This window comes from Pedococcus aerophilus, from assembly GCF_039532215.1.
Taxonomy (GTDB): domain Bacteria; phylum Actinomycetota; class Actinomycetes; order Actinomycetales; family Dermatophilaceae; genus Pedococcus; species Pedococcus aerophilus.
In genome coordinates this window covers 1,634,825-2,090,964 of the sequence record NZ_BAAARN010000001.1, presented here as the reverse complement: position 1 = coordinate 2,090,964, position 456,140 = coordinate 1,634,825, and the positions used below count along the sequence as shown (strand labels likewise).

432 protein-coding genes, 8 tRNA genes, 1 other RNA gene and 3 pseudogenes (1 of these 444 cut by a window edge) are annotated in these 456,140 nt (G+C 71.1%); 294 read left to right on the top strand and 150 right to left on the bottom strand.

What is annotated here, in order from left to right; all coding sequences use genetic code 11:
• Positions 1–132 precede the first annotated feature (132 nt).
• Together ABD286_RS09955 and ABD286_RS09950 are read left to right on the top strand one after the other, a co-directional pair.
• A complete protein-coding gene (locus ABD286_RS09955) occupies positions 133–660 on the top strand; it encodes a DUF6584 family protein (RefSeq protein WP_344192706.1) in 528 nt (175 codons plus the stop codon).
• Positions 657–1,364, top strand: coding sequence for a nucleoside/nucleotide kinase family protein (locus ABD286_RS09950; protein WP_344192704.1), 708 nt, complete (start codon positions 657–659; stop codon positions 1,362–1,364). Before ABD286_RS09955 ends, ABD286_RS09950 begins: the two co-directional genes overlap by 4 nt.
• Here the strand turns inward: ABD286_RS09950 and ABD286_RS09945 are convergent.
• Positions 1,350–2,210, bottom strand: a complete 861-nt coding sequence (locus ABD286_RS09945) for a DUF3626 domain-containing protein (RefSeq protein WP_344192702.1) — start codon at positions 2,208–2,210, stop codon at positions 1,350–1,352. The genes ABD286_RS09950 and ABD286_RS09945 overlap by 15 nt on opposite strands.
• Before the next feature lie 425 nt (positions 2,211–2,635).
• Here ABD286_RS09945 and ABD286_RS09940 point away from each other — a divergent pair, with 425 nt between their 5' ends.
• The 4 genes and pseudogenes from ABD286_RS09940 to ABD286_RS09925 all read left to right on the top strand — a co-directional run bounded on the left by ABD286_RS09940 (position 2,636) and on the right by ABD286_RS09925 (position 5,795).
• Positions 2,636–3,160, top strand: coding sequence for a hypothetical protein (locus ABD286_RS09940; RefSeq protein ID WP_344192700.1), 525 nt, complete (start codon positions 2,636–2,638; stop codon positions 3,158–3,160).
• Positions 3,161–3,239: 79 nt separating this feature from the next.
• The gene (locus tag ABD286_RS09935; RefSeq protein WP_344192698.1) at positions 3,240–4,634 is read left to right on the top strand and encodes an NAD-dependent succinate-semialdehyde dehydrogenase; all 1,395 of its coding nucleotides are present in this window, start codon (positions 3,240–3,242) and stop codon (positions 4,632–4,634) included.
• Positions 4,635–4,738: 104 nt separating this feature from the next.
• Positions 4,739–4,882, top strand: a pseudogene (locus ABD286_RS09930) (putative immunity protein); the annotation flags it as partial.
• 154 nt (positions 4,883–5,036) lie between these two features.
• Positions 5,037–5,795 (top strand): MOSC domain-containing protein, encoded by a 759-nt coding sequence (locus ABD286_RS09925; RefSeq protein ID WP_344192695.1) that lies wholly within the window; start codon positions 5,037–5,039, stop codon positions 5,793–5,795.
• A 31-nt stretch (positions 5,796–5,826) separates the two neighbouring features.
• Here the strand turns inward: ABD286_RS09925 and ABD286_RS09920 are convergent, their stop codons facing one another.
• The 4 genes from ABD286_RS09920 to ABD286_RS09905 form a co-directional block, all read right to left on the bottom strand.
• The gene (locus tag ABD286_RS09920; protein WP_344192693.1) at positions 5,827–5,949 is read right to left on the bottom strand and encodes a hypothetical protein; all 123 of its coding nucleotides are present in this window, start codon (positions 5,947–5,949) and stop codon (positions 5,827–5,829) included.
• A gap of 166 nt (positions 5,950–6,115) precedes the next feature.
• A complete protein-coding gene (locus ABD286_RS09915) occupies positions 6,116–7,807 on the bottom strand; it encodes a protein kinase domain-containing protein (RefSeq protein ID WP_344192691.1) in 1,692 nt (563 codons plus the stop codon).
• Positions 7,808–8,016: 209 nt separating this feature from the next.
• On the bottom strand, positions 8,017–9,003 hold the full coding sequence (locus ABD286_RS09910; RefSeq protein WP_344192689.1) for a hypothetical protein: 987 nt from the start codon (positions 9,001–9,003) through the stop codon (positions 8,017–8,019).
• A 32-nt stretch (positions 9,004–9,035) separates the two neighbouring features.
• Positions 9,036–10,643 (bottom strand): DUF6119 family protein, encoded by a 1,608-nt coding sequence (locus ABD286_RS09905; RefSeq protein ID WP_344192687.1) that lies wholly within the window; start codon positions 10,641–10,643, stop codon positions 9,036–9,038.
• Between the two features lie 200 nt (positions 10,644–10,843).
• On the opposite strand from ABD286_RS09905, the gene ABD286_RS09900 reads away from it, so the two are divergent.
• From ABD286_RS09900 to ABD286_RS09875, 6 genes are all read left to right on the top strand, one after another.
• Positions 10,844–15,673 (top strand): DEAD/DEAH box helicase, encoded by a 4,830-nt coding sequence (locus ABD286_RS09900; protein ID WP_344192685.1) that lies wholly within the window; start codon positions 10,844–10,846, stop codon positions 15,671–15,673.
• Between the two features lie 50 nt (positions 15,674–15,723).
• Positions 15,724–16,428 (top strand): HNH endonuclease, encoded by a 705-nt coding sequence (locus tag ABD286_RS09895; RefSeq protein ID WP_344192683.1) that lies wholly within the window; start codon positions 15,724–15,726, stop codon positions 16,426–16,428.
• Positions 16,429–16,949: 521 nt separating this feature from the next.
• A complete protein-coding gene (locus tag ABD286_RS09890) occupies positions 16,950–17,315 on the top strand; it encodes a hypothetical protein (RefSeq protein ID WP_344192681.1) in 366 nt (121 codons plus the stop codon).
• Between the two features lie 431 nt (positions 17,316–17,746).
• A complete protein-coding gene (locus tag ABD286_RS09885; RefSeq protein ID WP_344192679.1) occupies positions 17,747–18,574 on the top strand; it encodes a hypothetical protein in 828 nt (275 codons plus the stop codon).
• 96 nt (positions 18,575–18,670) lie between these two features.
• Entirely contained in the window at positions 18,671–19,663 is a 993-nt protein-coding gene (locus ABD286_RS09880) for a hypothetical protein (protein ID WP_344192677.1), read from the top strand.
• The gene (locus tag ABD286_RS09875; RefSeq protein WP_344192674.1) at positions 19,660–21,432 is read left to right on the top strand and encodes a hypothetical protein; all 1,773 of its coding nucleotides are present in this window, start codon (positions 19,660–19,662) and stop codon (positions 21,430–21,432) included. Before ABD286_RS09880 ends, ABD286_RS09875 begins: the two co-directional genes overlap by 4 nt.
• A 109-nt stretch (positions 21,433–21,541) precedes the next feature.
• On the opposite strand, the gene ABD286_RS09870 is transcribed toward ABD286_RS09875, so the two are convergent.
• Positions 21,542–21,612: transfer RNA gene (locus tag ABD286_RS09870), tRNA-Gly, on the bottom strand.
• Between the two features lie 94 nt (positions 21,613–21,706).
• Between ABD286_RS09870 and ABD286_RS09865 the strand changes: the two genes are divergently transcribed.
• The 3 genes from ABD286_RS09865 (at position 21,707) to ABD286_RS09855 (ending at position 24,443) form a co-directional block, all read left to right on the top strand.
• Positions 21,707–22,960 carry a low temperature requirement protein A gene (locus ABD286_RS09865; RefSeq protein ID WP_344192672.1) on the top strand — a complete coding sequence of 418 codons (1,254 nt, stop codon included), beginning with the start codon at positions 21,707–21,709 and terminating at the stop codon, positions 22,958–22,960.
• A gap of 74 nt (positions 22,961–23,034) precedes the next feature.
• Positions 23,035–23,610: a dCTP deaminase gene (gene dcd, locus ABD286_RS09860; RefSeq protein ID WP_344192670.1), complete on the top strand. Its 576-nt coding sequence runs from the start codon at positions 23,035–23,037 to the stop codon at positions 23,608–23,610.
• 152 nt (positions 23,611–23,762) lie between these two features.
• Positions 23,763–24,443 carry an alpha/beta hydrolase gene (locus ABD286_RS09855; RefSeq protein WP_344192669.1) on the top strand — a complete coding sequence of 227 codons (681 nt, stop codon included), beginning with the start codon at positions 23,763–23,765 and terminating at the stop codon, positions 24,441–24,443.
• Here the strand turns inward: ABD286_RS09855 and ABD286_RS09850 are convergent.
• Positions 24,440–25,897, bottom strand: coding sequence for an aromatic amino acid ammonia-lyase (locus tag ABD286_RS09850; RefSeq protein WP_344192667.1), 1,458 nt, complete (start codon positions 25,895–25,897; stop codon positions 24,440–24,442). The two genes, ABD286_RS09855 and ABD286_RS09850, sit on opposite strands and share 4 nt — an antisense overlap.
• An 88-nt stretch (positions 25,898–25,985) precedes the next feature.
• Between ABD286_RS09850 and ABD286_RS09845 the strand changes: the two genes are divergently transcribed.
• From ABD286_RS09845 to ABD286_RS09820, 6 genes are all read left to right on the top strand, one after another.
• Positions 25,986–27,125 carry an ABC transporter ATP-binding protein gene (locus ABD286_RS09845; protein ID WP_344192665.1) on the top strand — a complete coding sequence of 380 codons (1,140 nt, stop codon included), beginning with the start codon at positions 25,986–25,988 and terminating at the stop codon, positions 27,123–27,125.
• Between the two features lie 9 nt (positions 27,126–27,134).
• Positions 27,135–27,782 carry an ABC transporter permease gene (locus tag ABD286_RS09840; protein ID WP_344192663.1) on the top strand — a complete coding sequence of 216 codons (648 nt, stop codon included), beginning with the start codon at positions 27,135–27,137 and terminating at the stop codon, positions 27,780–27,782.
• On the top strand, positions 27,779–28,594 hold the full coding sequence (locus ABD286_RS09835) for an ABC transporter permease (RefSeq protein ID WP_344192660.1): 816 nt from the start codon (positions 27,779–27,781) through the stop codon (positions 28,592–28,594). The genes ABD286_RS09840 and ABD286_RS09835 overlap by 4 nt, the downstream gene beginning before the upstream one ends.
• A 49-nt stretch (positions 28,595–28,643) precedes the next feature.
• Positions 28,644–29,573, top strand: coding sequence for an ABC transporter substrate-binding protein (locus ABD286_RS09830; protein ID WP_344192658.1), 930 nt, complete (start codon positions 28,644–28,646; stop codon positions 29,571–29,573).
• Positions 29,574–29,875: 302 nt separating this feature from the next.
• Entirely contained in the window at positions 29,876–32,302 is a 2,427-nt protein-coding gene (locus ABD286_RS09825; RefSeq protein WP_344192656.1) for a LuxR C-terminal-related transcriptional regulator, read from the top strand.
• 40 nt (positions 32,303–32,342) lie between these two features.
• Positions 32,343–33,113, top strand: coding sequence for a lysophospholipid acyltransferase family protein (locus tag ABD286_RS09820; protein ID WP_344192654.1), 771 nt, complete (start codon positions 32,343–32,345; stop codon positions 33,111–33,113).
• Positions 33,114–33,122: 9 nt separating this feature from the next.
• Here the strand turns inward: ABD286_RS09820 and ABD286_RS09815 are convergent, their stop codons facing one another.
• Positions 33,123–35,450, bottom strand: a complete 2,328-nt coding sequence (locus ABD286_RS09815; RefSeq protein ID WP_344192652.1) for a (Fe-S)-binding protein — start codon at positions 35,448–35,450, stop codon at positions 33,123–33,125.
• 228 nt (positions 35,451–35,678) lie between these two features.
• Between ABD286_RS09815 and cysK the strand changes: the two genes are divergently transcribed.
• Positions 35,679–36,605 carry a cysteine synthase A gene (gene cysK, locus ABD286_RS09810; RefSeq protein WP_344192650.1) on the top strand — a complete coding sequence of 309 codons (927 nt, stop codon included), beginning with the start codon at positions 35,679–35,681 and terminating at the stop codon, positions 36,603–36,605.
• A gap of 17 nt (positions 36,606–36,622) precedes the next feature.
• Positions 36,623–37,222 carry a serine O-acetyltransferase EpsC gene (gene epsC / locus ABD286_RS09805; RefSeq protein WP_344192648.1) on the top strand — a complete coding sequence of 200 codons (600 nt, stop codon included), beginning with the start codon at positions 36,623–36,625 and terminating at the stop codon, positions 37,220–37,222.
• 31 nt (positions 37,223–37,253) lie between these two features.
• Here epsC and ABD286_RS09800 read toward each other — a convergent pair whose 3' ends face one another.
• Positions 37,254–39,533, bottom strand: coding sequence for a CHAT domain-containing protein (locus ABD286_RS09800; RefSeq protein ID WP_344192646.1), 2,280 nt, complete (start codon positions 39,531–39,533; stop codon positions 37,254–37,256).
• 12 nt (positions 39,534–39,545) lie between these two features.
• On the opposite strand from ABD286_RS09800, the gene ABD286_RS09795 reads away from it, so the two are divergent.
• Positions 39,546–39,824: a hypothetical protein gene (locus ABD286_RS09795; protein WP_344192644.1), complete on the top strand. Its 279-nt coding sequence runs from the start codon at positions 39,546–39,548 to the stop codon at positions 39,822–39,824.
• On the opposite strand, the gene ABD286_RS09790 is transcribed toward ABD286_RS09795, so the two are convergent.
• The 5 genes from ABD286_RS09790 to ABD286_RS09770 all read right to left on the bottom strand — a co-directional run bounded on the left by ABD286_RS09790 (position 39,821) and on the right by ABD286_RS09770 (position 44,082).
• Positions 39,821–40,339 carry a carboxypeptidase regulatory-like domain-containing protein gene (locus tag ABD286_RS09790; RefSeq protein ID WP_344192642.1) on the bottom strand — a complete coding sequence of 173 codons (519 nt, stop codon included), beginning with the start codon at positions 40,337–40,339 and terminating at the stop codon, positions 39,821–39,823. The two genes, ABD286_RS09795 and ABD286_RS09790, sit on opposite strands and share 4 nt — an antisense overlap.
• A complete protein-coding gene (locus ABD286_RS09785) occupies positions 40,336–40,932 on the bottom strand; it encodes an RNA polymerase sigma factor (protein WP_344192640.1) in 597 nt (198 codons plus the stop codon). The genes ABD286_RS09790 and ABD286_RS09785 overlap by 4 nt, the downstream gene beginning before the upstream one ends.
• Entirely contained in the window at positions 40,932–42,539 is a 1,608-nt protein-coding gene (locus tag ABD286_RS09780) for a S8/S53 family peptidase (RefSeq protein ID WP_344192638.1), read from the bottom strand. Before ABD286_RS09780 ends, ABD286_RS09785 begins: the two co-directional genes overlap by 1 nt.
• 657 nt (positions 42,540–43,196) lie before the next feature.
• Positions 43,197–43,550: a YtxH domain-containing protein gene (locus tag ABD286_RS09775; RefSeq protein ID WP_344192636.1), complete on the bottom strand. Its 354-nt coding sequence runs from the start codon at positions 43,548–43,550 to the stop codon at positions 43,197–43,199.
• Positions 43,551–43,596: 46 nt separating this feature from the next.
• On the bottom strand, positions 43,597–44,082 hold the full coding sequence (locus ABD286_RS09770) for a DUF6328 family protein (RefSeq protein WP_344192634.1): 486 nt from the start codon (positions 44,080–44,082) through the stop codon (positions 43,597–43,599).
• Positions 44,083–44,133: 51 nt separating this feature from the next.
• Here ABD286_RS09770 and ABD286_RS09765 point away from each other — a divergent pair.
• Positions 44,134–44,220: transfer RNA gene (locus ABD286_RS09765), tRNA-Ser, on the top strand.
• Positions 44,221–44,681: 461 nt separating this feature from the next.
• Here the strand turns inward: ABD286_RS09765 and ABD286_RS09760 are convergent.
• Positions 44,682–46,046, bottom strand: a complete 1,365-nt coding sequence (locus tag ABD286_RS09760) for an aminotransferase-like domain-containing protein (RefSeq protein WP_344192632.1) — start codon at positions 46,044–46,046, stop codon at positions 44,682–44,684.
• 60 nt (positions 46,047–46,106) lie between these two features.
• Here ABD286_RS09760 and ABD286_RS09755 point away from each other — a divergent pair, with 60 nt between their 5' ends.
• The 4 genes from ABD286_RS09755 (at position 46,107) to map (ending at position 51,330) form a co-directional block, all read left to right on the top strand.
• Positions 46,107–47,597 carry a CoA-acylating methylmalonate-semialdehyde dehydrogenase gene (locus tag ABD286_RS09755; RefSeq protein WP_344192630.1) on the top strand — a complete coding sequence of 497 codons (1,491 nt, stop codon included), beginning with the start codon at positions 46,107–46,109 and terminating at the stop codon, positions 47,595–47,597.
• Between the two features lie 53 nt (positions 47,598–47,650).
• Positions 47,651–49,039 (top strand): aspartate aminotransferase family protein, encoded by a 1,389-nt coding sequence (locus tag ABD286_RS09750; protein WP_344192628.1) that lies wholly within the window; start codon positions 47,651–47,653, stop codon positions 49,037–49,039.
• A gap of 4 nt (positions 49,040–49,043) precedes the next feature.
• Entirely contained in the window at positions 49,044–50,465 is a 1,422-nt protein-coding gene (locus ABD286_RS09745; protein WP_344192626.1) for an NAD(P)/FAD-dependent oxidoreductase, read from the top strand.
• A gap of 91 nt (positions 50,466–50,556) precedes the next feature.
• Positions 50,557–51,330 (top strand): type I methionyl aminopeptidase, encoded by a 774-nt coding sequence (gene map, locus ABD286_RS09740; RefSeq protein ID WP_344192624.1) that lies wholly within the window; start codon positions 50,557–50,559, stop codon positions 51,328–51,330.
• 43 nt (positions 51,331–51,373) lie between these two features.
• Here the strand turns inward: map and ABD286_RS09735 are convergent, their stop codons facing one another.
• From ABD286_RS09735 to ABD286_RS09725, 3 genes are read right to left on the bottom strand one after another with little or no spacing between them, the layout of a single operon-like run.
• The gene (locus ABD286_RS09735; protein ID WP_344192622.1) at positions 51,374–52,447 is read right to left on the bottom strand and encodes a phosphotransferase family protein; all 1,074 of its coding nucleotides are present in this window, start codon (positions 52,445–52,447) and stop codon (positions 51,374–51,376) included.
• Positions 52,444–53,631 (bottom strand): acyl-CoA dehydrogenase family protein, encoded by a 1,188-nt coding sequence (locus ABD286_RS09730; protein ID WP_344192620.1) that lies wholly within the window; start codon positions 53,629–53,631, stop codon positions 52,444–52,446. Before ABD286_RS09730 ends, ABD286_RS09735 begins: the two co-directional genes overlap by 4 nt.
• A 27-nt stretch (positions 53,632–53,658) precedes the next feature.
• Positions 53,659–54,465: a hypothetical protein gene (locus tag ABD286_RS09725; protein ID WP_344192618.1), complete on the bottom strand. Its 807-nt coding sequence runs from the start codon at positions 54,463–54,465 to the stop codon at positions 53,659–53,661.
• Positions 54,466–54,586: 121 nt separating this feature from the next.
• On the opposite strand from ABD286_RS09725, the gene folP (ABD286_RS09720) reads away from it, so the two are divergent.
• Together folP (ABD286_RS09720) and ABD286_RS09715 are read left to right on the top strand one after the other, a co-directional pair.
• Complete coding sequence (folP, locus tag ABD286_RS09720) at positions 54,587–55,504, top strand: dihydropteroate synthase (protein ID WP_344192616.1); 918 nt, start codon at positions 54,587–54,589, stop codon at positions 55,502–55,504.
• Positions 55,505–55,779: 275 nt separating this feature from the next.
• Positions 55,780–55,983 carry a cold-shock protein gene (locus tag ABD286_RS09715; protein ID WP_056915917.1) on the top strand — a complete coding sequence of 68 codons (204 nt, stop codon included), beginning with the start codon at positions 55,780–55,782 and terminating at the stop codon, positions 55,981–55,983.
• Between the two features lie 81 nt (positions 55,984–56,064).
• On the opposite strand, the gene ABD286_RS09710 is transcribed toward ABD286_RS09715, so the two are convergent.
• A complete protein-coding gene (locus tag ABD286_RS09710) occupies positions 56,065–57,978 on the bottom strand; it encodes a penicillin-binding transpeptidase domain-containing protein (RefSeq protein ID WP_344192614.1) in 1,914 nt (637 codons plus the stop codon).
• Positions 57,979–58,225: 247 nt separating this feature from the next.
• Between ABD286_RS09710 and ABD286_RS09705 the strand changes: the two genes are divergently transcribed.
• Together ABD286_RS09705 and ABD286_RS09700 are read left to right on the top strand one after the other, a co-directional pair.
• Positions 58,226–59,815, top strand: coding sequence for an LCP family protein (locus tag ABD286_RS09705; RefSeq protein WP_344192612.1), 1,590 nt, complete (start codon positions 58,226–58,228; stop codon positions 59,813–59,815).
• A gap of 113 nt (positions 59,816–59,928) precedes the next feature.
• A tRNA-Ser gene (locus ABD286_RS09700) sits at positions 59,929–60,021 on the top strand.
• Positions 60,022–60,145: 124 nt separating this feature from the next.
• On the opposite strand, the gene ABD286_RS09695 is transcribed toward ABD286_RS09700, so the two are convergent.
• From ABD286_RS09695 to ABD286_RS09680, 4 genes are all read right to left on the bottom strand, one after another.
• Positions 60,146–61,414, bottom strand: a complete 1,269-nt coding sequence (locus ABD286_RS09695) for a bifunctional glycosyltransferase family 2/GtrA family protein (protein WP_344192610.1) — start codon at positions 61,412–61,414, stop codon at positions 60,146–60,148.
• A 10-nt stretch (positions 61,415–61,424) separates the two neighbouring features.
• Positions 61,425–63,506 (bottom strand): ArnT family glycosyltransferase, encoded by a 2,082-nt coding sequence (locus ABD286_RS09690; RefSeq protein ID WP_344192608.1) that lies wholly within the window; start codon positions 63,504–63,506, stop codon positions 61,425–61,427.
• A 77-nt stretch (positions 63,507–63,583) separates the two neighbouring features.
• Positions 63,584–65,047: a sensor histidine kinase gene (locus ABD286_RS09685; RefSeq protein ID WP_344192606.1), complete on the bottom strand. Its 1,464-nt coding sequence runs from the start codon at positions 65,045–65,047 to the stop codon at positions 63,584–63,586.
• Positions 65,044–65,778 carry a response regulator transcription factor gene (locus ABD286_RS09680; RefSeq protein ID WP_344192604.1) on the bottom strand — a complete coding sequence of 245 codons (735 nt, stop codon included), beginning with the start codon at positions 65,776–65,778 and terminating at the stop codon, positions 65,044–65,046. The genes ABD286_RS09685 and ABD286_RS09680 overlap by 4 nt, the downstream gene beginning before the upstream one ends.
• Positions 65,779–65,846: 68 nt before the next feature.
• On the opposite strand from ABD286_RS09680, the gene ABD286_RS09675 reads away from it, so the two are divergent.
• The 3 genes from ABD286_RS09675 to ABD286_RS09665 all read left to right on the top strand — a co-directional run bounded on the left by ABD286_RS09675 (position 65,847) and on the right by ABD286_RS09665 (position 67,256).
• Positions 65,847–66,365, top strand: a complete 519-nt coding sequence (locus ABD286_RS09675; protein ID WP_344192602.1) for a DUF4385 domain-containing protein — start codon at positions 65,847–65,849, stop codon at positions 66,363–66,365.
• A gap of 109 nt (positions 66,366–66,474) precedes the next feature.
• Entirely contained in the window at positions 66,475–67,056 is a 582-nt protein-coding gene (locus tag ABD286_RS09670) for a hypothetical protein (RefSeq protein ID WP_344192600.1), read from the top strand.
• Positions 67,053–67,256, top strand: coding sequence for a hypothetical protein (locus ABD286_RS09665; RefSeq protein WP_344192597.1), 204 nt, complete (start codon positions 67,053–67,055; stop codon positions 67,254–67,256). The genes ABD286_RS09670 and ABD286_RS09665 overlap by 4 nt, the downstream gene beginning before the upstream one ends.
• Here the strand turns inward: ABD286_RS09665 and ABD286_RS09660 are convergent.
• A complete protein-coding gene (locus ABD286_RS09660) occupies positions 67,253–68,296 on the bottom strand; it encodes a LacI family DNA-binding transcriptional regulator (protein ID WP_344192595.1) in 1,044 nt (347 codons plus the stop codon). The two genes, ABD286_RS09665 and ABD286_RS09660, sit on opposite strands and share 4 nt — an antisense overlap.
• Before the next feature lie 123 nt (positions 68,297–68,419).
• Here ABD286_RS09660 and ABD286_RS09655 point away from each other — a divergent pair, with 123 nt between their 5' ends.
• The 4 genes from ABD286_RS09655 to ABD286_RS09640 are packed head-to-tail and all read left to right on the top strand — an operon-like array spanning position 68,420 to position 71,782.
• Complete coding sequence (locus ABD286_RS09655) at positions 68,420–69,523, top strand: substrate-binding domain-containing protein (protein ID WP_344193341.1); 1,104 nt, start codon at positions 68,420–68,422, stop codon at positions 69,521–69,523.
• 2 nt (positions 69,524–69,525) lie between these two features.
• Positions 69,526–70,548 (top strand): ABC transporter permease, encoded by a 1,023-nt coding sequence (locus tag ABD286_RS09650; protein WP_344192593.1) that lies wholly within the window; start codon positions 69,526–69,528, stop codon positions 70,546–70,548.
• A complete protein-coding gene (locus tag ABD286_RS09645) occupies positions 70,545–71,378 on the top strand; it encodes an ATP-binding cassette domain-containing protein (RefSeq protein ID WP_344192591.1) in 834 nt (277 codons plus the stop codon). The genes ABD286_RS09650 and ABD286_RS09645 overlap by 4 nt, the downstream gene beginning before the upstream one ends.
• Positions 71,375–71,782 (top strand): universal stress protein, encoded by a 408-nt coding sequence (locus ABD286_RS09640; RefSeq protein ID WP_344192589.1) that lies wholly within the window; start codon positions 71,375–71,377, stop codon positions 71,780–71,782. Before ABD286_RS09645 ends, ABD286_RS09640 begins: the two co-directional genes overlap by 4 nt.
• A 110-nt stretch (positions 71,783–71,892) precedes the next feature.
• Here ABD286_RS09640 and ABD286_RS09635 read toward each other — a convergent pair whose 3' ends face one another.
• The 3 genes from ABD286_RS09635 to ABD286_RS09625 all read right to left on the bottom strand — a co-directional run bounded on the left by ABD286_RS09635 (position 71,893) and on the right by ABD286_RS09625 (position 78,534).
• On the bottom strand, positions 71,893–74,856 hold the full coding sequence (locus ABD286_RS09635; RefSeq protein WP_344192587.1) for a M36 family metallopeptidase: 2,964 nt from the start codon (positions 74,854–74,856) through the stop codon (positions 71,893–71,895).
• Between the two features lie 197 nt (positions 74,857–75,053).
• Positions 75,054–76,559 carry a hypothetical protein gene (locus tag ABD286_RS09630; RefSeq protein WP_344192585.1) on the bottom strand — a complete coding sequence of 502 codons (1,506 nt, stop codon included), beginning with the start codon at positions 76,557–76,559 and terminating at the stop codon, positions 75,054–75,056.
• Positions 76,560–76,695: 136 nt separating this feature from the next.
• Positions 76,696–78,534 carry a phosphoenolpyruvate carboxykinase (GTP) gene (locus ABD286_RS09625; RefSeq protein WP_344192583.1) on the bottom strand — a complete coding sequence of 613 codons (1,839 nt, stop codon included), beginning with the start codon at positions 78,532–78,534 and terminating at the stop codon, positions 76,696–76,698.
• Positions 78,535–78,882: 348 nt separating this feature from the next.
• Between ABD286_RS09625 and ABD286_RS09620 the strand changes: the two genes are divergently transcribed.
• From ABD286_RS09620 to ABD286_RS09595, 6 genes are all read left to right on the top strand, one after another.
• Positions 78,883–78,955, top strand: a tRNA-Arg gene (locus ABD286_RS09620).
• Positions 78,956–79,072: 117 nt separating this feature from the next.
• A complete protein-coding gene (locus ABD286_RS09615) occupies positions 79,073–79,498 on the top strand; it encodes a GNAT family N-acetyltransferase (protein ID WP_344192581.1) in 426 nt (141 codons plus the stop codon).
• A 79-nt stretch (positions 79,499–79,577) separates the two neighbouring features.
• Entirely contained in the window at positions 79,578–81,122 is a 1,545-nt protein-coding gene (locus ABD286_RS09610) for an ABC transporter substrate-binding protein (RefSeq protein ID WP_344192579.1), read from the top strand.
• Positions 81,119–82,147: an ABC transporter permease gene (locus ABD286_RS09605; RefSeq protein WP_344192577.1), complete on the top strand. Its 1,029-nt coding sequence runs from the start codon at positions 81,119–81,121 to the stop codon at positions 82,145–82,147. The genes ABD286_RS09610 and ABD286_RS09605 overlap by 4 nt, the downstream gene beginning before the upstream one ends.
• Positions 82,144–83,025: an ABC transporter permease gene (locus ABD286_RS09600; protein ID WP_344192575.1), complete on the top strand. Its 882-nt coding sequence runs from the start codon at positions 82,144–82,146 to the stop codon at positions 83,023–83,025. Before ABD286_RS09605 ends, ABD286_RS09600 begins: the two co-directional genes overlap by 4 nt.
• The gene (locus ABD286_RS09595; protein ID WP_344192572.1) at positions 83,022–84,458 is read left to right on the top strand and encodes an ABC transporter ATP-binding protein; all 1,437 of its coding nucleotides are present in this window, start codon (positions 83,022–83,024) and stop codon (positions 84,456–84,458) included. The genes ABD286_RS09600 and ABD286_RS09595 overlap by 4 nt, the downstream gene beginning before the upstream one ends.
• A gap of 7 nt (positions 84,459–84,465) precedes the next feature.
• Here ABD286_RS09595 and ABD286_RS09590 read toward each other — a convergent pair whose 3' ends face one another.
• The 5 genes from ABD286_RS09590 to ABD286_RS09570 are packed head-to-tail and all read right to left on the bottom strand — an operon-like array spanning position 84,466 to position 88,300.
• Positions 84,466–85,383, bottom strand: a complete 918-nt coding sequence (locus tag ABD286_RS09590) for an NAD(P)-dependent oxidoreductase (protein ID WP_344192570.1) — start codon at positions 85,381–85,383, stop codon at positions 84,466–84,468.
• A 30-nt stretch (positions 85,384–85,413) separates the two neighbouring features.
• On the bottom strand, positions 85,414–86,181 hold the full coding sequence (locus ABD286_RS09585; RefSeq protein WP_344192568.1) for a class I SAM-dependent methyltransferase: 768 nt from the start codon (positions 86,179–86,181) through the stop codon (positions 85,414–85,416).
• Complete coding sequence (locus ABD286_RS09580) at positions 86,178–87,209, bottom strand: hypothetical protein (RefSeq protein ID WP_344192566.1); 1,032 nt, start codon at positions 87,207–87,209, stop codon at positions 86,178–86,180. Before ABD286_RS09580 ends, ABD286_RS09585 begins: the two co-directional genes overlap by 4 nt.
• A 36-nt stretch (positions 87,210–87,245) precedes the next feature.
• Entirely contained in the window at positions 87,246–87,734 is a 489-nt protein-coding gene (locus tag ABD286_RS09575) for a hypothetical protein (RefSeq protein ID WP_344192563.1), read from the bottom strand.
• Positions 87,722–88,300 (bottom strand): RNA polymerase sigma factor, encoded by a 579-nt coding sequence (locus ABD286_RS09570; RefSeq protein ID WP_344192561.1) that lies wholly within the window; start codon positions 88,298–88,300, stop codon positions 87,722–87,724. Before ABD286_RS09570 ends, ABD286_RS09575 begins: the two co-directional genes overlap by 13 nt.
• Positions 88,301–88,486: 186 nt before the next feature.
• On the opposite strand from ABD286_RS09570, the gene ABD286_RS09565 reads away from it, so the two are divergent.
• The 9 genes from ABD286_RS09565 (at position 88,487) to ABD286_RS09525 (ending at position 91,879) form a co-directional block, all read left to right on the top strand.
• On the top strand, positions 88,487–88,948 hold the full coding sequence (locus tag ABD286_RS09565) for an Asp23/Gls24 family envelope stress response protein (RefSeq protein ID WP_344192559.1): 462 nt from the start codon (positions 88,487–88,489) through the stop codon (positions 88,946–88,948).
• On the top strand, positions 88,945–89,241 hold the full coding sequence (locus ABD286_RS09560; RefSeq protein ID WP_344192557.1) for a hypothetical protein: 297 nt from the start codon (positions 88,945–88,947) through the stop codon (positions 89,239–89,241). The genes ABD286_RS09565 and ABD286_RS09560 overlap by 4 nt, the downstream gene beginning before the upstream one ends.
• The gene (locus ABD286_RS09555) at positions 89,241–89,534 is read left to right on the top strand and encodes a hypothetical protein (RefSeq protein WP_344192555.1); all 294 of its coding nucleotides are present in this window, start codon (positions 89,241–89,243) and stop codon (positions 89,532–89,534) included. The genes ABD286_RS09560 and ABD286_RS09555 overlap by 1 nt, the downstream gene beginning before the upstream one ends.
• A gap of 94 nt (positions 89,535–89,628) precedes the next feature.
• Entirely contained in the window at positions 89,629–89,808 is a 180-nt protein-coding gene (locus ABD286_RS09550) for a DUF2273 domain-containing protein (protein WP_344192552.1), read from the top strand.
• A complete protein-coding gene (locus ABD286_RS09545) occupies positions 89,801–90,223 on the top strand; it encodes an Asp23/Gls24 family envelope stress response protein (protein WP_344192550.1) in 423 nt (140 codons plus the stop codon). Before ABD286_RS09550 ends, ABD286_RS09545 begins: the two co-directional genes overlap by 8 nt.
• Positions 90,220–90,816 carry a DUF6286 domain-containing protein gene (locus tag ABD286_RS09540; RefSeq protein WP_344192548.1) on the top strand — a complete coding sequence of 199 codons (597 nt, stop codon included), beginning with the start codon at positions 90,220–90,222 and terminating at the stop codon, positions 90,814–90,816. Before ABD286_RS09545 ends, ABD286_RS09540 begins: the two co-directional genes overlap by 4 nt.
• Positions 90,813–91,379: a hypothetical protein gene (locus ABD286_RS09535; RefSeq protein WP_344192546.1), complete on the top strand. Its 567-nt coding sequence runs from the start codon at positions 90,813–90,815 to the stop codon at positions 91,377–91,379. Before ABD286_RS09540 ends, ABD286_RS09535 begins: the two co-directional genes overlap by 4 nt.
• Positions 91,380–91,504: 125 nt before the next feature.
• Complete coding sequence (locus ABD286_RS09530) at positions 91,505–91,678, top strand: CsbD family protein (RefSeq protein ID WP_344192544.1); 174 nt, start codon at positions 91,505–91,507, stop codon at positions 91,676–91,678.
• Between the two features lie 75 nt (positions 91,679–91,753).
• Entirely contained in the window at positions 91,754–91,879 is a 126-nt protein-coding gene (locus tag ABD286_RS09525; protein WP_344192542.1) for a hypothetical protein, read from the top strand.
• A gap of 56 nt (positions 91,880–91,935) precedes the next feature.
• On the opposite strand, the gene ABD286_RS09520 is transcribed toward ABD286_RS09525, so the two are convergent.
• Together ABD286_RS09520 and ABD286_RS09515 are read right to left on the bottom strand one after the other, a co-directional pair.
• Positions 91,936–92,391, bottom strand: coding sequence for a VOC family protein (locus ABD286_RS09520; RefSeq protein ID WP_344192540.1), 456 nt, complete (start codon positions 92,389–92,391; stop codon positions 91,936–91,938).
• A 25-nt stretch (positions 92,392–92,416) separates the two neighbouring features.
• A complete protein-coding gene (locus tag ABD286_RS09515) occupies positions 92,417–93,391 on the bottom strand; it encodes a helix-turn-helix transcriptional regulator (RefSeq protein WP_344192538.1) in 975 nt (324 codons plus the stop codon).
• A gap of 117 nt (positions 93,392–93,508) precedes the next feature.
• Here ABD286_RS09515 and ABD286_RS09510 point away from each other — a divergent pair, with 117 nt between their 5' ends.
• The gene (locus tag ABD286_RS09510; protein WP_344192536.1) at positions 93,509–95,050 is read left to right on the top strand and encodes an MFS transporter; all 1,542 of its coding nucleotides are present in this window, start codon (positions 93,509–93,511) and stop codon (positions 95,048–95,050) included.
• A 79-nt stretch (positions 95,051–95,129) separates the two neighbouring features.
• Here the strand turns inward: ABD286_RS09510 and ABD286_RS09505 are convergent, their stop codons facing one another.
• The 4 genes from ABD286_RS09505 to ABD286_RS09490 are packed head-to-tail and all read right to left on the bottom strand — an operon-like array spanning position 95,130 to position 97,814.
• Positions 95,130–95,474: a fluoride efflux transporter FluC gene (locus ABD286_RS09505; RefSeq protein ID WP_344192534.1), complete on the bottom strand. Its 345-nt coding sequence runs from the start codon at positions 95,472–95,474 to the stop codon at positions 95,130–95,132.
• Positions 95,475–95,497: 23 nt separating this feature from the next.
• Positions 95,498–95,902 (bottom strand): fluoride efflux transporter FluC, encoded by a 405-nt coding sequence (locus ABD286_RS09500; RefSeq protein WP_344192532.1) that lies wholly within the window; start codon positions 95,900–95,902, stop codon positions 95,498–95,500.
• Positions 95,899–97,128, bottom strand: coding sequence for a pyridoxal phosphate-dependent aminotransferase (locus ABD286_RS09495; RefSeq protein ID WP_344192530.1), 1,230 nt, complete (start codon positions 97,126–97,128; stop codon positions 95,899–95,901). Before ABD286_RS09495 ends, ABD286_RS09500 begins: the two co-directional genes overlap by 4 nt.
• A gap of 53 nt (positions 97,129–97,181) precedes the next feature.
• On the bottom strand, positions 97,182–97,814 hold the full coding sequence (locus ABD286_RS09490; protein WP_344192528.1) for a hypothetical protein: 633 nt from the start codon (positions 97,812–97,814) through the stop codon (positions 97,182–97,184).
• 170 nt (positions 97,815–97,984) lie between these two features.
• Between ABD286_RS09490 and ABD286_RS09485 the strand changes: the two genes are divergently transcribed.
• From ABD286_RS09485 to ABD286_RS09465, 5 genes are all read left to right on the top strand, one after another.
• Entirely contained in the window at positions 97,985–98,431 is a 447-nt protein-coding gene (locus ABD286_RS09485) for a MarR family winged helix-turn-helix transcriptional regulator (RefSeq protein ID WP_344192524.1), read from the top strand.
• Positions 98,432–98,569: 138 nt separating this feature from the next.
• Positions 98,570–99,166 (top strand): MarR family winged helix-turn-helix transcriptional regulator, encoded by a 597-nt coding sequence (locus tag ABD286_RS09480; protein WP_344192522.1) that lies wholly within the window; start codon positions 98,570–98,572, stop codon positions 99,164–99,166.
• A complete protein-coding gene (locus tag ABD286_RS09475; RefSeq protein ID WP_344192518.1) occupies positions 99,166–101,319 on the top strand; it encodes an MDR family MFS transporter in 2,154 nt (717 codons plus the stop codon). Before ABD286_RS09480 ends, ABD286_RS09475 begins: the two co-directional genes overlap by 1 nt.
• 167 nt (positions 101,320–101,486) lie before the next feature.
• The gene (locus ABD286_RS09470) at positions 101,487–102,317 is read left to right on the top strand and encodes an SDR family oxidoreductase (protein WP_344192516.1); all 831 of its coding nucleotides are present in this window, start codon (positions 101,487–101,489) and stop codon (positions 102,315–102,317) included.
• A gap of 167 nt (positions 102,318–102,484) precedes the next feature.
• Positions 102,485–102,832 carry a hypothetical protein gene (locus ABD286_RS09465; RefSeq protein WP_344192514.1) on the top strand — a complete coding sequence of 116 codons (348 nt, stop codon included), beginning with the start codon at positions 102,485–102,487 and terminating at the stop codon, positions 102,830–102,832.
• On the opposite strand, the gene ABD286_RS09460 is transcribed toward ABD286_RS09465, so the two are convergent.
• Positions 102,819–104,456, bottom strand: coding sequence for an ABC-F family ATP-binding cassette domain-containing protein (locus ABD286_RS09460; RefSeq protein WP_344192512.1), 1,638 nt, complete (start codon positions 104,454–104,456; stop codon positions 102,819–102,821). The genes ABD286_RS09465 and ABD286_RS09460 overlap by 14 nt on opposite strands.
• Positions 104,457–104,568: 112 nt before the next feature.
• On the opposite strand from ABD286_RS09460, the gene ABD286_RS09455 reads away from it, so the two are divergent.
• Positions 104,569–106,188 (top strand): AMP-binding protein, encoded by a 1,620-nt coding sequence (locus tag ABD286_RS09455; RefSeq protein WP_344192510.1) that lies wholly within the window; start codon positions 104,569–104,571, stop codon positions 106,186–106,188.
• A 79-nt stretch (positions 106,189–106,267) separates the two neighbouring features.
• Here the strand turns inward: ABD286_RS09455 and ABD286_RS09450 are convergent, their stop codons facing one another.
• The gene (locus ABD286_RS09450; RefSeq protein ID WP_344192508.1) at positions 106,268–108,349 is read right to left on the bottom strand and encodes an MMPL family transporter; all 2,082 of its coding nucleotides are present in this window, start codon (positions 108,347–108,349) and stop codon (positions 106,268–106,270) included.
• A 150-nt stretch (positions 108,350–108,499) separates the two neighbouring features.
• On the opposite strand from ABD286_RS09450, the gene ABD286_RS09445 reads away from it, so the two are divergent.
• Positions 108,500–109,033 carry a MarR family winged helix-turn-helix transcriptional regulator gene (locus ABD286_RS09445; protein ID WP_344192506.1) on the top strand — a complete coding sequence of 178 codons (534 nt, stop codon included), beginning with the start codon at positions 108,500–108,502 and terminating at the stop codon, positions 109,031–109,033.
• A 56-nt stretch (positions 109,034–109,089) separates the two neighbouring features.
• Complete coding sequence (locus ABD286_RS09440; protein WP_344192504.1) at positions 109,090–110,064, top strand: pirin family protein; 975 nt, start codon at positions 109,090–109,092, stop codon at positions 110,062–110,064.
• Positions 110,065–110,148: 84 nt separating this feature from the next.
• Here the strand turns inward: ABD286_RS09440 and ABD286_RS09435 are convergent, their stop codons facing one another.
• Complete coding sequence (locus ABD286_RS09435; RefSeq protein WP_344192502.1) at positions 110,149–111,507, bottom strand: MFS transporter; 1,359 nt, start codon at positions 111,505–111,507, stop codon at positions 110,149–110,151.
• 130 nt (positions 111,508–111,637) lie between these two features.
• On the opposite strand from ABD286_RS09435, the gene ABD286_RS09430 reads away from it, so the two are divergent.
• The 3 genes from ABD286_RS09430 to pntB all read left to right on the top strand — a co-directional run bounded on the left by ABD286_RS09430 (position 111,638) and on the right by pntB (position 114,829).
• Positions 111,638–111,820, top strand: coding sequence for a hypothetical protein (locus tag ABD286_RS09430; RefSeq protein ID WP_344192500.1), 183 nt, complete (start codon positions 111,638–111,640; stop codon positions 111,818–111,820).
• A gap of 84 nt (positions 111,821–111,904) precedes the next feature.
• Positions 111,905–113,443 (top strand): Re/Si-specific NAD(P)(+) transhydrogenase subunit alpha, encoded by a 1,539-nt coding sequence (locus tag ABD286_RS09425; RefSeq protein WP_344192498.1) that lies wholly within the window; start codon positions 111,905–111,907, stop codon positions 113,441–113,443.
• Positions 113,444–113,449: 6 nt separating this feature from the next.
• Positions 113,450–114,829, top strand: coding sequence for a Re/Si-specific NAD(P)(+) transhydrogenase subunit beta (pntB, locus tag ABD286_RS09420; RefSeq protein ID WP_344192496.1), 1,380 nt, complete (start codon positions 113,450–113,452; stop codon positions 114,827–114,829).
• Positions 114,830–114,926: 97 nt separating this feature from the next.
• Here the strand turns inward: pntB and ABD286_RS09415 are convergent, their stop codons facing one another.
• Positions 114,927–115,331, bottom strand: a complete 405-nt coding sequence (locus tag ABD286_RS09415; RefSeq protein WP_344192494.1) for a VOC family protein — start codon at positions 115,329–115,331, stop codon at positions 114,927–114,929.
• Between the two features lie 84 nt (positions 115,332–115,415).
• Between ABD286_RS09415 and ABD286_RS09410 the strand changes: the two genes are divergently transcribed.
• The gene (locus ABD286_RS09410; protein ID WP_344192492.1) at positions 115,416–115,796 is read left to right on the top strand and encodes a VOC family protein; all 381 of its coding nucleotides are present in this window, start codon (positions 115,416–115,418) and stop codon (positions 115,794–115,796) included.
• 64 nt (positions 115,797–115,860) lie between these two features.
• Here the strand turns inward: ABD286_RS09410 and ABD286_RS09405 are convergent, their stop codons facing one another.
• The 4 genes from ABD286_RS09405 to upp all read right to left on the bottom strand — a co-directional run bounded on the left by ABD286_RS09405 (position 115,861) and on the right by upp (position 119,198).
• On the bottom strand, positions 115,861–117,348 hold the full coding sequence (locus ABD286_RS09405; protein WP_344192490.1) for an amino acid permease: 1,488 nt from the start codon (positions 117,346–117,348) through the stop codon (positions 115,861–115,863).
• Between the two features lie 116 nt (positions 117,349–117,464).
• The gene (locus tag ABD286_RS09400) at positions 117,465–118,217 is read right to left on the bottom strand and encodes a PH domain-containing protein (RefSeq protein WP_344192488.1); all 753 of its coding nucleotides are present in this window, start codon (positions 118,215–118,217) and stop codon (positions 117,465–117,467) included.
• A 7-nt stretch (positions 118,218–118,224) separates the two neighbouring features.
• The gene (locus ABD286_RS09395; protein WP_344192486.1) at positions 118,225–118,440 is read right to left on the bottom strand and encodes a hypothetical protein; all 216 of its coding nucleotides are present in this window, start codon (positions 118,438–118,440) and stop codon (positions 118,225–118,227) included.
• Between the two features lie 119 nt (positions 118,441–118,559).
• A complete protein-coding gene (upp, locus tag ABD286_RS09390; RefSeq protein WP_344192484.1) occupies positions 118,560–119,198 on the bottom strand; it encodes a uracil phosphoribosyltransferase in 639 nt (212 codons plus the stop codon).
• A gap of 64 nt (positions 119,199–119,262) precedes the next feature.
• On the opposite strand from upp, the gene tadA reads away from it, so the two are divergent.
• From tadA to ABD286_RS09370, 4 genes are all read left to right on the top strand, one after another.
• Positions 119,263–119,739: a tRNA adenosine(34) deaminase TadA gene (gene tadA / locus ABD286_RS09385; protein WP_344193339.1), complete on the top strand. Its 477-nt coding sequence runs from the start codon at positions 119,263–119,265 to the stop codon at positions 119,737–119,739.
• Positions 119,736–120,368, top strand: a complete 633-nt coding sequence (locus tag ABD286_RS09380) for a DedA family protein (protein WP_344192482.1) — start codon at positions 119,736–119,738, stop codon at positions 120,366–120,368. The genes tadA and ABD286_RS09380 overlap by 4 nt, the downstream gene beginning before the upstream one ends.
• A gap of 111 nt (positions 120,369–120,479) precedes the next feature.
• Complete coding sequence (locus tag ABD286_RS09375; RefSeq protein WP_344192480.1) at positions 120,480–121,520, top strand: metallophosphoesterase; 1,041 nt, start codon at positions 120,480–120,482, stop codon at positions 121,518–121,520.
• Positions 121,521–121,563: 43 nt separating this feature from the next.
• Positions 121,564–121,653: transfer RNA gene (locus tag ABD286_RS09370), tRNA-Ser, on the top strand.
• A 330-nt stretch (positions 121,654–121,983) separates the two neighbouring features.
• Here ABD286_RS09370 and ABD286_RS09365 read toward each other — a convergent pair.
• The 3 genes from ABD286_RS09365 to ABD286_RS09355 all read right to left on the bottom strand — a co-directional run bounded on the left by ABD286_RS09365 (position 121,984) and on the right by ABD286_RS09355 (position 125,368).
• Complete coding sequence (locus tag ABD286_RS09365) at positions 121,984–123,204, bottom strand: MFS transporter (protein WP_344192478.1); 1,221 nt, start codon at positions 123,202–123,204, stop codon at positions 121,984–121,986.
• 48 nt (positions 123,205–123,252) lie between these two features.
• Positions 123,253–124,122: an SDR family oxidoreductase gene (locus ABD286_RS09360; protein ID WP_344192476.1), complete on the bottom strand. Its 870-nt coding sequence runs from the start codon at positions 124,120–124,122 to the stop codon at positions 123,253–123,255.
• A gap of 112 nt (positions 124,123–124,234) precedes the next feature.
• Positions 124,235–125,368 carry an ROK family protein gene (locus ABD286_RS09355; RefSeq protein ID WP_344193337.1) on the bottom strand — a complete coding sequence of 378 codons (1,134 nt, stop codon included), beginning with the start codon at positions 125,366–125,368 and terminating at the stop codon, positions 124,235–124,237.
• 175 nt (positions 125,369–125,543) lie between these two features.
• Between ABD286_RS09355 and ABD286_RS09350 the strand changes: the two genes are divergently transcribed.
• The 7 genes from ABD286_RS09350 (at position 125,544) to xylA (ending at position 134,246) form a co-directional block, all read left to right on the top strand.
• Positions 125,544–127,061, top strand: coding sequence for a sugar ABC transporter ATP-binding protein (locus ABD286_RS09350; RefSeq protein ID WP_344192474.1), 1,518 nt, complete (start codon positions 125,544–125,546; stop codon positions 127,059–127,061).
• Complete coding sequence (locus ABD286_RS09345; RefSeq protein ID WP_425565329.1) at positions 127,058–128,134, top strand: ABC transporter permease; 1,077 nt, start codon at positions 127,058–127,060, stop codon at positions 128,132–128,134. Before ABD286_RS09350 ends, ABD286_RS09345 begins: the two co-directional genes overlap by 4 nt.
• Before the next feature lie 140 nt (positions 128,135–128,274).
• A complete protein-coding gene (locus tag ABD286_RS09340; RefSeq protein WP_344192472.1) occupies positions 128,275–129,333 on the top strand; it encodes a substrate-binding domain-containing protein in 1,059 nt (352 codons plus the stop codon).
• A 102-nt stretch (positions 129,334–129,435) separates the two neighbouring features.
• Positions 129,436–130,656, top strand: a complete 1,221-nt coding sequence (locus ABD286_RS09335; protein WP_344192470.1) for a Gfo/Idh/MocA family protein — start codon at positions 129,436–129,438, stop codon at positions 130,654–130,656.
• Positions 130,657–130,727: 71 nt separating this feature from the next.
• Positions 130,728–131,852 (top strand): sugar phosphate isomerase/epimerase family protein, encoded by a 1,125-nt coding sequence (locus tag ABD286_RS09330; protein WP_344192468.1) that lies wholly within the window; start codon positions 130,728–130,730, stop codon positions 131,850–131,852.
• A gap of 163 nt (positions 131,853–132,015) precedes the next feature.
• On the top strand, positions 132,016–133,083 hold the full coding sequence (locus ABD286_RS09325; RefSeq protein ID WP_344192466.1) for a sugar phosphate isomerase/epimerase family protein: 1,068 nt from the start codon (positions 132,016–132,018) through the stop codon (positions 133,081–133,083).
• Positions 133,080–134,246: a xylose isomerase gene (xylA, locus tag ABD286_RS09320; RefSeq protein ID WP_344192463.1), complete on the top strand. Its 1,167-nt coding sequence runs from the start codon at positions 133,080–133,082 to the stop codon at positions 134,244–134,246. Before ABD286_RS09325 ends, xylA begins: the two co-directional genes overlap by 4 nt.
• A gap of 761 nt (positions 134,247–135,007) precedes the next feature.
• On the opposite strand, the gene csrA is transcribed toward xylA, so the two are convergent.
• From csrA to flgN, 3 genes are read right to left on the bottom strand one after another with little or no spacing between them, the layout of a single operon-like run.
• On the bottom strand, positions 135,008–135,346 hold the full coding sequence (gene csrA, locus ABD286_RS09315; protein ID WP_344192461.1) for a carbon storage regulator CsrA: 339 nt from the start codon (positions 135,344–135,346) through the stop codon (positions 135,008–135,010).
• Positions 135,347–135,403: 57 nt separating this feature from the next.
• Positions 135,404–135,823, bottom strand: a complete 420-nt coding sequence (fliW, locus tag ABD286_RS09310) for a flagellar assembly protein FliW (RefSeq protein WP_344192459.1) — start codon at positions 135,821–135,823, stop codon at positions 135,404–135,406.
• Positions 135,824–135,839: 16 nt separating this feature from the next.
• Positions 135,840–136,352: a flagellar export chaperone FlgN gene (flgN, locus tag ABD286_RS09305; RefSeq protein WP_344192456.1), complete on the bottom strand. Its 513-nt coding sequence runs from the start codon at positions 136,350–136,352 to the stop codon at positions 135,840–135,842.
• Positions 136,353–136,653: 301 nt separating this feature from the next.
• On the opposite strand from flgN, the gene ABD286_RS09300 reads away from it, so the two are divergent.
• The 32 genes from ABD286_RS09300 (at position 136,654) to ABD286_RS09145 (ending at position 165,232) form a co-directional block, all read left to right on the top strand.
• Complete coding sequence (locus ABD286_RS09300; protein ID WP_344192454.1) at positions 136,654–137,541, top strand: sigma-70 family RNA polymerase sigma factor; 888 nt, start codon at positions 136,654–136,656, stop codon at positions 137,539–137,541.
• A 163-nt stretch (positions 137,542–137,704) separates the two neighbouring features.
• Positions 137,705–138,763: a flagellin N-terminal helical domain-containing protein gene (locus ABD286_RS09295; RefSeq protein ID WP_344192451.1), complete on the top strand. Its 1,059-nt coding sequence runs from the start codon at positions 137,705–137,707 to the stop codon at positions 138,761–138,763.
• 85 nt (positions 138,764–138,848) lie between these two features.
• Positions 138,849–140,726 carry a flagellar filament capping protein FliD gene (gene fliD / locus ABD286_RS09290; protein WP_344192449.1) on the top strand — a complete coding sequence of 626 codons (1,878 nt, stop codon included), beginning with the start codon at positions 138,849–138,851 and terminating at the stop codon, positions 140,724–140,726.
• Between the two features lie 12 nt (positions 140,727–140,738).
• Positions 140,739–141,122: a flagellar export chaperone FliS gene (gene fliS, locus ABD286_RS09285; RefSeq protein ID WP_344192447.1), complete on the top strand. Its 384-nt coding sequence runs from the start codon at positions 140,739–140,741 to the stop codon at positions 141,120–141,122.
• On the top strand, positions 141,119–141,466 hold the full coding sequence (locus ABD286_RS09280) for a hypothetical protein (RefSeq protein WP_344192445.1): 348 nt from the start codon (positions 141,119–141,121) through the stop codon (positions 141,464–141,466). Before fliS ends, ABD286_RS09280 begins: the two co-directional genes overlap by 4 nt.
• Positions 141,466–142,833 (top strand): flagellar hook-associated protein FlgK, encoded by a 1,368-nt coding sequence (gene flgK / locus ABD286_RS09275; protein ID WP_344192443.1) that lies wholly within the window; start codon positions 141,466–141,468, stop codon positions 142,831–142,833. Before ABD286_RS09280 ends, flgK begins: the two co-directional genes overlap by 1 nt.
• Before the next feature lie 112 nt (positions 142,834–142,945).
• Positions 142,946–143,854, top strand: a complete 909-nt coding sequence (gene flgL / locus ABD286_RS09270; protein WP_344192442.1) for a flagellar hook-associated protein FlgL — start codon at positions 142,946–142,948, stop codon at positions 143,852–143,854.
• 351 nt (positions 143,855–144,205) lie between these two features.
• Positions 144,206–144,562, top strand: coding sequence for a flagellar basal body rod protein FlgB (locus ABD286_RS09265; RefSeq protein WP_344192441.1), 357 nt, complete (start codon positions 144,206–144,208; stop codon positions 144,560–144,562).
• Positions 144,562–144,960: a flagellar basal body rod protein FlgC gene (gene flgC / locus ABD286_RS09260; RefSeq protein WP_344192439.1), complete on the top strand. Its 399-nt coding sequence runs from the start codon at positions 144,562–144,564 to the stop codon at positions 144,958–144,960. The genes ABD286_RS09265 and flgC overlap by 1 nt, the downstream gene beginning before the upstream one ends.
• The gene (gene fliE / locus ABD286_RS09255) at positions 144,957–145,259 is read left to right on the top strand and encodes a flagellar hook-basal body complex protein FliE (protein ID WP_486352067.1); all 303 of its coding nucleotides are present in this window, start codon (positions 144,957–144,959) and stop codon (positions 145,257–145,259) included. Before flgC ends, fliE begins: the two co-directional genes overlap by 4 nt.
• A complete protein-coding gene (gene fliF, locus ABD286_RS09250) occupies positions 145,256–146,845 on the top strand; it encodes a flagellar basal-body MS-ring/collar protein FliF (RefSeq protein WP_344192433.1) in 1,590 nt (529 codons plus the stop codon). Before fliE ends, fliF begins: the two co-directional genes overlap by 4 nt.
• On the top strand, positions 146,845–147,864 hold the full coding sequence (gene fliG, locus ABD286_RS09245; protein WP_344192431.1) for a flagellar motor switch protein FliG: 1,020 nt from the start codon (positions 146,845–146,847) through the stop codon (positions 147,862–147,864). Before fliF ends, fliG begins: the two co-directional genes overlap by 1 nt.
• Positions 147,848–148,519: a FliH/SctL family protein gene (locus ABD286_RS09240; protein WP_344192429.1), complete on the top strand. Its 672-nt coding sequence runs from the start codon at positions 147,848–147,850 to the stop codon at positions 148,517–148,519. The genes fliG and ABD286_RS09240 overlap by 17 nt, the downstream gene beginning before the upstream one ends.
• A complete protein-coding gene (locus tag ABD286_RS09235) occupies positions 148,516–149,814 on the top strand; it encodes a FliI/YscN family ATPase (RefSeq protein ID WP_344192427.1) in 1,299 nt (432 codons plus the stop codon). Before ABD286_RS09240 ends, ABD286_RS09235 begins: the two co-directional genes overlap by 4 nt.
• 26 nt (positions 149,815–149,840) lie before the next feature.
• A complete protein-coding gene (locus ABD286_RS09230) occupies positions 149,841–150,239 on the top strand; it encodes a hypothetical protein (protein WP_344192425.1) in 399 nt (132 codons plus the stop codon).
• Positions 150,236–151,309, top strand: coding sequence for a transglycosylase SLT domain-containing protein (locus ABD286_RS09225; RefSeq protein ID WP_344192423.1), 1,074 nt, complete (start codon positions 150,236–150,238; stop codon positions 151,307–151,309). The genes ABD286_RS09230 and ABD286_RS09225 overlap by 4 nt, the downstream gene beginning before the upstream one ends.
• Positions 151,306–152,964 (top strand): flagellar hook-length control protein FliK, encoded by a 1,659-nt coding sequence (locus tag ABD286_RS09220; RefSeq protein ID WP_344192421.1) that lies wholly within the window; start codon positions 151,306–151,308, stop codon positions 152,962–152,964. The genes ABD286_RS09225 and ABD286_RS09220 overlap by 4 nt, the downstream gene beginning before the upstream one ends.
• A gap of 8 nt (positions 152,965–152,972) precedes the next feature.
• On the top strand, positions 152,973–153,443 hold the full coding sequence (locus ABD286_RS09215; protein WP_344192419.1) for a flagellar hook assembly protein FlgD: 471 nt from the start codon (positions 152,973–152,975) through the stop codon (positions 153,441–153,443).
• Positions 153,444–153,470: 27 nt separating this feature from the next.
• On the top strand, positions 153,471–154,715 hold the full coding sequence (locus ABD286_RS09210) for a flagellar hook protein FlgE (RefSeq protein ID WP_344192417.1): 1,245 nt from the start codon (positions 153,471–153,473) through the stop codon (positions 154,713–154,715).
• 216 nt (positions 154,716–154,931) lie between these two features.
• A complete protein-coding gene (locus tag ABD286_RS09205) occupies positions 154,932–155,183 on the top strand; it encodes a flagellar FlbD family protein (protein ID WP_344192414.1) in 252 nt (83 codons plus the stop codon).
• Position 155,184: 1 nt separating this feature from the next.
• Positions 155,185–155,958, top strand: a complete 774-nt coding sequence (locus ABD286_RS09200) for a motility protein A (protein ID WP_344192412.1) — start codon at positions 155,185–155,187, stop codon at positions 155,956–155,958.
• Positions 155,955–156,866: an OmpA family protein gene (locus ABD286_RS09195; protein WP_344192410.1), complete on the top strand. Its 912-nt coding sequence runs from the start codon at positions 155,955–155,957 to the stop codon at positions 156,864–156,866. The genes ABD286_RS09200 and ABD286_RS09195 overlap by 4 nt, the downstream gene beginning before the upstream one ends.
• A gap of 1 nt (position 156,867) precedes the next feature.
• Positions 156,868–157,335: a flagellar basal body-associated FliL family protein gene (locus ABD286_RS09190; protein ID WP_344192408.1), complete on the top strand. Its 468-nt coding sequence runs from the start codon at positions 156,868–156,870 to the stop codon at positions 157,333–157,335.
• Positions 157,336–157,580: 245 nt separating this feature from the next.
• On the top strand, positions 157,581–158,453 hold the full coding sequence (locus tag ABD286_RS09185) for a flagellar motor switch protein FliM (RefSeq protein WP_344192405.1): 873 nt from the start codon (positions 157,581–157,583) through the stop codon (positions 158,451–158,453).
• 29 nt (positions 158,454–158,482) lie between these two features.
• Positions 158,483–158,878 carry a flagellar motor switch protein FliN gene (gene fliN / locus ABD286_RS09180; protein ID WP_344192402.1) on the top strand — a complete coding sequence of 132 codons (396 nt, stop codon included), beginning with the start codon at positions 158,483–158,485 and terminating at the stop codon, positions 158,876–158,878.
• Positions 158,875–159,696, top strand: a complete 822-nt coding sequence (locus tag ABD286_RS09175; protein ID WP_344192400.1) for a flagellar biosynthetic protein FliO — start codon at positions 158,875–158,877, stop codon at positions 159,694–159,696. Before fliN ends, ABD286_RS09175 begins: the two co-directional genes overlap by 4 nt.
• Positions 159,689–160,612 (top strand): flagellar type III secretion system pore protein FliP, encoded by a 924-nt coding sequence (gene fliP, locus ABD286_RS09170; protein ID WP_344192398.1) that lies wholly within the window; start codon positions 159,689–159,691, stop codon positions 160,610–160,612. Before ABD286_RS09175 ends, fliP begins: the two co-directional genes overlap by 8 nt.
• Before the next feature lie 11 nt (positions 160,613–160,623).
• Positions 160,624–160,893 carry a flagellar biosynthetic protein FliQ gene (locus tag ABD286_RS09165; protein WP_344192396.1) on the top strand — a complete coding sequence of 90 codons (270 nt, stop codon included), beginning with the start codon at positions 160,624–160,626 and terminating at the stop codon, positions 160,891–160,893.
• Positions 160,893–161,666, top strand: coding sequence for a flagellar biosynthetic protein FliR (locus ABD286_RS09160; RefSeq protein WP_344192394.1), 774 nt, complete (start codon positions 160,893–160,895; stop codon positions 161,664–161,666). Before ABD286_RS09165 ends, ABD286_RS09160 begins: the two co-directional genes overlap by 1 nt.
• Positions 161,663–162,805, top strand: a complete 1,143-nt coding sequence (locus ABD286_RS09155; RefSeq protein ID WP_344192392.1) for an EscU/YscU/HrcU family type III secretion system export apparatus switch protein — start codon at positions 161,663–161,665, stop codon at positions 162,803–162,805. Before ABD286_RS09160 ends, ABD286_RS09155 begins: the two co-directional genes overlap by 4 nt.
• A gap of 53 nt (positions 162,806–162,858) precedes the next feature.
• Entirely contained in the window at positions 162,859–164,913 is a 2,055-nt protein-coding gene (gene flhA, locus ABD286_RS09150) for a flagellar biosynthesis protein FlhA (protein ID WP_344192390.1), read from the top strand.
• Between the two features lies 1 nt (position 164,914).
• Positions 164,915–165,232 carry a hypothetical protein gene (locus ABD286_RS09145; RefSeq protein WP_344192388.1) on the top strand — a complete coding sequence of 106 codons (318 nt, stop codon included), beginning with the start codon at positions 164,915–164,917 and terminating at the stop codon, positions 165,230–165,232.
• Positions 165,233–165,275: 43 nt separating this feature from the next.
• Here the strand turns inward: ABD286_RS09145 and ABD286_RS09140 are convergent, their stop codons facing one another.
• Positions 165,276–165,668 carry a hypothetical protein gene (locus tag ABD286_RS09140; RefSeq protein ID WP_344192386.1) on the bottom strand — a complete coding sequence of 131 codons (393 nt, stop codon included), beginning with the start codon at positions 165,666–165,668 and terminating at the stop codon, positions 165,276–165,278.
• Between the two features lie 85 nt (positions 165,669–165,753).
• Between ABD286_RS09140 and ABD286_RS09135 the strand changes: the two genes are divergently transcribed.
• Entirely contained in the window at positions 165,754–166,335 is a 582-nt protein-coding gene (locus ABD286_RS09135; RefSeq protein ID WP_344192384.1) for a GNAT family N-acetyltransferase, read from the top strand.
• Positions 166,336–166,423: 88 nt separating this feature from the next.
• Here ABD286_RS09135 and ABD286_RS09130 read toward each other — a convergent pair whose 3' ends face one another.
• Positions 166,424–166,951, bottom strand: a complete 528-nt coding sequence (locus tag ABD286_RS09130) for a LytR C-terminal domain-containing protein (protein ID WP_344192382.1) — start codon at positions 166,949–166,951, stop codon at positions 166,424–166,426.
• Positions 166,952–167,041: 90 nt separating this feature from the next.
• Positions 167,042–167,338, bottom strand: a complete 297-nt coding sequence (locus tag ABD286_RS09125; protein ID WP_344192380.1) for a type II toxin-antitoxin system VapB family antitoxin — start codon at positions 167,336–167,338, stop codon at positions 167,042–167,044.
• Between the two features lie 97 nt (positions 167,339–167,435).
• On the opposite strand from ABD286_RS09125, the gene ABD286_RS09120 reads away from it, so the two are divergent.
• The gene (locus tag ABD286_RS09120) at positions 167,436–169,058 is read left to right on the top strand and encodes a helicase HerA-like domain-containing protein (protein ID WP_344192378.1); all 1,623 of its coding nucleotides are present in this window, start codon (positions 167,436–167,438) and stop codon (positions 169,056–169,058) included.
• Between the two features lie 136 nt (positions 169,059–169,194).
• Here the strand turns inward: ABD286_RS09120 and ABD286_RS09115 are convergent, their stop codons facing one another.
• From ABD286_RS09115 to ABD286_RS09100, 4 genes are all read right to left on the bottom strand, one after another.
• Entirely contained in the window at positions 169,195–170,073 is an 879-nt protein-coding gene (locus ABD286_RS09115) for a DUF559 domain-containing protein (protein ID WP_344192376.1), read from the bottom strand.
• 180 nt (positions 170,074–170,253) lie between these two features.
• Positions 170,254–171,177 carry an AEC family transporter gene (locus ABD286_RS09110; RefSeq protein WP_344192373.1) on the bottom strand — a complete coding sequence of 308 codons (924 nt, stop codon included), beginning with the start codon at positions 171,175–171,177 and terminating at the stop codon, positions 170,254–170,256.
• Positions 171,178–171,187: 10 nt separating this feature from the next.
• Entirely contained in the window at positions 171,188–173,107 is a 1,920-nt protein-coding gene (locus ABD286_RS09105) for a propionyl-CoA synthetase (protein ID WP_344192372.1), read from the bottom strand.
• 95 nt (positions 173,108–173,202) lie between these two features.
• Positions 173,203–174,135, bottom strand: coding sequence for a hypothetical protein (locus tag ABD286_RS09100; RefSeq protein WP_344192371.1), 933 nt, complete (start codon positions 174,133–174,135; stop codon positions 173,203–173,205).
• Positions 174,136–174,438: 303 nt separating this feature from the next.
• Here ABD286_RS09100 and ABD286_RS09095 point away from each other — a divergent pair, with 303 nt between their 5' ends.
• The 3 genes from ABD286_RS09095 to ABD286_RS09085 all read left to right on the top strand — a co-directional run bounded on the left by ABD286_RS09095 (position 174,439) and on the right by ABD286_RS09085 (position 176,758).
• A complete protein-coding gene (locus ABD286_RS09095; protein ID WP_344192369.1) occupies positions 174,439–175,464 on the top strand; it encodes a DUF4397 domain-containing protein in 1,026 nt (341 codons plus the stop codon).
• Positions 175,465–175,511: 47 nt separating this feature from the next.
• Entirely contained in the window at positions 175,512–176,159 is a 648-nt protein-coding gene (locus tag ABD286_RS09090; protein WP_344192367.1) for a class F sortase, read from the top strand.
• 140 nt (positions 176,160–176,299) lie between these two features.
• Positions 176,300–176,758, top strand: a complete 459-nt coding sequence (locus ABD286_RS09085) for a hypothetical protein (protein ID WP_344192365.1) — start codon at positions 176,300–176,302, stop codon at positions 176,756–176,758.
• Between the two features lie 3 nt (positions 176,759–176,761).
• Here ABD286_RS09085 and ABD286_RS09080 read toward each other — a convergent pair whose 3' ends face one another.
• A complete protein-coding gene (locus tag ABD286_RS09080) occupies positions 176,762–177,319 on the bottom strand; it encodes a hypothetical protein (protein WP_344192363.1) in 558 nt (185 codons plus the stop codon).
• Positions 177,320–177,445: 126 nt separating this feature from the next.
• Between ABD286_RS09080 and ABD286_RS09075 the strand changes: the two genes are divergently transcribed.
• From ABD286_RS09075 to ABD286_RS09035, 9 genes are all read left to right on the top strand, one after another.
• Positions 177,446–179,284: a glycoside hydrolase family 3 protein gene (locus ABD286_RS09075; protein ID WP_344192361.1), complete on the top strand. Its 1,839-nt coding sequence runs from the start codon at positions 177,446–177,448 to the stop codon at positions 179,282–179,284.
• An 11-nt stretch (positions 179,285–179,295) separates the two neighbouring features.
• The gene (locus tag ABD286_RS09070; protein ID WP_344192359.1) at positions 179,296–180,636 is read left to right on the top strand and encodes an exo-beta-N-acetylmuramidase NamZ family protein; all 1,341 of its coding nucleotides are present in this window, start codon (positions 179,296–179,298) and stop codon (positions 180,634–180,636) included.
• 18 nt (positions 180,637–180,654) lie between these two features.
• Positions 180,655–182,379, top strand: a complete 1,725-nt coding sequence (locus ABD286_RS09065) for a serine hydrolase domain-containing protein (RefSeq protein ID WP_344192357.1) — start codon at positions 180,655–180,657, stop codon at positions 182,377–182,379.
• Positions 182,380–182,408: 29 nt separating this feature from the next.
• Positions 182,409–183,305 carry a MurR/RpiR family transcriptional regulator gene (locus ABD286_RS09060; protein ID WP_344192355.1) on the top strand — a complete coding sequence of 299 codons (897 nt, stop codon included), beginning with the start codon at positions 182,409–182,411 and terminating at the stop codon, positions 183,303–183,305.
• A gap of 69 nt (positions 183,306–183,374) precedes the next feature.
• Positions 183,375–184,364 carry an N-acetylmuramic acid 6-phosphate etherase gene (locus ABD286_RS09055; RefSeq protein ID WP_344192353.1) on the top strand — a complete coding sequence of 330 codons (990 nt, stop codon included), beginning with the start codon at positions 183,375–183,377 and terminating at the stop codon, positions 184,362–184,364.
• Positions 184,361–185,653 carry an extracellular solute-binding protein gene (locus ABD286_RS09050; protein WP_344192351.1) on the top strand — a complete coding sequence of 431 codons (1,293 nt, stop codon included), beginning with the start codon at positions 184,361–184,363 and terminating at the stop codon, positions 185,651–185,653. The genes ABD286_RS09055 and ABD286_RS09050 overlap by 4 nt, the downstream gene beginning before the upstream one ends.
• A 61-nt stretch (positions 185,654–185,714) precedes the next feature.
• Positions 185,715–186,614, top strand: coding sequence for a carbohydrate ABC transporter permease (locus ABD286_RS09045; protein WP_344192349.1), 900 nt, complete (start codon positions 185,715–185,717; stop codon positions 186,612–186,614).
• On the top strand, positions 186,611–187,528 hold the full coding sequence (locus ABD286_RS09040; RefSeq protein WP_344192347.1) for a carbohydrate ABC transporter permease: 918 nt from the start codon (positions 186,611–186,613) through the stop codon (positions 187,526–187,528). The genes ABD286_RS09045 and ABD286_RS09040 overlap by 4 nt, the downstream gene beginning before the upstream one ends.
• Positions 187,529–187,541: 13 nt before the next feature.
• Complete coding sequence (locus tag ABD286_RS09035; protein ID WP_344192345.1) at positions 187,542–188,480, top strand: BadF/BadG/BcrA/BcrD ATPase family protein; 939 nt, start codon at positions 187,542–187,544, stop codon at positions 188,478–188,480.
• 267 nt (positions 188,481–188,747) lie between these two features.
• Here the strand turns inward: ABD286_RS09035 and ABD286_RS09030 are convergent.
• Both ABD286_RS09030 and ABD286_RS09025 read right to left on the bottom strand, forming a co-directional pair.
• Positions 188,748–188,835 (bottom strand) — tRNA-Ser (locus ABD286_RS09030).
• Between the two features lie 41 nt (positions 188,836–188,876).
• Positions 188,877–189,338, bottom strand: a complete 462-nt coding sequence (locus ABD286_RS09025) for a DUF3817 domain-containing protein (RefSeq protein WP_344192343.1) — start codon at positions 189,336–189,338, stop codon at positions 188,877–188,879.
• 58 nt (positions 189,339–189,396) lie between these two features.
• Here ABD286_RS09025 and ffs point away from each other — a divergent pair.
• An RNA gene (gene ffs / locus ABD286_RS09020) (signal recognition particle sRNA small type) lies at positions 189,397–189,495 on the top strand.
• 54 nt (positions 189,496–189,549) lie between these two features.
• Positions 189,550–190,413 (top strand): hypothetical protein, encoded by an 864-nt coding sequence (locus tag ABD286_RS09015; RefSeq protein ID WP_344192341.1) that lies wholly within the window; start codon positions 189,550–189,552, stop codon positions 190,411–190,413.
• A gap of 32 nt (positions 190,414–190,445) precedes the next feature.
• On the opposite strand, the gene ABD286_RS09010 is transcribed toward ABD286_RS09015, so the two are convergent.
• Entirely contained in the window at positions 190,446–191,906 is a 1,461-nt protein-coding gene (locus tag ABD286_RS09010; protein ID WP_344192339.1) for a hypothetical protein, read from the bottom strand.
• A complete protein-coding gene (locus ABD286_RS09005; RefSeq protein WP_344192337.1) occupies positions 191,903–192,586 on the bottom strand; it encodes an ABC transporter ATP-binding protein in 684 nt (227 codons plus the stop codon). The genes ABD286_RS09010 and ABD286_RS09005 overlap by 4 nt, the downstream gene beginning before the upstream one ends.
• 103 nt (positions 192,587–192,689) lie before the next feature.
• Between ABD286_RS09005 and ABD286_RS09000 the strand changes: the two genes are divergently transcribed.
• From ABD286_RS09000 to ABD286_RS08985, 4 genes are read left to right on the top strand one after another with little or no spacing between them, the layout of a single operon-like run.
• Positions 192,690–195,098: a DNA polymerase III subunit gamma and tau gene (locus ABD286_RS09000; RefSeq protein ID WP_344192335.1), complete on the top strand. Its 2,409-nt coding sequence runs from the start codon at positions 192,690–192,692 to the stop codon at positions 195,096–195,098.
• Between the two features lie 9 nt (positions 195,099–195,107).
• Positions 195,108–195,638, top strand: a complete 531-nt coding sequence (locus ABD286_RS08995) for an SRPBCC family protein (RefSeq protein ID WP_344192332.1) — start codon at positions 195,108–195,110, stop codon at positions 195,636–195,638.
• 26 nt (positions 195,639–195,664) lie between these two features.
• Positions 195,665–196,264 (top strand): recombination mediator RecR, encoded by a 600-nt coding sequence (recR, locus tag ABD286_RS08990; protein ID WP_344192328.1) that lies wholly within the window; start codon positions 195,665–195,667, stop codon positions 196,262–196,264.
• On the top strand, positions 196,257–196,808 hold the full coding sequence (locus tag ABD286_RS08985) for a DUF5063 domain-containing protein (RefSeq protein WP_344192326.1): 552 nt from the start codon (positions 196,257–196,259) through the stop codon (positions 196,806–196,808). Before recR ends, ABD286_RS08985 begins: the two co-directional genes overlap by 8 nt.
• Positions 196,809–196,871: 63 nt before the next feature.
• Here the strand turns inward: ABD286_RS08985 and ABD286_RS08980 are convergent, their stop codons facing one another.
• Both ABD286_RS08980 and ABD286_RS08975 read right to left on the bottom strand, forming a co-directional pair.
• Positions 196,872–198,005, bottom strand: coding sequence for an ABC transporter permease (locus ABD286_RS08980; protein ID WP_344192324.1), 1,134 nt, complete (start codon positions 198,003–198,005; stop codon positions 196,872–196,874).
• Positions 198,002–198,916 (bottom strand): ABC transporter ATP-binding protein, encoded by a 915-nt coding sequence (locus tag ABD286_RS08975; RefSeq protein WP_344192322.1) that lies wholly within the window; start codon positions 198,914–198,916, stop codon positions 198,002–198,004. Before ABD286_RS08975 ends, ABD286_RS08980 begins: the two co-directional genes overlap by 4 nt.
• A gap of 184 nt (positions 198,917–199,100) precedes the next feature.
• Here ABD286_RS08975 and ABD286_RS08970 point away from each other — a divergent pair, with 184 nt between their 5' ends.
• Complete coding sequence (locus ABD286_RS08970; RefSeq protein WP_344192320.1) at positions 199,101–200,384, top strand: aspartate kinase; 1,284 nt, start codon at positions 199,101–199,103, stop codon at positions 200,382–200,384.
• Positions 200,381–201,475: an aspartate-semialdehyde dehydrogenase gene (locus tag ABD286_RS08965; RefSeq protein ID WP_344192318.1), complete on the top strand. Its 1,095-nt coding sequence runs from the start codon at positions 200,381–200,383 to the stop codon at positions 201,473–201,475. The genes ABD286_RS08970 and ABD286_RS08965 overlap by 4 nt, the downstream gene beginning before the upstream one ends.
• A 60-nt stretch (positions 201,476–201,535) precedes the next feature.
• Here ABD286_RS08965 and ABD286_RS08960 read toward each other — a convergent pair whose 3' ends face one another.
• On the bottom strand, positions 201,536–202,030 hold the full coding sequence (locus tag ABD286_RS08960) for a hypothetical protein (protein WP_344192316.1): 495 nt from the start codon (positions 202,028–202,030) through the stop codon (positions 201,536–201,538).
• A 136-nt stretch (positions 202,031–202,166) separates the two neighbouring features.
• Between ABD286_RS08960 and ABD286_RS08955 the strand changes: the two genes are divergently transcribed.
• Both ABD286_RS08955 and ABD286_RS08950 read left to right on the top strand, forming a co-directional pair.
• Complete coding sequence (locus ABD286_RS08955; RefSeq protein WP_344192314.1) at positions 202,167–203,027, top strand: LytR C-terminal domain-containing protein; 861 nt, start codon at positions 202,167–202,169, stop codon at positions 203,025–203,027.
• Between the two features lie 435 nt (positions 203,028–203,462).
• Positions 203,463–204,092 (top strand): M15 family metallopeptidase, encoded by a 630-nt coding sequence (locus tag ABD286_RS08950; protein ID WP_344192312.1) that lies wholly within the window; start codon positions 203,463–203,465, stop codon positions 204,090–204,092.
• Here ABD286_RS08950 and ABD286_RS08945 read toward each other — a convergent pair.
• Entirely contained in the window at positions 204,025–204,525 is a 501-nt protein-coding gene (locus ABD286_RS08945) for a hypothetical protein (RefSeq protein WP_344192310.1), read from the bottom strand. The two genes, ABD286_RS08950 and ABD286_RS08945, sit on opposite strands and share 68 nt — an antisense overlap.
• On the opposite strand from ABD286_RS08945, the gene ABD286_RS08940 reads away from it, so the two are divergent.
• From ABD286_RS08940 to ABD286_RS08915, 6 genes are all read left to right on the top strand, one after another.
• Positions 204,476–205,009 carry a L,D-transpeptidase family protein gene (locus tag ABD286_RS08940; protein ID WP_344192308.1) on the top strand — a complete coding sequence of 178 codons (534 nt, stop codon included), beginning with the start codon at positions 204,476–204,478 and terminating at the stop codon, positions 205,007–205,009. The genes ABD286_RS08945 and ABD286_RS08940 overlap by 50 nt on opposite strands.
• 43 nt (positions 205,010–205,052) lie before the next feature.
• Positions 205,053–206,252, top strand: a complete 1,200-nt coding sequence (locus ABD286_RS08935) for a pyrophosphate--fructose-6-phosphate 1-phosphotransferase (RefSeq protein ID WP_344192306.1) — start codon at positions 205,053–205,055, stop codon at positions 206,250–206,252.
• 210 nt (positions 206,253–206,462) lie between these two features.
• Positions 206,463–207,818, top strand: coding sequence for an HNH endonuclease signature motif containing protein (locus ABD286_RS08930; RefSeq protein ID WP_344192304.1), 1,356 nt, complete (start codon positions 206,463–206,465; stop codon positions 207,816–207,818).
• A gap of 80 nt (positions 207,819–207,898) precedes the next feature.
• Positions 207,899–209,626: an AMP-binding protein gene (locus ABD286_RS08925; RefSeq protein ID WP_344192302.1), complete on the top strand. Its 1,728-nt coding sequence runs from the start codon at positions 207,899–207,901 to the stop codon at positions 209,624–209,626.
• The gene (locus ABD286_RS08920; protein ID WP_344192300.1) at positions 209,623–209,871 is read left to right on the top strand and encodes a DUF2630 family protein; all 249 of its coding nucleotides are present in this window, start codon (positions 209,623–209,625) and stop codon (positions 209,869–209,871) included. The genes ABD286_RS08925 and ABD286_RS08920 overlap by 4 nt, the downstream gene beginning before the upstream one ends.
• A gap of 151 nt (positions 209,872–210,022) precedes the next feature.
• A complete protein-coding gene (locus tag ABD286_RS08915; protein WP_344192298.1) occupies positions 210,023–210,169 on the top strand; it encodes a hypothetical protein in 147 nt (48 codons plus the stop codon).
• A gap of 63 nt (positions 210,170–210,232) precedes the next feature.
• Here the strand turns inward: ABD286_RS08915 and ABD286_RS08910 are convergent, their stop codons facing one another.
• Together ABD286_RS08910 and ABD286_RS08905 are read right to left on the bottom strand one after the other, a co-directional pair.
• On the bottom strand, positions 210,233–210,886 hold the full coding sequence (locus ABD286_RS08910) for an MBL fold metallo-hydrolase (protein ID WP_344193333.1): 654 nt from the start codon (positions 210,884–210,886) through the stop codon (positions 210,233–210,235).
• 20 nt (positions 210,887–210,906) lie between these two features.
• Positions 210,907–211,992: an S-(hydroxymethyl)mycothiol dehydrogenase gene (locus tag ABD286_RS08905; RefSeq protein ID WP_344192296.1), complete on the bottom strand. Its 1,086-nt coding sequence runs from the start codon at positions 211,990–211,992 to the stop codon at positions 210,907–210,909.
• A gap of 192 nt (positions 211,993–212,184) precedes the next feature.
• On the opposite strand from ABD286_RS08905, the gene ABD286_RS08900 reads away from it, so the two are divergent.
• Both ABD286_RS08900 and ABD286_RS08895 read left to right on the top strand, forming a co-directional pair.
• On the top strand, positions 212,185–212,766 hold the full coding sequence (locus tag ABD286_RS08900) for a 2'-5' RNA ligase family protein (protein WP_344192294.1): 582 nt from the start codon (positions 212,185–212,187) through the stop codon (positions 212,764–212,766).
• Positions 212,763–215,807 (top strand): sensor domain-containing protein, encoded by a 3,045-nt coding sequence (locus ABD286_RS08895; protein ID WP_344192292.1) that lies wholly within the window; start codon positions 212,763–212,765, stop codon positions 215,805–215,807. The genes ABD286_RS08900 and ABD286_RS08895 overlap by 4 nt, the downstream gene beginning before the upstream one ends.
• Positions 215,808–215,815: 8 nt before the next feature.
• On the opposite strand, the gene ABD286_RS08890 is transcribed toward ABD286_RS08895, so the two are convergent.
• Positions 215,816–216,394 (bottom strand): TMEM165/GDT1 family protein, encoded by a 579-nt coding sequence (locus ABD286_RS08890; RefSeq protein WP_344192290.1) that lies wholly within the window; start codon positions 216,392–216,394, stop codon positions 215,816–215,818.
• Between the two features lie 485 nt (positions 216,395–216,879).
• Entirely contained in the window at positions 216,880–217,542 is a 663-nt protein-coding gene (locus ABD286_RS08885) for a class I SAM-dependent DNA methyltransferase (protein WP_344192288.1), read from the bottom strand.
• A gap of 93 nt (positions 217,543–217,635) precedes the next feature.
• On the opposite strand from ABD286_RS08885, the gene ABD286_RS08880 reads away from it, so the two are divergent.
• The 3 genes from ABD286_RS08880 (at position 217,636) to ABD286_RS08870 (ending at position 219,514) form a co-directional block, all read left to right on the top strand.
• Positions 217,636–218,367, top strand: coding sequence for a dihydrofolate reductase family protein (locus tag ABD286_RS08880; protein ID WP_344192286.1), 732 nt, complete (start codon positions 217,636–217,638; stop codon positions 218,365–218,367).
• A gap of 59 nt (positions 218,368–218,426) precedes the next feature.
• Complete coding sequence (locus ABD286_RS08875) at positions 218,427–218,807, top strand: hypothetical protein (protein WP_344192284.1); 381 nt, start codon at positions 218,427–218,429, stop codon at positions 218,805–218,807.
• Between the two features lie 128 nt (positions 218,808–218,935).
• Positions 218,936–219,514: a hypothetical protein gene (locus tag ABD286_RS08870; RefSeq protein ID WP_344192282.1), complete on the top strand. Its 579-nt coding sequence runs from the start codon at positions 218,936–218,938 to the stop codon at positions 219,512–219,514.
• Between the two features lie 71 nt (positions 219,515–219,585).
• Here the strand turns inward: ABD286_RS08870 and ABD286_RS08865 are convergent.
• Both ABD286_RS08865 and ABD286_RS08860 read right to left on the bottom strand, forming a co-directional pair.
• A tRNA-Pro gene (locus tag ABD286_RS08865) sits at positions 219,586–219,662 on the bottom strand.
• 104 nt (positions 219,663–219,766) lie between these two features.
• Entirely contained in the window at positions 219,767–220,696 is a 930-nt protein-coding gene (locus ABD286_RS08860) for a metallophosphoesterase (RefSeq protein WP_344192280.1), read from the bottom strand.
• Positions 220,697–220,758: 62 nt separating this feature from the next.
• Here ABD286_RS08860 and ABD286_RS08855 point away from each other — a divergent pair, with 62 nt between their 5' ends.
• Positions 220,759–221,223, top strand: a complete 465-nt coding sequence (locus tag ABD286_RS08855; protein ID WP_344192278.1) for a GatB/YqeY domain-containing protein — start codon at positions 220,759–220,761, stop codon at positions 221,221–221,223.
• Positions 221,224–221,325: 102 nt separating this feature from the next.
• Here the strand turns inward: ABD286_RS08855 and ABD286_RS08850 are convergent, their stop codons facing one another.
• Positions 221,326–223,743, bottom strand: a complete 2,418-nt coding sequence (locus ABD286_RS08850) for a transglycosylase domain-containing protein (RefSeq protein ID WP_344192276.1) — start codon at positions 223,741–223,743, stop codon at positions 221,326–221,328.
• Between the two features lie 298 nt (positions 223,744–224,041).
• Here ABD286_RS08850 and ABD286_RS08845 point away from each other — a divergent pair, with 298 nt between their 5' ends.
• Complete coding sequence (locus ABD286_RS08845) at positions 224,042–224,377, top strand: WhiB family transcriptional regulator (protein ID WP_344192274.1); 336 nt, start codon at positions 224,042–224,044, stop codon at positions 224,375–224,377.
• Positions 224,378–224,466: 89 nt separating this feature from the next.
• Here ABD286_RS08845 and bagB read toward each other — a convergent pair whose 3' ends face one another.
• Genes bagB through ABD286_RS08830 form a run of 3 tightly spaced genes read right to left on the bottom strand, consistent with a single transcriptional unit; the run spans position 224,467 to position 227,480 of the window.
• Positions 224,467–225,684, bottom strand: coding sequence for an ArsA family ATPase (bagB, locus tag ABD286_RS08840; RefSeq protein WP_344192272.1), 1,218 nt, complete (start codon positions 225,682–225,684; stop codon positions 224,467–224,469).
• Entirely contained in the window at positions 225,684–226,697 is a 1,014-nt protein-coding gene (gene bagA, locus ABD286_RS08835; RefSeq protein WP_344192270.1) for an ATPase BagA, read from the bottom strand. Before bagA ends, bagB begins: the two co-directional genes overlap by 1 nt.
• A gap of 9 nt (positions 226,698–226,706) precedes the next feature.
• On the bottom strand, positions 226,707–227,480 hold the full coding sequence (locus tag ABD286_RS08830; RefSeq protein WP_344192268.1) for an alpha/beta hydrolase family protein: 774 nt from the start codon (positions 227,478–227,480) through the stop codon (positions 226,707–226,709).
• Positions 227,481–227,516: 36 nt separating this feature from the next.
• On the opposite strand from ABD286_RS08830, the gene sp36 reads away from it, so the two are divergent.
• The 4 genes from sp36 to ABD286_RS08810 all read left to right on the top strand — a co-directional run bounded on the left by sp36 (position 227,517) and on the right by ABD286_RS08810 (position 229,964).
• Entirely contained in the window at positions 227,517–227,672 is a 156-nt protein-coding gene (sp36, locus tag ABD286_RS08825; protein ID WP_140742397.1) for a Sp36 family protein, read from the top strand.
• A 1-nt stretch (position 227,673) separates the two neighbouring features.
• Positions 227,674–228,150, top strand: coding sequence for a RidA family protein (locus tag ABD286_RS08820; protein ID WP_344192265.1), 477 nt, complete (start codon positions 227,674–227,676; stop codon positions 228,148–228,150).
• Positions 228,151–228,225: 75 nt separating this feature from the next.
• Positions 228,226–229,083 carry an NUDIX hydrolase gene (locus ABD286_RS08815; RefSeq protein WP_344192263.1) on the top strand — a complete coding sequence of 286 codons (858 nt, stop codon included), beginning with the start codon at positions 228,226–228,228 and terminating at the stop codon, positions 229,081–229,083.
• 155 nt (positions 229,084–229,238) lie between these two features.
• Positions 229,239–229,964: an MBL fold metallo-hydrolase gene (locus ABD286_RS08810; protein ID WP_425565361.1), complete on the top strand. Its 726-nt coding sequence runs from the start codon at positions 229,239–229,241 to the stop codon at positions 229,962–229,964.
• Here ABD286_RS08810 and ABD286_RS08805 read toward each other — a convergent pair.
• On the bottom strand, positions 229,961–230,638 hold the full coding sequence (locus ABD286_RS08805) for a Crp/Fnr family transcriptional regulator (RefSeq protein WP_344192259.1): 678 nt from the start codon (positions 230,636–230,638) through the stop codon (positions 229,961–229,963). The two genes, ABD286_RS08810 and ABD286_RS08805, sit on opposite strands and share 4 nt — an antisense overlap.
• 119 nt (positions 230,639–230,757) lie before the next feature.
• On the opposite strand from ABD286_RS08805, the gene nth reads away from it, so the two are divergent.
• From nth to ABD286_RS08790, 3 genes are read left to right on the top strand one after another with little or no spacing between them, the layout of a single operon-like run.
• A complete protein-coding gene (gene nth / locus ABD286_RS08800) occupies positions 230,758–231,471 on the top strand; it encodes an endonuclease III (RefSeq protein ID WP_344193331.1) in 714 nt (237 codons plus the stop codon).
• Entirely contained in the window at positions 231,468–232,196 is a 729-nt protein-coding gene (locus ABD286_RS08795) for an NUDIX hydrolase (RefSeq protein WP_344192257.1), read from the top strand. Before nth ends, ABD286_RS08795 begins: the two co-directional genes overlap by 4 nt.
• Complete coding sequence (locus ABD286_RS08790) at positions 232,196–233,407, top strand: MarP family serine protease (RefSeq protein ID WP_344192255.1); 1,212 nt, start codon at positions 232,196–232,198, stop codon at positions 233,405–233,407. The genes ABD286_RS08795 and ABD286_RS08790 overlap by 1 nt, the downstream gene beginning before the upstream one ends.
• Before the next feature lie 65 nt (positions 233,408–233,472).
• Here the strand turns inward: ABD286_RS08790 and ABD286_RS08785 are convergent, their stop codons facing one another.
• From ABD286_RS08785 to ABD286_RS08740, 10 genes are all read right to left on the bottom strand, one after another.
• A complete protein-coding gene (locus ABD286_RS08785) occupies positions 233,473–234,387 on the bottom strand; it encodes an alpha/beta fold hydrolase (protein ID WP_344192253.1) in 915 nt (304 codons plus the stop codon).
• Positions 234,388–234,461: 74 nt separating this feature from the next.
• Positions 234,462–234,860, bottom strand: a complete 399-nt coding sequence (locus ABD286_RS08780; protein ID WP_344192251.1) for a phage holin family protein — start codon at positions 234,858–234,860, stop codon at positions 234,462–234,464.
• Between the two features lie 52 nt (positions 234,861–234,912).
• The gene (gene nhaA / locus ABD286_RS08775) at positions 234,913–236,325 is read right to left on the bottom strand and encodes a Na+/H+ antiporter NhaA (RefSeq protein WP_425565328.1); all 1,413 of its coding nucleotides are present in this window, start codon (positions 236,323–236,325) and stop codon (positions 234,913–234,915) included.
• 168 nt (positions 236,326–236,493) lie between these two features.
• Positions 236,494–237,057 (bottom strand): NADPH-dependent FMN reductase, encoded by a 564-nt coding sequence (locus ABD286_RS08770; RefSeq protein WP_344192249.1) that lies wholly within the window; start codon positions 237,055–237,057, stop codon positions 236,494–236,496.
• 29 nt (positions 237,058–237,086) lie between these two features.
• Positions 237,087–237,506, bottom strand: coding sequence for an acyl-CoA thioesterase (locus tag ABD286_RS08765; protein ID WP_344192246.1), 420 nt, complete (start codon positions 237,504–237,506; stop codon positions 237,087–237,089).
• Positions 237,503–239,953 carry a bifunctional salicylyl-CoA 5-hydroxylase/oxidoreductase gene (locus ABD286_RS08760; protein ID WP_344192244.1) on the bottom strand — a complete coding sequence of 817 codons (2,451 nt, stop codon included), beginning with the start codon at positions 239,951–239,953 and terminating at the stop codon, positions 237,503–237,505. Before ABD286_RS08760 ends, ABD286_RS08765 begins: the two co-directional genes overlap by 4 nt.
• Entirely contained in the window at positions 239,950–241,629 is a 1,680-nt protein-coding gene (locus ABD286_RS08755; protein ID WP_344192242.1) for an AMP-binding protein, read from the bottom strand. Before ABD286_RS08755 ends, ABD286_RS08760 begins: the two co-directional genes overlap by 4 nt.
• Entirely contained in the window at positions 241,629–242,576 is a 948-nt protein-coding gene (locus tag ABD286_RS08750) for an acyl-CoA thioesterase (RefSeq protein WP_344192240.1), read from the bottom strand. Before ABD286_RS08750 ends, ABD286_RS08755 begins: the two co-directional genes overlap by 1 nt.
• Complete coding sequence (locus ABD286_RS08745) at positions 242,573–243,028, bottom strand: cupin domain-containing protein (RefSeq protein ID WP_344193327.1); 456 nt, start codon at positions 243,026–243,028, stop codon at positions 242,573–242,575. The genes ABD286_RS08750 and ABD286_RS08745 overlap by 4 nt, the downstream gene beginning before the upstream one ends.
• A gap of 67 nt (positions 243,029–243,095) precedes the next feature.
• Positions 243,096–243,971 (bottom strand): fumarylacetoacetate hydrolase family protein, encoded by an 876-nt coding sequence (locus tag ABD286_RS08740; protein WP_344192238.1) that lies wholly within the window; start codon positions 243,969–243,971, stop codon positions 243,096–243,098.
• A 100-nt stretch (positions 243,972–244,071) separates the two neighbouring features.
• Between ABD286_RS08740 and ABD286_RS08735 the strand changes: the two genes are divergently transcribed.
• On the top strand, positions 244,072–244,503 hold the full coding sequence (locus tag ABD286_RS08735; protein WP_344192236.1) for a RidA family protein: 432 nt from the start codon (positions 244,072–244,074) through the stop codon (positions 244,501–244,503).
• Here the strand turns inward: ABD286_RS08735 and ABD286_RS08730 are convergent.
• Complete coding sequence (locus ABD286_RS08730; protein WP_344192234.1) at positions 244,469–245,326, bottom strand: PaaX family transcriptional regulator; 858 nt, start codon at positions 245,324–245,326, stop codon at positions 244,469–244,471. The two genes, ABD286_RS08735 and ABD286_RS08730, sit on opposite strands and share 35 nt — an antisense overlap.
• 121 nt (positions 245,327–245,447) lie before the next feature.
• Between ABD286_RS08730 and ABD286_RS08725 the strand changes: the two genes are divergently transcribed.
• From ABD286_RS08725 to ABD286_RS08615, 23 genes are all read left to right on the top strand, one after another.
• Positions 245,448–246,932: an NAD-dependent malic enzyme gene (locus ABD286_RS08725; protein WP_344192232.1), complete on the top strand. Its 1,485-nt coding sequence runs from the start codon at positions 245,448–245,450 to the stop codon at positions 246,930–246,932.
• The gene (locus ABD286_RS08720; protein ID WP_344192230.1) at positions 246,929–248,185 is read left to right on the top strand and encodes a DUF6986 family protein; all 1,257 of its coding nucleotides are present in this window, start codon (positions 246,929–246,931) and stop codon (positions 248,183–248,185) included. Before ABD286_RS08725 ends, ABD286_RS08720 begins: the two co-directional genes overlap by 4 nt.
• A 770-nt stretch (positions 248,186–248,955) precedes the next feature.
• Positions 248,956–249,879 carry an HNH endonuclease signature motif containing protein gene (locus ABD286_RS08715; protein WP_344192228.1) on the top strand — a complete coding sequence of 308 codons (924 nt, stop codon included), beginning with the start codon at positions 248,956–248,958 and terminating at the stop codon, positions 249,877–249,879.
• Positions 249,880–249,942: 63 nt separating this feature from the next.
• A complete protein-coding gene (locus tag ABD286_RS08710) occupies positions 249,943–250,467 on the top strand; it encodes a helix-turn-helix domain-containing protein (RefSeq protein WP_344192226.1) in 525 nt (174 codons plus the stop codon).
• Positions 250,468–250,861: 394 nt separating this feature from the next.
• Complete coding sequence (gene pucL / locus ABD286_RS08705; RefSeq protein WP_344192224.1) at positions 250,862–251,800, top strand: factor-independent urate hydroxylase; 939 nt, start codon at positions 250,862–250,864, stop codon at positions 251,798–251,800.
• Between the two features lie 23 nt (positions 251,801–251,823).
• The gene (locus tag ABD286_RS08700) at positions 251,824–253,206 is read left to right on the top strand and encodes a nucleobase:cation symporter-2 family protein (protein ID WP_344192222.1); all 1,383 of its coding nucleotides are present in this window, start codon (positions 251,824–251,826) and stop codon (positions 253,204–253,206) included.
• Positions 253,207–253,330: 124 nt separating this feature from the next.
• A complete protein-coding gene (gene uraD / locus ABD286_RS08695; RefSeq protein WP_344192220.1) occupies positions 253,331–255,265 on the top strand; it encodes a 2-oxo-4-hydroxy-4-carboxy-5-ureidoimidazoline decarboxylase in 1,935 nt (644 codons plus the stop codon).
• Positions 255,266–255,273: 8 nt separating this feature from the next.
• A complete protein-coding gene (gene uraD, locus ABD286_RS08690) occupies positions 255,274–255,780 on the top strand; it encodes a 2-oxo-4-hydroxy-4-carboxy-5-ureidoimidazoline decarboxylase (protein WP_344192218.1) in 507 nt (168 codons plus the stop codon).
• Positions 255,780–256,106, top strand: a complete 327-nt coding sequence (gene uraH / locus ABD286_RS08685) for a hydroxyisourate hydrolase (protein WP_344192216.1) — start codon at positions 255,780–255,782, stop codon at positions 256,104–256,106. The genes uraD (ABD286_RS08690) and uraH overlap by 1 nt, the downstream gene beginning before the upstream one ends.
• Positions 256,107–256,281: 175 nt before the next feature.
• Positions 256,282–257,097: a hydroxypyruvate isomerase family protein gene (locus ABD286_RS08680; protein ID WP_344193325.1), complete on the top strand. Its 816-nt coding sequence runs from the start codon at positions 256,282–256,284 to the stop codon at positions 257,095–257,097.
• Between the two features lie 27 nt (positions 257,098–257,124).
• Positions 257,125–258,009, top strand: a complete 885-nt coding sequence (locus ABD286_RS08675) for a 2-hydroxy-3-oxopropionate reductase (protein WP_344192214.1) — start codon at positions 257,125–257,127, stop codon at positions 258,007–258,009.
• Between the two features lie 32 nt (positions 258,010–258,041).
• Complete coding sequence (gene gcl / locus ABD286_RS08670) at positions 258,042–259,820, top strand: glyoxylate carboligase (protein ID WP_344192212.1); 1,779 nt, start codon at positions 258,042–258,044, stop codon at positions 259,818–259,820.
• Positions 259,821–259,829: 9 nt separating this feature from the next.
• Positions 259,830–260,978, top strand: a complete 1,149-nt coding sequence (locus ABD286_RS08665) for a glycerate kinase (protein WP_344192210.1) — start codon at positions 259,830–259,832, stop codon at positions 260,976–260,978.
• Positions 260,975–261,859, top strand: a complete 885-nt coding sequence (locus ABD286_RS08660; RefSeq protein ID WP_344192208.1) for a fumarylacetoacetate hydrolase family protein — start codon at positions 260,975–260,977, stop codon at positions 261,857–261,859. Before ABD286_RS08665 ends, ABD286_RS08660 begins: the two co-directional genes overlap by 4 nt.
• Positions 261,856–263,235, top strand: a complete 1,380-nt coding sequence (allB, locus tag ABD286_RS08655; protein WP_425565327.1) for an allantoinase AllB — start codon at positions 261,856–261,858, stop codon at positions 263,233–263,235. The genes ABD286_RS08660 and allB overlap by 4 nt, the downstream gene beginning before the upstream one ends.
• The gene (locus ABD286_RS08650; RefSeq protein WP_344192206.1) at positions 263,232–264,068 is read left to right on the top strand and encodes a bifunctional allantoicase/(S)-ureidoglycine aminohydrolase; all 837 of its coding nucleotides are present in this window, start codon (positions 263,232–263,234) and stop codon (positions 264,066–264,068) included. The genes allB and ABD286_RS08650 overlap by 4 nt, the downstream gene beginning before the upstream one ends.
• 91 nt (positions 264,069–264,159) lie before the next feature.
• A complete protein-coding gene (locus ABD286_RS08645) occupies positions 264,160–264,852 on the top strand; it encodes a GntR family transcriptional regulator (protein WP_344192204.1) in 693 nt (230 codons plus the stop codon).
• A gap of 165 nt (positions 264,853–265,017) precedes the next feature.
• On the top strand, positions 265,018–266,580 hold the full coding sequence (locus ABD286_RS08640) for an NCS1 family nucleobase:cation symporter-1 (RefSeq protein ID WP_344192202.1): 1,563 nt from the start codon (positions 265,018–265,020) through the stop codon (positions 266,578–266,580).
• The gene (locus ABD286_RS08635) at positions 266,577–267,335 is read left to right on the top strand and encodes an aspartate/glutamate racemase family protein (RefSeq protein WP_344192200.1); all 759 of its coding nucleotides are present in this window, start codon (positions 266,577–266,579) and stop codon (positions 267,333–267,335) included. The genes ABD286_RS08640 and ABD286_RS08635 overlap by 4 nt, the downstream gene beginning before the upstream one ends.
• 211 nt (positions 267,336–267,546) lie before the next feature.
• The gene (locus ABD286_RS08630) at positions 267,547–269,028 is read left to right on the top strand and encodes a xanthine dehydrogenase small subunit (protein WP_344192198.1); all 1,482 of its coding nucleotides are present in this window, start codon (positions 267,547–267,549) and stop codon (positions 269,026–269,028) included.
• Positions 269,025–271,484 carry a xanthine dehydrogenase molybdopterin binding subunit gene (xdhB, locus tag ABD286_RS08625; RefSeq protein WP_344192196.1) on the top strand — a complete coding sequence of 820 codons (2,460 nt, stop codon included), beginning with the start codon at positions 269,025–269,027 and terminating at the stop codon, positions 271,482–271,484. Before ABD286_RS08630 ends, xdhB begins: the two co-directional genes overlap by 4 nt.
• 1 nt (position 271,485) lies before the next feature.
• Complete coding sequence (xdhC, locus tag ABD286_RS08620) at positions 271,486–272,364, top strand: xanthine dehydrogenase accessory protein XdhC (protein ID WP_344192194.1); 879 nt, start codon at positions 271,486–271,488, stop codon at positions 272,362–272,364.
• A complete protein-coding gene (locus ABD286_RS08615) occupies positions 272,361–273,674 on the top strand; it encodes a guanine deaminase (protein WP_344192192.1) in 1,314 nt (437 codons plus the stop codon). Before xdhC ends, ABD286_RS08615 begins: the two co-directional genes overlap by 4 nt.
• A 101-nt stretch (positions 273,675–273,775) precedes the next feature.
• Here ABD286_RS08615 and aceB read toward each other — a convergent pair whose 3' ends face one another.
• Entirely contained in the window at positions 273,776–275,383 is a 1,608-nt protein-coding gene (gene aceB, locus ABD286_RS08610; protein WP_344192190.1) for a malate synthase A, read from the bottom strand.
• 135 nt (positions 275,384–275,518) lie between these two features.
• Here aceB and ABD286_RS08605 point away from each other — a divergent pair, with 135 nt between their 5' ends.
• Together ABD286_RS08605 and ABD286_RS08600 are read left to right on the top strand one after the other, a co-directional pair.
• Complete coding sequence (locus ABD286_RS08605; RefSeq protein ID WP_344192188.1) at positions 275,519–276,316, top strand: IclR family transcriptional regulator; 798 nt, start codon at positions 275,519–275,521, stop codon at positions 276,314–276,316.
• 116 nt (positions 276,317–276,432) lie between these two features.
• Entirely contained in the window at positions 276,433–277,227 is a 795-nt protein-coding gene (locus ABD286_RS08600) for a glycerophosphodiester phosphodiesterase family protein (protein WP_344192186.1), read from the top strand.
• Positions 277,228–277,284: 57 nt separating this feature from the next.
• Here the strand turns inward: ABD286_RS08600 and ABD286_RS08595 are convergent, their stop codons facing one another.
• The gene (locus ABD286_RS08595; protein WP_344192184.1) at positions 277,285–277,731 is read right to left on the bottom strand and encodes a ferritin-like domain-containing protein; all 447 of its coding nucleotides are present in this window, start codon (positions 277,729–277,731) and stop codon (positions 277,285–277,287) included.
• Positions 277,732–277,993: 262 nt separating this feature from the next.
• Positions 277,994–279,913: an acetate--CoA ligase gene (acs, locus tag ABD286_RS08590; protein WP_344193321.1), complete on the bottom strand. Its 1,920-nt coding sequence runs from the start codon at positions 279,911–279,913 to the stop codon at positions 277,994–277,996.
• A 205-nt stretch (positions 279,914–280,118) separates the two neighbouring features.
• On the opposite strand from acs, the gene ABD286_RS08585 reads away from it, so the two are divergent.
• Complete coding sequence (locus ABD286_RS08585) at positions 280,119–280,976, top strand: hypothetical protein (protein ID WP_344192182.1); 858 nt, start codon at positions 280,119–280,121, stop codon at positions 280,974–280,976.
• 104 nt (positions 280,977–281,080) lie between these two features.
• Here the strand turns inward: ABD286_RS08585 and ABD286_RS08580 are convergent, their stop codons facing one another.
• The 7 genes from ABD286_RS08580 to ABD286_RS08550 all read right to left on the bottom strand — a co-directional run bounded on the left by ABD286_RS08580 (position 281,081) and on the right by ABD286_RS08550 (position 288,114).
• Positions 281,081–281,680, bottom strand: a complete 600-nt coding sequence (locus tag ABD286_RS08580) for an AMIN-like domain-containing (lipo)protein (protein ID WP_344192180.1) — start codon at positions 281,678–281,680, stop codon at positions 281,081–281,083.
• A gap of 261 nt (positions 281,681–281,941) precedes the next feature.
• Entirely contained in the window at positions 281,942–283,552 is a 1,611-nt protein-coding gene (locus ABD286_RS08575; protein WP_344192178.1) for a solute symporter family protein, read from the bottom strand.
• Positions 283,553–283,569: 17 nt separating this feature from the next.
• Complete coding sequence (locus ABD286_RS08570; RefSeq protein ID WP_344192176.1) at positions 283,570–283,902, bottom strand: DUF485 domain-containing protein; 333 nt, start codon at positions 283,900–283,902, stop codon at positions 283,570–283,572.
• Between the two features lie 225 nt (positions 283,903–284,127).
• A complete protein-coding gene (locus ABD286_RS08565) occupies positions 284,128–285,657 on the bottom strand; it encodes a sodium/solute symporter (protein ID WP_344192174.1) in 1,530 nt (509 codons plus the stop codon).
• Positions 285,654–286,049, bottom strand: coding sequence for a hypothetical protein (locus ABD286_RS08560; protein WP_344192172.1), 396 nt, complete (start codon positions 286,047–286,049; stop codon positions 285,654–285,656). The genes ABD286_RS08565 and ABD286_RS08560 overlap by 4 nt, the downstream gene beginning before the upstream one ends.
• Before the next feature lie 12 nt (positions 286,050–286,061).
• Positions 286,062–286,901, bottom strand: coding sequence for a LytR/AlgR family response regulator transcription factor (locus ABD286_RS08555; RefSeq protein ID WP_344192169.1), 840 nt, complete (start codon positions 286,899–286,901; stop codon positions 286,062–286,064).
• A gap of 10 nt (positions 286,902–286,911) precedes the next feature.
• Positions 286,912–288,114 (bottom strand): sensor histidine kinase, encoded by a 1,203-nt coding sequence (locus tag ABD286_RS08550; RefSeq protein ID WP_344192167.1) that lies wholly within the window; start codon positions 288,112–288,114, stop codon positions 286,912–286,914.
• Between the two features lie 55 nt (positions 288,115–288,169).
• Here ABD286_RS08550 and ABD286_RS08545 point away from each other — a divergent pair, with 55 nt between their 5' ends.
• From ABD286_RS08545 to ABD286_RS08525, 5 genes are all read left to right on the top strand, one after another.
• Positions 288,170–289,021, top strand: coding sequence for a Fic family protein (locus tag ABD286_RS08545; RefSeq protein ID WP_344192165.1), 852 nt, complete (start codon positions 288,170–288,172; stop codon positions 289,019–289,021).
• Between the two features lie 768 nt (positions 289,022–289,789).
• The gene (locus ABD286_RS08540) at positions 289,790–290,599 is read left to right on the top strand and encodes a CpaE-like family protein (protein ID WP_344192163.1); all 810 of its coding nucleotides are present in this window, start codon (positions 289,790–289,792) and stop codon (positions 290,597–290,599) included.
• Positions 290,596–291,510 (top strand): ATPase, T2SS/T4P/T4SS family, encoded by a 915-nt coding sequence (locus ABD286_RS08535; protein ID WP_344192161.1) that lies wholly within the window; start codon positions 290,596–290,598, stop codon positions 291,508–291,510. Before ABD286_RS08540 ends, ABD286_RS08535 begins: the two co-directional genes overlap by 4 nt.
• A gap of 73 nt (positions 291,511–291,583) precedes the next feature.
• Positions 291,584–292,081: a hypothetical protein gene (locus ABD286_RS08530; RefSeq protein WP_344192160.1), complete on the top strand. Its 498-nt coding sequence runs from the start codon at positions 291,584–291,586 to the stop codon at positions 292,079–292,081.
• A gap of 149 nt (positions 292,082–292,230) precedes the next feature.
• The gene (locus ABD286_RS08525; protein WP_344193319.1) at positions 292,231–293,712 is read left to right on the top strand and encodes a pPIWI-associating nuclease domain-containing protein; all 1,482 of its coding nucleotides are present in this window, start codon (positions 292,231–292,233) and stop codon (positions 293,710–293,712) included.
• Between the two features lie 51 nt (positions 293,713–293,763).
• Here ABD286_RS08525 and ABD286_RS08520 read toward each other — a convergent pair whose 3' ends face one another.
• The 4 genes from ABD286_RS08520 to ABD286_RS08505 form a co-directional block, all read right to left on the bottom strand.
• The gene (locus tag ABD286_RS08520) at positions 293,764–294,420 is read right to left on the bottom strand and encodes a hypothetical protein (RefSeq protein WP_344192159.1); all 657 of its coding nucleotides are present in this window, start codon (positions 294,418–294,420) and stop codon (positions 293,764–293,766) included.
• 64 nt (positions 294,421–294,484) lie between these two features.
• Positions 294,485–294,796, bottom strand: coding sequence for a hypothetical protein (locus ABD286_RS08515; RefSeq protein ID WP_344192157.1), 312 nt, complete (start codon positions 294,794–294,796; stop codon positions 294,485–294,487).
• Positions 294,797–294,800: 4 nt separating this feature from the next.
• Positions 294,801–295,223: a hypothetical protein gene (locus tag ABD286_RS08510; RefSeq protein ID WP_344192155.1), complete on the bottom strand. Its 423-nt coding sequence runs from the start codon at positions 295,221–295,223 to the stop codon at positions 294,801–294,803.
• 142 nt (positions 295,224–295,365) lie between these two features.
• On the bottom strand, positions 295,366–296,472 hold the full coding sequence (locus ABD286_RS08505) for a hypothetical protein (RefSeq protein WP_344192153.1): 1,107 nt from the start codon (positions 296,470–296,472) through the stop codon (positions 295,366–295,368).
• A gap of 149 nt (positions 296,473–296,621) precedes the next feature.
• Here ABD286_RS08505 and ABD286_RS08500 point away from each other — a divergent pair, with 149 nt between their 5' ends.
• Complete coding sequence (locus tag ABD286_RS08500) at positions 296,622–296,882, top strand: hypothetical protein (RefSeq protein ID WP_344192151.1); 261 nt, start codon at positions 296,622–296,624, stop codon at positions 296,880–296,882.
• A 51-nt stretch (positions 296,883–296,933) separates the two neighbouring features.
• Here the strand turns inward: ABD286_RS08500 and ABD286_RS08495 are convergent, their stop codons facing one another.
• Complete coding sequence (locus tag ABD286_RS08495) at positions 296,934–297,107, bottom strand: hypothetical protein (RefSeq protein ID WP_344192149.1); 174 nt, start codon at positions 297,105–297,107, stop codon at positions 296,934–296,936.
• 198 nt (positions 297,108–297,305) lie between these two features.
• On the opposite strand from ABD286_RS08495, the gene ABD286_RS08490 reads away from it, so the two are divergent.
• The 3 genes from ABD286_RS08490 (at position 297,306) to ABD286_RS08480 (ending at position 299,834) form a co-directional block, all read left to right on the top strand.
• A complete protein-coding gene (locus ABD286_RS08490; protein ID WP_344192147.1) occupies positions 297,306–298,271 on the top strand; it encodes a hypothetical protein in 966 nt (321 codons plus the stop codon).
• Between the two features lie 55 nt (positions 298,272–298,326).
• Complete coding sequence (locus ABD286_RS08485) at positions 298,327–298,647, top strand: hypothetical protein (protein ID WP_344192145.1); 321 nt, start codon at positions 298,327–298,329, stop codon at positions 298,645–298,647.
• Between the two features lie 146 nt (positions 298,648–298,793).
• Positions 298,794–299,834, top strand: a complete 1,041-nt coding sequence (locus ABD286_RS08480) for a hypothetical protein (RefSeq protein WP_344192143.1) — start codon at positions 298,794–298,796, stop codon at positions 299,832–299,834.
• Between the two features lie 6 nt (positions 299,835–299,840).
• Here ABD286_RS08480 and ABD286_RS08475 read toward each other — a convergent pair whose 3' ends face one another.
• Positions 299,841–300,539: a hypothetical protein gene (locus ABD286_RS08475; RefSeq protein WP_344192141.1), complete on the bottom strand. Its 699-nt coding sequence runs from the start codon at positions 300,537–300,539 to the stop codon at positions 299,841–299,843.
• A 337-nt stretch (positions 300,540–300,876) separates the two neighbouring features.
• On the opposite strand from ABD286_RS08475, the gene ABD286_RS08470 reads away from it, so the two are divergent.
• A complete protein-coding gene (locus ABD286_RS08470; RefSeq protein WP_344192138.1) occupies positions 300,877–302,022 on the top strand; it encodes a serine/threonine-protein kinase in 1,146 nt (381 codons plus the stop codon).
• 83 nt (positions 302,023–302,105) lie between these two features.
• Positions 302,106–303,518, top strand: a complete 1,413-nt coding sequence (locus tag ABD286_RS08465; protein ID WP_344192136.1) for a hypothetical protein — start codon at positions 302,106–302,108, stop codon at positions 303,516–303,518.
• Between the two features lie 70 nt (positions 303,519–303,588).
• On the opposite strand, the gene ABD286_RS08460 is transcribed toward ABD286_RS08465, so the two are convergent.
• From ABD286_RS08460 to ABD286_RS08455, 3 genes are all read right to left on the bottom strand, one after another.
• Complete coding sequence (locus ABD286_RS08460; protein WP_344192134.1) at positions 303,589–304,437, bottom strand: hypothetical protein; 849 nt, start codon at positions 304,435–304,437, stop codon at positions 303,589–303,591.
• Positions 304,438–304,549: 112 nt separating this feature from the next.
• Positions 304,550–305,095, bottom strand: coding sequence for a MucR family transcriptional regulator (locus ABD286_RS18900; RefSeq protein WP_425565360.1), 546 nt, complete (start codon positions 305,093–305,095; stop codon positions 304,550–304,552).
• Positions 305,096–305,354: 259 nt separating this feature from the next.
• On the bottom strand, positions 305,355–305,798 hold the full coding sequence (locus ABD286_RS08455) for a hypothetical protein (RefSeq protein WP_344192132.1): 444 nt from the start codon (positions 305,796–305,798) through the stop codon (positions 305,355–305,357).
• A gap of 254 nt (positions 305,799–306,052) precedes the next feature.
• On the opposite strand from ABD286_RS08455, the gene ABD286_RS08450 reads away from it, so the two are divergent.
• The 6 genes from ABD286_RS08450 to ABD286_RS08425 all read left to right on the top strand — a co-directional run bounded on the left by ABD286_RS08450 (position 306,053) and on the right by ABD286_RS08425 (position 312,814).
• Positions 306,053–307,309, top strand: coding sequence for a hypothetical protein (locus ABD286_RS08450; protein WP_344192130.1), 1,257 nt, complete (start codon positions 306,053–306,055; stop codon positions 307,307–307,309).
• The gene (locus ABD286_RS08445) at positions 307,306–309,087 is read left to right on the top strand and encodes a hypothetical protein (RefSeq protein WP_344192127.1); all 1,782 of its coding nucleotides are present in this window, start codon (positions 307,306–307,308) and stop codon (positions 309,085–309,087) included. The genes ABD286_RS08450 and ABD286_RS08445 overlap by 4 nt, the downstream gene beginning before the upstream one ends.
• Positions 309,077–309,919 (top strand): AAA family ATPase, encoded by an 843-nt coding sequence (locus ABD286_RS08440; RefSeq protein ID WP_344193317.1) that lies wholly within the window; start codon positions 309,077–309,079, stop codon positions 309,917–309,919. The genes ABD286_RS08445 and ABD286_RS08440 overlap by 11 nt, the downstream gene beginning before the upstream one ends.
• A 74-nt stretch (positions 309,920–309,993) precedes the next feature.
• Entirely contained in the window at positions 309,994–311,007 is a 1,014-nt protein-coding gene (locus ABD286_RS08435) for a hypothetical protein (protein WP_344192125.1), read from the top strand.
• Positions 311,008–311,090: 83 nt separating this feature from the next.
• Complete coding sequence (locus ABD286_RS08430; RefSeq protein ID WP_344192123.1) at positions 311,091–311,732, top strand: DUF6088 family protein; 642 nt, start codon at positions 311,091–311,093, stop codon at positions 311,730–311,732.
• Positions 311,732–312,814, top strand: a complete 1,083-nt coding sequence (locus ABD286_RS08425; RefSeq protein ID WP_344192121.1) for a nucleotidyl transferase AbiEii/AbiGii toxin family protein — start codon at positions 311,732–311,734, stop codon at positions 312,812–312,814. The genes ABD286_RS08430 and ABD286_RS08425 overlap by 1 nt, the downstream gene beginning before the upstream one ends.
• A 121-nt stretch (positions 312,815–312,935) precedes the next feature.
• On the opposite strand, the gene ABD286_RS08420 is transcribed toward ABD286_RS08425, so the two are convergent.
• Positions 312,936–313,781: a DUF2268 domain-containing putative Zn-dependent protease gene (locus ABD286_RS08420; protein ID WP_344192119.1), complete on the bottom strand. Its 846-nt coding sequence runs from the start codon at positions 313,779–313,781 to the stop codon at positions 312,936–312,938.
• A 131-nt stretch (positions 313,782–313,912) separates the two neighbouring features.
• Here ABD286_RS08420 and ABD286_RS08415 point away from each other — a divergent pair, with 131 nt between their 5' ends.
• The 10 genes from ABD286_RS08415 to ABD286_RS08370 all read left to right on the top strand — a co-directional run bounded on the left by ABD286_RS08415 (position 313,913) and on the right by ABD286_RS08370 (position 319,915).
• Positions 313,913–314,518, top strand: a complete 606-nt coding sequence (locus tag ABD286_RS08415; RefSeq protein WP_344192117.1) for a helix-turn-helix domain-containing protein — start codon at positions 313,913–313,915, stop codon at positions 314,516–314,518.
• Positions 314,511–315,263 (top strand): B3/B4 domain-containing protein, encoded by a 753-nt coding sequence (locus ABD286_RS08410; protein ID WP_344192115.1) that lies wholly within the window; start codon positions 314,511–314,513, stop codon positions 315,261–315,263. The genes ABD286_RS08415 and ABD286_RS08410 overlap by 8 nt, the downstream gene beginning before the upstream one ends.
• Positions 315,260–315,565: a hypothetical protein gene (locus ABD286_RS08405; protein WP_344192113.1), complete on the top strand. Its 306-nt coding sequence runs from the start codon at positions 315,260–315,262 to the stop codon at positions 315,563–315,565. The genes ABD286_RS08410 and ABD286_RS08405 overlap by 4 nt, the downstream gene beginning before the upstream one ends.
• A 44-nt stretch (positions 315,566–315,609) precedes the next feature.
• On the top strand, positions 315,610–316,470 hold the full coding sequence (locus ABD286_RS08400) for an EamA family transporter (protein ID WP_344193315.1): 861 nt from the start codon (positions 315,610–315,612) through the stop codon (positions 316,468–316,470).
• Positions 316,471–316,782: 312 nt separating this feature from the next.
• Positions 316,783–317,103, top strand: coding sequence for an ATPase, T2SS/T4P/T4SS family (locus ABD286_RS08395; protein WP_425565326.1), 321 nt, complete (start codon positions 316,783–316,785; stop codon positions 317,101–317,103).
• Positions 317,100–317,870, top strand: a complete 771-nt coding sequence (locus ABD286_RS08390; RefSeq protein WP_344192109.1) for a type II secretion system F family protein — start codon at positions 317,100–317,102, stop codon at positions 317,868–317,870. The genes ABD286_RS08395 and ABD286_RS08390 overlap by 4 nt, the downstream gene beginning before the upstream one ends.
• 281 nt (positions 317,871–318,151) lie before the next feature.
• The gene (locus tag ABD286_RS08385; RefSeq protein WP_344192107.1) at positions 318,152–318,586 is read left to right on the top strand and encodes a type II secretion system F family protein; all 435 of its coding nucleotides are present in this window, start codon (positions 318,152–318,154) and stop codon (positions 318,584–318,586) included.
• 134 nt (positions 318,587–318,720) lie between these two features.
• Positions 318,721–318,918, top strand: a complete 198-nt coding sequence (locus ABD286_RS08380) for a DUF4244 domain-containing protein (RefSeq protein WP_344192105.1) — start codon at positions 318,721–318,723, stop codon at positions 318,916–318,918.
• Between the two features lie 116 nt (positions 318,919–319,034).
• A complete protein-coding gene (locus ABD286_RS08375) occupies positions 319,035–319,424 on the top strand; it encodes a TadE family type IV pilus minor pilin (protein ID WP_344192103.1) in 390 nt (129 codons plus the stop codon).
• 104 nt (positions 319,425–319,528) lie between these two features.
• Positions 319,529–319,915 (top strand): Rv3654c family TadE-like protein, encoded by a 387-nt coding sequence (locus tag ABD286_RS08370; RefSeq protein WP_344192101.1) that lies wholly within the window; start codon positions 319,529–319,531, stop codon positions 319,913–319,915.
• A gap of 43 nt (positions 319,916–319,958) precedes the next feature.
• Here the strand turns inward: ABD286_RS08370 and ABD286_RS08365 are convergent, their stop codons facing one another.
• Both ABD286_RS08365 and ABD286_RS08360 read right to left on the bottom strand, forming a co-directional pair.
• The gene (locus ABD286_RS08365) at positions 319,959–320,783 is read right to left on the bottom strand and encodes a hypothetical protein (RefSeq protein WP_344192099.1); all 825 of its coding nucleotides are present in this window, start codon (positions 320,781–320,783) and stop codon (positions 319,959–319,961) included.
• Positions 320,784–320,910: 127 nt separating this feature from the next.
• Positions 320,911–323,364, bottom strand: a complete 2,454-nt coding sequence (locus ABD286_RS08360) for a DEAD/DEAH box helicase (protein WP_344192097.1) — start codon at positions 323,362–323,364, stop codon at positions 320,911–320,913.
• Positions 323,365–323,442: 78 nt separating this feature from the next.
• On the opposite strand from ABD286_RS08360, the gene ABD286_RS08355 reads away from it, so the two are divergent.
• Both ABD286_RS08355 and ABD286_RS08350 read left to right on the top strand, forming a co-directional pair.
• Positions 323,443–323,793 (top strand): anti-sigma factor antagonist, encoded by a 351-nt coding sequence (locus tag ABD286_RS08355; protein ID WP_425565325.1) that lies wholly within the window; start codon positions 323,443–323,445, stop codon positions 323,791–323,793.
• 176 nt (positions 323,794–323,969) lie between these two features.
• Entirely contained in the window at positions 323,970–326,465 is a 2,496-nt protein-coding gene (locus tag ABD286_RS08350; RefSeq protein ID WP_344192095.1) for a sodium-translocating pyrophosphatase, read from the top strand.
• 70 nt (positions 326,466–326,535) lie between these two features.
• On the opposite strand, the gene ABD286_RS08345 is transcribed toward ABD286_RS08350, so the two are convergent.
• Positions 326,536–326,775, bottom strand: coding sequence for a hypothetical protein (locus tag ABD286_RS08345; RefSeq protein WP_344192093.1), 240 nt, complete (start codon positions 326,773–326,775; stop codon positions 326,536–326,538).
• Between the two features lie 191 nt (positions 326,776–326,966).
• Between ABD286_RS08345 and ABD286_RS08340 the strand changes: the two genes are divergently transcribed.
• The 8 genes from ABD286_RS08340 to ABD286_RS08305 all read left to right on the top strand — a co-directional run bounded on the left by ABD286_RS08340 (position 326,967) and on the right by ABD286_RS08305 (position 334,858).
• A complete protein-coding gene (locus tag ABD286_RS08340) occupies positions 326,967–327,110 on the top strand; it encodes a hypothetical protein (RefSeq protein ID WP_344192091.1) in 144 nt (47 codons plus the stop codon).
• A 24-nt stretch (positions 327,111–327,134) separates the two neighbouring features.
• Positions 327,135–327,608, top strand: a complete 474-nt coding sequence (locus tag ABD286_RS08335; protein WP_344192089.1) for a GNAT family N-acetyltransferase — start codon at positions 327,135–327,137, stop codon at positions 327,606–327,608.
• Positions 327,609–327,617: 9 nt separating this feature from the next.
• Entirely contained in the window at positions 327,618–328,325 is a 708-nt protein-coding gene (locus tag ABD286_RS08330; RefSeq protein WP_344192087.1) for an AIM24 family protein, read from the top strand.
• A 1-nt stretch (position 328,326) separates the two neighbouring features.
• A complete protein-coding gene (locus ABD286_RS08325) occupies positions 328,327–329,832 on the top strand; it encodes a PqqD family peptide modification chaperone (RefSeq protein WP_344192085.1) in 1,506 nt (501 codons plus the stop codon).
• Positions 329,829–330,434, top strand: coding sequence for a chloramphenicol phosphotransferase CPT family protein (locus ABD286_RS08320; RefSeq protein ID WP_344192083.1), 606 nt, complete (start codon positions 329,829–329,831; stop codon positions 330,432–330,434). The genes ABD286_RS08325 and ABD286_RS08320 overlap by 4 nt, the downstream gene beginning before the upstream one ends.
• A 91-nt stretch (positions 330,435–330,525) precedes the next feature.
• Positions 330,526–331,131: a TetR/AcrR family transcriptional regulator gene (locus tag ABD286_RS08315; RefSeq protein WP_344192081.1), complete on the top strand. Its 606-nt coding sequence runs from the start codon at positions 330,526–330,528 to the stop codon at positions 331,129–331,131.
• A complete protein-coding gene (locus ABD286_RS08310; RefSeq protein ID WP_344192079.1) occupies positions 331,131–332,864 on the top strand; it encodes an ABC transporter ATP-binding protein in 1,734 nt (577 codons plus the stop codon). Before ABD286_RS08315 ends, ABD286_RS08310 begins: the two co-directional genes overlap by 1 nt.
• Positions 332,861–334,858 carry an ABC transporter ATP-binding protein gene (locus ABD286_RS08305; protein WP_344192077.1) on the top strand — a complete coding sequence of 666 codons (1,998 nt, stop codon included), beginning with the start codon at positions 332,861–332,863 and terminating at the stop codon, positions 334,856–334,858. The genes ABD286_RS08310 and ABD286_RS08305 overlap by 4 nt, the downstream gene beginning before the upstream one ends.
• 112 nt (positions 334,859–334,970) lie before the next feature.
• On the opposite strand, the gene ABD286_RS08300 is transcribed toward ABD286_RS08305, so the two are convergent.
• Together ABD286_RS08300 and ABD286_RS08295 are read right to left on the bottom strand one after the other, a co-directional pair.
• Entirely contained in the window at positions 334,971–336,380 is a 1,410-nt protein-coding gene (locus ABD286_RS08300; RefSeq protein ID WP_344192073.1) for a M14 family zinc carboxypeptidase, read from the bottom strand.
• A gap of 124 nt (positions 336,381–336,504) precedes the next feature.
• Complete coding sequence (locus ABD286_RS08295; protein WP_344192071.1) at positions 336,505–337,482, bottom strand: NHL repeat-containing protein; 978 nt, start codon at positions 337,480–337,482, stop codon at positions 336,505–336,507.
• Between the two features lie 226 nt (positions 337,483–337,708).
• On the opposite strand from ABD286_RS08295, the gene ABD286_RS08290 reads away from it, so the two are divergent.
• Together ABD286_RS08290 and ABD286_RS08285 are read left to right on the top strand one after the other, a co-directional pair.
• On the top strand, positions 337,709–339,469 hold the full coding sequence (locus ABD286_RS08290) for a sodium:solute symporter family protein (protein ID WP_344192069.1): 1,761 nt from the start codon (positions 337,709–337,711) through the stop codon (positions 339,467–339,469).
• A 10-nt stretch (positions 339,470–339,479) separates the two neighbouring features.
• Positions 339,480–339,791, top strand: coding sequence for a hypothetical protein (locus ABD286_RS08285; RefSeq protein ID WP_344192067.1), 312 nt, complete (start codon positions 339,480–339,482; stop codon positions 339,789–339,791).
• A 13-nt stretch (positions 339,792–339,804) separates the two neighbouring features.
• Here ABD286_RS08285 and ABD286_RS08280 read toward each other — a convergent pair whose 3' ends face one another.
• Both ABD286_RS08280 and ABD286_RS08275 read right to left on the bottom strand, forming a co-directional pair.
• Entirely contained in the window at positions 339,805–340,992 is a 1,188-nt protein-coding gene (locus ABD286_RS08280) for an MFS transporter (protein ID WP_344192065.1), read from the bottom strand.
• 83 nt (positions 340,993–341,075) lie between these two features.
• Positions 341,076–341,879, bottom strand: a complete 804-nt coding sequence (locus ABD286_RS08275) for a dioxygenase family protein (RefSeq protein ID WP_344192062.1) — start codon at positions 341,877–341,879, stop codon at positions 341,076–341,078.
• Between the two features lie 148 nt (positions 341,880–342,027).
• On the opposite strand from ABD286_RS08275, the gene topA reads away from it, so the two are divergent.
• The 18 genes from topA to ABD286_RS08185 all read left to right on the top strand — a co-directional run bounded on the left by topA (position 342,028) and on the right by ABD286_RS08185 (position 363,213).
• The gene (gene topA, locus ABD286_RS08270; protein ID WP_344192059.1) at positions 342,028–344,862 is read left to right on the top strand and encodes a type I DNA topoisomerase; all 2,835 of its coding nucleotides are present in this window, start codon (positions 342,028–342,030) and stop codon (positions 344,860–344,862) included.
• A 28-nt stretch (positions 344,863–344,890) separates the two neighbouring features.
• Entirely contained in the window at positions 344,891–346,252 is a 1,362-nt protein-coding gene (locus ABD286_RS08265) for a serine hydrolase domain-containing protein (protein ID WP_344192055.1), read from the top strand.
• A gap of 154 nt (positions 346,253–346,406) precedes the next feature.
• Positions 346,407–347,210: an ABC transporter ATP-binding protein gene (locus tag ABD286_RS08260; protein ID WP_344192053.1), complete on the top strand. Its 804-nt coding sequence runs from the start codon at positions 346,407–346,409 to the stop codon at positions 347,208–347,210.
• Entirely contained in the window at positions 347,203–347,910 is a 708-nt protein-coding gene (locus ABD286_RS08255; RefSeq protein ID WP_344192051.1) for an ABC transporter ATP-binding protein, read from the top strand. The genes ABD286_RS08260 and ABD286_RS08255 overlap by 8 nt, the downstream gene beginning before the upstream one ends.
• 80 nt (positions 347,911–347,990) lie before the next feature.
• Positions 347,991–349,235: an ABC transporter substrate-binding protein gene (locus ABD286_RS08250; protein ID WP_344192049.1), complete on the top strand. Its 1,245-nt coding sequence runs from the start codon at positions 347,991–347,993 to the stop codon at positions 349,233–349,235.
• 119 nt (positions 349,236–349,354) lie between these two features.
• Complete coding sequence (locus tag ABD286_RS08245; RefSeq protein ID WP_344192047.1) at positions 349,355–350,227, top strand: branched-chain amino acid ABC transporter permease; 873 nt, start codon at positions 349,355–349,357, stop codon at positions 350,225–350,227.
• Positions 350,224–351,249 carry a branched-chain amino acid ABC transporter permease gene (locus ABD286_RS08240; protein WP_344192045.1) on the top strand — a complete coding sequence of 342 codons (1,026 nt, stop codon included), beginning with the start codon at positions 350,224–350,226 and terminating at the stop codon, positions 351,247–351,249. The genes ABD286_RS08245 and ABD286_RS08240 overlap by 4 nt, the downstream gene beginning before the upstream one ends.
• A gap of 56 nt (positions 351,250–351,305) precedes the next feature.
• On the top strand, positions 351,306–352,082 hold the full coding sequence (locus ABD286_RS08235) for a MerR family transcriptional regulator (RefSeq protein WP_344192043.1): 777 nt from the start codon (positions 351,306–351,308) through the stop codon (positions 352,080–352,082).
• Between the two features lie 203 nt (positions 352,083–352,285).
• Complete coding sequence (locus tag ABD286_RS08230) at positions 352,286–352,681, top strand: hypothetical protein (RefSeq protein WP_344192041.1); 396 nt, start codon at positions 352,286–352,288, stop codon at positions 352,679–352,681.
• A 62-nt stretch (positions 352,682–352,743) separates the two neighbouring features.
• Positions 352,744–353,328 carry a hypothetical protein gene (locus ABD286_RS08225; protein ID WP_344192039.1) on the top strand — a complete coding sequence of 195 codons (585 nt, stop codon included), beginning with the start codon at positions 352,744–352,746 and terminating at the stop codon, positions 353,326–353,328.
• Positions 353,329–354,834, top strand: a complete 1,506-nt coding sequence (locus tag ABD286_RS08220; protein WP_344192037.1) for a sensor histidine kinase — start codon at positions 353,329–353,331, stop codon at positions 354,832–354,834.
• Entirely contained in the window at positions 354,831–355,457 is a 627-nt protein-coding gene (locus tag ABD286_RS08215) for a response regulator (RefSeq protein WP_344192035.1), read from the top strand. Before ABD286_RS08220 ends, ABD286_RS08215 begins: the two co-directional genes overlap by 4 nt.
• Positions 355,458–355,664: 207 nt before the next feature.
• Positions 355,665–357,353: an ABC transporter substrate-binding protein gene (locus tag ABD286_RS08210; RefSeq protein ID WP_344192033.1), complete on the top strand. Its 1,689-nt coding sequence runs from the start codon at positions 355,665–355,667 to the stop codon at positions 357,351–357,353.
• A gap of 5 nt (positions 357,354–357,358) precedes the next feature.
• A complete protein-coding gene (locus ABD286_RS08205) occupies positions 357,359–358,315 on the top strand; it encodes an ABC transporter permease (protein ID WP_344192031.1) in 957 nt (318 codons plus the stop codon).
• Complete coding sequence (locus ABD286_RS08200) at positions 358,312–359,229, top strand: ABC transporter permease (protein WP_344192029.1); 918 nt, start codon at positions 358,312–358,314, stop codon at positions 359,227–359,229. The genes ABD286_RS08205 and ABD286_RS08200 overlap by 4 nt, the downstream gene beginning before the upstream one ends.
• Positions 359,226–360,317 (top strand): ABC transporter ATP-binding protein, encoded by a 1,092-nt coding sequence (locus ABD286_RS08195; protein ID WP_344192027.1) that lies wholly within the window; start codon positions 359,226–359,228, stop codon positions 360,315–360,317. Before ABD286_RS08200 ends, ABD286_RS08195 begins: the two co-directional genes overlap by 4 nt.
• Positions 360,314–361,432 (top strand): ABC transporter ATP-binding protein, encoded by a 1,119-nt coding sequence (locus ABD286_RS08190; RefSeq protein ID WP_344192025.1) that lies wholly within the window; start codon positions 360,314–360,316, stop codon positions 361,430–361,432. Before ABD286_RS08195 ends, ABD286_RS08190 begins: the two co-directional genes overlap by 4 nt.
• Positions 361,429–363,213, top strand: a complete 1,785-nt coding sequence (locus tag ABD286_RS08185; protein ID WP_344192023.1) for a gamma-glutamyltransferase family protein — start codon at positions 361,429–361,431, stop codon at positions 363,211–363,213. Before ABD286_RS08190 ends, ABD286_RS08185 begins: the two co-directional genes overlap by 4 nt.
• A gap of 30 nt (positions 363,214–363,243) precedes the next feature.
• Here ABD286_RS08185 and ABD286_RS08180 read toward each other — a convergent pair whose 3' ends face one another.
• Positions 363,244–363,954: a GntR family transcriptional regulator gene (locus ABD286_RS08180; protein WP_344192021.1), complete on the bottom strand. Its 711-nt coding sequence runs from the start codon at positions 363,952–363,954 to the stop codon at positions 363,244–363,246.
• A gap of 25 nt (positions 363,955–363,979) precedes the next feature.
• On the opposite strand from ABD286_RS08180, the gene ABD286_RS08175 reads away from it, so the two are divergent.
• The 9 genes from ABD286_RS08175 (at position 363,980) to ABD286_RS08135 (ending at position 373,592) form a co-directional block, all read left to right on the top strand.
• The gene (locus tag ABD286_RS08175; RefSeq protein ID WP_344192019.1) at positions 363,980–365,677 is read left to right on the top strand and encodes an L-lactate permease; all 1,698 of its coding nucleotides are present in this window, start codon (positions 363,980–363,982) and stop codon (positions 365,675–365,677) included.
• 297 nt (positions 365,678–365,974) lie between these two features.
• Positions 365,975–366,451, top strand: coding sequence for a hypothetical protein (locus ABD286_RS08170; protein ID WP_344192017.1), 477 nt, complete (start codon positions 365,975–365,977; stop codon positions 366,449–366,451).
• A gap of 80 nt (positions 366,452–366,531) precedes the next feature.
• Positions 366,532–367,701 (top strand): COG1470 family protein, encoded by a 1,170-nt coding sequence (locus ABD286_RS08165; protein ID WP_344192016.1) that lies wholly within the window; start codon positions 366,532–366,534, stop codon positions 367,699–367,701.
• A 77-nt stretch (positions 367,702–367,778) separates the two neighbouring features.
• Positions 367,779–368,237 carry a hypothetical protein gene (locus ABD286_RS08160; RefSeq protein WP_344192014.1) on the top strand — a complete coding sequence of 153 codons (459 nt, stop codon included), beginning with the start codon at positions 367,779–367,781 and terminating at the stop codon, positions 368,235–368,237.
• An 11-nt stretch (positions 368,238–368,248) separates the two neighbouring features.
• Positions 368,249–369,886, top strand: a complete 1,638-nt coding sequence (locus tag ABD286_RS08155) for an OmpL47-type beta-barrel domain-containing protein (RefSeq protein ID WP_344192012.1) — start codon at positions 368,249–368,251, stop codon at positions 369,884–369,886.
• Between the two features lie 84 nt (positions 369,887–369,970).
• Positions 369,971–370,588 carry a dTMP kinase gene (gene tmk, locus ABD286_RS08150; RefSeq protein WP_344192010.1) on the top strand — a complete coding sequence of 206 codons (618 nt, stop codon included), beginning with the start codon at positions 369,971–369,973 and terminating at the stop codon, positions 370,586–370,588.
• Positions 370,585–371,733 (top strand): DNA polymerase III subunit delta', encoded by a 1,149-nt coding sequence (locus tag ABD286_RS08145; protein WP_344192008.1) that lies wholly within the window; start codon positions 370,585–370,587, stop codon positions 371,731–371,733. The genes tmk and ABD286_RS08145 overlap by 4 nt, the downstream gene beginning before the upstream one ends.
• 101 nt (positions 371,734–371,834) lie before the next feature.
• Positions 371,835–373,382, top strand: coding sequence for an alpha/beta hydrolase (locus ABD286_RS08140; RefSeq protein WP_344192006.1), 1,548 nt, complete (start codon positions 371,835–371,837; stop codon positions 373,380–373,382).
• 133 nt (positions 373,383–373,515) lie between these two features.
• Positions 373,516–373,592, top strand: a tRNA-Thr gene (locus tag ABD286_RS08135).
• 15 nt (positions 373,593–373,607) lie between these two features.
• Here the strand turns inward: ABD286_RS08135 and ABD286_RS18895 are convergent.
• The 5 genes and pseudogenes from ABD286_RS18895 to ABD286_RS08120 all read right to left on the bottom strand — a co-directional run.
• The gene (locus ABD286_RS18895; protein ID WP_425565359.1) at positions 373,608–374,243 is read right to left on the bottom strand and encodes a tyrosine-type recombinase/integrase; all 636 of its coding nucleotides are present in this window, start codon (positions 374,241–374,243) and stop codon (positions 373,608–373,610) included.
• Between the two features lie 73 nt (positions 374,244–374,316).
• Positions 374,317–374,697, bottom strand: a pseudogene (locus ABD286_RS18890) (tyrosine-type recombinase/integrase); the annotation flags it as partial.
• Positions 374,698–374,744: 47 nt separating this feature from the next.
• On the bottom strand, positions 374,745–374,942 hold the full coding sequence (locus ABD286_RS08130; protein ID WP_344192004.1) for a helix-turn-helix transcriptional regulator: 198 nt from the start codon (positions 374,940–374,942) through the stop codon (positions 374,745–374,747).
• 10 nt (positions 374,943–374,952) lie between these two features.
• Positions 374,953–375,819: a replication initiator gene (locus ABD286_RS08125; RefSeq protein ID WP_344193311.1), complete on the bottom strand. Its 867-nt coding sequence runs from the start codon at positions 375,817–375,819 to the stop codon at positions 374,953–374,955.
• Positions 375,820–375,910: 91 nt separating this feature from the next.
• Positions 375,911–376,525 (bottom strand): annotated as a pseudogene (locus ABD286_RS08120) (replication initiator); the annotation flags it as partial.
• A 1,155-nt stretch (positions 376,526–377,680) separates the two neighbouring features.
• Between ABD286_RS08120 and ABD286_RS08115 the strand changes: the two are divergent.
• The 3 genes from ABD286_RS08115 to ABD286_RS08105 all read left to right on the top strand — a co-directional run bounded on the left by ABD286_RS08115 (position 377,681) and on the right by ABD286_RS08105 (position 380,551).
• Positions 377,681–377,947, top strand: coding sequence for a hypothetical protein (locus ABD286_RS08115; protein WP_344192002.1), 267 nt, complete (start codon positions 377,681–377,683; stop codon positions 377,945–377,947).
• Positions 377,948–379,082: 1,135 nt separating this feature from the next.
• Positions 379,083–379,628, top strand: coding sequence for a heme NO-binding domain-containing protein (locus tag ABD286_RS08110; protein ID WP_344191999.1), 546 nt, complete (start codon positions 379,083–379,085; stop codon positions 379,626–379,628).
• A 2-nt stretch (positions 379,629–379,630) separates the two neighbouring features.
• Positions 379,631–380,551, top strand: coding sequence for a sensor histidine kinase (locus ABD286_RS08105; protein ID WP_344191997.1), 921 nt, complete (start codon positions 379,631–379,633; stop codon positions 380,549–380,551).
• Between the two features lie 189 nt (positions 380,552–380,740).
• Here ABD286_RS08105 and ABD286_RS08100 read toward each other — a convergent pair whose 3' ends face one another.
• The 3 genes from ABD286_RS08100 to ABD286_RS08090 all read right to left on the bottom strand — a co-directional run bounded on the left by ABD286_RS08100 (position 380,741) and on the right by ABD286_RS08090 (position 384,274).
• A complete protein-coding gene (locus tag ABD286_RS08100; protein ID WP_344191995.1) occupies positions 380,741–382,954 on the bottom strand; it encodes a hybrid sensor histidine kinase/response regulator in 2,214 nt (737 codons plus the stop codon).
• Entirely contained in the window at positions 382,951–383,319 is a 369-nt protein-coding gene (locus tag ABD286_RS08095) for a SpoIIAA family protein (RefSeq protein WP_344191993.1), read from the bottom strand. Before ABD286_RS08095 ends, ABD286_RS08100 begins: the two co-directional genes overlap by 4 nt.
• A 184-nt stretch (positions 383,320–383,503) precedes the next feature.
• Positions 383,504–384,274 carry a DinB family protein gene (locus ABD286_RS08090; RefSeq protein ID WP_344191991.1) on the bottom strand — a complete coding sequence of 257 codons (771 nt, stop codon included), beginning with the start codon at positions 384,272–384,274 and terminating at the stop codon, positions 383,504–383,506.
• Positions 384,275–384,475: 201 nt separating this feature from the next.
• Here ABD286_RS08090 and ABD286_RS08085 point away from each other — a divergent pair, with 201 nt between their 5' ends.
• The 3 genes from ABD286_RS08085 (at position 384,476) to ABD286_RS08075 (ending at position 387,123) form a co-directional block, all read left to right on the top strand.
• Positions 384,476–385,036, top strand: a complete 561-nt coding sequence (locus ABD286_RS08085; RefSeq protein WP_344191989.1) for a SigE family RNA polymerase sigma factor — start codon at positions 384,476–384,478, stop codon at positions 385,034–385,036.
• Entirely contained in the window at positions 385,033–386,412 is a 1,380-nt protein-coding gene (locus ABD286_RS08080) for a hypothetical protein (RefSeq protein WP_344191987.1), read from the top strand. The genes ABD286_RS08085 and ABD286_RS08080 overlap by 4 nt, the downstream gene beginning before the upstream one ends.
• 90 nt (positions 386,413–386,502) lie before the next feature.
• On the top strand, positions 386,503–387,123 hold the full coding sequence (locus ABD286_RS08075) for a LysE family transporter (protein WP_344191984.1): 621 nt from the start codon (positions 386,503–386,505) through the stop codon (positions 387,121–387,123).
• A gap of 85 nt (positions 387,124–387,208) precedes the next feature.
• Here ABD286_RS08075 and ABD286_RS08070 read toward each other — a convergent pair whose 3' ends face one another.
• Positions 387,209–387,778 carry a hypothetical protein gene (locus ABD286_RS08070; protein WP_344191982.1) on the bottom strand — a complete coding sequence of 190 codons (570 nt, stop codon included), beginning with the start codon at positions 387,776–387,778 and terminating at the stop codon, positions 387,209–387,211.
• A gap of 170 nt (positions 387,779–387,948) precedes the next feature.
• Positions 387,949–389,754 carry an ATP-binding protein gene (locus ABD286_RS08065; RefSeq protein ID WP_344191980.1) on the bottom strand — a complete coding sequence of 602 codons (1,806 nt, stop codon included), beginning with the start codon at positions 389,752–389,754 and terminating at the stop codon, positions 387,949–387,951.
• A 425-nt stretch (positions 389,755–390,179) separates the two neighbouring features.
• Between ABD286_RS08065 and ABD286_RS08060 the strand changes: the two genes are divergently transcribed.
• From ABD286_RS08060 to ABD286_RS08035, 6 genes are all read left to right on the top strand, one after another.
• Positions 390,180–393,866, top strand: a complete 3,687-nt coding sequence (locus ABD286_RS08060; RefSeq protein ID WP_344191978.1) for a sensor histidine kinase — start codon at positions 390,180–390,182, stop codon at positions 393,864–393,866.
• A complete protein-coding gene (locus ABD286_RS08055; RefSeq protein WP_425565324.1) occupies positions 393,853–394,272 on the top strand; it encodes a roadblock/LC7 domain-containing protein in 420 nt (139 codons plus the stop codon). Before ABD286_RS08060 ends, ABD286_RS08055 begins: the two co-directional genes overlap by 14 nt.
• A gap of 4 nt (positions 394,273–394,276) precedes the next feature.
• Complete coding sequence (locus ABD286_RS08050; protein ID WP_344191976.1) at positions 394,277–394,648, top strand: DUF742 domain-containing protein; 372 nt, start codon at positions 394,277–394,279, stop codon at positions 394,646–394,648.
• The gene (locus ABD286_RS08045) at positions 394,629–395,213 is read left to right on the top strand and encodes a GTP-binding protein (RefSeq protein ID WP_344191974.1); all 585 of its coding nucleotides are present in this window, start codon (positions 394,629–394,631) and stop codon (positions 395,211–395,213) included. Before ABD286_RS08050 ends, ABD286_RS08045 begins: the two co-directional genes overlap by 20 nt.
• 104 nt (positions 395,214–395,317) lie before the next feature.
• Positions 395,318–397,288 (top strand): S9 family peptidase, encoded by a 1,971-nt coding sequence (locus ABD286_RS08040; protein WP_344191973.1) that lies wholly within the window; start codon positions 395,318–395,320, stop codon positions 397,286–397,288.
• 60 nt (positions 397,289–397,348) lie between these two features.
• The gene (locus ABD286_RS08035) at positions 397,349–398,875 is read left to right on the top strand and encodes a glycoside hydrolase family 32 protein (RefSeq protein ID WP_344191971.1); all 1,527 of its coding nucleotides are present in this window, start codon (positions 397,349–397,351) and stop codon (positions 398,873–398,875) included.
• Here ABD286_RS08035 and ABD286_RS08030 read toward each other — a convergent pair.
• Both ABD286_RS08030 and ABD286_RS08025 read right to left on the bottom strand, forming a co-directional pair.
• Entirely contained in the window at positions 398,866–399,723 is an 858-nt protein-coding gene (locus tag ABD286_RS08030; protein WP_344191969.1) for an alpha/beta fold hydrolase, read from the bottom strand. The genes ABD286_RS08035 and ABD286_RS08030 overlap by 10 nt on opposite strands.
• Before the next feature lie 96 nt (positions 399,724–399,819).
• A complete protein-coding gene (locus ABD286_RS08025; protein WP_344191967.1) occupies positions 399,820–400,656 on the bottom strand; it encodes a peptidoglycan-binding protein in 837 nt (278 codons plus the stop codon).
• Between the two features lie 192 nt (positions 400,657–400,848).
• Between ABD286_RS08025 and ABD286_RS08020 the strand changes: the two genes are divergently transcribed.
• Together ABD286_RS08020 and ABD286_RS08015 are read left to right on the top strand one after the other, a co-directional pair.
• Positions 400,849–402,177, top strand: coding sequence for an MFS transporter (locus ABD286_RS08020; RefSeq protein ID WP_425565323.1), 1,329 nt, complete (start codon positions 400,849–400,851; stop codon positions 402,175–402,177).
• A gap of 271 nt (positions 402,178–402,448) precedes the next feature.
• Positions 402,449–403,879: a C40 family peptidase gene (locus ABD286_RS08015; RefSeq protein ID WP_344191962.1), complete on the top strand. Its 1,431-nt coding sequence runs from the start codon at positions 402,449–402,451 to the stop codon at positions 403,877–403,879.
• Between the two features lie 183 nt (positions 403,880–404,062).
• On the opposite strand, the gene ABD286_RS08010 is transcribed toward ABD286_RS08015, so the two are convergent.
• Positions 404,063–404,638: an inorganic diphosphatase gene (locus ABD286_RS08010; protein WP_344191959.1), complete on the bottom strand. Its 576-nt coding sequence runs from the start codon at positions 404,636–404,638 to the stop codon at positions 404,063–404,065.
• 92 nt (positions 404,639–404,730) lie between these two features.
• Here ABD286_RS08010 and dacB point away from each other — a divergent pair, with 92 nt between their 5' ends.
• The 10 genes from dacB (at position 404,731) to ABD286_RS07960 (ending at position 415,842) form a co-directional block, all read left to right on the top strand.
• Positions 404,731–406,233, top strand: coding sequence for a D-alanyl-D-alanine carboxypeptidase/D-alanyl-D-alanine endopeptidase (gene dacB / locus ABD286_RS08005; RefSeq protein ID WP_344191957.1), 1,503 nt, complete (start codon positions 404,731–404,733; stop codon positions 406,231–406,233).
• A 14-nt stretch (positions 406,234–406,247) separates the two neighbouring features.
• On the top strand, positions 406,248–407,312 hold the full coding sequence (locus ABD286_RS08000) for a zinc-dependent metalloprotease (RefSeq protein ID WP_344191955.1): 1,065 nt from the start codon (positions 406,248–406,250) through the stop codon (positions 407,310–407,312).
• Between the two features lie 40 nt (positions 407,313–407,352).
• Complete coding sequence (tilS, locus tag ABD286_RS07995) at positions 407,353–408,333, top strand: tRNA lysidine(34) synthetase TilS (protein WP_344191953.1); 981 nt, start codon at positions 407,353–407,355, stop codon at positions 408,331–408,333.
• A gap of 80 nt (positions 408,334–408,413) precedes the next feature.
• On the top strand, positions 408,414–408,965 hold the full coding sequence (hpt, locus tag ABD286_RS07990; RefSeq protein WP_344191951.1) for a hypoxanthine phosphoribosyltransferase: 552 nt from the start codon (positions 408,414–408,416) through the stop codon (positions 408,963–408,965).
• Between the two features lie 203 nt (positions 408,966–409,168).
• Positions 409,169–411,265 (top strand): ATP-dependent zinc metalloprotease FtsH, encoded by a 2,097-nt coding sequence (gene ftsH, locus ABD286_RS07985; protein WP_344191948.1) that lies wholly within the window; start codon positions 409,169–409,171, stop codon positions 411,263–411,265.
• The gene (gene folE, locus ABD286_RS07980) at positions 411,255–411,848 is read left to right on the top strand and encodes a GTP cyclohydrolase I FolE (protein ID WP_344191945.1); all 594 of its coding nucleotides are present in this window, start codon (positions 411,255–411,257) and stop codon (positions 411,846–411,848) included. The genes ftsH and folE overlap by 11 nt, the downstream gene beginning before the upstream one ends.
• Positions 411,845–413,590, top strand: coding sequence for a phosphatidylglycerol lysyltransferase domain-containing protein (locus ABD286_RS07975; protein WP_344191943.1), 1,746 nt, complete (start codon positions 411,845–411,847; stop codon positions 413,588–413,590). The genes folE and ABD286_RS07975 overlap by 4 nt, the downstream gene beginning before the upstream one ends.
• Before the next feature lie 80 nt (positions 413,591–413,670).
• The gene (gene folP / locus ABD286_RS07970) at positions 413,671–414,489 is read left to right on the top strand and encodes a dihydropteroate synthase (RefSeq protein ID WP_344193308.1); all 819 of its coding nucleotides are present in this window, start codon (positions 413,671–413,673) and stop codon (positions 414,487–414,489) included.
• A 4-nt stretch (positions 414,490–414,493) separates the two neighbouring features.
• Positions 414,494–415,378 (top strand): 2-amino-4-hydroxy-6-hydroxymethyldihydropteridine diphosphokinase, encoded by an 885-nt coding sequence (folK, locus tag ABD286_RS07965; RefSeq protein WP_344191941.1) that lies wholly within the window; start codon positions 414,494–414,496, stop codon positions 415,376–415,378.
• Complete coding sequence (locus tag ABD286_RS07960; protein ID WP_344191939.1) at positions 415,375–415,842, top strand: DUF3180 domain-containing protein; 468 nt, start codon at positions 415,375–415,377, stop codon at positions 415,840–415,842. The genes folK and ABD286_RS07960 overlap by 4 nt, the downstream gene beginning before the upstream one ends.
• An 18-nt stretch (positions 415,843–415,860) precedes the next feature.
• On the opposite strand, the gene ABD286_RS07955 is transcribed toward ABD286_RS07960, so the two are convergent.
• Both ABD286_RS07955 and ABD286_RS07950 read right to left on the bottom strand, forming a co-directional pair.
• On the bottom strand, positions 415,861–417,030 hold the full coding sequence (locus ABD286_RS07955; protein ID WP_344191937.1) for an NADH-quinone oxidoreductase subunit D: 1,170 nt from the start codon (positions 417,028–417,030) through the stop codon (positions 415,861–415,863).
• Between the two features lie 77 nt (positions 417,031–417,107).
• Complete coding sequence (locus tag ABD286_RS07950) at positions 417,108–417,686, bottom strand: hypothetical protein (RefSeq protein ID WP_344191935.1); 579 nt, start codon at positions 417,684–417,686, stop codon at positions 417,108–417,110.
• Between the two features lie 95 nt (positions 417,687–417,781).
• Between ABD286_RS07950 and ABD286_RS07945 the strand changes: the two genes are divergently transcribed.
• Positions 417,782–418,984, top strand: a complete 1,203-nt coding sequence (locus tag ABD286_RS07945) for a cytochrome P450 (RefSeq protein WP_344191933.1) — start codon at positions 417,782–417,784, stop codon at positions 418,982–418,984.
• On the opposite strand, the gene ABD286_RS07940 is transcribed toward ABD286_RS07945, so the two are convergent.
• Positions 418,968–419,912, bottom strand: coding sequence for an SAM-dependent methyltransferase (locus ABD286_RS07940; RefSeq protein ID WP_344191931.1), 945 nt, complete (start codon positions 419,910–419,912; stop codon positions 418,968–418,970). The two genes, ABD286_RS07945 and ABD286_RS07940, sit on opposite strands and share 17 nt — an antisense overlap.
• Positions 419,913–420,048: 136 nt before the next feature.
• Here ABD286_RS07940 and ABD286_RS07935 point away from each other — a divergent pair, with 136 nt between their 5' ends.
• The 4 genes from ABD286_RS07935 to nadC are packed head-to-tail and all read left to right on the top strand — an operon-like array spanning position 420,049 to position 424,464.
• Positions 420,049–420,945, top strand: coding sequence for a Rossmann-like and DUF2520 domain-containing protein (locus tag ABD286_RS07935; RefSeq protein WP_344191928.1), 897 nt, complete (start codon positions 420,049–420,051; stop codon positions 420,943–420,945).
• The gene (gene panC, locus ABD286_RS07930) at positions 420,946–421,923 is read left to right on the top strand and encodes a pantoate--beta-alanine ligase (protein WP_344191926.1); all 978 of its coding nucleotides are present in this window, start codon (positions 420,946–420,948) and stop codon (positions 421,921–421,923) included.
• On the top strand, positions 421,913–423,592 hold the full coding sequence (locus tag ABD286_RS07925; protein ID WP_344191924.1) for an L-aspartate oxidase: 1,680 nt from the start codon (positions 421,913–421,915) through the stop codon (positions 423,590–423,592). Before panC ends, ABD286_RS07925 begins: the two co-directional genes overlap by 11 nt.
• Positions 423,589–424,464: a carboxylating nicotinate-nucleotide diphosphorylase gene (gene nadC / locus ABD286_RS07920; RefSeq protein ID WP_344191922.1), complete on the top strand. Its 876-nt coding sequence runs from the start codon at positions 423,589–423,591 to the stop codon at positions 424,462–424,464. Before ABD286_RS07925 ends, nadC begins: the two co-directional genes overlap by 4 nt.
• 117 nt (positions 424,465–424,581) lie before the next feature.
• On the opposite strand, the gene ABD286_RS07915 is transcribed toward nadC, so the two are convergent.
• Entirely contained in the window at positions 424,582–425,358 is a 777-nt protein-coding gene (locus tag ABD286_RS07915) for an AAA family ATPase (protein WP_344191919.1), read from the bottom strand.
• A 110-nt stretch (positions 425,359–425,468) separates the two neighbouring features.
• Between ABD286_RS07915 and lysS the strand changes: the two genes are divergently transcribed.
• From lysS to ABD286_RS07895, 4 genes are all read left to right on the top strand, one after another.
• Entirely contained in the window at positions 425,469–426,926 is a 1,458-nt protein-coding gene (lysS, locus tag ABD286_RS07910; protein WP_344193306.1) for a lysine--tRNA ligase, read from the top strand.
• Positions 426,923–427,111 carry a lysyl-tRNA synthetase gene (locus ABD286_RS07905; RefSeq protein WP_344191917.1) on the top strand — a complete coding sequence of 63 codons (189 nt, stop codon included), beginning with the start codon at positions 426,923–426,925 and terminating at the stop codon, positions 427,109–427,111. Before lysS ends, ABD286_RS07905 begins: the two co-directional genes overlap by 4 nt.
• An 80-nt stretch (positions 427,112–427,191) precedes the next feature.
• On the top strand, positions 427,192–427,524 hold the full coding sequence (locus tag ABD286_RS07900; protein WP_344191914.1) for a histone-like nucleoid-structuring protein Lsr2: 333 nt from the start codon (positions 427,192–427,194) through the stop codon (positions 427,522–427,524).
• Positions 427,525–427,644: 120 nt separating this feature from the next.
• Positions 427,645–428,280, top strand: coding sequence for a (2Fe-2S)-binding protein (locus tag ABD286_RS07895; protein WP_344191912.1), 636 nt, complete (start codon positions 427,645–427,647; stop codon positions 428,278–428,280).
• Positions 428,281–428,304: 24 nt separating this feature from the next.
• Here the strand turns inward: ABD286_RS07895 and ligD (ABD286_RS07890) are convergent, their stop codons facing one another.
• Together ligD (ABD286_RS07890) and ligD (ABD286_RS07885) are read right to left on the bottom strand one after the other, a co-directional pair.
• The gene (ligD, locus tag ABD286_RS07890; protein WP_344191909.1) at positions 428,305–429,171 is read right to left on the bottom strand and encodes a non-homologous end-joining DNA ligase; all 867 of its coding nucleotides are present in this window, start codon (positions 429,169–429,171) and stop codon (positions 428,305–428,307) included.
• The gene (gene ligD / locus ABD286_RS07885; RefSeq protein WP_344191907.1) at positions 429,164–430,126 is read right to left on the bottom strand and encodes a non-homologous end-joining DNA ligase; all 963 of its coding nucleotides are present in this window, start codon (positions 430,124–430,126) and stop codon (positions 429,164–429,166) included. The genes ligD (ABD286_RS07890) and ligD (ABD286_RS07885) overlap by 8 nt, the downstream gene beginning before the upstream one ends.
• 75 nt (positions 430,127–430,201) lie before the next feature.
• Here ligD (ABD286_RS07885) and ku point away from each other — a divergent pair, with 75 nt between their 5' ends.
• Both ku and ABD286_RS07875 read left to right on the top strand, forming a co-directional pair.
• Positions 430,202–431,083: a non-homologous end joining protein Ku gene (gene ku / locus ABD286_RS07880; protein WP_344191904.1), complete on the top strand. Its 882-nt coding sequence runs from the start codon at positions 430,202–430,204 to the stop codon at positions 431,081–431,083.
• Between the two features lies 1 nt (position 431,084).
• Positions 431,085–431,471: a nuclear transport factor 2 family protein gene (locus ABD286_RS07875; protein ID WP_344191902.1), complete on the top strand. Its 387-nt coding sequence runs from the start codon at positions 431,085–431,087 to the stop codon at positions 431,469–431,471.
• A gap of 83 nt (positions 431,472–431,554) precedes the next feature.
• Here the strand turns inward: ABD286_RS07875 and ABD286_RS07870 are convergent, their stop codons facing one another.
• Complete coding sequence (locus tag ABD286_RS07870; RefSeq protein WP_344191900.1) at positions 431,555–432,310, bottom strand: ABC transporter permease; 756 nt, start codon at positions 432,308–432,310, stop codon at positions 431,555–431,557.
• Between the two features lies 1 nt (position 432,311).
• On the bottom strand, positions 432,312–433,337 hold the full coding sequence (locus ABD286_RS07865) for an ATP-binding cassette domain-containing protein (RefSeq protein ID WP_344191898.1): 1,026 nt from the start codon (positions 433,335–433,337) through the stop codon (positions 432,312–432,314).
• A gap of 158 nt (positions 433,338–433,495) precedes the next feature.
• Here ABD286_RS07865 and ABD286_RS07860 point away from each other — a divergent pair, with 158 nt between their 5' ends.
• Positions 433,496–434,323: an Fpg/Nei family DNA glycosylase gene (locus ABD286_RS07860; RefSeq protein WP_344191896.1), complete on the top strand. Its 828-nt coding sequence runs from the start codon at positions 433,496–433,498 to the stop codon at positions 434,321–434,323.
• A gap of 35 nt (positions 434,324–434,358) precedes the next feature.
• On the opposite strand, the gene ABD286_RS07855 is transcribed toward ABD286_RS07860, so the two are convergent.
• On the bottom strand, positions 434,359–434,895 hold the full coding sequence (locus tag ABD286_RS07855; RefSeq protein WP_344191894.1) for a hypothetical protein: 537 nt from the start codon (positions 434,893–434,895) through the stop codon (positions 434,359–434,361).
• 31 nt (positions 434,896–434,926) lie between these two features.
• Between ABD286_RS07855 and ABD286_RS07850 the strand changes: the two genes are divergently transcribed.
• A complete protein-coding gene (locus tag ABD286_RS07850; RefSeq protein ID WP_344191892.1) occupies positions 434,927–435,598 on the top strand; it encodes a CGNR zinc finger domain-containing protein in 672 nt (223 codons plus the stop codon).
• Positions 435,599–435,689: 91 nt separating this feature from the next.
• Here ABD286_RS07850 and ABD286_RS07845 read toward each other — a convergent pair whose 3' ends face one another.
• The 5 genes from ABD286_RS07845 to ABD286_RS07825 are packed head-to-tail and all read right to left on the bottom strand — an operon-like array spanning position 435,690 to position 440,753.
• Entirely contained in the window at positions 435,690–436,805 is a 1,116-nt protein-coding gene (locus tag ABD286_RS07845) for a VWA domain-containing protein (protein ID WP_344191890.1), read from the bottom strand.
• On the bottom strand, positions 436,806–437,849 hold the full coding sequence (locus ABD286_RS07840) for a VWA domain-containing protein (RefSeq protein ID WP_344191888.1): 1,044 nt from the start codon (positions 437,847–437,849) through the stop codon (positions 436,806–436,808). It lies immediately after the preceding gene.
• Positions 437,846–438,835: a DUF58 domain-containing protein gene (locus ABD286_RS07835; protein WP_344191886.1), complete on the bottom strand. Its 990-nt coding sequence runs from the start codon at positions 438,833–438,835 to the stop codon at positions 437,846–437,848. Before ABD286_RS07835 ends, ABD286_RS07840 begins: the two co-directional genes overlap by 4 nt.
• Positions 438,814–439,851 carry an AAA family ATPase gene (locus ABD286_RS07830; protein WP_344191884.1) on the bottom strand — a complete coding sequence of 346 codons (1,038 nt, stop codon included), beginning with the start codon at positions 439,849–439,851 and terminating at the stop codon, positions 438,814–438,816. Before ABD286_RS07830 ends, ABD286_RS07835 begins: the two co-directional genes overlap by 22 nt.
• A 47-nt stretch (positions 439,852–439,898) precedes the next feature.
• On the bottom strand, positions 439,899–440,753 hold the full coding sequence (locus tag ABD286_RS07825) for a S1C family serine protease (RefSeq protein WP_344191882.1): 855 nt from the start codon (positions 440,751–440,753) through the stop codon (positions 439,899–439,901).
• Between the two features lie 215 nt (positions 440,754–440,968).
• Here ABD286_RS07825 and paaK point away from each other — a divergent pair, with 215 nt between their 5' ends.
• The 6 genes from paaK to ABD286_RS07795 all read left to right on the top strand — a co-directional run bounded on the left by paaK (position 440,969) and on the right by ABD286_RS07795 (position 448,101).
• Positions 440,969–442,246, top strand: coding sequence for a phenylacetate--CoA ligase PaaK (paaK, locus tag ABD286_RS07820; RefSeq protein WP_344191879.1), 1,278 nt, complete (start codon positions 440,969–440,971; stop codon positions 442,244–442,246).
• A 66-nt stretch (positions 442,247–442,312) separates the two neighbouring features.
• Entirely contained in the window at positions 442,313–442,828 is a 516-nt protein-coding gene (locus ABD286_RS07815) for a hypothetical protein (RefSeq protein WP_344191877.1), read from the top strand.
• Positions 442,829–443,103: 275 nt separating this feature from the next.
• Positions 443,104–445,617, top strand: coding sequence for an ATP-dependent Clp protease ATP-binding subunit (locus tag ABD286_RS07810; protein WP_344191875.1), 2,514 nt, complete (start codon positions 443,104–443,106; stop codon positions 445,615–445,617).
• A gap of 192 nt (positions 445,618–445,809) precedes the next feature.
• Positions 445,810–446,739: a DUF4394 domain-containing protein gene (locus ABD286_RS07805; protein WP_344191873.1), complete on the top strand. Its 930-nt coding sequence runs from the start codon at positions 445,810–445,812 to the stop codon at positions 446,737–446,739.
• A 49-nt stretch (positions 446,740–446,788) separates the two neighbouring features.
• Complete coding sequence (locus ABD286_RS07800; protein ID WP_344191871.1) at positions 446,789–447,385, top strand: RNA polymerase sigma factor; 597 nt, start codon at positions 446,789–446,791, stop codon at positions 447,383–447,385.
• Positions 447,382–448,101 (top strand): anti-sigma factor, encoded by a 720-nt coding sequence (locus ABD286_RS07795; protein WP_344191869.1) that lies wholly within the window; start codon positions 447,382–447,384, stop codon positions 448,099–448,101. Before ABD286_RS07800 ends, ABD286_RS07795 begins: the two co-directional genes overlap by 4 nt.
• 37 nt (positions 448,102–448,138) lie before the next feature.
• On the opposite strand, the gene ABD286_RS07790 is transcribed toward ABD286_RS07795, so the two are convergent.
• Positions 448,139–448,870 (bottom strand): DUF305 domain-containing protein, encoded by a 732-nt coding sequence (locus ABD286_RS07790; RefSeq protein WP_344191867.1) that lies wholly within the window; start codon positions 448,868–448,870, stop codon positions 448,139–448,141.
• A 163-nt stretch (positions 448,871–449,033) separates the two neighbouring features.
• On the opposite strand from ABD286_RS07790, the gene ABD286_RS07785 reads away from it, so the two are divergent.
• The 3 genes from ABD286_RS07785 (at position 449,034) to ABD286_RS07775 (ending at position 452,324) form a co-directional block, all read left to right on the top strand.
• Complete coding sequence (locus ABD286_RS07785) at positions 449,034–450,383, top strand: LVIVD repeat-containing protein (protein WP_344191865.1); 1,350 nt, start codon at positions 449,034–449,036, stop codon at positions 450,381–450,383.
• Between the two features lie 207 nt (positions 450,384–450,590).
• Entirely contained in the window at positions 450,591–451,796 is a 1,206-nt protein-coding gene (locus ABD286_RS07780; protein WP_344191863.1) for an LCP family protein, read from the top strand.
• Positions 451,797–451,823: 27 nt separating this feature from the next.
• On the top strand, positions 451,824–452,324 hold the full coding sequence (locus ABD286_RS07775) for an amino-acid N-acetyltransferase (protein ID WP_344191861.1): 501 nt from the start codon (positions 451,824–451,826) through the stop codon (positions 452,322–452,324).
• A 16-nt stretch (positions 452,325–452,340) separates the two neighbouring features.
• Here ABD286_RS07775 and ABD286_RS07770 read toward each other — a convergent pair whose 3' ends face one another.
• The 4 genes in view from ABD286_RS07770 to radA are tightly spaced (at most 43 nt apart) and all read right to left on the bottom strand, a layout consistent with a single transcriptional unit that may run on beyond the window.
• The gene (locus ABD286_RS07770; protein ID WP_344191859.1) at positions 452,341–453,768 is read right to left on the bottom strand and encodes an MFS transporter; all 1,428 of its coding nucleotides are present in this window, start codon (positions 453,766–453,768) and stop codon (positions 452,341–452,343) included.
• A 1-nt stretch (position 453,769) separates the two neighbouring features.
• Positions 453,770–454,696, bottom strand: a complete 927-nt coding sequence (locus ABD286_RS07765) for an HhH-GPD family protein (RefSeq protein ID WP_344191857.1) — start codon at positions 454,694–454,696, stop codon at positions 453,770–453,772.
• The gene (gene disA, locus ABD286_RS07760) at positions 454,693–455,769 is read right to left on the bottom strand and encodes a DNA integrity scanning diadenylate cyclase DisA (RefSeq protein WP_344191855.1); all 1,077 of its coding nucleotides are present in this window, start codon (positions 455,767–455,769) and stop codon (positions 454,693–454,695) included. The genes ABD286_RS07765 and disA overlap by 4 nt, the downstream gene beginning before the upstream one ends.
• A 43-nt stretch (positions 455,770–455,812) precedes the next feature.
• Positions 455,813–456,140 carry the 3' portion of a DNA repair protein RadA gene (gene radA / locus ABD286_RS07755; protein WP_344191853.1) on the bottom strand. It continues 1,058 nt past the right edge of the window, so the window shows 328 of its 1,386 coding nt (coding positions 1,059–1,386); its start codon lies off the right edge, out of view; it ends in the stop codon at positions 455,813–455,815.

The following is a 456,140-nucleotide window of genomic DNA, read 5'->3' as shown; positions in this document are numbered from 1 at the left end:
TGTTCAGACATCGTTGGCACCGATCCGTACTGGCCGGTAACTTCAATGGTGCTACTGGCGGGTAATGAATGCAAGCCCCCGTGGCCAACCCCACCAGAACGGACGATCCGCCGGACGCGGCATACTCGCGGTGTGACCGAGAAGACGCCGACCGACAGCCGCACCAGCGCCCTCGACGGTGTCGTGACCCAGGCCCGCGCCGACCTCGCCGCAGGACGCGAGTGGAAGGCGCGGGACCGGCTCGTGGCCCACGTCGCCTCGACCTACGACCAGGAGGCTCTCGGACTGCTCGGCGAGGTGCACGCGACCATGCGCGACCTGCCTTCCGCGGGTGCGGCGTGGTTCGGCACGAACCGTCGCGGCTCCGACGTCGACGACGCCGTGGACGCCTGGCGCGACCGGCACGCCGACAACTTCGTCCAGATGTGGCACAGCCTGCCGCGCTCCGTGCGCGAGCACGAGGGCAACAAGCGCGTGGACGCCCTGCGCCGCCGGGTCGAGAAGGACCAGCCGGCGGTGGGCATCGACGCCGCCGAGGGTGACGGCGAGGGTGGTGTCGACGCCGCGGTGATCATCGCGGTCGCGGTCGGGATCCTGCTCCTCGCCTGCGCGGTGATCGGGTTCGTCACGCTGCTCGGCTGGCTCATCCCCGGCCTGTGACCGAGGCCCGCGACATCGACCGGACCGGTCCCGAGGACTCGTATGGTGCCCGGGCGGCCTTGGTTGCGAAGGTCGCCTCCCTCGTGCCGGCACCGGTGGGGGAGGACTGCGTCCGTGTGGGGGTGGACGGGGTCGACGGTGCGGGGAAGACGGTGTTCGCCGCCGAGCTGGCCGCGGCCCTGCGTGAGATCGGTCGACCGGTCGTGGAGCTGTCCGTGGACGGCTGGCACCGGGTGCGGGCCGAGCGCTACGCCCGCGGAGCACGGTCTCCCGAGGGCTTCTGGCTCGACTCATTCGACTACGACCGGCTCCTCGACGAGGTGCTGGAGCCGTTGGGACCGAACGGATCTCGTCGCTACCGGGTGGCGGGCCACGACGTCGTGACCGACGAGGTGCTCCACGAGCCGCTCGAGACGGCCCCGGCCGGAGCAGTGGTCGTGATCGACGGGTTGTTCCTGCACCGCGCGGAGCTCGAGGGTGCGTTCGACTTCACGATCTTCGTGGAGGTGCCGTTCGAGGTGTCGGCCGCGCGGATGGCCGTGCGCGACGGCTCGCCCCCCGATCCCACCCACCCGGATCTCCGCCGGTACGTCGAGGCGCAGAAGCGGTACTTCGCCGAACGCTCACCGTGGGAACGCGCCGACCTCGTGATCGACAACAGCGACCTCGAACGCCCCCTGCTCGTCGAGTCAGCGCTCGACTGACGAGTCGGGTGCGCCGAACCTCGCCAGGTGGTGCCACACCTGCTTGAGCGTCTGGCGTTCGTGGTCCCTGGTGGCCGCAGCGTGACCGATGACGTCCGGGGTGAGCCACCCGTCGACGGCCACCAGCTCTGCCAGCTCGACCACGTGTTCACCGCGGTAGTCGGGGTGGGCGCGAACCGTGTCGAGGTGGAGCCGGAACCCGTCGTGCCACTCGACCGCGCACGGCAGGTCGTGGGCGGCGGCCTCGACATCGGTGCCGCGGAAGCACGGATCGAGCACGATCGCCTCGACGTCCCGCGCCAGGTCGACGACCCCGTGGACGTGCGCCTCGACGTAGCTGTCCAGGTCGTCGACGGCGCCGCTGTGGAGTTCACGATCTGCCATCGTCGTCAGGTCGAAGTGGTGCGCCGTCGCGAAGTGGTCCGGCTCGAGGAACGAGTCCGGGTAGCAGAAGGTGCTGCGCTGCAACGCTTCCCGCGCCAGGCGGATGTGCGCCGAGCCGAATCGGGGCGCGGCACCCACCTGTCGCCCGCGGTGGTTCAGCGCCCCGTACTTGGGTCGCTCGCGATCTGGTGCCTCGTCATACGCCCCACCGAAGATGCGTTGCTCCCACAGCCAGCGGGCGCCACCGGGGTGGGCGGTGAGCCCACCGTTGCCGGTACCCGTCTCGAACTGGGAGCGATAGGTGCGGGCGGCCGCCATCGCTCGCAGGATGGGTGTGCCGCGGAAGTCGCGGTCCGGGTGGAAGTTGAGGGTGACCCGGAGGTCGTCGGCGAGCGGCCCGCCCGTGGCCGAGCGCTCGACATGGGCGACGGCGGCCGCGGCCCAGGTCGACAGTTCGGTCACGGCAGGGAGCCTGCCACGCGGCCGGTCCCGCGCGCGAGGATGCGGCGAACCGGACGGGCGTGATCGTGCGGTTCGCCACGAGATGTAGTCAGCATGGGCTATCGACCCTGAATGTCCGTGCGGCCACCATGGGCTGAACGCGTCCGTCATCGCCGCCACCCAACACCGGTGGCTGCGGCAGGTGGAGAGGGGCAGAGATGGCCGGAATGCGTGTCGTCCGACGAGAGTCGAGCGGGGTCGGCTGGTCTGTCGCCGAGAGCGACACGGGACCCTCGAGCCATACGGCTCAGACCAAGGCGCTGGCGGTCGAACGCGCCAGGGCAGACCTGCGAGGCCTCCCGGGTGGTGGGCGGCTACGGGTTCACCTGGCGAACGGCGACCTCGAGTACGAGCGGTTCGTCGAGGGTGTCAGGAGTGCAATCCCGGTGATCGCCGCGCAGGTCGATCGGCCGCCGACGTTGGGGGAGGTCCATCAGCAGATCAAGCAGGACGGCACGAAGATGGACAAGGGCCTCGACGGGGTCGACACCATCCTGCTCGTGCTGGGCTACCTGGGGGTGCCCGTGACCAGTGCAGCCATCAGCCCCGAGGTCCGCGACGCCCTGGACGGCGGATGGCTGGCGGTCTTCTTTGCCACACTCACGTGGACCCTCGGCTGCATGGGCGCGGTGATCGTGTCAGAGCGATCCGGCCTTCTCGGTTACCCGATGGTCTTCGCCGTGACGCTCTGCTTCGTCGCGGCCCTGGCCGTGGCGACACTTCTGGGCAAAGGGGTGCTCGAGCTCGACCTCGCGGCCTCCACGCTGCCGGGGCCGTTCAAGCTGGTCGGTTCCTTCATCGAAGCGGCTCTGCGGACCTACGGTTGGTTCGGCTCACTGATCGGTGCCGGCGTGGGTGCCCTGCTGGGTCACCGGCTCGCGCGACTGGCACCCGAGCGGTTTGCCGTGTGAGGGCATCTCCCGGTCTCGCCGCTCGAACGCCGACGGGATAGTTTCGGGAGGAGAAGTCCCGAGCCACAGGAGATGTGCGATGAGCGAGACCAAGACCTCCCCCACCTACGCGATCACCAACCCCGCGACGGGTGAGGTGGAGAAGACGTTCGACCCCGCCACCGACGAGCAGGTGGAGGCCGCCCTCGCCGGCGCGCACGCGGCATACACGTCGTGGAAGGACGTGCCGATCGAGGAGCGGGCCAAGGTCGTCCACCGCATCGCGGAGCTGTTCGTCGAGCGCAAGGACGAGCTGGGCGCGATCGCGACCCGCGAGATGGGCAAGCCGCTGAGCGAGGCCGTCGGCGAGGCGGAGTTCTGCGGCGAGATCTTCGACTACTTCGCGAACGAGGGCCCGACGCTGGCCGCGGACCAGCCGATCAAGACCTTCTCCGGCGGCAAGGCCATGGTGCAGAAGCTGCCCATCGGTGCGCTGCTCGGGATCATGCCGTGGAACTACCCCTTCTACCAGATCGCCCGTTTCGCGGCCCCGAACCTCATGCTGGGCAACACGATCGTCCTCAAGCACGCCGAGTCGGTGCCCGGCTCAGCGCTCGCGGTCGAGCAGATCATGAAGGACGCGGGAGTGCCGGAGGGCGCGTACGTCAACGTGTTCGCGACGCACGACCAGATCGAGACGATCATCGCCGACCCGCGCATCGCCGGTGTCTCCCTGACCGGGTCGGAGCGCGCGGGTGCGGTCGTCGCGGCGCTCGCCGGCAAGAACCTCAAGAAGTGCGTGCTCGAGCTCGGCGGCTCCGACCCGTACGTCATCCTCGACACCGATGACGCCAAGGCGGCGGCCGACACCGCGTGGGAGACCCGCATCTCCAACACGGGCCAGGCCTGCAACTCCAACAAGCGGATGATCGTCATGGACGACGTGTTCGACGACTTCGTGGCGCGCCTGGTCGAGCAGGCCAAGGACCTGCGCCCCGGTGACCCGGCCGCCGAGGAGGAGGGCACCTTCGCCCCGCTCTCGTCGCGCAAGGCCGCCGAGACCCTGGCCGAGCAGGTCAAGGACGCCGTCGACAAGGGCGCGACCCTGCATGCCGGTGGTGTCCTGGGTGACGGACCCGCGGCGTACTACTCGCCGGCCGTCCTCACCGGCATCACCAAGGAGATGCGCGCCTACCGCGAAGAGCTGTTCGGACCTGTCGCCGTCGTCTACAAGGTCACCAACGACGACGAGGCGCTCGAGCTGGCCAACGACACGCAGTACGGCCTCGGTGGAGCGGTGTTCAGCACCGACACCGAGCGCGCGACCAAGATCGCCCAGCGCCTCGAGGTCGGCATGTCCAACGTCAACACCCCCGCCGGTGAGGGCGCCGAGGTGCCTTTCGGTGGCGTGAAGCGCAGCGGCTTCGGCCGCGAGCTCGGCCCACTCGGCATGGACGAGTTCGTCAACAAGCGGATGTTCTACGTCGCCGACTGACGTGATCCTCCCGTCGGTCAGGGACCCCCGCCTCGTCACCATCCGGCGAGGCGGGACCCTGACCGACGAGCACCACGAGCTCTCGCGCGGCCGACGGCCACGCGATGGGGGCCGAGAGAGACCTGCTCGGTGCACCGAGGTTCGCCGCGTATGCAGCGGGGCAGGCGGGCGTCGTCGCCCACGTCGCCGAGCACGGCCTGGGTGCAGCGGCCTACGCCATCAAAGCCGTTCGGGCCTCCGTGCCGTCCGCCGAGGCCGAGCGGGCGGGGCGCCGCGAGTGCGCGTGGCAGCGCCAACAGCTGCCACCGGAGGTCCGGGAGCTGGGTCGAGGACCAGGACCGCCGCAGCGACATCTGCTGGAACGTGTTCGTCACCTGATCGAGGGCGTGCGAGCATCGTCGGATGCGGGTCGCACGAGTGGGTTTCGCCGCCGTCAAGGGGACCCGTCACCTGACCCGTGGCTCGATCCGTGTCACCACTGGGGGAGTGGAGGGCGACCGGGCGTACGCCGTGGCCGACCCGTCGACGGGCCAGGTGCTGCGGACCGTCCAGCATCCCGCGCTGGGTCGCGTCGAGGCGGAGGTCGCCGGTGACCGGCTCTGCCTGCGGATGCCTGACGGGACCGAGGTCAGGGGGTCGACGGAGCGCACCGGCCCCCCGGTGACCGGCGACTACTGGGGGCGCGAGGCGGCTCTGCACCCGCTCGACGGGACGCTCGACGGCGCGGTGTCCGCCTTCCTGGGGCGACCTGCTGTCGTCGTCGCTGTCGACCCTGGTGTGGCGGTGTGGGGTGCGTCCGTCTCGATGCTGACGACAGGGACACTCGCCCGGCTCGAGGCGGGGCTGCGGTTGGAGGGGATCGACGTGCCGCGTGACCTGGCCGAGCGGTTCAGGGCCTCTGTGGTGCTGGAGGCCGAGTCCGACCCGTCTTCCGGTCAGCGCCTGCGCGTGGGGTCAGCGGTGGTCGAGGTGGTCGGTCCGATCGACCGCTGCGCCGTGATCGACGCCGACCCGGTCGGAGGCAACCGCCGCCCAGGGATCCTCACCGCGCTCGGACCACTCGGCTTCGTCGACGCTGCCGGCTCGCCGGTGTTCGGTGTCGATGCTCGCGTCCGGGAAGCCGGGTCCGTCGCCCCCGGCGACCTCGTCATCCACGGCTGAGGTCGAAGCCCCGGGGCCTTCTCGACTCCCGTCAGCGCAGGACGAGGTTGAGCAGGACGGTGAGCGCGACCGACAGCACCGCCGAGACCAGGATCATCGTCAGACATCCCGGGGCGCCGCCGAGCGGGCGGACCTGCGTGTTCCCGATCCTCATGAGGTCATGGCTACCAGATCTCGCGGTGGGAGGGGTGTTCACCGAAATGCAAACGCGCTGGTCAGGAGGTAGTCGGCATCTCGGCTCGAGACGTCTCCACACCAGATTCCCGGAGTGTGCACACGGCCTGTGAGTGCTGGCCTCGTGCTCGCGCCTCGCCGCGCTGCTAGTGATCAGGCGTGGACGGTCGTCGTGCACGTACCGGAGTCGGCTCGTAGCGGGACTCAATGCGAACGCCCGCTGAAAGCCAGACGTCAAGGACTCTGCACCGCCAGAGGTCGTCTGCGTGTGGCTCCATGACAAGGTCAGGGAGATGGAGGTTGGAGGCGACGCGCGCAAGTTCTTGTGGATCCTCGCGCATGGCCTGGAGGAACTCGTCGATCGTGAAGTAGACGTGCGTTAGGAAGTTCGGTGCGAATCCAACGGCACTCAACGCGACCTCCATGGACATGTTCATGTTGGCCTCGATGGCTGCCAGCAGTCGCTCGCCATTCGGGGTCAACGAGGTTCGGCCGTCCGCGGTGGAGGCGCTGAACCGTGCTATGGATCCCAACGTTGTTCTGGTCAGTGAGAAGAGCTCGCTTTCGTCGTGAACGAGGCCACTGGTCAGGAGCGTTTCGATGTCTTCATCCTCGAGGGGCAGACTCAGTCGACGCGCGACCCAGCGCATCCTGGCTCGGAGTGGACTAGGACACCAGCGGGGCCGTGGGCACCTCGGCACCACGCCTCCGTCGTCGGACTTAGGCAGTGGTGTGCCGCACGACGGGCAAGTCGTCGGAAGCTTGATCGGCCGTTCGCGACCGCTCCGTTCAGCGGCGTTGGCCATCTGCAAGATCGAACGCCTAGGTGCTCCGGGCAAGTCCTCTGCGATGGAGACCTCGTCGCCGAGCATCAATGCCCCGTCACGCAGGTCGCGCTCATACAGGTTGATGGTGCGCTTTGCCCCGTCACGGGGAACCTTGACGACGCCGTAGAGTCGGATCTCGCCGTTGTGAGCTAGCTGCGTCTCAAGGCGTTCAAGGCGGCCTTGTACCAGCGGCGTCACCTGCTGCTTGATGAGTTCCAGGCTCTGGATGAGCTGCGTGGCTGTCGGGCGGTCCTTGGGGGACAGGGAGAGGCTCTGCCTGACAAGGGGGATGAAGGGCTCCGGGAGGCCGCGAAGGTCCGGGCCGCCCTCGATGGCTTCTCGCATCCGCCAACCCAGGTCCTTCCCGGCGAAGGGCAGGTGCCCGGTGAGCGACTTCACGAGAACTACTGCGAACTGCCAAACATCCACCGCAGGGCCGAGGGTCACGCCCTGAAGTTGCTCCGGTGCCTGGAACTCCATCCTGCCGACGGCATCCCTTGTGTAATGAGTGCCCTCGCCCAGGCTGGCGATGCCACAGTCGATGATCACCCCATCCAGTCCTCTCGCTGGATCGGAGCGGACCATGATGTTGTCCAAGCTCAAGTCCCGATGCACGATGTCGCGGTAGGCCAGTGCCTTCAGTCCGTTGGCTACTCCGAGGAAGATGGTGGCTGCATCGAACGGTGTGAGCGGTCCGTCCGCGAGCTGTTCGCGAAGGGTGCGACCGTCGATGTACTCGTACGCGATCCATGGGGGTCGCGCATCAAGGTCGCAGTGCTGGGGGCGTGCGATGTTCCGGCTTCGCACCTTGGAACTCGCAGTCCACTCCCGGCCAAAGCGCGCCACCGCATCGTGGTGGTCCCACGAGATCGGGGTGAGGATCTTGACGGCGGCTTGGTGGGCAGGCGACCTCTCGCTCTGAGCCAGCCAGACCGTACCGAATCCACCGTGACCTAGCTCCCGGATCAGCCGGTAGGGCCCGATCTCCATTTCTGGCTGCGCACCCATCATGGCTCTAGCCTCGCGGCTTGCGTGAGTCCTGGATCCGCTGTCATGGTGATTCGCCGCGTCGGCGCTCAAGAACTGTCGCACCGTGATGCGTCAACGCGAGGCGTTGGCTCCAGGCGTTCATTCCAGAAATCCTCGTCTCGTCATGAGCGGACTTTGTGCCGCTCGTGGCGCCGCGCCGTGCGTGAGCATGTGCAGTCGAAGAGTACGACCTAGCCACCATGCTCAAGGTGCATGTCGAGCACGCTCAGCCCGGAGGTGCCGTCCTCGGTGCGAGTGAGGTCCCCCACGACTCGCACGGCTGGGGAACCCAACAATGCTGCGTAGCGGTCCCATGCCATCGGGAAGAGGATGAGCTTGATGGGGCGCTCGTTCCAACTGGCCGCGATGATCCCCCAGGGGTATCCAGCTCGTGTCTGCCGTCGGTCGATCTCTCCGAGGCTCACGATTCCATGGACGCGCTGACCCTCGTGCGGCGTGTGAAGGTGGGTCCCCGCGAGTTCGGCCCCCGGCGAGGGTGGGGTGATCGGGCGGGGACCTCGTCCAGACGCTGTCCTCCAGATGAGGTGGTCGGTGAGGGTGGGGCTCACGCCGAGGTGCTGGGAGGCCAGTGTCACGAGTCGTACGAGTTCGTTTGTAGTGAAGGAGGTCTCGGGCCGGCCGACGGACCGGGAGACGAAGCGTCGCACCATGCGGTCGGGTTTGACGCTAGGGACGTTCGCCAGCATCAGCAGGTACCGCCACGTGATTCCGGAGCGCTGGCCGGGAAGGTCTCTCCATCGGGCTTCGAGGTCGAGATCTGTGGCACGTCCTCGCAGGTCGCCAGCTGTAGGCGCGTCGAGTGACAGGAGGGCGGCAGCCTTCTGGATCACCTCTGCCTTGAGCGCGGCTCCGGGTTGGGTCGAGGTCCTGTTCCGGTTCCCGACGGTTGCGATGAATCCGTCGACGCCGATGTCGTCGAAGACCGCCGCCAGTTCGGGTGCGCCGTCCGTATTTGCGACCTCGGTCCCTCGCAGGTTGCGGTAGCGGTCGACGACATTCTCGACTGTCTTGTACCGGACGCCGACGGACTGGATCGAGTCGATGATGCACAAGGCCAAGGAGGTCGGGTAGCCCGCGGGCTGGGCCCACTGACCGATGGGTCCGCTAGCGCGAATCACCGCATCTGCGATTGCCTTCGCATCCTGGTCCCCGGGCATATCGCGTCCCATCTGATCGTCAGCCGCGGAGCTCACTTTGCCTCCAGAGGGACCCAGTGGACGGTGAGGGGCACGCCAAGTCGATCGGCCTCGTCTGCGAGTCGAGCGAGTCTGACGCGGCTGAACGAGAAGAAGTCCTCCGGTGTGATCTTTCGTGGCCTGGCCATCACCAGTGCGACTTCGGTCGGTCGCTCCCGTACCCATGAAGGGTCTCCGCCGTTGGCTGTCACCAGCTCTCGAAGCCGACCGCGCGCCTGGTGGTCCGTGAGCAGCGCCTCTGTCGAGACGGCTGCCTGCGCGAACAGGTGGCTAGCGGGTGTGGAGCGGTCGACCTTCTTGACGTGGAGCAGCACTCCTTCGCGCGTCAGCACGTCGCAGGCTTCGAACCCCCTGCTGTGCTGGTCAGTTCGCACCAGTTGCCGGTCGAGGCAGACGCCCCCGAGAGTCTCGGCAAGCGCTTGGTTGTACTCCGCTTCGTCCCCGGTCGACCATGCCGGTAGGGCGTCAAGCTGACTCTGTACGTCGAACAGGCGCGTGAGTCGGGCACTGATGCGGTCAGTGAGTCGCTGATCGACCTCGAACCACCGGCCATCGTGCAGGCAGTAGCGGTGTCCCTCGTGCTCGAACTCGGCGACGATCCAGCGCCGGGCTGGCACGAGGCTGCTCGCAGCATCGTCGATGTCGGTGAATGCCATGACGCGCATCGAGCGGAGTCGCCGAACTCGGTGGCCGGAGGGCAGGTCGCGCACGGGGCCGATGATGGTTTCGAGTATGGCTGGGCGCTCACGGTCCCCGGTATGTCCGCGCGGCGCCCCTTCCACGATGAGGTGGTGGATGGGAACGGCGATGTCCGCTGCCTCCGTTGGCCAAGCGAGTCCAACGCGGTCGTCCGAAGCATCTCCGAGGGCCCCATCGAGAAGCTCCTCGAGCTGGGACAGTCGAGGGTCCTTGGGCTTGAGCTCCGAGAGCTGTTCGATCTCGGCCAACTCGCTTACTGGGTCAAGCGCGAGAAGGTCCTCGACGACGTCCAAGTCCCTGATGAGGGCCGACTGCGTGTTCGCAAGAGGCAGCTTCACGGAGTCCGCTCCCCGCACCTCGTGAGTGCGGCTGGTGTCCTCGGCCGAAGTGGTGCCGGGGAGGCGGGCGGGTGCAACCATCCGTGTCACGAGGTCGGCCACGCCGCCAATCCCGAAGGCGTCCAGGTCGTCCCCTCCTGGCATGGACGTGCGGGCGACGTAGGCGCGGGAGTCCAATCGTGAGTGAGTCAGAGACTTCAGGTGAATAGGGTCGGCCGTTCGGATCGCCAGGCTGCGGCCCATGCCGGGGACGATGCGTGCGGCCTCCAGAAGGTGGAACCCAAGACCGAAGCAGATCGCCCAGGTGTCGGTGCCGTCGCGGCGGGGCAGGAGAAGGCATGCGGCGGCGTTCTGGTTCGTTAGCTCCGGAAGGTCGTCTGTAGGAAGCCAACCGTTGAGGGTCGAGACCCAGGCCGGTGTCTTCGCTGGCGTCGCCCCGAGCAAAAGGATCCCCCGGCGACCGCCGACCACCACCTCTCGCGTCTCGAAGTCGTCGGACTCGCGGTAGCGCTCTCGAATGTGCCGACCCAGTGACGGCGGGCCATGCAACTGGTACAGGGTCACGGCAGTGACCGGACTTGGCTTGCGTGCCATGAGATCCCCCTCGCTTTGCGGCTGAACCATACGGGACATGACCGACATCCCGGCCGGACCACACGCAGGGGGCTGAGGCTCGCGCACCCGGCCAGACGGCATGGCCGCTCATCGGCGCGAGTTGGCGGGCCATGCCTCACGTCGAGCCGTGGGTGAGGCAGGATGCGGGCATGTCAACGTCGATCTACGAGGTCCTGGACGAACTACGGGGGCAGTCCACGTCGGAGGCCGACAAGGGCAGCAAGCTCGAGGAGTTGATGGCTCAGTTCCTGCGAACTGACCCGGTGTACGCCGAGCAGTTCAGCGAGGTCTACCTCTGGCAGGAATGGCCCGGCCGCGACGGGAAGCACGACACCGGCATCGACCTCGTCGCCGTCGACCGCCTGACCGGTGCAAACGTCGCCATCCAGTGCAAGTTCTACGCACCCGGGTCAACAATCGGCAAGAACGACATCGACTCGTTCTTGTCCGCGTCGGGCAAGGAGGGCTTTGCACAGCGGATCATCGTCTCGACCACGGACAGGTGGAACGGCCACGCTGAGGACGCCATCCAGGCGCAGCAGATCCCGGTCCGCCGGATCGGCATGGCCGACCTGGAAGCTTCCGTCGTCGACTGGGATGCCTTCGACTGGGCCAGGCCGCAGGTGCTCCCGGTCAGTGACAAGAAGAAGCTCCGCGCACACCAACTGGAGGCCGTGGAGGCGGTCACGGCGGGTTTTGCCACACATGACCGCGGCAAGTTGATCATGGCCTGCGGTACCGGCAAGACCTTCACCAGCCTGCGACTAGCCGAGCAGCTCGTGGGTGCCGGCGGCAGTGTCCTCTTCCTCATGCCGTCCATCAGCCTCCTGTCCCAGACGTTGCGTGAGTGGGCCACCGAGGCTGAGGTGCCTCTCGCCCCACTGGCCGTCTGCTCCGACCGCAAGGCCACCGCACGGTCCAAGGCAGTCAACGAGGACATCTCCGCGGTGGATCTCGCCCTGCCGTCCACGACGAACGTCGCCGTCCTTGAGTCCCGCCTGACCCAAGCTCTTGGCGAGTCCGACTCCATGACGGTCGTCTTCTCCACCTACCAGTCCATTGACGTCGTCGCGCAGGCGCAGAAGCAGGGCGATCTCCCGGCATTCGACCTCATCATCTGCGACGAGGCGCACCGCACCACCGGCACCACCCTGGCCGGGGAGGACGAATCCGCCTTCGTCCGGGTGCACAACAACGACCACATCCGCGGGGCCAAGCGGCTCTACATGACCGCCACACCGCGCATCTACGACGACTCCTCCAAGGCCAAGGCCGGCGACGCCGACGCGATCCTCGCGTCCATGGACAACGAGGACCTGTTCGGACCCGAGCTTCACAGGCTCGGCTTTGGCGAAGCCGTCACCCGCCGTTTACTCGTCGACTACAAGGTGCTTGTCCTCGCGGTCGACGAGACCAGCGTCTCCCGCACGTTCCAGCTCCAGCTCGCTGACGAAGGCAACGAACTACGGCTGGATGACGCCGCCAAGATCGTGGGCTGCTGGAACGGACTGGCGAAGCGCGGCGACGCCGAGCACTCCTTCGCGGCAGATCCCGCGCCGATGCGTCGTGCAGTCGCCTTCGCCGGCACCATCAAGGACTCCAAGCAGATCGAGTCCCTGTTCGGGCAGACCGTGGCCCAGTACGCCGCCGCCCACGACCTCGAGGACGAGGCGGGCGACCCGGTCCTGACCTGCGAGATCCAGCACGTCGACGGCACCTTCAACGCGCTGGAGCGCAACACCCGCCTCGACTGGCTGCGCGCAGACATTCCGGACGGCACCTGCCGCATCCTCACCAACTCCCGCTGCCTCTCCGAGGGAGTGGACGTCCCCAACCTCGATGCGGTGATGTTCCTGTCGCCGCGCAAGTCAGTGGTCGACATCGTCCAGTCGGTCGGGCGCGTCATGCGCACGGATCCGAAGGGGCGCAAGGAGTACGGCTACATCATCCTGCCCATCGGCATCCCGGCCGGCATGACGCCCGAGCAGGCGCTAAAGGACAACAAGCGGTATGCCGCGGTCTGGGAAGTGCTCCAAGCCCTTCGTGCTCACGACGAGCGGTTCAACGCGATGGTTAACCGCATCGAGCTGGTCAAGAAGCGCGACGACAAGGTCAATGTCATCGGTGTCCCGCGCCCCGGCGACGGCGACCGGTCGGGTGACGGCACCGGGACTCAAGGCGCCCTCGCCCTGACGTGGCTGGACGAGTGGCGCGAGGCCATCTACGCCAAGGTCGTGGCCAAGGTGGGTTCCCGGACCTACTGGGAAGACTGGGCCAAAGACATCGCTGACATCGCCCAGCGTCACATCACCAGGATCACTTCACTACTCGACGGTGGCGACCCGGTCGTCACGGAGGAGTTCGACAAGTTTCTTGAAGGGCTCCGCGGCAACCTCAACGACGGCATCACCCGCGCCGATGCCGTCGAGATGCTCGCCCAGCACCTCATCACCCGGCCGGTGTTCGACGCCCTGTTCGGCGGCTACGACTTCGCCGCCCATAACCCAGTCGCCCAAACCATGGAGCGCATGCTCGGAGCCCTTGACGAGCACCGCCTAGACGACGAGAACCACTCGTTGGAGAAGTTTTACGACTCGGTCCGCATGCGAGTGACGGGAGTCGACACCGCCGACGGGCGACAGAAGCTCATCGTCAAGCTCTACGACACCTTCTTCGCCACCGCGTTCAAGAAGACCGTCGACAAGCTCGGCATCGTCTACACCCCCGTTGAGATCGTCGACTTCATCCTCCGATCCGCCGACGACGTCCTACGGCGCCACTTCGGCCAGGGCCTCACTGACGAGGGCGTACACGTCCTCGACGGCTTCACCGGCACCGGCACGTTCATCACTCGGCTGCTGCAGATCGGACTCATCGAACCGCAGGACCTCCGCCGCAAGTACGCCCGCGAGTTGCACGCCAACGAGATCCTGCTGCTCGCGTACTACATCGCCGCCGTCAACATCGAGACGACCTACCAGGACCTACGCGGTCACCTCGGGGAGACCGCTGCCTACGAACCGTTCCCCGGACTCGTCCTGACCGACACGTTGCAGTCCTGGGAGAACGACGACCGGCTGGACACCACGGTTTTCGTCCAGAACAACGAACGGCTCGAAAAGCTCAAGGCCCTCGACATCCAAGTCATCATCGGCAACCCTCCGTACTCCTCCGGTCAGGACTCTGCCAACGACAACAACGCCAACGAGAAGTACCCCGACCTTGATAGCGCTATTCGCGACACCTACGCCGCACGGTCTACCGCCACGAACAAGAACTCGCTCTACGACTCCTACATCCGCGCGATCAAGTGGGCCACGCTCCGGATCACCGATCGGGGCGTTATCGCCTTTGTCACCAATGGCGGTTGGCTGGACTCCACGACGGCAGATGGCATGCGCCTCACGCTCGCCGAGGAGTTCAGCGACATTCACATCCTGAACCTGCGCGGGAACCAGCGCACCGCAGGTGACCAAGCACTCAGGGAAGGCGGCAAGGTCTTCGGCGGCGGATCTCGAGCAACTGTCGCCATCACGATCCTCGTGAAGGACCCTGCGCATGAGGGTCCTGCGCGTGTCCACTACACCGACATCGGCGACTACCTCACGCGCGAGGCAAAGCTCGCGAAGGTTAAGGATGTTGAGGGGGTGACGAGGCTTGAGCCTGTCACTCACCTGACCCCCAACGCCTACGGCGACTGGCTCCACCAACGGCGCGACGATTTCAGCGCCTACCTCGCCATCGGAGACAAGGAGCAGGGCCACGCAGCGTTCGATTTGTTCTCGCGGGGGCTTGCAACTGCGCGCGACGCTTGGTGCTACAACTTCTCGGCGGCTGCCGTCGCAGCAAACATGGATCGACTAGTTGCCACGTACGAGAGTGAGCGGGCGGCCGGGCGAACCAGTAAGAGCGTGAACAGCGATCCAGCACTTATCAGCTGGAGCCGAGGTCTGTTGGGAGACCTCGATCGAGGCCGCCGACGAGTCTTCGACGCAGCTGCTGTGCGGCCCGCGGGATATCGGCCTTTCACGCGAGAGCATGTCTGCTTCGACCGTGCACTCAACGACATGGTCTACCGGCTGAACGACCTCTTCCCCACCCCCGACCATCCCAACTACGGCTTCTACCAAGTTGCTGTCGGCGCTCTCAAGCCGTTCGCGGCCTTGATGGTCGCGCATCTCCCGGATCTCAACTTCTACGGCTCAGAAGGTGGCCAGTTCTTCGCGCGGTGGAGGTACGAACAGGTCAACTCGGACGACGGGATGATGACCTTCGACGCGTCAGTGGACGGCGACGTTGTGAATGGATACCGGCGGATCGACAACATTGCGGACGAAGCGCTCGAGCGTTTCCACGCAGCGTACGGTCCCGCTGTCACCAAGGACGACGTCTTCTTCTACGTCTACGGTCTGCTGCACTCTTCCGAGTTCCGCGAGACCTACGCGGCAGACCTGAAGAAGATGCTGCCGCGCATCCCGCTGGTGCAGGATGCGCAGCCGTTCATCGACGCCGGGCGCCTGCTCTCGGAACTGCACCTGGGCTACGAGACTGTGACTCCGTACCCACTCGACGGGCTCGGCACGAACGCGCCGATGGAGCGTGATCCATACGAGTTCTACGCCGTAGGCGACAAGAAGATGGCCTTTGGCAAACCGACCGCCGAGCAGAAGGCAGCCGGCGAGAAGCGGGACCGCACCACAATCGTCTACAACAGCAACATCAGCCTGCGGGCCATCCCGGACGAGGCGTACCGCTACATGCTCGGTTCCCGCTCTGCCATCGAGTGGATCATCGACCGCTACTACATCAAGATCGACAAGGCGTCGGGAATCGTCAACAACCCCAACGACTGGTCGCGAGAGGTGGGGGATCCGCGCTACATCCTCGATCTCCTCGCTCGCATCGTCACCGTCAGTGTCGAGACCATGAAGATCGTGGACGCACTCCCAGCCCTGGACATCCGGCCGGACCAGGGATGACGGGGACCAACCTTCGCCGCTCTCTCAGCCCTGCGGACCAAGCGGCCGAGGTGCGCCGCATCGCAGCGCTGTCCGGCTCCCGCGTGGTGCGGTGCGACGGCAACCTTGACGAGCTCGAGCAGTACTGGCGAGGGGGTGACCAGCCTGGTTGGCACCTGGCCCACACGGTGCGCCAGAAGGACCTCCTGCTCAGCACCGTCGGTCGGGGTCGTGCCCGGATGGTCGTCAGCCTGTGCAGGGTCGAGCAAGTCAAGAGCGGTGACGCCGTCTGGTCGGCCAAAACCGATGTGATGATCAAGCCGCGAGTGTCGTGGCAAGCGCTGTTGAGCGAAGCGGGCCTCGATGCCACGGGCCGAGGGCAGTTCGCAGGTGATGATGGCGACGCTCTAGTCGAAGCGCTGGCAAGGCTCATCGAGGGAGTCCGTGACACCTCAGAGACCGAGGGCGAGCGTCAGATGAAGAGCTGTCGTGCGCGGTCAACAACGAATCGGGGCGCGGCCATCGACAAAGTAGATGGCGAATGCCAAGGATGTCGACGAAACCTTCGGGACTTGTTCGGTCTCCGCGGCGACCGAGGGCTGGACGCCCATCACATAGTCCCCTTGAGCGAGCGCGGCACCGGCATGGTTGAGACCAATGTTGATGACCTGCTCGTCCTGTGTGCTACTTGCCATCGACTGCTGCACGCCACCCTGAGCCCCTATCCCGACGACTTGGTTGATCTGCAAAGGCAGTGGGCGCTCGCGGCGCTCTGACCGAGCGCAGAAACTTACGTCTTGGCGAAGACAGGTTGTCCCTGCGCCGCGACCCCGCTGGGTGGTCGTCGCAGGAACGGGACTACCGCACCGTTGCCACTGCGGTGGAGTTGTGTCACACCTCCTCTGGGACTCCTCCGCCCGGCAACGATGAACGACAGGCCGCCGGAGAACGCAGCCGGCCAGCGGGGGCGTAGATCACCTCCTTTCTGCCCGCTCCCGGCCGCTGTGGCCCCGTGCGTCGTCATTCCTCTGTGGACTTGTCAACGTTCGTGTCCGCCCGGGCCGTGCGAGAGGTCTCGCTCGCTCGGGGACTTGTGATCGTTCGGTCCGACGGGCACTGCGCAATGAGGTGCTGAGACAACGCTCGCGGGGTGTCTCGGGGAAGTTGGTGGGATGGCCCCCTTGTGGGCTACTCCGACGCGCCGACGGGTGTCCTCGAACGCAACCGAGAGGACGCGTTCCGTGTCACGTTCCCGGCACCGGGCCGGCACGGACACCAAGGCCAAAGGCCACCAACCGTGACTACAACTCACACCCCTCAGCAGCCCCCCACCACCAACAGCACTACCGGGCTGCTCGATGAGCGTCGCCGGCGTCGCCGACTTGAGCACCTGCTCGATCTGCGATGGCGGCTCGCCACCTTGGCTGTGGAGCGCCGATCGCACGGCCTCGACGATGCCAACGACACCTTCGGGCAGCAGCTCGCAGTCGAGATCGCACTCAGCGAGGAGTTCCCGGACATCTACGTCGAGCGGCTCGGAGACTGGGCTCGACAAGAAGCCGAGCTGGAGCACCAACCGCCGCAGATGTCAGCCGAGTGCGGCATCTGCCAGGCAATCGCGTCCCGAAGCGGAGTCAATCTCACCCCACCCGAGGCTGCGTAACAGCCTCGAGCTGGACCACGGGCCGAGCGCCCATACATACCGGAGGCGGGACCACAGCGGTCCCGCCTCCGCGGTGTCTTAAGCGTCAGCCTGCGCGGGGATGGGAGAAGGCCGGCGCTGGTCGGACTCGATGATCCGCTTCCTAGAGGCAAGGGCGCCGTCCGGAGGCCCGGCCAAAGAGCGGGATTGCCGACTCCTCGGGACGCCGGACCTGTGAGGGAACGCGCTCGCGGACCACGTGAGAGCCCGACTCAGGAGAAGGACATGACCCACGAGCGGCCGCACGGCACCCACCACTCGCACAGCCAGCCCCGACGGGGCAACGGCATGTTCATCAGCTACGACACGGCCGGGCGAAGCCTTGGTCGGCTCGCAACGTCCCACGGCCGGCGGGTCGTCGTCGCGGGCGCGTCTGTCCGCCTCACGACGGCATGAGCGACCAGCACGAAGGGGATCACCTGTATGGCAAGGCGCGGAGTCCGCTCACCCGCATCGCCGACCAGCCTCGACCCTGGACTGTGAGCCCCATGAACACCGATACGCAGTCGCCGTCCGCTCAGGTCAGCGAACAGGTAGCCCGGTACATCGCCAACTACACGCCCACCCTCCCGGCTCAGCAGTGGACGGTGATCGGGGCAACGGCCCGCGACCTCGTCATCGCCACCGCGCCGCCCAGCCGCAACGACGCGAGGGTCTGTCTGAGCCACACGTCCAGGTTCCTGGTGTGGGTGCTCCAGCGCGCAGGCACTCTCGACATCGTCACGGTCATAACCACCGAATGGATCGAGCGGTACTGCCGAACCAACCCGCACCAGTTGGGGGCGGGGACGCTCGCCAAGCAGCGCGAGATCCTGCGCCGGCTCTTGCGAGCGATCGAGGGGCACTCGTCGTGCACTCGGCGGCAACCACGAGGTGAGGGTCCGGCGCCGTACGCCGCATCTGAACTGGCCTCGCTGCAGGCTGCCGCTGCACCCGAGGGCCCCTTGGCGTCGATCCTCGAGACCGTGAGCGGCCGCGGCGCGCTCAAGGCGGCACCTATCGGGAACCTCGACGCTGCGCGTCGCGAGGCCGCACCAACGGACGTCCAAGTTCGCTTCGATCGTCTTCGCGCCACCAGCATCGTCAACACGCTTGAGCGTTGGGGCACCACGCACGCGGCGATCGCCTCCGGCGGGCTGACGCAGACCGCGCTCGACCGCATCCTTCCGCATCTCCCACGACCCTCCGAGAGCGACGTCCAGGCCCTCCTTCGCGGCTGACCAAAGAAGCGAAGCGGGCCATTGCGCAAGCAGACCTGCCCGGCACCGTCCCTGACACCGCCCGAACTGGGCGGCCCCTCACCAACGGAGGCAGCAATGAATCGAACAGGCAAGGTCAGTGCCGCCCAGGCCAAGCGGCGTCGTCAAGAGCTCTTGGAGCAGAAGGCCGGGGCGCCCACGCCGCTCCCGGCGGACTTCGTGCACTACGTCGAGAACGTTTACAAGCCGCGAGGCCCAGTGGTCCCCCGCTGGGAGCAGGTGCGGCCCCTCGTCCTACTCAGCCTGCTGGGATCCAACGTCACCGGGACCAAGAGCCTCAAGCAGCACGTCACCCATGTCGGCCACTTCTGGGTCTGGGCGCTCAAGCACGGGCACCCCGCCGACTGCCGCACGACCCTGACGCGGTCCAACGTCGACGAGTACACCCGGGTCGGCATGCCCAACTGCAAGGAGAAGTCCCGCTCTGACCGGCGCTCCCGCCTCCGCGGCCTGGCGGACCACCACAACCCCGCGGATGTCCCCTTCAAGGGCGTGAGCATCAGTCGAGCCGGGATCCGACCGCCCTACACCCAAGACGAGATCGACAAGATCTGCAGGGTCGCCAAAGTGCAGCCGACCGCCGAGATGCGTCGGAAGATGTGCCTCTGCGTCGCCATGGGGGCCGGGGCCGGCATCGACTCACCCGAGCTGAAACTCCTCCAACGAGACCACGTGCTTGACGAGGGAGAGTGTGGGATCGCCCTCTGCGTGCCCGGCCCGCGTGCGCGCAAGGTGACTGTTCTCCGCGAGTACGAGGACCTGCTGCGTGAAGGACTCAAGGGACTGACCGGCAGCGCCCTACTTCTGGGCCGACTGTCGAACCGTCACAACGTGGCCTCCGATGTCTTCGCGCGGGCCACGCTCTTGGGGAGCGTCCCCCACCTCGAACAGAGCCGTCTGCGCTCAACCTGGATGGCTACCTTGATGACGCGGCCCGTCCCCCTTGCGGTCCTCATGGACGCCGCAGGGGTGCGCACCGCCGGCACCCTCGTTGAGCTGGTGCCCTACCTCGATGCCGCTCAGAACCTCGTCGACGGGAGCACCCGATGAAGACGGTCGAGCAGACAATCACCGATGTCGAGCACGCGCGATGGGTGGTCGACAAGGCTGGGATCGGTGCCCTTCTCGATGCCAACAGTCGACGAAGCAACCGTGGCCGAAAGCGCGAAGGGTTGGACGGACGCCTCTTCATGATCCTGCTCATCGCCGCTGCGATGCAGGGACGCGCCACCATCCAGCGCATGTGGGAGATCGCCACCGGTCAGCTCCCGCGGGGTCTCCAGTGGGAACTGGGCGTGCTTCGCAAGGACGGGAACACCGTCGCCCAGCTGACCCCCAAGCAGCTGTACGACATGGGCAGTGCGCTGAACAAGCACCTTGCGTGGACTGGCCCCCTCGCATCCTCCCTCTCCGAGGAGGAGTGCCTGCGGCGGGAACGGGTGGTGGCGGCGATCGCGGATGCCCTCACGGTCACGACTCACGTCGTGGCCAGATCGGGGTCGGCCCTTGCCGTTGACGAGTCGGGGGTGTGGGCGTGGACACGCGGACGACGGAAGCCCGTCGACGCGCCTCCCGTCCATCCGTCTGACGAGGACGAGCAGAGGTCAGGCCGACCCTTGGCCGCCTCTGCCGTCGAGGGTTCTGTGCCCGTCGAGGCGCTTGACCACGAGCCCGTGGACGAGGACTACGTCAAGGAAGTGCCCACGGTCGCTTCGGACTCACGTGGGCCATCCGAAGCCCGGGTCGAGGCGCCTGCGTCGAAGGCGCGGCGGTTCGACCCCGACGCCAAGTGGGGTGTCAAGACGCACAAGGACGGTGGACGGACCAGCTACTTCGGATACGCCCTGCACACGCTCGTCCGCATCCCCGATGTCGGTCAGACCAAGGACGCCAGTGCCGAGCCGCTCTTTGTGGAACGGTTTCGCCTGACGCCAGCGAGCACCGACATCGTGGATGTCACCGTGGGCATGATCGACGACGTCCTCGCGGCCGGCGTGGAGGTTGGCGACCTCATCGGGGACCGCCACTACTCGTACAAGAAGGCCGAACGCTGGGCCCTGCCGCTTTGGAAACGGGGTGTGCGGCTGGTCCACGATCTTCGCAAGGACGACCACGGAGCAGTCGACTACGAGGGCAGCAAGATCATCGCAGGTTGGCCACACTGCCCCGGCACGCCGAGCCACCTCGAGGTTTTGCTGCGGCCTGGGTCAACCGGTACGAAAGCAGAGATCGACACCTTCCGCAGCCAGATCGACGAGCGCTTCAAGTTCGCGATGCGCCGTCACAAGACGGTCCTGGGAGACGGGAAGAGCCGATGGGGCTGTCCCGCGCTCAACGGCAAGGTGGGCTGCCCCTTCATCGATGGAACCGTGGAGGTCGCCCGGGAGACCGGACAGCCGATCGTGGTGCCACCCGCGGCCAAGACTCCCTTCTGCAAGCAGACCACCGTGCAGATTCCACCGGGGCGACACATGAAGTACGCCCAAGAGGAGTACTGGGGAGATGGACGCTGGGAACCCTCGTGGGATAGGCGCACCTACGTCGAGGGCGTCTACGGCAACCTCAAGAATCCGAACACCGAGAACATCCACCGCGGCTTCTTCCAGTTCACCGGTCTGCCGATGGTCACGCTCGCGATGGCCGCGGCGGTCGCCTCCTACAACATTCGAGAGCTCAACAACTGGCATGAGCGGACCGGACTCGGCGACGCCGAACACCCGCTGCTGGCCAGCACACAGTGGGTGGATGGGTTGACGATGCTGACTCGCCAGCAAGCAGATGACGTGGATGCAGCCTACGGAGAGCAGCGCGCGGCATGAGCATGACGAAGGGGCCCGACCTGTTGGTCGGGCCCCTTCGTCATGTCCACCGTAGGTCCGGCCCCATTTCGGGGGACTGTTTCGGCCATTTCGGTGAATCCCTCGTGGGAGCCGGTGACGAGAATCGAACTCGCGTGTCCAGCTTGGGAAGCTGGCGCTCTACCATTGAGCTACACCGGCGCACGCCGCCCCGAAAGGGCGACGCGGCAGGCAGTCTAACCGACGCCACGCGGCATACCGGACACCCCGTCGCCGGGGGTCGTACGCTCCACTCGTGAGCGCCCTCAACCTCATCCCGCTCGTCCGGCGCATGGGCCCGCGCGACCCGCACGAGGCGCACCGCGTCGCCTCGCCCCTCGAGCTGTTCTTCGACCTCGTCTTCGTCGTCGCCATCGCGAGTGCAGCCGCCGAGCTGCACCACGGCCTGTCGGCGGCGCACTACGAGGCGATCCTCGGCTTCTCGTTGGTCTTCTTCGCCATCTGGTGGGCGTGGATGAACTACGCGTGGTTCGCGTCCGCCTACGACTGCGACGACGTCGTCTACCGCCTGCTGACCTTCGCGATCATGGCCGGTTCGCTCCTGCTCGCGGCCGGGGTGCCGGACCTGTTCGACGACGGCCAGTCCATCGCCGTCGTGACCGGGTATGCCGTGATGCGCCTCGCGATGGTCGCCCTCTGGCTCCGTGTGGCCCGGGGAGACACCCCCCACCGCACGACCGCGATGACCTATGCCGTCGGCATCACCGTGGTGCAGGTCCTCTGGATCGCGCGGCTGGCCCTGCACGGCGACGGCGTGCTGTACGCGACGTTCGGGCTGCTCGTCCTCGCCGAGGTCGCCGTCCCCGTGGTCGCGGAGCAGCGCGGCGGAGCGACGCCGTTCCACCCCCACCACATCGCCGAGCGCTACGGCCTGTTCACGATCATCGTCCTCGGTGAGGTCATCCTCGCCAGCGTCCAGGCCATCCAGGGCGTCCTGGCCGAGCCGGCCGCCGCGGGCAGCAACGCAGGGCACGGAGTGCTCCCGGCGGCCGAGGGCGGCGGTGGGTCGGGACTCACCCCCGGCCTGGTCCTGCTGGCAGTCGGCGGCCTGCTCATCGTGTTCTCGCTGTGGTGGCTGTACTTCAAGCGGGACCACGTCGACCTCATCGGCCAGGGGCGGACGATGACCTGGGTCTACTCGTACGCGCACGTGCTCGTCTTCGCCGCAGTGGCAGCCGTCGGGGCGGGGCTGGCCGCTGCCGTCGACGTGGTGCAGCACGACGCCGTGGCGTCGTCGCGAGCCATCGCCTTCGCGCTCGCGGTGCCCGTCGCGGTCTACGCCCTGGTGCTCGCAGCCCTGCACGCCGCTGCTGACCGCGACCCCAGGACGGCGGTCCCCGCCGTGGCCCTCTCGGTCGCCGTGCTCCTCGTCGCTGCCCTCGGTCTCGACATGCCGCTGGCCGTGCTGCTCATCGGCCTCGCCATGGCCGGCGCAGTCGCCCAGCACGTCGTGGTCGCCCAACGGCGACTCGCCGGAGCCGCGACCTGACCCACCTGACCGGTCAGCGGCCACGGGGCGGCGAAGCCGGTCACGCGGCACACCTCGGGCGTTAGTCTCTCCCCGTGCTGCTCAGCGACCGTGACATCAAGGCCGAGATCGACGCCGGACGGGTCGTCCTCGACCCGTGGGACCCCGAGATGGTCCAGCCGTCGAGCGTGGACGTGCGACTCGACCGGTTCTTCCGGCTGTTCGACAACCACAAGTACCCCTACATCGACCCCGCCGAGGACCAGCCCGACCTGACCCGCCTCGTCGAGGTGGAGAGGGGCGAACCGTTCGTGCTGCACCCGGGGGAGTTCGTCCTCGGGTCGATCTACGAGGCCGTCACCCTCCCCGACGACGTCGCGGCTCGCGTCGAGGGCAAGTCCAGCCTCGGTCGCCTCGGCCTGTTGACCCACGCGACCGCCGGCTTCGTCGACCCCGGGTTCACCGGCCACGTCACCCTCGAGCTGAGCAACGTCGCCACCCTCCCGATCAAGCTGTGGCCGGGCATGAAGGTCGGCCAGCTCTGCTTCTTCCGCCTCTCCTCCCCGGTCGAGAACCCCTACGGCAGCGCCAAGTACGGCTCGCACTACCAGGGCCAGCGTGGCCCGACGGCGAGCCGCTCGTTCCAGAGCTTCCGCGCCACCGACGTCTGACCCCACCCGCTCCGAGGGCGGAGGTGTGCTGAGGCGCACCTCACGGCATAGCTGCGCAGGCCCGGGCGTTGGACCGGGTGACGCGCCGAGCCATCCGGGTGCGCCCCCGGCGTCGAACACCAGACGTCGCCCCTGCACGAGGAGAACCCCGCATGCCCGCCGCCCGCCTGCTCTGGCCCACCGAGGTCGAGAACCCCCGCGCGATCGTCCTCGTCCTGCACGGTGGTCGGTCCAAGGGTCGTGGTCCGGTGCGTCCGTGGCAGGGAGCGGTGCTGCGTATGGCGCCCTTCGCCAAGGCCGTGGGTCGCGCCGGTGAAGGGGAGGTGGCCGTCGCCGAGCTCCGCTACGCCGTGCGCGGATGGAACGGTGCCGAGGCCAGCCCGCTCGCCGACACGCGCCTTGCGCTGGAGCAGATCGCGGCGAAGTACCCAGGCGTCCCGATCGGCCTGCTCGGCCACTCGATGGGTGGCCGCGTCGCCCTGCACCTCGCCGACGACGAGCGGATCCACGCCATCGTCGCGCTGGCCCCGTGGGTCGAGGGCCCGGATCAGCCGCGCTGGCACCCCGACCTGCACCTGCTCGTCCTGCACGGTTCGCTGGACCGGATGACGTCGGCCAAGGCGTCCCGGGCGATGGCCACCGCCATGGAGCGACTGGGCGCGGACGTCACCTACGAGCGCGTGGAGAACGACACCCACGCCATGCTGCGCCGGGCCGGCTACTGGCACGAGCGCTCCGCCGACTACCTCGTCCAGCACCTGCTGGTCGAGCCCTATGACGCCGGCCACCAGGCCGACGTGCGCGTCTCTCGGGATGAGCGCCGGTCCCGCTAGCGCTCCTGAGGGGTGCTCACGGCATACCCCTCGACGATGCGCTCGGCGATGACGAGCTCGGGGGACAGGTCGCGGTCCTCGAAGCCGGACGGCAGGCCCTCGCACCGCGCCAGCGCCACGGCGAGCTCACCCACCGGGGCGACCCCGCGCATGCGCAGGGCCCGCACGGCGCACACGAGCTCGACCGCGAGCATCCGGCGGTAGGCCGCCGTGGCCTCGCCGAGCCGTACCGCCGCCATCCCGGCGAACGACGCGTCGTCCTCGATGCCCGCCGACACCCCCGCGGTCTGGACGCTCGACGGGGTCGACGCGTGACCGCGGATCGTCGAGAGCGCCGACGCCGCAACGTATTCGGCGATGAGCACCCCCGACGAGCCCGCCGTCGCGTCCGAGAGGAACAGCGGCAACCCGCTCGCCGAGTCGGTGAGCACGTGGCTCACCCGTGACTGCACCGCCTGCGCCGAGCGCGTGAGGGCCAGGAGCGTCGAGTCCACCGCCAGGACGAGGTATGCAGCGTGGAAACCGCCGTGGTGGGTGACCCGCCCGCCGTCCTCGCTGACGGTGAAGAGCGGGTTCTCCGAGGCGGTGTTGGCGGCGGTCTCGACGACGGCCTTGAGGTCGGTGACCGTGTCGAGGACCGGACCGTGGACCTGAGGCCAGGTGCGCAGGCCGAAGAAGTCCTGGAGGTGCGCCGGCTCGCCGGGTTGGCCGTCGAGCAGCTCGCGCAGCACGCGGGCGACCTCGCGGGCACCGTGGAAGGGCGTGGCGTCGGCGGCCGTCGTGCTGACCGCCTCGGCATTGCCGCGCAGGGCGACGAAGCTCAGCGCGCAGACCGTGTCGGCCGCGCGGGCGAGGGCGTGCAGGGAGGCTGCGTGCAGCCCGGTCTCGGCGATGGCGAACGCATTCGACGACATGAGGGGGAGCGCGTCGGCCGAGCTGAGGGCGAGGTCGGCGCTGCGGTGGCCGCCGACCCGGTCGCGCTCGCCGATGAGGGCGAGGCCGACCTCGGCCAGGGAGGTCAGGTCGCCGGTGCCGAGGGACCCGTACCGGTGGACGACCGGGAGGTCGGCGGACGGCGCACCGACGAGTGCGGCCAGGGCGCTCGCCAGCTCGGGACTGGCGCCGCTGCCACCGGCGAGGAGTTGGTTCGCCCGGACGGCCAGGGCCGCCCGCACGACGTGGTCGGGGACCACGGCACCCCAGCCGGCGGCGTGCGACCGCAGCAGCCGCAGGCCGTGGTCGACGGTCGAGTCGGTGCTCTCCTCGCGCGCCGCACCGACACCGGTGGTGCGCCCGTAGACAGGGCGCTCGGCGCTGATCGTGGCGGCGAGCCGGTGCGAGGCCTCAGCCCTGGCAAGGGCCTCGGGGTCGGTGGAGGTGGGGGCACCCGCTGCTGCCAGGAGGAGTCCGTCGAGGTCGAGGCTGCTGCCGTCCAGCCGCAGGGAGTGGTCCACGGCGCCAGTATCGCGCTCCCGACCGGGAGGTCTCGGTCCGGTCTCAGCGGGACTGCGCTGGTCAGTGCGCTGCATTAGGTTGATGCGCATGATCGTCTTCGACGGTGTGACCAAGCAGTACCCGGATGGCACCGTGGCCGTCGACGAGCTGAGCCTCGAGGCGCCCACCGGGCAGATCACGGTCCTCGTCGGCCCCTCGGGCTGTGGCAAGACGACCTCGCTGCGCATGATCAACCGGATGATCACCCCCACCTCCGGCACGATCACGCTGGACGGCAAGGACACCAAGCGGATGAAGGAGGCCGAGCTGCGCCGCGGCATCGGCTACGTCATCCAGCACGCCGGGCTGTTCCCGCACCGCACCGTCCTCGACAACGTCGGCACGGTGCCCCGACTGCTCGGCATGGACCGCCGCGAGACCGAGAAGCGCTCGATGGAGCTGCTCGAGCGCGTCGGCCTCGACCCGGCCTTCGCCAAGCGCTACCCCGCCCAGCTCTCCGGCGGCCAGCAGCAGCGCGTCGGTGTCGCCCGTGCCCTCGCCGCGGACCCGCCCGTGATGCTCATGGACGAGCCGTTCAGTGCCGTCGACCCCGTGGTCCGCGAGCAGCTCCAGGACGAGTTCCTGCGCCTGCAGAGCGAGCTCGGCAAGACGATCGTCTTCGTCACCCACGACATCGACGAGGCCATCAAGCTCGGCGACCAGGTGGCCGTGCTGCGGGTCGGCGGCAAGCTGGCCCAGATCGCCGAGCCCGCCTACCTGCTCTCGCACCCCGTCGACGACTTCATCGCCGACTTCGTCGGTCGTGATCGTGGGTACCGTGCCCTGTCCTTCCAGAAGACCCCGCGCCTGCCCCTCGCGTCGGAGCGCACCGTCGCCATGGGGGAGACCGTCAGCGGCGTCGACTCCGACTGGGTCCTCGTCGTGGACGAGGGCAACCGTCCGCTCGGCTGGGTCGAGCCCCGCCGCATCAGTGGCGAGGTGACCAGCGAGGTGCTGCACCGCGGCGGCACCGTCGCCCGTGCCAGCGGGCCGCTGCGCGCTGCCCTCGACGCAGCGCTGTCGAGCCCCAGCCGACGCGGCGTCATCGTCGACGACGCCGGCGCCCTGGTCGGCACGGTGCGCGCCCACGAGGTGCTCACCGCCATCGAGGAGACCGATCGCCCCGAGCTCGAGGACCCCCAGCGTCCCGGGGCCGCCCGGGCCAGCCACGAGTCGTCAGGTGCCTGAGGAGTCGTCATGACCTGGTTCCTCGACCACCTGGACGACGTGCAGGCCCGGACACTGCAGCACATCTACCTCGCGGGCCTGCCCCTGCTCATCGGCCTGCTGCTGGCCCTGCCCCTGGGCTGGCTGGCGCGGCGCTTCCCGCGGCTCTACGTCCCCTTTACCGCCGGTTTCGGCCTGCTCTACACGATCCCCAGCCTCGCGCTGTTCGTCCTGCTCCCGCCCATCATCGGGACCAAGATCCTCGACCGGGAGAACGTCGTCGTCGGCCTGACGCTCTACACCGTCGCGCTGCTGGTCCGCACCGTGGCCGACGGCCTCGGCTCGGTCCCGGACGACGTGCAGCAGGCCGCCACGGCCATGGGCTACACGAGGGTCAAGCGGTTCTTCGCCATCGAGCTCCCGTTGGCGGTGCCGGTGATCTCGGCCGGACTGCGGGTCGCTGCGGTCAGCAACGTCAGCATCGTCAGCGTGGCCAGCGTGCTCGGGATCCCCCAGCTCGGGCTCTTCTTCACCGATGGCTTCAACCGCCAGTTCTACGACCCCCTCGTGGTCGGCATCGTGGCCTGCGTCGTCCTCGCCCTCCTCTTCGACGGGGTCATCGTGGCGGCGACCCGCGCGTTCACACCCTGGCTCCGGGCGACGGGAGCGCGCGCATGATCAACGACATCCTCAGCTGGTTCGCCGACCCGGCCAACTGGTCCGGTGAGAGCGGCGTCCCCCACCGACTCCTCCAGCACCTCGGCTACACCGCCGTCTCACTCCTCGTGGCCGCCCTCATCGCCATCCCCGTCGGGCTCGCCATCGGTCACACCGGCCGAGGGCGGTTCCTGGCCATCAACATCGCCGGAGCGGCCAGAGCCATCCCCAGCCTGGGCCTGCTCTACCTCATGGTGCTGTGGCTCTTCCCCAAGCTGGCCGGCGACTCCGCCCTCGTCGTGCCGTCGATCATCGTGCTCATCGTCCTGGCGATCCCGCCGATCATGGCCGGTGCCTACGCCGGTGTGGAAGGCGTCGAGCCTGCCGCGCGCGACGCCGCCAAGGGTATGGGCATGACCGGCATGCAGGTGCTGCGCCAGGTCGAGGTGCCGTGCGCCGCGCCGCTGATCTTCTCCGGCCTGCGCTCGGCCACCCTCCAGGTGGTCTCGACGGCCACGATCGCCGCCGTCGCCGGCACCGGCGGTCTGGGCCGCTACCTCATCGACGGCCAGAAGCTCTCGGACTACGAGCAGATGGCGGCCGGCGCGCTGCTCGTGGGTGGTCTGGCCCTGCTGCTCGACCTCATCCTGTCCATCGTCCAGCGCACGGTCGTCTCGCCCGGGCTCGGCGGCGGACGGGGCAGCGGACGCCGCGGTTCGTCCCGCGGCCGCGCAGGGGCCGGAGCCGCAGCACGGACGGGCACTTCCGGGAATACCCCTGTCGATGTAGAGATTGACTCCAGCGGGCGTACCGTTGACGCCCCGGCCCGTTGACACCCAGTCATCCATGAACGTCATCGTCACCACACTGAGGAGCAGGACCGTGAAGCTGAGTCGCATCACCCTGACCATCGCCACCGCTGCGGCCCTGCTGGCCACCGCGGCGTGCGGCAACTCCGGGGGCGACCCGCTCGCCCCCAGCAGCACTTCCGGTTCGGGCAGCGCTGCCGCCGGCGGCATCATCGTCGGCTCGGCCGACTTCCCCGAGAGCGCCCTGCTCGCCGAGATCTACGCCGGTGCCCTCGAGGCCAAGGGCGTCAAGGTCACCAAGAAGCTCAACATCGGTGCCCGCGAGGCCTACATCCCGGCCCTCCAGGACGGCTCGATCGACCTGATCCCCGAGTACACCGGTGTGCTGACGCAGTACTTCAACAAGGACGCCAAGGCGACCGACTCCGAGGGCGTCTACACCGAGCTCAAGGCAGCCGTCCCCGACACCCTCGCCGTGCTCGACAAGTCCGCGGCCGAGGACAAGGACGCGCTCGTCATGAAGAAGTCCCGCGCCGACGAGCTCGGCGTGAAGTCGATCGCCGACCTCAAGGGCAAGAGCCAGGACCTCGTCATCGGCGGCCCGCCGGAGTGGAAGACCCGCCTCACCGGCATCCCCGGCTTCAAGAAGTTCTACGGGCTGGAGTTCAAGCAGTTCCGTCCGCTCGACGCCGGTGGCCCGCTCACCCTGCAGGCGCTGAAGAACGGCCAGATCGACGCCGGTGACCTGTTCACCACCGACCCGAGCATCGCGGAGAACGACCTCATCGCGCTCGAGGACCCGGAGAACATGTACGCGGCGCAGAACGTCGTCCCGCTGATCACCAAGAGCAAGAGCAACCCGACCATCGAGGGTGCACTCAACGCGGTGTCGGCCAAGCTCGACACCGCCACGCTGTCCGCGCTGCTCAAGGAGGTCGTCTCCGACAAGAAGGACGCCGACACCGTCGCCAAGGACTTCCTGTCCAAGAACGGCCTCGGCTGACCGTCGAAGACCTCGCACCACGACAGCGGCACCCCGGCTCGAGCCGGGGTGCCGCTGTCGTTGATCGGGCCACCGGGCGCTGCGCGCAACGGAGGCCGGGTGCGTCCCCCTGGATCTGCACCCGGCCTCGGTCGTGGCCCCCCGGCCGACAAGCGCGGGATCCGTGGCTGCGGGACACGCCCCTCCACGTCTCCCGCGGCCACAGGTCCTGCTCGTGTCGGAACTCAGACTGTCGGGGCGCCGCGGACAGGGCATCGGTGAAACCACCGATATTGACCTGAGTGTCTGGGTAGCCTGATTCGGTGCTGACACCGTGTGTGGGGCGCGACGACGTTCTCGAACGCCTCCGGCTGCTCCTCGGGAGCCACCGGTGGGTGACGCTGACCGGCGCCCCCGGCTGCGGGAAGACGCTCGTCGCCCGGCACGTGGCGGCGGCCTCGACCACGGTCTGGGTCACCGGTCACGCACACCCCACCGCCGCGATCCTCGTCACCGCCTGCCTCGACGCCCTCGGCGCCGAGGTCGCCCCGGGCGACTCGACGACCTCGGCGCTCAAGCGGGCCCTCGACGGCCGCGACCTGCTCCTCGTCCTCGACGGCGTCGACTCGATCGACGGCCTCGGGGAGATCCTCGACGAGGTGGTCGAGGACGCGGAGACCTTCCGGTTGCTGTGCACGGCCACGACCGTCGCCGGCCGATCCCACGAGAACGTCCTGCGGCTGCACCCCTTGCCGGTCCCGACCGCAGCGATGCCGCTCGAGGGGCCCGCGGTCGAGCTGCTCCTCGCCCGGGTGGCCGCCGCCGGTGGCCACACCGTCGACATCGCCCAGCACGACCACACCCTGCGCCGCCTCCTGCGGGCCAGCGGCGGGCTGCCGTCCCTCATCGAGCAGCTCGCGGTCCAGATCGCCCTCATCGGGGTGAGCGACGTGGCACCGGTCGGCACGATGGCGCAGGCGGTGCGCGGCTCCTACGACCTGCTCGACGAGGACCAGCGCCGGTGCTTCCGCCGGTTGGCCGTGGTCGGTCGTCCCGTCGGCCTCGACGCCCTCGCCGACATCTGCGAGGTGTCGCGGCCCGCCGCGGTGCAGCTCGCCTCGGCCCTCGCGCGCCGCAGCCTCGTCGAGGTGCAGTCCGACGGTCGGTTCGACATGCTCCCGCCGCTGCGCGAGGTCGGCCGCGAGCTCGCCAGAGGCACGGTCGACGAGACCGGCGCGATGGAGGGGCTGCTGCGCTGGGTGGACCGCACCATCCCTGCCGGCTACTTCACCGGGGCCGGCGACGCCGCCTGGCTGGCAGAGGTGCAGCTCGTCGCCGCAGCGGTCCGCCACGCTGCCGCTCACGACGAGCGACGCCCCGAGGCGTACGACCTGGCCAACCGCGCCTTCTCAGCGCTCTACACCGCCATGCGGGCCAGGGACGCGGTGGACCTGCTCGAGGCGGTGCTCGACAGCGGCGACGGACCCGCGGGCATCGGCTCCCAGCTGGCCCGCCGAGCGGGGATTTGCGCCTCCGAGGTCCGCGGCACCTACGAGGGTCTGCGCCTCCTGGACCGCGCCGAGCAGCACGCGTCGGGTCTGGACGACGGCGCCCGCAGCCTCGAGTTCGCCCGCAATGCGGCCATCCGCGCGGAGATGCACCTCGACGCCGGCAACCTCGCACAGGCGAGGTCCGACGCCGAGCGCACCCTGCTGCTCGGCCAGCGCGACCCGTACGTCGTGCGCCAGGTGCGGCGCACCCTCATGGACGTGTGCGTCTCCAGCGGTGACCTCGCCGAGGCAGAGCGGCTCGGCGCCCTCATCGTCGACGCCCCTCCGGCCGACGAGCTGTGGATCGCCTTGTCGGCGCGCACCCTCCAGGCCAAGGCGGCGTGGGAGCAGGGCCGGCTCGTGGAGGCGGAATCCCTTGCCCTGTATGCCCTGGCGAAGGCCAAGGAGCTGCGCGAGGACCGCATCGCGTTGCTCGCCGACGTCGTGGTCCGGCTGGTCACCCGGCGTCCCGGCGAGCCCCTCGACGTGGACATCGAGAGCCTGCCCTGGGCGGTCCGCGTCTGCGTCCAGCTGCAGGACGCGCGCGACCTGCTGGCTGCGGGCGAGCTCACCCGGGCCGCCGGCCGGGCTGCCGACACGGTGGTGCTCGCCGACAGCGCCAAGCTCGGTCGCGACGGCGTCGAAGGGCGGCTGCTCGTGGCCGACTCACTGATGGCCATGGGTGACCCGACGCAGGCCCGGCCGTCCTACCTGTCCGCGCTGCGTCGTGCCGGTGAGGTCCCGATGCCGCTGCGGGCCGCCGACGCGCTCGACGGCCTGGCCGCGTCCGCGGAGCCGGGCACGGCGGCATACCGGCAGCTCACGGGGGCAGCGGCAGCGCTGCGGGTGCCCCGCGCCGCCGTGGGCCGGTCCCGCCCGGGGGTCCCGTATGCCGCGGGCTCGCCTCGCGACTGCCCGCCCACCTGGGTCGCCTCCGGACACCTCACCCGCGAAGGGCTTGCGGCGGTGACCGCCCTCGCCCCCGGCGAGGAGCCCGAGGTCACCTCGCCGCTGGGCGTGCTGACCAAGGCGGAGCGCGCGGTCGCCGAGCTGGTGGCCGAGGGCCTCACGAGCCGACAGATCGCCGAGCAGCTGTTCGTCTCGCCGCGGACGGTGGACGCGCACCTCTCGCACATCTTCCGCAAGCTCGAGATCAGCACCCGCGCCAAGCTCGCGGCCCTGATGGCCGAGGTGGCGTGAGGCCTCCAACCGCGACCGGGCGCCGCTCCGAATGACTGCCGTGCACGACCTCACGTACCGCCTCGTCATCCGCGCCTGCCACGTCCTGTTCCGGGCGCTGGGGCTGCGGATCTCCATCGTCGGCGCCGACCGGCTGCCGTCGACCGGGCCGGTGGTGGTGGCGGCCAACCACAGCAGCTTCATCGACTTCATGTTCGTGGGGGAGGCAGCGCGCTCGCAGGGGCGGCTGGTGCGGTTCATGGCCAAGCAGTCGGTGTTCGACGCGCCCGTGTCCGGGCCGCTGCTGCGCGGCATGCACCACATCCCCGTCGACCGCGCGCACGGGGAGACTGCCGCGCGTTCTGCGTACCGCGCACTGCGGGCCGGTGAGGTGGTGGGCGTCTACCCGGAGGCCACCATCGGTCGTGCGTTCGTCGTCAAGGACCGGGCCGACGTCAAGCGCGGAGCCGCCTACCTGGCCCTGCGGACGGGTGCGCCCATCGTCCCGGTCGCCCACTGGGGGGTTCACCGCATCTTCACCGTCGACGGCCGCTACAGCCTCCGGCGTGGCACCGCGGTCCAGGTGCTCGTCGGCGAACCCATCCACCCGTTGCCGGGGGAGGACGCCGACGCCCTGACGACGCGGGTGCACACGGTGCTCGTGTCGATGGTCGACGAGCTCATCGACACGTACCCGCAGAAGCCGGCCGAGCCGCATACCGCCTGGTGGTGGCCGGCCTCGCGCGGAGGCGGCGCCCCCGCAATGCACGAGGCGCGCCTCCTCGACGAGGAAGCGCGCCTCAAGGCCGACGCCGGCCGACGCCGCGGCTGAGCGCAGGGGTCAGGCCACCGGGGCGGGCTCGGGGTCGGGGGTGGGCTCGCTGGCCTCCGCCTCGGCGGGAGCCTCGGGGCCGGGGCGCTTCACCGCGGCGAGCAGCATCTGCGCGACGTCGACGACCTCGACCTCTTCGGCCTTGCCCTCGGACTGCGCAGCGGTGAGGCCGTCCGACAGCATCACCCGGCAGAACGGGCAGCCGATGGCGATCCGCTCGGCGCCGGTGGCGATGGCCTCCTCGGTGCGGTTGGTGTTGATCCGCGTGCCGAGCTTCTCCTCCATCCACATGCGCGCGCCACCGGCGCCGCAGCAGAACGACTTCTCCTTGGTGCGCTCCATCTCCTTGAGCTCGACACCCGGCAGGGCGCCGATGAGCTCGCGCGGCGGGGCGTAGACGCCGTTGTGCCGACCCAGGTAGCAGGGGTCGTGGTAGGTCACGGTCTCCGCGGTCGACGCGACGTTCTTCAGCGAGGACTTCGGCGACGCACCCGGCCCTCCAGCGGGGCGGGCCACCGGGACGAGCTTCTTCTCGCGGACGAGGCGGTTGAGCAGCTGCGTGTGGTGGACGACCTCGTACTTTCCGCCGAGCTGCGGGTACTCGTTCTTGATGGTGTTGAAGCAGTGCGCGCAGGTGACGACGATCTTGGTCGCACCGACCTCGTTGAGCGTCTCGACGTTCTGCTGCGCGAGCATCTGGAAGAGGAACTCGTTGCCGGCGCGGCGGGCGGAGTCACCCGTGCACGACTCGCCGTCACCGAGGATCGCGAACGAGACCCCCGCCTGGTCGAGCAGCTCGGCCACCGCGCGGGTGGTCTTCTTGGCGCGGTCCTCGTAGGCGCCGGCGCAGCCGACCCAGAACAGGTAGTCCACGTCGTCGGCCGAGTCGACGTCCTGACCGAGGATCTTCACCGGGAACGGCAGGTCCTTGGCCCAGTCGAGGCGGGCGCGGGCGGCCATGCCCCACGGGTTGCCCTTGTTCTCGAGGTTCTTGAACAGGCCACCGAGCTCGTTGGGGAACGCCGACTCGATGAGGTTCTGGTACCGGCGCATGTCCACGATCGCGTCGACGTGCTCGATGTCCACCGGGCACTGCTCGACGCAGGCGCCGCAGGTGGTGCAGGACCACAGGACGTCCTGGTCGATGACCGCGTCGGGGCCGTGCGGGTTGTAGGCCGCGAGCGGGTCGGTGATCGAGTAGCCGGTGTCGCCGATGAGCGGGACCTCGGACAGCGCCTTGGCCTCGTCGCCGAGTCCCTCACGCTCGGACTCGGACGCGAGCAGCCACGGCGACTTCGCCTGCGCGTGGTCGCGCAGCGTCATGATGAGCATCTTCGGGGAGAGCGGCTTCTCGGTGTTCCAGGCCGGGCACTGGCTCTGGCAGCGACCGCACTCGGTGCAGGTGGAGAAGTCGAGCAGGCCCTTCCAGGTGAAGTCCTCGACCTTGCCGACGCCGAGCGCCGCGTCCTCGTCGAGCTCCTCGATGTTCTCGAAGTCCACCGGAGCGCCGCCGACCATGAGCGGCTGGAGCTCGCCGAGGGAGGTGCGCCCGTCGGCGTGGCGCTTGAAGAAGATGTTGAAGAAGGCGAGGAACCGGTGCCACGCGACACCCATGGTCGGGGTGAGCGAGATGGTGATCATCCACGCGAAGGAGATGAGGATCTTCACCGCCGCGACGACGACGATGACCGTCTCGAGCGTCGACACCGACCCACCGAACCCGGCGCCGAGCCAGGCCGTCAGCGGGTAGTGCAGCGCGGTCGCGTGCTCGTCACCGGTCGCCTGCCCGAGGGCGTACTCCAGCGCGCGCAGGCTGATGATGCAGATCGTGACGCCGAGGATGGTCGCCTCGACGTAGTAGGCCTGCCAGAAGTTCGAGCCGAAGAAGCGCGAGCGCCGCCCGCCCTCACCCGCGGCGCTCCGGGGGTGGTTCTTCTGCCGGATCGCGATCAGGGCGACGATGCCGACCAGCCCGGTCCACGCGAAGAACTCGGTGATCCACTCGTAGGGGAAGAAGTGCCCGATGAGCGGGAGCGCGAAGTCGGGCTCGACGAGCTGCCCGAAGGCGTTGACGAGCGTCAGGAACAGCACGCCGAAGCTGATCATCGTGAACCAGTGCGCGACCGCGACGACGGGCAGCCGCGACATGCGGGTGTGTCCGAGGAACTCGCGCAGCAGCGTCATCGTGCGGGTGCCCTTGTCGCCGGTGCGCGTCGCGTCCGGCTGGCCCAGGCGGAACACGGACAGGAAGTGGCGGATCACCCGGGCGAACAGGGCGATGGCCACGAGGGTGACCGCGCCGCAGACGACGAGCGCGATGATCTGGAGGGCAGACATGGCGGTCATGCTACCCGCGGGTAAGCGTCCGCTTACCGGTTTGTGACCCTGCTCAACCGCGTGGCGTCGTACCGACCCACGGGTCGCGTCGCGGACCTCCGTTGCACCCGACATAACGATCTGTTGGAATATCCATAACGCGTTCTTCGCTTGCTTGGGTGAAGACACGACTGCCTGCCCAACGTCCGCGCTCGAGGTGAGCCCGCGGCATACCGAAAGTAGAGGCGCATGCCGATCCACGACGACGTGACCCAGCTCATCGGCAACACCCCGCTGGTCCGCATCAACCGCCTCATCGAGAGCGACGCGACCGTCGTCGCGAAGCTGGAGTTCTACAACCCGGCCTCGTCGGTCAAGGACCGCATCGGCGTCTCGATCATCAACGCCGCCGAGGCGTCCGGCCAGCTGAAGCCCGGCGGCACCATCGTCGAGGCGACGTCCGGCAACACCGGCATCGCGCTCGCCATGGTCGGCGCTGCCCGCGGCTACAACGTTGTGCTGACCATGCCGGAGACGATGTCGAAGGAGCGCCGCGCGCTGCTGCGTGCCTACGGCGCCGAGCTCGTCCTCACCGAGGGGGCCCTCGGCATGAAGGGTGCGGTCACCAAGTCCGAGGAGATCGCGGCCGAGCGCGGCGGCGTCCTGGCGCGCCAGTTCGCGAACGAGGCCAACCCGGAGATCCACCGCAAGACCACGGCCGAGGAGATCTGGAAGGACACCGACGGCGAGGTCGACATCGTCATCGCCGGCATCGGCACCGGTGGCACGATCACCGGCATCGGCCAGGTCCTCAAGCCCCGCAAGCCCGGGCTGCAGATGATCGCCGTGGAGCCCGAGGAGTCGCCCATCCTCAACGGCGGCCAGCCCGGCCCGCACAAGATCCAGGGCATCGGCGCGAACTTCGTGCCCGACATCCTCGACCGCGAGATCTACGACGAGGTCATCGACGTCAACGCCGAGACCTCGGTCGAGTGGGCCCGCCGGGCCGCCCGCGAGGAGGGCCTGCTCGTCGGCCTCTCCTCAGGTGCGGCACTCGCCGCCGCCGACCAGGTGGCCCGTCGCCCCGAGAACGCCGGCAAGACGATCGTCGTGATCATCCCGTCGTTCGGTGAGCGCTACCTGTCGACCATCCTCTTCTCCGACCTCCTCGACTGACCGGCGGCGCACCCCTCGTGACCCTTGCCCTGTATGCGCGTCGCGCGCGGAGCCGCATCGTCGACGACCTCGACGCGGCCATCGCGCGCGACCCCGCAGCCGCATCCCGGCTCGACCTGGCGCTCAACTCGCCCGGTCTGCACGCCATCTGGGTGTACCGCGCGGCGCACCGGCTCTGGGCGCGAGGGGGTGCGGCCAAGCCGGTCGCCCGCCTGCTGTCGACGGTCGCCCGGTCGCTGACCGGGGTGGAGATCCACCCCGGCGCGACGATCGGCCGCCGGTTCTTCATCGACCACGGCATGGGCGTCGTCATCGGCGAGACCGCCGAGGTCGGTGACGACGTGATGCTCTACCACGGGGTCACCCTGGGCGGTCGTTCGCTGCAGAAGGTCAAGCGGCACCCGACCGTCGGCAACCGCGTCACCATCGGTGCCGGGGCGCGGGTCCTCGGGCCCGTCGACATCGGCAACGACGTCCAGATCGGCGCCAACTCGGTCGTCGTCAAGGACGTCCCCGCCGGTGCCATCGCGACGGGCATCCCCGCCGTCATCCGGTTCCCCGAGGGCCGCGAGGACCCCTACGAGGCGATGTTCAAGGATCCCGCGATCTGGATCTGAGCGTCCGTGGCCTGTTGCGTGGCAACGCCCTTCAGGCGTGGGTGTGCGGCGTGGCCCAGTCCGCGCCATACAGGCAGAAGGCGCGTGCCCCGGGGTGACCGGCGACGGTGTCCGCGAGGGCTCGGGCTGCCGGCACCCCGGTGCTGAGCTGCCGGTGGTAGTCGACCATCGCGAGCGCAGCGACCTCGTCGGGCACCGGCGCCACCGCGGCCACGACAGAGCGTGCGCCGAGCGAGAGCAGGGCCGCCGTGAGGCCGAAGGGCTCGTCGCCGGGACGCAGGTCGGACTGGCCGAGGTCGCAGGCCGACAGCACCACGTGGCGTGACCGCAGCGGCCTCGGCAGCTCGTGGGCGAACACCGGACCGTCCGCCAGGTGCAGCGACGAGAAGAAGGGGTTCTGCCGTTCGTGCGTCCCGTGCGCGGCCACGTGCACCACGGTGTCACAGGCGAGAGCCGCGACGAGCAGCGCGCTGTCGTCGGTGCCGTCGGGGGTCGAGGTGCTGCGCGCACCCCACATGGCGGCCACGGCCTGGGCCTCGGACACCGCGCGACGCAGGCTGGGTCCTGCGAGGGACGCGACGGTGGTGGGCCCGTCCGCGGGGGGCTCGGCGGTGGCCCACCGGGTCAAGGAGACGGCGACGGTGACGGCACGACCGGTGGCGCTCGGCATTGCGGTCCACGGGACGCTGGCCAGCGCCCTGCTCGGTGCCACGACCAGCCCGAAGCCGTCGGGGATCGTCAGGTCGCCGAAGACGACCCGGTCCAGCTCTGTCAACGACACGTCGACGGCCCGGCCGATCGCGGTGGACAGCGCAGGGTTGAGGGCGGCGAACGCGTGCGCCCGCAGGTCGCGCACGAGTCGGTCGGCGAGCGCTGTCACCTCGGCGACGGTGCCGAGGTGACGCAGCCGGCTGCGTCGGTGGCCGCCGACCTCCAGCGAGTACTGCTGGCCCGCGTGCGCGAAGAGCACCAGGGCGACCTCCTGACGCTGGCCGAGAGCGGTTCGCGTGTGGGAGAAGCCGGCAGCCGACCCGACCTGCGCCGCAGCGCCGGGAGTTGAGCGCGCGGGCTGGGTGCGGCCCGTGGCCGACCAGTCGCGGGCGGCGATCCGCCCCTCGAGCGAGGCGATCTGCGACCGCACCGCCGACTCACCCTCCCCGGGAGCGGTGCTGCCGAGGCGTAGCCGTGCCTGGCGCAGGTGCGCCATCAGCTCGGCGGTCTCGGGGTCCGCGGGAGCGGAGACCGGCGGGAGGCGGTGCGACACGGCCCGCCACCGCTCGATGCTGTCGAAGACCCGTCGGGCGGACCCGCTGGCCAGGGCGTCACCGAGGTCGAACTCGCTGAGCCGACGGCCGTGCAGCGCCAGGGCGGCCCGCACCTCGAGGCTCTGCGTCGGAGCCTGCGCGCGACCCAGCCGGCGGGCGGAGGCGCGCACCTCACGTCTCGCGGTACGCGAGTCGCCTTGCGCCGCAGCCACCTTCGCGAACAGCAGCCGGTCGTGCAGGTCCCCGGCGAGGCTCTGGCGGGCCGCGCCGCGCAGGCGCTGCGCGGCATACGTGGCAGCGCCGACGTCGCCGCGCAGGAGGTGGGTCTCGACGCGGACCCGGGCCGCGAGCCGCTCCTCTCCGGTGACGGGCCGCTCGGTGTCCAGCCACGGGACGAGCAGGTCGTCCACTCCTCGCGGCACCCGGCCGTTGCCGAGGTCGACGGCGGCGCGCAGCAACGACGTGCTGCGCTGGCGGCCCTCTGCGCCCCTGGCGCGGTAGACCCGGATGGCCGTGCCGAGCTCGCTCCTGGCCGTGGCCGCGTCGTCCTCGACGATGGCGCAGGCGGCGAGGTCGAGCCGGATGTCGGCCTCCTCCAGGGCGAGCCGTTGCGACCGCGCCTCGTCGAGCGCCTCGTGCAGCGTCTGCCTGGCCTGGCTGAGCAGTCCGGACTCCAGCAGCACCTGGGCGAGGTCCTGCCGGGCGCGGGCGCGAGCCACCCGGGCGTCCACCTCGTCGGCCGCCCGCATCAGGGAGATCGCCTCGGGGAGGTTGCCGGCGTAGAACTCCAGGCACCCCAGGTTGTGCCGCGCCTTGAACTCCTGCTCGGGCACGTTCTCGGCGACGGCGATGTCCAGGGCGTCGTGCAGCTGGGCGCGGGCCTCGTCGAGCTCGAGGAGCGAGAGGTGCGACAGGCCCCCGTTGAGCAGGGCCGACGTGCGCTCGCGCGAGGTGAGCAGGTCCATCGACGCGTCGTCGACGTGGGCGAGGGCGGCCAGCGCCGCCCGCCAGTCGGACAGCGACACGTGGACGACGGCCTCCTGCACCCTGCTCAGGGCGTGCAGCCGGGGGGAGTCGGTGAGGGTGCGGACCTCCTCGAGCAGGGCCAGTGCCTCGTCCCTGCCGTGCAGCGCGACCGTCGTCCAGGCGAGGGTGATGAGGATGCGCGAACGAGTCGCTGCAGCCGTCGCGGGGTCGGCGCCACCCGCCGTCGCGAGGGCATCCGCACGACGCAGCGCGGACTCGGCGTCACGGAAGCGGCCGATCCCGTTGAGGTGGCGGGCGTGCAGGACCAGCTCCTCGACCGCCGGGTCGACGACCTCGATGGTGCCCCCTAGATCTCGATGGCAGGGGTGATGACGGGGCGGCTGTCGGGCTGGTCGATTCGGCGGAACAGCAGGTGGACCAGGCCGCGTTCGACCTCCGCGAAGCTGAACCGTCCCTCGGCGTCGGTCTCGGTGGTCTGCGTCCGCGAACGTTCGCGCAGCTCGACGGCCGTGGGCCTGTCGCTGACCCAGCCGCTGAGCTTCGCCCGGGCACCGTCGATCGACTCGATGGTGATCATGGCGCTGAGCGCGTCGGTGGAGAACGTCACCGTCCCGGCGCGGTCGTAGACCTTGGCCCGCACCCCGACGGCCTCGGCGCTGGTCTGCATGATCTCGGCGACCTCGGCCTCGAGGGCTGCGACGGTCATCGCGAACTTGGCGCGATCGGCGAGGCCGGGTGGCACCGGGTCGCTGGCCGCGAAGATGCTCCGCACCGTGGCGAGGGCCCGCAGGTCCTGGTCGTCGAGGGGCTCGGCCGCGAGGCGGTCGATCTCGGGGTCGGACTCGCGTTCGGCGGAACCGCTCATGACGCCACCTCCCAGGCCGGGTCGTGGGTGAGCGCGGCGCGGAGCTTGGCGAGACACCGACCGCGGGTCGGGCCGATGCTGCCGACCGGCATGCCGAGCGCCTCGGCGACGTGGTGGTAGTCGGGACGCTCGGCGAGCGCCACGACCCGCAGCAGCTGCTGGCAGCGTTCGGACAGGGCGGCGAAGTGTCGCCAGAGCACGACCTGCTCCTGGCCGCGGACGAGGACCTGCTCGGGGCCGTCCACCTCGGTCGGGGCGCCCTCCAGCAGCTCACCGACCTCATCGCGGGCGTCCTCCCGGCGGGCGCGCCGTGAGACGGTCCACGCCTCCCGTCGGGCCGTCGTCGTGAGCCACTTGAGGACCGCGAGCGGGTCCTGGATCGAGTCCTGGTGCCGGACCAGCGACAACCACGTCGACTGCACGACGTCCTCAGCCGCGGCGCTGCCCAGCCCCTGGGCGCGGGCGGTGTGCCAGAGCAGGGGCGTGGTCGCGTCCACGAGGTCGGACATCGCCTCGGGGTCACCGCTGCGGTATGCCGCGAAGGCGAGGGCCGCGCGCTCGGCCAGTCCGCCGGTGGTGCCGTCGGTGTGCATCACGAGCCACCTTCCAGGGTCGCGGTCACCGCAGCTGCGGCAGCCTTGGTCCGAGCGGCGGGGTCGGTCGCCAGTCCCTGCTCGCGGGTGTCGAGCAGCCGGGCCGCGACATCGCCCGCGAGGGCTGGTGCGGCGAACGAGGTCCCGCTCCACTGCCCGAACCCGCCCGAGTAGTCGTCGAGGTCGATCGAGCCACGTGTCGGGTTGGTCGAACCGGGCAGGTTGAGCACGCTGCGGATGCTGCCGTCGAACGTCGTCGGCATCGTGCTGACGACGGCGGTGCCGCAGCGGTAGGCGGTGACCCAGGACCCGGTGTTGGAGTAGACCGAGACGGTCGGCCCACTGGGGTTGAGCCCGCCGGGGTTGTGGGCGCCGACGCTGACCAGGGGCACGTCGAACCCGGCTCCCGCGGCGAAGGCCGCCGGGAAGAACTCGACGTCGCTGGACCCGTTGCCGGCTGCTGCGACGACGGCCACCCCGGTCGAGCTGAGGGCGCGCAGCGCCGTGACCAGGGCGCCCTCGTCCTCGAAGGTCCCCGGCGTCTCGTGGTAGTAGCCGAGCGACAGCGACAGCACGTCGATCGCCGGGCCGTGGGTATCGGGATCGCGCAGGGCCAGCAGCTGGCGCGCGTAGAGGAGCTGGAGGGCGTCGATGACGTCGGCCTCGTCGGCGACGCCGTCGCCGTACATCACCGGGATCGCCATGATCGTGGCCTCGGGGCAGTGCTGTCGGACGACCCCGGCGACGAACGTGCCGTGCCCGGCGAGCCGGTCGAGGACGCCGTTGACCCGGTCGATGGTGACGCCGCTGCCCTCGGGGTCGTCGTCGGCGGTGAAGACCAGGCCGACCGGGACACCCCCGACCTCGACGTCCTTGATCACCCCGCGCTCGAACCACGGGTGTGTGCCGATGCCGGTGTCGAGCAGCGCCACGACCGGGCCGTCCGGGAGCTCTGGGGGGCACGGGTCAGGGGCAGCCCAGGTGACGGGCGAACGTCCGGAGGGGCCACCGCCCGGCAGGCCCGCGAGGCCGACGCCGTCGCCGTAACCCACGCCGTCGCCGTACCCGACGCCGTCCCCGTAACCGACCCCGTCGCCATACCCGACGCCGTCGCCGTAGCCCACACCGTCGCCGTAGCCGCTGCCCACCATGACGTGGCACAGCTCGACCGCGGAGGCGAGCTTCGGGTGGGCGCTGCGGAAGTCCTGCAGGATCGCCCACGCGTCGGGCGGCGGGACGGACTCGCCGCGCAGCGGGGAGATGAGCACACTGGTCGTGCCTGCCCGGTCCAGCTCGTCGCCGAGCTCGAGGCGGCGGAACACGTCGCCGAGCCCTGTCTCGCGGCGCTCCTGCACCGAGTAGCGTCCCTTGAGCTGCTCGCGCAGCGCGGCGATCGGCCCTTCCGCGCGGCCCTCCAGCAGGCCTCGGACGAGGAGGGTGTCGCCGACGTAGATGGTCGGGCTGGGCGCGGGCTGCTCGCCGAGGCGGGTGCAGGTCGCCGGATCCAGGGCCCGGGCTCCGAGGCGGCGGACCGCGCTGCCGGGCACCGCGAGACGCGGGATGCGGCGGCCGGGTCCCCTGCTGGGCGTGGGGGTCGCGTGTGCCATGGGCTCTCCTGAGGGCGGGGCCGACCCGGTGCGTGTGGGTGCGTCCGGGGTCAGCGTAGTGAGGCAGGTCCGTCACACACAGGAGTTCGCAGCGTTCTTCCTGATACGTCCGGGCCCGCAGGAAGCCGTAGCCGACGTCCCGCGGGCACCCGTGGCGCCCGGGGTCGGCCAGGAGCTGGTCAAGGGCAGCCCAAGAAACTTTCACGAACGGTGTATCAGCAGCGACGCCCGCCGCTCTTCTCCGGTGTCAGGCCCGATCGGGGGAACGGGCCCGATGCAAGGAAAGGAGACCTCATGCCCTGCCGGAAAGACGCTCGCCGACGGCGCCGTTCCGGTGTGGCTGGGGCGCTGGCTCGGGGGTGCCAGCGTGGAGGTCGGGGGCGCGGGGGATTGCGTCGCTGGTCTGCCCTTCGGGGCACGTCACCGGGTCGGCCCGGTCTGAGCAGGTGCTGGTCAGGGGTTTCCGGCACACGTTCGACCAGGGCCACCCGGGGGCGTCCGTGAACGGCAGTGGCTGAGCCGCAGGGGGTGCACGAGAGCCCCCGACACGCAAACGGATGAGGTATGCCGCGTCGCGGGCTCTCGTCGTCACCCGCCGGGGTTGGGGGGCTCGTCCGCGTGGGGAGCACCCGGGTCCGGTGGGCCCGGGGTGGTCGGTCAGGGCAGCTTGTCGCCACCGGGGCCGAAGCCCGAGGTGTCGGCGTGCAGCTTGCCGTCGGAACCGCGGTGGATGGTCTCCGGGAGGTCCTCGCCCGTGAAGCGGTCCTTGGAGTGGGCGCCCGCGCTCAGCGCGCTGGATCCAGCCGTCTTGGCCGCGTCGCCGAGCTTGGCGCCGAGGACGGGGGCCTGCTCCTTGACGGCTTCCTTGACGGTGTCGACCCGGGTCTGGACGGGGTCGCTCGACCAGACCTGGCTCGCGCGCTCACGGATCTGCTCGTAGCGCTTCTGCCCTGCCTTGGCGCCGAGGACGTAACCGGCGGCGACGCCGGCGATGAAGGACAGCTTGCCCATGGTGAATCCTTTGTTCGATGTCCGTCGACACTAACAAAAGCCCTGCTCAGGGGCCTTCCGGGCGAGTCAGGCGATGGCGCAGGCGCAGCGGGAGCAGCACCCAGGCGGCGACGAACAGGACCACCCCGAGGCACGCGGCGACGACGCCGGCCGTCTGGTCGAGGACGAGGGAGAAGGTCAGGGCCATCACGCTCACCACCGCAGCGGCGAGGATGAACAGGCCGGAGATGGCGACCCGGTGGGCGACGTGGACCAAGGTCGCCTTGCGCTGCTGCCGGAACAACCAGCGGTGCATCGCGACCGGGGTGATGAGCAGGCAGGTGGCGAGGATGCTCGTGCTGATCGCGGCGATGTAGGCGCTGCGCTCGAAGTCGCTGATGTCCTGGAACGCCGGTTGGATCGGCAGGGTCAGCAGGAACCCGGTGAGGATCTGGACACCGGTCTGGGTGACCCGCAGCTCCTGGAGCAGCTCGTCCCAGTTGCGGTCGAGGCGCTCGGCCTCGGTTTCGCCGTCGCGTTGGTAGCCGTCCACGGCGTGACGATACCGTTGGGCCCGGTCCGGCGATGGTGCGTCGCCAGGCCTGGAGGGCTCGCATAGTGGCCTAGTGCGGCGGTCTTGAAAACCGCTATGGCGGCAACGTCATCGTGGGTTCGAATCCCACGCCCTCCGCCGACGCTCCTTGGGCGCGGAGCGCCCTCGGAGCTTCGGCGCGGGGCGGGGGATGAAGGGGAGCGAACTCGCGAGGGACGAGCGGGTCCGCGGAGTCCCACGCCCTCCGCCGACGCTGCTTCAGCTCCAAGCGCCCTCGGAGCCCCGGGTGTCGGGGATGGGCGGTTTGCCCACGCGAACGCGGGAAAGCGGTCTTTGCAGTACGCGAATTGCACGATCCTGTCGACGCGGGGCCGCGCCTAGCGTGGGAGCCGACCCCGTGAGGGGAAGAGCGTTCGCCTTCGGGCGGCGGGCCGGAGGCCGGGCAACCCTGCAGCCCGGCCTTCGTGCCGCCCGGGCCCGGGCCGCTGTCAGGGTCAGGGCGGGCGCAGGCGGGGTGTCTGCAGAGTCTTTGAGGGATCGGACGGGTCGGGACCCTGCAGATCACTCAAAGACCGGGGAGTTGGGGAGTGGCGGCGGGATCAGCGGGCGCGACCGCTCCAGCCAGCGGTCTGTGCGGCGTCGGCGAGCGCGTCGGCCAGTCCGTCGAGGGCCCTGTCACCGTCCGCGGCGAGTCCGACGGTGACCCGGATGTGCCCGCCCTCGCCACCGGGACCGATCCGGAACGGTGTCCCGGGTGCGACGCCGATGCCCTGGCTGGCCAGGCGGACCACCGCGGCGGTCTCGTCCTGCACCGGCACCCAGATGTTGATCCCCTCGGTTCCACCGACCTCGACCCCGCGCTCGCGGAGGCGGTCGACGACGCGGGCCCGCCGCGCGGCATACGTCCGGGCAGCGGTCTGGACCTGTGCGGTGGCGACGTCGTCGGTGAGCAGTCCGAGGAGAACCTGCTGGAGCAGTCGGCTCGACCAGCCCTGGCCGAGCTGCCGACGACCGTTGACCGCACCCCGGACCGCGGTGGGGGCGCTCACCGCGGCGAGGCGCAGGTCGGGTCCGTGGGACTTCGAGAACGACCGGATGTGGACGGTCTGCTCGGGTCGCCACTGCCCCAGGCTGACCAGTGGCGAGGGGGACAGCCCGGCGGCGGAGTCGTCCTCGACGACGATCGTGGCCGAGTCGGCGAGCAGGCGGGCGATCGCACCGGCCCGCCGTGAGGTCATGGTGACGCCGGTGGGGTTCTGGGCGCGGGGCTGGACGAAGATCGCGGCGACGGGTTCGCGCAGCGCGGCCCCCAGCGCGGTGAGGTCGAGGCCCTCCTCGTCGACGGCGACGCCGACGAGCTGGACACCGACCGACTCGAGCAGGTCGACCAGCGGCGGGAACCCGGGGTCCTCCACCACGACCCGGTCGCCGAACCGCAGCTGGGTCCGCACGAAAAGGTCCATCGCGTCCATCGCCCCGTCGACGACCGCGACCTCCTCCACGGCGAACGGCCAGTCCGCGACGAGGGCCTCGGCGAGCGCCGGCAGCACGGGGTCGTCGAGGTAGCTGCCCGTGGTGGGCGCGGTGCGCAGCCCGGCCAGCGCGCGGCCGAGGTCGGGGAGCAGGGCCGGGTCGGGGACCCCGGTCGACAGGTCGTGGTCGAACGTCGAGGGCCGGTCGAGGGCAGCGCGGTAGCGCACGGTGCCGCCGGCGCGGTGGTCCAGGACCGTGGTGCCGCGCCGGCCGTCGGTCGCGACCGTGCCCGAGCGGGCCAGGAGGGCCCAGGCCGCGCTGACCGTGGTGGGCGACAGGGCGAGCTCGGCCGCGACGGTGCGGATCGGGGGCAGCCGGTCGCCGGCGACGAGCAGCCCGTCGCGGATCGTCGCGGAGACCGCGTGGGCCAGACCCTTGGCCGAGGGCGAGTCCAGGCGTGCCTCGAGGGCCGTGAGGGTGGCGTGCGGCATCTTTGCACCATAGCAATACTTCTATTGTGTTACCAGTGAGTGGATCGTATGGTGTGACGCATGACGACGCGCATCTCCCACTGGATCGACGGCCGCCTCACCGAGGGCACCTCCGGACGCACCTCCCCGGTCTACAACCCGGCGACCGGTGCGGTCACCGGCGAGGTCGACCTGGCCTCCCTCGAGGAGCTCGACACCGCGGTGGCGAGTGCGTCGGCCGCCGCGAAGGAGTGGCGCAGCGCCTCCCTGTCGCACCGCAGCGCCGTCCTGTTCGCGTTCCGCGAGCTGCTGCACCAGCGCACGCCCGAGCTCGCGGCGATCATCACGTCCGAGCACGGCAAGGTGCTCTCCGACGCCGCGGGTGAGATCGCCCGCGGCCTCGAGAACGTCGAGTTCGCCACCGGCGTCCCCAACCTGCTCAAGGGTGGCTTCACCGAGCAGGCCGCCACCGGCGTCGACGTCTACAACATCCGCCAGCCGCTCGGCGTCGTCGCCGGCGTGACGCCGTTCAACTTCCCCGCGATGGTGCCCCTGTGGATGTGCGCGAACGCCATCGCCTGCGGGAACGCGTTCATCCTCAAGCCGTCCGAGAAGGACCCGTCCGCGGCGCTGTTCCTCGCCCAGCTGTGGAAGGAGGCCGGTCTGCCCGACGGCCTCTTCACCGTCCTGCACGGTGACAAGGTCGCCGTCGACGGCCTGCTCGACCACCTCGGGATCGCCGCGGTGAGCTTCGTCGGCTCCACCCCGATCGCCAAGTACATCTACGAGCGCGGCACCGCCAACGGCAAGCGCGTCCAGGCCCTCGGCGGCGCCAAGAACCACGCCCTCGTCCTGCCCGACGCCGATGTCGACATGGCCGCCGACTCGGTCGTCTCCGCGGCCTACGGCTCCGCCGGTGAGCGCTGCATGGCCCTGTCCGTCGCCGTGGCCGTCGGCGACGTCGCCCAGCCGCTCGTCGACGCCATCGCGGCCCGCCTGCCCAAGCTCACCGTCGGCGACGGCACCGACGCCGACACCGACATGGGCCCGCTCATCACCGCCGAGCACCGTGACAAGGTCGCCGGTTACGTCGGCGCCGGCCAGGAGGCCGGAGCGACGGTGGTCGTCGACGGCCGCGAGGGCGACCTGCCGACCGACGGGTTCTTCCTCGGCACCACGCTGCTCGACCACGTCACCCCGGAGATGACCGTCTACACCGACGAGATCTTCGGCCCGGTGCTCTCCGTCGTCCGCGTGGACACCTACGAGGAGGGCCTGGAGCTCATCAACTCCAACCAGTACGCCAACGGCACCGCGATCTTCACCCGCGACGGTGGCGCGGCCCGCCGGTTCCAGTTCGACGTCGAGGTCGGCATGGTCGGCATCAACGTCCCGATCCCGGTCCCGGTCGCCTACTACTCCTTCGGCGGCTGGAAGGACTCGCTCTTCGGTGACACCCACATGTACGGGCCCGAGGGCATCAACTTCTACACCCGCGGCAAGGTCGTCACGCAGCGCTGGCCCGACCCGGCCACGTCGAGCGTCGACCTCGGCTTCCCCCGCACCCGCTGACCACCCGCCCACCGGTCCGCACCCGCTCAACCCCCAGCCTCCGAGAGAGAGCCATGACCGACATCTCCGTCCAGCAGGGCGTGCTCGACGCCGTCACCGGTGCCACCGAGGAGCAGGTGCGCCGTGACGACCGTGGCCACGTGTTCCACTCGTGGTCGGCGCAGGGGCTGATCGACCCGTTGCCGATCGCCTCGGCCCTCGGTTCGTACTTCACCGACTACAGCGGCAAGCGCTACCTCGACTTCTCGAGCCAGCTCGTCAACGTCAACATCGGCTACCAGCACCCCAAGCTCGTCGCCGCGATCCAGGAGCAGGCCGGTCGCCTGACGACGATCAGCCCGGCCTTCGCCAACGACGCCCGGTCCGAGGCCGCCCGCCTCATCACCGAGCTCGCCCCCGGCGACCTCAACCGCGTGTTCTTCACCAACGGCGGGGCCGAGGCCAACGAGAACGCCCTCCGTATGGCGCGCCTGCACACCGGCCGCCACAAGGTGCTCGCCGCCTACCGCAGCTACCACGGGGCGACCGCGGGATCCATCGCCCTGACCGGTGATCCGCGCCGGTGGGCGTCCGAGCCGGGTATGCCGGGCGTGGTCCGGTACTGGGGGCCGTACCTCTACCGCTCGGCGTTCCACGCGACGACGGAGGAGGAGGAGACGCAGCGTGCGCTGCAGCACCTGCGCGACATCCTCATGGTCGAGGGCGCGCACACCGTCGCCGCGATCATCCTCGAGTCCGTCGTCGGCACCAACGGCATCCTCGTCCCGCCGCCGGGGTACCTCCAGGGTGTCCGCGACCTGTGCGACGAGTTCGGGATCGTCATGATCGCGGACGAGGTGATGTCCGGGTTCGCCCGCTGCGGCGAGTGGTTCGCCGTCGACCACTGGGGCGTCGCCCCCGACCTCATCACCTTCGCCAAGGGCGTCAACAGCGGCTACGTCCCGCTCGGCGGCGTCATCATCTCCGAGCGCATCGCGCAGTCCTTCGACACCAAGCCCTTCCCCGGTGGCCTCACCTACTCCGGGCACCCGCTGGCCTGCGCCTCGGCTGTCGCCTCCATCAACATCTTCAAGGAGGAGGGGATCGTCGAGCACGCCCGAGCCCTGGGCGAGGACGTCATCGGGCCCGGCCTGCACGAGCTCGCCGAGCGGCACCCGAGCATCGGCGAGGTCCGCGGCCTCGGCACGTTCTGGGCCCTGGAGCTCGTCCGCGACCGCGACACCCGGGAGCCGCTCGTGCCGTTCAACGCCGGTGGCGCCGACGCCAAGGCGATGAACGACTTCGCCGGAGCCTGCAAGGAGCGCGGCCTCTGGCCGTTCACCCACTTCAACCGGACCCACGTCGTGCCGCCCTGCACGACCACGGCCGACGAGGTGCGTGAGGGGCTGGCGATCCTCGACGAGGCCCTCGACGTCGCCGACCGCTACACGACCGGCGCCTGACCCGATGCCCGTGTCCCCGCTGACGGGTGGGTCGGCGGGGACGCTCAGCGCTCCCGTGGCCCACGCACTGGCCGACGCAGCGCCCTCGGTGTTCTGGCTGGACCGCCCGGACCGCCCGGCGCCGCGTCCGGCGATCGGCGCCGCCGAGTCCGCCGACCTCGTCGTCGTGGGTGGTGGCTACACCGGCCTGTGGACCGCGCTGCTCGCCAAGGAGGCGAACCCCCGCCGGGACGTGGTCGTCGTCGAGGCGGGCCGCATCGGGTGGGCGGCCTCGGGACGCAACGGTGGGTTCTGCTCGGCGAGCCTCACCCACGGTGAGGCCAACGGTCGCGAACGCTGGCCGGCAGAATACGAGCAGCTGCACCGGCTGGGCCTCGCGAACCTCGACGCCATCGCGGACACCGTGCAGCGCCACGGGATCGACTGCGACTTCCAGCGCACCGGCGAGCTCACCGTGGCCACCGCGCCACACCAGGTCGAGTGGCTGCGCGAGGACCTCGGCGCCGGCACGTTCCTCGACCGCGACGCCGTGCGCGCCGAGCTCGACTCGCCCACCTACCTCGCCGGGGTGCACACGCCCGACGAGACAGCCATGGTCGACCCCGCCCGTCTGGCGTGGGGGCTCGCCGCGGCGGCGGAGTCACTGGGTGTCCGGATCGTCGAACGCACCAAGGTCACCGGTCTGGAGCGCGACGGAGCCGGTATGCGGCTCAGCACCGATCGTGGGCACGACCTGCGCGCCGCACGGGTGGCCCTGGGCACCAACGCTTTTCCCTCCCTCTTGCGGCGCACCCGCCTGCACACGGTGCCGGTCTACGACTACGTCCTGATGACCGAGCCGCTCTCGGAGCAGCAGCTGGCGTCGATCGGCTGGAGGAGTCGGGCGGGGGTCGGCGACATGGCCAACCAGTTCCACTACTACCGGATCACCGAGGACAACCGGATCCTCTGGGGCGGCTACGACGCGATCTACCACCTCGGCCGCCGGGTCCGCCCGACCAAGGACCAGCGGCCCCAGACCTTCGAGCGGCTCGCCGCGCACTTCTTCGAGACGTTCCCCCAGCTCGAGGGCCTGCGGTTCAGCCACCGCTGGGGCGGAGCCATCGACACGTGCACCCGCTTCTGCGCGTTCTACGGGTCGGCCCACGACGGGCGGGTGGCCTACGCGCTGGGCTACACGGGTCTCGGCGTCGGGGCGTCGCGGTTCGGGGCGGCGGTCACCCTCGACCTGCTCGATGGCGTCGACACCGAGCGCACCCGCCTGCAGATGGTGCGCGAGAAGCCGCTGCCGTTCCCGCCGGAGCCGTTCGCCTACGCGGGCATCCAGCTCACCCGGTGGGCACTGGCCCGCGCCGACGAGAACGACGGCAAGCGCAACGCCTGGCTGCGCACCCTCGACCGGCTCGGCCTGGGCTTCGACTCCTAGGGAGGCGGGCACCGGGCACGGATGCTCCGGAGGTAGTTTGGTCGCCTGCCCGTGACCACACCGGGCCGGCACACCGACGAAGGGCACGACCGTGATCGAGATCCTGAGCCCCACCGAGGTCGCGCGGGGCAAGGAGACCGGCGCCCTCGTCGCCGACATCCTCCAGTCGCTCCGGCAGCGCAGTGCGGTGGGCACGAACCTGCTCGACATCGACGGCTGGGCCAAGGCCATGATCCTCGAGGCCGGGGCGCAGTCCTGCTACGTCGACTACGCCCCCTCCTTCGGGCGCGGACCGTTCGGCCACTACATCTGCACATCGGTCAACGACGCCGTCCTGCACGGTCTCCCGCACGACCGCACGCTTGCCGACGGCGACCTCGTGTCCCTCGACCTCGCGATCTCCCTCGGTGGTGTCGTCGCCGACTCGGCGATCAGCTTCGTCGTCGGGCATTCGCAGCCCGCCGAGAGCCTCGCGCTCATCGAAGCCACCGAGCAGGCCCTGGCCGCCGGGATCACTGCCGCCGTGCCCGGCGCCCGCATCGGTGACCTCTCCCACGCGATCGGCACCACGCTCCAGGCGGCCGGGTACACGGTCAACACCCAGTTCGGCGGCCACGGCGTCGGGTCGACGATGCACCAGGACCCCCACGTGGCGAACAGCGGTCGTCCCGGCCGCGGGTTCCCGCTGCGACCGGGGTTGCTGCTGGCCCTCGAGCCCTGGGTGATGGCCGACACCGACCGGCTCGTCACCGACGACGACGGCTGGACCCTGCGCAGCGCCACCGGCTGCCTGACCGCCCACAGCGAGCACACCATCGCCATCACCGAGGACGGCGCCGAGATCCTCACCCTGCCGAGCAGCTAGTCACGTCTGCCCGGCCCGTGGTCCCGCCCGCGCCCGGGCGCTGTCAGAGCCGGGACAGTGCGCGCTCGACGAGCAGCGGCACGGAGTCGCCCACCCGGTCGTACCCCTCGCCCAAGGACTTCCCGGCGAGGAAGCGCGCGTGAACTCCTTCGAGGATGACCGCGAGGCGGAAGTCGGTGAAGGCCCGGTAGTAGTCGAGTCCGGACACGTCGCGACCGGTCGCGGCGGCATACCGCGCGGCGATCTCGTCCGTCGTCGGGAAGCCCTCGTGCGCGGTCAGCCCGGCAGCGACGGGCACGGCACTGCCGTCCTCACCGGGGCCGGAGTAGTAGGTCAGCCACGTCGCGAGGTCGGCGAGCGGGTCGCCGAGGGTGCTGAGCTCCCAGTCGACGACGGCTGCGACCTCGAGCCGGCCCCCGACGTCGGTGACCAGGGTGTTGTCGAGCCGGTAGTCGCCGTGCACGAGCGTCACCTCGCCGCCGTCGGGGCGCTGGGAGTCGAGCGCCCGGACCAGGTCGTCCATCGCCGGCAGGTCGCGGGTGCGGCTAGCGTCCCACTGCCCGCCCCAGCGGCGCACCTGCCGCTCGAGGTACCCGTCGGGCTTGCCGAAGTCGCGCAGCCCGGTCGCGTCGAGGTCGACGGCGTGGACGGCGGCCAGCACCTCGACGAGGGAGTCGGAGAGCTGATCCCGCTGCGCCACAGCAAGTTCAGCCGTCTGGGCGGGCTCGCGGTAGACCGTGCCGTCGACGAGGGCCATGACGTAGAACGGTGCCCCGACGACGTCACGGTCGGTCGTGGTCGCGAGGACCTCGGGGACCGGCACGGCGGTCGGCCACAGCGCGGAGAGCACCCGTGACTCGCGAGCCATGTCATGGGCGCTCGGCAGCAGCGTGCCCATCGGGGGTCGGCGGACGATGACCGTCGCGGTCGGCCCGGCCACCCGGTACGTGATGTTGGACAGCCCGCCGGAGATCACCTCCGCGGTCCAGTCGGGGCCCAGCTCGGGCACGGCCTCCGCCGCCCATGCCGTGAACGACTCACGGGGCAGGCCGGGGACCTCCTCGCGTCCTGCGCCGCTCGCCTCCGCGGCCTGCGGTATGCCGCTCGCGGCACTCATGCTCGCGCCTCACGGTCGGCGGTGCGCTCCGCGGCCCTGCGGGCCGCGCGCTTGGCGATCGACATCTTGTGCACCTCGGTGGCACCGTCGTAGATGCGGAAGGACCTGATGTCACGGTAGATCCGGCCGAGCACGAGCTCCTCGGACGTGCCCATGCCACCGGCCAGCTGGACCGAGCGGTCGACGACGCGGCAGGCGGCCTCGCTCGCGAAGACCTTGGTGCGCGAGGACTGCTCGCTGCTGCGCTGCCCCTCGGCGATGGCCCAGGAGGCGTGCCAGATCATCGAGCGTGCGGCATCGAGGTCGATCTCGTTCTCGGCGATCAGGGCCTGGGCCATGCCGAGGTCCGACAGGGTGCTGCCGAACAGCTCGCGGCCGACGGCCCGCTCGACGGCGATGTCGTGGGCGCGCCGAGCCGCGCCGAGCCAGCGCATGCAGTGCGTCAGCCGCGCCGGCGCCAGCCGCACCTGCGCGCTCTGGAACCCCTTGCCCACCTCGCCGAGCACGTGGTCGTCGGGGACGAAGCAGTCGCGCAGCGAGACGCGGCAGTGGCCGCCGACCCCGGTGGCGTCGATGGTGTTGAGGTGCTCGCCCACGACGAACCCGGGGTTGTCCGCATCGACGAGGAACATCGTCGCGCCCTGCGGGACGTCGTCACCCTCGTTGAGCGCCATGACGATCGAGAAGGCCGCACCGTCGGCACCGGTGATGAGCCACTTGTCGCCGTTGATCAGCCAACCGCCGTCGGTCCGGCGGGCGCGCGTCCGCAGGGCGGACGGGTCGGAGCCGGCGCCGGGGGGCGGCTCGGTCATGGAGAAGCAGGACCGCACCTCGCCGGCGACCAGCGGCTCGAGGTACTTCTCCTTCTGCATCGCCGACCCGGTGACGTGCAGGAGGTGGATGTTGCCCTCGTCGGGGGCGGCGCAGTTGAGGGCGAGCGGCCCGAGCAGCGAGTAGCCAGCCTCTTCGAGTAGCACCGCCGACTCGTCGAACCGGAAGCCGCCACCGCCGAACTCCTTCGGCGCCTGGGGCGCGAAGACCCCGGCAGCCTTGGCCTTCGCCTGGAGCTCGACGCGCAGGGCGTCGGTCATCCCCTCGGTGAACACTTTCTGCTCGAGCGGCACCACCTCGGCCGCGACGAACTCCTCGACCCGACGGCGTTGCTGCTCGACGGCTGGGCTCATGCTGAAGTCAAAGGCCACTCCCCGACACTACCGAGCGGGCTCCTCCTCGGCTCGGGGACGCGGAGTGTCGGAGCCCGACTCGTGGGTCAGGAACTCCCGCACGGCACGGACCACGACCTGCTCGGAGGTGATCTGGTGCGCCGCTGCATACGCGGCCGTGTCGGCGGCGAGGTCTGCGGGGAGGAGCGAGGTGCCGGGAGCGCCACCGTCCTCGGCCCCGTCGAGACGTCGCCGCTGGGTGTTGCTCGCCGAGGGGCCGAACTTCACCAGTGCCGCGACGACGACCGTGCCGAGGACGTCGAGGATCGCGACGACCCCGAGCACCCGGAAGTAGGTGTCCTCGTCGGGCTCGTAGCCGAGGACGAGCAGGCACGTGAGCAGGGCGAGCAGACCGGCGAGCGCGAGGGTGGCGGTGAGCAGCCGTCGCACCACCGCGCGGGCGCCGTCGCAGAGTGCGAGGAGCAGGCTGGCCTGGGCGAGGGTGGCGGCGAAGATCGACCCGACGCCGAAGGTGCGGGCCAGACCCTCGCCGGGACCGCGGTCCCAGTCGGCGCCCCAGATCATGAGCAGGGCGCAGACCAACGGCACGAGGACGACGACGCCACCGGCCACCCCGACGGGCTGGGAGCGGCGGCCGGCGGTGGCGAGGTAGCAGAGGACGGCGATGCTCACGACGCCGACGAGGAGTGTGGTGAGCAGGATGCGGCCCTCGAACTCACCGAAGTCGCCACTGCCGAGGAGGGCGATGATGCCCATGAGTGCTGCGAGCGAGAACGAGCCGATGGTGGTGCGGACGATCCACCGGCGGATCGGTGCGGTGGTAGGGGTTGCCATGGCTGATCGTCCCACCGGGGTGGGCGCGCGCACACGGGTATGCAGCCCCTTGCCGAGGGCCGGCGGAGGCGAGTACAAGGGGAGCCGTCGGCGCCGGGCACCGCGGTGCGAGGATGACGCGGTGACCAGTTCGGATCCGCAGCCGTTCGACCTCCCGCGCACGCCGCCGCTGGTGCTGCGCGGCCGGACGTTCGACGCGTCGACCCCGGCGGTGATGGGCATCATCAACCGCACGCACGACTCGTTCTTCGCAGGCAACCGGCACGCCGACCTCGATTCGGCCAAGCGTGCCCTCGACGACGCGGTCGACGCAGGTGCCGACATCGTCGACGTCGGTGGGGTGCGGGCGGGTCAGGACGGCGAGGTGGTCTCCGCCGAGCAGGAGCTGGACCGCGTCCTGCCGTTCCTCGCGCACGCCCGCACCACTTACCCCGAGCTCGTCCTCAGCCTCGACACCTGGCGCAGCGAGGTCGCGCGCGAAGCCGGCCGCATCGGCCTCGACCTCGTCAACGACACGTGGTCCGGCCACGACCCCCAGCTGGTGCACGTGGCTGCCGAGATCGGTGCAGGAGTGGTCTGCTCGCACACGGGGGGCCTGCCGCCGCGGACCGACCCGGTGAACGTGACCTACGGCCCCGACCCGCTGGACGTGGTCCGCGACGTCCTCCGGACGCTGGCCGACGGCGCCCGGACCGCGGTCGACGCCGGCATCCCGGCCGAGCGCGTCCTCGTCGACCCGACCCTGGACTTCGGCAAGACCACGGCTCACTCGCTGGTCGTGCTGCGGCACACCGCCGACCTCGCCGGACTGGGCTTCCCCATCCTGCAGGCGTTGTCCCGCAAGGACTTCGTGGGCGAGTCGCTCGGCCTGGAGGCGAACGACCGGCTCGAGGGGACCCTCGCCGCGACGGCGGTCGCTGCCTGGCTGGGGGCGACCGTGTTCCGTGCCCACGACGTGCGGGCCACGCGTCGCGTCGTGGACATGGTGGCGACGATCCGCGGGGACCGCCCGCCGGTCCGCGCCATCCGTGGGGTGTGACCTCGACCGAGCCCCTGAGGGACCCACGAGACCGCGCCCCGCATGGTGAGAAATTGACTCTGGTTGGTCTCCACGATCAGCAATCTGCGTGCTAGCGTCTGTCGCGGTTGCATCAAGCAGTTCCTCGCAAAGGTCGACGAAGTGCCCGCCCTAGCACCATCAGAGCGGGCTTTTCTCATCTGAGGCGGGCATGTCTCGTCGGTGGGGTTGTGTACGGCAGCCTGGTGTTTCGCAAAGTGCGTGGCACCAATGGCTACGAAGGAAAGAGTTACCCCATGGCACAGGGAACCGTTAAGTGGTTCAACGCTGAGAAGGGCTTCGGCTTCATCGCCCAGGACGGCGGCGGCCCGGACGTGTTCGTCCACTACTCGGCGATCGACTCCTCGGGCTACCGCTCGCTGGACGAGGCGCAGCGCGTGGAGTTCGAGGTCACCCAGGGACCCAAGGGTCCCCAGGCTGACGCCGTTCGCCCGATCTGACGAGGACTGCTCAACCACAGTCTTCAGCGAGGCCCCCACCGGATCCCGGTGGGGGCCTCGTTCTGCACCAACGGTGCCCGGCTACCTCGCCAGCGCCGTGAGGAAGTCCTTGGCCACCGGTGCAGCTACGGTGCCGCCGCTCTTGCCCTTCTCGACGAGCGCCGCGAACGCCACACCGTCCTGGTACCCGACGAACCACGCATGCGTCTCCGGCGGGTTCTTCGAGCCGAACTCCGCGGTGCCCGACTTGCCGCGCACCGCGCCACCGGGGGCGTCGCGGAGGACCGTGCCGGTGCCGTCGGTGACGACCTGCCGCATGAGCTCGCGCAGCTGCCCGACGGCGTCGGCGTCGAGCGCCTTGGGCGCGCGGTCCGCACCTGTCGGCGCGGGTTCGGTCACGAGCGCCGGCGGTATGGCGCTGCCCCGTGCCACCGACGCGACCATCGTCGCGAGGGCGAGCGGGGAGGTGAGGTTGCGACCCTGCCCGATCGACGCCGAGGCCTTGTCGGTCTTGCCGTTGTTGGTGGGGATGCTCGCGTCGAACGCGTTGCCGACGCCGAGGGTCCTGGCCCAGCCAGTGAGGCCGAGGGCGTCGGCCGCCTTGGACAGGTCGCCGTCGCCGAGGTCGGTGGAGAGCTTCACGAACGCGGTGTTGCAGGAGTGCGCGAAGTCGGTGGCGAAGTCCGGGTTGCCGAGCGACTCACCCTCGTAGTTCTTGTAGGAGCGACCGTCGACCGCGAACGTCTTGGGGCAGTCGACCGAGGTGCTCGGCGTGACCTTGCCGCCCGTGAGCAGGGCGTAGGTGCTGGCGATCTTGAAGGCCGACCCGGGCGGGTACTGACCCGTGAGCGCCCGGTCGAAGCCGAGCGCCGGGGAGTTCGCCGAGGCCAGCACGTCGCCGGTCTCCACGTCGACGGCGACGAGGGCCGAGGGCACCTCGCCGGTGCCTGCCACGGCGGACTCCGCCGCGGTCTGCACGTCCGGCGACAACGTCGTCTTCACGTCCGTGCCGTCCACGGCGTCCTTGCTGAACAGGGGCGTGTCAGGGTTCGCGCTGGAGGTGACCGCGATGCCGGGGGTTCCGCCGAGCTGGACGTCGTAGCGCCCTTGGAGGCCACTCACGCCGGCGTAGTCGCCTGCGACGTAACGCCCCTCGCTCTTGGCGACGCCCTCGGCGCTCACGGCACCATACGTGCCGAGCAGGGGCTGGCCGAACGTGCGGGTGCGGGCGAGCGGCTGCTCGCGGGCCGGGTAGATGACGCCCTTGAGGTCGTCGAGGGCGGCCCGTCGCTCCTGGAAGTCGGCCTCGCGGTAGGTGATCACGGCGATCGGGGCCTTGCTCCCGGCCTTGGTGGCGGCCTCGAGCTTGGCCACGAGCGAGCCGGCGGGCTCGTCGACGATCTTCTCCAGCGCCGTGACGGTCGCCGTGGTGGCGCGGCCCGGGTCGATCTGGACGGGGTAGACCTTCCCGATCGGCATGAGGGGCTCGCCGTCGCGGTCGAGGAGATCGCCGCGCTGGCCCCACGTGCGGGTGGCGGTGAGGGTGTCGGCGGCCTGGAGCTCCGGGTGCCACAGCGAACCGGATGCAGGTGGCGCGACGGCCCACTGATCACCGGTGCGCTGCACGGTGACCGGCACGTCGTACGCCCACGGCACGTCGCCGCCGAGGGTCCAGGTGGTCCGCAGGGTCGAGGTGGCGCGGTCCCCGTCGCGGGCGACGTCACCGGCGCTGACGGTGACCGGACCCGAGCCCAGACCGTTGGTGGCCTTGGTGAAGCCGTCCTGGACGGACTGGGCGGTCGTGCCCACGAAGGCCGCCCCCGCCTTCGGGAAGGACCGCTGGGACCAGCCCTTCGCGAAGGCTGCCACAGCCGCCGCGGACTGCTCGTCGGCGTCGCGCTCGGCCTTCGTGTGGCGCCACCACAGCCCGCCTCCCACGAGAGCTGCCACCACGGCCGCTGCAGTCAGGGCCCCCACCAGTGCTCGCTTGCTCATGGCCCCATCAAACCCCACCGGGCTGGGAGTCCTTGTCCCATTTGTCCGCGGGTCCGCCCGACCGTGCGCGGCGGCGAGTGACCTCGCGGCGACGAGTTCCCCGCCGGGGACAACCGATCGGCCATGTGGGGCGTCAGGGAAGTAGGCGCATTGTCATCAGCACGCTCAGGTTTCGCCTTTACACTCGCCGAGACGATGCGTCGCCCCGCCCACCCGCTGGCGGTGCAGTCGAGCCAGAGAGGTCCACGTGAGCGAGCCCACCAACGGCTCTGCGCAGGGCAGCACGCCCGGCCAGGACGCCAGTGCCCCGGGGGGCGGCACGCCACAGGACGACGCCGGTGTCGGGCGCAGGTCGCAGCGCCACCAAGGGAGCTCGCACCGTCACCCGTGGCTGCGCCGCTCGTTGTTCGGCGTCGCTGCCCTGCTCGTGGTGGCCCTCGTCCTCGGGATCGCGGCCTACGTGAAGCTCAACGGCAACATCAGCCGACTCGACATCAGCAGCGCGCTCGGTGACCGCCCCGAGCCGGCTGCGACGACCGATGCCGTGACCAACCTCGCGCCGGTGAACATCATGGTGATGGGTTCGGACAGCCGCGAGGGGACCAACCTCGGCAAGGGGCAGACGGAGTACGGACTCGAGGGTGCCCGCTCCGACACCAACCTCGTCGTCCACCTGTCGGCCGACCGCAAGTCCGCCATCGTCGTGTCGATCCCGCGCGACTCCATGACCATGGCCCCGCGTGACTGCAAGAACCCCAAGGACAACGTCGAGAACGGCGTCATGCGTCAGTGGAACCAGAACTTCACCCTGGGTGGCCCGGCCTGCACGATCCGGACCTTCGAGGGCCTGACGGGCATCTTCGTCGACCACTTCGTCGTCATCGACTTCCGCGGCTTCCAGAAGATGGTCGACGCCCTCGGTGGCGTGACCGTCTGCACGCCCGACCCCATCAACGACGAGGACAGCCACCTCGTGCTGCCCGCCGGCAAGAGCAAGGTCAACGGCAAGCAGGCGCTGGGTTACGTCCGGGTCCGCAAGACCGTCGGCGACGGGTCGGACCTCGGCCGCATCGACCGCCAGCAGGCCTTCCTCTCCTCGGTCATCCAGGAGGTCACGAAGTCCTCCCTGCTGCTGCGTCCCGACAAGCTGTTCCGCTTCCTCGACGCCGCCACGGGCTCGATGACGACGGACAAGGGCCTGGACATCGGCGAGATGAAGGACATCGCGCAGAGCGTCCAGGCGATCGGCACCGACCAGATCCGGTTCGTGAAGCTGCCGACCACCGTCTACGAGCCCGACCCCAACCGCGTGCAGTGGCTGCCGTCCGCCGAGTCGATCTGGAAGGCGATCCGCGAGGACGACGCACTGCCGGGCACCAAGAAGCCGTCGACCACGACGACGGCGTCGCCCACGACGACCGCCCCCGCCCTCACCGTCGCGCCCAGCGAGATCTCGGTGCGCGTGACGAACGACTCGGGCATCGCGGGCCTGGCCAAGCAGGCCGCAGGTGACCTGGGCATCCAGGGCTTCAAGGTCGAGACCTACCTGACCGGCACCGGTGAGAAGACGACCGGGGTGCTCGTGCGGTACGGCGCCGGCCAGAAGGAGGCGGCGCGGACCGTCGCCGCCGTCTTCCCGGGTGCCAAGATCAAGTCGGACTCCACGCTCGGGTCGACGATCGAGGTCAGCATGGGGCTGGACTCGCCGGACGCCGTGGAGATCCCGAACCGTGAAGGCACCGAGCCGCTGCCCAAGCCGTCCGTGACGGCGACGAGCAACCCGACCGACACCGCCACGATCGCGGCCCGCACCGCCGACCAGGACATCTGCAGCTGATCCGGGGGCGGGCCTCCCGACGGGTTCGCGTCCCGTCGTCGGGGGGTCGCTTTGCTCCGGTGCGCGGCGTCCGGATACCCTGTGCGGGCTCGGTCGACCTGTCGTCCGGGCGTGGAGACGTCGCCTAGTCCGGTCTATGGCGCCGCACTGCTAATGCGGTTTGGGTTTATCGCCCATCGAGGGTTCAAATCCCTCCGTCTCCGCCAACAGGTGAGGCCCGATCACGCTCAGCGTGGTCGGGCCTCACCTGTTGGCGGAGACCCCCGGATTCGGGAGGAGCGAGGAACGAGCGACGGCGTCCCTCCGTCTCCGCGTGGTGGGCCGAACCGCTCAGGCAACGCGGCTCGTCACCTCGGGTGAGACGTGGGAGGGGGCCGCTTCGGTATGCGGCGTGGTGGCATCGCGCAGACCTCCACCGCGCGCCGTGGGTGGGCGGAACATCCAGGACCGCATCGCGACGAACCGCACCGCCGTCGAGGCGGCGGTGGCCACGGCCACGACCCCGGTCTGCGCCGCGGTCGGCGGCGCCGCGGCGACGAGGTGGAGCAGCCCCAGCGCACCGGCCGTCATCAGCCAGGTGATGCCGAAGACGGCCAGCCCCTGCGCCTGGTGTCGCGCTGCGCCCCGGCCACCCTGGATGCCGAACGTCCAGCGCCGGTTCAGCGCCGTGTTCGCGACGGTGGCCACCAGCAGGGCGAGGAGGTTGGCGACCTGGGCGGACGCCATACCGGCGCTCAGTGCGGCGAACAGGCCGAGGTGGACCACCGTGCTGGCGACTCCCACCGCGGCGAACCTTTGCAGCTGCTGCCACGTGCTCCCACCCGGCGTACCCCGGCCCAGGCGGGCCGTGATGTCGGTCAGCGGCAGCGCGCCCGAGGCCAGGGAACGCCGCACCCGCCGGACGCCACGCAGGTCGTCCAGGGCGGTGCCCACGACGTCGACGCGCGAGTCCGGGTCGTCGAACCAGTCGACGGGCACCTCGTGGATCCGCAGGCCGCAGCGCTGGGCCAGGACGAGCAGCTCGGTGTCGAAGAACCACGTGGTGTCCTCGACGAGGGGCAGCAGCTCGGCTGCGACATCGGCCCGGATCGCCTTGAACCCGCACTGGGCGTCCGTGAACCTCGCCCCCAGGGCTCCCCGCAGGATCAGGTTGTAGCCCCGAGAGACCACCTCGCGCCTGGCACCCCGCACGACACGCGATCCGCGAGCCAGTCGCGACCCGATCGCGAGGTCCGAGTGCCCGGACATCAGGGGTGCGACGAGCGGCCAGAGGGCGTCGAGGTCCGTGGACAGGTCGACGTCCATGTAGGCGAGGATCGGTGCGTCGGAGGCGAGCCAGACCGCTTTGAGCGCCCGCCCCCGTCCCTTCTCCGCGAGGCGGACGAGGGTGACCCCGGGCAGCTCGGCCACCAGCCCCGACGCGACGGCGGCCGTCGCGTCGGTGCTGGCGTTGTCGGCCACGGTGATCCGGAACGGGTACGGGAACGTCTGCACGAGGTGCTGGTGCAGCCGCCGCACGCACGCGGCCACGGTGTGCTGCTCGTTGAACACCGGGATGACGACGTCGAGCACGGGGACTGGGGCGGTCAGGTCGCTCATCTCGGTCCCCTCAGGTGGTCTGGGTGGTGGTGCCGGTCGACGCCGCGGCCGACAGTGGTTGGGTGAGGTCGTAGAACGTCGAGCCGCCGATGGTCACGGAGGTGAAGTTCGCCGCGACCCAGGTGGAGATCTCCGAGCCGGTGCCGGAGCCGCCCAGGCCGCCCATCCCGCCGCGGCCGCCGCCCTGGCCACCGCTGGCCGCGAAGTAGTGGATGTCACCGTTCGCGACGTACGCCTGGAACTGCGCCAGCGTCGGCGACGGGTCGCTGCCGTTGAAGCCACCGATCGCCATGACCGGCAGGCCGGTGCCGAGCTGGAGGCCTGCGGCGTTCTGCGAGCCGACCGCCGCGGCGACCCACCGGTAGGAGCCGGCGTCGGCGGACAGGGCCGAGACGACCTCCGTGGTGGGGGTGCTCGCGTCGAGCAGGCCGCCCATTCCGCCGCCACCCTGGGGTGCGCCGGTGGTGCCGCCCTGCGCGGTGCCTCCCGGCGCCGTACCCGTCCCGCCCTGGGTCGTGCCGGGAGGCATGCCGCCGGGGCCACCGCCCGGCATGCCCCCACCGAACCCTCCGCGACCCGTGGACGGGCCCGCGGTGACGATGGAGCCGGTGTGGGCGGTGCCCACCGTCTGGATGCTGTAGGCCGCGGGGCCGGCGAGGACTGCCACGAGCGCGCTGGCGACGACCACGGGCACGAACCGCCGGTGCAGCTGGGTGATGACCAGCAGGAGCAGCGCGCTGGCCATGCCGACGACGAGGACGCCGATGCGCAGCCAGTTCTGCCAGTCGGTGCGAGACAGGAGGATGAACGACCAGGTCGCGGCAGCAGCGGTCGCGGCCGCCAGGGTGATCGAGCCGATCGAGCGGGTCCGGTGCTCCCACGCCTCACCGGTACCCATGCCGACGACGGCGGCGACGGCCGGGGCGAGGGCGACGGTGTAGTACTCGTGGAAGATGCCGGCCATGAGCGAGAAGGTCAGCATCGTGACCAGGAGCCAGCCGCCCCAGACGACGTAGGCGGCGCGACGACCGTCGGTGCGCGGCGCCCGTCCCCGAAGGAACAGGCCGACCGCGAGCAGGATGAGCGCCGAGGGGATGAGCCAGGAGATCTGGCCTCCGATGCTCGAGCTGAACATGCGGCCCAGTCCGGTCGTGCCCCAGCCGTTGCCGCCGCCGACCGACCCGGTCTCGTTGCCGCTGATGCGGCCGAGGCCGTTGTAGCCGAAGGTGACCGAGAGGAACGAGTTGTCCTGGCTGCCACCGATGTAGGGGCGCATGCTCGCCGGGACGAGCTCGACGACCGCGACCCACCAGCCGGCCGACAGGACCATCGCGGCGACACCGATGAGGGCGCCGGTGATCCGGCGTCGCAGCGTCGTGTTCGCGAACAGCAGGTACGCGAGCCCGAACGCCGGCACGACGAGCAGCACCTGCAGCGCCTTGGTGAGGAAGCCGAGCCCGATGAGGACGCCGACGATCGCGAACCACTTGTGCGACCCCTCGTCGATCGACTTCAGCGTCGCCCAGGCCCCGAGGGCCATGAGCAGCACGAGCAGCGCGTCGGGGTTGTTGAACCTGAACATCAGGACGGCCACCGGGGTGAGCGCCATGACGAGGCCGCCGACGAGACCGGCTGCCGCACCGAAGTGGCGGCGCACCGTGGCGTGGACGACAGCGACGGTCGCGACCCCCATGAGGACCTCGGGCAGCAGGATCGCGAACGAGCTCAGCCCGAGGACCCGCACCGACAGCGCCATGATCCACAGCGAGGCCGGGGGCTTGTCGACGGTGATGGAGTTGCCGGCGTCGGAGGACCCGTAGAAGAAGGCTTCCCAGCTCTGGCTGCCGGCCTGGACCGCGGCGGAGTAGAACGAGTTCGCGTAGCCGCTCGAGGTCAGGTTGTAGAGGTAGAAGAGGGCGGTCGCGAACAGCAGACCCAGCAGCGCCGGACGGGCCCAGGACGGGTCCTCCTCGTTCCCGCGCCAGAGGCGCTGGAGTCGGCTGGGTGCGGTCGGGCCCGCCTGCACGGTGGTGGCGCGGGGGAGGGCCGGGGGGCTGTCGGCCGCGCTGCGGTGGAGGGTCATGGTGTCCATGGCTCCAACGGTCGGGCCGCTCGCTGTGCGCCTCCTGTGCCACCCCTGAGCCTGGGTGATGAGCTGGGGCGCGTGCCTCAGTGGGCGGGGAGCAGGACCGTGAAGGTCGTGTCGCCGGGGTGGCTGTCGAGCTCGACGCGTCCGCCATGGGACTTGGCCACGGCGTCGACGATGGACAGGCCGAGGCCCGTCGACCCGGCCGCGCGGTTGCGGGAGTCGTCGCCGCGGGTGAATCGCTGGAACACGTTGCGCTGCAACGGTTCCGGCACGCCAGGGCCGTCGTCGGCCACGCTGACCCGGACCCAGTCGCCATCGGGGCGCACCGAGGTGACGACCTTGGTGCCCTCGGGGGTGTGGGTGCGGGCATTCGCGAGGAGGTTGGCGACGACCTGGTGGAGGCGGGCCTGGTCGCCGGCGACCTCGATGGGCTCGTCGGGCAGGTCGAGCTCCCAGCGGTGGCCGGGCGCGGCGGCGTGGGCGTCGCTCACGGCGTCCATCGCGAGCAGCGACAGGTCGACCGGCTCACGCTCGAGCGGTCGACCCGCGTCGAGGCGGGCCAGCAGGAGCAGGTCCTCGACGAGGCCCTGCATCCGCAGCGCCTCGGACTCGACGCGGGACAGCGCGTGGGTGACCGTCGCAGGAACGGGCTCGTGCTCGCGACGGGACAGCTCGGCATACCCCCGGATGGAGGCGAGCGGGGTCCGCAGCTCGTGCGAGGCGTCGGCGACGAACTGGCGCACACGCTGCTCGCTCTCGTGCCGGGACTGCAGGGCCCCCTCGACGTTGTCGAGCATGTTGTTGAGGGCGAGGCCGACCTGGCCGACCTCGGTACGCGGGTCGGTGTCGTCGGCGGGGACGCGTTCGGCGAGGGCGACGTCGCCGGAGTCGAGCTTGAGCCGCGACACCTGGGTCGCGGTGTGCGCGACGCGTTGCAGCGGTGCGAGGTTGCGGCGCACGAGCCACAGGCCGCCGGCCCCGACGACGATGAACCCGATCACCGTCCCGCCGACGATGAGCGTGACGACGGTGTTGATGGTCTCGGTGACGCCGGCCATGGGCAGCCCGCTGATGACGGTGCTGCCGTTCGCGGTGAAGACCGAGACCACGCGGTAGGCGCCGAGGTCGTCGATCTCGACCGTCTGGGGGGTCTGTCCGATGCCCGCGGTCTGGAGCTGGGAGATCTGCTCGGCGGTGAGCTGGCCGTAGGTGCTGCCGTCGGCGACGCGGTTGGTGACGGCCACGCCATCACGCAGCGTGAGGTTGAGGAAGGCGCCCCCGCCGCCGGGTGGACCGCCGCCCCCGGGCCCCCGGCCGTCGCCGTCGAGGTCGGGGCGGCCGCCCTCACGGGCGACGCTGGCGGTCACGTCGCTGTCGAGCTGGTCCTGGAGGTAGTTGTGCAGCAGGAGGACGGTGAGGGAGGACGTCGCGAGGGTGACGGCGAGGAACAGCCCGACGACGGTGGCGACGAGCTTGGTGCTGAGCGACCACACGGCCGGTCGGAACCGGGTGCGGGCTGCTCCGGCGGCTGCGGCGGGACTCATGACGCGGGCTTGAGGACGTACCCGACGCCGCGCATCGTGTGGATCATCGGCTCGCGGCCGGCGTCGATCTTCTTGCGCAGGTAGGAGATGTAGAGCTCGACGACGTTGGCCTGGCCCCCGAAGTCGTAGTTCCAGACGCGGTCGAGGATCTGCGCCTTGGACAGCACCCGCTTTGGGTTGCGCATGAGGTAGCGCAGCAGCTCGAACTCAGTTGGGGTCAGGGCGATCTGGACGCCGTCGCGGGTCACCTCGTGGCTGTCCTCGTCCATGGTGAGGTCGCCCACGACGATCACGGACGAGGACTCGTCGGTCACTACGGCGGTGCGCCGCATGAGGGCACGGAGCCGGGCGACGACCTCCTCGAGGCTGAACGGCTTGGTGACGTAGTCGTCGCCACCCGCGGTGAGGCCGGCGACCCTGTCCTCGACCGCGTCCTTGGCCGTGAGGAACAGCACCGGCACGTTGGGGGAGTCGGCGCGCATCCGCCGCAGCACCTCCAGGCCGTCGAAGTCCGGCAGCATCATGTCGAGGGCCACCGCATCCGGCTGGAACTCGCGAGCCGCCCGCACCGCGTTGGCGCCGTTGGACGCCGTGCGCACCTCCCAACCCTCGTAGCGCAGGGCCATCGAGAGGAGCTCGGTCAGGTTGCTCTCGTCGTCGACGACGAGGACCCGCACCGGGGAGCCGTCGATGCGCTGGAGCTTGGCGGAAGCGGACTGCTGCGTGTTCATGGACCTAGACAACACCCGGTGGCTGGGCAAAGGCCACGCACAGACTGTGCGAATCCTGTGAAGCCACTGTGCCGGTCGCCGAGCGCGCGATCCGCTTCGCCGGGATACTTCTGCAGGTGGCGGGCAGCGGCGACGACGTGAGGGCGCACCCCGAGCTCTACCGCGTGGGGCGCGGCGAGCAGGGTGTCCTGACCGTCCAGCCCTACAAGGGTGAGCTGCTGCCGCTGTGGCGCTTCAAGACCCCCGATGTCGCACAGGAGAGTGCGACCGCGATCCGGGCGGCGTTCGACGACTACCTCGCCGCAGGTGACCTGGTCGGCGCGGACATGGCGCGCAAGTTCCTCCAGATGGGTTTCACCCGGGCCCGGCGCTACGCCAACCACCCGGGCGGGAAGAAGTACGACGGCCCGGTCCCGGTCGACAAGCGCGGGGAGAGTGGCGCCCACGGTCGGGCAGAGCTGCCCCGCGGCCCCGAGGACCCGGTCAAGGCGGAGTCGGCGCGGATCTTCAAGGCTGCGTGGGACGAGGTCGAGCAGGTCGAGGAGTACACGTCCTGGCGGGCCGCCCACAAGGAGGAGCACGGCTAGCCGTGCTGACCGCGGATGCTCAGTCGTCCGACACCCCGGCCACAGGCTGCGCACAGCCCCCGCCCCGACGCTCGAGGGACCAAGCACCCCATCTCGCCGGAGGCGTCCGATGACGAACCCCACCACCCGCAACGACCGCGACCCCAGCGGCGACACCGCACCGATCGCGTGGGCCACCACCCAGACCATGCCGTATGCCGCGTCGCCGGCTCCCGAGGCGCCGGCGGCGGCCGCGCCCGCCCAGCCCTTGCCGCCCACGGTCGCCGCCCCCAGCCCGGGTCAGACCATCGCCCCCAGCCCGGCTCCGACCACCGCTCCCGCCCTCAATCCTCCGGTGTGGTCCGGTCGCAAGACCGCCATCGCCGCAGCCCTGGCGATCGGCATCTCGGCGATGGGTGCGGTCGGTGCAGCGGCAGCCCTCCCGGCCGGCTCGACCCAGGGTGGCACCGGGCAGTTCCAGCCCGGCGGCTTCGGTGGTCGCGGCCAGGGTGGCTTCGGTCAGCAAGGGACGCAGCAGGGGACCCAGGTCCCGGGCGGCACCCAGCAGCAGCTTCCCGGCCAGCAGGGTGCCCAGCCCCAGGCTCCGGGAGGCATGCAGCAGCTCCCGGGTGACGGCCAGCAGCTCCCCGGACAGCCGGCCCTTCCCGGCCAGGGCTTCGCGCCGGCCGACCCGAACGCGAGCACGACGTGAGCCCGCTGGCGGCGACGCGCTCGGTCCTGGGGTCGCTCGCGGCGCACGCGCACGCGCCATACCCGCATCCTCGGATCGGACGCCGAGCACCGTTGACGGGTTCGCAGGACCCGGTGCAGCGCAAGGACTTCGGCGCTGTGCCGGTCTGCGGCTCGGTGAGGCCGCTGGCGTCGCAGCGGGAGCTGCGCGACCGCGGCTAGACGCCGGGGCGGATCTCCCCGGAGCCGCGGACGACGAGCTCCGGGGCGAGCACGACGTGCTGGGGGGCGGAGGTGTCGCCGTCGATGCGGCCGAAGAGCCGCTTCGCGACCTCGAAGCCGATCATCGCGACATTCTGCTTCACCACGGTGAGCGGCGGATCGACGATGTCGGCGAGGGGGAAGTCGTCGAACCCGACGAGGGCCACCTGTCCTGCAACTCCGCGCTGGTGCAGGGCGCGAATCGCCCCGATGGCCAACGAGTTCCGCGCTGCGAAGACCGCCGTCGGCGGGTTGGGGCCGTCGAGCAGCCGGACGAGCCCGGCGACCGCGTCGTCGGGGGAGCGCAGCGACAGCGCCTCGAGGCTCGGGTCGCGGGGGAGGCCGGCGTCGCGCATCGTGGCGAGGTAGCCGTCGTGCCGCGTCTGCGCCGTCTGGATGGTGGGCAGGTCGCCGAGGATGGCGATGCGCCGGTGGCCGTGGGCGAGCAGGTGCTCCACCGCCATCCGCGCCCCGAGGGCGTTGTCGACGGTGACCGAGTCGGTGTCCACACCGTTCGGCCGCCGGTCGACGAAGACGATCGGCAGGCCGCTGCGGAGGTCCTCGGCGAGGTAGTCGTGGCGCTGGGTGGCCGGCATGAGCAGCAGGCCGTCGACACGTCGACGGACCAGGCCCTCGACCAGGGCGCGCTCGCGCTCGGGCTCCTCGTCGAGGCTTGACGCCACGATGGCGACGTCGCGGTCCCGCGCGGCGTCCTCGAGGCTGCGCAGCAGGCTGGAGGAGAACGAGTTGCTGACGTCCTGGAGCAGGGCGCCGACCATGGCGCTCTTGCCGTGACCGCGGCGCAGGTTGCTGGCGGCGAGGTTGTGCCGGTAGCCGAGCTGGGAGACCGCACGCTCGACGCGGGCGACGACGTCCGGGGACACCCCCGGCTCGCGGTTGACGACCCTGGAGACCGTCTTGAGGCTGACGCCGGCGAGCGCCGCCACCTCACGCATGGTGGCGCGCGGCGGCCGACGGCCCTCCTCTGACAACGATGTCACGATCACGTGGCTAGTTGTACATTACCCGTTGACAAATGCACAACCGCGGGCTAGAAACATCCCTGACAACGTTGTCACGCGGCGATGGAGCCGCCTGAGAAGGGGAGCACCCACATGCCTCGTATGACCCTGCAGAACCCGTCCGTGCGCCGCAGCCTCGCCGTGACGGTCGCCGTCTCCGCCGCCTTCGGCCTCAGCGCCTGCAACCGCGCCAGCACCACCGACACCGGCAGCAGCGGCGGCGGAGGTGAGGCCACCGTGGGAGTCACGCTCATCACGAAGGACTCGACCAACCCGTTCTTCGTCGCCATGCAGAAGGGCGCCAAGGCGGACGCCGCCAAGAACAACGTGAAGCTCACCGTCGCCTCCGGCAAGCAGGAGGGTGACGACCAGGGCCAGATCACCGCCATCGAGGACGCGATCGCCCGCGGCGACAAGGGCATCCTCATCACGCCGATGAGCGACGGCGTCAACGCCGCGATCAAGAAGGCCCGCGACGCCAAGCTGTTCGTCATCGCCCTCGACACCCCGCCCGACCCGGCCGACACCGTCGACATCACCTTCGCGACGGACAACCGCAGCGCCGGCAAGCTCGACGGTGAGTGGGCCGCAGCCCAGCTCGACGGCAAGCCCGCCGTGATCGCGTTGCTCGACCTGTTCAGCGACAAGATCGTCTCGGTCGACTACAACCGTGACCAGGGCTTCCTCGAGGGCATGGGCATCGATGTCGCCGACGGCAAGAAGAACGGCGACGAGGCCAAGACCGGCAAGTACACCGGTGGCAAGGGCGGCGACTACACGATCGTCTGCAACGAGGCCAGCAACGGCGCTGAGGACGGCGGCCGCACCGCGATGGAGAAGTGCCTCGCGAAGAACCCGAACATCAACCTCGTCTACACGATCAACGAGCCCGCCGCGGTCGGCGCCAACGCCGCCCTCAAGGCCGCCAACAAGACGGCCCTCATCGTCTCGGTCGACGGTGGCTGCGCTGGCGTCGACAGCGTGAAGAGCGGCGTCATCGGTGCGACGGCCCAGCAGTACCCGCTGAAGATGGCCACGCTCGGCATGGAGGCCATCGCCAAGATCGCCCGTGGCGGCGAGGCGCCCAAGGTCACCGAGGGCCTCGACTTCTTCGACACCGGTGTGGCCCTGGTCACCGACAAGAAGGCTGACGGCGTCGACAGCATCTCGTCCGAAGAGGGCGCGAAGATCTGCTGGGGCAACTGACCATGACCACCGAGGTGACCTCTGCTGCCGCCGAGTTCGCTCGGCGGCAGCAGTCCCCACTCCAGCGGGTGCAGCACCAGCTGCACGGCCGGCCCTGGCTGAGTCCGCTGTTCCTGCTCTTCGTGGCGTTCGTGTCCTTCTTCATCGCGACGCCCACGTTCCTCACCCCGAGCTCGATGGGCATCCTGCTCCAGCAGACCGCGGTCGTGGCCGCTTTGGCCGTCGGACAGACGCTCGTCATCCTCACCGCGGGGATCGACCTGTCGGTCGGTGCCGTCATGGTGCTGTCGATGATGGTCATGGCCACGCTGTCCAGGGATGACGGGATGCCCGGCATCCTCGGCCTGGCGATCGGCCTGCTCCTGGCCACCGGTGCGGGTGCCCTCAACGGCCTGCTCGTGACCCGGATCAACCTGCCTCCGTTCATCGTCACCCTCGGCACGCTGAGCATCTTCACCGCCATCGCGCTGCTCTACTCCGGTGGCGAGAGCATCCAGGCCAACCACCTGCCCGACCTGCTCAACTTCCTCGGGCAAGGGTTCGGCATCGGGTCGTTCAGGCTCACCTGGGGAATCGTCCTGGTGATCCTGATCTACGCGGTGATCGGGTTCGTGCTCTCCCAGACCGCGTGGGGGCGCTACGTGTATGCCGTCGGCGACGACCCCGAGTCGGCCCGCCTCTCGGGTGTCCCCAGCAAGCGGATCCTCCTGGCCGTCTACACCGTGGCCGGCCTGATCTACGGTCTCGCGGCGTGGATCCTCATCGGACGTGCCGGCGCGGCGACCCCCAACGCGTTCCCGGACGCCAACCTGGCCAGCATCACCGCCGTGGTCATCGGTGGCACCAGCCTCTTCGGTGGCCGCGGTCGCCTCGTCGGGACCCTCATCGGTGCCCTCATCGTTCAGACGTTGCAGTTCGGCCTCTCCCAGATGGGCGTCGACCAGCAGTGGCGCGTCCTCGCGACCGGCATCCTCGTCATCATCGCCGTCGCCGTCGACCAGTGGATCAGGAAGGTGAAGGCATGAGCACCCCGACGCTCGAGGTCGCCCACGGTGGCATCCCCGCCGGCAAGGAGGAGATCTACTCCAAGGAGCCCGTCCTCTCGGCCCGCAAGCTCGTCATCACCTTCGGTCGCGTCGTCGGCCTCGACGGGGTCGACCTCGACCTCTACCCCGGCGAGGTGCTCGCGGTCATCGGCGACAACGGTGCCGGCAAGTCCACCCTCATCAAGTGCCTCACCGGGGCGTACGTCCCCGACTCCGGTGAGATCACGATGAACGGCAAGCCGGTCTCGTTCCGCAAGCCGCAGGACGCCCGCGAGGCCGGCATCGAGACGGTCTACCAGCAGCTGGCCGTCATCCCCGCGCTCGACATCGCGAGCAACCTCTACCTCGCCCGCGAGGAGCGTCGCAAGGGCCCGCTCGGCTCGGTGCTGCGCATGCTCGACAAGAAGGGCATGGAGAAGCGCGCCGGACAGTCGGTGCAGGACCTCGGGATCCAGACGATCCAGAACATGAGTCAGGCCGTCGAGACGCTGTCCGGTGGACAGCGCCAGGCGGTGGCCGTCGCCCGTGCCGCGGCGTTCGGGAGCAAGGTCGTCGTCCTCGACGAGCCGACCGCCGCCCTCGGCGTCAAGGAGTCGGGCATGGTCCTCGACATGGTCAAGCAGCTGCGCGACCGCGGCCTGTCGGTCATCCTCATCAGCCACAACATGCCGCACGTGTGGGAGGTCGCCGACCGCATCCACATCCAGCGGCTGGGTGGGCGGGCCGGGGTCATCACGCCGCAGACCCACGACATGGGTGAGGGTGTCGCGATCATGACCGGGGCCAAGCGGCTCGAGGGTTCCTCATGACCGGCACCGTGGTCGTCGGCTACATCCCGAGCCCCGAGGGGATCGCGGCCTTCGAGCGCGCCAAGGACGAAGCCGTCCTGCACGGCTCACGGCTGGTCGTGGTGAACACCGGGCAGAACGGCGACTTCGCCACGCCGAGCTTCGCCACCCCCCAGGACATCGACGCCATCCGGTCCGAGCTGGAGCAGACCGGCCTGGACCACGACGTGGTGCAGGCCACTGGTGGCCTCGCCGCCGCCGAGGAGATCCTGCGCGTGGCCGACGTCGAGAACGCGACGCTCATCGTCATCGGCATGCGGCAGCGTTCGCCCGTGGGAAAGCTCTTCCTCGGCAGCACGTCCCAGCAGGTCCTCCTCGACGCCCAGTGCGCCGTGCTAGCGGTGAAGGCCCCCCGGGCCCGCTGACCGCAGGAGGGCCGACACCACGACTGCCCGGCGCCGACCCTCCATCCCCCAGCAGAAGTGCCGCGCAGCCCAAGGGGCCGCGCGGCACTTCTGTCGTTCTCCTCCTGAGGTCAGCGGCGCAGGACCTGCACCTCGCTGACCGCGACCTTCTGAGCCCCCGCGTACGCGGTCGTGCAGTCGGTGGCGTTCGCCGGGTCGGCGTCCTGCTCGCCCTGGAACGCCGGTCCGCCCTGGCACTGGTTGGTGACCAGCTCGAAGCGCAGGTGCGTCGCCGCGGTCTGCGGGATCTCGAACGAGCGCATCTTGAGCTCCGGGGCGACCGGCCGCGGCGCCGTACCGGGGAACGCATCCGGTGCCGAGGTGAAGACCGCGCGGTAGTCGGCGTCCTGGTCGCAGAGCACGCGGCCCTTGGCGTCGCAGGCCCAGACCTTGAACTGGCGCAGGTTCTGGAAGCGTCCTGCCGAGCCGGGCTCGGGCAGGGCGCTGAGCTGGACCTTGCGCACGACCTGGCGGCCACCGACGAGGTCGACGGTGAACACCTTCTGGGCCGCGGTGGGCGCATCGGTCGTGGTGGCCGTCGTGCCCTCGTCGCCGTCGACCATGGCCGGGACCTTGGTGCCGACACCGGTCACCGTGGCGCCCGCCTGCGTGCTGGCGAGGTTCGTGGTGAGGGGGGCCGGCATGTTGCGGGTCTGTCCCGGCTTGGACGTGAACGTCAGCTGCTTCTGGGCGTGGCCCGGAGCCGTCACCGTGTACGTCGTCGTGCCCGGCACCGTCGTGAACGTCTCGTCCAGGCTCGTCGCCGGGTCGGTGTCGGCGACCGGGCGCGAACGCGCGGTGTACTCGCCGACGAACACCTTGGCGCCGGCCACCGGTCGGCCGTCCTCACCTGTGGGCACGAACGTGAGGTTCGCGTTGCGGCTGTAGGGCGACTCGAACGACGGGATCGGCGCAGAGTCCGCGCTGCTCGTAGAGGAGGCCCCACGCCCCATACCCCTGGCGGCGAAGGCGTCCCAGAGGAGGTCCTGGTTGGCGCCACCGAAGCGGAGCAGGTCGGCGGCCAACATGGCGTCACGGGCGTCGAGCATGCTCACGGCACCTGACGGCATGAGCAGCCAGGCGTCGAAGACCAGCTGGATCCAGCGCCGGTTGCCCGGGCAGGACTCGACGTCGGTCGCACCGGTCGCGCAGCTCTTCTGCAGGGCCGCGTCACCGCCGCCGTAGCGCGTGATGAACGCGCTGCGGACGTCACTCTGCGTCGCCGACCAGATCTCACCGTCGGCGTGGACCTGCGGGCCGGTCTGGTCGTAGCCCACGTTGGAGTAGTTCAGCGGGCTCTTGCTGAAGTTGTAGTTGCGGATGCCGTGCTCGGCGTTGCCGGTGACGTACGCGCCCATCGGCGTCGCCGTCGAGCTGAACGGCACGTAGCCCTGCTCCTGCAGGTACTCCGTCGCCATCAGGTCCGACCAGCTCTCGCCCATGGCGCCGGCCTGGAGGCCGGACAGGCCGCGGTCGGGACCGCCGGCCATGCGGTTGCTGATGCCGTGGCCGTACTCGTGGCCGATGACCGACATGTCGTAGTCGCCGTCGACGCACGGTGCGTAGAAGGAGCCCGCCAGCGGCTGCCAGAGGTACATGTTGCTGTAGCCGCTGATGCCGTCGGGCGGGGTGCCCTGGTTGGCGTTGTTGCGCGAGCCGGACTTGGCGCCGGACTGGCTGTAGCCGAGCTCGGGGTCGGCGCCCAGGCCGCCCTTGCCGAAGTTGTCGCGCTGCATGTTCCAGGCCGACTCGGTGTAGCCGAGCTGGTAGGACCAGTCGTGCATGCGGTTGTGCATCGCGAACAGGTTGGCCGTCGCGGCGTCGATGTCGTTGCGCTCCGGGCTGGAGTAGTTCGCCGGGTTGCAGCGCTCCTTGGTCCACTGACCGGTGAACGGGTAGGTGTAGTTCCGGTCGCTGCGCAGCGTGGCCGGGGTGACGACCCCGCCGGCGACCCAGCGCTCGCCACTCGTGGCGTTGTTGCCGCTCGTGGTCGTCGTGGTCGCCTTCGTGACCGGGTCGACGTCCCAGGCCAGCGGTGACGCCGGGTTCTGGACCGCCTCCGCGCAGCCGGTGGTCGTCGTCCAGCACCACTGCACGCGGGTGTCGGCCGGGGTCGGGGAGACCTCGGGGACGGAGGTGAAGACCGACCAGCGCGGGTTGTCGCTGTCGTGGTCGACGAGGCCGTCGCGGGCGAGGACCTCGCCGGTCGCGGCGTCGACGTAGACCGAGTAGCCCTCGTCCTGGGCTGCGCGGGTCACCACGTGGTACGCCGTGCGCGTGGCGCCTCCGGGCACAGGGACGGCGACCTGCTTGACCTGCTGCTCACCCACGAGACCCTTGGCCTGCAACGAGGTCCACCCCGTCGCGGCGGTGCGGGCGTTCGCTGCCCCGGCCCTCTTGACCTCGGAGATCTCGTGACCGATGTTGTCGGCCGCACGCCCGAGGGCCTGCTCCGGCGTGAGCTTCGGCGCGGCCAGTCGCGCCGTCGCGGCACCACGGGTCGGCGAGAGCGAGGACGTGAGGTAGCGGGCCGAACCGTCCTGCACCGCCACGACGACGAGGCCGTCGAGTCCGGCGGGGACACCGCCGACGGTCTGGCGCAACATGACGACGCTGCTGTCGCCGATGCGGTTGGTCGTCACGTGCTCCATCGCGGCGACGTCGTCGGCGGTCACGCCGAGCACGCTCGCCTGGCGCACGAGATAGGCGCGGGCCGCGGCGACGGCGTCCTTGCCGAGGCCGGTGGCGAGCGCGGCCTTGCCGGTCGGCGTGATCGTGGCCGCGGAGCCGAACCGGTTCCAGGTCACGGTGGCCGGTGCTGCGCCGCGCTGGCTCCCTGAGCGGGTCTGCTCGGCAGCTGCCTTCTGCGCCGCCGACGGCTGGGCCTTGTCCTTGCGGGTGTCGAGGTCGTCGAGGTGGTGGCTGTCCTCGCCGAGGAAGGCCGAACCCCCGGCCTTCGGTGCGGATTCGGCGGCTGCTGCGCCCGGCATGGCGGAGGTGACCGCCACTGCCAGTGCCGCGGTGGCCGACACCACGGCTAGTTGTGTGCGCCTACGGGTCATCGTCGGGCTCCCTTCGGTCACGGGCTCCCGCGGCGCTGCGGATTCGCCGTCACGGGGGAGGCCGTTCCCCCACCCAACGTGACGACCCACGAGTAGGGGTCAGGCGCGGGTCTGGGTTGGTTCAGGAAACGACAAATCACCCCGAATCGGCCTCGGGACCAGCGAGGACGTCAGCCGCGCGCGGAGCCGAGCCCCAGGACGACAGCCAGTCCCAGCGCGCTGCGCGGGTCGTATGCCGTCCGCCAGAGACCGCCGTGAACGGCACCGTCAGCCTCGTCCTGCCACGGCGAGCGTCCCTCCGTGTTGCCGCTGCGCAGGTCGTGGACGAGCAGGGCGGCCATCAGGGTGTTGCTCGTGGCCGGCTCGAAGACCTCGATCCCGAACCGGTGGGCACCGGCGTAGGCCGAGGCGAGCGCACGGTTCTTGACCACCGAACGGGTGCGGGTCGGGGGTGCGACGTTGAGAGAGACGCTCACGCCCTCACGAGCGGCGACGGTGGCCCGCCAGCGCTGGAGCCGCTTCGCGAGGGCGTAGTTGGGCCCTTGCTGCGGGACGAGGCTGTCGTTCAGGCCGGGGTCGGAGCCCGGGGCGTAGTTGCGCTGGAGCAGACGCCCACCGCTGACCCCGCGCAGCGCCGGGCGCAGGACCCGGGTCACCGCCGAGGGTGACCGGTAGGCCCGGGTCGAGAACTCCACCGCCTCGCGAGGCACCGCGAAGACATCGGTGGGCGTGGCGAGGAACGCCAGGGCGACGTCGTCACGGCGACGCAGCAGCTCACAGCTGAGGGCGTCGACGGCCATGGCGACGCGGACGTTGGTGGCCCCGTCGGCATACACGTAGTTGCCCACCACGAGCGGGCCGTCGAGCTCGCTGAGCCAGTCCGCGACGGAGGGGAGGCCGTGGACGAGGTCCGCGCCGGCGCTCGACGCGAGGGCGGTCGATGCTGTGGGCGAGGAGGGGCGGGTGGTGGAGCCCGCAGCCACGGGCAGGTGCAGGGTGCCCGCGGAGCCGGCGGCGACGTCGAGGACGCGCTTCCAGATCTCCGGCCGGGGAAGGTCGACACCGACCACCTCGGCGCCCCACGACAGCAGGGCGCGCAGGGGGCCCATCTCGGCGCCGGCGCCGAGGACGACGACCTTCTGGCCCGACAGGTCGAGCCACTCGGGGTGGTCCATGACCTCGCGGACCTTGTCGGCAGCCGAGGGCTCCATCGAGCCGGCTGCGACCCAGCGGTCGAGCTGTCGGCTCAGGGCCGCACCGGTGAGGCGCTCGCCGTGCAGGGGCAGGCTCAGCGTGGCGGTGCGCTCGCCGGTGCCTCGCACCGTCGCCGTCTCCAGCGGCGCCCCGGACTCGGGCGTGGCGGCGAAGGCCTCGCCCAACGGCACCTCGCCGCGGGCCGTGGCGCAGCGCATCCGCCGGTGCAGGGAGTCCAGGCCGGCGCGGGCGATGTCCACGGCCGCCTCGCCCTCGCGCAGCAGCCCGGCCTCGACGGTGCGCCGGAAGTGCCCGAGGTAGCCCTGGCGCCAGCTGGTCTCGCGCTCGGCGGCCTGCGCGCCCACCGGGTCGACCTGCCGCAGCGCGTCGGCGACCACGGCGCGTCCCACGGCGGACGTGGACCGCTTGCCGTCGACCTCGGGAAAGACCACTCCGCTCGGCGAGGAGCCACTGTGCGCCATGCGGTGAGTATGCCGTGTGCGCGAGGAGGGAGTGCCCACCAGGGGACCGTGTCTGGGCGGGCACGCGAAAGGCCCGGAACCACAACGGTTCCGGGCCCTCCACGATGACCACGCGGCATACGCGGTCCTCGTCAGGTCACTCCACGCCGAGGCGGGCCTTGAGGCCGTCCAGCTCCACCTGGAGCTGGGTCGGGAGGTTCTCGCCGAACTTGGCGAACCACTCCTCGATCTGCGGGATCTCGGCCTTCCACTCCTCGGCGTCGACCGCCAGCGCCTGCTCGAGCTCGGCGTCGCTCATGTCCAGGCCGGTGGTGTCGAGCGACTCCGGCGTCGGCACGTGGCCGATGGGGGTCTCGACGGCGGCGGCCTTGCCCTCGATGCGCTCGATGGCCCACTTGAGGACGCGGCTGTTCTCGCCGAACCCGGGCCACAGGAAGTCGCCGTCGTCACCGCGACGGAACCAGTTGACGTAGAAGATCTTCGGCAGCTTCGCGGCGTCGGCGTCCTTGCCGAGGTTGACCCAGTGCTGGAAGTAGTCACCGGCGTTGTAGCCGATGAAGGGCAGCATGGCCATGGGGTCGCGGCGGACGACGCCCACGGCACCGGTCGCAGCAGCGGTGGTCTCCGAGGAGAGCGTCGCGCCCATGAACGTGCCGTGGATCCAGTCGCGGGCCTCGGTGACGAGCGGGACGGTCGTCTTGCGGCGGCCACCGAAGAAGATCGCCGAGATCGGCACACCCTTGGGGTCGTAGTACTCCTTGGCGAGGATGTCGCACTGCTCGATCGGGGTGCAGTAGCGGCTGTTCGCGTGGCTCGAGAGCTCTTCGGAGTCCGGCGTCCAGTCCTCGCCCTTCCAGCTGGTGGCGTGGTCCGGCGTGTTCTCCAGGCCCTCCCACCAGATGTCGCCGTCGTCCTTGAGGGCGACGTTCGTGAAGACCGAGTTGCCCTTGTTGATCGTCTTCATCGCGTTGGGGTTGGTGTGCTCGTTGGTGCCGGGGGCGACGCCGAAGAACCCGAACTCCGGGTTCACGGCATACAACCGGCCGTCCTCACCGAAGCGCATCCAGGCGATGTCGTCGCCCAGGGTCTCGACCTTCCAGCCGGGGATGGTCGGGGCGAGCATCGCGAGGTTGGTCTTGCCGCAGGCGCTGGGGAACGCAGCAGCGATGTAGTAGACCTGCTGCTCGGGCGAGATGAGCTTGAGGATGAGCATGTGCTCGGCGAGCCAGCCCTCGTCGCGGGCCATGACGCTGGCGATGCGCAGGGAGTAGCACTTCTTGCCCAGCAGGGCGTTGCCGCCGTAGCCGGAGCCGTAGCTCCAGATCATCCGCTCCTCGGGGAACTGGACGATGTACTTCTCGGGGTTGCAGGGCCACTTGACGTCCTGCTGGCCGGGCTCGAGCGGGGCGCCGACCGAGTGGAGCGCGGGGACGTACTTCGCCTTGTCACCGAGCTCCTCGATGCGACGGAGCACGTTGACGCCGCAGCGGGCCATGACGCGCATCGACGCCACGACGTACTCGGAGTCGGTGAGCTCGACGCCGAACATGGGGTTCTCGGAGTTGAGGTGGCCCATGACGAACGGGATGACGTACATGGTGCGGCCCTTCATGCAGCCGGCGTACAGCCCGCGCATGAGGTCCTTCATCTCGTTCGGGTCCATCCAGTTGTTGGTGGGCCCGGCGTCCTTCTCGTCGACGGAGCAGATGTAGGTGCGGTCCTCGACCCGGGCGACGTCGGTCGGGTCGGAGGCAGCGTAGAAGCTGTTGGGCTTGAGCTCGTCGTTGAGCCGCACGAAGGTGCCGGCGGCCACGAGCTTGTCGGTGAGCCGGGTCCACTCGGCGTCGGAGCCGGTGACCCACTCGATGTGGTCAGGGGTGGTCAGTGCGGCCACCTCGTCGACCCAGGCCTGGAGGCCTGCGTGCGTGGTGCCCCCCGCCCGCTGGTCGGTGTGCTGCGTCGCCTCGGTCGTCATGTTGATCGGCCGTCCCTTTCGCCCGGGCGCGTGGCCCCCGGGATCACCGCGGTTGACTGCGTCTCCGTGGACCAGAGTCCACATGGTGAACGCCTCTGATCTGGCCAAGGTAGACCCGCCGTGATCGTGGTCGGTACCACTGCCGCCGTAGATCGCTCGTGAAAAGCCTCACAACCGGGGAGTAGCCCTGACCTGCATGTTTGCTTCTTGCAAGGCTTGCAAGAACCTGCTGGATCGGTGGTCTTTTCTTGCTCACCGGCGCCGCGGCGCCGGACCGATTTCGTCTGCGCAGGGGTGAGCCGGTAGTCTTTCCCACCGTTGCCTCGGGCGATCCCTGAGGCGACATTCGCGCCCGTAGCTCAACGGATAGAGCATCTGACTACGGATCAGAAGGTTAGGGGTTCGAATCCCTTCGGGCGCACTCTGTGTTGAGACAGAACGACGAAACCCCGGTCCCTCGGACCGGGGTTTCGTCGTGTCCGGACCGGCCGTGTCCGAGGTGGGCCTGGGGTGGGGGCCGTCTGGAAGGCTGCCGGGCATGGACGGATGGACGACGACGACCGGTGAGGCGGACGCCGCCCTCGACCAGCGCCTCAGCGACGAGCTGGACGGGGTGAATGCCTCTGCGACCGCCGCGGTGCCGGCGGCGCGGGAGCTCACGGTGAAGGTGCTCGACGACGGGGGTGACCTCGTCGCAGGGGTCTCGGGCTGGACCTGGGGTGAAGCTGCCGGCATCGCGATGACGTGGGTGCACGCGAAGGTCCGCGGTAGTGGGGTCGGGGCCGGGCTGCTGCGCGCGTTCGAGGAGGAGGCGCGCGCCAGGGGGTGCGCCCGGGTGTTCGTCACCTCCTTCACCTTCCAGGCGCCGGGCTTCTACGAGCGGGCGGGGTATCGCGAGATCTTCCGCTGGCAGGGGGTGCCCGTCGACGGATCCGACGACGTCCACTTCCGCAAGGACCTGTGACCGCCGGACCGCTGTTGAGAATGAGAATAATTATCGTTAGTGTCGCTCCCTCCACCACACCTGAGGGAGCCCCTGACCCATGCACCGCCGAACTGCCGTCGCGGCCCTCGCCGCGAGCCTGGCGCTGACGACCGGCGCCTGCGCTGCCACCGACCAGCGCACCGCCGCCCCCACCACCCTGCGCGTCGCCGGGCCGTTCGAGGTCCACAGCCTCGAACCCGCCGCGGACGGTGAGCTCTTCACCCGTCTGGAGGTGACCGAGACGCTGGTGACCAGCGACGTCCGGGGCCAGCTCTCCCCGGGCCTGGCCAGGGACTGGCGGCCCTCGTCCGACCGCACGCAGTGGACCTTCGACCTCGTGGAGGGTGCCACCTTCCACGACGGGACCCCGGTCACGGGTGAGGTCGTGGCCGTGTCCCTGGAGCGGGCCGCGCAGGAGCCGGCGAGCCCGCTGGCCGACCTCGACGTCGAGGGGGTCGACTCCGCCGGGCAGGCCGTGACCGTGCGGCTGGCGGCCCCGGCCCTGACGCTGCCCGCCGTCCTCACCCACTACAGCACGGCGGTCCTGGCCCCCGGCAGCTACGGCACGGACGGCCGCGTGCGGTCCGTCATCGGCACGGGCCCCTACGCGATCGACGAGATCGCGCTGCCCTCGCGCGTGAGCACCACCCGCGCGAAGCAGTGGCGGGGCAAGGCGCCCGCCGTGGAGTCGGTGCAGTTCCAGGCGGTCGGTCGCGCCGAGACCCGCGCCCTGATGGCCGTCTCGGGTCAGGCGGACGTCGTCTTCGGGCTGGAGCCGGCGGGCCGCTCGCGCGTGGACGCCGCCGACTCCGTGCGGATGGAGTCCAGCCTCCAGCCGCGCACGCTCATGCTCAAGCTCAATGCCGACCACCCCGCCCTGGCCGACGTGCGGGTCCGTCGCGCCCTCAGCCTGGCCCTCGACCGCCCCGCCATGGCGCAGGCCGTGCTCCGGGAGCAGGACCTCGCGGCCACCCAGCTGCTGCCCCCGTCCCTCGAGGCGTGGCACTCCACCGAGGTCGCGCCCCTGCGCCACGACGTGCAGGAGGCGCGGGCCCAGCTCGCCGCCGCAGGGTGGGCGCCGGGCGCCGATGGGGTGGTCCGCAAGGACGGCACGAAGTTGGAGCTGACCCTCCTCACCTACCCCGACCGACCCGAGCTCCCGGCGCTCGCCACCGCCATCCAGGCGGAGCTGGCCAAAGTCGGAGTGGCCGTCCGCGTCGACGTGACGAACTCCAGCGAGATCCCTGCCGGGCAGAAGGACGGCAGCCTCGAGATGGCCCTCGTCGCCAAGCACTTCGCCCTGGTCTCGGACCCGCTCGTCGACATCGCGGCCGTGTTCGCCCCCGGCGGCTCCGACTGGGGGGTCATGAACTGGCAGGACGACGACATGGACCAGGCCGTGAAGGCGCTGCTGACCGGTACGTCGGAGCAGCGCGGTGCGCAGGCGCGCGAGACGATCGTGGAGACGGCCCAGGCGGAGCTGCCCCTCGTCCCGGTCGCCTGGTACCGCATGAACGCCGCCGTCTCGGACCGGGTCGACGGCTTCGTCATGGACCCGCTCGAGACGACCTGGCGCATCTCGGGGACCTCGTGGGCACGGTGACCGGAAAGCTGACCCACGCCGAGCCGGGCACCGCCTCGCCGCCTGCGCGGCCACGTACCGGGGTTCCCGTCAGGATGCTCGCCGGGGTGCTGGCGCGGCGCGGGGTGCAGGCGGTCTCCGTCGCCCTCCTCGTGTCGGTGCTCTGCTTCGTCATCACCCTGCGACTACCCGGCGACGCCGCCTACCGGATCGCCGCGGGGCGTTACGGGTCCGACCTCGTCGACTCGGAGTCGGCTGCGGCCGTCCGGACCGAGCTCGGCCTCGACCGCCCCGCCTGGGTGCAGCTCGGGGACTGGCTCGGCTCACTGGTCCAGCTCGACCTCGGGCGTTCACTGGTCACCTCGCGCCCGGTGGCGCAGGAGGTCGCGTTCTACCTCGTGGGCACCCTTCAGCTCGCGACCGCCGCCCTGGTGGTGGCCGTCGTCCTGGGAACCGGGCTCGGCGTCGCGGCGGCCCGTCGCCCCGGCGGGCTCGTGGACCGGCTCGTCGCCGTCTGGGTCGCCTCGGTGCGCGCCGTGCCGCCGTTCCTCCTCGGGCTGCTGCTCGTCGTGGTGGTCTCGGCACAGCTCGGGCTGCTGCCTGCCGTCGGCCACGGCACCGCGGCCAGCCTGGTCCTGCCGGTCACCACACTCGGGGCGGGTCTGTCCGGTCTGGTCGCCGGAGTCACCCGCGACACCGTCGTGGAGGTGCACCGGTCGGAGTGGGTGCGCTTCGCGCGGACCAAGGGACTGTCCGAGCGCTGGGTCGTTCTTCGCCACGTGGTGCGCAACGCAGCGGTCGTGCTCGTGCCCTACCTCGGGGTGCAGGCCGTGGTGCTCGTCGAGGGGGTCGTCGTCGTCGAGAGCCTGTTCTCCTGGCAGGGACTCGGTCACGCACTGGTCCACGCGACCTTCTGGCGCGACGTCCCCGTCCTGCAGGCGACCGCCCTCGTGCTGGCGCTGCTCGTCGTCACGGTGAACACCGTGGTCGACCTGGCCGGGGTGTGGCTCGATCCGCGCCCGCGGGGTGCGGGGGTGGCGTCATGACGGCCACCTCGACCACCGCGGTCTCCACGACCCCGACGCCCACCCTCGTCACCGGGCCCGATCGCGGCGACGGGCGCGCGGGTCGCGCGAGGCGGCACCGCACCGCACGACTGGCGTCGTGGGGCGGACTCGGACTGGTCGCCCTCCTCGCGCTCGCGGGTCCGGCACTGCTGCCGGACCCGGCCGCGCAGGACCTCGGCCGGTACCTCGAGCCTCCGAGCGTCGCGGAGCCGCTCGGTCGCGACGAGTACGGACGCAGCGTCCTCGCGCGCCTCGCCCACGCGACCCGGCTATCGCTGGTGCTCGCGCTCGGGTGCGTGGCGACGGCCGTGGTGCTCGGGACGGTGACAGGTGTCCTGGCCGCCCGCCTGGGTGGCTGGGTGGATGCGGGGTTGCGCGCGGTGTCCGAGGCCTTCGTGGCGGTGCCGGCGCTGCTCGTGGTGCTGCTCGTCGCGGCGATGGCACCGGCCGGCAGCCTGGTGGCGCTCTACGTCGGGATCGCGCTGGCCCAGTGGGTCGAGTACTTCCGGGTGGTACGCGCCCGCAGCTCGCGCGTGCTCGGGTCGACCGCCGTCCAGGCAGCCGGGCTGCTCGACCTCGGGACGGTGCACGTCCTGCGGCGGCACCTGCTGCCCGAGCTGCGGCCGCTCGTGGCGACGCTCGCGCCGCTCGGCCTGGTCACGTCCGTCCTGGCGATGTCGACGCTGGGCTTCGTCAAGGTCGGGCTCCAGCCGCCACGCGCGGAGCTGGGGTTGATGGTGACCGAGTCCTTCCCGTTCTACGACGTCGCACCCTGGCTGTGCCTCGCCCCGGTCGCCGTCCTGTTCGTCATCACCGTGAGCCTGCTGGGGCTGCGGGAAACCGAGGAGATCCGATGAGCACCACCCCCGTGGTCCACGTGCACCACGCCGTGGTCCGGCACGGCACGAGCGTCCTCGTCGACGTCGAGGACCTGCGCCTGGCTCCCGGGCGGGCGTTGACCATCGTCGGCGAGAGCGGCTCGGGCAAATCCGTGCTCGCCCACGCCGTCATGGGCACGCTGCCTCGCGAGCTGGCGCCCTCCGGACGCGTCGACATCGACGGATGCCCCCACGACCTCGCCGACCGGGGCGGCCGCCGCGCCCTGTGGGGGAGGCGGCTGGCGCTGCTCCCGCAGGAACCGGTCTTGGCGCTCGACCCGACGATGCGGGTCCGCGGGCAGGTCGCCGAGGGCGCCCGCGGCTGGCGACCCCGCAGTCGCGAGGCCCTGCTCGAGGCGGACCGGCGCCTCCGTGGGGTGGGGCTGGGTGGTGCCACGGCGGCATACCCGCACATGCTCTCGGGGGGCATGGCCCAGCGGGCCGCGTATGCCGCCGCGACCATCGGCGGCGCGGAGGTCCTCATCGTCGACGAGCCCTCGAAGGGGCTGGACCCGGCGGCGCTGGACGCCCTCGCCACCCTCCTCCAGGAGCACCTCGAACGCGGTGGCGCCCTGCTCACCATCACCCACGACATCGGGCTGGCGCGCCGGCTGGGCGGGGAGGTGTGGGTGATGCGGGAGTCCGCAGTCGTCGAGCGTGGCCCGAGTGGGCGCGTGCTCAGCGAACCCGAGCACCCCTACTCACGGGAGCTGCTCGCCGCCGAGCCCTCGCGCTGGGACCGGCCGTGGATGCGCGCCACCGAGCCGTCGAGGGACGGGGAGCCGCTCGTTCAGGCGCAGGGGGTCACGGTGGAGTACGGCGGGCGGCCGGTGCTGCGCGACCTCGACCTGGCCGTGCACCCCGAGGACCGGCTCGCCGTGTCCGGACCCAGCGGTGCGGGCAAGTCCACGGCGGCCGACGTCCTGCTCGGGCTCGTGCCGCCGACCCGTGGGCGGGTGCGACGCGGCCCTGCGGTCCGGGACGGCGGGTTCCAGAAGCTCTACCAGGAGCCGACCCCGTCGTTCCCTGCCCGCGTGCCGCTGGGGGTGGGGCTGGCCGACGTGGCCCGCCGGTACGGCGCCGCGCCGGGTCGCGTGGCCGAGCTCCTGGAGGGGGTCGCGGTCAGGTCCGACCTGCTCGCTCGACGTCCCGGCCAGGTGAGCGGCGGTGAGCTGCAACGGATCGCGCTCGTCCGGGCCCTGCTGGCGCGGCCCGTCCTGCTCGTCGCCGACGAGGCCACGTCGCGACTGGACCTGGCCAGCCAGGCCTGGACCGTGGACTGCCTCATGACCGAGGTGGAGGAGCACGGCTGCGCCTTGGTCGCCGTCACGCACGACTCCGACCTCGCCGCCGCAGTGGGCTCCCGAAGGCTGGAGCTCACGGCGCCGCCGACCGGGTCGACGCGGGACTGACGGGTCCTCAACCGCGCCGGTTGGCCTCGGGCGGACGTGGACGCGGCGACGACAGCAGCCTGGTCAGCTCGACGACGCCGCTGTGGTCGTCGTCCCCGCGTCCGGTGGCGACCATCGCGCCGTACAGCTGGTCGACCAGGGCGGTCACGGGAAGCGTCGTCCCGGTGGCACGCGCGGCGGCGAGGGCGAAGCCGAGGTCCTTGTGCTGATAGGCGGCCCTGCCACCCGGGGTGAAGTCCCCGCTCTCGAGCAGGCCACGTTTCACGTCGAGGGCGCGACTCCCGGCGAGCCCGCCGGCGAGGACGTCGAGCAGGGCGCCGACGTCCAGCCCGCCGGCCTCCCCGAGGGCGACTGCCTCGGCGAGGGCGGTGAGGGTCACGCCGACGACGACCTGGTTGCAGGCCTTGGCCAGCTGGCCGCTGCCCAGTTGCCCGAGGTGCCGGGCCGTCCCCATCGTGGCCAGGACGGGCAGCACCCGTCCGACCGGACCTTCCTCCCCGCCGACCATGATCGACAGGGAGCCCTCGTCGGCACCGACCGTCCCCCCGCTGACCGGTGCGTCGACGAGGTCGACCCCGCGCGCGGCGAGCTCGGCGCCCCACCCGGTGACGGCGGTCGGCGAGACCGTGCCCATCACGATGACGATCTGACCCTCCACGAGCAGGGAGTCGAGGCACGCCACGACATCGCCGAGGTCCGGCAGCATCGTGACGACCACACGGGCACCGCCGACCGCCTCGGCGATGGACGGGGCAAGGGTCCAACCGGCTGGCGCGTCGTCAACCGTGCGCGGGCTGCGGTTCCACGCGCGAACCTCCGCCCCGGCGCGGGCCAGGTTGAGCGACATGGGCAGGCCCATCCGGCCCAGGCCGACGAAGGCCACCGCCTCGGGGCTCGGGATCTCGTCCTCGGAAAGGTCCGGCATGGCGCGATTCTAGGGACGTGCCGGTCCCCCTCAGGGGCGGCAGAAGAGAGCGGCGTGCAGGAAGTCCTGGGTGAACACGGGCTCGCCCACCTCGTCCGCTGCCGGCAGCCGCCCTGCCGCGACGAGCTCGAGGTCGGCGAAGACGTGCTCCAGCTCCACGAGGGAGTAGCCCACCCCTCCGTCGAGGGCGCCCTGGCGCAGCAGCTGGGCGTCGTCAGCAGTGGAGCCCATCCGTCCTGCGGCGAAGGTGCAGATCCCGAACCAGCCGCCCGGGGCCAAGGCCACGTCGAGGGCGGCGCGGTAGGAGATCCGTCGGTGCGGGGCCAGGTGGTGGAAGCACCCGGAGTCGTACACCAGGTCGAAGGGAGCGCCGGGCACCTCGTCGCGGAGGAAGTCGCGGGAGAGGTATCGAGCCCGCTCACCGTCCGCGCGGGCCCCGCCCCGCCGGATCGCCTCGGCCAGCGCCGGCTCGGCGATGTCGATCCCAGTGACCGAGAAATCCTGCGATGCAAGCCAGTTCGCATTGCGACCGAGGCCGCAGCCGACATCGAGGGCGGTGGGGCGGCGGCCAAGGTCCCCGACCGACGGCAGGTGACCGGCCGAGCGCCAGGCGACGAGGTTCGCGTCGGGAAGGTCGGTGTTGAGCACGTGGTCGGATTGCTGGAGGAGGCGCCCCCAGAAGTCGGAGGCGCCCACGCTGGTGCGGTCGGCGTCGGCGCCATACAGGGAGTCGAGGAGCTCCATGAGCTCCTCGATGGTGCTCACGCGGGGGTGGCCGCCAAGGGGTGGTGCGGTCATGCCGTGCCCTCGTGGTCGACAGGACGTCCGGCAGGGTGGTCGGCGAGGTGGGCGCGCAGCGCCACGTAGACCTTGCGGACCCCGATGGCGCGCTGCAGGTCGTCCTGGATGCGGGAGAAGAACTCGCGGCGGTAGTTCTGGTCGATGACCGCCTGCACGGTGAAGTAGAGGCCGGCGAACCCGGAGAGGAACACGGCCACCGAGAACAGCTCGTCGCTGATGAGGCGCAGCGGACCGGTGAAGTGCGGAGGCGCGCCGACCCAGGACTCGACGACGCTGGGGCTGATGGCGACCGAGCCGAACACCACGAAGAACGCGAAAACGATGAGCACCAGCGACAGCATCTGGATCGCCTGGGCGACGAAGAGCATGAGCATGAGGTTGCGGCGCTGGAGCGGCGGCAGCCGGATGCCCGCGACCTCGTTCGCGAGCTGGGGCTCGGCGAGGATCTCGCGTGCGGCCGAGGCGACGGGGGTGCCCTGGCAGGTGTCGGCGAGGCGCTCGCCGTCGACCTCGACGCCGACGCGCTCGATCTCGCTGGCGAACGACGGCGCGAGGAAGGCGACCGCGAGCAGGGCAAAGATCCCGACGCTGGCCCACAGGCGGGGTCGCGACAGCGCCGAGGACACCTGCCAGACCTCGGTGTTGATGAACAAGAACGTGATGAACAGCAGCAGGAACGGCAGCGCCCGGGTGGCCAGTGGTCCGATGAGGGACTTGTTCTCCCAGGCGTGGGCGAGGGCCCACCGCCCGATCCGCCCGACCCGGAACACGCGAATCCCGCGGGCGAGGGCGCCGAGTGCGAGAACGGTCAGCGTCAGCGCTGCGATGTCACCCGGCGACCAGTCCAGTACGGTCGCGACGGCTGCGGCGACGCACGCCGGGATCGCCACGACCAGGGCCCAGAACGCCACTGCCCGAGGGCGGAGCGCCCGCTGGATGGCCTCGTGGCCGGACTCGACGAAGTAGGGCAGGCCGTTGTCGTCGAACCAACGTTCGCACTTGGCGACATCGTTCGTGGTGAGCACGACCCAACCCTGTCAGGTCAGGGGCCGCAGACGGTGTCAGAGGCGGGGGTCGCCGGGAGTGACGTCGTCGACGCTGATGTCGACGATGGCCGTGCGCTGGGTGAACGAGGGGGGGCCAAGGACGTCCTCCAGGGTGTCGAGAACGACGTCACGCACCTCGGCTGCGGCCGCCCTCAGGTCGGTGCCGTAGGCCGCGACGACCGAGACCGTGGCGCCGGTGCACTCGTGCTCCTCGAGCTGGAGGGTGATGCGGCTGGGGGCGCACGAGGCGACCGCCTCCAGCGCGCGGCGCAGCAGGGAGATGACCACCTGGTCGCTGATGGACAGGCGGTCGTCGCCGTCGGGGGACGGGAACGTGGCGTCGACGGGCCAGGAGCGACGCGTGGCCGAGCGCACGGCGGCCAGGACCCGCTGGCTGGCCTGGTCCCACCCGGGGTCGGTGGACTCGCGCAGCGCGCGGGCAGAGCGGCTGAGCATCTCGGAACCTGCTGAGAGGTCGTCGGGCTCGGGTGTCACCTCTTCCACCTTGCCATCCTCTCGCTCAGGTTGCGACGGGCCCGGAACAGGTGGCCGCGCACCGCGTCCGGGGTCATGCCCTGCGCCTCGGCCACCTCGGCCTGGCTCATCCCCTCGATCTCGACGAGGATCCAGCAGGCGCGCTGACGATAGGGCAATTCGCGCAGTGCGTGGTCCAGGGCGTCGACGAGCTCCTGGTGGGTGGCCTCGGCGAAGGGGTCGCCACCGCCGGTGGGGATGGCCTCCATGAGCGCGTCGTCGATGGGCAGCGCGCGCGACCGCCGGTTCCGGTCGGCGACCTTGTGGGACACGATCGAGAAGAGCCAGGTCTTGAGCGAGGACCGGGCATCGAAGCGGTCCAGGGCCTTCCACGCTGCGACGAAGGCTTCCTGCACGACGTCCTGCGCGTCGCCTGCGTCGCCCGTCGTGCGCGCTGCATACCGGTAGAGCGCGGGGCCGTAGCGATGGACGATGACCTCGAAGGCCTCGCGGTCGCCGAGGGCGGCAGCCCGGGCCAGCGCTGCGTCGCCGGTGCGGTCGCTCGGCGCAACCGTCGCCCGCCCCCCGTCGCTCACGTCCCGATCCTCACACGCGCCCCGGGGATCGGCATCGTGGAGAACCGGGCGTGGAACGGCCTTGACGTGCGGGCGCAAGGGGATCAGCGCAAGTGTGATGCGGGTCACAGGACCGTAGGCGTGCGGTTTCGGCCGGTCGCCACGACTACATCTCTGACAGACACGAACGACCGAAAGGAAAGCCTCATGGCTGACAGCCAGACCACCCAGACCTCCTCCGCGGTGTCGAAGCCCGCCGAGTCCGCCCTCACCACCTCGCAGGGCAAGACGGTCATCGCCGACGTCGTCGTCTCCAAGATCGCCGGCATCGCCACCCGCGAGGTCGCGGGGGTCCACGACCTGGGCGGCGGCACCGCCCGCGCCGTCGGGGCGCTGCGCGAGCGCATCCCCGGCAGCCGCACCAACCAGTCGCAGGGTGTCGGAGTCGAGGTGGGCGAGAAGCAGGCCGCCATCGACATCGACCTCGTCGCGCAGTACGGCGTCGGCATCGCCGACCTGGCCGGAGCCATCCGCCGCAACGTCATCGCCGCCGTCGAGCGGATGACCGGGCTCGAGGTGACCGAGGTCAACATCACCGTCCACGACGTGCACCTCGAGGACGACGAGACGTCCGCGGACGAGACCGACTCCTCGCCGCGCGTGCAGTGACCACCCACGAGGACGGCCAGGACGACGACCGCGACCCGGTCGACGCCATCGCTGCTGCGGTGCTCGCCGTCCCCGGGGTGGCGGACCTGCACGCAGGGATGTTCGGGGAGGCGGCGACCTACCTTCCGGGTCGCCGCGTCGCCGGCATCCGCGTCCAGCCCGACATCACCGAGGTGCACCTGACCATCGCCTTCGGCTCGCCCGTGCGCGAGACCGCGGACGAGGTCCGCACCGCGGTGGCCGCACTGGTCACCACGCCGGTGCACGTCACGGTCGAGGACGTCGTCCCCTGATGACTCCCGACCGCACCAGGACCGGGGACCGCGAGCAGTGGCGGGCCGCACGCAGGCGTGCTGCCCGACTGCACCACCCGGACCTGGGCGGCAGCACCGAGGCGTTCCTGAACGCCCTCAGTGCCGTCGACGAGGAGTTTGGTCTGCTGCAGGGGGAGACCGAGCGACTCGGTGCCCCGGCGGGGACGGTGCAGGTGCGCCGGACCCGTCGGGGACGCCTCGCGGGGTGGCGCCGACGCGGTCACCGCTACCTCGCCGGTCGCCGACGGCGCCGCTCCACCCGCGTGCACTGACGCTCCTGCGCTCGTGCAGCACCCCGTGAACACCTCCACACACCACGTATGCCGCGTCGGCACCGCCGACCGCACCACCACCTAGGAGAGCACCATGACCACCTCCACCATCGGCCTTCTCGCCGGCCTGCTGCTCGGCGTCGCTGCCGCAGCCGGCGGCTTCACCGGCTTCCTCGTCGCCCTCGTGCTGGGCATCGTCGGCTTCCTCCTCGGTGGACAGCGCGACGGCGAGCTCGACCTGAGCGGCCTCTTCCGCGGTCGCGGCCGTGGCTGACCCGACCACGACGGCAGCAGCGACCTCCACCGCGGGTGCCGTTGCCGCTGACGGCGCACAGCGTGCCCCCGAGGAGCGGGGCACCCTGGAGCTCAAGGACGCTGTCGTCGTGCACGTCGCCGAGCAGGCGGCCCTGTCGGTCGACGGGGTCGTGCGCCACTCCAGCGGCCTGGACGTCGTGACCCACCGGGACCTGCCCCGCGTCGACGCCGACCGGGCGGGCGACAGGGTGCGGGCCGCCGTCGAGCTGGCCGTGGTCTGGCCGACGCCGCTGGCCCCTGCCGCGCAGGCGGTCCGCGAGTCGGTGCGGTCCGCCCTCGCCAACCTGCTGGGCCTGACCGTCGATGCCGTCGACGTGACCATCAACCAGATCCTCCCCGCCAGTGCGGGGACCCCCTCGAGGAGGGTCGTATGAGCCAGGAATGGCAGGGTGCCGCGTCGTCGGCGCCCGGAGACCCGCAGCACGTGGCACCCCGTGTCCCGTTGCGTCCCACGGGTGCCCCACCCGCAGCACGGGTCGCGATCCTCTTGGCGCTCCTGCTGCTCGTGCTCGCTGCGGTGCTGGTGCGCGACGTGCTCGTGATCACCGGAGCCGTCAGTGGAGACCCGTGGACGTCCTCGGCTCTGCGTTCCGTGGACGGACTGCAGCCGCAGTCGTGGATGGTGCCGGCCGGCGTGGTCGTCACCCTCGTGGGGCTCTGGGTCGTCCTGACCGCCCTGCGACCGCGGCCCCGTCCCGACATCGAGCTCGGCACCAGCGGTGCCATCTGGGTCGACCGGTCCGACACGGCGCGACTCGCGCAGACGGCCGCCACCACGGCCGACGGCGTCCTGGACGCCCGCGCCACCGCGACCCGTCGCGGGGTCCGCGTCACGGTCACCACGACCGCCGAGGACGTCAAGCCCGTTGCCGCCGACGTCCGCTCCCAGGTGGAGCGCGCGCTCGCCGAGCTGTCGCCCACCCCGTCCGTGTCCGTCAAGGCCTCGACCACCGGAGGTGTCTCATGACCCGCCTCGCCGTCACCGTCGACCGTCTGGTCGCCCTCCTCGTCGGACTCGTCCTCGTCGTCCTCGGAGTCTGCGCCGTGGTGTGGCAGCTCGACCTCGTGGCCCAGTTCCCGTCGACGGTCGACGCGCCGTGGGCGCAGGACCTGCCCGACCAGGCCTGGTGGCCGTGGGCGCTCGGGGCAGCCGCGATCCTGCTCGTGCTGGTGGCCCTGCGCTGGTTCGGTGCGCACGCACCGTCCCGCAAGTTCGCCACCCACCCCCTGCCCGGCTCCGGCCCCGAGGGCCGTCTGCGCATCGACCTCGACGCCCTCGCGTCAGCCGCCGCGGACCAGCTGGCCGAGGCGCCGTCCGTCCGCTCGGCCAAGGGATCTGCCCTCGGGGGCAAGGGCTCGGGGGCCCTCGAGGTCACGGCGACGGTCGACTCGCGGGCCGACCTCGGTCACGTGCGCTCGGCGATCGCAGACGTCGGGCAGCAGCTCGACCGCGCCACCGGCGGGGCGGTCCCCGCTCGGTACCGCGTGAAGGTCGCCCGACCGGAACGCGCTGCGCGCCGCCTCCGTTGAGCTGGGCAAGGCCCTGGCCAGCACGGCCGGACCACCCAGCACAGCCGTTCCACCCATCAGAGCCTCCTGGCCCGTTCCCGGGGCAGGACGATCGAAGCACCACCGTCGAAGAGAGAGGGACCCTCATGGGAATCGCAGATAAGGCCAAGAACGCCGCCCAGGACCTCACCGGCAAGGCCAAGGAGGCCATCGGTGACGCCACCAACAACGAGCGCCTCGAGTCCGAGGGTCGCGCCGACCAGGCCGAGGCCAAGGTCAAGAAGACCGGCGAGGACGTGAAGGACACGTTCAAGGGCTGACCTCCCTGCGGCCTGCCGACGTCACGGACGTGGGCAGGCCGTCGTCATGCCACCCCCACTCGAGAGGACACCGCCATGAGCCGCCCCAAGCGCAACCTGTTCACCATCCTCGGATGGTTCGTCTGGAAGCTGCTGGCCGTCGTCGGCCTGCCGCTGGCCAAGAAGAAGATCCGCGAGCGCCGCTCTGCGCCGCGGCGCTGACGTGGCGCCGGCTGCTTCGCCGTGCGTGCGCTGAGTGCTGTCGGCCGGGTCGGCCCTCAGACGATGCAGAACTCGTTGCCCTCGGGGTCGCGCAACGTCACGGCGAAGTAGTCGGCGCCCACCGGCGCATTGACGTGGGCGACCGCCGCCCCGAGGGCGACCAGCCGCTCGACCTCCGCCTCGAGGCTCGCGCGCCGCGCTGCATACGGCATCTGGTCACGACCGGGCGTGTGGCGCAGGTCGAGGTGCAGGCGGTTCTTCACCGTCTTGCCCTCGGGCACCTCCTGGAACCAGATCCGGGGGAGGACCCCCTCGGGGTCGACGATCGCGCCGCTGCCGTGCTCCGCGCCCACGAGGTCCTCGTCGGGGATGCCTGCAGAGCGCCAGTACTCCAGCCAGCTCGACCACCCGTCCGGGGCCGGCTCCGGGACGTAGCCCACTGCCTCGCACCAGAACTCCACGAGTCGCTCCGGACTCGCACAGTCCACCGTCAGCTGCCACGTCGTCGTCATGCCCCGAGTGTGGCACCGGCCGGTGTCAGCGGCCGGCTGCGGCGGCGCTGAACCGTTCGCCCCACCGTCCGAGCAGCTCGATGACCTCGGCCGGAGCCTCCTCGACGGTGAACGGGGCCTCCAGCACCCCGAGCCCGAACGCCGCCCAGCGGGCCTGCCGGCCGTCCATCTCGACCCGGCAGGTGCGGGTGTCGACCGCGGTGACGGTCGCCCAGCGCGAGATCTGCTCCTCGACCTCGTCCTTGGGCGCGTGGACCAGGACGCGCAGCGAGGTGCCGATCTCAGTGCGGGACAGGCCCTTTCGGACGTATGCCGCGGCGTCGCCACCGGGGACCTCGCGCGGTCGGAACCTGCTGCGCGTGCCCATCGGCTCGCTCAGGCGGTCGAGCCGGAACGAGCGCCAGTCCTGCCTGTCGAGGTCGTAGGCCAGCAGGTACCACCGGCGGCCGACGGTCACGAGGCGGTGCGGCTCGACGTGGCGCCGGACCTGCTCCCCGGCGCTGGCACCGCCCCGCGCGAGGTAGCTGAACCGGACGCGCTCGGCGTCGCGCGTGGCCTGGCCCATCGTCGCCAGGACGTCCGCGTGGACGGTCGGCGCCTCGGCGAACGGGGAGTCGTCGGTGACCGCCCGCAGAGCCTCCGCCCGGCGGCGCAGCTTCGGTGGCAGCACCTGGACGACCTTCGACAGGGCGCTGACCGAGGCCTCGGCCAGCGGTCCGGCCGTGAGCTGGGCGGCGCCGTTGAGGGCGACGACCATGGCGATGGCCTCGTCCTCCTCGACGGTGAGCGGCGGCATCGTCGCGCCGGCACCGAGCTGGTAGCCGCCCTCGGTCCCCCGCGAGGAGTCCACGGGGTACCCGAGCTCGCGCAGGCGCTCGACGTCGCGGCGCAGCGTGCGCTCGGAGACCTCGAGTCGGTTCGCGAGCTCGGGGCCCGACCAGAAGCGGTGCGTCTGGAGCAGCGAGAGCAGGCGCAGGGTGCGGGAGCTGGTGTTGGCCATGGATCCAGCATGCCCGACCAAGCGGACAGGAAGTGGCCGGAAGTCTCCCTAACGTGGTTTTCGAAGCACCGATCGTCACGGCGCCCATCGTCACCCGAACCCTTGAGGAGAGAACCCATGACCGCCACAGCCGCCGCTCCGCTGGAGAGCACGCTGGACGCCCCACCCGCCACCACCGGCGTACCCGCTGCACCCGTCGCCGAGGAGGCCGTCGCCCGCGGGCCGCTGCCCGTGGGCAGGGCCCGCACCATCGCGCTGCTCAGCCTGTTCCTCGCCTCGACGATGGAGCTGCTCGACACGACGATCGTCAACGTCGCGCTCCCGACGATCGAGAGCGGACTCTCAGCGAGTGCCGCCCAGCTGCAGTGGATGGTCGCGGCCTACCCCCTCGCCTTCGCGGTCGGGCTCATCACCGGGTCGCGCCTCGGGGACCTGTGGGGGCGCAAGCGCGTCTTCGTCGCCGGGCTCGTGGGGTTCACGCTGATGTCGGCGGCGTGCGGCTTCGCCCCGAACGCCGAGGCGCTCGTCGGGTTCCGTGCCCTGCAGGGACTCACCGCGGCAGCGATGATCCCGCAGGTGCTGTCCAGCCTGCAGGTGATGTACGCGCCGCACGAACGGGCGAAGGCGATGGGCATGTTCACCGGTCTCGCGGGTCTGTCCGCGGTGCTCGGACCGGTCATCGGTGCCGTGCTGACCGAGGCCGACCTCGGTGGTCTGGGATGGCGCTCCATCTTCCTCGTCAACGTCCCCTTCGGCGTGCTCGCCATCGTTGCCGCCCTTCGCTGGGTGCCGGAATCTGTTGCAGCGCAACGCCCGCGCATCGACGCCCGCGGTGTGACGGTGCTCGCGGTCGGCCTGCTCGCCGTCCTCTACCCGCTCACCATGGGACGCGAGCTGGGTTGGCCCGCCTGGGTGTATGCCGCCATGGCCGTCGGTGTGGTGGTGCTCGCGCTGTTCGCCCGCTCACAGGTGCGCGCCGAGCGCACGGGTCGTGAGCCGCTGGTCGCCCTCAGCCTCTACCGCGGTCGCGGGTTCGGTGCCGGGTCGGCGATGAACTCGTTGCTGTTCATGGCGATGAGCTCGTACTTCCTGTGCCAGACGATCTACCTGCAGGCAGGTCTCGGCTGGTCGGTGCTCCACGCCGGGCTGGCCGGTGTGCCGTTCGCGCTGACGACGACGGTGTTCGCCGGCGTCGGGGTCGCCGTGCTCGCTCCGCGGATCGGCCGACGGGTGCTGCAGATCGGTGCGCTCACGTGGGCCGTGGGTGCGGTGTTCATCGCCGCTGCCGTGCACGGCGCAGACGCCTCGACGTCGGTCTGGGCGTTCGTCCCCGGGTTCATCGTGTCGGGGGCCGGGTTCGGGCTGATGGTCTCCCCGATCGGGGTGTTCACCCTGGCCGAGGTGCCGGTGGCCAAGGCGGGTTCGGCGTCCGGACTGTTCAGCACGACAGGTCAGCTGTCGGGTGCCATCGGGGTCGCGGTGCTGGGCTCGGTGTTCTTCTCGGTCGTCGACGCCCACGCGTCGTCGGTCCCGGTCGAGATGTTCCGTCCCGCGATGGAGGTGGCGCTCGGGGCGCTGGTCGTGCTGATGCTCGTGGCGGCGGTGGTCGCCCGCCAGCTCCCGTCCCACCCGGTGGCGACGGGCCCCGCACTCCACTGAGCGCCATACCCGCCCCGCTCGGTTCGGGGGCCACGCGGTGAGCGTTGGATCACCGCGTGGCCCCCAACCCGTGGTGTCGTCAGAGTGCGGTGCCGAGGGCCCAGCCGAGCCAGACGGCGGGCAGGCCCAGGCCGAGGGACAGGGCGAGGTTGGCCGCGAACGGCCTCCACTCGCGTCGCTCGAGGAACACCCAGGTCTCGAACGCCAGCGTCGAGAACGTCGTCAGCGCACCGCAGAACCCGATGCCCGCGAGCGGCAGGACCCACGACGGGGCGCTCGACCAGCCGGCGGCGATCCCCAGGACGAACGAGCCGACGACGTTGACGACGAGCGTCCCGATGATGCTGCCGGCGTCGTAGCGGGCCCGGGCCCACCGGTCGACGAGGAAGCGCAGCGGCGCCCCGACGGCGGCGCCGGCAGCCACGAGCAGTGCTCCTCCGAGGCCGGTCACAGGGCAGGCCGAGGTCGGTCGCCGAACGCCCGCTGACCCAGCGCCAGCCCGATCGCGACGGCGACGAGACCGACCACGAACGACGCCAGCATGTAGCCGAGGGCCAGCCCGCTCCGGCCGGACCCGCTCAGCGCGTGGACGTCGAGGGCGAACGACGAGAAAGTCGTCCAGCCACCCAGCACGCCGACCCCGAGGAACGGCCTCAACCACGGGTGCGGATCGATCCGGGTCAGGACCCAGGCCATCAGCAGCCCCATGGCAAGGGACCCGGTCACGTTGACCAGGAACGTCCCCCACGGCCACTGACCCGAGGCGTGGGGGAGGGCCAGGCCGACGGCATACCGGCCGAGCGAACCCAGCACACCGCCGGCGGCGACGACACCGACGAGGCCCCGCGTCATGCCCTGCGCGTCTCCAGGAACTCGGCGATGCGGCCGATCGCCTCGGTGAGCACCTCGATGTCGGGCAGCGTCACGAGGCGGAAGTGGTCGGGCTCGAACCAGTTGAAGCCGGTGCCGTGGGTGACGAGGATCTTCTTCTCCCGCAACAGCTCGATGACGAACTGCTGGTCGTCCTCGATGGCGTAGACCTCGGGGTCGAGGCGCGGGAAGCAGTAGAGGGCCCCGTGCGGCTCGACGCAGGAGACGCCGGGGATCTCGTTGAGGAGCCGCCAGGCCAGCTTGCTCTGCTCGTAGAACCGGCCGCCGGGGTGTATGTACTCCTCGATCGACTGGTACCCGCCGAGCGCGGTCTGGATGGCGTGCTGGCCGGGGACGTTGGCGCACATGCGCATGTTGGCCAGCAGGGTCAGTCCCTCGAGGAAGTCCGTGGCCATCGACTTCGGCCCGGACACCATGACCCAACCGGCGCGGAACCCGCACACGCGGTAGGCCTTGGACAACCCGCTGAACGTCAGGCAGAGCACGTCGTCGCCGGCGAAGGTCGCCGTGTGGTGGTGCACCGGCTGGTGGTGCTCGTCGGCGAAGAGGATCTTCTCGTAGATCTCGTCGGACAGCAGGACGAGGTCGTGGCGGCGGGCGATGTCCACCAGGCCCTTGACGACGTCCTCGCTGTAGACGGCGCCGGTCGGGTTGTTGGGGTTGATGACGACCAGGGCGTGGGTGTTCGGCGTGATCTTCGACTCGATGTCCTCGAGGTCGGGGTTCCAGCCGTTCGACTCGTCGCAGCGGTAGTGCACGGGGGTGCCGCCGGCCAGGGTCACCGCGCCGGTCCAGAGCGGGTAGTCCGGCGCGGGGACGAGGACCTCGTTGCCCTCGTCGACGAACGCCGTCAGCACCATCGAGATGAGCTCGGAGACGCCGTTGCCGATGAAGACGTCGTCGACGTGCGTGTCGGTCAGCCCGCGCGACTGGTAGTAGTGCGCGACGGCCGTGCGTGCCGAGTAGATGCCGCGGGAGTCGCTGTACCCCTGGGCGTTCGGCAGGTGGTGGACCATGTCCTGCAGCACGGCCTCGGGCGCCTCGAAGCCGAACGGAGCCGGGTTGCCGATGTTGAGCTTGAGGATCTTGTGCCCCTCGGCCTCCAGGCGCTGGGCCTCGACGAGGATCGGACCGCGCACGTCGTAGCGGACCTGGTGCAGCTTGCGGGACTGGGTGATGCGGCGCACGCGAGCAGTGTGTCAAAGGTCGAGGGTGGCGGGGGGCGTCGCCACACCGCGGACTAGCCGGTGGTCTCCACGGTGGTGACCACCCTCGTGACCCCCGGCGCTCGCGGGGTCGAGGAGAAGCCGAACCGGCACGGCGGGTCCACGTCGGCCAGCGCGCCGAGCGGCCTCCCCTGCCAGGACCCGGTCAGGGATGTGACGTGGTGCAGGTCCAGGGCGCCGTACCACTCCCGTCGTCCCGACCGGGCCTGTCCGCGAGTGCTCACCCCGCGCAGGACCGTACGGGCCACCGGGTCGACGGCGGCGGCGAAGAGGGGGCTGGCCGCGAGCGGCGTGGGTATGGCGCGAAGCAGGTGTCCGAGAGCAGCGCGCCGACCCACGACGAACGCCAGCTCCAGCTCGCCGGCAGCGACCGACCAGTGCACCGTCCCGGAGGCTGCTCCGCGCGGCGTCGACACCTCGGCGGCGACCTCCGTGACGATGACCCCGTCGAACACGTAGGTGTCGGCGACGAACTCCGCCACCGTGGTGCTCGGCGCGAGCAGGACCCGGTGTCCGTCCGGCTGTTCGAGCATCACGTCGGCGAACGGTCCCCACGGGGAGGCGTCCCAGAGCCCCACGACGACGCGCACCCCGGAGGTGCTGCCCACCCCGGCGATCTGACCGGTGAACCGCTGTCGCCCCGGCACGCGTTCACCCTGCGTCCCGCCCCCTCGCACCCGCTCGCGTCGCACCCGGCCACCCTGACACGTCCCCCGGCCGACGGCGCGGTGACGGCTCCGGGCCCCGCAGGTCGGGACAGAGTTCGCAAAGGGTCAAGACGACTGCGTGGTCCCACCCGCGCCCCTAGGCTTCCGGCATGTCTCCCCGAACCCCCCTCGGTGAGCTGGAGGTCGAGCTCTCCCGGCTGCTGCGCCGGGCGCGCAGCTCCCAGCACCGCACCGCCTCCGAGGTGCACCCCGACCTCGACGCCTCCGGGTATGCCGTGCTCGTCACCGTGCGTGACCTGGCGGCCGCGGGTGGGGGCGCGCGGGGCGGCGACATCTCCGAGGTCCTCGGCCTGCACAAGTCGACGATGAGCCGCAACCTCGCGGTGCTCGAGGAGCTCGGTCTCATCGAGCGCATCCCGGACCCGCTGGACGCCCGGGCCCGCCAGGTGCGCCTGACGGCCGACGGCTCGGCGGCGTTGGAGCAGTCCTTCGAGGGGCGGCGCGAACGGCTGCGCCAGCAGCTCACGACGTGGGACCGCGCGGACATCGCCGAGCTGGCCCGCTTGCTGCGGCTGCTCAACGACACCGCCATCTGACCCGGTCCGTCACGGGGCCTGAGGACAGGGACGCGACCCGAGGACAGGGGCGGGGCCCGGCTCGAGCACGTCTCGAATGAAGTTGCATAGCGCAACCAACTAGGTTTACAGTTGTGTTCTGCAACCAAAGGAGTCGTCGTGGTCACCACCTTCGCGACCAAGCCGGCCGGGACACCAGCCTCCGACCACCCCCTCGAGGTCATCGCCGCCCTCTCCAGCCTGATCCGCGCCAGCCGCGCGGTCGCCCGCCAGCGGCACGACCAGCTCGGCGCCTCGGGCACGCCGCTCGCGGTGCTCAAGGCGCTGTCCCGGTCCGACGGTGGCCAGTCTCGCCCGGGGGACCTCGCGGTCGCCGCCGGCGTCGCCCCGTCCGTCGTCAGCCGGGTGCTGCCGCGCCTGGAGGAGGACGGTCTCGTCACGCGCCGCCGGGACGAGGTCGACGCACGGTCGTGCCACATCATCCTCACCCCGGAAGGCCGCGAGCAGCTCGCGGCCATCCAGCGGGAGTACGCCGAGCTGCTCGGCGGCGCCCTCGCCGACGTGCCGGCCGAGGAGGTCAGCCGGATGCCCGGGACCCTCGCCCTCCTCGAGCAGGCCTTGCTGAAGGCCGCCGACCAGGCGACCCCGCGTCATACCGGGCTCGCCCCGAGCCTGCGGCCCCCGCAGACGACGACCGGCGCAGAGCCCACCCACCGTCCCGAACCCGCCCCAGCGAACAGCCAGGAAAGCCACTGATGTCAGCCACCACAGTCTCGGCACCGCCCGAACCGACGACCGCCCACCCCGCCGCCGACGAGATGAGCCACAAGCAGATCCTCGAGGCCATGACCGGTCTGCTCGCCGGTCTGTTCACGGCGCTGCTCAGCAGCACCATCGTCTCGACGGCTCTCCCGACGATCATCGGTGACCTCAACGGCACCCAGCACCAGTACACCTGGGTGATCACCGCGTCGCTGCTCGCGACGACGGTCAGCACCCCGATCTGGGGCAAGTTCTCCGACCTGTTCAGCAAGAAGCTGCTCGTGCAGCTCTCGCTGGTGATCTTCGTGATCGGCTCGATCGGCGCCGGGCTGTCGCAGAGCGTCGGCTTCCTCATCGCCTGCCGCGTCGTCCAGGGCCTCGGCATGGGAGGGCTCACCGCCCTGACCCAGTCGATCATGGGCGCGATCATCGCCCCGAGGCAGCGCGGCCGGTACTCCGGCTACATGGGCGCCGTCATGGCCGTCTCCACCGTGAGCGGCCCGCTCCTCGGTGGCGTCATCGTCGACAGCTCGCTGGGCTGGCGCTGGACGTTCTTCGTCTGCATCCCGCTCGCCATCATCGCCCTGTTCATCCTCCAGGCGACCCTGCACGTGCCGACGATCAAGCGCAGCCCGAAGATCGACTACCTCGGTGCCGTCCTCATCTCCATCACCGCGTCGCTGCCGCTGCTCTGGATCACCTTCGCGGGCAACGACTTCCCGTGGTGGTCGCTCGAGACCGCCTACTTCCTCGGCGGCACCGCGATCGCCCTCGTGCTCACCCTCGTGGTCGAGAGCCGCGCCAAGGAGCCGATGGTCCCCCTCAAGGTCCTCAAGAACCGCACCGCCGGGCTCGTCGTCCTCGCCAGCGCCGCCGTCGGCATCGCGATGTTCGGTGGCACGACCTTCCTCACGCAGTACTTCCAGATCTCGCGCGGCTACAGCCCGACCAAGGCCGGCCTGCTCACCATCCCGCTGATGGCGGCGCTGCTCGTGTCCTCGACGGGCGCCGGCCAGATCATCAGCCGGACCGGTCGCTGGAAGAAGTTCATCGTCGGCGGCTCGTTCTTCCTCGTGGCCGGCCTCGCGTGGCTCGGGACGATCGACCACCTCACCCCGATGTGGCACATCGGCCTGGCCATGGCGCTCATGGGCTTCGGCCTCGGCGCGATGATGCAGAACCTCGTCCTCGCCGTCCAGAACACCGTCGACGTCCGCGATGTCGGCGCCGCCTCAGCCACGATCGCCTTCTTCCGCACCCTCGGTGGCGCGGTCGGCGTCTCGGCGCTCGGTGCGGTGCTGGCCACCCAGGTGACCGGCGACATCCGCGACGGACTCGCCAAGCTCGGCCCGCAGGCCGCCGCGGCCGGTGGCTCCAGCAGTGGCACGCTCAACATCAAGGACATGCCTGAGCCCGTGGCCCAGATCGTGCGGGCCGCGTATGGCGACGCGACCGGTCACATCTTCCTGATCGCCGCCATCGTGTCGGTCGTGGCGCTGCTCGCCGTCCTGTTCATCAAGGAGGTGCCGCTGCGCACCACCGTCTCCATGGGTGACGAGGCCGCGACGGCTGCCACCACCGGCACGGGTGCCCCGGCTCCGGTCGAGTCCACGCCGGGGTCGTCGGCTCCGGTCGAGCCGACCGCGCCGCGGCCCGGGACGACGCTGGTCGACCGCAACGGCGACGCCGTCCCGGTCGGGGCCGGCACCGAGGTCCGGGCGGAGCGGGCGCGCGCCAGCCAGTCGACGTCCGACTCGCACGAGCTGGGTGCCCTGGCCGCCCTCGACGTGCTGACCAGCGCCCAGGACGAGGTCCGGGGTCGGGTCGACGCCGGTGACGAGGCCATCGTGGCCGCGAAGGAGCTCCTGCAGGGGCTCGGCCGCGACGTCGACGCTGCGCTGGGCCAGTTCCACTCCGGGCTCGGGGCCGTCATCGAGTCCCTCGAGCACCCGGCCGCCGGACGCCACTCCCAGCAGCGCGCCGCCGACGTGCTGCACGACCTGGAGTTCACCCTCCTGCGCAGCACCCAGGCCACGGCCGACCGCGTCGTCGCCGCCGCGCACGCCGAGGCCGAGGCGATCATCGCCCGGGCCCGGCTGGAGGCCGAGCGGATGAGCGAGCTCACGGAGCGCAGCCAGCGCCCCTGAGGCCGGCACGGCGCGCCCCATACCCAGCCCTCAGTGAGCGCGAAGTGTCGGAACCCCGCCGGGGTTCCCCCCCTTCGCCCTCACTCAGGTCACCGGTATGGCGCGTGACGAGACCCACTCGCCGCGCGGGTTCCGTCGCTACCGGCGGGTAACTAGGGTCGTCTCCCATGACGAAGGCGTTGAGTGGGACCACGATCATCATGTCCGGCGGGAGCCGGGGCATCGGCCTCGCGATCGCGGTCCGCGCCGCCCGGGAGGGCGCCAACATCGCTCTCATCGCCAAGACCGACCAGCCCGACCCGCGTCTCGCCGGCACGATCCACACCGCCGCGGCCGCCATCGAGGACGCCGGGGGTCAGGCGCTGCCGATCGTCGGCGACATCCGTGACGACGAGACGATCGCGTCCGCCGTGGAGAAGACGGTGGCGCAGTTCGGCGGGATCGACGTCGTCGTCAACAACGCCAGCGTCCTCAACCTGAGCCCGTCCGCGGACCTCGACCCCAAGCGCTACGACCTCATGCAGGACGTCAACGTGCGCGGGACGTTCATGCTGACCAGGGCCGCGATCCCGCACCTGCTCGCCTCGCCGGACCCCAAGGTGCTGACCCTCAGCCCGCCGATCAACCTCGACCCGCGCTGGCTCGCCGGGCACCCGGCCTACACGATGGCGAAGTACGGGATGACCCTGGCCGCACTCGGTTTCGCGCACGAGCTCGGTCGCAAGGGCGTCTCCTCCACCTGCCTGTGGCCGGCGACCCTCGTCGCCACCGATGCGATCGGCAACCTGCCGGGCGGCGACCAGATGGTCAAGGTGTCGAGACGTCCCGAGATCGTGGCCGACGCGGCGTTCGAGGTCCTCACCACGGCCGGCCAGTCCCTCAATGGGCAGACCGTCATCGACGAGGACCTGCTGCGCTCGCGTGGTGTCACCGACTTCGCGCCGTACTCCATGACCGGCAAGGACGAGGGACTCGCCCCCGACCTCTTCATCGGCTGACCGGTCCCCTTCTGGCTCGTCCGGCCCACGGGAGTGCCGTCGGTCCGGTCCAATGGGGCCCATGACCGCGCCCAGCGCCGACGCCCGACCAGGCCCGAGTGACGTGGTGGGCTACGAACGCGCGTTCCCGGGGGTCGCTCCCGAAGGTGCCGGCCACACCGCCGCCGGTGTCCGTGCGCCCGACCGCCCAATCCGCGCTCAGGGCCACGGCCCTCGTCTCGGCTGGAGCGGTCGTGGCCGTGGTCACCGCGCTGCTCGGCTCCGCCCGGGACGGACGCCTCCCGTGGGGCGGCGTCGCGCTCGTCCTCGTGGTGGCTGCGGTCGGCGCAGCCACGGTCTCGGTCTGCGTGCGGCGCTGGGGTCGGGCGCAGGTGGCAGAGCTCCAGGCGGGCTACACGACGGCGACCCGCCGGGCCTGTACCCCTCGCCCGGTGGCCACGACCGGTTCGAGCTGTGGACGGGCTGCCAGTGGTCGGGCTGGGCACCCGGCCCCGACCACCGCTAGAGCTCGGTGACCCTTCCGGCCTCGACGTGCCAGCGCCGGGTCGCGTTGACGTCGGCCAGCATCCGCCGGTCGTGCGTCACGAGCAGCACGGTGCCGCCGAACGAGTCGAGCGCCTGCTCCAGCTGCTCGATGGCAGGCAGGTCCAGGTGGTTGGTGGGTTCGTCGAGGACGAGGAGGTTGACCTCGCGAGCCTGCAGGAGAGCGAGGGCGGCCCGGGTGCGTTCGCCGGGGGACAGCGACTCGGCCGGCCGGTGGACGTGCTCCGCGCCGAGGCCGAACTTCGCGAGCAGTGTCCGCACGTCGGCATCCGGCCACTCCGGCAGCGCCTCGCCGAACGCCCGCGCCAACGTCTGCGGCCCGAGGAACAGTCCGCGCGCCTGGTCGACCTCGCCGAGCCGGACCGACGAGCCGAGCCCGGCCGACCCCTCGTCGACGGGAATCGTCCCGAGGAGGACCCCGAGCAGGGTGGTCTTGCCCGAGCCGTTGGCGCCGGTGATGACGACGCGGTCGGCCCAGTCGACCTGGGCGTCGACGGGCCCGAGCGTGAAGTCGCCGCGACGCACGACCGCACCGGAGGCGCTGGCCACCACCGACCCCGAGCGCGGCGCCGCCGCGATGGTCATGCGCAGCTCCCACTCCTTGCGGGGCTCCTCGACGACCTCGAGCCGTTCAATCATCCGCTCGGTCTGACGCGCCTTGGCTGCCTGCTTCTCGGCGGAGTCCTGGCGGAACGCGGCACCGATCTTGTCGTTGTCGGGCTTCTTGCGCCGGGCGTTGCGGACACCGACGGTCATCCAGTTCCGCTGCATCCGCGCTCGGTCCTCGAGCCCGCTCACGGTCCCGGCGTACTCGTCGTAGGCCTCACGGGCGTGCCGACGGGCCACCTCGCGCTCGGCCAGGTAGCTGTCGTACCCGCCCTCGTAGACGGCGACCTGCTGCTGGGCGAGGTCCAGCTCGACGACCCGGGTCACGGTGCGCGCGAGGAACTCCCGGTCGTGGCTGATGATGACCGCCGGGCTGCGCAGGCCGCTGACGAACTGCTCCAGCCGCTCCAGCCCGTCGAGGTCGAGGTCGTTCGTGGGCTCGTCGAGCAGCAGCACGTCGTAGCGCGACAGCAGCAGCGCTGCGAGGCCCGCCCGGGCTGCCTGCCCACCCGAGAGCGCGGTCATCGGGGTGCTGAGGTCGACGCCGAGCCCCAGCGAGGCCGCTGTCGCAGCGGACCGTTCGTCGAGGTCCGCACCGCCGAGCGCGAGCCACGTCTCCAGCGCCGCGGCATACCGGTCGTCGGCGCCGGGCGCAGGGTCGGCGAGGGCCTCGGCGGCGGTGTTCATCGCGGTCTCGGCAGCGGTGACGCCGGTCCGCCGACCGATGAAGGCGGCGATGGTCTCGCCCTCGCGCCGCTCGGGTTCCTGCGGCAGGTGCCCGACGGTCGCGCTCGCCGGGGTGAGCGCGACGCTGCCGTCCTCGGGCTCGTCCTCCCCGGCGAGGAGCCGCAGCAGCGTGGACTTGCCTGCGCCGTTGGCACCGACGAGACCCACGACGTCACCCGGCGCGACGATGAGGTCGAGGTCCGAGAACAGGGCGCGGGCGCCGTGGCCGGCGGCGAGGCCAGAAGCCTTGAGAGTGGTGCTCATGTCGCCGGTGACGCTACCTGCTCACGACCGTTCGTCGACACCCGGTTTGCGTCGGACGATCGCTTGCGGCACGGGGTTGTGCGCCGGACGTCGAGAGGATGGGATGGCACCCATGACAACGCTGTCGCACGCCGTCGGCGAGACCGACGTCCCGCTGCTCGAGCAGACCATCCCCGACAACCTGGACGCGACGGTCGCGCGCTTCGGGGAGCGCGACGCCCTCGTCGACGTGGCGCAGGGGATCCGTTGGACGTATGCGGAGTTCGGCGCCGAGGTCGAGCGCCTCGCCCGGGCGCTGCTCGCCGCCGGGGTGGCCAAGGGCGACCGGGTCGGGATCTGGGCGCCGAACTGCGCGCAGTGGACGGTGGTGCAGTACGCCACGGCGAAGATCGGCTCGATCCTGGTCAACATCAACCCGAGCTACCGGACCCACGAGCTCGAGTTCGTCCTCAAGCAGGCTGGGATCTCCCACCTGTTCCTCGCCGAGTCGTTCAAGTCGAGCGACTACGTGGCGATGTTCGACGAGGTGCGCGCCAGCTGCCCCGACGTCGTGGGCGCCTACGTCCTGGGCAGGGAGAGCTGGGACGCCCTGCTGGCTCGTGCCGACGAGGTGACGCCGGAGCAGGTCGCCGAGGTCCAGGCCGGGCTCGACCGCAACGACCCCATCAACATCCAGTACACGTCGGGCACGACCGGCTTCCCCAAGGGCGCGACCCTGTCCCACCGCAACATCCTCAACAACGGCTTCTTCGTCGGCGAGCTCTGCCGCTACACCGAGGCCGACCGGGTCTGCATCCCGGTGCCGTTCTACCACTGCTTCGGCATGGTCATGGGCAACCTCGCGTGCACCACCCACGGCGCGGCCATGGTCATCCCCGCACCGGGGTTCGACCCCGCCGCGACGTTGCGGGCGACGGCTGACGAGAAGTGCACGTCGCTGTACGGCGTGCCCACGATGTTCATCGCGGAGTGGGCGCTCCCTGACTTCGCGTCATACGACCTCTCCTCGGTGAGGACCGGCATCATGGCCGGATCCCCTTGTCCTGCAACGATGATGACCAAGCTCATCGAGGCGGGGATCACCGAGGTGACCATCGCCTACGGCATGACCGAGACCTCGCCGGTCTCGACCCAGAACCGCACCGACGACACCTTCGAGCAGAAGGTCGGGACGGTCGGCCGGGTCGGTCCGCACCTGGAGATCAAGGTCGTCGACCCGGTCTCGGGAGAGACGCTGCCGCGAGGCGAGGCGGGGGAGTTCTGCACCAAGGGGTACTCGGTGATGCTCGGGTACTGGGAGCAGCAGGACAAGACCGACGAGGTGCTGGTCGACGGGTGGATGCACACCGGCGACGTCGCGGTGATGGACGAGTCGGGGTACGTGCAGATCACCGGTCGCATCAAGGACATGGTGATCCGCGGTGGGGAGAACATCTACCCGCGCGAGATCGAGGAGTTCCTCTACACGCACCCCGACATCCTCGACGCCCAGGTCATCGGGGTGCCGGACGAGAAGTACGGCGAGGAGCTCTGCGCCTGGATCCGGATGCGCGAGGGGGCCGAGCCGCTGGATGCCGAGGCCGTCCGCGCGTTCTCGACCGGCAAGCTCGCGCACTACAAGATCCCGCGCTACGTCACGGTCGTCGACGAGTTCCCGATGACCGTGACGGGCAAGGTGCGCAAGGTCGAGATGCGCGAGAAGTCAGTCGCGGACCTGGGCCTCAGCAGCTGAACCCACCGCCCCCTCCCCCCGGTCGAGTTCAACGCGCCGGCAGATCGCGGCGCGTTGACCTCGAATCGGTGAAGGGATCTCAGCGGTCGGCGGGGTGGCTGGGCCACCAGAACTTCTCGCCGAGCAGGCTGACCACGGCCGGCACGAGGACCGAGCGGACCAGCAGCGTGTCGAGCAGCACGCCGAACCCGACGATGACGCCGATCTGGGCCAGCTGCACCAGCGGCAGCACGCCGAGGACGGCGAACACCGCAGCCAGCAGGATGCCGGCGCTGGTGATGACGCCACCGGTGACGGCCAGGGCGGTGACGATGGACTCGCGGGCGTGCGAGCCACCGGCGGCCTCCTCGCGGGCCCGGGTCGTGAGGAAGATGTTGTAGTCGACGCCGAGGGCCACGAGGAACAAGAACGCCAGCAGGGGCGTGGTGACGGCCAGCGGGGGGTAGTCGAGCAGGTTCTGGAACGCGAACCAGCTCGCGCCCATGCTCGCGACGTAGGTCGCGACCACGGTGGCCACGAGGACCAGAGCCGCCACGACCGAGCGGAGCAGGAGCAGCAGCACCACGACGACGATCCCGAGGATGAGCGGGAACAGCAGCAGCCGGTCGCGGTCGGCCGTGGTGCGCGAGTCCAGGGCCTCGGCGTCGGGACCGCCGACGAGGGCCTGCGCGTCCGGCACGTCGTGGACGGCCGTCCGGAGGGCGCGGACCTGGTCGAAGGCCTGGGTCGTCCCCGGGGAGGCGTCGAGGACCACGCTCAGCTCGACGAGGTCGTCGTCACCCCCGGACGCCCGAACCTGCTGCACACCCTCGACACCCTTGGCGGCGGTGGTGACGGCGTCGGTGGCCGAGGCCTTGGCGATGACGATGGTGGGCTGGCTCGTGCCGGCTGGGAAGGCCGAGGCGAGCTGCTCCTGGCCGACGACGGCCTCGGGCTTGTCGAGGAACTGCTCGTTCGGCGACTGCCCGACCGACAGGTTCAGGCCGCCGAGGGCGAGGATCGCCAGGGTGACGACCGAGGCGAGGCCGACCACGACGGGACGGCGGGTGACCGCGTCGCCCAGGCGGCGCCATACGCCGGCGTGGCTAGGGTCGTCGGTCCCCACGCGGGGGACGAACGGCCAGAACAGCCGCCGGCCGAAGAGCACCATCGCGGCGGGCAGGACGAGCAGGGCGTAGGCGAGGGCGATCGCGATGCCCATGGCGCCGGCGTATCCCAGGGACTGGGCGAACGGGTCCTTGGCGAACCCGAGGCTGAGCAGCGCGAGGATCACGGTGCCGCCACTGGCGAGGACGGCCGGCGCTGCCGAACCAAGGGCGGCACGCATCGCCTCGTGGCGGTCCTCGGTGCGGCGCAGCTCCTCGCGGTAGCGGGCGATGATGAGCAGCGCGTAGTTGGTGCCGGCACCGAAGACGAGCACCGAGGTGATCCCGGTGACGGCGCCGTCGGCGCGGACCTCGCTGACCCGCGAGAGGGCGGACAGGGCCTTGCTCGCGACCTGGTCGCCGGTGCCGACGACGGTGAGGGGGACGAGCCACAGCCACGGGCTGCGGTAGGTGATGAGCAGCAGGATCGCGACGACGCCCGCGGTGGCGCCGAGGAGCTTGATGTCGGCGCCGTCGAAGACCGCACCGATGTCGGCGCCGAAGGCCGGCCCGCCGGTGACCGTGGCGGTCAGGCCCTCGGGCAGGCCCTCGCGGACAGCGGTGCGGAGCGCATCGACCGCCTCCGAGTTGGCCTCGTCGGGAAGGTCCGCCTCGAGCGGGATGATGACCAGTGCGGTGGTCTTGTCCTGGGACACCTGCGGCGGGATGGCCGAGGCGCCGGCGGCCGAGTCGCCGCCCGCACCGGTCGGTGCACCGCTCGCGGTGGCACTCGCCGTGGGCGCCCACTCCTTGACCGCGGCGATGCCGCGGTCGCGGGAGGCCTCCACCGCGGAGGTGTCGACGGTGCCCGAGGCCGACTTGTAGACGACGATCGCCGGGGTCACCCCGCTCGACGGCAGCTGGGCGCGCAGGGCGCTGACCTGCGCCGCCTCTGCGCTGTCGGGGAGCGAGGCGGCGGTGGTGGAGACCGCCTTGGGCTCCCCGGCGAACGCGAAAGCCGCCGCCGAGACGAGCACTGCCACCACGACGACGAGCCACTTGACCCGAGGCCCCACCAAAGCACCGAGGGCTCGACCCGCCCCCGAGAAGCCATGTCCGCCAGCCACGTCATTCCTCCATCGCGTCTGTTGCACTTCTACCAACAAATAGTTCTACGATGGAAACAGTACCGTGCGGCACAATGTCCCGCGAACCGAGGAGGTCCGATGTCGACGTCGCAGCCCCAGCGCCCCCGGGGCGCCGAGGGCCCCGCACAGGGCCCCACGAAAGGCCCCGCCCTGGCGCTGGAGATCATCGACGCCCTGCGCGCCTTCACCACCGAGATGGACCGCTACATCGACACCCGGGGCGGCGCCGTCGGGCTGCACCGCACCGACCTCAACGCCCTCGCCCACGTCCTCGACGCGCGCCGCTCGGGCGGCGAGATGTCGCCGGGGGAGCTGGCGCACGCCCTGGGCCTGAGCCCACCGGCCACCTCGGCGATGCTGCGCCGCCTCGAGTCGGTCGGTCACGTCCGTCGCACCCACAGCGAGGTCGACCGTCGCCGCGTCTCGGTCGAGATGACCGATGACGCGATGGGGGTGGCGCTGGAGATCTTCGGGCCGATCGCCACCACGATGCGCGAGACCATCGGGTCGTACTCGATGGCCGAGCGTGAGACCGTCCTGCGGTTCCTCACCGATGCCACGGACGCCGCCTCGAGGGCTCGCAGCGACGACGCCGGTCCGGGAACACCTTGACGTCCTCGGTGGTTGAGGTGGATAGTTGAATATTGAACGATCTTGAGGAGAGTCCGATGCCTGCTGTCACCGTCGCCGACCTGACCGTCCTGCCGCGCGTCCCCGCGCCCGCTCCGACGGCCGTCCAGCGCCCGGTCCGTGCCGTGTCCACCGCCCCGTCCGGTATGGAGGGTGAGGGCTTCCCGGTCAAGCGCGCCTTCGCGGGCGTCGACCTGCGCGACCTCGACCCGTTCATCCACATGGACGAGATGGGGGCCGTCGAGTACGCGCCCGGTGAGCCCAAGGGCACGCCGTGGCACCCGCACCGCGGCTTCGAGACCGTCACCTACATCATCGACGGCATCTTCGACCACCAGGACTCCTTCGGCGGCGGCGGCACCATCACCAACGGCGACACCCAGTGGATGACCGCCGGCTCGGGCATCCTGCACATCGAGGCACCGCCGGAGCAGCTCGTCGTCAGCGGGGGCCTCTTCCACGGCTTCCAGCTCTGGGTCAACCTGCCCAAGGTCGACAAGCTCAAGGCCCCGCACTACCAGGACCTGCGTTCCTCCGAGGTCGGCCTGTTGACCTCCAGCGACGGCGGCTCGCTCGTGCGTGTCATCGCCGGCGAGGTCGGTGGCGTGACCGGCCCCGGCTCGACCCACACCCCGATGGCGATGGTCCACGCGACCGTGGCGCCCGGCGGCGAGCTGGTCCTTCCCTGGCGCAAGGACTTCAACGCGCTCGTCTACGTCATGAGCGGTGACGGGTTCGTCGGTCCCGACCAGACGCCCATCGGCCCCGGCCAGCTCGCGGTGCTCGGCAAGGGCGACGCGCTGCGCGTGTCCTCGGCCCGCACCCAGCAGGAGCGGTATGCCGCAGGCCTCGACCTGCTCGTCCTCGGTGGCCAGCCGATCCGCGAGCCCGTCGCGTGGGCTGGTCCGTTCGTCATGAACAACCGCGCCGAGCTCGTGCAGGCGTTCGAGGACTACCAAGCCGGGCGCCTCGGCCAGCCCGTCCCGCACGGTGACGTCTCCGGCACCGCCTGACCCACGCGCCATACCCCCTCTGCTCTGGCGGTCTTCGAGCGATCCGGCGCGTCATGACGCGTCGGATCGCTCAAAGACTCTCGATCAGGGGGCTGCGGCGACGTCCCTGGGCTCTGGCGCGGTGGCATACCTCGTGCTGAGCTCCCGGTAGTAGCGGCTGCCCAGCGCGGCCACGGTCAGCACCAGGCCGAGCACCGCGCTGAGGACGAACACCAGCGCGATCCCCCGCGAGGGGCCGGTGCCGAACCAGCCGCCGATCCAGTCCGCCCCGCGCCCATCGGTCATGAACGGGATGAACGCGAACTGCGCCAACGGGCTGATGAGGAACGCCGTCAGGGGCGAGGCGGCCTGCTCCACGCTCTGGGCGAACCCGAACACTCGCCCCTGCCGCTCGTACGGGACGACCTTCTGCAGGACCGTCTGCTCGGCGGCCTCGACGTAGGGCATCAGCGCCATGTAGACGACCATTCCCGCGGTCAGCCAGATGATCGAGTCGCGCAGCGGGAAGACGACCGTGGTGGTCCACAGCGCCAGGTTGATGAGCAGGATCAGGCGGACCGGGTTGGACGAGAGCCCGGTTCGGGTGATGAGCAGGCCGCCGAGGATCATCACGCTGCTGAGTGCTCCCCAGATCAGGCCCCACGCCTGCACCGAGACCATCGACAGGCCGTAGGCGTCCATGAGGGCGATGAAGACGCCGCCGAGGAAGTTGTTGATGGCCGAGAAGACGATCAGGGCGAACATCCCGGGGATGCCGCGGACGACGGCGACCGTGCCGCGCAGGTCGACCTTGTGGTCGGAGGTGTCGGCGGCGCGCTCGACCGCCTCGGGGACGCGGACGAACGGCAGGTGGACCACGGCCGCGCCGAGCACGACGAGAGCCAGCACGAGCACGCCGAACATGCCGTTGGCGCCGACGAGCAGGCCGCTGATGACCGAGGTGACCAGGAAGGCGATGCCGGAGGTCGTCCCGACGAGCCCGTTGGCGCGGTCGCGCTTGGCCTCGGGCACCAGGGCGGTGACGACGGTCGGCAGGGCGATGGTCCGCAGGTTTCCCGCGATGACGCCCGCCATGAGCAGCACGACGAACACCCACAGCCGCCCGCTCGTCGGGTCGGTGAACTCCTCCCGCGGCGTCACCTGGTAGATCGCGAAGCACAGGGCGTAGAAGCCGAGCGAGACGAAGGCCGACGCCTGCATCACCAGCTTCTTCGGGTGGTGGTCGACGAGGCTGCCGAACCAGATCCCGGTCGCCACGATCGACACGAGGAAGATGCCGGCGATCATGCCGGTCGCGAACACCGACTTCGTCTCGAGGTAGACGAAGAACGTGATGGCGAACCACACCGTGAAGTTGATGACCGACACGAGCAGGACGTTGACGAGCAGCTGGAGGAAGGTCGGCAGGAACGGGTCGCTCCAGCGCAGCCGGTCGGTGGCCATGGGGTCATCCTCGTCGTCACGGGTCGTGCGGTCAGTGGTGCAGACCGGACGGCAGAGGATTTCTCATCGGGGTGGCCGGACACTGAAAGATACGATACGGTGCGTATCGTAACGAAAGGAGAGGAGTGGCATGACCACCAACACCACCCGCACTCGCGCCCGTCGCGGCCACCCCGACACCTACCCCCACGACTACCTGCACAGCGACCGCCCCTACGAGGAGTCGCAGCGCGACATCGGGGGGAGCCTGTTCCTCGGCGCCATCACCCTCATCGCCCTGATGACCCTCATCGTCACCGGTCTGCTCTTCTGAGCCTGACGCCTCACAGCTTCACCCAATCGGCCCGGCTTTGCCCCTAGGTTGGCGTCCACGCGGACCCCAACGACGGGAGCAGCAGTGCTGATCGGTGTGCCAGCAGAGTCCAAGCCGGGGGAGACCCGGGTCGCCGCGACGCCCAGGACCGTGGGGCAGCTGATCGGCCTCGGGTACGACGTCGTGATCGAACGCGGCGCCGGTGGAAGGGCCTCCTTCTCCGACGAGGCGTATGCCGCCGCGGGCGCCACCGTCGTGGACGGCGCCGACGCGTGGGCGGGCGACCTCGTCCTCAAGGTGAACGCCCCCGACGACGCCGAGATCGGACTGCTGCGCCCCGGCTCCCTGCTCGCCTCCCTGGTCTCCCCGGCCCTCAACCCCGCCCTCGTCGAGAAGCTCACCGCCGCCGGGGTCACCGCGCTGGCGATGGACGCGGTGCCGCGCATCTCGCGCGCCCAGTCCCTGGACGTCCTCTCGTCGATGGCCAACATCGGCGGCTACCGAGCCGTCATCGAGGCCGCCCACGAGTTCGGCAGCCTGTTCACCGGCCAGGTCACCGCCGCCGGAAAGGTCCCCCCGGCCAAGGTCCTCGTGGTCGGTGCCGGGGTCGCCGGGCTGGCTGCCATCGGCACCGCGAGCAGCCTCGGCGCCATCGTGCGAGCCTTCGACGCCCGCTCCGAGGTGGGTGAGCAGGTCGAGTCGATGGGCGCGGAGTTCCTGCGCATCGACGTCGAGGACGAGGGGCCGTCCGCCTCCGGCTACGCCAAGGAGATGGGCGAGGACTTCAACGCCAAGGCCGCAGCGCTCTACGCCGAGCAGGCCAAGGACGTCGACATCGTCATCACCACCGCGCTCATCCCCGGACGTCCGGCGCCGCGGCTGCTCACCGAGGAGATGGTCGCCACGATGAAGCCGGGCTCGGTGGTCGTCGACATGGCGGCGGCCAATGGCGGCAACGTCGCCGGCTCTGTCGCCGACCAGCTCGTCACCACGGCCAACGGCGTCCGCATCATCGGCTACACCGACCTGCCCGGTCGGCTGCCCACCCAGGCCAGCCAGCTGTTCGGCACCAACCTCGTCAACCTCCTCAAGCTGCTCACCCCCGGCAAGGACGGCCGCGTGGTCCTCGACCTCGACGACGTGGTCCAGCGGGGGATGACGGTCTGCCGCGACGGCGAGACCCTGTGGCCCCCGCCGCCGGTGCAGGTGAGTGCGGCGCCCACTTCGACCACCCCCGCGGGGCCGCGACCCGAGCCCGCGGCCCCGAAACCGCCACCGGACCCGAGGCGCCGTTACGTCGGGATGGCCCTGGCCGCAGTGCTTTTCGGCCTCGTCGCAGCGAACTCGCCCGCCGACTTCCTCGGCCACTTCACCGTCTTCGCGCTCGCGGTCATCGTCGGCTTCTACGTCATCTCCAACGTCGCCCACGCCCTGCACACGCCACTCATGGCCGAGACCAACGCGATCAGCGGCATCATCCTCGTCGGCGGCCTCCTGCAGGTGGACAGCGACGACTACGTCGTCAAGGTGCTTGCCCTGCTGGCCATCACCGTCGCCAGCATCAACATCTTCGGCGGGTTCGCCGTCACCGGTCGCATGCTCCAGATGTTCCGGAAGGACTGAGCCGCGATGACCCAGAACCTCGTCCAGGCGGCATACATCGTCGCGGCAGTCTTGTTCGTCCTCTCCCTCGCCGGGCTCTCGAAGCACGAGTCCGCCAAGCAGGGCAACGCCTTCGGAGTCACCGGTATGGCGCTCGCGCTCGCCGCGACCGTGTGGGGCGTCCTCGACCGGTCGGCGCACCCGCTCACCACGTTCCTGCTGATCGCCGTCGCCATGGCGGTCGGTGGGGCCATCGGCCTGTGGCGGGCCCGTGTCGTCGAGATGACGCAGATGCCCGAGCTCGTGGCGATGCTGCACTCGTTCGTCGGCCTGGCGGCGGTGCTCGTCGGCATCAACTCGTTCCTCACCGAGGGCGACAGCGCCGACACCGTGCACGGCGTCGAGGTGTTCCTCGGGGTCTTCATCGGTGCGGTGACGTTCACCGGCTCGATCGTGGCGTTCCTCAAGCTGTCGGCCCGGATCAAGTCCTCGCCGCTGATGCTGCCCGCCCGGCACTGGCTCAACCTCGCCGCGCTGGTCGTGTCAGCGCTGCTGCTCGTGTGGTTCGTGCAGTCGCACTCGATCATCCCGCTGCTGCTCATGACCGTCATCGCGCTCGCGTTCGGCTGGCACCTCGTCGCCTCCATCGGCGGCGGCGACATGCCGGTCGTCGTCTCGATGCTGAACAGCTACTCCGGCTGGGCCGCCGCGGCCGCCGGCTTCATGCTCGGCAACGACCTGCTCATCGTCACCGGCGCCCTCGTCGGGTCCTCCGGCGCGATCCTGTCCTACATCATGTGCAAGGCCATGAACCGGTCGTTCGTCTCGGTGATCGCCGGTGGCTTCGGCCAGGAGGTGTCTCTCGGGGAGGACAAGGACTACGGCGAGCACCGCGAGACCATCGCGGCCGACGTCGCCGAGCTGCTGCGCGACGCGTCGAGCGTCGTCATCACGCCCGGCTACGGCATGGCGGTCGCCCAGGCGCAGTACCCCGTCGCCGAGCTGACGTCACAGCTGCGCAAGAAGGGTGTGAACGTCCGCTTCGGCATCCACCCCGTGGCCGGCCGCCTGCCCGGCCACATGAACGTGCTGCTCGCCGAGGCCAAGGTGCCCTACGACATCGTCCTCGAGATGGACGAGATCAACGGCGACCTCTCCGACACCGATGTCGTCCTCGTCATCGGGGCCAACGACACCGTCAACCCGTCCGCCGCCGAGGACCCCGGCAGCCCGATCGCCGGCATGCCCGTGCTCGAGGTCTGGAAGGCGCGCAACGTCGTCGTGTTCAAGCGCTCGATGGCCACGGGCTATGCCGGGGTGCAGAACCCGTTGTTCTTCAAGGAGAACAGCCAGATGCTCTTCGGCGACGCGAAGGAACGCGTCGAGGACATCATCAAGGCGCTCTAGCCAAGGTGTTCGGCGCCGCTACGTTACTGAACGCGGAGTGCGTTCAGTAACGTAGTGGTGCAGCACCCCTCGTTCGCCCCCTCGGTCGGGGCATCGGTCAACCCGTCGGCCCCGGCGTCACGGGGAGCGGGTGGCCGGCATCGGCGACGACGTCGAGCTCGTTGCCCTCCGGGTCGGCCATCGTCTGCCACCAGATACCCAGCACGTCGAGGAGCTCGGTGACGGGCGGGCCGAGGCGTCGTCCGCCCAGTGACTCGAGCGTGGCGACGAGCGCAGGCACCCCGAGGTCGAGCGGCGGGTGGACGTCGAGGTGCATGCGGTTCTTGCCCACCTTGGGCTCGCTGACCTGTTGGAGCAGGAACATCGGGTCCTGGGGCTCCGTGCCGGCAGCCAGCACTTCGAACCCAGGAACGGAGGCGACGTGCTCGTAGCCGAGCGCGGCGACCCAGAACGGCACGAGAGCAGGGGCATCGGTGCAGTCGAGGACGACGGCGAGCTTCATGGAAGGAGTGTGCCAGCCGTAGCCAGCACCTCCCCGGGTCCGCGAAGGTGGGGGGTGCCACCGACGACCGTCCGAGGAGGACCCATGCCCACCAGCACCGCTCCGGCCACCCTGGCCATGACGACCATCGACTGCACCGACCCGGCTGCGGAGGCGAGGTTCTGGGCCGCGGCCCTGGGTGGCGAGGTCGCCCACGCCCAGGACGAGTACGCCATGGTCACGTTGGGGGAGCAGCGGATCGGCTTCGGCAAGGTCGAGGGCTGGACCCCTCCGCCCTGGCCGAACGAGTCGGGGACCAAGCAGTTCCACTTCGACCTGGCCGTCGAGGACCTGTCCCGGGCCGAGGCAGACCTCACCGAGCTGGGGGCCACCAAACCAGCGGACCAGCCGTCGACCGACTGGATCGTGCTCCTCGACCCGGCCGGCCACCCGTTCTGCCTCACCCTCGCGGCGAACTGGGGCTGACACGCAGGAGGGGTATGCCGCGTGGTGACCACGCGGCATACCCCTCGTCCGAGGCGGTGGGGCCTCAGGTGCGGGACGACTCCTGTGCCGGCTCCTGGCTGCCGCGACGGGCCAGGCGGCTGTTGCGGATGCCGTAGGTGAAGTAGATGACGAAGCCGAGCGCCATCCAGATGAGGAAGCGCAGCCAGGTCTCCACCGACAGGTTGAGCATGAGGTAGACGCTGATCAGCGCGGCGAGGACTGGGAGCACCGGCGAGAACGGCACGGTGAACGCGCGCTTCAGGTCGGGGCGACGCTTGCGCAGCACCGGGACCGCCAGCGACACGAGCGCGAACGCCGACAGGGTGCCGATGTTGACCATCTCCTCGAGCTTGCCGATCGGGGTGAGCGACGCGATGAGCGCGACCAGGGTGCCGATGATGAGCGTCAGGCGCACGGGGGTGCCGGTCTTCGGGTTGACCCTGCCCAGCTGGCGCGGGAGCAGCCAGTCGCGCGACATGGCGAACGTGACGCGGGTGGCGCCGATGATCAGGGTCATCACGACCGTCATCAGGCCGGCCACGGCACCGGCCGCGATCAGGGTGGCGTAGCCGGGCTTGCCGACCGACTCGAAGGCCGACGCCAGCGCCGCCTCGGGGTCGATCTTGTCGTACTTGACCATGCCGGTGATGACGAGCGTGGTGGCGACGTACAGCACCGTGCAGATGATGAGCGATGCGATGATGCCGATCGGGAGGTCGCGCTGGGGGTTCCTGGCCTCCTCCGCGGTCGTGGCCACGACGTCGAAGCCGATGTAGGCGAAGAAGACGATCGAGGCACCCGAGACGATGCCGAGGATGCCGAACGTCGTCGGCTCAAGCCCGAACAGCACCTGGATGAGCGGCGCGGCCAGGCCCTCGGTGGCCTCGCCTGCTGCTGCCGGCGGGATGAACGGGCGGTAGTTGTCGGTGTTGATGAACGACAGGCCCGCGATGATGACGAACAGCACGATGAACAGCTTCACGCCGACGAGCACGAGGTTGACGCGCAGCGACTCCTTGATGCCGATGGCGATCAGGGCGGTGAGGGCGGCGACGAGGACGAACGCCGGGAGGTCGAAGGCCGACCCGGGCGCCACGGACTCGGGGATCGTGAAGCCGATCTTCTCGAGGAAGAGCGTCGCGTACTGCGACCAGCCCTGGGCCACCACGCTGGCGCCGAGCATCAGCTCCAGCAGCAGGTCCCAGCCGATGATCCAGGCGACGAGCTCACCGAGCGAGGCGTAGGAGAACGTGTACGCGGACCCGGACACCGGCACGGTGGACGCGAACTCGGCGTAGCAGAGCGCTGCCAGGCCGCAGCAGATCGCGGCGAGCACGAAGGACAGGGCGATCGACGGTCCGGCGTACTGCGCCGCGGCGCGGCCGGTGAGCGTGAAGATGCCCGCACCGATGATGACGCCGATGCCGAAGACGGTCAGGTCGAGGGCGGACAGCTTCTTCTTGAGCTGGAACTCCGGGTCGTCTGTCTCTTTGATCGATTGCTCGATCGACTTGGTCCTCATCACGGACATGTGGATCACCTTCCGGCCGACTGCGCGGCCGCCTGGGCGGCCCGGACGACAGATCACGCTAGCGGTGACGGCAGGATGACGCCCACCCGTGCAGAGCCGGGTCCTGCTGGTGCGACTCAGTCGTCGTCGTGGCGCGGGTCGGGCCGGGGCGCCGGTCGGGGTTGCCGACGGGGCTGGATCGGGATGGGACCCGTGTCGGCGCTGCGGTCACGGGCTCGCAGGTCGGGGCTGCGGTAGAGCGAGTTGGGGTCGGTGGTGCCGTGACGCGGATCGTCCCACCCCGTATAGGGATCCGGCAGCGGGCGAGATGGTGGGACGCCGCCGTCCCAGCGTTCGTCGATGACCTCGCTGTCGTGGTCGGTGACCCCGAAGATCTCCGCGCAGATGGCGCGGTAGTGGTGGTCGGGCTGGGGCACCCAGTTGACCTCGCGCAGGGCCTGGTCCTGCCCGGCGGACTCCATGACGAACCGCCCGTAGCCGAGGAGCCGTCCCGGGATCGAGCGCTCGTACGACATGTCGGTGACCTTGGCGAGCGGCATCATCGAGACCTTGCGGGTGATGAACCCGTAGAACAGCAGGAGCCTCTTGTCGGTGGCGACGAACCAGTCGTGGCGCCACTCCGCGACGAGGTAGGCCATCCGCAGCACGAGCGCGAACCACGCCCACCACACGACGGTGCTGACGACGCCGAGCGAGGGCGTGATCTTGATGTCGACCCACAGGGCCACTGCCAGGCCGGCGATCGCGCTGCCCACGGGCTCTGCGACCTTGCCCCAGTGCTGGTGGACCGCAGTGACGAGCCGCTCGCCGTCCAGCAGGTAGCGGTCGAGCTCGGCGTGGCGGCGCTCGCTGGCGGCCCGGGCGGCCATCAGCGGGTTACTCGCGACCGAGCAGGGCGTCGAAGAAGTTGCCGATGTTGCGGACACCGTCGACGAGGATCGACCACGAGGTCTTGACGATCTCGGCGGCCTGGTCGGGCGAGGTGATGATCGCGTAGATGGCAAACGCGACGAGGACCCACAGGAGGATCTTCTTCACGCGGTTCATCGTCGTCTCCTTGGTGTGGCGGGCGAGGACACGCCGGACGGGCACACCTCAGCGACCATCGTGTCCGATGAGCCTGCCGGAGCCGGACAGGCGCGCCGAGGACCGTCCGCCGACTACGGGGCGGTGGACTGGAGTGGTGGCTCGGGGCGGGGTGGGTCGGTGAGTCAGACCACGCCGTAGAGGCGGTCGCCCGCGTCGCCGAGGCCGGGCACGATGTAGCCCTTCTCGTTGAGGCGCTCGTCGAGGGCGCCGGTGACGAGGTTGATCGGGATGTCGAGGTCGGCGAGCGCCTCCTCGACGGCCTTGATGCCCTCGGGGGCGGCCAGCAGGGTGACGGCGGTGATGTCGTCCGCGCCGCGGTCGGCGAGGTAGCGGATGGCGTCGGCCAGCGTGCCGCCCGTTGCGAGCATCGGGTCGACGACGTAGCACTGGCGGCCGCTGAGATCGTCGGGCAGGCGGTTCGCGTAGGTGATCGCCTCGAGCGTCTCCTCGTTGCGCTGCATACCGAGGAACCCCACCTCCGCGCTGGGGAGGAGGCGGACCATGCCCTCGAGCATGCCCAGGCCGGCGCGCAGGATCGGCACGATCAGCGGCTTGGGGTTGGACAGCTTGATGCCCGTGGTCGGCGCGACCGGCGTCTCGATGTCGAAGGGTTCCACGCGCACGTCGCGGGTCGCCTCGTACGCCAGCAGCGTCACCAGCTCCTCGGTCAGCCGCCGGAAGGTGGGGCTGTCCGTGCGCTTGTCGCGCAGGTAGGTCAGCTTGTGGGTGATGAGCGGGTGGTCGGCAACGTGGACGCGCATAGGCGAAACTTAGCGCGTGACCCCCACCCGCGGACCAGCCGCTGACGAGCGGTACGCCGCGTGGATGGGTCAGGCGCTCGCGCTGGCGGTCGGGGCCGGCGAGGACGGGGACGTCCCGGTCGGCGCGGTGGTCGTGTCGGCGGGCGGCGAGGTCGTCGGGGTCGGCCGCAACCTGCGCGAGGTGGAGCACGATCCCACCGCCCACGCCGAGGTCGTCGCCCTGCGGGACGCCGCTCGCCGTCTCGGGTCCTGGCGTCTGGATGGCTGCACCCTGGTCGTGACGCTGGAGCCGTGCCCGATGTGTGCAGGCGCCCTCATGCTGGCCCGGGTCTCGCGGCTGGTGCTCGGCGCGTGGGACCCCAAGCTCGGGGCGACCGGCTCGGTCTGGGACATCGTCCGCGACCGACGGGCAACGCACCGGGTCGAGGTGGTCGGCGGCATCCGGGAATCAGAGTGCTCACAGGTCCTGTTGTCATTCTTCGAGGGACGACGGGGGCAGCAGGCCCCCCTTGGACGGACGCAGCAGGGAGCAGGACCATGAGCGGTCTGGTCAACAGCCTGGTGAACACGGTGCTCGGCGCACCCCCGTGGCTGGTCTACCTCCTCGTCGCGGTGGTGGTGTTCGCCGAGGACGCGTTGTTCGTGGGGTTCGTGCTGCCGGGCGAGACCCTGGCCATCATCGGCGGCGTCACCGCCAGCCTCGGCCACACCTCGCTGTGGGTGGTGCTCGCCATCGTCGTGGTCGCCGCGATCGTCGGCGACTCCGTGGGCTACGAGATCGGCAAGCTGTTCGGGCCGCGGGTGATGGGGTCGAAGATCTTCGACCGGCGCCGAGCGAAGCTCGAGAAGGCGCAGGAGTTCCTCCAGCGTCGGGGTGGCTCGGCCGTCTTCCTCGGCCGGTGGACCGCGTTCTTCCGGGCCGTGATGCCGGCGCTGGCCGGGCTCAGCGGGATGAAGTACCGCGTGTTCCTGCCGTGGAACGCCGTCGGCGGGATCGCGTGGGGCGCGACCGCAGTGACGGCGGGCTACCTCGCCGGCGAGTCGTACCACCAGGTCGAGGCGTGGCTCGGCAAGGGCGCCGCGATCATCGTCGGCGTCATCGTGCTGGTCGCCGTGGTCGTCTGGGCGGTCCGCCGCCACCGCTCCGAGGGCCGTCCCGAGACCGCCTGACCTTTCCCCGGCCGGCAGCGGGATCGTTCACTCGCCGGCCACCCTGCCGGGGGTCCGGTGTTCACCGGCATCGGCAAGAACTCTCCTGTCCCCTCTGACAGGAGCTCCCCAGTGCCATCCACCTCTCGCCGACCGCTCGTCTTTGCCGCCTGCCTAGCCCTGCTGGCCGGCAGCCTCGTCGCCGCTTCTCCCGCGACCGCCCGGGCCGAGGCGCCCGGTCAGGCCAAGCCCGGCCACGAGACCTTCGCCGTGATCGGCGACGTCCCCTACGGCGCCGACCAGGTCGCGAGGTTCCCCGGCTGGATCGACCAGATCAACGCCGACCCGCAGGTCGGTTTCGTCTTCCACGTAGGCGACATCAAGAACGGCTCCACCCGCTGCGACGACGCCTACTACCGGATGATTCGCACGCAGTTCGAACGGTTCGCCGACCCCCTGGTCTACACGCCCGGTGACAACGAGTGGACCGACTGCCACCGGGCGAACAACGGTGGCTACGACCCGCTCGAGCGCCTCGCCTTCGACCGGTCGGTGTTCTTCGACCGCCCCGGGACCACGCTGGGAGCCCCCGCGCGGGTCTCCGTCCCGGATGCGGCATACCCGGAGAACGTGCAGCTGCGACGCGCGGGGGTCTCTTTCGCGACGCTGCACGTCGTGGGCAGCAACAACGACCTCGCGCCGTGGACCGGTCTCGGGCAGACGGCTGCCACTCCGGCGCAGGTGGCCGAGGAGCGGGGGCGGATGGCGGCCTCGATCGCGCTGCTGCGCCAGACGTTCGCGCAGGCCACGCAGCGCCACGACCGGGCGGTGGTCGTGCTGCAGCAGGCCGACATGTTCGACCCGACCTACACGCCGGCGCCGACCGACATATCGGCCTTCCGTCCGCTCGTGCAGGCGCTCGCCGAGGAGACCAACCGGTTCCGTGGCGACGTCTACCTCGTCAACGGCGACTCGCACATCTACAACTCCGACCGTCCGCTCGCACCGGGCTCGGTCTGGTTGGAGCGGTACGGGGTCACGTCGCCGGCCCCTGCCCTGGAGCGGATCACGGTCGACGGGTCGGACAACAACAAGGACTGGCTGAAGGTCACGGTGAACCGTCCCGGTGCCGCGTCGACGCTCGGCTGGACTCGCGTGCCGTACTCCGGCTGAGGCGATTTCGCCGGTCGCCATCTGCTCTAGTAACGTGCTCCGCGGTGGCGTGTCCGAGCGGCCTAAGGAGCACGCCTCGAAAGCGTGTGTGGGTGAAAGCCCACCGTGGGTTCAAATCCCACCGCCACCGCCAACAGGGACCCCCGGGAGCATGCGACCGGGGGTCTTCCTGTCGGCGGGTGGCGAGGGGATGCAGGGCGCCGGAGCGCACGGACGACGAAGGAGCCGGACACGAGGGCGGTTCCCACCGTCACAACCCCCCCACGACCCGCCGCCCGTCCCCCACGATCGACCAGCGGACGACCAACCACCATGGCTCGGAGGTATGGCGCGTGCTCAGCAGCGGCGCGAGTGCGCCGAGGTGATCGTCGGCTGGTCGCCGACTGGCCGGGTGCAACCGCCAGACCGAGTCCTGCTGTGGGTGCAGGTCCAGATCGGCTGGGCCCTTCGTGCGCCGTAAGGCTCAGGCTGCGGGTGCGGGCCTGACGGCGGCGAGCGTGCGCCGGTTGAGGCACCAGACCACCAGCGCCAGCGCCAGGACGCCGCCGCCGCCGGCCATCACGGAGCGCCAGCCACCGTGGTGCCACAGCACCCCGGCCATGGCCGAGCCGATCGCGCCACCGATGAAGTTGGCGGTCACGAAGGCGGTGTTCATCCGGCTGCGTGCCTCGGGGTCGATGGACAGCAGTCGGGTCTGGTTGAGGATCATCGCGGCCTGCGTGGTCACGTCGAACAGCACGACGGCCACGAGGAGGACCACGATCGACTGCTGGCCGAGCGCCGCGAGGGCCAGCGAGGCGAGTGCGAGGGCGAGCGCGGCGCCGGTCACGGGGACGGACAGGCCCCGGTCGTGCAGCCGCCCCGCGCCCCGGGCCGCGAGGGCGCCGGCCAGACCCGCGAACCCGACCAGCCCGATCGTGGTCAGCGAGTAGGAGAACGGAGGCGCGGTGAGCAGGAAGGTCATCGCGGTCCACAGCAAGGTGAACACGGCGAAGCCGGACGAGCCCAGCACCAGGGTGACGGGGACGGCCCGGTCGGAACGGATGGCGGTGAAGACCGAGGCGAGCAGCCGACCGTACGGCAGGTGGTCGCGCGACGGCAGGGTCGGCAGCACCCGCAGGAGCACCGCGGCGAATGCCCAGGCCAGGACACCGGCGAGCACGTAGATGGCTCGCCAGCCGAACAGGTCCGCGACGACGCCACTGATCGTCCGGGAGAGCAGGATCCCGACCAGCACGCCGGACACGATCGTGCCGACGACCCGGCCACGTTCCTGCGGGTCGGCGAGATCCCCCGCCAGGGGGATGAGGAGCTGGGCACCCACGGAGGTGAGACCGACCGCGGTCAGCGCGAGAAGGGCCGTCGTCCAGGTCGGTGCCGCGGCTGCCGCGAACAGTGCGACACCGGAGGCGACGAGCACACCCGGGACCAGCCGGCGACGGTTGAGCACGTCGCCGAGAGGCACCACGAGGAAGATCCCGACGGCATACCCGATCTGCGTCACGGTGACGAGCAGGCCGGCCACCGCCTGCGAGACCCGCAGGGCCGCAGCCATCTCCTCGAGCAGGGGCTGGGCCCAGTAGAGGTTGCCCACGGCGGCACCGCCGGCGACGGCGAACAGCAGCGTCCGCGCCCGGCTCATCCCGGGAGCAGGGGCGGCGGGGACGTTGCTCTGTTCGGCCACCCGCCCACGCTACGGGTCGGGCAGCGCCGGCCGACCGTCGCCCTGGGGTCAGAAGACGGGCTTGCCGCCCGTGACGCCGAGGACGGTCCCGGACACGTAGCTCGCCTCGTCGGAGGCGAGGAAGACGTACGCGCTGGCGACCTCGACGGGGTGGCCCGCGCGGCCGAGCGGGGTGTCGGCGCCGAACCCCTCCACCTTGTCGGGGGACATCGTGGCCGGGATGAGCGGCGTCCAGATCGGGCCGGGAGCCACGGCGTTCACCCGGATCCCGCGCGGGCCGAGCTCCTGCGCGAGGTTGACGACCATGTTGGTCAGGGCCGCCTTGGTCGAGGCGTAGTCGAGGAGGTGCTCGCTGGGGGCGTAGGCCTGCACCGACGTGGTCATGATGATGCAGCCACCGTCGGACAGCTCCTCGGCCAGGGAGTGGGCCAGCCAGAAGGGCGAGAAGACGTTGGTCTCGAACGTCTGCTGCACCTGCTCGCGCGGGAACGCCTCGAGGTCGTCATGGGTCATCTGGAAGGCGGCGTTGCAGACGAGCACGTCGAGCCCGCCCAGCGCTCTGGTCGCCTCCCGAGCCAGCTCGGCGTTGGCGGCCTCGGTGCGCAGGTCCCTGGCGAACGCGAAGCCGCGTCGGCCGGCCGCCTCGACGAGCCGGATCGTCTCCTGTGCGTCACCCTCCTCCTGGGGCAGGTGTGCGATGGCGACGTCAGCACCCTCTTGGGCGCAGACCACGGCGACGGCGCGGCCGATCCCGGAGTCGCCGCCGGTGACCAGCACCCGCTTGCCCGTCAGCCGGCCCCGCGCGGTCCACGAGTGCTCGCCGTGGTCGGCCGGCGGGTCGAGGTCGCGAGTCGTGCCCGGCCATTCCTGGGACTGGGCGGGGATGGCGGACAGGTCTGCGCGGTCTGTGGTGGGCATGCAGTGGGGGTACCCGGCCGGGGCCCGTCCCAATCAGCCGGCACCTGTGCCCCCGGTCTGGCGACCGGAGCATCCCGGCAGCCGGAGTCCCGGGTGACGATCGTCGGTGGTGTCAGGAAGCGGTGTTCACGAGGTACTGCTCGACCTGGTCGGCCGACAGGACGTGCTGGATCACCATGGTGGCCGCGCCGATGACACCGGCGTGGTCGCCGGTGCGTGCCGCGACGATCTGGAGGTTCCCCGTCGCCAGGGGCAGGGACCGCCCGTAGACGATCTCCCGCACACCGGCGAGCAGGCTCTCGGCGGACTGCGCGAGGATCCCCCCGACGACGATGACCGACGGGTTGAGCATGCTCACGCAGGTCGCGAGGACCTCGCCGATCTCCCGTCCGGCCTGACGGATGGCCGACGAGGCAGCCATGTCGCCGGCCTTGGCCAAGGCGATGAGACCGCGGCTGTCGGTGGCCTCGATCCCTTGCGCGCGAAGGGCTTTCACGATCGCCGGGCCGCTGGCGACAGCCTCGAGGCAGCCGAGGTTGCCGCAGGTGCAGAGGACGTCGCCACCGTGCGGTGCTGCGACGTGGCCGAGGTCGCCGGCGGAGCCCTGGGCGCCGCGGTGCAGGCGTCCACCGCTGACGATGCCCGCGCCGATGCCGGTCGCCACCTTGACGAAGACGAGGTGCTCGACGTCGGGGTAGATCGAGGCGTGCTCGCCGAGGGCCATGATGTTGACGTCGTTGTCGACGAGCACCGGACCGCCGAGCCCGGCGGACACGTGGGCGGGGACGTCGTAGCCGTCCCAGCCCGGCATGATCGGCGGCGACGCGGGGCGGCCGGTCGAGTGCTCGACGGGTCCGGGCAGGCCGATGCCGACGCCCACGAGCTCGCTGCGCCGACGTCCCGCCGAGCGCATCAGGGCGCGGCCGGTGCGGACCAGCCAGTCCAGCACCACGACCGGTCCCTGGGTGATGTCGATGGCCTCGGCCTTCTCCGCGATGACCCGACCGCTGAGGTCGGTGAGGGCGACGAGGGCATGGGTGGCGCCGAGGTCCGCACCGATGACGACGCGGGCCTCGGGGTTGAACGCGAACCTGGCCGCCGGGCGGCCACCGGTGCTCGCAGCCTCGCCGGAGGGGGTCAGCAGGCCCACGCCCAGCAGGGCGTCGACACGGGCGCCCACCGTCGACCGGGCAAGCCCGGTGAGGGCGATGAGCTCGGCGCGGGTGCGCGGGGTGCCGTCGCGCATGAGCTGGAGGAGGTCGCCGGCGCCGGACGGCCCGGTCACCGTCACGAGGGGGCCTGCGCTGTTCACGGATGTAGTGAAGCACAGCGGACTTCCACAAGCACACCAACCAGAACTTCTACGATTGCCCCATACTTTTGCTTGACGCGCATGCAAAAGTGCGGTTAGCGTCCCGAACATGAACCGAGGCAACGGCGCCTCACCCCTGCTGGTGATGGCCGACATCGTGAAGCGTTTCCCGGGCGTGCTCGCCCTGGGCGGCGTCGACCTCGACGTGCGACCCGGTGAGGTGCATTGCCTCCTAGGGCAGAACGGCGCGGGCAAGTCGACCCTCATCAAGGTCCTGGCCGGGGTGCACCAGCCCGACGAGGGCACCATCACCTGGAACGGCGAGGAGATCCGGCTCGGCCACCCCCAGGCCGCCATGGACCTCGGTATCGCGACGATCTACCAGGAGCTCGACCTCGTCGAGGGGCTCACCGTCGCCGAGAACATCTTCCTCGGCCACGAGCGGACGCGGTTCGGTTTCTCCCAGCGCCGCCAGACCGCTCGCGAGGCCGCTGCCCTGCTGCGCCGGCTGGGCCACCCGGAGATCTCGCCGTCCACCGAGGTCGGGACCCTCTCGGCCGCCGGCCAGCAGATCGTCAGCATGGCCCGCGCGCTCTCCCACGAGGCCCGGCTCATCATCATGGACGAGCCGTCCGCGGTCCTGGACGGCGGCGAGGTGCAGCGGTTGTTCCACGTCATCCGCGACCTCACCGCCGAGGGTGTGGCCGTCGTCTACATCTCCCACCGGCTCGAGGAGATCCGCACCATCGGCGACCGCGTCACCGTCCTCAAGGACGGCCGCACCGTGGCCACCGGGCTGCCCGCCAAGGAGACGCCCACCTCCGAGGTCATCCGCCTGATGACCGGCCGCTCCATCGAGTACGTCTTCCCACCCCGTCCCGGGGTGCCGGACGCCGAGCCGCTCCTGCGGGTGCAGGGCCTGGGTCGCACCGGAGAGTTCGCCGACGTGAGCTTCGAGGTCAGCCCCGGCGAGGTGCTCGGGCTCGCCGGCCTCGTCGGCGCCGGCCGCTCCGAGATCATCGAGACCGTCTTCGGTGCCCGCAAGGCGCAGGCCGGGACGGTCGAGGTGGACGGGACGCGTCTGCGCAACGGCTCGGTCGGCGCAGCCGTGCAGGCCGGTATCGGGCTGTGCCCCGAGGAGCGCAAGAGCCAGGCACTCCTGCTCGGCGACAGCGTCGCGAGGAACATCAGCATGGCGAGCCTGTCGCGCTTCGCCCGGGGCGGCTTCCTCGACCACGACGCCGAGAACCGCGCCGCCGAGGAGCAGGTCCGCAGCCTCGACGTGCGTCCGGCCGGCATCCACCGCGAGATGCGCACGTTGTCCGGCGGCAACCAGCAGAAGATCGTGCTGGCGCGCTGGCTGCTCCGGGGATGCCGCGTGCTGCTGCTCGACGAACCCACGCGAGGCGTCGACGTCGGGGCCCGCTCCGAGATCTACGCCCTGGTCCGACGCCTGGCCGACTCGGGGGTGGCCGTCGTCGTGGTCTCCAGCGAGATCGAGGAGGTCCTCGGCCTCTCCGACCGCGTCCTGGTCATCGGCGAGGGCAGCGTCCTGCACGAGGGGCCGGCCGACGACATCGACGAACACGCAGTGCTCGACATCATCATGAGAGGAGACGCGGCGTGAGCCTCGACTCGACGACCACCACCCCCGACCCGGCCAGCCAGGGGGCAGCCCGTCAGGAGACTGCCGCCCCGGCGGCGGAGGTCGGGTCCACCGGCCGCCCCGGACCGCTGGGCACCGTGCTCGCCGGCGCTGCCGGCCGCAACCTCGGACTCGTCATCGCCCTGGTGCTCCTGTGCGTCGTCGGCGTCGCGACAGCCGGCGACCGCTTCGCCAGCATCGACAACGCGCTCACGATCCTGCGCCTCGCATCGGTCATCGGCGTGGTCAGCATCGGCATGACGTTCGTCATCAGCGGCGGCGGCATCGACCTGTCCGTGGGCGCCATCGCGGCGCTCGCCTCGGTCTGGGCGACCACGCTCGCCACCCAGTCCATGGCCGCGGACACCCACTGGATCGTCATGGTGTTCACCGCGATCGTCGTGGGCGCGGCCTGTGGACTGGTCAATGGGGCCCTCATCGCCTACGCCCGGATCGCACCGTTCATCGTCACCCTCGCCATGCTCGCCGCCGCGCGAGGTCTGGCCGAGATCATCGCCCAGCGACGAACCCAGATCGTCAGCGACCGCGGCTTCATCGACTTCTTCAACGCCCGCGTTCTCGGTCTCCCGGTCCTGGTGATCATCTTCGCCCTCGTCGCGGTGGCCGGGTGGCTGCTGCTGAACCGCACGACGTTCGGCCGTCGCACCCTGGCGGTCGGCGGCAACCCCGAGGCCGCTCGGCTCGCAGGCATCAAGGTGCAGCGCCAGACGATGTACCTCTACATCCTCCTCGGCGTCGCCTGCGGAATCGCCGCGGTGATGATCATGGCCCGGACGACCACTGGCACCTCGACGCACGGCTCGCTCTGGGAGCTCGATGCCATCGCCGCCGTCGTCATCGGCGGCACGCTCCTCAGCGGTGGGCGGGGCACCATCGTCGGCACCGTCTTCGGCGTCCTGATCTTCAACACGCTGACCAACGTCTTCACGCTCAACAACCTCGACACGTCGACCCAGAACGTGGCCAAGGGACTGATCATCGTCGCCGCGGTGCTGCTGCAGCAACGCGTCGCAGCCCGCCACCGAGCTCCCTGACCGCACCCACCGAGCTCCCTGACCGCGGACAGCGGACCCCCTCGGCACACCACCGGACCCACGCACGCGCCATACGCACCAACGCATCTCGAGCACCACGCCACCCGGCAGCACCACCTCGCCCTGCAAGGAGAACAACGATGTTCCGCACGCGCACCCGTACCGCCTCCCGTCCCCTGAAGACCGTCGCCGCACTCGGCATCGTCGGCCTGTTCGCCGTCGGCTGCACGAGCAACGAGCCCGACACCGAGAACGCCGCGGCCAGCGGACCCGCCAAGGCCGCCAGCGACAACGACGCCCCCGGCGACAAGGTGGTCATCGGGTTCTCCGGACCGGCCGCCGACCACGGCTGGCTCGGTGCCATCAACTCCGCGGCCCAGGCCGAGGCGAAGAAGTACAGCGACGTCGAGTTCAAGGTCGCCGAGGGCACCAACGACGCCAGCCTCCAGATCTCCCAGATCGAGACGTTCATCAACGACAAGGTCGACGCGATCGTCCTGCTGCCGACCGACGGCGCGGCGCTGACCGAGGTCGCCACCAAGGCGATGAACGCCGGCATCCAGGTCGTCAACGTCGACCGCGAGTTCTCCAGCCCGTTCGCCGCCCGCACCACGGTGCTCGGCGACAACTACGGCATGGGCGTCAGCGCCGGCACCTACGCCTGCAAGCTGGTCAAGGACAAGAGCCTGACCAACCCGGTCATCGCCGAGATCGCCGGCATCGACGCGCTGCCGCTCACGCAGGACCGCAGCAAGGGCTTCGCCGACGCGCTCAAGGCGTGCGGCCAGAACGTCGACAACCGCGTGTCCGCCCAGTTCACCCCCGAGTCCGGCGAGAAGGAGGCCTCCAACCTCCTGCAGGCAGCCAAGAAGATCGACATCATCTGGAACCACGACGACGACCAGGGCATCGGCGTCATGCAGGCCTTCGAGAACGCCAACCGCAACGAGTTCGCCTTCATCGGTGGAGCCGGTTCGTCCAACGCCATGCAGTGGATCAAGGAGGGGAAGATGGAGGCCACGGTCATCTACCCGCCGACCCAGGCCGCCGACGGCGTCCGCCTCGCCCGCCTGCTCGTGCAGCAGAAGGGCCTGTCCGACCTGGTCCAGGTCGAGGTCCCGCGCCGCATCGTCCTCAACGCCCCCGTCGTCAACAAGGACAACGTCGAGAAGTACCTGCCGCTGGGCTTCAAGTCCTGACCCAGCACGCACCAGGGACGTGGTGCCCGCCCCCTGCCCCACAGCCGGCGGGCACCACTCCCCACCTCCTCGACACGACCGCGACCCGGCGGAAGGTGCTCCATGTCCTCTGAACCCAGCACGACCGACCGCGCCCCCGAGCGGCGCAGCCTCGGCATCGGCCTGATCGGCTACTCCTTCATGGGCCAGGCCCACTCGCAGGGGTGGCGCAACGCCCGCAGCTTCTTCGACCCGCAGCTCACGCCTCGGCTCGTCGCCCTCGGCGGGCGTGACGCCGGTGCCGCGAATGACATGGCCCGGCGCTTCGACTGGGCCCACGTGGAGACCGACTGGCGTGCGCTCATCACCCGGGACGACGTCGACCTCGTCGACATCTGCACCCCCGGCGACACCCACGCGGAGATCGCCATCGCGGCCCTCGAGGCCGGCAAGCACGTGCTCTGCGAGAAGCCGCTGGCCAACTCCGTCGAGGAGGCCGTGGCCATGGCGCGAGCCGCGGAGTGCGCCCGGGCCAAGGGAGTCCGCTCCATGGTGGGCTTCACCTACCGCCGCGTCCCGGCTGTCGCGTACGCCCGGCAGCTCGTCGAGGAGGGCCTGGTCGGCGAGGTCCGCCACGTCCGGGCGCAGTACCTCCAGGACTGGCTCGTCGACCCCGAGTCGCCGCTTACGTGGCGGCTGCAGAAGGAGCGCGCCGGCTCCGGAGCGCTCGGGGACGTGGGTGCCCACGTCGTCGACCTGACGCAGTTCATCACCGGCGAGCGGCTCACCGGCGTGAGTGCGCTGACCGAGACCTTCGTCAAGGAGCGCCCGCTCCCCGGTGCGGTCCACGGGCTCTCGGCCGAGGTCGGGGAGGGCCGCGGCCAGGTCACCGTCGACGACGCCGCCATCTTCATCGGCCGGTTCAGCGGGGGAGCGCTCGCGACGTTCGAGGCGACCCGCTTCGCGACCGGTCGCAAGAACAGCATCCGCGTGGAGATCAACGGCTCCCACGGCAGCCTGAGCTTCGACTTCGAGGACATGAACGTCCTGCACGTCCACGACGCGACCGCCCCCGGCCCGCGGTCCGGCTTCACCCGCGTCCTGGTCACCGAGGAGACCCACCCGTATGTCGCGGCGTGGTGGCCGCCCGGACACGGACTCGGCTACGAGCACGGCTTCACCCACCAGGCGGCCGACCTGCTCGCCGCCATCGCCGAGGGACGTGACCCCTCACCGTCGTTCGCCGACGGCCTGGGCATCCAGCGGGTGCTCGCCGCCGTCGAGACCAGCGCGGCCAGTGGCGCCGCGTGGACCCCCATCGACCCACCCGAGATCAGCTACTGAGGAAGGAGCTCTCCCGCTCGGCCCGTTCCACCCCCGTGTATCCCCTGTCATTGCAGTGACGAAGGAGCAACATGAACACCGACAACGACGTCAACCCGATCGGCCTCATCAAGGGACTCGGCCTCAACCGCCGACAGTTCCTCGCCGCCACGACGGGCATGGCCGCCGCCGCGGCGACCGCCTCGACGGTCTCCCTCGCCGGCCCCGCCGGGGCAGCGGGCTCGCCCAACGGGCTGCTCATCCCGGCCCCGCGGCGAGGGATCATCCTCTACACGGTGCGCGACGCCATCTCGCGCGACCCGTCGACCTCGCCCTACGCGTCCGGCTTCAAGGCCGTGCTCGAGGAGCTGTCGCGGATCGGCTACCGGCAGATCGAGTTCGCGGGGTTCAACCAGAACGTCAACGCCCCCGGTGGCAACGTGAACTCGGTGGCGGGCGCGCAGCTCCTGCGGACCTGGCTGGACGACAACGGACTCGAGGCCGAGGGCAACCACGGCAGCGTCCCGTCGGTGGTCACGGACACCACGCTGGCTGCGTTCGACGCAGCCTGCGAGGTCGCGAACATCCTCGGCATGGGCCACATCGGCACCGGCAGCGACCCGACGAACAGTGCGTACGTCGCGGACTGGGCGGCCGCCGCGGAGCGCTGGGACCTCCTCGGGGCCCGGGCCGCCACGCACGGTCTGAAGCTCTATACCCACAACCACGACATCGCCTACAGCTTCCTGCTCGACAGCGGACCGCTCGATGCCCAGGGCCGTCCCACGCGGTCCTCCGGCATCCGTCGCCTCGAGTACTTCCTGGCCAACACCGACCCCAAGAACGTCTTCCTCGAGATGGACATCTACTGGGCGCACGTCGCGAAGTACAAGCACACGGCATACACGGCTGCGGACGGGTCGACGGTCACGTCGATCTTCGACCCAGCAGCGGTCGTCGCGGCACAGACCAAGCGCTTCCCGCTGTTCCACGCCAAGGACGGCAAGAGCAACCCGGGCACGGCGAACGGCTACGACATGGTGCCGTTCGGGACCGGCGACATCGACTACGCGACGTTCCTGCGTCGGGTCGGCTCGAAGGGCTCGCACAACCCGATGTGGGAGCAGGACACCGCTCCCGGCGGCACGGCCAACCCCGGTCAGTCGCTCGCGCTCGCGAAGATCAGCTACGACAACATGGCCGCCCTGCGCGGCTGACGACCGACCGGCTCCCGGCCGGGGTGGTGCCGTTGCAGCGGCGCCCCGGCCGGGAACCGGCTTCCGCCCAACTCTCTGCAAGAAGGACGTGGCACGGGATTCTACGGACGTGGACCCACGCCCGACACCGTTTCCACCACCGCTGCGCACCCTGGAGGACCGAATGGCACGACCGATCACCCTCTTCACCGGACAGTGGGCCGACCTGCCCTTCGAGGAGGTCTGCCGCCTCGCTGCGTCGTGGGGGTACGACGGGCTCGAGATCGCCTGCTGGGGTGACCACTTCGAGGTCGATAGGGCCCTGGCGGAGGACGACTACGTCGCTGGGCGCCGCGAGATCCTCGAGCGGCACGGGCTCGGCGTCTGGGCCATCTCCAACCACCTCGTCGGGCAGGCCGTCTGCGACGACCCGATCGACCAGCGGCACCACGACATCCTCCCGGCGTCGGTCTGGGGCGACGGCCACCCCGAGGGGGTCCGCCGGCGCGCAGCCACCCGGATGGCCGACACCGCCCGGGCCGCGGCGAAGCTCGGGGTCGACACCGTCATCGGGTTCACCGGGTCGGCGATCTGGAAGTACGTCGCGATGTTCCCGCCGGTGTCCGCCGAGACGATCGAGGCCGGCTACCAGGACTTCGCCGACCGCTGGAACCCGATCCTCGATGTGTACGACGAGGTCGGCGTGCGGTTCGCCCACGAGGTGCACCCGAGCGAGATCGCCTACGACCACTGGACGACCGTCCGCACCCTCGAGGCGATCGGACACCGTCCGGCGTTCGGGCTCAACTGGGACCCGTCGCACATGGTGTGGCAGGACCTCGACCCGGCCGCGTTCATCTGGGACTTCCAGGACCGGATCTACCACGTCGACTGCAAGGACGTCCGGAAGCGGGTCGGCAACGGCCGCAACGGAAGGTTGTCGTCGCACCTGCCGTGGAACGACCCACGTCGCGGCTGGGACTTCGTGTCCACCGGACACGGCGACGTGCCGTGGGAGGACTGCTTCCGCACGCTCGCGGCGATCGGCTACTCCGGCCCGATCTCGGTCGAGTGGGAGGACGCCGGGATGGACCGGCTCGTCGGGGCGGCCGAGGCGGTGGAGTTCGTGCGGCGGTACGCGTTCGAGCCGCCGGCAGCGGCGTTCGACGCAGCCTTCAGCTCCGGCAAGGAGACTGCCCCGGCCACCGACGGCGGTGCCGGGGACGACGCGACGAAGGGGAGTGACGCATGAGTGACCACGCGGCATACCAACCGGTCCGGGAGGACAAGTTCTCCTTCGGCCTCTGGACGGTCGGCTGGGAGGGTGTCGACGTCTTCGGCGGTGCGGTCCGCCCGCCGCTCGACCCGGCCGAGGCGGTGCACCGGCTGAGCGATCTCGGCGCGTACGGCATCACCTTCCACGACGACGACGTGGTCCCGTTCGGCAGCTCGGCGAGCGAACGGCTGGCCCGCCTCGAGCCGTTCCGCAAGGCGCTCGCCGACACCGGCCTGGCCGTGCCGATGGTGACCACCAACCTGTTCTCCCACCCCGTCTTCCGCGACGGCGGGTTCACCAACAACGACCGCGACGTGCGCCGGTTCGCGATCCGCAAGGTCGCCGACAACATCGACCTCGCCGTCGAGCTGGGCGCGGAGACCTTCGTCGCCTGGGGTGGGCGTGAGGGCGCGGAGTCCGGTGCGGCCAAGGACGTCCGGGCCGCGCTCGACCGCTACAAGGAGGCCTTCGACGTCCTCGGCGAGTACGTCGTGCGCCAGGGCTACGACCTGCGGTTCGCGTTGGAGCCCAAGCCGAACGAGCCGCGCGGCGACATCCTCCTGCCGACCATCGGGCACGCGCTGGCCTTCATCGAGGAGCTCGAGTACTCCGACCTCGTCGGCCTCAACCCCGAGGTCGGTCACGAGGAGATGGCCGGGCTCAACTACGCACACGGGATCGCCCAGGCGCTCTGGCACGGCAAGCTCTTCCACCTCGACCTCAACGGCCAGCACGGCCCGCGGTTCGACCAGGACCTGCGGTTCGGTGCCGGCAACGCCCGGGGTGCGTTCTGGACCGTCGACACGGTCGAGACCGGTGGCTACGACGGGCCGCGGCACTTCGACTTCAAGCCGCCGCGCACCGAGGACATGGACGGCGTGTGGGCCTCTGCGGCCGGCTGCATGCGCAACTACCTCATCCTGCGGGACAAGTCGCGGGCCTTCCGCGCGGACCCCGAGGTGCAGGCGGCGCTGCACGCGGCGCGCGTGGACGAGCTGTCCGTGGCGACCCTGGCCGCGGGGGAGCACGTGGAGTCCCTGCGCGACGACACCTTCGACCCCGAGGAGGCCGGGCGGCGCGGCATGGCGTTCGAGCACCTCGACCAGCTGGCCCTGGAGCACCTCTACGGCGTGCGCTAGGGCCGCACCCGCCTGCTCGCCCCTGCGCGCGGGGGTGAGCAGGCGGCGTACCCGCCCGGGTTGGTGGCCGGCCGCGACCAGTGGGCGACACACCGCGACCCTCCGCGGTACCTCGCGTGCTCGACGTCCGGAGACGCGGCGCCGGTGTGTCGCCGACTGGTCGGGCAAGCGGGGCAAGGAGGTATGGCGCGGGGTGAGCAGGCGGCATACCCGTGTCGCGACGGGGTCAGGAAGCGGGTCGGTCCTTGCCCTCAACGTCCTTGCCGTCGATGCCCGTGGCCTCCGGCCACGACCAGTGGGCGACACACCGTGGCCCTCCGCGGTACCTCGCGTGCTCGACGTCCGGAGACGCGGCGCCGGTGTGTCGCCAACTGGTCGGGCAAGCGGGGGCTGGGAGGTATGGCGCGAGGGTGAGCAGGCGGCCTGCCAGCCCGGGTTGGTGGCCGGCCGCGACCGGCGGACGATCAGCTCGCAGTCTGTGCGTCACGTGGCGTGCTCAGCCGGCGCCTTTGCACGCCGAACTGATCGTCGGCCGGTTGGGCAAGCGGGGGAGGGAGGTATGGCGCGGGGGTGAGCAGGCGGCGTACCTGCCCGGGTTGGTGGCCGGCCGCGACCAGTGGGCGACACACCGCGACCCTCCGCGGCGCCTCGCGTGCTCGACGTCCGGAGCCACTGCGCCGGTGGGTCGCCGACTGGTCGGGCAAGCGGGGCAGGGAGGTATGGCGCGGGGTGAGCAGGCGGCATACCCGTCTCGCGACGGGTCAGGAAGCGGGTCGGTCCTTGCCCTGAACGTCCTTGCCGTCGACGTCCGTGGCCTCCGGCTCGGGTGCGGCGGACTCGTCAGCGGGCTCGTCGGTAGCGGGCTTCGCAGAGGTGCCGCGGATCGCGGCAGCCAGGTCGGCGGCGGCCGACGGCGAGGCGGACGCGGCCTCGAGGTTGGCCTTCTGCACCTCGAGGTAGACCTCCTGCCGGTGCACCTTGACGTGGGAGGGGGCGTCGATGCCGATGCGGACCTTGTCGCCGCTGACCTCCAGCACCGTGATGACGATGTCGTGACCGATGCGGAAGCTCTCCTGCGGGCGGCGACTGAGCACGAGCACGTCCCGGCTCCTTCCCTGGCCCTTCCTGGGCCATGGTCGACGGCTGTGTGCGGCGGGTCAGCGACCCGCGGCGGCAGCCACGAGAGGAGCCCGCAGCGGGAAGTCCTGCCCGCTGAGGACGACCTGCTCGGCCGCGCCGGTACGTGTGTTCACCACGACCGGAGCGAAGAGGTTGCCGTACGCCGCACTGATGTCAGCCCCCACAGTAACGATGACCAGCACCAGGGCGTCATCTGGATCGCTGAGGTCCAACCGCTGGGCGGTCACGTCGTCGAGGACGGGGTGGTAGTCGGGGAAGAAGAAGCCGGCCACCGCGGTGACGAAGGTGGGCCCGTCGCCATCGAGGGGCGCGAGCTCGAAGACCCCGCCGTCGCCGCCGATCACGCTGTAGTGCTCGGTGCCGGGGAACCCGACCAGACCCTCGTCGAGCCGGATCGTGGCCAGCTCGGTCGCCTGGGGTCGGGGTGCGGTGGTCATCGTCGTCATCATGCCCTCAGGAGCTCTGGTCGAACAGGCGGCGGGTGGGGTCGTGCTCGGGGGTGCCCGACGCGCTGTACGTCGAGGAGGTGTGCGGTCCGGAGAACTGGGCGAGCACGTCCTCGACGGCGCGGGCGCCGCTCGCGAGGAGGTCGCGGTTGGCCAGCGCGGCCTGGGTCAGGTCGCTGGTGGCCTCGAGCAGGGCGTGGCGGTGCTCGCCGATGACGTGGTCCCAGGGCGCCGGAGCAGCGGCCGCGATCTCGCCGAGCGAGGCGTCGTCAGGAAGCATGAGGGCCTGGGCGGCCGGCGCGGTCTCGATGGCGCGCATCAGCTCGGCGGTGCGGATCTCCGCGAGGAGCTGGTCGACCTCACGGGTCGAGCGGGCGATCCAGGTGGCGCGACCGGTCTCGACGAGGGCACGCTGCACCTCGACGCGGTACGCAAGCAGCTCGAGGAGGTCCCGGACCCGCCACAGGGACTCCGAGAGCTCGGCGCAGGCCATCGCGGCCATGTCGTTGTCGACCTTCATCACGGCCCTCCCATCGACCGGCCCGCCGTGGATGTGAGCATTTCGGCGAACTTTCACCCGCGTCACACCTGCCGCCCCACCTGCCGCCCCACCTGCGGCCTGGCTGCGGCCTGGCTGCCGCCGCGCCTGCCGCCGCGGGTGTCGACGAGGCCCTCTGGGGCGTCGGAATTCCGTCACGTGGAACTTCTTGACCAACGCCTTACCTGACGTGTCATCCATTCGGATGAGTTCGGTCATCCGAAAAGTTGCGTAGGCCGCTCACGGCTAGAACCGCCCGTGTCGCACCAGCATTGTCTTCCCCGTGACTGTTACTGGATTGCGTCAGCCGAGCTCGCCGCAGGTGGATGCCGACAGCCTGTGCCGTGCGCACTTGGCCATCGTTCACTACGAGGTGCGTTCGTTGAGCGTGCGACTTCCCTCGCACGTCACCCTCGACGACCTGACCTCGGCCGGCATGGGCGCCCTGGCCGCCGCCGCGCAGTCCTTCGACCCCGAGCGCGGGGTCCCCTTCGGTCGCTACGCCGCCCGCCGCATCAAGGGCGCCCTCCTGGACGAGCTCCGTTCGCTCGACTGGGCCTCGCGCAGCCTGCGGGCCAAGGCCCGCGAGCGGGAGGCCGCCCGCGACGCGCTCACCACAGCCCTGCGCCGCGAGCCCGACGAGCGCGAGCTGGCCACCCACCTGGGCGTCAGCCTCGACGAGGTCCGTGAGGTGGGCCGCGACCTGCACCAGTCGGTCGTCCTTCGCCTCGACGCCCTCGTCGACGCCGGCGCCGACGCGATGCTCCCGCGCCACAGCCAGACCCCCGAGGCCGTCGTCGTCGAGCGGGAGCGCGAGAGCTACCTCGCGGCCGCCGTCGAGTCCCTGCCCGAGCGCCTGAAGGTCGTCATCCGCGCCACGTTCTTCGAGGACCGCCCGCTCAAGGAGGTCGCCGACGAGCTCGGTGTCACCGAGTCGCGCATCTCCCAGATCCGCACCGAGGCGCTCAAGATGCTCAAGGACGGCATGAACGCCAACCTCGACCCCGACCAGCTGCCCTCCATGGAGGACGGGCTCGTCGCCCGGCGCCGCGCGGCGTACTACGCCGAGATCGCCGGCCGCGCCAGCCACCGCCAGCGCCAGACCATGCAGGCCGCCCACCAGGGCGGGCGCATCGACGGCCGCATCGACCGGTTCGCCGCCGGTCACTAGCAGCACCCCGCACCACCCCAGAACCTGCCGGGAAAAATTCTCGGCAAAACCTCAGGGACACCAGCCACCAGCCGATGAGGCTGGTGTCGGTCCACTGAGGAGCGACAAACGGGCTCGTCACGGATGACGGCCCGCGACCCCATTCAAGGAAGAGGAAACCATCATGGGTCTTCAGATCAACACCAACGTTTCGGCCATGAACGCCTACCGGAACCTCAGCTCCACCCAGAACGCGATGTCCACCAGCCTCGAGCGCCTGTCCTCCGGCCTGCGCATCAACAAGGCTGCGGACGACGCCGCCGGCCTGGCGATCAGCGAGAAGCTGCGCGCCCAGTCCAACGGTCTCAACCAGGCTGTGTCCAACGCGCAGGACGGCATCAGCCTCATCCAGACCGCTGAAGGTGCCCTCAACGAGACGCACTCCATCCTGCAGCGCATGCGCACCCTCGCTGTCCAGTCCGCCAACGACACGAACAGCGTCTCGGACCGCGAGGCCATCCAGAAGGAGGTCACGCAGCTCAGCGCGGAGCTCAACAAGATCTCCGAGCGCACGCAGTTCAACGGCCAGAACCTGCTCGACGGATCGTTCACCGGCAAGAGCCTCCAGCTCGGAGCCAACTCCGGTCAGAACCTGTCAGTCACCATCTCCGGGACCAGCACGGCCTCGCTGAGCCTGTCCGGTGCTGACAAGGCGAGCTCGGTCACGGGCGCGGTGGGCACCATCTCCGGTGGCACCGCCGTCAAGGGTCAGTTCACCGTCGACAGCTCCAACAAGGTGCTGGACACCGCAGGCAACGCCGTCGGTGTGTACGACAACACCGCCAAGACCGCGACGTTCTCGGCTGCCAACGGCGGTGCGGTCGTCACGTTCGACAAGACGGTGCTCAGTGGAAGCACGGGATCGTTCTCCGTCACCTCCGCGATCGACGTCACGACCCAGTCTGGTGCGAACACGGCGCTGAGCACGATCGACGCCGCGATCACCACGGTCTCCGGCCAGCGCGCCGACCTCGGTGCGATCCAGAACCGTCTGCAGCACACGATCAACAGCCTCAGCGTCGCCGCTGAGAACGCTTCGGCTGCCGAGTCCCGCATCCGCGACACCGACATGGCCAAGGAGATGACGTCCTTCACCCGGTCGCAGATCCTGCAGCAGGCCGGCGTCTCGATGCTCGCCCAGGCGAACTCCGCTCCGCAGTCCGTCCTCAAGCTGCTCGGCTGAGTCCGTGACGTGGCCCGGAGCCGGGGGAGACCTCGGCTCCGGGCCCACGTACCAGCGCTACTGGCGATAGGAAGGAGGCGCAGCCGTGGCCTCGATCGACGGACTCGTCTCCGGACTGAACACGACCCAGATCATCACCCAGCTGATGGCGGTGGAGCGCCTCTCGGGCAACCCGCTGCTCAAGGGCAAGAGCGAGAGCCAGACCATGGCGGCCGTGCTCCAGGGACTGAATGCCACCCTGACCGGCCTCCAGGCCGCGGTAAAGGTGTTCATCCCCGACACCATCACCAAGGCGTCGGCGTGGACCTCGGCCACCGCGACCTCCTCGCTCCCGGGCCTGGCCACCACCTCGGTCGGCCCGAACGCGCTGCCCGGCACCGCCACCTTCACGGTGCGCAGCGTCGCCACCGCCGGCGCGTCCGTCACCAGCGGCTCGGTCGGTTCGCTGACCACCGCAGTGACCGACGGCCCCCTCCTGCTCGGCAAGGGCACCGCGGCCCTCGGTATGGCGTCGATCGCCTCCGGTCCCCAGCTCGCCAAGGGCGCGCACACCCTGGCGGTCACGCAGTCCTCGGCCGGTGCGTCCCTCACGGGGGCACCGCTCGGCAACAGCATCACGGTCGACGCCGGGTCGGCCACCCTCTCGGTCGAGGTGGACGGCACCCCCACGTCCATCACGCTGACACAGGGCACCTACACGCGTGACCAGCTCGCGGCCGAGGTCGGCCGCGCCTCGGGCGGGACCCTGACCGCCTCCGCCGGTCCCGACGGTGCCCTGCGCCTGGCGACGACCCGGGAGGGTTCGGCCGCCACCCTGCGCCTCACGGCGGCCAACACCGCGCTCGGTCTCTCCGACACCGGCACGACGGCCGCGGGCACCGACGCGGTCGTGAGCCTCGACGGGGTGGCCACCACGGTCGCGAGCCTGACGCGCGGCAACCAGGTCACCCTCCCCGGTGCGAACGGCGACAGCCTGGTCTTCACCCTCTCCGGCGGTCTGCGGGCGGGGGCGGCCACCGCCACCGTGGTGGAGGTGGGCGCCGGGTCGTCGCTGGCCCAGGTCGTCTCCTCGATCAACGGGGCGGGCGCGGGCGTGCGGGCGACAGCGGTGCAGGTCTCGGCCAACGCCTACCGCCTCCAGCTCACCTCCATGTCGACGGGGTCCAGCTCCGACGTGTCGCTCGGCCAGGGGGCCTTTCCCCCCGGACTCTCGGGCCTCGGCGGCACCGTCGAGCTCCAGGCCGGTGCCGACACGCTCCTGCGTGTCGGCACCGGACCTGGCGCCTTCGACGTCACGTCGTCCACGACCGCCGTCTCGGGGCTTCTCCCGGGAGTGACGATCACGGCGGCCAAGGCAGATCCGACCACACCGGTCACGGTGACCGTCACCTCGGATGCCGAGGGCATCGCCACCAAGATGGACGCCTTGGTGACCGCGGCGAACGCCGCGCTGGGTTACATCGCCGACAAGTCCGCCTACAACGCCGACACCAAGACTGCCGGAGTCCTCCTGGGGGACTCCATGCCGCGAGACCTCGTGCGGCGCCTCGCCGACTCCGTCATCGGCACGTCGACGGATCTGCCGGCGAAGGCCGGGGTCCAGGTCGGTCGTGACGGCAAGATCTCGTTCGACAAGGCCGTCTTCCTGGCGGCCTATATGAAGGACCCCGCAGCGGTGGAGAAGACCATGACCGGGATGGCCACTCGTCTGGGCGACACGGCCAAGGCGGCCGCCGACCCCACCGACGGCTACGTCACCGGCCAGATCAAGCTCGAGCAGGACAAGGTCAAGGACTACACCGACCGCATCGCCAGCTTCGAGAACCGCATGACCCTTCGGCAACAGACCCTGCAGCGCCAGTACTCCGCGCTCGAGACCATGCTCGGCAGCCTCAAGGCGCAGGGCGAGTGGCTCTCCGGCCAGCTGGCGGCGCTGCCGACCATCAACAGTGGAAAGAACTAGGAGATCCCTACCGTGACCACTTCCGCGATGCTGCGGCGGCGCTACAACGGCGACGCAGTCACCACCGCTTCCCCCAACCGGCTCGTCGTCATGCTCTACGACCGCCTGCTCAAGGACCTCAACACCGCGTTCGGTGCCGTGAGCCAGGGTGACGTCGAGGTGGCGCACCGCAACCTGCTGCACGCCCAGGACATCGTGACCGAGCTGTCCAGCTCGCTCGACCTGAGCATGTGGCCCGAGGGCGCCCAGCTCAAGGCCCTCTACGACTACCTCACCGAGCGCCTCGTGCAGGCCAACGTCAGCAAGGACGCGTCCCTGGTGGCCGAGGCCCTCGAGATCGTCGAGCCGCTGCGCGACGCGTTCGCCGAGGCAGCCCTGGCGCCGGACCTGTCATGAGTGCCGACTCCTGGGCCGTGCGGTGGGTGGTGGTCCTCGCCCAGCTCGAGACCGCCGTCACCGAGGGCGAGCGCCTCGTCGAGCAGGGTCGCGTCGAGGAGTTCCGGGCGATCCCGGTGCCCGTCGTCGGCGGTGCCCTGCCGCCCGAGCTCGCCGACCGGGCCAGGAACCTGCAGGACCGCATGGCGGCCCTGACCACCCGCGTCGTCGAGGCGCTGGCCACGACCCGCCGCGACCTCGAGCTCGCCGCCTCCGAGCTCGCCGAGCGAACCGACCGCCCCGAGCGTGCCGAGCGTCCTGTCCGACGCCAGTGGCAGCCGGCCTACGTGGATGCGAGGGCCTGATGTCCGGCTTCTCCAGTCTGGGCCTCGGAGCCCGTGCCCTCCAGGCCGCCCAGCGCGGTCTCGAGCTCTCCGGCCAGAACATCAGCAACATCAACACCCCCGGCTACTCCCGCCAGCGGCTCGACCAGGTCGCTGCGGGAGGTTCTGCCGTCCCCGCGATGTGGTCGCAGTCCCAGGCCTACGGCGACGGCGTGCTGGTGCGCGGCACCGAGCGCATCCGCGACGAGTTCCTCGAGGCTCGTGCGCAGCAGGTACGGGGCAGCGCCTCGACGCTGACCTCCGCCGCGGCGACCCTGCGCTCGGTCGAGGGCATCTTCGGCGAGCCCAGCGACACCGGCCTCCAGGCGCAGATGGCGTCGTTCTGGAGCTCGTGGTCCGACGTGGCGAACGACCCGACGAGCACCGCACCACGAACCCAGCTCCTCGAGGAGTCCGCCCAGCTCGCGGCCTCGTTCCAGCGCACCAGCCAGCAGCTCGGCCAGCAGTGGTCCGGCACGCGTGAGGCGCTCGTCGCCACCGTGTCCGAGGTGAACCGCACGGCGACCGACGTGGCCCGCCTCAACGACGCGATCCGCAGCGCCAAGGTCTCCGGTGCCTCCACCAGCGAGCTGTCCGACCAGCGCGACCAGCTCGTCCTGCAGCTCGGCGAGAGCGTCGGCGCCGTCGGTCGGTTGAACGACGACGGCACCGTGACGGTCACCGTGGGCGGCACCCAGCTCGTGAGCGGCTCGCGCACCAGCGAGCTGCGCGTCGGCGGCCCGACCGTCCCCGGGGGCAGCGCACCGGTCACCGTGACCTGGGCGAGCAGCGGCACGCCGGCCTCGGTCAGCGGTGGCGAGGTCCACGGCATGACCACGGCGCTCAACACGACGATCCCGGGCTACACGGCCTCGCTCGACGCGATCGCCGCCAAGCTCGCGAGCACGGTGAACGCCCAGCAGGCAGCGGGCTACGACCGCACCGGTGCTGCCGGGAAACCGTTCTTCAGCGGCACCACCGCTGCCACCCTCGCGGTCTCGCTCACGGGCACCAACGGCATCGCCGCCTCGAAGTCGCCGCCCCCGGCCTACGACGGTGACAACGCGTCCGCCATGGCGGCGCACCTCACCGACAAGGCAGGCCCGGACGCGAGCTACCGCAACCTCATCGTCGAGCTCGGCGTGCAGTCGCAGAGCGCGAGCCGCCAGGCCGACGTCCAAGGAGTCATGCTCCGCCAGGTCGACTCGGCCCGCCTCGGTGTCTCCAGCGTCAGCCTCGACGAGGAGATGACCAACCTCATGTCCTACCAGCACGCCTACGAGGCGGCCGCCCGCTTCGTCAGCGTCATCGACAGCACGATGGATTCCCTCATGAACATGGCCCGCTGACCGATAGGGCTATTGACAGCACCGCACCTTCGCCGCTCGCACCTCGCGACCGGCACCTGACCACCCGTCCGACCACGGCCGCCGCCGACGACCACGAGCACCGGAGCCCGAGATGACCCGCGTCACCCCCGCCACGTTGAACAGTGGTGTGATGGCCGGGCTGCAGAGCAGCCTGAGCCGGCTGCAGCAGACCCAGGAGCAGCTCTCCTCCGGTCGCCGCCTCAGCCGGCCCTCGGACTCGCCCGTGGACACCGTGGCCGCGATGCAGCTCCGCGCGGAGCGCAAGCAGGCCGACCAGCTCTCGCGGAACATCGACGACGGCATGGCCTGGCTCAACACCAGCGACCAGGCCCTGAGCCAGACGAGCACGGTCCTCAACCGGGTCCGCACCCTGGTGCTCGCCGGCGCCAACAGCACCAACGGACCAGAGGAGAGGCGCGCCATGGCCGCAGAGGTCGACCAGCTCCGCGAGGCCGTCCTCGGGATCGCGAACACGCAGTACCTCGGTCGCCCGGTCTTCGCCGGCACCCAGGACACCGCCGTGGCCTTCGACCCGACGACCGGCGCCTACGCGGGCAACACCCAGACGGTGAAGCGCACGGTCTCCCCGGACGCCGCCTCGGGCACGCTCGCCGTCAGCGTCACGGGCGACCAGGCCTTCACGACGCTCCTGGCCGACCCGGCCGCCCCCTCGGGCCAGGGACTGCTCGCCCGGATCAGCAGCGCCCTGCGCAGCGGTGACCTCAGCGCCCTCGGCACCTCGCTCACCCAGCTCGACCGCGCCTCCGAGGCCGTGCGCTCGACCCAGACGACGGTCGGTGCGCGGACCAACCGCCTCCTGGCCACGCAGGCCGGTGGCGAGGTGCGTGCCGACGCCGTCGCCGCCAAGCTCGCCTCCGTCGAGGGCATCGACCTCGCCAAGACGATCACCGACCTCACCCTCCAGCAGACCGCGTACCAGGCAGCGCTCGGTGCCGCGGCCAAGGTCGTGCAGCCGTCGCTGATGGACTTCCTGCGCTGACCGTATGGCGCGGGGCTGCTGCCCCGTCCACGGCACCCTTGGGCACCCGCACCTCGCGGCTCGCGGCTGCGCCGTGCGGTCCGGCGGTCGCGACTGGACGGTGCATGGCGCCATACCGTGCGGTGCCCTCCTGATGGCACCGTTTGCGCCGACTTCCCCCGGCTGGCTCGTCGGGGATGGCCCGAACGGTTGATCTTCGGCCCCCACGGCGTTTCGCGCTCAGGTCGGTGAGGGCGATGCCGATGTGGGGACTGGCCATGGATGGCCATCGCCGCCAAGGACGTGTGGCACCACCACGACGTGTCCTTGTCACGCGCCCCCACGCGCGCTGACCTGCCATCCAGGAGAGCCATGATCGACCCGATCGGCGACACCACGATGCGTGCCCTCGGGCAGGCGCTCAATGGTCTGTCCCTGCGGCAGCGCACCATCGCTGACAACATCGCCAACGTCGACACCCCCCGCTTCCTCGCCGGCAAGGTCGACTTCGAGAGCAGCCTCATCGCCGCCCTCGGCAACGGGCAGGACCCCTCGGTGGCCACCCCGACCGCGCAGCGCTCCCTCGAGCCCACCCGCGAGAACGGCAACAACGTCAACCTCGACGAGGAGACCCTCGCCGGCGCTGAGACCGGGCTGACCTACCAGCTCGGCGTCCAGGCCATGACCGACCACTTCCAGCGGATGCGCATCGCGCTCGGCAGCGCCTGATGGGCATCTTCGGGGCGATGAACATCGCCGGCTCGGGTCTGGTCCTGCACCGCAAGTGGATGGACGCCGTCTCCGACAACATCGCCAACATCAACACGGTCCGCCCGTCCAACGAGAACGCCTTCCAGGCGCGGTACGTCGTGGCGGAGGCCGGCGAGTACGGCAAGCCCGAGGGTGTCCGGGTCGCCGGCGTGCAGTTCGGTGACGCCGAGGGCCGCATGGTCTTCCAGCCCGACCACCCCCTGGCCGACGCCGAGGGCTACATCCGTCTCCCCGACATCGACATGGGCGACCAGATGACCCAGCTGATGATGGCCCAGCGCGGCTACCAGGCGAACCTCGCCGTGGTCGAGCGGGCGCAGGCGGCGTACCAGCAGGCCATCGGGCTGGGCCGCTGACCATGGTCATCCCTCCCATCTCCGCGATCGGCAGCCTGCCGCCGGTCACCGCGACCGCGCCGACGGCTGCCGCGAACCCCGCCGGGTTCAGCAACGCCCTCGAGCAGGGCATCGAGAAGCTCAACTCCCTGCACCAGACGAGCGACAAGATGGCCGTCCAGGCGGTCACCGGTCAGCTCCAGGACGTGCACCAGTACACGATCGCCGCGAATGAAGCGGCCGTCGCCACCCAGCTGACCGTCGCCGTGCGCAACAAGGCCGTCGAGGCGTTCACCGAGATCATGAGGATGCCGATGTGAACGGCTTCGACCCGAAGGCCCTCCTGGGCCGCTTCAGCAAGCTGTTCGGCGGCTTCACGCCGGGGCAGCGCGTCGTCACCGCGGTGGCCGCGCTGGCCGTCGTCGTCGGCGGCGTCATGTTCGTGTCCTGGGTGGGCAAGCCCAGCTACGCGCCCGTCTTCACCGGCCTCAGCTCCACCGACGCCGCGGCCATCACCGCCAAGCTCACCGAGTCCGGCGAGCCGTACGAGCTCGCCGACGGCGGCCAGACGGTCATGGTCCCGCAGGCCGACGTCTACCAGACCCGCATCACCCTCTCCGGCGAGGGACTGCCGGCCGGCGACTCGAACTCGCAGGGCTACTCGCTGCTCGACAAGCAGAGCATGACGAGCAGCGACTTCCAGCAGAAGGTCACCTACCAGCGGGCCCTCGAGGGCGAGCTGTCCAAGACCATCGAGTCGATCGAGGGCGTCCAGGCCGCGGTGGTCCACCTCGCCGTGCCCCAGGACGACGTGTTCACCACGGACGCGGCCAAGCCCACCGGCTCGGTCCTCGTCAAGACCTCGGCCGGCACGACGCTGTCCTCCACGCTGGTCGACTCGATCGTCCACCTCGTCGCCGGCTCCGTGCCGAAGCTCGACCCCGAGCAGGTCACCGTCGCCGACGCCAGCGGCAAGGTCCTCAACGCCGCCGGTGAGGGTGGTGGCGGCGCCGCCGGTGCCGACGCCCGCCAGTCCCAGAAGCTCGCCGTCGCCAACGCGACCGCCGCCGCCGTCCAGTCGATGCTCGACAAGGTCGTCGGTCCCGGCAAGGCCGTGGTCCGCGTCGACGCCGACCTCAACTTCGACGAGCAGACCATCGACCGCCAGGAGTACGTCCCCACCAAGCCGGGCACGACGCTGACGGAGACCAAGAGCAAGGAGAGCTACACCGGCGGGGGCACCCCGGTCGGTGGCGTCCTCGGCCCCGACAACGTCGGGACGACGACCAACGGCACCGGCAAGAACGACTACGTCAAAGAGGACAGCACCCGGACGAACGCGGTCGGCACCCTCAAGGAGAAGACCACGACGGCACCGGGCAAGGTCCAGCGGCTGTCGGTCGCCGTCCTGCTCGACGCCAAGTCGGCCGGCTCCGTCGACACCACGCAGCTCAGCTCGCTCGTCTCGGCCGCTGCCGGCCTGGACCCCAAGCGCGGTGACGTCGTCGAGGTCAGCCAGATGGCCTTCGACACCACCGCCGCGGCGTCGGCCCAGAAGGAGCTCGAGGCGGCAGCTGCCGACAAGAAGCGCGCCGACATGATCAGCCTCGGCAAGACCGTCGGCCTCGGCGTCCTCATCCTGCTGGCCCTGATCATCGGCCTGATCCGCTCGCGCCGCCGCTCCGGCCCTGCTGCCCCGCAGGAGATCGAGGTCTACCGCGTCCCCACCGGACCGGCGCCGGTCGACACCCTCCTCGAGCAGGCCGAGCAGCGCAACGTCCTGCCCCACCGCGAGACGGCGGGGGAGCAGCGGGCGCAGTCCCGTGAGGCCATCGGCACCCTGGCGCGCGAGCGTCCCGACGACGTGGCCCGCCTCCTGCGCGGCTGGATCGCGGAAGGCAGCTGATGACCGTGATGACCACGGAGCTCACCGGGCTCCGCAAGGCCGCCGTGCTGCTGGTCCAGCTCGGCAGCGAGGACTCCGCGCACGTGCTGCGGTCCCTGCGTCCCAGCGAGGTCGAGGCCCTCACGGCCGAGATCGCCCGCCTGGACGGTGCGGACCTGCACACCCAGGACCTCGTGCTCGGGGAGTTCTCCTCGATGGTCAACGCCCAGGAGTACTACGTCCAGGGCGGCCTCGAGCTCGCCGAGGAGATGCTCGTCAAGACGCTCGGCCCCGAGCGTGCCAAGGACGTGCTCTCGCGGCTGTCGACGTCCCTGTCCCAGACGCCGTTCTCGTTCCTGCGCCGCGTCGACGCGCGCCTGCTGCTCACCTACCTCCAGGACGAGCACCCGCAGACCATCTCCCTCGTGCTCGCGCACATGTCGGCGGACCAGGCGGCCATCGTCCTGTCCGGCCTGCCCGAGGACATGCAGGCCGACGTGGCCCACCGCCTCGCGGTGATGGACCGCACCTCGCCCGAGATCGTCCGCCAGGTCGAGGGCCACCTCGAGCGCCGGCTGGCCAACCTCGTCCAGAGCTCGGACTACTCCTCCGTCGGTGGGCTCGGCCCGCTCGTCGGCATCATCAACAGCTCGGAGCGCTCCACCGAGCGCCTCATCCTCGAGGGACTCGAGCAGCGTGACCCCGAGCTCGCTGAAGAGGTCCGCGCCCACATGTTCATGTTCGAGGACATCGTCAACCTCGACGACCGCGCCGTGCAGGCCATCCTGCGCCAGGCCGACACCAAGGCCCTCGCGCTCGCGCTCAAGGGGGTCTCGCCCGAGGTGCGCGACAAGATCACGCGCAACATGTCCGAGCGTGCCGGCGCCAGCCTCGTCGAGGAGATCGAGGTCATGGGCCCGGTCCGCCTCAAGCAGGTCGAGGAGGCCCAGGCGGCCATCATCCGCCTCATCCGCACGCTCGAGGAGTCCGGCGACATCATCGTCTCCCGGGGAGGTGGCGGCGATGACCTCGTCCTCTGACCTGCGCCCCTCGACCGTGCTGCTGCGCAGTGCCGCCACAACCGCTGTCCGGCCGGCCCTGTTCACCTCCCGTCAGTTCACCCGCTCCAGCGCCGTCCTCGGCTCCGGGGCCCTGTCCGAGACGGCCCGCCAGTTCGAGGAGGGCCGCGAGGCCGGCTACGAGGAGGGCGTGCGCCAGGCCGTCCGCGAGCAGGAGGCCTGGCTCCATGCGGCCCAGGAGCGCGAGGAGGCCGAGGCTGCCGAGCGCCGGCTGCAGTTCGCCGCGACCCTGGAGTCGCTGCGTGCCGCCGTCGCTGACGCCGCCGCGTCCGCGACGGTGCGCGACCTGTGTGCCGCCGCGGTGCCCATGGCCGTGGAGATCGCCGAGGCCCTCGTCGGCCACCACCTGCTCGTCGACGACTGCGCCGCCCGCGACGCGGTCGAGCGCGCACTCACCGACATCCCCCGCGGCTCGGACGTCACCGTCCACCTGAACCCGGGCGACACCCACCTCACCCCCGAGTCCATCGCCGACCTCGCCCCCGGCTGCGCCGTGCAGGTCGTCCCCGACCCCACCGTCGAGCGCGGCGGCTGCGTCGTCGACATCGGCGACCGCACGATCGACGCCCAGATCGGCGCCGCGCTCGTCCGCGTCCGCGAGGTGCTGTCGCGATGACCGCCGTGCTCCACGACATCCTGCGCGCGGCCCGCCCGCGCGTCACCGGCCGCGTCACCCGCGCCCTCGGTGTCGGCATCGAGGTCTCCGGCCTCGACGTCGCAGTCGGCGAGGCCGTCGAGGTCATGGGCGACCAGGGACCGATCCTCGCCGAGGTCGTCGCCCTCGACGGCGACGCCGCCCGCTGCCTGCCCGTCTCCGACCTGCGCGGTGTGCGCCGCGGTGCGGTCGTCGCCTCGACCGGTGGCCCCCTGCGGGTCCCTGTCGGCGCCGGGCTCATCGGTCGGGTCGTGGACGCGCTCGGTCGCCCGATCGACGGTGGCCCCGAGCTCACCGACGTGACGTGGGAGACCTCCGACGGCACGCCGCCGCCGGCGATGACCCGCGACCGGATCGACACCCAGCTCGGCCTCGGCATCCGCGCCATCGACACCCTCGTGCCCTGCGGGCGCGGGCAGCGCATGGGCATCTTCGCCGGCTCCGGCGTCGGCAAGTCGAGCCTGCTCTCGATGATGGTCCGCGGCACCGAGGCCCCGGTCTGCGTGCTGGCCCTGGTCGGCGAGCGGGGCCGTGAGGTCCGCGAGTTCGTCGAGCACGACCTCGGACCCGAGGGCCTGGCCCGCGCGGTCGTCGTCGTGGCGACCTCCGACGAGCCCGCGCTCGTGCGCCTCCACGCGGCCTTCACCGCCACCCGCATCGCCGAGTGGTTCCGCGACCAGGGCCAGGACGTCCTGCTCTGCATGGACAGCGTCACCCGTGTCGCCATGGCCCAGCGCGAGGTCGGCCTCGCGGCCGGCGAGCCGCCGGCCACCCGGGGCTACCCGCCGTCGGTGTTCGGGCTGCTGCCGCGCCTGCTCGAGCGTGCGGGCACCTCGCACACGGGCAGCATCACGGGCCTCTACACCGTCCTCGTCGAGGGCGACGACATGAACGACCCGGTCGCCGACTCGGTCCGCTCCATCCTCGACGGCCACATCGTCCTCGACCGCCGCCTCGCGACCTCGGGCCACTTCCCCTGCATCGACGTGCTCGAGTCCGTGTCGCGCACCACCCGCGCCCTCACCGACGGCCCGCAGCGCGCCGCGGTCTCCTCGCTGCGCCAGCTGCTCGCAGCCCGCCGCGACGCCAAGGACCTCGTCGAGATCGGTGCCTACGTCGCCGGGAGCAACCCGCTGGTCGACCGTGCCCTGCAGTTCTCGGCCCCGATCGACCTGTTCCTGCGCCAGGACCTCGACGACATCGCCGACCTCGGCCAGAGCTGGTCGGCCCTGCACCAGCTGGCAGGTGCGCTGTGAGTGCCCGCCGTGACCGCCTTGCCGTCGTGCTGAAGGTGCGAAAGATCCAGGAGGAGCGCCGTCAGGCGGACCTCGCCCGGGCGCTCGCCGACGCCGCCGTTGCCGAGGGCCACGCGGACGCCGCCCGCCAGCGGTACGCCGACGTCGACGCGTCCCCCCGGGTGGTCGGTGCAGCGGCGTTCGTCGCCGCCCGCGCCCTCGCCAGTGGTCGCGCCGAGCAGGTCGCCGTGACCAGCAGCCGACACGAGATGGCCGTGGGCGAGTCCGACCGTGCCCGTGCCCTGCTCACCGAGGCGATGACCCGCACGTCGGGCCTCGAGCGCCTCGTCGAGCGCGAGGACTTCATCGCCCTGCGCGAGCTGCTCGCCTCCGACCAGCGAGCTGCCGAGGAGAGCGCCGGCGCGCTGAAGCGGGTGCTGGCATGAGCATCGACACCGTCGGCCCCGCGGGCGCCCTCGCCCGCATCGCCGCCATCCAGAGCCGGTTCACCGTCGTGGCCCCCACCTCCACCTCGAGCGCGGCGAGCACCAGCGCCGCAGCCGGGACCAGCTCGGCGACCACCACGTCGGGCTCGGCCCCGGCGTCCTTCGACCAGGTGCTGGGCACCGTCCTGGACCAGGCGAAAGCCCTTCAGTCGCAGGGGGTCCAGAGCTTCCCGACCACGAGCACCAGCGGTGACGTCGGCGCGCGCGCCGTCGAGGCCGGCAAGAAGTACCTCGGCGTCCCCTACGTCTGGGGCGGCACCGACCCGGCCAAGGGCCTGGACTGCTCCGGCCTCGTGCAGCGGGCCTTCGCCGACGTGGGTGTGCGCCTGCCGCGGGTCGCCGCCGACCAGGCGCGGATGGGCACCGCGGTCCCCAGCCTCGACCAGGCCCAGCCGGGCGACCTCCTCGCCTTCGGCAGCCCGGTGGACCACATCGGCATCTACGTGGGCGACCACAAGATGCTCGTCGCCCCCCGGGCCGGCCAGGACGTCAAGATCCAGGACGTCTACAAGACCCCCACGGCCATCCGTCGCATCGCCGCCCCCGCCGAGCAGTCGTTCACGACCTCGGCGGCTGCCTCCGCCGCGTCTTCCGCGACCGGCGTCTCGACGCGTGGTGTGGCCTCCGACGTGCCCGCACAGTTCCGCAGCCTGTTCGCCAGTGCCGCGCAGCGGTATGACGTCCCGGTCGCCCTGCTCACCTCGGTCGCCAAGGCGGAGAGCGGCTTCAACCCCTCCGCGGTCAGCCACGCCGGGGCCATCGGGCTCATGCAGATCATGCCGGCCACCGCCCGCGGCCTCGGCGTGGACCCGCGCAACCCGGCGCAGGCGATCGACGGTGCGGCCCGCCTGCTCGCCAGCCACCTCGACAGGTTCGGTTCGACGTCCCTGGCGCTCGCCGCCTACAACGCCGGCCCGGGTGCGGTGCAGCGCTACGGCGGTGTCCCGCCCTACCGGGAGACCCAGCAGTACGTCCAGAAGGTCATCGGCTACATGGGAGGAGCGGCATGAGTCGCGTCGACGTGACCATCCCGGCACCTGCCGCGGTGGCCCCCGCGAAGCCCGGCGGGCGCAGTGCCGCCTCGGACGACGGGGCGAGCTTCGAGGTCGCCATCCGCTCCCAGCTCGACTCCGGCCGCCCGGGCCAGACCCGCTCGACGCACCCCCGCCCCGTGCACGAGCGCCCCGTGCACGAGCGCCCCGTGCACGAGCGCCAGGTGCACGAGCGCAGCGACCCCGCGGACCCCCGCGATCGCTCCGCGGTGAGCGAGCGGAGCCAACGCCCGGTCGTGGACACCGTGTTCGAGCGTCCCGACCGTCCGTCCGGGAAGGACTCGACCGAGGTCGCTCCCGCGTCGCAGCCGTCCTCGGGCAGCGAGCCCCAGCCGGTGCAGCAGCCCGCCGCCCAGGTCGCGTCCTCGGCCGCGTCGGCGGCCACCGTTCCGGCTGCGAGCGGCGCGGTGCCCGCCGGTCCCACGACCTCGCCCGCAGGTGGCTCCGGTGCCGCTGCCCCCGGTGTCGACGGCGTCTCGTCGAGCGCCGGCTCGGTCACCGCCGCGTCGGCGGCCCCCGCCACCGTGGTGGCGCCGGCCACCCAGGCCGAGGGCTCGGCAGCGACCGATGTCGGCCACGCGGCCGCTACGCCCACCGACTCCGTCGGCACTACCGCTGTGTCGACCCCTGCCGGCACGTCCGGCGCCCCCGGCTCGGCCGTCGGCACGCAGGCCGTCGGCCAGGCGGCCGGGCAGGCTGCCGCGAGCTCGACGTCCACCTCCCAGCCGACCACCGAGGGCACCACCACGGGCCCGTCCACCACCCCTACCGCCACGGCGGGCTCGGGACAGGCAGGCGCCGACGGGACCGGAGCCGGGCAGACGGGCAGCGGCCAGGGCGACGGTGCGCTCGTGCCCACGCTCGTCCATGGCCGTCCGCCCGCCCTCGGCGGCGCGGGAGCGCGGGCCGGACTCGGCACCGACGCCGCAGGCGCCACCGCCCCGGCCGGCACCGACGGCCTCACCGCGGTCACGACGTCCGTGGACGCGACCACCGTCGGCAGCATCCCTGTGACGGCGGTCGCGACGAGCCCCGTCCTCGCCCCGGCGAGCGCCGTGCCCACCGGTGTCGACCTCGCCGCTGCTGCCACGGTGCCGACAGCCCCCACCACGGGAACGGCGTCGGCGGTCCCCGTCACGACGGCCCCCCTCGCGAACCCCGTGGTGCCGCTGCCCCCGCAGACCCAGGTCCTCAACGCGATGTCCCCGATGTTCACCGCGCCCGACGGCACCCACCAGGTCACCGTGCACCTCGAGCCCGAGAACCTCGGCAAGGTCCGGGTCCAGCTCACCCTGAGCGGGGGAGAGGTCGCCCTTCACCTCGTCGCCGCGGACGCCGCCACCCGCGAGACCCTGCGCCAGGGCCTGCCCGAGCTCCGGGCCCAGCTGGAGCAGACCGGTCTGCGCACGGCGGGCATGGACGTCCAGTCCGGTTCGCCCGACCTGTTCGGCCAAGCAGGTGCCGGTTCCGGTACCGGCGCCGGGAGCGGAGCTGCACCGCGAGCCGGGCACGGCGCCATACCGGGGCACCGCGGTGCCGACACCGGTCCGGCCACCCCGAACCCCACCTCCCGATCCCTGCCCAGCGACGTCGCCCTCGACGTCAGAATGTGAGTCCGTCCATGACGATCCCGATCGGTTCGAACCCCGCGGCGACCGCCGCGGCGTTCAACGCCCAGGCGGCGGCCAACACGGCTGGTGCGACGCAGGGGACCTCCACGAGCTCGGCGAGCAACGAGATGACCGGGGACGCGTTCCTCAAGCTCCTCGTCGCGCAGCTGAAGTACCAGGACCCGAGCAAGCCGGTCGACAGCGCTGCCTTCATGGCGCAGACCGCGCAGATGCAGATGGTCGAGACCCTCCACGAGCTGGTGGAGCAGAACGCCGCGGTGATCGCGGGACAGAACAGCCTCAACGCCCTGACCCTCGTGGGCCAGCGCGTCACCTACTCCGTGGGCAGCTCCACCGCCAGCGGCACCGTCGACTCGGTCAAGCTCACCGCTGCCGGGCCGAAGCTCATCGTGAACGACACCGAGGTGCCGCTCAGCACCGTCTCCGAGGTCGGCACCGCCACCTCCCCCTCCGCGTCCTAACCCCTCACACCCCGCAAAGGACTGAACATGCTTCGCTCGCTCTTCTCCGCCGTCTCCGGTCTGCGCAGCCACCAGACGATGATGGACGTCATCGGCAACAACATCGCCAACGTCAACACCACGGGCTACAAGTCCAGCCAGACCGTCTTCGAGGACACCCTCAGCCAGGCCATCCGCAACTCCGGTGGCGCGGCCCAGGGCGGCGGTGGCACCAACGCCGCGCAGGTCGGCCTCGGCGTCAAGGTCGCCGGCATCACGACGAACTTCACCCAGGGCAGCACCCAGGTGACCGGCCGCCAGGGCGACATGGCCATCCAGGGTGACGGCTTCTTCGTGGTCCAGCGCGACGGCCAGACGATGTACACCCGCGCCGGCGCGTTCTCCTTCGACGCCCTCGGCAACCTGACCACGCCCGAGGGCGCGACCGTCCAGGGGTGGCCCGCCGCCAACGGCCGGATCGACACCAACACCTCCACGACGGGCCTGCGCCTGCCGTTCGGCCAGGTGCTCCCCCCGAAGGAGACCGCGAACATCGACCTCGGCGGCAACCTGCCGGCCGACGCCGCGGTCGGCGCCACCGTCACCCACGGCATCGACATCGTCGACGGCCAGGGTCGGACCGTCCCGGCCACGACCACCTACACCAAGACCGCCGCCAACGCCTGGACCGCGACGACCACCGTCCCCGGCAGCAACGGCTCGCCGGTGACCGTCGGCACGACCAACCTCACGTGGAACCCGGCGACGGAGAAGTTCAACACCGACACGATGACGCTGAGCAGCGCCGCGATGGGGACGGCCGGGTACTCCTTCGGCGCCAACGTCACCATGACCATCGGTGGCGACCAGACCCCGCTGACGCAGTACGCCGGCCAGAGCTCGGCCGCCGCCCGCACCCAGGACGGCACGACCATGGGGCAGCTGCAGAGCTTCACCATGGACACCAACGGCGTCCTCATCGGTGTCTTCTCCAACGGCCTGACGGAGAAGCTCGGCCAGGTGGCCGTCGCCAACTTCGCCAACCCCGGTGGCCTCGAGAAGGCCGGCGACTCGATGTACCGCAACAGCGCCAACTCCGGTCAGCCCCAGGTGGGCATCGCCGGCAGCGGCGGCCGCGGCCTGCTCAACAGCGGTGTCCTCGAGATGAGCAACGTCGACCTCGCGCAGGAGTTCACCAACCTCGTCGTCGCCCAGCGCGGCTTCCAGGCCAACTCCCGCGTGATCTCGGCCTCCGACGAGATCCTCCAGGACCTGGTCAACCTCAAGCGCTGAGCCGGTCGGCTCAGGAGGTCCCACGGGTGGTGGGGTGCGGGAGAGCCGCGCCCCACCACCCATCGCCGTGCCCATCGCCGTGCCCGGCGCCATACCCGCCGCGGAACTGGCACAAAGCGGGGAGGGAACAGACCTCAGGTATGCCGCGGGGTTGCCGATGAGAGAAGTGCGCACCACGGATGGTTGCGCGTGTTTGGACCCAAGGATGGACGCACCATGATCGCTGTCACGCGCCGTAACGGCACCTGTTTCGCACTCAACCCCGACCTCATCGAACGTGTCGAGGCCACGCCCGACACCGTCATCACCCTCGTGGGTGGGACGCGGTACGTGGTGACCGAGTCGGTCGAGCAGGTCGTGGCCGAGGTGCGCGACTTCCGCGCCGCGGTCATCTCTGCCGCCGACTTCGTCCAGCACTCGCCCTCTCAGCGGGCCACCCTCCACGCCGTCCCCGACTCGGACGTGTGACATGGAGATCGCAACCCTGCTCGGCATCGTCGTCATCTTCGTGGCGGTGGTCGCCTCCCTCATCATGGAGGGCGCCTCGCCCACGTCCATCCTGCTGCTGCCGCCGATCATCCTGGTCTTCGTCGGGAGCATCGGCGCCGCGATGGCCGGTGGCTTCATCACCGACATGGCCATCATCGGCAAGCAGCTCATGCGCGCGTTCACCGTCAAGGAGCCCAAGAGCGACGCCGTCGTCGAGGAGCTCGTGGCCATGGCCGACGTCGCCCGCCGCGAAGGCCTGCTGGCGCTGGAGGAGAAGGCCCGCAGCATCGAGGACCCGTTCCTGCGCGACGGCATCGAGATGACCGTCGACGGCACCGACGCCGACGAGATCTACGACGTCCTGCACACCCAGATCTCCACGCGTCGCAAGCGTGACAAGCTCGGCATCAAGTTCTTCGCCGACATGGGCGGCTACGCCCCGACGATCGGCATCATCGGCACCGTCATCGGCCTCATCCACGTCCTGGGCAACCTCGGCGCGCCGGAGAAGCTCGGTGAGCTGATCGCGAGCGCGTTCGTCGCGACCCTGTGGGGCGTCATGAGCGCCAACGCGATGTGGCTGCCGATCTCCAGCAAGCTCAAGCGCATCAGCGAGGCGGAGATCGCCCACATGGAGCTGCTGCTCGAGGGCGTCCTGGCGATCCAGTCCGGCACCAGCCCCCGGGTCGTCGAGAAGCGCCTGCGCGCCGCCCTCGCCAGCGACGGCGGGGACCTGGCCAAGGAAGCGGCGTGAGCTCGCGGCCCGGCGGCGGTGGCCGCCGGCGCGCCGAGGACCACGAGGAGGCCGAGCACGAGAACGCCGAACGCTGGCTGCTCAGCTACGCCGACATGATCACCCTGCTCATGGCGTTGTTCATCGTGCTCTTCGCGATCAGCCAGGTCGACCAGGCCAAGCTCATCGCCCTGTCCAACGGCCTCGAGCAGTACTTCGGTGAGCCCACGGCCGTGTCCTCCTCCACCGGCATCCTCAACGGCGGCGTCCAGGGCCAGCCCGACAGCAAGGCCATCGGTCCGGTCCCCCCGCAGAACATCGTCCCCGTCCTCGTCCCCAAGACCTCACCCAGTGCCGGCACGGATGCCGGGCTGGGCGCGGGCAAGGGTGCCGGGGCCGGCACGGGCAAGTCCCAGAAGGACGACCTCACGGCCATCCGCGACAAGATCGCCAAGTCGCTGGCGGCCAAGGGGCTCTCCGGGTCGGTGCAGTTCCAGGTCCGCGACCACGGCCTGGTCGTCAACGTCGTCACCGACCGCGTCCTCTTCGACGCCGGCGAGGCCACCCTGCGGCCCGAGGGGCGCAAGGTCCTCGACGCCGTCGCCCCGATCCTGAGGACCCTGCCCAACGAGCTCACCGTCGAGGGGCACACCGACAACGTCCCGATCTCGGGTCACTTCCCCTCCAACTGGGAGCTGTCGACCGAGCGCGCCACCACCGTGCTGCGCTACGTCCTCTCCCGCGGCGTGGCCGGGGCCCGGGTCTCGGCCGCCGGGTACGCCGACCAGCGCCCGTTGTCCTCCAACGCCACCACCGAGGGACGCGCTCGCAACCGCCGGGTCGCGATCGTCGTCCACGCCATCCCCGAGTCGTCGCAGCAGACGACGACCAAGTCCGCCTCGTCCATCCCCGCCCTGCCAGGAGACTGACATGTCCGCCACCGCCACCGCGCCGGCCCCCGTGGCCGCCGCCCCCGAGCCCAAGGGCAAGGGCAAGAAGCCCTTGATCATGATCGTCGTGGCCGTCCTCGTCGTGGCCGGCGCCGGCTGGTTCTTCTTCCTGAAGCCGTCGGGGGAGGCCGAGGCCCACGAGCCGGTGCCCGGGTCCGTCGTCGACCTCGAGCCGCTCACGCTGAACCTCTCCGACGGCCGCTTCCTCAAGGTCGGGCTGTCCCTGCAGCTCACCGAGGAGGCGAGCGCCGGGGGGCACGGCGGCGAGGAGTTCAACGGCGCCAAGGCCCGTGACGCCGCGATCGGCATCTTCGGCCAGCGCACCTACGCCCAGCTCCTGGCCCCCAAGGGCCGCGAAGCCGCCCGCAAGGCGCTCGACACCGAGGTCAAGCACCGCTACGAGGGCGAGGTCCTCAAGGTGTACCTCACCGAGTTCGTCATGCAGTGACCCGCTGACGCCGGTCACCCACCGACCCGGGTGGGGACGCGCGAGGTCCATCCCCCCGCTCGCGCGCCCCCACCCGTACAGCTCCACCCGCACCGCCGCACCCGACGGCGGTGGTCACCCGGCCCGACCGCGGTAGCGGTCCCCGGCCGGGGCGGGACGCTCCACCGCACCCGCGTGGGGTCGTCCGTTCGGCTGGTATCCGGACAAAGCCTCAGGTGGGGTCCCGGCATGCCGATCTGTGGCTCGTGAGTGCCGAGCCGTTGTCCTACGACTTCCGCAGTCCGGGCCGGCTCAGTCGTGAGCGGGTACGGGCCCTGCAGGTCGCGAACGAGACCTTCGCCCGTCAGCTGTCGACGGTGCTCTCGACGACCCTGCGGACCGTCGTCTTCGCCCGCGTCGTCTCCGTGCGCCAGGTGACGTACGACGAGTACATCCGCACCGTGCCCAACCCAAGCCTGCTGGCCGTGCTCACCTTCGAGAGCCAGCCCGGCTCCGCGCTCTTCCAGCTGCCCATGGGCGTGGTCATGAGCGTCATCGACCGCCTGCTCGGCGGCGCCGGTGGCCGGGTCCAGCCGATCCGTGCGCTCAGCGACATCGAGACGACGCTCGTGCGTGACCTCGTGCAGCGGGTGGCCGGTGAGCTGACGTATGCGTTCGAGACGCTCGCGTCGGTCCGTGCGGACCTCGACTCCCTCGAGTCCAACACCCAGTTCCTCCAGATCGCCGCGCCCGCCGACCCCGTGGTCGCCACCGAGGTCGAGGTCCGCATCGGCGACCAGGCCGCGACGGCCACCCTGTGCATGTCGCTGGCCACGCTGAAGCCGATCCTCGCCTCTGTCGACCAGGCCTCCGCCGAGGCGGCCGCCGACAGCCGGGTCGCCGCAGCCGCCCGCACCGTCGAGCAGCGCCTCCAGCAGGTCGAGATCGACGTGACCGTCTCCTTCCGCGAGGTCACGCTGACGTCGGCGGAGGTCTTCTCCCTCGCCGTGGGCGACGTGGTCCCGCTGCGCCACCCCGTCACCGAGCCCCTCCTCGTCGCCGCCGACGGCGTCACCGTCGCCTCGGCCACCCCCGGCAGCCACGGCAAGCGGCTCGCCGCCCAGATCGTCACCCCGTGAACCACCCCGCCCCCACCGAAGGACATCCCATGACGTCGTACCCCGAGACCCCCGTCGAGGACGCCTCCTACGCGGCGGTCGCCGACACCCCGGTCGACGACGCCACGGCTCCGGCGGCGGCGTTCCAGCCGCTCGTGGGCGGTTCGCCCTTCGCCGACGTGGACCCGCGCCGCCTGCACCTGCTGCGGGACGTCGAGATGGGGATCAGCGTCGAGCTCGGCCGCACCCGGATGAAGGTCCAGGAGGTCCTCTCCCTCGCCCCCGGTGTCGTCCTCGAGCTCGACCGCGCCGCCGGCGGCCCGGTCGACGTCCTCGTCAACGGCACGCTGATGGCGCGCGGTGAGGTCGTCGTCGTGGACGAGGAGTTCGCCGTGCGCATCACCGAGGTCGTCACCGCCGAGGCGGACGGCCGGGCGCGCGCATGACCGATGGGTCGGTCGTGCTGGCGGTCATCCGCCTGCTCGTCTCACTCGCCGTCGTCCTGGTGCTGCTCGTCGCCCTCGCCCGCTGGGCCTCCAAGCGCGGCATCGGCTCGGGCCGCCCGGGTCGCTCCGCCGTGGACGTCGAGGTGCTCACCCGGCGCTCCCTGGGCAAGAACTCCACCCTCCAGGTCGTCAAGGTCGGCTCGCAGGTGATGGTCCTCGGGGTCACCGAGCGCGGGGTCTCCGTCCTCGGTGAGCTCGGCGAGGAGGACCTCGTCCGCCCCTCGACCCCGCTGTCCGTCGTGCCCTCCATCGCTCCGCAGCCCGGGGCAGCGGTGCCCGCGGACGTGCCCACCGGCGTGCCCACCGCCGTGCCTGCCGCCGTGCCCACCGCTGGGGTGCCGGCCTCTGCTGCCTTCGCCCCGTCGGCCACCGAGGCCACCGGGGCCACGGTGGCGTCCCCGTCCCTCACCGCCCTGCCCGCGGCGGTCTCAGCGTCCGTCGCCCCGCCCGCGGTCCGGTCCACCACGTGGGCCGAGGCCGAGGGTCGCGCCCTCATCGAGGCCGGTATGGCGACGCGCAGCTCCGCGCGGGCCGCCCGTGCCGCTGCGGCCACCCGTCAGGCCCGCCAGGGTCGTCAGAGCCGCCAGGGTCTCCCTTCTCTCCCTGGCCTCCAGTCCCGCCAGCCGCGCCAGTCCCGCACGATCGTCCCCCCGACCGACTCCCGCTCCGCCCGTCGCGCGGCCGCCGCCCCCACCGGGTGGCCCTGGAACGCCGCTGCCGTGGTCCTGTCCGCGACCGGCCGAAGCCGCCGTGGCTGAGGCCCTCACGGCTCCCGCGCTCCTCCGGTGGACGCGGCGCGTCCTCGCCGTCGTCCTGCTGACGCTGGCCGCCGTCGCGCTCGCGGGCTCCGGTGCGCAGGCCGCCACCCCGGTGACGTCCTCGGTGACGTCATCGGTGACGTCCTCGGTGACGTCCTCGGTCGCCGTCACGGGGGTCACGTCGACCTCGTTCGCCGTCCCCGCCGTCGTCACCCCGCAGCCGACCCCCACCGCCACCCCGACCACCGGGGCCGGCGGCGTCTCCGTCGAGGTCGACCCGAGCCTGGGCAAGCCCAGCCAGACGATCAGCATCATCCTGTTGCTCACGGTGCTGTCGGTCGCCCCCGCGCTCCTCGTGCTCTGCACGTCCTTCACCAAGATCATCGTCGTGCTGTCGCTGACGCGGAACGCGTTGGGCACCACCACGATCCCGCCGAATCAGGTCCTCGCGGGGCTGGCGCTGTTCCTCAGCCTGTTCATCATGTCGCCGGTCCTGTCGCAGATGAACGACTCCGGCGTCCAGCCCTACCTCAAGGGCGAGATCACCCAGACCCAGGCCTTCGACGCCGGCGTGAAGCCGCTGCGCGAGTTCATGATGAAGCAGACCCGCCCGGCCGAGCTGGCGACGATGGTCAAGCTCAGCGACCAGGCGGCCCCGGCCACCCCGGACGACGTCGAGCTCACGACACTCATCCCGGCCTTCGTCCTGTCCGAGCTCAAGTCGGCCTTCATCATCGGGTTCGTCGTCTTCATCCCCTTCCTCGTCATCGACGTGGTCGTGAGCTCGGTGCTCATGTCGATGGGCATGATGATGCTGCCGCCTGCCCTCATCTCGTTGCCGTTCAAGCTGCTGCTCTTCGTCATGGTCGACGGCTGGAGCCTCATCGCGACCGCCCTCGTGCAGAGCTACCACTGAGGGGGACGACGATGACCGACTCCGACGTGGTGCACATCGGCCTCCAGGCCATGATCCTGGCGGCGAAGCTCTCCATGCCCGTGCTGCTGGTGGCGCTCGGCATCGGCTTCGCCATCTCGCTGCTCCAGGCCGTCACCCAGGTCCAGGAGGTCACCCTCAGCTTCGTCCCCAAGCTCCTCGGCGTCGCCGTGGTCCTGCTCGTCTCGGGTCACTGGATGCTCCAGGAGACGGTGGCGTTCACCAAGGCGATGTTCACGATGCTGCCGCAGCTGCTGAGCTGATGCGCGCCTCGCTGTCGGCGGACACCCTGGTGGTGCTGCTCCTCGCCACGGTCCGCATGTCGGCCTTCTTCGCCATCGCCCCGCCGTTCAGCAGCCGGTCCGTCCCGGCGCGCATCAAGGCCGCCCTCGCGTTCGCGCTCGCCCTCTGCATCCTGCCCAACCTCGGCAGCCCGCCGAAGCTCGACCTGCCCTCGCTCCTCGGGGCCACCCTGTGGCAGGTCGCCGTCGGCGCCACGATGGGGTTCGTCGTGCAGATCGCCGTCGCGGTCGTCCAGGCCGCCGGCGAGCTCCTCGACCTCGCGAGCGGCTTCACCCTCGCGAGCCTCTACGACCCGCTCTCCAACGTGTCGAGCAGCATGTTCGGACGCATCCAGCAGCTGCTTGCGATCACGCTGCTGTTCGCGGCCAACGGCCACCTGATCCTCGTGCGCGGCCTGATGATGACGTTCGAGACGGTCCCGCTGCGGCCCCTCGCCATCGGCGACCTGGCCCGTCTGGTGACCGACGACCTCGGCCGTTTCCTCGCCGGCGCGCTGCAGATCGCGGCGCCGGTGCTCGTCGTGCTCTTCCTGTCCGAGCTGGCCCTGGGCCTGATCAGCCGGGCCGTGCCGACGCTCAACATCTTCGCCATGAGCTTCCCCGTGAAGATCCTGCTCGCCATCTCGCTGGCCGGGGTGACGTTCTCGCTGCTCCCGGGTGCCGTGAGCCGCCTCCTCGACCAGGCGACCCGCGACATGGTGTCGGTGGCCCAGATGATGGGGACGCGCTCATGAGCGGTGACAAGGCGTCGAAGACCGAGAAGCCGACTCCGCAGAAGCAGCAGGAGGCCAAGAAGGACGGCCAGATCCCGCGCACCGCCGAGCTCAGCGCGTGGGTCGCCGTCCTCATCGCCTCGGTCCTCGTGCCGCCGCTGGTCCGTGGCCTGGCCGACCTCTTCCGCGACCTGCTCGGCGACCTCCAGCGGGTCATCGTCGAGCCCGACCCCGACATCGCCATGCAGGTCATGCGCTCCGCCGGGATCCACAGCCTGCTCCTGCTCGGTCCGCTCATGGGGGCGATGGTCGTCGCGGCCATCGTGAGCAACGCCGCCCAGGGCGGGCTGCGTGTCTACGCCAAGAAGTTCAAGCCGAAGTTCGAGACCCTCAACCCCGGCAAGGGCCTGAAGAACCTCGTGGGTGTCCACGCGGCCTGGCAGCTGGTCAAGACGCTGCTCAAGTTCGTGGTGTTCGGCTGGATCGGCTACCACGCGGTCAAGACCATCACCGAGCAGATCGCGACCAGCGGCCAGTGGTCCCTCGGCGCCTCGGTCGGGGCGGCGGCCGACGCGGCCATCAGCATCCTGCGGGTGATCGCCGCCGTCGGCCTGGTGCTCGCCGCGGCCGACTACGTCATGGAGCGCCGGCGCATCGGCAACTCCCTCAAGATGAGCCTCGAGGACATCAAGCGGGAGAACAAGTCCTCCGAGGGCGACCCCCTCCAGAAGGGCCTGATCCGCGGCAAGCAGCGCGAGATGAGCCGCAACCGCATGATGTCCGACCTGTCGTCGGCCGACCTGGTGCTGGTCAACCCGACCCACGTCGCCGTCGCCCTGGCCTACAAGCCCGGGCTGGGTGCGCCCCGCGTCGTCGCCAAGGGTGCCGGGCTCGCCGCGGCCAAGATCCGCGAGGAGGCCTCGGCCCTGCGGCTGCCCTTGGTGGAGGACGTGCCGCTCGCGCGGATGCTCTACCGCAGCTGCACCATCGGGCAGGAGATCCCCGCCGACCTGTATGACGCCGTGGCCGGGGTCTTCGTGTTCGTCATGGGCCTGCGCCAGCGGGGTGCGGCGAGCGGCTTCCACCGCAACCCCGGTGCCGCCCGCCCGGCCCCCACGCCTGTGGTCGAAACCTCAGGTGCCCGCGAGATCGGCCGATAGGAGCCTGCCATGACAGCAGCTGTCGTCCTTCCCCCCGCGCACGCCGAGGTCCGATGAAGAACAACCGGATCGGCAAGATCGGCATCCCCGCGGGCATCGTCGCCATCGTCGTGATGATGGTCATCCCGCTCCCGAGCGTCGTCCTCGACATGCTGCTCGCGATCAACCTGACGTTCTCGGTGCTCATCCTGCTCGTGGCCCTCAACGTCAAGCGACCGCTGGACTTCGCGGTCTTCCCGTCGCTGCTGCTGATCGGCACGTTGTTCCGGCTGGCCCTCAACGTCAGCGCCACCCGCCTGGTCCTGCTCGACGGGTTCGCCGGCAAGGTCATCGACGCCTTCGGCCACTTCGTCGTCGGCGGCTCGATCGTCGTCGGCCTCGTCATCTTCATCATCCTCGTGGTGATCCAGTTCGTCGTCATCACCAACGGCGCCGGGCGCGTGGCCGAGGTCGGAGCCCGCTTCACCCTCGACGCCATGCCCGGCAAGCAGATGGCCATCGACGCCGACCTCAACTCGGGACTCATCGACGAGGACGAGGCCCGTCGCCGCCGCGCGGACGTCTCCGCGGAGGCGGACTTCTACGGTGCGATGGACGGTGCCTCAAAGTTCGTCAAGGGCGACGCGATCGCCGCCATCGTCATCACCCTCGTGAACCTCATCGGCGGCCTCATCATCGGTGTCGTCCAGAAGGGCCAGGAGATCGGCGACGCCGTCGCCACCTACAGCCTCCTGTCCGTCGGTGACGGCCTGGTCTCGCAGATCCCCGCTCTGCTCATGTCGATGTCGACCGGCCTCATCGTCACCCGCGCGACGACCGCGCAGGACATGGGCAGCGACCTCGTCGCGCAGTTCGGCGCCCAGCGCCAGCCGATCCAGCTCGCGGGTGTGGCAGTCGGCGCCCTGGCCCTCATCCCCGGCCTGCCCAAGCTGCCCTTCCTCCTCGTCGGTGGTGCCGCCCTGCTCATCGCGCGGCAGCTGCCGAAGGCCGGGGAGAAGGAGGCCGCCGACGAACGCGCAGCGGCCGCCGCCCTGCCACCCGGGCCGTCCGCCGACAGCCCGGAGGTGCTCGCCCACGACATCCGCGTCGAGCCGCTCGAGCTCGAGCTGGCCTACGACCTCATCGGCCTCGTCGACGCGAGCGCCGGCGGCGACCTCCTCGACCGGGTCAAGGCGTTGCGCCGCAAGCTCGCCCACGAGCTCGGCATCGTCATCCCGCTGGTCCGCACCCGCGACAACATCGACCTGCCCCAGCACACCTACGCCATCCGCCTGCACGGCGTCGAGATCGCGCGCGGCCAGGCCCCGGCCGGCATGGTGCTCGCCATCGGCGACAACCTGGCGGCGCTCGAGGGCACCCCGACGCGCGAGCCGGTGTTCGGCCTCGAGGCGAAGTGGGTGCCGGTGCACCAGCGTGGCCGGGCCGAGGCCGTGGAGGCCACCGTCGTCGACCGCTCGTCGGTCGTGACGACGCACCTCGCGGAGATGGTGCGCCAGCACGCCCACGAGCTGCTCGGTCGCGAGGACGTCAAGCTCCTCGTCGACGCGGTCCGGTCCACGCACCCTGCCGTCGTCGAAGAGATGACGCCCACGCCGCTCACCCTCGGCGAGGTCCAGCGCGCGCTCCAGGGACTGCTCGCCGAGAGCGTCGGCATCCGTGACCTGGTCCGGATCTTCGAGGCGCTGTCCCTGCGGGCCCGGGTCAGCACCGACCCCGACGGACTCGTCGAGGCTGCCCGACTCGCGCTCGGCCCGGCCATCGCGTCGTCCCACGCCGTGGGCGGGGAGCTGCACGTCCTCACCTTCGAGCCCCGCCTCGAGCAGCGGCTGCTCGAGTCCCTGCGCGGCGGCGAGAACGGTGTCCAGCTCCTCGTCGACCCGTACTTCGCCGAGCGCCTGGCCACCGAGGCCGTGCGCGTCTCGCAGCAGGCGGAGCAGTCGGGTGTCCAGCCCGTCCTCGTCTGCGCCCAGCCGTTGCGACGAGCGGTCCGCCGCCTCGTCGAGCCCGGGGCACCGCAGCTCGCGGTGCTCGCCTACTCAGAGCTCGGCGGCCACCTGCGCCTGACCACGGCAGGGGTCGTCGACGTCGTGGAGAGCGTGGTGTCCTGACATGGCCAAGAAGTCCCGCCCCGCACCGGCCGCGTCGAACGGCTCCGGCCGGTTCAAGTCCAGCGTCCTGCTCGGCGCGATGCTGTTCGCCCCGGCGGCGTTCCTCGTGATGCGAGGCAACCTGTCCGTCAACGAGGCGCTCATCCGGTTCGGCTGCGCGCTGCTGTTCGCCATGGTCGGCACCGCTGTCGTGATCGGCACCATGCCTGCGGCCGGTGGCCCGAGCACCGGTGAGCCGGTGCACCGGTCTCCTGAGGAGCCCGAGGTCACCGAGACCACGACCTCCATCGGCACCCCGGCGGTCCAGCCCGCGGGCTGACCACGCGGCATACCCGGTCGCTGGGTGGCGGTCCTGACCTCGGTCAGACGATGCTGAGCAGCGCCTGCGCGTAGGCGCACTCGGGGTCGGCGTCGGTGAACGTCGCCGAACCGTCCGGCCCACCCACCTCGACCACCCACGTGTCGGAGTCGCGGCGCAGGCCGGCGAACCGGTCGCCGAGCAGCTCGCGCAGCTGGTCCTCGCGAGGCAGCCACAGGGCCGTGTCGAGGGTGACGGAGTCGAGCGCCCACTCGGTCGTGCCATTGAACCCGAGCAGTGGCTGGCCCTTGAAGGTGTGCACGTCGATCGTGAGGTGGCTGATCCAGAACACCTCGCCGACGACGTTCGGCTGGTCGATGGTGAACCGGTCGCCGGGCGAGGGCTCCCAGAGCACCCCACCCTCGCCGAGGCTGCGCGCCAGCTCCACCGTGATCATGCGTCGAGCCTACGACGCACCCGGGTACGGCGCCGGGTCGCGAAACGCGGTCGACCCGGGGCCCGTCGTGCGGCACGGTGGGGGGATGCCCCAACCTCTGCTGCGGACCGAGCGGCTGGACCTCGTCCCCCTCGCCGAGGAGCACCTCGAGCTGGAGGTGGAGCTCGACTCCGACGCCGAGGTGCTGCGCTACCTGTGGGCGCGCGCCAGGACGCGCGAGGAGGTCGAGCGCAACCACCACCAGCGGCTGCTGCGGGGCAGGGTCGTCGACGGGCTGGGCATGTGGGTCGGGTTCCTGCGCGGGGTCGAGGGCTCCGAGCGGGACCGGTTCGTGGGGCTCTGGATGCTCACGCCCCCGCACGGCCCGAGCCAGGAGCGGGTCCCCGGGGAGGCGGACCTGGGCTACCGGGTGATGCGTCGGCACTGGCGGCAGGGCTTCGCCAGCGAGGGGTCGCGCGAGCTGGTGCGCCACGGGTTCGAGGTGGTCGGGCTGAGCCGGGTCTTCGCGCAGACCATGGCGGTCAACGCCGGGTCGCGCGCCACGATGACGAGCATCGGCATGCAGTTCGCCCGGGCGTTCCACGAGCACCACGACGACCCGATCCCGGGGAGCGAGCAGGGCGAGGTCGAGTACGAGCTGCGCCGGGAGGACTGGGAGCTGCGCTGAGCTGGGCGACGCGGTGACACGCGGTGACACGGGGCGACGCGGGGTGACCCCGGGTGACCCCGGGTGACCCCGGGTGACTCGGTGCGGGTCAGCAGGTCCGGGAGGGTGTCGCCGTCGGCGTCGGGGTGGCCTTCGGGGCGGCGGCGAGCTTCGTGTACTTCTCACCCAGCACGAGGTCGACCGAGGAGTCGGTCCGGCTGTCCTTGACCGCCTTGGCTCCCTTGACCAGGCCGAGGACGAGCTTGCTCCCCGGCGCGCCACTGGGACCGAACCGCACCTCTGCCGCGGCAGCGACCTTGCGCTGCAACGGGTCATTGGCGACGGTCGACACCCGGAAACCGCGCTTGCGGACGTCGGTCGCGGTCTTGGCGGCGAGACCGGCGCGCTCGGTCGCGTTGTAGACGTTGACCGTGACGTCCTTGGGCACGAGCGGAGCAGCGGTCGCGGTGCACGTCGGGCGGGCAGCAGCGCGACGTTCGTCGGACGCCTGGTAGTACGAGTAGGCGTACCAGAACGCGAAGAAGAGCATGAGGGCCACGAGCCCCAAGGTGATGAGGGCACGGCGACGACGCGCGCGACGGGAGCTCGACGCCCCCGACTCCACGATGTAGCTCACACCCACCTCCGCCTGCCTCAGCGCCCCGTCGGGCAGCCAGCCGTCGCGGTCGCCCCGTCCTGGGACGGGGCGCGAGACCTGCTGCGAGGGCTAGTCAAGCACGAGGACGCGGGCGTGCAGGGTAGGTCGCTGCTGAAGTGCGGCACGCAGCGCCCGGTGCAACCCGTCCTCGAGGTAGAGGTTGCCCTCCCACTCGACGACGTGCGCGAACAGGTCGCCGTAGAACGTCGAGTCCTCGGCCAGCAGCTGACCGAGGTCGAGGGTGCGCTTGGTGGTGACGAGCTCCTCGAGGCGGACCATGCGCGGGGGCACCTCGGCCCAGTCCCGCGGCGAGTCCTTGCCGTGGTCCGGATACGGCTTTCCCTCGCCCACCTTCTTGAAGATCACCCAGCAACCATAGGGGTATGCCGCGCGCGGCCCCACCCGTGCGCGAGCGCCCTCGCGACCCTGCCCAGCGCGCGGACGCCGCACTAGAGTGCCGAAGGTGACCGAGAACGCGAGTGTCGACCCGTCCGCGCAGTCCACCCCCGAGTCGACCGAGCAGCTCGACGCGATCCGGGCGGGCTACTCGTTCGCCGGTGGGGCGCTGCTGTTCGGTGCCGCCGTCATCGACGGGCAGGCGCATCCCGACACCCCGGTGAAGGTGCCGCTCGCGACCCTGAACCGGCATGGTCTCGTCGCCGGCGCGACCGGCACCGGCAAGACGAAGACGTTGCAGCTCATGGCCGAACAGCTCTCGGGCCAAGGGGTGCCGGTCTTCCTGGCCGACATCAAGGGTGACCTCTCCGGGATGGCCACCGCGGGCGTCGCCAACGACCGGATCACCAGCCGCTCGACGGAGGTCGGGCAGCAGTGGGTCGGCACGGCATACCCGACCGAGTTCCTCTCCCTCGGCGGACTCGGCAAAGGCATCCCGATCCGGGCCACGATCACGTCGTTCGGCCCCACGCTGCTTGCGAAGGTGTTGGGGCTCAACGACACCCAGGAGTCCAGCCTCGGCCTGGTCTTCCACTACGCCGACAAGAACGGGCTCGCGCTGCTCGACATCAAGGACCTGCGCGAGGTCGTCTCGTACCTCACCTCCGACGAGGGCAAGGCCGATCTCAAGGGTCTTGGCGGACTGTCCTCGGCGACGGCCGGCGTCATCCTGCGCGAGCTGATCGCGTTCTCCGACCAGGGGGCCGACGCGTTCTTCGGCGAACCGGAGTTCGACACCGCCGACCTGCTGCGCACCGAAGCCGACGGCAAGGGCCTGGTCACCTGCCTCGAGCTCCCTGCGGTGCAGGATCGGCCGGCGCTGTTCTCGACGTTCTTGATGTGGCTGCTCGCCGACCTGTTCCACGACCTGCCCGAGATCGGGGACGCCGACAAGCCCAAGCTCGTCTTCTTCTTCGACGAGGCGCACCTGCTGTTCAAGGATGCGAGCAAGGCGTTCCTGTCGGCGATCGAGCAGACCGTGCGGCTCATCCGGTCCAAGGGGGTCGGCGTCTTCTTCGTCACCCAGAGCCCCAAGGACGTGCCGAGCGGCGTGCTCGCCCAGCTCGGCAACCGCGTCCAGCACGCCCTGCGCGCGTACACCCCCGAGGACGCCAAGGCGCTCAAGGCCGCGGTGTCGACGTACCCCCGCAGCGGCTACGACCTCGAGGAGCTGCTGACCTCCCTCGGCACCGGTGAGGCCGTCGTCACCGTGCTGTCGGAGAAGGGCGCCCCGACTCCCGTCGCGTGGACCCTGATGATCGCGCCGCAGTCGCTGATGGCACCGTCCGAGGCCAGTGTGGTGGACGGCCTGATCGCCGCGTCGCCGCTGTCGACCAAGTACGCCGCGGTCGTCGACCGGGAGTCGGCCTACGAGAAGCTGCAGGCCCGGCTGGAGAAGGCTCCGGCCGACCCCGCCCCCACGGTGCCTGCGCCGGGTGCGCCTGCACCGGCGCCCGCACCGGCCCCGGCCGCGCCCAAGCCCGCCCGGCCGGCGAAGGAGGAGCCGGGCCTGGTCGAGCAGGTCGTGAAGTCGAGCGCGTTCCGCTCCGCGCTGCGCTCGGCCGGCACCGTCCTCGGCCGCGAGATCACCCGCTCCATCTTCGGCACCGCCAAGCGCTCCCGCCGCTGACCCCTCGGCGCCGTCCAGTCGCCATACCGGTTGCGTATGGCGACCAGTCGGCGACACACCACCGCGTCCGTGGCAGTCGCCCACGCCTCACCCGCGTGCGCGCACCGTATGGCGTGTCGCCGACTGGTCGCCCGGCTCACCCCTGTCGTAGGGCCACGGCTCGGGCGACCACCGCCCGGACCCAGTCCGGGCGCGTCATCACCTGGGTCCAGCTGAACCGCAGGACCAGCCACCCGTCGGCGGCCAACCGGCTGTACCGCGCACAGTCGCGGTCGAACACCTCCCGCTCGGAGTGGAACTCGACGCTCTCTCCCTCCACGACGATGCGCAGCGCACGGTCGGCGAGGTCCACCCGACCCACCCAGCCGTCTGCGTCGTCGATGCGCACCTGGCACCGCACCTTGAGTCCCGGGACGTCGAGGCAGATCGCGCGCAGGGCCGACTCGAACGGGTTCGCCGCTGCGCCATCGGCGCACTCGAGGACCCGGCGGACCCGGGAGCGCAGCTGCCGGTCGAGGCCGTCCACCCGGTCGAGCAGGTCGCTGCGGTCGACTCCTGTCCGCAACGCAGAGTCGGCGATGGCCAGTGCCTCGGAGAAGGGGAGGAGGACCGCGCAGTCCAGCACCGTCCGTTCACGTCCCGTCACCCAGCCGTCACTGATGTCCTCGTTGGGGATCGCCCGCCAGCGCACGTCATACGGCTCACGCTGCTCGGCTGTCAGGCGGCGTCCTCGCCGAACAGCCACCTGGGCCTGACGCGGCTCCCACTGACGGGCCCACCCCCAGTGGGCGGCGGCACTCAGCAGGATCGCGACGCCACCCAGGGCCTGTGCCGCCCGCCGGGCCTCGATGTCGGTCGGTAGCGCGTACTGACCCCACGCGACCCGGTGCACCTGACCACTGCGAACCGCCCGGTCGAGTTCGTTCCTCGTCACGTGCCTGAGCAGCACGGAACGGGCCGCCACCCCGCCCACCCGGGCGAGCGCCGCAGCCGCGGTCGCGTCCCGGCCGGTCATGGCGTCGAGTGTGCCCGCGCACCGACGCACGACCCCGCGGTTGTCCCCAGGGCGTGCCAGTCGGCGACACACCTACCCGTGCCGAAGCCGGGCCGAGCACGACCTTGCGCGCTTGGGCACGAGGTGTGTCGCCGACTGGTTCCTCACACGGAGGCACGCCGGGGTGCTTGTGCGGCGAGGTCAGCCGAGGACGGCGGCGGCGAGGAGGATCACCGGCACGGCGCCGACCGTGGTGATGAGGATGGTGTCGCGCGCCAGGGTCGTGCCGCGGTCGTAGCGGGTGGCGTGGACGAAGATGTTCTGCGCCGTCGGCAGGGCCGAGGTGACGACGATCGCGAGCAGTGCCGCGCCGTCCACCCCGAGGACCACCGCACCGACGAACCACGCCACCGCCGGCTGCACGAGCAGCTTGATCGTCGAGGTCGTCGCGAGCTCGCCCACCGACCCGGCCCGCCCGAGCCCGGGACCCAAGCGCAGCGCGATGCCGTACGCGATGAGCATGCAGGGCACCGCCATGTTGCCGATCAGGGTCAGCGGGTCGCGGACGATCGGCGGCAGCGTCCACCCGGTCAGCGACAGCCCGAGACCGGCGAGCGACCCCAGCGTCAGCGGGTTCTTGAACGGCCGCCCGACGACCTGCCAGACCGATGTCGGCCGGCCGCGCGCGTCGGCGTCGAGGAACGCCAGCGCCAGCGGCTGGAGGACGAGCAGCTGCAGCAGCAGGGTGGGCGCGACGAGGGCCGCGTCGCCGAGCACATAGCTCGCCACCGGGATCCCGAGGTTCCCCGCATTGACGTATGACGCGCAGAGGGCGCCGATGGTCCCCTCGCCGAGGCCGCGGTGCCAGACCCAGCGGGCCAGGGCGGCATACAGGGCGACGCACACGACCACGGCGGCACCGGAGGCGACGAGGTTGGCCGACAGGACGTCGTGCACGTCGGCCCGACCGAGGGTGATGACCATGAGCGCCGGGCTCGCCACGAAGAAGGCGATGCGCGACAGCACCTGCTGGGCGCCGAGGTCGACGATGCGCAGGTGGGCGAGCAGCGCACCGACGCCGATGACGACGGCGATGGTGACGAACCCGGTGAAAACTCCCTGCACCCGCTGGAGGCTAGGTGGTCGGGCGCAGCACCGGTGTCAGCGTCTCAAGGACGGTCGCGTCCTCGATGGTCCCGGGCACGACCGGCGTGCGACCGTCGGCGATCTCGCGCATCGTCTTGCGCAGGATCTTGCCCGAGCGCGTCTTCGGCAGGGCACTGACGATGTCGACCTGGCGCAGCGAGGCCACCGCGCCGACCTCGTCTCGCACCCGCTGCACGAGCTCGGCCCGGATGCGCCCGCCGTCGACGGCGGCGTCCACACCCGACCGCAGGACGACCAGCCCTCGCGGCACCTGGCCCTTGAAGTCGTCGGCCACCCCGATCACGGCGCACTCGGCGACGGCGTCGTGCCCGGCGAGGGCCGCCTCGATCGAACCCGTGGAGAGCCGGTGGCCCGCGACGTTGAGGACGTCATCGGTGCGGCCCATGACGTAGAGGTAGCCGTCCTCGTCGACCAGTCCGCCGTCGCCGGTGAGGTAGTAGCCCTCGAAGGCCGACAGGTACCCCGCGACGTAGCGCTCGTCGTCACCCCAGAGGGTCGGCAGGGTGCCCGGCGGCATCGGCAGCTTGAGGCAGATCGCCCCCTCGGTGCCCGCGGGCACCCGGTGACCCTGCTCGTCGAGGACGTGCACGGCATACCCGGGGGCGGGCACGGTCGGCGAACCCGCCTTGATGGGCATGGGTTCCAGGCCGCGCAGGTTCGACGCGATGGGCCAGCCGGTCTCGGTCTGCCACCAGTTGTCGACGACCGGCACGCCGAGGTGCTCGGTCGCCCACTCCCAGGTGTCGGGGTCGAGCCGCTCGCCGGCGAGGAAGACCGTCTCCAACGACGAGAGGTCGTGCTCGGCGATGAGCCGGCCCTCGGGGTCCTCGCGACGGATCGCGCGGTAGGCGGTGGGGGCGGTGAACATCGCCTTCACGCCGTGGTCCTCGATGATCCGCCAGAAGGCGCTGGCGTCCGGCGTCCCGACCGGTTTCCCTTCGTACAGAACAGAGGTCGCGCCGGTGAGCAGGGGCGCGTAGACGATGTACGAGTGGCCGACGACCCAGCCGACGTCGCTGGCCGTGAACCACGTGTCGCCGGGACCGATGCCGTAGACGTTCTCCATCGACCAGCGCAGGGCGACCGCGTGGCCGCCGTTGTCGCGGACGATGCCCTTGGGGCGACCGGTGGTGCCCGACGTGTAGAGGACGTAGAGCGGGTCGGTCGCGGCGACCTCGACGCAGTCGGCCGGTACGGCGTCGGCGACGAGCTCGTCCCAGTCGAGCTCCTCCCAGTCGGTGTCGCGCTCTCCGACCGCGGCCCGGGCCTGCTCGCGCTGGAGCACGATGACCGACTCCGGCTTGTGGCTGCTGCGGTCCAGGGCCGCATCGAGCATCGGCTTGTACTCGACGACCCGGGTCGGCTCGATGCCACAGCTCGCCGAGACGATGACGGTGGGCTTGGCGTCCTCGATGCGCGCGGCGAGCTCGGCCGGGGCGAACCCGCCGAACACCACCGAGTGCACCGCCCCGAGGCGGGCGCAGGCGAGCATCGCGACGACCGCCTCCGGCACCATCGGCATGTAGACGATCACGCGGTCGCCCTTCTCCACGCCGAGCGAGGCCAGCGCACCGGCGAACGTCGCGACGCGGTCGAGCAGCGCGGCATACGTGTAGGTCTCGTGGGTGCCGGTCACCGGGCTGTCGTAGTGCAGCGCCGCCTGTTCCCCGCGGCCGGCGGCGACGTGGCGGTCGAGGGCGTTGAAGCAGGTGTTGAGGGTGCCGCCGGTGAACCAGCGGTAGAACGGCGGACGGTCGTCGTCGAGGACCCGCGGCGGCGGGGTGATCCAGTCGATCGCCTCCGCGGCGCGCCCCCAGAACGCGTCCGGGTCGGCCAGGCTCTCGTCGTATGCCGCGCGGTAGGCCCCGTTGCTCGTCCCGTCTGTCATGGCCCCATGGTGCTGGGCCGGGGGAGTTCGCGCCATGGGTGACGCAGGACGGTGCGGCGGAAGCGGACCTCCTCGCGACGAGCGGTCGGTGACCGTCAGGGGGTGGGCAGGTCCAGCTGGGCGAGGACCGCGGTCGACCCCGAGCCGAGCGGGACGGTCTTCCAGCGCTCGCCCTCCTGGCGTCCGCAGAGCTGATCGCCAGCGGCGAGACCGGGGCACACGAGGTTGCGGACGAGGGCCCCGCGCACCTCGACGACGACCGGCAGGCGGCGCAGGTCGTCACCCGTCGTGATCGGGGGGAGCAGCACGAGCGCCCGTCCCGGCGTCGACGGCCGACTGACCATGACGACACCGACCAGTCGGTACCGCAGCTCGACGGCCCGAGGGGCCTTGGGCAGGAGCAGTCGTCCTCCTCGGGCCAGCGAGGCAGAGCCGGTGTCGACGGCGACACCGTCACCGGTGACGCGCAGGTCGGTGATCCGGACCGCGTCCGGGCGGGCTGCCTCCGAGACCCCCGTGACGGCCGGCAGGGTCAGCTCGAGGGCAGTGGCACCGCCGGTGAACACGACGTTCTCCACGACGTCCACGTCGCCGCTCGCCGCCGGTGTGGCTTCCACGTGGATGCCCGGCGCCGTCAGGCCGGGCACCCCGGTGCCCGGTGGTCCGACGTCCGGTCCGCTGGTGGCAGCACCCGGGGAGGACGACGCCGTCGTCGGGCCGGCGTCACGACCCCCGGACGACCGGTCGCCGAGCAGCTGCGTGCCCACGACGCCGGCGCCGGCCAGGGCCACGAGCACGACCGTCACCAGTGCACCCCGCCGCACCCCTCGGCGTGCCTCCTGCCGTCGGTCCACCGGCTCTGCCGCAGGAGGGGAGTCGTCCCAGTGGCCGAAGAAGTCCTCGGTCTCGGTGCTGGGGGCGGCGAGGACGACGGTCCGGGTGCTGCTCCGCGGGTGCAGGTCCGCGGGCTCCGCCGCCGCCGTCGGCGCGGCGGCTGCTGCGGCTCGGGCGGCGGGCGGTCGAGCCACGTGCGGAGGTGCGGGTGGCGGAGCCGGAGGAGGTGCGACCGGCTCGGCCCGGCGCGGTGACGGTCGCCCGGCCCGAGGCGCGGGCCCTGGGCTGGGGACGGACGCCTTCTCCGCAGGAGGTGCGGGTCGTGGCGGCTGCTCTGCGCGGGGCGTGGACCCGGCGGCGGGCGCAGACCAGCCCGCGACCTTCTTCCGCTTCCCTCGCGCCCGCGCCATGTCTCCAGCCGCCCTCCTCGTCGGCTTTCGAGTATCTGTCGCTGGTTGCTCACCGAACACCCCAAGAGCCGGATTTACGCCAATTGAATGAGCAGCAGCGCCCTGACCAGCGGGATCATCGCCGGTCTGGGGTGGAGGTCCTGCGCCGTCGCCCCAGCAGCAATGAGCCTGGAGGCCATCATGCGCAGAGATCGACGCCCCTTTGCCCGCCTCGTCGTCGGTGTGCTGCTCGCGCTCGGCAGCGGCGCTGCCGCCTCAGCCGCGGTGGCTGCCCCCGCTGCCGACCCGCTGGCCGCACCGGCCGCCGCCGCCACGGCGGCGGTCTACCTGATCCAGGGCGTCGACGCGACGACCATGTCGCTGTCCGTCGACGGCAAGGCTGTCGGACCGGACGCGGCGGCAGCCAAGACCGTCGTCGGCCCGTTGCGCCTGACCCCCGGTCGGCACGTGGTGTCGGCCGTCCCGGACGCAGGCGGCGACACGGTGGAGGCGGCGATCGAGGTCGCCGCGGGATCGAGCACCGACCTGGTGCTGCACCGGCAGGCGGACGCGACGAAGCCGCCGGTGTTCACCACCTACCCGAACGACCTCAGCGCGGTCACCGCCGGCAGTGGTCGTCTGACGGTGGCCCACACCGCGGCTGTCGGCCCGGCCGACATCAGGGTCAAGGGCAAGGTCTTGTTCGCCAACGTCGCCAACGGTGAGGAGCTCACCCTCACCGTGCCGGCCGGCGCCTACCCCGTCGACATCGTCCCGGCTGCCGCGAACGGCCCGGTCGTCTTCGGCCCGGCGGACGTCCCGGTGGCGAAGGCCTCCCTCACGCGCGTCTTCGCGATCGGGGTCGCCGAGACCGACTCGATGGACGCCGTGGTCCAGGTCCTGCCCGTCGCCACCCGCGGTTCGGGCGCGGACCCCGACCGCGTCGACGCCGGCACGGGCGGCCAGGCCCAGTCGCTCATCGCCGCCAGCCGGGCGGGCGCCACGCCGGTCAACGCGCCGGGTATGGCGCCGGGTCCGGACCTCGCCGCCCTCGCCGGCGTGCTCGTCCTCGGTGCTGCCGCCGCCGGGGTCGGTGCGGCGCGACGGGGACGGACCCGCGCCGCGCCGCGGTGAGGCGTGCGCGGTGCCGGCCCGGCGCCGTACTCGCGCTCGCCCTGGCCATGACCGCCGGGTGCAGCGAGGCCGGGGGAGTCCGCGGGCCGGCGGCGGGTCCGGCCGCACCGGCGACCGCGACGTCCCCGGTGACGACCACGAGCACCCCCGCGACAGCGACGCCGACGACCGCCAACCATGACGCGGTCCCGGACGCCGGCCGGGGCACGGCCGCCGCGAGCCAGCGTCGGACCTTCGTGCCCACCCGCATCCGGCTGCTCTCGCAGGGTGGTGCGGCGGTGGTGCAGCAGGTCGACACCGGGGCCGATGGTGACCTCGAGCTGCCCGAGGACCCCGGGGTGACGGGGTGGTGGGTCAGCGGCGCGCTGCCGGGGGAGGTCTACGGCAGCGTGGTCCTCGCCGGCCACATCGACTCCCGCGACCGGGGCATCGGGTTCTTCGCCACGCTGCTCGACGCCGCGCCCGGCGACCGGGTCGAGCTGAGTGGTGGGGGGCTGCGGCAGGTGTACGTCGTGCGCTCCAACCGCGAGGTCGCCAAGGGGGCGCTCTCGACGGGCACGGACATCTTCGACCGGTCGGTGCCGGGTCGCCTGGTGCTCCTGACCTGCACCGGCACCTTCGATCCCGTCACCCGGCACTACGACCACAATCTCGTGGTCACCGCGGCACCCGTCGGCGCCCCCACCGCGGGCTGAGCCGCGTCTCCGCCTCTGGTGGGGGTGCGTCTGGACGTCTGGCGTACAGCGTCTGCAGGTGGAGTCAGCCGTTCGGTCGAGGCACGATCGTCGTTCGGGGGAGGCGCACGAGCCCCCACGGACCCGGAGCGGAGGCCAGCATGGACAGCACCCGACGTCCCCTCGCCGTCGTGGCGGCAGGGGTCACCCTGACCGTCGTGAGCGGCATGGCCACCCTGTCGGCCGGCCTCGACGCCTCCGCACGGGCAGGCTCCGGACCCTTCGCCGTCGCCGACCACGACGGTATGGCGCCCGGTGGAGTGCCGGCCCTCGTCCTTCTCCTGGGCCTGCTCCTCATCGGGGTCGGTGCCGCCATGCACGACGGCCGACGTCTCCGCACGGCGGAGCGCCCCACGGTGAGCACGGCCCGCGCACCGCACGGGTCATCGGCGCCTGTGCCTGCACCGGCGGCACCACAGGTCGTCCACGTCATCACATCGTTGCCGCCCCGTGCGGCAGCCCCGCGCGCCACAGCCCCGCCCGCGACGCATGCGCGCCGTACGAGCTCCGGCGCGCGGATCGAGCTGGTCGAGCTGGTCGGGACGTCCCGCCGGAGCTGACCCTCACTCCTCGGGGGCGGTGGTGAACCTGATCCAGGCGGAGGAGTCCTTCTGCCACAGCAGGACCAGGGCCCACACGCCGAGCAGGAGCAGCACCACGGGCACGACCCGGGAGAACAGCCCGGCGGTCGGCAGCAGGCCGCCGAAGAAGACGCCGAGCGCCACGGGCAGCAGGGCGCAGGCGACCCAGCGTCCCCACTTCGACCCCTGCCGGGTGGTCCGGGCCATGGTGAACCACGTCGCGGCGGAGATGATCGCGTAGACGACCGTGATGGTCAGGCTGAGCGTGACGATGCGGTCGAGGTCGGCCGCGCCCACCTCGGCCCCCTGGGCACGGGACTCACCGACGAACGCGGCGCGCAGGTCGCCCCTGGTGAGGAACGCCCGGACGATCTCCACGAGGCTGAGCGCACCGGCGAACTGCATGACCCGCACCGCCTCGATGATCGAGCGCGGCGGCTCGAGGGGGGTGCCCGGTCGCCAGACCACCTTCTCCGGCGCGCGGCCGTCGCCCGCGCCGTCCGGGCTGAGCACGCCTCGCCAGTTGATCTGTCTCGCCATGGCTGCATCATCCCCTGCGTGCCAAGACTCGGCAAAGAACCCTTGCCCGCTTCGTCCGGGCGTGGGTAAGTTGCAGAAAGCGATCTGATTGTGTGAATCGTTTACACCTTTGGCCTTGGAGGCACCATGCCCAGCTCCCCCCTCTCCCGTCGAGCCTTCGTGGCCGGCACCGCCTGCGCAGCCCTCCTCGGCTCCGTCGTCGGACCGGCTGTCGGCGGCGCGTCCGCGGCGACCCCGCTGGGTGCGCCCCAGGCGGTCCCGGCCGGTCCCCACGGCTGGGTGACCTCCACGCTCGCCCGGATGACGTTGGAGGAGAAGGTCGGCCAGCTCTTCATCCAGAACGTCTACGGCAAGGACGCGACGACGCCCGACGCCCGCAACATCCCCCTGTACGGCGTCGCCACCCCGGCGGAGGTCGTGCAGAAGTACCACCTCGGCGGTGTCATCTACTTCGCGTGGACCGACAGCGTCCAGAACCCGCCCCAGATCACGGCCCTGTCCAACGGCGTCCAGAAGGCGGCGCTCACCCAGCAGGGCTCCAAGGTCCGCATCCCCCTCCAGGTGGCGACCGACCAGGAGCAGGGGGTCGTCACCCGCGTCGGCCCGCCGGCGACGCAGTTCCCCGGGTCGATGGCCCTCGGCGCCAGCCGCAGCGCCGACGATGCCCGCACCGCCGCCCGCATCACGGGTGAGGAGCTCAAGGCGATGGGCATCAACACGAACTTCGCCCCCGACGCCGACGTCAACGTCAACCCGCTGAACCCCGTCATCGGCACCCGCTCGTTCTCGTCCGACCCGAAGCTCGCCGCCGACATGGTGGGTGCGCAGGTCCGCGGCTACCAGCAGGACGCGGGGGTCGCGGCCTCGGCCAAGCACTTCCCGGGGCACGGCGACACCGCCACCGACAGCCACGTCGCGTTCCCGATCATCACGCACACGCGCCAGCAGTGGGAGCAGCTCGACGCCCCGCCGTTCAAGCAGGCCATCGCCGACGGCATCGACATGATCATGACCGCGCACCTGAACTTCCCGGCCCTGGACGACTCGGGCGACCCGGCCACGCTGAGCAAGCCGATCATGACGGGCCTGCTGCGCGAGGAGCTCGGGTACAAGGGCGTCATCGTCACCGACTCGCTCGCCATGCAGGGCGTCCGGGACCTCTACGGCGACCCGGAGGTCGCCGTGCGTGCCCTGTCCGCGGGCGTCGACCAGCTCCTCATGACCCCGGCCATGGACGAGGCGTATGCCGCCGTCATCGGAGCCGTCAAGAGCGGCCGGATCAGCCGGGCCGACCTGGATGCCAAGGTGCGCCGTGTGCTCGAGCTCAAGGTCGAGCGCGGCATCGTCGCCCACCCGTACGCCGACGCCTCCGCCCTCGACGACGTCGTCGGGACGGCAGAGCACCTCGCCGCCGCCGACGCCATCACCGACCGCACGACGACCCTGGTGAAGAACGACGCGAAGACGCTCCCCCTCGCCACCGCGGGGAAGAAGGTCCTCGTGACGGGCTACGGCGTCACCACCACCAAGACCCTGGCCGCCGGACTCGCCGAGCACGGCGCCACGACCACGGCCAAGGACACCGGCACCTCGCCGACCGATGCGCAGATCGCCGACGCGGTCGCTGCCGCAGCCTCGCAGGACGCTGTCGTCGTCACCACGATGAAGGCCTGGGACAAGGCCGTGACCGACCCGAAGGGTGGCCAGCAGAAGCTCGTCAAGCAGCTGCTCGCCACCGGCAAGCCCGTCATCGTCGTCGCCACCCGCGACCCGTACGACATCGCGTACCTGACCGAGGCGCCCACCTACCTCGCGACCTACTCCTACAGCCCGGTCGCCATCGAGGCGGTGGCCCGGGTCATCGCCGGCGAGGTCGCCCCGACCGGCAAGCTCCCCGTCGACATCCCGGCGGCCGGAAGCCCCTCGACCGTCCTGTACCCCTTCGGCCACGGCCTGACCTACTGATCGGACGACCGATGACCCAGCAGAGCAACCTCAGCCGCCGTCAGCTCCTCACCGCCGCCGGTGCGGGCCTCATCATCGTGCCCGCCTCCGTCGCCGGGGCCTCCTCCGCGGGGGCGTCCACCCGCGCCGCGGCACCGGCCGCTGCGCCATACCCGAGCCGCACCGTCCTGACCGGGGCCCAGCGGGCCGCCGCGGACGGCTGGTCGGCGCTGGCCGGCCAGAAGGTCGGGATCATCACCAACCCCACCGGGATCCTCACCAACCTGCGCACCATCGTCGACGAGATGCACGAGGCCGGCACCGTCGACATCGTCGGGGTCTTCGGTCCCGAGCACGGCTTCAGAGGGACTGCACAGGCCGGCGACTCCGAGGGGACGCACACCGACCCGCGGACCGGCCTGACGGTCTACGACGCCTACGGCGCGGGCGCCGCGAAGATGGAGCAGCTGTTCCGGACCGCTGGCGTGGAGACGGTCGTCTTCGACATCCAGGACGCCGGTGCGCGTTTCTACACCTACATCTGGACGATGTACACGGCAATGCGTGCCGCGGCGGCGACCGGTGCGCGCTTCGTGGTGCTCGACCGGCCGAACCCGTTGGGCGGCAAGGCTTTCGGCCCGATGATGACGACGAAGTACACCTCCGGCGTGGGCGCCAAGGAGATCGTCCAGGCTCACGGCATGACGGTCGGTGAGCTGGCGCGCTTCTTCGACGGGGAGTTCCTCACCGCCGACGCCGGCCGCCGCCTCACCGAGCTGTCCGTCATCGAGGTCTCCGGCTGGCGACGCGACATGCCGTATGCCGCGACCGGGCTTCCGTGGGTCATGCCCAGTCCCAACATGCCCACTCCCGACACGGCGCTGGTCTACCCCGGCACCGGGATGTTCGAGGGGACGAACCTCTCGGAGGGGCGCGGGACCACGCGCCCGTTCGAGCTGATCGGCGCTCCGTACGTCGACTACCGGTGGGCCGAACGCCTTGCGGCGCTCGACCTTCCCGGCGTGGGATTCCGCGAGGCCTACTTCACGCCGACGTTCAACAAGCACCTCAACACCGTCTGCGGCGGGGTGCAGGTGCACATCACGGACACCAGGACGTTCGACGCGATCCGCGTCGGGGTCGAGATGCTTGTGGCGGCCAGGGCGCTCTACAAGGACTTCGTCTGGCGCTACGACAGCTACGACCCGGCGCGTCCCTACTGGATCGACAAGCTGACGGGTTCGACCCGCCTGCGTGACCAGATCACCGCCGGCGCCGGCGCCGACGAGGTCATCGGCGCGTGGCAGGCCGAGCTGCGGGAGTTCGACGCCCGACGCAAGCAGTACCTCATCTACCGCGGACCCGCGGCCTGAACCGGACGGTGGACCCCCATGCGCCTTCGCCCCGCCCTGTCCTCGACCGTCGCCGTGTGCGCCCTGGTGGTCGGTGGTGCGCTGGTCTCCTCGCCTGCCGAGGCCGAGGACTTCAGCAAGCCCTACCGGGGGTTCGCCCCGCCCAACACCGTGCTGGCTGACGCCACCCCGGCGTCGGTGGGGCTCGACCCGGCGCCGATCGCCACCGCGGTGTCGCAGATCCGCGGTCACGAGACCGCCCCCGAGGGTGGCAGACCCATGTACGCCGGGGCGGTCGCCCTGATGGGTCACGAGGGCAAGGTCGTCGAGCGCGACGCCAGCGGCTACGCCCTCAAGTACGCCGACGCCACGACCGAGCTGCCCCGGGACCAGTGGGTGCCGATGCGCGACGACACGGTGTTCGACCTGGCCTCGGTCTCCAAGCTGTTCACCTCGCTCGCCGTGGTGCAGCTCGTCGAGGAGGGAGCGGTCTCGCTCGAGGCCCCTGTCGCGACCTACCTCCCGGAGTTCGCCGCCGGCGGCAAGGAGGCGGTCACCATCCGCCAGCTGCTGACCCACACGTCGGGGTTCACGTCGTGGCTCCCGCTGTGGAGCAAGTACCCCGACAAGGCCTCGCGGATCAAGGCCGTCATGGACCAGCCGCCGACGAACCCGCCGGGCTCGACCTACCTCTACAGCGACCTCAACCTCATCACCCTCGGAGTCGTCGTCGAGAAGCTGCGGGGCAAGCCGCTCGACCAGGTCGTCGCGGAGCGCATCACCGGACCGCTCGGCATGGGCGACACCGGCTACAACCCGACCGACCGGACGCGCACCGCCGCCACGGAGTACCAGACGGCCCCGGCGCGCGGCATGGTCTGGGGCGAGGTCCACGACGAGAACGCCTGGTCCCTCGGAGGGGTCGCGGGACACGCCGGCGTGTTCTCGACCGCCGACGACCTCGCGGTGCTCAGCCAGGCGCTGCTCAACGGCGGCACCTACCGCGGTCACCGCATCCTGTCGAAGAAGAGCGTCACCTCCCTCATCACCAACTTCAACGACGACTTCCCCGGGGACGACCACGGCCTTGGTTTCGAGCTCAACCAGCGCTGGTACATGGATGCGTTGTCGGGTCCCCGAGCCGCGGGGCACACCGGCTACACGGGCACCTCGATCGTCATCGACTTCGCCTCGAGGTCGTTCGCGATCCTCCTGACGAACCGGGTGCACCCGTCGCGCAGCTGGGGCAGCATCAACCTGGCTCGCCGTGAGTGGGCCGGAGGCCTTGCGCAGGCCATGAAGGTGCGACCGAAGCACGGCGACACCGCGTGGTTCAGCGGCGCGAAGGACGCGACGACGACCACCCTCGCCACGCGGGAGCTCACCGTCCCCGACCGTGGCGCGAGGCTCGGGTTCGACCTGTTCCTCGACACCGAGGAGACCGACCTGCTCACGCTGGAGCGGTCCACCGACGCCGGGGCGTCGTGGACGAAGGTCCCCTTCACCGTGCGCGACCGGGGCGAGACCACCGCCGTCGACGGGGTCGTCTCGGGTGCCGGCGACCGCAGGTGGGTGCAGGCCCGCGCCGACCTGCCCGGCGGTGAGCAGGTCCTGCGATGGCGCTACACGACGGACGGGGCGTACCTCGGCCGCGGCGTCTACGTCGACGACGTCAGGGTCGCCACGGGTGGTCGGGTCCTGCTCGACGGGGAGAAGACCCCGGGGGACTTCGTCACGCAGGGCTGGACCCTGGCGTCACGGTGACGCAGGGGGCGAGGCCGTACGGTAAGGCCATGCCACCCCGCGTTGCCGACGCCTCCGTGCCGACCGTGCCGACAGTGCCGCTGCTCGTGCGGCTGCGCGGGATCCGCCCCTCGCTCTCGCCGGCCGAGGACCGGGTCGCCGAGCAGGTGCTCGCCGACCCCCGGGCCGCCGCGGCGCTGACCATCAGTGAGCTCGCGGTCGCGGCGACGACGTCGGAGACGACGGTCCTGCGGTTCTGCCGTCGGCTCGGTCTGCCCGGCTACCCGCAGCTGCGCCTCGGCCTCGCCGAGGAGAGCGCCCAGCCGCGCGCCGGTGGGGCGACCGACACCGACATCAGCGCCAAGGACACCATCGACGACATCATCGCCAAGGTGGCGTTCGTCGACGCGAGCGCCGTCGAGGAGACCGCCCAGCAGCTCGACCGCCCGAGCCTGGCCGCGGCCGCCGAGGCGGTCGCCGCAGCCAAGCGGGTCGACATCTACGGCATCGGTGCCAGTGCGATCGTCGGCACCGACCTCCAGCAGAAGCTGCACCGCATCGGCGTCGTCGCCTTCGCGTGGAACGACCCCCACATCGCCCTGACGAGCGCGACCCTGCTGGGCAAGGGCGACGTCGCCATCGGCATCTCGCACTCCGGCACGACGTCGGAGACGATCGAGGCGCTCGACGCGGCCCGCAGCCGTGGAGCGACGACGATGGCGATCACGAACTTCCCGGTGTCCCTGCTGGCGGCCCGGGCCGACCTCGTCCTCACGACGGCGGCTCGCGAGACCAGCCTGCGGTCCGGCGCGACGGCGAGCCGCATCGCCGCCCTGACCGTCGTCGACTGCCTCTACATCGCCGTCGCGCAGCGCAACCTGCCGCGGGCCCGCAAGGCGGTCAAGGAGACCCGGCAGGCCGTGGCCAGCCACCACCTGCCCCAGTGACGGCAGTGGCGGCGGCAGTTATTCATTTACATCGTTGACGCGCGGAGCGTAAGAAACTAACCTCACGGTGTGACCAGCGACGTGAGCGTGAGCGCGCCCACCGAGGAGCGCCACCCCGGCACCACCGGCATCGACACCCAGCCCACCCTCGAGATCCTGCGGCTGCTCAACGATGACGACGCCAAGGTGGCTCCTGCGGTGGCCGAGGTGCTGCCCGAGCTGGCCCTGCTGGTCGACCGTGCGGTCGCCTCGGTGCGGGCCGGTGGCACCGTCCACTACTTCGGTGCGGGCACCTCGGGACGGCTGGCCGTCCTCGACGCCGCCGAGCTCCTCCCGACCTTCAACGCCCCCGACGGCCTGTTCGTCGCCCACCACGCCGGTGGCCTCGGTGCGCTGCTGCGCGCGGTGGAGAACGTCGAGGACGACGAGGAGGCCGGCGAGGCCGAGGCCTCCGTGCTGCGCGAGGGGGACATCGCGATCGGCCTCACCGCCTCGGGCCGCACCCCGTTCGTCGGGGGCGCGCTGCGCCGCGCCCGCGAGCTCGGGGCCGTCACCGCCCTGGTGACGTCGAACCCGGACGCCGGCCTCGCGCCATACGCCGACCACCTCCTCGTGGCCCGCACGGGCCCGGAGGTGCTCACCGGCTCGACCCGGCTCAAGGCGGGGACGGCCCAGAAGCTCATCCTCAACTCGTTCTCGACCGCGGTGATGATCCGCCTCGGGCGCACCTGGTCCAACCTCATGGTCGACGTGGTCGCCACCAACGCCAAGCTCCGTGGCCGGGTCCTGCGCATCCTGCAGGAGGCCAGCGGCGCCGACGAGACCGACGCCCGCCTCGCCCTCGAGGCCGCGGACGGCGAGCTGAAGACCGCGCTGCTGTCGATGCTCGCCGGCACCGACGCCGCCACGGCGCGACTGGCCATCGCCGACCACCAGGGGTCGGTGGCCAAGGCCCTTGCCGACCTCGCCCCACCTGCTTCTGCCGAACCCACCCCTTCCCCGCGAGACGGTGCCGCCGCATCCCCGGCACCGCAGTCCCTGACAGGAGACCGTTCATGACACGCCGCACCCACAGGTCCATCGCCTCCGTGGTCGCCCTCGGCGCAGCCCTCGCCCTCACGGCGTGCGCGCCCTCCAGCGGTGGGGACGACTCCGCCGGCGGTGACGGCGACACCACGCTCACCGTGTGGTCGTGGCGCGTCGAGGACAAGGCCGCGTACGACAAGATCTTCGCCGCCTACGAGAAGGCGCACCCCGGGGTGAACGTCGACTTCAAGGCGTTCAAGGCCACCGAGTACAACAAGATCCTCGCGACCGGCCTCGCCGGGTCCGCCGGGCCGGACGTCCCGCAGGTCCGCTCCTACGGCCAGCTCCAGACCACCGTCGCCTCCGACTCGCTCGTGCCGCTCGACGGCAAGGTCGACCTCGCCGGCTGGGACGAGAACGTCGTCGCCAGCGCCAAGGGCAAGGAGGACGGCAAGATCTACTCGGTGCCCCTGGCCCGCCAGACGACCGTGATGTTCTACAACCAGGACGCGTTCGACAAGGCCGGGCTCAAGGCGCCGACCACGTGGGACGAGTTCATGGCTGCCAACGAGAAGTTCGCCGCGGACGGCATGACGCCGATCGCCGTGGGCGCCAAGGACGACTGGACCCTGCCGATCGTGCACGAGGTCCTCGCCGCGCCCCGCTTCGGGGGCAAGGCGTTCCAGGAGGCCGTGAACTCCGGCGACAAGGACTTCACCGACCCCGACTGGGTGGCCTCGGTGAAGGTCGTCAAGGACCTCGAGAAGTTCATGCCCAAGAACGTCACCGGTGTCGCGATCACCGACGCCCAGACGCTCTTCTCCGCGGGCAAGGCCGCGATGCTGCCGGGTGGCTCCTACGACCTCGCGGTGCTGCAGAAGGCCGCGCCCGACATGAAGATCGGCGTCTTCCAGGTGCCGCCGCCGCCCGGGTCGCCCAGTGGTTCCGCCGCGACGACGGCCGGCTGGGCCGACGGCAACTTCGCCGTCTCCAAGAAGTCGAAGAACCAGGAGGCCGCCACCGAGCTCGTCACCTGGATGTCGACCAAGGAGTTCGGCCAGATGGTCGCCGACGAGGTCAAGCAGATCTCTGCCGTCCCCGGTGTCGAGTACAAGGACCCGCTGCTCAAGCAGATGAGCGACAACTACGTGAACGCCGGCTCGCCGTACCTGCTCCTCACCGACTTCCGTTACGGCGCACCGTCCGGCACCGACCTGCTGGGCAAGGGCATCCAGCAGCTCCTGCTCGGTGGCAAGGACGCGACGGCGGTGAGCAAGGAGCTCGACACCGGCGTCAAGACCTGGTTCAAGCCGGCCGCGTGACGACGACCTCCACCTCGCGACCGGGGCCGTCCCCTGACGGGTCCTTGGAAAGGCCTCGGTCGTGAGGCGCCGCACCGGGCTGTTGTTCGTCCTCCCGGCCCTGCTGCTGTTCGGCGTGTTCGTGCTCTACCCGATGGGGACGGCGTTCTCCTACGCGTTCTTCGAGTGGCGTGGCACGAACCGTGGTGCGTTCGCGGGCCTGGAGAACTTCCGCACGCTCTTCACCCGCGCACCCTTCACGACGGACCTGCCCCGGGCGCTGCTGCACAACGTGCTGTTCTTCGCCGGGACGATGGTCTTCCAGAACACCATCGGCCTCGGCGTCGCGTTCCTGCTGCACCGCAGGGCGCGCACGCGCCGGCTGCTGCAGACCCTCTACGCCATGCCGTACCTCGTCAGCCCCATCGTCATCGGCTACCTGTGGACGCTGCTGCTCTCGCCGACGTTCGGCCCGGTCAACCAGCTGCTCACCAAGGTCGGCCTCGAGTCCTGGGCCCTGCCGTGGCTGGGTGACCCCAAGACCGCGTTGTGGGTCGTCGTGCTCGTGAGCGTGTGGCAGTGGATCGGTTTCCCCGTCCTCCTGTACGGCGCTGCGCTGGGCGGGGTGCCGGAGGAGCTGACCGAGGCTGCCCGCGTCGACGGTGCCAGCCACCGCCAGGCGTTCTTCAAGGTCACCCTGCCGTTGCTCGTCCCGGCCATCGGCACGGTGTCGGTGCTGACATTCATCTTCGCGATGGAGGCGTTCGCCCTGCCGTACGCGTTCGGTGGTTCCACCGGAAACCCTGCGGGGTCAACCGACTTCGTGTCGCTGCTGTTCTACCGCACGGCCTTCGACTCGGGCTCGATCGACGCGATCGGCAGCTCGTCGGCCCTGGCCACCCTGCTCTTCCTCGTCATCTTCGGCGGTGCGATCGGTGCCACCTCGGTGCTGCGTCGCCACGAGCGGAGGATCACCGCATGAGTGTCGTCGTCCCCCCAGCGACCTCCACCCGTTCCGAGGAGCCGGTGCTGGCCCAACCCCGCGGTCCCCGCCGCGGGTCGGGTGCCGGCTCCGGCACGAAGCCGGTCGGTGGCGCCGGTGCCAGCATCCTGCTGTGGCTGTATGCCGCCGTGGCGCTGGTCCCGTTGCTGCTCATGGTCCTCAGCTCGTTCCGCACCAACGCGGAGCTCATCAGCGACCCGCTCGGTGTGCCGTGGCCGCTGTCGACCACGAGCTACCAAGAGGCATGGACCACCGGGAACTTCGCCACCTACTTCGGCAACTCGCTGCTCGTCACCGTCGGTGCGGTGGTCCTGTCGACCACGGTCTCGACGATGGCGGCCTACGCCTTGGCCCGGGTCAGCTCGCGGGCGTTCCGGTGGCTGGAGTCGCTGTTCCTGTCCGGCCTGATGCTGCCGATCCACCTGGCGATCCTGCCGATCTTCTACCTGTTCGACGGCCTCGGCCTGATCGACTCGCGGCTGGGTCTGGCGCTGATGTACGGCGCCTCCGGCGTGCCGTTCTCGATCTTCGTCCTCACGACGTTCTTCAGGCAGCTGCCCGAGGAGCTCGAGGAGGCCGCAGCCCTGGACGGGGCGACGCCGTGGCAGACGTTCTGGCGCGTGATGGTGCCGCTGGTGCGCCCGGCCCTGGCCACGGTGGCGGTCTTCCGCTTCGTGCCGATCTGGAACGACTTCCTCTTTCCCTTGGTGCTGCTGCGCAACCAGGACAAGTACACGCTACCCGTCGGCCTGACGACGTTCTTCGGCGAGAACGCCACGAACTACTCGGCCGTGTTCGCCGGGCTCGTCATCACGACGATCCCGCTGATCGTGCTCTTCCTGCTGGCCACCAAGCAGATCGTCGCCGGATTGACCGCCGGCATGTCCAAGTGATCCCATCGCGTCCGTGAGCGCAGCGTCCCCTCCGGTCGTCGCGGCCGTGGACATCGGGGGTTCCGGCCTGCGCGTCCAGGTCACGTACGGCGCCCAGCCAGGGCCGGTTCGCACCGCACCCGGGGTGCGGATCCAGCCGGGCGGGATCGACGTCGAGGCGCTCGCGCGGGCAGCGCGGTCGTTGCTCGACGAGCTGGACTGCGCCGAACCCGAGGTCGTCGTCTGGTCGATGCGGGGACTGCTCTTCCTCGCCGACCGGGCCGAGGTGATGCGGATCGTCCGGACCTCGCTGGGGGCGCGGCGCACCGTCGTGGTCAGCGACGCGGTCGCGAACCTCGTCGGCGCGCTCGGTGGCCTGCGCCCCGGAGCCGTGGTGGCAGCCGGGACCGGGGCAGTCGCGTTCGGCACCGACTTCGTCGACACCTGGCGCCGGGTCGACGGCTGGGGGCACGTGCTCGGTGACGTGGGTTCGGGGGCGTGGCTCGGGCTCGAGGGGCTGCGAGCGGCCCTGCGGGCACACGACGGGCTGCCCCACGGCTCGAAGTCCCTGCTCGACGCTGGCCGCGCCGTGTTCGGAGAGCCGGCGACGTGGCCGCGCCAGGTGATGAACGCCCCCGACGCGCCTGAGCGCATCGCCGGCTTCGCCCCGGCTGTCACTGGCGCCGCTGCTCTCGACCCCCTGGCAGCCGCACTCTGCGCCGCCGCGGGGGAGGGGTTGGCCGAGGCGTTGCTCGCGGCTGCCGCAGGCCTGCCCGACCCGGTCCTTGCCGCCACCGGGGGAGTCCTCGGGGCGGCACCGGTGCGCACCGCGTTGGAGCAGCGGCTCGCCCGGGACGGGCACCGGCTCGCTGCGCCCGCGGGAGGCGCGCTCGACGGAGCCCGGCTCCTCGGCACGCACCTGCTGGAGACGGGCACCCTGCCCGCCCACGCGGCATACCTGCTCGTCGACTGACCGCACCCCCAGCGCGGACCCCGCAGCCGCACCCTCCCCGCGGTTCGATGTAAAAACGCCGGGACATCCCGGCGCGTCCACATCGAACCAAGGGACACGGGACATGAGAAAGGCCCCTGCGTCTGGACGCTGGGGCCATCTCTGTGGCGGAGGATAGGGGAGCCGCCTTGGCGGCCGGCTCGTTCCTCGCCGCCCGCTCAGGCTCCCGTCATCACCTACCCACCACCAAAGAGAAAGGCCCCCGCGCAAGCTTGGGGGCCATCTCTGTGGCGGAGGATAGGGGATTCGAACCCCTGAGAGCTTTCACTCAACACGCTTTCCAAGCGTGCGCACTAGGCCACTATGCGAATCCTCCGCGGGCGAGGCTACACGGGCAGGGGCCTTGTCCTGAAATCGTCAGGTGGAGGAGCTCGCAGGGGGCCCGACGAGCAGCGCCACGGTGGTCAGCGCAGCCACCGCGAGCAGCGCCACGGCCACCGCCGCGACCGGTCGCGCGAGCATCCAGGCCTGCACCTTCTCGGGCAGCGAACGCGGGGTCTCGCCACCAGAGGTGAGCCGCCAGCCACCGTCGAGGAGGCGGCGCTTCTCGGCCCAGCGGTCGAACCACACCGTCATGAACGGCGGGATCGCACTGACGAGGCCGAGCAGGGTGACTCCCGCGGACCAGCGCTGGTTGACCGCGACGAAGACGGTGGTGAGGCAGTAGGCGATGAAGACGACCCCGTGAACCATGCCGAAGACCTGGACGCCGAGCTCGGTGGTCTTCGTGACGTACTTGAGGACCATGCCGATCAGCAGCAGGGCCCAGGTGGTGGCCTCGGCGACGGCGAGACGGCGGAACAGTACGAGCGGAGTCATGCCCTCAGTGTCGCAAGAGGGGATTGGCTGCCACGGCACGGCCCCGTCTACACTTCTCGCAGGCACCCCGCGTGGTGGTACCTCTCCGAACTCCCCCAGGGCAGGAATGCAGCAAGGGTAGGAGAGCTCTTCCAGGTACGCGGGGTGTCCCTTTTCTGCCTGCACACGCAAGTGCCCGCCCGGCGGTGCGGCGGCCTGCCACCATGCAGGCATGACGGTGGTGGGGGTCGAGGACCGGACCGGGTGGGGACCGCGGATCCGGGTATGGGGCGTGGCTGCCCGACCGTTCGTCGGCGTGCTCGTCGTCCTGCTGTGGATCGTCTGGGGGGTCCTCGCTTGGGCGCTCGAGCCGCGTTCGGTCACCGCCGACCAGGTCCGAGCCGACATCGCCTCGGGTCAGATCCTGACGTACCGGGTCACTGGGTTGTCGCACCACGACGACGCCTGGCTCCCCTCGGCCGCCGGCGACGGCTGGGACACGCTCGGTCTCGACGAGACGACCGGTCTGCCCGACGAGCAGCGGTACCAGCAGCCGGCCACGGGGATCCTCTACTGGGTCGACGCCCCGTTCGCCCAGACCCGTCACTTCGACGCCAACGACCTCCAGAGCCCGGGTCTGCGCGCAGACCCCTCGGTGTCGTACCGGGGCCTCGTCCAGGAGATGCGCGCTGGTGGGGTCCCGCTGACCACTGTGGGGCCGGACCAGGTGCCCAACCTCGACCTGCCGTTCTGGCCGGGCTGGGCGGCCCTGCTGCTCGGGGTCGGCAGCATCCTGCTGGGCTACCGCCCCACCCGTGCGACCCGTTGGGGTTGGTTCTGGCTGGTCTATATGGTGCCCGCCGGCCTGGGGCTGGTGGCCCTCGCCGTGTCCGACCTCATCAGGCCCCGGTCTGCCCCGGTGACCGTCGGGCCCGCTGACGACAAGATGCTCGACGAGGGGATGCTCCAGGAGAAGCCTGTCGAGGACCGCCTGCGAGGAGGCCGGGCCTTCTTGCTGGGCGTGGTCCTGGCGCTGCTCATCGGCGTGACGGCAGGAGAGATCTCCCGCGGTACCAGCTCCCTCTGGATCCCCTGACGCACCGGTGCGGCACGCGGGGGCGGAAACGGTCAGGCGCGGTGGGCCTCGTCGAGGAGACGGACCCTGCGACGACCGAACATCACCGCGGCGTAGGACGCGAGCGCCAGCACCAGCAGGGCGTTGCTCGTGCTGGACCGCGTGAGCAGGGCGGTCGCGGCGACCCCGCCGATGAGGGCGAGCAGCAGCGGACGGGAGTACCAGAAGCCGACCGAGATGACGGCAGAGCCGGGGGAGAACAACGAGACGGGCGGCAGCCCGCGAAAGGCTGCCATCAGGTGCGTCCCGGCCACCAGGGCCGTCATCGCGACCGGCCAGAAGACCGCGGCCACCCCGGCGCCGGACGTCGTCGCCACGACCGCTCCGGAGACGACGGCGACGACGGCGAACAGCGCCGACGGCGCGATGAGGTGGGCCAGCGACTCCTCCGCGAACGGCAGCCCGATCAGCGCAGGCGTCCCGGCGTTGTCGCCCTGCAGGCGCAGGCCCTCGGACCACGCGCCATACCCGAGGTAGGCGGCGACCACGCCCACGAAGGCGACGATGTTGGGGACCCCGGGCGTCGTGGAGTGGGCCAGCGCCCAGCAGCCGGCGGCCGACAGGACCAGGCCCACGGCGAACGCGCCGGGCGTGCGGCGCAGGCCGAGCAGGTCGCGTTCGGCGACGACGGCGATCCGCCCGCGGGCGCGCAGCCGGGTGCGGCGCAGGCGGGTGCCGGGTGCGGCGACGTCGAGCCGAGCGGCACGCAGGTCGCCCGCGAGGACCGCACCGCCCATGGTCACGGCCCGGGCGGACTGGGTCCGCAGGCCCACGTGGTGCAGCGCTCGCAGCGAACGCCGTCCGCGCAGCACCGTGCCCGGACCACGGTCGCCGGTGGGCCACGAGCGGACCTGGCCCCACAACCACGCACCGCCCAGGGCCAACCCGACCAGGAGCCCACCGAGCGTCGTGGGGAGCAGGACGACCAGGGAGGCGACCCCGGCAGCGACCATGCCGGTGCCCACGACGGCGCCCGTCAGCAGGCCGGCGACGAGGCAGCCCACGAGGCTGATCCGCCACCACCGGCGCAGGACGACGGCCCGGTCGAGGGCGCTGGTCGCGACGTGGTCGAGGTAAGGGAGGTCGGGGACGACGGGCCCACGGACCGAGCCGAGCCGGAACCCCAGCAGCAGCACTCCCGCGACGGCCGCGCCGATGACGAGGACCCCCTGCAGCCCGGTGAGGTGCCGCGAGATCCACTCCGGGTCGACGAACGTGAAGAACGCCCGGGACGCGGGGACGCCGTAGACGAGCGAGGCGATGACGGCGACGTACGCGGCGTAGATGGCGTTGCCGTTGCCCTGCTCGGGCAGGCCGCCGCGGATGACCCTGCGCGCCTGCGCCAGGCGGTCGCGGTCGCGGGTCGGCCCGGTGGGGGTGTCCGTGGCCGGTCCGTCCGTTGCGCTTCCGTCCGTTGCGGGTTCGTGCGGGGCGGGTTCGTGCGGGGTGCTCATGCGCCCGCGACGTCGACGACGCGGTCGGCGATGGCCTCGGTCATGACGGGGTCGTGGCAGGCGATGACGAGGGTGCTGCCGGCCGCCTTGCGCTCGACGAGCAGGCGGGTGAGCAGCCCACGCTTGTGGGTGTCGAGCCGCTGCTCGGGCTCGTCGAGCAGCAGGACCGTCGACGGCCGGAACAGCACCATCGCCAGGTGGAACAGCTGCTGCTGCCCCGACGACAGCTCGTGCGGGAACCGCTCCGACAGGTGGTCGATCTCCAAGGTCACGAGCAGGTCGTCGGCCCGCTCGTCGGCGGTGGAGATGTCACCGCCCCACGTGGAGTCGATGAGGACGAGGTGGTCGATCACCGTGAGGTCCCGGTATGCCGTGGGAGCACCCACGAGGGACGCCACCCCGGCGCGGGTGGCCGGGTCGCGCTCGTCGAGGGGCGCGCCGTTGAAGGTCGCCGACCCGACCGAGGGCTCGAGGGCTCCGGCGAGGATGCGCAGGAGGGTGGTCTTGCCGCTGCCGTTCTCCCCTCGGAGCACGATGCACTGCCCGGCCTTGGCCTTGAGGTCGATCGGCGCCAGCAGCACCGAGCCCTCGATGTCCTTGCCGGCACCCTTGACCTCGAGCACGAGCTGGCTCGCCCTGGTCTTCTCCGTGGTGCTGCCCTGCTTGCGTCGCCCGGCCATGGATCTCCTGTCGTCGCCGACAGTCTGGCACCGCGATCTGGGGGCGCAGCACCGCCTCGGCAGTGGCTGTGCCGTGTCAGGTGGGCCGACTAGGGTTCCGATCGTGAGCACCGCCCTGTACCGCCGCTACCGGCCCGAGTCCTTCGCCGACGTCATCGGCCAGGAGCACGTCACCGAGCCGCTCATGCAGGCGCTGCGCACGGGGCGCGTCAACCACGCCTACCTCTTCTCCGGCCCGCGCGGCTGCGGCAAGACGACCAGTGCCCGCATCCTGGCCCGCTGCCTCAACTGCGAGCAGGGCCCGACACCCGACCCGTGCGGGGTGTGCGACTCCTGCGTGGCGCTCGCCCGCGGTGGCAGCGGCTCGGTCGACGTCATCGAGATCGACGCAGCCAGCCACGGTGGTGTCGACGACGCCCGTGACCTGCGCGAGCGCGCGTCCTACGGCCCCGCCCAGAGCCGCTACAAGATCTACATCATCGACGAGGCCCACATGGTCACGCCGCAGGGCTTCAATGCCCTGCTCAAGATCGTCGAGGAGCCGCCGGAGCACGTGAAGTTCGTCTTCGCGACGACCGAGCCCGAGAAGGTCATCGGCACGATCCGCAGCCGGACGCACCACTACCCCTTCCGCCTCGTGCCGCCGGGCCAGCTGTCCGACTACATGCAGAAGCTCTGCGCGCAGGAGGACGTCGCCGTCGCCCCGGGCGTCCTGTCCTTCGTGACGCGGGCCGGCGGCGGCTCGGTGCGTGACTCCCTCTCCGTGCTCGACCAGCTGATCGCGGGGTCCGGCGACGACGGGCTCACCTACGAGAGCGCCGCGGCGCTGCTCGGGTTCACCGACGGCGAGCTGCTCGACGCGACCATCGACGCCTTCGCCGTCGGCGACGCAGCCGGGGTGTTCCACCAGGTCGACCGGGTCATCGAGACCGGGCTCGACCCGCGCCGCTTCGTCGAGGACCTGCTCGAGCGGTTGCGTGACCTCATCGTCGTCGCCGCGATCCCCGACGGCGCCTCCTCGGTCCTGCGCGGACTCCCGGAGGACCAGCTCGAACGCATGCGTGAGCAGTCCGCCGCCTTCGGTGGTGGAGCCCTGTCCCGCGCGGCCGACATCGTCAACGCCGGCCTCACCGAGATGACCGGTGCCACCGCGCCGCGCCTGCAGCTCGAGCTCATCTGCGCGCGCGTCCTGCTCCCGGGTGCCTCCGGCGAGAGCGGGTATGCAGCGAGGCTGGACCGCCTCGAGCGTCGCCTCGACGTCGAGGGCGTTCCCTCGCAGGCTGCGCGGGCACAGGCCCCGGTCCAGCCGGTCGCCTCGGCAGCTCCTGTGGCACCGATGGCTCCGGCGGCAACCGCGGCCGCCGAACCCCGTGCCGCGACCGACGCTGCCAGTGCCGCCACCACCGGTACGTCCGACGCCCCGACCCAGCGCCCGGAGACCCCGCTCTACGCGCCGCCGACCGGAGCGACGCCGGTCGTCGAGCGCCCGGCGCCGTCTCCCGCCCCCTCGTCCTCTCCTGTTCCGGACGCCGGACCCGAGCCGACCTCTGCGGCTCGGCCCGAGCCGGCGGCGCCCGAGCCCGAGCAGCAGCACCAGGAGGAGGCTCAGCAGCACCAGCAGGAGTCCCGGCCCGAGTCCCAGTCGGTGGCCACTGAGCGGTCGACTCCCGGAGGCATGGACACGGCGGCGATCCGACGAGCCTGGCCGGACATCCTGGGCTGGATCTTCAAGCACAAGCGCACGACGTGGACGCTGCTGTCCGAGCACGCCACCGTGCACGAGTTCGACGGGCGCAAGGTCGTGCTCGGCATCTCGACGGTCGGTATCGCCAACACCTTCCGCCACGGACCGCACGCCGACCTCGTCCGCCAGGCCCTCATCGACGTCCTCGGCGTGGACGCGCGGGTCGAGGGCATCCCGGTGCCCGACGCGCGCCTGGCAGCGCCGAGCGGCGAGTCGCACCCCGTGGTCACGGCGGCAGAGACCTCGCGCGGGTTCCACGACCAGGGGTCGAACGATCCCTCGGGCGGTGGCGCTGGAGCCGGCGCTGCCGGCGGCTCGACCAGCCAGGGCCCGGGTCAGGGCTCGGGACAGGGCTCCGCGCCGGGCGCAGGCGCCGGAACGCGCTCGGGCGGCGCCGATGCTGCGGGACGGGCAGCCACCGCCTACGCCGCGAGCGGCGCCGTCGCACCCTCACCTGCTCCTGAGTCCGGCGACGGCGGGTGGGCCAGCGCACCGGCTGCCCCCGGCAGTGGTCCGAGCTGGGCGACGGAGCCGGCGGGGGGTGCTGCACCGATCGCCGTCGCTCCCGCAGCCCCACCCGCTCCGGGATCGCTGCTCGCCCGGGCCAAGGCCGAGGTGGCGGCAGAGGAGCCCGAGCGCACCCCCGACACCTACATCGCCGACGACAGCGCCGCGAGCGACGACGACGAGGACATCGAGGCCGTCGGCGACGTGGGTCGCCCCGTCATCGAGCGACTCCTCGGCGGCAAGGTCATCGACGAAGGCTGACGGCCAGCCGTGCTGACCCGACCGACCGCTGCCGAGCTCCGGGCGACCCTGCCCGGTGACGAGCTAGTCGCTCCGGCGGACGTCGTCATGGACCGCGCCTTCAGCCTCCCCGCCCCGCCCGAGCAGGTCTGGCCGTGGCTGGTGCAGCTGGGCAAGCGCCGTGCGGGCTGGTACTTCCCCCGGTGGGTGGAGCGGTTCGTCCCCGGGTCTCGGCGCGGGCTGCGCCGGCTCGACGCACGACACCTCGACCTGGCCGTGGGGGACGTGATCCCCGACTGGGGCGGGCGGGACGCGACCTTCACCGTCGCCGAGCTCGCGCCGGGCCAGCACCTCCTGCACACCTCCACACGGGGTCGCACCCACCTCACGTGGTGTCTGCAGCTGACGCCGCAGGGCAGTGGCAGCCGGCTGCACCTGCGGCTGCGGATGGCGCCGGTCAAGCACCGCCTGCTGGCTGAGCGGCTCGGCGGGCTGTTCGACCAGCTGACCGTGATGGGGCTCGCGGCCGGCCTGCGTGAGCGCGTCCGGTCGGGTGGCTGACACCGGCAGGGCATAGGCTCACCGGTGTGTACGAAGGCGTGGTCCAGGACCTGATCGACGAGCTCGGCCGGCTTCCCGGCGTGGGCCCCAAGAGTGCTCAGCGAATCGCCTTCCACCTGCTCCAGTCCGACGCCGTCGACGTGACGCGACTGGTCGACTCGATCACCGAGGTCAAGGCCCGCGTCCGCTTCTGCACCACCTGCGGCAACGTCGCAGAGGGCGAGCAGTGCCGGATCTGCGCCGACCCGCGCCGCGACGGCACCGCGATCTGCGTCGTCGAGGAGCCCAAGGACGTCGTCGCCGTCGAGCGCACCCGCGAGTTCCGTGGTCGCTACCACGTGCTCGGCGGGGCGATCAGCCCGATCGAGGGCGTGGGTCCTGACGACCTGCGGATCAAGGAGCTCATGACCCGCCTCGCGTCCGGCGAGGTCACCGAGGTCATCATCGCCACCGACCCCAACCTCGAGGGCGAGGCGACCGCGAGCTACCTCGCCCGCTTCCTGCGGCCGATGGGCCTGAAGGTCACCCGTCTCGCCTCGGGCCTGCCCGTCGGTGGCGACCTGGAGTATGCCGACGAGGTCACCCTCGGTCGGGCGTTCGAAGGAAGGCGGTTGCTCGATGTCTGACGACCTGCGGATGCTGGCCGACGAGTCGGCCAACGACGCGCGGCACTACCTCGCGACGGTCACCGAGGTCGCCTCGGGCTCGGCGCCCGACTCGGCCATCCCGATGACGCTGCTCGCGCTCTCGCAGGCGCTGGTCATGGGCACGAGGCTCGCCGCGATCCAGGACATCGTCCCCGCAGAGCGCTTCGAGGCCGACACGACCGACCCCGAGCTCGACCCGCTGCGCACCGGCTTCGCCAACCTCTTCGAGGGCCTGGACGAGTACGCCGACCTCGTCGACCCGGTCACCTCGGCCGAGCTGACCACCGGATCGCTGTCCAACGACATTGCGGTCGTGGCCGGCGCCCTGGCCCACGGCCTGCGCCACCACGACGAGGGCCGGTTGTCCGAGGCCCTGTGGTGGTGGCAGTTCAGCTACCTGTCCGACTGGGGCGAGCGGGCCGCCTCCGCCCTGCGGGTGCTCCAGTCCCTGCTCGGCCACATCCGGCTCGATGCCGACGAGGAGACCATCTCCGAAGCAGAGTTCGACGCGCTGCACCCCTGAGGCCCCCGGCTTCGGAGCTGGTCCCCGAAGCCGAGTTCGACGCGCTGCACCCCTGAGTGACACTCAGGCGATACGGGTGCCGTTCGGCAGGCGGCGGATCGGCGTCCGGAGCCGCTGTCCGGCGACGACCGCTGCACCCGTCCCGGCGAGCAGCAGGAACACCAGCCCGTACGGCCAGACCGGCGCCGTCTTCAGCGCGGACTCCATCGGGTCGACGTAGCCGCCTGAGTCCATCTGCGTCTGCATCGCGCACTCGTCCACCACGTCCTCGGGGCCGTTGCGCGCCATACGGGCTCCTCCGCTGATCCACCGCATCGGGGTGAACCCGGAGGAGTACTCGTTGCCGCGCTCCCGCGGCACCGAGGGAGCGGCGTCGGCGACCACGACGAACGGGTTGAGCGGGAGCATCCACCAGATCCGCTCCGTGTGGGCGACCTGCGTCTCGCGGGTGAACGTCGTGCAGTCCGCCCGGGTGGGCTGGCTCGACTTCATCAGCTCGTCGAGCTGGTCCTGCGTCATGGTGGGGTCGGCGGGGTCGATGGCCGGGGGCTGGTGCGTCTCCCACCAGTTGTCCGGGATGCCGAAGACCTTCTGCTGCTCGGTCTCGGTGACGAGGAAGGCGGACAGGGCGAAGCCGATCGTCGTCCCGAAGACCAGGGCGCCCAGGGCGAGGTAGGTGAGGACGGCGGAGGCGATCGGTCGGGCGGTGAGCGCCGAGAACATCAGTCCGAGCGTGCACACGACGGCGAGCACCAGCACGAGCACGAGCAGCGACAGCACGATCCGGCCGCCGGACACCCCACCCTCGAACCACGCCCACGCCATGAACGGCATCGCGCTGACGAGGAACGCCATGGAGATGAGCCAGGCCGCTGCGAGCTTGCCGAGGGCGATGTCCCAGTGCGAGAGCAGGGTCGTCTGGAGCGTGGCCAGCACCCCGTGCTCGCGGTCCCCGTTGACCGACGTCGCGGTGAGCGAGGGCACGATGAGCATGGCCAGGCCGAGGACGAAGAAGATGACGATGTCGTACATCGCCTCGCCGGCTCGCAGCTGCTCGTCGTTGGTGGCCCAGTAGGACAGGAACGCCACGAGGGCGATGAGGGCGACCCACACCCCGAGGACGATGGGCCACTTCGAGGTGCGAACCCGCTGCTGCAGCTCGAGGGTCGCGACCGTCCTGATCCCGTGCCAGCTCATCGCCGGTCCTCCGTCGCTGCGAGGTAGGCGGACTCGAGGGCGCCCTGGCTGGGGGCGTAGGCCGTGACCCGGATGCCGTCGCGGACGAGGTCGGCGAGCAGCCGCGCGGCGTTCTCCTCGCCGGACACCTCCACCTCGGTGAGGCCACCTCCGACCCGTCGTGCGGGGACGTGGTGCTCGGCGAGCCAGTCGGTGAGGCGGGTGAGGTCGAGGGAGTCGATCCGCCACGAGGCGGGGCCGGTCGAGACGAACTCGGCGTCGAGTCGCTGCGTCTCCAGGCTGCGGCCCCGGGCGATGATGACAGCCCGGTCGGCCACCTCTTGGAGCTCGGTGAGGATGTGGCTCGACACGACGACCGTCCTGCCCTGCGCGGCGAGCGACCTCAGGATGTCGCGCAGCTCGATGCGGCTGCGGGGGTCCAGGCCGGAGGCGGGTTCGTCGAGGAGCAGGACGCTCGGGTCGTTGATGAGGGCGCGAGCCAGGCCGAGGCGCTGCTTCTGCCCCCGCGACAGGACCCGGGCCCGCCGGTCACCGAGGTCCTCGAGGTGGACGGTGGCGAGGAGCTCGTCCGTGCGGGCGCGGGCCCGGTCCGGGGAGATCCGGTATGCCGCGGCGACGGTGTGCAGGACCTCCCTCACCGTGAGCGCGTCCCAGGTGCCGAACCCGTCGGGCATCCACCCGATCCGCGAGCGCACCTCGGTCGGCTGGGCGACCGGGTCGAGGCCGTCGATGCGGATCGCGCCCTGGTCGGGGACGAGCAGCGTCGCGAGCATGAGGAGCAGCGTGGTCTTGCCGGAGCCGTTGGGGCCGATCAGCGCGGTGACCTCACCCGGTGCAGCGGTGAGGCTGATGCTGTCGACCGCGAGGACGTCGCCGAACGCTCGGCGGACCCCCTGAACCTCGATGGTCATGGTTGACGGTATCCCTCCAGTGGAGCCGGTGACCGCGGTTTGACGGCGCCGCGCCCGCGCTCGTTCCCGTCCGCCATACGGTTGCCGCGTCCCACCATGAGGACCGTCGATAGACTGCACGCTACGCGCGCGTGGCCCCCACGCACGCGCCCTGCACCGTCGTCTGGTCCCCAGGAGTTCCACCGTGCCGATCGTCGTCCAGAAATACGGCGGCTCATCGCTGGCTGACGCCGCCAGCATCAAGCGGGTCGCCCGCCGGATCACCGAGGCCAAGAAGGCCGGCAACGACGTCTGTGTCGCGGTGTCGGCCATGGGTGACAGCACCGACGAGCTGCTCGACCTCGCCAACGAGGTCAGCCCGCAGCCGCCGCCGCGTGAGATGGACATGCTCCTCACCGCCGGTGAGCGCATCTCGATGTCGTTGGTGGCCATGGCGATCGCCGACCTCGGGTACACCGTGCGGTCCTTCACGGGCAGCCAGGCCGGCGTCATCACGGACTCGACGCACGGCAAGGCCCGCATCATCGACGTGACGCCGGGCCGGGTGACCGACGCCCTCGAGAAGGGCCACATCGTCATCGTCGCCGGGTTCCAGGGCGTCAGCCAGGACACCAAGGAGATCACCACACTCGGCCGGGGTGGCACGGACACCACCGCGGTCGCGCTCGCGGCGGCGCTGGGCGCCGACGTCTGCGAGATCTACACCGACGTCGACGGCGTCTTCACCGCCGACCCCCGCATCGTCCCTGCCGCCCGCAAGATCAACCGCATCTCCAACGAGGAGATGCTCGAGCTGGCCGCGTCCGGCTCCAAGGTCCTGCACCTGCGCAGCGTCGAGTACGCGCGCCGGTTCGCCATCCCGATCCACGTCCGCAGCTCCTTCTCAGCGAAGGAGGGCACCATCGTCACGGACGCCCCCGTCCCCACCACCACCGCAGGAGACACCGTGGAAGCCCCCATCATCGCCGGTGTCGCCCACGACCGGAGCGAAGCCAAGATCACCGTCGTCGGCGTCCCCGACCACCCCGGCAAGGCCGCCGAGATCTTCCAGACCTGTGCCGACGCCGAGATCAACATCGACATGATCGTCCAGAACGTGTCGGCCACCGACACGGGCCTGACCGACATCTCGTTCACCTGCCCCAAGACCGACGGTCAGACCGGGGTCCACGCGCTGAAGAAGGTCCAGGAGTCCGTGGGCTTCGGGTCGATCCAGTACGACGACCAGATCGGCAAGCTCTCCCTCGTCGGTGCCGGTATGCGTTCGCACCCCGGCGTCTCGGCGACGTTCTTCAAGGCGCTCGCCGACACCGGGGTGAACATCGAGATGATCTCCACCTCCGAGATCCGCATCTCCGTGGTGACCCGCGCCGACCTGCTCGACGACGCCGTCCGCGCCGTGCACACGGCCTTCGGACTGGACTCCGCCGACGGGGAAGCCGTCGTCTACGGAGGCTCCGGACGGTGACCTCCCTCGCCTCCCGCGCTCCTCGGCCGACCCTCGCCCTGGTCGGTGCCACGGGAGCCGTGGGGCGGGTCACGCAGCAGGTGCTCGCGATGCGGGCCGACATCTGGGGCGAGATCCGGGCTGCCGCAGCGTCCGAGGACGCCGGCACGGTGCTCACGGTGTGCGGTCGTGAGGTCGTCGTCCAGGAGCTCACCCCGGAGTTCTTCGACGGGGTCGACATCGCGCTGGTCGACCTCCCCTCTCCGGTCGCCGCCCACTGGGCCCCGATCGCGGCAGCACGCGGCACGGTCGTCATCGACAACAGCTCGGCACTGCGCGGCGACCCCGACATCCCGCTCGTCGTCCCCGAGGTCAACCCCCACCAGGTGCGCAACCGCCCCAAGGGGATCCTCGCCAACCCGGGCGCGACGACGCTGACGATCATCGATGCCCTCGGCGTGCTCCACGCCGGGTGGGAGCTCACCGAGCTCGTCGTCGCCACCTACCAGGCCGCCTCGGGTGCGGGACGAGCCGGTATGGCGCGCCTGCACGACGAGATCGAGGTGGTCGCCGGACACCGCGAGCTGGGTCACGCCCCCGGCGACGTGCGCCGGCTCATCGAGTTCGAGCTCGGCACCGACTCGCCGTTCCCGGCGCCGCTGGCCATGAACGTCCTCCCGTGGATCGGCACCGCGGCCGAGGACGGCTGGACGTCCGAGGAGCTCAAGATCCGCAACGAGACCCGCAAGGTGCTGGGACTGCCGGACCTGCGCGTCTCGGCGACCTGTGTACGGGTGCCGGTGATCTCGACCCACTCGGTGGCGGTGCACGCCACGTTCGCCCGGCCCATCGACGTCGACGAGGCGCGCCAGGCGCTCGTCGAGGCCCCGGCGGTGGTGGTCCTCGACGACCCCGAGACCTTCGAGTTCCCGACGCCCAACGACACGGTGGGGTCCGACCCGAGGTTCGCCGGGCGGCTGCGCCAGGCGCTGGACTTCCCCAACACCCTCGACTTCTTCATCTGCGGCGACAACCTGCGCAAGGGCGGGGCGCTCAACATGGTGCAGGTCGCCGAGCTGGTGGCCAAGGACCTGGCGGTCGCCGCCGTCTGAGGAGCCCCGGACGAGCGCGCGCACGAGCCCCCGGACGAGTGACCCGCACGAGCACCCGGGTCAGTCCTCGAGGGCGGCCTTCAGCTCGTCGCTGCTCATGGTCAGGGTCAGGGTGCCCGAGGCCGGAAGGTCGACGGCGACGCAGCCGCGGAGCACGTCGACCTGAGGGGTCTCGAGGAGCAGGCAGATGGTCCGGCGACCCGTCGTCGTCAGCGTAAACTTGCCCTCGTCGTCGATCGTCACCAGTGAGCCGCCGGCGCGCGCGACGTCGTCGCGCCGCACCCGGCCACCGAGGTAGGGAATCTCTGCCTCGGGGGGAGTGTCGATCCCTGCCGCGCCGAGGAAGTCGCGCAGGCCGTCGCCGTCGAGCACCGCCAGCCGACCCCCGCCCAGGGGTTGGTCGTCCTTGTCGTCGGTGCCCACGGTGACGACCGTTCCCTCGAGCTCGTCCGGCCCGCCGCACCCGGTGACGACGAGCAGCAGGACCGTACCGGCAGCGAGGCCGGCGCGGACCCGGCGGGCGGGGGCGCGGAGGAAGCGCGGCAAGGGGGTCATGGGCCGCCATCCTCGCACTGCCGCGGATCGTCACGTCTCGGTGACGAATGCCGTGGTGAGCGTGTCGCTTGACATGTGACTCGTGTGACTGATGTGACCATTGGGAAAGAGCCGGAGCAGGAGCCAGGGGGTAGTGATGAAGGACGAGGACCGCACGCCGACGCAGGTGTGGCGCACGCACCGCCTGCGCCAGATCATGCTGTTCGTGACCATCCCCGGGGTGCTCCTCGGCACGGCGAGCATGACCGCGGCCTACTCGAGCGGCTGGATGACCCCGGCCCCGCCCAAGGCGGCGTGCCAGCCCACCGTCGTCCCCGCCCCGGCCCGCGGTTCGTTCACCGTCAACGTCATGAACGCCACCGGCGTCGACGGCACGGCGGCCAAGGTGGCGACCGGTCTGGCCAAGCGCACGTTCAAGGTCGGCGGCATCAGCAACGCCCCCGAGTCCTGGTACGTCACGCAGTCCGCCGTGGTCCACCACGGTCCGGCCGGCCTGGACCAGGCGCTGCTCGTCGCCTCGCAGATCCCCGGCGCCAAGCTCTTCGCCGACGTCCGCAAGGGCACCTCGGTCGACGTCGTCGTCGGCATCGGCTACCAGGACCTGGTGGCGATGCCCGAGCGGCTCAAGCCGATCCCCTCCGAGGTCTCGGTCAACGTCTACAACACGACCTACAAGACCGGGCTCGCCAAGGTCGTCGCCGACGACGTCAAGGCCCGCGGCTTCAAGATCAAGGACGTGTCCAACGACCCGCTGCAGACCATGCAGCTCGGGACCGCGGTCATCCGGTACGGCGAGGACGGCGACCTCGCCGCGGCACTGCTCAAGCAGCACGTGCCCGGCGCCGAGCTGCTCAAGATCGACCGCAAGGGCACCCGCCTCGACCTCGTCATCGGCAACGCCTACACCGAGCTCGTGCCCGAGGCCGACGTCCCGCCGCTTCCCGAGCGACCCAAGGACGTCGTGCCCACCGTCTCGCGTCCCTGCAAGGACAGCTGACCCCACCACCGCGGACGCCTGGTTGTCCGGTTCGGACGAAACGGGCACAGTGGTGCCCCGATGAGCCCCCTCCACCGGTGTGCAGCCCCCGTCGTCGCGCTGACCGTGACCCTCGTCGCGGGGTGCGGGGGTGCTCCGGCGTCGTCCCCAGGTTCGCCTCCTGCGACCGGGGCGCCGGTGGCGACGACCCCGGGAAGCCCCTCGTCGACGACCCCGGGAAGCCCCTCGTCGACGACCACGTCGACATCGACGAGGACCACCGCTCGACCGTCGACGAGCGCGACCACGGTCACGGCAGGGCGCACGACGGCGACGACGGCGACGACGGCGAGGAAGCCGACCACGCGGCATACCCCGTCCTCGTCCTCGAGGGTGCCGGCGCCGAAGCCGGTGACGTCACTGTCGCCGGTGCCCCGCGCCGGCGCGGAGCCGACGGTGCGGTTCCCTCGCAACGAGGCTGCGGTCGGCACGGGGGCCAACGCGTCGGTCGGCGCGATCCCCGACTCGGCGTGGGCCTCGATGGTCGGCTACTCGTGGACGAAGGGGTGTCCGGTCGGGCGCTCGCAGCTGCGGTGGGTGCGCGTGAACTTCTGGGGTTTCGACGGGAAGCGATCGCGCGGATCGATCGTCGTCAACGCGTCGATCGCCGACGAGACGGCGGCAGCGTTCACGCGGCTCTACGAGCTCAAGTTCCGCATCCGGCAGATGAAGCCGATGGACTCGAGCTGGGGTCACAACCCCAAGGGGCCGGGGGCCGACGACTACGCCGCGATGGAGGCCGACAACACCTCGGCGTTCAACTGCCGGTACGTCGGCGGTGAGGAGGCGAGCAAGGTCTACAGCAAGCACGCCTACGGCACGGCGATCGACGTCAACGACTTCGAGAACCCGTACGTCGCCGACGACGGCAGGGTCTACCCGGACCGCTACTGGCTGAGCCGACGCGGTCCGGCGCCGGGAGTCTTCTCCTCCAGCGGGAGCGCGGCGGTGCGGGCGTTCACCAGCCAAGGCCTGCGCTGGGGCGGCCTGTGGAGCAACCCCGACTACCAGCACTTCGACCGATGAGCGCCACGCGGCGGACCCGGCGGGCGGCGCTCGCCTCGACCGCCGTGCTGGTCACCCTCGCCCTGGCGGCGTGCGGCGACGACGCGCAGCAGGCGGCGCCGCCGACGGTGAGCCCCTCGACCACTGCGCCGTCGTCCACGCGGGTGCCCGCGACGACGACCACCACGACCTCAACCGCGACGACCACCGCTTCGACCACTTCGGCCACGTCGACGAGGTCCCGGCCGGCCACGACGACGACCCGCAGGGCCACGCCCACCTCGGTCCGGCCGACCGCGCGACCGACCGCGCGACCTGCGCCGACGAAGACGCCGAAACCTCGGCGCACCCCCAGCTCGACCACCAGCAAGGCGCCTGCTGCGACGTGCAGGGTGCCGTCCGGCGTGACGGCGCCGCAGGTGGTGCTCGTCGACTCGTCGGGGTCGTCGGCCACCGTCCGCGCCTGTCGTCGTTCTGGTGGTCGCTACCTGCTCGACCTCGGTCCCTACTCCGGCCACGTCGGTCGCAACGGGGTGAGCTGGTCCAAGCGGGAGGGCGACCTGAGGACGCCCGCGGGGACGTACCCGTTGCGGGGTGGGTTCGGGGCGCGCGGCAACCCGGGCCTCGCGCAGGGGTGGTTCAGGGTCGACAGCAGCGACGTCTGGGTCGACGACAGCGGGTCGTCGCTCTACAACACCCACCAGCGCAAGCCTGTGAACGGCCGCTGGGACTCAGCAGAGGACCTGCTCAACACGCCTGCCTACACCTACGCCCAGGTGATCGGCTACAACGAGTCGCGCACGCCCGGCAAGGGTTCGGCGATCTTCTTCCACGTGGACACCGGTGGTGGCACGGCGGGCTGCGTCTCGCTGCCGACCTCGGCCCTGCTCGCCGTGCTGCGCTGGGAGCGGTCGGGCGCCGTGATGTCCATCCGCTGAGGCTGCTCTGGTCGCACCCGCGGCGACACGGCAGAGTGGGCGCATGCCTGTGAAGACCGTCGCCATGTTGACCGCCGGTGGCCTCGCGCCGTGCCTGTCCTCCGCCGTGGGCGGGTTGATCGAGCGGTACACCGAGGTGGCTCCCGACGTGCGGATCCTCGCGTACCGCAACGGGTATGCCGGTCTGCTCACGGGCGACTCGGTCGAGGTGACCGACGAGGTGCGGGCCAACGCCCACAAGCTGCACGCTTTTGGTGGCAGCCCCATCGGCAACAGCCGCGTCAAGCTCACCAACGTCGCGGACTGCGTCAAGCGCGGCCTGGTGCAGGAGGGTCAGGACCCGTTGCACGTTGCCGCCGAGCAGCTCAGCCGTGACGGTGTCGACGTCCTGCACACCATCGGTGGCGACGACACCAACGGCACCGCTGCTGACCTCGCCGCCTACCTGCACACCAACGACTACGAGCTCACCGTGGTCGGCCTCCCGAAGACGATCGACAACGACGTCGTCCCGATCCGTCAGTCCCTCGGCGCCTGGACCGCGGCGGAGCAGGGGGCGATCTACGCGCGCAACATCATCGCCGAGCACTCGTCCAACCCCCGCATGCTCGTCGTCCACGAGGTCATGGGGCGCAACTGTGGATGGCTCACGGCGGCAACAGCGCTCGAGCACCACCGTTGGGTGCAGGGTTCGTCGTTCGCCGGGTGGCTCGAGAACTCGCCCGAGCGCTGGGACGTGCACGCGGTGTTCGTGCCGGAGCGACCGTTCGACATCGCGGAGGAGGCCAAGCGGCTGCGTGCGGTGATGGACGAGTCCGACGGCGTGAACCTCTTCATCTCCGAGGGCGCCGGACTGGCCGAGATCGTGGCGTCGCTGGAGGAGTCCGGCGCCGAGGTGCCGCGAGACCCGTTCGGTCACGTGCAGATCGACAAGATCAACCCGGGCCAGTGGTTCGCGAAGCAGTTCGCCGAGCTGCTCGGTGCCGACAAGGTGCTGGTCCAGAAGAGCGGGTACTTCTCGCGCTCTGCGGCGGCGAACGATGCCGACCTCGCGCTGATCCGGCAGTGCACCGACTTCGCCGTAGACGCAGCCCTGCGCGGTGACTCCGGGGTCGTCGGCCAGGACGAGGAGCGTGGCGACGAGCTCCGGGCGATCGAGTTCGACCGCATCGCGGGGGGCAAGGCGTTCGACCCGTCGCAGCCCTGGTTCACCGAGCTGCTCGCGGACCTCGGCCAGGCGTAGATCCCTGCTGACCGCGGCTCCTCCCGGCGTTGTCCACAGGGGGATGCTGCGGCCTGACGTCGTCCACAGGTGGCCGGTCTGTGGTTGACATCTGCAGTCTTGGTATGGCGTGGGATGTGTTGCGGGGCAACGGGTTTCGTCGTGGTCCGGGTGGGGTGGGCTGTCGGTGGTCGCCGTTAGTGTCGGTGTATGGGTCAAGGTCAGACGTTGGTGCAGCGACGCGAGGCGATCGCGGCTGCCCGGGTGGCCCTGACCGGGATCGGTGACTGGTTGTGGCAGGCACCTGGCAACACCAGTGATGGCAGCTCCGCTGGTGGTGGCACTGCTGGTGGTGTGGGTGGGTTGGCGGAGCTGTTGGGTGAGGTCGATGCGTTGGGGTCGGTGTGTGACGCGGCCCGGGTCGCGGTGGTGGGTGAGGCCATCGACCGTGGTGAGCCCGGCTCGGGGGTGCGGGCGATGACTGCGGTGCAGTGGGTGCGGGAGCATGCGCCGTCGACGCGGGCGGGTGGGGCTCGGGCGGTGGTGGAGGTTGCGGCGGCGTTCGCGAAGCCGGTGAACGAGCCGGTGCGGGTGGCGGTGGAGTCGGGGCGGTTGCCGGTGCGGTCGGCGGCGGTGGTGGTGACGGAGGCGGACAGGTTGCGCCCGTTGCTGGCTGAGGGGGCGGAGCCGCACGTGCTGGCGGGTCTGGTCGACATGGCGGTCGAGCATGGTCCGCGGGGCTGTCGGATGGTTCGGCCGGCGTTGCTGGCCCGGTACGGCCGCGATGGGCAGCTGCAGGTCGAGCAGGACGTGGCACGCCGGTTCGTGGCCTTGTCCCAGCCGGCGGATGACGGGTCGGGCATCTCGGAGTACCGGCTGGTGCTGGATCCGGAGGGCAGGGCGGTGCTGGAGGCGGCGTTGGGTCCGTTGTCCGCGCCGCGCCCGGTGGAGGGGATGCGGGACCTGAGGTCGTGTGACCAGCGCCGCGGTGAAGCGTTGGTGGAGTTGGTGCGGCGGGCGGTGGTGTCGGGGCAGGGGGTGGGTCCGGTCGCGAAGACGCAGCTGGTGGTGTCGGTGGACTGGGCTGCTCTGGGCAGGGATGTCCGGGGCGTGGGTGGTCTGCGTGCCGGGAGCACTGTTGGTGGTGTTGACGCGGGGACCCTGCTCGCCCCTGAGACGGTGCGACGGTTGGCGTGTGACGCGTCGGTGCTGCCGGTGGTGCTGGGATCGGCAGGGGAGGTGCTGGACCAGGGGCGGGCGGTGCGGTTGTTCACGACGGCGCAGACGCGCAGGTTGTGGCTGCGGGACGGGGGTTGCACGTTCCCGGGGTGCTCGGTGCCGGCGCAGTGGGCTGACGCTCATCACCTGGTGCACTGGGCAGATTTCGGGGTCACGGATGTGGGCAACGCGGCGTTGTTGTGCGGGCGGCACCACACGGTCGTGCATTCCCGCCGCCTCGCCGGCCGGGTCGTGACCGACCCGGACCCCGGCACGGGGCAAGGCGGAGGTGAGCGGGTGCAGTGGGACCTCACCCTGGGCAGCTACGACCAGCTGCTCGCGCGGCGCGCTGCGCAGGAGCCCGCGTGACCCCGCCCCGCACCCCGCCACCCCGGCGGGGTCCCCCTCGTGCCCTTGCGATGTGTGCTCGTGCATAGCAGGGTCGAGGGATGACAACGACGTCGACCAACGCAGAGAACCCCGGCACCGCTGCCTACCGATCGGCACGTGACCAGCTCGTGGAGCTCTCCGGGCAGCACGACCGGGCCCTGGCGGAGTTCCGTTGGCCCGACGTGGGGGAGCGGTACAACTGGGCCACCGACTGGTTCGATGTCGTGGCTCGCGGGAACGACCAGCTGGCGCTCTGGGTCGTCGAGGAGGACGGATCCGAGCAGCGGATCACCTACGACGAGATGGCGACCCGTTCGGACCAGGTCGCCGTGTGGTTGTCCGGTCTCGGCGTCGGCAAGGGCGACCGGGTCCTGCTCATGCTGGGCAACCAGGTCGAGCTGTGGGAGACCATGCTCGCGATCGCCAAGCTCGGCGCCGTCATCATGCCCACCACGGCAGCGCTCGGGCCCGCGGACCTTCGCGACCGGGTCGACCGCGGTGGCGCCGGCGTCGTGGTGGCCAACCTCGCGGACACGGTCAAGTTCGAGGAGGTGCCGGGCGACTACCTGCGCATCGCCGTGGGTGGCGGAGACGGCTGGCACGACTACGCGGACTCGTATGCAGCGCAAGGACGCCCGTTCGAGGGCGTCACCGCCGCGACGGACCCGTTGCTCGTCTACTTCACGTCGGGGACGACCAGCAAGCCCAAGCTCGTCGAGCACACCCAGGTCTCCTATCCCGTGGGACACCTGTCGACCATGTACTGGATCGGGGGTCGACCGGGAGACGTGCACCTGGCGATCAGCTCGCCCGGCTGGGCCAAGCACGCCTGGTCCTGCTTCTTCGCGCCGTGGATCGCCGAGGCGACGATCTTCGTCTACAACTACGCGCGGTTCGATGCCGTCGCCCTGCTGGACCAGATCCGGCGGGCCGGGGTGACGACGTTCTGCGCGCCGCCGACGGTGTGGCGCATGCTGATCCAGGCCGACCTCACTGGCGGCAGCGGTGCGTTGCGTGAGCTGCTCGCGGCCGGTGAGCCGTTGAACCCCGAGGTCATCAGCCAGGTCGAGAAGGCCTGGGGCCTCACCATCCGTGACGGGTACGGGCAGACCGAGACCACCCTGCAGATCGGCAACATCGCCGGCGAACCGCTCAAGCCAGGCTCGATGGGGCGCCCGATGCCGGGGGTGCCCGTGGCGCTGGTCGACCCCCTGACCGGTGAGGTGGGGGAGGAGGGGGAGATCGTCCTCGACCTGTCGAAGCACCCCGTCAACCTCATGACCGGCTACCTCGGTGATGCCGAGCGGCAGGCCGAGGCGATGGCGGACGGGTGGTACCACACCGGCGACGTCGCCTCCCGCGATGCCGACGGCTACATCACCTACATCGGCCGGACCGACGACGTGTTCAAGGCCAGCGACTACAAGATCTCGCCGTTCGAGCTCGAGAGCGTCCTCATCGAGCACCCTGCGGTGGCCGAGGCAGCAGTCGTGCCCGCGCCGGACCCGACGCGGCTCGCCGTGCCGAAGGCGTATGTCGCCCTGGCAGCCGGGTGGGAGCCCGATGCTGAGACGGCCAAGGCGATCCTCGCCCATGCCCGTGAGCACCTCGCGCCGTACCTGCGGGTGCGGCGGGTGGAGTTCTTCGAGCTGCCCAAGACGATCTCGGGCAAGATCCGCCGGGTCGAGCTGCGCGACCGGGAGCAGCACGCCTTCGACGGTGGACAGTCCCTGTCCGAAGAGTTCCGCGACGACCAGTTCCCCGACCTGAAAGGTGGCACGTCATGACCGACGACATCGACATCCAGAAGCACATCAAGGGCCTCATCGATGAGGAACACGGACTCCGGGCGCGGCTCGGGACCGGCGAGATCAGCGTCGAGGACGAGAACCACCGCCTCAAGGCCATCGAGGTCGAGCTCGACCAGTGCTGGGACCTGTTGCGCCAGCGGCGGGCGAAGCGGGAGTTCGGCGAGGACCCCGCCGCTGCCGAGGTCCGCGACGCCAAGGTCGTGGAGGGCTACCGCGGCTGACGGCTGGTCGACACCGCTGGAGGACGCTGCACTCCCGCCCCGTCCGCCCCGTCCGCGCCGACCAGCGTGCGCGGCGTGGCGGTCGGAGGCCACGGCGGGACCGGGCGTAGCCTCGGAGAACAGGCACGAACCGAGCAGAGGGGGTGCGCCGATGCGCACGACACACCAGCAGCTCCACCTGCCCCACCACAACTCGCGGTGGTGGGTGACCCACACGGCCAGCGCCGTCGCCGCTGCCATGGTCGTCCTCTACGTCGCCGCAGTGCTGCTCGTCATGGCCGGGCTGTACGTCCTGTAGAACGACGATCCCGACGGGCCGCCGAAGCGACCCGCCGGGATCCGATGGCTCGGTTGACGCGGCTCAGTGGCCGCGGTCGACCCACTCCTGCAGGTGCGGCGCCTCGGCACCGATGACGGTCGAGTCACCGTGACCGGTGAGCACGACGGTCTCGTCGGGCAGCGTCAGGACCTTGTCGCGGATCGACTCGATGATCGTGCCGAAGTCGCTGTAGGAACGGCCGGTCGCGCCCGGTCCACCCTTGAACAACGTGTCGCCGGTGAAGAGGACGCCGAGGGCCGGGGCGTAGAGGCAGCACGAGCCCGGGGTGTGCCCGGGCGTGTGGATGACGTGGAGCTCGACGTCACCGACGGAGATGACCTGGCCGTCGGCCAGCTCATGGTCCGGGGTGACGGGGTAGAGCTCGTCCCAGAGCATCCGGTCCGCCGGGTGGAGGTATGCCGGCGCGCGCGTGCCGTCGCAGACCTCACCGACCGCGTTGATGTGGTCGTTGTGGGCGTGCGTGGAGATGACGCCGACGACCTTGCGCTCACGGTCGATCGACTTCACGATCGCGCGGCCGTCGTGGGCGGCGTCGATGACGACGCACTCCTTGTCGTCGCCGACGACCCAGACGTTGTTGTCGACGTCCCAGCTGCCGCCGTCGAGCTCGAACTGCCCCGACGTCACCAGCCGCTCGACCCGTACGCCCCCCGCAGACGGGGCGATCGACGGCATACCCGAGTCGCTCGACCCGCTCACAGGACCACGACCGAGCGGAGGACCTCGCCGCGCTCCATCTTGTGGAACGCTCCCTCGATGTCGCCCAGGCCGATGCGTTCGGACACGAAGGCGTCGAGGTCGAAGCGACCCTGGCGGTAGAGGTCGACGAGCATCGGGAAGTCGCGCGACGGGAGGCAGTCGCCGTACCAGCTCGACTTGAGGGCACCGCCGCGACCGAAGATCTCGATCATGGGCAGGGTGACCTGCTTGTCGGGGGTGGGCACCCCCACGAGGACGACGGTGCCGGCGAGGTCACGGGCGTAGAAGGCCTGCTCGTAGGTCTCGGGACGACCGACCGCCTCGACGACCACGTCGGCACCGAAGCCACCGGTGAGCTCGCGGATGCGCTGGACGACGTCCTCGTCCTTGCCGTTCACGGTGTGGGTGGCACCGAAGGCGCGAGCGCCCTCGAGCTTCCGGTCGTCGACGTCGACGGCGATGATCGTCGTCGCACCGGCCACCGCGGCGCCGGCGATGGCGGCGTTGCCGACCCCGCCGCAGCCGATGACGGCGATGGAGTCGCCCCGGCCCACGCCGCCGGTGTTGACGGCGGCACCGAAGCCGGCCATCACGCCGCAGCCCAGGAGGCCCACCGCGGCGGCGTCCGCCTCGGCGTCGACCTTGGTGCACTGGCCGGCGGCCACGAGGGTCTTCTCGATGAAGGCACCGATGCCGAGCGCCGGGGACAGCTCGGTGCCGTCCTCGAGCGTCATCTTCTGCTTCGCGTTGTGGGTGTTGAAGCAGTACCAGGGCTTGCCCTTGGCGCACGCGCGGCACTGGCCGCAGACGGCGCGCCAGTTGAGGATCACGAAGTCGCCGGGGGCGACGTCCGTGACGCCCTCGCCGACGGCCTCGACGACACCCGCGGCCTCGTGGCCGAGCAGGAACGGGAACTCGTCGTTGATCCCGCCCTCGCGGTAGTGCAGGTCGGTGTGGCACACCCCGCACGACTGAATCTGGACGACGGCCTCACCGGGGCCCGGGTCGGGCACGATGATGTCGACGAGCTCGACGTCGGCACCCTTGCTGCGGGCGATGACGCCCTTGACGGTCTGTGGCATGCACCGACCCTATGCGCGGTGACAGGCGGCTGCCACAGACGGGTCGGCACGGCAACCCGCGCTCCATACGCCTCATCCGATCGGCCGGGTCTGCGCCGCCGAGCAGCCAAACGGCCCTGGACCACCGCACCGCGTGCCTATCATCGGCAACCGAGTCCCCGGGTCCCGCAGAGATGGAAGGAGAGTGGTCCCGTGCTGCTGCACGCGGCGTTCTTCCCGCCTCGCGAGGCGGTCGAGGAGCTCGTCGACCTCGTCCGCTCCGTGCCGGGGCGGCCCGAGGAGTTCTCGCCGGTCTCCGTCGACGACATGCACGTGCACGTCACGAGCTTCGGCAACCTCGCCCGCGCCGACGCGGCGCGCCTCGTCGAGCACCTCAACGAGGCAGCGAAGGGATGGTCGCCCCCGCCGCGCCTGCAGATGGCCGGCTGCCTCGCGCTCGTCGCGCCCGGCGACCTGTCCGTCTCGACGCCGCTCGCCGGTGACGTGGACCGGCTCGTGTCCATCGCCCGGTCCATCCCGGAGATCGTCCAGGCCCTCGGTCTGCACGTCGACCGGCGACGGTTCAAGGCGCAGGTGCCCGTCGGCACGGTGACCCCGGAAACCTCGCTGCCGTACCTCGAACGCCTCGTCGCCGCCCTCGAGGGCTACACCGGACCGCGCTGGGTCATGCCCGACCTCGTCCTGCTGAAGCCGAGCTGGGCCCACTCGGGAGCCGACTCCGCCGCCGACATCCACGCCCTCATCCAGATCCCGGTGGGGACGCAGGCACCATGAGCGTGCTCGAGCTTCAGCAGAACGGGCGCCACCTGGCGAGGTCCGCCACCGGGGCCCGGCCGCGCAGGAACGAGGGGCTGGCCTTCGGCATCCTCGTGGTCGGCGCGTTGGCAGCCACGCTGCTGCCGTCCGCGCAGCTGAACACGGGGGCAATCTTCTCCCTGGCGCTGCTCGCGGGCGGGCTCGGCCTGGGCTGGCTGACCGTGCGGCGTCGCCGGCGGTCCTGGGTCGACCCCACCGCACCGCTGCTCGTCATGGTGTCCGTCATCTTCCTGCGCGACGCCCTCGGTGGGGCCATCTCCGGCGTCGGGCCGTTGATCGCCGTCCCGATCGTCTGGCTCGCGCTCTTCGGCACGCTCGGTGACCTCGCGATCGCCGCCGCGCTCTCCGTGCTCGCGTTCGTCGGACCGTCCCTGGCGACCAACCTCGTGGCCGGGCCCGGGCAGGACGTCCCCGTGGAGTGGCGCCCCGCTGTCCTCTGGGCCGCCGTGGCCCTGCTCGCCGCCCCCGTCATCCAGGGCGTGGTGCGCGGCCTCACGGCGCAGAACCGCGCCGAGCGCGAGGCCGCCGCCCAGCTGCGCGCCATCATGGGTGGCGCCAGCCTGACGAGCATCATCAGCACCGATGCCGACGGCGTCATCACCAACTTCAACGTCGGCGCCGAGGACATGCTCAAGTACGACGCTGCCGACGCCGTGGGCCGCAAGGCGCACGAGCTGATCCACGACGAGGGCGAGGTGGCGCTGGCCGCCTCCCAGCTCGGCGTCGAGCCCGGCATCGCCGTGTTCGCCACCCTCGCCGAGAACCACATGCCCAGCCGCGAGTGGACCTACGTCCGCAAGGACGGTCGGCGCATCACCGTCCGCCTGGCCGTGACCGAGCTGCGTTCGGAGGCCGGCGAGGTGACCGGGTACCTCGGGGTCGCCGTCGACACGACCGCCGCCGTCGAGATGCGCCGCGAGCTCAAGGAGGCGCAGGCCCTCTGGCGCCTGTCGATGGACCACCTCCCCGACACCGCTGTCCTCGTCCTCGACCGCACCCTCGAGGTGTCGCTTTCCACCGGCGGCGGTGCCCGTAGGCAGGGTCTGGCCACGGCAGCCGGCCGGGACGTCTCCGAGGCATTCACCCCGAGGAGCTTCGCCCTGCTCAAGCCGCTCATCGACGGTGCCCTCGAGGGCCGCGACGGCGTCGTCGAGCTGATCGCACCGCAGTCCGGGGCCGAGCACGAGGTCTGGGTCAGCCCCCTTCCGGGCACCACGACCACCTCGGGCGCCGCCCTGATCATGGCGCGCGACGTCAGCCGGGACCGCGAGCGCGAGCGCCTGCTCCGCGCCAGCCACGACCGCATCCAGCGGCTGTTCGTCGACGCACCGCACGGCATCGCCGTCCTCGGCCGCGACGGCATCGTCCGCCAGGTCAACCCCTCACTGTGCCTGCTCCTCGGTCGCACGGAGACCCAGCTCGTGGGGGCCCCGTTGGCGACCCTCGGCGCGGTCGACGACGACCGCATACCGACCCTGCTCGCGTGCACGACGCGCGAGGCGGGCGCTCGCACCGACTGGACCGTGACCACGCCGCTGGACGTCGAGGTCCACCTCAACCTCTCGAGCACGGTCCTCGCCGGTGGCGGCTCGCCCGAGGAGGACGAGCTCCTCGTCAACGTCGCCGACGTCTCGGAGCGGCACACCTACGAGCAGCAGCTCGCCCACCTCGCCGACCACGACCCGTTGACGGGGCTGGCCAACCGCCGCCGCTTCTCGGTCGAGCTCGACCGCCACCTCGACTTCTGCCGCCGGTATGGAGCCCGCGGGGCCCTGCTCCTCATCGACCTGGACCACTTCAAGGAGGTCAACGACACCCTCGGCCACGCCGCCGGTGACGTCCTCCTCGCGTCGTTGGCCGAGGTCCTGCGCCAGAGCGTGCGGAGCACCGACGTCGTGGCGCGACTGGGTGGCGACGAGTTCGCGGTCCTGCTGCTGGAGACCGACCGCGCCGGCACCGAGCTCGTCGCGGAGCACCTCGTCACCGCGGTCCGCGCGCACAGCACCGCCCTCGGGGCGGCAGCAGATGCCGTGACCGCGAGCGTGGGTGCCGTCGTCATCGGCGGGGAGGAAGCCGGGCTCGAGAGCGCCGAGGAGCTGCTCACCAGCGCCGACGCGCTGATGTACCAGGCGAAGCAGGGCGGCCGCGACGGCTGGGCCGTGCTGACGTCCGGCGAGTCCGCGGAAGCACCCACCTCCTCGACGCTGGGCTGGAGCCAGCGCATCGAGACCGCCATCGCCAACGACGAGTTCAGCCTGCACCTGCAGCCGATCTGGGACATCGCCCGCGGATGCGTCACCGGTGGTGAGGTGCTGCTGCGCCTCGGCCAGGGCCGGGACGCGCTGCCCCCGGGTGAGTACCTCCAGCAGGCCGAGAAGTCCGGCCTCGTGCTGGCCATCGACCGGTGGGTCCTCGAGCGGTCGATCCCGCTGCTCCAGCGGTTCCAGGCGGTGCACCCGGACTTCGAGCTCTCGGTGAACCTCTCCGGCCGGTCGGTCGGCGACCCCCAGATCGAGGAGGTCGTGCAGGCCGCCCTCCTGAGGTCCGGCGCCGACGGGCGCGGGCTGGTCCTGGAGATCACCGAGACGGCGATCGTGCCCGACCTCGTGGCTGCCCGCGTCTTCGCCGAGCGGCTCGCTGAGGAGGGATGCCGGTTCGCGCTGGACGACTTCGGCGCCGGGTTCGGCTCGTTCTCCTACCTCAAGCACCTGCCCTTCGACTACGTGAAGATCGACGGCGAGTTCGTCGCCCGGTGCGACGTCGACCCCACCGACCGCGCCATCGTGGCGTCCGTCGTCCGGGTCGCCCACGAGCTCGGCAAGCGGACCGTCGCGGAGTACGTGAGCAGCCCGGCCGTCCTCGATGTGCTGGCCCTCGAAGGCGTCGACCTGGCGCAGGGCCACCACCTCGGGCACCCGATCCCCGCGGAGGAGTTCCTGGAGCTCCTGGGGGCCGAAGGGTTCGTCGTGCCCGAGGGTGTCGAGGTCGCAGCCGCCTGACGGCGGGCTCAGAACCAGCCGAGGCCCTCGGCGATCAGGATCAGGCCGAACACGAGGAACGCCACCGCCGCGCCGATCTTGATGACGCGCTCGGGGAGCTTCTTGCCGAGGACCGCGCCGACACCGATCGCCAGGGCGTCGGCCGCGACCATGCCGACGGTGCTGCCGATCCAGGTGCCGAGCCAACCCTCCTGGGTGGCAAGGGTGATGGTGGCGAGCATGGTCTTGTCACCGAGCTCGGCGAGGAAGAAGGCGATGCCGACCGCGATGATCGCCTTGCCGGTGCTGCGTCGGGCCTTGTCGGCCTCGTCCTCGGTCAGCTCGTCGCCGCGCAGGGTCCAGGCCGCGAAGACGAGGAAGGCCACCCCCGCGACGATGGAGATGATCCACTGCTTGTCCGCGAACGAGTTGCCGACCCACGCCCCGATGCCCACCGAGGCGAGGTGGACGATCGCCGTGGCGATGGTGATGCCGATGAGGACCTGGCGCACGCGATAGCGCGTCGCGAAGGTCATGGCCATGAGCTGGCTCTTGTCGCCGAGCTCGGCCACGAAGATGACCGCAGTGCTCAAGAGGAAGGCGTCCATGGGTGATGCGTCTCCTAGCCGCCAGGCCGAGGAGAGCGTGTCTGGGACGTCCCTTCGACCAGGCACGTCCGAAAAATGGGTTCGTGTACTGGTCGAAAGTCTCGTCCGCCACCGATCAGATCTGGTGGCCCACCGCACCGGACCCGGGGGTCAGTGTGTCGACGCGGCGATTGGGGACTACTCCCTTTCGAGCCCTCACGGTACCCGGCCAGGGCGGCTCGGAGCGAATCCGTCCTAGGGTCGTCCCATGTCCCGGACCGCCGTCCAGCTCCCTTCCACCGCTCGCCTGCGGCGGCGCCCCCTTCTGGGGTCGTGGGGGCGCGACGGACGGCGTCTGCATGGCCATGGAGCTGGCGCCGCCTCTCTGAACAGCCCGCTCGACGTCTCGTGCAGCAACCCCTGCTAGCAGAAGGTGCTGCCGGAGGGGCAGGTTGCACCCTGTGGTCCGGGCAGCAACCTGTGCTGGGTCAGCCGGCTTGGTGGGGTCAGTCGACTCGGGCCAGGACCACTAACTGACCCTCGCGCTCGGGGCCCACGGCTGCGCGCTCCATACGCGCCACCTCGGTGAGCCCCGCGCTCGCGAGGTGGTTCGCGACCTCGTCGGCGGTGAAGAGGTGTCGGTGGAGGGTGACGTCGTGGCCGTGGCGCCGGTAGCCGACGACCTCGCGCACCCCCTCGCCACGCTGGAAGGCGACGAGCACGTGGCCGCCCGGCCGCAGGACGCGCGCGGCCTCGGCGAAGATCGTGGGCTGGCCGGCGGGAGGGATGTGAATCGTCGAGTACCACAGCAGCACCCCCGCGAACTCGGCGTCGGCGAACGGCAGGGCGTTCAGCGAGGCGACCGCGAACCCGAGGTCGGGCTGGGACCGTCGGGCCGCGGCGACCATGCCGGGAGACAGGTCGACGCCACGGACGGTGCAGCCCCGGTCGGCGAGGTAGCGGCTCATCCGGCCGGTGCCGCACCCCGCGTCGAGGACGCTCGCGTCGCCACCGTGGGTCACCGCGGCGACGAACGCATCGACCATGGCGAGGTCGAGCGGCGCCTCGGCCCGGGTGTCGGGGAGCATGGCGGCGTACGAGTCGGCGACCACGTCGTAGGCGGCCCGGATGCGCTCGGGTGCGAACAGGTCCGGGGTGGTCTCGGGCACGCCGCATGATGGCACGAGGGGCGCTGTCGGTGGGTGCTGACACCATGCCGACCCATGCCGGATGCCGATGCGACGCCAGCGGTTCGTCCGCGCGTGATCCTCACGACCACGGCCAGCGTGGACGGGCGGATCACGCTCTCGGCAGGCGAGCGCCTGCTGGAGCCCGACGTCGGCGCACGGTGGGGCGCAGCCTGGCCGGCGGACGTGCAGGATCTGGTCGACCAGCGGCGCACGTGGATCGAGGACCGCCACGCCCCGACTGTGGTCCTCGAGGGCAGTGGCACCTTCGTGGCCACAGAAGCGGAATCGCCATGGTCGCAAGACGATTCGGCACATGGTGGCTCGCTCCACCGCGACCACCTGCCGCGACGGGCGCCTCGCTGGTTCGTCGTCGTGGACGGGCGCGGAAGGGTCGACTGGACCTACACCGGCGACGACGAGACCGCCCTGCTCGTCCTGGTGTGCGAGGCCACCCCCGCGGGATACCTGCGCCGCCTGCGCGACCTCGGCGTCGGTCACCTCGTCGCGGGAGTCGAGCGGGTGGACCTCAGGCTCGCGCTGGAGCGCTTGTATGCCGTGCTCGGAGTTCGCGCGGTGGTTGCCGATGGCGGGGGTGGGGTCAACGGTGCGCTGATCGGGGACGGTCTGGTCGACGAGGTGCACGTCATCACGTTCCCCGTCCTCATCGGAGGACTGACGACGCCGACGTTCAACGACGGTGCGGGCCTCGACCCCGGCGGGTCGCCCGTGCGGCTGCTACCGCGAGGGTTGGTCCGGGGTGACCACGGCAGCACGTGGGCGAGGTACGACGTCGCGCGAGGGTAGGCCGCCCCGCACGCGACGGCCGTGGGGCGTCTGGTGGCGCGCGCCCGCGTGTGCGAACAATGGGCCTTGGGGAGCCGCGCAGCAATGACGGTGGCGAGCAGCGACCGGCGAAGAACCTGGTTGCGGCGCAGGGGGAGCTAGCCCGCGAGTCGTGGGAGTCGAGGTTCGCCGAGGCACCCGGGCCGGAGTCGCCGTTCCACACGCCGCCACCGCGGATCGGGACGCTGCGCTGGGCCGTGGTCATCCACGTCGTCGTGCTGCTCGTCGTCGCCGGCGCGCTGACTGCGGGGTTCGTGCAGAACAACGACGGTGTCCTGGCGCGGATCGGGCTGGCAGCTCTGGGTGCCGTCCTCGTCGCGTGGCGGCTGGTCCTGCTCCGGACAGCGGTGCTGGCGCTACGCCGTCGCAGTGGTCGCGCTGGGTCGAACAAGAGCGAGTAGGGGATTTCGGGGGCTCTGGGCCACGGGTGTCGGGCTCCAGCCCACCCCGACGGTTCGGCCCGTCTGCCGGCCACCCGATGCGTGTCGTTGTGCCTTCAGAGGCCCCGGTCGTCCGGCATCATCTGGCCATGGCGAGAATGAGGAAGTCGGGACCACCGGCCTGGTGGTTCCTTCTGGACCGCCAGGGGCCGTGGGCCAATGTCCGACCGCGCGTCTCGCGGCCATTGGCCGGTGCGCTCGTCGTCACCGGGGCGGGACTGCTGGCGGCCTGCGACGCGGACACCGGCCCACCGGATCGTCTCACGCCCGAGGCGTCGCGGTACGTGCTCGAGGCCGACTTCATCCCTGAAGGCGTGGAGCTCGTGGCGCACCGCTCCAGCGAGGGCCTGTGCCTCGAGGCCACCACAGCCCCCGAAGCCTCGGGGAGCGGCGCCTGCGGTTTCAGTGACCGTCCGTCCGGCGGCCGCTATGCCACGGGTGGGATGGACGACGGTTTCCTCTACGCCTACGGTCCGGTCCCCTTGAGCACGCGCACAGTCAGGATCACCCTCGACAACGGTGCGTCCATCGAGTCCGCCACCGGCGACCTGCCCGCCTCGGTCGCCCGGGGGCGCTTCTTCTACGCCGGCCTGGGCAAGGACGTCGTCATCGAGTCCGTGTCGCTGTTCGACGGCTCCGGAGCGCCGGTGCAGCCGCAGGACTTCTGACTGCCGGCGCAGCCGGAACAACGAAGAGGCCACCAACCGGGTGGTTGGTGGCCTCGACACTGCTGTCCTGCTGGTCGGGGTGACAGGATTTGAACCTGCGGCCTCTTCGTCCCGAACGAAGCGCGCTACCAAGCTGCGCCACACCCCGTGGCAGTCACTTCCGAGCAGATCTGACGTGGTCAGACACTGAATTCGGCAGCGACAAGGAAGGATAGCCCACGGCCTGCCGCGCCTCCCAATCGGGCCCGGCGCCTAGCGCGGGACGAGGGTCAGCAGGGTCGCCTCGGGGCGGCAGGCGAACCGCACCGGCGCGTAGGGCGACGTCCCCAGGCCGGCGGAGACGTGCAGCCAGGCGGCGTCGGCCGGTGCCAGGGACGAGGGTGCCGAGCCTGCGCCGGGCCACCACCGCGACAGCCCCTTGGCCCGGTCGGTCGGCAGGTCGCAGTTGGTGACGAGGGCGCCGTGGAACGGCACCGCGAGCTGCCCGCCGTGGGTGTGGCCCGCGAGGAGCAACCGCGCCCCGTCGTCGGTCATCGGGTCGAGGACCCGTTGGTACGGCGCGTGCGTGACTCCCACGGTCAGCGCAGCGGTGGGGGAAGCAGGGCCGGCGACGTCGGCATACCGGTCGTGGCGGATGTGGGCGTCGTCGGTGCCGACGAGCTCGATGGTCGAGCCTGCCACGGACAGGGATGTCCGGGCGTTGTCGAGGTCGGCCCACCCGCCGGCCTCCATCCCCGAACGCAGGTCCTCGACCGGCAGCAGGATGCGGCCGGGAGGCGCCTGCGCATGGCGCTTGGTGAGGTAGCGGGCGGGGTTCTTGGGAACCGGCGCGTAGTAGTCGTTCGACCCCAGCACGAACGCCCCGGGGAACGCGAACAACGGCTCCATCGCGCGCAGCGCCTCGGGAACGGCGTCGAGCGCCGCGAGGTTGTCGCCGGTGTTGACGACGAGGTCCGGCTCGAGGGCGGCGAGGCTGCGCACCCACTCGACCTTGTGCTGCTGGCGGGGCACGAGGTGCAGGTCAGAGATCTGCAGGACCCGCAGGGGCCGCGACCCGGGGGCGAGCACCGGCACGGTGAACCGCCGCAGGGCGAACCAGTTGCGTTCGACGAGGCTGGCCCAGCCGAGGCCGGCCACCCCGAGTGCCGCTGCGCCGCCGAGGGTCCGCACGAGAGTCTTCATCACGCCCATCCTCGCAAACAACACGGTTGGGGACCGCACCCGCCGCCTGCGACACTGGCCCCATGACCGTCTCGAGCCTCAAGGCCACCGTCCAGAGCGACCTCACCTCCGCCATGCGCGCGCGGGACCAGGTGCGCTCCGGCACGCTGCGCATGGCCCTCACCGCCATGACCAACGAGGAGGTCTCCGGCACCGAGGCCCGCGAGCTGTCCGACGACGAGGTGCTCAGGGTGCTGGCCAAGGAGGCCAAGAAGCGCAAGGAGGCCTCGGCCGCCTACACCGACGCCGGTCGGCCCGAGCTCGCCGCCAAGGAGGACGCCGAGCTCGCGATCCTCGAGGCCTACCTGCCCGCCCAGCTCTCCGACGACGAGCTCGCGACGATCGTCGCTGCCGCGATCGAGAGCACTGGTGCGACCGGTATGCAGCAGATGGGTCAGGTCATGAAGGCCGCCAACGGTGTGGTCGCTGGTCGTGCCGACGGCGGTCGCGTGGCCGCCGTGGTGAAGGCGTCCCTCGCCGCCCGCTGACCCGCGCATGCCCTGCGGTGGTGAGCAGTCGCCATACGGGGCAAGGCATCTGACGACGAAGGCCCCCCACCGTCCGGTGAGGGGCCTTCGTCATGACCGAGGTCAGCCGTTGGGCTTCGGCGGGTTCGTCTTCTTGGGCTTGGGCGTCGAGCTGGGCTTCGGCGCGGGCTTGCTCGACGAGCTCGAGCTCGGCTTCGGCGTGTTGTCCACCCGGGGGCGCGGTGCCTGCGGGACGTACCCGGTCGACAGGTAGAGGCCGATCGTGTCGCCGCGCAGCGCGGTGCCGTTGGGAGAGGTGTAGACCACCCGGCCGCGGCCGTAGCCGCTGTTGGCGTTGCCGGCGACCTGGACCTTGAAGCCTGCGTCCTTGAGGCGGGCCGTCGCCTCGTCGATGGTGAGCCCACCGACGAAGGGCACGGCGACCTTGTCACCGTTCTGGATCTTGTCGCTGGGCTCGTCGAAGTCACGGATGGGCATGCCCTTCGACGCGCCCTCCATGATCGCCTGCCACGTCGGCGCGGAGATGGTGCCGCCGAAGACCTCGCCGTAGTAGACGCCGGCCAGGCTGACGTTCTTCATGCGGAACTGCGTGTAGGGGGTGCCGACCCAGACGGCGGTCGACAGCTGCGGGGTGTAGCCGACGAACCACGACTGCTTGTGCTCGTCGGTGGTGCCGGTCTTGCCGGCCGCCGGACGGGAGCCGAGGCTGGCGCCGCGGCCCGTGCCGTTCTCGATGACGCCGGTGAGCAGCTCGGTGGTGCCCTTGGCGACGTCCGGGTCGATGACCTGCTTGCAGTCGCTGCCCTTGATCTTCAGGGCCTTCTTGTCGTTGGTCGTGATCGACAGGATCGGGTTGGGCTTGCAGTACTTGCCGTTGGCCGCGAGCGTCGCGTAGGACGAGGCGAGGGTGAGCGGCGTGGCCGTGCCGGCGCCCAGGGTGACTGCGGCCGGCGTGCACTCGACCGGGTCGCCGTAGCCGTTGTGCAGGCCCATCGTCGTCATCATGTTGCGGACGTTCTGGGTGCCGAGCTTGAGCACGAGGGACGCGAACGCGGTGTTGACCGACTTCGCGGTGGCGGTCTTCAGCGGGATCGGGCGACCACCGATGGTCTCGTCGTTCCGCACCGGCCACGCCTGCTGGGACCCGCAGCGACCCTGCTCCTGCGGCGAGTAGAGCGCCGGCTGCTTCGTCGTCGCGAACTTCGACGGGATGGTGCCGTTGACGGCCTGGCCGCGCTTGAGCGCCTCGACGATCGCGTACATCTTCGCGGTGGAGCCGAACTGGAAGCCGTTCTCCCCGCCGTACTCACGGTCGACGTTCCAGTTGAGGCCGGTCAGGCCCTTGGTCTGGCTGCCCTTGCCCGTCGTGTAGGTGGTGTTCTGGACCATCGCGACGACCTTGCCGGTGCCCGGCTGGACGATCGCGGCCGCAGCACCGATGCCCTCGTCGTTGCCGACGGGGACGCGCTTGGTGAGCTGCTTGCGGGCCATCTCCTGCGTCGTCGGGTTGAGCGTGGTCTGGATGGTCAGGCCGCCTTGGGTGATGTTCTTGATGCGCTCCGGGACGGTCTTGCCGAGCTCCGGCATGGTCTTGAGGTAGGCCATGACGTAGTTGCAGAAGTAGGGCTCACGCGAGGCGGCGCAGTTGCTCAGGGGGTTCTTCACCTTGAGCATCTTCTTGACCGGGATCGCCTTGGCGCTCTTCCAGTCCTTGTCGTTGATGATGCCCAGGTCGTGCATGCGGTCCAGCACGACGTCGCGCCGCGCCTGGGCGCGCTCGGGGTTGTTCACCGGGTCGGTGCGGCTGGGGTTCTGGACGAGCCCGGCCAGCAGTGCTGCCTGGGGCAGGTTGAGCTGCTTGGCGGAGATGCTGAAGTAGTGCTGCGACGCGGCCTCGACGCCGTAGGCCAGGTCGCCGTAGTAGGCGAGGTTCAGGTAGCCCTGGAGGATCTGGTCCTTGGTCATCTCCTTCTCGAGGGTGACCGCGTACTTGATCTCCTGGACCTTGCGGGCGGCGCTGACGCGGACGGCGGCCTTGGCGGCCTCCTCGTCGTTGTTGCGCAACGCGTTCTCCTGCAACGTCAGCTTGACGTACTGCTGCGTCAGCGTCGACGCGCCCTGGGTGTCGCCACCCTGCGCGTTGGAGACGGCCGCGCGGGCGATGCCGCGGGGGTCGACGCCACCGTGCTCGTAGAACCGGCTGTCCTCGATCGCGATCTGCGCCTTCTGCATGATCGGCGCGACGTTCTTGAGGTTGACGATGATGCGGTTCTCCTCCTGGGGGGTCGCGAGGACCTTGCCCTGGGAGTCGAGGATCTGCGACTGCTGCGACAGCGCCGAGGCGGTGAACTCGCCCGGCAGGTCGTCGAACGCCGTGACGCTGGCCGTCGCCGCACTGCCCGTGGCGCCCACTGCGGGGATCAGCAGACCCGCCGCCAGCAGTCCCATCACCATCGCCGTGGCGACGAAGGCTCCGAGCAAACTGACGACATTACCGAGGTTGGTGGCGCGACCATGCATGGCCACAGGGTAACTGCCTCGTCTGGATGGGCCCGTGTGGCGAGACGACGGACTTCGCAAACCTGCGTGAACACGCGATCCCAGGGCCTGTCGGTGACCCCCTCGAGCCCTCCAGAATGACCACCCCGTGACCACCGCTACGGGATGGTTCGGAATGACTAGTCCCTTTGGCCGTCAGAGAACTACACGAATGGGCCATGTCGTTGCAGTTCCCACCTACCTATCGTTTCTCAAACATTGGAACGCTCATATGGCGGCACCGCAGTCGCCGTGTACAGCACCATCTGGAGGCACTGAGATGACGATCGCACCAGCGCGACCCACCCGTTCGGGTGCGCCGGGTACTGGATGGGTCGAGGACTGGGCTCCCCTCGGATCCTGCTCCACCGCCGACCCCGACGCCCTCTTCGTCCAGGGTGCCGCCCAGCAGACCGCCAAGGTCGTCTGCCAGCGGTGCCCGGTCATCGCCGAGTGCCTCGCCGACGCCCTCGACAACCGCACCGAGTTCGGTGTCTGGGGTGGGATGACCGAGCGCGAGCGCCGGGCCCTGCTCAAGCGCCGCCCCAACATCACCTCCTGGGCCAACCTCTTCGCCGCCGCCCGCGGGCAGTCCCGCGACGAGGTCAGCGCCTGACCTCAGCGCCTCTGCAGCTGCACAGCACGAGCCAGACCGAGCCGGCACCTCATCACGAGGGCGCCGGCTCGTCGGTGTTTCGGGGCGGTTCAGGCGCCGGTGAGGGACGCCGCGACGGCCCGCAGCCCCGTGAGGTCGTGGATGTCCTGGGCCGCGGCCGGCACCTCCACGAGGGGTATGCCGGGGTGCCCGGCGGTGAACCGGCTCACCTGTCGCTCCTGCCGTTCGGCCGTCTCGGCCAGGGCGGCGTGCAGGCGCAGCAGCCCCTCGGTCTCGGCACTGGTCGGGCTCCGATCGACGCCGTCAGCGCCGTCAGCGCCGTCGGTGTCGGCGAGCTGGTCCGCGGCGGCCAGCGCCCGTGAGGCGCGCAGCGACGGGGCAGCCACCCGCTGGATGCGGTTGACGACGAGCCCGGCCAGCGGCATCTGCTCCTCGTCGAGCCGACCGGCGAAGTAGGACGCCTCCCGCAGCGCGTCCCGTTCGGGGGCCGCCACGACGACGAACGCCGTCTCGGGGTTCTTGAGCAGGGCGTACGTCTGGTCGGCGCGCTCGCGGAACCCGCCGAACATCGTGTCGAGCGCGGCGACGAACGTCTGCACGTCCTGCAGCAGCTGACCGCCGAGCAGCTTGGACATCGTGCTCGTCACCATCGTCACGCCGACGCTGAACACCTTGAACCCGGCCCGGCCGCCGGCCTTCGCGGGAGCGGTCATCAGGCGGATGAACCGGCCGTCGAGGAACGACCCGAGCCGCTTGGGAGCGTCGAGGAAGTCCAGCGCCGAGCGCGACGGCGGGGTGTCGACGACGACGAGGTCCCAGCGGCCGGTGCGGTCCGCCTCGGCGCGGAGCTGGCCGAGCTTCTCCATCGCCATGTACTCCTGCGTGCCCGCGAACGAGCTGGAGACGGCCTGGTAGAAGGGGTTGGCCAGGATCTGGGCGGCCTTCTCGGGGGTGGCGTGCTGCTCGACCACCTCGTCGAAGGTGCGCTTCATGTCGAGCATCATCGCGTCGAGCGACCCGCCGTCGGCCCCGGCACCCTCGACGGGGCGAGGGGTGTTGTCGAGCTCGGTGAGGCCGAGGGACTGGGCGAGGCGGCGGGCCGGGTCGATGGTGAGGACGACGACCTTGCGGCCGTGCTCGGCCGCCCACAGGCCCATGGCGGCGGCGGTGGTCGTCTTGCCGACCCCGCCGGCGCCGCAGCAGACCACGATGCGGGTGGCCGGGTCGGTGAGCAGCGTCGCGAGGTCGAGGGAGGGCCTCGTGGCCTTGGCGGAGGAGGAAGAGGCGGAGGAGCTGCGGGCGGCCATCAGATCATCCCCTGCTCGGCGACGGCATCGGCGAGCACGGAGATCCCGCCGCCCTCGGTGCCCTCGGGGAGCAGCGGCAGCCGGACGGTGAGGCGGCCCTGCTCGGCGAGGATCGCGTCCTGCTCGCGCTCGAGCGCCACCCGGTCCGCGTGCTGCCCTGCGTCGAGGAGCAGCCCGGCGACGATCCCGGGCCCGGCCTTGACGCCGACCGACGCGAGGTCCGCGGCGACGCCTTCGGCGAGCTTGGCGGTGCGACCGCTGCGGACCGACCTGAGCGCCTTGTCGCTGAGCAGTGGGTCGCGGAGCTGGTTGACGACGATCGCGCCGAGGGGCAGCTCGGCGGCACGCAGGTCGCGCAGCGCGTCGACGGTCTCCTGCACCGGCATCTCCTCGAGGAGGGTGACGACGTGCACGGCCGTCGTGTGGCTGCGGACCATCCGCGTGATCGAGTCGGCCTGGCTGTGGATCGGCCCGACCTTGGCGACGTCGGCCACCTCGGCGTTCACGTTGAGGAACCGCACCACCCGGCCCGTGGGTGGGGCGTCGAGGACGACCGCGTCGTACGCCAGGGCCCCGGAGCGACCGGCGCGGCGGCCGGCGGCCTCGTAGACCTTGCCGATGAGCAGGACGTCGCGCAGGCCCGGCGCGATCGTCGTCGCGAAGTCGACCGCACCGAACTTGTCGAGCAGCCCCATGGCCCGGCCGACCTTGTAGAACTTCTGGAGGTATTCGCCCAGGGACTGCTTCGCGTCGACGGAGATCGCCCAGATCTCGCCGCCGCTGCGGTCGTGGACGATGCGGGTCTCTCTGTGCCCGATGGGCGGCACGTCGAAGGTCTGCGAGATGCCCTGGCGCTCCTCGACCTCGACGAGCAGGACCCGCTTGCCCTGCCGGGACAGCCCCAGCGCGAGGGCCGCGGCGACCGTCGTCTTGCCGGTCCCGCCCTTGCCGGTGACCACGTGCAGGCGGACCTTGGACAGGTCGGGCAGCGGGTCCGGCTGGGGGGCTGGCATGCAGCCAGCCTAGGAGGCCAGCAGGTCCACCGCCGCGGCGACCTCGGCGAAGGCCGGGTGCTCCGGGTCGATCAGCCCGTAGTGCCCGCCACCGGGCACCGGGGTGAGGCGCACCGACGGACCGCGGTGGGCCGCGGCATACCGCTCGCTCAGCTCGAACGGCACCACGTCGTCGTCACGAGCATGCACGAGCACCACCGGAACGGACGGGGGGAGCACGGCGGGGTCGGCGGCGGCATACGCGTCCGGCACCTGCTCGGGGGAGCCACCGAGCAGCGCCGGTATGGCGTCGCCGCCCACCTGCGTCGCCGCGCCGTGGGCGAGGTCGACGACGCCGGCGAGGCTCACGGCGCCGCGCAGGCCGTGGGCCCAGGGCTGGGCGGCTGCCCAGGCGACGAGCTGGCCGCCGGCGGAGTGGCCCACGAGGACGGCTGGGTGCGCGAGGTCGGGGTCGCGGCGGATCGCGGCGACCGCCGCGGCGACATCGCGGGCGGTGCCGGGCCAACCGCCGCCGGGCATGCCGGGACGGCGGTACTCGACCACGGCCACGGGGTAGCCGGCGTCGGCGAAGGCCTGGGCCTGCCGGCCGGCGTGGGCGCGGTCGTACTCGGCGCGCCAGAACCCGCCGTGGACGACGACGACGGTCAGGGACCGGGTGACCCGCTCGGGGAGGCGCACGTCGTAGACCTGGGCGTCGTCGTCGCCATAGGGGGTCGTGCGCGTCGGTGGAGCCGCCCGCTCGTCGAGAACCTGGCTGGGGTCGCGCTCGCCGGAAGAGGCCATGCGCCCATCCTGCCAGCGGTGGCTAGGCTGCGGTCCATGCAGAAATGGGAGTACGCGACCGTGCCGCTGATCGTGCACGCGACCAAGCAGATCCTCGACCAGTGGGGTGAGGACGGCTGGGAGCTCGTCCAGGTCCTCACCGGCCCCGACGGCAACGGACTGGTCGCCTACCTGAAGCGGGAGAAAGCCTGACATGAGTGCAGTCGAAGACCGTCTGGCCGAGCTCGGCCTGACCGTGCCCGAGGTCGCCAAGCCGGTGGCCGCCTACGTCCCGGCGATCCAGGACGGACGCCGGATCTACACCTCCGGGCAGCTGCCCATGGTGTCCGGTGCGCTCGCCGAGACCGGCAAGGTCGGTGAGGGCGAGGGCCTGGTGTCCCCCGAGCGGGCCGCCGAGCTCGCGCAGATCTGCGCGCTCAACGCCGTCGCCGCCGTCAAGGGCCTCGTCGGCGACCTCGACAAGGTCACCCAGGTGGTCAAGCTCGTCGGGTTCGTCGCGTCCGACCCGGCGTTCACCGGCCAGCCCGGTGTCATCAACGGCGCCAGCGAGCTCATGGGCAAGGCCTTCGGCGACGCGGGCATCCACGCCCGGTCCGCCGTCGGCGTCGCCGTGCTGCCGCTCGACGCCCCCGTCGAGGTTGAGATCGTCGTCGCCCTCGCGGACGACTGACCGGTGTGGGCCTCTCCCTCCACCGATTCGATGTGAACACGCCGGTGATCCCCGGCGTGTTCACATCGAACGAGCGTGGGGAGTGAGTCAGCTGTGGTGATCCGCGAGTTCCCGATCGCCGACTCACCGTCGCTGCGGGCTCGGGCCGACGCCTGGCTGGCGTCGCCCGACCCCGCCGGGCCGGTGGAGCCGAAGCTCGCCGCGACGGTGATGTTCGTCCGCGACGGTGCTGCCGGGGTCGAGGTGTTCATGCTCCGCCGGGTCGCGACGATGGCGTTCGCCCCGCGGATGATGGTCTTCCCCGGCGGTGGCGTCGACAGCCGTGACGCCGAGGAGGCCCTGCCGTGGGCCGGCCCCTCGCCCGCCGACTGGGCGGCCCTGCTCCGCGTCGACGAGGCGCGCGCCCGCGAGCTCGTGGCCGCGGCGGTGCGCGAGGTGTTCGAGGAGTGCGGCGTCCTGCTCGCAGGTCCGTCGTCCGACACCATCGTCGAGGACGTCGCCAGCGAGCACTGGCGCGAGCAGCGCCGACGCCTGCTCGACCGTGAGGCCTCGCTGTCGCAGGTGCTCCAGGAGCACGGGCTGCTGCTGCGCTCTGACCTGCTCGGCTACCGCGCGCACTGGGTCACCCCGGTCTTCGAGTCACGGCGCTACGACACCCGGTTCTTCACCGCCGCCGTGCCCGCCGGCCACCGCGCCGACGACCAGACCACCGAGGCCGACCTCGCCGCCTGGGTGCGGCCGACCGAGCTGCTGAGGGCCTGGGAGAGCGGTGAGGCGCTGATGCTGCCCCCCACCGTCGTGGCGGTCGAGGAGGTCGCAGCCGCGTCCTCGGCAGCCGACTTCATCGCCGAGCAGCCGGTCATCGAGACCGTCCAGCCCGAGCTCGTCGACACCGGCTCAGGTCTGGTCATGCGGGCCGACCTCCCGCGATGAGCACCTCCGGCGACCAGGTGCCCGCAAGCGACCAGGTGCCCGCGAGCGACCCGGTGCCGGCCGTCGCCCCGACGCCGTCGGCGGCACCCGGCGACTGGCGCGGGGGGCAGGTGACCGACCGCGCGCTGTGCGTGCTGTGCCCCAACCCCAGCCCGATGACCCTCGACGGCACCAACACCTGGGTGCTGCTGGAGCCCGGCTCCACCGAGGCCGTGGTCATCGACCCTGGCCCGTTGCACGAGTCGCACCTGCGGGCCGTCGTCGCCGCCGTGACCGACCGCGGCGCCCGCGTGGCCCAGACGATCCTCACCCACGGCCACGCCGACCACGCCGAGGGAGCCTCGCGGTTCGCGGAGCTGACCGGCGCCCCGACCCGTGCCGTCGGCCGCGGCCACGACGACCTCGGCGACGGTGACGTCGTGTCGGTGGGTGGCCTCGAGCTGCGGGTGGTGGCGACCCCGGGCCACACCTCCGACTCGCTGTCCTTCGCCCTGCCCGCCGACCACGCGCTCCTCACCGGTGACACGGTCCTCGGCCGCGGCACCACGGTGGTGGCGCATCCCGACGGTGAGCTGGCGGCATACCTCGCGTCGTTGGAGCGGATCGCGGCACTCACGGGAGGCGGCACGGTGACCTCGATCCTGCCCGGGCACGGGCCGGTCGTGCCCGACGCCTCGGCGATGGTCGCGTTCTACCGGCGGCACCGCGCCGAGCGCCTCGAACAGGTGCGGCAGGCGCTCGCCGACGGGGCCGCGCAGGCCCCCGACCCGGTGCAGGCCGTGGTCGAGACGGTGTATGCCGACGTGCCCCGCGAGGTCTGGCCGGCGGCACGACAGAGCGTGGCCGCCCAGGTGGAGTACCTGCGCGCTCGGAGGTCCTAGCGGGCGCGGCGCTTGAGGCGTTCGACGTCCAGGATGAGCACGGCGCGGGCCTCGAGCCGCAGCCAGCCGCGGGTCGCGAAGTCGGCGAGCGCCTTGTTGACCGTCTCGCGGGAGGCGCCGACGAGCTGGGCGAGCTCCTCCTGGGTGAGGTCGTGGGCGACGAGGATGCCTTCCTCGACCGGGCGACCGAAACGGGCCGACAGGTCGAGCAAGGCCTTGGCCACGCGGCCGGGGACGTCGGTGAAGACGAGGTCGGCGAGGTTCTCGTTGGTGCGGCGCAGGCGCTGGGCGAGGGCGGCGAGCAGGACCTTGGCGACGGCGGGACGGCCGTGGAGCAGGCCGTTGAGGTCCTCGTTGCCGATGCCGAGCAGCTGCGTCTCGGCGACGGCGGTGGCCGTCATGGTGCGGGGGCCGGGGTCGAACAGGCTCAGCTCACCGAACATCTCGCCCGGGCCGAGGATGGCGACGAGGTTCTCGCGCCCGTCGCTGCTGCGGCGGCCGAGCTTCACCTTGCCCTCGCGGATGACGTAGAGGCGGTCGCCCTGGTCGCCCTCGGAGAAGAGCACGTCGCCGCGCTCGAGGCGCGTCTGCGTCATCGACTGCATCAGCGTCGAGGACGCCTCCTCGTCGAGGGCTGCGAACAGCGGGGCTCTTCTCACCACATCGTGATCCACGGGCGACAGTGTGCCACGTCGCCGTCAGCCCCGACCCGTAGGCTGAACCGGTGTCCGACACCGACCGCAAGCCTGTCCGCGAGGAGTCTCCGGTCGCGCTGACCCGGCGCGCTCGGAAGATGTACCGCGAGCTCCACGAGCACTACCCGTACGCCCACTGCGAGCTCGACTTCGAGAACCCGCTCCAGCTCCTCGTCGCCACCGTCCTGTCGGCGCAGACCACCGACGTCATGGTCAACAAGGTCACCCCGCAGCTGTTCGCGCGGTACCCCGATGCCGCCGCGCTCGCCGGTGCCGACCGCGAGGAGATGGAGGCGCTGCTCAAGCCCACCGGGTTCTTCCGGGCCAAGACCAACTCGGTGATGAAGCTCGGTGCCGAGCTCGTCGAGCGCTTCGACGGCGAGGTCCCGCCGCGCATGAAGGACCTCGTGACCCTGCCCGGCGTGGGCCGCAAGACCGCCAACGTCGTCCTCGGCAACGCGTTCGGCATCCCCGGCATCACCGTCGACACCCACTTCGGACGCCTGTCGCGCCGGTTCGGCTGGACCGACGAGGAGGACCCGGTCAAGGTCGAGGTGGCAGTGGGCGCGCTCATCCCGCGCAAGGAGTGGACGATGCTGTCCCACGTCCTGATCTTCCACGGGCGACGCACCTGCCACGCGAAGAAGCCCGCCTGCGGTGCCTGCCCCATCGCCCGCCTCTGCCCCTCCTACGGCAGCGGGGAGACCGACCCGGTCAAGGCCGCGAAGCTGCTCAAGTACGAGCTGGCCCCCGGTGCCGACAACCCGTATGCCGCGCCGGTCGCCGACGTGGTGGAAGCCGGCCGGGCGTGAGCGAGGGCTCTCCAGCCGCGGGTGCGAAGGCCTTCGCCCGTCCGCGGCCCGCGTGGATCGACCACGCCCACGAGCGCATCTCGAGCGCGGACAGCGGGTTCTTCGACCGGTTCGCCCCGCCGCCGGACGGCGGCCGGCGCTCGAGCGTGCTCATCCTCTTCGGCCCGAACGAGGCCGGGGGCGAGGACGTCGTGCTCACCGAGCGGGCGCACACCCTGCGCACCCAGCCCGGTGACATCTCCTTCCCCGGGGGCAAGCGCGAGCCGCACGACGCCTCCGACGCGGCGGCGGCCCTGCGCGAGACCCAGGAGGAGGTCGGCATCGACCCGGCCACCATCGAGGTGGTCGCCGAGCTGCCCGACATCTACCTCAGCCCCCGCAGGTTCGTCGTCACCCCGGTGCTGGCGTGGTGGCGCGAGCCGGGGCACGTCGACGACATCGACCCCGCCGAGGTCCACCGGGCGGTGCGGGCGCCGCTCGCCGACCTGCTCGACCCGGCGGCCCGGTTCACGGTGACCCACCCCAGCGGGTACGTCGGCCCGGGCTTCGAGTTCGACGGTCTGTTCGTCTGGGGCTTCACCGCGGGGCTGCTGTCCGCCGTGCTCGATTTCGGAGGTTTGACCGTCCCGTGGGACCGTAGTGTGGAGCGTCCACTCCCTGACCGCTACCAGCCAGGGGGGAGACGCGACGCCCTGACCCAGACCGCGACGGAAGGCCGAGCCTGATGTTCCTCGGATTCTCCGTGCTGGACCTGCTCCTCATCGTCCTGCTGCTCAGCTACGCCGTCACCGGCTACCGCCAGGGCCTGGTCGTCAGCGTGCTGTCCCTCGCGGGCTTCCTCACCGGCGGAGCCCTTGCCATGTGGCTGCTGCCGATCGCGATCGGCGGGTGGGACGACCTGCAGAGCTCACCGCTGCTGCGAGCCGTCGTGCTCATCGCGGGCGTGTTCATCCTCGCCTCGGCGGGTCAGGCGATCGCCGTGACCCTCGGTGGCAGCCTGCGGTCCAGGCTCAAGGTCAAGCCGGCCCAGCGCTTCGACTCCGCCCTCGGCGCGGTCGCCGTGGTCGTGTCGGCGTCGGTGCTCGTGTGGTTCATCGCCGGGGCCCTGCGCGGCGGTGCCCCTGCCCCGATCGCGAAGGCCATCGGTGGGTCCCGGGTCCTGCAGACCATCGACTCGGTCGTGCCCCCGGAGACGTCGCGGCTGTTCGCCGGCTTCCGCGAGGTGCTCGACCGCGAAGGCTTCCCGCGGGTGTTCGACGGCCTCGAGGCCGAGCGCATCGCGCCCGTCGACCCGCCTGACGACTCCGTGGCCCAGAGCCGGGGCGTCCGCGCGGCCGCGTCCTCGATCATCAAGATCACCGGGGTGGCCACCTCGTGCAACCGCGGCCAGGAGGGCAGTGGCTGGGTCGTCGCCCGTGAGCGCGTCGTCACCAACGCCCACGTCGTGGCCGGTATGGAGCGCGCCACGCTGCGCATCCACGGCACCGGCCGGTCGTACACCGGCCAGGTCGTGGTGTTCGACGCCCGGCGCGACCTCGCCGTCCTCGCCGTCCCCGGCCTGCCCGCCGACCCCCTCCCGCAGGGTCCCGACCTCACCCGTGGTGACAGCGGGGTCGTCGCCGGTTTCCCCCTCGACGGTCCGTACCAGCTCGACGCCGCCCGGGTCCGCGAGGTCGTCAACGCCCGCGGTTCCGACATCTACGGTCGCCCCGGCACCAGCCGCGAGGTCTACTCGCTGTACGCGCAGGTCCGTCCCGGCAACTCCGGTGGACCGCTGCTGTCGACCGACGGCCGTGTCGTCGGCGTCATCTTCGCCAAGTCCCTCGACGACGACAGCACCGGCTACGCGCTGACGATGGACGAGGCCCAGCCCGTCCTCGACGCGGCCTCCAGCGCGAGCACGCCGGTCGACACCGGCGCTTGCGTCGCCGGCTGAGGCCAGCCCGCAGCCCTCGCGTCCGTCCGTCCCTCGCGCCTCCTGCGCCCCGCTCGGGACGGGGCTCAGGCGTCCAGCGCGTCGAGCCAGCGCACGAGCCGCTCGTTGACGAGCTCGGGGGCCTCCTCGGGCAGGAAGTGCCCGACCCCTGGCACGAGCGAACCCTCGTAGGGCCCGGTGCAGTACTCCCGGGAGCCACCGGCCGTCGACGGCAGGACGGCCCCGTCCCGCTCGCCGTGCAGCTGGAGCACCGGCACCGAGATCGGCTTCTTCATCGTCGCGGCGAAGCGCCACCCGTCGGGGCGGGCCTGGCTGCGCACGAGCCAGCGGTAGTACTCGGCGGCGGAGTGCGCCACGAACGGCAGGGCCATCGCCTCGGCGTAGACCGTGGCCTCCTCCGGCGACGGCCAGATGCCCTCGGGCGAGGCCCACTCGCGCAGCAACCGTTGGACGTAGCCGCCGTGCACCGTCATCTGGCGCTCGGGGACGAACGGCCGCTGCAGCCCGCCGAGGTAGGCGTTCGCCTTCGCCTGGCGGGGACTGCTGAACGACGCCTTGCGGAAGACGAGCGGGTGCGGCATCGACAGCGAGGCGATGGCGCGGGTCACCGTCGGCTGGAGCACCGGCATGCTCCACGCGATCCAGCCGCCCCAGCCGTGGCCGACGACCGCGGCCTGCGACGCCCCCAGGGAGCGCAGCACGCTGGCGACGTCGGTGGCCGAGGTCCGGGTGTCGTACCCGCGAGGGGGCTTGTCCGACGCGCCATACCCGCGCAGGTCCATCGCGCACGCGCGGTAGCCGGCGTCCGCGAGCGCCTGCATCTGGTGGCGCCAGGCCCACCAGAACTGAGGGAAGCCGTGCAGCAGGAGGACGACCGGGCCCTCACCCTGCTCGGCGACGTGGAAGCGGGCGCCGTTCGCGGCGACGAAGCGGTGCTCCCAGGGCCCGTCGATCAGGGCCATCGAGGCATCGTTGGTCATGCGGGGAGTATGCCGTGCGGCCGGGCCCGCCCACGACCGCGTCCGCGGGCCCTCGGTGGTGCAGGAAGGAGCGGTCAGTCGCCCTTGAGGGCCTGGACCGTCTCCTGGGCGTTCTTGATGGTGCGCTCGGGCTTGCCGTTGATGTTGGCGATGTTCTTCTTGCCGATCAGCGCCAGCACCCCGGCGACGGCGAAGAGCAGGCCCGTCGTGATGAGGTAGCCGGCCCACTCGGGCAGCCAGATGTCGAGCACCGCGACGAGCGTGTGGAACAGGAAGATCAGGCCCAGCAGGCCGACGAACGCGGCTGCCCCGAACATCGCGGCGCTCTTGCCCGCGGTCTTGGCCTCGGTCGTGATCTCCGCCTTCGCGAGGGCGATCTCGCTGCGGACGATCGTGGACATGTCGTGGGTGGCGTCGGCCACCAGCTGTCCGAGCGTGCGCTCGGGGCTTCCCTGGGTGGACTGGGTAGCCATGTGGCACTCACCTCTGATTTCCGTGGCTGCCGGGGTCCCGGCGGTCCCAACCCTAACCGCGTGGGGCGCGGCCCACATCCGCGCCCGTGTCACCGCCGGTGTCGTCGCCGCTGTCGTCGCGCGTGTCACCCCGTCGGTGACTGCCCACGTCAGCGCCCTGGAAGGCGTCGGGGATACCGTCGCCGTCGTCGTCGCGGGACTCGACCTCCTCCAGCCGCCGGTAGACCCGGTTGCGCGCCCGCAGCACGATCGTGGCGAGGATCGCGGCGAGCAGGGAGCCAGCAAGGACACCGAGCTTCACGTGCTCGTCGCGCGGGCTGCCGGCGCCGAACGCCAGCTCTCCCACGAGAAGGGACACGGTGAAGCCGATCCCCGCGAGCAGCGACAGCCCGACGACGTCCCACCAGGCGAGGTCGTCGTCGAGCTCGGCGCGGGTGAACCGCGCGAACGCCCACGTGCCGCCGAACACCCCGATGAGCTTGCCCAGCACCAGGGCGAGGACGACGGCCAGGGCCGCCTCGTCGGCCAGCGTCTCCCCGAACCCGCCGCCCACGACCCGCACCCCGGCGGCGAAGAAGGCGAACACCGGCACCGCGACACCGGCGGACAACGGCCGCAGCCGGTGCTCGAACCGCTGGGCCACGTCGACGTCCGGCTGCAAGGTGCTGAGCCGGGAGTCGGAGCGCCGCGGGCGGACCGGCACGACGAGGCCGAGCAGCACCCCGGCGACCGTGGCGTGGATGCCGGAGGCGTGCACCAGCGCCCAGGTCGCGAGCGCGAGCGGGATCAACAACCACCAGCGGGCGATGCGGCGCTGCGTCAGCCAGGCGAAGCCCGCCAGCGGCAGGAGGGCGAGACCGAGCAGGGCCAGGTCGAGGCTCTCGGTGTAGAAGATCGCGATGATCGTGATGGCGACGAGGTCATCCACCACGGCCAGCGTCAGCAGGAAGCTGCGCAGGGCTGACGGCAGGTGCGTGCCGATGACTGCGAGCACCGCCAGGGCGAACGCGATGTCGGTCGCGGTCGGGATCGCCCAGCCCCGCAGGGCATCGCCCTCAGCCCCCAGGGACGTGACGGTCACGGCATACAGGATCGCGGGGACGGCCACGCCGCACAGGGCGGCGGCGACCGGCAGTGCGGCCTTGGCCGGGGTGCGCAGCTCGCCGACGAGGAACTCGCGCTTGAGCTCGAGGCCGGCGACGAAGAAGAAGATCGCGAGCAGCCCGTCGGCGGCCCACTGGCCGAGCGTGAGGTCGAGGTGCAGCGCGTGGGGTCCGACGGTGAGGTCGCGCAGGGACGAGTAGGCCTCGAACCACGGCGAGTTCGCCCACACCAGCGCCGCGACGGCGGCGACGAGCAGGAGGGCGCCGCCGACGGTCTCGGTACGCAGTGCGGCAGCGACGTGCTGGGCCTCGTGCCACGTGGTGCGGGCGAACAGGCGTGGACGCAGGGGGTTCAGGCTCACGAGGGGCCTTTCGGGGTCGACAGCGACATCAGACGCTGCCGCAGGACCCGGGCAGCGACGCCGACCAGACTTCCCGGCTCACCACGGTCAAGGCTAGCGGCCGCGCGGGTATGGCGCCGGGTTGCCCGGCTCGCGGGACGTGCGGTCCCAGCTCGCGGACCTCCGTCGTCAGCCGGGTGTGCGGGCCGTGGTGACGAGCTCGCCGAGCATCGTGTCGAGGGCGGCCTGCGCCTCGTCGTCGGCGCGGACCTCACCCTCCTGCGTCAGAGTCTCCTCGAAGGAGAGACCGGGTCCGTCGACCACGGTCATCTTCACGCGCTCGAGCGTCTGCTGCAGCGCCGACTTCGCGTACGAAGCTCCGTGCCAGCCGTACCCGACGAGTCCGACCGGCAGGCCGTCCCACTCGGCGTAGAGGTAGTCGATCGCGTTCTTGAGCGCCGCGTTGTAGCCGCGGTTGTACTCCGGCATGACGAGGACGAGGGCGTCGGTGGCCGACATGGCTGCCGACCACTGGCGGGTGTGGTCGTGGACGTAGTGGCCGTCCGCGGGTTGGCCGGGTTCGTCGAGGAACGGCAGGGCGAGCTCACGCAGGTCGTGGACGGTGACCTCGACAGTGCGGCCCGCGGGGGCGGCCAGGTCACGCAGGCCGGCGAGGACCCAGTCGGCGACGTGGTGCCCGATGCGGGTCGGGCGGGTGCTGGCGATGACGACGGAGACACGCACGGGGGCCATGCGGCGAGCCTAGAGCGGCGGCTCGGGGTTCAGGAGCGGAGGCGTTCGACCCAGTCGGCCGGCCACGGGGCGCTCTGCGGTCGGCCGGGGCCGCTGCGGTCGAGGTGCACCGTGACGTACCGACCCTTGGCGGCCCGGACCCTCGGGGCGCCTTCGAACTCCTCACCCCAGACCTCGAACGTGAAGGTCATCGAGGAGGTGCCGAGCTCGGCGACCGACACCGTCGTCGTCACCTCCTGCCCGAAGAACAGGGGCGCCTCGAAGTCGGCCTCGAACCGCACTCGCGGGGCGACGGGGAAGTAACCCTCCAGGCCGCGCTCGCGGGTCAGTGCCGCCTCGGTCGACTCGACCAGCCGGGTGACGGTGCTGTTGTGGTAGATCCCGGCGGCGTCGGTGTCGATCCACTCGATCCGGGACCGCAGGGTGGCGCTGGCGAGGGTGTCGGTCACGCCGACACGGTCTCAGGCTCCGCCACTGACGTGTCGGGCACCCGGCTCGCGTCGCTGGCGCCGGGACGCCACCGCAGGTGGACCTCGCCGTCCTGGCCGTCGCGCAGCAGCGCCAGGCGCGGCGGGATCTTGTCGGTGCGCGACGTCGGGGGACGCCGCCGTCCGGCAGCCCACTGCACGGGCCACTGCGCGCCGGGGCCGGTGTGCTCCTGCTCGGCCGCGGCGTGCAGGGTCCACATGGGGTCGTAGAGGTGGGTGCGGCCGAGGGCGCAGAGGTCCGCGCGACCGGCGAGCAGGATCGAGTTGACGTCGTCGTGCGACGAGATCGCGCCGACGGCGATGACCGCCACACCGGCGGGGCGGGCCACCTCGTGACGGATCCGGTCGGCGAACGGCGTCTGGTAGGACCGGCCGAACGCCGGCTTCTCGTCCTTGCTCACCTGGCCCGAGGAGACGTCGATCGCAGCGGCGCCGTGCTCGATGAAGGCCCGGGCGATCTCGACGGCGTCGTGCTCGGTGTTGCCGTCGGGCATCCAGTCCGTCGCCGAGATGCGAACCGTGACCGGCACCGCCTCCGGGACGACCTCGCGCACCGCGTCGAAGACCTCGAGCGGGAAGCGCAGGCGGTTCTCCAGCGAGCCGCCGTACTCGTCGGTGCGGACGTTGGAGATCGGCGAGAGGAACGACGACAGCAGGTAGCCGTGCGCCGCGTGCACCTCGACGAGGTCGAAGCCTGCCGCGACACCGCGGCGGGCGGCCTCGCGGAAGTCGCCGACGACCTGGTCCATGTCCGCGCGGGTCATCTCCCGCGGGACGTGGCAGCCCTCGCCGTAGGGGAGGGCCGAGGGACCGACGACCTCCCAGTTGTCCTGCGTGAGCGGCTCGTCCATGCCCTCCCACATGAGCTTGGTCGAGCCCTTGCGCCCGGAGTGCCCCAGCTGTAGCCCGATCTTCCCGGTGCTGTGCCCGTGGACGAACGACGTCACGCGGGCCCAGGCGTCGCGCTGCTCGTCGGTCCACAGGCCGGGGCAGCCGGGGGTGATGCGACCCTCGGGCGAGACGCAGACCATCTCCGACATGACGAGACCGGCGCCGCCGAGGGCCTTGGAGCCGAGGTGCACGAGGTGGAACTCCCCGGGCACCCCGTCGACCGCGGAGTACATGTCCATGGGTGACAGCACGATCCGGTTCTTCAGCTCCAGCGCGCCGATCTGCGTCGGCTGGAACATCGCCGGGGCGGACTCGTCCACCTCGCAGGCGGCCCCGTCTGCGACGCCCGCGCCGGCGACCTGGCGGGCGAAGGCCCCCTGGATCCGGGCGGCGAACTCGGTGTCGCGGTCCTTGAGGTTCTCGAAGGTGATGCGGCGCGAGCGGGTGAGCAGGTTGAAGACGAACTCGTCGGGGTCCTGGTCGGCGTACATCCCGATGTTCTCGAACCACTCGAGGCTGGCCTGGGCGGCGCGCTGGGTCGACTCGACGACCGGCTTGCGCTCCTCCTGGTAGGCGGCCAGCGCCGCGTCGACCGAGGGGTGCTCGTGCAGGCAGGCGGCGAGGGCCAGGGCGTCCTCCATCGCGAGCTTGGTGCCCGAGCCGATGGAGAAGTGCGCGGTGTGGGCGGCGTCGCCGAGCAGGACGACGTTGCCGTCGTGCCAGCGCTCGTTGCGCACCGTGGTGAAGCTCAGCCACTTCGAGTTGTTCGTGAGGATGTGGTGACCGCCGAGGTCGTCGGCGAACAGCTCGGCGACGCGCTCGACGGCGTACTCGTCGGACACCCCGGGAGGGAACACCTCGTCCTCGGTCCGGTCGAGGCCGGCGCGGCGCCATACGTCCTCGTGCATCTCCACGATGAAGGTGGATCCCTTGTCGGAGTACGGGTAGCCGTGGATCTGCATCGTCCCGAACTCGGTGTTGCGGACGATGAACTGGAACGCCTCGAAGACGAGGTCCGTGCCGAACCAGATGTACTTGTTGTGTCGACGGTCGAGGCTGGGGCCGAACGCGTCGGCGTACCGCGTCCGCACCTGGGAGTTGAGGCCGTCGGAGGCGACGACGAGGTCGTACTCCGCGCGGAGCTCGTCGGTGTCGGGCGCGTCGGTCCGGTAGTGGACCTCGACGCCGAGCTCGGCGACGCGGGCCTGGAGGATGCGCAGCAGCTCCTTGCGGCTCATCGCCGCGAACCCCTGGCCACCGATGGTCGAGGACCGGCCGTCGATGGCGACGTCGATGTCGGTCCACCGCGCGAACTGGCGCTCCATCGCACCGTAGATGGCGGTGTCGGCGCTCTCGATCCCGCCGAGGGTCTCGTCGGAGAACACCACGCCGAACCCGAAGGTGTCGTCGGGGGCGTTGCGCTCCCACACCGTCACCTCGTGGCCGGCGTCGAGCTGCTTCATCAGGGCGGCGAGGTAGAGCCCGCCGGGCCCGCCTCCCACGATCGCGATCCTCATGACGGCTCCTCGGGGTTCCGGACGATCTGCTCGCGCAGCTTGAAGTGCTGGAGCTTTCCGCTGGTGTTGCGCGGCAGCTGGTCGACGAAGCGCACCCGTCGCGGGTACTTGTAGGGGGCCAGCGTCGCCTTGACGTGGTCCTGGATCTCCTTGGCCTTGGCGTCGTCGCCCGCGACTCCCTCGCGCAGCACGACGAACGCGCTCACGACCGAACCGCGCTCGGGGTCGGGCTCGCCCACGACGCCTGCCTCGACCACGTCGGGGTGGGTGTCGATCGCGGCCTCCACCTCGGGGGCGCCGATGTTGTAGCCGCTGCTGACGATCATGCTGTCGGTGCGGGCCCGGTAGAAGAAGTAGCCGTCCTCGTCCTGCACGAAGGTGTCGCCGGTGACGTTCCACCCGTCGACGACGTAGCCGAGCTGGCGGTCGTCGTCGAGGTAGCGGCACCCGACCGGTCCGATCACGGCGAGCCGGCCCTCGGTGCCCACCGGCACGGGCTGGTCGTCCGCACCGAGGATCGTTGCCCGGTAACCGGGTACGGGCTTGCCGGTGCTGCCCGGTCGGATGTCGTCGCCGGCCGCCGAGATGAAGATGTGGAGCATCTCGGTGGCGCCGATGCCGTCCACGATCGCGAGCCCGAGCTCGGAGCGGACCTGCTCCCAGACCTCCTGCGGGATGTGCTCGCCGGCGCTGACCGCCGTGCGCAGCCCGGCCAGCCGGGGCAGGTGGCCGGCCTTGATGATCTGCTTGTATGCCGTCGGCGCCGTGGCGAGCACGGTCACCCCGTGCTCCTGCACCAGCTCGGCGAGCTGGGCGGGCGTCGCCTGCTCGGTGACGAGCGCACAGGCACCGGCCCGCAGGGTGAAGACCACGAGCATGCCGAGCCCGAAGGTGAAGGCGAACGGCGCGGTGCAGGCGACGACGTCGTCCGCGGTGAGGCGCAGGACGTGCCGACCGAAGGTGTTGTCGATGGACAGGACGTCGCGGTGGAAGTGGGTCGTGATCTTCGGGGTGCCGGTGCTGCCCGACGTCGGCCCGAAGAGGGCGACGTCATCGGCGGCGGTGTCCACCGCGTCGAACTCTCCGGGTTTCGCCGTCACGCGACGGGACAGGTCGTCGTCGGCTTCGCCACCGTAGGGGACGACGACGAGGTCAGGGGCGACCGTGTCGCGGACGGTCTCGACGTCGTCGGTGAACCGGTGGTCGACCAGGGCGATGGAGGGCCAGGTCTTCTCGACGATCGGGCCGAGCTCACGCGCCCGGAGCGCCGCCATCGTGGTGACGACGACACCGCCCGCCTTGAGGATCCCCAGCCAGGCGGCCACGGTCCACGGGTTGTTGGGGGAGCGCAGCAGCACGCGGTTGCCGGGGACGAGTCCGAGGTCGTCGGTGAGGACGGCCGCGACCTGGTTCACGGTCCGCAGCAGCTCGCCGTACGACCAGACGGTGCCGTCGGGCGCGCGCAGGGCCGGGCGGTCGGGCCCGTGCTCGGCGACGGTGGCGTCCAGCAGCTCGACGGCAGCATTGAGCCGCTCGGGGTACTGCAGGTCCGGCGTGGTGAACTCCAGCGTCGGCCACTGGGCGGTCGGCGGGAGGTGGTCACGCGCGAACGTGTCGGTGTACCCGCTCGGCGACAGGGCGACGGCCGCGGTGGCGGCATCGGGGGCGTGCGACATCAGTGACCTCCCGTGGTGGCGCGGATCATGCCTTCCTGGACGACGGTCGCGAGGTGCTCGCCGTCAGGGGTGAAGAAGCGGCCGAGGCCGACGCCGCGACCGGAGTCCGCGGCCACCGCCTCCTGCGCGTAGAGCAGCCACCCGTCGAGGACACCGGGCTGCAGTGCCCGGTGGAACCACATCGCGTGGTCGAGGCTCGCCGTGACCAGCCCCGGCTGCGCCCACGGCAGGTCGAGCACCCGCAGCACCGGCTCGAGGATCGTGTAGTCGCAGACGTATGCCAGCGCGGCCAGGTCGCGTTGGGCGTCGGTCAGGCCCTCGACCGGGCGCAGCGCATCGAACGGCTTGACCCACAACGCCTGGTGCGGCGTGCGGCCCCCGTCCACCTCGAGGTAGACCGGCCCGGGCACGTGCCGCAGGTCGAAGCTGCGCCCGCCCGACCAGTACGCCTTGGACTCCTCCGTCATCGTCGAGGTCCAGACCCCGTCGGCCCCCGTGGCGCCCGGCTCGCGGTCCGCGAGGTATGCCGCGGAGCTGGGCAGGCTGTCCGGTGCGGGCAGGCCCGTGGCCGGCGACGCGGCATACCGGCCGCCCTGCTCGCCCGCGGCGAAGCTGGCGAGGCAGGTGTAGGCGGCCTTGCCGTTCTGGAAGGCGCGGACCTGGCGGGTGGCGTAGCCGCGGCCGTCGCGCAGAATCTCGACCTCGTAGGTGACGGGAGCGCCGATGTCGACGGGGCGCATGAAGTAGCTGTGCGTCGAGTGCATCGTCTTGCCGTCGGTGACGGTGAGCATCGCCGCAGCCGCGGCTTGCGCGACCATGTCGCCGCCGTACGCCTTGGGCCACGGGCAGGGCTGGGTCGTCGCGGTGAAGGCGACGTCGAAGTGTTGTGGCGCAACAGGACTCAGTGCCAGCGCCTGCGTCACGACCTCCGAGGTGGGAGTGCTCACGGGCGGTCCGTCCAGTGGCGGAGCTCCTCGTCGGCGACCTCGTCGAGGTTGACGACGATGTTCTCGGGCGTGCGGGTGGTCATCCAGGTGAGGGGGTTGTTGCGGTCGAGGTTGCACTCGACGTGCGGCATGAACGGCGGCACGAAGACCCAGTCGCCCTCGGTCATGTCGAGGTAGTCCTCGAAGCGCTCGCCGAAGTAGATGCGGGCGCGACCGGACAGGACGTAGCCACCGGTCTCCGCCTCGCCGTGGTGGTGGGGGACCGAGCGGTAGCCGGCCTCGTTGCTCACCTTGCCGAACCACAGCCGAGTGGCAGGCGTGTGCTGGATGCTCACGCCGGAGATGCGGCTCGCGCCCCCGGACTGGCCGGTGTCGCCGACCTCGGCGCCGCCCCGGGTGACGACGGGGACGACCAGGCCGGCCTCGTTGGCGTAGACCGAGTTGTCGCCCATGAGCTGGTACTTGCTGAAGTCGGGTTCCACGATGGCTCTCCTTGGTCGGGTCAGGCGGTGTGGTCGGTCAGGCGGTGTGGTCGGTCAGGCGGATGACGTTGCGCAACAGGCCGATTCCCTCAACCTCGGTCTCGAGGACGTCACCGTCGGCGAGGAACCGCTTGGGGTCGCGGGCCACACCGACGCCACCGGGCGTCCCGGTGAGGACGAGGTCGCCGGGGCGCAGGGTGGTGAACGTCGAGATATAGGCGAGCAGGTCGGCCGAGTCGAAGACCAGGGTGACGGTGCTGTCGCGCTGGACCTCCTCACCGTTGACGCGGCAGGTGATCGTGAGCCCGGCGCCGGGGTCGACCTGGTCAGGGGTGACGACGACCGGGCCGGTCGGGGTCGAGTCGTCCCACGCCTTGCCCTGGAACCACTGGAGGGTGCGGTACTGCCAGTCGCGCACCGAGACGTCGTTGGCCACGGTGTAGCCGGCGATGGCCGCAGCGGCCGTCTCGCGGTCGGCGCTGCGGATCGTCGCGCCGACGACCACGGCCAGCTCGGCCTCCCAGTCGACGTCGGTGCCGGAGGGCAGCGACACGTCGTCGGTCGGGCCGACGAGGCTGTCGGCGTACTTGACGAACAGGGTGGGGTGGCTGGGCAGGTCGCGGCCCGTCTCGCGGATGTGCTCGCCGTAGTTGAGGCCGCAGCAGATGACCTTGGCGGGCCGGGGGAGTGGTGCGCGGACGGTGGCCCCCTCGAGGACCTCGGCCAGCGGGGTGTCCGCCCCGAGGGTGCCTCCGGCCGCGAGGAAGGCGGACAGGTCCGCCGTGGGCGACGCAGCTGCATACGGCGCGTCGGCGTCGTGGCGTGCGGTCGGCGCCGCGAGGGCGCGCCAGCCGTCGCAGGTCAGGGCGGCGGCGCGAGTGGTCCCTGCATGGGCGACGGTGCCGAAGTGCATATAGCGAGATTTTCACGATCGTCGTCAAACGTCAACAGGTGGGCTACCCTCGGACCGACGCCCGTGTCACCGACGACCCGCTCGCGACCCTGGAGGTTCGATGTCCGCCCACCCGCTGTCCCCGGTCCCCGTCAACCCGGCCTCGCTGCCGACGCCGAGCGGCTACTCGCACGGCACGCTGTCCGGCAACACGCTGTACCTGGGCGGGCAGACGGCTCTCGACGCGGACATGAAGATCGTGCCCGGCGGCATCGTCGAGCAGTTCCGCCAGGCCTTCTCCAACGTGCTCACGACGCTGACCGAGGCGGGTGGCGTCCCGGAGGACCTCGTGAGCATCACGATCTACCTCACCGACATCCCCGACTACCAGGCGCACGGCCGCGAGATCGGTCGCGCCTGGCGCGAGCTGGCCGGCCCGGTCTACCCCGCGATGGCCGGCATCGGCACGACGGCGCTGTGGCAGCCCGAGGCGCTCATCGAGATCGTCGGCGTCGCGGTCATCCCGGACGAGCGGCTCCGGCCTGGGCGGTGACGAAGTCGTGGGCCGGGCCGGCGAGCGTGCCGTGGAGGGCGAAGAACGTCTGGGCCGCCGTCGTCCCCACCCACGAGTCGGGCAGCAGGTCGGTGGGCAGGCCCGGGTCGAGGTAGGGCAGCCGTCGCCAGGACGTGAGGGCGCGGACGTAGTCCGAGAAGGCCTCGGCGCCCGGCGGGACCTGCTCCTGCGCGGCCCAGTGCCGGCGAGCGGGTTCGTGGGCATCGCGGAAGTCGGCGTAGAGCTGCTCGAGTGCGGCGAGGTCCCACCACTCGGCGATCTTGGCGGCCGGGTCGCCGAAGGCGAGGTACTCGGCGCGGAAGAGGTCGACGTAGGGGTCCAGCCCGTCGGCGAGCAGCACGTCCCGGGCGTCGTCGGCCAGGCGTCCCGGGGCGATCCAGACCCCGGAGGACACGGTGCCGAACCCCAACCAGGACAACCGTGCGCGCAGCGCGTGCCGCTTCCGGCGTTCGGACTCCGGGACGGAGAAGACGACGACGGCCCAGTCGTGGGTGTGCTCCTCGCGCTCGGCGAAGATGCGGCGGTCGCCGACCTCGAGCACCTGCCGCGCGTACTCCGACAGGGCGTAGCCGGCCACGCCGCCACGGCGCTCGGCCTCGACGATGCCGCGTCGCTTGAGGCGGGAGAGCGACGAACGCACCGCCTGCTCGTCGACGCCGGCGGCAGCCATGAGCCGGATCAGGGCGCTGACGCTGATCCACCCGCCGAACTCCCGGACGTACAGGCCCAGCACGGTGACGATGAGGGCGCGCGGCGGGAGCGGGCCGCGCTCCACACCGCCGTCGAGCTCCGTGGTCGTCACGCAGGCACAGTATCCGGCGTGGTGGCCGAGCGTGGACGGTGCTTGTCGCGACCTTGGCGACGCTCTAATGTTCCGTAAAACAAAAAGAAGAATCCGCATCGTGGAAGATTGAGGTCGAAGGATGTCTGCACCGAGCCCGGGCTACTCCATCACCGTGCGCGCCGAGGCGCCCGCGGCCATCGACACGACCGGCACGCTGGCCGCGGCGGTCGCCGCAGCAGGCGGGGCGCTCACCGCCCTGGACGTCGTCGAGTCGCGGGCGCAGAGCCTGGTCGTCGACGTGACCTGCAACGCCTCCGACGCCGACCACGCCGACCGCATCACCGCCGAGATCGCGGCGGTCCCCGGTGTCACGGTGCGCAAGGTCAGCGACCGCACCTTCCTGCTGCACCTGGGCGGCAAGCTCGAGGTGAACCCCAAGGTGCCGCTCAAGCACCGCGACGACCTGTCCCGCGCCTACACGCCGGGCGTGGCCCGCGTCTGCCTGGCGATCGCCGCCAACCCCGAGGACGCCCGGCGGCTGACGATCAAGCGCAACACCGTCGCGGTGGTCACCGACGGGTCCGCGGTGCTGGGCCTGGGCAACATCGGCCCCGCTGCTGCACTCCCGGTGATGGAGGGCAAGGCGGCCCTGTTCAAGCAGTTCGCCGGGGTCGACGCGTGGCCGGTCTGCCTCGACACCCAGGACACCGAGCAGATCATCAGCATCGTCAAGGCGATCGCCCCCGTCTACGGCGGCGTGAACCTCGAGGACATCTCGGCCCCACGCTGCTTCGAGATCGAGCGACGCCTGCGCGACGAGCTGGACATCCCCGTCTTCCACGACGACCAGCACGGCACGGCGATTGTCGTGATGGCCGCGCTCACCAATGCCCTGCGGGTCGTGGGCAAGTCGCTGACCGACGTCCGCATCGTCGTGTCGGGGGTCGGTGCCGCCGGCCACGCGATCATCCGGCTCCTGCACGCCCAGGGCGCGAGCGACATCATCGGGTGCGACCGCCACGGCGCGCTGGAGATCGGCATCGAGCACCGCGACGAGTTCCGGGGCTGGATCGCCGACAACACGAACCCGTCCGGGGTGCAGGGGACGCTCAAGCAGGTGGTCGCCGACGCCGACGTCTTCATCGGCGTCTCGGCACCGGACCTCCTCGACGCCGACGACATCGCCACGATGAAGGACAAGGCCATCGTCTTCGCGCTGTCCAACCCCGACCCCGAGGTCGACCCGATCGCCGCCAGCCGGCACGCGGCCGTCGTCGCCACCGGCCGCTCGGACTACGCCAACCAGATCAACAACGTCCTCGCCTTCCCCGGCTTCTTCCGGGGCCTGCTCGACGCCGGGGTCAGCGACATCACCGACGCGATGATGATCGCGGCGGCCACCGCCATCGCAGACTGCGTCCACGCCGACGAGCTCAATGCCAGCTACATCGTCCCCAGCGTGTTCGACCCCGACGTGGCCCCGGCGGTCGCAGCGGCGGTGCGGCACGCCGCGGGGGCGCACGAGCGCCATACCGACCGCTCGGCCTCCACCGGCAGCACCGCCGACCGCACCACCTCCGACGAGACCAGCTCTCCCGACACGCACGAGGACCCCCGCCGATGACCTTCGACGTAGCCCACCTCACCTCCGAGCTCGACACCCACCTGCGCGACGCGGACGCCGCCCTCGCTGCTCGCTTTCCCGGCGAACGTGCCGCACGGCAGCCGGTGCACACGGTCTACGTGCCTGTCGACCGCTACGACGCCGACCTCGTGAACCGTTGGGGCGCAGAGGCGCTCGCAGCCCTCGACCAGCACGGCGGGAGCGGTGCGGAGTATGCCGCGGTGCTGGGTCTGCCGGCCGACCTCGCCTCCGAGGTCGTCGGCCGCGTGCGGGCCAAGCTGTCGAGCGAGCCGATCGAGGACCTGCGGATCGACTTCGAGGACGGGTACGGCAACCGGTCCGACGAGGAGGAGGACGCTGCGGTGGATGCCGCCGCTGCCGCGCTGTTGGCGTCGATCGGCTCGGGAGGCGCTGCACCGTTCCACGGGATCCGGTTCAAGAGCTTCGAGGCGCCGACCCGGGCCCGGGGGGTGCGGACGCTGGCGCGGTTCGTCGAGGCGGTGGCCGTCGACGGTCGGCTGCCCGACGGATTCGTCGTCACGCTGCCGAAGGTGACGTCGGTCGACCAGGTCGAGGCCATGGTCACGGCCTGCTCGCGTCTGGAGTCAGGTCTCGGGCTGCGTTCTGGGGCAGTCGGTTTCGAGATCCAGATCGAGACGCCGCAGTCGATCCTCGGTCCTGACGGCACTGCGCTGGTCGCCCGGATGGTGCACGCGTCCGCCGGTCGGTGCACCGGTCTGCACTACGGCACCTACGACTACAGCGCGTCCTGCGGGATCGCTGCGGCGTACCAGTCGATGGAGCACCCGGCCGCCGACCACGCCAAGGCCGTCATGCAGGTGGCTGCGGCCGGCACCGGTGTGCGCCTCTCCGACGGCTCCACCAACATCCTGCCTGTCGGGGACCGCGACCGGGTCCACGCCGCGTGGGCCCTGCACGCGCGGCTGGTGCGTCGGTCGCTCGAGCGGGGCTACTACCAAGGATGGGACCTCCACCCGGCTCAGCTCCCGAGCCGGTACGCCGCCACCTACACGTTCTACCGCGAGGGCCTGCCCGCCGCGGCAGAGCGGCTGCGCAACTACGTGGGCCAGGTGGACTCCGGCGTCATGGACGAGCCCGCGACCGCTCGTGCGCTGGCCGACTTCGTCGTGCGTGGTCTCGACTGTGGTGCGGTGGACGACGCCGAGGTGCTGGCCCTGACCGGGATCGACCGCGCCCGCATGGACGTCCTCGCCAAGCGGGCCACTGCCTGAGGCAAAGGAGCGCATCGAGGCGCGAATGTCGTTCTGCTGTGGGCGAACTCGTGAGGTTTAGCTGTGGACGACTCTTCACGCTGAGTTCGAACACCTGTACGATTGAGGTATGTCGAGCGCACCTCTCTCCTCTGTCCCGGACTCCGGTCCGGCGGCGAGCTGGGGTGTGCGGAACCGGGCCCTGTGGGACCGGACCGCCGCCGTTGCAGGACGGTTGAACCGGGCCCAGGCCGAGCTGGTCGACATCATCGACGAGGTCATGACCGGCGGTCACTGGGGTGAGGGCGGGTTCAAGTCCCCCGAGCACTACCTGGTCGTCCGGGCCGGGTTGGCCCCTGCCCACGCGGCCGACATCGTCGCCGTCGCACGGCGCCGGTCGGAGCTGACCGATGCCGGGACTGCACTGTCTGCCGGTGAGCTGTCCCTGGACCAGGTCGCCGTCCTGGCCCGCAACGTGCCCGCGAGTCACCAGAAGTCGCTGACCCGGTTCGCTCGCGAAGCGACGGTGCCCCAGCTTCGTCGTGCGGTCCGGATGCACGCCTTTCCCGCCGACCCAGTACCCGAACCGGGTGACGACGGACCAGACGCGACCATCACCGCTCCAGACGCCCGCACCCTGGTGAGGGAACAGCACGACGCCTCGAAGGCCTCGGTCGCGGAGCAGCGGGCCTGCGCACGACCCGAGCTGACCATGACGTACGACGCTGATGGCCGGTTCCAGCTGCGGTACTCCGCCCCAGCCACCATCGGCGCCTTGGTCGAACAGGCCGTTGAAGGAGGCCAAGGACGCCTTGTTCACCCGCCGCCGCGACACCGCAACCGACAAGACCGCGAGCGATGCCGCCAGCGATGGCCGTGCCGATGGCGCCGAGGCGGGCGCAGGGCTGGGCTACAGCCAGGACCCGCACGCCGGGCTGCCGACGTATGCCGACGCGCTCGAGGAGATGGCGAACCGGTCCCTGGCCTCGATCGCGTCTACGTCGAGGGCGGCGCACTACCGGGTGTACCTGCACCTGGACACCAACGGTGCGTGGGCCACCGGCGGGCACGCGATCCCGAAGCGGCTGCTCGGGCGGTTCGTCAGCGATGGTGTGGTCCAGCCCGTCTGGGAAACCCAAGGGCGACCGGTCTCGGTCGGGCGGTCGATGCGGATCCTGCCCGAACGCTCCCGACGCCTGGTCCTCGACCGCGACCGCGGCTGCCGGTTCCCCGGCTGCCCCACCACCAACACCGGCTTCGTCGAGATCCACCACCTGCACCCCTGGGCCGACGGCGGTGCCACTGACACCACCAACCAGATCTCGTTGTGCACCAATCACCACGACGGCATCGACCGCGGCGACTACCAGATCACCGGCGACCCCGACCGACCCGACGGCCTGACCGTGACCAACCGGTACGGGCTACCCATCCGCCCACCCCGACCCGACGAGACAGCACCACCACCCGGCGGCGACCCGACCGTCCCGGCCGGCACCTACCAACCACCCACCGGCGGCAACGCCCACTGGAACGACATCGAGCTCCCCTCCGACCTCGAGATCACCCACCCCGAACTCGCCCGCACCAGACCACCCGGACAACCCACCCGCACACCCCGCACTCCAGCCGGGCGAAGGACCACGTCCTCCGGAGCCGGACTCGTCATCATCTCCGAAGGCCTCATCCCCTGGGAGACCGAACCGCCAGGCTGACGGCAAAGGGGCTGGGCGAGGGCGTGAGCTGGCTGGTGGTGGCGGGCCAGTAGCGTGACGCCCATGCGCGTCCGGGTGGAGTTCACGACCGAGCCGTTCCACGGTGAGGACGACCGGCTGCCCGAGCACGTGTCGGCGCCGGCGGAGGCGTTGCGACAGGTCGGGCTGACGCCGGACCTCGGCCCGCTCGGCACGTCGGTCGAGGGCGAGGCCGACGTCGTCGTCGATGCCGTCGCGCAGGCGCTCAAGGAGGCGCTCTCGCACGGTGCGACCCGGGTGACCCTGACGCTGAGCGACCTCGCCGCGTCGACCGCAGCAGGCCCGTCGTCAGGTGGTGGCGGCCGGGGTGCGACCGACCTCAGCGACGGCCTGACCCGGCTGATCGCCGACGTCGAGCGTGAGCTGGGAGGGGCGCTGTCGAGCCTGCCGCGCGCCCAGAAGCAGCACGCCGTGCGGCTGCTCGAGGAGCGCGGGGCGTTCGAGATGCGGCGGTCGGCCGAGACGGTCGCCGAGGCGCTCGGCCTGACGCGCTTCACCGTCTACAACTACCTCAACCGGATCCGCGAAGCCGACGCCTCCCGCCCCTGACGGGGCTACGGGGGTCGGGCCGCTTGGGCCCATGCGGCGCAGGGATGCCAAGGCGGCCGCATACCTCGCTCTTGGCATCCCTCTGTCCGGCGAGGGACCTCTGCCGATGGGTGCGGACCCGGGACCGGTCGGTGGACAAGGGCTGGACCGCCGAGAAAATTCTCAACAAACTGTTGACGTCGGCAGCGCAGCCGCCCTACCGTTCCACTATTCGCAATATCGTTTCCGCATCATGGAAGTCCACGAACTCCTGACGCAGAAGCGCACTGGACGCCCACCCTGCGCCCGCGGCACGACCGGCCACCACCCGCCGGTCACCCGCTTGCACTCCCAGGCCCGCCGACACCGGCCCGCCTGGCCCGTCACCGGCACCGCAGCCCCGGCAAGGAGCACCATGAGCTTCGTCCTCGGACCCAACCAGTACGGCAAGGCGGAGAACCGCGTCGTGCGGATCTACCGCGACACCGCCCGCCACGAGATCCGGGACCTCAACGTCTCGACCGCCCTGCGCGGCGACTTCCGTGAGGCCCACGAGACCGGCGACCAGGCCAACGTCCTGCCGACCGACACCCAGAAGAACACCGCGTTCGCCTTCGCCAAGGAGCACGGGGTCACCTCTCCCGAGGACTACGCGCTCACCCTCGGTGACCGGTTCCTGGCCGTGACGCCCGCCGCCGACGCGAGCCGCGTCGAGGTCGAGGAGTACGCATGGGACCGCATCGACGTCGGGGGCGCCGGCCACGACCACGCCTTCGTCAAGCGCGGTGGAGAGGTGCGCACGACGGTCGTCACCCGCCAGCGCAGCGGTGAGAAGGACGAGCAGGGCAACGCGACCACGCGCGCCTGGGTCGTCTCCGGGGTCAAGGACCTCGTCGTCCTCAAGTCGACCGGCTCGGAGTTCAAGGGCTTCCTCAAGGACGAGTACACGACCCTGCAGGAGACCGACGACCGCATCCTCGCGACCTCGCTGGTGGCCCGTTGGCGCTACGAGGACGACGCGGTGACGTCGGGCACCGACTGGAACAAGTCGTTCGACGACATCCGCCAGGTGATGCTCGAGACCTTCGCGACCACCTACAGTCGCGCGCTGCAGGAGAGCCTCTACGCCATGGGGTCCGCGGTGCTCGCCGCCCACCCCGAGGTCGCGGAGATCAAGTTCTCCGCCCCGAACAAGCACCACTTCCTCGTCGACCTGTCGCCCTTCGGGCTCGACAACCCCGGTGAGGTCTTCATCGCCGCGGACCGCCCCTACGGCCTCATCGAGGCCACCGTGCAGCGCGAGGACGGCAGCGACCCAGGTGACGCCTGGCTCACCGTCCCGGGCTTCTGCTGACCGGTCGGAACAGGAGGCCTCCCGTGTCAACGACGACGCGACCCGAGGACGAGCGGCTCAAGCTCGGCCCGACCTACGCCTACGGCGTCCAGCACATCCTCACGATGTACGGCGGCGTCATCGCCCCGCCCCTGATCGTCGGGGGAGCGGCCGGCCTGTCCGGCACCGAGATCGCCCTGCTCGTCTCGGCCGCCCTCTTCGTCAGCGGGCTCGCGACGATCCTGCAGAGCGTGGGCATCCCGTTCTTCGGCTCGCAGCTGCCGCTCGTGCAGGGGATCTCGTTCGCGAGCGTCTCCACCATGACGGCGGTCGCGACCGGCGACGGAGGACTGCCGGCCGTCTTCGGCTCGATCATCGTGGCCGGCCTCGTCGGACTCGCCATCAGCCCGTTCTTCAGCCAGGTCGTGCGGTTCTTCCCGCCCGTGGTCAACGGCACGATCATCACCGTCATCGGCCTGTCGCTCTTTCCCGTCGCGGTCCGCTGGGCCATGGGCGGCAACGACAAGGCTGCCGACTGGGGCTCGATGGGCAACATCGGCCTGGCCGCCTTCACCCTCCTCGTCATCCTGCTGCTCTCGCGCCTCGTGCAGGGGCCGGTCAGCCGGTTGTCGATCCTGCTCGGGATCGTCGTCGGCACGGTCTTCGCCCTCGTCATCGGCAAGGCCGACTTCGACGGCGTCGGCACCGGGAGCTGGGCCGCCTTCCCGACACCGTTCCAGTTCGGTGCCCCGGTCTTCCAGGTCGGCGCGATCATCTCGATGACCATCGTGATCCTCGTGATCATGACCGAGACCACCGCGGACATCCTCGCGGTCGGCGAGATCGTCGGCACCGAGACCAGCCCGCGACGGGTTGGTGACGGCCTGCGGGCAGACATGCTCGCGACGGCGATCGCCCCGGTGTTCAACAGCTTCCCGGCGAGCGCGTTCGCCCAGAACGTCGGCGTCGTCGCCATCACCGGCATCAAGAGCCGTTGGGTCGTCTCCGCCGGAGGGTCGGTCCTGGTCGTCCTGGGCCTGCTGCCGGTCCTCGGTCGCGTCGTGGCCGCGGTCCCGCAGCCCGTGCTCGGCGGCGCCGGCATCATCTTGTTCGGCTCGGTCGCGGCGAGCGGCATCCGCACGCTCTCCAAGGTCGACTACGACGGCAACCTCAACATCGTCCTGGTCGCCACCGCCCTCGGCTTCGGCATCATCCCCATCGCGGTCCCGTCGTTCTACGACCAGTTCCCCGAGTGGTTCGCCACGATCTTCCACTCCGGCATCAGCGCGGCCAGCCTGGTCGCGGTCCTGCTCAACCTGTTCTTCAACGTCATGCGCGGCGGGGTGGGCCGCTCACCGTCCGTCGTGTCCGGCGCCCCACCCGTCATGGTCAGCAAGGACCAGGCCCGAGCGCTGCGCGAGCGGTGACCCCGACTCCCCACGCACGCACCCGGCCCGGACCCCCGCGCCATACCGACGGCACCGCCGTGCCGCCCGCCTCTCTCCGCACACCTCCCGCTCTGCTTCTCCCGCGAACAGAAAGGTGCCTGTCATGAGTGCAGCCACCGCCCCACCGCAGTCCAGCCAGCGTCCTTCCCGGCACCCCGTCGACGAGGTGCTGCCCGTCCCCAAGCTCGCGATCTACGGCTTCCAGCACGTCCTCGCGTTCTACGCGGGCGCCGTCATCGTGCCGATCCTGCTCGCCAACTCCATCGGGCTCAACCAGCAGGAGCTCATCCACCTCATCAACGCCGACCTGTTCACCTGCGGGATAGCGTCGATCATCCAGTCGGTCGGCTTCTGGAAGGTCGGCGTGCGGCTGCCGCTGCTCCAGGGCGTGACGTTCACGGCGGTCTCGCCGATGATCGCGATCGGCCTGGCGGCGGGCGGTGGCACCGACGGCCTGCTCGTCATCTACGGCGCCGTCATCGTGGCGGGGTTGTTCACCTTCCTCATCGCGCCGTACTTCAGTCGGCTCATCCGGTTCTTCCCACCGGTCGTCACCGGCTCGGTCATCACGATCATCGGCCTCGCCCTGCTTCCGGTCGCCGCGGCCGACGCCGCGGGTGGGGCGGGCCCCTCGCTCGACCCGACCAGCGGCCGCAACCTCGCGTACGCGCTCGGCACCCTGGCGCTGATCGTCGCGATCCAGCGGATCTTCAAGGGCTTCATGGCCACCGTGGCCGTCCTCATCGGACTGGTCGCCGGCACGCTCATCGCCTGGCTGCTCGGCGACGCGCACTTCGACAGCGTGGCCGGGTCCGGGTGGATCGGCTTCACCGCGCCCTTCCACTTCGGTTGGCCGAAGTTCTCCGTCGCCGCGATCATCTCGATGATCGTCGTCATGCTCATCACCGCGGTCGAGACGACTGGTGACGTCTTCGCCACCGGCGAGATCGTCGAGAAGCGGATCGGGCGCGAGGACATCGCCCGCGCCCTGCGCGCCGACGGCCTGGCCACGACCATCGGCGGCGTCTTCAACTCCTTCCCCTACACCTGCTTCGCCGAGAACGTCGGCCTCGTGCGGCTCACCCGCGTGAAGAGCCGGTACGTCGTGGCGACCGCCGGCCTGATCATGATCGTCATCGGCCTCATCCCGAAGGCGGGGGCGATCGTGGCGGGCATCCCGCACCCGGTCCTGGGAGGCGCCGCGCTGGCGATGTTCGCGACCGTCGCGGTCGTCGGCTTCCAGACCCTGTCGCGCGTCGACTTCCACGACCACCGCAACGTCGTCATCGTCGCGACGAGCGTCGGCCTGGCCATGTACGTCACCGCCCAGCCCGATGTCGCGAAGGCCGTCCCGAGCTGGGCCCAGATCATCCTCGGCTCCGGGATCACGCTCGGCTCGATCACCGCCATCGTGCTGAACTTCCTGTTCCACCACGTGGGTTCGAGCCGTGGCCCCGCCGTCGCCGGTGCGCCGGGTCGGCTGGTCCGCCTCTCCCAGGTCAACGAGATGAGCCGTGAGCAGTTCGTCGAGACCTTCGGCAGCCTGTTCCAGGGCCCTCGCTGGGCGGCCGAACGGGCCTACGAGTCACGGCCGTTCGCCGACACGAGCGACCTGCGCCGCGCGTTCCAGGAGGCGCTGTACACGGCCGGCGAGGACGAGCAGCGCCAGCTCATCGACTCCTACCCCGACCTCGGTGCCGAGAGCGTCGCCGACGGCCGGGAGGGTGAGGACTCGTTGCACGACCAGGCCTTCCTCGGACTCACCCGCCTCGACGAGAAGTCCTACGGCGAGCTGTCCGAGCTCACGTCGCAGTACCGCGACCGGTTCGGCTTCCCCCTGGTCACCTGCGTGCGCGACCGCGACTCGTTCGACCAGGTGGTGCGCTCGGGATGGCAGCGGCTGGAGAACTCGCCCGCCCAGGAGCACGCCGCTGCCCTGGTCGAGGCTGCGAAGATCGCGGGGTACCGGTTCGACGACCTCGTCGCCGACGCCAACCCCATCCACTCCGCCCGGACCCGATTCGTGGAGAGCCAGTGAGCCAGTCAGTGAGCCAGTCAGTGAGCATCGAGGACTTCAACTCCCTGCCCGCCGACGAGGTGGGGGAGCGGCTGGCCGCGTGCCTGCCGGTGCCCCGCTGGGTCGACACCGTCCGGGACGGCCGCCCGTATGCCGCGTGGCCGGCTCTGGAGGAGACCGCAACCACCGCGGCGGCGGACCTCGACGAGGCCGAGCTCGAGACGGCCCTGGCCGGGCACCCGCGGATCGGCGAGCGCGCGTCGAGCCCGCAGCACCACGCCGCGTTCAGTGCCAAGGAGCAGTCCGGGGTCGACCCGGCCGACGCGGAGGTGGCGCGCGAGCTCGCTGCCGGCAACGCGGCATACGAGGAGCGGTTCGACCGGGTCTTCCTCATCCGGGCGGCCGGGCGCTCCGCCCCCGAGATCCTCGCCGAGCTCCGCCGCCGACTCGAGAACGACGACGAGGCCGAACGCGCCGAGACCGTCACCCAGCTCCGCGAGATCGCGCTGCTCCGACTCCGACAGGTGGTCGCCTGATGGGCACCCTCTCCACGCACGTCCTCGACACCAGCCTGGGGCGGCCCGCCGCCGGGATCGGGGTCGTCCTCGAGGGCCTCGACGGCACCGCGATCGGAGACGGAGTGACCGACGGCGACGGTCGCGTCGGCACCATCGGCCCGGACCGGTTGGAGGCGGGCGACTACCGGCTGCGGTTCGCCTCCGGCGCCTACTTCGCGGCACGCGACACCGAGGCGTTCTACCCCGAGGTGGTCGTCGTCTTCACCATCTCCGACGCGGCGCAGCACTACCACGTGCCCGTGCTGCTCAACCCGTTCGGCTACTCCACCTACCGGGGCAGCTGAGCCGAACCCCGCTGGGGGCCAGCGGAACCCACGTGCCGCGGATATATCTGCGCCGCGTGCTGGGACAGGGCGTCGGGACCATTGACCCGCCGCCCGGCCTCCTCATAACCTCTCACCAGTCGGAAAACAAATTCCACGATACGAAAGTCAGAAGGACGCCATGACTGACCACGGACTGCGCTACCTCGTGAACTGCTCGATCCTCTTCGGCGAGCTGCCGCTGCTCGAGCGCCCCGCTGCCGCCAAGGCGGCAGGGTTCGACGCCGTCGAGTTCTGGTGGCCCTGGCCGGACCAGCCCGTCCCGTCCGACCGCGATGTCGACTCCTTCGTCTCGGCGGTCCAGGACGCGGGCGTGCAGCTCGTCGGCCTCAACTTCTTCGCGGGTGACCTCGCCGGGCCCGACTGCGGCGTCCTGTCGATCCCCGACCGGGTGAGGGAGTTCCGCGACAACGTGGACGTGGCCGTCGGCATCGGCGAGCGGCTGGGGGCCTCGGCGTTCAACGCCCTCTTCGGCAACCGGGTCGACGGCGCCTCGGCGCAGGAGCAGGACGAGCTGGGCCGTGAGTCGATCGCCGCCGCGGCCAAGGCAGCCTCCACCATCGGGGCGACGGTCCTCGTCGAGTCGGTCAGCGGCCCGAAGCCCTATCCGCTGCGGACGGCAGCCGATGCGGTGTCGGTCGTCGAGGACGTCCGAGCGGCCGGCGCCGACAACGTCGCCTTCCTGCTCGACCTGTTCCACCTCGCCTCCAACGGCGACGACCTCGACGCAGCCATCCGTGCCCACGTCGACGTCACCGGTCACGTCCAGATCGCCGACGCCCCCGGCCGGGGCGAGCCCGGCAGCGGCGACCTCGACCTCCAGCGCCACCTCGGGGACCTCGCGCAGCGCGGGTATGCCGGGTGGGTCGGCCTGGAGTACAAGCCCACCACCACGACGACTCCCGAGAGCTTCGCCTGGCTGCCGCGCGAACGACGCGCCGCCACCGCCTGACCACCTGACCCCAGCAAGGAGAACGACATGACCAGCATCGCCTTCATCGGACTCGGCATCATGGGCAGCCCCATGGCCGTCCACCTCCAGGAGGCCGGCCACGACGTCGTCGGCTACAACCTGCACCCCGACAAGACCCAGCCGCTGGTCGACGCCGGTGGCCGAGCGGCCGGCTCGATCGCCGAGGCCGTCAAGGACGTCGACGTGGTCGCCGTGATGGTGCCCGACAGCCCTGACGTCCAGGACGTGCTCGCCGGCGAGGGTGGGGTCTTCGAGAACGCCAGGTCCGGCGCCCTCGTCATCGACTTCTCGTCCATCCGCCCGGACGTCACGGCAGAGCTCGCGAAGACCGCCAAGGACAAGGGTTTCCGGCTGCTCGACGCCCCCGTCTCCGGTGGCGAGGCCGGGGCGAAGAACGCCGCCCTGTCGATCATGGTGGGAGGTGACGGCAAGGACTTCGAGGAGGCCAAGCCGCTGTTCGACGTCGTCGGCAAGACCATCGTGCACGTCGGCGGCAACGGAGCGGGGCAGACGGTCAAGGCCGCCAACCAGCTCATCGTCGCGGCCAACATCCAGGCCCTCGCCGAGGCCGTCACCTTCCTCGACGCCTACGACGTCGACCTCGAGGCCGCCCTCGACGTCCTCGGCGGCGGGCTCGCCGGGTCGAAGGTGCTCGAGCAGAAGCGGGCCAACATGGCCAAGCACGACTTCACCCCGGGCTTCCGGATCGACCTGCACCACAAGGACATGGGCATCGTGACCTCCGCCGCCCGTGAGGCCGGGGTCGTCGTACCGCTCGGCGCCCTCGTCGCCCAGCTGATGGCCTCCGCCCGCGCGAACGGCGACGGCGGACTCGACCACTCCGCGCTGCTGCGCGGCGTCGAGCGGCTGTCCGGCCGGCTCGCCAACTGACCCCAGACCTCGTCAAGACCAGGAGCACCACCATGGCACGCATGACTGCGGCCCAAGCGGCCGTCGAGATCCTCAAGCTGGAGGGGGTGACCAACGTCTTCGGCCTGCCCGGGGCGGCGATCAACCCGTTCTACAAGGCGATGGAGACCAACGGCGGCCTCCACCACACGCTCGCCCGGCACGTCGAGGGCGCCTCGCACATGGCCGAGGGCTACACCCGCGCCAAGGCCGGCAACATCGGCGTCTGCATCGGCACGAGCGGCCCGGCGGGCACCGACATGATCACCGGGCTCTACTCCGCCAGCGCGGACTCGATCCCGATCCTGTGCATCACCGGCCAGGCGCCGGTCTCCAAGCTGCACAAGGAGGACTTCCAGGCTGTCGACATCTCCTCGATCGCCAAGCCGCTGACCAAGATGGCGGTCACCGTCCTCGAGGCGGCGCAGGTGCCGGGCACGTTCCAGCAGGCGTTCCACCTCATGCGGTCCGGGCGTCCGGGGCCCGTCCTCATCGACCTGCCGATCGACGTCCAGCTGACCGAGATCGAGTTCGACGTCGAGACCTACGCGCCGCTGCCGGTCTACAAGCCGGCCGCGACGCGGGCGCAGGTGAGCAAGGCGCTCGACCTGCTCGAGGCGAGCACCAGGCCGCTCATCGTCTCCGGGGGCGGTGTCATCAACGCCGACGCCGCGGCCCTGCTCGTCGAGCTCGCCGAGCTGACCGGGGTGCCGGTCGTCCCGACCCTCATGGGCTGGGGCACCATCCCCGACGACCACGAGCTCAACGCCGGCATGGTCGGACTGCAGACCAGCCACCGCTACGGCAACGCGACGATGCTCGAAGCGGACTTCGTCCTCGGCATCGGCAACCGCTGGGCCAACCGGCACACCGGCGACCTCGAGACCTACACGAAGGGTCGCACCTTCGTCCACGTCGACATCGAGCCCACCCAGGTCGGCCGCGTCTTCGCCCCCGACTACAGCATCGTCAGCGACGCCAAGGCTGCCCTCGAGCTCTTCGTCGAGGTCGCCCGTGAACGTCGCGATGCCAACCTGCTGAGCGACCGCACCGAGTGGGCGCAGTCCTGCCAGCAGCGCAAGCGCACCCTGTGGCGCAAGACAAACTTCGACGTCACGCCGATCAAGCCGCAGCGCGTCTACCAGGAGATGAACCGCGCCTTCGGCCGCGACGTCCGGTACGTCTCGACGATCGGCCTGTCCCAGATCCAGGCGGCCCAGCTGCTGCACGTCTACAAGGACCGCCACTGGATCAACGCCGGCCAGGCCGGACCGCTCGGCTGGACCGTCCCCGCTGCCCTGGGCGTCGCGACGGCCGTCCCCGACGAGACCGTGGTCGCGCTGTCCGGTGACTACGACTTCCAGTTCATGATCGAGGAGCTGGCGGTCGGTGCGCAGTTCAACATCCCGTACATCCACGTCCTCGTGAACAACGCCTACCTCGGCCTGATCCGGCAGGCGCAGCGCGGGTTCGAGATGGACTACTGCGTCCAGCTGTCCTTCGACAACATCAACGCTCCCGAGCTGAACGGCTACGGCGTCGACCACGTCAAGGTCGTCGAGGGCCTGGGCTGCAAGGCGATCCGCGTCTTCGACCCGGAGGAGATCGCGCCGGCGCTGGAGAAGGCCAAGGCGATGGCGCAGGAGTACCGCGTCCCGGTCGTGGTCGAGGTCATCCTCGAGCGGGTCACCAACGTCTCGATGGGCCAGAGCATCGCGAACGTCACCGAGTTCGAGGAGCTCGCCAACGGGGGAGCCGATGCCCCGACCGCCGTCTTCGCCAACCTGGACTGAGGCCTGCCCGTGACCGTCCCCGCCCCGCCGACACGTCGTGTCGTGATCGCCCCCGACAAGTTCAAAGGCACCCTCACCGCTGCCGCGGTGGCCACCCACGTGGCCACCGGGCTGCGGTCGGTGCTCCCTGACCTCGAGGTGGTCACGGTGCCGGTCGCCGACGGCGGGGACGGCACGCTCGCCGCGGCCGAGGCCGCCGGGTTCGTCCGGGTCACCGTGCCCGCCCACGGTCCGACGGGCGAGGACCGCAAGGCTGCGTATGGCGCCCGCGGCACCGAGGCGGTCGTCGAGCTCGCCGAGGTGTGCGGGCTCGACCACCTGCCCGACGGGCGTCGGCAGCCGCTCACGGCGACCAGCCGGGGAGCTGGCGACCTCATCGCGGCTGCCCTCGACGACGGCGCCCGTCGGGTCGTCGTCGGCATCGGTGGCAGCGCCAGCACCGACGGTGGCGCAGGCCTGCTCCAGGCGCTGGGAGCGCGCATCACCACGGCTGACGGCCACGAGGTGGGTCCGGGCGGACTCGGTCTCGAGGACGCCGAGGCCCTCGACCTGTCCGGTCTGCACCCGGGCCTCGCCGGTGCAGAGGTCGTCGTCGCCTGCGACGTCGACAACCCGCTCACCGGTTCGCGTGGGGCCGCAGCCGTCTACGGGCCGCAGAAGGGTGCCTCTCCCGACGACGTGGAGCGCCTCGACGCCGCTCTCGCCCGCTGGGCCGACCTCGTCGCCTCCAGCATCGGTGCCGACCACCGGCACGACCCCGGGGCGGGTGCGGCAGGAGGTGTCGGCTTCGGGCTCGTGGCCGTCGCAGGCGCCACGACGCGACCCGGGGCCGAGCTCGTCTTCGAGCTGACGGGGCTCCACGACGCCCTTCCGGGCGCAGCCCTCGTCGTCACCGGCGAAGGTGCCCTGGACCGGCAGACGTTGCACGGCAAGGCTCCTGCCGCTGTCGCCGCTGCAGCCCGGGAGGTCGGGGTCCCGGTGGTCGCGGTGGCCGGAAGGGTCTCGCTCACCGAAGGTGACCTGAGGGCGGCCGGCATCGACGCCGCATACGCGCTCGTCGGGGAGGCCTCCGAGCAGGAGGCGATGGAGGCGCCCGGTCCGCTCCTCGAACGACTCGGGGCCAGGATCGCGCGCGAGCACCTCGGGGGTGCCCGATGAGGTTCGCGAGGGTCGGGGCTGTCGGCGCGGAGCGACCTGTCGTGGTGTCCGACGACGGTCGACTGCTCGAGCTGACCGGACTCGGCGATCTCGACGCGCTGCTCGGTGACCTCGCAGCGGTGCCCGCGGCCGTGGACGGGGAGACGCTCCGGCCGGTGGCGCAGGACGTCGGACTCCGTTTCGGGGCACCGATCCCGCGACCGGGCAAGGTCGTCGGCATCGGGCTCAACTACGCCGACCACGCCGCCGAGGCGGGAGCGCCGCTGCCCACCGAGCCGGTGGTGTTCCTCAAGGCGACCACCTCGGTCTGCGGGCCCACCGACGACATCCGGATGCTGCCCGGGTCGACGAGCACCGACTACGAGGTGGAGCTCGGCGTCGTCCTGGGAAGCACCCTGCGCGACGAGACCGACGCCGACCGGGCGCTCGAGGCGGTGGCGGGGTACGTCCTCGCACACGACGTCTCCGACCGCGCCATGCAGCTCGACCACGGCGGCACCTGGACCAAGGGCAAGTCCGCCGACACGTTCTGCCCGGTGGGGCCGTGGCTCGTCACCCCCGACGAGGTCGGCGACCCGGGGGCGCTGCGGCTGCGACTGTCCGTGAACGACGAACCGCGCCAGGACGGGACGACCGACGACATGGTGTTCGGGGTGGGGGAGGTCCTCGCGTACGTGAGCCGCCTGATGACCCTCGAGCCGGGTGACCTCGTCATCACCGGCACTCCCGCCGGCGTGGCGATGGGACAGCCCGAGCCGCGGCCGTACCTTCGGCACGGCGACGTCGTCGCCCTCGACGGTGGCGTGCTCGGCCGGCAGCGCAGCCGCATCGTGGACCCGGCGGCGGAGCCGACGCACCCCGAGGCCGGAGTGACAAGATGACGACGTCGGCGACGGACGAGAGGCGAGGTGTGGCAGTGGGTGCAGACGTGGTGCTGCGGGCGCGGCGGACGGTGGTCGGGGGCCGTGAGACCTCGGCCAGCGTGCACGTGAGGGGCGAGCGGATCGTCGCCGTGGAGGCGTATGACGCGCTGGTCCCCGAAGGTGCGCGCGTCGTCGACCTCGCCGACGACGAGGTGCTGCTGCCGGGCCTCGTGGACTCGCACGTCCACGTCAACGAGCCGGGCCGCACCGAGTGGGAGGGCTTCGCCAGCGCCACCCGCGCAGCCGCCGCCGGTGGCGTCACGACGATCATCGACATGCCGCTCAACAGCATCCCGCCGACGGTGAACGTCGCGGCCCTGGAGGAGAAGCGCGCCGTCGCCCGCGACCAGGCGTACGTCGACGTGGGCTTCTGGGGCGGCGCCATCCCGGGGAACGTGCCGGACCTCAAGCCGTTGTTCGACGAGGGTGTCTTCGGGTTCAAGTGCTTCCTGCTGCACTCGGGGGTCGACGAGTTCCCCCACCTCGAGCCGGACCAGCTCGAGGAGGCGATGCGCGAGACCGGGTCGCTCGACGCGCTGATGATCGTCCACGCCGAGGACTCGCATGCCATCGACCACGCGGCTGCGGCCGACGGCGAGGAGTACGACCGGTTCCTGCACTCACGACCCCGCGGCGCCGAGAACCTCGCCATCGCCCAGGTCATCGAGCTCGCCCGCTGGACCGGGGCCCGAGCGCACATCCTGCACCTGTCGAGCTCGGACGCCCTGCCGATGATCCGCTCCGCGCGGGCCGACGGGGTGCGGCTGACGGTCGAGACCTGCCCGCACTACCTGTCCTTCACGGCAGAGGAGATCCCGGACGGGGCGACCGAGTTCAAGTGCTGCCCGCCGATCCGTGAGGCCGAGAACCGCGAGCTCCTCTGGGGCGGACTGGTCGAGGGCGCGATCGACATCGTCGTCACCGACCACTCGCCCTGCACGGAGGACCTCAAGCGGTTCGACACCGGTGACTTCGGCCAGGCCTGGGGCGGTATCGCCGGTCTCCAGGTCGGCCTGGCCGCGGTGTGGACCGGCGCCCGCCAGCGCGGCCACGCCCTGACCGACGTCGTGCGGTGGATGGCGACCGGGCCTGCCGACCAGACGGGCCTCACCGACCGCGGGCGCATCGAGCCGGGAGCGATGGCGAACTTCGCCGTCTTCGCGCCCGACGAGGCCTTCACCGTCGAGATCAGCCACCTGCACCACAAGAACCCCGTGTCGGCCTATGCCGGCCGAACGCTCACCGGAGTCGTCCGCCAGACCTGGCTGCACGGCACACCGGTCGACCTCGATGCCGACCCGCGCGGTCGGCTCCTGACGAGAGGACAGTCATGACCACGCCCCCGAAGTACTACGCGCCCGCTGGCGGGCTGCCGCCGCAGACCCAGCTGACCACCGACCGGGCCGTGTTCACCGAGGCGTATGCCGTGCTGCCGCGGGGGACGATGACCGACATCGTCACGAGCAACCTGCCGTTCTGGGACGACACGCGACTCTGGGTCATCGCGAGGCCGCTGTCGGGGTTCGCGGAGACCTTCTCCCAGTACATCGTCGAGGTCTCGCCGGGTGGTGGCTCCGACAAGCCCGAGCTCGACCCGGGCGCGGAGGGTGTGGTGTTCGTCGTCGCGGGCGGGCTGCGGCTCACCATCGAGGGCGTCTCGCACGACCTCGGTCCAGGTGGCTACGCGTACCTCCCCGCCGGCTGCGCGTGGACCCTGCGCGCCGACTCGCAGGAGACCGCGAAGTTCCACTGGATCCGCAAGGCGTACGAGCGCGTCGAGGGCATCGACGTGCCGGAACCCTTCGTCACCAACGAGACCGACGTCGAGGGCGGCGAGATGCCCGGCACCGACGGCGTGTGGACGACCCAGCGCTTCGTCGACCCCCAGGACGTGCGCCACGACATGCACGTCAACATCGTCAACTTCGAGCCCGGCGGCGCGATCCCGTTCCCCGAGACCCACGTCATGGAGCACGGTCTCTACGTCCTCGAGGGCAAGGCCGTCTACCTGCTCAACAACGACTGGGTCGAGGTGCAGGAGGGCGACTTCATGTGGCTGCGCGCGTTCTGCCCGCAGGCCTGCTACGCCGGCGGTCCGGGTCGCTTCCGCTACCTGCTCTACAAGGACGTCAACCGGCACGCGAAGCTCAGCCGCCAGTTCGTGTAGCGCTGCGCCGCAGGACGGGCATGATGGGCAGCGTTGGCGTGGGGACCGCGGGCGGTCCTCCCGTATGGCGCGCGAGGGGCAGGTGGGCGGCGTGAACCAGCCACGACGGCAGTCGGGCATCGTCAGCCTGCTCGTGCGCGAGGGGGCCTACGCGACCGGTCCGCAGGTCCTGTCCGAGCTGCGCCGGGTCATCGCCTCCGGTGCCGTACCGCCGGGGAGCCCGATCCCTCTCGACGACGTCGCCGCCTTCTTCGGGGTGTCGCTCATCCCGGTGCGCGAGGCGCTCAAGACGCTCCTGGGTGAAGGCCTGCTCGAGCACCAGCCGCGGCTCGGCTACACCGTCACCGACCTCTCGGCGGCCGAGCTCGACGAGCTCTACGTCGTCAGGGGTGCCCTCGAGGCGGCAGCCCTCGATGCCGCTGCGCTGCAGTCGACCCCGGTCGACCACGCCCGCGCGAGCGCCATCCACGCGCAGCTCGTGCGGGCCGTGGCCGACGGCGACGCCGCCGGCTTCCAGCGGGCCAGCCGTGAGTTCCACGAGGCCCTGCTGGCCCCGTGCCGGATGCCGCGGCTGCTGCACATGCTCGACATCGCCTGGAACCTCACCGAGCCGGTCCAGACGATGATGCGTGTCACCGAGGACGAGCGCGAGGAGATGCGCGTCGACCACCAGGCGATGCTCGACGCGTTCGTCGCCCGGGACGCCGCCGGGCTGCGGGAGGCCAGCAGCGCGCACCACGAGCGACTCACCGCCTGCATCTCGCGGCTCGGCGACCAGGGCTGAGCCCGGTGCCGGTGGAGGTGCCGCCGTTGCCGCGACGTCCGGCGCCCAGTGCAAGGGGGCTCGGGATATACGCAGATATACGGTTCAAGGCCTTCTGCCCCAACGGAACTCTCCCTAGCGTTCTCCGCAGGATCCGCGGCTGACGCGGTGGACAAAGGAGTCCGGATGAGCACCACTGAGAAGCCCTTCGAGACCGAGGCAGCAGCCGCTGCCGCCGGCTTCGCGACGCACCACGGCGAGCACGACGGCGGGGCGGGCGCAGGCCTGATCAAGCCGTCGTACGACGAGCGCCTGACCAACGAGGACCTCGCGCCGCTCAAGGAGCAGACCTGGTCCTGGTACAACATCTTCGCGTTCTGGATGTCCGACGTGCACAGCGTCGGCGGCTACATCACCGCCGGCAGCCTCTTCGCCCTCGGGCTGACGAGCTGGCAGGTGTTCGTCTGCCTCATCGTCGGCATCACCATCGTGCTGTTCTTCTGCAACCTCGTCGCCAAGCCGAGCCAGCGCACTGGCGTGCCGTACCCCGTCATCTGCCGCTCGGTCTTCGGGGTCCTCGGCGCCAACATCCCGGCCATCATCCGCGGCCTCATCGCCGTGGCCTGGTACGGCATCCAGACCTACCTCGCGTCGGCCTCGCTCGACATCCTGCTGGTCCGCATGTGGCCGGCGCTCCAGCCGTATGCCGACGTGGACCAGCACGGGTTCCTCGGCCTCTCCACCCTCGGCTACGCGACGTTCGCCCTCCTGTGGGTCGCGCAGGCAGCGGTCTTCTGGACCGGCATGAACACGATCCGCAAGTTCATCGACTTCGCCGGTCCGGCCGTCTACGTCGTCATGATCGCGCTGTGCGTCTACCTGCTGTCCAAGGCCGACTGGAACGTCAACCTCAACCTGTCGGGCGAGCAGCTCTCCGGCGGCAAGGTCTTCACGACGATGCTCGCCGCGACCGCGCTGGTGGTCTCCTACTTCTCCGGCCCGATGCTCAACTTCGGTGACTTCTCGCGCTACGGCAAGTCGTTCGAGGCCGTCAAGAAGGGCAACTTCTGGGGCCTGCCGGTCAACTTCGTCTTCTTCTCGCTGCTGACCGTCCTCACCGCCGCCGCGACCCTTCCCGTCTACGGCGAGCTCATCACCGACCCGGTGGCCACGGTGGGTCGTATCGACAACACCTTCGCCCTCGTCCTGGCCGCCCTGACGTTCACCACGGCCACGATCGGCATCAACATCGTCGCCAACTTCGTCTCCCCGGCGTTCGACTTCTCCAACGTCAGCCCGCAGAAGATCAGCTGGCGGATGGGCGGCATGATCGCCGCGGTCGGCTCGGTGCTCCTCACCCCGTGGAACCTCTACAACAGCCCCGAGACGATCCACTACACGCTGGACACCCTGGGCGCCTTCATCGGTCCACTCTTCGGGGTCCTCATCGCCCACTACTACGTCGTGCACAAGCAGCAGGTCTGCATCGACGACCTGTTCACCCTCGACGAGTCCGGCGCGTACCACTACACCAAGGGCTACAACCCCTCGGCGATCTGGGCCACGGGCATCGCCGCCCTGTGCGCGATCCTCGCGGTCTTCGTCCCGGGCATCAACCGCTTCGACGACTACAGCTGGTTCATCGGGTGCGGCATCGGCTTCGCTGCCTACTGCCTCATCGCCCCCCGCATGGGGATCGGCGCCGAGCAGCTCGCCGCCAAGTGCGACGGCAAGGTCGTGACCGAGTGAGGGCCGCGACCGGTGTCGAGGCGGGCGCCATACGCCTCACCGTCATCAACCCCAACACCACGGCCTCCATGACCGCCCTGATCGAGGCGGAGGCGAAGCGGGTCGCCGGGCCCACCACCGTGGTGACCGGGCGCACCCCGGCGATGGGCCCCGCGTCGATCGAGAGCCACTACGACGAGGCGCTCAGCGTCCCGGGAGTGCTCGAGATCATCCGCCAGGACTCGCAGGCCGACGCGTTCGTGCTCGCCTGCTTCGGGGACCCCGGCCTGGACGCGGCGCGGGAGGCCGCGTCCAGGCCGGTGATCGGCATCGCCGAGGCGGCGATGAAGACCGCCTCGCTGCTCGGTCGGTCGTTCAGCGTCGTCACGACGATGAGCCGCACGGTCGGCCGCGCGTGGGACCTCACCCGCACCTATGGGCTCGAGCGCCAGTGCGCCGGGGTCCATGCGTGCGACATCCCCGTCCTCGAGCTCGAGGAGGACCAGGACCACACGTATGCCGTCATCCTCGCCTTCGCGAAGACCGCTCTGGCCCAGGACGGCAGCGACGCCATCGTGCTCGGGTGTGCGGGCATGGCGGGGCTGCCCGAGCTGCTCACCGAGCAGCTGGGCGTCCCGGTCGTCGACGGGGTCGCGGCGGGGACGCTGCTCGCGGAGTCACTGGTGCGGCAGGGGCTTCGGCCCGCGACCCACGGTGAGCTCGCCCCGCCCCCGCCGAAGGCCTACACCGGAGCCCTCGCCGCCTTCGGTCGCTGACGCCTCGTGGACTCTCGTGGTCCAGCCCGTGAAACAGGTCGCCCGAAACCCTTGATTCAACAGTTTGTAGAGGAATACCGTCGTCGCAGTTCCACCGCGGCCGTTGTTCTGCATGGATAACCGGCGGACCCGCTCGTCACGCAACCATGCACCCGGTCGATTCCGCCCGGGTGGATGATGGACCCCAACTGCGGGGGACGGGAGTTGCGGTATGGCGTCACAGCACGAGGTCATGGTCAACGGGACGGCACGTCCCCTCACCGGGGTCGACCCGGCGACGAACGCGCTGGACTTCCTCCGGGCCCAGGGCCTGACGGGGGCCAAGGAGGGTTGCGCGGAGGGTGAGTGCGGCGCCTGCTCGGTCATGGTGGCCCGGCCCGACGGCGGCGACGCCTCCCGGTGGACCGCGGTCAACGCCTGCCTCATCCCCGCCGCCGCACTCGACGGCCAGGAGGTCGTCACGGCCGAGGGCCTCGGCACCCCCGAGGAGCTGCACCCCGTGCAGCGCGAGATGGCCGTGCGCGGCGGGTCGCAGTGCGGCTACTGCACGCCCGGCTTCATCTGCAGCATGGCCGCGGAGTTCTACCGCGGCGACCGGCAGCCGGTCGCCGCGGCGGCGACCTCCAACGGCTCCGGCCCGCACACGCACGAGGCCGACCACGAGCACGGGGAGAACGGCTTCGACCTGCACGCGCTGTCCGGCAACCTGTGTCGCTGCACCGGGTACCGCCCGATCCGGGACGCCGCCTACGCGCTGGAGCAGCCCGCCGAGGGTGACCCGTTCGCCGAGCGGTCGAGCCGCCCGGCCCCGGTCGCCGCCCACACCCGGCTCGAGGGCGCGAGCGGGATCTTCGAGCGCCCCGCCGACCTCCCGCAGGCCTTGGCGCTGCTCGCCGAGCACCCCGGTGCGGTCCTCGTCGCCGGCTCCACGGACTGGGGCGTCGAGGTCAACATCCGCGGCATCCGCGCGCCATACGCCATCGGCATCGACCGGCTGCCGGAGCTGCGCACCTTCCACGTCGGCGACGACTCCGTCGAGATCGGCGCCGCGCTCACGCTGAGCGAGGTCGAGCGGGGGCTCGAGGGGCGGATCCCGTTGCTGGACCAGCTGTTCCCGCAGTTCGCGTCGCGCCTGATCCGCAACGGCGCAACCTTCGGGGGCAACCTCGGCACCGGTTCGCCGATCGGCGACACCCCGCCGGCGCTGCTCGCCCTGGAGGCGGTCGTGGTGCTCGCCTCCGTCGACGGTGACCGCGAGGTGCCACTGGCGGACTACTTCACCGGCTACCGCCAGACCGTCAAGCGTGACGACGAGCTCATCCGCGCCGTGCGGATCCCGTTGCCCGTCAGCGGGATCGCTGCATTCCACAAGATCGCCAAGCGCAGGTTCGACGACATCTCCAGCGTCGCGATCGGCTTCGCCCTCGACGTGCAGGACGGTGTCGTCGCCAAGGCGCGCATCGGCCTGGGTGGAGTCGCAGCCACCCCGATCCGTGCCCTGGCCACCGAGGCCGCCCTCGAGGGGCAGCCGTGGACGACCGACGTCGTCCGCGCCGCGGCGGAGGTGATGGGACGCGAAGGAACCCCGCTCGACGACCACCGCGCCAGCGCGCCATACCGCTCGGCCATGCTCGGCACCGCCCTCCTCAAGCTGCATGCCCAGACCGCGACCCCGCAGGAGGTGGGAGCATGAGCGCACTCTCCGAACGCCCGGCGAACTCTGTTGTCGGACAGGACATCCCGCACGAGGCGGCGGCGCTGCACGTCACCGGTCTTGCGCTCTACACCGACGACCTGGTCCAGCGCACCCACGCCGTCCTGCACGCCCACCCGGTGCAGGCGCCGCACGCGCACGCCCTGGTGACCGGGCTGCGCACGGCTCCGGCGTACGACGTCCCCGGCGTGGTCCGGGTCCTCACCGCGGAGGACGTCCCCGGGGTCAACGACGCGGGCGTGAAGCACGACGAGCCGCTGTTCCCCTCCGAGGTCATGTTCCACGGCCACGCGGTCTGCTGGGTCCTCGGCGAGACGCTCGAGGCCGCGCGCCTCGGCTCGCTGGCCGTCGAGGTCGACTACGAGCCGCTGCCGTCGATCGTCAGCGTCCGCGAGGCGATCGAGGCCGACAGCTTCCAAGGGGCACGGCCGAAGGTCGAGCGGGGTGACGTCGACGCCGGCTTCGATGATGCGGCCCACGTGTTCAGCGGTGAGTTCGAGTTCGCCGGGCAGGAGCACTTCTACCTCGAGACGCACGCCTCGCTCGCCCTCGTGGACGAGAACGGCCAGGTCTTCATCCAGAGCAGCACCCAGCACCCCACCGAGACCCAGGACATCGTGGCCCACGTCCTCGGCGTGCCGAGCAACGAGGTCACGGTGCAGTGCCTGCGCATGGGTGGCGGTTTCGGGGGCAAGGAGATGCAACCCCACGGGTATGCCGCCATCGCCGCCCTCGGTGCGCGGCTCACTGGGCGCCCGGTGCGGCTGCGCCTCACGCGCACCCAGGACATGACGATGTCCGGCAAGCGGCACGGGTTCCACGCGCAGTGGCGGGTGGCGTTCGACGACTCAGGTCTGATCCAAGCGCTCGACGCGACGCTCACGTCCGACGGTGGCTGGAGCCTCGACCTGTCCGAGCCGGTCCTGGCCCGGGCGCTCTGCCACATCGACAACGCATACTGGATCCCCAACATCCGGGTGAACGGCCGGATCGCCAAGTCCCACAAGACGTCCCAGACGGCGTTCCGCGGGTTCGGCGGTCCCCAGGGGATGCTCGTCATCGAGGACATCCTCGGTCGGTGCGCGCCACTGCTGGGGATCGACCCGATCGACCTGCGCAGCCGGAACTTCTACGCGGATGGGCAGAGCACGCCGTACGGGCAGCCCGTCCGGCACCCCGAGAGGGTCGCGGTCTGCTGGGACCAGGTGCTGGCCACCGGTGACGTCCGTGCGCGTCAGGCGGAGATCGAGGAGTTCAACGCGACGCACGAGCACGCCAAGCGCGGCCTGGCCGTGACACCGGTGAAGTTCGGGATCTCGTTCAACTTCACCGCCTTCAACCAGGCCGGTGCGCTCGTGCACGTCTACAAGGACGGCTCGGTGCTCATCACCCACGGTGGCACCGAGATGGGCCAGGGCCTGCACACCAAGATGCTCCAGGTCGCGGCGACCACGCTCGGGGTGCCGCTGTCGACGGTACGGCTCGCGCCGACCCGCACCGACAAGGTGCCCAACACGTCGGCCACGGCGGCGAGCTCGGGCGCCGACCTCAACGGTGGCGCCGTGAAGAACGCCTGCGAGCAGGTGCTCGAACGGCTGCGCGAGGTCGCCGGGCGTCGGCTCGGCGTGCACCCCGCCGACGTGCGCTTCGTCGACGGCCAGGTGACCACGGTCGGTGGCGGCGAGTCCGTCGCGTGGGCCGACCTCGTGAACCAGGCGTACTTCCAGCGGGTGCAGCTCTGGGCCGCCGGCTTCTACCGGACCGAGGGACTGCACTGGGACTCCTCGATCATGCACGGCTCGCCGTTCAAGTACTTCTCGTACGGCGTCGCGGCGACCGAGGTCGAGGTCGACGGGTTCACGGGGGCCTACCGCACCCGGCGGGTCGACATCGTCCACGACGTCGGCGACAGCCTGTCGCCGCTGGTCGACATCGGCCAGGTCGAGGGTGCGTTCGTCCAGGGCGCCGGTTGGCTGACGCTCGAGGACCTGCGCTGGGACGAGAGCGACCGGCCCTCCCGTGGCCGACTCGCGACCCAGGCCGCCAGCACCTACAAGCTGCCCAGCTTCTCCGAGATGCCCGAGGTCTTCAACGTCGCGCTGCTCGAGCGGGCCCACGAGGACGGCGCGGTCTACGGCTCCAAGGCGGTCGGCGAGCCCCCGCTCATGCTGGCCTTCTCGGTGCGTGAGGCGCTTCGTCAGGCAGCGGCGGCCTTCGGTCCGACGGGCACGAGTGTCGACCTCGCCTCACCAGCGACCCCCGAAGCGGTCTGGTGGGCGCTGGAGCAGGCCCGTCGCAGCGGCGCCGGCCAGGACGAGCACGGCCACGTGGACGAGGGCGCTCCCGGCGTGGTCCCCGACCAGCCCGACGCCGACGACCGGCCGCTTCGCCCGCACTCCGAGCTCGCCGCGCAGTCCGCCCCCGGTGGAGCCTGACGTGCACTGGCTGGCAGCCGTCGAGCGCCTCCGCCGGGAGCGCCGGACCGGTGTCCTCGTCACGCTCGTCTCCGTCCGTGGCCACGCTCCGCGCGAGGCCGGGGCGAAGATGGTCGTCACGGCCGACGACGCCTGGGACAGCATCGGCGGGGGCAACCTCGAGGCCACCGCGGTGGCCCGGGCACGCACGATGCTCAGCGAAGAGACCGCCACACCTGAGCAGATCTCGTTGTCCCTCAACGACAAGGCCCGCGCCGAGCACGGCCAGCAGTGCTGCGGGGGAGAGGTCGTCATCCTCCTCGAACCCCTGGCTGTCGCTCCCTCGGTCGCCATCTTCGGCATGGGCCACGTCGGCCTCGAGCTCGCGCGGATCCTCGCCCGGCACGACGTCGAGCTGCACCTCGTCGACTCGCGCGCCGACCACGTCACGGAGCAGCGCCTCGCGGTCCTCGACGACGCCGTCGCCCGGGTGCACGTCCACCACGCGCCGGTGCCCGAGCTGGTCCTGGGCCAGGTGCCGCGCGGCACCCACGTCCTGGTCATGACCCACGACCACGCCGAGGACGCGGCGCTCTGCGACACGGCGCTGCGCTGTGGCCACCTGGCGTCGATCGGGCTCATTGGCTCGTCGGCGAAGTGGAGCAGGTTCCGGCAACGCCTTGCGGCAGAAGGCCATTCACCCGAGACCCTCGCCCGCATCACCACGCCGATCGGCCTGCCCGACCTCGTCGTCGGCGGCGGCAAGGACCCGGCCACCATCGCCGTCAGCGTGGCCGCCGACCTGCTGCGCGTGTTCGGCGCCGAGCGGGCTCGGGCCGCGACGACCGCCGAACCGAGCCGGTCCAGCGAGTCCACCGAGTCCGTGGGAGCCGAGCGATGACCCTCTACCGCGCCCGCATCGTCGACACCCCGTGCGACCCGTTCGCCGGCGGTGCCCTGCGCGCCGAGGAGGACGGCGGCATCGTCGTCGACGACACCGGGGTGATCACGGCCCGCGGCGCCTTCGCGGACGTCCGTGCCGACCATCCCGACGAGGTCGTCATCGAGCTCCCCGGCGGCATGCTGCTGCCCGGCCTGGTCGACACCCACGTCCACTACCCGCAGGTCCGTGTCATCGGTGGCCTCGGGATGCCGCTGCTCGACTGGCTGGACCAGTGCGCCCTGCCGGAGGAGGCCCGGCTCGCCGACGTCGCCTACGCCAAGGGCGTGGCCCGCGACTTCGTCACCGGCCTCGTCGATGCCGGCACGACGACGGCGCTGGTCTTCGGCTCCCACTTCGCCACCGCGGTCGACTCGATGTTCGCCGCCGCCGACGTGGCGGGCCTGCGCGTCACCACGGGCCTCGTGGTCTCCGACCGCAGCCTGCGGCCCGAGCTGCTCTCCACGCCTGACCGGGCCTACGACGAGGCACGCGGGCTCGCCGAGCGCTGGCACGGCCGGGGGCGCCTCCGGTATGCCGTGACACCCCGCTTCTCCTTCTCCGCCAGCGACGCGATGCTCGAGTCCTGCGCGGCGACGTTCAAGGAGGTGCAGGGCTCGTGGTTCACCTCCCACGTGAACGAGAACCTCTTCGAGGTGGCCGAGGTGCGGCGGCTCTTCGGCGGGACGAACTACGTCCACACCTACGCGAACCACGGCCTGGTCGACCGCAACTCGGTGCTCGCCCACAACGTGCACCCCGTGGACGAGGAGCTCGCCCTGCTCGCCAGCCAGGGCGCCTCGGTCTCGCACTGCCCGACGAGCAACTCTGCGCTGGGCAGCGGGCTGTTCCCCCTCCAGCGGCACCTCGACCACGGGGTCCGGGTCGCACTGGGTTCGGATGTCGGTGCGGGCACAGGCTTCTCGTTGCTCAAGGAGGGCCTGCAGGCCTACTTCATGCAGCAGCTGCTCGGTGCCGATGGCGTGGCCCTGACCTCGGCCCACCTGCTCTGGCTGGCGACGTCGGCAGGAGCCGATGCGCTGGGCCTTGCCGACGAGGTCGGTGACCTGTCCGTGGGCAAGCAGTTCGACGCGGTGTGGGTGCTGCCGCAGGCTGGCAACCCGCTCGACGTCGGGCTGGGCAACGCCAGCTCGACGCTGGACGCGCTGGCCAAGGTGTTCGCGCTCGGCACGACGACCGACATCGAGGGCGTCTGGGTCGGCGGCGACCAGATCGCCGCCGGACGGTTCCGCCGCCCCGCCACCCGCTGAACCCCACGAAACGGCGGTTGCTCGACCAAACGGGCTCCATGTGCGCCGTGTTGTCGAGCAACCACCGTTTCGTGGGGATGGAGCAAGCGAGCGGTGACCTGTCAGGCCTTCTCTAGCCTCAGCACCTCGGCGTAGGCCGGGAGCGTCAGGAAGTCCGGGAAGTCGGGGTCGAGCGCGCACTCGACGAACAGCCGCCGCGCGGCCTCCCACTCGCCGTCGGCGAAGGCGTCCTTGCCCACGGACTCCTCCAGCGCTGCATACTCCTCGTCGACCAGGCGGTCGACGAGCTCACGGGTGACCTTGTCGCCGGAGGTGAGGGTGACGTCGTTGTGGAGCCACTGCCAGATCTGCGAGCGCGAGATCTCGGCGGTGGCGGCGTCCTCCATGAGGTTGTGGATGCCGACCGCGCCGTTGCCGCGCAGCCACGACTGGAGGTAGGCGATACCGACGGTGATGTTGCCGCGCAGGCCCTCCTCGGTGCGGTCGCCGGGGGTCCTGCCGGCCGCGAGCAGGTCGTCGGCGGAGACGGCGACGTCGTCGCGCTGCTTGCCGAGCTGGTTGGGCTCGTCGCCGAGGGCGCCGGTGAAGACCTCCTTGCAGAGGTCGACCATGCCCGGGTGGGCCACCCACGAGCCGTCGAACCCGGCGCCGGCCTCACGCTCCTTGTCGGCCCGCACCTTCGCGAACGCCTGGTCGTTGACCTCGGGGTCCTTGCTCGGGATGAACGCCGCCATGCCGCCGATCGCGAACGCCCCGCGCCGGTGGCAGGTCTTCACGAGCAGCTCGCTGTAGGCCTTCATCATCGGCGCGGTCATCGTCACGGCGTTGCGGTCGGGGAGGGTGAAGTCCGGTCCGGCGTCGCGGAAGTACTTGATGATCGAGAACAGGTAGTCCCAGCGGCCGGCGTTGAGCCCGGCGGCGTGGTCGCGCAGCTCGTAGAGGATCTCGTCCATCTCGAACGCCGCCGGGATGGTCTCGATGAGGACCGTCGCGCGGATGGAGCCGTGCGGGACGCCGACGTGCTCCTGGGCGAAGGTGAAGACGTCGTTCCACAGCCGGGCCTCGCGGTGCGACTCCATCTTCGGCAGGTAGAAGTAGGGACCGCTGCCGCGCTCGAGCAGCTCCTTGGCGTTGTGGAAGAAGTAGAGGCCGAAGTCGACCAAGGCGCCGACGAGCGGCTTCCCGTCGAACTGGAGGTGCTCCTCGTCGAGGTGCCAACCGCGGGGCCGGGGCACGATGACGGGGGTGTTGGACGGGTCGGCCAACGAGTACTCCTTGCCCTGCGGTGAGGTGAACGCGATGGTGCCGCGCACGGCGTCCCGCAGGTTGACCTGGCCGCCGACGACGTTGGCCCAGTGCGGGGTGTTGGCGTCCTCGAGGTCGGCGAGCCAGACCTTGGCCCCGGAGTTCAGGGCGTTGATCGCCATCTTGCGCTCGGTCGGGCCGGTGATCTCGACGCGGCGGTCACGGAAGTCGGCGGGAGCCTCGGCCACGGTCCAGTCGCCGTCGCGGACCTCACGCGTCTCCTCGAGGAAGTCGAGCCGACCGGTCTTCGAGACCTCCTCGCGACGGGCCCTGCGCGCTGCGAGCAGCTCGTCGCGGGTGCCGCCGAAGCGGGTCTGCAGCTCGGCGAGGAAGTCGAGGGCCTCGGGGGTCAGGACCTCGTCGCTGCGCTCGACGGGGCCTCCGGTCACGGTGATGGCGGACATCGGTGGCTCATCCTCACTGTCGGTGGGTGCGGCCGTGCTCCGGACCGCGGGTCGGCGCTCCTCCGCGAGGAGGAGGCACTACGATACTTCCATGATACGAAATCTTCTTCTCATTCGCCTCGTGGGGAGAGATATATGAGCACCGACGAGACCACCCTCGCGCCGGTCCCGGCGACGCCCCGGACCGGCGGGGTGCAGTCCCTCGAACGCGCCTTCGCCATCCTCGAGACGATGGCCGACGCCGGAGGCGTCATCAGCCTGTCGCAGCTCGCGAACGACGCCGACCTGCCGCTGCCGACGATCCACCGCCTCGTCCGCACCCTCGTCGACCTGGGGTATGTGCGCCAGGAGGCCTCGCGCCAGTACTCGCTCGGGCCGCGACTGATCCGCCTCGGCGAGACCACCTCGCGCATGCTCGGTCGCTGGGCCCGCCCGCACATGGAGCGCCTCGCGCACGAGCTCGGCGAGTCGGTCAACCTGGCCATGCTCGACGGCGACCAGATCGTCTACGTCGGCCAGGTGATGGCCTCACGCAACTCGATGCGGATGTTCACCGAGGTCGGCCGCCGGGTCCTGCCGCACTCCACCGGCGTCGGCAAGGCGATCATGGCCGACCTCGACCCCGCCGACGTCCGTGCCCTGCTGGCGCGCACCGGGATGCCGGCACGGACCGAGCACACGCTCACGACCCCCGAGGACTTCCTCGCGGAGCTCGAGCGCACCCGTCAGCGCGGCTACGCCCTCGACGAGGGGGAGCAGGAGGTCGGTGTCCGCTGCGTCGCGGTGGCCGTTCCCGATGCCCCCCAGCTGCTGGCGCTGTCGGTGTCCGGTCCCGTGACGCGCGTGACCGACGAGTTCGTCGCGCGGGCCACCGGGCCGCTGCACCGCGCAGCGACCGCCATCTCCGGCGAGATGCGGGGTCCTCGCGGCTGACCCCGCCGGTGACGGCACGGCAGCATCGGGCGAACGGTTGTCCCTGATGGGGTGAACAGTGGTCCCAGCGGCTGTTTCCGGCGCGTGGGGCCCGTTTCCTTGGGCACGCTGGTTCCATGGCCTACGGCTCCGAGTTCGGACCCATCGCCCTCGCCCACCGCGGAGGCGCGGCCCTCGCGCCCGAGAACACCCTTGCCGCCTTCGGACGGGCCGCTGCCCTCGGCTTCCGGTACCTCGAGACCGACGTCAAGCTCACCGCCGACGGCCACCTCGTCTGCTTCCACGACAACACCCTCGACCGCGCGACCGACGGCCGTGGCCCGGTCGCGCGGCAGACCCTGGCCAGCCTGCGCGGCATACGCGTCCACGGCGGCGAGCCGATCCCGACCCTGACGGAGGCGCTCGAGGCCTTCCCCGACGCGCGGTTCACCGTCGACCTCAAGGACCGGGGCGCGATCGGTCCGCTGGTGAAGGTGCTGCAGCACAAGGACTTCCGCGAGCGGGTGTGCGTCGCCGGTGCGTGGGACAGCTGGCTCGCGACTGTTCGCGCCGAGGCGCCGGGCGTACGCAGCGCGCTCGGGTGGCGTTCGCTGGCCGCCCTGGTCACGTCGTCCCGGACCGGCGTGCGGCCGTCGCGGCGACTGGCGACGGCCGAGTTCGCCCACGTGCCGCTGCGGCTGGGGCGGGTGCCGGTCGTCGTCGAGCGCCTCGTCGAGGGCGCCCACCGGATCGGCGTGCGTGTCATCGTCTGGACCATCGACGACCCGGTAGCGATGCGTCGCGTCCTGGACGCCGGCGTCGACGGCATCATCAGCGACCGTCCCGACCTGCTGCGCGAGGTGCTCGTGGCGCGCGGCCAGTGGCTTCCCATGCCGGCCGCCCCGACCTCCCCGGAGACTTTGAGCGCCTGACCACGCCTGGACGTGGTCAGGCGCTCAAAGACTCGTGGTGCCGGGTTGGTGCAAGGGTCAGGCGGTCTGCTGGAGCGCCTTGACCTCGTCGCGCGCGGCCACGATGGCGGCGTGCTGCTGCTGGACGACGGTGCGGAACCCGTCGCTCAGGTCGTCCTCCTTGAGCGCCTTCTCGTACTCCGAGACGGCGTGGTCCTCGCCGGTCACGGCTGCACCGAGCACGCCCGAGGCGTCGTCACCGGTGAGTGCGTCCTTGAGCGAGAGCCAGCCGCGGTGCAGCGTGGCGGCGACCGAGCCGCTCTCGTCGACGTCGTCGCCGTACTCGTGACCCATCGCGACGATGTCGCGGGCGAAGCCGGCGCGCTGCTCGGCGAGGCGCTCAAGGGTGGACGCGGCCTCCGGGCTGTCGCTGTCGCGCAGCTTCTCGGCGGCGGAACGGAAGCCGTTGCGGCCGTCCTTGAGGGTCTCCACGAGGTCCTTGGCGACCTTCTCGTCAGCTGACATTGATCAATCTCCTCCTGCTCGGGTCGGCCCCGGTTCGTGCCGATCTGTCGTCGTTCGACCCTGACACAGCCCGCGTCCGGGCGCGCGCTGGGCAGCGGTCGCGCAGGAGCCCGACCTGTGCTCTGACGTGGAGCGATGCCCAGACCGAGGCGGGCCAGTGGGGTTCCGCAGGAGGTTCTGTGGTGGTCCCACCCCGGACACGGGTATGCCGCGGACGCACGGTGCGTCCGCGGCATACCCGTCGCTGGTGGTGGGGAGGAGGTCAGTCCTCGGAGGACCCCGACATGCCCTGCTTGATGAGGTTCATGACGGAGGAGTCCGCCAGGGTGGTGACATCGCCGACCTCGCGGTTCTCGGCGACGTCGCGCAGGAGGCGGCGCATGATCTTGCCCGAGCGGGTCTTGGGGAGCTCGGCGACCACCATGATCTGGCGGGGCTTGGCGATCGGGCCGATCTCCTTGGCCACGTGGTTGCGCAGCTCCTGCACGGTCTCGTCACCGTTGTCGGCGAACCCGCCGCGCAGGATGACGAACGCGCAGACCGCCTGGCCGGTGGTCTCGTCCGTCGCCCCGACGACCGCGGCCTCGGCCACCGACGGGTGCGACACGAGGGCCGACTCGATCTCGGCGGTGGACAGTCGGTGGCCGGAGACGTTCATGACGTCGTCCACCCGGCCGAGCAGCCAGATGTTGCCGTCGGCGTCGTACTTCGCACCGTCGCCGGCGAAGTAGTACTTCTCGCCGAACCGCGACCAGTACGTCTCCTTGTAGCGCTCCGGGTCGCCCCAGATGCCGCGGAGCATGCCGGGCCACGGCTTGGTGAGGACGAGGTAGCCGACCGCCTCGGCCTCGTGCAGCGGGTTGCCCTCGTCGTCGAGGATCTCAGCGCTGATGCCCGGGATCGGTCGCTGCGCGGAGCCGGGCTCGAGCGAGGTGACTCCGGGCAGCGGGCTGATCATGATGCCGCCGGTCTCGGTCTGCCACCACGTGTCGACGATCGGGGCCTTGTCGCCGCCGATGTTGCGGCGGTACCAGAGCCAGGCCTCGGGGTTGATCGGCTCGCCGACCGACCCGAGGACGCGCAGCGACGACAGGTCGAACTTGGCCGGGATGTCGTCACCCCACTTCATGAATGTGCGGATCGCGGTGGGCGCCGTGTAGAGGATCGAGACCTTGTACTTCTCGACGATCTCCCACCAGCGACCCTGGTGCGGCGTGTCCGGCGTGCCCTCGTAGATGACCTGGGTGGCACCGTTCGCCAGCGGCCCGTAGACGATGTAGGTGTGGCCGGTGACCCAGCCGATGTCGGCGGTGCACCAGTAGACGTCGGTCTCCGGGTGGACGTCGTGGACCACGGAGTTCGTGTATGCCGCCTGCGTGAGGTAGCCGCCCGTGGTGTGGAAGATGCCCTTGGGCTTCCCCGTGGTGCCGGACGTATAGAGGATGAACAGCGGGTGCTCGCTGTCGTGGGGGACGGCCTCGTGCTGGTCGCTCGCGCCGTCGACGACGTCGTGCCACCACACGTCGCGCTGGTCGTCCCACTCGACCTCGCCCTCGGTGCGCTTGACGACGAGGACCTTCTCGACGGTGCTCTCGCCGGTGATGGCGGCGTCGACCGCGGGCTTGAGGGGGGCCGGCTTACCGCGGCGGAACTGGCCGTCGGCGGTGATGACGACCTTCGCCTCGGCGTCGGCGATGCGGGTGCGCAGCGCGTCCGCGGAGAACCCGCCGAACACGACCGAGTGTGGGGCGCCGATCCGGGCGCAGGCCAGCATCGCGGCCACGGCCTCCGGGATCATCGGCAGGTAGATGGCGACGCGGTCACCCTTGGCGACGCCGAGCGACTCGAGGGCGTTGGCGGCCTTCGCGACGTCCTTCTGCAGCTCGGCATAGGTGATGGTGCGGGTGTCGCCGGCCTCGCCCTCGAAGTGGATGGCGACACGGTCGCCGTTGCCGGCTTCGACGTGCCGGTCGACGCAGTTGTACGCGACGTTGAGCTCGCCGCCGACGAACCACTTCGCGAACGGCGCACCGCTCCAGTCGAGGGTGGTGTCGAAGTCCTTGGCCCAGCTGAGGCGCTCGCGGGCCTGGGCCGCCCAGAACGCCTCGTGGTCGGCGTCAGCCTGCTCGAACAGCTCCTTCGTGCCGTTGGCCTGGGCCGCGAACTCGGAGGAGGGGGACAGGTCCCGCTCCGGTGACTGGCTCGTGCTGGTGCTGGACGTGGCGCTCGTGGTGCCGGTCTCGGACACGGTTCCTCCTGGGACAGCTGAAGACGTCGATGGCTTGCTACCCCCAGCCAACCCGCACGACCCCCGCCACTGCAAGGGGAGCGGTCGGCGTGCTCGTCGGACGGACCGCTGGGCTCGCCGAACGGCTAGCCTCGTCGCCGTGACCACCCCGACCGCGACGACGCAGCAGTCCTCACCCGACGGCCCGGCCGGCCGCACCGGACCGGCGCGATCCGGCGCCGGGCTCCTCCGACGGCTCTGGGCGCCCTTGTCGGTCCTCGTCGGAGCGCTCCTGTGGTGGCCGGTCGGCTTCCTCGGCCTGGAGTCATGGCTGCACCTGCCGCTCGACGTGTTCGAGGGCGACGTGCTCTTCCTCGGGGCGACCGCCGCTGCAGCTTCGGTCTCGCTCGTCGTGCGTTCGCCCTGGCCGCGGTTCGCGATCGTCGTGCTGTTCAGCGGGCTGGGCTGGTTGCTCGACGGTCCCGCCACGGACACCTACCCGCACGAGCGGGCCGTCCTGGCCGCCCTGCTCGGTGGGGGCGCCCTGCTCGGGATCGTGCTGGGCGCGCGAGGAGCCAAGGGGGCACTCGCCGCCGCGACGGTGCTTGCCGTGGTGGCGGGGTTCTCGCCGACGACCTGGCCCCGGGGCCTCGCGCTCGCTCTGGCCCTCGCCCTGCCGTTCGCGGTGGCGACGTGGCAGCGGGTCGCCCCGACCGTCCTCAGCCTGGTGCGGCTGGTCGTCACCTGGTTGGTCTTCGCGCTGCTGGCGCGGGCGCTGTCCTACGGATGGGACCTCGTCCGTCCCGGGTCCGGCGGTGTCCCCGTGAGCGACCAGGCACGGACCGTCGCCGAGGCGTCGTGGGACTTCGTGCGCACCCAGTGGTGGACCTACTCCGAGGCCCTGCTGACGTCCTCGACGCGGTGGTTCGCCGTCGCCGGCGTGCTCGCCGTCGTCATCGTCGTGCTGCGTGCTGGCCGCGGGGCCGCGCACCGCCGGTCGGCGCCCTCCACGCACTGACCAGCGGGCGCCATACCCGGCTCTGTGCGAGCAACGCTCGTCGGTGACGGCGTGGCGGGTCACGGTGACGAGCGTTGCTGGCACGAAGCGGTGCAGACGTGCGCCTACCAGCGGTGGGCGACGTCGATGACGAGGCGGCTCGTGGTCGCGTCGGTGATGGTGAACGCCCGGAACGGCAGCCGGGCCCTGACCCCGAGCCCCATCGAGGTGTAGCCCTCGAACGACCCGGCCCAGGCGACCTGCCGGAAGGTCGTGTAGCCGGTGACGTCGACGACCTCCTTGGGGTTCCTGGGCACGAACGACGCGTTGCCGTTCTGGTCGTAGGACGGGGCGTTCACGACGACGAGCAGCTTGGCCCCGCCGCGGAGCGGGACCAGGGCGCCCTCGCCCTCGGTGTAGACGTTGCTGACGTACTTGACGGTGTAACCGGGCGCCCTCCCCTTGAGGTCCACGACCAGTCGGTCGTAGCAGGTGTGGCGGCCGGAGCGGACCCCGGTGACCGGGCCGATGGCCATGGTGCTGCGGGTCTTGGCGAGCGAGCCCCACGTGATGCCGCAGTAGGGAGCGGCGGTCGTGGCGGTGGTGGACTGCGTGGTGGTCGCGGTCGCCGGGGAGGCGAGGGCGGCGGTGACGGGGATGGCCCCGATGGCGGCGGCGACGACGAGTGACCGGATGGCCGGTCGTGGGTTGCGGAACGTGTTCATGGTGTCCCCCTTTCGGACACCCCAACGACGCGGCCCGTCCCTGTCGGGTTGACCCCCGAACGGGCGCTGGGCGTGTCGTCCCGATACGTCCGCTCGATACGTCCGCCTGAGCCGTGGACCGCGTCGCGCCCGGTGTGGCGCCCGGTGTGGCGCCCCGATATGGCGCCCCGGACAGCACGGTGCCGCGCCCCCTGTGCGGGGACGCGGCACCGTGGTTCGCAGGGACCGGGTGGCGCAGGGCGCCCTCGGTCGGTGGCCGACCTAGTGGGAGGTCGCCTTCTCGGCGCCGTGGCCGGTGAGGGACCGGACCTCCATCTCGGCGTACTTGGCGGCGTTGAACTCCTTGCTCGTCACGGTGCCGAGCCAGCCCAGGACGAAGGCCAGCGGGATCGAGACGATGCCGGGGTTGTCGAGCGGGAACCAGTGGAAGTCGGTGCCCTGCAGCATCGACAGCGACTTGCCGGTCGCCGGGTCGACCGGCTTCCCGGAGACGACCGGGCTGAAGATGATCAGCGTCAGCGCCGTGATGAGACCGCCGTAGATCGACCACAGCGCGCCCCGGGTGTTGAACCGCTTCCAGAACAGCGAGTAGAGGATCGTCGGGAGGTTCGCGGACGCCGCGATGGCGAACGCGAGGGCGACGAGGAACGCGATGTTCTGGCCGTTGGCGAGGATGCCGCCGAAGATCGCGAAGATGCCGATGACGACCGCGGTGATGCGGGCGACCCTGACCTCCTGCTCCGGGGTGGCGGTGCCCTCCTTGATGACGGAGTTGTAGATGTCGTGCGAGAGGCTCGCGCTGGCGGTGATGGTCAGGCCGGCGACGACCGCGAGGATCGTCGCGAACGCGACCGCCGAGATGATGCCGAGCAGGAGCTCGCCACCGAGCTCGTAGGCGAGCAGCGGCGCGGCCGAGTTGGCCTTGCCGGGGGCGGCGGCGATGACCTTCGGGCCGACGAGGGCGGCGGCGCCGTACCCGAGCACGAGGGTGAACAGGTAGAAGATGCCGATGAGCCAGATGGCCCACTCGACCGACTTCCGGGCCTCCTTGGAGGAGGGCACGGTGTAGAAGCGCATCAGCACGTGCGGCAGGCCGGCGGTGCCGAGCACCAGGGCGAGCGAGAGCGAGATGAAGTCGATCTTGGTCAGGCCGCTCTTGCCGTACTGCAGACCGGGGTCGAGGACCTTCTTGCCGCCGGACTGCTCGACGGCGCTGCCCAGCAACGAGCTGAGGTTGAGGCCGAACCGGCTCAGCACCCAGACGAACATGATGCCGGCACCGAGGATGAGCAGGACGGCCTTGATGATCTGCACCCAGGTCGTGCCCTTCATGCCACCGATGAGGACGTAGGCGATCATCAGGACGCCGACGACGGCGATGACCAGCGACTGCCCGCCCTTGTCGTCGATGCCCAGCAGCAGGGCCACGAGGCCACCGGCGCCGGCCATCTGCGCCAGCAGGTAGAAGAAGCAGACCGCGAGGGTCGAGATCGCCGCGGCCATGCGGACGGGGCGCTGCTTGAGCCGGAACGACAGGACGTCGGCCATCGTGTACTTGCCGGCGTTGCGCAGCAGCTCGGCGACGAGCAGCAGGGCGACGAGCCAGGCGACGAGGAAGCCGATCGAGTAGAGGAAGCCGTCGTAGCCGTTGAGGGCGATGGCACCGGCGATGCCGAGGAACGAGGCCGCCGACAGGTAGTCACCGGCGATGGCGATGCCGTTCTGGCGACCGGTGAACGCGCGTCCGCCGGCGTAGAAGTCGGCAGCGCTGCTGTTGTTCTTCGACGCCCGGATGACGATGCCGAGGGTGATGAGGACGAAGATCCCGAAGATCGTGATGTTCAGCGCCGGGCTGCCGACGTTGGTGGCCATGGGGACGAGGCTGACGTTCATCGCTTGTCCTCCCCGATGGTCTTGGCGAGGGCGGCGGCGCGCGGGTCGAACTCACGGTCGGCCCAGCGCACGTAGATGATCGTGATGACGAAGGTCGACACGAACTGCCCGAGCCCGAGGATGAGGCCGATGTTGACGTTGCCGAACACCTTGGTGCTCATGAACGCCGGCGCGTACGTCGAGAGCAGGACGTAGAGGAAGTACCACGCGAGGAAGAGCGCGGTCATGGGGAAGACGAACTTGCGGAACCTGCTCCGCAGCTCGTCGAACTCCGGCGACCCTTGCAGGTCGACGTAGGGGTCGTGATCCGTGCGAGCGTCGTTGCTCACGGGGACACCTCCAGTGTCTGGCGTGGCGCGTCCGGCGGATGGGCCGGGCGCTGGGGCGCCGCAGAGTGCGGTTGGCGCCACTGTGACGTGGGCTACAGCCGGCCGGGAGGTATGGCGCGCGGTGGCGCGCCGTGCGGGTGGTGCGGTCGCCGGGTGGCGGCGGTGCGTGCGGTGAGCGGTCGGTGTGCTGCGACCAGTGGTCGTTCGTGACGTGGGTGAGGAAGGTCAGTCGCGGTCGAGGACGAGGTCCTCGGGGGTGTGCAGGCGCACCATCGTCCGGGCGGTGTGCCGCGGGATCCGCCCCGGCGTCGCCAGCGAGACGACGACCGCGGTGGCGAAGGCGAGCGGGATGCTCCAGGCCGCCGGCTGGCCCAGCAGTGCCCCCGGCCACCCGGGGATCGGCCCGGCGAGGACGGTCGCGGCGACGGCGCTGACGGCCAGGCCCCCGCCGACGACCAGACCGGCCGCGGCGCCGACGGTGCTCAGCCCGCGCCACCAGGACCCGAGCACCAGCAGCGGGCAGAACGTCGACGCCGCCACCGCGAAGGCGAGGCTGACCATGGTCGCGAGGCCGACGGGCTCGATCAGCCGCGACGCGGCATACGGGACGGCCACACCCAGGACGGTCGCGATCCGGAACCCCTGCACGACGGTGAAGTCGTCACCGGTCATCCGGCCGAGCCGTCGTCGAAGGAGGTCCTGGTCGATGACCCCCGCGACCGACATCGTCAGCCCCGAGGCGGTGGACAGGAACGCCGCGAACGCGCCTCCCGCGAGGACCGCGGACAGGACCTCGCCGAGGGTGCCGGGCAGCATCGCGCCCGGCAGCTGCAGGACGAGGGTGTCGGGGGCGACGCCGAGGGGGAGCTCGGGGAGGTAGACCCGGCCGAGCACGCCGTACAGGGGAGGGAAGAGGTAGAACGCGCCGAGGAGGGCCACGACGGTCAGGGTGGTGCGGCGGGCGGCCCTGCCGTCGGGGTTCGTGTAGAACCGCACGAGGACGTGGGGCAGGCCCATCGTCCCGAGCGCGAGGGCGAGCAGCAGGCTGTACGTCGCGTAGACCGGGTGTCCTTGTCCGGCAAGGCCGCCGAGTGGTTCGACCCATCCCGCGTCACGGGCGGCGATGGCGGGCGCCGGTGCGCCGTCACGGAACCACACGGCCAGCAGGACGAAGGCCGGGGCGGCGATGGCGGTGAGCTTGATCCAGTACTGCACGGCCTGCACCAGGGTGATCGACCGCATCCCTCCCGCGGCGACGTTGGCGACGACGACGACCGCGACGACGAGTCCGCCGACCCAGCTCGGGGCGCCGGTGACGCTCGTGAGGGCGAGGCCCGCGCCCTGGAGCTGGGGGAGCAGGTAGAGCCAGCCGATGCCGACGACGAGCACCGAGCAGAGCCGCCGGATCGTGGTGCTCTCCAGGCGTGCCTCGGCGAAGTCCGGCAGCGTGTAGGCACCGGAACGGCGAAGGGGAGCGGCGACGAGGACGAGCAGCACGACGTAGCCGACGGTGTAGCCGACCGGGAACCACAGCATGTCGAGCCCGTTGGTGTAGACGAGACCGGCGATGCCGAGAAAGCTTGCGGCAGAGAGGTACTCGCCGCCGATCGCGCTCGCGTTGCGGTAGGGGGTCACGGTGCGGCCCGCCACGTAGAAGTCGCTCGTCGTGCGCGACAGCTTGAGCCCGAAGGCCCCGATCGCCAGCGTCACCGTGCAGATGAGGGCGATCGCGACGAGCCCGTAGGCGGAGTTCACGGCTCCCTCCGAGCGATGACGGCGGAGAACTCGGCCTCGATGCGTTCGCTCTGCCGCACGTAGTAGCGGGCGACGACCAGGGCGACGGGGTAGACGACGACCGCGAGGATCAACCAGGGCAACGGGATCCGGCCGATGTCGAGGCTGCGCGTCGCCGGGACGAGCAGGAAGAGCAGGGGCAGACCTCCGAGCCCGACCGCCCCGAACGCCAGCACCATCGCCGCCAGGCGCAGCTGCGCCGCCATGAGGCCGGACACGAAGACCTCGCCGAGGTTGCTCTGCTCGTCGATCTCCCGGGTGAGGGGTCGTACGTCACCGCGGGTGGTGGCGTCGCGCCGGGTGCTCGTGACGCGCACCCGCTGCGGCAGCCCGGGCTGCGTGGGGTCGCTCACCAGGTCACCAGGTCACCCGGACGAACGAGCCGGGCGCAGCAGGCGGTCGCGGAGCTCACGGGTGTGGCGGCGGCTCACCTGGAGCTCGACGTCGTCGAGCAGGACGCTGCACCGACCGTGCTCCATCCGCACCTCCCTGACGTGGCTCAGGGACACCAGCGTGCTGCGGTGGATACGGACGAACCCCGCTGCGGCCCAACGCTCTTCGAGGGTGCTCAGGGGGATGCGCACGAGGTGCGAGCCGTCCGGCGTGTGCAGGCGGGCGTAGTCGCCCTGGGCCTGGGCGTAGCGGATCTGGCTGCGGGAGATGAAGCGGGTGACCCCGGCGAGCTCAACGGGGATCGTCTCGTCCTGGTCGGTCGCGACGTCCGGACCGCCGACTGCACCGGCACCGCTGGGGCCGGACGGGTCCGCCGAGGCGACCACGCGCCGTACCGCCTCGGCGAGCCGGTCCGCGCGCACCGGCTTCATGACGTAGTCGACGGCGTCGACGGCGAAGGCGTCGACCGCGTGCTGGTCGTGGGCGGTGACGAAGACGACCTGCGGACGCTGGGTGAAGCGGGCGATGACCCGTGCGAGGTCCATGCCGTCGAGGCCGGGCATCGAGATGTCGGAGAAGACGACGTCGATGTCGCCGGCCTCCAGGGCCCGCAACGCCTCCGCCCCGCTCCCGGCGGTCCGCACCTCGGCGATCCGGTCGTCCTGCCGCAGCAGCCAGCTGAGCTCCTCGAGCGCCGGCACCTCGTCGTCGACGACGAGGGCGCGCAGGGCGCGCACGTCCGTGCCCGCGGCGCCGGCACTGGCGTCCTGCGGGCTGAGCAGCTCCGGGTCGCCGGAGGGCGGGCCAGCCATGGGGGCGACTCTACGTGGTGGGGTGCACGCCGGGCGCGTACTTGGGCACGCGGAACGACACCTTGGTCCCGGCGCCGGGGGCGGTCTCGACGACGAGGCCGAAGTCGTCGCCGTAGACCTGCCGCAGCCGGGCGTCCACGTTGCCGAGCCCGACGTTGTCGCCGTCCGCGCGCCCGTCGAGGACCGCACGGATCACCTGGGGGTCGGAGCCGACGCCGTCGTCCTCGATGGTGATCCCCGCCTCGGCCCCCTCGTCGGTGGCGACGATGCGGATGTGCCCACCGCCTTCCTTGGTGGCCAGGCCGTGGCGGACAGCGTTCTCCACCAACGGCTGGATGGCGAGATACGGGACGGTCACCGGCAGCACCTCGGGGGCGATGAGCAGCGAGATGGTCAGCCGGTCACCGAACCGCGCCTGCTCCAGGACGAGGTAGCGCTCGACGTTGCGCAGCTCCTCGGCGAGCGTCGTGAACGCCCCGCCGCGGCGCAGGGCGTAGCGCGTGAAGTCGGCGAACTCCAGGAGCAGCTCACGGGCCCGGTCGGGGTCGGTGCGCACGAAGGACGCGATCGCGGCGAGCGAGTTGTAGATGAAGTGCGGGCTGATCTGGGCGCGCAGGGCGCGCAGCTCGGCCTCCATGGTGCGGGTCCGCTGGTGACCGAGGTCGGCCAGCTCGGCCTGCGTGGCCATCCACCCGGCCACCTCCTCCGTCGCCCGGGCGAGCCCCGCCGAGGCGGTCGGGCCGTATGCCGCGATGGCAGCCACGACGCGGTCCCCGGCCACGACCGGGGCGATCACGGCGCCACGGATCGGGCAGTCGGGGTCGGAGCAGCTCACCTGGCCCGCGCCGAGGACGATCGTGTGGCCCGAGCTCAGCACCTCCTCGGCATCGGCCAGGGCGTGCCGCGCGTGGTGGTCGGCCGAGCCGTCCCAGGCCAGCAGCGAGGACGCGTCGGTGACGGCGATGGCCGGCGCGCCGAGCAGCTGGCGCAGGTGCCTGGCCGCCCGGCCCACGCCGTCGGGCGTGAGGCCGTCCTGGAGGTGACGGGCCGCGAGCGAGGCGGTGTGCAGCGTCGCGTGCGTCGCGTGGTCGACGTCGGAGACGAACCCCCGCGAGCCGGACCGGCCGTGGCGGACCAGCCTGACGAGGGCGTAGACGAGCACCATCGCGCCGGCGACGACGATGGCGGTGGGGAGGTGGAAGCTGCCCGACACATGCGCACTCTAGGGCGATCGGTCGCCCCGGCAGGGGCGCCCTAGGCTGGCGGACGTGCCTGATGCCGTCGCCTCGCTCCGTGCCCTCGCCGAGCTCCCGGGGGTGCCAGACCGCATCGCCGCCGCCCGTGAGGCCTGCGAGCGCCTGCGCTGGCACGAGGCGCTGCGCCGCCGGATCCCCGAGGCCTCGGCCGAGTCCCGGGTCCGTGGCGCCCAGGCGAGCGCGGCCCTCGAGGGGGCGACCGTGCCGCTGGACCTGGTCCGCGACGTGATGCGCGGGGCTGCCCAATGGCCGCTGGAGCCCGATCCGGTCGAGCGGGTCGCCCGCGGCGTGGTCCAGGCGACCGCCGAGAGCGAGCACGTCCGCTCACTGGTCGCGACGGCGCCGCTGCAGGCCCTGGCCCGCCTGCACGTCGCAGCGGCGTCGGGACTGGTCGACGACAGCCGGCTCGGCCGTCCCCGGGTCGAAGGGGAGACCTGCGACGAGCTCGTGGACCTCGGTCCGGCTCCCTCGGCAGCCGCCCTCCGGGCCCGGCTGGACGGGCTCGTCGAGCTGCTGGCCGCGGGGTCGCGGGGCGCGCAGGTTCCCGCCCTGGTCGTGGCCGCCGTCGTGCACGCCGAGGTCGCGACCGCCCGACCCTTCGTCCGGGGGAACGCCGTCGTGGCCCGGGCCATGGAGCGGGCCGTGGTGCAGGCCCTCGGCCTCGACCCGACCGGTGTGGCGGTGATCGAGGCCGGGCACGCCGCCCAGGGTGGACCGGCCTACCTCGGTGCGCTCGCGGCATACGGGACCGGCACGCGCGAGGGCGTGGCGCTCTGGCTGGAGCACTGCGCCGCTGCCGTGGTCGCCGGCGCCGAGCAGGGCGAGCAGGTCTGCGACGCGGTGCGCGCCGGACGCCTCACCTGACGCCCCGCTTGACGCTCCTGTGACAGCTCAGCAGACGCGGAACCGTATGCCGTCGTAGCAGATTCGCGACACGAGGACCGGCGCGTCGGGCGGGCGGGTGTCGATTTCGTACGACACGCCGATGGCACCGGGGGATGTCCCTGCCGACGCAAAAGTCAAGGGTTCACTTCCCGGCGCGACGGGGGTACACATGGAGCAGACGTCGACGCACGAGAGTCCGACGACCACCGTGACCCCATCGGGCACCCACGCGCGGGCAGTCCACTGGTGGACCGATCGTGACGGGCTTGTCCCGGTGCGACAACTACAGGAAGCACGCCTGGTAACCCGAGGCGGATCACGGTCGATGGCACCCCGTTCGCGCGGGGTGCCATCCTCGTTGTGGCGGGTGCGCAGGCAGCGACGCGCGTGACGGATGGGATCGTTTGGGCGCGGTTGTCTGCGGTCGGCTCCGGGCGGTCCGCGCGGTGGTGACGGGCTTTCCCGGACGAGTTGCGGTTGAACGGTGAATGGTCCACGATGATCGTGTTCGCTCCCCCTCGGGGTAGAGCGGACCGGCGTACCTGCTCCTCCCCCCCGGAGCACGGTGCGTCGACGGCCCCGGTTGTCCCCCCGACCGGGGCCGTCCCCTTTCTCCGGCACTTCTTCCTTGCGGCGTCCAGCCCTCGGCTGGCCGGCTGTCCACAGCCGGGCGTGCCGCGTGGCACCGTCCACAGGCGCGCCCATGGTGGGGTGCGGGAGCAGGTGGGTGACGGCGACGGTGGACGCATGGAGCATCGGGTGCTGGGAGTCCTCGGGGCGTCGGGTGGGCTCGGCGCCTCGACCATGGCTGTGGCGTTGGCACTGCGAGCCTCGTCGGCGGTCGGGGCGACAGCGTGCGTCGACGCGGTGTTCGAGCGGGGTGGCCTCGACGTCACCGCCTGCCTCGAGCACGTGGACGGGCTCCGCTGGAGCGACCTCGCGCAGCTGAGCGGCGAGGTCGACGCCGCTGACCTGCTGCGCTCACTGCCGGCCGACGGGGTCCTGCGCGTGCTGGGCGCACGGGGTCAGGAGCCTCCTGCGGACGTGGTGGAGACCTGCGTCCGCGCCCTGTCCTCGCTCTGCGGGATGACCGTGCTCGACCTCGGGGGTTCGCTGCGATGGGCGGGACTGTGCACCGACGTCGTCCTCCTCAGCGGGGTGACCGCGCGCCACCTCGCCGACGCCTCGGCGATGGCGGAGGGACTGGGTGGTCTGCGCCGCACCGAGGGCGCGGGTCCGGGGGGTTCCGGGTCGTGGGGTGCCGGGTCGTGGGGTGGCGGGTCGTCGGGTGGCGGGTCGTCGGGTGCCGGGTCGTCGGGTGCAGGCCCGGCGGGCAGCCTCGTGCTGAGGGCCGGCAGGCGTGAGGCGGTGACGGCGGAGGAGGTCGCGGTGCACCTCGACCTCCCCTGGGCTGCGACGCTTCGCGACGACCCGCGGGTCGCCACGGATGCCGACCGGGCGCGGGTACCCGGCACCCGCAGGACCGGCGCACTCGTCGAGGCCGTCGACCGGGTGCTGGCGCACCTCGACCTCGGCGCCGGGCGGTTGACGGCATGAACGGCGCCGACCACATCACGGCCCGCATCAGGCGGGGCGAGTCCCCGGACGAGCACCTCGTCGGCCACGTCGCGACGGTCGACGCCGTCCGGCTCGGGACGCGGGGGAGTGCCGCCGCACGGGAGGCGCTGGCCGCAGAGGTGCTCGGTCTCGGGCCGCTCGAGCACCTCGTCGCCGACCAGGCGGTGACCGACGTGCTGGTCAACGGCGACGGCTCGGTGTGGGTCGACCGGGGTGCCGGTGTCGAGAGCGCGGGTGCCGACCTGCTGGACTCCGCCGCGGCCCGGCGGCTCGGGGTGCGGCTGGCCGCCCTGGCCGGTCGGCGGCTCGACGAGAGCCAGCCGTGGGTGGACGGGCTGCTGCCGGGTGGGGTCCGGCTGCACGCGATCCTCCCGCCGCTGGTCGAGGGAGGGGTGCACGTCAGCCTGCGCATCCCCCGGGCGCGGGCAGACGGCTTGGCGTCGCTGCGGGACACCGGGATGTTCGACGAACAGACCGAGGAGCTGCTGCGTGCCCTGGTGCACCGCAGGCGGTCCTTCGTCGTCACGGGCGGGACCGGCTGCGGCAAGACGACCCTCCTGGCCGCGATGCTCGCCGAGGTGCCGGCCGACGAGCGGCTCGTCTTGGTCGAGGACGTGCGCGAGCTCGCCGTGGCCCACCCCCACGTGGTGCTGCTCCAGGGACGGGGCGCCAACGTCGAGGGGCACGGCCAAGTGGGGCTGGTGGAGCTCGTCCGCCAGGCCCTGCGGATGCGCCCCGACCGGTTGGTCGTGGGCGAGGTGCGGGACTCAGCGGCGGTGTCCACGCCGTTCGAACCGGACACTCCTACTGGCGGAGAGCCTCGCGTTCCCAGCCGGACACTCGTGCGGGCGGGTTCTGGTCGGGACACTGCGCCCTGGTTGGGCAGGTGAGGGCGGCTCTCACGGTGCGTGGCGTATTCGCCTGGCTCTTCGGAGCCCGACCCAAACGCACCTTGGAGGCTTCATGCCGAGTTTCATCCCCGACCGGGAGTCCATCCCGGTCTACACCCACATCCGGGCCAACGACCCGCGCTACACGCACCTGCCCTTGGTGAAGCCGCACCCGGACGGAACCCTCGAGGTCGTTCGCGGGGACGCGTCTGTCCGTGAGCGCCTGATGGCCCGACCTGAGACCCAGGACCTCTTCAGCAGGCACCGGGTTGGGAAGGTCTACTTCGTGGCCGAGAACCGGCGCGGTGGACTGTGGTTCGGTCCGACGGGCCGGAGCCGCATCGCCGTCGGCATGCTGGAGTACCACCTGTACACCGCACCCATCCCGCTGAAGCAGGACCTCTCCTGGGCTCGGAGCCTGTCCCACCTACGAGCGATGCTGCTCGAACAGGTCGCGAAGCTCGATGAGCTCGCGGCTGATGGGTGGGAGGTTGTCCCCTCGGGTGAGTCCTACCGCCTGCTCGACACCCAGCGCCCGGCCGACGACCTCGAGGTCGACGAGCTGCTCTGACTGGTCTCGAACCAACGCGTCCCCCTGTCCGCTGTGCGGGCGGGGGACGTTGTCGTCGAGCCGCTGACCGGCGCCCAACCGGTGCGATGTCACAGATACCCTCACAGAACATCCGTGTTTGCGGGGTTTCGGTCCCGACGGTGAGTGGCATGGGCGGCGCGAGAGGACTGGGTGTGGAACCGGTAGGGGGAGATGACCCGGAGGCGAAGGCGCGCGAGGAGATCGATGCGCAGCCGTCCGCCGCCGACGACGAGGGCGCCAGCGGTGTAGCCGAGACCGCGGCCGATGCGCCCGAGAGCGACGACGTCGTGTCACCCGCAACCAAGGTCACGATGACGCCCGAGGTCCGGGCGAAGTTCGCAGAGCTGGCTGGATTCCCGAGCGCGGAAGTACGCCGCACCTTGGCCGGGCTTACCGGGGTCAAGGGACTGACCTCACCGTGGCAAGGTCATCTGGCCGAGATTGTGAAGGTGGCTCGTCCGTCGGACCTGTTCAGGTGGGCTGACCTCTACGACGACACCCAGAAGGCCTCACGGCTGGGCGACATCTCAGTCCAGCTGGCGGGCCTGACCGGCTCCCAGAACCTGTCCCGCTACATCCTTGGGACCCAACCGGCCTTGGCTGCAAAGCTGCTCGACGGGGCAACGTTCAAGGGGGTCCAGCACGCGGCCCTCAGTGGCGTGCTCGAGGCCATCAAGGCGTCCGATGTGCTGGGGCCGAACCCGCTGAGCTCCTCCATCATGGGCGTGTCGTCCCAGCTCTCGAAGGTCGTTCTCTCTGACAGCGCCTTCACCCAGTGGCGCGCGGCCACCGGGCTGCACGCCACCATGGAAGCGCTGTCCAAGTCCGTTCTCCTCACCGAGCCCCGGCGTCACCAGTTCGAGGACTTGGCGCGGCTGTCGGTCATCACCGAGAGCATGGCCAAGGCCTCCTCGGACATCCTCGGCTCGCGGCCCACGCTGGCGGCCAGGCCCATGCTCGAGCTCGAGAGCTACGCGCGTCTGGCTCGTTCCGCGCCGATGTCCGAGGTGCCCGGGCTGTTGTGGCCGGCTGGGCACGGTGTCACCGGCCTTGCCGCCCATGACGCGTTCGTGGCCATCTCCGACCCGGACGAGTCCGCCGCCTTGGCCGTGACCGTGGAACACCAGGTGGTCGCGCCCTGGGAGGAGGCGGCCAACGGTTCGCGTCGCCACCTGTACGAACGCCTTGATGAGCTCGACCCAGACATCTCCGAGTTGCTGCGCGGTGCTTGGGAGAGCGTCGCCAGACCGGGTCCGGCAGACGTGGTGAAGGTGGGCGCCTGCACGGTGGAGGCGGTCATCCGCGCCCTGCGCGTGGGTGCCCCCGACGAGATGGTCACGAGCTGGCTCACTCAGACCGGTCGCCGTGTGGAGGACTTCGTCCAGCAGGGCAAGGTGATGCGCAAGGCCCGGGTGCGCTACCTGTTGCGCGACCGCAAGGGGGACATGAAGGTCGTCGAGGCGCAGGCGGATGCGCTCAGCGCCGCGGTCGAGGGCAATCAGAGCCGGCTCCAGGCAGCGAAGCACGCCTCCAGCGGGGACCTTGCCCAGGCTAGGGCTCACCTCGTGACGGCGGAGTCCATCCTGACCCAGCTGTTCGCCGTGGATTGAGCACTGCCGGGTTGTGCCACGCCGCTTCGGTCGGCGCCCCGCCCATGGCGCTCAGGCTGGGTCAGTGAGCCAGCTCGGGTAGTTGGCAGGCACGTGCGAGCCGTCCCACGCCTGGTGGTGCACTGCTCGGGCCCACGCTCGGGCGTCGTCACGCTCGGTGCGCGCGAGAGTCAGTGCCGCCTTCAACGTCTCGACGTCGCGATCGTCTCCGGTTGTCGCCATCGCGTCGCGCAGTCGGGTCAGGGCTGCCTCGGTGACGGCGGCGTCGTCCGGCCACTCAGGGCTGTCCTGACCCTGCCCGTCCCGGCCGGGCAGCCGCTGGTGTCCGACCGCGCGCAACGCGCCCACGAGCGGCCCGACGGTGAGGTCGGCGGCGAGCGCATCCTGGACGGCCTCGGCGAGGTCCAGGAGCGTCTTGGTGTCCAGGGCTTGACCGGTCACCGCGTTGGCGCCGGTGTCGATGGTGACGTTCCCGCTGGGGCCGAGCCCGAGCTCGACTCGCAGCGGGCCCCACTCGTGCGGTCCAGTACCCAGGGCGCGACCCTGCGGGTCGAGCTGGAACACGATGGTGTGCCGGGGCATCCGAAGTGTGAGCGGCTTCGGCACGGCGCCCCAGAGCTGCTCGCGCAGCGCCGCCTGCTCGGCCGGGGTGGTCGGTACGCGCAGCGCTTCCGCGTCCAGCGGTCGCAGGGAACCAGCGTCTGTCATGCGTGCACGGTGCCAGCGACCACTGACAGCCTCCCCGTCAGCGACCCCCGCGGCATGTAGACGACTACACGACCGGGCGCTCCGGAGGGTCAGTCGGCGTCGGTGGTGCGGCCGGGTGGGTCCTGCCGCGTTCGGTCAGGAGGTCGAGGGCAAGGCGACGGCAGTGACCCAGCAGACGCTCCGGGGTGACACCTTCCGCGTCGCTGCGCTCCTCCAGGAGCAGGACCCTCCAGCGAAGCGGGTCGGTGTGGCGGTGGCTCCAGGCGAGCAGGACGGGGCAGGGGGTGGCGTGCGACGTGGCCCGCGTGGCGCCCTTGCCGCAGGAGCAGAGGTGTTCGTGTGCGACCCAGCTGGTCGCGGGTTCGTGGGTGCTCACTCGCTCAGTGTGCGGGCCGGGGATGACGCCCAACAGGGGCGGCGCGTTGGGTTCGGCCGTTCTCGCCGGGGGGTGCCGTGGGTGCGATGCGGGTGATGCTGCGGATGCGTGAGCAGATGCGCCAGTGCTCGGTGGTGGGGTCCTGCGGGTCGTCGAAGAACACGAGGCTGCTGTGGTCGACGGCCGGCCAGCGCCCCACGTTCGTGATGGGCTGGTCGGTGTTGTCGTACAGCATCGGTGAGGACCCGGGGCCGGGTTGGCGGCGGTAGGTCATCGCGTCGAGGTCCCACACGTGGGTGGTGTTCTTGCGGGAGCGCACGAGCCAGACCCCGCCGGTGTCAGGCCCCAGCTCCAGCACCTGGTCCGGATGTGCGTCGACCGTGGGGCAGTGCGCCGTGGTGGTCGCCGGCTGCATGGTGTCGTCCATGGCGTCACGGTGCCAGAGCCCGGTGACACTCCCTGGGCGTCTAGCAAACAGCGGTCGTTCTAGCAAAATCTAGCAACGAGGGCTCGACCATGGGCGCTGTCACTGACCCGACCGCGCCGCACACAGCCGGGACGCGACCCAACTAGGGGTGCAGGCTTCGCTTCGGCAGCCCGAGCATGTCGCGGATTCGCGCGGCATCGGCGCTGGCAGCTGCCGCGGCCGCGTCACCCTGGGCGGCAACCTCGTTCCACTCGTCGACGCCGCGGCTCTGCGCCCGCATGTGGAAGTCGTCCGACGACAGGACGGACTGCTTGGCCAGGTCGGTGACGACGGGGGCCACCTCTCGGGGCCACCCCTTGTAGGCACGCAGCGCCTTCGCCTCCTGCGTGTACGCCTTGCTGATGATCTCGGCCTGCTTGCGCAAGGCCGCCTGCGACGCCCCGGCATCGATCATGCTGTTCAGCTTGATGACGGCGTTGTTCCCCGCGGCGACGATGGCCAGGTACTTGGCGCCGGCAGCCTTGTAGTCCTCGACGAGGAGGGTGGCCTCCTTGCCGGTGGCCTCACCCGCGGTGTCGGTCTGAGCGGCCATGCCGCGGATGTGCCAGGTTCCGCCGGCCAGCCCGGACAGCTTCGCGGTCGCGGCCCCGCCCTTGCCGGTGGTCGTGGGCACCGACGTCCACGTCGTGCCGTCGCTCGACTTCTCGAGGGTGACGGCGCCACCGGCCGGCGCGACGGTCGCGGTGACCGTGGCCGCGGCCGTCGTGCGGATGGCAGGCGCCGACAGCTTGAGCGTCAGTGTGGCCGGGGTCCGGACCGTGACCGCGGCCGCGGTCGACTGCGCCTCCTGGTCGCGGCCGAGCTCGATCGCGGTGGCCTGCACCCACGCCTTGCCGGCCTGGGCCGGGGTCCACGTCGTCTGGAACCGCCCGGTCGCGTCCGTGGTGGCCGTCCCGGCCGGGGTGTACGCGCCGCCGGCAGTCGTGGCCACGGCGAGCTCGACGACACGGTGCGCGACGGCAGGGCTGACGGTCCCGGTCACCGTGACGGGCTTGCCGGGTACAGCGGTGGAGGTGTCTGCGACCAGCGTGACGGTCGAGTCGTGCGGTGACATGAACGCGAACCAGCCGCCGGCGCCGAGCGCCACGACGGCTGCAGCTGACGCCGCCAGGACCGCCGGCTTCCTCGAGCGGGCCGTGGCCGGCTGCGCCTGCTCCCCGGTGGCGGGTGCGAGCTCGTTCAAGGTCATGGTGTCCCCCGTGTGGTGCGGCAGTGTGCTCGCCGGACCGTAGACCGGACCGCCGTCGGACGTGGTCCTTTTGCCGGATTTCGAACCGTTCGATGGGACCGCGCGCCTAGGCTCGTCGTCATGCCCAGCACCGGACCTGCCAGCTCGTCATGACCCCCGCACCTGACCAGCCCCCAGCTCATCCGGCCCGGCTCGCCGTCGTCGCGTCTCCGGCCGGGACGGTGCCCCACCTGGTCGACCTGTCCGGGGGCGACCAGGCGACGGCGCTGTGCGGGACGGCGACTGCGTTCGGCCGGGCGTGCGCCTGGTTCGCCCTCGCCGGGTGCAAGCGCTGCGTGAAGGCCGCCACCCGTCGGGGCTTCACCCACGTCGAGGACATCGACGGTGACACCGTCGAACTCGCCGAGTAGGCGACCAGGCATCCCGCTCCGACGGCGCCACCGGGCCGTGCCTGGGGACGGTCAGCGCCGCGGTGCCCGCGGCACGAGCCAGGCCAGGACCGCGACGGCCAGGCCGAGGCCAGCAGCAGCCTGCGACCAGAAGATGGACAGTGCGACGCAGACGACAGCGACGGCGGCGATGGCCGCGCCCTTCTTCATCTGCTCTCGTCGGCGTGGCGTCGGTACAGTGCTCATCACGGAGCTCCTTCGGCATGTTGCGGGTTTCCGAGACGGTGCCCTCCGTTCCAGCGGAGGGCGCCGTTGTTCAAGACCAAAGCAACCACGCTCCGGGGCCCTTTGTCGTGCTACCGTCGTCGCAGCGATAGGGCGTTTCAACACGTCCCATCGACATCTACTTCGCTCATCGCTGAAAGCGATCACAGACGTGTTGAAATGTCCTTGCTGACAATGGCTACAAAGTCGAGAGCTTCACGGCTGGCGCGACGCCGCGCCGCCCTGGCCGACCTGGAGAAGGGCCGCGACCAGGGGTATGCGAAGACCCTGACGGCGTTGGGCGTCCTGTCGGGAAAGAGCACGACGCAGGAGATTCGACTGCGGGCGGAGTTCATCTCGGTCACCCAGCCGTCGAGCGTGGTTCCGCCGGCCGCCCTGCTGGTCAACTCCCGCGGGCACGCACTGCGGGTGGCGTTGCTGGCGTTGTTCATCGCCCAGACCCAAGGAGGGTCGGCTCCGCACGTCGTGCACCTGCCCCTGTCCGCGGTGGACGTGAACACCATTGCGTGGGAGGACCTGCTCTTGACGCAGGCGGCGCCCGGCGCGGGTTCGACGTCGCGTCTGGTGCACGAGAAGCGTGCGGGCTCCGCACGGGCGGCGCTGAAGCGCCTGACCATGCCGGACGTCTCACTTCTGGAGCTGCCGCTGTCCGGCAAGCCCAAGGGTGGGTATGACCAGGTGCGCCTGTTCATGGACACCGGCCCCCGCGCCGTGGGTGCGCCGGTGTCCTACACGGTCCCGGACGGGTCGCAGGATGTGGTGACGATCCCGATGGACTTCTTCCTCAAGGGGTGGGTCTACGTGCTGGAGGACAGCGAGATCATCACCTACCTGATGTACCGGTACCTGTGCGCGAAGAACAGCCCGGCTCACATCACTGCCGAGGCCCGCAATGACCGGTTCGGCATCAAGCCCTCGTCGTGGGAGCAGTACTGGGTCCTGGCGAGCAGCGGCCTGCTTGACGTGGAGGTGGATGAGGGGCGCCGCTCGAACGGCACGTACGTCGGGATGGGCTCGGGCGCAACCCCACAGCCCCACAGGTTCACCCTGGCCGACGCCGGCCTGGGCGTTGATGCCCTGCCCACAGTCCTGGCGGCGCTGGACAGGCGCATCGCCGCGGGATGAGCCGGCGCGGCGAGGCGGTTGGCGTGCAGTCCTCTACACGTTGTCGAGTCGTCTCGTGCCACCCTCCCGCCGCAAGTCCAAGCAGCGCCGAGCCGGGTACCGTCCCGGGACGCTGTCCCGGGAGCTCGCTGACGCCATCACCGCAGAGGCCGCCCGGCTGGACGAGCCGACCGAGCCGTTGGCGGTCATCGCCGGCGTCGGTGAGGTGTTCGCCTCCCTGGATGACGCGTTGGCGGAGCTGGCGCTGCCCCGGTTGAAGGCGATCGCGGACCTGCGCCGGCAGGGCTGGTCGTACGACCGCATCGCCGCCGAGACGAAGCTGTCGAAGGGTCGCGTGGCACAGCTGGCCAGGGAGGCGAAGACCAGACGCCTGTAGCCCGAGGTCTGGGCTTTATGGCGGGTGAGGCCCCGCGCATCCTGGGTGGGTGGACCCGTGTACGTTCTGCGTGCTCGACATGACACATGCGGGCAGCGCCCACCGCACGGGGCCCTGTCTGCCACTTGAGGGGAACAACAGCACAGGTGGCCACTGCCAAGGGCTCGAACAACTCCGGGTGGTTCGTTGGCGCCGTCGTCTGCGTTGCGCTTGCTGCCGCGCTGGTAGTCCTGCCGTTCGTGGGCGTGTTCTGGGGGTTGCGTGAGTTGGTGCGCTGGCGGCGCTCCTCGTCGCTGCCCGTTCGGGCCGGTCGTCCCATGGCCGGGGCAGCAGCGCTCTTGGCGGGGGTGCTCGTCTTGACCGCTGGAGCCGTCTCCTTGGCCACGGACAACCCGGCCGACGCCAGCGGCGCCACGGCATCGGCTGCCGTGGCCATCCCCCCTCCCGTGCCGAGCACCGTTTCGGCCACCTCGCCGACCTCGCTGGCATCACCGCCCGCTACGTCGGCAAGTCCGACGCGGACCGGCCCCCCGCCCAACGCGATGCCTTCCCTTGCCGGTGACCAACTCGACCTGGCGATGAGCGTGTTGAACGCACGGAACATCGGGTACGAGCACGAAGACCTGTCTCCTCGCGACCGCAGCGTGTGGCAGGAGGAGAACTGGACCGTGGTCGCCACCTGGCCGGAGGCCGGAGAGCCACTGCCGGCAGGCGTTGACGTGACGCTGTACCTGCTGAAGAACGGGGAGGCAGCCTGGTTCGCCAAGCACCAGACGATGCCGAAGCTCACGGTCGGGCAGAGCGCTGACAAGGCGGTTGACCGCTTCCTCGCGCCAGTGGCTGAGCTGCTCGAGTACCGCTACCCCAAGGGGGCTGAGCCCAAGTACGCGAGCCCGGCTTGGGAGCGAGCTGCAACGTCCGGGCGCGGCCTGGCCGATGAGCCGGAGTCTGAACGCAATGCCCGGGCAGGGCTGGCCGGGGCGTCGCAGTTCGGACTTGTTGCGAAGTCGCGGAGCATTCCCCGCCCGGGCAAGCACCTGCGACCGGGACAGCTGTTGGTTGTCCTCGTGAGGGACGTGCCGTCGCCCCCTTCATCGGGTGGGGACGTGCCGTACGTGCCGGTGCCTGACCACGATGACGACGACGTCAACGTTCCTGGCTGGCTCTGCCCGACCCGGTTCTGCTGACTCTCCTCAGGGCTGAATGTTGCCGACGGCTGAACGCCCATGGCGTTGCATGTGCGTGGTCAGACGCTCGACCCGGGCCGGGCAGTGGGGGCACTGAGCCATGGTCCGGGTCTGCTCCCAGGCGTCGACCGTGCCTGGCCACCACCACTTCGTCTGCCCGTCGACGCCGTCCGCCGGCGGGAACGTCCCCCGAGCCAGCTTCTGGAAGATGTTGTCGGGCGACCAGCCGAACCTGGCCGTGATGGCCCCAGACGTGAGCCGGGGCGGCAACTGCGCCCACAGCCGCGCACCCGCGTTGGGGCCGAGGTTGAACTTGGTGGCGATCGAGGCCCGGTCGGCCCCGTCCGCCCACTGCTTCTCGATGGCACGCTGGACCACGGCAGGCCGTTCACTACCGCTGGGCCACCCGGTGGTCACGAGGCGGTGACCAGCGCGTCCAGTCCGTAGCGGCGCCAGGTCGTGGGTGTACCGCAGCGCCAGCATGAGGGCGCGCCGGTCCAGCTCAGTTCCGCGCAGCCGACTTCGAGCTCGCGACCGGATCGTGGTCGCCGGGAACGAGGACAGGCGCATCGCCATGACACGAACGTCGCTGTTGGTGAGCAGATCGCTTCCGACCAGCATGCGACGCACCCACGCACCGACGCCCTGCGGGTCCCACCTGCCGTCATCACACGGCACCTCGGCGGCCTCAAGCTCCTCCTGCATGACGTGAGCCCATGTCGTCCCGAGACCGAGACGGTGCAGGACGTGCTCAGTCGTCGGCATGAGCTGAGTGACCCGTCGACCTTGTTGCCCGGCCAAAGGCCGCGTCACCGGACTGCGCGGCGGGCGCAGCGTCCGCGAAGCTGGCCGTCGGTGCCAGTTCCAGCCTCACCTCGTGCCATCCCTGTTCCGTCACTCAGACCCCCTGAACACGTCCCCGCTGCCCTGCGCACCGTACCCCCGCGGGCCCCATGACGAGCCGATTCGTCCCCGTGGCGGCGGGCGCCAGGTCCTGAGCAGTGGCCTGTCTTCGTGACCTGCCGCCAGTGGCGAACGGCCCATGCTCGAGCCGACGGCCGGACTTGCCACCCGGGGCCCGGGCCCCGATGTCGCGCGTCGCCGTTCGCGCGGCACTGCACGAACGGCGACGCGCGGCAGCCGCCATCGAGCGGTCATCGGCAGGGAGGGCTACGGCCGAAAACGGCGGAAGTCCCCGCAGACGCGGGCATTGTCGTCCAAGATGGCCGAGTTGGAGATGGTGCAGCGGTCGAAGAGGTCGCTCGGGGGCTTCAGCGTCAGGGGAAAGATGAACGACGACATCGTGCTGTCTGGGGCTTCGTATCGTGACGAGGACGCGGGCGCTACGACATTCACGCTGACGCCCGAAGAGGTGGAAGCTGCGTTCGGCGTGCCGTCCGCCAAGCCGTTGGGTGCTGGGGCGTTCGGGGAGACATGGCGGCTGGACTACGCCGACGGCACCCACCGAGCCGGCAAGGTCATCCTGTCGCCGACGTACCCCACGGAGCGTCTGGCGCGGGAGGTCGAAGGCTTGCGACGGGTGAGCAACCCGCACGTCGTCGCCCTGCACGATGCCCGGACGGTCAGCCTGCCCCGTGGGGACCGTGCGGCCCTGGTGTTCGAGTACATCGCTGGCGGCGACGTTGACGCGAACCTGCCCGCCGGGGCCCGCGTGGGCGCCAGGGACGTGGCCGGGTTCGCTCGCGGCGTACTGGTCGGCCTCGAGGCGTTGCACGCCGTCGACACCGTTCACCGTGACGTGAAGCCAGCGAACATCGCCGTCCGAGACGGCGACTGGAACCGACCCGTGCTGCTCGACCTGGGCTTGGCGCGGGTGCTGGACCGGGCCTCCATCACCGCGTACCCGGCCCTGATGGGCACCGCGTGGTTCATGGCCCCCGAACAGCTGCGGCAGGAACGAGCTCGCAAGGCGGCCGACGTGTTCGCGGTCGGCGTCGTCGCGCACCTGATGCTCACCGGGAAGCACCCGTTCTTCGACGGCGCCCAGAACCTGTCGCTGACCGAGGCGGTCCGACTGATTGAGGCAGGTCCCGCACCACTGCCCGCGACGGTCCCTGCCGCGCTGGGAGACATCGTGCGCCGCCTGGTCCACCCAGATCCGGCGGACCGGGGAAGCGCCCGCAGGGGCGCCAAGGACCTGACCGACGTCGTCGCGGCCATCACCTAGGCCACTCGACCCGCGAGCGTGGCACCACGCCACCCAGCCGCAGGAACGCGAACCGGAGCACACAGACCACCTGGGGGAAGACCATGAGCGAGAACACCGGCATCGACCCGTACGACGGCGCCGACCCCGACCTGGACGAGGACACCCTCGACCGGGAGGACGACGTCGACACCGACGCCATGCGCGAGTCGTCTCAGGCGGGCGACGTCGTCGACGCGAGCGAGGAGACGGAAATCGCCGCGGGCGACACCGCGACGTCGGACGACCAGGGCGGCGCCGCCCCGCGCCGCCGCCTGACCCGACTGTCAGCCGGGCCGCCGTCGTCCCTGCGGGACATGCTCGAAGGGCACGTCCCGTCGTTCCTGGTCCACCGCAGCCACTTCAACGCCGAGATGCTGCCCGAGCTGCTCACCGTGGCACGCAGGCAGGTCGCCGGTCGGGCCGGCGTCGGCGCCGTCATCCGCCTGTCGAAGATGCGCCCGGTCAAGGCTCGGGCGTACCTGGACCTGTGCGCCTCGGCCACGATGAAGGTCGCAGACCCGGAGATCTACGCCCTCGACGGCTCAGGCGCCCCGGACACGTACAGCCCGGCCACGACCGCTCACCACGCCTGGGCGTCCAGCGTGCCCGCCGCACCAGACCCCGCGTGGATACGGCAGGTGCTGGACGCACAGGCAGACGCAGGCGCGAACGTGTTCTTGTCCGCGACCGGGTGGGTGTCGGACACCAACGGCCGCACCGCGCTGGCGGAGGCGATGGACTGGGTCCGGGCCACCCGAGCGCAGCTCGCGGACGAAGACATGTTCGTCAACCTGACGTTGCCCTCGACGTGGCTGACGACCAAGAACCTTCGTGACGCGCTCAAGGAGGAGCTCGTCGAGAGCAACGAGCCCCTGTGGTGGCTGCGGTTCTACTGGCCCATCGTCGACCCCCGGTACGGGCAGCTGCACACACCGGCCATCCTGGCCGGGTACCGCGACCTCGCGAGCACCGCCGCCATCGAGGACAAGGTGCTCATCCTGCCCAACTCCGGCCTGACCGGGTGGGCCGCCACGGCATGGGGCGCGCAGGGGTTCTCCACCGGGATGAGCTGGAGCGAGCAGATGTACGGGGCGCAGCGTCGCGGCGGCGCCGTGAAAGGCCGACCCAAGCCGCCAAGAGTCGAACGGTTCTTCGACCGGACCATTCTGCACAGCATCCCGCACGCCGAACATCTCGCCCTGCGCGGCCAACCTAACCACCTGACCTGCGGGTGCCGCTTCTGCCGGCGGCTGGCCGCCACGATCGCCAACGGCACGTACCACCAGCCGACCGCGGACCTGCACTACCTGCTGGAGTGCGCGCAACTCACCGCCCTGCTCGGCGGTCGACGCCCCGGGCACACCGCTCTACGAGAGGTGCGCGACGCGCAGACCTTCATCAAGGCCCTCCCGACCGCGCTCACCGGCAACCTTCGCCCGCAGCACCTTGACCAGTGGGAGACCCTGCTGCCCTGACCCGTCGCCCGACTGGCCAGCCGGCCCGCTGCTTCGGCCGCACAGGTGCCAGCTCGCGCTGCGCAGCCGGTCAGCTCTGCCCTGCGCCAGTCGACAGGTCACGCCCGAAGACCAGCTGCGTCGGGCCGTGCCTGCGACCAGCCAACTCCAACTCCCAGACCCGCTCACCCAACAGCACCTTCGCCGCAAGCTTCGGAGCCCGGTGCCCACGCGGCAACCCCGGTCGCCCCGCCATCGGCGAAGACACGACAGCGACCTGGCAGGCGCCGAACGCCGGCTCTGCCTCGACCGTCGCCAGTCCCACACCCAACGAGGCGAGGTGCTTGGCGTTCCCGACGGCCCGCCCCGCACGCGCTGCGTCCAGCGCAACGAAGACCCGGTCGGCAGCCGGAAGCATGCGGTGAGCCTGCGAAACCGCCTGGGCCCAGGCTGAGCGCTTCGCCTCCACCGCGACGGCCCACGACACCACCGGACGCACCGGGTGCAGCAGCACAACGTCCTTGCCTCCAACACGCTCCACCCACCCCGCATCCGACAGGGAGGGCAGGACCGTTCGCCGCAAGTGTCCCGCGCTCAACCCGGCGGCGACAGCAAGGTCGTCGACACCGGTGGCGCCGGCGCCCAGACCCACCAACGTCCTGACCGCGGACACATCCGTCACCGGACCCAGTCCGGCGACCTGGCGCGCCTCCATAACCGCGGCATCGAACGTCACGACGACCATGTCCGGCACCCCGGCGGCCAACGGCACCTCGAAGAACACCTGCGGGTCGCCAGACAACCCCGAACACAGCGCCGCCGCAGCCTCCGCCAACGGCGCCAGCATGTGCGCCTCCCGAGCGAACACGGCACGACCACCCGAGCGCCCCCTGGCACCCGCGCCCGCCCCGCGCGGCCGCAGCTCCGTCATCACCGACACCCCCGAAGGCTACTTCCCATCAACCGAACCGTCGCAGCAACCGCCGCAAGACCAACCACCGTGCCGACCCAACACGCCCCTGCAGCCACCCCCGACCGCCGCACATGCCACTTCAGGACCGCTCCACGAGCAACCGCGCCGCGACAGTGCCACCGCAGCCCAGCTCCGTCCGAACCCGGTGCGCTGACGCACCCGACGCCACCCGGTCGTCCAGGTACGCCGCCAGGTCGGCGAACCCGAGCGCCACCGCCCGCGCCTCCCACCGGGCCCGAGCCGCGGCCACCCGGGCCTCCCGATGCGCCCGCAACGCCGGCGACGCCCCCTCGGCCGACGCCGGCACCCGACCCTGCGCCCGACGGCCACCCACTGGCTGAGCGCCCGCACCCAAGACGTACAAGGCCCCCGAGCGTGCCATCTCCTGGCCCACCGCCAGCCCGGCACGGACCCCTTCGTTCCCCGCCCATCGGCGCCGACCCTCCGCCGCCCGCGCCGCAGCCAACGTCGGCGCCAGCAGCGACGTCTTCCGGTTCAACCCGAACCGCTCCCGGTACCCAGCTAGATCCAGACCATGCCTGCCCGCGTGCGCCCTCGAGATCGCCTCCAACGCCTCGCCACAGCCGTGGCAGACCACCCTGGAGCCGGACGCCACGACGAGCATCGACCCGACCGGCGCGAACAACCAGGCGCCGTCAGGGTGCCGGCCCACCGGGATGTGCGGCTCGGTCAGACCCCTCGAAGCGCCCCGTCCACCCAACCCGTGCACCCCCTTGTGTTCGAACATGTGTTCGAACTATGGTGCACCCCTGGGAACGAGACACGCAACAGTCGGACGGTGACCCGTGAAGACCACTACACGCCACCCGCAGGTGCGCTCGACCATGCTCCAGGGGGGGCCCCTCGTCCGGCCTGGGGCGCCTCTAGCGGGAGGGTGGCGTCCGACCTTCTCGCTGTGCGAGCTTGTCCTGGCGGCGCGTCAGGGAGTCGCGGTAGTCGCTGACCTCCATCTGCTCGGGCGACGGGATGAGGTACTGCAGCAGCAGCAACGTGCGGGCGCTGGGCAGAGCCGCGCCGGAGCGCAGGTTCCGCAGCGCGCCCAGGCTCACCCCGAGCCGCTGCGCCACGTCTTGGTTGCTCTTGCCCGACCGGCCGATGTAGGTGACGTAGGCGAGTGCGAGCTGGCGCAGCTCCTCCATCGCCCCGACGTGCGCGTGCAGCTGCTCAGTCGTCAGGCCTCGCCCCCGCAGCTCGGCCGGGATGTGAAGGGGGCTGGTCGGCCATGCGTTCGGGTCGCGGGCGAAGTCGCGCGGCTTGAGCCCGTCCAGAGCGGTTCCCCGCTCCGGGACTCCCGCCTGCGTGCTCACGGGGGTGACCCTGCCAGCAGAAGAGTTAATCCCTGTAGTTCCAACGGCGTTCAGCGTCGTTGCAACGACAGACACAGCCGTCGGGACGGCAGAAACATGTATCGCGACCTGTGGATTTCGACCCTCCCGGCACAGGTGCGGCCATGCCAACCCAAACCACACCCCGCCACACGCCTGCGGCGTTCCGCGACGAACTCGGTCGAGACTTCCCCACGTCCCTTCGAGCCAACCCCGGTCTCGCGATGAGCCACTCGATGCGCCTTCAGCGGGCCAGCACCTACGCCCAGGCCGACCAGATCCGCCCGACGACGCAGGCGGCACAGGCTGCCCACCTTCCCGGACGGGTCGCGATCACCCGGCACGCGACCAGCGCGTCCCGCACGAGCAGCGGACCGGACCTGAACGCGCGGCCCTCCACCCGGGACCTGGCGGCCATCCTGCTGGCCGAGGAGCTCGCCCACGACATCCTCAGCTCGGGCTTTCCGGCCAGCCTGGACGAGCAGGCGCGCACCCTGACCCACTACCTGCAGGCCCTGACGCCGCGTCACGCCGGCACCGGACTGGACCGGCGCGGGCCCATGTTCGCCGAGGCCGCAGCCCGTCACCTGCTGACGTGGGAGCACCCCAGCCACCTGGAGTTCACGCCCCGCAACCACCTGCGCAAGTGGTACGCCGAGCTGTGCGGAGAGCTCGACGACGCCGGCTCCGGCCCGGCTGCCGCGTTCGCCGGTCGCGCTGGCTTCGCCGTGAGCTTCGTCCGCCGACCCCGCGTCGTCTGGACCCACCCGGACGGACCGGGGCGGGGCCTTCTGCTCGACCGGGTCTACACGGCCTCCCGGGCCGGCGTCATCGAACGCGACCGCTGGGTAGCCGGCAAGGTCGCCTCCGACCTGCGCGACATGGCCGACTACCTGGCCCCGCTGGACGACCTTGACGGGCCCGGCGCCGCCCGCCGCGCCATCCTCGGGGTGCGCGTCATCTCCCACCGGGCACCCAACGCCGGTGTCCACTTCGTGCCCGCCTTCACCACCGTCACCGACGCCGATGGGCGCGATCGCGACCTGCCACTCATCGGCAGCCACCACCGCGTCGGAGGCTGCCAGTGGTGCGCACCAGCTGCCCGTCTCCCGCTGGCAACCCCGACCTCGACGCGCATCTGCGTCAGCGACCTGGTCGTCAACGTCGTCGACAACAACCTCGACATCGACATCGTCAAGGACGTCGACAAGGTGCCCGGGGAGGACCTCGACAAGGCGCGCAACAAGAACGCGGACGAGAACTCCGAGAGCGACGTCGACGAGTCGAAGCGCAGCAACACGAACAAGAACATGACCACGAAGAAGAACAGCACCATGAAGACCAAGAAGAAGAAGCCCATGAGGTTGGGCATCGACAACGTCGGCGTCACGCTCGTCAAGGACCAGCGCGCCCACCTCGAGCACCTCGACCACCTCGACCACCTCGACCAGGGCTTGGTGAGCGGGGCTGGCGACGAGTCGGTGTCCGCATGAGCGGCAACGCCGGCGCGCGCATCTTCGCCCTCGCCGCCGCACGCGAAGGACGCAGCGCCGAAACCGCGCCGCGCCGCTCCGACGGGCACCGCCTCGGCAACCACGGCAACCGCGCACACACCCTGACCCGGACCAAGACCATCACCGACCTCAAGGACGTCCTGGCCATCACCGGCAAAGTCACCTCCGCCGACAAGGCCGCCGTCGCACGCGCCGCCGGCGTCACCGCCCGGACCGTGAACCGCTGGTGGGCCGCGGAGCTCAACCGGCAGGTCCAGGCCGCGCACCGGCACGCCGCCACCACCACTGCGCCCATCGTCCTGCCGCGGCACCTGTACCGGTACGCGGAGCCGAACAAGGTCCAGCTCACCCCCGACGAGATCGCGTTCGTCGCCCGCCACACCACCATCCGCGCAGCGCTCGATAAGTTCCGCGCCGACCCGACCCACCGCCTGTCCAACTACGGCCTGTCCACCCTGTACACCGCGTACGCCAACGTGGCCGCACCCGTACGGGCCGGCGCCCGGTACGGAGCCAGCGCCGGTCGCAAGATCGAGGCGACGTTCCCCCTGACCGGCCGTGACGGCGTCAACGAGTCCTGGTCCATCGACGAGTACGACCTCAAGGTCACCGCCGACCACTACGGGCTCCAGGTCGAGCCGAAGGTCCTCATCGTGCGAGACCGCTGCTCCGGGCTGCCCCTGTCCTACGTGGTCTTGCCCCGCGCAGCGACCGGCACCGACACCGGCGTCGTCCTCGCAGCAGCCGCCATTGGGTACACCGTCACCCACCCCGACGACCCCGGACGCGAGGTCCGCGTCACCGGCGTCGCCCGCCACCTGACGTCCGACCAAGGCGGGTCATTCCTCGGTGAGACCGGGGCGGCAGCCGCCCGCCGCCTCGGCATCGGCCTGACCCCCGTGCCCTCCCACCAGCCGCAAGCTAACGGTGACCACGAGGTCATGCACCAGTCCCTGCTGCGGCACCTCGCCGACGGGCCCGGCTCCCGCCGCGGCTGGACCGACCGCGCAGGCAACCGCCTCCACCACGGTGTCCTGCCCTACGACACCGTCCTGGCGGAGGTCGAAACCTGGTTCCTCACCCACATCAACACCCCCTACACATCCGGGCCGCGACGAGGCCGCACCCGCCTGCAGGAGTACGCCGACCACCTCGAGGCCGGCACCGTCTTCCGCGGGCACGACCTGTCCGCCGCCGACGAAGGAGACGTCGCCCCCGAAGTTGGCACCCGCAAGTACGACCCCACCCGCGGCATCGCCTGGCAAAACCGGTACTGGCTCTCACCGCAGCTCGCATCAGCGGCCAACCCCGGGCAGACCGTCCACCTGCGCCAGCTCCTCAACCCCGACGTCCTTTACGCCTATGACGCCCAGGGGCGGTTCCTCGGACTCCTCACCCCCCGCGACGACGCCGACCTCGCCGACATCGAAGCCGTCCACCGGGACCGCGTCGCCCGCGAACGGTTCGTCAAGGACCGCGTCGCCCACCCGCGCGCGCAAGCCGCGCAGGTTGACGCCGCCCGCGCGCAGGCCGAGGTCGCCGAACGTCTCGCCGACGCGGCCGCCCAGGAAGACCCGTGGACCCCCGCCAGCGCCCGCCTCGCCGTCGGGAACGTCAGCGTGGACCTGACCACCGGCGAAGTCCTACCCGCCGACGTCTCGAACCTTGACGACGAGGACGCCGTCGCGAACACGCTCGCCGACATGTTCAACCCACGCCCGGTGCGCGACGTCGGCGGTGACCACGATGCTCCCTGACCGGCACCCGCACGCGTGGAACGTCGAACACGCGCAAGAACACCTGCCCGTCGACTTCACCAGCCGACACATCCCCACCGGCGGGCGCCTGGTCATCACCGCCCAGATGCGCCAAGTCGCCGCAGGCATGCCGTCCGCCCTGGACCGTGGCGCCGTCACCGCCATCTCCGGCCCCTACGGGTCCGGCAAGTCCACCCTGCTGAACGCGGTCGCCGCCGTGTCCGACGTCAACACGGCCATTGCCACCCTCCCGCGACGCGCCACCGAACGAGCGCAGTGGGAGGAAATCGCCACCGCCGTCACCGGAGCCCGCCCCACCGGCACAGCCCGCGCCCTGCAGAACATCACCCGCGACTACCTCGCCGCCGTCCCCACCCTCCTGGTCGTCGACGAAGCCCAGTTCCTCGGCGACCCCGAACTGCTGTCCCTGCGATGGCTCTGGACCCAGCCGTACCCCCGCTTCGCCATCGTGTTCGCCGGCACCGACCTGTTCACCCACCTGGACAAGGTCCCGTCCGTCGCCACCCGCATCGACCGACGAATCGCACTGCACCACCACACCTGGGACAAGATGCGCCAGCTCCTGGCCCAACACCACCCCGGCACATCCACCCACACCGACCCGGACCTTCTCGCCTCCATCGACCGCGAGTACGCCCACGGGTCCTGGCGCGCCTGGTCCAAGCTCCTCCTCGCCCTGGCCAACGACTTCGGCCGAACCGGTCCCATCACCCGCGACGACGCCCGCGCCGCGATCGCCACCATCACGGGCACCACCCCACAGCTGACCACCGCCGCACCCGCAACAAGCAGGGCCGCCCGACGCCGATGACACAGCCCGCCACGCCCCGCGGCGCGCACCCACTCGCACCCGGACCCATCACCGCCCTCGTCGACCCCAGGCACATGCGCACCCTCGTCCGGACCCTGCGCACCACCATCGGCCGACACGACGACGCAGCATGGGTACACCCCGCACCCTTCGGCGAACGCGAACCCATCCCCACCCTCAGCAACGACCTCCTCGACGCCACCGGCGTCGTCGGCCTCCGCCCACCACGAACCACTGGAGACAGCCACCTCCTACGACCCCTGACCCACCTGATCCACGGACCCGTGCGCCACATCGTCATCGACGACGCCTCCACCCTGCCCACCACCGCCCTGACCGAACTCCACGAACTGGCCGTCCTCGCCGCCGCCCAGCTGTGGCTCCTCATCGACGTCGCCGACCGACCCAGCAGCCGCGGCACCGGTCTGACCCGCGACGCCCACGCAGCCGACGTACTCGACTGGGCCACCAGCACCGCACACCTCACCCACCCCGACGACCTCGCCCGATGGTGGGCCACCCGCACCCCGGCAAACCCCACCTGCCCACCATCACCACCCCGCTGGTGGCACACCCCACTCACCGAGGCAGCGCCACTCCCGACAGCCTGCGACGACCACACCGAGGCAGGTCGCGTCGCCTGCCTCCTCGCCAAGCTCCGCCGCGCCCTCACCACCGGCGACGCCACACCAACCGCCGCCCGCGCCCGCCTCACCGACTACACCAACCACCCCGACACCACCGTCACCGACCGCTGGCACCTCACCGCCGCCGGCCGAGACCTCTACACCCCAGGCCTCGACGCCCTCCGCCGAACCCACCCCGACGCCGAAGACACCACCCTCGCCGACATCCCCCACGACGGCAGCCACATCACCCTCCGCGGACACGACATCCCAGTCCACCAAGACCACCAACCAGCCCTCGCACGCCTACGCACCAGCCGCCACCTCGCCGGCTGCCTACCCCACGAACCCGTCGCCGGCCTCTTCGACGAACTCCCCGGATACCCCGACACCCACCCACCCGGGCCCCGACCCCGACCCCTCGGGCCGCTGCCCCAACTGCACCCCCCGGCACCCTCCTGAGCGCCCCCGCCTTTCCAGCCCGGTTGCGACGAGCCAAGGTGCGCGGACAGATAAGTGATACACTTTCATTACAAGGAGGGGTCATGAGTGCCGTCGTTGAACTAGTCCGAGAGCGCGTCCACAGCACACCAGTGGGCGAGTTCGTCCACATGCGCGACCTTGTTGCCGAGCTCGGCCACGAGGGCGCAGTCAACGCTGCTATGCACCGCACCCACCGCGACGAGGACCTCGTCCTGGTCCGGCGCGGGCTCTACTACAAGGGCAAGCGGACCAAGTTCGGCACGACCCGACCCGACCCGTACCGCGTCGCCCGGGAAGTGGCGAAGGTTGCCGGCTACGACAGTGGCGTCGGACCGTCCGGGTACAGCGCAGCACGCGCGCTCGGCCTAACCACCCAGGTCCCCACGACCACCGAGGTCAGCGTCCCCGGACGAGCTCCCAAGGACTTCGCCGGCGTGCACTTCACCAGCCGCTCAGGCGTCGCCCGCCGCGGCCTGAGCGACCTCGAGGTCGCCGTCCTGGAAGTCCTCCGTGAGTGGCCGCGGTTCGCAGAGGACACCTGGACCGGTCTGGTCGACCGAGTCCGCGAGCTCGTCACCAACGGCGAACTCGACCTCGACGCCGTCCGCACCGTCGCGCGCCGAGAGCGGCACACCGCAGCCCGCAAGCTCGCCAACCGTCTCGCACACGACATCACCACCGCAGCGAATCCAGTCCGCGCCTGATGGCAGACCAGCTACGCGCCGACATCGACGGCCTGGGCGTCCTGTGCGCCCAGGCCGCCGACTGGTACGCAACGCAGGGCCTGCGCATCAGCGCGAACATCATCGAGAAGGACTTCTGGGTCACCGAAGCACTCCGGATCCTGGCGAGGGGCCACAAGCAGGCAGCCCCGTCACAGAACACGTACCCGGTCAACGTCCGCGCCGTGTTCAAGGGCGGCACCAGCCTCAGCAAGGCGTACGGCCTCATCGATCGGTTCAGTGAAGACATCGACGTCTACCTCGACATCTCCAAACAGCCGGACAGCACGACCCCCGGAGCCGAGAAGGCCGGCAAGAACTACACGGCGCCCGAGTTCAAGCTGGGGAACTCCCGCGTCGACACCCTGATGAAGCAGGTCGCCGCAGGTGTCGCCACCGAGCTCGGCATCAGCCAGGAGTCCTGGGGGACCTCGCGAACAGGCACCAAACGAGGCTTCCGCCTCACCTACCCCCGGCCCGAAGCTGCAGCCCCACTCGCCGGCCAGATGAAGGACGGCGTCATCCTCGAGCTGGTCCGCATGGGCACCCCAGACCCCAACGCCAGCCATCAGCTGCGCTCCATGCTGAGCCACTGGGCAGCCATGACAGGCCAGCTCGCACTCGGGGACTACGAGGAACTACAACCGTTCTCCATCGACGTCCTCGCCGCCGAACGCACCCTCGTCGACAAGCTGTGCATCCTCCATGACCTCGGCACCGCCATGAGCGCAGACCCCACCATGGGCACGGGCTACCACGCGCGCCACTACTACGACGTCCACCAGCTGCTCAGCTCTCCAGCCGTCATCCAGTCCCTCACCGCCCAGCAAGACCTGGTGAGCAGGTACGCGAAGACCGCCGCAGCCGAGAGCGCCGCGGTCCGGCGCCCCACCGACAACATGCGCCCGGAGACTGGCTTCGCGGACTCGCCCGCCTTCGGCAACAAGGTCGTCAAGCGGGCTCAGAGCGAGTACGCACGCGAGATGCGCAACCTCGGCTTCGGCGACTACCCCGACCTGCGTGCCGTCGCGGCCCTCGTGCGCCAGCACGCGAACCTGCTCTAACTGGGTGTGTCCCCATCGCCGTGGGGGAGTCGGTTGTCACCGGGCCCGTCGTGGCACAGACGCGCTCGCAGCCTGACCGCACTCGCGAACCGCGCGGAACGCGGCAAATCCGGACGCTTCTTCAGGGACTGTGCGTTGCGGTCGCCCACTTAATCACCCGAGTGCGGGCCTCAGGGGGCTTCACGCTGAGCAACTCACGCAGGTCAGTACCGTCCTGCAGCATCGCCCGAGCGATCCGTTCCCCGGCCCAGTAGCCGGCACGAGCGGGGATGCCGTGGCCCGGTCGATTCCGGAACAGCGGTGCCACCGCTCCGTCGTCGTCAGGGGTGTCGGCGTGCCGCAGCAGCAGCGAAGCGATGGCGGCGGCGCTGGCGTCACAGTTGTTCAGCCATTCCTGGTGGTCGTCGTCCATCCACAGGTACGCGCTGTCCGTGTGCCCCGGCCGCAACACCCGAGAGGTTGCGGTCGCTGCCCCTTCGACCATGACGGCCAGCGAGGACGCGTACGTGCGGGCACCGGTTGCTGGAGACAGCTGCGCCTGGACCACGTGACTGAGTTCGTGGACGACAAGCAGGTCGTCAAAAGATGGCGTGCCGAGGTACTCGAGTGCGAGAAAGAGCGAACGCTGGCCCTTGTGCTCCGCGACCCAGCCGTTGGAGGTGTGAGCACCCACGAGCAGGACCACGGACAGCTCCTCCTGGAGTAGTCCGGCCTCTCGGAAGTCGTTCTCCGCCTGAGCCACGAGGTGGCGCGCGCGGCCCTCAGCCGCCAGGATCTGATCAATCAGTCCATGCGCCTGGGACGCGGCGTCTCCTCGTTTGGCAGGGCTGCCCCACGCGCTGTAGTACACCTCGAAGACTGATGGAAACGTCGCCTCGTAGTTCGTGACCCACGCAGCGGCCCGGTCGTCGGCGTTGGGCAGCTCCGCCATTTCCCGCCACGCCTCGACCGTAGAGATGATCTCCATCAGGTCAGATTGGCACGCCTGATTCCCAACTGCCTCGACCTGAGCCATTGACCCGCACGGCGGCATGAGCGGACGTTCGTCCCAGAGGCAGACCAACCCTGGATGCACTGTGAGTGCAGTACGCTGCACTTGTGGATGAACAGACGGCGAGTTTGGCTTCGGCAATCGGGGTGCGCGTGCGGCAGGAGCGGCAGGGGCGCGGCTGGACCCTGGACCAGCTGGCGGCCTCGGCGGGGGTGAGTCGGCGCGCTGTGGTGAACGTGGAGCAGGGTGTTGCAAATCCCAGCGTGGGCACGCTGCTGCGTGTCAGTGATGCCTTGGGCATCGGGTTGCCGGCACTCGTTGCGCCACCGGCACCGAGACCGGTCACGGTGACCCGGGCGGGGAAGGGCGCGGCTCTGTGGACGGGCGAGAACGGTGGCCAGGGCCTGCTCGTTGCTGGGACGCAGACGCCGGACGTGGTCGAGTTGTGGGACTGGACCCTGGCCGCAGGCGACCGTCATGTCAGTGAGGCACACGCGTCAGGGACCAAAGAGCTTCTGCAGGTGCGCACCGGCACCGTCACCCTGACGGTCGGCGAAAAGACGTACGACTTGGACCCGGGCGACGCCGTGTCGTTTCCCGGTGATGTCGAGCATGGGTACGCCAACCACGGCGATTCTGTGGCGTCGTTCTCCCTTGCGGTGTTCGAACCAGGGGTTGGCTCCGGCACGCACAACGAGGTGTCCCATGCCTGAGCGCCGGCCAGTATCGGCCTTCCTCGCCGAGGCCACAGTGAGCACCGAGATTGCCGAGCTTCGCCCTGACTACCGTGCGCTGCTCGTGGTCGCTCAGGGCCTGACCCCCGGTACGAGCGACGAAGTCAGCGACGCCCTCCTGAGCCGAGCCGAAGCGGCCGCCACTGCCCGTCTCGCGGCCAACACGGTTGAGGAGTTGCCGCACGTGGCGGCATGGCGCGACGCCTACCGAGCCTTCGGCGCGAAGCCGCAACGCACGCGCAACAGCCTTGAAGCGCTCACCCGGCGGGCGCCCAGCGGCCTACCCCGAGTCAACCGGCTCACCGACGTGTACAACGCCATCTCCGTCCTGCACCAGCTGCCCATCGGTGGCGAGGACCTCGACCGCTATGTCGGCAGCCCGCGCCTGCTGCGAGCCACGGGCACCGAACCGTTCGACACCACGGCGGATGGTGCGGACGTCATCGACCACGCCGAGCCGCGCGAGGTCGTCTGGTGCGACGACCTGGGCGTGACCTGCCGACGCTGGAACTGGCGCCAAGGCCGCCGCACCGCTCTGGGCGAGGACACCACCGATGCCGTGTTCATCCTCGACGCCCTCGAGCCGATGACCGAGGACGCGCTGCGTGCCGCAGCGACCGACCTGACCGACCACCTTCGACGCCTGGGCCCCGACGTGCACGTGACCGACCGGCTCCTCCACGCATCGGCACCCCGGCCCACCGACCCACCGGAGCTCTCATGATCTGCGTCCAGTTCATCTTCAAGCCCGGCACCTACGACGACGACTTCCACGACCTCGACGCACAAATCGACACCTACACCCGCAGCCTGCCCGGCTTCGTCCGCACCGAGACCTGGCACCAGCCAGAACACGGCCTGGTCAACGCCATCTACTACTTCACCGACCAGAAAGCCCTCGCACACCTGGCGAAGTTCCCCACTCACAGGGAGGCCAAGAGCCAGGTGCACCGCTGGTACGACGGGTACCGCATCGTCGTCACCGAGGTGAAGGCGACCTACGGCGACGACCGGCTCCCTGCGTGACCCACCGCCACACCACCCCGGCCTGGACGCTCGCCGTGGGTGCCATGCTGTCGGTCCAGCTCGGCTCCGCCCTGTCACTGGGCGTCATGGACGCCATTGGACCGGCGGGTACCGCATGGCTGCGTCTGAGCATCGGGGCGGTCATCTTCATCGCCATCGCCAGACCACCCCTGCGTACCTTGGGCCGCAACGACATCCCGGTGGTCCTGGGCCTTGGCGTCAGCACCGGCGTCCAGACCGTTGCCTTCCTGGCTGCCATCCAACGGCTCCCACTGGGGACGTCAGTCGCGATCGAGTTCTTGGGGCCCCTGACGGTGGCCGCCATCGGCAGTCACTCGCGTCGGGCACTTGCTTGGCCCACTCTGGCGTTGGCCGGCGTGGTCCTGCTGACCGAGCCGTGGCACGGCCGCGTCAACACCATCGGGGTGACGTGCGCCGCCCTGGCAGCCATCGGATGGGCCGCCTACATCCTGCTGACGCAGCGCCTCGGCGACCGCTTCACCGGCCTGGGCGGCCTGTCCATGACAGTGCCCGTAGCAGCAGCAACCGCGGCCACCGTCGGCATCCCGCAAGCCGCCGGGCACATCACGCTCCCAGTTCTTGCCGCCACGGCTGGATTGGCCCTGCTGCTACCGGTCCTGCCCTACGCCCTGGAACTGCTCGCCCTACGCCGCATGACCCACCTCGCGTTCGGCACGCTTATGGCACTCGAACCCGCCATCGGTGTGCTGCTCGGGCTACTGGTCCTGCACCAGCACCCAAGGTTCGCTCAAGGCATCGGCGTCGCCCTCGTAGTGCTCGCCGGAGCCGCCGCCCAACGCGAAGGACAACGCGCCGGACCGCGTGAACCGTCGGCACCTCGAGATGCACCACAGGCTCACCCGCACCTGGACCTCTTGGGTTGACCCCTCTGCATCCAACAGTCCGCTCATCGGCAGATCCGGTAAAGGCGTCTGGCCGGCTCGGGAGCGTCAACAGGACACACCCAGTAAGCAGACGCCACCTCTCTACGTCCCGGGCGACCCAGGGCCACCGGGACGTGGAGTGCAGTGTCCCTTCGGGACTGCCCGTCCAGAAGTGTCCTAACGGGACGGGCTAGCACCGCAGCGTGGCCGCGCGACGAATCGCGGGGAAGTGTCCCTACAAGACCGCGTGCTCCGTGCCACGGTCACTTCCTCCGAAACCCGCACGAGGTGCGTGGTGCCGAGGTCCGGGAGATGTTGGCGGCGTTGAACACCGGGCACGACGGGGGCTGCGGCACCGTCCACGCCAACTCGCCCCGGGACGTGCCTGCCCGGTTCGACGCCCTGGGCGCGCTTGCCGGGATGCCGCACGACGCGGTGCAGCGGCAGCTGGCCACGGCGCTGCAGGCCGTGGTCCACGTCGCACGCGTCGGCGGACGACGACGGGTGGCCTCCGTGTCCGTCCTGCACTGGGCCGCTGGCACGGTCGTCTGCGAGCCGGCGCTCGACACGGTGACCCGCGTCGAGGGTCCTGGCTGGGCCGCACTCCAGCGCCTGCTCGGGTCGGCGGCATGACCACCTCGACCACCCCACTGACCACCGTCCTGCTCGGGCCGACCGCCGCCACCAGCGGGCCGACCTCGGTGACGCTCGGACTGACCATGCTCACCGTCGGGCTGGCCGTCTTCGCGGTCCTGCTGTGGCCGACGCGGCGTCGTGGAGCCGGGCGGGCCCACGATCCCGAGCCAGAGGAGGCCGGCAGGACCGGGTGGAGGGCTCGACGTCGGGCCAAGGACGTCATGGCGGTCGAGGACCCGCTGGCCGACCTGCTCGGGCTGGTGGCCGCACCCCTGCGTGCCGGTGTGCCTGCGACGACGAGCCTGGCGGCGGGGGCCGCTGCGGTCCAGGACTCGTCGCTGCTCGCCCCGATGGTGGAGGAGCTGGTTGCCGCGGGGGCGGCCGGCGAGCCGGTCTCCGAGACCTGGCTCCGGCACGGAGCCCAGCTCGACAGCGGCGCCCTGCGCTTCGTCGGGCGGGCCTGGAGCCTGAGCGAGCGCACCGGGGCTCCGCTCGCCGACGCCCTCCAGACCAGTGAGGAGGTGCTGCGCGCGAGGCTGCGTTCGAGGGAGCGCCTCGCCAGCGCCGCCGCCGGCCCGCGGGCGTCCATGGCGGTGCTCGCGCTCCTGCCGCTCAGCGGCCCCGTCGTCGGGTTGGCCTGCGGCATCGGTCCGCGCCAGCTGTACCTCGGCACCACCTGGTCGACCGCCAGCCTGGTGGTCGGCGTGGTCCTCGCTGTGTTCGGCTGGTGGTGGAGCCGGGCCATCCTCGACCGGGCCGCATGACCTGGGTGCTCGCCGCGGGTGCGGCGCTCGCGGTCCTGCTCTGGCCGGTGGGTCGACCCGGCCGGCCGTCCCTTCGGGCGATGCGTCGTGGAGCACCGGGTCCGACCAGGCAGCCCGGCCTTGGCGCCAGCCAGCCGAGCCGGCCAGCGGTCGGCCCACCGAACCGGTCGTTGGGCTGGTTGCCGGGTTGGTCGGGCGGTTGGTTGCCTGGCTGGTCACCCGGCCGGCCGCTGGAGAGCCGCCGGCGCAGGACCGGGCGCGGTCCTGCCCACGAGTCATCCGTGGACGACGTGGCCGATGCACTCGTCCTGGTCGCGCTCGCGCTGCGCGCCGGCGTGGACCTCACCCGAGCCCTCGAGGAGGTCGCGACGGGTTCGGGGGCGTCCGTGGCCCGTGACCTGTCCGCCGTCGTCGCAGCGGTGCGGTGGGGGCGGCCCGTCGAGGAGGCCTGGACTTATGCCGGCTCGCTGTGGCGCCCGGCCGCGCTCGCCTGGTCGGTGGCCGAGGCCACCGGGGCGGCCCCTGCGGCGCTCGTCGCCGATGCCGCGATCCGGCTGCGGGAACGTCAGGAGCGTGACCGCGAACGCCGCGCCGCACGGGCGGGGGTCCTGCTCGTGCTGCCCCTGGGCCTGGGGTTCCTCCCGGCGTTCGCGTGCACCGCGGTGCTGCCTGTCGTCATCGCGCTCGCGGTAGGGGTGCTCGATGCGGGTGGCTGAAGGGCGTCCGTCCACACCCGGCGTCGACCGCGGGCGTCGTCCACAGGGGCGGGCGGCAGAGGTGGCTCGGGGCGTGGTGCGCCGGTGGACTGGGTCCGAGGACGGCAGGGAGCCGTCACTGACAGAAGGAGTTCATGGTGAGATGCTCACTGGCACAACGGTTCTTGAGGGTCCGACGTCGCAGCGAGGCAGGGATGACCACGGCGGAGTATGCCGTCGGGACGTTGGCGGCGTGCGCCTTCGCCGCGGTGCTCCTCGCCGTGGTCCGCTCCGGTGGGGTGAAGTCCGCACTGGCCTCGGTGATCACCGCGGCACTCGGGGTGGCCGGCTGACGCACGACCGGCGCAGCCACGACGGTGGGCGCCGTGGACGGCCCGGGCGTCGCGGGCGTCGCGGGCGTCCAAGGCTCGAACCGTCAGGGCTCGACCCTGTCGGTCGTGAGCGGGGGATGGCGACCGTCGAGCTGGCTGTCGCCCTTCCCGCACTGGTGCTCGTGCTCGTCATCGCCCTGTCCGCGATCACGACCGTCCTGGACCAGGTCCGTTGCGTCGATGCCGCTCGCGCCACGGCCAGGGCGGTCGCACGGGGCGACGAGCCGTCTGCGGCGGTCGGGCACGGTCGGCGGCTCGGTCCGCCGGCTGCGGTCATCGTCGTGACGGACCGCGGGGGCCTGGTCGTGGTGCGCGTGACGTCTCCGACAGCACCGGCGCTGCGCTGGTTGGGTGACCGCGCGGCGCCGGAAGGTCACGCCGTCGCGGCCAAGGAGGACACCTCGGCCGTGTTCGGGGACGCGTTGCTCCCGGGACCGGGAGCGGATCAGCGACGGAGTGACGGATGAGGCCGGGCCGGCATCGGCACGCAGGCCGAGCCTCGGGTGCAGGCGGCGAGGGCCGGGTGCGGACGGGGAGGGCCGGGTGCGGACGGGGAGGGCAGGAGGCGTGCATGACGACGGAGCAGCAGCGCTCAGGCGGTGAACGCGGCAGCGGCACCGTCCTGGCGCTGGCGGCGTCAGGGGTCCTGGCGGTCCTGCTGGTCGCAGGACTGGCGCTGGCCAGTGCCGTGGCAGCCGCACACCGGGCCCGCGCCGGGGCCGACCTCGCAGCCCTGGCTGCTGCGACGTCGGTCCAGTCCGGGGAGGGTGCCGCTTCGGCCTGCTCGCGCGCCGCGTCCGTGGCTGCGGCCAACGCCGCGCGGCAGGTCACGTGCACGGTGGGAGCGGACAGCGCGGTCACCGTCTCCGCGACCTCACCGGTGGGGCTTGGGCTTCCCGGACTCGGGCAGCCCCGCGCACGAGCGACGGCGCGGGCTGGGCCCGCGCCGTCGCTCTGAGTGCTGTTGAGGACGCCCCGGGAGCGGGGTCGTCCGGGAGGGATCAGCCGTGGTCGCGGGGGTCGCGGCCCATCAGGCGGTCGGCCATGGTGCGGTGGGCCGGACGCTCGGACGTGGTGTCCGCGCCCGGCTGGTCACCATCGGCGCGGTGCGCGTCACCAGCGGTGTCGTCGCGGTGGGTGTCGCCGGGCGTGTAGAGACGCTCGTCAGCCGAACCGTCGCCGGTGCGACCGCTGGTGTCGCCTGAGCGGTCGGAGTCGGCGGCCACGGGCACCTGCTCGGGGCGGTCACCGTGGGTGGTGCCGTCGTGCGATCCGTCGTGCGACCCGTGGTGGGTGCCCGCGGCAGCAGCTGCACCGGCGGCTGGGACAGCGGCTGTCGCAGTGGCCTGGCGGGCGCTGAACTCGCGCTCGAGACGCTCGCGCTCGTCTGCGCGCGCACGGTCCTCGATCTCGCGCTCGCGGGTGCGGAACTCCTCGTCGCGGGCGCGGTCACGCTCCGCGAGCTTGGACTCGAGCTCGGCGTCCTTGGCGCGGTCCCGGTCGGCGAGGGCGGTGGTGTGGGTCTCCTCGGCGCGCTTGCGCTCGTCGGAGCGGATCGACTCCTCCAGCTCTGCCTGGCGCTGGGCCTCCTTGGCCTCGCGGGCGGGGCGGCGCTTGCGCTTCATCGCGCCGCGCACCAGGCCGAGGCCGAACCACAGCAGCAGCATGATCGCGGCACCCGCGATGAGCAGCTGGAGCGGCGTGAGCTCGAACTTGAAGATGCCGGTCTCGAGCGTCGAGGTGGCGGTCTCGGGCAGTGCGCCCGAGACGAGAAGTATCGCTGCGGCGATGGCCACGAGGACCAGGATCAGTCCGAGCACGATCACGGGAGGACCTCCGAAAATTCTGCGGCGCGCGGTGCGCCATGCGCTTCGACCCTAGCCCGTGGCCTGCGGTTTTGCCCGTCTCGCAGGAGCCGGCGGGCGGTCAGCCGCGGGTGGCGGAGGCCTGCGTTCAGTTGTGTCGGGGCGCGTGCCGCAGGACCGCCTCGAGGAGTCGGACGGCGCCCGCCTTGTCGAGGGGCTCGTTGCCGTTTCCGCACTTGGGCGATTGCACGCAGCCCGGGCACCCGCGCTCGCAGCGGCAGGACCGCACCGCCTCGAGGGTGGCGGACAGCCACATCTCGAAGACGCCGAAGGCTCGTTGGGCGAAGCCCGCCCCGCCCGGGTGCCCGTCGTAGACCATGATCGTCGGCAGCCCGGTGTCCGGGTGCAGTGCGGTGGAGACGCCGCCGATGTCCCAGCGGTCGGAGGTCGCCACCAGCGGCATCATGCCGATGGCCGCGTGCTCGGCGGCGTGGGCGGCACCGGGGACGTCGACCTCGGCCACCCCGGCGGCCTCGAGCCAGTCCGCGGGCATGGTCCACCAGACGGCCTTGGTGCTCAGGGTCCGTTGCGGCAGCGTGAGCGGGTGCGTGCCGATGACCTCGCCACCGGGCAGCCGTCGCAGGAAGCTCGTCACCTGGTGGTGCACGCGCACGTTGCCGAAGGCCACGTCGACCGGGCCCCACGAGAACGACTCCTGCGCGCCGACCACGTCGAACGCGCTCACCGACTGCGCGAACGTGCTCCAGCCCGGGTCGCCGCGCACGGCGGTCGCCGTGCCGAGCTCGAGGTCGAGCTCGGTCACGACGTAGGTGCTGCCCTGGTGCACGTGGACGGCGCCGGTGTGCACCTGGGAGTGGGCCGACGACTCGTCGATGGTGCCCAGCACGCGTCCCGTGCGGCTCTCCACGATCCCGACGACCTCCCCGCTGCCGCGCAGCGAGACGTGGTCGCTCGCCCGGTCCGACCGCGCCCAGAACCACCCGGCGGGACGACGCCGGAGGATGCCCCGGGCCACGAGGGCGTCCACGAGACGCCGGGCGTCCGGCCCGAACATCTCCAGGTCGGCCTCCTTCAGGGGCAGCTCGGCCGCCGCCGCCGCGAGGTGCGGCGCGAGGACGTGGGGGTTGTCCGGGTCGAGCACGGTGCTCTCGACCGGCTGGCCGAAGACGACCTCGGGGTGGTTGACGACGTACGTGTCGAGCGGGTCGTCCGCGGCGACGAAGACGGCCAGCGACCGCGTCCCGGCCCGTCCTGCCCGTCCGGCCTGCTGCCACAGGGAGGCCCGGGTGCCCGGCCAGCCCGCGAGCAGCACGGCATCGAGTCCGCTGATGTCGACGCCGAGCTCGAGGGCATTGGTGGCGGCCAGCCCGATGATGTCGCCCTGGCGCAGGGCGCGTTCCAGCTCGCGTCGCTCTTCGGGGAGGTAGCCGCCCCGGTATGCCGCGATGGCTGACGCCAGCCGCGGCTGGCCCTCCAGCGTGCGCCGGGCGCTCGAGGCCAGGGCCTCGACCCCGGCCCGAGACCGGGCGAACGCCACGGTCTGCACCCTCGCGCCGACGAGCTCGGCCAGCAGGTCGGCCGCTTCGGAGGTGGCGCTGCGACGGGCAGGGGTCTCGCCGGAGGTGTCGGCGACCTCGCGGGCCGGGTACTCCCCGATCGGGTCGGCCGGGGACTCCGCGATCGTCCCGGCCGGGTGCTCCGCCGCGGTCCCAGCCGGCGCGGTCGCGCCGAAGCCCTCGTCGAGGGCACCGGGCTCCCACAGGGCGAAGGTCATCGCCTCGCGCGGCGACCCGTCCACGGTCACAGCCGTGACGGGGAGGCCGACCAGCCGGCTCGCGTGGTCGCCCGGGTCGCGGACGGTGGCCGAGGCGAGGACGAAGGTGGGGGAGGCGCCATACCGGGCACAGACCCGGCGCAGCCGTCGGAGCAGGGCGGCGAGGTGGGAGCCGAAGACGCCGCGGTAGACGTGGCACTCGTCGATGACGACGTAGCGCAACCGGCGCAGGAACGGTGCCCAGCGTTCGTGCAGCGGCAGGAGCGAGTGGTGCACCAGGTCGGGGTTGGTCAGCACGAGGTGGGCGTGGTCGCGGATCCAGCGGCGTTCCTCGGTGGGGGTGTCGCCGTCGTAGGTCGCGGCCCGCACCCCCGGCACCGCCATGGCCTGCACCCGGGACAGCTGGTCGGCGGCGAGCGCCTTGGTGGGGGAGAGGTAGAGCGCGGTGGCGCCGCGGCCGGTGGGTGCGTAGGTCCCCTCGACGAGTGACGTGAGCACCGGCAGGAGGTAGCCCAGGCTCTTGCCCGACGCCGTGCCGGTGGCCATCACGACGTGCGAGCCGCCGTGGGCGAGGTCGGCGGCCTGCCGCTGGTGCGACCACAGGGAGGTGGCTCCGGCACCGGCGCACGCGGCATGCACGGAGGGGTCGACCCACGCCGGCCAGTCGGCCACCGACGCGGGACGGGCGGGCACCTCGTGCACGTGGCGCAGCCGTCCGGCTCGTGGACCGGAGGCCAGGGCGGCCAGGGTCGCCTCGGGGTCGAAGGCCACGCGCGCGGACGGTGCGGTGCGAGCGGGTGTGGACATTGCCGCTACCGTAATCCCGAGGGCGGACGGCCGAGCCGGCCGCCCGCACGCGAAGTCGTCGTGAAGTCGAGGGAAAGGGTGACTGTGGACCTGTCGGTCTCCAGCAGCGAGCAGGGCGCCGTGACGATCGTCCACGTGGCGGGCGAGATCGACGTCTACACGGCCCCACTGCTCCGCGAGGTCCTCGACAAGCAGGTGGCTGCCGGTCGGACGACCCTCGTCGTCGACCTCGAGAACGTCACCTTCATGGACTCCACCGGACTGGGTGTCCTCGTCGGGCGCCTCAAGCTCGTGCGCGGCCAGAACGGCAGCCTGCGCATCGTCAGCGCCCAGGACCGCATCCTCAAGGTCTTCAAGATCACCGGCCTGGACAAGGTGTTCCACATCTACCCGTCGGTCGACGAGGCCGCCGCGGCGTCGAACGCCTGACCCGCCTCGGGGCGTCCGGCCCCTTCCTCCCGTCGCGAATTCACTGTGACGCTGCTCACCGGTCGACACAGACGGTGTGACGTGCATTACTCTCGCCAGCATCGCTCCCGGCGGCAATGCCCCATCACGTCGCGCCCGCGGACGATCCCGCAGTGTTCCCCATCGAGGAGGATGGAATGTCGCGCCTTGCGCCTGCCGCAGCTGCTGACCTAGAGCTCGCCGGCACCAATCTCACCCTGGTCATCGCCGTCCTGGCCATCTCGGTCATCGCGTTGATCATGGGTGTCTTCTTCCGCCAGCAGGTCCTGGCGGCCGACCCGGGCACCGAGAAGATGCAGGAAATCGGCGCCGCCGTCGAGGAAGGTGCGCAGGCGTTCCTGGCCCGCCAGTTCAAGACGCTGGTCCTGTTCGTCATCCTCGTCTTCGCCCTGCTGCTCCTGCTCCCCGCCGACACCAACGCCGTCCGGTGGGGTCGCTCCGGCTTCTTCGTCGTCGGCGCCCTGTTCTCGGCAGCCATCGGCTACTTCGGCATGAGCCTGGCCGTCAAGGCCAACGTGCGCGTCGCCTCCGCCGCCCGGGGTGGCGACCGCGACTCCGGCATGCGGATCGCGTTCCGCACCGGTGGCACGGTCGGTATGGCGACGGTCGGCCTCGGCCTGCTCGGCGCCTCCGTCGTCGTCCTGCTCTACAAGGGCGACGCGCCCAAGGTGCTCGAGGGCTTCGGCTTCGGTGCCGCCCTGCTCGCGATGTTCATGCGCGTCGGCGGCGGCATCTTCACCAAGGCCGCCGACGTCGGCGCCGACCTCGTCGGCAAGGTCGAGGCGGGCATCCCCGAGGACGACCCCCGCAACGCTGCGACGATCGCCGACAACGTCGGTGACAACGTGGGCGACTGCGCCGGCATGGCCGCGGACCTGTTCGAGTCCTACGCCGTCATGCTCGTCGCGGCGCTGATCCTCGGGTCGGCCGCCTTCGGCACCTACGGCCTGGTCTTCCCGCTCATCGTCCCCGCCATCGGCGCGATCACCGCGCTCATCGGGGTGTTCATCACCCGCGTGAAGCCGGGCGAGAACGCCCTGTCCGCCATCAACCGCGGCTTCTACATCTCGGCAGCCATCGCAGCCGTCCTGTCCGCCGTCGCCGCGCTGGTCTACCTGCCCGACACCTACTCCGGCCTCGGCTCGGAGAACGTCGGCATCTCGGCCCTCGAGGGCAACCCGCGGTACGCCGCGATCATGGCCGTGCTGGTCGGCATCATCCTGGCCGCGGTCATCCTGTGGCTCACCGGCTACTTCACCGGCACCGACAAGCGCCCCACCAAGGACGTCGCCCGCACCTCGCTCACCGGCGCGGCCACGGTCGTCCTCTCGGGCATCGGCGTCGGCCTCGAGTCGGCCGTCTACACCGCGGTCATCATCGGCGGTGCCGTCTACGCGGCGTTCCTGCTCGGTGGCGGCTCGGTCATCCTGTCGCTGTTCTTCATCGCGCTCGCCGGTTGTGGCCTGCTCACCACGGTCGGCGTCATCGTCGCCATGGACACCTTCGGTCCGGTCTCCGACAACGCCCAGGGCATCGCCGAGATGTCCGGTGACGTCGACGGCGAGGGCGCGCAGATCCTCACCGACCTCGACGCCGTGGGCAACACCACCAAGGCGATCACCAAGGGCATCGCGATCGCGACGGCCGTGCTCGCCGCGACCGCGCTGTTCGGCTCCTACTCCGACGCGTGGCAGGCGAAGTTCCAGCCGATCTTCACCGCGCTGCAGGAGAAGACGCAGAACGACCTCATCGCCCAGGTGCAGGGTGGCTCGCTCACCCAGGAGGCCGCACAGGCGCAGTTCACCCAGATCCTGCAGAAGGCGAACGCCCCGTTCGACCTGCAGATCGTCACCCCGAGCGTCCTCGTCGGACTGCTCATCGGTGCCGCGACGGTGTTCCTCTTCTCCGGCCTGGCCATCAACGCCGTGACCCGCGCCGCCGGCGCCATCGTCTTCGAGGTGCGTCGCCAGTTCCGCGAGCACCCGGGGATCATGGACTACACCGAGAAGCCGGAGTACGGCCGCGTCGTCGACATCTGCACCAAGGACTCGCTGCGTGAGCTCGCGACCCCGGGTCTGCTGGCGGCGCTGATGCCCGTCGCGGTCGGGTTCGGACTCGGTATCGGGCCGCTCGCCGGCTTCCTCGCCGGCGCCATCGGCACCGGTTGCCTCATGGCCGTGTTCCTCGCCAACTCCGGTGGTGCGTGGGACAACGCGAAGAAGATCGTCGAGGACGGCGCCCACGGCGGCAAGGGCAGCGACGCCCACGCTGCCACGGTCATCGGTGACACCGTCGGTGACCCGTTCAAGGACACCGCCGGCCCGTCGATCAACCCGCTGATCAAGGTGATGAACCTCGTCTCGGTGCTCATCGCCCCGGCGATCGTCACGCTGTCCATCGGCGACGACAAGAACTCGCCGATCCGCTACGGCATCGCCGCAGCTGCCTTGCTGATCGTCGTCGTCGCGGTCGCCGTCTCCAAGGCGCGCGACCTCGCGATCGGCGGCGACGAGGACGGCGAGAAGGCGCAGCGGATGGACGCCTCGGCGCCCGACTCCGGTGAGGCGACCACCGGTCCCGGTGAGGCGGTCGACGACGCGGCCGACCACATCGAGCAGCCGGCGAACCGCTAGTCGCACACGCTCGATACGAACGGCCGGTCCCAGCCTCGCTGGGACCGGCCGTTCGACGTATGACGCCGGGTCAGGACCGCGCGAGCGCCTCGGCAGCCTGAAGCACCAGCGCGGCGTCGGAGCCCACCACGACCATGGGGTCATCGAGATCAGTGAAGACGGCGTGCCCGTCCACGGTGGTCGCCCCGGCCGAGCTGCCCCGCAGCGGAGCGTCGCTGAGGAAGACGAAGAGCGACTCGCCGTCCGCTGCGCCGTAGGCCAGGGCGGTGACGGACTGACCTGCGAGCAGGGAGGACGTGGCGCCGGTCATCGTCAGTCCGACACGCGCCAGGTCCGGGCCCGACGGGGTGGGGGATGGGGAGCCCGGGACCATCTGGAGGCGGTAGCACGCGACTGCCTCCTCGAACGGAGTCGGTCCCGCGGCGACCGGCCCGGTGACCACCCCGGAGGGGCGCTGTCCGTCCGGAGTCGGGCGGGTGGCGAGGTAGGCGCCTCAACTCGATGGTCGTCAACCCGATCGCCGGCCTCACGCTGTCCTTCGGCAGGGGGATCAGCGACAAGGGCGTCGTCGTCGGTACCGCGGAGTACACCGCGGGCACCTGCAAGGGGCAGCAGGGAGGCTTCGTCCTGACGCCCACCACGTAGGGCGCCCTCGCGTAGATTCCGGGCATGAACGAGCCCGCCGAGCTGACCGTCGCCGTCGTCACCGAGGAGGACCTCGACGACCTCGCGCCGTCGCTCCTCGCCTACGCCCGGTTCTACCGGGAGGACCCGTCCGTGGACGAGCTGACGTCGATGGCCAGGGCCCTGATCGCCACAGGCGGCGGCACCCAGCTGATCGCCCGTGACGGCGACGGCGCCGTGGCCGGGCACGCCACCGTCCTGTGGAGCTGGGACACCACCCTCGGGCTGCCGCTGGCCGTGATGGAGGACCTCTACGTCCACGCCGACCACCGGTCGCAGGGCGCCGGCCGCGCCGTGCTCGAGGCCTGTCGATCGCTCGCGGCCGACCGCGGCTGCCGGTGGCTGCAGTGGCAGACGGCGCCGGACAACGAGCGGGCGCAGCGGCTCTACGACAGCCTCGGTGGCGACCGCTCGGAGTGGCTGACCTACCGCCTCCCCATCGGCGTGCCTTCGGCCTAGGCTGGCGACATGCAGAGTCCACTGTTCGAACAGGCGAACCTCGAGGTCCAGGCGGAGCAGCGCTTCGCCCTCCAGAACCCCCAGATGCTGCGTGTCCACCTCGGTGGCGACGTGCTGGCCGTCAAGGGCGCGATGGTGTCCTTCCAGGGCAACATCCGCTTCGACCACGAGAAGGCCGGCAGCGTCGGCAAGCTCTTCAAGAAGGTCGTCACCGGTGAGGACGTCTCGCTCATGCGGGTGTCCGGCGAGGGCGACGTGTTCTTCGCGTCCGAGGCCGGGTTCGTCTTCCTCGTCGAGCTGACCGGCGACGGCATCAGCCTCAACGCACGCAACCTGCTGGCCTTCGACTCCAGCATCGACTGGGACATCAAGCGCGTCCAGGGTGCCGGGATGCTCAGCGGTGGCCTGTTCAACACCACGCTGCACGGCACCGGCACCGCGGCGATCCACACGGTCGGCCAGCCGGTCGTCCTCGACTGCGGCACCCAGCCCACCTACGTCGACGTCCAGGCGTGCGTGGGCTGGTCGGCGAACCTCGTGCCCCAGGTGGTCTCGAGCATGAACGTCCGCTCCATGCTGCGTGGCGGCTCCGGCGAGGCGTTCCAGTACGCCTTCCACGGCCCGGGCTTCGTCATCGTCCAGCCGAGCGAGTGGACCCCGCCGCCGGCCCAGAGCGGCGGCGGAGGGTTCAACCTCGGCGGCATGCTCGACGGCTGACGTGGCCACCACCGCGCCACCCACCTCCACCGACACCGAGCTCATCGATGCGCTGCGTGCAGACCTGGCCGCGGCGGCATACACGGTCGAGGGGGTCTCCGACCTGCTCGGTCCGCTCGCGGGCGCAGCGCTCGCCCGTGAGCAGGTGCTGCCGGCGCAACGCGTCACGGCCGCGGCCGGCACACCGCTCGCGACGCTGGTGCGCCTCTTCGGGCTCGGCGACGCCGTCGACGCCGAGGACGTCGCCGTGGCCCTGCCGACCCTGGGGCTCCAGGGCGCCCAGTCGCTGGGGCTGGTCCGTGAGCAGGGCCCGGGCGTCGTCGCGACGTGCGACCTGCGTCCCTACGGCGAGGAGGACCACGCCTGGTGGGTGGCCTCCGACCTCGCAGAGATCGCCACGCGCGAGCCGCTGCACGAGGACCACGTGCTCGGGATCGGTGGCGCCTCGACGACGTTGGCGTCGTGGACGCCTCGGCCGCTCGTGGTGCGCGCCCTCGACATCGGCACGGGGTGTGGCGTCCAGGCCCTGCACCTCGGTGCGCACGCCGCCCACATCACCGTGACCGACCTGTCGGAGCGGGCCCTCGCCTACGCCAGGTTCAACGCCGCCCTCAACGGTGCCAGCTGGGACGTCGTCGGTGGTTCCATGCTCGATCCTGTTGCGGGGCAACGGTTCGAGCTGATCGTGAGCAACCCGCCGTTCGTCATCACGCCCCGCAGCCCCGACGTCCCGCTGTTCGAGTACCGCGACGGCGGTGCCGCGGGTGACGCGATCGTGGCGGACCTCGTCCGGTCGATCGGCGACCACCTGGAGCCGGGAGGGATAGCGCAGTTCCTCGGCAACTGGGAGGTCCTCGGCGACGCCGACTGGCGCGAGCGCGTGCGCGGATGGGTCGACGGCACCGGCCTCGACGCGTGGATCATCCAGCGCGACGTCCAGGACCCCGCGGAGTACGCCGAGACATGGGCCCGCGACGGTGGTCACCACAGCGCCACGGTGGAGTTCGCGACGATGTATGCCGCGTGGCTCGACGACTTCGCCTCGCGCGACGTGTCAGCGGTGGGGTTCGGGGTGGTGACGCTGCAGCGACCGGTCACCGACCGTGAGCCGTTCGTGCACCTCGACGAGGTCGGGGGGCCGGTCGCCTCGCCGATGGGTCCGCACGTCCTCGCCGGGATCCGCGCGCGCACCTGGCTGGCCGAGCACACCGAGGCGGACCTGCTCGGGGTGGCCTGGACGGTGGCCCCGGACGTCACCGAGGAGCGGCACTCGCGCCCCGGCGACCCGGACCCGAGCGTCATCCTGCTGAGGCAGGGCGGCGGGCTGCGCCGCACGGTCAGGCTGGACACCGCGGGGGCCGCCCTCGCCAGCGTCTGCGACGGCACCCTCACGGCCGGGGTGGCGATCTCGGCCATCGCCCAGCTGCTCGAGGTCGACGAGGCCACCCTGCGGCCCGACCTCGTCGCCCTGCTGCGCGAGCTGGTGGCTGACGGCCTGGTGACGTGACCGTCGGGTCCGAAGGCGTGGCGGGGGCCGGGGCCGGGGCCGGGCCGGACGTCATCGTCCTCAACGGCGGGTCGAGCTCGGGCAAGTCCACGCTGGCGGCGGTCCTCGTCGACCTCCTGCCGGGGACCTGGCTGCGGCTCACCGTCGACACGCTGATCGAGGCGCTCCCGCCGGGCTTCGACCAGGTCGAGGGCGGCCTGGTCCTGCACCCCGACGGCCGGGTCGAGACCGGTCCCGAGTGGCGTCGTGTCGAGCAGGCCTGGATGCGTGGCATCGCGGGCGTCGCCCGGGACGTGCCGGTCGTCGTCGAGGACGGGTTCCTCAGCGGCCCCGCGGCCCAGGAGCGCTGGCGCCAGGCGCTCGCGGGGTTGCGGGTGCTCTGGGTCGGGGTCCACTGCGATCCCGAGGTGGCGCTGGTCCGTGAGCGGGCCCGGGCCGACCGGGTGGTCGGGATGGCCGCCGCCCAGGCGACGCTCGTGCACGAGGGCATCGACTACGACCTCGAGGTCGACACGGCCCGGTGCACTCCCCGGGAGGCGGCGATGGTCGTCGTGGCTGCGGTGACCGTGCCGATCCACGGGGACCGAGCCGGCGCGGAGTGAGTGCAGGCCCCGCTCCCCGGGGTGGGCGGGACCATCTGCGCAGGTCAGCAAATGTGTTGTGAGTGAGTGCTCACTCACTTACTCTGAACAGGTGACTCCCCGAGCCCCTGCCATGGCCCCCGACGACCGTCGAGCCGCGATCATCGCGTCGACGGTGCCACTGCTGCGCGACAAGGGGCGTGCGGTGAGCACCAAGGAGATCGCCCGGGCGGCGGGCGTCGCCGAGGGCACGATCTTCCGGGTGTTCGAGTCCAAGGACGAGCTGGTCGAAGCCTGCGTCCACGACGCCTTCCAGACCGAGGTGCTCGTCGCCCGGCTGCTCGAGATCGACGTCGCGCTGCCGCTGCGCGAACGCCTCGCTGCCGCCGTGTCGACCATGCAGGGCTACCTGCGCGACATCTTCTCGCTCATGAGCGTCCTCCAGGCGTCGGGCCGACCCATGCGCCCGCCGCACAAGGGGCAGGACCCGCGACGCGAGCAGGCCAACACCGCGGTCGACCAGGCGTTCGTCGCGCTCGTCGGAGCCGACGCCGACCAGCTCCGGCTGCCGGCCACCGAGGTCGTCAACTACCTGCGGATGCTCACGCTCTCGAGCGTCCACCCGATGCTCCACCACGGTGACTCCACACCGCAGGACCTCGTCGACGTCATCCTCGAGGGCGCCCTCCGGCGTCCCGAACCAGGGGGGAAGAAGTAGTGCTCATCCGGATCATCCGCGACTACCTGCGGCCCTACCAGAGGCTCATCACCGTCCTCGTCGGGCTCCAGCTCGTCGGCACCATCGCCTCGCTCTACCTGCCCAGCCTCAACGGCCGCATCATCGACGAGGGCGTGGCCAAGGGCGACACCGGCTACATCCTGCGCACGGGCGGGTGGATGCTCGCGGTCTCCCTCGTCCAGATCGCCGCCACGGTCTGGGCGACCTACCTCGGGGCGCGGTCGGCGGCCGGGCTCGGCCGCGACCTGCGGGCCGACGTCTTCGCCCGCGTCGGCGACTTCTCCGCCCAGGAGGTGTCACGCTTCGGGGCGCCCACGCTCATCTCGCGCACGACCAACGACGTCACGCAGGTCCAGCAGGTCGTCTTCATGGGTGCCGCGATGATGGTCTCGGCCCCGATCATGATGGTCGGCGGGATCGTCATGGCCCTGCGTGAGGACGTCGGGCTGTCCTGGCTGGTGGCCGTGGCCGTTCCGCTCCTCGCGCTGTCGGTGGCGCTGGTGATCCGCCGGATGATCCCGCAGTTCCGGATCATGCAGGAGTCTGTCGACTGGGTGAACCGCGTTCTGCGCGAACAGATCACCGGCATCCGGGTGGTGCGGGCGTTCGTCCGCGAGGACCACGAGCGGGTCCGATTCGCGGAGGCGAACACGCAGTACACCGGCACCGCGCTCGCGGTCGGTCGCCTGATGGCCATGGTCTTCCCGATCGTCATGCTCATCTTCAACGCCTCGACGGTGGCGGTGCTGTGGTTCGGTTCGCACCGCGTCTCCAGCGGCCAGATGCAGATCGGGGAGCTGACCGCGTTCATGAGCTACCTCATGCAGATCCTCATGTCGGTGATGATGGCGACCTTCATGTCGATGATGATCCCCCGGGCGACGGTCTCCTCCGGACGCATCGCAGAGGTCCTCGACACCGCGTCGACCGTGGTGCCGCCGGCCGAGCCCGTGGCCATCCCGCGCCGGGGTGCCGGCATCGAGCTGCGCGATGTCACGTTCGCCTACCCGGGTGCGGATGTCCCTGTCCTGCAGGGTGTCTCGATCACGGCGGAGCCGGGCAGGACGACGGCCATCATCGGCAGCACCGGTGCCGGGAAGTCGACCCTGCTGTCCCTCATCCCTCGGCTCTACGACGTGACCGGGGGGCAGGTGCTCATCGGCGGGGTCGACGTGCGGGACGCGGCGCTGGAGGACGTGTGGGCGCGGATCGGCCTCGTGCCGCAGAAGCCCTACCTGTTCACCGGCACGGTCGCGAGCAACCTGCGCTACGGCGACGCCGGCGCGACCGACGACGAGCTGTGGGAGGCCCTGCGCATCGCCCAGGCGGAGGACTTCGTGCGCGCCATGCCGCAGGGCCTGCACGCACCGATCGTCCAGGGCGGCACGAACGTCTCGGGTGGCCAGCGCCAGCGACTTGCCATCGCCCGGGCCCTGGTCGCCAAGCCCGAGATCTTCCTGTTCGACGACAGCTTCTCGGCCCTCGACCTGTCGACGGACGCGCGGCTGCGGTCCGCGCTCAAGCCCGTCACGCGGCACACCGCCGTCGTGGTCGTGGCCCAACGGGTGTCGACCATCGTCGACGCCGACCACATCGTCGTCCTCGACGACGGGCTCGTCGTCGGGACCGGGACCCACGACGAGCTCCTCGAGACGTGCCCCACGTACGTCGAGATCGTCGAGTCCCAGCAGAGCGCGGAGGCAGCAGCATGAGCGAAGGAGTGAAGACCGCGGAGGAGAAGGCGGCAGAAGCCAGGCGCGGGCCGGGAGCGCGGGCCGGCCAGCGGCACGGACCGATGATGGGCGCAGGGGTGCCGGCCGAGAAGTCGCAGGACTTCGTGCCGTCCGCGAAGCGACTCCTCGGCCTGCTGCGCCCCGAACGCCTTCCCCTGTATGCCGTGCTGGCTCTCGCCGTCGCGAGCGTGGGCCTGTCGGCGATCGGGCCGAAGATCCTCAGGCGGGCGACCGACCACATCTTCGCCGGGGTGGTGGGGGCGAGGTTCCCGGCCGGCAGCGACAAGGCCCAGCTGGTCGAGGCGCTCCGCGCGCGGGGCGACGACACGTTGGCCGACCTCGTGGGCGGCATGCCCTACCTCGTCCCGGGGCAGGGCATCGACTTCGGGGCGGTCGGGGACGTGCTCCTGCTGGTGCTCGCCATCTACGTCGTCGCCAGCCTGCTGTCGTGGGCCCAGGGCTGGCTGCTCACCGGCGCGGTGAACCGCACCATCTTCGGGCTGCGCCGTGACGTCGAGGACAAGCTCAACCGACTGCCGTTGCCCTACTTCGACGGCCAGCCGCGTGGCGAGCTGCTCAGCCGCGTCACCAACGACATCGACAACGTCGCCCAGAGCCTTCAGCAGACGCTGAGCCAGCTGCTCACGTCGTTGCTCACCGTGGTGGCGATGATCGCGATGATGCTCTACATCTCGCCGATGCTGGCCCTGATCGCGCTGTTCACCATCCCGGTCTCGATGGCGGTCACCGCGGTGATCGGCAAGCGGTCGCAGAAGCACTTCGTCCAGCAGTGGAAGAGCACCGGCGAGCTCAACTCCGTCGTCGAGGAGTCCTTCACCGGGCACGAGCTGGTCAAGGTGTTCGGGCGCCAGGACGAGGTGCGGGCGTCGTTCCGGGCCAAGAACGACGACCTGTATGCCGCGGGGTTCGGCGCACAGTTCGTCAGCGGCATCATCATGCCGACGATGATGTTCATCGGGAACCTCAACTACGTCATCATCGCCGTGGTCGGCGGGCTGCGCGTCGCCGGCGGCTCGATGACCCTCGGTGACGTGCAGGCGTTCATCCAGTACTCACGCCAGTTCACCCAGCCGCTGACGCAGGTCGCGTCGATGGCCAACCTCATGCAGTCCGGGGTGGCCTCGGCCGAGCGTGTCTTCGAGGTGCTCGACGCGCCCGAGCAGCGCCCCGACGCCGTCGGTGCGGCGGTGCTCGACGACCCCCGCGGACGGGTGGAGTTCGAGGACGTGTCGTTCTCCTACGACCCGGCGAACCCGCTCATCGAGCACCTCGACCTCGTCGTGGAGCCCGGGCAGACGGTCGCCATCGTCGGGCCGACCGGTGCCGGGAAGACCACCCTCGTCAACCTCGTCATGAGGTTCTACGAGCTCGACGCCGGCCGGATCACCCTGGACGGCGTGGACATCACGGCCCTGACCCGCCACAACCTGCGCAGCGAGATCGGCATGGTGCTCCAGGACACCTGGCTGTTCGGCGGCACCATCCGCGACAACATCGCCTACGGCCGCCCCGGTGCGTCCGAGGAAGAGGTCCTCGCCGCGGCCCGGGCGACCTACGTCGACCGGTTCGTGCACTCGCTGCCCGACGGGTACGACACGGTGCTCGATGCCGAGGGTGGCAACATCAGCGCGGGCGAGAAGCAGCTGCTGACGATCGCGCGGGCGTTCTTGTCCGACCCGGCGCTGCTCATCCTCGACGAGGCGACCAGCTCGGTCGACACCCGCACCGAGCTGCTGGTCCAGCAGGCGATGTCGGCCCTGCGCCAGGACCGCACGAGCTTCGTCATCGCCCACCGCCTCTCGACGATCCGCGACGCCGACGTCATCCTCGTCATGCGCGACGGGGCGATCGTCGAGCAGGGTTCGCACGCCGAGCTGCTCGCCCGCGACGGCGCCTACGCGGAGCTGTATGCCGCGCAGTTCAGCGGCGCCGCCGTGGTGGTCGACGCCTGACCCGACGCCTGAGACGACTCAGGGATGCCAGGAGCGCGACATGCCGCGCGCCTGGCATCCCTGGAGCAGCTGCCAGGTCGAGCAACCTGACCGGCCGATCTGGTCGAGGCCGTCAGCAGTCGTCGACCGGTGTGGCCTCGGCGATCCGGTGCTCGGAGCGGGCGTCCAGCAGCAGCGGGATGAGCGGCTGGTCCTCCTGCGCCATCTTCACGAACGCGCCACCGGCGTTGGTGCGCCAGGTGATCCCGTGGGCACGCAGGACCGGTGCCAGCTCGGTGCGTTGAGCCGCGGTCAGCTGGTAGCCGCACATCGGCTCCGGCTCCACCTCGGCCGACGACTCGGGGATGACGTTGTCCTGACCTGCGAAGTAGACGACACCGGACTGCTCAGCACCCTCCCGCGTCACCCGCTCCGCCGCCGCAGCGGTCTCGCGGACGAGGGTGGCGCGGTTCTCCAGCACCATCTGCGCGCTGCCGACGGCACTGGTGTAGTTGACCTCGACGCGGCGCCGGTTGAGCAGCGACGTATCAGCGGCCTCTGCGTCGTCCAGTGGCTTGTTGGCCGTCTCGCTGAGCATGCCCACGACGTGCGAGAGCCCGGCGTAGTTGCGCAGGATGCGGCCCTGCTCGTCACCGGCGACCTGGAGGAACTGCTCCCCGTCCTTGACGTAGAGCCCGTACTCGCCCGAGGTGTAGCCGAGGGACTCGACCTGCGCGGCGGCATACTCCTCGCTCATCGTCTTGGCGAGGTCATGGATCTCTTCGTCCGCCTGGCGGTTGCGCGGCCAGAGCTGGAGCAGGTCGGTCTTGTAGTACTGGTTGGGCCCGTACTCGTGCAGGTCGTTGAGCACGTCGGGCTTCCAGTCGCGGATGACCTTGGTGATGGCGGTCGCCTCGGGGGACTCCAGCGCCATGTAGTCACGGTTGACGTCGAGCCCCTGGGCGTTGGCCCGGGTGTTCGCCTGCCAGCCGTCGGGGTTGGCGTTGATGAACAGCACCGTCGTGGTCCGCAGCAGCCGCTGCCACGCGGGGTCGGTGGTCGTGGCCATGTCGCGGGCGAGCTGGAGGCAGGCCTCGCGCCCGGACGGCTCGTTGCCGTGGACCGAGCACGTGTACAGCAGGACCGAGCCCGTCCGTGCCTCGGCGACGGACCTCGGGGCGGGGTTGCCGACCTGGACGAGCTGCAGGGGTCGACCCTCGTTGGTCCGGCCCACGGTGCTCACCCGCACGCGGTCGGTGCTGGCGTCGAGGTCGCGCCAGAACTTCTGCGCCTGGGCGACGGTGGTCCAGGTCTTCCCGTTGCTCGCCTCGAACGGCGTCCGGAGGCCGTCCGGAGCCGCGGCGAGCGAGCGGCGCAAGGCGGTGTCCGGCTCCCCGGAGGCTGGGACGACCTCTGCGGTGGTGCCGCCACCGGTGGAGTCGGGGCCTGTCGCTGTCCCGTTCAGGCCGGCGGCTCCGCCTGCCACGAGGGCGACCGTGGCCGCGACGACGATGGTTCTCCTGCTGGATCTGAGCACGTGCATCGATGACTCCCCTTCGAGCCCGGGAGGGCTTGCGGAGTCCTCGATGCGGCGAGGCGCCGTTTGCCCCGGTGTGGATGGATATGTCCACCATCCCCACCGGGGCCACGGCTGTCCACCCGAAATGTCAGCGGGCGGCCAGTGGAGTGATCCAGTACGGGGCCGTACCCGGGTCGACGACGCCGAAGCGGGCGTTCACGGCCCAGAGCGTCTTGCCCACCAGCACCGCGGTCGAGGGGACGTCGAGGCTGGGGTCGGTCAGGGCCCCGCGCCAGGTGGCGGTCCAGCCGGTGGCGCTGCGCCGGAGCGTCAGCACCGACACCTCGGCCTGACCCGTGCCGCGGACGTTGTACAGCGTCGTCCCCGACAGCTCGAGGCCGTCGCCGCCGGTGATCGCCGGTCCGCCGCTGACGGGGACCTGCGTGGTCACCCCGGTCGCCGGGTCGACCCGCCAGAGGCCGCCGACCCTGCTGTTGTTGAGGATCGCGGAGCCGTCGGAGAGCTGCCGGATGCCGTTGGCGTTGTTGGCCACCCCGTCCCCGGCGGGCCAGGCGCCGGTGAGGGGGAGGAAGGCCGGGGCCGCGCCGGTGGGCCGGCCGCCCCGTCCGAGCGCGATCACGGTGAGCCGGTCGACCCGGGAGTCGGTGACCCAGACGGCGTCGCGGGTGACGACGAGGTCGTTGAGGAAGACCCCGCCCGGGACGACGGTGTCGGACGCCACGCGGCCGGTGCGACCGTCGACGGCCCAGACGTGGGCCTCGGTGCCGACGTTGCCCGCGGCCCAGACGAGCCCGGTGCGTGCGTCGCGGTCCAGCCCGCGGATCTGGCGGCCGGTGGCGCCGGGGAGCAGGACACGGCTGGTCGCGCGGCTGAGGTCACCGGTGACGATGCGGCCGTCGGCGAGGGAGCCGACGTAGTAGGTGTCACCGGGACCGGCGGTGATGCCCTCCGGGCGCAGGCCGTCGGGGAGGGGTACGAGGGACGTCCTGGCGGCGCCGGCGGGTGCGGCCGCGGCGACGAGGAGTCCGAGGACGGCCACGAGGGCCGTGACGAGAGATGCCGGTGACCTGAGCCAGCCGGCGCGAGGGTGCACGGTTCGTTCCATCTGTCCATCATGCGCGGGGTGTCCCGACGGCGCACCGCAGCGAGCCCGGCGGTCGTGCGCCCCGGTTCGGTGCGGGGTGGGCGGGCACCCCGCCGGGGGACCCAACGGTGTCGGGCGCGCGCCATACCAAGGGCTGTTGGGCTGGGACGCACAGGGGCCCGGGTGCCTTTTGCCCCGCCAACGCCTAGGTTTGGTCCGCTGGTCTGTCGTCGTCTAGGAGCCGCTGATGTCTCACCTCTCCCTCGCGGTTCCCGCCGCAACCACGCTGATCGACGCGAACTGGTTGGACTACCTGCTCGTCGTCATCTACTTCGGGTTCGTCCTGGGCATCGGGGTGATGGCCCGCCGGTCGGTCTCCGACTCGATCGACTTCTTCCTCTCCGGGCGCTCGCTCCCGGCCTGGGTCACCGGCCTCGCCTTCATCTCGGCCAACCTCGGTGCCGTCGAGATCATGGGCATGTCGGCCAACGGCGCCGAGTTCGGCCTGCCGACGGTCCACTACTTCTGGGTCGGCGCGATCCCCGCGATGCTGTTCCTCGGTGTCGTGATGATGCCGTTCTACTACGGCTCCAAGGTCCGCTCGGTGCCGGAGTTCATGTTCCGACGGTTCGGCACGGGCGCGCACCTGGTCAACGCGATCAGCTTCGCCGTCGCCCAGCTGCTCATCGCCGGCGTCAACCTCTACCTGCTGGGCTCGATCGTCCACGCGCTGCTCGGCTGGCCGTTGTGGGTCGCCCTCATCGTCGCCGCGGTGATCGTGCTGTCCTACATCACCCTCGGTGGGCTGTCGGCCGCGATCTACAACGAGGTGCTCCAGTTCTTCGTCATCGTCGCCTCGCTGCTGCCGCTGACGCTGATCGGCCTGCACCGCGTCGGTGGGTACGGCGGCCTCAAGGACAAGATCACCGAGTTCGCCGACAACGCCCCGGCCTCGGCCGGCGTGGCCCCGGCGGCCCAGCAGCTCGAGTCCTGGCCGGGACAGGCGCTCGCCGGGTTCGACTCGGAGTTGCTGTCGGTCATCGGCATCGTGTTCGGCCTCGGGTTCGTGCTCTCCTTCGGCTACTGGACGACGAACTTCGTCGAGGTCCAGCGCGCCATGGCCTCCAAGTCGATCTCCGCGGCTCGCAAGACGCCGATCATCGGTGCGTTCCCGAAGATGTTCATCCCCTTCATCGTCATCCTCCCCGGCATGGTCTCGGCCGTCCTGGTCAAGGAGATGATCGACCTCAAGGGTGGTGGCACCCCGGCAGGCGGCGCCTCGGGCGAGGGCGTGAAGTACAACGACGCGCTCCTGCTGCTCATGCGTGACGTCCTGCCGAACGGCCTGCTGGGCTTGGCGATCGCGGGCCTGCTCGCCGCGTTCATGGCCGGCATGGCGGCCAACATCTCGGCCTTCAACACGGTCTTCAGCTACGACCTGTGGCAGCGCTACATCCGCAAGGACCACGACGACGACTACTACCTGCGGATCGGTCGCCTCGCGACCGTCGGGGCCACGGTCATCGCCATCTTCACGGCGACCATCGCGTCGAGCTTCTCGAACATCATGGACTACCTCCAGACGCTGTTCGGGTTCTTCAACGCACCGCTGTTCGCGACCTTCATCCTCGGCATGTTCTGGAAGCGGATGACTGCCACCGCCGGTTGGGTCGGCCTGTCGGCCGGAACGCTCTCCGCGGTGCTGGTGGCGATCTTGTCCGAGGACACCCTCGGCTCGGTCAGCGTCGGCGTCCTGCCGCTCTCCGGCCAGGGCGCGAGCTTCGTCGCCGCCTCCACCGCGTTCGTCGTCGACATCGTCGTCAGCGTCGTGGTCTCGATGGTGACCCAGCCCAAGCCGGCTTCCGAGCTCAAGGGCCTGGTCTACTCCGAGACGCCCAAGGAGGACCTCGTCGACCCGGAGGAGGCCAGCCAGCCGTGGTACCAGCGCACGATGCCGCTCGCCGGGATCGCGCTGCTCATGGTCATCGTCCTCAACTTCGCCTTCTAGGAGCGCCGACATGTCAGATGCATCGACCACGAGCAAGCCCGCCAAGAAGACGGCCGGCGCGTTCGACATCCGCAACATCATCGGCAGCCTGCTCGGACTCTACGGTGTGATCCTGCTCCTCGCGGGCCTGTTCGCCGACCCCGAGCTGGAGAAGACCGGCGGGGTGAACGCCAACCTCTGGACCGGCCTCGCCCTGGCGGTCGCCGCCGCGGCGTTCCTCGTCTGGGCCAGGCTCAAGCCGATCGTCGTCCCCGACGAGGTCGAGAAGGCCGGCGACGACCCGACCCGACCGGCCCCGCGCCGCAAGGGTGGCGGCCACTGAGCCGCACCGCCCGTCACCGAGGGGTATGCCGCGTGGTCACCACGCGGCGTACCCCTCTGTCGTGCCGGGCGCGGGTGAGCCCCAGCACTGCGGCGGCAGCGAGGGCGAGCAGGCCGCCGACCACCCACATCAGCTGGGGCGAGCGGCCGAACAACGCACCGGCCAGGGGTGGGGCGATGACGGCGCCCCCGATCGAGGCGGCGCCGTAGAGGCTCTGGTAGCGACCGTGCATCCCCTCCGGCGCCCGGTCCGCGGCGTGGGCGGTGGCCGTGGGCTTGTAGAGCATCTCCCCGGCGGTGACGACGGCGACGGCGGCCAGCACGGCCGCGACACCCGGCGACGGTGCCACGACCAGCCAGCCGACGCCGACGAGGACGAACCCGGCGACGATGAGCGGCTCGGGACTGCGTGCCCTCAGCCGGTGCGCGAGCCACGGCTCGAACAGCACGATGAGGGCGCAGTTGAGCGAGATGGTCGTGCCGTACACCCACGGAGCGGCGCCGAGGGCGTCGAGCTGCCAGGGGACGGCGGAGTAGGCGAACCGGTAGGCCGTGTCGGCGGCGACGACGGTGAGCAGCAGGAGCACGAACCGCGGGTCGGCCCGCAAGGCCGTCAGGACCCGGGTCGGTGCCCCGTCGGTGACCGTCGCGCGGGCGGTCGCCGGGACGACCAGGAGCACGACGGCGAGCATCATGAGGCTGGCGACGGCGTCGATGACGAAGATGGCGCCGAAGTGGTCGACCGCGAGCAGCCCACCGAGCGGAGGGCCGAGGACGGTGCCGGCGTTGTTGACCGAACGCATCCAGGCGCTGGCCTGACGACGGTGCTCGGTGGGCAGTGCGCTGGTCACCAGGGCGAACGACACGGGTCGACCGATTCCGCCGAGGGCGCCCATGGCGAACAGGACGGCCGCCAGTCCGGGCGTCGGCGTGAGGGGCACGGCGACGCAGCCGAGGGCGGACGCGAGCGACGCCACGGCGAGGGTCGGGCGCAGGCCCCACCGGTCGCCCACCGAACCGCCGGCGAGGTTGCCGACGATCATGCCCACGCCCCATACGGCAGCGATGGATCCGGCGGCAGCCTCGTCGAGGCCACGGTCGGACACGAGGTACAGCGGGACGAAGACCCAGGCCATTGAGCCCAGCGCGTTGGCGAACCGGCCGACGAGCAGCCACCCCACCCAGACCGGAAGTCCGCGCACGCCCGGCATCCTGTCAGGCGGTGGCGACAACCCGCCCCTGCCCGCGGGCGGTCGAGGAGGCCGCTGACGAGCGCGCGGTCAGGTCAGGCGAACTGCCAGGAGCGCTTGCTCAGGCCGAACCAGAAGCCGTCGATGACGCTCTGGTTGTCGAGCGACCCGGACTCGTAGGCCGCACCGAGGCTGACGAACAGCGGTGCCCAGTGCTCGGTGCGCGGGTGCGCCTCGTGGGCGGCCGGCGCCTTGGCCAGGAAGTCGAGGATGCCGTCGACGTCCTGACGCTCGAGCGCCTCGGCGGCCCAGTGGTCGAACTCCGCGGACGGCGCGGGCGGCGTGCCGTCGCGGCCCTCGCGGGGGTTGAACCAGCGCAGGTTGTGCGTCGTGAACCCGGATCCGACGATGAGCGTGCCCTCGTCCCGCAGGGGAGCGAGCTTGCGGCCGATCTCGAAGAGCGCCTTCGGGTCCAGGGTCGGCATCGACATCTGGAGGACGGGGACGTCGGCCTCGGGGTACATCTCGACGAGCGGCACGTAGGCACCGTGGTCGAGCCCGCGGGTCTCGTCGCGGTGCACCGGCGTCTCGGCGGTCTGCACGAGCTTGGTGATGCTGTCGGCGAGCTCGGGCGCACCCGGGGCTGCATACGTGACGTCGTAGTACTTCTGCGGGAAGCCCCAGAAGTCGTAGGTGAGCGGGACCTGCCCGGACGTCGCGCTCAGCGCGAGCGGTGCCTCCTCCCAGTGGGCGGAGACCATCAGGATGTTCGTGGGCTTGGCGAAGCGGGTCGACCAGTCGGCGAGCTGTCGGGTCCACACCGGGTCGTCGGCCAGCGGGGGAGCGCCGTGGCTGAGGTACAGCACGGGCTGGCGCACAGGGTCGGACGGCTGGCTCATGAGGAGAGCATACAACTATTTGAACTTTCAATCAATGGGGAAAGTCGCCCCGTGCGCCTCCCGAGGCGAGACCTGGCGCGGCAGATTTGACGGGACCGGCTACCGTCTTTCGCGTTGCCATGTCCACGCTGCGACGAATCCGCAGCACATGGGATCAGGAACTGAGGAAGAGAACGTGGCTGAAGGGCGCAAGCTCGTCATCGTCGAGTCGCCGGCCAAGGCGAAGACGATCGGCGGCTACCTGGGCAAGGACTGGGACGTCGAGGCGTCCGTGGGGCACATCCGCGACATCCCGACCCCGTCGGAGATGCCCGCAGAGATCAAGAAGGGCCCGTTCGGCCGCTTCGGTGTCGACGTGGACAACGGCTTCGAGGCCTACTACGTCGTCGACAGCGACAAGAAGAAGAAGGTCGCCGAGCTCAAGCGTCTCCTGAAGAACGCCGACGAGCTCTACCTCGCCACCGATGAGGACCGCGAGGGCGAGGCGATCGCCTGGCACCTGCTCGAGGTGCTCAAGCCCAAGGTCCCGGTCAAGCGCATGGTCTTCCACGAGATCACCAAGGAGGCCATCCAGCGCGCCTCCACCAACACCCGTGACCTCGACGTCGCCCTCGTCGACGCCCAGGAGACCCGCCGCATCCTCGACCGCCTCTACGGCTACGAGGTCAGCCCGGTGCTGTGGCGCAAGGTCAAGGCAGGCCTGTCCGCCGGCCGGGTGCAGTCCGTCGCGACCCGGATCGTCGTCGAGCGCGAGCGCGAGCGGATGGCGTTCGTCCGCGCGTCCTACTGGGACGTCGAGGGCGACTTCACCCCCGACGGCGCGTCGAACCAGTTCACCGCGCGCCTCAGCTCGGTCGACGGCAACCGCGTCGCCATGGGCCGCGACTTCAACGACGACGGCACGCTCAAGGGCACGTCGGTCGTCCACCTCGACCAGGCCACCGCGACCTCGATCGCCAACCAGGTGCTCACCTGCCAGGTCGCCGTCACCAGCGTCCAGGAGAAGCCGTACACCCGGCGTCCCAGCGCGCCGTTCACGACGAGCACCCTGCAGCAGGAGGCCTCCCGCAAGCTGCGCCTCTCCTCGAAGAACGCCATGCGCGTCGCGCAGCGCCTCTACGAGAACGGCTACATCACCTACATGCGTACCGACAGCACCACGCTGTCGGAGGCCGCCCTCACCGCGGCGCGCCAGCAGGCCCGTGACCTGTATGGCGCCGAGTACGTCCCGCAGTCGCCGCGCCTCTACGAGAAGAAGGTCAAGAACGCGCAGGAGGCCCACGAGGCCATCCGTCCCGCGGGGGACCGCTTCCGCACGCCGGCCCAGGTCGCCGGGGAGCTGCGCGGTGACGAGTTCGCGCTCTACGAGCTGATCTGGAAGCGCACCGTCGCCTCGCAGATGGCCGACGCACGCGGCTCGACCGCGACCGTCAAGCTCGGTGGCACTCTCGAGGACGGCCGGGTCGTGGAGTTCAGCGCGTCCGGCACGGTCATCACGTTCCGAGGCTTCCTCGCTGCATACGAGGAGGGTCGTGACGAGGAGCGCGCGTCCAAGGCCGCCGAGGCCGAGGAGGAGCGTCGCCTCCCGAAGCTCAGCGAGGGCGTCTCCCTCACCGTCGTGCGCGCCGAGGCGGACGGCCACGAGACCAACCCGCCGCCCCGCTACACCGAGGCGACGTTGGTGAAGGCCATGGAGGAGAAGGGAATCGGTCGCCCGTCGACCTACGCCTCCACCGTCGGCACCATCCAGGACCGTGGCTACGTCAACACCCGTGGGTCGGCCCTGATCCCGACGTGGCTGGCGTTCGCCGTGACTCGGCTGCTCGAGGAGCACTTCACCGAGCTCGTCGACTACGACTTCACCGCCTCGATGGAGGAGGACCTCGACCGCATCGCCGGTGGTGACGCCCAGCGCGCCGAGTGGCTCAAGCGGTTCTACTTCGGCATGGGTGATGGCGTCGAGGGTGACGGTGCGCTCGTCGGCTCGAAGCCCGGCCTGCCCGACGCCGGCAACCTCCACCTCGGCCTCAAGCACCTCGTCGAGGACCTCGGCGACATCGACGCCCGGGCCATCTCCACCATCGACATCGGCGAGGGGATCGTCGTCCGCGTCGGCCGCTACGGCCCGTACGTCGAGGAGACCGTGCCTCAGGGTGTCGACCTGTCGACCGGGGAGATGACCGACGACGCCGCGACCACGCCGAGGCGCGCGACGATCAACGACGACATCGCTCCAGACGAGATGACCCCGGCCAGGGCGCGTGAGCTGCTCGAGCAGTCCGCCGACGACGGCAAGGTCCTCGGCCAGGACCCGGAGAACGGTCGCGACATCGTCGCCAAGGCCGGTCGCTACGGCCCCTACGTCACCGAGGTCCTCGACGAGGAGACCGCGGCGCTCAAGGGCAAGAACAAGGTCAAGCCGCGCACCGCGTCGCTGTTCAAGGACATGGACCTCGCGACCATGGACCTCGAGACCGCGCTCAAGCTCCTCAGCCTGCCTCGGGTCGTCGGCACCTCGAAGGAGGAGGACGGCACCGAGGTCGAGATCACCGCGCAGAACGGCCGGTACGGCCCCTACCTCAAGAAGGGCACCGACTCCCGCTCGCTGACGACCGAGCAGCAGCTCTTCGACATCACGCTCGAGGAGGCGCTGGCGATCTACTCCCAGCCCAAGCAGCGCGGTCGCGCGGCCTCGGCGCCGTTGAAGGAGCTCGGCAACGACCCCGTGTCCGGGCGTCCGATGGTGGTCAAGGACGGCCGGTTCGGCCCCTACGTCACCGACGGCGAGACCAACTCGACCCTGCGCAAGGGCGACGAGCCCGAGACGATCACGCCCGAGCGGGGTGCCGAGCTGCTCGCGGAGAAGCGCGCCAAGGGCCCGACGACCCGCAAGCGTGCGGCCAAGAAGGCGCCTGCCAAGAAGGCTGCGAAGAAGACTGCCAAGAAGGCCACGACCAAGAAGGCTGCCGCCAAGAAGTCCTGACCCGGGGCGAGGGCTACCGTGGGGCCCCATGCCCCTCGAGCCGACGACCGTTGCCGCCCTCGACCGCAGGCTGGCGCAGGAGCAGTCCACCTGCCGCCTGCCGTCCATCGCCGCCGGGCTGGTCCGCGGCGGTGAGCTGGTCTGGTCGGGTGCCGTCGGCACGGTGACCGGCCGGTCCGACGGAGAGCCCGCCACCCCGGGCACGCAGTACCGCATCGGCTCGATCACCAAGACCTTCGTCGGGGTCGAGGTGATGCGCCTGCGTGACGAAGGGGCGCTCGACCTCTCCGACCGGATCGACGCCCACCTGCCCGAGACGTCCGACAGCGACTTCGGGCAGGTCACGGTGGCGCAGCTGCTCTCCCACAGCTCGGGCCTGCAGGCCGAGACGAGCGGCCCGTGGTGGGAACGGACCGAGGGCGGCGACTGGTCCGACCTCCTCGCGAGCCGCCCGCAGCGCCGCTTCCGGCCCGGCGCCCGGTTCCACTACTCCAACGTCGGCTACGCCGTCCTCGGCGAGCTCGTCGGCCGCCTCCGCGGGGTCCCGTGGGACGAGGCCCTGCGCACCGGGCTGCTCGAGCCGCTCGGTATGGCGCGCACCTCCCTGCGCCCGCAGGAACCCAGTGCGCCGGGCTGGGCCGTGCACCCGCTGGCCGATCTCGTGCACGTCGAGCCCGAGCACCACGCCGGGGCGATGGCGCCCGCCGGCCAGCTGTGGTCGACGGTCGAGGACCTGACGCGCTGGGCCACGTTCCTCGGTGGGGACACCGCGGGCCTGCTGTCGACGCAGACCCTGGCCGAGATGTGCCTGCCCGTCGTCGTCAACGACACCCCCGGACAGGCCTGGTCGGGCGCGCACGGCCTCGGGTGGCAGGTGTGGAACGTCGACGGCCGTCGCTTCGGCGGGCACGGTGGCTCCATGCCGGGCTTCCTCGCGGGCCTGCGGGTCGACCTGGAGACCGGTGACGGCTGCGTGGTCTTCGCCAACGCCACCTCCGGCATCGGGCCCGTCACGGTCGACCTCCTCACCCTCCTCGCCGAGCGCGAACCGCACCCGCCGACCCCGTGGACGGCGGACGCCGCGCAGTCGACCGGCCTCGACCTGGTGGGGGACTGGTACTGGGGGACGACGGCATACACGCTCCGGCTGGCCGCCGACGGCGGACTGGTCCTCGGCGAGCCCGGGGTCCACCGGGGGTCGCGCTTTGCGCCGACCGAGGCGGGCTGGATCGGGCTGGACGGGTACCACGAGGGGGAGCCGCTGGTCGCCCACCGCGCTGCCGACGGCACCGTCGGGCACCTCGACCTGGGGTCGTTCCGGTTCAGCCGGACGCCCTACGACCCGACGGCACAGATCCCCGGGGACGTGCATCCCGACCGCTGGCACTGACCGTCGCGACCCCGGGACGTATGTGGGGCCCGGACATGTTCCCAGGGATCTCTGTGTCGAGGGCGGCCATGTCCGGGGTCCCTCGCCACCCCTAGTGTTCTGCAGAACCGCGACGGTCCCCCTGCCGTCGCTCCAGCCGCACGAGGAGGTGCCGGTGCCCAGCCAGGCCAGCCCTGAGGCAACAGGTGCAGCAGGCTCAGCAGCAGTGCTGCTCGAGACGCGCGACCTGACCAAGGAGTTCCGCGGCTTCCGCGCCGTCTCCGATGTGAGCCTGCGCGTGGTCGAGGGCACCATCCACGCCCTGGTCGGCCCCAACGGCGCCGGCAAGACGACCCTGTTCAACCTGCTCACGGGGTTCCTCACCCCCACGTCGGGCCAGGTGCTCCTCGGCGACCGCGACGTCACCGGTATGCAGCCCGAGCAGATCGCACACCTCGGGATCGCCCGCTCGTTCCAGATCACGAGCCTGTTCGACCAGATGAGCGTCGTGGACCACGTCGAGCTCGCGCTCGCGTCACCGACCGGGCTCGGCTACCGCTTCTGGCGCTCGGACTCGACGATGAAGCAGTTCCGCCCGCGCGCCATGGAGCTGCTCGAGCAGGTCGGTCTCACCGACCGCTCCGGCGCCGCCGCCGGTTCGCTCGCCTACGGCCAGAAGCGTGCTCTCGAGCTGGCGCTGGCCCTCGCGCTCGACCCCAAGCTGCTGCTGCTCGACGAGCCGACGGCCGGGATGGGTCTCGAGGACGTCGACCGCACCATCGCCCTGGTCAAGAAGGTCTCGGCCGGGCGCACCGTCGTGTTCGTCGACCACAACATGCACGTCGTCGGCTCGCTGGCCGACACCGTCACGGTCCTGCAGTCGGGCCAGGTGCTCGCCGAGGGCACCTACGAGCAGGTCCGCAACGACCAGAAGGTCATCACCGCCTACCTCGGACAGGCCGGAGAGCAGCATGTCTGACCACACCCTGGAGGTCGCGGGACTCTCCGCCTGGTACGGCGAGGCCAAGGTCCTCACCGACGTCGACCTGCGCGTCGAGCCCGGCGAGGTCGTCACCCTGGTGGGCCGCAACGGCGCCGGCAAGACCACCCTGCTGCGCTCCGTCATGGGCCTGCACCGTCAGGTCGAGGGCACGGTCACCTGGGGCGGCAACGACCTCGGCAAGGCCAGCGCGGACAAGCGCGCCCGCTCCGGCATCGGCTGGGTCCCCGACGACCGCGGCATCTACGCCACCCTGACGGTCGCCGAGAACCTCCTGCTCCCGCCGGTCGTCAGCAAGGCCGACGCGTGGAGCCTGGAGCAGGTCTACGAGCAGTTCCCCGTGCTGCACGAGCGCCGCGACTTCCCCGGCACCAAGCTCAGCGGCGGTGAGCAGCAGATGCTGGCCATCGCCCGTGTCCTGCGCATGGGCTCGACCCTGCTGCTGCTCGACGAGCCCAGCGAGGGCCTGGCCCCCGTCATCGTCCAGCGCATCGGCGAGATCATCCGCCAGATCAAGGCCCAGGGCGTCTCGGTCCTGCTCGTCGAGCAGAACGTCGCCTTCGCCTCCACGGTCGCCGACCGCCACTACCTGCTCGCGCAGGGCCGGGTCGTCGAGTCGCTCGACAACGAGAGCTTCCAGTCCCGCACCACCGAGCTCCTCGAGTACCTCGGCATGTAGCCGGGCCCTCGAGGCACCTGCACACCGCATCACCGCTCCACCCCATCTCACCCGCACGAAGAACCACCCCAGGAGGGGACATGCAGCGTTCCAAGTCCTTGGCCCTCGCGGCCACCGCGGTCACCGGCAGTCTCGTCCTCGCCGCCTGTGGCGCCGGGGGTCCGAGCACCGCCGGCGGCAAGATCAGCGACGACAAGGTCGTCCTCGGTCTGCTCAACGACCAGTCCGGCGTCTACAAGGACCTGTCCGGCCCCAACTCCAAGGTCGCCATCGAGATGGCCGTCGCGGACTACAAGGCCAAGTACGGCGACAAGGCGGTGGCCAAGACCATCGAGGTCGTCCAGGCCGACCACCAGAACAAGCCCGACATCGCCAACACCAAGGCGCAGGAGATGTACGACCGCCAGAAGGCCGACATCATCCTCGACGTCCCCACCTCCTCGGCCGCGCTCGCCGTGGCCACGCAGGCCAAGACGAAGAAGAAGCTCTTCATCGACATCGGCGCCGGCACCACCGCGCTGACCGGCAAGTCCTGCAACAAGTACACGTTCCACTGGGCCTACGACACCTACATGCTCGCGCAGGGCACCGGTGCCACGGCGGTCGAGAACGGTGGCAAGAACTGGTCCATCGTCTACCCCGACTACGCCTTCGGCCAGGACATGACCAAGTCGTTCACCGCGGCGGTCGAGAAGGCCGGCGGCACGGTGCAGCAGTCCATCGCGACGCCGTTCCCCAACGACAACTTCTCGACCTTCATCACCAAGGCCGACTCGAGCAAGCCCAACGTCATCGGGATCATGGCCGCCGGCGGTGACCTCATCAACTTCGTCAAGCAGTTCAACCAGGCCGGCCTGCAGGGCAAGACCCAGCTGGCCGTCGGCCTGATGTTCATCACTGACATCCACAGCCTGGGTGTCGACCAGTTCCAGGGCACGCAGTTCACCGACGCCTGGTACTGGAACTTCGACGAGCAGAACCGCGCCTGGGCCGACAAGTTCAAGGAGAAGACGCAGACGCGTCCGTCCTTCGCCCACGCCGGCAACTACTCCGCGGCCCTGCAGTACCTCGAGGCCGTCCAGCGCGCCGGCACCGACGAGTCCGACGCCGTGGTGAAGGAGCTCGAGGGCAAGAAGCTCAACGACGTCTTCCTGCGCAACGGTGAGATCCGCGCCGCGGACCACCGCGTCCTGCACGACGCCTACCTGGTCAAGGTCAAGAGCAAGGACCAGGTCAAGGAGGAGTGGGACTACGAGGAGGTCGTCTCGACGATCCCCGCGGCCGAGGCCTTCAACCCGACCGTCAGCCCCGACTGCAAGATGTGACGCCCCGGGCCCGGTGGGGATCCCCCCGCCCACCGGGCCCCGCGCGTCCCGCGGCCGACGCGACCGCCGACGGCACGTCCTGACGCCCCCGATTCCCTCATCGACGAACCGGAAGACCAATGACGGCATTCATCCAGTACACCCTCCAGGGCCTCGCGCTCGGTGGGTTCTACGCCCTGGCTGCCCTGGGCCTGGCGGTGATCTTCGGCGTGCTCGGCGTCGTCAACTTCAGCCACGGTGCCTGCTACATGCTCGGTGCGGTCGGCGCCGCCCTGCTCCTCGACGCGACCGGCCTCGGTTTCTGGGCCGCGCTGCCGATCATCACGGTGGCGATGTTCCTGTTCGGTGTGCTGATGGAGCGGCTCTTCGTCCGGTGGCTGCTGCGGCTCGACCCGCTCTACAACTTCCTGCTTACCTTCGGCATCACCCTCTTCCTCGTCGACTTCGTGAAGCGCCGGTATGGCGTCTCGTCACTGCCGTACGAGCTCCCCGCCGGGCTCGAGGGGCGCCTGACCATCGGCAGCGTGTCGCTGTCGAGCTACCAGATCTTCGTCGCGGTCTTCTCGGTCGCGCTGTGCCTGGCCGTGTGGCTGCTGCTCACCAAGACCCGCGTCGGCATGATCGTCCGCGCCTCCACCGAGGACGCGGAGCGCTCGCGGGCCCTGGGCATCAACGTCGGCCGGTGGGTCACCCCGGTCTTCGGTTTCGGCATCGCGCTCGCCGGCCTCGCCGGTGTGCTGCGCGCCCCGACCGGCTCCGTCAACGCCGACATGGGCAGCTTCTTCATCATCATCTTGTTCGCCGTGGTCGTCATCGGCGGCCTCGGATCCATCCTCGGCGCAGTGGTGGCGGGCTTCCTCGTCGGACTCGTCGAGGCCTACGGCCAGGGCTACGCCGGGTCGTTCAGCCAGGTCCTCATCTTCGTCCTCATGGCCGTGGTGATCCTGGTCCGGCCCTCGGGCCTTTTCGGTCGCGAGGAGGCCGCATCATGAGCTCCCAGCTGGTGTCCAAGGTCGACGTCGACCTCCCCGACGCCCCGTCCATCACGGCGCACCGTCCCTACCTGCGGCGGGTCGGCATGGCCGTCGGCCTCGTCGTCGTCCTGGCGCTGCCGTGGTTCGTCTACCCGCCGGTCGCCATGGACATCGCCGCCTGGGCGCTGTTCGCGATCTCGGTCGACCTGCTGCTCGGCTACACCGGGCTGCTGTCCTTCGGCCACGCCGCCTTCTGGGGCACGTCGGCATACACGACCGGTCTGATCGCCATCCACGCCGGCGTGCCGTTCCCGGTCGCGGTGGTGGGTGGCGCGGTCTGCGCCATGATCCTCGCGGTGCCGACCGGCTACCTCGCGGTGCGGCGAACCGGCATCTACTTTGCCATGGTGACCCTGGCCTTCGCGCAGATGATCTACTTCATCGCCAACCAGTGGCGCAGCGTCACCGGCGGTGAGAACGGCCTGCAGGGCATCCCCAAGGCGTTCTTCGGGATCGAGCTCGTCGAGACCGAGTCGTTCTACTTCTACTACGCCGCCCTGCCGATCATCCTCATCGGGGTGGCCATCGCCTGGCGCACGGTCAACAGCCCGTTCGGTCGCGTGCTGGTGGCCATCCGCGACAACCCCGCCCGTGCCCGGGCCCTCGGCTACGACGTCGAGCGCTACAAGATCATGGTGTTCGTCATCTCCGCCGGGCTCGCGGGTCTCGCCGGTGGCGTCTTCTCCGCCAGCCACGGGTTCGCCTCGCTCCAGGAGCTGATCTGGACGACGTCCGGCAAGGTCGTCCTCATCACGGTCCTCGGCGGCATCGGCACCCTCTGGGGTGGTCCGGTCGGTGCAGCGCTGGTCGTCCTGCTCGAGGACAAGCTCGCCTCGTCGGGCTTCAACGGCATCGGCATCATCACCGGCGCGATCTTCGTGATCATCGTGCTCGCCTTCCGGCACGGCATCTGGGGCACGGCCCGCAACGGCATCGGTGCCTGGCTGCGGTCGCGTCGCCGCGCTCGTCAGGACGCCTGAGGTCGTCGCCGAAAGGTCTTGACCCTCACGTGGCGTGAGGCGCCACAGTGGTGCCCATGACCGAAGGCACGCAGCTGACCACGCTCACCGTGGGTCAGGTGGCCGAGCAGTTCGACGTCACGGTGCGCACCCTGCACCACTACGACGAGATCGGGCTGCTCACGCCCAGCGACCGTTCGCGGGCGGGCTACCGGCTCTACACCCCGGAGGACCTCACGCGCCTGCAGCACGTGGTGGTCTACCGGCGGCTCGGGTTCGCCCTCGAGGAGGTCGCCCTCCTCCTGGACCACCCGGAGAGCGCTGCCCAGCACCTGCGTCGCCAACGCGCAGCGGTCATGACCCGGCTCGACGAGATGCGCGATCTCGTCGTGGCCATCGACCGAGCACTGGAGCGAGAGATGAACGACCAGCCCGTCACCACCGAGGACATGAAGGAGCTCTTCGGCGAAGGGTTCTACGACAGCCAGGACGAGGCAGAGCAGCGGTGGGGCCAGACCGACGCCTGGAAGCAGTCCCAGCAGCGCACGAAGAACTACACCAAGGCCGACTGGGAGCAGGTCAAGGCCGAGAGCGACGCCCTCCACAAGGGCTTCACCGACGCCATGGACGCGGGTGAGCCAGCCACCAGCGTGGTGGCCATGGACGCCGCCGAGGCCCACCGGATCAACATCAACGAGCGGTACTACGACTGCTCCCCGCAGTTCCACCGCAACCTCGCCGACCTCTACACGAGCGACCCGAGGTTCACCGCGACGTACGACGAGATCCGTGAGGGCATGGCCTTCTACGTCCGCGACGCCATCTACGCGAACGCCGACCGCCAGGAGGCCTGACCGCGCCGTCCCCGGGCGCAGACCAGGTATGGAGCCGGCTCCCCGAGAAGGGGGGCCGGCTCCTTGCGTGCTGGATGGTCGGCCAGCGGGATTCCGAGGGGCCCGGTGGTACTACGACCATCGCCCAATACCGCATGAACGCACCCGAACCGCACAGTGGTCGCACGGTCACAGGTGGTGACCACCACGAAAGGGAAAGCGCGATGAACACCTCCACGAAGAGTGCAGCAGTCGCTCTCGGCGTCGCCCTGGTCGCCACCGTCGGCGCCCAGCCGGCCAGCGCCAAGGGGCTCGACGTCCGGGCCAGCGGCACCTGCTCGCAGGGCAGCGCCTGGAAGCTCAAGGCCAAGGCCGACAACGGTCGCATCGAGACCGAGCTCGAGGTCGACTCGAACCGGGTGGGTCAGGCCTGGTCCGTCCGCCTCTCCGACAACGGCGTCCTGCTGTGGTCGGGCAGCCGCACGACGGTCGCGCCGAGCGGCTCGTTCTCGGTGAACCGCCTGGTCGCCAACCGCACGGGCACCGACCGCTTCACGGCGACGGCGACGACCGCCTCGACCGGCGAGACCTGCACCGCCGTCGTCGTCTTCGCCGGCTAGGTCGCCGGTTCGGTCCCCGATCCGGCACCCCACCCGTCACACTGATCCCGGAAGGATCTGTCATGAAGCGAATCACCATCACCCTGGCCGCCCTCGTCGTGGCCCTGCTCCCCGCCGCGGCCGGGCTGTGGGGCAATGCCTCCTTCTCCCAGGCCGTCCCCGTGACGGTCCCGGCCAGCGCCCAGGTGGCCACCGGCACGGCCACCCTCCCGACGGCCACCGGCACCACCGAGGCGGGGGACGACCACGGCGGCCAGACCCCGCGCGACGAGCGGACCGAGCCCGGGGACGACCGTGGCTCCGGGAAGGGCCGGGACTCCGACGACAGCTCCTCGTCGACCGCGACCTCGACGGCGTCCTCGAGCTCGTCGCACCACTCCGGGCGTTCTGGCTCCGGCACCTCGACGCCGAGCAGCCGCGCGACCACGGCGGACGACCACGGTGGCGACGTCCCGCGCGACCAGCGCACCGAGCCCGGCGACGACCGGGACAGCGCGACGTCGACCAGCTCGGGCTCGGGTTCGGACGACTCGACGTCAGGTCACTCCGGGTCGGACGACAGCGGTTCGGGTTCGGGGCGGCACGGCGGCTCGGACGACTCGGGCTCGGACGACTCGGGCTCCGGCGGACACGGAAGCGATGACTGAGTGACCACCACCCCCAGCAGCCCGGCCGTCTCGGCGCACCCCTCGCCGCCCGAGACGGCCGCGGCCGTGCCCGTGACCCCCGTGACCCCCGGGGCCCCCGAGGTGCCCAGGATCCCCGAGGTGCCCGGGTCGGCGGCGTCGGTCCCTTGGGTGACCGTGTCACGGGCCCGCGTCCCGGCCGAGGTCGAGGCCCCGGTCCATCCTCGTCGCGTGCTCCTCCAGCTCGTCGCCGGGCTCGTGGCCGTACTGGCCGTGGTGGGAGTGCTGGGTTCCCTTGCGGCACAGCGACTCGCCGAACGCGAGGCCGTCAACGACGCTGCCAACACCGCTGACGTCCTCGCCGATGCGGTGATCTCGCCGGCGCTGACCAGTGCCCTGGCCGACGGCGACCCGGCGGCGCTGGCGGAGTTCGACCAGATGGTGCGTGACCGCATCCTGGGGTCGGCGATCGTGCGGGTGAAACTCTGGGCCCCGGACGGGCGGGTGGTCTACGCGGACGAGCCGCAGCTGGTGGGCCGCACGTTCACCCTGAGCCAGGACCAGCGGATCGCCCTCTCCGACCCGCAGACCAAGGCCGAGGTCTCGGACCTCAGCAGCTCCGAGAACCAGTTCGAGACCGGGGGCCGGGCGCTCGAGGTCTACCGCCCCGTCTGGCTCCCGGACGGACGCCAGCTCCTCTTCGAGACCTACTCGCCGTACGAGCCGGTCCAGCAGCGGTCCTCCCAGCTGTGGCGGGGGTTCTCGGGCGTGACCCTGAGCAGCCTGCTCCTCCTCGTGGTGCTCATGGCACCGATCCTGTGGCGCCTGCTGCGTCGCCTGTCGCAGGCCCAGCGCCAGCGCGAACGCCTGCTCGAACGCACTGTCGACGCCTCGGACGCCGAGCGCCGCCGCATCGCCGGCACCCTCCACGACGGCCCGGTCCAGGACCTCGTCGCGTCGTCGTTCGTGGCCGCGGGCGCCGCCGCCCGGGCCCAGCTCGCCGGCGACGAGCGGACCGCAGCCGAGCTGCACGAGCTCGCCGGCTCCGTCCGGGGCAACATCCGCGTGCTGCGTTCGCTCCTCGTCGACATCTACCCACCCAGCCTGGCCGGCGCAGGACTGGGTACGGCGCTCGCCGACCTCGCGGAGTCCGCCACCAGCCGAGGGCTCACCGTCCACCTCGACACCGAGGGCGAGGCCGACCTCGGGCTCGGCGAGAGCGAGGAACGGCTCGTGTACGGCGTGGCCCAGGAGTGCCTGCGCAACGCGGCCAAGCACGCGGGCCCGTGCACGGTCAGCGTCCGGCTCGGCCGCGAGGACGCCGACCGGGACGAGGTCGTGCTGGACGTCCTCGACGACGGCCCCGGGTTCGACACGGCGCTCCTGAGCCAACCGGCCGACGGCCACTTCGGCCTCCGGGTCCTTGCCGACCTCGCCAGCGATGCCGGCGCCACGCTGCAGGTGGCCTCTGCTCCCGGAGCGGGGACGCACTGGCGCCTCTCGCTCGTCCCCGGAGCTGCCGCATGATCAGGGTGCTGGTGGTCGACGACCACGCGATGGTGCGCAGCGGCCTCACCGCGCTGCTCGAGGCCAGCGGTGACATCACCGTCGTCGGCCAGGCGCAGGACGGTCAGGTCGCGGTGACGCAGGCGCGCGAGCACCAGCCGGATGTGGTCCTCATGGACCTGTCGATGCCGGTGATGGACGGCGCCGAGGCGACCCGCGAGGTGCTCACCGTGGCTCCGGAGAGCAAGGTCGTGGTGCTGACGTCGTTCTCGGACAAGGCCCGGGTCAGTGCAGCCCTGCGATCTGGCGCGGTCGGCTACCAGCTGAAGGACGGCGAGCCCGCCGAGCTGCTCGCGGCGGTCCGGGCCGCCGCTGCCGGGCATGCCCCGCTCGACCCTCGGGTCGCCCGGGTCCTGCTCCCGACGCCCGGCGAGCAGTCCGGCGACGGCCTCAGCCCTCGCGAACGCGAGGTCCTGCGGCTGGTCGCCCAGGGCCTGGCCAACAAGCAGATCGGGCGGGCGCTCGGCATCAGCGAGCGGACGGTCAAGGCCCACCTCGGTCGCGTGTTCCGCGAGATCGGTGTGGTGGACCGCACCAGTGCAGCCCTCTGGGCGCGCGACCACCTGCCCGACGCCTCCCTCTGACCTGCGACCGGCGACCGGCGACTGCCGGGCACGGCGCCATACGGCCGGTGCAGAGGCCCCGTATGGCGTCCGGCCGGCCGAGGTGGGGGATGGGCGGGGCATCCCAGCCTGTCCGGATCATGAAAAAAGTCCGCACTCATCCCTGTCCAGTGGACTGTATACAGGATACGATCCGACGAATCCGGCCCACACCCCCTGGGAGCGTCCATGACCATCCGCACCGTCCTGCGCCTCACGTCCGAGCACCGCCCACGCCCGCGAGTCCGGGGCCGACACCTCGCCCTCGTCGTCGCCCTGTCCCTCACCGCCGCAGGCTGCAGCGCTGTCGAACCCGCCTCCGACTCGGGGTCGTCCGCCGCCTCCGCAGCCACGGGGGAGGACTCCTTCGGGGAGCCCGCCTCGGCCGACCAGGTCAAGGACGGTGGTGACCTCGTGATGGCGTTGTCCGCCGAGCCCGACCAGCTCGACCCGGCACTTTCTCGCAGCCTCTACTCGCGCTACGTGTTCCACGCCATGTGCCAGAAGCTCTACGACGTCGACCAGGACGCCAAGGTCGTGCCGCAGCTCGCGACCGCGCTGCCCACCACGAGCGCCGACGGCAAGACCGTCACCATCCCCGTGCGCGACGACATCGAGTTCGCCGATGGGACGAAGTTCGACGCCGAGGCGGTCAAGGCCACCCTCGACCGCAACCTCACCCTCGAGGGCTCGGGCCGCAAGAGCGAGCTCGGGCCGATCACCGAAGTGAGCGCCAAGGACTCCAAGACCGTCGTGGTGACGCTGTCGAAGCCGTTCGCCCCGCTGACGGCCGCCCTGACCGACCGCGCCGGCATGGTCGTCAGCCCCAAGGCCGCCAAGGCCCTCGGCGACAAGTTCGCGACCGCGCCGGTCTGCGTCGGCCCGTTCAAGTTCTCGAAGCGGGTGCCGCAGAACTCCATCGAGCTCGTCAAGGACCCGAAGTTCTACGACGCGGACAAGGTCCACTTCGACAAGGTGACCTACCGGATCATCACCGACGCCAGCATCCGCGCCGCGAACCTGCGTTCGGGCGACGTGCAGATCGCCGACTCCCTGTCGGCGCAGGACGTCCCGGCCCTGCAGAAGGAGAAGGACCTCCAGGTCCTCCAGTCGCAGTCCCTGGGCTACCAGGGCGTGACCTTCAACATCGCCAACTCCAACGGCATCGGCACGCCGCTCAAGCAGCTCGACACCCCGGAGGCCAAGGACCCGCGGATCCGGCAGGCGTTCGAGCTCGCCATCGACCGGGCCGGCCTGGTCAAGGTCATCTTCAACGACTTCAACACCGTGGCCTGCTCGCCGATCTCGCCCAAGAGCGAGTTCTCCACCGAGGCGATCCAGAAGTGCACCGAGCACGACCCGGCCAAGGCGAAGCAGCTGCTCGAGGAGGCCGGCGTCACGACCCCGCTGAAGATCGACATGATCACCTCCAACAACCCCGACAGCCTGCGCCTGGCGCAGGCCCTGCAGTCGATGGTCAAGGAGGGCGGCTTCGACCTGCAGATCAAGCCGGTCGAGTACGCCTCGCTGCTCGACCAGCAGGACCGCGGCGAGTTCGCCCTGCTCCAGCTCGGCTGGTCCGGGCGCATCGACCCCGACGCCAACATCACCAACTTCGTCGGCACCGGCGGCAGCCAGAACGTCGCCGGCTACACCAGCGAGACCGTCGACGGCCTGCTCGACAAGGCCCGGGAGTCCGGTGACCTCGAGGAGCGCAAGACCCTCTACGGCCAGGTCGTCGACCAGCTGCACAAGGACAACCCGCTGATCTACCTCTACCGCCAGCGCAACCTCACCGGGGTGTCGACGTCGGTCAAGGGCGTCCAGGTCTTCCCGGACGGTGTGGTCCGGCTGGGCTTCTCCGGGATGGCCAAGTAGGCGCTGTGCGCAGCTACCTGTTCAACCGGGCCTGGCAGTCGCTGGTGACCCTGGTGCTGGCCACCGTCGTCGTCTTCCTCGGGGTGCGTGCCCTCCCGGGTGATCCGGCCCTCGCCCTCGCGGGCGAGGACCGGACCCCGGAGGCGCTCGCCGCCATCCGCGAGCAGTACGGGCTGGACCAGCCCCTGCCGCTGCAGTTCTGGCAGTTCGTCAGCAACGCCGTCCAGGGCGACCTGGGCACGTCGGTCCGCACCGGCCAGAGCGTCAACGACATGCTGCGGACCGCGCTGCCGGTCACCCTCGAGCTGTCGCTGCTCGCCATCGTCATCGCCGTGGTCCTCGGTGTGGGCGCGGGTGTCGTGGCAGCGGTACGGCGAGGTGGCCCGGCAGAGTGGGTGGCCAACGCCTTCGCACTGCTCGGCCTGTCCGTGCCGCACTTCTGGCTGGGCCTGGTCGCCATCCTCTACCTGTCGGTCGCCACAGGCCTCTTCCCCGCCTCGGGGTTCGTGCCGCTGGGGGAGGACCCGGTGGACAACCTCCACCACATCATCCTTCCCGCGATGATTCTCGGGACGGGGTTGTCGGCGGTCATCATGCGCCAGACCAGGTCGTCGATGCTCGACTCGTTGTCGACCGACTACGTCCGCACCGCGGAGGCCAAGGGCCTGCGGCCGAGCGTCGTGATCCGGCGCCATGCCCTGCGCAACAGCCTGATCGTCGTGGTGACCATCGTCGGCCTCCAGCTCGGGGGCCTGATCTCCGGAGCCGTCGTCACCGAGCAGATCTTCGGTCTGCCCGGCTTCGGGAAGATGACGATCGATGCCGTCTTCCAGCGGGACTACCCCGTGATCCAGGCCGTCGTCCTGGTCACGGCGACCGCCTACATCGTCATCAACTTCGCGGTCGACCTGCTCTACTCGATCATCGACCCGCGGGTCCGCGTCACGGGAGAAGCCGCATGAGCGTCGACACCGCACTGCCGCCGGCGGCCTCGCCCGCCGGACCCGACCCCACGCCTTCGGCGACCCGTGAGGCGTCGCAGGCCTCACGCGTCATGCGCCGGCTCCGCCGCAACCCGCTCGCGATCGTGAGCTTTGCGGTGCTGGCGGTGGCGATCGTCGTCGCGGTGCTCGCGCCGTGGATCGCCCCGTACGCCCCGGAGGAGACCGACTTCGCCAACACCCTCGCGCCTCCCGGCACGGCGGGGCACCTGCTGGGGACCGACGACCTCGGTCGGGACGTGCTGTCACGGATCATCCTCGGCAGCCGGGCCTCGCTCCAGGTGGCGGCGCTCGCGGTGTTCACCGCACTCGTGATCGGGGTGCCGCTCGGGCTGGTCGCCGGGTACTTCCGAGCCGCGGACGCGGTCATCTCGCGGCTGACCGACCTCCTGCTGGCCTTCCCGTTCCTCATCCTCGCGGTCGGGTTCGCCGCCATCCGCGGTGCCAGCCTCGGCAACGCGGCCGTCGCCATCGGCATCGCGCAGATCCCCGGCGTGATCCGGGTCGTGCGCTCGGATGCGTTGCGGCTCAAGGGACTCGACTTCGTCGCGGCCGCCGTCGTCGACGGCGCGAGCGACCTGTGGGTGCTCCGCCGCCACATCCTCCCGAACGCCACCTCCGTGGTCCTCGTCCAGGCGACGGTCGCCATCCCGGCCGCGATCCTCGGCGAGGCGGTGCTGTCCTTCCTGGGCCTCGGCATCCAGCCGCCGGACCCCAGCCTGGGCACGATGCTCGCCAACGCCCAGCAGTTCGCTGCACGGGCACCGTGGGCCGCGGTCCTCCCGGGTCTGGCGATCATGGTGCTCGCCCTGGCCTTCAACGTGTTCGGCGACAGCCTGCGCGACGCCCTCGACCCGAAGGCGAGCCGCCGATGACCGCCACCGCCACCGTGCCCGCACCCGGAGCCACCACCGCTCCCGTCCTGGAGGTGTCCGGCCTCGGGGTCAGGTTCGCCACCGAGTCCGGCACGGTCTCGGCCGTCGACGGGGTCGACCTGACCCTGGCGCCGGGCGAGATCGTCGGCATCGTCGGGGAGTCCGGCTGCGGCAAGTCCGTCACCGCGATGAGCCTCGCCGGCCTGCTGCCCCGCAGCGCCACGATCGACGGATCCGTGCGACTGCTCGGGACCGAGCTCGTCGGTGCCAAGCCGAACGTCCTGCGCGCGGCACGGGGACGGGACATCGCCTACATCTTCCAGGAGCCGATGTCCTCCCTGAACCCCGTCCTCACCGTCGGGCGACAGATCACCGAGGTCCTCCAGGTCCACGAGAAGCTGTCCCGCACCGAGGCGATGGAGCGAGCCGTCGAGCTGCTCGGCGTCGTGGGCATCCCCTCCCCGCGCGAGCGCGTCAAGCACTACCCGCACCAGCTCTCTGGAGGCATGCGCCAGCGCGTCATGATCGCGATGGCCGTCGCCTGCCAGCCCAAGGTCCTCGTCGCCGACGAGCCGACCACCGCCCTCGACGTCACCGTCCAGGCCGGCATCCTCGACGTCCTGCGCGGACTGCGTGACCGGTTCGGGACGAGCATCCTCGTGATCACCCACGACCTCGGCGTCATCGCCGACGTCGCCGACCGCGTGGTCGTCATGTATGCCGGCCGCGTCGTCGAGCGCGCCGGGGTGGACGAGCTCTTCGCCCACCCCCAGCACCACTACACCTCCGGCCTGCTGTCGGCGTCGCCGACGCCCGGACGGCACGCCGGGACGCACCGACTCCAGGAGATCCCCGGCCTCGTGCCCGTCCTGTCGGAGCAGCCGGACGCCTGCACCTTCGCTGATCGCTGCGCGGCAGCCACCGACCGGTGCCGGACGTCCGCGCCCCCGCTGGACGCGGCCCGGGTGGACGCGGCCCCGGCGGCGGCAGTCCGTGTGGACGCTGCCCGGGGCCGGCTCGACCACGTCGTGGCCTGCTGGCACCCGCGGGGGAACGCCCCCCGCCCGACCTCGGAGGACCGCGCATGAGCACCGTCCCGACCCACGACGCCCCGCAGCCCGCCGTCTCCGGCGACGCGCAGGGCCAGCCGGTGGTCCTCGAGCTCGAGGACCTGGTCATGCACTACGGCCCGGTCCGGGCTGTCGACGGCGTGACCCTCCAGATCAGGCGCGGTCAGGTCACCGCACTCGTCGGTGAGAGCGGCTCCGGCAAGTCGACCGTCGGCCGGTGCATCGTGCGCCTGGTCGAGCCCACCGGGGGAGCGGTCCGGCTCGATGGCACCGACGTCACCCACCTGTCGCGGTCACAGATGCGCACCCACCGCCGGGACGTCTCGATCGTCTTCCAGGACCCGGCCGGCTCGCTCGACCCCCGCATGCTCGTCGGTGACGTCATCGCAGAACCGTTGCGGTTGCAGGCGAAACGCCTCTCCCGACAAGAGCGGTCCCAGCGGGTTACCGACGGCCTGCGCCGGGTGGGGCTGCGCCCGGAGGTCGCCAAGCGCTACCCGCACGAGCTCTCGGGCGGCCAGCGCCAGCGGGTCAGCATCGCGCGGGCCCTGATGTCCGAGCCGACCCTGCTCGTCGCCGACGAGCCGACCAGTGCGCTCGACGTCTCGGTGCAGGCAGCGGTGCTCAACCTGCTCGCCGACCTCCAGCGTGACATCGGGTTCGCCTGCCTCTTCATCACCCACGACCTGTCCGCGGTGGAGTACCTCGCCGACGACATCGCCGTGATGTACCTCGGCCAGCTCGTGGAGCAGGGCACCCGGGAAGAGGTCTTCGCCCACCCGCGCCATCCCTACACGCAGGCGCTGCTCGCCGCCGCGCCCGTCGCGGACCCGGCGCGGCAGCGCGCGAGGACGCCGGTCCTGCTCGGCGACGACCTCCCGTCGGCGATGGACCCGCCGTCGGGGTGCCGCTTCCACACCCGCTGCCCGGTCGCGGTCGCCCGGTGCGCCGAGGAGGTGCCGACGCTGCGGAAGGTCGGGGGCAGCACCGTGGCCTGCCACCTCGTCGAGGACGATGGCACCGGACCCGACATCCGCACCGCCGCCCAGGCCGCGGCCACCCGAGGCCAGGACGGGCGGACCGACGAGCCCGCCGTGACCGCTTCCGCACCGACGACAGGACGCCCCGCATGACCTTCACCACCCGGCCGACCCTCGAGGGCACGTTCGGCATGGTCTCCTCGACGCACTGGATCGCCTCGCAGGCGGCGATGCGCGAGCTCGAGCTCGGCGGCAACGCCTTCGACGCGGCGGTGAGCGCCGGCTTCGTCCTCCACGTCGTCGAGCCGCACCTCAACGGTCCGGGCGGCGACATGCCGGCGATCATCGCGACGGCGGACGACCCGACGCCGCGCGTGCTGTGCGGTCAGGGGCCGGCGCCGGCGGGGGCGACCATCGAGCACTACCGGTCGGAGGGCCTGGACCTCGTGCCCGGCTCCGGCCCGTTGGCCGCCGCGGTGCCCGGTGCCGTCGACGCCTGGCTACTGCTCCTGCGCGACCACGGCACGCGTTCGCTCGAGGACGTGCTGGCACCGGCCATCGGGTACGCCCGCCACGGCCACCCGCTCCTCGGCCGGGTGAGCTCGACCGTCGAGACCGTGCGTGAGCTGTTCGAGAGCGACTGGCACACCTCAGCCGACCTGTGGCTCGAGGGCGGCAAGGCGCCGCAGCCGGGTGCCCTGTTCAAGAACCCCGCCTGGGCCGACACCCTCGACCAGCTGGTTGCCGAGGGTCGGGCCGCCGGGTCCACCCGCGAGGCGCAGATCGACGGTGCCAGGAAGGCCTGGAGCGAGGGGTTCGTCGCCGAGGCGGTGGACGCCTTCTCCCGCAAGGCTTTCCGTGACTCGAGCGGGGAGGCCCACGGCGGGCTGATCACCGGGGCCGACATGGCTGCCTTCAGCGCGACGTGGGAGTCGGCCACGACGCTGGACTGGCACGGCCACACCATCGCCAAGACCGGACCGTGGGGCCAGGGTCCCGCCCTGCTCCAGACGCTCCGGACGCTCGACGCCCTCGGCGACCCGGCACTGCTCGACCCCTCGTCGACCGCAGGGATCCATGCCGCCGCCGAGTCGCTGAAGCTCGCCTTCGCCGATCGCGAGGCGTGGTACGGCGACGGTGATGTCCCGCTCGAATCCCTTCTCTCCCAAGGGTATGCAGCCGAGCGAGCCGGGCTCGTGGGCGAGCGAGCCTCGCTCGAGCTCCGCCCCGGAAGCCCGGACGGACGCGAACCCGGCCTCGCGGCATACGTCCGTGGCGCAGGGGTCCCGCAGGCCTCGGGTGACGCCACGACGGGGGAGCCCACGGTCGCCCCGAGCGGTGCGACGCGGGGGGACACCTGCCACGTCGACGTCGTCGACCGCTGGGGCAACATGGTCTCGGCCACGCCGAGCGGTGGCTGGCTGCAGAGCTCGCCGACCATCCCGGAGCTGGGGTTCTGCCTCGGCAGCCGGATGCAGATGTTCTGGCTCGAGGAGGGCCTGGCCTCCTCCCTTGCTCCCGGACGGCGTCCGCGCACGACGCTCACCCCGACCCTCGTGCTGCGAGAAGGGCTGCCCTACATGGCCTGCGGCTCGCCGGGCGGCGACCAGCAGGACCAGTGGCAGCTCATCTTCCTGCTCCGCCACCTCGTCGGTGGGCAGGAGCTCCAGGAGGCCATCGACGCACCGTCCTGGCACACGACGAGCTTCCCCGGGTCGTTCTACCCGCGGCAGAGCGAGCCGGGTGTCCTCGTCGCCGAGGACAGGCTCGGTGCCGACGTCCTCGCCGGGCTCGAGGCCCGTGGGCACACCGTGCGGGTCTCCGACCCGTGGAGCCTGGGCCGTCTGTGCGCGGTCACGCGCGACGCCGGGACCGGGGTGCTGCGCGCCGGGGCGAACCCGCGGGGGATGCAGGGCTATGCCGTGGGTCGCTGAGGCGCGACGCCCAACCGCTGGCGCAGGCGCTCAGCCGGCGTCGTCGACGTTGTCGAGCGCGGCCTGCGCGGCTGCGGCGACGTGGGCGTGCGCGGCGGCCTCGGCCTCGTCGGCGTCCCGCGCCTCGATCGCGTCGACGAGGCGGATGTGCTCCTGCCACGAGTGCGGCGCCCGGTGGGCCGCACCGATGCGGAAGATCCAGTGGACGTGCAGGTACAACGCCGCGGAGATCGAGGAGAGCCAACGGTTCCCGCTGATCTCGATGACCCGCAGGTGCAGGTCGCTGTTGAGCTGGGCCACCCGTGAGAGGTCGTCCTGCTCGGTGGCGTCGCGGGCGTCGTCGAGGAGCCTGCGCAGGTCCGCGACGTCGGTGGCGGTGGCCCGCTCTGCCGCCATCCGGGCCGCGACCGTCTCGAGGCTCGACCGCACGGCGAACAGGTCGGCGACGGTCGAGGCGTCCGGGGTCGCGACGACCGCGCCCTTGCGCGGCATCATCACGACCAGCCCGTCGGCCTCGACGATGCGCAGCGCCTCACGCACCGGGTTGCGCGACACCCCGAAGTCCGCCGCGAGGCGTTCCTCCGTGAGCCGCTGCCCGGGCGGGTAGTCGCCGTCGACGATCCGGCGGCGCAGCTCGGCGAGCACCTGCTCGCGCAGGGCCAGGTGCTGGCTGCCGATGGTGTGCCCCATGCCGGTGACCATCGCGCTCTCCCCTCGCTCGTCGGACGGTCCGTCCTCCACCTCGACCGTATACGAAAGACAATCTATGCCACTGCCCCTGCTGGACCTCGCAGCCCGACCCGAGTCGCTGGCCGCCGTGCCGCCCCTCACGTGGGTGCTCGCGGTGAGCCCGGTCGTGCTCCTGCTGGCCCTCGTCCTGTGGGGACGGTTCTCGACGATCGTCAACGCCTCGGTGACCGTGGCCTACAGCGTGGCCGTCGCCGTCCTCGCGTTCGGCGCGGGTGGGCTGACGGTGGCCGTGGGGCTCGGCAAGGGTGCCTGGGTGGGGCTGTGGATCCTCTACGTCATCTGGCCGGCCCTGCTCATGCACCACCTCGCCACCCACGTCGGCATGAAGGCGCTGGGCCAGGCGCTCTCGACGATGCTGCCGCGCCGGACCGAGAACGTCCTGCTCCTCGCCTGGGTGCTCCCGTCGTTCATCCAGGGGGTGTCCGGCTTCGGCACGCCGATCGCCGTGGCCGCGCCGCTGCTCGTGGCGCTGGGCATCGGCAAGGCCCGCGCGGTCGCGTTGCCCCTCATCGGCTACCACTGGGCCGTGGGGTTCGGCTCGATGGGCTCCTCGTTCTACATGGGGGCCCTCACCGCCCACCTCGACAGCCCGGGGCGTGCCGCGTATGCCGCGTCGGCGGCGGTGCTGCTCGGCGTCAACTGCGTGCTGGCCGGGGTCCTCGTCGCGCTGATGGACGGTGGCCTGGCCGGGCTGCGCGACGGGTGGCGGCTGCTCGCCACCGCCGGTCCGGTGATGGCGCTGGTCCAGGCCGGCGCAGCGCGGCTCGAGCCGGGGATCGCCGCCCTGTGCGCCGGAGCCTCGGGGGTCGCCGTGGTCTTCGTCCTGCGCCGCTTCTCCCGTCGGGGCAGCGCCGTGGAGGCGCCGGCGACCGTCCCCGCTGACGCCGGTTCTCCTGTCGGCGTCGAGGCTACGGGGGCCCACGCAGGCGCCCCGGCGGGCACCGCGTCGCACGACTCGGACGAGGACATGCGCACGCGCGCCCGAGCCGCCGCGGTGCCATACGCCCTGCTCGGCATCGTCGCGCTCGCGGTCTTCCTCCCTCCCGCGCTGCGGTCCTGGGCCAAGGGGCACCTGCTGGTCGGACCGTCGTTCCCGCAGACGAGCACCCACCAGGGGACCGTCAACGACGCGGTGTCCGTCTACAACCCCATCGCCCTCGTGGGTCACCCGGGTACGTTCCTGCTCATCGCCTGCGCGGGCAGCGTCGTGGTCTGGGCGTCGCGCGGGGTCTGGAGGCGCGGGGCGTGGGGGCCCGTGTGGCGAGGTGCCCTCAAGCAGGCGTGGAAGTCGTCGCCGTCGGTCGTCCTGCTCGCCTCCGTCGCGGGGGTGCTCGTCGACAGCGGCATGGTCCGCACGGTCGCCCAGGGTGCCGCGGTCGCGACCGGTGGGGCGTACCCGGCCATCGCACCCCTCGTGGGGGCGCTCGGTTCGTTCATCACCGGGTCCACCACGAGCTCGAACGCACTCTTCTCCTCGCTGCAGGCCGATGTCGCCCACCTGATCGGCGAACCGCCGGCCGATCTCCTGGCAGGCCAGCTGGCCGGGGGCAACATCGGCAACTCCCTCGCCCCCGTGGTGATCCTGTTGGGGCTGAGTGCGGTGGGCGCGGCCCGGCGAACGGGTGAGGTGCTGCGGATGACGTTGGCCCCTGCGGCCGTCCTGCTCCTCTCGGCCATCGCCGGGACCTGCCTGCTGGTGGCCGTCCACCACTGAACGCAGGCACTCCCGGGCAGTCGCACGCACGTGAATCGTGTTGAGCGGCAAGGACCTCCGGCTGGCTGATCGCGTTCTCCCCAGTGCGCGCGAGACCACCGTCCCTCAGTCGGTGTACTGCATCAGGGTGACTCCTTCTACGTCACACCTGATCTTTCGTCACCGAACGGTCGAGGTGTCGGTCATGTCCTTGTCGCGCCGATGTGTCCGACCCGATCCTCGTCGTCGTCCGACCGGCGGGTTCTCGCCGGAACCGCGGACCACCACCCCGGCAGATCACAGACAAGGACATCCCTCATGGCTCACCTCTCTCGTCGTCAGAAGTTCGCCGCCAGCGCCACCGCCCTGGTGCTCATCGGTTCCGGCACCGCCGCCTTCGCCTACTGGACCTCCACCGGTTCGGGTACCGGCACGGCCAACACCACCGCCGGGGCTGCGGACATCCGCATCACCGGCGACATTTCCACGGCGCTGTTCCCGGGCCAGGCGGCCCAGGACTTCACGGTCACGGTCAAGAACTGGGCCGAGAACAGCGCGTACGTGAACACCGTCTCCGCCTACGTGACCACTGACAAGGGCGCGGCGTGCGACGGGTCGAACTTCACGATCAACAACGTCAGTGCGGCCACCGCGGCCCCGATCGTCTGGACCGCTGCCGACCTCACCTCCGGCCAGGCTGTTGCCACCGCCAACACGATCCAGTTCGTGAACAAGGCCACCGACCAGGACGGCTGCAAGGGTGCAGCGCTCACGCTGCACTACGCCTCCAACTGAGGCTCTCTCGCAGCGTGACCACAGCCTGACCCTCGTCTGAGCCACTGCCGGCACGCCGGCCGACCGCAACGGAGCACCCCATGAGCACTCGAGCCACCACCAGGGCGACCGCCCTGCTGGCTCTGTGCGCCGTGGTGGCGCTCCTGGCGGTCGGCCGGCTGCCCGGGGGCGGTGACGGGATCGCGAAGGGTCTGGGTCTCGGTCGGTCCTCCCTGGTGGCCGCCAAGGTCAAGGACTACACCGTCACCTCGCAACCGCTCAGCATCGCGGTCCAGCGTGGGCAGTCGGCGACCTTCGCCCTCAGCATCACCCCGGCCGGCGGCTTCACCGGAGCCGTCGCACTGACCGCCAGCGGTCTGCCGACGGGGTCGACGGCCACGTTCACGCCGTCCGTGGTGACGGTCTCCGGCACCACGTCGGTCTCGTCCACCCTCGTGGTGACCACGTCCGCCGCGACGCCCCTCGGCAGTGACGGCTTCACGGTCGTCGGCACCAACGGCCCGACCAAGAAGACCCTCGACCTCACCGTCGTCGTCTCATCGCCGCCTCCCGCGATCGCGGTGTCGATCACCCCGGCATCCATCGCCGTGGCACCGGCCTCGACCGCGACGTATGCCGTGAACATCAGTCGGGTCAACGGGTATGCCGGTGCCATCACCCTGGCGGCGACCGGAACCCTCCCGAAGGGGGTCCAGCTGGCGCTCTCGCCGACCAGCGTCCCCGCAGGGACGTCGCCCGGCACGGCGACCCTCTCGGTGTCCACCGCCTCGAACACCCCGGACGGGACGACGAGCATCACTGTGAACGCTTCTGGGTCCGGCGTCAGCGCGTCCAGCGCGACGGCGAGCCTCGTCGTCGACTCGAAGCTGAGCTCGAAGCCGTTCGCCCTCGGCGGAAACGTCGTCGGCTCCCTCTACCCCGGGGCGCCGGCCCGGCCCGTCGACCTGACCGTCACGAACCCCAACAACCAGACCATCAAGATCACCAGCCTCGGAGTGACCGTCGCCTCGATCACCCGCAACGGGTCGGCCGTCCCCGGTTGCACCGCAGCAGATTTCGCCGTCCGGCAGTACGCCGGGTCGTACCCGCTCACCGTGCCCGCGAATGCGCCCGCGACGAGGCTCGCGACCCTCGGAGTGCCGATGTCGGCACTGCCCACCGTCACCTTCGCCAATGCGAACCGCAGCCAGGACGCCTGCCGCGGCGTGCAGGTCCAGCTCGCCTACACGGGATCGGCGACGAACCAGTGACCACGCGCCATACCCCCCCTGCCCAGGACCCGCGACGCGGTCGCCGGGGACGTGCGCGCACGGGTGCCCTCCGCGCGGTGGTCTCCATCGTCACGACCCTTGTCCTCACTGCCGTCGTCGGAGGGACTGCGTTCGCGGTCTGGTCCTCGACGGGCGCAGGCTCCGGAACCGCCACCGCCGGCTCGACGGTCGCCCTCACGACCAGCTCCGTGACGGCGCCCACCTCCGGGGCCTACCCCGGTGGGCCGGCGGTGGCCCTGAACCTCGTGGTCTCCAACGACAACGTCGTACCGGTTCGCATCACGTCGGTCGCCCTGGACCCTACCCGCCAGGTGACGGTCACCGGCGCCTCAGGGCCGTGCACCGCGCCGCCGGTCCTCGTCTCTGCCACCGGACTCTCGATCTCCTTGGCTGCCAAGGCCTCCAACGTCTCGGTCACTGTCCCCAGCGCCATGACGTTCGGCATGACGATGGCATCGGGCTGCCAGGGCGCCACCTTCTCCGTCCCCGTCGTCCTGACCGGACAGACGTCATGACAGGACACCGGATGAGCCGTACCTCCCGCCGGGCCGGACTCGGCGGCCTCGTCGCCGTGCTCGTGCTGGTGGGCCTGGCGGTGCCCGCCTGGGCGTACTTCTCCGTGACCTCGACCGTGGCCGACGCCGGTGGCCGTGCCGCCGCGCTCGGCACACCTGGCGTCGTCACGTCCGGAGTGACGGCCTCGACGGTGACCTTCACCGTCTCGGCGCCCACAGGTGGGCCGACGCCCTCGGGCTACCGCGTGGCTCGGACGTCGCCCTCCCCAGTGGCGACCGTGTGCACGGTGACCGGCGCCAACGGTGCCTGCACGGACGCGGCACCAGTGTCCGGCCAGAGCAACACCTACGCCGTGTATGCCGTCCTGGCCGGCACCGCGTGGGAGTCACCGGCGCCGCGGACCACTTCGGTGGACGTGCCCAGCGCCGACAACGCCGCCCCCGTCACGACGGCCACGCAGTCCCCGGCCGCCAACGGCGCGGGCTGGAACAAGACCGACGTCACCGTCACGCTCTCGGCCACCGATGCGTCCGGAGTTGCCGGAACCTGGTACTCCATCGACGGCACCAACCCGACCACCGCGTACACGGCGCCGTTCGTGGTCTCCTCGACGGCGACGGTGAGGTTCTACTCCAAGGACACCCTCGGCAACACCGAGCTGCCGAAGCAGCTGGCCCTCAAGATCGACAAGGTCGCGCCGACGGTCTCGATCTCCTCGCCCACCACGGGCTCGGTCAACGGTGGCACCGTCACCATCACCGGCAGCGCGGCCGACACGGGCTCCTCGTCGCTCGCCTCGGTGGTGGTCCAGTACCGCTTCGGCAACACGGTGTCGCAGCTCGGGGGCAGCCCGACGTACAACGGCACCACCTGGTCCTGGTCGTGGCCGACCAGCTCGCTACCCGAGGGCAGCTACACGCTCATCGCGATCGCCAGGGACAACGCCGACAACGCCACTCCCAGCACGGAGGTGCCGATCACGCTGAAGAACACCTTCACCGTGACAGCACCTGCCACCGCCACGGCGGGCACCCCCTTCAACGTCACCGTCTCGACGTACCCCGGCTACACGGGTGCGAAGCCGATCAGCGTCACCGGTCTGCAGGCCGGCCCGAGCGGCGCACCGGTGACCGTGCCCACGAACGTCACCTTCACCAACGGCACCGCGACGTTCCCGGTCACGCCGGTCAGGTCCGGGTCGCAGTCGATCACGGTGACCGACTCGGGACTGGCCTCGATGACGGGTACCAGCTCGAATGTGGTCGTCACCGCCGGTGCGGCGGCCAGGCTCGCCTGGACCACGGTCACCGCCCAAGGTGTCGTCCAGCCGACCACCAGCTGCTACTTCACGTGCGGCGCAGTCATCGGCAACAACACCACGGCGACGGCCAGGGTCAGCATCACCGACGAGCAGGGCAACATCGTCACCAACCTCGGGTCGACCCGGACGGTCACCGTGAGCGCCCCCAACCCGGCGGGTGGGACCCCCGCAGCCGCCCAGGTCCTGACGGTCCCGGCTACCGGTGCCGCCACCTCGTCGCAGTGGTCCTACAGCGACAGCGGCAACTGGACGTCCCACTCCTTCACGGCAACCTCGGGCACGCTGACGCAGGCGACGCTGACGGTGGGCAAGAACTCCCTGCCCTGACCAGGCACGGGTGCATCGACGATCGCGTCGGTGCGCCCGTGCCTGCATCACCCGGTGTCCCCGTGACCGCCTAGGCTCACCTGCGTGACGGACGGACTCTTCATCGCCTTCGAGGGTGGCGACGGCGCGGGCAAGTCGACCCAGGTGTCGCTGCTCCGCGAGGCGCTCGAGACCGCCGGCCGCACCGTCGTCGTCACCCGACAGCCGGGCGGCACCGACCTCGGCCACCAGATCCGTGACCTCGTCCTCCACGGTGCCCACGTCGCCCCCCGTGCCGAGGCCCTCCTCTTCGCCGCCGACAAGGCCCACCACGTCGACCAGCTGATCCGCCCGGCCCTCGACCGGGGCGAGGTCGTGCTGACCGACCGCTACACCGACTCCTCCGTCGCCTACCAGGGCGCGGGCCGCGACCTCGGTGCCGAGGAGATCCACGACCTCAACATGTGGGCGGTGGACGGTCTGGTCCCCGACCTCACGGTCATCGTGGACATCTCGGCGCAGGAGGGCCGCCGCCGCCGCGGCGACGTCCACGACCGCCTCGAGTCCGAGGCCGACGCCTTCCACGAGGCGATCCGGGCGCACTTCCTCGCCATGGCGCAGGGCAACCCGCAGCGGTACCTCGTCGTCGACGGAACGCTCCCCGCGGACGAGATCCACGCCGCCGTCGTCGATCGGCTCCGCTCGACCGGGGTGCTGCCGTGACCGTATGGCGCGACGTCATCGGCCAGGACTCCGCCGTCGCCACGCTCCAGCGTGCGGCGGCCGAGCCTGCCTCGATGACCCATGCTTGGCTGCTCACCGGGCCGCCCGGGTCCGGTCGCTCGGTGGCTGCACGCGCTTTCGCCGCGGCGCTCCAGTGCCCCAACGGAGGGTGCGGCGAGTGCCGCGAGTGCCGGACCGCCCTCGACGGCACGCACGCCGACGTCGACGTGGTCGCCACCGAAGGGCTCTCGCTCAAGGTCTCGGTCATCCGCGACCTCGTCCAGCTCGCTGCGCTGCGTCCCTCGGTGGGGAAGTGGCGGATCATCATCATCGAGGACGCCGACCGCCTCACCGCCTTCTCCGACGCCCCCGCCAACGCGCTGCTCAAAGCCCTCGAGGAGCCGACACCGCGGACCGTGTGGATCCTCTGCGCGCCCTCGCTGGAGGACATCATCATCACGATCCGCTCGCGTTCGCGGCACGTGCGCCTGCGCACGCCTCCCGTGGAGGCGGTCGCCGAGCTGCTGCACCGGCGCGACGGCATCGAGATGCCGATGGCCCTGTATGCCGCGCGGGCGGCCCAGAGCCACGTCGGCCTCGCCCGCCGGTTGGCCCGTGACGAGGGCGCGCGCATCCGACGCCGCGACGTCATCGCCCTCGCCGGCCGGATCCACGGGGTCGGCGACGCGGTCGGCGCAGCCGCGGACCTGGTGTCCATCGCCGACGAGGAGTCATCTGCCGCGGCCACCGAGCGCGACGTCGCCGAGAAGCAGCGCCTCATGGAGATGCTCGGGGCCGACCCGTCGGCACGCACCCAGCCGCCCCACATCCGCAGCCAGATCTCCTCCCTCGAGAAGGAGCAGAAGGCGCGGGCCACCCGGCACTCCCGCGACGTCCTGGACCGCTCGCTGGTCGACCTCCTCTCCGTCTACCGGGATGCCCTCGTCGTGCACAGCGGCGCCGGGCTCGGCCTCGTCAACCAGGACAGCCTCCGCGAGGTGCAGGCGCTCGCCCGGTCGATGAGCCCGGAGCAGCTGCTCGGCGCGATGGACGCCATCGGCACAGCCCGGGAGCGGATCGGGTTGAACGTCGCCCCGCTGCTGGCCCTCGAGGCGATGGCGATCACGCTGCGCGTGCCCCGCTGAGGCGACCACGCCGCATACCGGCTCGGGCCGCGCGGCTCCCTGCACGGCCCCCAAGGCGGCTCCCAAGGCGGCTCCCAGCAGGGCGGGATACCGTGCCGCCCATGACTTCTCGCGCACGGGTGCTGGTGGCCGCGGCCGCCATCACGGCGGTCAGCCTGTCGGGGTGCTCGCTCCTCGGCGGCGACGACGCCGCACCCACCACGTCCTCGACCGCGGCCGCCACACCACCGGCGGGGTCCGAGGCGCTCGCCTCGTACTACGGCCAGCAGCTCGCCTGGGCCAAGTGCCAGATCGGGGAGTGCGCCAAGCTCAAGGTGCCGCTCGACTACGCGGCGCCCGACGGCGACCAGATCGAGATCTCCGTGCTGCGGATGAAGGCGACGAAGTCCAAGGACCGGATCGGGTCCCTCGTCGTGAACCCCGGCGGTCCGGGCGGGTCCGGTGTCGACTACGCGCAGGCCGCCGACTTCATCGTGGGCAAGCCGGTGCGCCAGCGGTTCGACGTCGTGGGCTTCGACCCGCGGGGGGTGCAGCGCTCGCAGCCGGTGGACTGCCTCCCGGACGCGCAGATGGACGACTTCCTCGGCCAGGACCCGACGCCGGACGACGCCACCGAGGCCGCGGAGTTCGCCGCGTCCGGCAAGGAGTTCGCGCAGGGGTGCCAGCAGCGGACGGGTGCGCTCGTCAGCCACGTGTCCACGGTCGACGCCGCCAAGGACATGGACATCCTGCGCTCGGCGCTCGGTGACGAGCAGCTCAACTTCCTCGGGAAGTCCTACGGCACCTTCCTCGGCGCGACGTACGCCGGGCTGTTCCCGAAGCTGGTGGGGCGGTTCGTCCTCGACGGCGTCCTCCCGCCCGACATCACCTCGGCCGAGGTCTCCAAGGGTCAGGCCGAGGGCTTCGAGCGGGCCACGCGGGCGTATGCCGCGGACTGCGTCGACGAGGGCGACTGCCCCCTCGGCGGCTCGGTCGACGAGGTGATGTCCGGGCTGCGGGGCCTGTTGACCAGGCTGGACCAGCAGCCGGTCCCGATGCAGGACGGCAGGCTCAACCAGCTCACCGAGGGCTGGGCCGCCACCGGCATCGCCCAGGCGATGTACGACCAGGGTTCGTGGGGCACGCTCACCGATGCGCTGACCGACGTGGTCCGCCGCAACGACGGCACCGAGCTGATGAAGCTCGCCGACCAGTACGCCCAGCGCAACCAGAACGGCGCCTACGCCGGCAACCTGCTCGAGGCGTTCTACGCCATCTCCTGCCTCGACAACCCCGACAGCGCGGACCCGGACGTCTACGCCCAGCGCGCTGCGGACAACGCCAAGGTGGCCCCGACGTGGGGGCCGTTCCTCGCCTGGGGCTCGCTGGTCTGCGGCCAGTGGCCGGTCAAGGCCGCCGAGGGCGGGGGAGGCCCGCAGAAGATCTCGGCCGAGGGCAGCGGGCCGATCGTCGTCGTGGGCACGACGCGGGACCCGGCTACGCCGTACGAGTGGTCGGTCCGTCTTCGAGACCAGCTGTCGAACGCCAGCCTCATCACCTTCGACGGCGACGGGCACACGGCCTATGCGCGGTCCAACGGCTGCATCGACGACGCGATCAACGACTACTTCACAGACGGCACGGTCCCGAAGGACGGGACGAAGTGCTGACCTGAGCCGCTTCGGAGGGTCTTCTGTGGAGGTCCGTGGGCGCGTCGCAGGCGAGGGGACACGGGGTCGGTGGGTCCGGTTCGGAGATTGCCCGGCTCATCCGTATACTCATCGTCCGTGCCCTCGGGCACATGCCGCCTTAGCTCAGTCGGCCAGAGCGATTCACTCGTAATGAATAGGTCATCGGTTCGATTCCGATAGGCGGCTCCACAGCAAAACCGCAGGTCAGGCCCCCACGACGCCAGTCGAGGGGGCCTTTCCCATGTCCCTTGAAATGTCACGTGCCCCCGTGTTGCCCCCGATCCTTTCGGCGGCCTCCCAGAGGTTCTGGTCGATGAGGTGCCCGTAGAGGTCCATCGTCATCGCGGCCGACGCATGCCCCAGGACCCGCTGGACGACCTTGGGGTCTGCCCCCGCACCCAACCAGATCGAGGCGCAGCTGTGCCGCAGGTCGTGCGGTCGCAGACCCGGTCGGCCGATCTCGGCGCACGCCCGGCGCCACCCCACCGAGCGCTTCCAGTTCGACTCGCTCAGTGGCCCACCTGCCGGCGCGTGGAACAACCAGTCATCGCCGGTCTTCCCCTCAGCCCAGGCCTCGATTACGGGCTGGACCTCGGCCGGCAAGGGAACGGTCCTGCTCCGTCGACCCTTCAATGTGTCGACGTACAGACTTCCGTCGCTGCTACTCGCTAGCACCGCCCGTTGAAGGCGCAGCCCAGGACCGGGGATGGCCACTCGATCGGCGACCTGGAGCCCAGCGAGCTCGCCCCACCGCAGACCGCACAGGCCCAGAACCCGGATCAGCTCGGCATACCGGCCCGAGCAGGCTCGTTCGAAGGCGCGTAGGTCCTCGAGCGTCAGGAACTGACCCTCCCGCCTGGCCCGCCCGCCAGTGGGGAGTCGGACCGAGGCCGCCGCATTTCTTCGAGATCCGGCCGTCGGCGACCGCGAACGCCAACATGGAGCGGAGCGTCGACAGGTAGCGGTTGGCGGTGGAGGTAGAGAGCCCCGAGCCCACCAGCCCGCCGACCCAGTGCGCGACCTGCGCGTCGGTGATCGAGGCGATGGGCAATCGACCGAACCGCGGCTCGATCTGATGGCGCCAGGCCGAGGCGTCCGCCTCCCGGGTCTTGCGCTTGAGCCGCTTGCGTGACTCCAGCCACTCGGGAGCGAGTGACGCAAGCGTGACCCGTCCGCGCCTCGGGTCCAGCCACTCACCAGAGCGCAGTTGCCTCGACTGGTCCTGCTCCCACGCGACGGCGTCCTGCTTGCGATCGAAGACCCGCGTAGCGACCTCCCGACCGTGCGACTTCACCCGGGCGCGATACCGGACCCGACCGTTCGCCTCGTAGCGCTGGACGCTCACAGCGGCACCCGCAAGTCAGCTGGATCCTCCCGCTGTGTGGTCACCCAGGCGTCGACGTCCGCCGCGTCCCAGCGCAGTCGCCGGCCGATCCGGATGGCCGGCGCGAACCGACCGTCCTGCCTGAGCCACCGCACGCTCGGGACGGTCACTCCAAGGCGGTCAGCCACCTGGTCGATGGTGAGCAGCTCTCTCATCTCTCCTCCTTCACACAGCCACTGTCACGGGCACGGATGCCATTGCCGAACGGTTGTCCATAGGCGGGTCGGTGCCGGTGGTGAGTGCTTGTTTGGCTTGGTCGTACTGGTCGCGGCGTCGTCGGTGTTCGCGCAGGGAGTCGAGGACGACGGTTTGCCAGTCGGCGTTGGTGACGGGGACTTCTTCCCAGACGAAGCGGGGTCGGCCGTCGTTGGTGAGGGTGTCGGCGGCCATCCGGTCGGCCGTTTCGGGTTCGATGCCTGCGGCTTTGAGGACTTGCTCGACGACGGCTCGGCGGTCGGCTCGGTGTTGGGTGAGGGTTTTGCCGGACCAGCCTCGGGAGACCAGGACGCGGCGGCCGCCGAGTCCGAGGTGTTCGCGGTCGTGGGCTTTGGAGGTGCAGTGGCCAGGGACCAGGCCGGGGCCGGGGTCCTTGGGTTGGGTTCCGTAGCGCAGCCAGTTCGCGCACTGGGGGGAGCAGGGCAGCCAACGGAGGTGGTCGTGGAGCCGGTCGATGTGCGCCTCGTACGCCGGGTTCGGGGTGGCGTCGTCGGCGTAGGTCTCGGCGACGGCCTTGGTGAGGTACTTGGTCAGGTACCGCACGCCCCGGTCGGAGTCCTTGGTGCCGGCGAGGATGCCTTTGACGTCGACCTGTCGCCCGAACGTGACGACGTGGGCGGGTTCTGCTGTGGGGTCTTCGTCGATCTCGGTCAGGGCTTGCTCCCACGTGGGCAGGGGCCAGCCGGTGTCGGGGTCGCGGTAGTGCTCGTCGGCCCAGATCGGGGTGCGCTCGACGTAGACGGGGTGCTCCATCTGTGGCCACCACAGGGCGAGGTAGGTCGCCTTGGTGACGGCCTTGACGGTGGCGCGGGGGATCGCACCGCGCAGGGCGACGTGGAAGTGGGGGGGCGAGGCGCATCTGGGCTTCGATGGCGCCGAAGTACTGGACCCGGTACCCGGCGGCGCGGCGCAGGTTGGTGAACCAGCGGTCCATCAGCTTGGGGAAGTGCAGTGCGTCGAGGGCGGCGCGGCGGTAGTCGTACCGTTCGGGTCGGGCTGGGACGCCTTGGCCGGGGCGGATGCGTCCGTAGGAGTCCAGGGTGAGGGTGACGAACATCGAGGGCCGGTACGTCTTGCCGTCCGAGGCGGTGAACACCGTGCCCACCGTGCGATTGGCGATCTCCTGGTGCGGCAGCTCGGGCATGCCTTCGAGGCGGCGGGTGGAGCGCACCCGGCGCGATCCGGCACCGCCGTCGTCGGGCTGGTCGCTCTGGTCGTCATCGAGTGCGTCCGCGTCATCGTCCGCCTCGTCTGAGTCCGACGTCGTTTTCTCAGCAGTGAGCGGAGGCTGTGGCTCCTCTGCCAGGTGCCAGCCCTCGGTGCACTGATGGATCCGCAACCGGCGAGCCTTGGCAGCGCATGCCGGGCAGCGGGACTCTAGGGTTGAGCCGCAGTCCATCGCCCGCACCAGCGACTCGCCAGTGACCCGGTCGGTGACGCGGCGCAGCACCGGGCGGGTGCACACGCCCTCACGGGACGCGATGTGCCTGAGCGCGTGATCAGGGATCTGCAGCGTGGCCATACGAACCATTGAGACGCCACAGGAGCGCTCAGTCCACCAACTGTCTGCCCGGAAGGATCTTGACCAAGACTTGAAACTCACTGCGAAGCAACAGTTTTCGCCGCGCCAGAGATGTTGCAGGACAACCGGCACTGGCCAGAACCAGCCAAAGACAACCGGAACTGACCGGCAATGCAGTTCCGGTCAGGCGCGGATAGGACACGCGAGGCACCGGACGGCAGCCATCCGGCAATGTCCGCTCATGCCGTTCCCAGCACTGACAGAGTGAGCATGTGATGGGTTTCTCGCGGTTGTGGTGCGGCGTCCTGGCGGTCCCGCTGGTGTTCGGACTCTCAGGCTGCTCCCCTGAGCCTCCGGGCTTCGTCGCCGTCGGCAAGGACGACGCGGGACGTCTAGTTGGAGTGATGGTCTCCTGCAGCGACCCGGCGGACCGAGCCGTCCTCGCACGGTTGGATCAGCATGGCGACCCGGCCGGGCCGTCGATAGCGGAGTGGACCTTCCCGCAGCATGCCGAGACTGGGACTTCACCGCTGGTCTGGCCGATGTTCGGCCCGAGCGCAAACCCATCGGGCCCGGGGGTGTCCTCTACTACGGGACTTCCCGACGGGGCCCTTGCCCTGTCCATTCAGCGTGACCCTGAGAACGGTGCGACGGGCGTCGACTTCACCGCGAAGGAGATCGAAGGCTTGAGTGGCAACCAGTACGCATTCCATGCGTCTAACACGCAAGAAGTCACGCACGGAGATCTGAAGACCTTCCTCAAGTATGCAGATTGCGGCTAACGGGTACTCAGCGACCTCGACTGGCTGGCAGGCCCTCAGCTCGCGGATGAAGTGGCGCACAGATCCGCGCACTCATGCCGCAAGGAAAGCAGTCAGCCGATCGCCCGAACTGGCAGCCGGCATCCGGCCGCCGCTGACTCCGGCTGGTCGTGCTCGAACTCATAGGCGCACCCCCCGCACATTCCCTCGAGGTCATTCCCGGATCGATCCGGGGTGCTCAGACCAGGGATGACCACACTCGAGGCAAGCACCCCTCTGACCTCGGCTCTGAGCTCGCTGCCCACGCTCCCTACGCGTCTCGAGATAGGGACTCACGCGGCCCAGCATCCCGCACAATGCGTCCGCTCTTGCCGCCTTCAGCGAGAATCGCGGCATGTCAGAGCCCACTGTCAACCCCGTCCCTTCCGCCGACGTCTTGGTGCTGTTGGCAGTGCTCGGACGTTGCGAGGGTGAGGTGCGTGGCGGGGCCGTCAACGAACACCACGTCCAGGCGCTCGGTCAGCGATGCCTGGCGGCGGGCCTGCTACCGCCCGGTGCAGAGGCCAGCCGGGAGGCGGTCGCGGCGATCCTCGCAGACATCGGCCAGCGCCTGAGGTACGCGATCGGCGAGTACTCCGCAGACCCGACGCGCCCGCAGTAACAACGAGCTTGCCCAACCCCCGTTCACTCATTTGCGGCTGACAGCGACTTCGCGCCACGGGCATCGAACAACTCGGATCACCTTGCCACGTCGGGCAGGGCTCTCCGTGTCATTGATGAATAGACCTCTAAGAAAGATCAAGGCGGCGCTCCGCACCGCGGGCCGGGGCCCCGCGATGGGGCCCCGCGCTGCGGGCGGCGCTGGCGCGCCGTCCTCGCGCACCCCACCGCACCCCGGCCCTACACCAGGACGTGCCCGACACGACTTTTGCGACGCCGCCTCCACAACACCACGAGGGCGAGCTGCCCCATCACTGCGCCCAGTGCCACGGCGCCGCCACCGACCCTGGCGATGACACCGAAGTCAGGGTCGACTGCGAGCCCCAGAGCGAGCACGAGCAATACATCGTTTGCCACCGTTGCAGCAACGAGCACCGGGATACTCCACGCGGAACTAGCTGTACCGGCCATAGTCACGAGGCTAGCGAGCGACGGGGCCTGCGGGATGGGCTTCGCGAGCGACTCACCTCCGAGCCGCCGACCCGACGCGGCAGCATCCGGCAGGCACTCCGAGCCGGTCAAGCCCTCGCTCCCAGCCCGGTCCAGGTGCACACTCCGTGTGCCGCTGCATCACCTTGGGCGCCGATGGAGGGCCTGACAGTCTCTCCGGCCTGCCTACTGGCTCCGCTATGGATCGGTGGCCCTCCCTGTCAGGGCGCTGCGAGGGGGGCGTTCACACGTGCCCCCGAAATGCCCCCGTCGCTCCGAGAACCGCCTTGCGCCACCCACCATCTCGCGAGGCAACCGAAGGTAACCGGAACTGTGAATCTGAGTACCGCGCATGGGCCAGCGAACTCGTAATGAATAGGTCATCGGTTCGATTCCGATAGGCGGCTCCACGGCAAGGCCCTCTCGACTCCGGTCGAGGGGGCCTTGAGTCGTCTTCAGGGCACTGTGCGCCGTCGCGACGTGCCTCACCGCGGACTGGGTCGCCCTAATCGTCGCGCGGGGTCAACCGAAGGTACATCACGGCACGCAAACGCTGTACGCAGCGTCAACAGAACTCCTATCGTTCAAGTGATCGACCGTTCCGGGCACGCGTATCCCGCCGGTCGCCGCTGAGCGAGGGGCTGCACGTGAAGGGCATCATCTTCAACCTGGTGCAGGACGCCATCACCAGAGATCACGGAGAAGACGGCTGGGACGACCTGGTCGACTCTGCGGGGATCTCGGGCACCTACACCGCGCTGGGCAACTACCCGGACGCAGACCTGAGCAGGATCGTCACAGCAGGCGCAGACGCATTCGGCGTCCCGGTGCCGGAACTGGTCAGGGCTGTCGGTCGTGACGCGCTCATGGGACTGTCCGTTCGATACCCGCACTTCTTCGAGCCGCACGACGACGTGCGCAGCTTCGTGCTGACGTTGAACGAGGTGATCCACGCTGAGGTGCGCAAGCTCCACGCCGACTCCGATCCGCCCGACTTCTGGTTCGACGACCCCGCGGCCCAGCCGCTGACGGTCCACTACCGGTCGCGCAGGCAGCTGTGCCTCCTGGCCGAGGGCATGTTGGAGGGCGCGGGCGGATACTTCGGACAGGACGTCACGGTGACTCAGACGTCGTGCATGGCGGACGGGCATGACCACTGCACCTTCCTGCTGCAGATCCAGGAGCAGGAGTAGCCATGTCCGCGCGCCGTGGCGAGCAGGATCCACTGCGCTCCGAGGACGGTCCCGGACGCCATCGGCCCGACGTGGCGCGGTTGATGCGTCGGCTGGAGCGCGAGCACGCGATCCGCCTGGAGGCCGAGAACATCGGCGAGAGGGTCACGGCGGAGCTCTACTCGTCCGTCCAGAGGCTTCAGCAGCTCCAGGCACTCCACGACGAGCAGGGCGAGGCGATGCTTCGCCTGCGCGACCTGGACGAGGCCAAGGATGCCTTCCTCTCGACCGTCTCCCACGAGTTCCGCACACCGTTGACCAGCATGATGGGATACCTGGAGCTCATCGCCGACGGAGACCTGGAGACAGGAAGCGCAAGGATGTCCTCCGCAGTCGAGGTGATGACGCGCAACACCCAGCGGCTGCTCCACCTCGTCAACGACCTCCTGGCCTTCTCGTCGCTGCAGCAGGGGAAGAGGGATGACCTCGGTGCGAGAGTGGACATGGTCGACCTGGTCGACGAGGTGCACCGCACCTTGGCGCCGGTGGCGCGTCGTCGCGGCGTCACCGTGACGCCCTCAACCCTGGGTGAGGTCCCGGCGATCGTCGGCGAGCGCGACCTGATCGACAGGGCGGTCCTCAACCTGCTCAGCAACGCCATCAAGTTCACGCCTGCGGGAGGGCACGTGCGGACGCGGACCTGGGCAGAGCGTGGCGCCGTGCTGCTCGAGGTCACCGACACCGGCATCGGCATCCCCGCGGAAGAGCAGGACAACCTCTTCACACCGTTCTTCCGCTCCTCTCTGTCCATCGCCAGGGAGATCCAGGGGACAGGCCTGGGCCTGGCGCTGGTCCGGGCGGCCGTCGACCGCCACCAGGGGGACGTCCAGCTGACGTCCGTCGAGGGCGAGGGGACGACCGTGACCGTGCGGCTCCCTGTGTGAGCGTCCACCCCCGCCGTCGGCGCGACCCCAGGATGAGGCAGCTCGCCGTCGAGGGCGGGACGCCTTGACGTCCTTTCGTGGCGAGCCGCTCTGAGCGACCAGATCCACCCACCCCGGTTCGTGCCAGCAACGCTCGTCGACCCGGGGCGACCCGCCGACTCGGCCGAGCGTCATTCGCACAGAGCGGAGTCAGAGGGCCTGGCGCAGCAGGCTGCTCGCGACCTCGAGCTCGGACTCGAGCCGGTCGAGGAGACCGGCTGCCGAGGGTGCGTCGAGCAGGTCGCCACGCCCCTCGCGAGGATCGTCCCCGGTCTCGATCCACCGAGCCAGCGCGGCCACCCGGACCGCGCCGATGCTGGCGGCCGAGCCCGCGAGCTCGTGGGCGGCGTGCTCCAGGCCGGCGGCGTCACCGTCGGCATCACCGTCTACGTCACCGTCGACGGCCCGGCGCATCGTCGCGAGCAGCGCAGGCGAGGTGGTGGTGAAGGCGTCGACCATGGCGCGCAGCAGGCCCTGACCGCCGGTGCCGTCGAGGTCGCGCAGCGTCGCCAGCCGCTCCCGGTCGAGAGCCTCGTCGTCCGCGGACGTCGGGGCGACGGTCCCGGCCCCGGCTGCAGCAACGGACGACGCCCGCGGCGAGCGCGCCCAACGACGCAGTGCGTCACGCAGGGCCACCTCGTCGACCGGTTTGGAGACGTAGTCGTCCATCCCCGCGTCCAGGCAGCGTTCGCGGTCCTGCGACGTGGCTCCCGCGGTCATGGCGATGACCGGCACCCGCTCGGTGCCGTCCTCGCGGCGCCTGATCTCGGCGGTCGCGGAGTACCCGTCCATCACCGGCATGTGGCAGTCCATGAGCACGGCGGCGTAGCGGGTGGCCACGACCGCGTCCACGGCCTCCGCGCCGTTCTCGACGACGTCGACGTCGTAGCCGAGCCGCTCGACCAGCCCCCGGGCCACGATCTGGTTCACGGTGTTGTCCTCGACCACCAGCACCCGCCCGGCCGGTGAGGTCGCGCGGCCGGGGCGCGCGGGCTGCATACGCCGCTGCCCGGTGGTCGCCGCACCCGCGACGAGGTTGACGAGGCGGTCGAACAGCTCGGAGCTGCGGACCGGCTTGCTCAGAGCGTCCCGCACGCCGGCTCGCGCCAGCTCGGCACGGTCGATCTCGAGGGTCGAGGACAACATCATCAGGAGGGTGTCTCGGACAACCCGGTCCGTGGAGATGAGCCCGGCCAGCTCCAGCCCGTCCATGCGTGGCATGCACATGTCCAGGACGGCGATGGCGTACGGGTCGCCGGCGGCGGCCGCGGCACGCATGAGGTCGAGGACCTCCCGCGGGTGCTCCAGGCAGTCCGGCCGCATCCCCCACTGGGTGAGCTGGGACTGCAGGACGAGCCGGTTGGTGGCGTTGTCGTCCACGACGAGGACCCGCAGCCCCTGGAGCAGGTCGTTGCGCGGAGCTGGGGGCGGTGCGGACGTGGACACGTGCAGGGGCAGCTCGAACCAGAAGGTGCTGCCGACGCCGACCTCGCTGTCGACCCCGATCGAGCCACCCATCGCCTCGACCAGGCTGCGCGAGATCGCCAGCCCCAGACCGCTGCCGCCGTACTTGCGCGTGGTCGACGCGTCGGCCTGCCGGAACGAGTCGAACATCGCCGGGCGCACGTCCTCGGGGATGCCGATCCCGGTGTCCTCCACCTGGAACCGGACGCGTCCGGCGTCCTCGTCGCTGAGCCGCACCGAGACGACGACCTCGCCCTTGTCGGTGAACTTCACCGCGTTGGAGGCGAGGTTGAGCAGGATCTGGTGCAACCGGCCCTCGTCGCCGACGAGCCGCACGGGCACCTCGGGGGCGCAGTAGGCGATGAGCTCGAGGTCCGGGCGTGAGGTCATCGGCGCGACGAGGGCCGCCACCGACTCGACGAGCAGGCGCGGGTCGACGTCGACGAGCTCGAAGTCGACCTTGCCCGCCTCGAGCTTGGAGAAGTCGAGGATGTCGTTGATGACCCGCAGCAGGGAGTCGCCGGCGCTCTGCAGGCCCTGGGCGTACTGGAGCTGGGTCTCGTCGAGGTCGGTGTGCAGCAGCAGGGTGGTCAGGCCGACGACACCGTTCATCGGGGTCCGGATCTCGTGGCTCATCGTCGCGAGGAACTCCGACTTCAGCCGGGAGGCCTCGAGAGCCTCCTTCCGGGCCACCTCGAGCTCCATGGTCCGGTCGAGCACCCGCTGCTCGAGCTCGGACCGGTTGGCCTCGAGCTCCTCGGCCAGCATGTTGATGCCCACGACGACGGCGTCGAGGTCCTCGTCGTCGGTGCGCGCGCCCCGGGCGTCGAGGTCGCCGGCGGCCAACCGGGTCAGCAGCTCGATCACCGCGTCGATGGGCGAGCCGCCGGGCCCACTCATGGCTGCGCTTGGAGCCAGGCGACCGCGTCGGCCTCGGAGGTGAACATCTTCACCGGGATGGACCCACGTTTGAGGCCGAGGAAGAAGTTGGCCAGCATCCGGGTGGACGCAGAGCCGGCGACGAGCGCGACCGCGCGGTAGTTGGGGTTGCGGTCCATGAAGAACTCGCGAGCCGGCCGGTCGATCGACGCCACCTGGCGCAGGTCGACCAGCGACAGCACCTTGTCCTGGCCCAGCGCCTTGATCTCGGCGTCCACGTCGCGGGCCACGTCGATGCCGCAGACCGCCCCGGGCAGCCAGTCCGTCCGGGCGATGCCGGTCGTCGGGTCCCACGTGATCTCGTAGCTCTTCTCGTCCGAGCTCATCACGCCCCCTCTCGCCTCCCTCGACCTGCCTGTCAAGGTACCCCAGCGCCCCTGCCGCGCAGGGCGGATCGGCACCAGTGGGTGTAGCAATCACCCCATCGGGTGAGGGAGGCTCCCCACACCGGCTGACCTGCGCGGACGATCCCGGACCGGGCCACCGGGCGGGTGGTGCCAGCGGGTGGTCTCACGGGGTGGGGCCGCCGACCGACGCCTCGATCGCGGCGAGGTCGCGGACGGCATACCGGTGGTGCTCCCACTCCTCCTCGAGGATCGTGCGCAGGCAGGTCAGGGTGGTCTCGGGGTAGGTGGGTGCCCACGGATTCCGGCGCTGCACACCGAGGTCCGCGGCGGTGACCGTGGCGAGGAAGTCGCGCACCATGGCGACCCGCTCGGCGCGCACCTCCAGGACCTCGGCGAAGGTCGGCTCGGCGGTCGCGAAGACCGACGGGTCGTTGCCGTCGAGCGCGTACTCCGCGTTCGGCTGGCCGATCGGGTGGAAGGGCCGGGGCCTGTCGAGGACGGCCTTCCCGAGCCAGGTGTCCGTCGCCATCACCAGGTGGCGCAGGGTCTGGGCGAACGACCACTCACCGTCGACCGAGACGTCCACCACCCCCGCGGGCATCGTCGAGACGCGTTCGAGGGTCTGCGCCCAGGTCGCCTCGAGCGCGGACCACGCCGCGCGCAGGCCCTCGGGGTCGGTGGCCCTGCGCAGGGCGCGTCCGGGGAAGCGGCGGTTCAGCTCGCCGTCCACGTAGGGCGCCACGTCGACGCCGTTGACGAGGAGGGTGTCCTCACCCTCGAGGAGCCAAGGGGCGTCGATGTCGGCGCCGCCCACGTGGACCGCGCGCATCACCACCCCGGACAGGTCGCTCCTGACGAACCTCGCCCCACTGAGGTCGGTGTCGACGAACTCGGTGGTGGTCGGGGCCGGGTCCGCGGGTGGGGCTGCGCTCACCGGCCCACCGTGGCGCGAGGAGGTGCGCAGGTCAAGGGCGCCCGGCGGGTCATGGGCAGGGCTTCCGGACCCGGTGCAGGCGGGTCGCGGCCCGGTTGCCGGCCGATTCCCGCCGGGGTTCCACCCGTCCGCGCGTTAGCGTCCGTCATCACCAGTGAGGGGCCGGTCGTGGCCGTGTCGTGCCGAGGAGGGGAGGGGCGTATGGAGCCGCAGCAGGACTTCGAGGAGTTCGTCCGGGCGCGCTGGTCACCACTGCTGCGCACCGCCATCCTGCTCGCAGGCGACCCGTACTCCGGGGAGGACCTGCTCCAGGACACCCTGGCCCGAGCCGCCCAGCGGTGGACGGTGATCGCGGCGGCAGGGTCGCCCGAGGCCTACGTCCGCCGCATCCTCTACACGCGGTCGGTCGACACCTGGCGGTGGCGCCGACGCCAGGCGGACCCGGTCGACGTCGAGGCCGCCACCGCCGGGGGAGGACCGGGACGGCTCGGACCCGACGGCAGAGGGCTCGACCACACCGACCACACCCAGCTCACCGACGCGCGCGTCGCACTGGCCTCGGCACTTCGACGGCTCACGCCGAAGCAGCGCGCCGTGCTGGTCGTCCGGTTCTACGAGGACCGCACCGAGGTCGAGGCGGCCCGGATCCTCGGGTGCTCGGTCAACACCGTGAAGTCCCAGACGCGTCACGCGCTGGGCCGCCTGCGCGAGCTCGCACCCGAGCTCGCCGAGACGTTCGGACGGCAGGAGGTCTCGTCATGAGGACAGCACTGGGCGAAGGACTCGCGGCGCTCGTCGAGGACACCGACGACCGTGCCGCCTCGCCGGGACCACAGCTGACGGCAGGGCTCTGGCAGGCGGGCCGGCGGCGGCGTCGTCGGGCGAACCTGCGCTCGCTGGTCGCTGCCGGCCTGGCGGTGGCTGCCCTCGCGTTCGTGGTCTGGCCGGGGATCATCGGGCCGCCCCCGGTGGCCGAGGCCGTGCCCGCCGCAGCCCCGGTCGCGCGGACCTACCCCTCCGTCGTCGCCCAGCCGCACCTGCCGCCGTCCGCCCTGGAGGCGCACCGCCCCATGGCGGCGGGGTACCTCGCCGCGCAGACCCTGTTCGTCGTGGACGACGGGGGCCAGTCGTGGGAGCTGCCCGACGCCACGGGATTCCGCTACCAGGCGGCGCTCTCCCCGGACGGCGCCCGCATCACCGACGGCTGGGCCCTCCACGACCTCGTCGACGGACGCAGCCGCTCACTGGGCGGCACCTCCGGCCTGCCGGAGGAGACGGTCAGGTATGCCGCCGGCTGGTCGCCGGACTCGGCGCGCTTCCTCGTGCTGACCAACACGAGGACGGACACGGCGCCGGATGCGGTGGGTGGCCTCGACATCGCTGTCGGGACGGCGGATGGTGCCCTCACCGCACTGCCCACGGTGCCGACCCCGGACGCCAGCGGTGTCTCGGGCACGGGCCGGGTCGCATGGCTGGACGACTCCCGGGTTCTGCTCGTCATCCCCGCTGCGCCACGGCCCGAGGACGCCACGCGCGGCGGTGCCCTCGAGGCCTACACCTGGACCGTGGGCGGCCGGGACTGGCAGCCCGCCGGCACGCTGCGGCTCCCGGTGGGTGCGTCGCTGCCGGTCGCCGGCGCCCTCGCCACATCGGCCACGGCGGACGGCAGGGTCGCCCTGACGGTGGAGTTCGACGGTCAGCGCGACCCGAGCTCGGCCAGCGGCTTCCAACCGTTGACCTGGGTGCTGCCGTCCTCCGTGGGCGCCGAGGCGCAGCCTCGGGCAGCTGCCGCGCCGTCCAACCTCACCGTCGACGGGCTGACCTGGCGCGGCGCCGACCTGGTGGTCAGCCGTGGCGGCACCACCGAGGTCGCCGGCTCGGGCCAGGTGCTCAGCGAGGCCGTCAACGGATCGGGCCGCCCCATCACCTGGCGGGACGGCGCCTTCGAGGGAGAGCCGTATCTCAACAGCCTGGCGGTCTGGCGGGACCGGTTGTTCGTCTGGACCGTCCTGCTCGGGTCGCTCGTCCTCATCGCGGTGGGCATCCGGGTCCTGCGTCCCCACGCCGCACGGGCCGGTCTCCTGGGCGAGCGGTACGCCAGCCCCTTCCCCATCGAGGCCCGGTGGATCTGGTCGTGACCGACGGCGTCGCGCGGGGCGGGTGGGTGCCGCGTTCCCGTCCTGCGGACGCTGGACGGGAACCCGGTGGGCGAAAACTAGACTCCCACCGTGTCGTGGTCGCTGTGGTTCACCCTGCTCGGGGCGACCCTCCTCATCTCCCTCACCCCGGGAGCCGGAGCCATCAACACGATGGCCAACTCGATCGGCTCGGGGTGGGCGCGATCGATCTGGGGCATCCTCGGGCAGCAGCTCGCCCTCCTCGTCCACATCGCCGTCGTGGCGGCCGGCGTGGGCGTGCTCGTCGCCGAGTCACCGTTGCTGTTCAACGTGATCCGGTATGCCGGCGCGGCCTACCTGGTGTTCCTCGGCGTGCGCCAGCTGCGCGCGAAGCCGACCGCCCCCGATGCGCAGGCCTCTGTGGCACCGACGTCGCGCGCGGCGATGCTGCGCCAGGGGCTGCTGGTCAACCTCACCAACCCGAAGGCCGTCGTCTTCTTCCTCGCCTTCACCCCGCAGTTCATCCGGCCGGAGCGCCCGCTGGTGCCGCAGTACCTCGTCCTAGGCGCGACCGTCGTGGTGGTCGACGTCCTCGTCATGTGGTTCGTCTTCGCGTTCGCCGCGAGGTGGCTGCGCCGGCTGACGGGGAGCCAGGCCGGCCAGCGCCGGCTGAACCGGGTCTTCGGCGGCTTGTTCGTCGGTGTCGGGGTGCTGCTCGCCGCGGTGCACTGACACGACCGGGCCCGGCCACCCCGAGGGATGACCGGGCCAGGTCGTACGTGGAGGGCGCTCGCCCGGCCCCGCTCTGTGGTGGGGGTCAGACGGTGCGGAACGCCGTCGTGCTCGCCGTGCCGTTGGCCGCCGAACCGTTGCTGTCCGTGCCGTTGCTCTCTGCGCCGGTGCCGCCGGACGTGCCGGCCCCGCCCGAGGTGCCGTCGGGCGCCGCGTCGCCGTCGGGGCCGTGCCCACCCGGACCGTGACCGCCGTGACCGCCGGGGCCACCGGTGCGGGCGGTGATGGTCTCGAGGTCCTTGCTCACCTCGAGCATGACCTGGGCGCCGGCCTTGGTGCCGAACACGTCGTACGAGCCGTCGGGGTCCTTGCGCACCGACGTGACGGTGACGGCGGAGTCCTTGGCCTCGACCGCGGCCGTGACCTTGGTGAGCTCGGCTCCGGTGACCGGGGTGTCGGCGCTGCCGCCCCTGACCCCTTGCAGCCCACCGTCGCCACGCACCTCGCCGGACTGCTGGCCGTCGCCGAGCGAGTACCCGGTCAGCGCGGTGGGCGAGGTGCTGGTGGAGGCGTTCGCCAAGGACGCCACCGTGACGACGATGCCTGTGGCGGCAACGATTCCGGCTGCTGCGGTGATGATGGTCTTGCTGGGCACGGTGGTGCTCCCCTCGGGTGTGGTGCCCGGCCCGGTGGCCGGGTTCTCAGCCCAGAGTGGGAGCGGCGCCTGTGGTCGACCTGTGCCCTGACTGGCGCGACCCTACGAGTCGGTGACCACCCGCGAGGAGAGGTACGGCGCAGGGTCACCCACACGCCATACCCACCTGGTCACTGGCCCTGGTCGCCGCCGTCGGCGCGGGGGAGCTGGACCGTGAAGCTGGTGCCCTTCCCGAGCTCGGAGTCGACGGAGATGGTGCCGTTGTGGCGCGCCACGATGCGCTGCACGATGCTCAGCCCGAGCCCGGTGCCGGGCACCTCGAGGGCGTCCGGGTTGGTGCTGCGGAAGAACTCGGTGAACAGCGACTGCAGGTCGGTGCGGGAGATGCCCAGGCCCTCGTCGGCCACGACCAGCTCGACCTTGTCACCGAGCGGGCGCAGGGTGACGGTGACGGCGCCACCGTCGGTGGTGTACTTCACCGCGTTGCTCACGAGGTTCTCCACGAGGCGGGCCAGCTCCACGCTGCTGCCCCACGCGGTGGGCGCGTGCTCCGGCGCGGCGACGTGGATGGTCACGTCCTCCTGGGTGGCGCGGGGGAGGAACATGTCGGCGGCGTCGCGGACCAGCTCGGCGAGGTCCACGCGCTCGCGGACGAGCGGGCGGTCGGGGTCGCTGACCTTCGACAGGGTGAGCAGGTCGTCGACGAGCCCCTGGAGGCGGTGGGTGTTGCGCGCCATCACCTTGAGCGACCACGTGGCGTCGCCGGTCGGGTTCTCCTTGAGCAGCTCGACGTGGCCGACGATCGAGGCCAGCGGGTTCTTCAGCTCGTGGTGCACGGTGGAGAACAGCGTCGTCTTGGCACGGTCGGCCCGGCGCAGCTCGGCGGTCATCCGGCGCTCGAGCTCGAACAGCCGGGCGTTGACGATGGAACGGCCGACGTCGCGGCCGATCTCCAGCGCGGCGACACGCTCGGCGTCGCTCCACGCAGGGGCGTCCGCGGCACGGGTGAGCACCATGTGGCCGAGGCACTCGGTGCCGGCGCCGATCGGGGCGAGCAGCAGGGAGCCTGCCCCGGTCTTGGCGAGGTAGGTCAGCAGCTCGTCGAGGTCGTCGTCCTCCAGCACCCCGGCGGGGTGGACGGTCCCGTTCCCCACGATCCCGGAGACCTGCTCGGCCCAGGCCCGCTCGGCGAGGGACCTCGCGATGTCGACCATCTTCGTCGGCGTCCGGGTGGAGCCCTGCGCCGAGTATGCAGCGACGCTGTCCGTCTTCGCCGCGTCCTCCGTGGCGAAGGCACGGACCCACAGGCCGAGGCAGTCCAGTCCCGTGCGAATGGGGTCCACGACGGCCTCGACGACCTTGGACGGCTCGAGGATCCCCTGGGAGATGCGGGCGACGCTCTGCACGGTCGCGGCCAGGCGCACCTGCTCGGCGAGGGTCTGGCGCTGGCGGAAGGAGTTGATGGCGATGCCGGCCTGGTTGGCGAACACCTCGAGCACGCCCTGCTGGACCTGCGTCGGGCGCTTGGCCGTGAGCGGGAGGTCGACCGAGATCATGCCGAGCATCTCGCCCGTCGGGTCGTAGAACGGTGCGAGCAGGGTGTCCTCGGGATCCCAGGCGTCCGGGTCGCCGATCATCTGCTCGTCCCACTCGGGCGCGACCCAGCCGGGGCGGGCGTCTCCCGGCAGGTTGGCGGCAGGGATGAAGCGCAGCGAACCCCAGTGCTCGGCCACGGCGAACTCCGCGTCGAGGCTGTCGCGCGGCGTGCGGCGTCCGATGAGCTGCGCGGTGGCATCGGGATGCCCGCCGACGGCGACGATCTGCAGGTCGCCGTTCGAGCGCACCAGACTGATGGCCGCCACCTGGAAGCCCACGACGTCAGCCGCCCCCGCGACGACGAGGTCGAGCAGCTCCTGCAGGCTCTCCAGGCCGCTGGCCTGGTTCATCAGCTGGGAGAGCCGGCGCAGTGCCCGCACCTCAACTGATGAAACGGTCGATTCCATATCGATTCCCATGTGTACCTCGCCCCCTGACGATGACGTGGCCCAACGTATCCGTAGAGCATCTGCACTAATCGGTGAACACGGGGTTGTGCGCCAGTGTGACCAGGCGGGTGGCGCCGTTCGTCCCGAATTTCCCTGGACAGGTTGAGACGGGGCACAACTCGTGCTTCTCTCTGCCCTTCGCGTGCATGGTGCGGGCCTCGGGGGATGCCGCGCCCGGAGCGTCCCAGACGTGGACGCCTCACCCACCGAGACACCCCGGGGAGAACGCCTAGTCCGTTCGGTCAGACGTGCGGAGGCCGAACGTCCCAAGTCGGCTTCCTTGGCCGTGTCGCACCCACACATCCCGCCATATGTTGCCGTTCGCCCAAGTTTTCGTTGATGAGGAAGGTGGCTCAGTGTCCAGACTGCAGTCGGTAGCTGGCCGTGTCCCGCAAGGCTGGTCCTTCGGGCACTGGCCCCTGCGCCGAAAGCTTGCGGCGGCCGTTGCCCTGCCCGTGATCCTGGCCTTCGTCTTCGGTGGCCTGCGCGTCCAGAGCGATGTCACCTCGGCCCAGCAGCTGTCCCGCGCAGCCGACACCGTCCAGGTCATCCGGCCCATCGTCGACTACAACCTTGCGGTGCAGCGACTGGCTGCGGCCGGAAGCGTCGGCGGCAGCGGGGTCATCTCTGCCATCACGCGCTACGAGTCCGCGGCAGCCGACCTGCGCATCGCACTGAAGGTCCCCGGTATCCCGGAGACGGTCAAGCGCAACGCCCAGAGCGCACTGGCCCTCGGGCAGGCGGTCCGTACGGCCAAGACGCAGAACGGCTTCTCCGACGTCGTCATCGACCGGTCCGGCAACATCGCCACGCTGCTCTCGACGGCTGTCTCGGACCTGGGCCTGTCCGACGACTCGGCCTCGGCCAAGATCGTCGTCAGCCTCCAGGACACCATCGCCGCCCAGCGCGCGATGACCGGGCAGCAGCTCAACCTCGCCAACGCCGACGACGGGGCGGCAGCCCTGCGCGCGATCGGCCAGACCGGTGCGGAGACGGCGGCACTGACCCGGCTTCAGTCCAACGGTTTCGGCGATGCCACCCAGATCCGCCAGCTGCTCAACGAGAGTGGTCGCCGGGCGTCCACCCTCCAGCAGGAGACCCAGGACGCGGAGCAGATCGCGGCGCTGGCGCCGGTGATCGAGTCGAGCAACGCCGAGTACAGCAAGCTCATCGACAGCGAGCTGTCCGCGCTCGAGTCCAACCTGCGCGAGCGCGCCTCCGCCTTCCGCGACACCGCCATCCTCAACGCCGTCCTCGTCGCAGTCGCCCTCCTCGCGGCGCTGACCATCGTCCTCGCGCTCCTGCGCTCGCTGCTCACGCCGATCCGCGCCGTGCGCCAGGGTGCCCTCGACGTCGCCCAGAAGCGTCTGCCCGAGGCCGTCGCCGCCATGCGTGACGGCACCGAGCCGCCCGCCTTCGTCGCGATCCCGGTCCACACCCGCGAGGAGATGGGCCAGCTGGCCCGCGCCGTGGACGACCTCCACACGCAGGCCCTCACCCTCGCCGGCGACCAGGCCCGGCTGCGGGTCCAGGTCGGCCACATGTTCGAGACGCTCTCGCGCCGCAGCACCTCGCTCATCGACCAGCAGCTGTCCCTCATCGAGCGCCTCGAGAGCGACGAGGAGGACCCGAAGCGGCTCCAGAGCCTGTTCCGCCTCGACCACCTCGCCGCCCGCATGCGCCGCAACAGCGACTCGCTCCTCGTGCTCGCCGGCACCTCGACCCGTCGCGGCTTCTCCGGTGCGGTGTCGGTGTCCGACGCCGTCCGCGCCGCCGTGTCCGAGGTCGAGAACTACGAGCGCATCGACATCGGTGACACCTCCAACGACCAGGTCCTCGGCGCCGTCGGCTCCGACCTGATCCACCTCGTCGCCGAGGTCATCGACAACGCGCTGGCCTACTCACCGCCCACCACCCGCGTGGACATCCGTGGCGCCCGCACGCCCGAAGGTGGCCTCCTCGTCGAGGTCAGCGACCGGGGACTCGGTATGCCGCCCAAGGAGCTGGCTGCGCTCAACGACCGGCTCGCGCACGGCGGGGACATCACGCCCGACACCGCGCGCCGCATGGGTCTGTTCGTGGTCGGCAGCCTGGCCAAGCGCCACGGCATCGCCGTCCGCCTTCGTCGCAACGGCGACGACCGTCCCGGCATCACGGTGTCCGTGCACCTGCCGGCCGGCCTGCTCGCCGACACCGCCGGACGGGCCGACCGCCCGGTCCGTCCCGCCGCGAAGCCCGCCGCCGCTCCCGCGCCGGCTGCCCTCGCGGCACCGACCGCCCCGGCCGTCGGTGGCACCACCAAGGCCGGTCTGCCGACGCGGGTCCGCGGTGCCAGTGGCGCCCCGAGCCCCGTGGTCGACGCAGCCAAGAAGGTGCTCCCGACCCGCACCCCCGGCGCGCACGGACCGACCTCGGCCGACGCCATCACCGCGGTCCCGATCAAGCCCGTCATCGAGGGTGCCGCAGCTGCCGAGGCCAAGCCGGCCACCAACGGCCACGGCACCAACGGCACCAACGGCACCAACGGCCACGGCACCAACGGCCAGGCCGACGACGCGAAGGTTGCGGAGGCCAAGGCTGCCGCGGATGCCAAGGCTGTCGCCGACGCCAAGGCCGCCGACGAGGCGAAGGCCGCCGACGCGGCTGCGCGCGTCGAGGCTGACCGTGCCGAGACCGCCCGCATCGAGGCTGACCGTGCCGAGACCGCCCGCATCGAGGCCGCTCGGGCCGCGGAGGCGAAGGCTGCCGCGGACGCGAAGGCCGTCGCCGACGCGAAGGCCGCCGAGGAGGCTGCCACCCAGGTCGCCACGGGTATGCCCGCCGAGGCCAAGGCTGCCGCCGAGGCCAAGGCTGTTGAGGAGGCCAAGGCTGCCGAGGTCGCCGAGGCCGCTCGTCTCAAGGCCACCCAGGACGCCGAGATCGCCGCACAGGCCGAGGCTGCCCGGGCCGCGGCCGAGCAGGCGTCTGCTGCCGCGGCGACGGACGCCGCACCGCGGTCGGCTGCCGGTCTGCCGATGCGCAAGCCGCGTGCCACGGGCATCACCGAGGCCACCGAGTTCGGCGCGGCCCCGGCCACCGACAGCACCGACAGCTCCGGCACCGCTGACACCGCTGACAAGGCAGGCGACAAGGGCAAGGGCAGCCGCCTGACCAGCTGGCTCCCGAGCCGCAAGGCCGCCGAGGCGGCCCGCGTCGAGGCCGAGGAGGCCGAGACCCACCGCATGCCGTCCAACCTCTCCGCGTGGCTCGAGCACCGCGCAGCGGTGACCGAGGCCCGCGAAAAGGCCGAGCGCGGCGAGACCGAGACGGAGTCCAGCACCGACGCCGGCACCGACGCCACCACCGAGGCAGCCTCTGTCGAGGTGGCGGAGACCACCGAGCTCACCGTCCCGGACGCCTGGGTGTCCGAGGCCACCAGCACGGACCAGCCGTCCACCGGCGGCACCGACGCTCCTGCGACGACCGAGCAGGGCCTGCCCACGCGGGTGCCCGGTGCCAGCGGTTCGACCACCCCGGTCGAGGCCGAGCCCGAGCCCTTCGCAGGTCGCCCGGCGCTGCGGGCCCACAACACCTCCTTCTTCGGCGCCCGCAAGGCCGTCGCGGCACCGGAGGCGGACGCCACGCCCGTCGTCGAGGCGGACACCACGCCGCAGACCGCCCCCGCGGTCGAGGTCCCTGTCGCCGTGGCGACGGACACGGCACCCATCCAGGACACCACCGTCGACCAGGTCGAGGAGCAGATTGACGTGCAGGCCGACCCCCAGGCCTCGTCCGCCTCAGCGGCAGCCGAGACCACGCCGATCTTCCGCTCGATGATGTCGTCCTCGGGCCTGCCGATGCGACGTCCCGGCACGACCATGAACCCCACCACCAACCCCGGCGAGTCCGACGCCCAGGCCGAGGAGCCCGCCGCACCCGCGACGTCGCGCCGCGACCCTGAGGCGATCCGCCGGAGCCTGAACCGCCACCAGAACGGTGTGAGCACCGCACGCACCGAGGCACAAGACGGAACCCACCGAGAGGAAGCCGATGTTCACCACTGACGCCATGGCCCAGCCCAAGGGCGAGTACGACTGGCTCGTGGCCAAGTTCGCGACCGAGACCCCTGGCGTGTCCCACGCCATCCTGGTCTCCGCCGACGGACTGCCCATGGCCTCCAGCGAGCAGCTGCCCGAGGACCGCGCCGAGCAGATGGCTGCGGTGGCCTCCGGCATGGCGAGCCTCGCGTCCGGAGCGGCCCGGCTCTTCCAGGGTGGCACGGTCCTTCAGTCCGTGATCGAGATGGAGCTCGGCTTCCTGCTGCTCATGAGTGTCGGCGACGGTTCACACCTCGCTGCCCTCACGAGCACGGACTCCGACATCGGTCAGGTTGGTTACGAGATGGCGGTGCTGGTTGACCGCGTCGGCAAGATGATCGACGCGGCTGCCCGGGCGCCGATGTCGGGGTAACGCCATGGCGCCCGACGCACGCGAGGAGTCGACCGGACCGAGGTTGGTCCGGCCCTACGCGCTGACGTCCGGACGCACCGAGTCCGTGGTGGACCTGCCCATCGAAGCCACGCTCGAGGTGCAGCCCTCCGGACGCAGTGCGACCTGGCCCGAAGGACACATGTCCGGCCGCATCATCGAGCTCTGTGCTGCTTCCCAGTCGGTGGCTGAGGTATCCGCCAAGCTGCAGGTCCCGCTCGGGGTCGCCCGGGTGCTCATCGGGGACCTGATCTCCGCCGGACACCTGAAGACCCGCAAGACCATCTCCGAAAACACCACCACCGACGAACGACGTGAACTCATCGAAAGGACACTCAGTGGACTACGCGCCCTCTAACCGCAACAGCGCCTCGACCAAGATCGTCGTGGCCGGCGGGTTCGGCGTCGGCAAGACCACCTTCGTGGGTGCCGTCTCCGAGATCGACCCGCTGCGCACCGAGGCCCTGGTCACCCAGGAGTCCGCTGGGCAGGACGACATCTCCAAGGTGCAGCAGAAGCACACCACCACGGTGGCCATGGACTTCGGCCGCATCACCTTGGCGCAGAACCTCGTGCTCTACCTGTTCGGCACCCCCGGGCAGCGACGCTTCTGGTTCATGTGGGACGACCTGGTCAAGGGCGCCATCGGTGCCGTCGTCCTCGTCGACACCCGGCGCCTCGACGACAGCTTCGCGGCCGTCGACTACTTCGAGGCCAAGGGCCTGCCGTTCATCGTCGCGCTCAACCAGTTCGACGGCTCCGGCGAGTTCGGTCCCGAGGAGATCCGCGAGGCCCTGGCCATCTCGGACCACATCCCCGTGATCGAGGTGGACGCCCGCGACCGCGAGTCCGCCAAGCACGCCCTCGTGCGCATCACGGAGTTCGCCCTCACGCAGCTGAGCCGCGTGCCGGTCACCACCTGACGTCCACCTGCTGAACGCGCCGCAGGCGCCCCCTGAGCAGCCGGAGCCCGACGACCCCCGCATGGGTCGCCGGGCTCCGGCGTGCGGTGGCACACTTCGGCGGCATGACCACCACCGCCGCCATCATGGGCACCCCGACCGTTGCTCCGTATGGCGCGTGGGCCTCTCCCGTGAGCTCCGCCAGCCTCGCTGGGGACCGGGTCGCCCTGGACCAGCCGTCCATCGACTCCGGCCACCTCTACTGGCTCGAGGGCCGCGGCACCGAGGGCGGCCGGGTGGTCCTCGTCCGTGACGGCCAGGACCTGACGCCGGCTCCGTTCAACGTGCGGTCACGGGTCCACGAGTACGGCGGCGGCGCCTACACCGTCGAGGCCGACGTGGTCGCGTTCGTCGACTTCACCGACCAGCGGGTGCACGTGCTCGACCGGCCGGGCGACGGCGCGCAAGCCCTCGGCGAGCGGCTGCCCCGGGCGATCACGCCCGAGAGCGACGGCCTGCTGCGCCACGCCGACCTCCGCCTCGACCTCGCCCGGCGACAGCTGTTCTGCGTCCGAGAGGACCACCGTGCCGAGGGGGAGGCGGTGAGCGCCATCGTCCGCCTCGACCTCGACGGGGAGAACGCCGAGGGCGGCACGGTCCTGGTCGAGGGGCCGGACTTCCTGTCCGCGCCACGGCTGAGCCCGGACGGCACCCGTCTGGCCTGGCTCCAGTGGAGCCACCCGAACATGCCGTGGGACTCCACCGAGCTCTGGACGGGCACGGTCGGCGACGACGGGCTCACCGGGGCGCAGCGCGTCGCCGGTGGCGAGGGCGTTGCCGTGACCGAGCCCCGGTGGACCGCCGACGGCACGCTGCTCCACCTGTCCGACGCGTCGGGCTGGGCCAACCTCGCCGCGGTGGACCCCACCGGCGCCATCACCGCCGTGACCACGGCCGACCACGAGCTGGGCTGGCCCCAGTGGGTCTTCGACCGGCCCTCCTTCGGGTCCACCGCCGACGGGACGATCGTCTGCACGTGGTTCGAGGACGGGCTGGGGCGCCTCGGGACGGTCTCCACCGGGGGTGGCCTCGTGCCGCTCGACCTCGCAGGGGTGGCCTTCGACCACGTCCGCGTCGAGGGACGCACGGCCGTCGCCCTGGTCGACCGGGCGGACCGGTCGCGGGCCGTGGCCACGGTCGACCTGGACAGCGGGGCCATGGAGGTGGTCCGCGAGGAGTCGGCCGTGGACCTGCCCGACGGGATGCTGTCGACCCCCGAGAACGTCTCGTGGACCAACACCGTGGGCGAGACCGTGCACGGCGTCTTCCACGCGCCGGCGAACGCCGACTTCGTCGCCCCCGAAGGTGAGCTGCCCCCACTCGTCGTGCGGCTGCACGGTGGTCCGACCTCGATGACCGTGGCGGCGTTCAGCCTCGACACCGCCTACTGGACCAGCCGTGGGCTCGCAGTGCTCGACGTCAACTATGGCGGCAGCACCGGCTACGGTCGCGCCTACCGCGAGCGGCTCAAGGGGCAGTGGGGTGTCGTCGACGTCGACGACTGCTCCTCCGGTGCCCGGGCCATGGCGGAGCAGGGGCGGGTGGACGGCTCGCGGCTCGCCATCCGTGGCGGGAGTGCCGGGGGCTTCACGACGCTGGCCGCGTTGACGGGAACCGACGTGTTCGCCGTGGGGGCGAGCTACTTCGGGGTCGGCGACCTGGCGGCCCTGGCGCGGGACACCCACAAGTTCGAGTCGCGGTACCTCGACGGGCTGGTCGCCCCTTGGCCCGATGGTGAGGCCGTCTACCGTGAGCGGTCCCCGTTGCACCACCTCGACGCTCTCAGTGCACCGATGATCCTGCTCCAGGGGCTCGACGACCGGGTCGTCCCGCCCAACCAGGCGAACGAGATGGCCGATGCCGTGCGGGCCAAGGGCCTGCCGGTCGCCCACCTCGAGTTCGATGGGGAGGGCCACGGCTTCCGCCGCGCGGAGACGATCGTGCGGGCCCGCGACGCCGAGGCGTACTTCTACGCCCGGATCTTCGGCTACCAGCTCGCCGACGACGTCGCGCCCGTCGACATCGACAACCTCTGACCGTTGCCCCATCGCCCACCGACCACCGACCACCGAGCAAGGACCGAGGACCGCCCACGCATGAGCACCCCTGACCCCCGGCCGAGCCTCGTCGACCTCGCGGAGCAGGACCGGCACCGCCCTCGGTTCCACTTCGTGTCACCCGCCGGCTGGCTCAACGACCCCAACGGCCTGACGCAGTGGGACGGCACGTACCACCTCTTCTACCAGTACAACCCGACGTCGGCCCTGCACAGCCGGATCCACTGGGGGCACGCGACGAGCGCCGACCTGGTCACGTGGACCGACCAGCCGATCGCCCTCGTCCCCGGCGACGACGGGCCCGACCGCGACGGCTGCTGGTCGGGTGTCCTCGTCGATGACGGCGGCACGCCGACGGTCATCTACTCCGGCCGTCATGACGAGCGCGAGCTCGCCTGTGTGGCAACAGGTTCCGCCGACCTCAACACGTGGGTCAAGGACCCGGCCAACCCCGTGATCGCGGAGTACCCGCAGGGGCTCGAGCTCACGGCCTACCGGGACCACTGCGTCTGGCGCGAGGACGGTCGTTGGCGCCACCTCGTGGGTTCGGGTCTCGTCGGCGAGGGCGGGACGGCGCTCCTCTACGAGTCCACCGACCTGCGCACGTGGGACTACGTGGGTCCGCTGATCACGGGAGACGCGACGACCGGCACGGTAGAGGCCGGTGACTGGACGGGCACCATGTGGGAGTGCGTCGACCTCTTCCGGCCACCGTTGGCCGACGCGACCGGGGCGGCCGACGGCTCGGATCCTGTCGACGTGCTGGTGTTCTCGGCGTGGGACTCGGGTGTCACGCACTACCCGCTCTACTGGACCGGGCGCTACGCGGGGGATGCCTTCGACCCGCACGAGCTGCACCGGCTCGACTACGGCGGCCGCTACTTCTACGCGCCGCAGAGCTTCCGCGACGAAGGGGGACGACGGCTGGTGTTCGGGTGGCTCCAGGAGGGGCGCACCGACGAGGCGATGGAGGCTGCCGGCTGGTCCGGGGTCATGTCCCTGCCCCGCGTGCTCACCCTGGGTGCCGACGGTGCGCTGCTCCAGGCACCGGCCCCCGAGGTCGCCGCGCTGCGTCAGGACGCGACGACGTATGCGGCGCAAGGACTTTCGAGTCACCCACTCGACCTCGGCAGTGGCGAACAGCGCGACCTCGAGCTCAGCGTGGTGCTCGAGCCCGGGGCCGCGGTCGCGCTCACGCTGGCCGCCAGCCCGGACGGCGAGGAGGCGACCGTCGTGAGCATCTCGCGCGGCACGGCCGACCCGGGACGGGCCACGGTCCTGCTCGACCGGTCGCGCTCGAGCACCGACGAGAAGGTCGACCTCGGTCCGCGCTCGGGGCCGGTGCCCGTCGGCGAGGACGGACGGGTGGAGCTGCGCGTCCTGCTCGACCACTCGGCGCTCGAGGTCTTCGCCAACGGACGCGCGCTGACGGCGCGCATCTACCCGACCCGCGCGGACGCGGTGCACGTCTCGGTGGCCCTCGTCGACGGGGTCGCCGGCCTGGAGGCGGCGACGACCTGGTCGATGCGCGACGTGTGGGACGGACCGCGCCCGCTCTACCCCTGACGACCGGCGCGCACGCGCTCGAGGACCGCCGCGGCGACGACGTCGGGGTGGGTCTCGGGCAACCAGTGACCGGCCTCGACCTCCACGAACCGGTAGTCGGCGCCGACCCACCGGGCGGTGCGCTCGGCCGCCGCCCGACCCAGGGCGGGATCGTCCTGACCCCAGAGGTACGTCGTCGGGACGGTGACCTGCGCGGGGGCCCGCCCACCGCCTGCCCGGCGCTTACGGACCAGCCGCGTGAGCCGGGGCCGCAGGGCGCGGTACCAAGCCAGGCCGCCACCCGCGGCGCCCGGCTGACGGAACCGCGCGACATACCGCTGCGCGTGCTCCTCGGGGAGCCCGCTGCCGCGCAGGACCTCGGCGAGGCGGCGCCGGAGCACGGCCTCGGGGAGCAGGGGCAGCTGGAAGGCGAGCATGTACCAGCTCCGGCGGGCCTGGTCGCCGTGCCGAAGCGCCCACGCCATCGCGTGGTGGTGCGGCGTGGAGACGACGGTGAGGCTGTGCAGCCGCTCGGGGTGACGCTCGGCGAAGGCCCAGGCCACCGCACCGCCCCAGTCGTGCCCGACGAGGTGCACCCGCTCGTGACCGCTCGCGTCCACGAGCGCGAGGACGTCGGCCACCAGCTGCGACATCCGGTATGCGGCCCTGCCGCGCGGGCGGGCGCCGGGGGAGTACCCGCGCTGGTCGGGAGCGAGGACGCGCAGCCCCTCGGCGGCGAGGCGCTCACCCACCGCGCTCCAGGCCGACCTGTCCTGCGGCCAGCCGTGCAGCAGGACCACCACGTCTCCCTCGGGTGGGCCGAGGTCGCTGACGTCGAAGACCAGGCCGTCCCTGCGCAGGTGTTCCACGACTCGAACCTACGTGGCACGCGGCCGCCCCGCCCGTCGCCGGCGCCGAAGTGGGCCGGGACGGAGGGGGCGCGTGGTGCCCTGCGCGGGACGCACTCAGTGGGCGCGCTTGTACTGCTCCCACGTGACCTTGGTGACCCGGGGGCCGTCGTCACGACCCCGGGACGCCAGGCCGTTGAGGCCCTGGTAGTAGTCGCCGACCTGGTGCTGGGCACCCGAGGACAGGTCCGGGTCGCTGACCGCCACCGCGTGGATGTGGAAGGGCCAGTCGCCCTGTGAGGGGTTGCGCAGCCACGCCGCGAACCCGACCTGCCGCAGCACGCGGACGACCTGGGTGCGCTGGGAGGTGCTGAGGTTGCGGACCGAGATGTCGACCGTGCCGCCGCCGTCGTGGGTGCCGGCCGACGCCGAGACGCCACCGGGGTTGTAGGAGCCCTGCGTGTAGGTGAGGCGGGGAGCGAGGATCCGCTCCGCCTCACGGAGCATCGCCCGGGTGCGTTCGTTCACGCGCACCCCGTCGTAGGTCACGCGCGAGCCCGAGCTGACCTTGCGGGTGACGGAGAAGCGGCCGGAGCCGAGCCTGGCCAGGGACGTGGGACCCGGCAGCCCCGACGCGTCGAGTCCGGAGTAGCCCAGTCGGCGCTGCCACGCGGCATACGCGGAGATCGTCGAGGTGCCGAAGTGGCCGTCGACGAGCGAGCGCCGCAGCAGGCCCTTGGCGACCAGGGCTCGCTCCACGGCCAGGACGCTGTCCTTCGCGCCGGGCGTGAGGCCGGAGCTGGACTTGCGCGGATCCCACTGTGCCGCAAGGAGGACAGCCTCCATGTTGACGGTGGTGGCAGCGTTCGCCGAGGTCATCGCCAGCGTGCCGGAGCCGGCGGTGACGAGGGCGGCGGTGCCGCCGACGAGGACGGTTCTGCGGTTGATCTCCATGGTGCTGTTCCCCCTGTGGTCGGTTGGTGGTGGGTGCTGCGGTGGTGCTGTGGTGGTGCGCCGCGACGCTAGGTCCGGCCGGCGGGGGAGGGGAATGGGGAGCACTACCCGCCAGGCGTGGCGAACGCGCCGCGACGGAGGCCACGTCCGGTCGGTGGTCCCGCGCGTGGGGGCTGACGTGGCTGCGCGACAATGAAGCACGTGACCAGCCGCCCTGCCTCGTTCGAGCTGGGTGGTCGACGGGCCTGGGTCGTCTACGGCGCGTCCGTCTCGATCTACGTCCTGGCCGTCTTCCACCGCAGCTCGCTCGGCGTCGCCGGGCTCATCGCGACCGAGCGGTTCGACATCGCCGCGACCCAGCTGTCGGTCTTCACGATGGTGCAGCTGCTCGTCTACGCCGCCATGCAGATCCCCGTGGGTGCCCTGCTCGACCGGTTCGGGTCCAAGCGGCTGCTGCTTGCCGGCGTCACGTTGATGACGTTGGCGCAGCTGGGTTTCGCGTTCGCAGACTCGTTCGCGGCCGGCCTCGTCGCGCGCGTGTTCGTCGGCGTCGGTGACGCGATGATCTTCATCCCGCTGCTGCGGATCGTGGCCCTGTGGTTCCCGCCGCTGCGCATCCCGATGGTCACCCAGCTCACCGGTCTCCTCGGCCAGGTGGGTGCGCTGGTCGCCGCCACCCCCCTGGTCCACGCCCTGCACGCGTACGGGTGGACGCCCTCCTACGCGACGGCCGGCCTCGTAGGTGTCGTCCTCGGCCTGCTCGTGCTCGTCGTCGTCCGTGACTCGCCCAACCCCGATCACGAGCTCGACGACATCAAGGTGCGTGCCATCGCTCGTGCCGTGCGCGCGGCCTGGCGCACTCCCGGGACACGGCTCGGCCTGTGGTCCCACTTCTCCGCGCAGTTCGGAGCCACCGTCTTCGCGCTGCTCTGGGGGTACCCGTTCCTCGTTGCAGGACAAGGGCTCTCGCCGTCGACGGCCGGCACGCTGCTGATGCTCATGACGATCACCACGGTGGTCACCAGCCCGCTGATCGGCGGCTTCGTCACGAAGTACCCGTTCTCCCGGTCCACGCTCATCCTCGGGATCGTCGGCGCGATCATGACGGTCTGGGCCGTGGTCCTGCTGTGGCCCGGACGTGCCCCGCTCCCGGTCCTCGTCGTCCTCGTCGTCGTCACGGCGGTCGGTGGACCGGGCTCGATGGTCGGGTTCGACCTGGCGCGGACCTTCAACCCGCCGACCCGGCTCGGCAGCGCCACCGGCATCGTCAACGTGGGCGGGTTCCTCGCCTCGCTGTCCACCGTCACCCTGATCGGGATCATCCTGGACCGGGTGGCCCCCGGCGGTCCGAGCACCTACGACGTCGACTCGTTCCGGGCGGCGATGTCTGTGCAGTACCTCGTGTGGGGGCTGGGTGTCGTGCAGATCCTGCGCTACCGACGGCGGGTCCGCAGCGAGCTCAAGGCCAGCGACCCGGAGGCGTATGACGCCCTTCGGGCCGGCGAGTCCATCACCCCCTGACGCACTCATCCAGCGCTCGAGAGGGCTCTGGAAGGGCTCTCACCTGCACAAAAGCAGATTTCGTGACCGATTCGTGACCAAAATCGGACACCTGATCGAAGAGTCGCGACTGCCTGCTGAAAAACACCGGTGTAACTCGTCCTCCGGCGGCCCGGTCGGAGCCGTCAGGGGCCTGCAGGCCGTGGGAGGCGTGTGACTCAAGGGGTTCGAGTGAAAAGCGGCCCTAGTCTGCTCCGGCTGCCACCAGTCCCCGTCCGAGAGGCATCCCCCCGTGCCAGGCACCTCCGCTGCTCGCCGCGCGCTCCGCGCCGGCTCGGCGCTGTCCCTCGTCGGTCTGCTGACCCTTGCGACGACCCTGACGGCCTCGGCCGCACCCGACCCTGTGTACCCGTCCGAGGCGCAGGTCGACCGCGCCAGGGCCGCGGTCGTCGGCACCACCGGACAGATCTCCAGCCTCGACGCCCAGTACGTCGCCGCGAGCGCCCAGCTCAGCCAGGTGCAGGACCGGGCCGCCGCCGCGGCCGAGGCCTTCAACGGGGCACGCGTCGCCCTGGAGAAGCGGGCAGCCGAGTCCGCCGCAGCCCAGAAGCGCGCTGCCGCCGCCCAGAAGATCGCCGAGGGCGCCAGCCTCGAGGTCCGCCGTTATGCCGCCAGCGTCTACCAGCAGGGCGGCAGCTTCGGTGAGCTCGAGGCGTACCTCGACAGCGAGGGCCCGCAGGAGATGATCGACAAGGCCACCGCGCTGGAGGCTGTCGGGGACGCCCGCGCCCGGTCGCTCCAGCGGGCCGACGCCACCTCGATCGTCGCCAGCACCATGCGGCGTCAGGCCACCGCGGCCCAGGCCGCACAGGCCAAGGCAGCCCGGGCTGCCGAGTCGGCCCGCGACGCAGCGCAGTCCCGCGCCGAGGAGGCGCAGTCCGAGGCGGCGCGCATCCAGCAGCAGCAGGCCTCGCTGGTCACCCAGCTCGCGTCATTGCGGGAGACGTCGGTCGACCTCGAGCGCCAGCGCCAGGACGGCCTCGCCGCCGCCGCAGTCGCCCGCGCCGCTGCGGCGGAGGCCGCCAAGCAGGCCAGGTTGGCCGAGGAACGGGCCCGCACCGCCCAGGACGCCGCCGCGAAGAAGGCCGCCCGGGACGCCGCTGCCCGCGCCGCCGCGGAGGCAGCCCGTCAGCGTGCCGCCGCGGTTGCTGCCGAGAAGGCGGCGGAGGCAGCCAAGAACGCCGCCAAGCCCGCGCCGAAGCCCGCCTCGAAGCCGCAGACACCCCAGCCGTCGACCCCCAAGCCTGCGCCCAGGCCTCCGGCCCCCAAGCCCGACCCGGCGCCGGCGCCCCCGCCGCCGAGCAGCGGTGGAGTCTCCGCGGTGCTGGCCTACGCGCAGGCCCAGATCGGCAAGCCCTACCAGTGGGGCGGGTCCGGCCCGAACTCCTTCGACTGCTCGGGGCTGACGATGCGTGCCTGGCAGCAGGCCGGCGTCAACCTCTCGCACTACACCGGCGCCCAGTGGGCCGAGACCGCCCGCGTGGCGATCAGCGACCTGCGCCCCGGAGACCTCGTGTTCTACGGCAGCTCCGGTCCGAACAGCCACCACATGGGTCTGTACGTCGGCGACGGCCAGATGATCGAGGCCCCCTACACCGGGGCCAACGTCCGGTACGCCTCCATCTACCGCTCCGACCTGCTGCCCTACGGCGGCCGCCCCTGAGGACGCCGACGCCCCACCGAGCCCCGGCCGCCGGATCCCCCACCGGCTGACGGTGCCGCCCACGGGATCCCCCACCGGACGGCGGCAGCACCACCAGCACCAAACCCCACGACCGAGCCCCCGGTCCGACGTGAGTCGGCCCGGGGGCTCGGTCGTGCTGGTGACGTCGCTGACGCGCGGCTCCTACTCGGTCGGCGGCTTGGCCTCGGTCGGCGGCTTGGCCTCCGACATCGGCTCGGCGCTGATGTCGGGCATGCGCCAGCGGGCGGTCGTCATGCCGGCGGCCTTGGCGCGCTCGATGGCCTCGCGGACGACCTTCTCGGCCTCCTCGCGGCCGGCCCAGTGGGCGCCCTCCACGGACTTGCCGGGCTCGAGGTCCTTGTAGGTCTCGAAGAAGTGCTGGATCTCGAGGCGGTCGAAGCTGCTGACCTGCTCGAGCTCGGTGATGTGCGCCTGACGGGGGTCGCCGGCCGGGACGCAGAGGATCTTGTCGTCGCCGCCTGCCTCGTCGCGCATGTGGAACATGCCGATCGGGCGGACGCGGACGAGGCAACCGGGGAAGGTGGGCTCCTCCAGCAGGACCAGGGCGTCGAGCGGGTCGCTGTCCTCGCCGAGGCTGTCCTCGACGTAGCCGTAGTCGGCCGGGTAGCGGGTGGAGGTGAACAGGAGGCGGTCCAGACGGATGCGTCCGGTCTCGTGGTCGACCTCGTACTTGTTGCGATGACCCTGGGGGATCTCGATGGTGACGTCGAACTCCACGACGCTGGTCCCTTCCGTTGTTGCGCGTGCCTATGACCTAGGCTCGCGGACAAGTGTTCCGTATGACGCAAGTCCAGCGCTGAGGGGGTCGAGTGCGTCGCGTCCTCGCCGCCGTGGTGGCGCTGCTCGTGCTCGTCCTCGGGTACGGCGCGCTGGACGTCTACGACGTGGCACCCGGGATCCTGACCCGGACCGCGGCCCAGCCTCCCACGTCGAAGGCCCCTTCGGAGGCCACGGGGTCGACCACCGCGGGGACCCCGGCGGAAGGTACGAGCCCGACGACGTCCGGGGCCGCGACGGGGTCGCCGTCGCCGACCACCGTGCCCACGGTCGACAGTGCGGCCCAGCCGCTCCGGCCCGCCTCCGCCGGTGCCCTCATCCCCGAGCCGACCGCGCTCGCCGCAGCCCTGGAGGTGCAGGCGGCCGACCCTGCGCTCGGCCCCGTGCCGGGCTTCGTCGTCCGGGACGCGTTCACCGGGCAGGTCCTGCTCCAGAAGGCCCCCGACGTCGCCCGCACTCCGGCCTCGACGCTCAAGCTCCTGACCGCCCTCGCCGTCGGCACCACGCTCGACCCGCGGGCGACCCTGCCCACCACCGTGGTCCAGGGGCCGTCGGCCACCGACATCGTCCTCGTGGCCGGCGGCGACACGATGCTGGCCAAGGGTGCAGGGCGACCTGCTGCGGTCGAGGGCCGGGCCGGGTTGGCCGACCTGGCGGCCCAGGTCGCCACCGCCCTCCAGGCCGCAGGGACCTCGACGGTCACCCTGCGCCTCGACACGAGCTACGCCCGGGGCCCGCGCTGGGCGCCCACCTGGGTGCGGGCCGACATCGACGCCGGTTTCACCGGTGGCGTCTCGATGCTCGGGCTGGCCGGGCAGCGGGCCATCCCGTACCGGCCGGCGCCGCGTGACCCCGAGGCCGCCACGGCCGCCGCCTTCGTCGCGGCGCTAAAGGGGCAGGGGATCACCGCGGAGCTGGCTCCGGAGAAGACCTGGACCAAGCCCGTCGCCGAGGGGTCCACGGTGCTGGGGACCGTCGAGTCGGCACCGGTCGGCGACATCCTGGCCCTCGCGCTGGACGAGAGCGACAACGCCCTCACCGAGGGCCTGGCCCGCCAGGCCACCGTCAAGGCCGGGGGAGCAGCGACGTTCCCGGCAGCCGTGGCGTTCGTGACCAAGGCTGTGACGGCCAAGGGGGTCGACCTGTCCGGTGCCGTCATCAAGGACACCAGCGGGCTGTCCTCGGGACAGAAGATCTCGCCGAGGGCCCTGTCGGACGTCCTCCAGCTCGGCGCAGACGGATCGGTCCCCGCCATGCAGGACACCGTGGCCCGGCTGCCCGTCGCCGGACTGACCGGCACGCTCGCCCAGCGCTTCACCTCGGCCGTCACCCACCCCGCCGCCGGGATCGCCCGCGCCAAGACGGGCACGCTCACCGGCACGAGCTCGGTGGCCGGCACCGTGATCGACGCCGACGGCCGGGTCCTGTCCTACGTCGTCCAGGCCGACCAGGTCCCGGCGAGCATCGGAACGCTGGCCGCCCGCGCCGCGTTGGACCGCTTCGTGGCGGCGCTCGCGACCTGCGGGTGCCGCTGACCTACCGTGAGGGGATGACCGTGCCGCTGCAGTCGACCACCAGCTACGTCGACTGGGAGTTCGCGAAGGCGACGGGCTCCCGACTCGTGCAGGCCGGGCCCACCGTGACGGCCCAGGAGGCCGCCGCCGTCGTGGCCGAGATCCGGTCCGCCTCCCGCCGGGCCCAGCAACCGGTGGCCGAGACCGCGCTGCTGCACGCCCCCGGTGACGCGCCCGCCGCGATCGTCGTGGACCGCCCCACCTGGATCGCCCTCAATGCCGACTCGATGGCCGCCCTGATGGACCCGGTCTTCGGCGCCCTCATCGACAAGCAGAAGAAGGCGCCCGGCGACCTCGCCAAGGCGATCGGCGGTCGGGTCACCGGCGCGGAGACCGGCGCCCTGCTCGCCTTCATGTCCGGCAAGGTCCTCGGTCAGTACGACCTCGCGCCCGGTGGCACCCCCCAGCTCATGCTCGTGGCACCGAACCTCGTCCAGGTCGAGCGGGAGCTCGGCGTGGACCCGAGCGACTTCCGGCTCTGGGTCTGCATGCACGAGGAGACCCACCGGGTGCAGTTCACCGCGGTGCCGTGGCTCCGCGACCACCTGGTCGACCGGGTGCGCTCGCTCGCCACCGACCTCGTCCCCGACCCGGAGAGCATGCAGGAGACCGTGCAGCGGCTGGCCCGCCAGCTCCCCGAGGCGCTCAAGCCCGGCGGCACGGGCATCACCGAGCTCATCGCGACGCCCGAGCAGCGGGACCGCCTGGCCCAGGTCACGGCCATCATGTCCCTCCTCGAAGGTCACGCCGACGTCGTCATGGACGAGGTCGGGCCGAAGGTCATCCCGTCGGTGGCCCACATCCGCAGCCGCTTCGACGCCCGTCGCCAGGGCGTCGGCGGACTGGACCGCATCGTGCGCCGCCTGCTCGGCCTCGAGGCCAAGATGCGCCAGTACCGCGACGGTGCCGTGTTCGTCCGGGAGGTCACGGCGGCCGTCGGGACAGAAGGCTTCAACCGCGTCTGGGAGTCGCCCGAGACGCTGCCGCTGCCGTCCGAGATCGAGACGCCGTCGGCGTGGGTCGCCCGCGTCCACGCGTGACTCGACGCGCCCTTCGCCGGGCTGCCCCCGCGGTGCGCCCGTGAGCGGGCCGCACCCGGCGACGGCCGCCGTCCGGCTCGCCGTGCGCACCGCCCTCGGGGAGTGCGCGCCCGGCGACCTCGTGCTCGTCGCCTGCAGCGGTGGCGCGGACTCCCTCGCCCTGGCCGCGGCCGTGGCGTTCGAGGCGCCCAGGCTCGGGGTGCGGGCCGGTGCGGTCGTCGTGGACCACGGCCTGGACCCCGACTCGTCCGCCGTCGCCAGGCGGGCCGGCGCCCGCTGCGACGAGCTGGGCCTCGCCCCGATCGGCTGGGCGCAGGTCCACGTGGCCACAGGTGGTGAGGGCCTCGAGGCCGCGGCACGGGACGCCCGATACCGCGCGCTCGACGACGCCGCCACCCGCCACGGCGCCCGGTTCGTGCTCCTCGGCCACACCCTCGACGACCAGGCTGAGCAGGTGCTCCTCGGCCTCACCCGCGGCGCGGGGGCCCGTTCGCTGGCCGGTATGCCGCGGGCCCGCGACCGCTACCGCCGCCCCCTCCTGGCGGTGTCGAGGCAGCAGACCCGGGCCTCGTGCGTCGCAGAGGGCCTCGACTGGTGGGACGACCCGATGAACGAGGACGCCGCCTTCACCCGGGTCCGGGCCCGCCGGGCCCTGGTCGACCTCGAGTGCGACCTCGGTCCAGGGGTGTCCGCCGCCCTGGCGCGCACCGCCGACCAGCTCCGCGACGACGCGGACCTGCTCGACCAGCTTGCCGACGACGCCGTCACCGCCCTCTCCGAGGGCCCCTGGTCGGTGGACGACCTCGCCGCCCTGCCGCGGGCGGTCCGCACGCGGGTATGGCGCCGGCTCGCCATCGGCGCCGGTGCGCCGGCCGGGCAGGTGAGCACGCGCCATACCGAGGCGTGCGACGCGCTCCTCACCCGGTGGCACGGACAGGGACCGGTCAGCCTGCCCGGACCGCTGGTCGCGACCCGAGCCGGTGGGCGGGTATCCATCGGTCCGCCGCCTCCGGTTGAATAGCCCCGCACCCGACGCGACACCCACCCCAGACCCACCTGAGACCCACCCGAGACCCACCCGTCAAGACTTGGAGAAGAGCCGTGGACGCTGCCCACATGGGAGCCGATCTGGAGAAGGTCCTCATCACCGAGGAGGAGATCCACGCCCGCCTCGCCGAGCTCGCCGAGGAGGTCTGGGCCGAGTACGAAGGCAAGGACCTGCTGCTCGTCGGCGTCCTCAAGGGCGCCGTGATGGTGATGGCCGACCTGTCCCGCGCGCTGCCCGGCACCGCGCCGGTCGACTGGATGGCCGTCTCGTCCTACGGCTCGGGCACCAAGTCCTCGGGCGTCGTGCGCATCCTGAAGGACCTCGACACCGACATCACCGGCAAGCACGTCCTGATCGTCGAGGACATCGTCGACTCCGGCCTCACGCTGTCGTGGATCAAGTCCAACCTCGAGTCGCGCTCGCCGGCGTCCGTCGAGATCTGCACCCTGCTGCGCAAGCCCGAGGCGGCCAAGGTCGAGATCGACGTCAAGTGGGTCGGCTTCGACATCGCCAACGAGTTCGTCGTCGGTTACGGCCTCGACTACGCCGAGCAGTACCGCAACCTGCGCGTCGTCGGCACCCTCGCGCCGCACGTCTACGCCTAGGGCTGAACCGGTCCGTCCGTGCCTCGGGACACCCCCGCGGCAGGCGAGGCAGACGGAACACCCGGCCCATCCGGGTCGTTGTCCAGCACGAACCACGGCAGCAGCGAGGTAGTACCGTCGTGGGAGAGCCGCACCCAGTTCCGGGCCGTGGCACCAGAGCGTGATCGAGCAGGAGGCACGGGGCGGCCAGCCCCGCTACACACATGGATTTCAAGCGCATCCTTCGGGCCCCGTTGTTCTGGGTCGTCGCGGTCATCGCGATCCTGCTGACGGTCTTCTCCTTCAGCGACTCCGGTGGCTACACCCGCATCGACACCTCCGCGGCCCAGCAGCTCATCACGGAGAAGAAGGTCGAGAAGGTCACGATCACCAACAACGAGGTCGTCGACATCGACCTCAAGAGTGGTCAGTCCTACTCCGACGGCAAGAACGTCAAGGACGCGACGAAGGTCCGCACCGAGTACGTCGAGGCGGCTGGCCCGGGCTTCATCCAGCTGCTCAAGGACAACCCGCCGTCGGGTGGGGTCAACCAGGACAACAAGGGCACCAACCCCTTCGTCGCCCTGCTCGGGTCGATCCTCCCGATCATCATCCTGCTCGGCCTGTTCTGGTTCCTCATGAGCCAGATGCAGGGTGGCGGCTCGCGCGTCATGCAGTTCGGCAAGTCCAAGGCCAAGCTCGCCACCAAGGACACCCCGAAGGTCACCTTCGCCGATGTCGCCGGTGCCGACGAGGCCGTCGAGGAGCTGCACGAGATCAAGGAGTTCCTCGCCGAGCCGTCCAAGTTCCTTGCTGTCGGCGCCAAGATCCCCAAGGGCGTCCTGCTCTACGGTCCGCCCGGCACCGGCAAGACCCTGCTGGCGCGCGCCGTCGCCGGTGAGGCAGGCGTCCCGTTCTACTCGATCTCCGGTTCGGACTTCGTCGAGATGTTCGTCGGTGTCGGTGCCTCCCGTGTGCGTGACCTGTTCGAGCAGGCCAAGGCCAACGCCCCGGCCATCGTCTTCGTCGACGAGATCGACGCCGTCGGCCGCCACCGTGGCGCCGGCCTCGGCGGTGGGCACGACGAGCGCGAGCAGACGCTCAACCAGCTGCTCGTCGAGATGGACGGCTTCGACGTCAAGACCAACGTCATCCTCATCGCGGCCACCAACCGCCCCGACATCCTCGACCCGGCGCTGCTGCGCCCCGGCCGCTTCGACCGCCAGATCGCTGTCGAGGCGCCCGACATGATCGGCCGCCACCGCATCCTCGAGGTGCACTCCCAGGGCAAGCCGATGGCCACCGGCGTCGACTTGCTGGCCGTCGCCCGCCGGACGCCCGGCTTCACCGGTGCCGACCTCGCGAACGTCCTCAACGAGGCCGCCCTGCTCACCGCCCGCAGCGACGGCAAGCTCATCGACGACGCCTCCCTCGACGAGGCGATCGACCGCGTCATCGCGGGCCCGCAGAAGCGCACCCGGATCATGTCCGCCAAGGAGCGCAAGATCACGGCGTACCACGAGGGCGGCCACGCGCTCGTCGCCGCCGCGATGAACCACCTCGACCCCGTCACGAAGGTGACGATCCTGCCGCGCGGCCGGGCACTCGGGTACACGATGGTCATGCCGACCGACGACAAGTACTCCACGACCCGCAACGAGATCCTCGACCAGCTCTCCTACGCCATGGGTGGACGCGTCGCCGAGGAGGTCGTCTTCCACGACCCGACCACGGGTGCCTCCAACGACATCGAGAAGGCCACCGGCATGGCCCGCAAGATGGTCACCGAGTACGGCATGAGCGAGCGCATCGGTGCGATCAAGCTCGGCCAGAGCCAGGGTGAGGTCTTCCTGGGTCGCGACATGGGTCACCAGCGCGACTACTCGGAGGAGATCGCCGGCATCGTCGACACCGAGGTGCGCAAGCTCATCGACGCCGCGCACGACGAGGCGTGGCACGTCATCAACGACAACCGCGACATCCTCGACAAGCTGGTCCTGGACCTGCTGGAGCACGAGACGCTCAACGCCAAGGAGCTCGCGGCGATCTTCGCGCCGATCCGCAAGCGCCCCGTGCGCCCGATGTGGCTCTCGAGCGAGACGCGCTTCCTGTCCGACCAGCCGCCCGTCCTGACCCCGGCCGAGCAGGCCGCCCAGAACGGTGGCAGCCGCTCCTTCGAGGCGGCCGGCAACGACCGCCAGACCGCCGAGGCGATCGACAAGGCCGCCGAGGTCGGCGCCGTCAAGGCTCCCGAGGAGCACCCGCCGACGCAGACCATCGAGATCCCCGAGGGTGGTCAGGTCAACCCGAATGACCACTGAGGGTCGTCGGCACCAGGTGGACCAGGCCCGGGCCGAGGCAGCGGTGCGCGAGCTGCTGCTCGCGATCGGTGAGGACCCCGACCGGGACGGCCTCAAGGAGACCCCGGCACGCGTGGCCCGGGCCTACGGCGAGTTCTTCGCCGGGCTCGGGCTCGATGCCGGGGAGGTGCTGTCCAAGACCTTCGAGATCGACCACGAAGAGATGATCCTCGTGCGCGACATCGAGGTCTACAGCATGTGCGAGCACCACCTCGTGCCCTTCCACGGGGTCGCCCACGTCGGCTACATCCCGGCCAAGGACGGGCGGGTGACCGGCTTGTCCAAGCTGGCCAGGCTCGTCGAGATGTTCGCCCGCCGCCCCCAGGTGCAGGAACGCCTCACCACGCAGGTCGCCGACGCGCTCGTCGAGCACGTCGGGGCGCAGGGCGTCATCGTCGTCGTCGAGTGCGAGCACCTGTGCATGTCGATGCGGGGCATCCGCAAGCCCGGCTCGCGCACCATCACCTCGGCGGTGCGCGGACAGCTGCGTGACCCCGCGACCCGCGCCGAGGCGATGTCCCTGCTGCTCGGGGGCAAGAGGTGAGCGGAGGCGAACCCTCGCGCTCCACCCTCTCGACGCTCTCCGCACGGATCCCCTCCAGGCTGCCGGCCGTCCTCACGGCGCGCACCGTCCCGCGGCTGCTCGGCAACCTCACCTACCTCGTCGGCGCCGTCGACCTGGTCACCGGGCTGCTGCACACGTGGCGGGTGCGCCTCGAAGGACTGACCGAGCTGCTGCCCGGTGCACTGTCCGACGCCGCGGCCGCGGCGACCGTGGTGGCCGGCGTGTTCCTGCTCGTCCTCGGCCACGGGCTCAAGCGCCGCAAGCGCAGGGCGTGGCGGGCCGCCGTGGTCCTGCTCGCCGTGTCGGTGGTCCTGCACGCCCTGAAGACCGAGCCGGCAGCCGCTGCCGTGGCCGCCGTGGGGCTGGTGCTGCTCGTCGCCCAGCGGGGGGAGTTCCAGGCACTGGGGGACCCCACGACGCGGTGGCGGGCGGTGCGCGCCTTCGTCGTGCTGCTCGTCGTGTCCGTCGCCGCCGGGACCCTCGTCCTGTGGCTGAACCGCCGCGAGCTCGTCGGCGGCTTCCCAGGTGCCGGTGAGCTCGCCCGGGAGCTCGTCCTGGGCTTCGTGGGGGCGGACGGACCGCTGTCCTTCACGCGGGACCGGTCCGCCGACGTCGTCGGCTCGTTGCTGCTGGGGCTGGGCCTGATGACCCTGCTCGCCCCCGCCTACCTCGCCCTGCGCACCCCCGAGCCGCGGCCCGAGCTCACCGACGACGACGAGGCCCGGCTGCGCGTGCTGATGGCCCGTCACGGCGACTCGCTGGCCTACTTCAACACCCGCCGCGACAAGAGCGTCGTGTGGTCCGAGTCGGGCAAGGCCGCCATCGCCTACCGCGTCGTGTCGGGCGTCATGCTGGCCAGCGGAGACCCGGTGGGCGACCCGGAGGCCTGGCCCGGGGCCATCGCGGCGTTCGTCGCCCGCGCCCGCGACCACGCGTGGACCCCGGCCGTGCTCGGCTGCTCGGAGGCCGCAGGGACCACGTGGGTGCGCCAGACGGGGATGTCGGCCCTGGAGCTCGGTGACGAGGCCGTGGTCGACGCCTCGACCTTCAGCCTGGCGGGACGCCCGATGCGCAACGTGCGGCAGATGGTGAGCCGGATCGACCGCGCGGGGTACGTCGTCGAGGTGTCGCGAGTGCGTGACGTCGACCCCGGCCTGCGCCGCCTGGCGATGGCCGACGCCGCCGCGTGGCGCTCGTCCGACACCGAACGCGGCTTCTCCATGGCGCTGGGCCGGCTGCTCGACGACGCCGACCCGGACTGCGTCTTCGTCGCGGCACGGCAGGATGGGGTTGTGCGCGCGTTCCTGCAGTTCGTCCCCTGGGGTGCTGACGGCATGTCGCTGGACGTCATGCGCCGCGACAGCACGGCTGACGGCGGGGTCAACGAGCTGATGATCGTCCGTGCCCTCGAGGCCGCCCCGGCCCTGGGCATCGGCCGGGTCTCGCTCAACTTCGCCGCCTTCCGCTCGGCCCTGGAGCGCGGCGAGAAGCTCGGCGCCGGCCCGGTCCTGCGGGCGTGGCGCTCGGTGCTGGTCTTCGCCTCGCGCTGGCTCCAGATCGAGAGCCTCTACCGCTTCAACGCCAAGTTCCAGCCCGGCTGGCAACCGCGGTTCCTCCTGTATCCGGCCGCGTCGGACCTCCCGCGCGTGAGCCTCGCGGCGCTCGAGGCCGAGGCCTTCCTCACCTGGCCGAAGCTCGGCCGGATCGGGGGTCGGCTGTGAGCCGCTCCACCGGCACCGGCACCGGCACCACTACTGCCTTCTCGTGGCCGCTGCGCCGCGCCGATGGGCTGCCGGTCGTGATGGGCGTCGTCAACGTCACCCCCGACTCCTTCAGCGACGGGGGTGAGTGGTTCGAGCCGTCGGCCGCCATCGCCCACGGGCTCGAGCTGCGCGAGCAGGGCGCAGACGTCCTCGACGTCGGCGGCGAGTCGACCCGCCCCGGCGCCCAGCGACCCTCGGTGGAGGAGGAGCTGCGTCGGGTGCTGCCCGTCATCGAGGCCCTGACCGCTGAGGGCGCGGTGGTGTCGGTCGACACCATGCGCGCCGAGGTCGCGGTGCGCGCGCTGGCCGCCGGCGCCGCGATCGTCAACGACGTCAGCGGCGGCCAGGCCGACGACGCGATGGCCGGGGTCGTGGCGCAGGCGGGTGCGCCCTTCGTCGTCATGCACTGGCGCGGCCACAGCGCCGACATGCAGTCCCGGGCGGCCTACGCCGATGTGGTCGCCGACGTCTGCGCCGAGCTGTCGGCCCGGGTGCGGGACCTCGTGGCGGCCGGGGTGGCGCCCGACCGGCTGGTGCTCGACCCCGGCTTCGGGTTCGCCAAGCTCGCCCACCACAACTGGACGCTCCTGCGCCACCTCGACCAGGTCGTCGACCTCGGCCACCCGGTCCTCGTCGGCACCTCCCGCAAGACCTTCCTCGGCCGGATCGGGGTCCCGGACGGCGTCCCGCCACGCCCGCCGGCAGAACGCGACGCGGCCACCGCGGCGACCTCGGTCCACGCGGCTCGCCTCGGCGCCTGGGGCGTCCGGGTCCACAGCGTGCCGACGACCCTGGATGCGCTGCGGGCCACCGCCGCGATCGACCACGCCACCGACAGCGCCACCGACGGAGAATGACACCGTGACCGACCAGATCGTCCTCAAGGGGATCTCCGCCCACGGCCACCACGGCGTGCTCGACTTCGAGAAGCGGGACGGCCAGACGTTCGTCGTCGACGTCACCATGCACGTCGACCTCGTGCCTGCGGGCTCGAGCGACGACCTCGCCGACACGGTCAACTACGCGGAGGTCGCCGGGGACGTCGTGGCCCTCATCGAGGGGGAGTCGCTCGACCTCATCGAGGCGCTCGCCGCCCGCATCGCCGACAAGGTGCTGACCCGACCGCTCGTCGAGGGGGTCGAGGTCGTCGTCCACAAGCCGCAGGCCCCGGTCGGCCACCCGTTCACCGACGTCCAGGTGCGGGTCTCGCGCGAGCGCCAGGCCCTCGTGGTCATCGCCCTCGGCTCGAACGTCGGCAGCTCGGTGGAGACCCTGCACGACGCCACGGTCGAGCTCTACGGGCTCATCGACATCACCGACGTCTCGCCGGTCGTCGAGACCGACCCCGTCGGTGGACCGGACCAGCCTGTCTACCTCAACGCCGTCGTCACCGGCACGACCCACCTCGCGCCGTCGTCGCTGCTCGCCGGGCTGCACGAGATCGAGCTGGCCCACGGTCGGACCCGCGAGGTCCGCTGGGGCCCGCGCACGCTCGACCTCGACCTGGTCCAGTACGGCGACCCGGTGTTCGACACCGATGTCGTCATGGACAGCACCACCCTGACCCTGCCCCACCCGCGGGCGCACGAGCGCGCCTTCGTCCTGGTCCCGTGGCTGCGGATCGAACCCGAGGCGGTGCTGCGCGTCGACGGCTCCGTGCGTCGGGTCGCGGACCTCGTGGCGGGGCTGGACACCTCCGGCGTGCGGCCCGGGCCCGACGTGGACCTGCTGGAGGGACCGTGGTGAACGAAGGCCTCGGCCTGCGCTGGGCCCAGCTCGCGGCCACCGCCCTCGTCGTGGGGGCGGTGTCGTGGATCGGGTGGCGGATCTACCTCAACACCGGCGCCCTCCTCGGGCCCGCCTCGTGGGTCTCGTCGGTGCTGCTGCTGCTCATGGCGGTCCTCGTCATCGGCGCGGGGCTCCCGGTCCGCCGGTTCCTGCGCGGCGAGGCCACCAAGCCGCTCAGCCCCATCCGCGCGGCGCGCACCCTGGTCCTCGCGCAGGCCGCTGCCCTCACCGGTGCCGGGGTCCTGGGCTGGTATGCCGCGCAGGTCGCCCACGCGCTGGCCGAGCTGTCGTTGCCCGGGTACCGCGAGCTGCTGTGGCGCCTGCTCGCCCTCTGCGTGTCCGCCGCGCTGCTCGCGGTCGCCGGCATGGTCACCCAGCGCATGTGCCGCGTGGACCCGCCCGACCGCGGCCAGGAAGCCTGACCGCCGGAACCTGACGGCCTACTTGTCGACGTCGCCGACGACGAAGAACATCGAGCCGAGGATCGCCACCATGTCGGCGATGAGGTTGCCCGGGAGCACCTCGGCGAGGACGGCGACGTTGTTGAACGACGCCGACCTCAGCTTGAGCCGCCACGGCGTCTTCTCGCCGCGGGACACGAGGTAGTAGCCGTTGAAGCCGAGCGGGTTCTCGGTCGCGGTGTAGAGGTCGCCCTCGGGCACCTTGAGCACCTTGGGCAGCTTGACGTTGACCGGGCCGCGCGGCAGCGTGCCGAGCCGGTCGAGGCAGGCCTCGGCGAGGTCGAGGCTGACGTGCACCTGCTCGAGCAGCACCTCGAGGCGAGCGAGGCAGTCGCCTGCCGACCGCGTGACGACGCGACCGGGGCCGCCGTCGGCGAACAGCTCGGCGTACGCGAGGTACGGCTCGTCACGACGCAGGTCCATGTCGACCCCGGACGCGCGCGCGATCGGGCCCGAGACGCCATACGCGTTGATGGTCTCCGGCGTGAGCACCCCCACGCCCTTGGTGCGGGCCTCGAGGATCTCGTTGCCGACGATCAGCGACTCGAGGTCGGGCATCCGGGCGCGGACGGCGGCCACGGCGTGCGCGACGCGCCCCAGCCAGCCTGCGGGGAGGTCCTCCTTGAGCCCGCCGACGCGGTTGAACATGTAGTGCATCCGCCCGCCGGAGGCCTCCTCCATCACGGCCTGGAGTTCCTCGCGCTCGCGGAACGCGTAGAAGATCGGCGTGATCGCCCCGAGCTCGAGCGGGTAGGAGCCGAGGAACATCAGGTGGTTGAGCACGCGGTTGAGCTCGGCCAGCAGGGTCCGCACCCAGACCGCGCGCTCGGGCACCTCCATGCCGAGCATCCGCTCGACACCGAGGACCACCCCGAGCTCGGAGGAGAACGCCGAGAGCCAGTCGTGCCGGTTCGCGAGGACGACGATCTGGCGGTAGTCCCGGACCTCGAAGAGCTTCTCGGCGCCGCGGTGCATGTAACCGACGATGGGTTCGGCCGAGACGATCCGCTCGCCGTCGACGACGATCCGCAGCCGCAGCACCCCGTGGGTGGCCGGGTGCTGGGGCCCGATGTTGAGCACCATGTCCGCGGAGGCGAGACCTCCGGCACCGAGGCCGACCGTGAGCTCGCGGCCTCCGGGGGTGGTCATGGCGCCAGTCTGCCGTATGCCGCGCGGCCGGCCCGGGTGCCGACCCGCGGACAGCTGCGCCTTCCAGCTGGGGCCCGTCAGCCGGGGCAGCCCGCGATGTTGTCGGCGGTCGTCAGGCGCCCCTGGTCGTCGAGGGCGATCAGGACGGTGTTCTCCGGCTCGTCGAGGTCGGCGAGTTCCTTCGCCGTGGCCGAGCGGGTCTGCAACGGCTGGTCCGCGGCGACGCAGTGGTGGTAGAGGATCCGGGCCCCGTCGGCGACGGGCACGGTGAAGGTGAGGTCGGCGTTCTGGTTCCGGTAGGGGGCCTTGCCCCTGAAGGTCCGTGACTTCAGCCCGTCGGCGGCGAGCTTGGTGTCGGCGACCTCGCCCCAGGTGTAGCGGTCGAGCTCGACGACGCTCACGCCGGCGACCTCGCTGACCTCGGTGACGACGCCGTAGTCGAACGCGCGGCCCTTGACGTCACTGGTCGGGGCGGCCGGCTCCGAGGTGCTGCTCGGGCTCGGCGGGGGCTCGGCGCTGGCGGTGACGGTCGGGGTCACGGTCACCGTGGCGGGTGCGCCCGAGGTGTCGCCACCACCGCAGGCGGAGGTGAGCAGGGTGGCGGCGACGGTCGTCGCGATGGCGCCGGCGGTGCGGGGGAGTCGCTGGTGCTTCATGGGGACAGGGGGTCCTTTCGAGGGTCAGCAACCCACAAGTGTGCCCGCGTGGGCAGCACCTGACAAAACCCTGCGTGCTGCGGCAGGCTGCGGTGGTGCCCCCCGAGAACCCCGTCGCCGCTGCCGACCTCCTCGACCTCACCGACCCCGCGGTGGTCGCCGACCCCTACCCCCACCTCGCCGCCCTGCGGTCCGCCTCACCGCTGGCGTGGCACAGCGGTATGGGCGTCTGGCTCGCCACCGGCCACGCCGAGGCCGGTGCGGTCCTGCGCGACCGGCGCCTGGGCCGGGTGTTCGGCCCGCGCTCGCCGGAGGCCGACTGGGACACCTTCAACTGGCTGCACGCCGACTCGATCCTCGACAGCGAGCCGCCGAAGCACACGCGGCTGCGACGCCTCGTCGCCGGCGCGTTCGGGCGCGGTCACGTCCAGCGGCTCGCCCCGCGCATCGAGGAGCTCGCGGCCGGTCTGCTCGCGGACCTGCCGAGCGGCGAGTTCGACGTCCTCGAGGGGTATGCCGAACCGCTGCCCGTCCTCGTCATCGCCGAGCTCCTCGGGGTGCCGGAGTCCGAGCGCGACGACCTGCGGCGGTGGAGCCAGGCCATCGTGCGGATGTACGAGGTCGACCGCACCCCCGACCACGAGGCGCAGGCGAGGTCCGCGAGCGCCGAGTTCGCTGCATACGTGGAGGAGCTCGCGGCGCAGCGCGCGAAGGCGCCCGGCGACGACCTCCTCAGCGACCTGGTCCAGGCCCGGGACGGCAGCGACCGGCTGTCGGCCCACGAGCTCGTCGCGACCGCCGTGCTGCTGCTCAACGCGGGGCACGAGGCGAGCGTCAACGGGTTCGGCAACGGCCTGCACTCGTGGCTGACCGCCCCGGAGCGCCCGCAGGTCGACGTCACGGACGACGCCGCCCTGGCCCGGCTGGTCGAGGAGTTCCTGCGCCACGACAGCCCGCTGCACCTGTTCGAACGCACCGCCAAGGAGCCGACCGACATCGGCGGCGTGCACCTCGAGCCCGGTGACAAGGTCGCGGCGCTGCTCGGTGCGGCCAACCGCGACCCGGCCGTGTTCGCCGACCCCGACCGGTTCGACCCGACCCGCGACCCCAACCCGCACCTGGCGTTCGGGGCCGGCATCCACTTCTGCATCGGTGCGCCGCTGGCGCGACTGGAGCTCGAGGTGTCGCTGCGCACCCTGCTCGCCCGTTTCCCCGACCTCGAGGTGGTGCAGGCGCAGCGGCGGCCCACGTTCGTTCTCAGGGGGTTCGAGCGGCTGGTGGTCAGCCCACGCGCTTGACGGCCCACAGGAAGTCGCCGAACCCGCCCGCCGCCGTGAGCGCCGCCGACGCCGACGACCGCTCCAGCGCGGCGAGGTAGGCCTTCGGGTCCTGCGCCGCCAGGGCGAACGGCGGGGTGGCCCCGCTGACGCCGAGGCCCCGCAGCGCGGTGCGCTGGTCCAGCAGGTCGTCGTGGTCGAGGGTGTCCATCGCGACGTGGGCGGTGAGGTCGCACGTCCCGTCCGGCACCGGGGCCACCTCGCGCCCCTGCCGGTATGCCGCCAGCGATCCCTGCAGGGGCCGCGCACCCCCGCGGTGGCCGTAGTCGACCGCGACCGCGAGCCCGCTGTGGATGCGGGCGAGGAGGGCCGCCCACGCCTCGTCGCGGGGGAGGCCGATCTCGACGCGGTCCCCGGGACGCGTCGCGGGCCAGTGCGCCACAGCCCAGGCCAGCTCGGCGCCGTCGACGGGGAGGCCCGGGGTCTCCGCGCCGGTGGCGGGGTCGACGTCCAGGGCCCGGAGCACGCCGCGGGGGTCGACCTGGGCGATGGTGCAGGGCACGACGTCGAGCCATTCGTGGGCGAGAACGAGCGCGCCGGACAGCTGGCGCAACGAGTCCGGCAGGTCGCGGCCGCCGGGGGAGGTGACCCACTCGACGGCTGTCGGGAGGGCCTGCGGGCGGTCGACGACGTCGACGCCGGTCAGCCGGAGGGTGGGGTCGACGACGTGGAGGTGCTCGAGCAGCTCGCCCCGGCCGGCGCCGACGTCGACCAGGTGAGTCAGCCCCTGCTCGCGGGCCAGGAGCGCGAGCGCACCGGCGAGGACCAGGCCGGCCGTCCCGTGCGTGGCCGTCGTGAAGTGGCCGTGCGGTCCCCGCTCGTCCCGGTAGAACCCCTGCGGCCCGTACAACGCGTCCTGCCACGCGTCACGCCATCCCACCCCAGCCATCCGGGACAACCTAGCCCTGCCGCGGCGCCCTGCGGGTCCGTCAGAAGGACGGTCTGCCCGGATCGGTCCGCCGAAGCCTGCGGCCCGACGTCGGGCACCGCGCACGGCCTGGCGGGTGCGGGGGTAGCGTGCTCGCGTGACTTCGCCCGACGACCGCCCTGCACGGCTGGCCGTCGGCGTGGTCGGGACCGGCCGCGTCGGCGCCGTCCTCGGAGCCGCTCTGCGGCGCGCGGGGCACCGCGTGGGCGCGGTGTCCGGCGTGAGCGAGGCCTCGCGGACCCGCGCCGAGCAGCTGCTGCCCGGCATCCCCGTCCTCCCCGTGGAGGACGTCGTGCGGCAGGCCGAGCTCGTCGTCCTGGCCGTCCCCGACGACGCCCTGGCCGACCTCGTCGCGGGGCTCGCGAGCACCCGCACCTGGCAGGCCGGCCAGCTCGTGGTCCACACGTCCGGTCGGCACGGGCTCGAGGTGTTCGAGCCGGCGCTGCCGCAGCACGTGCTCGGGCTGGCGCTGCACCCCGCGATGACCTTCACCGGGACCACGCTCGACCTCGACCGGCTCGTCGACTGCTGCTTCGGCGTGACCTCGCCCGAGCCGCTCCGGCCGGTGGCCGAGGCCCTCGTCCTGGAGATCGGCGCCGAACCCGTGTGGGTGGAGCAGGAGATGCGCCCGCTGTACCACGCAGCCCTGGCGCACGGCGCGAACCACCTCGTCACCCTCGTCGCCCAGTCGCTCCAGGCGCTCGCGGCAGCTGGCGTCGACACCCCCTCCCGCGTCCTCGGCCCCCTCGTCGCAGCGGCCCTGGACAACTCCCTCCGGGCGGGTGACGCAGCCCTCACCGGACCGGTGGCCAGGGGCGATGCCGGTACCGTGGCCGAGCACCTGCGCCAGCTGCAGGCCCTCACCCCCGACATCAGGCCGACCTACGTGGCACTGGCCCGGGCCACGGCGGAGCGGGCGCTGGCCAGTGGCCGCCTGCGCCCCCAGGCGGCCGAACCCCTGCTGGACATCCTCGCGAGCGATCAGGAGCACTGAGTGAGCGACACCCACCCCACGCCGTCCGCCGTGGGCGCACCCTCGGGCGGCCCCGTCGTCGCCCGCACCCGCGACGAGCTCCGCACCGCGCGCGCCAGCCTCACCGGCGGTGACGTCGCCGTGGTGATGACGATGGGTGCCCTGCACGAGGGCCACGCGACCCTCATCGAGACGGCCCGCCGCAAGGCTGCGCACGTCGTGGTGACGATCTTCCTCAACCCCCTGCAGTTCGGGCCGCGCGAGGACCTGTCGCGCTACCCGCGCACCTTCGACTCCGACATGGAGATCTGCCGCAAGGCCGGAGTCGACCTCGTCTTCGCCCCGACCCCCGACGTGATCTACCAGGACGGCGACCCCGGGGTCCGCGTCTCCGCCGGCCCCCTCGGCAACGTCCTCGAGGGCCAGGCCCGCCCGGGGCACTTCGATGGCATGCTCACCGTGGTGGGCAAGCTCATGCACCTCACCGGTGCCGACAGCGCCTACTTCGGCCAGAAGGACGCGCAGCAGCTGCTGCTCATCCGCCGTATGGTGCGCGACCTGGACTTCCCGGTCGACGTGGTCTCGGTGCCCACCGTCCGCGAGCCCGACGGCCTCGCGATGAGCAGCCGCAACACCTACCTCACCGACTCCGACCGCGAGGTCGCGCTCTGCCTGTCCCGCGCGCTGCGGGCCGGTGCCTCCGCCGCTGCCGAGGGGCCGTCGGCGATCCGACGCGCCGCCCGCTCGGTCCTGGTGCGCGAACCGCTGGCCCTGGTCGACTACCTCGTCCTGGTCCACCCGTCGACGCTCGAGGACGTCCCCGAGTGGTATCGCGGGGAGGCCCTGCTCGCGGTCGCCGGGCGGGTCGGCACGACACGGCTGATCGACAACGTGCCGCTGCTCGTCGGCCCCGGCGGCCGGGCGCTCGAGGTGTTCTCCGACGTCGACACCGCCACCCCGGCGATCCCGTCCGCGACGGGTCGCCCGGATGCCGACTGACCTGACCCTGCCGCGCTGGCTCGTGGCCGGCGAGCCCGGCTGGACCACCTCGGCCGATGTCGTCGTGGTCGGCTCGGGCATCGCCGGGCTGACCACCGCGCTCCGGCTGCGCCAGCGCGTCGACCGCGTCCTGCTCGTCACCAAGACCGTCCTCAGCGAGGGGTCGACGCAGTGGGCGCAGGGCGGCATCGCCGCAGCCCTCGACCCGGCCGACTCTCCCGAGGAGCACCTCCACGACACGCTCGTCGCCGGCTGCGGGGTCTGCGACGTGCCGGCCGTGACCGCACTGGTCAACGAGGGGCCCGAGCGGGTGCGCGAGCTGGTCGCCCTGGGTGCGGAGTTCGACCTCGACGACGAGGGCGAGCTCAAGCTGACCCGCGAGGGTGGGCACCACCGCGACCGCATCGCGCACGCCGGCGGCGACGCCACCGGCAAGGAGATATCCCGGGCGCTCATCGCCGCGCTCCACGCGGTGCAGGACGACCCCGGCATCGAGGTCATCGAGCACGCGCTCGTCGTCGACCTCCTCCAGGACGGCGACGACCGCGTGTGCGGCGTGACGCTGCACGTCATCGGCGAGGGCCAGATGGACGGCGTCGGCGCCGCCCTGGCCAGGGCCGTGGTCCTCGCGACCGGCGGGCTGGGACAGGTCTACTCGGCGACGACGAACCCCTCGGTCGCCACCGGCGACGGCCTGGCTGCCGCCCTGCGCGCCGGCGCGGTGCTCGCGGACGTCGAGTTCGTACAGTTCCACCCGACGGTGCTGTGGCTCGGTGAGGGCTCGAGCGGTCAGCAGCCGCTGATCTCCGAGGCCGTACGGGGCGAGGGCGCGTTCCTCGTCGACCGGGACGGGGTGCGGTTCATGCAGGGACGCCACCCGCTGGCCGACCTCGCGCCCCGCGACGTCGTGTCCCGCGCGATCGTCGACCGGATGCACGAGACCGGTGACAACCACGTCTTCCTCGACGCCCGCCACCTCGGGCGCGAGTTCCTCGAGAGCCGGTTCCCGTCGATCGTGGCGCGCTGCCGCGAGCTCGGGTTCGACCCGGCGACCGACCTGCTCCCGGTGGCCCCGGCCCAGCACTACGCCAGCGGCGGGGTCCGCACCGATCTCGTCGGCCGCGCCTCGCTCGACGGGCTGTACGCCTGCGGCGAGGTCTCCTGCACCGGCGTCCACGGCGCCAACCGGCTGGCCTCCAACTCCCTCCTGGAGGGCCTGGTCTTCGCCCACCGCATCGCCGACGACATCAGCGCGCGGCTCGCGACCGGCGAGCTACCGCAGGCCGACCCGGCCACCCCGACCGCCGACACCGCCCTGCTCGACGGGTCGGCCCGGGTGCAGGTGCAGGCGACGATGACGACCGGGTCCGGCGCGGTCAGGTCGGCGGCCTCCCTCGCCGACGCGTCGGCCGCCCTGGTCGAGCTGGCCGCCGCCGCCACCTCCGGGGAGCCCGGTCCGCAGTCCTGGGAGACGACCAACCTCCTGCACGTCGGCCAGGCGCTCACGCTCGCGGCGACCCTGCGCGAGGAGACCCGGGGCGGCCACGTCCGGTCCGACTTCCCCGAGCAGGTCGACCCGCGCTGGAGGGGCAACACCCTGCTCGTCCGTGGCGCCGACGGCGCCGTCACGACGACCTTCGTCCCCGTCCCGGAACAGGACCTCGCATGACCGACCTGGACTTCCCCGTGTCCGCCGCCCTCGCAGTCGTGCGCACCGCGCTGGACGAGGACCTCGGCGGCTCGGACGGCGTCGACGTCACCACCTCGGCCACCATCCCCACGGACCAGGTGAGCACCGCGCACGTCGTGGCGCGCGCGGACGGTGTGCTCGGCGGCATACCGGTCGTCCCGTTCGTCTTCGACGAGGTGGCCAGCCGGCTCGGTCTCGCGCCGGTCCGCACCACCCTCCAGCGCGCGGACGGTGACCGGCTCGTCCGCGGTGACGTCGTCGCGACGCTCGAGGGACCGACCCAGGTCGTCCTCGTCGGCGAACGCACCATGCTCAACATCGTCTGCCGCCTGTCCGGCATCGCCACGCACACCCACCTCTGGGCCGAGCAGCTCGAGGGCACCGGGGCGACCGTGCTCGACACCCGCAAGACGACGCCCGGGCTGCGCGCGCTGGAGAAGTACGCCGTGCGCGCAGGCGGCGGTACCAACAAGCGGATGGGCCTGCACGACGTGGCCATGATCAAGGACAACCACAAGATCGCGGCCGGCTCGCTCGCCGAGGCGTATGCCGCGGTGCGGGCCCGGTACCCCGAGGTCCCGGTCCAGGTCGAGGTCACCACCACGGCCGAGGCGCTCGAGTCCGTCGGGGTGGGGGCGCGGTTCCTGTTGTGCGACAACATGTCCGTCGACCTGTTGCGCCAGACGGTCGAGGCGGTCCGCGCCACGGGCGAGGATGTCGAGCTCGAGGCGACCGGCGGGCTGACGCTCGAGGTGGCCCGCGAGTACGCCGGGACCGGCGTCGACTACCTCAGCGTCGGCGGCCTCACCCACTCGTCGCCGATCCTCGACCTCGCTCTCGACCTCGTCTGACCCGGCCGGGCCGACAGACCGACCGACCTTCCGCGAAACGGTGGTTGCTCGACGAAACGGCGGACATGGCGCCCGTCTCGTCGAGCAACCACCGTTTTGCTGGGGTGTCGGCGGGGGTCAGTCGAGGAGGTGGCGCAGGTAGCGCCCGGGGCTTTCGAGGTAGCGGCGGTAGTGCTCGACGACGTCGAGGTCCTCCCACGCCACCTCGTGGATGCCGGACTCGTCGAGCTGGAGGATCCTCGCCCCCGGCAGGCTCGCGACGATCGGCGAGTGCGTCGCCACGAGCACCTGCCGCCCGGGTGCGGCGACTGCCTCGGCCAGCGACGCCACGAGCGACAGCTGGGCGGAGAACGACAGCCCCGCCTCGGGCTCGTCCATGACGAAGAAGCCGTCGCCGTCGAAGCGCCTCGTCGCCAGCATCCCGATGAACGACTCCCCATGGCTCAGGCGGTGGAAGTCGGGCTCGTCGTGCAGGCCGCCGGCATCCCCGCCCGACGAGGCGGGGTGGTCCTCGAGGTAGCTGAAGAGCCCGTGCATCGTCTCGGCGCGCAGGAAGTAGCCCCACCTCGAGGCGCCGGCGCCGCGGACGAGGGTCAGGTCCTCGTGCAGGGGAGACTCCGTCGCCCGGGTGCTGTGCCGGGCACCGGTCGAGCCACCCTCCTGCGACAGCCCGAACGCCATCGCGACCGCCTCGATGATCGTGGACTTCCCGGCCCCGTTCTCCCCGACGACGATCGTGGCCGGCCCCAGGTCGACCCCGTCGCGCAGCAGCGCCGCCACCGCGGGGATGGTGAGCGGCCACCGGTCCTCCGGGAGGGCGGCATAGCGGCTGCGCTCGATCCGCCGCACCGGCAACGGTGCCGTCCACTCGCCCCCGTGCGCGTTCCCCGCCATGCGGGGCACTGTATGGCGCTGGGTACCCTTTGCGGGTGAGTGAAACCCCCAGCGCCACCTCCGCCAACCCCACCGACGCCACCGCTCCCGAGGCCGACCTGCCCGAGCAGATGCAGGTGCGCCGGGACAAGCGCGACCGGTTGCTGGCGCAGGGGAAGCAGGCGTTCCCCGTGACGGTGGCACGCACGCACTCCCTCGGCGAGGTCCGTGACCAGTGGGGCCACCTCGGGACGGGCGAGGAGACCCAGGACGTCGTCGGGGTCGCGGGTCGCGTGATCTTCATCCGCAACACCGGCAAGCTCGCGTTCGCCACGCTCCAGGAGGGGATCGGCACGCGGCTGCAGGTCATGCTCAGCCTGGCCGAGGTCGGCGAGGAGGCGCTCGCCGACTGGAAGGCGCACGTCGACCTCGGTGACCACGTGTTCGTCCGGGGACGGGTCATCAGCAGCCGGCGCGGCGAGCTGTCCGTCATGGCCACCAGCTGGGAGATGGCGTCGAAGGCACTGCGCCCGCTGCCCGTGCTGCACAAGGACCTGTCCGAGGAGTCGCGGGTCCGCCAGCGGTACGCCGACCTCATCGTGCGGCAGGAGGCCCGCGACATGGTCCGCACCAAGGCGCAGGTCCTCTCCTCGATCCGCCACGTCCTGGAGGGCCAGGGCTACCTCGAGGTCGAGACGCCGATCATCCAGCTCATCCACGGTGGCGCTGCGGCCCGCCCGTTCAAGACCCACATGAATGCGTTCGACCAGGAGATGACCCTGCGGATCGCGTTGGAGCTCAACCTCAAGAAGGCTGTCGTCGGCGGTGTCGACAAGGTCTACGAGATGGGCCGCATCTTCCGCAACGAGGGCGTCGACGCCACCCACAGCCCCGAGTTCACCATGCTCGAGGCCTACCAGGCGTACGGCGACCAGACCACGATCGCTGCCCTCATGCGCGACATCTTCCTCGGGGTCGCCGACGCACTCGGGTCGCGGCAGGTCGAGACCGCCGCAGGCACCGTCGACCTCGACGGCGAGTGGCGCTGGCTGCCGGTCTACCAGGGCGTGTCCGAGGCGGTCGGCGAGACCGTCACCATCGACACCGACGTGGAGACGCTGCGCGGGTACGCCGCCAAGCACGACGTCGAGGTGGACCCGGCCTGGGACAAGGACAAGGTGTTCCTCGAGCTGCTCGGTGAGCTGGTCGAGCCCGGCCTGCTGCAGCCGACGTTCTTGTGCGACTACCCGGCGATCGCCCAGCCGCTGGCCCGACCGCACCGCAGCGAGCCCGGCCTCATCGAGGCGTGGGACCTCATCATCGGCGGTGTCGAGCGCGGCACCGGGTTCTCCGAGCTGATCGACCCGGTCGTCCAGCGCGAGGTTCTCACCGCCCAGTCCGTGAAGGCCGCCGGGGGTGACCCCGAGGCGATGCAGCTCGACGAGGACTTCCTGCGGGCGCTGGAGTACGGCGCCCCGCCGATGGGCGGCCTCGGGTTCGGTGTGGACCGCCTGGTCATGCTGTTCACGGATGCGAACATCCGCGAGACCATTCTCTTCCCGCACCTGAAGCCCGAGGTCTCTCGATGAACATCTGGCCCTACATCGCCGCCCTCATTCCTTCGGCGGGTGTCGGATTCTTGTTCTACCTCGTCATCAAGAACATGATCGAGGGCGACCGGAAGGAACGTCTCGCGCATTCCCAGTGGGATGCGGCGCACCCGGAGAATGGCGACAATTCTCCTCCCGCGGAGCCGGTCGACAATTCTCGTTGAGGGTGTGTCTTTGCCTTGAGGCGAAATAGCGAATACTTTTTGGGACGACCCCTGTGTCAAAACCCCGAAAGGAATTCACGATGGCTCAACGCGTCAACATCGTTCTCGAGGACGACATCGACGGCAGCCCCGCCGACGAGACGGTGACGTTCGCCCTCGATGGCGTCTCCTACGAGATCGACCTCACCACCGCCAACGCCACCGCGCTGCGGGAGGCCTTGGCTCCGTACGTCGGGCACGGCCGCCGCTCGGGTGGTCGTCGCAGCTCCGGTGCGAAGTCGGCGCCCCGTTCCACCGGTGGCAAGAAGGACCTCACCGACGTCCGCGAGTGGGCGCGCAACAATGGCCACAAGGTCAGCGAGCGCGGTCGCATCTCGGCCGAGGTCCAGGCCGCCTACGACAAGGCCCACTGAATCCGGCCCTGACGGTCGGAATGCACGTCACGGCTTTTCACGTCGACGGGCAGGTGCGGGGTCGGCCCGCACCTGCCCGTCTTCGGACCTGTGACCTGCGGCGATGTCATGAATAACTCCTTGGAACACTTCGTCCGCGTCGTGCAACCACACCTGCTCTGGCAGCTGGTGGGCGCGGACGACAATTCCCCGGACCTTTCCCTGGTCTGGACACGGATAGCATCGGCCGGTGCACCCGGTGGCGAGATCGGCGATCCCACTGGCCCATGGCGAGCGGCGTTCACCACCGCCACGGAGCGCTACTACCGCTCACCGCCCCCGCCGGCGATGCCGGCGGCCTTCGTGCTCCAGTGGTGCCTGGAGCTCCCGGCGACCCTCGGCGCGACGGCTGCCATCGCCGGTGCGTGGGTGCTGGACCCCCGCTCGGCCGGCCTGAGCTTCGCGGTCGAGCCCTCCGCGGCTTACCCCACGACCCTCCAGGTGCGTTCGGCCGGCGAGCTCGTCGCCGACCCCGCGCAGCGGCTCGAGGCGGCGCGGCGGGCCTATGTCGACGCCGGGCGCGAGCTGGCCGAGAACTACCACCCCGGGGTCAACCTCGGACGCCATCAGCGGCTCGCCATGGTCGACGACCTGTGGGCGATGGCGGTGGCCAGGCTGCGCCGGCGGCCTCCCGTGGAGCGTGCCTCCTGCTGCTACCTGTATGCCGTGCCCGGCACCCACGAGTGCGCCGGCTGCCCGCGCCTGCGCCGCCACTGACCCTTTCGTCTGGGGCGGATGCGTTCAGAGCAGGGCGGCCACGAGGTCGCCGTCGGCGTCGAGGCGGTCGAGGACCTCGTCGAACATCAGCTGCTCGAGCTTCTTCCCGGCGGCTCCCGCCTCGACCTCGTCCCACGTGCGCGGTGCCGCGACAGTGGGAGTCTCCTTGCCCCGCAACGAGTACGGGCAGATCGTCGTCTTGGCTGCGACGTTCTGGCTCCAGTCGAGGAAGATCTTCCCCGGCCGCAAGGACTTGGTCATCTTCCACACGACGAGCTCGGGGTGCTTCTTCGTGAGCTCCTGCGCGAGCTGCTGCGTGAGGTCGCGGGTCTGGTCGGAGGACAGGTCTCCCGACAGCGCTGCATACAGCTGCATCCCCTTGCTGCCACTGGTGACCGGGAACATCTCGAGGCCGATCTCGGCCAACCTGTCGCGCACCATGACGGCGACCTGCGCGCACTCGCGCAGCCCTGCACCGGTGCCGGGGTCGAGGTCGATGACGAGCCGGTCGGGGTGGTGCCTGGTGCCCTCGTCGTCGACCTTCCACTGCGGCGCGTGCAGCTCGATGGAGTTGAGGTTGACCAGGTAGGTCAGCTGGGCCAGGTCCTCGACGAGCGGGTAGGTCACGTCGTCGATGCGGACCCGCGGGAGCCACGACGGGGCGCCGGACGGGACGTTCTTCTCGAAGAAGCTCTGGTCACCGGTGCCGTGCGGCCACCGCACGCGGGTCACCGGCCGCGAGGCCAGGTGGGGGAGCAGGACCTCGGCCACCTGGGCGTAGTAGTTGAGCACCTCGCCCTTGGTCGTCTCGGTGGAGGGGAAGAGCAGCTTGTCGAGGCTGCTGAGCTTGAGCTTGCGACCCTCGACGACCACCGACGTGGTCTCACTCATCGTCGGCACCTCCTTCGACGGGCCCGACCTCGCCCAACAGGTCCTGCGGCGTCAGGTCGGTGCGTACCCCGAGGTAGGCCGGCTGGCGCAGCCGCCCGTCCTTGGTCACCTCGAGCGTGCGGGCCTCGACGACGAGGCGGGGCTCCACCCAGAACGCCCCGTCGGCATCGATGCGCGGCACCTCCGTGACGAAGGGCGACGTGCCGCGCCCCAGCGGCAGGAGCAGCTCTGCCAGCTGCCGCTGGGCCTTGCCGGCGATCCCCGAACCCATCCGCCCGGCATACCGCCAACCCTGCGGGGAGGGCACCCCCAGCAGCACCGCCCCGAGACGGTCGGTGGTCCCCACCTCCGGACGCCACCCGCCGACGACGGCCGAGACGGTGAGCTTGTGGGGCGACTTCAGCCAGTCGGTGGAGCGACGACCGGGCAGGTATGGCGCGGAGAGCCGCTTGCTCACGACCCCCTCGAGCCCTTGCTCGAGGGTCGCGGAGAAGAGCTCCTCGCCGTCGTCGTACACCGGCGGGACCTGCCAGTGCCGGCCCTTGAGGTCGAGCCGTTCGAGCAGCTCGCGGCGTGCGGACAACGGCTGGGAGGTGAGGTCGGAACCGTAGAGACGCAGCAGGTCGAACACCATGAGCGTCGCCGGTCGCACCGAGGCCAGCCGCTCCGCCTTGCGGCGGTCCCTCACGTGCATCCGCTCGGCGAGCGCCCCGAACGACGGTCGGCCGCCGTCGAGGGCCACCACCTCACCGTCGAGCAGCATGTCGTCGTAGGCGTCGGCCAGCGGGGCGAGCTCGGGGTAGCTGGCGGTGACGTCGTTGCCGGTGCGCGAGGTCAGGGTGAGCCGGCCGTCGCGGATGTCGGCGAGGACCCGCATGCCGTCCCACTTGACCTCGTGGACCCATCCCTCGCCGTGGGGGATCGCGGTGGCCGGGCTGGCCAGCATGGGGCGCATGGGGCCATCCTGACGCATAGGGTTTGTCGCGGAGGGTCTGTCGCGGAAGGCGACCCGGGACGAGGAGGGTGTGCGATGCGTGCGATCTGGAAGGGCGCGGTCTCCTTCGGGTTGGTCAACGTGCCGATCCGCCTCTACTCGGCCACCGAGAACCACGACGTGCAGTTCCGCCAGGTGCACCGTGAGGACGGCGGACGCATCAAGTACCAGCGGATCTGCAGCATCGACGGCGAGGTCGTGTCCTACGACGACATCGCCAAGGGGTACGAGACCGAGGACGGCGACATGGTCGTGCTCACCGACGAGGACTTCAAGGACCTGCCGTCCAAGAGCTCCAAGGAGATCGCGGTCGAGAAGTTCGTCCCCGCCGACCAGATCGACCCGATGCTGCTCGACAAGTGCTACTACCTCGAGCCCGACAAGGCGTCGACCAAGCCGTACGTCCTGCTCCGTGACGCCCTGGAGAAAGAGAACCGCATGGCGGTCGTCTCCGTCTCCATCCGCACCCGGATGACGATGGCCGTCCTGCGTGTGCGCGAGGGCGTCATCGTGATGCAGACGATGTTGTGGCCGGACGAGATCCGCAAGCCCGACTTCGCGCACCTCGACGACGACGGCAAGGCCACCAAGCAGGAGCTGGCGATGGCCGACCTGCTCATCGAGCAGCTCGCCGGTGACTACGTGCCCGACGACTACGAGGACGACTACGCCACCGCGCTCCAGTCCCTGGTGAAGGCCAAGGTCGAGGGCGGCGAGGTGCAGGTCGCCGAGGAGTCCAAGGACGAGTCCGGCGAGGTCGTCGACCTGCTGGCTGCGCTCAAGCGATCGGTCGACAAGGCCAAGGCCGCGCGCGGCGAGTCCACGTCGGACGACAAGCCGGCGGCGAAGAAGACCGCGGCGAAGAAGGCCACCACCAAGAAGGCCGCTGCCAAGAAGACCGCGAAGAAGGCCAGCTGACGTGCCCACGTCCACCACGACCGAGATGCCCACGCAGGACGACTGCGACATCGTCAAGGACTGTGAGCTCGCCCTGCTCCACGGAGCGGTGCGCGGTGACCGGACCTCAGCCATGTTGTTGCTGCACAAGGACTTCCACGAGTTCGGTGCCTCTGGTGTCGTCTGGGACCGCGAGTCGATCCTCGACATGATGGAGGCCGAGGCAGCCGACGGCCCGGTGGACATCAAGGCCGTCGACGTCGTGACCACGGCCCTGGCGCCGGGCGTCGTCCTCGTCACCTACGACTCGGTCACCCCGACCCGCCGCGCCCACCGCAGCTCGGTCTGGGTTCGCGAGGGCGGCCGCTGGCAGGTGCGCCACCACCAGGGCACCGTCACCGCCGACTGATCCGGGCAGCAAGGAGGGGTATGCCGCGTGGTGACCACGCGGCATACCCCTCCTTGCTGCCCGGGCAGGCAGAACCCTGAGGGTCAGGCGTTCTCCTTGCGGAAGGTCGACGTGCCCCAGGCGACCGCGAGGACGAAGAGGGCAGCGGCCCAGGCCGTCCCCCAGATCATGGGGGAGGTCGCGAAGTCGCCGGAGAAGGCCGTCCGCACCGCGTCGACGACCCACCGGAACGGCATCCACGCCGACACGTCGAGCAACCACTTCGGCCCGATCGTCATCGGCAGCAGGATCCCGGACAGCAGCAGGACCGGCATCATCACCATGTTGATGACCGGAGCCATGACGTCCTCGCTCTTGGTGGTCAGCGCCAGGGCGTTGGAGGCCGCCGCGCAGGCCCCGCCGACGAGCAAGGTCAGCAGGATGCCGAAGACCATGCCGCTGGCCGAGCCGCGCATCCCCATGGCGTACCCGAGGGCGACGAGGATCAGCGCCTGGAGGAGGAGCTGGAGGATGTCGCGCACGAGGCGTCCGACCAGCAGGGCCGTCCGGCTGGCGGGGGTCACCCGCTCGGCCTCGATGACGCCCTCGCGCCACTCGCCGATCAGGCTGAAGCCGGCGAAGAACGCCCCGAAGATGCCGAGCTGCACCAGCATGCCCGGGACGAAGAACGTGTAGGCGTTCGTCGCGCCGAACTGGCTGATGAGCGGCTTGAGGAGGGGGCCGAACAGCAGCAGGTAGAGGATCGGCTGGAGCAGCCCGATGATGACCCAGGCGGGGTTGCGCAGGTTCATCCGCAGCTGCCGTCGGAAGACGATGTAGGACTCGCGCCAGAACCTCATGTCAGTTCTCCTTCGTCGCGGTGCCGGGTGTCCCGGCGGGGGTGGCGTCGGCCGCGTCCCGCAGGGAGCGCCCGGTCAGGGTGAGGAACACGTCGTCCAGGGTCGGGCGGTGCACCTCGATGGACTCGAGGTCGATGTCGGCGTCGTGCAGGTCGCGCAGCAGTCCTGGGACGGCCTTGCCGGCCCGCTGGACGCGTCCGCGGACGTGGTTGCCCTCGATCTCGACGCCCTGGAGCCCGTGGCGGGGTGCTTCGGCGATCGAGTCGAGCCGCTGGGCCGCAGCCTGGACGAGCTCGGCGTCCGCGACCTCGAGGTCGACGAGGTCCCCGGCCACCTGGGCCTTGAGGTTGTCGGCGGTGTCGGCCGCGACGATCGTTCCGTGGTCGATGATGATGATGCGGTCGCTGAGGGCGTCGGCCTCGTCGAGGTAGTGCGTGGTGAGGAAGACGGTCGCGCCCCGCCGACGCCGGAGGTCGGCGATGTGCTCCCAGAGGTTGGCCCGCGCCTGCGGGTCCAGGCCGGTGGTGGGCTCGTCGAGGAAGACCAGGGACGGCTCGTGGATCAGGCCCATGACGATGTCGAGGCGGCGACGCTGCCCGCCCGACATGTTCTTGGGCATCCGGGTCCACAGCCCGTCGAGGTCGAGCTGGGTGAACAGCTCCTTGCCCCGGCGCTCGGCCTCGGCGCCCTTCATGCCGTAGAGCATCCCGTGGTCGACGACCTCGTCACCGGCGCGGGCGCCGCTGAACGCGCCACCGGCCTGCGAGACGTAGCCGATGCTGCGGCGGACCTGCTCGGAGTCCTTGACGACGTCGTACCCCGCGACCGTCGCCGTGCCCTCGGTGGGGCGCAGCAGCGTCGTCAGCATCCGCAGCGTCGTGGTCTTGCCGGCGCCGTTGGGTCCGAGGAACCCGACGACCTCGCCCTCGGCGACATCGAGGTCGACGCCGTCGACGGCGCGCACCTCGGTCTTCTTCCTGCCTTCCTTGGTCTGGAAGGTCTGCACGAGCCCCCGTGCGTGGCTCATCTGCCACTCCCTTGGTCAGTCGGCCCGGTGGACGCCAAGGTAGACCCGACCACCGACAGGAAGTCATCGCTCGCGCCCCGGAGTCCTCGGGCGGGCTGACGTGCCCGCCTCACGGGGGCTGTCGCGCCCTCCTCGCCGGGGTGTCGCATGATGGGCCCATGCCCGAAGGCCACACCCTGTACCGGCTCGCCCGCGACCTCGACGCTGCATACAGGGGAACGCAGCCCGAGGCGACGAGCCCCCAGGGAAAGTTCGCCGCCGGGGCCGCGCTGCTCTCCGGTCGGACCTTCGTCCACGCGACCTCGTGGGGCAAGCACCTGTTCGCCGAGTTCGACGGCGATGCCTGTCTGCACGTCCACCTCGGCCTGATCGGGACGTTCACGATCGACGAGCACGCCTACGTCGGCGAGGTGCCCGTGGTCGGGCAGGTCCGGCTCCGGCTCGCCACCGACGCCCACGTCGCCGACCTGCGCGGGCCGAACCTCTGCGCGGTCATCACTCCCGAGCAGGTCGAGGCCGTGACTGCGCGACTGGGCCCGGACCCGCTGCGCCCCGATCCCGACCCCGACCTCGCCTGGCGAGGCATCTCGCGCAGCGGGCGGACCGTCGCCGAGCTCCTGATGGACCAGTCGGTGCTCGCCGGGGTCGGCAACGTCTACCGCAGCGAGGTGCTCTTCCGACAGCGGATCGACCCCTTCCGCCCGGGCAAGGAGCTGCGGCGTTCGAGCTGGGACGCGATCTGGCTCGACCTCGTCGACCTGCTCCCGCTCGGGGTGGCGACCGGGAAGATCGTCACCGTCGCGGAGCAGGTCGAGCAGGTGAGGTCCGAGCTCGCGGAAGGGCAGGTCGATCCCCTGACGGCGCGGACGTCCTACGTCTACAAGCGCCAGGGGGAGCCGTGCCGGGTCTGCGGGTCGCGGATCCGCACGCGCGAGGTGGCCGGTCGCAACCTCTTCTGGTGCGGTCGCTGCCAGCGGCGGCGCTGAGCCCGGGACCGGTCCCGTTCGCCCCGAGTCGACTCTCAGTCGATGGCGTCGCAGACGTTCTCCGCGGTGCCGTGCCTGCCGAGGGTGTAGCTGCGTGTGCCGTCCGCGTTGAACGTCACGCTGGTGCCCTTGCCCGACAGCACGAACAAGCCCGTGTCGGGGGTGCTCCCGGCGGGCATGGTCGCGCCGAACGGTCCCTTGAGCGATGTCAGTGAGGCCGGTGAGCCGTCGCGGTTGTAGGCGAAGACCGCAGTGGCGCTGAGGTCGCGCACGACCGACGTGCCGGTCGACACGTTGGTGTACCGCTCGACCAGCGTCCCGCGGAACAGCTGCTCCTTCGGGGTGCCGTCGGCGTACGTCTGCGTGGTGCGGTACTCCTCGTCGTCCTGCACGACGGAGATGCGCACGTCGAAGGCGCACGTCGACCGGGCGGCCGTGACGGTGACGTCACTGCTCCGGTATGGCGTCCACGGGCTTCCTGCCTCGCCGGCAGCGGCCGGGGTGGCCCCGGCCCCGATGAGGGGGATGGCAGCGAGCAGGGTGGTTGCGGTGGTTGCGGTGAGTCGTCGCACGATCTTCTCCTAACCAGATAACATCTATTGAATGGTTAGCAGTCAAGCGCCGGTCGATACCCACGTCAAGGGCGCCCACTGGTTCGAGGTGGACGGGCTCGCCCTGCCACGGGCCGTCGGCGGGCACCCGGCGCTCGACTTCGTCAACACCTGGGCAGGGTGGGGCGAGGTGCCTTCGGTGCCCGAGGGGAGCGAGTTCCTCAAGACCTACGACCACCTCGCCGCCTTGGCCTCCGTGTCGGGTCTCGTCGAGGCGGACTCGGCCTCGGCCCTGCGTCGAAGGGCTCGCAGCCGCAAGGCCGAGGCAGAGGCGATCCTCAAGGACGCCAGGCGATTCCGTACCGACCTGCACTCCCTCGTCCTCGACCCCTCCGACCCGAGCGCGCTGCGCGGGGTGAACACGGTCGTGCTGCGGGCGGCGGCGCACGCAGAACTCACGCCCGTGGCAGGGGCGCGCGCCACCGGCGCGCACGCCGGTCACCGCTGGATGGTCGGTGGGGGACTGGAGCGTCCGCTGCTCGCAGTGGCGTGGGCCGCCTCGGACCTGCTCACCCAGCACGACCTGACCGACATCGGCACGTGCCCGGGCGATCACTGCGGATGGGTGTTCCTCGACCCGCGCGGGCGTCGGCGTTGGTGCAGCATGCAGTGGTGCGGCAACCGTGCCAAGGTCCGCGCCCACGCCGAGCGCCACCGGGTCTGAGAGCCGGCGGGTCTGAGAGCCGGCGGGTCTGAGAGCCGGCGGGTCTGAGAGCCGGCGGGTCTGGGCGCACCCGACCCGCAGGCGACATCGGTCAGCCGGGGGTGGACCGCCAACGGCCGCCGAGCCACAGCCCGCCGAGCAGCAGCAGCGCAGCCAAGGCCGCGAACGCGAAGCTCACGTCGACCGACTGCTCCTGCGTGACGACGTGCTTGGGCAGGTCCTCGAGCACGCCCTGGAGCTGGTCGGCGTCGCTCGCGGAGAAGTACTCGCCGCCGGTCGTGTCGGCCACGGTCCGCAGGGCGTCCTCGTCGACGACGAGGAAGTTGCGTCCGCCGGGCCCGATGCCGCTCATGCCCTGACCGGGGCCGTCGAACAAGCCGCCACCGAGCTGCTCACGGGTGCAGACCATCTGCGTGGGCTGGGTCGTCCCGAACCCGATGGGGTAGACACGGACACCGCGGGCAGCAGCCTGGTCAGCGGCCTCCTCGGGGGTCACCCCGCGGGTGTTGGCGCCGTCGGTGAGGAGCACGACGATCTCCGGTGCCGTCTCGGTCGCCCGGGGAGCCGGGGTCGCGGGGTTGCCGGGGGTCCCGGGCTGTCCGGGCAGGCCCCCGGGCACCCCCGGCACCTGGCCGGAGGCGCTCGTGTCGGCCGGCGCGACCTCGGGGTTGATCTCGGCGATCGCGTCGATCGACTTGAGGATGGCTGCCCCGATCGTCGTGCCACGTCCGGTCGTCAGACCGTCCACGGCCCGGTTGAGCTGGTCCTTGTCGGTGGTCGGGGCCACGGCGACCTGCGCGAAGCCGGAGAACACCACGAGCCCGATGCGCGTGCGGTCGTCCTGCTGGTCGATGAAGGACCGGACGGCGTCCTGGGCGGCCGCGAGCCGGTTGGGGCTGACGTCCGTCGCGCACATCGACCCCGAGACGTCGACCGCGAGGATCACCGCGGAGCTCGAGACGGGGACCTCGGCGCGGACCTGCGGGCGGGCCGAGGCCGTCCCCAGGGCGGCGAGGGCTGCGAGCACGAGGGCGATCGGCACGTGGCGACGCCACATCCGCTGCCGGGGAAGGGCCGCCCGGATGAGGGCCACGCTGGAGAACGCGACGGCCTGGCGACGACGTCGCCGCAGCTGCCAGACGTAGATGCCGACCAGCACCGGCACCGTCACCAGGGCGATGAGGGCGTAGGGGATCGCGAAGGACATCTAGACCACCCGTCCCGAGCGCAGGACCGACACGCTGGCACCGAGCAGCAGCAGGATCGCGGCCGCCGTCGCGAACCACGACGTCACCTCACGCTCCTGGGTGCGGGCGGTCCAGGCGAGGTCGATGGAGCTGTAGACCTTGGACAGCGACGCGCTGTCGGCGGCTGCGTAGTAGGCGCCGTCGGTGGTCTCGGAGATGGCCCTCAGCGAGTCCTCGTCGAGGGCGGTGGAGATCTGGAAGCCGTCCACCTCGAGCACCGTCCCCTGAGGGCTGCCGACGCCGATCGTGTAGATCTTCACGCCGGCCGTCGAGGCCAGGTCCGCGATCTCGAGCGGGTCGGGGTCGGTGGTGTTCTCGCCGTCGGAGAGCAGCACGATGGCCGCCGAGCCGTAGTAGCCGATGTCGGCCTCCTCGCCGGCTCCCGGCTCGTCGCCGACCTCGATCGGCTTGCCCGCGATGGCGCTCAGAGACGACACGATGCCCCGGCCCACCGCGGTCGCCCCCTGCGGCGTGAGGCGGTCGATGGCCGCGAGCACCTCGGCGCGGTCCTCCGTCGGCTGCTGGGAGACCAGGGCGCTGTCCCCGAAAGCGACGACCCCGATCCGGATGGTGGCCGGCTGACGTTCGACGAACGTCCGCGCCGCAGCCTTGGCCGCGTCGAGGCGGGTGGGGGAGAGGTCCTTGGCGGCCATGCTCGTGGAGATGTCGAAGGCCAGCATCACCGTGCCCTCCCGTCGTGGCTCCGCCACGGTGGCGGTCGGTCGGGCGAGTGAGACGAGCAGCACGGTCAGCGCAGCGAGCATGAGGAGCGGAGCGAGGTGCCGCAGCCGGTCCCGGCGCGGATCGCGCGTGGCGCCCACGCCGGATACCCCTGCTGCGCCTGGAGATCCGCCCGCAACGGGTATGCCGCCCACCGGCACCAACCCCATCGCTGCCAGCTCCGAGCGACGCGATTCGCCACGGCGCTGCTGGGCGCGGTAGGCCACCACGAGCAGCGGCACGGCCACGAGGCCGAGCAGCATCCAGGGCCAGGTGAAGCTCATCGCGCCTGCTTGGTGCGCAGGGCGGAGATGCGGGCGAGCGCCCGGACGAGGTCGTCGTCGGTGGCGACGGTGTGGATCATCGTGCCGGCCTTGCGGGCCGCTGCCTCCAGGGCTTCCTGGCGCTCGGCAGCGAGCGCGTGGAGGCGCTCGCGGAACACCGCGTCGTTGGTGTCGACGAAGATCTGCTCGCCCGTCTCGGAGTCCTCGACGTAGACCATGCCGACCGCGGGCAGCTCGGACTCGCGCGGGTCGACGACCTGGATGGCGACGACGTCGTGGCGACGGGCCAGCAGCGACAGGTGCTTCTCCCACCCCGGTTGGGTGATGAAGTCCGACACGATCACGAGCAGCGACCTCCGGCGGGCCAGGCCGAGGGCCGCGCGCAGCAGCACCGACAGGTCGGTGGTCCCGACGGCGGGGGCCACCTCCTCGCTCCTCGTCTTCCGCCAACGACGTCGTCCGTTGGTCGTGGCAGGCGCAGGCGGGGCCGGTGGACGCAGCAGGGCCGCCGTGATGCGCAGGACCTGGTTGCGGCCCTGTCCCGGTGGGATCGTCTCGATCCGGCCGTCGAACAACGCCGCACCGATCCGGTTGCCACCGCGTGAGAGGACCTGGGCGAGGGTCGTGGTGACCTCCGTCAGCACCAGGGACTTCTGGCGGTCGACGGGGCCGAACCCCATCGAGGCGGTCCGGTCGAGCAGGAGCCAGCAGGTCACCTCGCGGTCCTCGATGTACTCACGCACGTAGGGCGTGTCCATCCGGGCCGTGACGTTCCAGTCGATGTGGCGCATGTCGTCGCCGGGGGCGTACTCGCGCAGGTCGGTGAAGTCGACGCCGGACCCGCGGAACAGCGTGCGGTAGTCGCCCTGGAGTCGGCCGTCGAGCCGCCGGATGACACGCCACTCCAGCCGCCGGAGGAGCTTCTCGGCGGTCAGGGGGGACGACTCGGGGGCGGTCGCCTCCGTCAGCGTGGCTGGGCGGTCCACGAGGCCTCGCTCTGCTGCGGACGGCGCTCGCGCAGCGGCACGTCGGGCATGGACACGGCGCGCAGGATCGGCTCGAGCAGGTCGTCCGGCCCGATGCCCTCGGCGAGCGCCTCGTAGGACAGCACGAGTCGGTGGCGCATCACGTCGAAGGCGAGGTCGCGGACGTCCTGCGGTCGGGCGAAGTCGCGACCGCGCAGGAACGACAACGCCTTCCCGGCCAGGACGAGGTTGATCGACGCACGTGGGCTGGCTCCGAACGACAGGTACTTCGCGATCTCCGGCAGCCCGACCGAAGCGGGGTTGCGGGTCGCGCCGACGAGCCGCACGGCGTACTCGATCACGGCCGGGTCGACGTACACGGCGTCGGCCTGCTTCTGGTACTCCACGAGCTGTCCGGGCTCGAGCACCCGCTGGGTCGGCTCGAGCCGCGAGGTCATCCGCTCGACGACGACGAACTCCTCCGAGGGCGTCGGGTAGCCGATGACCGTCTTGAGCATGAAGCGGTCGACCTGCGCCTCGGGGAGCGCGTAGGTGCCCTCGGACTCGATGGGGTTCTGGGTGGCCATGACCAGGAAGGGGTTCGGCGCGGCATACGTCTCGCGCCCGATGGTGACCTGCCGCTCCTGCATCACCTCGAGCAGGGCGCTCTGCACCTTCGCGGGCGCACGGTTGATCTCGTCGGCGAGGACGAGGTTGGCGAACACCGGTCCGAGCGAGACCTGGAACTCGCCGTCCTTCTGGTTGTAGATCCGCGTGCCGATGACGTCGGCGGGCACGAGGTCGGGCGTGAACTGGATCCGCTGGAACTCGCCGCCGATCGCCTCCGCGAGCGTCTTGACCGCCATCGTCTTGGCCAGTCCCGGGACGCCCTCGACGAGGAGGTGGCCGCGGGCGAGGAGGGCGACGAGCATCCGCTCGACGAGCAGGTCCTGCCCGACGATCGTCTTCTTCACCTCGTAGAGAGCCTGCTCCAACGGGTGCTGGGGACGTCCGGGCTGGGGACGGTGCGGGTCCATGGGCTCTCCTCGGTGCGGTGCGGTGCGGCGTATGGCGCGTGGTGGGCTTACTGGGGCGGGCTGCCGGCGACGCCGCCGGCCGTGGCGATGGGGACGGCGAAGCCGATGCCCACGAAGAAGTTCTGCTGGGACGGGTTGGCGAGGCCGGTGACGATGCCGACGACCTGGCCGTCGCGGTTGAGCAGCGGGCCGCCGGAGTTGCCCGGGTTCACCGCCGCGTCGAACTGGATGAGCCCCTTGAGGGTCTGGCCCGAGGGGACGCTGATCGACCGGTCCAGCGCCGAGACCACACCGCCGCTGAGCGACTGGGTGAGCCCGAGCGGGTGACCGAGCGGGAAGACCTCGTCGCCGACCTGGGCGCCACCACCGAGGACGGCCGGCACGACGACCTCGGGCAGGCGCCCGGGCGTCAGCACCGCGGTGTCGCTGGTGGCCTCCTGCTCCTCGATCTGGGCGGTGGTCTGCGTGCCGTCGGCGAACCTGACCCTGATCGTGTCGGCCCCGTCGACGACGTGCAGGGCGGTGAGGATGGTGCCCTCGGCGCTGACGACGACACCGGCACCGGTGCCGTTCTGCTTGTCGTCCTCGCCGACGCCGGTCGTCGTGATCGTGACCAGTGACGGCAGCGCCGTCTGGTACGCCTTCGCGGCATCCGTCGGCGCCTTCCGCGCCTCCTCCTGCGCGTCGGCGATGCCCTGCTGCACCTGCTCCTGGACGTCTGCCTGCGTGAGGGGTGGCACGTCCGGTCCGCGGGTCAGGGCGAACACGGCCCCGGCGACCACGAGCAGAGCGGCGACCGCGGCGAGGGCGACCCAGCGGCGGGCGGGCCGGCGCCGTCCGGCAGGCGGAGCCTCGTCGCCCACCGGTCCCGAGGGGGTGTCGACGACCAACGGCGCAGGCACCCGGTCCACCTTCGGGAGCGTACGTCCGATCCGGGCGGGGCAACACCGGTCGACGGCATTCACGGGAAACTCTCAGGTTGCGGCACAGTCGACCGGCCGACGACCACCTTCCGGCCCGGCGCGGACCTCGTGTGCTGGGAACGGGGCGTCAGGTGCCGACGTGGTCGTCCGGCGGTGCGAGGGCGGGTGAGCAGTGACGTCGTAGGTTGAGCGGCATGGACAACGTCGTCTCCACCGTCGAGGAACTGCGGGCACTCCAGCTGGACCGGCTGCGCTGGAGCCTGGGGCACGCCTACGAGAACGTCCCCCACTACCGCGCCGCCTTCGACGCGGCCGGTGTGCACCCGAGCGACGTGCAGGACCTCGCCGACCTCGCGCGCTTCCCGTTCACGACCAAGGCGGACCTGCGCGACAACTACCCGTTCGGGATGTTCGCGGTGCCGCGCGAGCAGGTGTCCCGCATCCACGCGTCGAGCGGCACGACGGGCAAGCCGACGGTCGTCGGCTACACCCGCGACGACATCGACACCTGGGCCGAGGTGATGGCGCGCTCCATCGAGGCGGCGGGTGGCCGGCCGGGCGACCTGGTCCACATCGCCTACGGGTACGGCTTGTTCACCGGTGGGATCGGTGCGCACTACGGGGCCGAGCGCCTCGGCTGCACCGTCGTGCCGGTCAGCGGGGGCATGACCGAGCGCCAGGTCCAGCTCATCTCGGACTTCCGACCGCGCGTCATCATGGTCACGCCGTCCTACTTCCTCGCGATCCTCGACGAGATGGAGGCGCAGGGGATCGACCCGAAGGACACCTCGCTGGAGATCGGCATCTTCGGCGCCGAGCCGTGGACCGAGCAGATGCGCGAGGAGGTCCAGCGACGCAGCAACCTGAGGGCCGTGGACATCTACGGTCTCTCGGAGGTGATGGGGCCCGGCGTCTCGCAGGAGTCCGGGCAGACCCAGGACGGGTTGCACGTCTGGGAGGACCACTTCTACCCCGAGGTCGTCGACCCGATCACGGGGGAGGTGCTGCCGGACGGCGAGGAGGGTGAGCTGGTCTTCACCTCGCTCACGAAGCACGCGATGCCGGTGGTGCGCTACCGCACCCGCGACCTGACCACGCTGTTGCCCGGCACGGCGTACCCGCAGTTCCGGCGGATGGCCAAGATCACCGGCCGCAGCGACGACATGATGATCGTCCGCGGGGTCAACGTCTTCCCCTCGCAGGTCGAGGAGCACCTGCTCGCGATCGACGGGCTGACCCCGCACTACCTGTGCGTGCTGACCCGGCCGGGCCGGATGGACGAGCTCACCGTCCGGGTCGAGGCGGCGGAAGGCGTCGACGAGGCCCGCCGGTCGGCGCTCGGCGGGGAGCTCCGTTCGCGGGTCAAGGACCGCGTCGGGGTGACGATCGCCGTCGAGGTGCTCGCCCCGCACGCCCTCGAGCGCTCGCTGGGCAAGGCGAAGCGCATCGACGATCAGCGCAACCTGTGCTGACGACACCGGTTCCGCCCTGAGCGGACGAGGCTGTTCAGCCACCTGTAACGGTGTAATCATCATTACATGACAACCAAGACCACAGCAGAAGCATGGCTGGCCGGTCGGCTCCCCGCCGACTGGTTCACCGGGCCCGTCGAGGTCACCCGTGACCGCGACGAGCTCGTCATCGTCGGCACCCTCGCCGAGCCCGCGCTCGAGACCGACGCCGACGACACCACCGCCCGCGAGATCGCCGCGCGCGGCCGCATCACCTCCTTCCGCGAGGACACGCGCGAACGCCGCATCGAGATCGCCCGCGAGCTCGAGCACCTCTCCGGCCGCAAGGTCTCGTGGGGCGTGCGCGTCGGCGAGACCGAGGCGATGTTCACCCACCTGGCCGCACCCGTCATGACGCGGCTGCGCCAACCCGAGCGCCGCGTCCTCGACACGCTCGTCGAGGCCGGCGTCGCCAAGTCCCGTTCCGAGGCGCTCGCCTGGTGCGTCCGACTCGTCGGGGAGAAGTCCGACAGCTGGCTCGCCGAGCTGCGGACCGCGATGGAGCACGTGGACGAGGTCCGCAAGAAGGGTCCGGGGGCCTGATCGCCCACCGCTCGGGAGGTATGACGCGGGGCCGGCCGCGCGCCATACCGAGCCTGCAGGGGTGTGGGCCACACCGGGAGTCCGTCCGCCCACGGCGAACATGAGCCGACCCGGCTCAGGGTGGGGAACAGGCGGCCACGCACGGGCGTTCCCCGAACAAGCACCACGAGCAGGCCGGAATCGTCCCGATCAGGTATCGGTCGGCGGAAGGCGCGCGCGGGGCGCGCGTCGCACGGATAGCATCGAGGATGACTCGATAGGCAGGAGCAGAAGAGATGTTTGAACGGTTCACCGACCGGGCCCGTCGGGTTGTGGTGCTCGCGCAGGAAGAGGCGCGCATGCTCAACCACAACTACATCGGCACGGAGCACATCCTGCTCGGCCTCATCCACGAGGGTGAAGGCGTCGCCTCCAAGGCTCTGGAGAGCCTCGGTATCTCGCTGGAGTCGGTCCGCGAGCAGGTCCAGGAGATCATCGGCCAGGGCCAGCAGGCCCCCAGCGGCCACATCCCCTTCACGCCCCGGGCGAAGAAGGTCCTCGAGCTCAGCCTCCGCGAGGCGCTGCAGCTCGGCCACAACTACATCGGCACCGAGCACATCCTGCTCGGGCTCATCCGCGAGGGTGAGGGTGTCGCCGCACAGGTCCTCGTCAAGCTGGGGGCCGACCTCAACCGGGTGCGCCAGCAGGTCATCCAGCTGATCTCGGGCTACCAGGGCAAGGAGGGCCAGGCCACCGGTGCCGGCGGCGGCGTCCAGCAGGAGGGCACCCCCGCGGGCTCCCTCGTGCTCGACCAGTTCGGTCGCAACCTCACGATGGCCGCCCGCGAGGGCAAGCTCGACCCGGTCATCGGGCGCGAGAAGGAGATCGAGCGGGTCATGCAGGTGCTGTCCCGCCGCACCAAGAACAACCCGGTCCTCATCGGTGAGCCCGGCGTCGGCAAGACCGCCGTCGTCGAGGGCCTGGCGCAGGACATCGTCAAGGGCGAGGTGCCCGAGACCCTCAAGGACAAGCAGCTCTACACCCTCGACCTCGGCGCGCTCGTGGCCGGCAGCCGCTACCGCGGTGACTTCGAGGAGCGGCTGAAGAAGGTCCTCAAGGAGATCCGCACCCGCGGCGACATCATCTTGTTCATCGACGAGATCCACACCCTGGTGGGTGCGGGTGCCGCCGAGGGCGCGATCGACGCCGCGAGCATCCTCAAGCCGATGCTGGCCCGTGGTGAGCTCCAGACCATCGGTGCCACGACGCTCGACGAGTACCGCAAGCACATCGAGAAGGACTCGGCGCTCGAGCGCCGCTTCCAGCCGATCCAGGTCGCCGAGCCCACGCTCAGCCACGCGATCGAGATCCTCAAGGGCCTGCGCGACCGCTACGAGGCGCACCACCGCGTGTCCATCACGGACGCCGCGCTGGTCTCTGCGGCCAACCTCGCCGACCGCTACATCAACGACCGGTTCCTGCCGGACAAGGCGATCGACCTCATCGACGAGGCGGGCGCGCGGTTGCGCATCCGCCGGATGACCGCACCGCCGGACCTGCGCGAGTTCGACGACAAGATCGCCGCCGTGCGCCTGGAGAAGGAGTCGGCCATCGACGGCCAGGACTTCGAGAAGGCCGCCAGCCTGCGCGACGACGAGAAGAAGCTGCTCGCCCAGAAGGCCGAGCGCGAGTCGCAGTGGAAGTCCGGCGACATGGACGTCGTGGCCGAGGTCGACGAGGAGCTCATCGCCGAGGTCCTGGCTGCCAGCACCGGCATCCCGGTCTTCAAGCTCACCGAGGAGGAGTCCTCGCGGCTGCTCCACATGGAGGACGAGCTGCACAAGCGCGTGGTCGGCATGGACGACGCCATCAAGGCGATGTCCCAGGCGATCCGCCGCACCCGCGCCGGTCTGAAGGACCCGCGTCGTCCCGGTGGCTCGTTCATCTTCGCCGGTCCCACCGGTGTCGGTAAGACCGAGCTCGCCAAGACGCTCGCCGAGTTCCTCTTCGGCGACGAGGACAGCCTCATCCAGCTCGACATGTCGGAGTTCTCCGAGAAGCACACCGTGTCGCGGCTGTTCGGTTCGCCTCCCGGCTACGTCGGCTACGAAGAGGGTGGGCAGCTCACCGAGAAGGTGCGCCGCAAGCCGTTCTCCGTGGTGCTGTTCGACGAGGTCGAGAAGGCCCACCCGGACATCTTCAACTCGCTGCTCCAGGTGCTCGAGGACGGCCGCCTCACCGACTCCCAGGGTCGGATGGTCGACTTCAAGAACACCGTCATCATCATGACGACCAACCTCGGCACGCGGGACATCTCGAAGGGCTCCCTCGGCTTCTCGGCCGGCGCGGAGACCCGCAGCGACTACGACCGCATGAAGAACAAGGTCACGGACGAGCTCAAGCAGCATTTCCGTCCCGAGTTCCTCAACCGCGTCGACGACATCATCGTCTTCCCCCAGCTCACGCAGGAGGAGATCGTCCAGATCGTCGACCTCGAGATCGCCAAGCTGGACAAGCGACTCAAGGACAAGGACATGGGCATCGAGCTCACCGTCGAGGCCAAGAACGCGTTGGCCAAGAAGGGCTACGACCCCGTGCTCGGTGCGCGACCGCTGCGTCGCACCATCCAGCGCGAGATCGAGGACGTCCTGTCCGAGAAGATCCTCTACGGCGAGCTGAAGGCCGGCGAGCTCGTGCTCGTCAACGCCGACGGCGAGGGCAAGGCCGCGAAGTTCACCTTCGTGGGCACGCCGCACCCGAGCGGGATCGAGCTCCCTGTCGTCGAGACGGTGGGCGACAAGTCCGAGTGACGACCGGTATGGCGCGGGGGTGACCCCGCGCCATACCGCACCGCGAGAGGGCGGCACCCGCACCGGGTGCCGCCCTCTCGCGGTGCGGACGAAGAAAGTCCGCTGATCCTTCAACGCAGGCGGTCCCGTGGCGGTAACCCCCAGTGACACCGGCAACGACGTCGGTGAAACCACCCCCACCTGGAGGTCCCCATGCGTCACACGACCCGCACCGTCACGGCCATCGCAGCAGCCGGAGTTCTCGCCGGCGGAGCAGCATTCGGGATGAGCGCCACGGCGTCCGCCACCCCGACGAGCGCCCCGAAGGCTGCGCCCGTCCAGGCCGCGCCGGCCCTCACCGCCACGCAGGGCAGCAGCAGCCAGAGCCGTTTCCCCGGCGCAGCCATCGGGCTGTCCGAGAGCGGGACGAAGCTGTCCGTGTTCTCCGTGCACGTGCCGGCCCTGGCGCGCAGCCTGGGCACCATCTCCGGGCTCTCGGGTGACTCGCGCCTCGTCGGCCTCGACTGGCGTGTGCAGGACCGCAAGGTCTATGGCGTCGGCAACGCTGGTGGTGTCTACGTGCTCGACACGTCGAACGCCAAGGCCACCAAGGTCTCGCAGCTCACGATCGCGTTGTCAGGCAAGGACTTCGGCGTCGACTTCAACCCGGCCGCCGACCGCCTGCGCGTCATCAGCGACACCGGCCAGAACCTGCGCCACAACGTCAACGCCGGCGGCGTGACCCTCGAGGACAAGACCCTGGCCTACACGCCCGGGACCGCGGCGACCGGCGTGACGGCGGCGGGGTACACGAACAACGACCTCGAGGCGACGACGGGCACGACGCTGATCGACCTCGACACCAAGCTCGACCAGGGGGCGCTCCAGGTGCCGGCCAACGACGGCACGCTCTCGCTCACCGGCTCCCTGGGCATGGACGTCTCGCCGGTTGCCGGCTTCGACATCCTGAGCACCGTGCGCGACGGCGCGACCACGAGCAACACCGGCTACGCGACGCTGCGCAAGGAGGGGTCGTCCAAGGCCGCGCTCTACCGGGTCGACCTGCTCACCGGCGACACGCACCGTGTCGGGTCGTTCACGAAGATCGACGTCGCCGACCTCACTGTGCTGCCGCCCCGCTGATCGCCCTCTAGTCTCGGTCGACGAGTCGTCGACGCGCAGGAGCAACAGGGTGGCACCGTGGAACCCGTCGCGCGCCGGCGCCCCCGACCCCGTCACGGGGCGGGAGGCGCTGGCGCGTCAGGGGTATGCCCTCCACGGCGCCGAGCTCTACCGGGCTGCGCTCAGCTGGCTCGGTGACGACGCGACCGCGCAGGACGCGGTGCAGGAGACCATCGTCCGGGCCTGGCGTGCAGCCGACAGGTTCGACCCGGCACGCGGGTCGCTGCGCACGTGGTTGTTCGCGATCCTGCGCAACGTGGTCCGCGACCAGTACGCCGCGCGGTCGCGGACGCCGGTCCCGGTCGACACCCAGCCCCAGTCCGGAGGAGTCCCGCCGATGACCGAACGCCTCGACGTCGCAGCCACCGGGCCCGCCCATGCCCCGGATCCGTCCGAGCGCGTCGCGGACGCCGACCTCGTGACCCGGGCCCTCGGGCAGGTCAGCGCCGACCACCGCACGGCGATCGTCGAGACCTACCTGCGCGACCGGCCGTACGACGACGTGGCGGCCGAGCTGGGCGTGTCGGTCAGCACCCTGCGCAGCCGGGTGTTCCACGGGCTGAAGAACCTGAGAACTGCCATCACCACCCTGGAGGTCGAGCGATGAACCCGACGCACGAAGAGCTTCGTGAGGCCATCGGCGCCTACGTCCTCGGCCAGCTCGACGACGACCTGCGTGTGCAGCTCGAAGCGCACCTGGCCGGGTGCGACGAGTGCCGGGCGGAGGTGGCCGAGCTGGCCCCCCTGGTGCCCGCCCTGCGCCAGGTCGACCCCGACCGCATCGTCGCCTCCGACGTGGCGCCGCCGCCCGCCCTGGACGACCGCATCGCCCGGGCGCTCGCCCTGCAGGGCTCCACCCCGGTCGGCCTCGTGGCGGCCCCGGTCGAGGGTGCAGCCCACCCGCGGTTCGCCGCCCGCCGACGCTGGGTGCCGGCGGTCGCCGGCGCGCTCGTCGGTGCTGCTGCAGCCACCGCGCTCGTCCTCGCCCTGACCTCGGGGCAGGACGCGCCGGCGGGACCCACGGTCATCGCCGTCCCCCAGGTGCAGGCGGCCTCGGGGGTGCAGGCCGTCGCCGGCCTCGTCGACCACACCTGGGGAGTCGAGCTCAAGCTCGAGGCCACCGGGCTGCCGGCGGGGGAGGCCTACGACGTGATGGTCATCGACGATGCGGGCAGGGAGTACGACGCCGGTGCGTTCCTCGGGGTCTCCGGGCGCAAGGTCGTCTGCAGCATGAACTCCTCGGTGCTGCTCGCCGACGCCGCACGCTTCGAGGTCGTCGACCCCGGGGGCGCGGTGGTCATCAGCGGCCCGATCCCTTCCTGACCCCGTGCTGATCGTGTCCTGATCCCTTTGCCGCGGGTCAGGTCAGGCGGTCGAGCATCTCCTTCATGTAGCCGATCTGCACCGACTGGGTCACGTGGATCTCGTCGCCGAGCTGGGTGACCACCTCGTCGGTGCCGTCGCGGTGCTGCTGAACCACCATGGCGAGCGCCCCCTCGTGGTGGGCGGTCATCAGCCGCAGCCACAGGGTGTCGGCCTCGCGTCCGGTCGCCTCGGAGAGCTCGGTGAGCTGCGCCTGCGTCGCCATGCCGGGCATCGCCCCGTGGTCGTGGGCGGCGCCGGCGCCGTACTCGGGGTTGGCGGCCTGGGGCGGGACGCTCTGGTTCTTGCCCTCGAGCCACTTGGCCATCGCGTCGATCTCGGGACGCTGCTCGTCGGAGATGCGGGCGGCGAGCGACTTCACCTGGCCGTCGGAGAGCCGGTCCTGCACGAGCGAGACCATGACGATGGCCTGGGCGTGGTGGACGATCATGTCCTGCATGAAGCGGACGTCCGCCTCGAGCACCTTGCCCGGTGTCGTGGGCAGCGCTGCCGACCCGGTCAGCGAGGCGTTCGGCTCACCCGGGGCACCGGGCTGCAGGACCGGGGCCGTGGGGGAGGTCGCCGTCGTGGCGGGGGTCTGCGCGTCGGCCGAGCAGCCCGACAGCACGAGTGCTGCGCCCAGGACGAGGCCGGCGGCGGCAGCGCTGCGCGAGCGGCCGGGTCGCGGTGTGCGGGCACGACGAAGAGCCTCGTGGCACTGGTTGCTCATCGCCTCACCCTAACCGCAATTTTTTACCGGAAGCAGGACAAAGCACCCTTGTGATGCGGGTACGGCCCCGGGCAGGGTGGTCGGAACGTCGTGATTCCGCCGCTGAAGGGGCGTCGGAGCGGACGCCTCTACGGCAGGAGCCTGCGAGATGAGAATGCGTCACATGGTGCTCGGCACCACCGCCGCGCTCGCCCTCACCATCCCGGCCACTGCGGCATTCGCCGCGGACGGGGTCGGCAAGTCCGGCACCCAGCTGGGACCGGACGAGATCGGGCGCAGCCAGAACGTCGAACACCTGATCAACCTCCCGAGCAGCGGACCCCTCGCGGGCGCGACCGGGACCGACATCGCCTTCCAGGACGACATGGCGTTCGTCGGCAACTACAACGGCTTCGTCATCTACGACGTGAAGAAGCCCAGCAGCCCGCGGATGGTGGCGCAGGTCAGCTGCCCCGGCGCGCAGAATGACATCACGGTCTCGGGAGACCTGCTCTACCTGTCGACCGACTCCTCGCGGTCGGACAACTCCTGCACCTCGGTGCCGCAGTCCGCGACGATCAAGGAGTCGTGGGAGGGCATCAAGATCTTCGACATCTCGGACGTGAAGAACCCGAGGTACATCAAGTCGGTCGAGACGTCGTGTGGTTCGCACACCCACTCGTTGATCCCCGGCAAGAAGGCCGACGTCCTCTACGTGTCGAGCTACTCGCCGAACGAGACGTTCCCGGACTGCAAGCCGCCGCACGACTCGATCACGATCATCGAGGTGCCCAAGAAGGCCCCGACGACCGCGAAGGTCGTGGCCGAGCCGAACCTGTTCCCCGACGGTGGCTACACCAACACCTCGGGTTGTCACGACATCACGGTGAACCCCGCCAGGGGCATCGCGGCCGGTGCGTGCATGGGTGACGGCATCATCCTGGACATCAAGAACCCGGTCGCGCCCAAGGTGGTCGAGCGCGTGCGTGACACGACGAACTTCGCGTTCTGGCACTCGGCGACGTTCAACAACGCCGGCACCAAGGTCGTCTTCACGGACGAGCTCGGCGGCGGCGGCGCGGCCACCTGCAACGCGGCGATCGGCCCGAACCGTGGCGCCAACGGCATCTACGACCTGAGCAAGGACAACAAGCTCAGCTTCAAGTCGTACTACAAGATCCAGCGCCACCAGTTCGACTCCGAGAACTGCGTCGCCCACAACGGCTCGCTGATCCCCGTCGAGGGCCGTGACGTCATGGTGCAGTCCTGGTACATGGGCGGCACGAGCTTCTGGGACTTCACCGACAGCTCCAACCCCAAGGAGATCGGGTACTTCGAGCGCGGCCCGGCGGGCCCGGCAGGTGGTGGCGGCGGCACGTGGTCGTCCTACTACTACAACGGCCACGTCTACTCCTCCGACCTCGGCAAGGGCTTCGACGTCCTGCGCATCACGGACAAGTCCCTGAGCAAGGCGGCCAAGGTGAAGATGGACCAGCTCAACGTGCAGACCCAGCCGATCTACAAGGTCAAGTGACCGCCTGACCTGCACCACCCGCACGACCCCGCCGGCGCGCGCCCGGCGGGCACCGGTGGCTGGACCCCAGGGGGTCGGGCCACCGCCGTGCTCGGGCCACCGCCGTGCTCGGGCCACCGCCGTGCTCGGGCCACCGCCGTGCCGGCCGGACGCGCGGGGAGGTCGGCGTGCGCAGGCCGTACGGCGTCGCGCCGTACCCTGTTGCGCGTGGTTCCTCCCTCCCTTTCCGACTCCGTGCGTGACTCCCTGCCCCGTCGTTCGGTCCTGCTCGGGCTGCTCGCTGCGCCGCTGACGCTCGCCGCCTGCACCAAGGACGAGAAGAAGGCAGCCCCCGCCTCGTCGTCCACGACGACGTCCCCGACCACTGCCGCGACGCCCGGCCCGCCCCGCGTGAGCGGCAAGGGCCTGCCCGCGGACCTGCTCACCGTCATGACGACCGTCTACCTCGGGGGCAAGGTCCCGGCCGGTGGACCTGTCGCCACCGCTCTCGCCAAGCGCAAGGTCGGGAAGAAGGCCCTCACGGTCACCGGGTCGACCGCGAGCTGGAAGGGCGTGCCCATCGCGACCGTGGTGCAGGGCAAGGACGTCACCCTGCTGGTCAAGGGCAAGTCGGGCTCGTCCTGGCAGGTCGTCGGTGGCTGGTGGCCTTCGCTGAAGGTGTCGCGTGCGCCGTTCGCGGCGATGCGGGTGCTGGCGATCGGGTCGGACGCGCGCACGCCGCAGCCGGTCGAGAAGTGCCGCGCGGACGCGCTGCACATCATCGGCGTGGACCCCAAGGGCGTCGGCGGGATCGTCGGCATCCCGCGCGACTCGTGGGTGCCGCTGGCCAGCGGTGGCAACGGCAAGGTCAACGCCGCCCTCGTCTTCGGCGGCGTCAAGGGGCAGGTCGACACCGTGGCCAGGGCGACGGGCGTCCCCATCGACGGGTACGTCATCGCCGGGTTCAAGGGATTCAAGGACATGGTCCGGGCGATCGGCGGCATCGTGTACTTCGCCGACCGGGCGCTCGACGACCACGAGGGCATGAAGGTCACGAAGAAGGGCAAGAACCTCCTCGACGCCCAGCGCGCCCTGGCCTTCGCCCGGGAGCGCAAGAACCTGCCGAACGGCGACTTCGGCCGTTCTGCCCACCAGGGTGAGCTGATCAAGGCCGGCATGGTGATGGCCAGGGCCATGGGACCCGCGCGCCTCGCCGGCCTGCTCGGGAAGATGGCGCCCCACCTCGGCACGAACCTCACCCCCGCCCAGGTGCTGAACCTCTCGGCCGGCGTCTTCGTCGGCAGCCCTGCGTCGGTGCGCAACGTGGTCGTGCCGGGATCGATCGGCACCCGGGAGCGCCAGTCGGTCGTGCTCCTCGGCGGCTCGGCTCGCAGCACGTTCAAGGACATCCGGAACGGCCGGCTCGGTGCGTGAGCGCCGCCACCCCCTTCGGGGGCCGTCGTGATCATCCGTCGGGCGCGGACCAGCGACATCCGCGGGATCCGTGAGCTCGTGCGACCGCACGCCGAGTCCCGCGTCCTCGTGTCCAAGGACGCGGTCACGTACTACGAGTCCGTCCAGCAGTTCCGCGTCGCCGAGGACCTGGGCAGCGAACCCAGGCTGCTCGCGTGCGGCGCCCTGCACGTCATGTGGGAGGACCTCGCCGAGATCCGCACGCTGGCGGTCGACCCGAGCGCCAAGGGCCGGGGGGTCGGTTCCGACCTCCTCGAGGCGCTCCTCGCAGACGCGCGCGATCTCGGGGTGGAGCGGGTCTTCTGCCTCACCTTCGAGGTCGACTTCTTCGCCCGGCACGGCTTCGAGGTGATCGAGGGCCAGGCCGTCGAGCCCGAGGTGTATGCCGAGCTCGTGCGGTCCTACGACGAGGGTGTCGCCGAGTTCCTCGACCTCGAGCGGGTCAAGCCCAACACCCTCGGCAACACCCGCATGCTCCTCACCCTCTGAGCCGCACCAGCAGGCGTCAGGGAGGGGCCGGGTGGGCCTCGGGACGGCGGGTCACGCGGATGCGGATCGAGGCGGCCAGGACGATGACGAGCAGGCCGGCGATCACGCCGAAGCCCAGCTGCGGGATCAGCGGCAGCGAGATGCCGATGCCGCCGCCGACGACCCAGGCGATCTGCAGGACCGTCTCGGACCACGCGAAGACCCGGGTGCGGACCCGCTCGTCGATGTCGCGCTGCACGACGGCGTCGCTGCTCAGCTTGATGAGCTGGGCGGCCAGACCGGCGACGAGGCCGAGCACCAGCAGGGTCACGAGCGAGTAGAAGACGGCAGCGACGAGCGCGGCCACGACGTCGGCGATGAGGGCGACGGCGATGATGACGTCGGGGCGCAGCTTGCGAAGGGCGTTGCCGATCACCGTGCCGAGGGCGTTGCCGGCCCCGGCGGCGCCCACGACCAGCCCCAGCACGAGCGTGCCGCTGTACCCGGGGATCGGGTGCTCACGCATGAGGAACGCCATGAAGAGGGTGAGGAAGCCGGTGAGCAGCCGGGCTCCGATGGCGCTGGTCAGGGCGACGAGCACCGCGGTGGGCAGCGCAGCGACCCGGGCCCGCAGTCGGCGCGCGAGACCGGTCCGTCCCTCCTCCCGCGGCGGGACGGGCACCGGCCCGGTGTCCTCGATGTCGAGCTCGCCGAGGCTGGAGTCGACCCGCGCGGGGAGCCGGATGGCGAGCACCGTGCCGACGACGTAGATGAGGAACGCGAGGCGCAGCGACCACTCCGGCCCGACCTGGGCGGCTGCCCCCGCGATCCCACCGCCGACCGCCATCCCGGCGACCCCCGCGAGGGCGTTGCGCGAGTTGGCGTTGACAAGGCTGAAACCCGCGGGCAGCAACCGGGGCACGGCGGAGGCGCGGGTCACGCCATACGCCTTGGACGCGACGAGGCACCCGAGGGCCGCGGGGAACAACCACGGTGAGTCGTTGGCCACGGCGCCCGCCAGCACCCAGCAGAGGAAGGCGCGCAGGGCCAGGGTCGTGCCGATGGCCCAGCGCCGACCGTGCCGGAACCGGTCGAGCAGCGGCCCGATGAAGGGTGCCAGCAGGGCGAACGGCGCCATGGTGAGCAGCAGGAACTGCGCCACCTGGCCGCGCGCCTCGTCGGTGGGGATCGCGAAGATCGTCCCTGCGAGGCTGACCGTGAGGGCCGCGTCACCGGCGAGGTTGACGAAGTGCAGCTCGATGATCCGGGCGAGGCCGGTCTCGCCCGCGCCCGAGGAGCTGGTGTAGGCCCGCGCCCGACGGGCCCCGGCCCGGCCGCCACGACCGGCGAGCCGGGCACCGGCCACGGTGCCGCGGCCGATCGCCCGACCGGTGGCGGACGCACCGTGCCGCAGCGCTGTCGCTGCCCTGCGGTTGCGCGGACCGTCCACCGGCGGCGTGCTCATCTCAGCTCGTCCCGCGGGAGCCGGGGAGCTGGAAGAGGTCGCGGGGCAGGGGCTCGACCAGGCCGTCGGCGACGAGCGAGTCGAGGCAGCGCTCACGCTGGAGGGCGTTGTCGGACACCGCCTCGAGGGCTGCCCTCGGGACGGGGCCGGGGCTCTCGCGCAGCCGACGCAGCAGGGCGCCGCGCATCTGCCGGTCGGTGCCGGCCCACGCCTGGCCGCGCCGCGGCGGACCCTCGTGGGCCGGGCGGCCACGCAGCTGCCACCGGCACAGGTCGCTGATGGGGCACTCGCCGCAGCGAGGAGCGCGGGCGGTGCAGACCAGGGCACCGAGCTCCATGACCGCGACGCTCCACGTGCGGGCCCGGTCCGGGTCGGTTGGGACCAGGCTCGTCGCGAGGGTGTGCTCGGCGCGGGTGGGGGAGGCCGCGGCGTACTGGTCGCCGGTGACGGCGCGGGCGATCACCCGGCGAACGTTGGTGTCGACCACCACGGTCCGCTCGCCGAACGCGAAGGTCGCCACCGCCGCCGCGGTGTACGCGCCCACCCCTGGCAGCGTCGACAGCTCGGCCTCGCTCATCGGCACCTTGCCGCCGTGGCGCTCGGTCATCGCGACCGCGGCCGAGTGCAGGCGCAGGGCCCGGCGCGGGTAGCCGAGGCGGCCCCAGGCGCGCACGGCCTCACCGGGTGCGTCGGCGGCGAGGTCGGTCGGCTCGGGCCAGCGCGTCATCCACTCGACCCAGACCGGCAGGACGCGGGCCACCGGCGTCTGCTGGAGCATCACCTCGGAGACGAAGATCCCCCACGCGGTGGCGTCGGAGCGCCGCCAGGGCAGGTCGCGCTGGGCGCCGGAGTACCACTCCAGGACACGCTCGTGCAGCCCTCCGGGTGCGTCCCCCCCGCTGGCTGCGCCGACGAGTGAACCGGTCACACGTAGCGTTCGAGGATGCTCGACTCGGCGAGGCGCGACAGGCCCTCGCGGACCGCGCGGGCGCGGCCCTCGCCGACCCCCTCGACGTCCATGAGCTCCTCGAGGTTGGCGGCCAGCAGCTTCTGGAGGCTGCCGAAGTGGTCGACGAGCCGGTCGACGATCGCGCCCGGCAGGCGGGGGACCTTGCTCAGCAGGCGGTAGCCGCAGGGGCTGACCGCGGAGTCGAGGGCGTCGCCACCGATGGCGAACCCGACCGCCTTGGCGCCGGCCGAGAGGTCGAGCAGCTCGGTGGAGGTGAGCTCCTCGAGGGCGGCCATCGCCTCCTCGAGGGTGAGCCCGCCCCGGCTGACAGGCAGGTAGTCGCGGATGACGAGCTCGCGGTCGTTGCCGAGGCCGCCGGTGAGCTCCTCGAGCTGGAGGGTGAGCAGTCGTCCGTCGACGCCGAGCTCGACGACGTAGCCCGAGATCTCGTCGCGGATGCGGCGCACCATCTCGAGGCGCTGCAGGACGCTGGCGACGTCGCGGACGGTCACGAGGTCCTCGATCTCGAGGGCCGACAGCGTGCCGGTGACCTCGTCGAGGCGCGACTTGTAGCGCTCGAGGGTCTGCAGTGCCTGGTTGGCACGGGACAGGATCGCCAGCGAGTCCTCGAGGACGTGGCGGCGGCCGTCGACGTAGAGCGCGACGATGCGCATCGACTGGCTCACCGAGACCACGGGGTACCCCGTCTGCTTGGCAACGCGCTCGGCGGTGCGGTGCCGGGTGCCGGACTCGCTGGTCTCGATCGACGGGTCGGGGACGAGCTGGGTCGCGGCTCGCAGGATGCGCGACACCTCCCGGTCGACGACGATCGCGCCGTCCATCTTGGCCAGCTCGCGCAGGCGGGTCGCCGAGAACTCGACGTCGAGCGGGAAGCCGCCCGTCGCGAGGCTCTCGACGGTGCGGTCGTAGCCGAGGACGATCAGGGCGCCGGTGCGGCCGCGCAGGATGCGCTCGAGGCCGTCACGGAGTTCGGTGCCCGGCGCCACTGCGGCGAGGGTCGCGCGGAGCGCGTCGTCCTCGCGAAGATCCACTTCTCAAACCCCTTGTATGCCGCCGGTCCGGTCTGCCGCGAGTCTAACCGTGCGAGGCCTGCAGAGCGGAGTGCACCGCGCTGCGGATGTCGGCACACTCCACGACGTCCATCCCCTCGGGCATCGGGCCGTTGCCCACGACACCTGCAGGCACGTAGGCCGTGCGGAAGCCGAGCCGCGCGGCCTCGGCGAGTCGGCGCGGGATGCCGGAGACGGCCCGCAGCTCACCGGCCAGCCCGAGCTCACCGAACGCGATGGAGTTCTCCTTGAGCGGTCGCTCCATGACCGAGCTCGCCACGGCCAGGGCGATGGCCAGGTCGGAGGCAGGCTCGGTGAGCCGCACACCCCCGACGGTCGACAGGTAGACGTCG

Coding starts and splice junctions, on each gene's coding strand:
- fliN (WP_344192402.1), top strand. CDS start 158,483: ATGACGTCGTACCCCGAGACCCCCGTCGAGGACGCCTCCTACGCGGCG.
- sp36 (WP_140742397.1), top strand. CDS start 227,517: ATGCAGAAATGGGAGTACGCGACCGTGCCGCTGATCGTGCACGCGACC.
- ABD286_RS08960 (WP_344192316.1), bottom strand. CDS start 202,030: ATGACCCCCTTGCCGCGCTTCCTCCGCGCCCCCGCCCGCCGGGTCCGC.
- ABD286_RS09475 (WP_344192518.1), top strand. CDS start 99,166: ATGTCAGCCACCACAGTCTCGGCACCGCCCGAACCGACGACCGCCCAC.
- ABD286_RS08430 (WP_344192123.1), top strand. CDS start 311,091: ATGAGTGCCGTCGTTGAACTAGTCCGAGAGCGCGTCCACAGCACACCA.
- ABD286_RS09145 (WP_344192388.1), top strand. CDS start 164,915: ATGGCCAAGAAGTCCCGCCCCGCACCGGCCGCGTCGAACGGCTCCGGC.
- flgN (WP_344192456.1), bottom strand. CDS start 136,352: ATGAAGGTCGACAACGACATGGCCGCGATGGCCTGCGCCGAGCTCTCG.
- gcl (WP_344192212.1), top strand. CDS start 258,042: ATGGCACGCATGACTGCGGCCCAAGCGGCCGTCGAGATCCTCAAGCTG.
- ABD286_RS08215 (WP_344192035.1), top strand. CDS start 354,831: ATGATCAGGGTGCTGGTGGTCGACGACCACGCGATGGTGCGCAGCGGC.
- ABD286_RS07795 (WP_344191869.1), top strand. CDS start 447,382: ATGAACCCGACGCACGAAGAGCTTCGTGAGGCCATCGGCGCCTACGTC.
- folP (WP_344193308.1), top strand. CDS start 413,671: ATGGGCGTCGTCAACGTCACCCCCGACTCCTTCAGCGACGGGGGTGAG.
- ABD286_RS09785 (WP_344192640.1), bottom strand. CDS start 40,932: ATGCACACCGACGGCACCACCGGCGGACTGGCCGAGCGCGCGGCCCTC.
- ABD286_RS09460 (WP_344192512.1), bottom strand. CDS start 104,456: ATGAGCACCACTCTCAAGGCTTCTGGCCTCGCCGCCGGCCACGGCGCC.
- ABD286_RS07955 (WP_344191937.1), bottom strand. CDS start 417,030: ATGACCACCCCCGGAGGCCGCGAGCTCACGGTCGGCCTCGGTGCCGGA.
- ABD286_RS08050 (WP_344191976.1), top strand. CDS start 394,277: ATGGCGCCCGACGCACGCGAGGAGTCGACCGGACCGAGGTTGGTCCGG.
- ku (WP_344191904.1), top strand. CDS start 430,202: ATGCGTGCGATCTGGAAGGGCGCGGTCTCCTTCGGGTTGGTCAACGTG.
- ABD286_RS09645 (WP_344192591.1), top strand. CDS start 70,545: ATGAGCACCCCGACGCTCGAGGTCGCCCACGGTGGCATCCCCGCCGGC.
- ABD286_RS09415 (WP_344192494.1), bottom strand. CDS start 115,331: ATGAAGCTCGCCGTCGTCCTCGACTGCACCGATGCCCCTGCTCTCGTG.
- ABD286_RS07840 (WP_344191888.1), bottom strand. CDS start 437,849: ATGAGCTTCACCTGGCCCTGGATGCTGCTCGGCCTCGTGGCCGTGCCG.
- ABD286_RS09085 (WP_344192365.1), top strand. CDS start 176,300: ATGGACAGCACCCGACGTCCCCTCGCCGTCGTGGCGGCAGGGGTCACC.
- ABD286_RS08935 (WP_344192306.1), top strand. CDS start 205,053: ATGCCTGTGAAGACCGTCGCCATGTTGACCGCCGGTGGCCTCGCGCCG.
- ABD286_RS09025 (WP_344192343.1), bottom strand. CDS start 189,338: ATGACTCCGCTCGTACTGTTCCGCCGTCTCGCCGTCGCCGAGGCCACC.
- ABD286_RS09555 (WP_344192555.1), top strand. CDS start 89,241: ATGACTCCCGACCGCACCAGGACCGGGGACCGCGAGCAGTGGCGGGCC.
- ABD286_RS08130 (WP_344192004.1), bottom strand. CDS start 374,942: ATGAGAGAGCTGCTCACCATCGACCAGGTGGCTGACCGCCTTGGAGTG.
- ABD286_RS09430 (WP_344192500.1), top strand. CDS start 111,638: ATGACCACCAACACCACCCGCACTCGCGCCCGTCGCGGCCACCCCGAC.
- bagA (WP_344192270.1), bottom strand. CDS start 226,697: ATGCCAGCCCCCCAGCCGGACCCGCTGCCCGACCTGTCCAAGGTCCGC.
- ABD286_RS08605 (WP_344192188.1), top strand. CDS start 275,519: ATGAGCACCGACGAGACCACCCTCGCGCCGGTCCCGGCGACGCCCCGG.
- ABD286_RS08240 (WP_344192045.1), top strand. CDS start 350,224: ATGAGCTCCCAGCTGGTGTCCAAGGTCGACGTCGACCTCCCCGACGCC.
- ABD286_RS09280 (WP_344192445.1), top strand. CDS start 141,119: ATGAGTGCCGACTCCTGGGCCGTGCGGTGGGTGGTGGTCCTCGCCCAG.
- ABD286_RS09685 (WP_344192606.1), bottom strand. CDS start 65,047: ATGAGTCCCGCCGCAGCCGCCGGAGCAGCCCGCACCCGGTTCCGACCG.
- ABD286_RS09625 (WP_344192583.1), bottom strand. CDS start 78,534: ATGACGACCGAGGCGACGCAGCACACCGACCAGCGGGCGGGGGGCACC.
- ABD286_RS07815 (WP_344191877.1), top strand. CDS start 442,313: ATGACAACCAAGACCACAGCAGAAGCATGGCTGGCCGGTCGGCTCCCC.
- ABD286_RS08210 (WP_344192033.1), top strand. CDS start 355,665: ATGACCATCCGCACCGTCCTGCGCCTCACGTCCGAGCACCGCCCACGC.
- ABD286_RS07790 (WP_344191867.1), bottom strand. CDS start 448,870: ATGAGCAACCAGTGCCACGAGGCTCTTCGTCGTGCCCGCACACCGCGA.
- ABD286_RS09060 (WP_344192355.1), top strand. CDS start 182,409: ATGCCACCCCGCGTTGCCGACGCCTCCGTGCCGACCGTGCCGACAGTG.
- ABD286_RS08275 (WP_344192062.1), bottom strand. CDS start 341,879: ATGAGCCAGCCGTCCGACCCTGTGCGCCAGCCCGTGCTGTACCTCAGC.
- ABD286_RS08350 (WP_344192095.1), top strand. CDS start 323,970: ATGTCGCGCCTTGCGCCTGCCGCAGCTGCTGACCTAGAGCTCGCCGGC.
- ABD286_RS09265 (WP_344192441.1), top strand. CDS start 144,206: ATGATCGACCCGATCGGCGACACCACGATGCGTGCCCTCGGGCAGGCG.
- ABD286_RS08225 (WP_344192039.1), top strand. CDS start 352,744: ATGAAGCGAATCACCATCACCCTGGCCGCCCTCGTCGTGGCCCTGCTC.
- ABD286_RS09240 (WP_344192429.1), top strand. CDS start 147,848: ATGACCTCGTCCTCTGACCTGCGCCCCTCGACCGTGCTGCTGCGCAGT.
- nth (WP_344193331.1), top strand. CDS start 230,758: ATGTACCGCGAGCTCCACGAGCACTACCCGTACGCCCACTGCGAGCTC.
- ABD286_RS09520 (WP_344192540.1), bottom strand. CDS start 92,391: ATGACGACGACGTGGCAGCTGACGGTGGACTGTGCGAGTCCGGAGCGA.
- ABD286_RS08470 (WP_344192138.1), top strand. CDS start 300,877: ATGCTCGAGCCGACGGCCGGACTTGCCACCCGGGGCCCGGGCCCCGAT.
- folE (WP_344191945.1), top strand. CDS start 411,255: ATGACCACTGAGGGTCGTCGGCACCAGGTGGACCAGGCCCGGGCCGAG.
- ABD286_RS08890 (WP_344192290.1), bottom strand. CDS start 216,394: ATGGACGCCTTCCTCTTGAGCACTGCGGTCATCTTCGTGGCCGAGCTC.
- tadA (WP_344193339.1), top strand. CDS start 119,263: ATGGGTCAGGCGCTCGCGCTGGCGGTCGGGGCCGGCGAGGACGGGGAC.
- ABD286_RS09330 (WP_344192468.1), top strand. CDS start 130,728: ATGAACACCGACAACGACGTCAACCCGATCGGCCTCATCAAGGGACTC.
- ABD286_RS08195 (WP_344192027.1), top strand. CDS start 359,226: ATGACCGCCACCGCCACCGTGCCCGCACCCGGAGCCACCACCGCTCCC.
- ABD286_RS07860 (WP_344191896.1), top strand. CDS start 433,496: ATGCCCGAAGGCCACACCCTGTACCGGCTCGCCCGCGACCTCGACGCT.
- ABD286_RS09610 (WP_344192579.1), top strand. CDS start 79,578: ATGCACCGCCGAACTGCCGTCGCGGCCCTCGCCGCGAGCCTGGCGCTG.
- ABD286_RS09915 (WP_344192691.1), bottom strand. CDS start 7,807: ATGATGGGTGCGCAGCCAGAAATGGAGATCGGGCCCTACCGGCTGATC.
- ABD286_RS09855 (WP_344192669.1), top strand. CDS start 23,763: ATGCCCGCCGCCCGCCTGCTCTGGCCCACCGAGGTCGAGAACCCCCGC.
- nadC (WP_344191922.1), top strand. CDS start 423,589: ATGACCGACCTGGACTTCCCCGTGTCCGCCGCCCTCGCAGTCGTGCGC.
- ABD286_RS09900 (WP_344192685.1), top strand. CDS start 10,844: ATGTCAACGTCGATCTACGAGGTCCTGGACGAACTACGGGGGCAGTCC.
- ABD286_RS08500 (WP_344192151.1), top strand. CDS start 296,622: ATGACCCCCGCACCTGACCAGCCCCCAGCTCATCCGGCCCGGCTCGCC.
- ABD286_RS09095 (WP_344192369.1), top strand. CDS start 174,439: ATGAGCAGCAGCGCCCTGACCAGCGGGATCATCGCCGGTCTGGGGTGG.
- ABD286_RS09920 (WP_344192693.1), bottom strand. CDS start 5,949: ATGAGGATCGGGAACACGCAGGTCCGCCCGCTCGGCGGCGCCCCGGGA.
- ABD286_RS08190 (WP_344192025.1), top strand. CDS start 360,314: ATGAGCACCGTCCCGACCCACGACGCCCCGCAGCCCGCCGTCTCCGGC.
- ABD286_RS08035 (WP_344191971.1), top strand. CDS start 397,349: ATGAGCACCCCTGACCCCCGGCCGAGCCTCGTCGACCTCGCGGAGCAG.
- ABD286_RS08330 (WP_344192087.1), top strand. CDS start 327,618: ATGCAGAGTCCACTGTTCGAACAGGCGAACCTCGAGGTCCAGGCGGAG.
- ABD286_RS07900 (WP_344191914.1), top strand. CDS start 427,192: ATGGCTCAACGCGTCAACATCGTTCTCGAGGACGACATCGACGGCAGC.
- ABD286_RS09075 (WP_344192361.1), top strand. CDS start 177,446: ATGCCCAGCTCCCCCCTCTCCCGTCGAGCCTTCGTGGCCGGCACCGCC.
- ABD286_RS09295 (WP_344192451.1), top strand. CDS start 137,705: ATGGGTCTTCAGATCAACACCAACGTTTCGGCCATGAACGCCTACCGG.
- ABD286_RS09445 (WP_344192506.1), top strand. CDS start 108,500: ATGTCGACGTCGCAGCCCCAGCGCCCCCGGGGCGCCGAGGGCCCCGCA.
- ABD286_RS09750 (WP_344192628.1), top strand. CDS start 47,651: ATGACCGACATCTCCGTCCAGCAGGGCGTGCTCGACGCCGTCACCGGT.
- ABD286_RS07925 (WP_344191924.1), top strand. CDS start 421,913: ATGCCGACTGACCTGACCCTGCCGCGCTGGCTCGTGGCCGGCGAGCCC.
- ABD286_RS08720 (WP_344192230.1), top strand. CDS start 246,929: ATGACCTTCGACGTAGCCCACCTCACCTCCGAGCTCGACACCCACCTG.
- ABD286_RS08440 (WP_344193317.1), top strand. CDS start 309,077: ATGCTCCCTGACCGGCACCCGCACGCGTGGAACGTCGAACACGCGCAA.
- paaK (WP_344191879.1), top strand. CDS start 440,969: ATGGACAACGTCGTCTCCACCGTCGAGGAACTGCGGGCACTCCAGCTG.
- ABD286_RS08980 (WP_344192324.1), bottom strand. CDS start 198,005: ATGAGCTGGCACGGGATCAGGACGGTCGCGACCCTCGAGCTGCAGCAG.
- ABD286_RS08975 (WP_344192322.1), bottom strand. CDS start 198,916: ATGACCATCGAGGTTCAGGGGGTCCGCCGAGCGTTCGGCGACGTCCTC.
- ABD286_RS08265 (WP_344192055.1), top strand. CDS start 344,891: ATGCCCCTCGAGCCGACGACCGTTGCCGCCCTCGACCGCAGGCTGGCG.
- ABD286_RS09080 (WP_344192363.1), bottom strand. CDS start 177,319: ATGGCGAGACAGATCAACTGGCGAGGCGTGCTCAGCCCGGACGGCGCG.
- fliW (WP_344192459.1), bottom strand. CDS start 135,823: ATGACCACCGCACCCCGACCCCAGGCGACCGAGCTGGCCACGATCCGG.
- ftsH (WP_344191948.1), top strand. CDS start 409,169: ATGGATTTCAAGCGCATCCTTCGGGCCCCGTTGTTCTGGGTCGTCGCG.
- ABD286_RS08540 (WP_344192163.1), top strand. CDS start 289,790: ATGGAGCATCGGGTGCTGGGAGTCCTCGGGGCGTCGGGTGGGCTCGGC.
- ABD286_RS08360 (WP_344192097.1), bottom strand. CDS start 323,364: ATGTCCACACCCGCTCGCACCGCACCGTCCGCGCGCGTGGCCTTCGAC.
- ABD286_RS09190 (WP_344192408.1), top strand. CDS start 156,868: ATGTCCGCCACCGCCACCGCGCCGGCCCCCGTGGCCGCCGCCCCCGAG.
- ABD286_RS08155 (WP_344192012.1), top strand. CDS start 368,249: ATGAGCCGTACCTCCCGCCGGGCCGGACTCGGCGGCCTCGTCGCCGTG.
- ABD286_RS09640 (WP_344192589.1), top strand. CDS start 71,375: ATGACCGGCACCGTGGTCGTCGGCTACATCCCGAGCCCCGAGGGGATC.
- ABD286_RS09515 (WP_344192538.1), bottom strand. CDS start 93,391: ATGGCCAACACCAGCTCCCGCACCCTGCGCCTGCTCTCGCTGCTCCAG.
- ABD286_RS09070 (WP_344192359.1), top strand. CDS start 179,296: ATGACCCAGCAGAGCAACCTCAGCCGCCGTCAGCTCCTCACCGCCGCC.
- ABD286_RS08575 (WP_344192178.1), bottom strand. CDS start 283,552: ATGGCCACCAACGTCGGCAGCCCGGCGCTGAACATCACGATCTTCGGG.
- ABD286_RS08985 (WP_344192326.1), top strand. CDS start 196,257: ATGTCTGACGACCTGCGGATGCTGGCCGACGAGTCGGCCAACGACGCG.
- ABD286_RS07940 (WP_344191931.1), bottom strand. CDS start 419,912: ATGGCTGGGGTGGGATGGCGTGACGCGTGGCAGGACGCGTTGTACGGG.
- ABD286_RS09745 (WP_344192626.1), top strand. CDS start 49,044: ATGCCCGTGTCCCCGCTGACGGGTGGGTCGGCGGGGACGCTCAGCGCT.
- ABD286_RS08175 (WP_344192019.1), top strand. CDS start 363,980: ATGCCACTGCCCCTGCTGGACCTCGCAGCCCGACCCGAGTCGCTGGCC.
- pucL (WP_344192224.1), top strand. CDS start 250,862: ATGAGCTTCGTCCTCGGACCCAACCAGTACGGCAAGGCGGAGAACCGC.
- ABD286_RS09175 (WP_344192400.1), top strand. CDS start 158,875: ATGACCGATGGGTCGGTCGTGCTGGCGGTCATCCGCCTGCTCGTCTCA.
- ABD286_RS09715 (WP_056915917.1), top strand. CDS start 55,780: ATGGCACAGGGAACCGTTAAGTGGTTCAACGCTGAGAAGGGCTTCGGC.
- ABD286_RS08615 (WP_344192192.1), top strand. CDS start 272,361: ATGACCCTCTACCGCGCCCGCATCGTCGACACCCCGTGCGACCCGTTC.
- bagB (WP_344192272.1), bottom strand. CDS start 225,684: ATGGCCGCCCGCAGCTCCTCCGCCTCTTCCTCCTCCGCCAAGGCCACG.
- ABD286_RS08115 (WP_344192002.1), top strand. CDS start 377,681: ATGTCAGAGCCCACTGTCAACCCCGTCCCTTCCGCCGACGTCTTGGTG.
- ABD286_RS07870 (WP_344191900.1), bottom strand. CDS start 432,310: ATGAGGTTCTGGCGCGAGTCCTACATCGTCTTCCGACGGCAGCTGCGG.
- allB (WP_425565327.1), top strand. CDS start 261,856: ATGACGACGTCGGCGACGGACGAGAGGCGAGGTGTGGCAGTGGGTGCA.
- ABD286_RS08595 (WP_344192184.1), bottom strand. CDS start 277,731: ATGTCAGCTGACGAGAAGGTCGCCAAGGACCTCGTGGAGACCCTCAAG.
- ABD286_RS08745 (WP_344193327.1), bottom strand. CDS start 243,028: ATGGGCGACAACTCGGTCTACGCCAACGAGGCCGGCCTGGTCGTCCCC.
- ABD286_RS08755 (WP_344192242.1), bottom strand. CDS start 241,629: ATGTCGCACGCCCCCGATGCCGCCACCGCGGCCGTCGCCCTGTCGCCG.
- ABD286_RS09355 (WP_344193337.1), bottom strand. CDS start 125,368: ATGCGCGACGGCACCCCGCGCACCCGCGCCGAGCTCATCGCCCTCACC.
- ABD286_RS09565 (WP_344192559.1), top strand. CDS start 88,487: ATGGCTGACAGCCAGACCACCCAGACCTCCTCCGCGGTGTCGAAGCCC.
- ABD286_RS09585 (WP_344192568.1), bottom strand. CDS start 86,181: ATGACCGCACCACCCCTTGGCGGCCACCCCCGCGTGAGCACCATCGAG.
- ABD286_RS09400 (WP_344192488.1), bottom strand. CDS start 118,217: ATGGCCGCCCGGGCCGCCAGCGAGCGCCGCCACGCCGAGCTCGACCGC.
- uraD (WP_344192220.1), top strand. CDS start 253,331: ATGAGTGCAGCCACCGCCCCACCGCAGTCCAGCCAGCGTCCTTCCCGG.
- xylA (WP_344192463.1), top strand. CDS start 133,080: ATGAGTGACCACGCGGCATACCAACCGGTCCGGGAGGACAAGTTCTCC.
- ligD (WP_344191907.1), bottom strand. CDS start 430,126: ATGCGCCCCATGCTGGCCAGCCCGGCCACCGCGATCCCCCACGGCGAG.
- ABD286_RS08740 (WP_344192238.1), bottom strand. CDS start 243,971: ATGCACTTCGGCACCGTCGCCCATGCAGGGACCACTCGCGCCGCCGCC.
- ABD286_RS08810 (WP_425565361.1), top strand. CDS start 229,239: ATGACCCTCGACGGCACCAACACCTGGGTGCTGCTGGAGCCCGGCTCC.
- ABD286_RS09600 (WP_344192575.1), top strand. CDS start 82,144: ATGACGGCCACCTCGACCACCGCGGTCTCCACGACCCCGACGCCCACC.
- ABD286_RS09360 (WP_344192476.1), bottom strand. CDS start 124,122: ATGCCCACCACAGACCGCGCAGACCTGTCCGCCATCCCCGCCCAGTCC.
- ABD286_RS08490 (WP_344192147.1), top strand. CDS start 297,306: ATGTCCTTGCTGACAATGGCTACAAAGTCGAGAGCTTCACGGCTGGCG.
- ABD286_RS08020 (WP_425565323.1), top strand. CDS start 400,849: ATGAAGCACGTGACCAGCCGCCCTGCCTCGTTCGAGCTGGGTGGTCGA.
- ABD286_RS09885 (WP_344192679.1), top strand. CDS start 17,747: ATGAGCGACCAGCACGAAGGGGATCACCTGTATGGCAAGGCGCGGAGT.
- ABD286_RS18900 (WP_425565360.1), bottom strand. CDS start 305,095: ATGCTCGTCGTGGCGTCCGGCTCCAGGGTGGTCTGCCACGGCTGTGGC.
- ABD286_RS09730 (WP_344192620.1), bottom strand. CDS start 53,631: ATGAGCCCAGCCGTCGAGCAGCAACGCCGTCGGGTCGAGGAGTTCGTC.
- ABD286_RS08910 (WP_344193333.1), bottom strand. CDS start 210,886: ATGCCGTCGATCGCCCCGTCTGCGGGGGGCGTACGGGTCGAGCGGCTG.
- ABD286_RS08100 (WP_344191995.1), bottom strand. CDS start 382,954: ATGAGTGGGCCCGGCGGCTCGCCCATCGACGCGGTGATCGAGCTGCTG.
- ABD286_RS08425 (WP_344192121.1), top strand. CDS start 311,732: ATGGCAGACCAGCTACGCGCCGACATCGACGGCCTGGGCGTCCTGTGC.
- ABD286_RS08495 (WP_344192149.1), bottom strand. CDS start 297,107: ATGAGCACTGTACCGACGCCACGCCGACGAGAGCAGATGAAGAAGGGC.
- ABD286_RS09335 (WP_344192470.1), top strand. CDS start 129,436: ATGTCCTCTGAACCCAGCACGACCGACCGCGCCCCCGAGCGGCGCAGC.
- ABD286_RS08165 (WP_344192016.1), top strand. CDS start 366,532: ATGAGCACTCGAGCCACCACCAGGGCGACCGCCCTGCTGGCTCTGTGC.
- ABD286_RS09835 (WP_344192660.1), top strand. CDS start 27,779: ATGATCAACGACATCCTCAGCTGGTTCGCCGACCCGGCCAACTGGTCC.
- ABD286_RS09925 (WP_344192695.1), top strand. CDS start 5,037: ATGCGGGTCGCACGAGTGGGTTTCGCCGCCGTCAAGGGGACCCGTCAC.
- ABD286_RS09510 (WP_344192536.1), top strand. CDS start 93,509: ATGACCGCCACAGCCGCCGCTCCGCTGGAGAGCACGCTGGACGCCCCA.
- ABD286_RS09755 (WP_344192630.1), top strand. CDS start 46,107: ATGACGACGCGCATCTCCCACTGGATCGACGGCCGCCTCACCGAGGGC.
- ABD286_RS08465 (WP_344192136.1), top strand. CDS start 302,106: ATGAGCGAGAACACCGGCATCGACCCGTACGACGGCGCCGACCCCGAC.
- ABD286_RS09340 (WP_344192472.1), top strand. CDS start 128,275: ATGTTCCGCACGCGCACCCGTACCGCCTCCCGTCCCCTGAAGACCGTC.
- ABD286_RS09220 (WP_344192421.1), top strand. CDS start 151,306: ATGAGTCGCGTCGACGTGACCATCCCGGCACCTGCCGCGGTGGCCCCC.
- ABD286_RS08770 (WP_344192249.1), bottom strand. CDS start 237,057: ATGGCCCCCGTGCGTGTCTCCGTCGTCATCGCCAGCACCCGCCCGACC.
- ABD286_RS09135 (WP_344192384.1), top strand. CDS start 165,754: ATGCCCCAACCTCTGCTGCGGACCGAGCGGCTGGACCTCGTCCCCCTC.
- ABD286_RS09200 (WP_344192412.1), top strand. CDS start 155,185: ATGGAGATCGCAACCCTGCTCGGCATCGTCGTCATCTTCGTGGCGGTG.
- ABD286_RS09590 (WP_344192570.1), bottom strand. CDS start 85,383: ATGCCGGACCTTTCCGAGGACGAGATCCCGAGCCCCGAGGCGGTGGCC.
- ABD286_RS09065 (WP_344192357.1), top strand. CDS start 180,655: ATGCGCCTTCGCCCCGCCCTGTCCTCGACCGTCGCCGTGTGCGCCCTG.
- ABD286_RS09440 (WP_344192504.1), top strand. CDS start 109,090: ATGCCTGCTGTCACCGTCGCCGACCTGACCGTCCTGCCGCGCGTCCCC.
- ABD286_RS08630 (WP_344192198.1), top strand. CDS start 267,547: ATGGCGTCACAGCACGAGGTCATGGTCAACGGGACGGCACGTCCCCTC.
- ABD286_RS08955 (WP_344192314.1), top strand. CDS start 202,167: ATGAAGGACGAGGACCGCACGCCGACGCAGGTGTGGCGCACGCACCGC.
- ABD286_RS08475 (WP_344192141.1), bottom strand. CDS start 300,539: ATGCAGGAGGAGCTTGAGGCCGCCGAGGTGCCGTGTGATGACGGCAGG.
- ABD286_RS08520 (WP_344192159.1), bottom strand. CDS start 294,420: ATGACAGACGCTGGTTCCCTGCGACCGCTGGACGCGGAAGCGCTGCGC.
- ABD286_RS08140 (WP_344192006.1), top strand. CDS start 371,835: ATGACTTCTCGCGCACGGGTGCTGGTGGCCGCGGCCGCCATCACGGCG.
- ABD286_RS08255 (WP_344192051.1), top strand. CDS start 347,203: ATGTCTGACCACACCCTGGAGGTCGCGGGACTCTCCGCCTGGTACGGC.
- ABD286_RS08095 (WP_344191993.1), bottom strand. CDS start 383,319: ATGAGCTCGGACGAGAAGAGCTACGAGATCACGTGGGACCCGACGACC.
- ABD286_RS09215 (WP_344192419.1), top strand. CDS start 152,973: ATGACGATCCCGATCGGTTCGAACCCCGCGGCGACCGCCGCGGCGTTC.
- ABD286_RS07770 (WP_344191859.1), bottom strand. CDS start 453,768: ATGAGCACGCCGCCGGTGGACGGTCCGCGCAACCGCAGGGCAGCGACA.
- ABD286_RS08925 (WP_344192302.1), top strand. CDS start 207,899: ATGACAACGACGTCGACCAACGCAGAGAACCCCGGCACCGCTGCCTAC.
- ABD286_RS09455 (WP_344192510.1), top strand. CDS start 104,569: ATGACAACGCTGTCGCACGCCGTCGGCGAGACCGACGTCCCGCTGCTC.
- ABD286_RS08055 (WP_425565324.1), top strand. CDS start 393,853: ATGTTCACCACTGACGCCATGGCCCAGCCCAAGGGCGAGTACGACTGG.
- ABD286_RS08185 (WP_344192023.1), top strand. CDS start 361,429: ATGACCTTCACCACCCGGCCGACCCTCGAGGGCACGTTCGGCATGGTC.
- ABD286_RS08785 (WP_344192253.1), bottom strand. CDS start 234,387: ATGACCAACGATGCCTCGATGGCCCTGATCGACGGGCCCTGGGAGCAC.
- ABD286_RS08660 (WP_344192208.1), top strand. CDS start 260,975: ATGAGGTTCGCGAGGGTCGGGGCTGTCGGCGCGGAGCGACCTGTCGTG.
- ABD286_RS08105 (WP_344191997.1), top strand. CDS start 379,631: ATGTCCGCGCGCCGTGGCGAGCAGGATCCACTGCGCTCCGAGGACGGT.
- ABD286_RS09325 (WP_344192466.1), top strand. CDS start 132,016: ATGGCACGACCGATCACCCTCTTCACCGGACAGTGGGCCGACCTGCCC.
- ABD286_RS09695 (WP_344192610.1), bottom strand. CDS start 61,414: ATGAGCGACCTGACCGCCCCAGTCCCCGTGCTCGACGTCGTCATCCCG.
- ABD286_RS09005 (WP_344192337.1), bottom strand. CDS start 192,586: ATGGCCGGGCGACGCAAGCAGGGCAGCACCACGGAGAAGACCAGGGCG.
- ABD286_RS08920 (WP_344192300.1), top strand. CDS start 209,623: ATGACCGACGACATCGACATCCAGAAGCACATCAAGGGCCTCATCGAT.
- ABD286_RS08000 (WP_344191955.1), top strand. CDS start 406,248: ATGACCGTGCCGCTGCAGTCGACCACCAGCTACGTCGACTGGGAGTTC.
- ABD286_RS08305 (WP_344192077.1), top strand. CDS start 332,861: ATGAGCGAAGGAGTGAAGACCGCGGAGGAGAAGGCGGCAGAAGCCAGG.
- ABD286_RS09470 (WP_344192516.1), top strand. CDS start 101,487: ATGACGAAGGCGTTGAGTGGGACCACGATCATCATGTCCGGCGGGAGC.
- ABD286_RS08530 (WP_344192160.1), top strand. CDS start 291,584: ATGCCGAGTTTCATCCCCGACCGGGAGTCCATCCCGGTCTACACCCAC.
- flgL (WP_344192442.1), top strand. CDS start 142,946: ATGACCCGCGTCACCCCCGCCACGTTGAACAGTGGTGTGATGGCCGGG.
- ABD286_RS08850 (WP_344192276.1), bottom strand. CDS start 223,743: ATGCATGGTCGCGCCACCAACCTCGGTAATGTCGTCAGTTTGCTCGGA.
- flhA (WP_344192390.1), top strand. CDS start 162,859: ATGAAGAACAACCGGATCGGCAAGATCGGCATCCCCGCGGGCATCGTC.
- uraH (WP_344192216.1), top strand. CDS start 255,780: ATGGGCACCCTCTCCACGCACGTCCTCGACACCAGCCTGGGGCGGCCC.
- ABD286_RS07810 (WP_344191875.1), top strand. CDS start 443,104: ATGTTTGAACGGTTCACCGACCGGGCCCGTCGGGTTGTGGTGCTCGCG.
- ABD286_RS09710 (WP_344192614.1), bottom strand. CDS start 57,978: ATGAGCAAGCGAGCACTGGTGGGGGCCCTGACTGCAGCGGCCGTGGTG.
- ABD286_RS07830 (WP_344191884.1), bottom strand. CDS start 439,851: ATGGACCCGCACCGTCCCCAGCCCGGACGTCCCCAGCACCCGTTGGAG.
- ABD286_RS08170 (WP_344192017.1), top strand. CDS start 365,975: ATGGCTCACCTCTCTCGTCGTCAGAAGTTCGCCGCCAGCGCCACCGCC.
- flgK (WP_344192443.1), top strand. CDS start 141,466: ATGTCCGGCTTCTCCAGTCTGGGCCTCGGAGCCCGTGCCCTCCAGGCC.
- ABD286_RS08390 (WP_344192109.1), top strand. CDS start 317,100: ATGACCACCTCGACCACCCCACTGACCACCGTCCTGCTCGGGCCGACC.
- topA (WP_344192059.1), top strand. CDS start 342,028: ATGGGATCAGGAACTGAGGAAGAGAACGTGGCTGAAGGGCGCAAGCTC.
- ABD286_RS08600 (WP_344192186.1), top strand. CDS start 276,433: ATGGCCTACGGCTCCGAGTTCGGACCCATCGCCCTCGCCCACCGCGGA.
- upp (WP_344192484.1), bottom strand. CDS start 119,198: ATGCGCGTCCACGTTGCCGACCACCCGCTCATCACCCACAAGCTGACC.
- ABD286_RS09435 (WP_344192502.1), bottom strand. CDS start 111,507: ATGGCCACCGACCGGCTGCGCTGGAGCGACCCGTTCCTGCCGACCTTC.
- ABD286_RS08345 (WP_344192093.1), bottom strand. CDS start 326,775: ATGACCGGCGCCACGTCCTCCCTGCTCGCAGGTCAGTCCGTCACCGCC.
- ABD286_RS08905 (WP_344192296.1), bottom strand. CDS start 211,992: ATGCCACAGACCGTCAAGGGCGTCATCGCCCGCAGCAAGGGTGCCGAC.
- ABD286_RS09115 (WP_344192376.1), bottom strand. CDS start 170,073: ATGACCGGCCGGGACGCGACCGCGGCTGCGGCGCTCGCCCGGGTGGGC.
- ABD286_RS07915 (WP_344191919.1), bottom strand. CDS start 425,358: ATGGCGGGGAACGCGCACGGGGGCGAGTGGACGGCACCGTTGCCGGTG.
- ABD286_RS09410 (WP_344192492.1), top strand. CDS start 115,416: ATGCCCACCAGCACCGCTCCGGCCACCCTGGCCATGACGACCATCGAC.
- ABD286_RS08200 (WP_344192029.1), top strand. CDS start 358,312: ATGAGCGTCGACACCGCACTGCCGCCGGCGGCCTCGCCCGCCGGACCC.
- ABD286_RS08790 (WP_344192255.1), top strand. CDS start 232,196: ATGTTCCTCGGATTCTCCGTGCTGGACCTGCTCCTCATCGTCCTGCTG.
- ABD286_RS08650 (WP_344192206.1), top strand. CDS start 263,232: ATGACCACGCCCCCGAAGTACTACGCGCCCGCTGGCGGGCTGCCGCCG.
- ABD286_RS09840 (WP_344192663.1), top strand. CDS start 27,135: ATGACCTGGTTCCTCGACCACCTGGACGACGTGCAGGCCCGGACACTG.
- ABD286_RS08080 (WP_344191987.1), top strand. CDS start 385,033: ATGAGGACAGCACTGGGCGAAGGACTCGCGGCGCTCGTCGAGGACACC.
- ABD286_RS09790 (WP_344192642.1), bottom strand. CDS start 40,339: ATGAGCGGTTCCGCCGAACGCGAGTCCGACCCCGAGATCGACCGCCTC.
- ABD286_RS09630 (WP_344192585.1), bottom strand. CDS start 76,559: ATGGCGCACAGTGGCTCCTCGCCGAGCGGAGTGGTCTTTCCCGAGGTC.
- ABD286_RS09550 (WP_344192552.1), top strand. CDS start 89,629: ATGACCACCTCCACCATCGGCCTTCTCGCCGGCCTGCTGCTCGGCGTC.
- ABD286_RS09525 (WP_344192542.1), top strand. CDS start 91,754: ATGAGCCGCCCCAAGCGCAACCTGTTCACCATCCTCGGATGGTTCGTC.
- fliG (WP_344192431.1), top strand. CDS start 146,845: ATGACCGTGATGACCACGGAGCTCACCGGGCTCCGCAAGGCCGCCGTG.
- ABD286_RS08245 (WP_344192047.1), top strand. CDS start 349,355: ATGACGGCATTCATCCAGTACACCCTCCAGGGCCTCGCGCTCGGTGGG.
- ABD286_RS09690 (WP_344192608.1), bottom strand. CDS start 63,506: ATGGACACCATGACCCTCCACCGCAGCGCGGCCGACAGCCCCCCGGCC.
- xdhB (WP_344192196.1), top strand. CDS start 269,025: ATGAGCGCACTCTCCGAACGCCCGGCGAACTCTGTTGTCGGACAGGAC.
- ABD286_RS09775 (WP_344192636.1), bottom strand. CDS start 43,550: ATGGGCAAGCTGTCCTTCATCGCCGGCGTCGCCGCCGGTTACGTCCTC.
- ABD286_RS08040 (WP_344191973.1), top strand. CDS start 395,318: ATGACCACCACCGCCGCCATCATGGGCACCCCGACCGTTGCTCCGTAT.
- ABD286_RS09500 (WP_344192532.1), bottom strand. CDS start 95,902: ATGACGCGGGGCCTCGTCGGTGTCGTCGCCGCCGGCGGTGTGCTGGGT.
- ABD286_RS08285 (WP_344192067.1), top strand. CDS start 339,480: ATGTCAGATGCATCGACCACGAGCAAGCCCGCCAAGAAGACGGCCGGC.
- ABD286_RS08295 (WP_344192071.1), bottom strand. CDS start 337,482: ATGGAACGAACCGTGCACCCTCGCGCCGGCTGGCTCAGGTCACCGGCA.
- ABD286_RS07950 (WP_344191935.1), bottom strand. CDS start 417,686: ATGAAGCACCAGCGACTCCCCCGCACCGCCGGCGCCATCGCGACGACC.
- ABD286_RS09040 (WP_344192347.1), top strand. CDS start 186,611: ATGAGTGTCGTCGTCCCCCCAGCGACCTCCACCCGTTCCGAGGAGCCG.
- ABD286_RS09650 (WP_344192593.1), top strand. CDS start 69,526: ATGACCACCGAGGTGACCTCTGCTGCCGCCGAGTTCGCTCGGCGGCAG.
- ABD286_RS08580 (WP_344192180.1), bottom strand. CDS start 281,680: ATGAACACGTTCCGCAACCCACGACCGGCCATCCGGTCACTCGTCGTC.
- ABD286_RS08820 (WP_344192265.1), top strand. CDS start 227,674: ATGAGTGCAGTCGAAGACCGTCTGGCCGAGCTCGGCCTGACCGTGCCC.
- ABD286_RS08915 (WP_344192298.1), top strand. CDS start 210,023: ATGCGCACGACACACCAGCAGCTCCACCTGCCCCACCACAACTCGCGG.
- ABD286_RS08395 (WP_425565326.1), top strand. CDS start 316,783: ATGTTGGCGGCGTTGAACACCGGGCACGACGGGGGCTGCGGCACCGTC.
- pntB (WP_344192496.1), top strand. CDS start 113,450: ATGACCCAGAACCTCGTCCAGGCGGCATACATCGTCGCGGCAGTCTTG.
- ABD286_RS08845 (WP_344192274.1), top strand. CDS start 224,042: ATGACGATCGCACCAGCGCGACCCACCCGTTCGGGTGCGCCGGGTACT.
- ABD286_RS09535 (WP_344192546.1), top strand. CDS start 90,813: ATGACCCGCCTCGCCGTCACCGTCGACCGTCTGGTCGCCCTCCTCGTC.
- ABD286_RS08435 (WP_344192125.1), top strand. CDS start 309,994: ATGCGCACCCTCGTCCGGACCCTGCGCACCACCATCGGCCGACACGAC.
- ABD286_RS09015 (WP_344192341.1), top strand. CDS start 189,550: ATGACGGTGGTGGGGGTCGAGGACCGGACCGGGTGGGGACCGCGGATC.
- lysS (WP_344193306.1), top strand. CDS start 425,469: ATGCAGGTGCGCCGGGACAAGCGCGACCGGTTGCTGGCGCAGGGGAAG.
- flgC (WP_344192439.1), top strand. CDS start 144,562: ATGGGCATCTTCGGGGCGATGAACATCGCCGGCTCGGGTCTGGTCCTG.
- ABD286_RS09485 (WP_344192524.1), top strand. CDS start 97,985: ATGTCTCCCCGAACCCCCCTCGGTGAGCTGGAGGTCGAGCTCTCCCGG.
- ABD286_RS09615 (WP_344192581.1), top strand. CDS start 79,073: ATGGACGGATGGACGACGACGACCGGTGAGGCGGACGCCGCCCTCGAC.
- ABD286_RS08340 (WP_344192091.1), top strand. CDS start 326,967: ATGGTCGTCAACCCGATCGCCGGCCTCACGCTGTCCTTCGGCAGGGGG.
- ABD286_RS09845 (WP_344192665.1), top strand. CDS start 25,986: ATGATCGTCTTCGACGGTGTGACCAAGCAGTACCCGGATGGCACCGTG.
- ABD286_RS08830 (WP_344192268.1), bottom strand. CDS start 227,480: ATGGCCTCTTCCGGCGAGCGCGACCCCAGCCAGGTTCTCGACGAGCGG.
- ABD286_RS08230 (WP_344192041.1), top strand. CDS start 352,286: ATGAACACCTCCACGAAGAGTGCAGCAGTCGCTCTCGGCGTCGCCCTG.
- ABD286_RS09380 (WP_344192482.1), top strand. CDS start 119,736: ATGAGCGGTCTGGTCAACAGCCTGGTGAACACGGTGCTCGGCGCACCC.
- ABD286_RS09205 (WP_344192414.1), top strand. CDS start 154,932: ATGATCGCTGTCACGCGCCGTAACGGCACCTGTTTCGCACTCAACCCC.
- ABD286_RS08085 (WP_344191989.1), top strand. CDS start 384,476: ATGGAGCCGCAGCAGGACTTCGAGGAGTTCGTCCGGGCGCGCTGGTCA.
- ABD286_RS08290 (WP_344192069.1), top strand. CDS start 337,709: ATGTCTCACCTCTCCCTCGCGGTTCCCGCCGCAACCACGCTGATCGAC.
- ABD286_RS09165 (WP_344192396.1), top strand. CDS start 160,624: ATGACCGACTCCGACGTGGTGCACATCGGCCTCCAGGCCATGATCCTG.
- ABD286_RS08725 (WP_344192232.1), top strand. CDS start 245,448: ATGTCTGCACCGAGCCCGGGCTACTCCATCACCGTGCGCGCCGAGGCG.
- ABD286_RS08640 (WP_344192202.1), top strand. CDS start 265,018: ATGAGCACCACTGAGAAGCCCTTCGAGACCGAGGCAGCAGCCGCTGCC.
- aceB (WP_344192190.1), bottom strand. CDS start 275,383: ATGTCCGCCATCACCGTGACCGGAGGCCCCGTCGAGCGCAGCGACGAG.
- ABD286_RS07865 (WP_344191898.1), bottom strand. CDS start 433,337: ATGAGCCACGCACGGGGGCTCGTGCAGACCTTCCAGACCAAGGAAGGC.
- ABD286_RS09815 (WP_344192652.1), bottom strand. CDS start 35,450: ATGTCTGCCCTCCAGATCATCGCGCTCGTCGTCTGCGGCGCGGTCACC.
- ABD286_RS09210 (WP_344192417.1), top strand. CDS start 153,471: ATGCTTCGCTCGCTCTTCTCCGCCGTCTCCGGTCTGCGCAGCCACCAG.
- ABD286_RS09935 (WP_344192698.1), top strand. CDS start 3,240: ATGAGCGAGACCAAGACCTCCCCCACCTACGCGATCACCAACCCCGCG.
- ABD286_RS09090 (WP_344192367.1), top strand. CDS start 175,512: ATGACCGCCGGGTGCAGCGAGGCCGGGGGAGTCCGCGGGCCGGCGGCG.
- ABD286_RS09680 (WP_344192604.1), bottom strand. CDS start 65,778: ATGAACACGCAGCAGTCCGCTTCCGCCAAGCTCCAGCGCATCGACGGC.
- ABD286_RS08555 (WP_344192169.1), bottom strand. CDS start 286,901: ATGGCTGGCCCGCCCTCCGGCGACCCGGAGCTGCTCAGCCCGCAGGAC.
- ABD286_RS09160 (WP_344192394.1), top strand. CDS start 160,893: ATGCGCGCCTCGCTGTCGGCGGACACCCTGGTGGTGCTGCTCCTCGCC.
- ABD286_RS08895 (WP_344192292.1), top strand. CDS start 212,763: ATGAGCGTGCTCGAGCTTCAGCAGAACGGGCGCCACCTGGCGAGGTCC.
- ABD286_RS09670 (WP_344192600.1), top strand. CDS start 66,475: ATGACGAACCCCACCACCCGCAACGACCGCGACCCCAGCGGCGACACC.
- ABD286_RS09105 (WP_344192372.1), bottom strand. CDS start 173,107: ATGACAGACGGGACGAGCAACGGGGCCTACCGCGCGGCATACGACGAG.
- ABD286_RS09010 (WP_344192339.1), bottom strand. CDS start 191,906: ATGAGCACCCCGCACGAACCCGCCCCGCACGAACCCGCAACGGACGGA.
- ABD286_RS09725 (WP_344192618.1), bottom strand. CDS start 54,465: ATGGCAACCCCTACCACCGCACCGATCCGCCGGTGGATCGTCCGCACC.
- ABD286_RS09910 (WP_344192689.1), bottom strand. CDS start 9,003: ATGCCCGGGGACCAGGATGCGAAGGCAATCGCAGATGCGGTGATTCGC.
- ligD (WP_344191909.1), bottom strand. CDS start 429,171: ATGAGTGAGACCACGTCGGTGGTCGTCGAGGGTCGCAAGCTCAAGCTC.
- ABD286_RS08250 (WP_344192049.1), top strand. CDS start 347,991: ATGCAGCGTTCCAAGTCCTTGGCCCTCGCGGCCACCGCGGTCACCGGC.
- ABD286_RS08760 (WP_344192244.1), bottom strand. CDS start 239,953: ATGAGGATCGCGATCGTGGGAGGCGGGCCCGGCGGGCTCTACCTCGCC.
- ABD286_RS08710 (WP_344192226.1), top strand. CDS start 249,943: ATGCGCGTCCGGGTGGAGTTCACGACCGAGCCGTTCCACGGTGAGGAC.
- ABD286_RS08535 (WP_344192161.1), top strand. CDS start 290,596: ATGAACGGCGCCGACCACATCACGGCCCGCATCAGGCGGGGCGAGTCC.
- ABD286_RS09760 (WP_344192632.1), bottom strand. CDS start 46,046: ATGCCGCACGCCACCCTCACGGCCCTCGAGGCACGCCTGGACTCGCCC.
- ABD286_RS09780 (WP_344192638.1), bottom strand. CDS start 42,539: ATGGCACACGCGACCCCCACGCCCAGCAGGGGACCCGGCCGCCGCATC.
- ABD286_RS08675 (WP_344192214.1), top strand. CDS start 257,125: ATGACCAGCATCGCCTTCATCGGACTCGGCATCATGGGCAGCCCCATG.
- ABD286_RS08875 (WP_344192284.1), top strand. CDS start 218,427: ATGGGCCTTGGGGAGCCGCGCAGCAATGACGGTGGCGAGCAGCGACCG.
- ABD286_RS09530 (WP_344192544.1), top strand. CDS start 91,505: ATGGGAATCGCAGATAAGGCCAAGAACGCCGCCCAGGACCTCACCGGC.
- ABD286_RS08335 (WP_344192089.1), top strand. CDS start 327,135: ATGAACGAGCCCGCCGAGCTGACCGTCGCCGTCGTCACCGAGGAGGAC.
- ABD286_RS08410 (WP_344192115.1), top strand. CDS start 314,511: ATGCCTGAGCGCCGGCCAGTATCGGCCTTCCTCGCCGAGGCCACAGTG.
- ABD286_RS08405 (WP_344192113.1), top strand. CDS start 315,260: ATGATCTGCGTCCAGTTCATCTTCAAGCCCGGCACCTACGACGACGAC.
- ABD286_RS08525 (WP_344193319.1), top strand. CDS start 292,231: ATGGGCGGCGCGAGAGGACTGGGTGTGGAACCGGTAGGGGGAGATGAC.
- ABD286_RS08855 (WP_344192278.1), top strand. CDS start 220,759: ATGACCGTCTCGAGCCTCAAGGCCACCGTCCAGAGCGACCTCACCTCC.
- ABD286_RS07905 (WP_344191917.1), top strand. CDS start 426,923: ATGAACATCTGGCCCTACATCGCCGCCCTCATTCCTTCGGCGGGTGTC.
- cysK (WP_344192650.1), top strand. CDS start 35,679: ATGCCGATCCACGACGACGTGACCCAGCTCATCGGCAACACCCCGCTG.
- ABD286_RS08860 (WP_344192280.1), bottom strand. CDS start 220,696: ATGAAGACTCTCGTGCGGACCCTCGGCGGCGCAGCGGCACTCGGGGTG.
- ABD286_RS09235 (WP_344192427.1), top strand. CDS start 148,516: ATGACCGCCGTGCTCCACGACATCCTGCGCGCGGCCCGCCCGCGCGTC.
- ABD286_RS09655 (WP_344193341.1), top strand. CDS start 68,420: ATGACCCTGCAGAACCCGTCCGTGCGCCGCAGCCTCGCCGTGACGGTC.
- ABD286_RS09540 (WP_344192548.1), top strand. CDS start 90,220: ATGAGCCAGGAATGGCAGGGTGCCGCGTCGTCGGCGCCCGGAGACCCG.
- ABD286_RS08400 (WP_344193315.1), top strand. CDS start 315,610: ATGCTGTCGGTCCAGCTCGGCTCCGCCCTGTCACTGGGCGTCATGGAC.
- ABD286_RS09735 (WP_344192622.1), bottom strand. CDS start 52,447: ATGAGTGCCGCGAGCGGCATACCGCAGGCCGCGGAGGCGAGCGGCGCA.
- ABD286_RS08450 (WP_344192130.1), top strand. CDS start 306,053: ATGCGCCTTCAGCGGGCCAGCACCTACGCCCAGGCCGACCAGATCCGC.
- ABD286_RS07805 (WP_344191873.1), top strand. CDS start 445,810: ATGCGTCACACGACCCGCACCGTCACGGCCATCGCAGCAGCCGGAGTT.
- ABD286_RS08870 (WP_344192282.1), top strand. CDS start 218,936: ATGGCGAGAATGAGGAAGTCGGGACCACCGGCCTGGTGGTTCCTTCTG.
- ABD286_RS08235 (WP_344192043.1), top strand. CDS start 351,306: ATGACCGAAGGCACGCAGCTGACCACGCTCACCGTGGGTCAGGTGGCC.
- ABD286_RS08420 (WP_344192119.1), bottom strand. CDS start 313,781: ATGGAGATCATCTCTACGGTCGAGGCGTGGCGGGAAATGGCGGAGCTG.
- ABD286_RS07850 (WP_344191892.1), top strand. CDS start 434,927: ATGGTTAGCAGTCAAGCGCCGGTCGATACCCACGTCAAGGGCGCCCAC.
- ABD286_RS09155 (WP_344192392.1), top strand. CDS start 161,663: ATGAGCGGTGACAAGGCGTCGAAGACCGAGAAGCCGACTCCGCAGAAG.
- ABD286_RS08445 (WP_344192127.1), top strand. CDS start 307,306: ATGAGCGGCAACGCCGGCGCGCGCATCTTCGCCCTCGCCGCCGCACGC.
- ABD286_RS07845 (WP_344191890.1), bottom strand. CDS start 436,805: ATGTCCTTCGCGATCCCCTACGCCCTCATCGCCCTGGTGACGGTGCCG.
- ABD286_RS09140 (WP_344192386.1), bottom strand. CDS start 165,668: ATGATCACGGTGGAGCTGGCGCGCAGCCTCGGCGAGGGTGGGGTGCTC.
- ABD286_RS09350 (WP_344192474.1), top strand. CDS start 125,544: ATGAACCGAGGCAACGGCGCCTCACCCCTGCTGGTGATGGCCGACATC.
- ABD286_RS09405 (WP_344192490.1), bottom strand. CDS start 117,348: ATGTCCGTGATGAGGACCAAGTCGATCGAGCAATCGATCAAAGAGACA.
- ABD286_RS08380 (WP_344192105.1), top strand. CDS start 318,721: ATGGTGAGATGCTCACTGGCACAACGGTTCTTGAGGGTCCGACGTCGC.
- ABD286_RS08510 (WP_344192155.1), bottom strand. CDS start 295,223: ATGGACGACACCATGCAGCCGGCGACCACCACGGCGCACTGCCCCACG.
- ABD286_RS08375 (WP_344192103.1), top strand. CDS start 319,035: ATGGCGACCGTCGAGCTGGCTGTCGCCCTTCCCGCACTGGTGCTCGTG.
- ABD286_RS08735 (WP_344192236.1), top strand. CDS start 244,072: ATGTCCGCCCACCCGCTGTCCCCGGTCCCCGTCAACCCGGCCTCGCTG.
- ABD286_RS09225 (WP_344192423.1), top strand. CDS start 150,236: ATGAGCATCGACACCGTCGGCCCCGCGGGCGCCCTCGCCCGCATCGCC.
- ABD286_RS09595 (WP_344192572.1), top strand. CDS start 83,022: ATGAGCACCACCCCCGTGGTCCACGTGCACCACGCCGTGGTCCGGCAC.
- ABD286_RS08025 (WP_344191967.1), bottom strand. CDS start 400,656: ATGGAGATCAACCGCAGAACCGTCCTCGTCGGCGGCACCGCCGCCCTC.
- ABD286_RS09050 (WP_344192351.1), top strand. CDS start 184,361: ATGACACGCCGCACCCACAGGTCCATCGCCTCCGTGGTCGCCCTCGGC.
- ABD286_RS09880 (WP_344192677.1), top strand. CDS start 18,671: ATGAATCGAACAGGCAAGGTCAGTGCCGCCCAGGCCAAGCGGCGTCGT.
- ABD286_RS07785 (WP_344191865.1), top strand. CDS start 449,034: ATGGTGCTCGGCACCACCGCCGCGCTCGCCCTCACCATCCCGGCCACT.
- ABD286_RS08505 (WP_344192153.1), bottom strand. CDS start 296,472: ATGACCTTGAACGAGCTCGCACCCGCCACCGGGGAGCAGGCGCAGCCG.
- ABD286_RS08780 (WP_344192251.1), bottom strand. CDS start 234,860: ATGGCTACCCAGTCCACCCAGGGAAGCCCCGAGCGCACGCTCGGACAG.
- ABD286_RS08370 (WP_344192101.1), top strand. CDS start 319,529: ATGACGACGGAGCAGCAGCGCTCAGGCGGTGAACGCGGCAGCGGCACC.
- ABD286_RS08300 (WP_344192073.1), bottom strand. CDS start 336,380: ATGCACGTGCTCAGATCCAGCAGGAGAACCATCGTCGTCGCGGCCACG.
- ABD286_RS09875 (WP_344192674.1), top strand. CDS start 19,660: ATGAAGACGGTCGAGCAGACAATCACCGATGTCGAGCACGCGCGATGG.